This window comes from Citrobacter gillenii (assembly GCF_013337685.1).
Taxonomy (GTDB): domain Bacteria; phylum Pseudomonadota; class Gammaproteobacteria; order Enterobacterales; family Enterobacteriaceae; genus Citrobacter; species Citrobacter gillenii.
In genome coordinates, this window is record NZ_SUQN01000005.1 from 1 (window position 1) to 459,711 (window position 459,711).

General features: G+C 51.7%; 462 protein-coding genes, 6 tRNA genes, 1 other RNA gene, 10 pseudogenes and 1 other annotated feature (1 of these 480 only partly in view). Of the genes and pseudogenes, 276 read left to right on the plus strand and 203 right to left on the minus strand.

Annotation, left to right across the window (positions count from 1 at the left end; all coding sequences use genetic code 11):
• Positions 1–285 precede the first annotated feature (285 nt).
• Positions 286–1,230, plus strand: coding sequence for an ArdC family protein (locus FCH32_RS12080; protein ID WP_174360953.1), 945 nt, complete (start codon positions 286–288; stop codon positions 1,228–1,230).
• Between the two features lie 733 nt (positions 1,231–1,963).
• Positions 1,964–2,380 carry a hypothetical protein gene (locus FCH32_RS12085; protein WP_174360954.1) on the plus strand — a complete coding sequence of 139 codons (417 nt, stop codon included), beginning with the start codon at positions 1,964–1,966 and terminating at the stop codon, positions 2,378–2,380.
• Between the two features lie 221 nt (positions 2,381–2,601).
• Here FCH32_RS12085 and FCH32_RS12090 read toward each other — a convergent pair whose 3' ends face one another.
• Positions 2,602–5,664 carry an efflux RND transporter permease subunit gene (locus FCH32_RS12090; RefSeq protein WP_174360955.1) on the minus strand — a complete coding sequence of 1,021 codons (3,063 nt, stop codon included), beginning with the start codon at positions 5,662–5,664 and terminating at the stop codon, positions 2,602–2,604.
• Positions 5,661–6,764 carry an efflux RND transporter periplasmic adaptor subunit gene (locus FCH32_RS12095; protein ID WP_174360956.1) on the minus strand — a complete coding sequence of 368 codons (1,104 nt, stop codon included), beginning with the start codon at positions 6,762–6,764 and terminating at the stop codon, positions 5,661–5,663. Before FCH32_RS12095 ends, FCH32_RS12090 begins: the two co-directional genes overlap by 4 nt.
• 229 nt (positions 6,765–6,993) lie before the next feature.
• On the opposite strand from FCH32_RS12095, the gene FCH32_RS12100 reads away from it, so the two are divergent.
• Together FCH32_RS12100 and FCH32_RS12105 are read left to right on the plus strand one after the other, a co-directional pair.
• Positions 6,994–8,412, plus strand: coding sequence for an efflux transporter outer membrane subunit (locus FCH32_RS12100; protein ID WP_174360957.1), 1,419 nt, complete (start codon positions 6,994–6,996; stop codon positions 8,410–8,412).
• Between the two features lie 28 nt (positions 8,413–8,440).
• Positions 8,441–9,331 (plus strand): GNAT family protein, encoded by an 891-nt coding sequence (locus tag FCH32_RS12105; protein ID WP_174360958.1) that lies wholly within the window; start codon positions 8,441–8,443, stop codon positions 9,329–9,331.
• A 263-nt stretch (positions 9,332–9,594) separates the two neighbouring features.
• Here the strand turns inward: FCH32_RS12105 and FCH32_RS12110 are convergent, their stop codons facing one another.
• Together FCH32_RS12110 and FCH32_RS12115 are read right to left on the minus strand one after the other, a co-directional pair.
• Complete coding sequence (locus FCH32_RS12110; RefSeq protein ID WP_174360959.1) at positions 9,595–10,782, minus strand: sensor histidine kinase; 1,188 nt, start codon at positions 10,780–10,782, stop codon at positions 9,595–9,597.
• Positions 10,779–11,465, minus strand: a complete 687-nt coding sequence (locus FCH32_RS12115; protein WP_174361091.1) for a response regulator — start codon at positions 11,463–11,465, stop codon at positions 10,779–10,781. The genes FCH32_RS12110 and FCH32_RS12115 overlap by 4 nt, the downstream gene beginning before the upstream one ends.
• Before the next feature lie 103 nt (positions 11,466–11,568).
• On the opposite strand from FCH32_RS12115, the gene FCH32_RS12120 reads away from it, so the two are divergent.
• Both FCH32_RS12120 and FCH32_RS12125 read left to right on the plus strand, forming a co-directional pair.
• The gene (locus FCH32_RS12120) at positions 11,569–12,345 is read left to right on the plus strand and encodes a MipA/OmpV family protein (protein ID WP_174360960.1); all 777 of its coding nucleotides are present in this window, start codon (positions 11,569–11,571) and stop codon (positions 12,343–12,345) included.
• A 194-nt stretch (positions 12,346–12,539) separates the two neighbouring features.
• Positions 12,540–13,442: an ATP-grasp fold amidoligase family protein gene (locus tag FCH32_RS12125; protein WP_174360961.1), complete on the plus strand. Its 903-nt coding sequence runs from the start codon at positions 12,540–12,542 to the stop codon at positions 13,440–13,442.
• A 125-nt stretch (positions 13,443–13,567) separates the two neighbouring features.
• Here FCH32_RS12125 and FCH32_RS12130 read toward each other — a convergent pair whose 3' ends face one another.
• The 8 genes from FCH32_RS12130 to virB11 form a co-directional block, all read right to left on the minus strand.
• Entirely contained in the window at positions 13,568–14,278 is a 711-nt protein-coding gene (locus tag FCH32_RS12130; RefSeq protein ID WP_244958415.1) for a DUF2268 domain-containing putative Zn-dependent protease, read from the minus strand.
• A gap of 187 nt (positions 14,279–14,465) precedes the next feature.
• Positions 14,466–15,317: a glyoxalase III HchA gene (gene hchA / locus FCH32_RS12135; RefSeq protein ID WP_174360962.1), complete on the minus strand. Its 852-nt coding sequence runs from the start codon at positions 15,315–15,317 to the stop codon at positions 14,466–14,468.
• Between the two features lie 655 nt (positions 15,318–15,972).
• Positions 15,973–16,725: a MobC family replication-relaxation protein gene (gene mobC / locus FCH32_RS12140; RefSeq protein ID WP_174361093.1), complete on the minus strand. Its 753-nt coding sequence runs from the start codon at positions 16,723–16,725 to the stop codon at positions 15,973–15,975.
• Positions 16,726–16,736: 11 nt separating this feature from the next.
• Positions 16,737–18,608: a type IV secretory system conjugative DNA transfer family protein gene (locus FCH32_RS12145; protein ID WP_174360963.1), complete on the minus strand. Its 1,872-nt coding sequence runs from the start codon at positions 18,606–18,608 to the stop codon at positions 16,737–16,739.
• A gap of 706 nt (positions 18,609–19,314) precedes the next feature.
• Positions 19,315–19,620: a dpoa decarboxylase gene (locus tag FCH32_RS12150; RefSeq protein WP_174360964.1), complete on the minus strand. Its 306-nt coding sequence runs from the start codon at positions 19,618–19,620 to the stop codon at positions 19,315–19,317.
• 47 nt (positions 19,621–19,667) lie between these two features.
• The gene (locus tag FCH32_RS12155; protein ID WP_168978387.1) at positions 19,668–19,970 is read right to left on the minus strand and encodes a TrbM/KikA/MpfK family conjugal transfer protein; all 303 of its coding nucleotides are present in this window, start codon (positions 19,968–19,970) and stop codon (positions 19,668–19,670) included.
• Between the two features lie 44 nt (positions 19,971–20,014).
• The gene (locus FCH32_RS12160; RefSeq protein WP_174361094.1) at positions 20,015–20,413 is read right to left on the minus strand and encodes a cag pathogenicity island Cag12 family protein; all 399 of its coding nucleotides are present in this window, start codon (positions 20,411–20,413) and stop codon (positions 20,015–20,017) included.
• Positions 20,410–21,429, minus strand: coding sequence for a P-type DNA transfer ATPase VirB11 (virB11, locus tag FCH32_RS12165; protein WP_174360965.1), 1,020 nt, complete (start codon positions 21,427–21,429; stop codon positions 20,410–20,412). The genes FCH32_RS12160 and virB11 overlap by 4 nt, the downstream gene beginning before the upstream one ends.
• Positions 21,430–21,466: 37 nt before the next feature.
• Between virB11 and FCH32_RS12170 the strand changes: the two genes are divergently transcribed.
• Positions 21,467–22,474 carry a hypothetical protein gene (locus FCH32_RS12170; RefSeq protein WP_174360966.1) on the plus strand — a complete coding sequence of 336 codons (1,008 nt, stop codon included), beginning with the start codon at positions 21,467–21,469 and terminating at the stop codon, positions 22,472–22,474.
• On the opposite strand, the gene FCH32_RS12175 is transcribed toward FCH32_RS12170, so the two are convergent.
• From FCH32_RS12175 to amiA, 17 genes are all read right to left on the minus strand, one after another.
• On the minus strand, positions 22,405–22,671 hold the full coding sequence (locus tag FCH32_RS12175; protein ID WP_244958416.1) for a hypothetical protein: 267 nt from the start codon (positions 22,669–22,671) through the stop codon (positions 22,405–22,407). The genes FCH32_RS12170 and FCH32_RS12175 overlap by 70 nt on opposite strands.
• Before the next feature lie 112 nt (positions 22,672–22,783).
• Complete coding sequence (locus tag FCH32_RS12180; RefSeq protein WP_174360968.1) at positions 22,784–24,034, minus strand: TrbI/VirB10 family protein; 1,251 nt, start codon at positions 24,032–24,034, stop codon at positions 22,784–22,786.
• Positions 24,035–24,053: 19 nt separating this feature from the next.
• Entirely contained in the window at positions 24,054–24,953 is a 900-nt protein-coding gene (gene virB9 / locus FCH32_RS12185; RefSeq protein ID WP_057067599.1) for a P-type conjugative transfer protein VirB9, read from the minus strand.
• Positions 24,953–25,636, minus strand: a complete 684-nt coding sequence (locus FCH32_RS12190; protein ID WP_174360969.1) for a VirB8 family type IV secretion system protein — start codon at positions 25,634–25,636, stop codon at positions 24,953–24,955. Before FCH32_RS12190 ends, virB9 begins: the two co-directional genes overlap by 1 nt.
• Positions 25,629–25,766: a hypothetical protein gene (locus FCH32_RS12195; RefSeq protein ID WP_172725524.1), complete on the minus strand. Its 138-nt coding sequence runs from the start codon at positions 25,764–25,766 to the stop codon at positions 25,629–25,631. Before FCH32_RS12195 ends, FCH32_RS12190 begins: the two co-directional genes overlap by 8 nt.
• An 83-nt stretch (positions 25,767–25,849) precedes the next feature.
• Positions 25,850–26,914, minus strand: coding sequence for a TrbL/VirB6 family protein (locus tag FCH32_RS12200; RefSeq protein ID WP_174360970.1), 1,065 nt, complete (start codon positions 26,912–26,914; stop codon positions 25,850–25,852).
• Positions 26,915–26,924: 10 nt separating this feature from the next.
• Positions 26,925–27,152 (minus strand): EexN family lipoprotein, encoded by a 228-nt coding sequence (locus FCH32_RS12205; protein WP_174360971.1) that lies wholly within the window; start codon positions 27,150–27,152, stop codon positions 26,925–26,927.
• An 11-nt stretch (positions 27,153–27,163) separates the two neighbouring features.
• Positions 27,164–27,868 carry a TrbJ/VirB5 family protein gene (locus FCH32_RS12210; protein ID WP_174361095.1) on the minus strand — a complete coding sequence of 235 codons (705 nt, stop codon included), beginning with the start codon at positions 27,866–27,868 and terminating at the stop codon, positions 27,164–27,166.
• 20 nt (positions 27,869–27,888) lie between these two features.
• The gene (locus FCH32_RS12215; protein ID WP_174360972.1) at positions 27,889–30,633 is read right to left on the minus strand and encodes a VirB4 family type IV secretion/conjugal transfer ATPase; all 2,745 of its coding nucleotides are present in this window, start codon (positions 30,631–30,633) and stop codon (positions 27,889–27,891) included.
• A 10-nt stretch (positions 30,634–30,643) separates the two neighbouring features.
• Positions 30,644–30,937: a TrbC/VirB2 family protein gene (locus FCH32_RS12220; protein ID WP_174360973.1), complete on the minus strand. Its 294-nt coding sequence runs from the start codon at positions 30,935–30,937 to the stop codon at positions 30,644–30,646.
• The gene (locus FCH32_RS12225; protein ID WP_174361096.1) at positions 30,937–31,644 is read right to left on the minus strand and encodes a lytic transglycosylase domain-containing protein; all 708 of its coding nucleotides are present in this window, start codon (positions 31,642–31,644) and stop codon (positions 30,937–30,939) included. Before FCH32_RS12225 ends, FCH32_RS12220 begins: the two co-directional genes overlap by 1 nt.
• Before the next feature lie 645 nt (positions 31,645–32,289).
• Complete coding sequence (locus FCH32_RS12230) at positions 32,290–32,499, minus strand: TraR/DksA family transcriptional regulator (protein WP_122079782.1); 210 nt, start codon at positions 32,497–32,499, stop codon at positions 32,290–32,292.
• Between the two features lies 1 nt (position 32,500).
• Positions 32,501–33,073: a DUF2857 domain-containing protein gene (locus FCH32_RS12235; protein ID WP_174360974.1), complete on the minus strand. Its 573-nt coding sequence runs from the start codon at positions 33,071–33,073 to the stop codon at positions 32,501–32,503.
• A 17-nt stretch (positions 33,074–33,090) separates the two neighbouring features.
• A complete protein-coding gene (locus FCH32_RS12240; RefSeq protein WP_057067591.1) occupies positions 33,091–33,276 on the minus strand; it encodes an AlpA family transcriptional regulator in 186 nt (61 codons plus the stop codon).
• Positions 33,277–33,410: 134 nt separating this feature from the next.
• Positions 33,411–34,331 carry a hypothetical protein gene (locus tag FCH32_RS12245; RefSeq protein WP_174360975.1) on the minus strand — a complete coding sequence of 307 codons (921 nt, stop codon included), beginning with the start codon at positions 34,329–34,331 and terminating at the stop codon, positions 33,411–33,413.
• 267 nt (positions 34,332–34,598) lie between these two features.
• Complete coding sequence (locus FCH32_RS12250; RefSeq protein ID WP_174360976.1) at positions 34,599–35,639, minus strand: porin; 1,041 nt, start codon at positions 35,637–35,639, stop codon at positions 34,599–34,601.
• 105 nt (positions 35,640–35,744) lie between these two features.
• Positions 35,745–36,581: an N-acetylmuramoyl-L-alanine amidase AmiA gene (gene amiA, locus FCH32_RS12255; RefSeq protein WP_174360977.1), complete on the minus strand. Its 837-nt coding sequence runs from the start codon at positions 36,579–36,581 to the stop codon at positions 35,745–35,747.
• 442 nt (positions 36,582–37,023) lie between these two features.
• Here amiA and FCH32_RS12260 point away from each other — a divergent pair, with 442 nt between their 5' ends.
• From FCH32_RS12260 to FCH32_RS12275, 4 genes are all read left to right on the plus strand, one after another.
• Positions 37,024–38,406 (plus strand): MFS transporter, encoded by a 1,383-nt coding sequence (locus tag FCH32_RS12260; protein ID WP_174360978.1) that lies wholly within the window; start codon positions 37,024–37,026, stop codon positions 38,404–38,406.
• A 68-nt stretch (positions 38,407–38,474) separates the two neighbouring features.
• Positions 38,475–39,554 carry an ABC transporter substrate-binding protein gene (locus FCH32_RS12265; RefSeq protein ID WP_244958417.1) on the plus strand — a complete coding sequence of 360 codons (1,080 nt, stop codon included), beginning with the start codon at positions 38,475–38,477 and terminating at the stop codon, positions 39,552–39,554.
• A 43-nt stretch (positions 39,555–39,597) separates the two neighbouring features.
• Entirely contained in the window at positions 39,598–40,611 is a 1,014-nt protein-coding gene (locus FCH32_RS12270; RefSeq protein WP_174360979.1) for a FecCD family ABC transporter permease, read from the plus strand.
• Positions 40,595–41,350 carry an ABC transporter ATP-binding protein gene (locus FCH32_RS12275; protein ID WP_174360980.1) on the plus strand — a complete coding sequence of 252 codons (756 nt, stop codon included), beginning with the start codon at positions 40,595–40,597 and terminating at the stop codon, positions 41,348–41,350. The genes FCH32_RS12270 and FCH32_RS12275 overlap by 17 nt, the downstream gene beginning before the upstream one ends.
• A 229-nt stretch (positions 41,351–41,579) precedes the next feature.
• Here FCH32_RS12275 and FCH32_RS12280 read toward each other — a convergent pair whose 3' ends face one another.
• Positions 41,580–42,851 (minus strand): tyrosine-type recombinase/integrase, encoded by a 1,272-nt coding sequence (locus FCH32_RS12280; protein ID WP_174360981.1) that lies wholly within the window; start codon positions 42,849–42,851, stop codon positions 41,580–41,582.
• A gap of 160 nt (positions 42,852–43,011) precedes the next feature.
• Positions 43,012–43,087, minus strand: a tRNA-Asn gene (locus tag FCH32_RS12285).
• Between the two features lie 326 nt (positions 43,088–43,413).
• Here FCH32_RS12285 and nac point away from each other — a divergent pair.
• From nac to FCH32_RS12315, 6 genes are all read left to right on the plus strand, one after another.
• Positions 43,414–44,331, plus strand: a complete 918-nt coding sequence (gene nac / locus FCH32_RS12290) for a nitrogen assimilation transcriptional regulator NAC (RefSeq protein ID WP_115258850.1) — start codon at positions 43,414–43,416, stop codon at positions 44,329–44,331.
• Between the two features lie 101 nt (positions 44,332–44,432).
• Positions 44,433–45,386: an HTH-type transcriptional regulator Cbl gene (gene cbl, locus FCH32_RS12295; protein WP_115258849.1), complete on the plus strand. Its 954-nt coding sequence runs from the start codon at positions 44,433–44,435 to the stop codon at positions 45,384–45,386.
• 191 nt (positions 45,387–45,577) lie between these two features.
• A complete protein-coding gene (locus FCH32_RS23220) occupies positions 45,578–46,672 on the plus strand; it encodes an NAD-dependent epimerase/dehydratase family protein (protein WP_244958418.1) in 1,095 nt (364 codons plus the stop codon).
• Positions 46,669–47,235 carry a hypothetical protein gene (locus FCH32_RS12305; RefSeq protein ID WP_174360982.1) on the plus strand — a complete coding sequence of 189 codons (567 nt, stop codon included), beginning with the start codon at positions 46,669–46,671 and terminating at the stop codon, positions 47,233–47,235. Before FCH32_RS23220 ends, FCH32_RS12305 begins: the two co-directional genes overlap by 4 nt.
• A complete protein-coding gene (locus FCH32_RS12310) occupies positions 47,236–48,444 on the plus strand; it encodes a glycosyltransferase (RefSeq protein ID WP_115258846.1) in 1,209 nt (402 codons plus the stop codon).
• Between the two features lie 79 nt (positions 48,445–48,523).
• Positions 48,524–50,980: an ankyrin repeat domain-containing protein gene (locus FCH32_RS12315; protein ID WP_174360983.1), complete on the plus strand. Its 2,457-nt coding sequence runs from the start codon at positions 48,524–48,526 to the stop codon at positions 50,978–50,980.
• Positions 50,981–51,129: 149 nt separating this feature from the next.
• Here FCH32_RS12315 and FCH32_RS12320 read toward each other — a convergent pair.
• From FCH32_RS12320 to mtfA, 3 genes and pseudogenes are all read right to left on the minus strand, one after another.
• Positions 51,130–51,286, minus strand: a pseudogene (locus FCH32_RS12320) (Arm DNA-binding domain-containing protein); the annotation flags it as partial.
• A 160-nt stretch (positions 51,287–51,446) separates the two neighbouring features.
• A tRNA-Asn gene (locus FCH32_RS12325) sits at positions 51,447–51,522 on the minus strand.
• 100 nt (positions 51,523–51,622) lie between these two features.
• Positions 51,623–52,420: a DgsA anti-repressor MtfA gene (gene mtfA, locus FCH32_RS12330; protein ID WP_135912245.1), complete on the minus strand. Its 798-nt coding sequence runs from the start codon at positions 52,418–52,420 to the stop codon at positions 51,623–51,625.
• A 93-nt stretch (positions 52,421–52,513) separates the two neighbouring features.
• Between mtfA and FCH32_RS12335 the strand changes: the two genes are divergently transcribed.
• Positions 52,514–52,603: transfer RNA gene (locus FCH32_RS12335), tRNA-Ser, on the plus strand.
• Between the two features lie 93 nt (positions 52,604–52,696).
• Here FCH32_RS12335 and FCH32_RS12340 read toward each other — a convergent pair.
• Positions 52,697–52,959, minus strand: a pseudogene (locus tag FCH32_RS12340) (site-specific integrase); the annotation flags it as partial.
• A 254-nt stretch (positions 52,960–53,213) separates the two neighbouring features.
• Between FCH32_RS12340 and FCH32_RS12345 the strand changes: the two are divergent.
• Complete coding sequence (locus FCH32_RS12345; RefSeq protein ID WP_096757531.1) at positions 53,214–53,432, plus strand: cold shock domain-containing protein; 219 nt, start codon at positions 53,214–53,216, stop codon at positions 53,430–53,432.
• A gap of 312 nt (positions 53,433–53,744) precedes the next feature.
• On the opposite strand, the gene FCH32_RS23130 is transcribed toward FCH32_RS12345, so the two are convergent.
• The 3 genes from FCH32_RS23130 to ompC all read right to left on the minus strand — a co-directional run bounded on the left by FCH32_RS23130 (position 53,745) and on the right by ompC (position 56,334).
• Positions 53,745–53,939, minus strand: coding sequence for a YnfU family zinc-binding protein (locus FCH32_RS23130; RefSeq protein ID WP_324187046.1), 195 nt, complete (start codon positions 53,937–53,939; stop codon positions 53,745–53,747).
• Between the two features lie 281 nt (positions 53,940–54,220).
• Positions 54,221–54,433 carry a transcription antiterminator/RNA stability regulator CspE gene (gene cspE / locus FCH32_RS12350; RefSeq protein WP_096757530.1) on the minus strand — a complete coding sequence of 71 codons (213 nt, stop codon included), beginning with the start codon at positions 54,431–54,433 and terminating at the stop codon, positions 54,221–54,223.
• A 725-nt stretch (positions 54,434–55,158) separates the two neighbouring features.
• Positions 55,159–56,334: a porin OmpC gene (gene ompC, locus FCH32_RS12355; protein ID WP_117341893.1), complete on the minus strand. Its 1,176-nt coding sequence runs from the start codon at positions 56,332–56,334 to the stop codon at positions 55,159–55,161.
• Positions 56,335–56,733: 399 nt separating this feature from the next.
• On the opposite strand from ompC, the gene FCH32_RS12360 reads away from it, so the two are divergent.
• From FCH32_RS12360 to FCH32_RS12370, 3 genes are all read left to right on the plus strand, one after another.
• The gene (locus tag FCH32_RS12360; RefSeq protein ID WP_174360984.1) at positions 56,734–57,429 is read left to right on the plus strand and encodes a phosphohydrolase; all 696 of its coding nucleotides are present in this window, start codon (positions 56,734–56,736) and stop codon (positions 57,427–57,429) included.
• 73 nt (positions 57,430–57,502) lie between these two features.
• The gene (locus tag FCH32_RS12365) at positions 57,503–58,933 is read left to right on the plus strand and encodes a DNA cytosine methyltransferase (RefSeq protein WP_096757527.1); all 1,431 of its coding nucleotides are present in this window, start codon (positions 57,503–57,505) and stop codon (positions 58,931–58,933) included.
• Positions 58,914–59,381, plus strand: a complete 468-nt coding sequence (locus FCH32_RS12370; protein ID WP_174360985.1) for a very short patch repair endonuclease — start codon at positions 58,914–58,916, stop codon at positions 59,379–59,381. Before FCH32_RS12365 ends, FCH32_RS12370 begins: the two co-directional genes overlap by 20 nt.
• Here the strand turns inward: FCH32_RS12370 and yedA are convergent.
• Positions 59,373–60,293, minus strand: a complete 921-nt coding sequence (yedA, locus tag FCH32_RS12375) for a drug/metabolite exporter YedA (protein ID WP_174360986.1) — start codon at positions 60,291–60,293, stop codon at positions 59,373–59,375. The two genes, FCH32_RS12370 and yedA, sit on opposite strands and share 9 nt — an antisense overlap.
• A gap of 177 nt (positions 60,294–60,470) precedes the next feature.
• Between yedA and FCH32_RS12380 the strand changes: the two genes are divergently transcribed.
• Together FCH32_RS12380 and FCH32_RS12385 are read left to right on the plus strand one after the other, a co-directional pair.
• Positions 60,471–61,382, plus strand: coding sequence for a DUF808 domain-containing protein (locus FCH32_RS12380; RefSeq protein ID WP_115259966.1), 912 nt, complete (start codon positions 60,471–60,473; stop codon positions 61,380–61,382).
• Positions 61,383–61,459: 77 nt separating this feature from the next.
• On the plus strand, positions 61,460–61,639 hold the full coding sequence (locus tag FCH32_RS12385; protein WP_170973029.1) for a YodC family protein: 180 nt from the start codon (positions 61,460–61,462) through the stop codon (positions 61,637–61,639).
• A gap of 206 nt (positions 61,640–61,845) precedes the next feature.
• On the opposite strand, the gene yodD is transcribed toward FCH32_RS12385, so the two are convergent.
• Complete coding sequence (yodD, locus tag FCH32_RS12390; RefSeq protein WP_096757522.1) at positions 61,846–62,073, minus strand: YodD family peroxide/acid resistance protein; 228 nt, start codon at positions 62,071–62,073, stop codon at positions 61,846–61,848.
• 163 nt (positions 62,074–62,236) lie between these two features.
• Here yodD and dsrB point away from each other — a divergent pair, with 163 nt between their 5' ends.
• The gene (dsrB, locus tag FCH32_RS12395) at positions 62,237–62,425 is read left to right on the plus strand and encodes a protein DsrB (RefSeq protein WP_170974186.1); all 189 of its coding nucleotides are present in this window, start codon (positions 62,237–62,239) and stop codon (positions 62,423–62,425) included.
• A gap of 55 nt (positions 62,426–62,480) precedes the next feature.
• Here the strand turns inward: dsrB and rcsA are convergent, their stop codons facing one another.
• From rcsA to fliF, 14 genes are all read right to left on the minus strand, one after another.
• Positions 62,481–63,104, minus strand: a complete 624-nt coding sequence (rcsA, locus tag FCH32_RS12400) for a transcriptional regulator RcsA (protein ID WP_115258835.1) — start codon at positions 63,102–63,104, stop codon at positions 62,481–62,483.
• Positions 63,105–63,385: 281 nt separating this feature from the next.
• The gene (fliR, locus tag FCH32_RS12405) at positions 63,386–64,180 is read right to left on the minus strand and encodes a flagellar biosynthetic protein FliR (protein ID WP_153879683.1); all 795 of its coding nucleotides are present in this window, start codon (positions 64,178–64,180) and stop codon (positions 63,386–63,388) included.
• Positions 64,181–64,188: 8 nt separating this feature from the next.
• Positions 64,189–64,458 (minus strand): flagellar biosynthesis protein FliQ, encoded by a 270-nt coding sequence (fliQ, locus tag FCH32_RS12410; RefSeq protein ID WP_115258833.1) that lies wholly within the window; start codon positions 64,456–64,458, stop codon positions 64,189–64,191.
• Positions 64,459–64,467: 9 nt separating this feature from the next.
• Positions 64,468–65,205 carry a flagellar type III secretion system pore protein FliP gene (fliP, locus tag FCH32_RS12415; protein ID WP_115258832.1) on the minus strand — a complete coding sequence of 246 codons (738 nt, stop codon included), beginning with the start codon at positions 65,203–65,205 and terminating at the stop codon, positions 64,468–64,470.
• A complete protein-coding gene (fliO, locus tag FCH32_RS12420; RefSeq protein WP_174360987.1) occupies positions 65,205–65,582 on the minus strand; it encodes a flagellar biosynthetic protein FliO in 378 nt (125 codons plus the stop codon). Before fliO ends, fliP begins: the two co-directional genes overlap by 1 nt.
• On the minus strand, positions 65,582–65,995 hold the full coding sequence (fliN, locus tag FCH32_RS12425; RefSeq protein ID WP_096757515.1) for a flagellar motor switch protein FliN: 414 nt from the start codon (positions 65,993–65,995) through the stop codon (positions 65,582–65,584). The genes fliO and fliN overlap by 1 nt, the downstream gene beginning before the upstream one ends.
• On the minus strand, positions 65,992–66,996 hold the full coding sequence (fliM, locus tag FCH32_RS12430) for a flagellar motor switch protein FliM (protein ID WP_115258830.1): 1,005 nt from the start codon (positions 66,994–66,996) through the stop codon (positions 65,992–65,994). Before fliM ends, fliN begins: the two co-directional genes overlap by 4 nt.
• Positions 66,997–67,000: 4 nt before the next feature.
• Entirely contained in the window at positions 67,001–67,468 is a 468-nt protein-coding gene (gene fliL, locus FCH32_RS12435; RefSeq protein WP_115258829.1) for a flagellar basal body-associated protein FliL, read from the minus strand.
• A gap of 104 nt (positions 67,469–67,572) precedes the next feature.
• Positions 67,573–68,787, minus strand: a complete 1,215-nt coding sequence (gene fliK, locus FCH32_RS12440; RefSeq protein ID WP_174360988.1) for a flagellar hook length control protein FliK — start codon at positions 68,785–68,787, stop codon at positions 67,573–67,575.
• Positions 68,784–69,227 carry a flagellar export protein FliJ gene (fliJ, locus tag FCH32_RS12445; protein ID WP_115258827.1) on the minus strand — a complete coding sequence of 148 codons (444 nt, stop codon included), beginning with the start codon at positions 69,225–69,227 and terminating at the stop codon, positions 68,784–68,786. Before fliJ ends, fliK begins: the two co-directional genes overlap by 4 nt.
• A 21-nt stretch (positions 69,228–69,248) precedes the next feature.
• Entirely contained in the window at positions 69,249–70,619 is a 1,371-nt protein-coding gene (gene fliI / locus FCH32_RS12450; RefSeq protein WP_115258826.1) for a flagellar protein export ATPase FliI, read from the minus strand.
• On the minus strand, positions 70,619–71,326 hold the full coding sequence (gene fliH, locus FCH32_RS12455) for a flagellar assembly protein FliH (RefSeq protein ID WP_174360989.1): 708 nt from the start codon (positions 71,324–71,326) through the stop codon (positions 70,619–70,621). Before fliH ends, fliI begins: the two co-directional genes overlap by 1 nt.
• On the minus strand, positions 71,319–72,314 hold the full coding sequence (gene fliG, locus FCH32_RS12460; RefSeq protein WP_048211311.1) for a flagellar motor switch protein FliG: 996 nt from the start codon (positions 72,312–72,314) through the stop codon (positions 71,319–71,321). Before fliG ends, fliH begins: the two co-directional genes overlap by 8 nt.
• A complete protein-coding gene (gene fliF, locus FCH32_RS12465; protein ID WP_174360990.1) occupies positions 72,307–73,977 on the minus strand; it encodes a flagellar basal-body MS-ring/collar protein FliF in 1,671 nt (556 codons plus the stop codon). The genes fliG and fliF overlap by 8 nt, the downstream gene beginning before the upstream one ends.
• Before the next feature lie 216 nt (positions 73,978–74,193).
• Here fliF and fliE point away from each other — a divergent pair, with 216 nt between their 5' ends.
• Positions 74,194–74,508, plus strand: coding sequence for a flagellar hook-basal body complex protein FliE (gene fliE, locus FCH32_RS12470; RefSeq protein WP_045444321.1), 315 nt, complete (start codon positions 74,194–74,196; stop codon positions 74,506–74,508).
• A 54-nt stretch (positions 74,509–74,562) separates the two neighbouring features.
• Here the strand turns inward: fliE and yedF are convergent, their stop codons facing one another.
• Together yedF and yedE are read right to left on the minus strand one after the other, a co-directional pair.
• Positions 74,563–74,796 (minus strand): sulfurtransferase-like selenium metabolism protein YedF, encoded by a 234-nt coding sequence (gene yedF, locus FCH32_RS12475; protein WP_000790504.1) that lies wholly within the window; start codon positions 74,794–74,796, stop codon positions 74,563–74,565.
• Complete coding sequence (gene yedE / locus FCH32_RS12480; RefSeq protein ID WP_115258823.1) at positions 74,793–75,998, minus strand: selenium metabolism membrane protein YedE/FdhT; 1,206 nt, start codon at positions 75,996–75,998, stop codon at positions 74,793–74,795. Before yedE ends, yedF begins: the two co-directional genes overlap by 4 nt.
• A gap of 185 nt (positions 75,999–76,183) precedes the next feature.
• Here yedE and yedD point away from each other — a divergent pair, with 185 nt between their 5' ends.
• Positions 76,184–76,597, plus strand: coding sequence for a lipoprotein YedD (gene yedD / locus FCH32_RS12485; RefSeq protein ID WP_096757505.1), 414 nt, complete (start codon positions 76,184–76,186; stop codon positions 76,595–76,597).
• 40 nt (positions 76,598–76,637) lie between these two features.
• Here yedD and amyA read toward each other — a convergent pair whose 3' ends face one another.
• The 4 genes from amyA to fliD form a co-directional block, all read right to left on the minus strand.
• Complete coding sequence (gene amyA / locus FCH32_RS12490; protein WP_174360991.1) at positions 76,638–78,125, minus strand: alpha-amylase; 1,488 nt, start codon at positions 78,123–78,125, stop codon at positions 76,638–76,640.
• A 71-nt stretch (positions 78,126–78,196) separates the two neighbouring features.
• Positions 78,197–78,565 carry a flagella biosynthesis regulatory protein FliT gene (fliT, locus tag FCH32_RS12495; protein WP_137363219.1) on the minus strand — a complete coding sequence of 123 codons (369 nt, stop codon included), beginning with the start codon at positions 78,563–78,565 and terminating at the stop codon, positions 78,197–78,199.
• Positions 78,565–78,972 carry a flagellar export chaperone FliS gene (gene fliS / locus FCH32_RS12500; protein ID WP_174360992.1) on the minus strand — a complete coding sequence of 136 codons (408 nt, stop codon included), beginning with the start codon at positions 78,970–78,972 and terminating at the stop codon, positions 78,565–78,567. The genes fliT and fliS overlap by 1 nt, the downstream gene beginning before the upstream one ends.
• A gap of 14 nt (positions 78,973–78,986) precedes the next feature.
• Complete coding sequence (gene fliD, locus FCH32_RS12505) at positions 78,987–80,393, minus strand: flagellar filament capping protein FliD (RefSeq protein ID WP_174360993.1); 1,407 nt, start codon at positions 80,391–80,393, stop codon at positions 78,987–78,989.
• A 255-nt stretch (positions 80,394–80,648) separates the two neighbouring features.
• On the opposite strand from fliD, the gene FCH32_RS12510 reads away from it, so the two are divergent.
• The 8 genes from FCH32_RS12510 to sdiA all read left to right on the plus strand — a co-directional run bounded on the left by FCH32_RS12510 (position 80,649) and on the right by sdiA (position 88,061).
• Positions 80,649–82,181, plus strand: coding sequence for a flagellin N-terminal helical domain-containing protein (locus FCH32_RS12510; protein WP_174360994.1), 1,533 nt, complete (start codon positions 80,649–80,651; stop codon positions 82,179–82,181).
• A 162-nt stretch (positions 82,182–82,343) separates the two neighbouring features.
• Entirely contained in the window at positions 82,344–83,063 is a 720-nt protein-coding gene (locus FCH32_RS12515) for an RNA polymerase sigma factor FliA (RefSeq protein WP_096757498.1), read from the plus strand.
• 57 nt (positions 83,064–83,120) lie between these two features.
• A complete protein-coding gene (gene fliZ / locus FCH32_RS12520) occupies positions 83,121–83,672 on the plus strand; it encodes a flagella biosynthesis regulatory protein FliZ (RefSeq protein WP_096757497.1) in 552 nt (183 codons plus the stop codon).
• A gap of 100 nt (positions 83,673–83,772) precedes the next feature.
• Positions 83,773–84,573 carry a cystine ABC transporter substrate-binding protein gene (gene tcyJ / locus FCH32_RS12525; protein WP_096757496.1) on the plus strand — a complete coding sequence of 267 codons (801 nt, stop codon included), beginning with the start codon at positions 83,773–83,775 and terminating at the stop codon, positions 84,571–84,573.
• A gap of 107 nt (positions 84,574–84,680) precedes the next feature.
• On the plus strand, positions 84,681–85,667 hold the full coding sequence (gene dcyD / locus FCH32_RS12530) for a D-cysteine desulfhydrase (protein WP_174360995.1): 987 nt from the start codon (positions 84,681–84,683) through the stop codon (positions 85,665–85,667).
• 21 nt (positions 85,668–85,688) lie between these two features.
• Positions 85,689–86,357 (plus strand): cystine ABC transporter permease, encoded by a 669-nt coding sequence (gene tcyL, locus FCH32_RS12535; protein ID WP_115258812.1) that lies wholly within the window; start codon positions 85,689–85,691, stop codon positions 86,355–86,357.
• The gene (gene tcyN, locus FCH32_RS12540; protein WP_096757493.1) at positions 86,354–87,106 is read left to right on the plus strand and encodes an L-cystine ABC transporter ATP-binding protein TcyN; all 753 of its coding nucleotides are present in this window, start codon (positions 86,354–86,356) and stop codon (positions 87,104–87,106) included. The genes tcyL and tcyN overlap by 4 nt, the downstream gene beginning before the upstream one ends.
• A 232-nt stretch (positions 87,107–87,338) precedes the next feature.
• Positions 87,339–88,061: a quorum-sensing transcriptional regulator SdiA gene (gene sdiA, locus FCH32_RS12545; RefSeq protein WP_117341909.1), complete on the plus strand. Its 723-nt coding sequence runs from the start codon at positions 87,339–87,341 to the stop codon at positions 88,059–88,061.
• A 66-nt stretch (positions 88,062–88,127) separates the two neighbouring features.
• Here sdiA and FCH32_RS12550 read toward each other — a convergent pair whose 3' ends face one another.
• Both FCH32_RS12550 and FCH32_RS23460 read right to left on the minus strand, forming a co-directional pair.
• Complete coding sequence (locus FCH32_RS12550) at positions 88,128–88,352, minus strand: DUF2594 family protein (protein WP_096757491.1); 225 nt, start codon at positions 88,350–88,352, stop codon at positions 88,128–88,130.
• The gene (locus FCH32_RS23460) at positions 88,339–88,419 is read right to left on the minus strand and encodes a hypothetical protein (protein WP_420838400.1); all 81 of its coding nucleotides are present in this window, start codon (positions 88,417–88,419) and stop codon (positions 88,339–88,341) included. The genes FCH32_RS12550 and FCH32_RS23460 overlap by 14 nt, the downstream gene beginning before the upstream one ends.
• 391 nt (positions 88,420–88,810) lie before the next feature.
• On the opposite strand from FCH32_RS23460, the gene uvrY reads away from it, so the two are divergent.
• The 6 genes from uvrY (at position 88,811) to FCH32_RS12580 (ending at position 92,352) form a co-directional block, all read left to right on the plus strand.
• The gene (uvrY, locus tag FCH32_RS12555) at positions 88,811–89,467 is read left to right on the plus strand and encodes a UvrY/SirA/GacA family response regulator transcription factor (RefSeq protein ID WP_096757490.1); all 657 of its coding nucleotides are present in this window, start codon (positions 88,811–88,813) and stop codon (positions 89,465–89,467) included.
• Positions 89,464–91,296 (plus strand): excinuclease ABC subunit UvrC, encoded by a 1,833-nt coding sequence (uvrC, locus tag FCH32_RS12560; protein WP_096757489.1) that lies wholly within the window; start codon positions 89,464–89,466, stop codon positions 91,294–91,296. The genes uvrY and uvrC overlap by 4 nt, the downstream gene beginning before the upstream one ends.
• Positions 91,297–91,351: 55 nt before the next feature.
• Positions 91,352–91,900, plus strand: coding sequence for a CDP-diacylglycerol--glycerol-3-phosphate 3-phosphatidyltransferase (gene pgsA / locus FCH32_RS12565; protein WP_096757488.1), 549 nt, complete (start codon positions 91,352–91,354; stop codon positions 91,898–91,900).
• 151 nt (positions 91,901–92,051) lie between these two features.
• Positions 92,052–92,127, plus strand: a tRNA-Gly gene (locus tag FCH32_RS12570).
• Positions 92,128–92,179: 52 nt separating this feature from the next.
• Positions 92,180–92,253: transfer RNA gene (locus tag FCH32_RS12575), tRNA-Cys, on the plus strand.
• Between the two features lie 12 nt (positions 92,254–92,265).
• Positions 92,266–92,352, plus strand: a tRNA-Leu gene (locus FCH32_RS12580).
• Positions 92,353–92,686: 334 nt separating this feature from the next.
• Here the strand turns inward: FCH32_RS12580 and FCH32_RS12585 are convergent.
• Positions 92,687–92,929 (minus strand): DinI family protein, encoded by a 243-nt coding sequence (locus tag FCH32_RS12585; protein WP_096757486.1) that lies wholly within the window; start codon positions 92,927–92,929, stop codon positions 92,687–92,689.
• A gap of 344 nt (positions 92,930–93,273) precedes the next feature.
• On the opposite strand from FCH32_RS12585, the gene FCH32_RS12590 reads away from it, so the two are divergent.
• On the plus strand, positions 93,274–94,473 hold the full coding sequence (locus tag FCH32_RS12590; protein ID WP_174360996.1) for a hypothetical protein: 1,200 nt from the start codon (positions 93,274–93,276) through the stop codon (positions 94,471–94,473).
• A gap of 209 nt (positions 94,474–94,682) precedes the next feature.
• Here FCH32_RS12590 and FCH32_RS12595 read toward each other — a convergent pair whose 3' ends face one another.
• Positions 94,683–95,027 (minus strand): hypothetical protein, encoded by a 345-nt coding sequence (locus FCH32_RS12595; protein WP_174360997.1) that lies wholly within the window; start codon positions 95,025–95,027, stop codon positions 94,683–94,685.
• Positions 95,028–95,396: 369 nt separating this feature from the next.
• On the opposite strand from FCH32_RS12595, the gene FCH32_RS12600 reads away from it, so the two are divergent.
• From FCH32_RS12600 to FCH32_RS12625, 6 genes are all read left to right on the plus strand, one after another.
• Positions 95,397–95,918 carry a LolA-like protein gene (locus tag FCH32_RS12600; RefSeq protein WP_244958419.1) on the plus strand — a complete coding sequence of 174 codons (522 nt, stop codon included), beginning with the start codon at positions 95,397–95,399 and terminating at the stop codon, positions 95,916–95,918.
• A gap of 13 nt (positions 95,919–95,931) precedes the next feature.
• Positions 95,932–96,402 (plus strand): SRPBCC family protein, encoded by a 471-nt coding sequence (locus FCH32_RS12605; RefSeq protein ID WP_115258807.1) that lies wholly within the window; start codon positions 95,932–95,934, stop codon positions 96,400–96,402.
• A gap of 239 nt (positions 96,403–96,641) precedes the next feature.
• Complete coding sequence (locus FCH32_RS12610; RefSeq protein WP_174360998.1) at positions 96,642–97,784, plus strand: transglutaminase-like domain-containing protein; 1,143 nt, start codon at positions 96,642–96,644, stop codon at positions 97,782–97,784.
• Positions 97,762–98,118, plus strand: a complete 357-nt coding sequence (locus FCH32_RS12615) for a mercuric transporter MerT family protein (RefSeq protein ID WP_137399679.1) — start codon at positions 97,762–97,764, stop codon at positions 98,116–98,118. Before FCH32_RS12610 ends, FCH32_RS12615 begins: the two co-directional genes overlap by 23 nt.
• Positions 98,115–98,396, plus strand: a complete 282-nt coding sequence (locus FCH32_RS12620) for a heavy-metal-associated domain-containing protein (protein ID WP_174360999.1) — start codon at positions 98,115–98,117, stop codon at positions 98,394–98,396. The genes FCH32_RS12615 and FCH32_RS12620 overlap by 4 nt, the downstream gene beginning before the upstream one ends.
• Before the next feature lie 84 nt (positions 98,397–98,480).
• A complete protein-coding gene (locus FCH32_RS12625) occupies positions 98,481–99,146 on the plus strand; it encodes a YecA/YgfB family protein (protein WP_096757479.1) in 666 nt (221 codons plus the stop codon).
• Between the two features lie 29 nt (positions 99,147–99,175).
• Here FCH32_RS12625 and tyrP read toward each other — a convergent pair whose 3' ends face one another.
• On the minus strand, positions 99,176–100,387 hold the full coding sequence (gene tyrP / locus FCH32_RS12630; protein ID WP_115258804.1) for a tyrosine transporter TyrP: 1,212 nt from the start codon (positions 100,385–100,387) through the stop codon (positions 99,176–99,178).
• A gap of 213 nt (positions 100,388–100,600) precedes the next feature.
• Between tyrP and FCH32_RS12635 the strand changes: the two genes are divergently transcribed.
• Positions 100,601–100,840, plus strand: coding sequence for a YecH family metal-binding protein (locus FCH32_RS12635; protein WP_096757478.1), 240 nt, complete (start codon positions 100,601–100,603; stop codon positions 100,838–100,840).
• Between the two features lie 45 nt (positions 100,841–100,885).
• Here FCH32_RS12635 and ftnA read toward each other — a convergent pair whose 3' ends face one another.
• Together ftnA and FCH32_RS12645 are read right to left on the minus strand one after the other, a co-directional pair.
• Positions 100,886–101,383 (minus strand): non-heme ferritin, encoded by a 498-nt coding sequence (gene ftnA / locus FCH32_RS12640; RefSeq protein WP_096757477.1) that lies wholly within the window; start codon positions 101,381–101,383, stop codon positions 100,886–100,888.
• Positions 101,384–101,576: 193 nt separating this feature from the next.
• Positions 101,577–101,912: a YecR-like family lipoprotein gene (locus FCH32_RS12645; RefSeq protein WP_117341916.1), complete on the minus strand. Its 336-nt coding sequence runs from the start codon at positions 101,910–101,912 to the stop codon at positions 101,577–101,579.
• Positions 101,913–102,181: 269 nt separating this feature from the next.
• Between FCH32_RS12645 and FCH32_RS12650 the strand changes: the two genes are divergently transcribed.
• Complete coding sequence (locus tag FCH32_RS12650; protein ID WP_115258802.1) at positions 102,182–102,820, plus strand: RpiB/LacA/LacB family sugar-phosphate isomerase; 639 nt, start codon at positions 102,182–102,184, stop codon at positions 102,818–102,820.
• A 34-nt stretch (positions 102,821–102,854) separates the two neighbouring features.
• On the opposite strand, the gene FCH32_RS12655 is transcribed toward FCH32_RS12650, so the two are convergent.
• On the minus strand, positions 102,855–104,276 hold the full coding sequence (locus tag FCH32_RS12655) for an MFS transporter (RefSeq protein ID WP_137399681.1): 1,422 nt from the start codon (positions 104,274–104,276) through the stop codon (positions 102,855–102,857).
• Between the two features lie 127 nt (positions 104,277–104,403).
• Here FCH32_RS12655 and FCH32_RS12660 point away from each other — a divergent pair, with 127 nt between their 5' ends.
• A complete protein-coding gene (locus tag FCH32_RS12660) occupies positions 104,404–104,655 on the plus strand; it encodes a DUF2766 family protein (RefSeq protein ID WP_096757473.1) in 252 nt (83 codons plus the stop codon).
• Positions 104,656–104,735: 80 nt separating this feature from the next.
• Here FCH32_RS12660 and FCH32_RS12665 read toward each other — a convergent pair whose 3' ends face one another.
• The gene (locus tag FCH32_RS12665) at positions 104,736–105,239 is read right to left on the minus strand and encodes a non-heme ferritin-like protein (protein ID WP_115258800.1); all 504 of its coding nucleotides are present in this window, start codon (positions 105,237–105,239) and stop codon (positions 104,736–104,738) included.
• A 501-nt stretch (positions 105,240–105,740) separates the two neighbouring features.
• On the opposite strand from FCH32_RS12665, the gene FCH32_RS12670 reads away from it, so the two are divergent.
• The 6 genes from FCH32_RS12670 to otsA all read left to right on the plus strand — a co-directional run bounded on the left by FCH32_RS12670 (position 105,741) and on the right by otsA (position 112,586).
• Positions 105,741–106,298 (plus strand): DJ-1/PfpI family protein, encoded by a 558-nt coding sequence (locus tag FCH32_RS12670; protein ID WP_115258799.1) that lies wholly within the window; start codon positions 105,741–105,743, stop codon positions 106,296–106,298.
• Positions 106,299–106,614: 316 nt separating this feature from the next.
• Positions 106,615–107,604 carry an arabinose ABC transporter substrate-binding protein gene (locus FCH32_RS12675; protein ID WP_115258798.1) on the plus strand — a complete coding sequence of 330 codons (990 nt, stop codon included), beginning with the start codon at positions 106,615–106,617 and terminating at the stop codon, positions 107,602–107,604.
• 114 nt (positions 107,605–107,718) lie between these two features.
• Complete coding sequence (gene araG / locus FCH32_RS12680; RefSeq protein ID WP_174361000.1) at positions 107,719–109,233, plus strand: L-arabinose ABC transporter ATP-binding protein AraG; 1,515 nt, start codon at positions 107,719–107,721, stop codon at positions 109,231–109,233.
• Between the two features lie 14 nt (positions 109,234–109,247).
• A complete protein-coding gene (gene araH, locus FCH32_RS12685; protein ID WP_096757468.1) occupies positions 109,248–110,234 on the plus strand; it encodes an L-arabinose ABC transporter permease AraH in 987 nt (328 codons plus the stop codon).
• A gap of 152 nt (positions 110,235–110,386) precedes the next feature.
• Entirely contained in the window at positions 110,387–111,190 is an 804-nt protein-coding gene (gene otsB, locus FCH32_RS12690; RefSeq protein WP_137399683.1) for a trehalose-phosphatase, read from the plus strand.
• On the plus strand, positions 111,165–112,586 hold the full coding sequence (gene otsA, locus FCH32_RS12695; protein WP_174361001.1) for an alpha,alpha-trehalose-phosphate synthase: 1,422 nt from the start codon (positions 111,165–111,167) through the stop codon (positions 112,584–112,586). The genes otsB and otsA overlap by 26 nt, the downstream gene beginning before the upstream one ends.
• Positions 112,587–112,603: 17 nt before the next feature.
• Here otsA and uspC read toward each other — a convergent pair whose 3' ends face one another.
• Positions 112,604–113,032, minus strand: a complete 429-nt coding sequence (gene uspC / locus FCH32_RS12700) for a universal stress protein UspC (RefSeq protein WP_096757465.1) — start codon at positions 113,030–113,032, stop codon at positions 112,604–112,606.
• Positions 113,033–113,824: 792 nt separating this feature from the next.
• On the opposite strand from uspC, the gene flhD reads away from it, so the two are divergent.
• From flhD to cheW, 6 genes are all read left to right on the plus strand, one after another.
• Complete coding sequence (flhD, locus tag FCH32_RS12705) at positions 113,825–114,166, plus strand: flagellar transcriptional regulator FlhD (RefSeq protein ID WP_137399382.1); 342 nt, start codon at positions 113,825–113,827, stop codon at positions 114,164–114,166.
• A gap of 2 nt (positions 114,167–114,168) precedes the next feature.
• The gene (flhC, locus tag FCH32_RS12710) at positions 114,169–114,747 is read left to right on the plus strand and encodes a flagellar transcriptional regulator FlhC (protein ID WP_161959006.1); all 579 of its coding nucleotides are present in this window, start codon (positions 114,169–114,171) and stop codon (positions 114,745–114,747) included.
• 125 nt (positions 114,748–114,872) lie between these two features.
• Complete coding sequence (gene motA, locus FCH32_RS12715; protein ID WP_096757462.1) at positions 114,873–115,760, plus strand: flagellar motor stator protein MotA; 888 nt, start codon at positions 114,873–114,875, stop codon at positions 115,758–115,760.
• Complete coding sequence (motB, locus tag FCH32_RS12720; protein WP_115258793.1) at positions 115,757–116,686, plus strand: flagellar motor protein MotB; 930 nt, start codon at positions 115,757–115,759, stop codon at positions 116,684–116,686. The genes motA and motB overlap by 4 nt, the downstream gene beginning before the upstream one ends.
• Positions 116,687–116,690: 4 nt before the next feature.
• The gene (cheA, locus tag FCH32_RS12725) at positions 116,691–118,715 is read left to right on the plus strand and encodes a chemotaxis protein CheA (protein WP_174361002.1); all 2,025 of its coding nucleotides are present in this window, start codon (positions 116,691–116,693) and stop codon (positions 118,713–118,715) included.
• A 25-nt stretch (positions 118,716–118,740) separates the two neighbouring features.
• Positions 118,741–119,244, plus strand: a complete 504-nt coding sequence (cheW, locus tag FCH32_RS12730) for a chemotaxis protein CheW (RefSeq protein ID WP_115258791.1) — start codon at positions 118,741–118,743, stop codon at positions 119,242–119,244.
• 69 nt (positions 119,245–119,313) lie between these two features.
• On the opposite strand, the gene FCH32_RS12735 is transcribed toward cheW, so the two are convergent.
• The gene (locus FCH32_RS12735; protein ID WP_115258790.1) at positions 119,314–120,573 is read right to left on the minus strand and encodes a dicarboxylate/amino acid:cation symporter; all 1,260 of its coding nucleotides are present in this window, start codon (positions 120,571–120,573) and stop codon (positions 119,314–119,316) included.
• A gap of 260 nt (positions 120,574–120,833) precedes the next feature.
• Here FCH32_RS12735 and tar point away from each other — a divergent pair, with 260 nt between their 5' ends.
• From tar to bglB, 10 genes are all read left to right on the plus strand, one after another.
• The gene (gene tar, locus FCH32_RS12740; protein ID WP_115258789.1) at positions 120,834–122,495 is read left to right on the plus strand and encodes a methyl-accepting chemotaxis protein II; all 1,662 of its coding nucleotides are present in this window, start codon (positions 120,834–120,836) and stop codon (positions 122,493–122,495) included.
• Positions 122,496–122,647: 152 nt separating this feature from the next.
• Positions 122,648–123,520: a protein-glutamate O-methyltransferase CheR gene (cheR, locus tag FCH32_RS12745; protein ID WP_117341923.1), complete on the plus strand. Its 873-nt coding sequence runs from the start codon at positions 122,648–122,650 to the stop codon at positions 123,518–123,520.
• Entirely contained in the window at positions 123,517–124,566 is a 1,050-nt protein-coding gene (gene cheB / locus FCH32_RS12750) for a protein-glutamate methylesterase/protein glutamine deamidase (RefSeq protein ID WP_115258787.1), read from the plus strand. The genes cheR and cheB overlap by 4 nt, the downstream gene beginning before the upstream one ends.
• A gap of 16 nt (positions 124,567–124,582) precedes the next feature.
• Positions 124,583–124,972, plus strand: a complete 390-nt coding sequence (gene cheY, locus FCH32_RS12755) for a chemotaxis response regulator CheY (RefSeq protein ID WP_174361003.1) — start codon at positions 124,583–124,585, stop codon at positions 124,970–124,972.
• 13 nt (positions 124,973–124,985) lie between these two features.
• Positions 124,986–125,630, plus strand: a complete 645-nt coding sequence (gene cheZ / locus FCH32_RS12760; RefSeq protein ID WP_096759429.1) for a protein phosphatase CheZ — start codon at positions 124,986–124,988, stop codon at positions 125,628–125,630.
• Between the two features lie 170 nt (positions 125,631–125,800).
• Positions 125,801–126,952: a flagellar biosynthesis protein FlhB gene (flhB, locus tag FCH32_RS12765; RefSeq protein ID WP_115258786.1), complete on the plus strand. Its 1,152-nt coding sequence runs from the start codon at positions 125,801–125,803 to the stop codon at positions 126,950–126,952.
• On the plus strand, positions 126,945–129,023 hold the full coding sequence (gene flhA / locus FCH32_RS12770) for a flagellar biosynthesis protein FlhA (RefSeq protein ID WP_137362884.1): 2,079 nt from the start codon (positions 126,945–126,947) through the stop codon (positions 129,021–129,023). The genes flhB and flhA overlap by 8 nt, the downstream gene beginning before the upstream one ends.
• Entirely contained in the window at positions 129,023–129,415 is a 393-nt protein-coding gene (flhE, locus tag FCH32_RS12775; protein ID WP_115258784.1) for a flagellar protein FlhE, read from the plus strand. The genes flhA and flhE overlap by 1 nt, the downstream gene beginning before the upstream one ends.
• Before the next feature lie 265 nt (positions 129,416–129,680).
• Positions 129,681–131,264, plus strand: coding sequence for an MFS transporter (locus FCH32_RS12780; RefSeq protein WP_174361004.1), 1,584 nt, complete (start codon positions 129,681–129,683; stop codon positions 131,262–131,264).
• 4 nt (positions 131,265–131,268) lie between these two features.
• Positions 131,269–132,408 carry a beta-galactosidase BglB gene (bglB, locus tag FCH32_RS12785; protein WP_117341926.1) on the plus strand — a complete coding sequence of 380 codons (1,140 nt, stop codon included), beginning with the start codon at positions 131,269–131,271 and terminating at the stop codon, positions 132,406–132,408.
• Here bglB and mrdA read toward each other — a convergent pair.
• Together mrdA and argS are read right to left on the minus strand one after the other, a co-directional pair.
• A complete protein-coding gene (gene mrdA / locus FCH32_RS12790) occupies positions 132,380–134,317 on the minus strand; it encodes a penicillin-binding protein 2 (protein WP_115258782.1) in 1,938 nt (645 codons plus the stop codon). The genes bglB and mrdA overlap by 29 nt on opposite strands.
• A 241-nt stretch (positions 134,318–134,558) precedes the next feature.
• Complete coding sequence (gene argS / locus FCH32_RS12795; RefSeq protein ID WP_115258780.1) at positions 134,559–136,292, minus strand: arginine--tRNA ligase; 1,734 nt, start codon at positions 136,290–136,292, stop codon at positions 134,559–134,561.
• A gap of 238 nt (positions 136,293–136,530) precedes the next feature.
• Between argS and FCH32_RS12800 the strand changes: the two genes are divergently transcribed.
• On the plus strand, positions 136,531–137,097 hold the full coding sequence (locus FCH32_RS12800) for a VOC family protein (protein WP_115258779.1): 567 nt from the start codon (positions 136,531–136,533) through the stop codon (positions 137,095–137,097).
• A 2-nt stretch (positions 137,098–137,099) separates the two neighbouring features.
• Positions 137,100–137,846, plus strand: coding sequence for a copper homeostasis protein CutC (gene cutC, locus FCH32_RS12805; protein ID WP_174361005.1), 747 nt, complete (start codon positions 137,100–137,102; stop codon positions 137,844–137,846).
• Positions 137,847–138,078: 232 nt separating this feature from the next.
• On the opposite strand, the gene cmoB is transcribed toward cutC, so the two are convergent.
• Genes cmoB through FCH32_RS12830 form a run of 5 tightly spaced genes read right to left on the minus strand, consistent with a single transcriptional unit; the run spans position 138,079 to position 141,657 of the window.
• Entirely contained in the window at positions 138,079–139,047 is a 969-nt protein-coding gene (cmoB, locus tag FCH32_RS12810) for a tRNA 5-methoxyuridine(34)/uridine 5-oxyacetic acid(34) synthase CmoB (protein ID WP_115258776.1), read from the minus strand.
• Positions 139,044–139,787: a carboxy-S-adenosyl-L-methionine synthase CmoA gene (gene cmoA / locus FCH32_RS12815; protein ID WP_096757441.1), complete on the minus strand. Its 744-nt coding sequence runs from the start codon at positions 139,785–139,787 to the stop codon at positions 139,044–139,046. Before cmoA ends, cmoB begins: the two co-directional genes overlap by 4 nt.
• Positions 139,788–139,827: 40 nt before the next feature.
• Complete coding sequence (locus FCH32_RS12820; protein WP_096757440.1) at positions 139,828–140,223, minus strand: MAPEG family protein; 396 nt, start codon at positions 140,221–140,223, stop codon at positions 139,828–139,830.
• Positions 140,224–140,275: 52 nt separating this feature from the next.
• Positions 140,276–141,094, minus strand: coding sequence for a DUF72 domain-containing protein (locus FCH32_RS12825; protein WP_174361006.1), 819 nt, complete (start codon positions 141,092–141,094; stop codon positions 140,276–140,278).
• Complete coding sequence (locus FCH32_RS12830; protein ID WP_174361007.1) at positions 141,091–141,657, minus strand: hydrolase; 567 nt, start codon at positions 141,655–141,657, stop codon at positions 141,091–141,093. The genes FCH32_RS12825 and FCH32_RS12830 overlap by 4 nt, the downstream gene beginning before the upstream one ends.
• A gap of 264 nt (positions 141,658–141,921) precedes the next feature.
• Here FCH32_RS12830 and aspS point away from each other — a divergent pair, with 264 nt between their 5' ends.
• The 6 genes from aspS (at position 141,922) to ruvB (ending at position 147,179) form a co-directional block, all read left to right on the plus strand.
• Positions 141,922–143,694: an aspartate--tRNA ligase gene (aspS, locus tag FCH32_RS12835; protein WP_115258772.1), complete on the plus strand. Its 1,773-nt coding sequence runs from the start codon at positions 141,922–141,924 to the stop codon at positions 143,692–143,694.
• A 1-nt stretch (position 143,695) separates the two neighbouring features.
• Positions 143,696–144,139 carry a dihydroneopterin triphosphate diphosphatase gene (gene nudB, locus FCH32_RS12840; protein WP_137362889.1) on the plus strand — a complete coding sequence of 148 codons (444 nt, stop codon included), beginning with the start codon at positions 143,696–143,698 and terminating at the stop codon, positions 144,137–144,139.
• Positions 144,140–144,167: 28 nt separating this feature from the next.
• Complete coding sequence (locus FCH32_RS12845; RefSeq protein ID WP_096757435.1) at positions 144,168–144,911, plus strand: YebC/PmpR family DNA-binding transcriptional regulator; 744 nt, start codon at positions 144,168–144,170, stop codon at positions 144,909–144,911.
• A gap of 34 nt (positions 144,912–144,945) precedes the next feature.
• Complete coding sequence (ruvC, locus tag FCH32_RS12850; protein WP_045444124.1) at positions 144,946–145,467, plus strand: crossover junction endodeoxyribonuclease RuvC; 522 nt, start codon at positions 144,946–144,948, stop codon at positions 145,465–145,467.
• Between the two features lie 81 nt (positions 145,468–145,548).
• Positions 145,549–146,160, plus strand: a complete 612-nt coding sequence (gene ruvA / locus FCH32_RS12855; RefSeq protein WP_096757434.1) for a Holliday junction branch migration protein RuvA — start codon at positions 145,549–145,551, stop codon at positions 146,158–146,160.
• An 8-nt stretch (positions 146,161–146,168) separates the two neighbouring features.
• Positions 146,169–147,179, plus strand: coding sequence for a Holliday junction branch migration DNA helicase RuvB (ruvB, locus tag FCH32_RS12860; protein WP_174361008.1), 1,011 nt, complete (start codon positions 146,169–146,171; stop codon positions 147,177–147,179).
• A gap of 87 nt (positions 147,180–147,266) precedes the next feature.
• Here the strand turns inward: ruvB and znuB are convergent, their stop codons facing one another.
• Both znuB and znuC read right to left on the minus strand, forming a co-directional pair.
• Entirely contained in the window at positions 147,267–148,052 is a 786-nt protein-coding gene (gene znuB / locus FCH32_RS12865; protein WP_135912208.1) for a zinc ABC transporter permease subunit ZnuB, read from the minus strand.
• Positions 148,049–148,804, minus strand: coding sequence for a zinc ABC transporter ATP-binding protein ZnuC (gene znuC / locus FCH32_RS12870; protein WP_096757431.1), 756 nt, complete (start codon positions 148,802–148,804; stop codon positions 148,049–148,051). Before znuC ends, znuB begins: the two co-directional genes overlap by 4 nt.
• 78 nt (positions 148,805–148,882) lie before the next feature.
• On the opposite strand from znuC, the gene znuA reads away from it, so the two are divergent.
• The 3 genes from znuA (at position 148,883) to lpxM (ending at position 152,253) form a co-directional block, all read left to right on the plus strand.
• Positions 148,883–149,827: a zinc ABC transporter substrate-binding protein ZnuA gene (gene znuA, locus FCH32_RS12875; protein ID WP_174361009.1), complete on the plus strand. Its 945-nt coding sequence runs from the start codon at positions 148,883–148,885 to the stop codon at positions 149,825–149,827.
• 15 nt (positions 149,828–149,842) lie between these two features.
• Positions 149,843–151,162, plus strand: coding sequence for a murein DD-endopeptidase MepM (mepM, locus tag FCH32_RS12880; protein ID WP_174361010.1), 1,320 nt, complete (start codon positions 149,843–149,845; stop codon positions 151,160–151,162).
• Between the two features lie 119 nt (positions 151,163–151,281).
• Positions 151,282–152,253 carry a lauroyl-Kdo(2)-lipid IV(A) myristoyltransferase gene (gene lpxM / locus FCH32_RS12885; protein WP_115258765.1) on the plus strand — a complete coding sequence of 324 codons (972 nt, stop codon included), beginning with the start codon at positions 151,282–151,284 and terminating at the stop codon, positions 152,251–152,253.
• A 101-nt stretch (positions 152,254–152,354) separates the two neighbouring features.
• Here lpxM and pyk read toward each other — a convergent pair whose 3' ends face one another.
• A complete protein-coding gene (gene pyk, locus FCH32_RS12890) occupies positions 152,355–153,797 on the minus strand; it encodes a pyruvate kinase (RefSeq protein ID WP_096757427.1) in 1,443 nt (480 codons plus the stop codon).
• A 121-nt stretch (positions 153,798–153,918) separates the two neighbouring features.
• Positions 153,919–154,788, minus strand: coding sequence for a MurR/RpiR family transcriptional regulator (locus FCH32_RS12895; RefSeq protein ID WP_096759428.1), 870 nt, complete (start codon positions 154,786–154,788; stop codon positions 153,919–153,921).
• Positions 154,789–155,153: 365 nt separating this feature from the next.
• Between FCH32_RS12895 and zwf the strand changes: the two genes are divergently transcribed.
• The 3 genes from zwf (at position 155,154) to kdgA (ending at position 159,353) form a co-directional block, all read left to right on the plus strand.
• Positions 155,154–156,629: a glucose-6-phosphate dehydrogenase gene (gene zwf, locus FCH32_RS12900; RefSeq protein ID WP_096757426.1), complete on the plus strand. Its 1,476-nt coding sequence runs from the start codon at positions 155,154–155,156 to the stop codon at positions 156,627–156,629.
• 234 nt (positions 156,630–156,863) lie between these two features.
• Positions 156,864–158,675, plus strand: coding sequence for a phosphogluconate dehydratase (edd, locus tag FCH32_RS12905; protein WP_174361011.1), 1,812 nt, complete (start codon positions 156,864–156,866; stop codon positions 158,673–158,675).
• Positions 158,676–158,711: 36 nt separating this feature from the next.
• A complete protein-coding gene (gene kdgA / locus FCH32_RS12910; protein ID WP_003034901.1) occupies positions 158,712–159,353 on the plus strand; it encodes a bifunctional 4-hydroxy-2-oxoglutarate aldolase/2-dehydro-3-deoxy-phosphogluconate aldolase in 642 nt (213 codons plus the stop codon).
• 47 nt (positions 159,354–159,400) lie between these two features.
• Here kdgA and paaZ read toward each other — a convergent pair whose 3' ends face one another.
• The gene (gene paaZ / locus FCH32_RS12915; protein ID WP_174361012.1) at positions 159,401–161,446 is read right to left on the minus strand and encodes a phenylacetic acid degradation bifunctional protein PaaZ; all 2,046 of its coding nucleotides are present in this window, start codon (positions 161,444–161,446) and stop codon (positions 159,401–159,403) included.
• A gap of 285 nt (positions 161,447–161,731) precedes the next feature.
• Here paaZ and paaA point away from each other — a divergent pair, with 285 nt between their 5' ends.
• The 13 genes from paaA to paaY all read left to right on the plus strand — a co-directional run bounded on the left by paaA (position 161,732) and on the right by paaY (position 172,942).
• Positions 161,732–162,661 carry a 1,2-phenylacetyl-CoA epoxidase subunit PaaA gene (paaA, locus tag FCH32_RS12920; RefSeq protein WP_174361013.1) on the plus strand — a complete coding sequence of 310 codons (930 nt, stop codon included), beginning with the start codon at positions 161,732–161,734 and terminating at the stop codon, positions 162,659–162,661.
• Positions 162,662–162,672: 11 nt separating this feature from the next.
• The gene (paaB, locus tag FCH32_RS12925) at positions 162,673–162,960 is read left to right on the plus strand and encodes a 1,2-phenylacetyl-CoA epoxidase subunit PaaB (RefSeq protein ID WP_117341938.1); all 288 of its coding nucleotides are present in this window, start codon (positions 162,673–162,675) and stop codon (positions 162,958–162,960) included.
• A gap of 7 nt (positions 162,961–162,967) precedes the next feature.
• Positions 162,968–163,723, plus strand: coding sequence for a 1,2-phenylacetyl-CoA epoxidase subunit PaaC (gene paaC / locus FCH32_RS12930; RefSeq protein ID WP_174361014.1), 756 nt, complete (start codon positions 162,968–162,970; stop codon positions 163,721–163,723).
• 12 nt (positions 163,724–163,735) lie between these two features.
• A complete protein-coding gene (gene paaD / locus FCH32_RS12935) occupies positions 163,736–164,236 on the plus strand; it encodes a 1,2-phenylacetyl-CoA epoxidase subunit PaaD (protein ID WP_174361015.1) in 501 nt (166 codons plus the stop codon).
• A 7-nt stretch (positions 164,237–164,243) separates the two neighbouring features.
• On the plus strand, positions 164,244–165,314 hold the full coding sequence (gene paaE, locus FCH32_RS12940; RefSeq protein ID WP_174361016.1) for a 1,2-phenylacetyl-CoA epoxidase subunit PaaE: 1,071 nt from the start codon (positions 164,244–164,246) through the stop codon (positions 165,312–165,314).
• A complete protein-coding gene (paaF, locus tag FCH32_RS12945) occupies positions 165,311–166,078 on the plus strand; it encodes a 2,3-dehydroadipyl-CoA hydratase PaaF (RefSeq protein ID WP_174361017.1) in 768 nt (255 codons plus the stop codon). The genes paaE and paaF overlap by 4 nt, the downstream gene beginning before the upstream one ends.
• A 2-nt stretch (positions 166,079–166,080) precedes the next feature.
• A complete protein-coding gene (gene paaG, locus FCH32_RS12950) occupies positions 166,081–166,869 on the plus strand; it encodes a 2-(1,2-epoxy-1,2-dihydrophenyl)acetyl-CoA isomerase PaaG (protein WP_174361018.1) in 789 nt (262 codons plus the stop codon).
• 3 nt (positions 166,870–166,872) lie between these two features.
• Positions 166,873–168,291: a 3-hydroxyacyl-CoA dehydrogenase gene (locus FCH32_RS12955; RefSeq protein WP_174361019.1), complete on the plus strand. Its 1,419-nt coding sequence runs from the start codon at positions 166,873–166,875 to the stop codon at positions 168,289–168,291.
• Positions 168,284–168,706, plus strand: a complete 423-nt coding sequence (gene paaI, locus FCH32_RS12960; RefSeq protein WP_174361020.1) for a hydroxyphenylacetyl-CoA thioesterase PaaI — start codon at positions 168,284–168,286, stop codon at positions 168,704–168,706. Before FCH32_RS12955 ends, paaI begins: the two co-directional genes overlap by 8 nt.
• Complete coding sequence (gene pcaF / locus FCH32_RS12965; RefSeq protein WP_174361021.1) at positions 168,706–169,911, plus strand: 3-oxoadipyl-CoA thiolase; 1,206 nt, start codon at positions 168,706–168,708, stop codon at positions 169,909–169,911. The genes paaI and pcaF overlap by 1 nt, the downstream gene beginning before the upstream one ends.
• A gap of 28 nt (positions 169,912–169,939) precedes the next feature.
• The gene (paaK, locus tag FCH32_RS12970) at positions 169,940–171,250 is read left to right on the plus strand and encodes a phenylacetate--CoA ligase PaaK (protein ID WP_174361022.1); all 1,311 of its coding nucleotides are present in this window, start codon (positions 169,940–169,942) and stop codon (positions 171,248–171,250) included.
• A 157-nt stretch (positions 171,251–171,407) separates the two neighbouring features.
• On the plus strand, positions 171,408–172,334 hold the full coding sequence (gene paaX / locus FCH32_RS12975) for a phenylacetic acid degradation operon negative regulatory protein PaaX (RefSeq protein ID WP_161959003.1): 927 nt from the start codon (positions 171,408–171,410) through the stop codon (positions 172,332–172,334).
• 11 nt (positions 172,335–172,345) lie between these two features.
• A complete protein-coding gene (paaY, locus tag FCH32_RS12980) occupies positions 172,346–172,942 on the plus strand; it encodes a phenylacetic acid degradation protein PaaY (RefSeq protein ID WP_117341948.1) in 597 nt (198 codons plus the stop codon).
• 69 nt (positions 172,943–173,011) lie between these two features.
• Here paaY and fhuE read toward each other — a convergent pair whose 3' ends face one another.
• Positions 173,012–175,201 carry a ferric-rhodotorulic acid/ferric-coprogen receptor FhuE gene (fhuE, locus tag FCH32_RS12985; protein ID WP_153879768.1) on the minus strand — a complete coding sequence of 730 codons (2,190 nt, stop codon included), beginning with the start codon at positions 175,199–175,201 and terminating at the stop codon, positions 173,012–173,014.
• A gap of 350 nt (positions 175,202–175,551) precedes the next feature.
• Between fhuE and hinT the strand changes: the two genes are divergently transcribed.
• The 8 genes from hinT (at position 175,552) to FCH32_RS13025 (ending at position 181,598) form a co-directional block, all read left to right on the plus strand.
• Positions 175,552–175,911 carry a purine nucleoside phosphoramidase gene (gene hinT, locus FCH32_RS12990; protein WP_096759427.1) on the plus strand — a complete coding sequence of 120 codons (360 nt, stop codon included), beginning with the start codon at positions 175,552–175,554 and terminating at the stop codon, positions 175,909–175,911.
• A gap of 2 nt (positions 175,912–175,913) precedes the next feature.
• Complete coding sequence (locus tag FCH32_RS12995; RefSeq protein WP_096757423.1) at positions 175,914–176,288, plus strand: YcfL family putative periplasmic lipoprotein; 375 nt, start codon at positions 175,914–175,916, stop codon at positions 176,286–176,288.
• A 13-nt stretch (positions 176,289–176,301) separates the two neighbouring features.
• Positions 176,302–176,943 carry a penicillin-binding protein activator LpoB gene (gene lpoB / locus FCH32_RS13000; RefSeq protein WP_096757422.1) on the plus strand — a complete coding sequence of 214 codons (642 nt, stop codon included), beginning with the start codon at positions 176,302–176,304 and terminating at the stop codon, positions 176,941–176,943.
• Positions 176,924–177,748, plus strand: a complete 825-nt coding sequence (thiK, locus tag FCH32_RS13005) for a thiamine kinase (protein ID WP_174361023.1) — start codon at positions 176,924–176,926, stop codon at positions 177,746–177,748. The genes lpoB and thiK overlap by 20 nt, the downstream gene beginning before the upstream one ends.
• 10 nt (positions 177,749–177,758) lie before the next feature.
• Positions 177,759–178,784, plus strand: coding sequence for a beta-N-acetylhexosaminidase (gene nagZ, locus FCH32_RS13010; RefSeq protein WP_096757420.1), 1,026 nt, complete (start codon positions 177,759–177,761; stop codon positions 178,782–178,784).
• Positions 178,785–178,804: 20 nt separating this feature from the next.
• Positions 178,805–179,347 carry an alpha/beta hydrolase YcfP gene (gene ycfP, locus FCH32_RS13015; RefSeq protein WP_115258746.1) on the plus strand — a complete coding sequence of 181 codons (543 nt, stop codon included), beginning with the start codon at positions 178,805–178,807 and terminating at the stop codon, positions 179,345–179,347.
• A 238-nt stretch (positions 179,348–179,585) separates the two neighbouring features.
• Entirely contained in the window at positions 179,586–180,890 is a 1,305-nt protein-coding gene (ndh, locus tag FCH32_RS13020; RefSeq protein ID WP_117341953.1) for an NADH-quinone dehydrogenase, read from the plus strand.
• Between the two features lie 168 nt (positions 180,891–181,058).
• On the plus strand, positions 181,059–181,598 hold the full coding sequence (locus tag FCH32_RS13025) for a glycine zipper 2TM domain-containing protein (RefSeq protein ID WP_096757417.1): 540 nt from the start codon (positions 181,059–181,061) through the stop codon (positions 181,596–181,598).
• A gap of 81 nt (positions 181,599–181,679) precedes the next feature.
• Here FCH32_RS13025 and comR read toward each other — a convergent pair whose 3' ends face one another.
• Positions 181,680–182,333: a TetR family copper-responsive transcriptional repressor ComR gene (comR, locus tag FCH32_RS13030; RefSeq protein WP_153879771.1), complete on the minus strand. Its 654-nt coding sequence runs from the start codon at positions 182,331–182,333 to the stop codon at positions 181,680–181,682.
• Positions 182,334–182,575: 242 nt separating this feature from the next.
• On the opposite strand from comR, the gene bhsA reads away from it, so the two are divergent.
• Entirely contained in the window at positions 182,576–182,833 is a 258-nt protein-coding gene (gene bhsA / locus FCH32_RS13035) for a multiple stress resistance protein BhsA (RefSeq protein ID WP_096759426.1), read from the plus strand.
• 87 nt (positions 182,834–182,920) lie between these two features.
• On the opposite strand, the gene ldtC is transcribed toward bhsA, so the two are convergent.
• The 3 genes from ldtC to FCH32_RS13050 all read right to left on the minus strand — a co-directional run bounded on the left by ldtC (position 182,921) and on the right by FCH32_RS13050 (position 188,667).
• Positions 182,921–183,886, minus strand: a complete 966-nt coding sequence (ldtC, locus tag FCH32_RS13040) for a L,D-transpeptidase LdtC (protein WP_096757415.1) — start codon at positions 183,884–183,886, stop codon at positions 182,921–182,923.
• 152 nt (positions 183,887–184,038) lie between these two features.
• On the minus strand, positions 184,039–187,485 hold the full coding sequence (gene mfd, locus FCH32_RS13045; protein ID WP_115258743.1) for a transcription-repair coupling factor: 3,447 nt from the start codon (positions 187,483–187,485) through the stop codon (positions 184,039–184,041).
• Between the two features lie 117 nt (positions 187,486–187,602).
• The gene (locus tag FCH32_RS13050; RefSeq protein WP_174361024.1) at positions 187,603–188,667 is read right to left on the minus strand and encodes an acyltransferase family protein; all 1,065 of its coding nucleotides are present in this window, start codon (positions 188,665–188,667) and stop codon (positions 187,603–187,605) included.
• A gap of 261 nt (positions 188,668–188,928) precedes the next feature.
• Between FCH32_RS13050 and lolC the strand changes: the two genes are divergently transcribed.
• Genes lolC through cobB form a run of 5 tightly spaced genes read left to right on the plus strand, consistent with a single transcriptional unit; the run spans position 188,929 to position 193,833 of the window.
• Positions 188,929–190,128, plus strand: coding sequence for a lipoprotein-releasing ABC transporter permease subunit LolC (lolC, locus tag FCH32_RS13055; RefSeq protein ID WP_153879773.1), 1,200 nt, complete (start codon positions 188,929–188,931; stop codon positions 190,126–190,128).
• A complete protein-coding gene (gene lolD, locus FCH32_RS13060) occupies positions 190,121–190,822 on the plus strand; it encodes a lipoprotein-releasing ABC transporter ATP-binding protein LolD (RefSeq protein WP_115258741.1) in 702 nt (233 codons plus the stop codon). Before lolC ends, lolD begins: the two co-directional genes overlap by 8 nt.
• On the plus strand, positions 190,822–192,066 hold the full coding sequence (lolE, locus tag FCH32_RS13065; protein WP_096757411.1) for a lipoprotein-releasing ABC transporter permease subunit LolE: 1,245 nt from the start codon (positions 190,822–190,824) through the stop codon (positions 192,064–192,066). Before lolD ends, lolE begins: the two co-directional genes overlap by 1 nt.
• Positions 192,067–192,084: 18 nt before the next feature.
• A complete protein-coding gene (gene nagK / locus FCH32_RS13070; RefSeq protein ID WP_096757410.1) occupies positions 192,085–192,996 on the plus strand; it encodes an N-acetylglucosamine kinase in 912 nt (303 codons plus the stop codon).
• A 15-nt stretch (positions 192,997–193,011) separates the two neighbouring features.
• A complete protein-coding gene (gene cobB, locus FCH32_RS13075) occupies positions 193,012–193,833 on the plus strand; it encodes a Sir2 family NAD+-dependent deacetylase (protein WP_115258740.1) in 822 nt (273 codons plus the stop codon).
• Positions 193,834–193,936: 103 nt separating this feature from the next.
• Here the strand turns inward: cobB and potD are convergent, their stop codons facing one another.
• From potD to potA, 4 genes are all read right to left on the minus strand, one after another.
• The gene (gene potD, locus FCH32_RS13080; protein WP_174361100.1) at positions 193,937–194,983 is read right to left on the minus strand and encodes a spermidine/putrescine ABC transporter substrate-binding protein PotD; all 1,047 of its coding nucleotides are present in this window, start codon (positions 194,981–194,983) and stop codon (positions 193,937–193,939) included.
• Positions 194,984–195,136: 153 nt separating this feature from the next.
• On the minus strand, positions 195,137–195,916 hold the full coding sequence (gene potC / locus FCH32_RS13085) for a spermidine/putrescine ABC transporter permease PotC (RefSeq protein WP_003030794.1): 780 nt from the start codon (positions 195,914–195,916) through the stop codon (positions 195,137–195,139).
• The gene (gene potB / locus FCH32_RS13090) at positions 195,913–196,770 is read right to left on the minus strand and encodes a spermidine/putrescine ABC transporter permease PotB (RefSeq protein WP_096757407.1); all 858 of its coding nucleotides are present in this window, start codon (positions 196,768–196,770) and stop codon (positions 195,913–195,915) included. Before potB ends, potC begins: the two co-directional genes overlap by 4 nt.
• Positions 196,754–197,890 carry a spermidine/putrescine ABC transporter ATP-binding protein PotA gene (potA, locus tag FCH32_RS13095; RefSeq protein WP_174361025.1) on the minus strand — a complete coding sequence of 379 codons (1,137 nt, stop codon included), beginning with the start codon at positions 197,888–197,890 and terminating at the stop codon, positions 196,754–196,756. Before potA ends, potB begins: the two co-directional genes overlap by 17 nt.
• 250 nt (positions 197,891–198,140) lie before the next feature.
• Here potA and pepT point away from each other — a divergent pair, with 250 nt between their 5' ends.
• Positions 198,141–199,367, plus strand: coding sequence for a peptidase T (gene pepT / locus FCH32_RS13100; RefSeq protein ID WP_096757405.1), 1,227 nt, complete (start codon positions 198,141–198,143; stop codon positions 199,365–199,367).
• A 105-nt stretch (positions 199,368–199,472) separates the two neighbouring features.
• Here the strand turns inward: pepT and FCH32_RS13105 are convergent, their stop codons facing one another.
• The 10 genes from FCH32_RS13105 to FCH32_RS13150 all read right to left on the minus strand — a co-directional run bounded on the left by FCH32_RS13105 (position 199,473) and on the right by FCH32_RS13150 (position 208,743).
• Positions 199,473–200,594 (minus strand): ribosomal protein uL16 3-hydroxylase, encoded by a 1,122-nt coding sequence (locus tag FCH32_RS13105; protein ID WP_174361026.1) that lies wholly within the window; start codon positions 200,592–200,594, stop codon positions 199,473–199,475.
• Positions 200,595–200,682: 88 nt separating this feature from the next.
• Positions 200,683–202,146, minus strand: a complete 1,464-nt coding sequence (gene phoQ / locus FCH32_RS13110; protein ID WP_096757403.1) for a two-component system sensor histidine kinase PhoQ — start codon at positions 202,144–202,146, stop codon at positions 200,683–200,685.
• On the minus strand, positions 202,146–202,817 hold the full coding sequence (phoP, locus tag FCH32_RS13115) for a two-component system response regulator PhoP (protein ID WP_096757402.1): 672 nt from the start codon (positions 202,815–202,817) through the stop codon (positions 202,146–202,148). The genes phoQ and phoP overlap by 1 nt, the downstream gene beginning before the upstream one ends.
• A 73-nt stretch (positions 202,818–202,890) precedes the next feature.
• The gene (locus FCH32_RS13120) at positions 202,891–204,177 is read right to left on the minus strand and encodes a site-specific integrase (protein WP_044700610.1); all 1,287 of its coding nucleotides are present in this window, start codon (positions 204,175–204,177) and stop codon (positions 202,891–202,893) included.
• Positions 204,177–204,392 carry an excisionase family protein gene (xisR, locus tag FCH32_RS13125; RefSeq protein ID WP_032943036.1) on the minus strand — a complete coding sequence of 72 codons (216 nt, stop codon included), beginning with the start codon at positions 204,390–204,392 and terminating at the stop codon, positions 204,177–204,179. Before xisR ends, FCH32_RS13120 begins: the two co-directional genes overlap by 1 nt.
• Before the next feature lie 66 nt (positions 204,393–204,458).
• Positions 204,459–206,930: a 3'-5' exonuclease gene (locus FCH32_RS13130; RefSeq protein ID WP_053090400.1), complete on the minus strand. Its 2,472-nt coding sequence runs from the start codon at positions 206,928–206,930 to the stop codon at positions 204,459–204,461.
• A gap of 141 nt (positions 206,931–207,071) precedes the next feature.
• Complete coding sequence (locus tag FCH32_RS13135) at positions 207,072–207,398, minus strand: RrF2 family transcriptional regulator (RefSeq protein ID WP_032944383.1); 327 nt, start codon at positions 207,396–207,398, stop codon at positions 207,072–207,074.
• Between the two features lie 11 nt (positions 207,399–207,409).
• Positions 207,410–207,748: a hypothetical protein gene (locus tag FCH32_RS13140; protein WP_135912188.1), complete on the minus strand. Its 339-nt coding sequence runs from the start codon at positions 207,746–207,748 to the stop codon at positions 207,410–207,412.
• A 161-nt stretch (positions 207,749–207,909) separates the two neighbouring features.
• The gene (locus tag FCH32_RS13145) at positions 207,910–208,125 is read right to left on the minus strand and encodes a hypothetical protein (RefSeq protein WP_048235613.1); all 216 of its coding nucleotides are present in this window, start codon (positions 208,123–208,125) and stop codon (positions 207,910–207,912) included.
• Positions 208,126–208,353: 228 nt separating this feature from the next.
• On the minus strand, positions 208,354–208,743 hold the full coding sequence (locus tag FCH32_RS13150; RefSeq protein ID WP_032949520.1) for a helix-turn-helix domain-containing protein: 390 nt from the start codon (positions 208,741–208,743) through the stop codon (positions 208,354–208,356).
• Between the two features lie 101 nt (positions 208,744–208,844).
• Here FCH32_RS13150 and FCH32_RS13155 point away from each other — a divergent pair, with 101 nt between their 5' ends.
• The 9 genes from FCH32_RS13155 to arsC all read left to right on the plus strand — a co-directional run bounded on the left by FCH32_RS13155 (position 208,845) and on the right by arsC (position 215,668).
• Positions 208,845–209,060 (plus strand): transcriptional regulator, encoded by a 216-nt coding sequence (locus FCH32_RS13155; protein ID WP_032949519.1) that lies wholly within the window; start codon positions 208,845–208,847, stop codon positions 209,058–209,060.
• 2 nt (positions 209,061–209,062) lie between these two features.
• Positions 209,063–209,617: a toxin YdaT family protein gene (locus tag FCH32_RS13160; RefSeq protein WP_048235612.1), complete on the plus strand. Its 555-nt coding sequence runs from the start codon at positions 209,063–209,065 to the stop codon at positions 209,615–209,617.
• Between the two features lie 252 nt (positions 209,618–209,869).
• Positions 209,870–210,781 carry a DnaT-like ssDNA-binding domain-containing protein gene (locus FCH32_RS23225; RefSeq protein ID WP_244958420.1) on the plus strand — a complete coding sequence of 304 codons (912 nt, stop codon included), beginning with the start codon at positions 209,870–209,872 and terminating at the stop codon, positions 210,779–210,781.
• Positions 210,693–211,238 carry a replication protein P gene (locus FCH32_RS13165; protein ID WP_135912879.1) on the plus strand — a complete coding sequence of 182 codons (546 nt, stop codon included), beginning with the start codon at positions 210,693–210,695 and terminating at the stop codon, positions 211,236–211,238. Before FCH32_RS23225 ends, FCH32_RS13165 begins: the two co-directional genes overlap by 89 nt.
• Positions 211,239–211,361: 123 nt before the next feature.
• The gene (arsR, locus tag FCH32_RS13170; RefSeq protein WP_044711237.1) at positions 211,362–211,715 is read left to right on the plus strand and encodes an As(III)-sensing metalloregulatory transcriptional repressor ArsR; all 354 of its coding nucleotides are present in this window, start codon (positions 211,362–211,364) and stop codon (positions 211,713–211,715) included.
• Between the two features lie 46 nt (positions 211,716–211,761).
• Positions 211,762–212,124, plus strand: coding sequence for an arsenite efflux transporter metallochaperone ArsD (gene arsD, locus FCH32_RS13175; protein WP_044711234.1), 363 nt, complete (start codon positions 211,762–211,764; stop codon positions 212,122–212,124).
• 17 nt (positions 212,125–212,141) lie between these two features.
• Positions 212,142–213,893 carry an arsenite efflux transporter ATPase subunit ArsA gene (arsA, locus tag FCH32_RS13180; RefSeq protein WP_048235610.1) on the plus strand — a complete coding sequence of 584 codons (1,752 nt, stop codon included), beginning with the start codon at positions 212,142–212,144 and terminating at the stop codon, positions 213,891–213,893.
• 47 nt (positions 213,894–213,940) lie between these two features.
• A complete protein-coding gene (gene arsB / locus FCH32_RS13185) occupies positions 213,941–215,230 on the plus strand; it encodes an arsenite efflux transporter membrane subunit ArsB (protein ID WP_044711231.1) in 1,290 nt (429 codons plus the stop codon).
• A gap of 12 nt (positions 215,231–215,242) precedes the next feature.
• Positions 215,243–215,668, plus strand: a complete 426-nt coding sequence (arsC, locus tag FCH32_RS13190; protein WP_038641366.1) for a glutaredoxin-dependent arsenate reductase — start codon at positions 215,243–215,245, stop codon at positions 215,666–215,668.
• A 67-nt stretch (positions 215,669–215,735) separates the two neighbouring features.
• Here arsC and FCH32_RS13195 read toward each other — a convergent pair whose 3' ends face one another.
• A complete protein-coding gene (locus FCH32_RS13195) occupies positions 215,736–216,032 on the minus strand; it encodes an ArsR/SmtB family transcription factor (RefSeq protein WP_038641364.1) in 297 nt (98 codons plus the stop codon).
• Positions 216,033–216,132: 100 nt separating this feature from the next.
• Here FCH32_RS13195 and FCH32_RS13200 point away from each other — a divergent pair, with 100 nt between their 5' ends.
• The 7 genes from FCH32_RS13200 (at position 216,133) to FCH32_RS13230 (ending at position 220,376) form a co-directional block, all read left to right on the plus strand.
• The gene (locus FCH32_RS13200; RefSeq protein ID WP_044700597.1) at positions 216,133–217,224 is read left to right on the plus strand and encodes a permease; all 1,092 of its coding nucleotides are present in this window, start codon (positions 216,133–216,135) and stop codon (positions 217,222–217,224) included.
• Between the two features lie 286 nt (positions 217,225–217,510).
• Positions 217,511–217,744 carry a DinI family protein gene (locus FCH32_RS13205; protein WP_044700595.1) on the plus strand — a complete coding sequence of 78 codons (234 nt, stop codon included), beginning with the start codon at positions 217,511–217,513 and terminating at the stop codon, positions 217,742–217,744.
• A 45-nt stretch (positions 217,745–217,789) separates the two neighbouring features.
• Positions 217,790–218,035, plus strand: a complete 246-nt coding sequence (locus FCH32_RS13210; RefSeq protein WP_049268782.1) for a hypothetical protein — start codon at positions 217,790–217,792, stop codon at positions 218,033–218,035.
• 128 nt (positions 218,036–218,163) lie between these two features.
• Positions 218,164–218,364: a hypothetical protein gene (locus tag FCH32_RS13215; RefSeq protein WP_003832333.1), complete on the plus strand. Its 201-nt coding sequence runs from the start codon at positions 218,164–218,166 to the stop codon at positions 218,362–218,364.
• 2 nt (positions 218,365–218,366) lie between these two features.
• Entirely contained in the window at positions 218,367–218,726 is a 360-nt protein-coding gene (locus tag FCH32_RS13220; RefSeq protein WP_049268781.1) for a RusA family crossover junction endodeoxyribonuclease, read from the plus strand.
• Complete coding sequence (locus FCH32_RS13225; RefSeq protein WP_049268780.1) at positions 218,723–219,763, plus strand: DUF968 domain-containing protein; 1,041 nt, start codon at positions 218,723–218,725, stop codon at positions 219,761–219,763. The genes FCH32_RS13220 and FCH32_RS13225 overlap by 4 nt, the downstream gene beginning before the upstream one ends.
• A 13-nt stretch (positions 219,764–219,776) precedes the next feature.
• Positions 219,777–220,376: a hypothetical protein gene (locus tag FCH32_RS13230; protein WP_048235605.1), complete on the plus strand. Its 600-nt coding sequence runs from the start codon at positions 219,777–219,779 to the stop codon at positions 220,374–220,376.
• Positions 220,377–220,693: 317 nt separating this feature from the next.
• Here the strand turns inward: FCH32_RS13230 and FCH32_RS13235 are convergent, their stop codons facing one another.
• On the minus strand, positions 220,694–221,068 hold the full coding sequence (locus tag FCH32_RS13235) for a FlxA-like family protein (RefSeq protein WP_016152722.1): 375 nt from the start codon (positions 221,066–221,068) through the stop codon (positions 220,694–220,696).
• 143 nt (positions 221,069–221,211) lie between these two features.
• On the opposite strand from FCH32_RS13235, the gene FCH32_RS13240 reads away from it, so the two are divergent.
• Together FCH32_RS13240 and FCH32_RS13245 are read left to right on the plus strand one after the other, a co-directional pair.
• The gene (locus tag FCH32_RS13240; RefSeq protein ID WP_049268779.1) at positions 221,212–221,400 is read left to right on the plus strand and encodes a hypothetical protein; all 189 of its coding nucleotides are present in this window, start codon (positions 221,212–221,214) and stop codon (positions 221,398–221,400) included.
• Positions 221,401–221,492: 92 nt separating this feature from the next.
• A pseudogene (locus tag FCH32_RS13245) lies at positions 221,493–221,600 on the plus strand (putative holin); the annotation flags it as partial.
• A 136-nt stretch (positions 221,601–221,736) separates the two neighbouring features.
• Here the strand turns inward: FCH32_RS13245 and FCH32_RS13250 are convergent.
• A complete protein-coding gene (locus tag FCH32_RS13250) occupies positions 221,737–222,030 on the minus strand; it encodes a hypothetical protein (RefSeq protein ID WP_048233519.1) in 294 nt (97 codons plus the stop codon).
• Positions 222,031–222,288: 258 nt separating this feature from the next.
• Here FCH32_RS13250 and FCH32_RS13255 point away from each other — a divergent pair, with 258 nt between their 5' ends.
• The 7 genes and pseudogenes from FCH32_RS13255 to FCH32_RS13280 all read left to right on the plus strand — a co-directional run bounded on the left by FCH32_RS13255 (position 222,289) and on the right by FCH32_RS13280 (position 225,451).
• Complete coding sequence (locus FCH32_RS13255) at positions 222,289–222,567, plus strand: phage holin (RefSeq protein ID WP_003832349.1); 279 nt, start codon at positions 222,289–222,291, stop codon at positions 222,565–222,567.
• Entirely contained in the window at positions 222,539–223,087 is a 549-nt protein-coding gene (locus tag FCH32_RS13260; RefSeq protein ID WP_049268778.1) for a lysozyme, read from the plus strand. The genes FCH32_RS13255 and FCH32_RS13260 overlap by 29 nt, the downstream gene beginning before the upstream one ends.
• Positions 223,084–223,551 (plus strand): lysis protein, encoded by a 468-nt coding sequence (locus FCH32_RS13265; RefSeq protein WP_049268777.1) that lies wholly within the window; start codon positions 223,084–223,086, stop codon positions 223,549–223,551. The genes FCH32_RS13260 and FCH32_RS13265 overlap by 4 nt, the downstream gene beginning before the upstream one ends.
• Positions 223,552–223,617: 66 nt before the next feature.
• Positions 223,618–224,301, plus strand: coding sequence for a DUF4145 domain-containing protein (locus FCH32_RS23230; RefSeq protein WP_049268776.1), 684 nt, complete (start codon positions 223,618–223,620; stop codon positions 224,299–224,301).
• Positions 224,302–224,452: 151 nt separating this feature from the next.
• Positions 224,453–224,656 (plus strand): hypothetical protein, encoded by a 204-nt coding sequence (locus FCH32_RS13275; protein WP_049268775.1) that lies wholly within the window; start codon positions 224,453–224,455, stop codon positions 224,654–224,656.
• Between the two features lie 88 nt (positions 224,657–224,744).
• Positions 224,745–224,830, plus strand: a pseudogene (locus FCH32_RS23530) (terminase small subunit); the annotation flags it as partial.
• Between the two features lie 258 nt (positions 224,831–225,088).
• A complete protein-coding gene (locus FCH32_RS13280) occupies positions 225,089–225,451 on the plus strand; it encodes an HNH endonuclease (RefSeq protein ID WP_075207154.1) in 363 nt (120 codons plus the stop codon).
• 135 nt (positions 225,452–225,586) lie between these two features.
• Here the strand turns inward: FCH32_RS13280 and FCH32_RS13285 are convergent, their stop codons facing one another.
• Positions 225,587–226,102 carry a hypothetical protein gene (locus tag FCH32_RS13285; RefSeq protein WP_003841965.1) on the minus strand — a complete coding sequence of 172 codons (516 nt, stop codon included), beginning with the start codon at positions 226,100–226,102 and terminating at the stop codon, positions 225,587–225,589.
• 215 nt (positions 226,103–226,317) lie between these two features.
• Here FCH32_RS13285 and FCH32_RS13290 point away from each other — a divergent pair, with 215 nt between their 5' ends.
• From FCH32_RS13290 to FCH32_RS13390, 21 genes are all read left to right on the plus strand, one after another.
• Positions 226,318–226,815: a phage terminase small subunit P27 family gene (locus tag FCH32_RS13290; protein ID WP_003832359.1), complete on the plus strand. Its 498-nt coding sequence runs from the start codon at positions 226,318–226,320 to the stop codon at positions 226,813–226,815.
• Entirely contained in the window at positions 226,812–228,539 is a 1,728-nt protein-coding gene (locus FCH32_RS13295; RefSeq protein WP_016150031.1) for a terminase large subunit, read from the plus strand. The genes FCH32_RS13290 and FCH32_RS13295 overlap by 4 nt, the downstream gene beginning before the upstream one ends.
• Complete coding sequence (locus FCH32_RS13300; protein ID WP_003832363.1) at positions 228,533–228,712, plus strand: hypothetical protein; 180 nt, start codon at positions 228,533–228,535, stop codon at positions 228,710–228,712. Before FCH32_RS13295 ends, FCH32_RS13300 begins: the two co-directional genes overlap by 7 nt.
• The gene (locus FCH32_RS13305) at positions 228,712–229,971 is read left to right on the plus strand and encodes a phage portal protein (RefSeq protein ID WP_095715875.1); all 1,260 of its coding nucleotides are present in this window, start codon (positions 228,712–228,714) and stop codon (positions 229,969–229,971) included. The genes FCH32_RS13300 and FCH32_RS13305 overlap by 1 nt, the downstream gene beginning before the upstream one ends.
• Before the next feature lie 36 nt (positions 229,972–230,007).
• Entirely contained in the window at positions 230,008–230,928 is a 921-nt protein-coding gene (locus FCH32_RS13310; RefSeq protein ID WP_095715874.1) for a S49 family peptidase, read from the plus strand.
• Between the two features lie 74 nt (positions 230,929–231,002).
• A complete protein-coding gene (locus FCH32_RS13315) occupies positions 231,003–232,289 on the plus strand; it encodes a phage major capsid protein (RefSeq protein ID WP_095715873.1) in 1,287 nt (428 codons plus the stop codon).
• A 97-nt stretch (positions 232,290–232,386) separates the two neighbouring features.
• Positions 232,387–232,758, plus strand: coding sequence for a hypothetical protein (locus tag FCH32_RS13320; RefSeq protein ID WP_095715872.1), 372 nt, complete (start codon positions 232,387–232,389; stop codon positions 232,756–232,758).
• Positions 232,739–233,056: a head-tail connector protein gene (locus tag FCH32_RS13325; RefSeq protein WP_095715877.1), complete on the plus strand. Its 318-nt coding sequence runs from the start codon at positions 232,739–232,741 to the stop codon at positions 233,054–233,056. Before FCH32_RS13320 ends, FCH32_RS13325 begins: the two co-directional genes overlap by 20 nt.
• Positions 233,053–233,403: a phage head closure protein gene (locus FCH32_RS13330; protein WP_003832373.1), complete on the plus strand. Its 351-nt coding sequence runs from the start codon at positions 233,053–233,055 to the stop codon at positions 233,401–233,403. Before FCH32_RS13325 ends, FCH32_RS13330 begins: the two co-directional genes overlap by 4 nt.
• Positions 233,372–233,761 carry a hypothetical protein gene (locus tag FCH32_RS13335; RefSeq protein ID WP_095715871.1) on the plus strand — a complete coding sequence of 130 codons (390 nt, stop codon included), beginning with the start codon at positions 233,372–233,374 and terminating at the stop codon, positions 233,759–233,761. The genes FCH32_RS13330 and FCH32_RS13335 overlap by 32 nt, the downstream gene beginning before the upstream one ends.
• Complete coding sequence (locus FCH32_RS13340) at positions 233,758–234,159, plus strand: HK97-gp10 family putative phage morphogenesis protein (protein ID WP_032943069.1); 402 nt, start codon at positions 233,758–233,760, stop codon at positions 234,157–234,159. Before FCH32_RS13335 ends, FCH32_RS13340 begins: the two co-directional genes overlap by 4 nt.
• Before the next feature lie 33 nt (positions 234,160–234,192).
• Positions 234,193–234,675: a hypothetical protein gene (locus FCH32_RS13345; protein WP_003832379.1), complete on the plus strand. Its 483-nt coding sequence runs from the start codon at positions 234,193–234,195 to the stop codon at positions 234,673–234,675.
• A 62-nt stretch (positions 234,676–234,737) separates the two neighbouring features.
• Positions 234,738–235,100: a phage tail protein gene (locus FCH32_RS13350; protein ID WP_095715870.1), complete on the plus strand. Its 363-nt coding sequence runs from the start codon at positions 234,738–234,740 to the stop codon at positions 235,098–235,100.
• Between the two features lie 250 nt (positions 235,101–235,350).
• Positions 235,351–238,653: a phage tail tape measure protein gene (locus FCH32_RS13355; RefSeq protein WP_135912184.1), complete on the plus strand. Its 3,303-nt coding sequence runs from the start codon at positions 235,351–235,353 to the stop codon at positions 238,651–238,653.
• Positions 238,654–238,986 (plus strand): phage tail protein, encoded by a 333-nt coding sequence (locus FCH32_RS13360; RefSeq protein WP_032949490.1) that lies wholly within the window; start codon positions 238,654–238,656, stop codon positions 238,984–238,986.
• Positions 238,987–238,994: 8 nt separating this feature from the next.
• The gene (locus tag FCH32_RS13365) at positions 238,995–239,690 is read left to right on the plus strand and encodes a phage minor tail protein L (RefSeq protein WP_095715866.1); all 696 of its coding nucleotides are present in this window, start codon (positions 238,995–238,997) and stop codon (positions 239,688–239,690) included.
• A gap of 11 nt (positions 239,691–239,701) precedes the next feature.
• Entirely contained in the window at positions 239,702–240,436 is a 735-nt protein-coding gene (locus tag FCH32_RS13370; RefSeq protein WP_095715865.1) for a C40 family peptidase, read from the plus strand.
• Complete coding sequence (locus FCH32_RS13375) at positions 240,334–241,011, plus strand: tail assembly protein (RefSeq protein ID WP_095715864.1); 678 nt, start codon at positions 240,334–240,336, stop codon at positions 241,009–241,011. The genes FCH32_RS13370 and FCH32_RS13375 overlap by 103 nt, the downstream gene beginning before the upstream one ends.
• 71 nt (positions 241,012–241,082) lie before the next feature.
• Positions 241,083–244,487: a phage attachment tail tip protein J gene (gene gpJ, locus FCH32_RS13380; protein WP_095715863.1), complete on the plus strand. Its 3,405-nt coding sequence runs from the start codon at positions 241,083–241,085 to the stop codon at positions 244,485–244,487.
• A 41-nt stretch (positions 244,488–244,528) separates the two neighbouring features.
• Positions 244,529–246,205 carry a prophage tail fiber N-terminal domain-containing protein gene (locus FCH32_RS13385; RefSeq protein WP_135912183.1) on the plus strand — a complete coding sequence of 559 codons (1,677 nt, stop codon included), beginning with the start codon at positions 244,529–244,531 and terminating at the stop codon, positions 246,203–246,205.
• Positions 246,206–246,216: 11 nt separating this feature from the next.
• Complete coding sequence (locus FCH32_RS13390; RefSeq protein ID WP_117341962.1) at positions 246,217–246,804, plus strand: DUF4376 domain-containing protein; 588 nt, start codon at positions 246,217–246,219, stop codon at positions 246,802–246,804.
• Between the two features lie 26 nt (positions 246,805–246,830).
• On the opposite strand, the pseudogene FCH32_RS13395 reads toward FCH32_RS13390, so the two are convergent.
• Positions 246,831–246,962: pseudogene (locus FCH32_RS13395) on the minus strand (DinI family protein); the annotation flags it as partial.
• 260 nt (positions 246,963–247,222) lie between these two features.
• On the opposite strand from FCH32_RS13395, the gene FCH32_RS13400 reads away from it, so the two are divergent.
• Complete coding sequence (locus FCH32_RS13400) at positions 247,223–248,782, plus strand: EAL domain-containing protein (RefSeq protein ID WP_016152749.1); 1,560 nt, start codon at positions 247,223–247,225, stop codon at positions 248,780–248,782.
• 114 nt (positions 248,783–248,896) lie between these two features.
• Here the strand turns inward: FCH32_RS13400 and FCH32_RS23135 are convergent.
• From FCH32_RS23135 to FCH32_RS13415, 3 genes and pseudogenes are all read right to left on the minus strand, one after another.
• Positions 248,897–248,992, minus strand: a pseudogene (locus tag FCH32_RS23135) (SOS response-associated peptidase); the annotation flags it as partial.
• Positions 248,993–249,529: 537 nt separating this feature from the next.
• The gene (locus FCH32_RS13405; RefSeq protein ID WP_016152751.1) at positions 249,530–249,787 is read right to left on the minus strand and encodes a hypothetical protein; all 258 of its coding nucleotides are present in this window, start codon (positions 249,785–249,787) and stop codon (positions 249,530–249,532) included.
• Positions 249,788–250,105: 318 nt separating this feature from the next.
• A complete protein-coding gene (locus FCH32_RS13415; protein ID WP_016152752.1) occupies positions 250,106–251,014 on the minus strand; it encodes an SDR family oxidoreductase in 909 nt (302 codons plus the stop codon).
• A 339-nt stretch (positions 251,015–251,353) separates the two neighbouring features.
• Here FCH32_RS13415 and FCH32_RS13420 point away from each other — a divergent pair, with 339 nt between their 5' ends.
• The 3 genes from FCH32_RS13420 to FCH32_RS13430 all read left to right on the plus strand — a co-directional run bounded on the left by FCH32_RS13420 (position 251,354) and on the right by FCH32_RS13430 (position 252,660).
• Positions 251,354–251,539, plus strand: a complete 186-nt coding sequence (locus FCH32_RS13420) for a con-10 family general stress protein (protein WP_016152753.1) — start codon at positions 251,354–251,356, stop codon at positions 251,537–251,539.
• A 92-nt stretch (positions 251,540–251,631) separates the two neighbouring features.
• Entirely contained in the window at positions 251,632–252,129 is a 498-nt protein-coding gene (locus FCH32_RS13425; RefSeq protein ID WP_016152754.1) for a YciE/YciF ferroxidase family protein, read from the plus strand.
• Positions 252,130–252,153: 24 nt separating this feature from the next.
• Positions 252,154–252,660, plus strand: a complete 507-nt coding sequence (locus tag FCH32_RS13430; RefSeq protein ID WP_095715860.1) for a ferritin-like domain-containing protein — start codon at positions 252,154–252,156, stop codon at positions 252,658–252,660.
• Between the two features lie 46 nt (positions 252,661–252,706).
• On the opposite strand, the gene FCH32_RS13435 is transcribed toward FCH32_RS13430, so the two are convergent.
• Genes FCH32_RS13435 through FCH32_RS13445 form a run of 3 tightly spaced genes read right to left on the minus strand, consistent with a single transcriptional unit; the run spans position 252,707 to position 254,191 of the window.
• Positions 252,707–253,219: a 2-oxo-tetronate isomerase gene (locus tag FCH32_RS13435; protein WP_095715859.1), complete on the minus strand. Its 513-nt coding sequence runs from the start codon at positions 253,217–253,219 to the stop codon at positions 252,707–252,709.
• Positions 253,220–253,228: 9 nt separating this feature from the next.
• Positions 253,229–253,675, minus strand: a complete 447-nt coding sequence (locus FCH32_RS13440; protein ID WP_095715858.1) for a DUF421 domain-containing protein — start codon at positions 253,673–253,675, stop codon at positions 253,229–253,231.
• Positions 253,676–253,684: 9 nt separating this feature from the next.
• Positions 253,685–254,191, minus strand: coding sequence for a hypothetical protein (locus tag FCH32_RS13445; RefSeq protein WP_225990932.1), 507 nt, complete (start codon positions 254,189–254,191; stop codon positions 253,685–253,687).
• Between the two features lie 137 nt (positions 254,192–254,328).
• Between FCH32_RS13445 and FCH32_RS13450 the strand changes: the two genes are divergently transcribed.
• Positions 254,329–254,724 (plus strand): YdeI family stress tolerance OB fold protein, encoded by a 396-nt coding sequence (locus tag FCH32_RS13450; protein WP_095715857.1) that lies wholly within the window; start codon positions 254,329–254,331, stop codon positions 254,722–254,724.
• A gap of 338 nt (positions 254,725–255,062) precedes the next feature.
• Here the strand turns inward: FCH32_RS13450 and FCH32_RS13455 are convergent.
• The 7 genes and pseudogenes from FCH32_RS13455 to rluE form a co-directional block, all read right to left on the minus strand.
• Positions 255,063–255,326, minus strand: a pseudogene (locus tag FCH32_RS13455) (SOS response-associated peptidase family protein); the annotation flags it as partial.
• 312 nt (positions 255,327–255,638) lie between these two features.
• Positions 255,639–257,009: an adenylosuccinate lyase gene (purB, locus tag FCH32_RS13460; RefSeq protein WP_096757401.1), complete on the minus strand. Its 1,371-nt coding sequence runs from the start codon at positions 257,007–257,009 to the stop codon at positions 255,639–255,641.
• Between the two features lie 3 nt (positions 257,010–257,012).
• The gene (gene hflD / locus FCH32_RS13465) at positions 257,013–257,654 is read right to left on the minus strand and encodes a high frequency lysogenization protein HflD (protein WP_117343114.1); all 642 of its coding nucleotides are present in this window, start codon (positions 257,652–257,654) and stop codon (positions 257,013–257,015) included.
• Positions 257,655–257,689: 35 nt separating this feature from the next.
• Complete coding sequence (gene mnmA, locus FCH32_RS13470) at positions 257,690–258,796, minus strand: tRNA 2-thiouridine(34) synthase MnmA (RefSeq protein ID WP_096757400.1); 1,107 nt, start codon at positions 258,794–258,796, stop codon at positions 257,690–257,692.
• A 53-nt stretch (positions 258,797–258,849) separates the two neighbouring features.
• On the minus strand, positions 258,850–259,311 hold the full coding sequence (locus FCH32_RS13475) for an NUDIX hydrolase (RefSeq protein ID WP_117342947.1): 462 nt from the start codon (positions 259,309–259,311) through the stop codon (positions 258,850–258,852).
• Between the two features lie 10 nt (positions 259,312–259,321).
• Positions 259,322–260,251 (minus strand): hypothetical protein, encoded by a 930-nt coding sequence (locus FCH32_RS13480; protein ID WP_137399356.1) that lies wholly within the window; start codon positions 260,249–260,251, stop codon positions 259,322–259,324.
• Positions 260,252–260,294: 43 nt separating this feature from the next.
• A complete protein-coding gene (rluE, locus tag FCH32_RS13485; RefSeq protein ID WP_096757397.1) occupies positions 260,295–260,918 on the minus strand; it encodes a 23S rRNA pseudouridine(2457) synthase RluE in 624 nt (207 codons plus the stop codon).
• A 202-nt stretch (positions 260,919–261,120) separates the two neighbouring features.
• On the opposite strand from rluE, the gene icd reads away from it, so the two are divergent.
• Positions 261,121–262,371 carry an NADP-dependent isocitrate dehydrogenase gene (gene icd / locus FCH32_RS13490; RefSeq protein ID WP_115258716.1) on the plus strand — a complete coding sequence of 417 codons (1,251 nt, stop codon included), beginning with the start codon at positions 261,121–261,123 and terminating at the stop codon, positions 262,369–262,371.
• Positions 262,372–262,543: 172 nt separating this feature from the next.
• On the opposite strand, the gene FCH32_RS13495 is transcribed toward icd, so the two are convergent.
• On the minus strand, positions 262,544–262,948 hold the full coding sequence (locus FCH32_RS13495) for a DUF1398 family protein (RefSeq protein WP_117342950.1): 405 nt from the start codon (positions 262,946–262,948) through the stop codon (positions 262,544–262,546).
• A gap of 325 nt (positions 262,949–263,273) precedes the next feature.
• Here FCH32_RS13495 and FCH32_RS23240 point away from each other — a divergent pair.
• Positions 263,274–263,369, plus strand: a pseudogene (locus tag FCH32_RS23240) (DUF1441 family protein); the annotation flags it as partial.
• A gap of 77 nt (positions 263,370–263,446) precedes the next feature.
• Here FCH32_RS23240 and FCH32_RS13500 read toward each other — a convergent pair.
• From FCH32_RS13500 to FCH32_RS13510, 3 genes are all read right to left on the minus strand, one after another.
• Complete coding sequence (locus FCH32_RS13500) at positions 263,447–266,293, minus strand: autotransporter outer membrane beta-barrel domain-containing protein (protein ID WP_174361027.1); 2,847 nt, start codon at positions 266,291–266,293, stop codon at positions 263,447–263,449.
• On the minus strand, positions 266,286–267,506 hold the full coding sequence (locus FCH32_RS13505; protein WP_135912176.1) for an autotransporter strand-loop-strand O-heptosyltransferase: 1,221 nt from the start codon (positions 267,504–267,506) through the stop codon (positions 266,286–266,288). Before FCH32_RS13505 ends, FCH32_RS13500 begins: the two co-directional genes overlap by 8 nt.
• A 201-nt stretch (positions 267,507–267,707) precedes the next feature.
• Complete coding sequence (locus FCH32_RS13510; RefSeq protein ID WP_338075306.1) at positions 267,708–268,028, minus strand: PapB/FocB family fimbrial expression transcriptional regulator; 321 nt, start codon at positions 268,026–268,028, stop codon at positions 267,708–267,710.
• A gap of 658 nt (positions 268,029–268,686) precedes the next feature.
• Between FCH32_RS13510 and FCH32_RS13515 the strand changes: the two are divergent.
• Positions 268,687–268,848 (plus strand): annotated as a pseudogene (locus tag FCH32_RS13515) (NADP-dependent isocitrate dehydrogenase); the annotation flags it as partial.
• 164 nt (positions 268,849–269,012) lie between these two features.
• On the opposite strand, the gene FCH32_RS13520 reads toward FCH32_RS13515, so the two are convergent.
• The 3 genes from FCH32_RS13520 to FCH32_RS13530 all read right to left on the minus strand — a co-directional run bounded on the left by FCH32_RS13520 (position 269,013) and on the right by FCH32_RS13530 (position 274,273).
• Positions 269,013–270,593: a phosphoethanolamine transferase gene (locus FCH32_RS13520; RefSeq protein ID WP_174361030.1), complete on the minus strand. Its 1,581-nt coding sequence runs from the start codon at positions 270,591–270,593 to the stop codon at positions 269,013–269,015.
• A gap of 465 nt (positions 270,594–271,058) precedes the next feature.
• Positions 271,059–271,916 (minus strand): protein YibB, encoded by an 858-nt coding sequence (gene yibB / locus FCH32_RS13525; protein WP_135912173.1) that lies wholly within the window; start codon positions 271,914–271,916, stop codon positions 271,059–271,061.
• Between the two features lie 269 nt (positions 271,917–272,185).
• A complete protein-coding gene (locus tag FCH32_RS13530; RefSeq protein ID WP_115258715.1) occupies positions 272,186–274,273 on the minus strand; it encodes a TonB-dependent receptor in 2,088 nt (695 codons plus the stop codon).
• 435 nt (positions 274,274–274,708) lie between these two features.
• On the opposite strand from FCH32_RS13530, the gene FCH32_RS13535 reads away from it, so the two are divergent.
• The 6 genes from FCH32_RS13535 (at position 274,709) to zinT (ending at position 280,201) form a co-directional block, all read left to right on the plus strand.
• Entirely contained in the window at positions 274,709–276,295 is a 1,587-nt protein-coding gene (locus FCH32_RS13535) for an ABC transporter substrate-binding protein (protein ID WP_174361031.1), read from the plus strand.
• Complete coding sequence (locus FCH32_RS13540) at positions 276,295–277,269, plus strand: ABC transporter permease (RefSeq protein WP_096759416.1); 975 nt, start codon at positions 276,295–276,297, stop codon at positions 277,267–277,269. Before FCH32_RS13535 ends, FCH32_RS13540 begins: the two co-directional genes overlap by 1 nt.
• Positions 277,259–278,071 (plus strand): ABC transporter permease, encoded by an 813-nt coding sequence (locus tag FCH32_RS13545; protein ID WP_115258713.1) that lies wholly within the window; start codon positions 277,259–277,261, stop codon positions 278,069–278,071. The genes FCH32_RS13540 and FCH32_RS13545 overlap by 11 nt, the downstream gene beginning before the upstream one ends.
• A complete protein-coding gene (locus FCH32_RS13550) occupies positions 278,065–278,859 on the plus strand; it encodes an ATP-binding cassette domain-containing protein (RefSeq protein WP_117342958.1) in 795 nt (264 codons plus the stop codon). Before FCH32_RS13545 ends, FCH32_RS13550 begins: the two co-directional genes overlap by 7 nt.
• Entirely contained in the window at positions 278,843–279,433 is a 591-nt protein-coding gene (locus FCH32_RS13555; RefSeq protein WP_115258711.1) for an ATP-binding cassette domain-containing protein, read from the plus strand. The genes FCH32_RS13550 and FCH32_RS13555 overlap by 17 nt, the downstream gene beginning before the upstream one ends.
• Before the next feature lie 123 nt (positions 279,434–279,556).
• Entirely contained in the window at positions 279,557–280,201 is a 645-nt protein-coding gene (gene zinT / locus FCH32_RS13560; RefSeq protein ID WP_420838401.1) for a metal-binding protein ZinT, read from the plus strand.
• A 57-nt stretch (positions 280,202–280,258) separates the two neighbouring features.
• Here the strand turns inward: zinT and ycaC are convergent, their stop codons facing one another.
• The gene (gene ycaC, locus FCH32_RS13565; RefSeq protein ID WP_096757333.1) at positions 280,259–280,885 is read right to left on the minus strand and encodes an isochorismate family cysteine hydrolase YcaC; all 627 of its coding nucleotides are present in this window, start codon (positions 280,883–280,885) and stop codon (positions 280,259–280,261) included.
• 236 nt (positions 280,886–281,121) lie between these two features.
• On the opposite strand from ycaC, the gene leuE reads away from it, so the two are divergent.
• From leuE to FCH32_RS13585, 4 genes are all read left to right on the plus strand, one after another.
• Positions 281,122–281,760, plus strand: a complete 639-nt coding sequence (gene leuE, locus FCH32_RS13570; protein ID WP_117343116.1) for a leucine efflux protein LeuE — start codon at positions 281,122–281,124, stop codon at positions 281,758–281,760.
• A 175-nt stretch (positions 281,761–281,935) separates the two neighbouring features.
• Complete coding sequence (gene yeaR, locus FCH32_RS13575) at positions 281,936–282,298, plus strand: DUF1971 domain-containing protein YeaR (protein ID WP_096757332.1); 363 nt, start codon at positions 281,936–281,938, stop codon at positions 282,296–282,298.
• Between the two features lie 3 nt (positions 282,299–282,301).
• Entirely contained in the window at positions 282,302–282,484 is a 183-nt protein-coding gene (locus tag FCH32_RS13580) for a DUF1869 domain-containing protein (protein WP_096757331.1), read from the plus strand.
• A gap of 208 nt (positions 282,485–282,692) precedes the next feature.
• Positions 282,693–283,337 carry a hypothetical protein gene (locus tag FCH32_RS13585; RefSeq protein ID WP_115258709.1) on the plus strand — a complete coding sequence of 215 codons (645 nt, stop codon included), beginning with the start codon at positions 282,693–282,695 and terminating at the stop codon, positions 283,335–283,337.
• 54 nt (positions 283,338–283,391) lie between these two features.
• On the opposite strand, the gene fdhF is transcribed toward FCH32_RS13585, so the two are convergent.
• Positions 283,392–285,539 (minus strand): formate dehydrogenase subunit alpha, encoded by a 2,148-nt coding sequence (gene fdhF / locus FCH32_RS13590; RefSeq protein WP_174361033.1) that lies wholly within the window; start codon positions 285,537–285,539, stop codon positions 283,392–283,394.
• Between the two features lie 358 nt (positions 285,540–285,897).
• On the opposite strand from fdhF, the gene FCH32_RS13595 reads away from it, so the two are divergent.
• Positions 285,898–286,146: a GlsB/YeaQ/YmgE family stress response membrane protein gene (locus FCH32_RS13595; RefSeq protein WP_115258707.1), complete on the plus strand. Its 249-nt coding sequence runs from the start codon at positions 285,898–285,900 to the stop codon at positions 286,144–286,146.
• A gap of 49 nt (positions 286,147–286,195) precedes the next feature.
• On the opposite strand, the gene yoaJ is transcribed toward FCH32_RS13595, so the two are convergent.
• The 3 genes from yoaJ to FCH32_RS13610 are packed head-to-tail and all read right to left on the minus strand — an operon-like array spanning position 286,196 to position 287,444.
• Positions 286,196–286,270 carry a protein YoaJ gene (yoaJ, locus tag FCH32_RS13600; RefSeq protein ID WP_099530266.1) on the minus strand — a complete coding sequence of 25 codons (75 nt, stop codon included), beginning with the start codon at positions 286,268–286,270 and terminating at the stop codon, positions 286,196–286,198.
• A 2-nt stretch (positions 286,271–286,272) separates the two neighbouring features.
• Positions 286,273–286,371, minus strand: a complete 99-nt coding sequence (locus FCH32_RS13605) for a YoaK family small membrane protein (RefSeq protein ID WP_096757327.1) — start codon at positions 286,369–286,371, stop codon at positions 286,273–286,275.
• A 47-nt stretch (positions 286,372–286,418) separates the two neighbouring features.
• Positions 286,419–287,444, minus strand: coding sequence for a sensor domain-containing diguanylate cyclase (locus FCH32_RS13610; protein ID WP_174361034.1), 1,026 nt, complete (start codon positions 287,442–287,444; stop codon positions 286,419–286,421).
• A 187-nt stretch (positions 287,445–287,631) separates the two neighbouring features.
• On the opposite strand from FCH32_RS13610, the gene FCH32_RS13615 reads away from it, so the two are divergent.
• Positions 287,632–287,880, plus strand: a complete 249-nt coding sequence (locus FCH32_RS13615; RefSeq protein ID WP_174361035.1) for a putative hemolysin — start codon at positions 287,632–287,634, stop codon at positions 287,878–287,880.
• Positions 287,881–287,887: 7 nt separating this feature from the next.
• Here FCH32_RS13615 and FCH32_RS13620 read toward each other — a convergent pair whose 3' ends face one another.
• Positions 287,888–288,235 carry a DUF488 domain-containing protein gene (locus FCH32_RS13620; protein WP_096757324.1) on the minus strand — a complete coding sequence of 116 codons (348 nt, stop codon included), beginning with the start codon at positions 288,233–288,235 and terminating at the stop codon, positions 287,888–287,890.
• A 198-nt stretch (positions 288,236–288,433) separates the two neighbouring features.
• Here FCH32_RS13620 and FCH32_RS13625 point away from each other — a divergent pair, with 198 nt between their 5' ends.
• Positions 288,434–289,141 carry a CTP synthase C-terminal region-related (seleno)protein gene (locus FCH32_RS13625; RefSeq protein WP_117342964.1) on the plus strand — a complete coding sequence of 236 codons (708 nt, stop codon included), beginning with the start codon at positions 288,434–288,436 and terminating at the stop codon, positions 289,139–289,141.
• A 37-nt stretch (positions 289,142–289,178) separates the two neighbouring features.
• On the opposite strand, the gene FCH32_RS13630 is transcribed toward FCH32_RS13625, so the two are convergent.
• Positions 289,179–290,366 (minus strand): CynX/NimT family MFS transporter, encoded by a 1,188-nt coding sequence (locus FCH32_RS13630; protein WP_115258702.1) that lies wholly within the window; start codon positions 290,364–290,366, stop codon positions 289,179–289,181.
• A 99-nt stretch (positions 290,367–290,465) separates the two neighbouring features.
• On the opposite strand from FCH32_RS13630, the pseudogene FCH32_RS13635 reads away from it, so the two are divergent.
• Positions 290,466–291,258, plus strand: a pseudogene (locus FCH32_RS13635) (AraC family transcriptional regulator); the annotation flags it as partial.
• Here FCH32_RS13635 and FCH32_RS13640 read toward each other — a convergent pair.
• The 3 genes from FCH32_RS13640 to dgcJ form a co-directional block, all read right to left on the minus strand.
• A complete protein-coding gene (locus FCH32_RS13640; protein WP_016152803.1) occupies positions 291,241–291,687 on the minus strand; it encodes a DUF441 domain-containing protein in 447 nt (148 codons plus the stop codon). The pseudogene FCH32_RS13635 and the gene FCH32_RS13640 overlap by 18 nt on opposite strands.
• Before the next feature lie 144 nt (positions 291,688–291,831).
• Positions 291,832–292,335 (minus strand): YbaK/prolyl-tRNA synthetase associated domain-containing protein, encoded by a 504-nt coding sequence (locus FCH32_RS13645; protein WP_174361036.1) that lies wholly within the window; start codon positions 292,333–292,335, stop codon positions 291,832–291,834.
• Positions 292,336–292,380: 45 nt separating this feature from the next.
• Complete coding sequence (gene dgcJ / locus FCH32_RS13650) at positions 292,381–293,871, minus strand: diguanylate cyclase DgcJ (RefSeq protein WP_096757320.1); 1,491 nt, start codon at positions 293,869–293,871, stop codon at positions 292,381–292,383.
• Positions 293,872–294,048: 177 nt separating this feature from the next.
• On the opposite strand from dgcJ, the gene FCH32_RS13655 reads away from it, so the two are divergent.
• The 3 genes from FCH32_RS13655 to FCH32_RS13665 are packed head-to-tail and all read left to right on the plus strand — an operon-like array spanning position 294,049 to position 295,914.
• Positions 294,049–294,819, plus strand: a complete 771-nt coding sequence (locus FCH32_RS13655; RefSeq protein WP_115258699.1) for a class I SAM-dependent methyltransferase — start codon at positions 294,049–294,051, stop codon at positions 294,817–294,819.
• A gap of 13 nt (positions 294,820–294,832) precedes the next feature.
• Positions 294,833–295,243, plus strand: a complete 411-nt coding sequence (locus FCH32_RS13660) for a hemerythrin domain-containing protein (RefSeq protein ID WP_117342968.1) — start codon at positions 294,833–294,835, stop codon at positions 295,241–295,243.
• Between the two features lie 38 nt (positions 295,244–295,281).
• A complete protein-coding gene (locus FCH32_RS13665; protein WP_170973041.1) occupies positions 295,282–295,914 on the plus strand; it encodes a CatB-related O-acetyltransferase in 633 nt (210 codons plus the stop codon).
• A gap of 86 nt (positions 295,915–296,000) precedes the next feature.
• On the opposite strand, the gene FCH32_RS13670 is transcribed toward FCH32_RS13665, so the two are convergent.
• Together FCH32_RS13670 and yeaG are read right to left on the minus strand one after the other, a co-directional pair.
• Positions 296,001–297,278, minus strand: coding sequence for a YeaH/YhbH family protein (locus FCH32_RS13670; protein ID WP_096757316.1), 1,278 nt, complete (start codon positions 297,276–297,278; stop codon positions 296,001–296,003).
• A 122-nt stretch (positions 297,279–297,400) separates the two neighbouring features.
• Entirely contained in the window at positions 297,401–299,335 is a 1,935-nt protein-coding gene (yeaG, locus tag FCH32_RS13675; RefSeq protein ID WP_096757315.1) for a protein kinase YeaG, read from the minus strand.
• A 433-nt stretch (positions 299,336–299,768) separates the two neighbouring features.
• Between yeaG and FCH32_RS13680 the strand changes: the two genes are divergently transcribed.
• Both FCH32_RS13680 and FCH32_RS13685 read left to right on the plus strand, forming a co-directional pair.
• Positions 299,769–300,515: a MipA/OmpV family protein gene (locus tag FCH32_RS13680; protein ID WP_115258696.1), complete on the plus strand. Its 747-nt coding sequence runs from the start codon at positions 299,769–299,771 to the stop codon at positions 300,513–300,515.
• Positions 300,516–300,680: 165 nt separating this feature from the next.
• Positions 300,681–301,535 (plus strand): aldo/keto reductase, encoded by an 855-nt coding sequence (locus tag FCH32_RS13685; RefSeq protein WP_174361037.1) that lies wholly within the window; start codon positions 300,681–300,683, stop codon positions 301,533–301,535.
• A gap of 36 nt (positions 301,536–301,571) precedes the next feature.
• Here FCH32_RS13685 and FCH32_RS13690 read toward each other — a convergent pair whose 3' ends face one another.
• Together FCH32_RS13690 and gapA are read right to left on the minus strand one after the other, a co-directional pair.
• The gene (locus FCH32_RS13690) at positions 301,572–302,456 is read right to left on the minus strand and encodes a D-hexose-6-phosphate mutarotase (RefSeq protein ID WP_174361038.1); all 885 of its coding nucleotides are present in this window, start codon (positions 302,454–302,456) and stop codon (positions 301,572–301,574) included.
• A 76-nt stretch (positions 302,457–302,532) separates the two neighbouring features.
• Positions 302,533–303,528, minus strand: coding sequence for a glyceraldehyde-3-phosphate dehydrogenase (gene gapA / locus FCH32_RS13695; protein ID WP_096757311.1), 996 nt, complete (start codon positions 303,526–303,528; stop codon positions 302,533–302,535).
• A 341-nt stretch (positions 303,529–303,869) separates the two neighbouring features.
• On the opposite strand from gapA, the gene msrB reads away from it, so the two are divergent.
• Both msrB and FCH32_RS13705 read left to right on the plus strand, forming a co-directional pair.
• Positions 303,870–304,283: a peptide-methionine (R)-S-oxide reductase MsrB gene (gene msrB, locus FCH32_RS13700; RefSeq protein ID WP_170974177.1), complete on the plus strand. Its 414-nt coding sequence runs from the start codon at positions 303,870–303,872 to the stop codon at positions 304,281–304,283.
• A 41-nt stretch (positions 304,284–304,324) separates the two neighbouring features.
• Positions 304,325–304,600: a YeaC family protein gene (locus FCH32_RS13705; RefSeq protein ID WP_115258693.1), complete on the plus strand. Its 276-nt coding sequence runs from the start codon at positions 304,325–304,327 to the stop codon at positions 304,598–304,600.
• A 61-nt stretch (positions 304,601–304,661) separates the two neighbouring features.
• On the opposite strand, the gene yajD is transcribed toward FCH32_RS13705, so the two are convergent.
• Positions 304,662–305,006, minus strand: a complete 345-nt coding sequence (gene yajD, locus FCH32_RS13710) for an HNH nuclease YajD (protein ID WP_003030690.1) — start codon at positions 305,004–305,006, stop codon at positions 304,662–304,664.
• Positions 305,007–305,099: 93 nt separating this feature from the next.
• Complete coding sequence (gene chiD / locus FCH32_RS13715; RefSeq protein WP_146716735.1) at positions 305,100–306,353, minus strand: chitinase ChiD; 1,254 nt, start codon at positions 306,351–306,353, stop codon at positions 305,100–305,102.
• A 297-nt stretch (positions 306,354–306,650) separates the two neighbouring features.
• Here chiD and FCH32_RS13720 point away from each other — a divergent pair, with 297 nt between their 5' ends.
• The 8 genes from FCH32_RS13720 (at position 306,651) to FCH32_RS13755 (ending at position 315,396) form a co-directional block, all read left to right on the plus strand.
• The gene (locus FCH32_RS13720) at positions 306,651–307,727 is read left to right on the plus strand and encodes a zinc-binding dehydrogenase (protein WP_174361039.1); all 1,077 of its coding nucleotides are present in this window, start codon (positions 306,651–306,653) and stop codon (positions 307,725–307,727) included.
• A gap of 26 nt (positions 307,728–307,753) precedes the next feature.
• Positions 307,754–309,133, plus strand: coding sequence for an MFS transporter (locus tag FCH32_RS13725; RefSeq protein WP_174361040.1), 1,380 nt, complete (start codon positions 307,754–307,756; stop codon positions 309,131–309,133).
• Positions 309,134–309,150: 17 nt separating this feature from the next.
• Positions 309,151–310,194 (plus strand): NAD(P)-dependent alcohol dehydrogenase, encoded by a 1,044-nt coding sequence (locus FCH32_RS13730; RefSeq protein ID WP_174361041.1) that lies wholly within the window; start codon positions 309,151–309,153, stop codon positions 310,192–310,194.
• Between the two features lie 24 nt (positions 310,195–310,218).
• Positions 310,219–311,055, plus strand: a complete 837-nt coding sequence (locus tag FCH32_RS13735; RefSeq protein WP_137399337.1) for a ketose-bisphosphate aldolase — start codon at positions 310,219–310,221, stop codon at positions 311,053–311,055.
• A gap of 4 nt (positions 311,056–311,059) precedes the next feature.
• Positions 311,060–312,007, plus strand: coding sequence for a carbohydrate kinase family protein (locus FCH32_RS13740; protein WP_174361042.1), 948 nt, complete (start codon positions 311,060–311,062; stop codon positions 312,005–312,007).
• 9 nt (positions 312,008–312,016) lie between these two features.
• Positions 312,017–313,000, plus strand: coding sequence for an NADH-dependent methylglyoxal reductase (gene ydjG / locus FCH32_RS13745; protein WP_174361043.1), 984 nt, complete (start codon positions 312,017–312,019; stop codon positions 312,998–313,000).
• A gap of 134 nt (positions 313,001–313,134) precedes the next feature.
• On the plus strand, positions 313,135–313,893 hold the full coding sequence (locus FCH32_RS13750) for a DeoR/GlpR family DNA-binding transcription regulator (RefSeq protein ID WP_096757301.1): 759 nt from the start codon (positions 313,135–313,137) through the stop codon (positions 313,891–313,893).
• A 144-nt stretch (positions 313,894–314,037) separates the two neighbouring features.
• Complete coding sequence (locus tag FCH32_RS13755; protein ID WP_174361044.1) at positions 314,038–315,396, plus strand: MFS transporter; 1,359 nt, start codon at positions 314,038–314,040, stop codon at positions 315,394–315,396.
• Positions 315,397–315,431: 35 nt separating this feature from the next.
• On the opposite strand, the gene pncA is transcribed toward FCH32_RS13755, so the two are convergent.
• The 3 genes from pncA to sppA are packed head-to-tail and all read right to left on the minus strand — an operon-like array spanning position 315,432 to position 319,013.
• Complete coding sequence (gene pncA / locus FCH32_RS13760) at positions 315,432–316,070, minus strand: bifunctional nicotinamidase/pyrazinamidase (protein ID WP_174361045.1); 639 nt, start codon at positions 316,068–316,070, stop codon at positions 315,432–315,434.
• Between the two features lie 13 nt (positions 316,071–316,083).
• Positions 316,084–317,100 carry an asparaginase gene (gene ansA / locus FCH32_RS13765; protein ID WP_096757298.1) on the minus strand — a complete coding sequence of 339 codons (1,017 nt, stop codon included), beginning with the start codon at positions 317,098–317,100 and terminating at the stop codon, positions 316,084–316,086.
• Positions 317,101–317,156: 56 nt separating this feature from the next.
• The gene (gene sppA / locus FCH32_RS13770; protein ID WP_135912159.1) at positions 317,157–319,013 is read right to left on the minus strand and encodes a signal peptide peptidase SppA; all 1,857 of its coding nucleotides are present in this window, start codon (positions 319,011–319,013) and stop codon (positions 317,157–317,159) included.
• 174 nt (positions 319,014–319,187) lie between these two features.
• Between sppA and FCH32_RS13775 the strand changes: the two genes are divergently transcribed.
• The 3 genes from FCH32_RS13775 to FCH32_RS13785 all read left to right on the plus strand — a co-directional run bounded on the left by FCH32_RS13775 (position 319,188) and on the right by FCH32_RS13785 (position 322,844).
• The gene (locus FCH32_RS13775) at positions 319,188–319,739 is read left to right on the plus strand and encodes an NAD(P)H nitroreductase (protein ID WP_096757296.1); all 552 of its coding nucleotides are present in this window, start codon (positions 319,188–319,190) and stop codon (positions 319,737–319,739) included.
• Between the two features lie 116 nt (positions 319,740–319,855).
• Entirely contained in the window at positions 319,856–320,899 is a 1,044-nt protein-coding gene (gene selD, locus FCH32_RS13780; protein WP_115258691.1) for a selenide, water dikinase SelD, read from the plus strand.
• 4 nt (positions 320,900–320,903) lie between these two features.
• Complete coding sequence (locus FCH32_RS13785) at positions 320,904–322,844, plus strand: DNA topoisomerase III (protein WP_174361046.1); 1,941 nt, start codon at positions 320,904–320,906, stop codon at positions 322,842–322,844.
• Positions 322,845–322,862: 18 nt separating this feature from the next.
• Here FCH32_RS13785 and gdhA read toward each other — a convergent pair whose 3' ends face one another.
• Positions 322,863–324,206 carry an NADP-specific glutamate dehydrogenase gene (gdhA, locus tag FCH32_RS13790; RefSeq protein WP_096757292.1) on the minus strand — a complete coding sequence of 448 codons (1,344 nt, stop codon included), beginning with the start codon at positions 324,204–324,206 and terminating at the stop codon, positions 322,863–322,865.
• A 237-nt stretch (positions 324,207–324,443) separates the two neighbouring features.
• Here gdhA and FCH32_RS13795 point away from each other — a divergent pair, with 237 nt between their 5' ends.
• Positions 324,444–324,719 (plus strand): YnjH family protein, encoded by a 276-nt coding sequence (locus FCH32_RS13795; RefSeq protein WP_115258689.1) that lies wholly within the window; start codon positions 324,444–324,446, stop codon positions 324,717–324,719.
• Here the strand turns inward: FCH32_RS13795 and FCH32_RS13800 are convergent.
• A complete protein-coding gene (locus FCH32_RS13800) occupies positions 324,685–325,092 on the minus strand; it encodes a pyrimidine (deoxy)nucleoside triphosphate diphosphatase (protein ID WP_174361101.1) in 408 nt (135 codons plus the stop codon). The genes FCH32_RS13795 and FCH32_RS13800 overlap by 35 nt on opposite strands.
• A 79-nt stretch (positions 325,093–325,171) precedes the next feature.
• On the opposite strand from FCH32_RS13800, the gene FCH32_RS13805 reads away from it, so the two are divergent.
• Positions 325,172–325,741 (plus strand): carboxymuconolactone decarboxylase family protein, encoded by a 570-nt coding sequence (locus tag FCH32_RS13805; protein WP_117342976.1) that lies wholly within the window; start codon positions 325,172–325,174, stop codon positions 325,739–325,741.
• Positions 325,734–326,357, plus strand: coding sequence for a CDP-alcohol phosphatidyltransferase family protein (locus tag FCH32_RS13810; protein WP_174361047.1), 624 nt, complete (start codon positions 325,734–325,736; stop codon positions 326,355–326,357). Before FCH32_RS13805 ends, FCH32_RS13810 begins: the two co-directional genes overlap by 8 nt.
• 7 nt (positions 326,358–326,364) lie before the next feature.
• On the opposite strand, the gene FCH32_RS13815 is transcribed toward FCH32_RS13810, so the two are convergent.
• From FCH32_RS13815 to xthA, 7 genes are all read right to left on the minus strand, one after another.
• Positions 326,365–327,672 carry a sulfurtransferase gene (locus tag FCH32_RS13815; RefSeq protein WP_153880413.1) on the minus strand — a complete coding sequence of 436 codons (1,308 nt, stop codon included), beginning with the start codon at positions 327,670–327,672 and terminating at the stop codon, positions 326,365–326,367.
• 88 nt (positions 327,673–327,760) lie between these two features.
• Positions 327,761–328,393 (minus strand): ATP-binding cassette domain-containing protein, encoded by a 633-nt coding sequence (locus tag FCH32_RS13820; RefSeq protein WP_153880412.1) that lies wholly within the window; start codon positions 328,391–328,393, stop codon positions 327,761–327,763.
• Positions 328,393–329,928 carry an ABC transporter permease family protein gene (locus FCH32_RS13825; RefSeq protein WP_174361048.1) on the minus strand — a complete coding sequence of 512 codons (1,536 nt, stop codon included), beginning with the start codon at positions 329,926–329,928 and terminating at the stop codon, positions 328,393–328,395. The genes FCH32_RS13820 and FCH32_RS13825 overlap by 1 nt, the downstream gene beginning before the upstream one ends.
• On the minus strand, positions 329,901–331,070 hold the full coding sequence (locus FCH32_RS13830; protein ID WP_115258683.1) for an ABC transporter substrate-binding protein: 1,170 nt from the start codon (positions 331,068–331,070) through the stop codon (positions 329,901–329,903). Before FCH32_RS13830 ends, FCH32_RS13825 begins: the two co-directional genes overlap by 28 nt.
• Before the next feature lie 26 nt (positions 331,071–331,096).
• Positions 331,097–331,804, minus strand: a complete 708-nt coding sequence (locus FCH32_RS13835; protein WP_115258682.1) for a TVP38/TMEM64 family protein — start codon at positions 331,802–331,804, stop codon at positions 331,097–331,099.
• On the minus strand, positions 331,801–332,445 hold the full coding sequence (locus FCH32_RS13840) for a TVP38/TMEM64 family protein (RefSeq protein WP_338075307.1): 645 nt from the start codon (positions 332,443–332,445) through the stop codon (positions 331,801–331,803). The genes FCH32_RS13835 and FCH32_RS13840 overlap by 4 nt, the downstream gene beginning before the upstream one ends.
• Before the next feature lie 235 nt (positions 332,446–332,680).
• Positions 332,681–333,487, minus strand: a complete 807-nt coding sequence (gene xthA, locus FCH32_RS13845) for an exodeoxyribonuclease III (protein ID WP_115258681.1) — start codon at positions 333,485–333,487, stop codon at positions 332,681–332,683.
• A 444-nt stretch (positions 333,488–333,931) separates the two neighbouring features.
• On the opposite strand from xthA, the gene astC reads away from it, so the two are divergent.
• The 7 genes from astC to ves all read left to right on the plus strand — a co-directional run bounded on the left by astC (position 333,932) and on the right by ves (position 341,707).
• Positions 333,932–335,152 carry a succinylornithine/acetylornithine transaminase gene (gene astC / locus FCH32_RS13850; RefSeq protein WP_096757281.1) on the plus strand — a complete coding sequence of 407 codons (1,221 nt, stop codon included), beginning with the start codon at positions 333,932–333,934 and terminating at the stop codon, positions 335,150–335,152.
• On the plus strand, positions 335,149–336,183 hold the full coding sequence (astA, locus tag FCH32_RS13855) for an arginine N-succinyltransferase (protein ID WP_174361049.1): 1,035 nt from the start codon (positions 335,149–335,151) through the stop codon (positions 336,181–336,183). Before astC ends, astA begins: the two co-directional genes overlap by 4 nt.
• Positions 336,180–337,658, plus strand: coding sequence for a succinylglutamate-semialdehyde dehydrogenase (gene astD / locus FCH32_RS13860; RefSeq protein WP_174361050.1), 1,479 nt, complete (start codon positions 336,180–336,182; stop codon positions 337,656–337,658). Before astA ends, astD begins: the two co-directional genes overlap by 4 nt.
• On the plus strand, positions 337,655–338,998 hold the full coding sequence (gene astB, locus FCH32_RS13865; protein ID WP_174361051.1) for an N-succinylarginine dihydrolase: 1,344 nt from the start codon (positions 337,655–337,657) through the stop codon (positions 338,996–338,998). The genes astD and astB overlap by 4 nt, the downstream gene beginning before the upstream one ends.
• Positions 338,991–339,956 carry a succinylglutamate desuccinylase gene (astE, locus tag FCH32_RS13870; RefSeq protein WP_137399326.1) on the plus strand — a complete coding sequence of 322 codons (966 nt, stop codon included), beginning with the start codon at positions 338,991–338,993 and terminating at the stop codon, positions 339,954–339,956. Before astB ends, astE begins: the two co-directional genes overlap by 8 nt.
• Positions 339,957–340,303: 347 nt before the next feature.
• Positions 340,304–340,789, plus strand: coding sequence for an ATP-independent periplasmic protein-refolding chaperone Spy (gene spy / locus FCH32_RS13875; protein ID WP_096757276.1), 486 nt, complete (start codon positions 340,304–340,306; stop codon positions 340,787–340,789).
• Between the two features lie 342 nt (positions 340,790–341,131).
• Positions 341,132–341,707 carry an environmental stress-induced protein Ves gene (gene ves, locus FCH32_RS13880; protein ID WP_115258676.1) on the plus strand — a complete coding sequence of 192 codons (576 nt, stop codon included), beginning with the start codon at positions 341,132–341,134 and terminating at the stop codon, positions 341,705–341,707.
• On the opposite strand, the gene cho is transcribed toward ves, so the two are convergent.
• Positions 341,667–342,554, minus strand: coding sequence for an excinuclease Cho (gene cho / locus FCH32_RS13885; RefSeq protein WP_174361052.1), 888 nt, complete (start codon positions 342,552–342,554; stop codon positions 341,667–341,669). The two genes, ves and cho, sit on opposite strands and share 41 nt — an antisense overlap.
• Before the next feature lie 131 nt (positions 342,555–342,685).
• Positions 342,686–343,516, minus strand: a complete 831-nt coding sequence (nadE, locus tag FCH32_RS13890; RefSeq protein ID WP_135912148.1) for an ammonia-dependent NAD(+) synthetase — start codon at positions 343,514–343,516, stop codon at positions 342,686–342,688.
• A gap of 334 nt (positions 343,517–343,850) precedes the next feature.
• On the opposite strand from nadE, the gene osmE reads away from it, so the two are divergent.
• The 7 genes from osmE (at position 343,851) to chbG (ending at position 349,760) form a co-directional block, all read left to right on the plus strand.
• Positions 343,851–344,192 (plus strand): osmotically-inducible lipoprotein OsmE, encoded by a 342-nt coding sequence (gene osmE, locus FCH32_RS13895; RefSeq protein ID WP_096757272.1) that lies wholly within the window; start codon positions 343,851–343,853, stop codon positions 344,190–344,192.
• A 298-nt stretch (positions 344,193–344,490) separates the two neighbouring features.
• Positions 344,491–344,811 carry a PTS N,N'-diacetylchitobiose transporter subunit IIB gene (chbB, locus tag FCH32_RS13900; RefSeq protein ID WP_003832547.1) on the plus strand — a complete coding sequence of 107 codons (321 nt, stop codon included), beginning with the start codon at positions 344,491–344,493 and terminating at the stop codon, positions 344,809–344,811.
• 85 nt (positions 344,812–344,896) lie between these two features.
• On the plus strand, positions 344,897–346,255 hold the full coding sequence (chbC, locus tag FCH32_RS13905) for a PTS N,N'-diacetylchitobiose transporter subunit IIC (RefSeq protein ID WP_115258672.1): 1,359 nt from the start codon (positions 344,897–344,899) through the stop codon (positions 346,253–346,255).
• A gap of 54 nt (positions 346,256–346,309) precedes the next feature.
• Positions 346,310–346,657, plus strand: a complete 348-nt coding sequence (chbA, locus tag FCH32_RS13910; RefSeq protein WP_096757270.1) for a PTS N,N'-diacetylchitobiose transporter subunit IIA — start codon at positions 346,310–346,312, stop codon at positions 346,655–346,657.
• A 10-nt stretch (positions 346,658–346,667) separates the two neighbouring features.
• Positions 346,668–347,510: a transcriptional regulator ChbR gene (gene chbR, locus FCH32_RS13915; protein WP_117342988.1), complete on the plus strand. Its 843-nt coding sequence runs from the start codon at positions 346,668–346,670 to the stop codon at positions 347,508–347,510.
• Between the two features lie 123 nt (positions 347,511–347,633).
• Positions 347,634–348,989: a 6-phospho-beta-glucosidase gene (locus FCH32_RS13920; RefSeq protein WP_135912147.1), complete on the plus strand. Its 1,356-nt coding sequence runs from the start codon at positions 347,634–347,636 to the stop codon at positions 348,987–348,989.
• 12 nt (positions 348,990–349,001) lie between these two features.
• On the plus strand, positions 349,002–349,760 hold the full coding sequence (chbG, locus tag FCH32_RS13925; protein ID WP_153880404.1) for a chitin disaccharide deacetylase: 759 nt from the start codon (positions 349,002–349,004) through the stop codon (positions 349,758–349,760).
• Positions 349,761–349,796: 36 nt separating this feature from the next.
• On the opposite strand, the gene katE is transcribed toward chbG, so the two are convergent.
• The gene (katE, locus tag FCH32_RS13930; protein WP_174361053.1) at positions 349,797–352,055 is read right to left on the minus strand and encodes a catalase HPII; all 2,259 of its coding nucleotides are present in this window, start codon (positions 352,053–352,055) and stop codon (positions 349,797–349,799) included.
• A 191-nt stretch (positions 352,056–352,246) separates the two neighbouring features.
• Here katE and cedA point away from each other — a divergent pair, with 191 nt between their 5' ends.
• Positions 352,247–352,510 carry a cell division activator CedA gene (cedA, locus tag FCH32_RS13935; protein ID WP_115258667.1) on the plus strand — a complete coding sequence of 88 codons (264 nt, stop codon included), beginning with the start codon at positions 352,247–352,249 and terminating at the stop codon, positions 352,508–352,510.
• A 64-nt stretch (positions 352,511–352,574) separates the two neighbouring features.
• Here cedA and tcyP read toward each other — a convergent pair whose 3' ends face one another.
• The 4 genes from tcyP to hxpB form a co-directional block, all read right to left on the minus strand.
• Positions 352,575–353,966 carry a cystine/sulfocysteine:cation symporter gene (gene tcyP / locus FCH32_RS13940; protein WP_096757263.1) on the minus strand — a complete coding sequence of 464 codons (1,392 nt, stop codon included), beginning with the start codon at positions 353,964–353,966 and terminating at the stop codon, positions 352,575–352,577.
• Between the two features lie 135 nt (positions 353,967–354,101).
• A complete protein-coding gene (locus FCH32_RS13945) occupies positions 354,102–354,689 on the minus strand; it encodes a metal-dependent hydrolase (protein WP_096757262.1) in 588 nt (195 codons plus the stop codon).
• Positions 354,690–354,784: 95 nt separating this feature from the next.
• Complete coding sequence (gene kduD / locus FCH32_RS13950; protein ID WP_174361054.1) at positions 354,785–355,546, minus strand: 2-dehydro-3-deoxy-D-gluconate 5-dehydrogenase KduD; 762 nt, start codon at positions 355,544–355,546, stop codon at positions 354,785–354,787.
• A gap of 150 nt (positions 355,547–355,696) precedes the next feature.
• Positions 355,697–356,365, minus strand: coding sequence for a hexitol phosphatase HxpB (gene hxpB / locus FCH32_RS13955; protein WP_096757260.1), 669 nt, complete (start codon positions 356,363–356,365; stop codon positions 355,697–355,699).
• Between the two features lie 170 nt (positions 356,366–356,535).
• On the opposite strand from hxpB, the gene FCH32_RS13960 reads away from it, so the two are divergent.
• A complete protein-coding gene (locus tag FCH32_RS13960) occupies positions 356,536–357,072 on the plus strand; it encodes a YniB family protein (RefSeq protein WP_174361055.1) in 537 nt (178 codons plus the stop codon).
• Between the two features lie 68 nt (positions 357,073–357,140).
• Here the strand turns inward: FCH32_RS13960 and FCH32_RS13965 are convergent, their stop codons facing one another.
• Together FCH32_RS13965 and pfkB are read right to left on the minus strand one after the other, a co-directional pair.
• On the minus strand, positions 357,141–358,001 hold the full coding sequence (locus FCH32_RS13965) for a fructosamine kinase family protein (RefSeq protein WP_174361056.1): 861 nt from the start codon (positions 357,999–358,001) through the stop codon (positions 357,141–357,143).
• Between the two features lie 264 nt (positions 358,002–358,265).
• The gene (pfkB, locus tag FCH32_RS13970) at positions 358,266–359,195 is read right to left on the minus strand and encodes a 6-phosphofructokinase II (protein WP_117342996.1); all 930 of its coding nucleotides are present in this window, start codon (positions 359,193–359,195) and stop codon (positions 358,266–358,268) included.
• A 287-nt stretch (positions 359,196–359,482) separates the two neighbouring features.
• Between pfkB and FCH32_RS13975 the strand changes: the two genes are divergently transcribed.
• Together FCH32_RS13975 and FCH32_RS13980 are read left to right on the plus strand one after the other, a co-directional pair.
• On the plus strand, positions 359,483–360,241 hold the full coding sequence (locus tag FCH32_RS13975; RefSeq protein WP_115258663.1) for a DUF481 domain-containing protein: 759 nt from the start codon (positions 359,483–359,485) through the stop codon (positions 360,239–360,241).
• 265 nt (positions 360,242–360,506) lie between these two features.
• Entirely contained in the window at positions 360,507–360,740 is a 234-nt protein-coding gene (locus tag FCH32_RS13980) for a YdgH/BhsA/McbA family protein (protein WP_096757255.1), read from the plus strand.
• A gap of 186 nt (positions 360,741–360,926) precedes the next feature.
• On the opposite strand, the gene yniD is transcribed toward FCH32_RS13980, so the two are convergent.
• On the minus strand, positions 360,927–361,034 hold the full coding sequence (gene yniD, locus FCH32_RS13985) for a small membrane protein YniD (protein WP_096757254.1): 108 nt from the start codon (positions 361,032–361,034) through the stop codon (positions 360,927–360,929).
• A gap of 305 nt (positions 361,035–361,339) precedes the next feature.
• On the opposite strand from yniD, the gene thrS reads away from it, so the two are divergent.
• From thrS to selO, 14 genes are all read left to right on the plus strand, one after another.
• Positions 361,340–363,268, plus strand: a complete 1,929-nt coding sequence (gene thrS / locus FCH32_RS13990) for a threonine--tRNA ligase (RefSeq protein ID WP_096757253.1) — start codon at positions 361,340–361,342, stop codon at positions 363,266–363,268.
• A gap of 3 nt (positions 363,269–363,271) precedes the next feature.
• Positions 363,272–363,814 (plus strand): translation initiation factor IF-3, encoded by a 543-nt coding sequence (infC, locus tag FCH32_RS13995; RefSeq protein ID WP_071830666.1) that lies wholly within the window; start codon positions 363,272–363,274, stop codon positions 363,812–363,814.
• Between the two features lie 96 nt (positions 363,815–363,910).
• Positions 363,911–364,108: a 50S ribosomal protein L35 gene (gene rpmI, locus FCH32_RS14000; RefSeq protein ID WP_003030583.1), complete on the plus strand. Its 198-nt coding sequence runs from the start codon at positions 363,911–363,913 to the stop codon at positions 364,106–364,108.
• A 55-nt stretch (positions 364,109–364,163) separates the two neighbouring features.
• The gene (rplT, locus tag FCH32_RS14005) at positions 364,164–364,520 is read left to right on the plus strand and encodes a 50S ribosomal protein L20 (RefSeq protein WP_003030578.1); all 357 of its coding nucleotides are present in this window, start codon (positions 364,164–364,166) and stop codon (positions 364,518–364,520) included.
• 120 nt (positions 364,521–364,640) lie between these two features.
• Positions 364,641–364,765 (plus strand) — a sequence feature (Phe leader region).
• Positions 364,646–364,690: a pheST operon leader peptide PheM gene (gene pheM, locus FCH32_RS14010; protein WP_001386830.1), complete on the plus strand. Its 45-nt coding sequence runs from the start codon at positions 364,646–364,648 to the stop codon at positions 364,688–364,690. It overlaps the preceding feature by 45 nt.
• 125 nt (positions 364,766–364,890) lie before the next feature.
• Positions 364,891–365,874 carry a phenylalanine--tRNA ligase subunit alpha gene (pheS, locus tag FCH32_RS14015; protein ID WP_045442121.1) on the plus strand — a complete coding sequence of 328 codons (984 nt, stop codon included), beginning with the start codon at positions 364,891–364,893 and terminating at the stop codon, positions 365,872–365,874.
• Between the two features lie 15 nt (positions 365,875–365,889).
• Positions 365,890–368,277 carry a phenylalanine--tRNA ligase subunit beta gene (pheT, locus tag FCH32_RS14020; protein ID WP_115258661.1) on the plus strand — a complete coding sequence of 796 codons (2,388 nt, stop codon included), beginning with the start codon at positions 365,890–365,892 and terminating at the stop codon, positions 368,275–368,277.
• 4 nt (positions 368,278–368,281) lie between these two features.
• Positions 368,282–368,581: an integration host factor subunit alpha gene (ihfA, locus tag FCH32_RS14025; protein WP_003030571.1), complete on the plus strand. Its 300-nt coding sequence runs from the start codon at positions 368,282–368,284 to the stop codon at positions 368,579–368,581.
• 279 nt (positions 368,582–368,860) lie between these two features.
• Positions 368,861–369,841: a vitamin B12 ABC transporter permease BtuC gene (gene btuC / locus FCH32_RS14030; RefSeq protein WP_096757251.1), complete on the plus strand. Its 981-nt coding sequence runs from the start codon at positions 368,861–368,863 to the stop codon at positions 369,839–369,841.
• A gap of 66 nt (positions 369,842–369,907) precedes the next feature.
• Positions 369,908–370,459 carry a glutathione peroxidase gene (locus FCH32_RS14035; protein ID WP_174361057.1) on the plus strand — a complete coding sequence of 184 codons (552 nt, stop codon included), beginning with the start codon at positions 369,908–369,910 and terminating at the stop codon, positions 370,457–370,459.
• Positions 370,459–371,208, plus strand: a complete 750-nt coding sequence (gene btuD / locus FCH32_RS14040) for a vitamin B12 ABC transporter ATP-binding protein BtuD (protein ID WP_096757249.1) — start codon at positions 370,459–370,461, stop codon at positions 371,206–371,208. Before FCH32_RS14035 ends, btuD begins: the two co-directional genes overlap by 1 nt.
• A gap of 77 nt (positions 371,209–371,285) precedes the next feature.
• Positions 371,286–371,750: an NlpC/P60 family protein gene (locus tag FCH32_RS14045; protein ID WP_096757248.1), complete on the plus strand. Its 465-nt coding sequence runs from the start codon at positions 371,286–371,288 to the stop codon at positions 371,748–371,750.
• 318 nt (positions 371,751–372,068) lie between these two features.
• A complete protein-coding gene (locus FCH32_RS14050) occupies positions 372,069–372,782 on the plus strand; it encodes an EAL domain-containing protein (protein ID WP_174361058.1) in 714 nt (237 codons plus the stop codon).
• A gap of 61 nt (positions 372,783–372,843) precedes the next feature.
• The gene (gene selO, locus FCH32_RS14055) at positions 372,844–374,286 is read left to right on the plus strand and encodes a protein adenylyltransferase SelO (RefSeq protein WP_174361059.1); all 1,443 of its coding nucleotides are present in this window, start codon (positions 372,844–372,846) and stop codon (positions 374,284–374,286) included.
• Here the strand turns inward: selO and FCH32_RS14060 are convergent.
• From FCH32_RS14060 to ppsR, 8 genes are all read right to left on the minus strand, one after another.
• On the minus strand, positions 374,283–375,062 hold the full coding sequence (locus FCH32_RS14060) for a heme ABC transporter ATP-binding protein (protein WP_115258656.1): 780 nt from the start codon (positions 375,060–375,062) through the stop codon (positions 374,283–374,285). The genes selO and FCH32_RS14060 overlap by 4 nt on opposite strands.
• The gene (locus FCH32_RS14065) at positions 375,055–376,047 is read right to left on the minus strand and encodes a FecCD family ABC transporter permease (protein ID WP_135912140.1); all 993 of its coding nucleotides are present in this window, start codon (positions 376,045–376,047) and stop codon (positions 375,055–375,057) included. Before FCH32_RS14065 ends, FCH32_RS14060 begins: the two co-directional genes overlap by 8 nt.
• Positions 376,047–376,868 carry a heme/hemin ABC transporter substrate-binding protein gene (locus FCH32_RS14070; protein ID WP_174361060.1) on the minus strand — a complete coding sequence of 274 codons (822 nt, stop codon included), beginning with the start codon at positions 376,866–376,868 and terminating at the stop codon, positions 376,047–376,049. Before FCH32_RS14070 ends, FCH32_RS14065 begins: the two co-directional genes overlap by 1 nt.
• Positions 376,865–377,893 carry a hemin-degrading factor gene (locus tag FCH32_RS14075; protein WP_174361061.1) on the minus strand — a complete coding sequence of 343 codons (1,029 nt, stop codon included), beginning with the start codon at positions 377,891–377,893 and terminating at the stop codon, positions 376,865–376,867. The genes FCH32_RS14070 and FCH32_RS14075 overlap by 4 nt, the downstream gene beginning before the upstream one ends.
• A 46-nt stretch (positions 377,894–377,939) precedes the next feature.
• Complete coding sequence (locus tag FCH32_RS14080; protein ID WP_174361062.1) at positions 377,940–379,922, minus strand: TonB-dependent hemoglobin/transferrin/lactoferrin family receptor; 1,983 nt, start codon at positions 379,920–379,922, stop codon at positions 377,940–377,942.
• A 75-nt stretch (positions 379,923–379,997) separates the two neighbouring features.
• Entirely contained in the window at positions 379,998–380,186 is a 189-nt protein-coding gene (gene hemP, locus FCH32_RS14085) for a hemin uptake protein HemP (protein WP_096757240.1), read from the minus strand.
• 178 nt (positions 380,187–380,364) lie between these two features.
• The gene (gene aroH, locus FCH32_RS14090) at positions 380,365–381,411 is read right to left on the minus strand and encodes a 3-deoxy-7-phosphoheptulonate synthase AroH (RefSeq protein WP_096757239.1); all 1,047 of its coding nucleotides are present in this window, start codon (positions 381,409–381,411) and stop codon (positions 380,365–380,367) included.
• A 155-nt stretch (positions 381,412–381,566) separates the two neighbouring features.
• Complete coding sequence (gene ppsR, locus FCH32_RS14095) at positions 381,567–382,400, minus strand: posphoenolpyruvate synthetase regulatory kinase/phosphorylase PpsR (protein ID WP_096757238.1); 834 nt, start codon at positions 382,398–382,400, stop codon at positions 381,567–381,569.
• Between the two features lie 329 nt (positions 382,401–382,729).
• On the opposite strand from ppsR, the gene ppsA reads away from it, so the two are divergent.
• Entirely contained in the window at positions 382,730–385,108 is a 2,379-nt protein-coding gene (gene ppsA / locus FCH32_RS14100; RefSeq protein ID WP_117343008.1) for a phosphoenolpyruvate synthase, read from the plus strand.
• A 93-nt stretch (positions 385,109–385,201) separates the two neighbouring features.
• On the opposite strand, the gene fadK is transcribed toward ppsA, so the two are convergent.
• The 5 genes from fadK to FCH32_RS14125 all read right to left on the minus strand — a co-directional run bounded on the left by fadK (position 385,202) and on the right by FCH32_RS14125 (position 390,267).
• Entirely contained in the window at positions 385,202–386,827 is a 1,626-nt protein-coding gene (gene fadK, locus FCH32_RS14105; RefSeq protein WP_174361063.1) for a medium-chain fatty-acid--CoA ligase, read from the minus strand.
• An 80-nt stretch (positions 386,828–386,907) separates the two neighbouring features.
• Entirely contained in the window at positions 386,908–387,201 is a 294-nt protein-coding gene (locus FCH32_RS14110; RefSeq protein WP_096757235.1) for a ferredoxin family protein, read from the minus strand.
• Positions 387,198–388,487, minus strand: a complete 1,290-nt coding sequence (locus FCH32_RS14115) for an FAD-dependent oxidoreductase (RefSeq protein WP_135912134.1) — start codon at positions 388,485–388,487, stop codon at positions 387,198–387,200. The genes FCH32_RS14110 and FCH32_RS14115 overlap by 4 nt, the downstream gene beginning before the upstream one ends.
• A 58-nt stretch (positions 388,488–388,545) precedes the next feature.
• Positions 388,546–389,481: an electron transfer flavoprotein subunit alpha gene (locus FCH32_RS14120; protein WP_117343011.1), complete on the minus strand. Its 936-nt coding sequence runs from the start codon at positions 389,479–389,481 to the stop codon at positions 388,546–388,548.
• Between the two features lie 21 nt (positions 389,482–389,502).
• Entirely contained in the window at positions 389,503–390,267 is a 765-nt protein-coding gene (locus tag FCH32_RS14125; RefSeq protein WP_117343012.1) for an electron transfer flavoprotein, read from the minus strand.
• 507 nt (positions 390,268–390,774) lie between these two features.
• On the opposite strand from FCH32_RS14125, the gene FCH32_RS14130 reads away from it, so the two are divergent.
• Positions 390,775–391,665: an AraC family transcriptional regulator gene (locus tag FCH32_RS14130; RefSeq protein ID WP_115258644.1), complete on the plus strand. Its 891-nt coding sequence runs from the start codon at positions 390,775–390,777 to the stop codon at positions 391,663–391,665.
• A 53-nt stretch (positions 391,666–391,718) separates the two neighbouring features.
• On the opposite strand, the gene FCH32_RS14135 is transcribed toward FCH32_RS14130, so the two are convergent.
• From FCH32_RS14135 to FCH32_RS14165, 7 genes are all read right to left on the minus strand, one after another.
• On the minus strand, positions 391,719–392,870 hold the full coding sequence (locus tag FCH32_RS14135; RefSeq protein ID WP_115258643.1) for an acyl-CoA dehydrogenase: 1,152 nt from the start codon (positions 392,868–392,870) through the stop codon (positions 391,719–391,721).
• A 13-nt stretch (positions 392,871–392,883) separates the two neighbouring features.
• Positions 392,884–394,479, minus strand: a complete 1,596-nt coding sequence (locus tag FCH32_RS14140) for an acyl CoA:acetate/3-ketoacid CoA transferase (protein WP_115258642.1) — start codon at positions 394,477–394,479, stop codon at positions 392,884–392,886.
• A 156-nt stretch (positions 394,480–394,635) separates the two neighbouring features.
• The gene (gene aroD, locus FCH32_RS14145; RefSeq protein WP_135912131.1) at positions 394,636–395,394 is read right to left on the minus strand and encodes a type I 3-dehydroquinate dehydratase; all 759 of its coding nucleotides are present in this window, start codon (positions 395,392–395,394) and stop codon (positions 394,636–394,638) included.
• A 35-nt stretch (positions 395,395–395,429) separates the two neighbouring features.
• The gene (gene ydiB / locus FCH32_RS14150) at positions 395,430–396,296 is read right to left on the minus strand and encodes a quinate/shikimate dehydrogenase (RefSeq protein ID WP_115258641.1); all 867 of its coding nucleotides are present in this window, start codon (positions 396,294–396,296) and stop codon (positions 395,430–395,432) included.
• Positions 396,297–396,317: 21 nt separating this feature from the next.
• Positions 396,318–397,553, minus strand: a complete 1,236-nt coding sequence (locus tag FCH32_RS14155) for an MFS transporter (RefSeq protein ID WP_174361064.1) — start codon at positions 397,551–397,553, stop codon at positions 396,318–396,320.
• Between the two features lie 239 nt (positions 397,554–397,792).
• Positions 397,793–399,004 carry an MFS transporter gene (locus FCH32_RS14160; RefSeq protein ID WP_117343015.1) on the minus strand — a complete coding sequence of 404 codons (1,212 nt, stop codon included), beginning with the start codon at positions 399,002–399,004 and terminating at the stop codon, positions 397,793–397,795.
• A 47-nt stretch (positions 399,005–399,051) separates the two neighbouring features.
• Positions 399,052–399,408: a YdiL family protein gene (locus FCH32_RS14165; RefSeq protein WP_174361103.1), complete on the minus strand. Its 357-nt coding sequence runs from the start codon at positions 399,406–399,408 to the stop codon at positions 399,052–399,054.
• A 272-nt stretch (positions 399,409–399,680) separates the two neighbouring features.
• On the opposite strand from FCH32_RS14165, the gene FCH32_RS14170 reads away from it, so the two are divergent.
• Positions 399,681–402,056 carry a glycoside hydrolase family 3 N-terminal domain-containing protein gene (locus FCH32_RS14170; protein ID WP_174361065.1) on the plus strand — a complete coding sequence of 792 codons (2,376 nt, stop codon included), beginning with the start codon at positions 399,681–399,683 and terminating at the stop codon, positions 402,054–402,056.
• A 3-nt stretch (positions 402,057–402,059) separates the two neighbouring features.
• Here FCH32_RS14170 and rprA read toward each other — a convergent pair.
• Both rprA and ydiK read right to left on the minus strand, forming a co-directional pair.
• Positions 402,060–402,167: antisense sRNA RprA (rprA, locus tag FCH32_RS14175), an RNA gene on the minus strand.
• A 185-nt stretch (positions 402,168–402,352) separates the two neighbouring features.
• On the minus strand, positions 402,353–403,462 hold the full coding sequence (gene ydiK, locus FCH32_RS14180; RefSeq protein WP_115258636.1) for an AI-2E family transporter YdiK: 1,110 nt from the start codon (positions 403,460–403,462) through the stop codon (positions 402,353–402,355).
• A gap of 213 nt (positions 403,463–403,675) precedes the next feature.
• On the opposite strand from ydiK, the gene ydiJ reads away from it, so the two are divergent.
• The 3 genes from ydiJ to FCH32_RS14195 all read left to right on the plus strand — a co-directional run bounded on the left by ydiJ (position 403,676) and on the right by FCH32_RS14195 (position 407,405).
• A complete protein-coding gene (gene ydiJ, locus FCH32_RS14185) occupies positions 403,676–406,732 on the plus strand; it encodes a D-2-hydroxyglutarate dehydrogenase YdiJ (protein ID WP_174361066.1) in 3,057 nt (1,018 codons plus the stop codon).
• Positions 406,729–407,139, plus strand: coding sequence for a 1,4-dihydroxy-2-naphthoyl-CoA hydrolase (gene menI, locus FCH32_RS14190; RefSeq protein WP_096757221.1), 411 nt, complete (start codon positions 406,729–406,731; stop codon positions 407,137–407,139). Before ydiJ ends, menI begins: the two co-directional genes overlap by 4 nt.
• A gap of 77 nt (positions 407,140–407,216) precedes the next feature.
• Positions 407,217–407,405 carry a YdiH family protein gene (locus FCH32_RS14195; protein ID WP_135912127.1) on the plus strand — a complete coding sequence of 63 codons (189 nt, stop codon included), beginning with the start codon at positions 407,217–407,219 and terminating at the stop codon, positions 407,403–407,405.
• A gap of 68 nt (positions 407,406–407,473) precedes the next feature.
• Here the strand turns inward: FCH32_RS14195 and FCH32_RS14200 are convergent, their stop codons facing one another.
• The gene (locus FCH32_RS14200) at positions 407,474–408,325 is read right to left on the minus strand and encodes a Vmh family MBL fold metallo-hydrolase (protein WP_174361067.1); all 852 of its coding nucleotides are present in this window, start codon (positions 408,323–408,325) and stop codon (positions 407,474–407,476) included.
• Between the two features lie 122 nt (positions 408,326–408,447).
• Between FCH32_RS14200 and FCH32_RS14205 the strand changes: the two genes are divergently transcribed.
• From FCH32_RS14205 to ldtE, 8 genes are all read left to right on the plus strand, one after another.
• Positions 408,448–409,323, plus strand: coding sequence for a LysR family transcriptional regulator (locus FCH32_RS14205; RefSeq protein WP_115258632.1), 876 nt, complete (start codon positions 408,448–408,450; stop codon positions 409,321–409,323).
• A gap of 496 nt (positions 409,324–409,819) precedes the next feature.
• Complete coding sequence (gene sufA, locus FCH32_RS14210) at positions 409,820–410,188, plus strand: Fe-S cluster assembly scaffold SufA (protein ID WP_135912125.1); 369 nt, start codon at positions 409,820–409,822, stop codon at positions 410,186–410,188.
• An 8-nt stretch (positions 410,189–410,196) separates the two neighbouring features.
• Positions 410,197–411,684, plus strand: coding sequence for a Fe-S cluster assembly protein SufB (sufB, locus tag FCH32_RS14215; RefSeq protein ID WP_174361068.1), 1,488 nt, complete (start codon positions 410,197–410,199; stop codon positions 411,682–411,684).
• A 16-nt stretch (positions 411,685–411,700) separates the two neighbouring features.
• Complete coding sequence (sufC, locus tag FCH32_RS14220) at positions 411,701–412,447, plus strand: Fe-S cluster assembly ATPase SufC (protein ID WP_115258630.1); 747 nt, start codon at positions 411,701–411,703, stop codon at positions 412,445–412,447.
• Positions 412,422–413,693, plus strand: a complete 1,272-nt coding sequence (sufD, locus tag FCH32_RS14225) for a Fe-S cluster assembly protein SufD (RefSeq protein WP_174361069.1) — start codon at positions 412,422–412,424, stop codon at positions 413,691–413,693. The genes sufC and sufD overlap by 26 nt, the downstream gene beginning before the upstream one ends.
• A complete protein-coding gene (sufS, locus tag FCH32_RS14230; RefSeq protein ID WP_115258628.1) occupies positions 413,690–414,910 on the plus strand; it encodes a cysteine desulfurase SufS in 1,221 nt (406 codons plus the stop codon). The genes sufD and sufS overlap by 4 nt, the downstream gene beginning before the upstream one ends.
• Before the next feature lie 12 nt (positions 414,911–414,922).
• Positions 414,923–415,339: a cysteine desulfuration protein SufE gene (sufE, locus tag FCH32_RS14235; protein ID WP_115258627.1), complete on the plus strand. Its 417-nt coding sequence runs from the start codon at positions 414,923–414,925 to the stop codon at positions 415,337–415,339.
• Between the two features lie 123 nt (positions 415,340–415,462).
• A complete protein-coding gene (ldtE, locus tag FCH32_RS14240) occupies positions 415,463–416,464 on the plus strand; it encodes a L,D-transpeptidase LdtE (RefSeq protein ID WP_115258626.1) in 1,002 nt (333 codons plus the stop codon).
• A 69-nt stretch (positions 416,465–416,533) separates the two neighbouring features.
• On the opposite strand, the gene lpp is transcribed toward ldtE, so the two are convergent.
• From lpp to ynhH, 3 genes are all read right to left on the minus strand, one after another.
• Positions 416,534–416,770 (minus strand): murein lipoprotein Lpp, encoded by a 237-nt coding sequence (gene lpp, locus FCH32_RS14245; protein ID WP_003029373.1) that lies wholly within the window; start codon positions 416,768–416,770, stop codon positions 416,534–416,536.
• Between the two features lie 308 nt (positions 416,771–417,078).
• A complete protein-coding gene (pykF, locus tag FCH32_RS14250) occupies positions 417,079–418,500 on the minus strand; it encodes a pyruvate kinase PykF (protein WP_096757211.1) in 1,422 nt (473 codons plus the stop codon).
• A gap of 7 nt (positions 418,501–418,507) precedes the next feature.
• Positions 418,508–418,738 (minus strand): protein YnhH, encoded by a 231-nt coding sequence (ynhH, locus tag FCH32_RS23465; protein WP_420022522.1) that lies wholly within the window; start codon positions 418,736–418,738, stop codon positions 418,508–418,510.
• Positions 418,739–419,072: 334 nt separating this feature from the next.
• Here ynhH and FCH32_RS14255 point away from each other — a divergent pair, with 334 nt between their 5' ends.
• Genes FCH32_RS14255 through FCH32_RS14265 form a run of 3 tightly spaced genes read left to right on the plus strand, consistent with a single transcriptional unit; the run spans position 419,073 to position 421,590 of the window.
• Positions 419,073–420,095, plus strand: a complete 1,023-nt coding sequence (locus tag FCH32_RS14255; RefSeq protein ID WP_115258625.1) for a methionine ABC transporter ATP-binding protein — start codon at positions 419,073–419,075, stop codon at positions 420,093–420,095.
• A complete protein-coding gene (locus tag FCH32_RS14260; protein WP_096757209.1) occupies positions 420,088–420,756 on the plus strand; it encodes a methionine ABC transporter permease in 669 nt (222 codons plus the stop codon). Before FCH32_RS14255 ends, FCH32_RS14260 begins: the two co-directional genes overlap by 8 nt.
• Positions 420,757–420,777: 21 nt before the next feature.
• Complete coding sequence (locus FCH32_RS14265) at positions 420,778–421,590, plus strand: MetQ/NlpA family ABC transporter substrate-binding protein (protein WP_096757208.1); 813 nt, start codon at positions 420,778–420,780, stop codon at positions 421,588–421,590.
• A gap of 87 nt (positions 421,591–421,677) precedes the next feature.
• On the opposite strand, the gene ttrA is transcribed toward FCH32_RS14265, so the two are convergent.
• The 3 genes from ttrA to ttrB are packed head-to-tail and all read right to left on the minus strand — an operon-like array spanning position 421,678 to position 426,499.
• Positions 421,678–424,749 carry a tetrathionate reductase subunit TtrA gene (gene ttrA / locus FCH32_RS14270; protein ID WP_174361070.1) on the minus strand — a complete coding sequence of 1,024 codons (3,072 nt, stop codon included), beginning with the start codon at positions 424,747–424,749 and terminating at the stop codon, positions 421,678–421,680.
• Complete coding sequence (ttrC, locus tag FCH32_RS14275) at positions 424,742–425,764, minus strand: tetrathionate reductase subunit TtrC (RefSeq protein WP_174361071.1); 1,023 nt, start codon at positions 425,762–425,764, stop codon at positions 424,742–424,744. The genes ttrA and ttrC overlap by 8 nt, the downstream gene beginning before the upstream one ends.
• Positions 425,765–426,499: a tetrathionate reductase subunit TtrB gene (gene ttrB, locus FCH32_RS14280; RefSeq protein ID WP_217439024.1), complete on the minus strand. Its 735-nt coding sequence runs from the start codon at positions 426,497–426,499 to the stop codon at positions 425,765–425,767.
• Positions 426,500–426,678: 179 nt separating this feature from the next.
• Here ttrB and ttrS point away from each other — a divergent pair, with 179 nt between their 5' ends.
• The 9 genes from ttrS to ydhT all read left to right on the plus strand — a co-directional run bounded on the left by ttrS (position 426,679) and on the right by ydhT (position 435,701).
• Positions 426,679–428,460, plus strand: a complete 1,782-nt coding sequence (ttrS, locus tag FCH32_RS14285) for a tetrathionate respiration histidine kinase TtrS (protein ID WP_137362979.1) — start codon at positions 426,679–426,681, stop codon at positions 428,458–428,460.
• Entirely contained in the window at positions 428,435–429,019 is a 585-nt protein-coding gene (gene ttrR / locus FCH32_RS14290; protein WP_115258621.1) for a tetrathionate respiration response regulator TtrR, read from the plus strand. Before ttrS ends, ttrR begins: the two co-directional genes overlap by 26 nt.
• A gap of 93 nt (positions 429,020–429,112) precedes the next feature.
• Positions 429,113–429,322, plus strand: a complete 210-nt coding sequence (fumD, locus tag FCH32_RS14295; protein ID WP_096757203.1) for a fumarate hydratase FumD — start codon at positions 429,113–429,115, stop codon at positions 429,320–429,322.
• A gap of 510 nt (positions 429,323–429,832) precedes the next feature.
• Positions 429,833–430,459, plus strand: a complete 627-nt coding sequence (locus FCH32_RS14300; protein ID WP_096757202.1) for a ferredoxin-like protein — start codon at positions 429,833–429,835, stop codon at positions 430,457–430,459.
• Positions 430,460–430,579: 120 nt separating this feature from the next.
• Entirely contained in the window at positions 430,580–432,682 is a 2,103-nt protein-coding gene (locus tag FCH32_RS14305) for an aldehyde ferredoxin oxidoreductase (protein ID WP_174361104.1), read from the plus strand.
• 10 nt (positions 432,683–432,692) lie between these two features.
• Positions 432,693–433,370 carry a YdhW family putative oxidoreductase system protein gene (locus FCH32_RS14310; protein WP_115258619.1) on the plus strand — a complete coding sequence of 226 codons (678 nt, stop codon included), beginning with the start codon at positions 432,693–432,695 and terminating at the stop codon, positions 433,368–433,370.
• 64 nt (positions 433,371–433,434) lie between these two features.
• The gene (locus FCH32_RS14315) at positions 433,435–434,103 is read left to right on the plus strand and encodes a 4Fe-4S dicluster domain-containing protein (protein ID WP_174361105.1); all 669 of its coding nucleotides are present in this window, start codon (positions 433,435–433,437) and stop codon (positions 434,101–434,103) included.
• Positions 434,100–434,885, plus strand: coding sequence for a thiosulfate reductase cytochrome B subunit (gene phsC / locus FCH32_RS14320; protein WP_174361072.1), 786 nt, complete (start codon positions 434,100–434,102; stop codon positions 434,883–434,885). The genes FCH32_RS14315 and phsC overlap by 4 nt, the downstream gene beginning before the upstream one ends.
• A 3-nt stretch (positions 434,886–434,888) precedes the next feature.
• Positions 434,889–435,701 carry a protein YdhT gene (gene ydhT / locus FCH32_RS14325; RefSeq protein ID WP_174361073.1) on the plus strand — a complete coding sequence of 271 codons (813 nt, stop codon included), beginning with the start codon at positions 434,889–434,891 and terminating at the stop codon, positions 435,699–435,701.
• A 9-nt stretch (positions 435,702–435,710) separates the two neighbouring features.
• On the opposite strand, the gene FCH32_RS14330 is transcribed toward ydhT, so the two are convergent.
• The 4 genes from FCH32_RS14330 to FCH32_RS14345 are packed head-to-tail and all read right to left on the minus strand — an operon-like array spanning position 435,711 to position 438,816.
• Positions 435,711–436,388 (minus strand): amino acid ABC transporter permease, encoded by a 678-nt coding sequence (locus FCH32_RS14330; protein WP_174361074.1) that lies wholly within the window; start codon positions 436,386–436,388, stop codon positions 435,711–435,713.
• Complete coding sequence (locus FCH32_RS14335; RefSeq protein ID WP_137400051.1) at positions 436,378–437,163, minus strand: amino acid ABC transporter permease; 786 nt, start codon at positions 437,161–437,163, stop codon at positions 436,378–436,380. The genes FCH32_RS14330 and FCH32_RS14335 overlap by 11 nt, the downstream gene beginning before the upstream one ends.
• Positions 437,163–437,981, minus strand: a complete 819-nt coding sequence (locus tag FCH32_RS14340; protein ID WP_174361075.1) for an amino acid ABC transporter ATP-binding protein — start codon at positions 437,979–437,981, stop codon at positions 437,163–437,165. The genes FCH32_RS14335 and FCH32_RS14340 overlap by 1 nt, the downstream gene beginning before the upstream one ends.
• 1 nt (position 437,982) lies before the next feature.
• On the minus strand, positions 437,983–438,816 hold the full coding sequence (locus tag FCH32_RS14345; RefSeq protein WP_174361076.1) for an ABC transporter substrate-binding protein: 834 nt from the start codon (positions 438,814–438,816) through the stop codon (positions 437,983–437,985).
• Positions 438,817–438,938: 122 nt separating this feature from the next.
• On the opposite strand from FCH32_RS14345, the gene FCH32_RS14350 reads away from it, so the two are divergent.
• Positions 438,939–439,154 carry a hypothetical protein gene (locus FCH32_RS14350; RefSeq protein WP_174361077.1) on the plus strand — a complete coding sequence of 72 codons (216 nt, stop codon included), beginning with the start codon at positions 438,939–438,941 and terminating at the stop codon, positions 439,152–439,154.
• 65 nt (positions 439,155–439,219) lie between these two features.
• Here FCH32_RS14350 and FCH32_RS14355 read toward each other — a convergent pair whose 3' ends face one another.
• Positions 439,220–439,360, minus strand: coding sequence for a hypothetical protein (locus FCH32_RS14355; RefSeq protein ID WP_096757192.1), 141 nt, complete (start codon positions 439,358–439,360; stop codon positions 439,220–439,222).
• 95 nt (positions 439,361–439,455) lie between these two features.
• On the minus strand, positions 439,456–440,187 hold the full coding sequence (locus FCH32_RS14360) for a FadR/GntR family transcriptional regulator (RefSeq protein ID WP_115258613.1): 732 nt from the start codon (positions 440,185–440,187) through the stop codon (positions 439,456–439,458).
• 194 nt (positions 440,188–440,381) lie between these two features.
• Here FCH32_RS14360 and FCH32_RS14365 point away from each other — a divergent pair, with 194 nt between their 5' ends.
• The 6 genes from FCH32_RS14365 to FCH32_RS14390 all read left to right on the plus strand — a co-directional run bounded on the left by FCH32_RS14365 (position 440,382) and on the right by FCH32_RS14390 (position 447,710).
• Positions 440,382–441,287, plus strand: coding sequence for a 2-dehydro-3-deoxygalactonokinase (locus FCH32_RS14365; RefSeq protein WP_174361078.1), 906 nt, complete (start codon positions 440,382–440,384; stop codon positions 441,285–441,287).
• The gene (locus FCH32_RS14370; RefSeq protein WP_174361079.1) at positions 441,274–441,921 is read left to right on the plus strand and encodes a 2-dehydro-3-deoxy-6-phosphogalactonate aldolase; all 648 of its coding nucleotides are present in this window, start codon (positions 441,274–441,276) and stop codon (positions 441,919–441,921) included. Before FCH32_RS14365 ends, FCH32_RS14370 begins: the two co-directional genes overlap by 14 nt.
• Positions 441,922–441,954: 33 nt before the next feature.
• Positions 441,955–443,325 carry an MFS transporter gene (locus tag FCH32_RS14375; protein WP_115258610.1) on the plus strand — a complete coding sequence of 457 codons (1,371 nt, stop codon included), beginning with the start codon at positions 441,955–441,957 and terminating at the stop codon, positions 443,323–443,325.
• Positions 443,322–445,037 carry a dihydroxy-acid dehydratase gene (gene ilvD / locus FCH32_RS14380; protein ID WP_115258609.1) on the plus strand — a complete coding sequence of 572 codons (1,716 nt, stop codon included), beginning with the start codon at positions 443,322–443,324 and terminating at the stop codon, positions 445,035–445,037. The genes FCH32_RS14375 and ilvD overlap by 4 nt, the downstream gene beginning before the upstream one ends.
• Entirely contained in the window at positions 445,034–445,954 is a 921-nt protein-coding gene (locus FCH32_RS14385) for a dihydrodipicolinate synthase family protein (protein ID WP_174361080.1), read from the plus strand. Before ilvD ends, FCH32_RS14385 begins: the two co-directional genes overlap by 4 nt.
• 274 nt (positions 445,955–446,228) lie before the next feature.
• Complete coding sequence (locus tag FCH32_RS14390) at positions 446,229–447,710, plus strand: APC family permease (RefSeq protein ID WP_096757191.1); 1,482 nt, start codon at positions 446,229–446,231, stop codon at positions 447,708–447,710.
• 34 nt (positions 447,711–447,744) lie between these two features.
• On the opposite strand, the gene FCH32_RS14395 is transcribed toward FCH32_RS14390, so the two are convergent.
• Entirely contained in the window at positions 447,745–448,443 is a 699-nt protein-coding gene (locus FCH32_RS14395) for a cache domain-containing protein (RefSeq protein WP_096757190.1), read from the minus strand.
• A 24-nt stretch (positions 448,444–448,467) separates the two neighbouring features.
• A complete protein-coding gene (locus FCH32_RS14400; RefSeq protein ID WP_174361081.1) occupies positions 448,468–449,193 on the minus strand; it encodes a FadR/GntR family transcriptional regulator in 726 nt (241 codons plus the stop codon).
• A 291-nt stretch (positions 449,194–449,484) separates the two neighbouring features.
• Here FCH32_RS14400 and FCH32_RS14405 point away from each other — a divergent pair, with 291 nt between their 5' ends.
• The 4 genes from FCH32_RS14405 (at position 449,485) to FCH32_RS14420 (ending at position 454,587) form a co-directional block, all read left to right on the plus strand.
• Entirely contained in the window at positions 449,485–450,912 is a 1,428-nt protein-coding gene (locus FCH32_RS14405) for an aminobutyraldehyde dehydrogenase (protein ID WP_117343037.1), read from the plus strand.
• A gap of 11 nt (positions 450,913–450,923) precedes the next feature.
• A complete protein-coding gene (locus FCH32_RS14410; RefSeq protein WP_117343038.1) occupies positions 450,924–451,397 on the plus strand; it encodes an ester cyclase in 474 nt (157 codons plus the stop codon).
• Between the two features lie 82 nt (positions 451,398–451,479).
• On the plus strand, positions 451,480–453,372 hold the full coding sequence (locus FCH32_RS14415; protein ID WP_115258602.1) for a flavin monoamine oxidase family protein: 1,893 nt from the start codon (positions 451,480–451,482) through the stop codon (positions 453,370–453,372).
• Between the two features lie 3 nt (positions 453,373–453,375).
• A complete protein-coding gene (locus tag FCH32_RS14420) occupies positions 453,376–454,587 on the plus strand; it encodes a c-type cytochrome (protein ID WP_174361082.1) in 1,212 nt (403 codons plus the stop codon).
• Positions 454,588–454,678: 91 nt separating this feature from the next.
• On the opposite strand, the gene pdxR is transcribed toward FCH32_RS14420, so the two are convergent.
• Entirely contained in the window at positions 454,679–456,154 is a 1,476-nt protein-coding gene (gene pdxR, locus FCH32_RS14425; RefSeq protein WP_174361083.1) for a MocR-like pyridoxine biosynthesis transcription factor PdxR, read from the minus strand.
• Between the two features lie 107 nt (positions 456,155–456,261).
• Between pdxR and puuE the strand changes: the two genes are divergently transcribed.
• The 3 genes from puuE to FCH32_RS14440 form a co-directional block, all read left to right on the plus strand.
• The gene (puuE, locus tag FCH32_RS14430; protein ID WP_115258599.1) at positions 456,262–457,527 is read left to right on the plus strand and encodes a 4-aminobutyrate transaminase; all 1,266 of its coding nucleotides are present in this window, start codon (positions 456,262–456,264) and stop codon (positions 457,525–457,527) included.
• A 186-nt stretch (positions 457,528–457,713) separates the two neighbouring features.
• Positions 457,714–458,769: an ABC transporter substrate-binding protein gene (locus FCH32_RS14435; RefSeq protein ID WP_115258598.1), complete on the plus strand. Its 1,056-nt coding sequence runs from the start codon at positions 457,714–457,716 to the stop codon at positions 458,767–458,769.
• A protein-coding gene (locus FCH32_RS14440) for a FecCD family ABC transporter permease (protein ID WP_153880367.1) crosses the window boundary here: on the plus strand, positions 458,756–459,711 show its 5' portion. The gene runs 49 nt beyond the window's last position; the window shows 956 of its 1,005 coding nt (coding positions 1–956); it begins with the start codon at positions 458,756–458,758; the stop codon falls past the right edge of the window. The genes FCH32_RS14435 and FCH32_RS14440 overlap by 14 nt, the downstream gene beginning before the upstream one ends.

Sequence of the window (459,711 nt, forward strand, 5' to 3'; positions counted from 1 at the left end):
AACCCCAAACCCCAAACCCCAAACCCCAAACCCCAAACCCCAAACCCCAAACCCTATTTCACCGCTGGCGAGTAAGGGGCTCTATACCCGTCTATGCAGGGAAAGTTATTTCTCCCACGTGATTTCCGTTCATGTATCTGCTTCCGGTTAATCGTTTCCCAGCACAACCCGTCCCGCAAGGGTAAATGGCACGCATGCTGCGCCCTTGCGGGATGGAACGATGCCGGGAAAGCGAACCGTCAGGCGATACGAAGACGAAAATCACACCACTGACGGAGAAAAAACATGACTATTTCCCTTTATACCCAGATAAGTGCCCCTAACACGACAGCGGCAACCAGCGTATCCTCGCTGGATCTGTCAGGCTCCTCAAAAACGAAATGTTCAACAGCCAGAACCGATATTTATCAAACTGTTACCGACAGCATAATTGCGGCGCTGGAAACCGGAGTTAAACCTTGGGTGTGTCCTTGGCTGCGAACTCCCGGTATGTCCGGTTTACCGTCCAATTACGCCACCGGTACGGCTTACAGCGGAATGAATATCATGTTGCTTTGGTGCAGCGCGTCAAAACAGGGATTCTGTGATTCACGCTGGATGACCTACAAACAGGCAAAAGCGGTGGGTGGGCAGGTGCGCAAGGGAGAGCACGGCACTACCGCGATTTTCTATACCACGCTGGAAAAGGAAAATGATAACGGAGAAACTGACTATATTCCGATGCTGAAAACATTCACTGTGTTTAATGTTGAACAAATTGACGGTTTGACCCTGAGTGATGATGCCGTTTTTCCGGCAGAGACCTTTGAGCCATTACCACGTGCAGAAGCACTTTTTCATAGTAGCGGTGCAACCATTATTGAAAAAGGACAGAATGCCTTTTTTACACCGTCAACCGACGAAATCCGCTTACCTGAACGGTATCTTTTTATTGATGCTGCTAATTTCTATGCAACCGGCCTGCATGAGCTCGTTCACTGGAGTGGGGCAAAAAGTCGGCTGAACCGTGAAATGAAAGGGAAATTTGGCAGCGAGGGGTATGCGTTTGAAGAGTTGATCGCTGAGCTAGGGAGCGCCTTCCTGATGGCGGATCTGGGAATAGTTGGAGAAGTTCAACATGAAAGTTATATCGCTTCCTGGCTTAAAGCACTTAGGAACGACAAACGCTATATTTTCAAGGCCGCCAGCGCGGCATCGAAAGCACATTGCTATTTGATGGATAAAAGCTGAGTAGCAAAAAGCCGCAAAGGAGTGCGGCTTTGGCGGCTGGGGTGCTAAACCAGTAAAGGTTTAGTTATATTGGTGAAGCAGAACGAACACCGAACAGTCATGTTCCTGTGGTGGAATTAAGACAACCCTAAGAAGATACTGGTGTACGGTTGCCCCCTTGTAAAACCCATATAGCCTGACGGCTTTCTCGTGCAGTGCACAACCAATTATGACGGGCGCTAAGAGCAAAAAGGGGACGCTATTACCAACTTCAGCTGTTGCAGCTTATAAAGTTCTATTTACCGCACCAGGATGAGGTCAAGCGTGACGTACTGCTTTTTTGCAGAATCGACAGGCCGAATCCCCTCTACAAGAACCGTGCCATCTGCTGGCCGAAGCGGTCAATAGTAGTGACGCGAAGCCATGGAAGAAGGATGGCATTTCTGATAAACCTCAGAGCCAAGTAGGTGGTGAGATTTTAATTAAAACAATGTGTAAACTCTGGCAGAACCTTACGTTTGATGCCAATCAAAATAAGTACAAAATTAAAAAAACCACAAAATAAACAAGCATTTTTTCTCGGTTAACAGGTCATATAATGCTAGTTGATTTTATGTTGACAAACTCTTGATTCGATCTTGATAAGGAAATTGCATCATTTTCGCCTAAATAGTGTGAAAACGACCTCTTTATAGATGCAGTGTTATTTCTTAAAGAGGTTAATTTAATTTTAAATTATCACGATAGGTGTAAAATGAAATTTATTAATATTCCCATGGCGTTATTCATTCCTTTTTTCTTAATGTCATGCAGCAGCAATGAACCTGAAATAATATCAAAGGTAAAATCTCTACAAATCCCTGTAATTCAGAAGAAAAATTATTCCAGAGATAACAATCAGATATCATTGAATTATTTTCACTCTAAAAATATATCTGATATAAGTAACCTAACCACCTTCTTAAAAAAAAGTTATGTTATTGGCAGTGACTCAAGAGACATTTTTGATGGGCATAGTCAGACACATCAAGCATATATAGCGCTGACAAATCTTGAGCAGGCTGGAATGGTCAATGAGACATATTATAATGATAATAACATTCAAGGTATTACGGCATTAAATGGGGTGTTAAGTCAGATAGAAAAAGAAATAAAATCACAATCAAACTAATTCGTCATACTTAATGGAATTATATCTAACAGCATAGCACTACCATTTAAGTTGACATCATTCAAAGTTTGGTGGTAATGCTATGACTTAAAAATCAGACATTACTCTCCTTACAACGACACCCTCTGGCCCTGAAAATGCATCGCTCGTAATCTTTTCATCATCTTGATTTGGCTCCGGATGGCCTTGATGCCATGGCATGTTCCGGAGCCAGAGTCGTATTACTGCTCTTTCTGTTGCCCTCTGCGCTCATGTTCAAGCAGGTAGCTCAGTAATGCCGGAAGCAGAGTAAGGGTAAAGAACGTTGCAGCAACCAGTCCGCCGATGATGGCGAACGCCATAGGCCCCCAGAAAACCTGTCTCGCGATAGGGATCATGCCAAAAATTGCCGCGCAGGCTGTAAGCATAATCGGTCTTGCCCGATGCAGTGCGGCATTACGAATGGAATCGGTATTGCTCAGTCCTGCCTTAAGGTTCTCATCGACTTCTGCAATCAGGATGATGGCATTACGTATGATCATACCGCTCAGCGCAATGACGCCCAGTAAGGCCACAAATCCTAATGGCGTTGCCGTTGGCAAAAGAGCACCCACGACACCGATAAAACCGAACGGAGCCATGAGTGTGGCGAGAACGACGCGTGAGTAACTCTGCAGCTGTACCATCATCACACCAAGCATGATGATTACTGTGACAGGAAGAACCGACATCAGTGAATCATTACCTTTGTCTGACTCTTCGGACGCACCGCTGACTGCAACGGTATAACCCGCAGGAAGTTTTTGTCTGAATTGCTCTATTGCAGGTGTCAGGTCGTTGACCACACTATCGACATTCTGCCCGCTATTCACATCCCCCTGCACGGTAACAGAAGCTTCGCGATCACGTCGTTGGATCATAGGATTTTTAAGATCCCAGGTGAAAGAGGCTACCTGTGACAGTGGTATCTTCGCCCCGTTACCAGTGGTGATCAGCGTCCCTTCCAGGCCGGATAAATTTTTACGATCCATCTCACTTCCCTGTAGCACAACGTCCGTACGGTGATTCTGTTCTCGAAGTTCGGTCACCGATAATCCGCTATAAAACATATTCAGAACATTAGATATTTGCTCTGTCGTCAGGCCAGCCATACTTGCAGAAGCCTGATTGACATTCACTGCAACCGAACGCTGGGGATCTCCCGCAGTCAAATTCAGCCCGGTTACACGCGGATCCTTAGCCATCATTGCTGATAGCTGGCGTGCATAAAGACGAGTCTGGTTGAAGTCAGGGCCGCTGACCCTGTATTTCAACGGCCATCCTACCGGCGGCCCCAGTTCCAGGGGCGAGATGCGCGTCACTATATCGCTGAACCTGTCACGCAGGATCGCCGATAATTTTGTCTGCAGGGCGTTACGGGATTCCAGGTCATTTGCCACGACAACTAACTGGGCAATATTCTCGGCATCTGACATAAGATCCATAGGAAGATAAAAACGGACTGCTCCAGTGCCTATATAGCTGGAATATTGTTTCACACCTTCTTCTTTGTTGAGGATTTCCTCAAGACGGTGAGTTTCCCTTTCCGTTAGCTGCTGTGTGCTGTTCTCGGGTAATGTCAGACTAATCAGAAGTTCCGGACGGTCAGATGCCGGGAAGAATTCGCTTTTCAGCCACTGGCTACTCCAGACAGATAATCCCAGTAATGCAATTGACGAGAGTGTGACGGCCATACGGTGTTTAAGCGTGAGTTCGATGAGTGACTCGTAGGCGCGTGATAAACGTCCCTTGCTTTCATCATGAGGACGAATCTTTGCACCGGAAAGGAGCCAGACACCACTCAGCGGCGAGAAAAGGACTGCTACAACCCATGAGCTGATCAGCGAGATAAAGATCACCGCGAACAGGGAGTAGCAGTATTCTCCTGCCATCGACTTTGCGAACCCGACCGGGATAAAACCGGCAATCATCACCAGTGTTCCGGTGAGCATTGGAAATGCCGTTTTGACGAAGGCACTTGATGCTGCTTTCCGTAGAGGTTCCCCTTTCTCAAGATGGGATATCATGGACTCTATCGTGATCATGGCATCATCTACCAGTAATCCTAGCGCGATGATCAAGGCTCCCAGAGATATACGCTGCAGACCTATTCCGGCCAGATCCATTCCTGTAAATGTAAGAGCCAGCACAATGGGAATTGCAACAGCAACGACCAGCCCTGCACGTAATCCAAGTGATACAAAGGACACAGCCAGAACGATGACAATCGCTTCCATAAGTACATGAAGAAAGCCATCAACGGCCTCATCCACAATGGCAGGCTGGTTTGCAATCTTTGTTATATTTATGCCGTGGGGAAGATCAGATTTGATTTTTTCCAGCTGCAGATCGAGATCATGCCCAAACTGCAGCATATTCCCGCCCGGTAGCATAGCGACGGAAATACCCATCGCGGGCTGTCCATTCACATGGAACAATGGAGAGGGTGTTCCCTCCCGTGTTCTCTCTATGCTGACAATATCGGTTAGGTCAACCGTGCGACCGCCAGCAGTCAGGCGGATATGCTTCAGGGCTTCCTCGGTCATCTGAGCCCCGGTAACATCAACGCTTACACGATCGTTCTTTGTCCGTAACGTACCTGACGGGGTTACGGCATTGTTATGTCTGATCGCGGCAATGATGTCATCAGGTGAAATGCCCATTGATGCTATTTGGCGCGCAGAGAAACTCAGCACGACCTGTTCCGTCTGAATGCCTACCTGTATTGTTTTTCCAATGTCTTTAACGGTCCGGAGCTGACGCTGGATGTTATCGACCATGTCCCGCGTTTCGGTGAGAGTGAAACCGTCAGCAGTGATCCCAAAAATCGTGCCGTAAGTAGCATCGTATTCATCATTAACAACAGGAGGGGTGACCTGCTCAGGAAGCAGCGCAGTTATGTCCTGCATTTTCTTCCTCAACTGCTGCCAGACAGGTTTAACTTGCTCAGGCGGCGTATCATCCCGGAGGTTTAGCGTCACTTCAGTTGAACCATTTCTGGTTTGGCTTTCTACGCTGTCAAACCACGGCAGTTCCTGCACGGATTTCTCAATAGGATCAGTCACCAGACTGACCATCTCTTCCGGTGTTGCTCCGGGCCATTGTGCGCTGATGACGGCGGTCTTAATAGTGAACGCGGGATCTTCATCGCGTGATAACGAGGTGAAAGAGAGATAGCCACCGACCATAATGATAAGCAGCAGGAAGCTGACTAGCTGTTGGTGTGCGATTGCCCATGAAGAGAGATTAAATTTACCGGTATTCATTTCGTCTCTCCGGATACAACTGCCACTTTTTCACCATTTTCCAGCGTATTGGTACCCGCAGACACTACGCGTTCCCCCTGCGTCAGCCCACTGGACACCCATGCTTTATCTGAGGTATAGCGTTCGATCACAACTGACCGTAATTCAAGATTACTGGTTCCTGGTTTAACAACAAAAACGGCAGGATGGTTGCCTGAACGAGTGAGGGATGACGCCGGTACCGGGAAATATAATTGGTCTGAGGTCTTCAGCCCGACAGTTACAGCCCGACCAAATACATTTTTAGCGTCTGTGGTTTCCAGGGTCGCCCGCACCAGGCTGGTACGTGTGATGTCATCCAGTGTGGGGGAGATATAGCGCACATGTGCTTTAACGTCCCCCTGCTCTGTATTAACCAACACAGTATCGCCGGTATGCAGACGTGAACTTGTTTGAACGGGAACGCTAAACTGAACCTCCGCAGTATCAGAGGCAATTTTAATGACGTCCTGGCCTGCCGTGACATTTTGACCTACAGAGGGTATATACAGGGTGATCACACCATTAAAAGGAGACGTCAGAGAGCTGAAACCAGATTCATTTAGTGCACCAGATTTTTGTGCCTGAGCCCGGGCTTTTCGGGCCGTCAGAGTCGCCATCGTTGCCCTGGCATCCTCGAGTTGCGCGCGCGACGCAGTGCCAATGGTATAGAGTTTTTGTATCCTCTCCAGCTCCAGCCTGCCTTTATGCTCAGCCGCCAGCGCTTCCTGATACTCCGCAAGTGTAGCCGCTATATCCTCTTTACTTTGCGAACCGGAAAGTGTGGCAACAACCTGTCCCATTTTTACTCTGCTACCCACATCTACGGGGCGGGTGGCGAGCCTGCCATCCAGACGGAACTGCAAACTCACTTCAGCCGCAGGTTCAATAATACCTGTCCATGAAGAGGCTGGCAGAGGTTGTTGCGATGCCACCCAAGTGCGGACCTGACGTGGTTGAGACGTATCGTGCATAGGTTCATCGCATCCGGCGAGGGTCATTGCCATGCAAACTAATAATACAGCCGAGGATCGACTTAAAAACGGGTAAAGACTTTTTGAGGAGTGCTTTGGATATGCCATTACGCGGGATCTCAGTAAATTCAATATCCGCATCTAACCGCATAAAGAACAAGGAACATTTCAGGGATAATCAAGAAATGGTCAATCCTCGCTTATTTCCCGAAAAAACAGGGGTGTATTGCATCCCTCTTGTATTGCCCTTGATTGTTCATTGACAGAGTTCGGGATAATTATCCTGGCGGGCACACCTGGAGGTCTGCAGAAAACTTAACAGGCAACAGGAGTAAAAATGGTGTTTCCGGTATCAATAAAACTTCGTATGTCAGCCATTACGGTGATGACCTCTTTACTACTTTCAGGCTGCACAATGGCACCGGTATATCAGAGACCGGAAGCCCCCGTGCCATTAGCCTGGTCACATAAAGATACTTCTGTTGAAGGTATGCATACAACGGCAGCAAATGGGCCTTTTTTCACAGACAGCAAGCTGCAGCAACTGATAAAACTGACCATCGACAATAACAAGGACCTCGAACTTTCTGCATTGAACCTGAAAAAATCAGGTGTGCAGTACGGGGTAGAAAGACTATCCTGGTTGCCAGCAGTCAGCCTGACCGCAGAAAAAACCGCAGCTCATGAGCCTGCAGGGATCTTTGATACCGTTGATACCGGTTCGGTAACGTATCATCAATACGACGTTAAACTGGTCTCAGCTTCCTGGGAAGTGGACTTCTGGGGGCGTTTGCGAAGCCTCAGGGAAGCATCCCTCAATGAATATCTTGCTGCGGGAGCCTCATCAAGAGCCCTGAAGATCAGCCTCATTGAGCAGGTGGTCAGTGCCTATCTGATCTATATCACCGACCAGGAAAACATCAATATTGCCCGTCAGAAGCTGGACAATGTCCAGCAGCTCCGGCACATGCAACAGCAAGCCTTTAATGCCGGAGACATGACTAAAAATGCGGTTATGGACGCTGATAGTGCGGTAAACGACGCACAGTCAGAACTGAACCAGACAGAGGCGCAGGCGCAACAGGATTTAAACGCGCTTCAGTTACTTGTCGGCACCCAGCTACCTGACTCTCTGCTGAAGGTGTCACTTGAGCATGATTGGGCTTTTCCGTTAATTAAAGCAGGAACGCCATCAGAGGTTCTGCTCAAACGTCCCGATATTATTGCCGCTGAATATCAGCTGAAAGCTGCCAATGCCAGTATAGGCGCGGCAAGAGCGGCATTTTTCCCGTCGATTTCTATCACCGCTGAAGGCGGATCATCCACGGCTGATATGGGTAAACTGCTTGCGGGTGGCACTGCTAACTGGAGCTTTATTCCTACGCTCAATCTTCCCATTTTCGATGGGGGTAAGAACCAGGCCAACCTCAGTCTGGCCGAGCTGAATAAGAAAATTGAGATCGTCAATTATCAGAAAGCAATACAACAGGCGTTCAGGGATGCATCTGATGCTCTTGCCGGACAGGCATCCCTGAAAAAGCAAACCATCCAGACATCCGGTATCTTTGATACTGTCAAAGAACAATACCGAATGGCTGAAGCAACGCGGAACGCCGGTCAGATAAGCAACGCAACTCTACTGGAAAAAAACAATGAGCTGCTTGCTGTTCGTAAGCAAAATGCTAATGCTCGTCTCAAATACCTTATTCAGGGGGTGAAAGTATTTACCATCCTGGGTGGGGATGATTCGATTTAACAATTAATATTTATATCAGGTTATTACCATGAGTCTGAAACATTCAATATCAGGATGGAAGCCCTGTAGTTATGACGTTTACGCTGAAACATACCAGAGATTTGGTGGCAGCGTTAATATGCATCCTGATATTGTTAAGTTCTTTATGAGGAAAGGTCAGCGAGGATTTTCATTCTGGCAATATTGTAAAAATGGTGATGTTGTCGCTGCCTATTTCATTGTTGATAATAAAGAAGTGGGTTTGAATGTATGGCGGGAGTATCCAGTATCCTTCGATGAAGTCATGCTACCGGTATCTGCAGATCAAAAAATCTGGCTCCCTGATAAGACAAACCGTTTGTCATCACGCCACCGTGATAACATCCTTAACTCTGCATTTTTCTACAGAACGAAGCGCAGTATATGCCGGGTTAAAACTTCATTTTCAGGTAAAACCATCAAGAAGCGAAACGGTGAATTAAGGAAGTTTATGGGCATGGGGGGGAAATGTTATCGCCTGTCAGACATATCACCCAAAGAGATAGCCAGTTTGTATGTGCGTCTGTTCAAGTTGCGGTTTGCTGAATCTGTCCGCTGCTATGAGGAAGAGAAGATTGAAGAGCTTATATCCGCTGTACCGCATCTGATTTTCGGTAACGTATTGTTTTATGCCGATAGGCCTTGCGCTATTGATCTGGTACTCAGTGCGAACAGTGACAACATGGTGTATTTTGACGTGCCAAATGGCGGTGTTGACCCTAAATATTCAGCATTCAGCCCGGGCAGCATGCTGATGTGGGCCAATATTTCAGATGCGCGCGACTTGTGCGCTAGGCAGGATAAAGAAATGGTATTTTCAATAGGGCTTTATGAGAAAGACTGGGAATATAAATTACGGTGGGCCGATACAGCGAAGACAGGGAAGGTTATCTGCTTTTAAGTATTAATAACTCATCTACTGGTTTACTTTCTTTTGACTCGGTTCGAGTTTGCCTCCCATAAAACAATAATAATTAACTGAATAAAAAGGCCGAAAATTGCGCCTGCTATTATGCAGGCGTTTTGTCCATCAATTTTATGAACTACAGAACTGACGCACTCAAGAAATGACTGCATGGTATACTCCCGTTTACCATGCATTTAACCAGCGGATTATCAAGATTCTGTTGGCCTAGCGTAAAGGGATCATCAACGGTCAAAAATTTAATATTTCCTCAACGATACCCTGAAGGCAAGTCCACCTTTTTTATTTTTCTCTACCTCCAACTGCCCTCCATGTGCTTCACATATCGCCCGGGCAATAGAAAGTCCCAGGCCAGAGCCCCCGGAATGCCTGGAGCGTGAAACCTCTTCACGAACAAATGGTGTGAAGATATCTTCAAGCAATTCATCCGGAACGGCAGGCCCTTTGTCCCTGAAAATAACTGAAACGGCATCTGGAGTGGCATCGTAACTGATATCAAGCACGCCACCATCAGCTGCATAGCGTAATGCATTATCCATCAGTATCAGGAAAACCTGGCCTAAACGATAGGAGTCTACTAACCCGCTCAGCACCATGTTATGGTTATGTCTGATGGATACGCCCGCCTTCTCTGCAGAAGGTGTAATCCATGCAATTTTTTCCCTGACAATCTCATTAAGACCGGCGGGTATCATGCTCAGATTTAACTGGCCGGCATCAGCAAGCTTCAGCAAATGTAGGTCTTCAACCAGCCGGTTTAATTCGTTAAGTTGCTGCATGACCATTTTCAGTTGGGTTTCGCTGGGTTCAAATACACCATCAATCATGCCCTGTAGTCTTCCTGTTGCTGCGGTCAACGGAGAACGAAGTTCATGGGCCATGGCAACATGTGATTTTTTAAGATCTTTTTCATAACGCTCAAGCTGCATCGACATCCCATTAAAATTTTCGCTGAGACTACGTAATTCCAGAGGTAGATTATCCGGGATTTTTACTTTTGCGCCGAAGCTTCCCTGAGCAACAGATTTAGCTGCATTGGCAAGTGCACTTATCTGCTTTGACAGAGGGCGCGCTGTTCTCAGTGTCAGTGTGAAAATGATGGGCATTACGATAAGGACGAGTACAGCCAGAATTAGCCAGTCAGTGATCCCTAATTCCGGCTTCCAGTAGTCCACGCCATACCATCGATCAATGATCGCGTGATAGCGGTTAATATTCAGCCAGGGATTTTTAATTAACTCAGCAAGCTCGGACCTGATTTCAACAGGCATCCTGTACTCGTGCCACTTGTTATCAATGTAAAAGCGCAGCCACATACAGAAAGAAATCAGGATTATGCTGCCTACTGCCAGCGAAATAACCTTGCGGCATATCCAGTTCCACAGAGAGCTGTTTTCACTTTTCTTAATACGCAATTTTCTGTTCATGAGTTAGCAAACCTGTAACCTATACCCCTGACATTAATCAGAAGATCAGGCTGACCCGCAGCTTCGAGCTTTTTACGCAAATTATAGATATGCGTATCAACCACCCTCTCAAGAGCATCGCTTTCCGGAAGGCAGGCTTCCAGTAACGCCTGACGCGTGAAGGCTTTAGATGGCGACTTCAGGAACGTCATCAGAAGTGACAGTTCTGTTGGAGTCAGCTCAAGTGGCTGAAGGGGGCCGCCTTCTTTTTCCACGACAACTATCATGGAGTCTATATCGGCTTTTATATTTCTGAACTGCAGGATATCTCCGCTACGTTGCCCGGCATAACGACGCAGGACAGCATGAACGCGTGCGACGACTTCTCCGGGATTATAAGGTTTAACCACATAGTCATCGGCACCGTAACGAAGCGCACTGATTTTATCAGCTCCGTCGCTGATGGCGGTGATCATGATCACCGGGATATCGCTGCGGCGTCGGACCGCAAGCAGGACATCAGTACCACTCATGGATGGCAGCATAACATCAAGGAGAATGATATCGGGCTTCCAGCTGAAGACCAGATCCATACCGCGTTGCCCGTCACTGGCAATCGAGGTATGGAACTGATCTCTTTTAAGATATGCCTCAAGTACATTCGCAGCATCCAGATCGTCTTCAATGATTAAGACACGTTTCACATAAGCACCTTGATTAAACCTTGATAAATCCTTGCGGAGTTCTTGATTATTTGTCGGCATACTTCCGCACCTGTTAAGAAGCATAATTCATTCCGGGAGTTTTATGAAGGAATTAAATACGATCCTGTCGGCAATATTTTTACTGCCGTTTGCAACCTACGCCTCGTCTGATGTACATAAATCTGAGGTAACCGTTGGTATAGGAGCTCAATATGCTCCTAAATATATGGGGTCCGATAAATATGACTCAACAGTCGCGCCTTATTTTGAATGGACTGACGGAACCTGGTTTTTGAATTCAGAAAAAGGGGCGGGAGTTACATATTCCTTTGATAATGGTATTTACCTGGGACAGGCTCTGGGATATACATGGGGTCGAACGGATGATGACGGTTCCTGGCTACAGGATGGTTCCAGACATCTCAAAGGAATGGGTAAAATAAAAACAGCGCTGAACTCGACGACAACGCTGGGTTGGTGGATGGCACCCTGGATTGGATTTGAAGGTAATATTATTGCCCCCCTGACTGAAAGCCAGGGGGTTCTGTATAACATCGGTCTCAATGTTGTTTTGTTTAATAATGACAGCGACACACTTACCGTCAGTACCATTCGTAATTATGGCGATGCACGGTACAATAATACCTGGTTTGGAGTGAGCGAAAAGCAAAGTACAAATACAGGATTTAAACAGTTTAACTCCGACTCGGGGTTAACCAGTGTCGATTATGGCATCAACTGGCAACACACATTTGATGACAACTGGTCTGGTTATGCAGACCTGCGCTATACAACACTGGCAAACCGCGTAAGTCATAGTCCCATTGTTGAAAAAGATGACTACCTGGTTTTCACTATTGGTGCGTTCTATACATTCTGAACGTCAAACCAGAAAGCCAAAAAAGAAACCTGCCATTTAATGGCGGGTTTTTTTGTTTGTAACTTAACTATGAGTCATGCAACATAAAATGAAGGTGTTGTAAAATAACATACCGACATAACCTTCATATAAACTTGATTGTTCATTGATACTGAACCTGTATGTTCACTGCTTTAACACAATAGGGCATGATAATGTTAAAGCAAAGATATAAGTTAATTGAGTACAAGTTCAGAGCCTTGCGAACCTTTTTTGTTTCCGATGAAAAATATCGGAGGATGAAATTCAGGAAGATATTCAATCAGGACCTGGATTTATCACAACCATTAACTCTGAACGAGAAAATAAACTATCGCATGGTTTTCAATCGCGATTTTTTCTTGACCATCATTGCTGATAAAATTGCTGTTCGGGACTATGTGAGAATGATGGTTGGTGATAAGCATCTGGTTCCGTTACTTGCAGTTTTTGATAAAATAAGACCGTGCGACTTTGAAGACTTCCCGGATTCTTTTGTCATAAAGTGTAACCATGACAGCGGAAGTTCTATCATCTGTCATGATAAGAGACAGCTTAACAAAAAGAGTGTGGTCGAACATTTCAATCGACGGTTACGTATGAATCCTTATTATAGTAATCGGGAGTGGCAATATAAAAACATAAAACCTAAAATATTAGTTGAGCGAAAGCTTAATGTTTTTGATGGGAAAAACCAGGATGTCACACCCGAAATGTTCCGGGTACATTGTTTTCACAAAAAACCCATGTATATCGAAGCAGATTTTACCTGCGTAAACGGCAAAGAATATGTCAATGTTTATGACCCAAATTGGGTGCTACAGCCGTTTACGCTTGGATATGGTAACACCCCTTACACCATTGGTCGTCCCGGATCGTTAGACGAGATTCTTGATGTTGCAGCAAAACTGGCCACTGACCTTGATTACTGCAGGGTCGATCTTATGGTTGAGAACGAAAGGGTCTACTTCAGTGAAATCACGCTGACGCCTGAAAGTGGTCAGCTGAAGTTCAGACCTGCAGAATGGGATTTGCGACTTGGTTGCTTATGGAATATGCCTGTGACGAGGATCGATTAGCTACCGGGAATAATAAAGGTCCGCTTCCGTCGCGGAGCGGACGGAGATGTGGCGCTGCGGGGCTACCTTGAGCGTGAAGGGGAGCTTCATAACCAAAAGATAGTTAATACAATGTCTAATGTACTTTAAAGAAATGTTTGCAACTCATCTGCATTTACATTCGAGAGTACTGAAGACCTCAGATGTGGTGCCGTTGAAAAATATCTGGAAACCAGATTAAACCCTGCGGTATACCCTAACCACTGTGGCAAATCACCAGTACCGAAAAACCACCTGTTGTGATCGTAATCGGTGCTGTGCCAGTTTGCTTTGAGTTGTGGATTATACGACTGAACAATATCTGAATTGATGTTCTCCCAAGGTTCAGGTTCACCACCAAAAAGCTCAAGAACAAAATGCCCTGCGAGGCCTTCTGAGACCATGGCCTCGCCTAAAGTTATACCATACCCAGGCCCTGCCCATCTTGCCGCATGGTGCAGTTCATGAGCAAACATGCGTTCAAAAGACTGAGCCGCATTTTTTCTGAAGGCAGGGTTTTCAGGATCAACAGTTAAATAAACCAGGCCGGGCTCAGGACAATATCCAAGATGTCCTTTTTCCGGAATGACAAATTTTCCAGTCTTTACCACAACATCAAGTGGAGGGATATGCATTATCCTTTTTGCTTGTTCGTGAGTTGCAGTCAGGCAGGTATGAAGCCATTGACTGTGAGCATTAAGTTTCTTCTGAGCATCCAGAATATGCAGAATAATTTGAGACAAAAGGTAACTCCTAAGTGTCAGGAAATAACAGTATGTTAACATTGCAAGGCTCAATGTCATGACATTATTAGCCATAATTGCTAATGTCCGCTCCTGGCAAAGAGCGGACAGAAAGCAAGACTACCAAATTGGCCACAAGTCAAAACCTAAATTATGATCTCACAGATACATGTATCAATGAAACTATCGCTGCCAGATCAATTACGCCTTACTGTCTGAAAATCATGCCATTTTCTGTATTTTTCATTCAAATTAACAATATTCAGGAGGCATAAACTGAAAGGAGCTCTTTAGCTGCCAGTTGACCAAGTGCATTGGCCGCAAAAGGACTGTCACCTGTCAGTACCTTACGATCTTTGTATACGCTTCCTTTAATATCATCATTAACAATATTCATCCCCATTTGCTTAAGTGCCTCGCCAAAATACCATGTGAGATGGCCTGGCATATAACCTATATCGGGCGTCTGCTTATCAGCTGAATCAGGGAAAGCACAAATAGAATATCCTTTTAGAGGGTTTTCACCATTGCGCAGCGAAAGGAATGCTGCTGGGCCATGGCAAAGGGATATGACGAAGCGGTCATTGTTCATGAACCAGCGAAGAGTATCGGCTACTGCGCTGCTTTCTGGCAGCCCAATCAGTGCGCCGTGGCCACCAGGAATAAACACGGCAGCGTATTCATTTTGCTTGTTCAGGCTATTCAATATATCAGACAATTTTTCAGGATTTTGGAACTTGTCTCTATACTGGCTGAAAAATGGCATAACTTTCTCATCCTTATGCGGCATGGCCCAGTATTCGAACTTGGTCATGTAACCTGAGATTGTCGCAATGTCAAAATCAAAACCAGCGGTATGCAGGTGATACATTGGAATAAGCGTTTCAACAGGATGGTTTCCCGTTGAGAACAGAGCCCCGCTATCAGTCATCAGGTAACGCTCATCCGCAGCGATGACCAGCACTTTCTTCCCTCCCATACACTGTTTGGGATAGTCGTAGTCACTAAGATCAGATACGGGGCTGGTAAACTGACTAAGGGAATAGTCAGAGGGGAAAAATGCGTTTTCTTCAGCATGATCCACTTTCGGATGTTTACTTGTATCATTTGTCATTACGTATTCCTCGTTGATTGGTGTTAACTCTCTTTCTCGGGCCTGAATTCGCCGTTTATAAGGGCGACCAGGATAGCCTGAGTAGTGGTAGTCTCTTCCATACGGTTGCGTACGTATCTCAGGTGGTTTGCTACAGCATGCGGAGACATTCCCAGTAAACCAAGAACCACTTTAGCTTTTGATGACTTATACCCCCAAACTAAACGCTCCTTTAATACCCATATTTCCGAATACAGGAATCATATGTCGTGCAAAATGCCACTAACAAAACCATGACAATCCAATAACTTTAAAAGTGGTTTTATGTTCCTGTTTTATGCCAGGTGAAATAATTTGATATTTTTATAAATATATCGATTTAACTGTAAGTAATTCATATGATTTTGTCACAAAAAACGACTTCACTTCAGCCCGGAGTATGCGTCCAGTGAACGACCTCTTCATGAACGAAACCGAGAAAAAATAGGCTACAGTCACAACCACACCGTATAGTAACTTCTCTCACATGCTGTTTCAGAGAATAGATCTTCTTGCACCTGAAGAATGGTATCCAAAGCTATCCTGATCACCCCTGAATGCAATAGTTGTTTATACTAGGCGCATGACAGAATCATAAAATGAGAGCTATCCCTTATTATCATGACTTCAGTGGAATTTAAATTTGCGTTGAGGTAGCGATATCGAGGCGTTGCAGCTCGTCAATCGTGTAGATGCGAAACACATTCCGGTGGCGGGTTTCCAGTGGGATGTGTTGATGATTCACGATGACGTACTGGATGCTGTCAAACAGCCGTTCAAGACCGCGTTTTTTTTGCGGGTCTGGCACAATATAAAAAACGTAGATCCAGTCTTTACGCGTTCGGGCCAGTAAATGACTGGCGATGATCGACTGGTAGCGGGCTTTGGTTTTCAGATGGCGCTCGGTCTCGATGGCGATCACCGTGCCGCCGGGGAGGGCAATTAGCCCGTCCGGGCGGTGACTGACCTGATAACGGCTCAGGAAAGTTGTGCGATCGCCATGTACCCAGCCGGATGCGCCTTTTTGCTCAAGGATGATCCGCGCCACCTGATTATCAAGGTGGTGCTCCAGTGTCCAGCCTGTGATTTTTGAAGGCTCAAACCGGGCCGGGAAAATTTCATCATCAGGCTGTATTACGAGCGCCAGCCCGTCGTTGGTTATTCCCCACAATGAAATTTTCTTCGTACGTGATACCAGGACGTGTTTTTGTATTAACCCCATTCCTTCAACTTTTGAAAGCAGGGAATACAGTGATTTATGATCCCTGAAGCCGAACAGCAGCATCAGTGTTTTAAAATCACTGTACGTTTCTTCTTTCAGGAAATTCAACAGTCGTATTATCTTCTCGCGATGTCGGGTCTGGCGCTCGCGGTATGCGGTGATAAGCATCATTTCCCCTTCTAAAAGTTCAGTAACGAGGGATGATCCTCTTTACCTGCACTTGTTGTTGTGTGTTTCTCGTCCGGCTTGTCAAAAAAGAGATCGGGTTGTGTTGTCGTGATAACTGATGTTGATGACGGTCCGGATGACATTTCTTCCTCGTCAAAATTCAGGGCAATGTTGACTCTTGCTGCGGTGGCGGCAACAGCGGGCGATACGGCACAGATCGCCAGTTCCCTTTTTTTAACCCTGATAGGAGAAATCAGTGAAGCAGAGGGGAGGGCTTTGGTGGTGAATATAAAACTGACAAAATCAGGCAGGTTCAACACCATATTACTGTCGATAAAGAAACGCTCGGCCTGCCTGATGGTGCGTTCTCTATCGATTGTCTCTGTCAGTACCGCATCTGTTTTCGCTTTGCGGACCTCATCATCGACTAATATGGTGCCCGACATCCTTGCCACCCATTCAGCGGTATCAGGATCCATGACACGATAAACCAGCTTGAATTTGGCATTCTCCACGACAGCACCCACTACGGCATCGCTTTTCAAATCCGCCGGGCAATCTTTTAAATCGGCAATGGATTGGTGGTCCATAATAATGTGTACACCTTTATCCCGTGCCGCACCTAAGCCTTCCAGCGCAGGCTTGGATAAATGGTATTTCAGTTCGGAAAGGTAAATAGCAATAGGGCGGGGTGTGTGGTTTACCCGGTCGCGCCTCTCTGCCAGCTGGTACAGGCGAACCAGCAGCATGCGCTGAGCGGTAATAATTTTGCTGTTGCGCATCGAGCCAATCACATAGCAGCAACCACCGTTATCAAATATTGTATTGAGGGAAAATCCTGTCGGTGCATTGATGGCATTGAGTAAGGCCAGCTCCTCAATTTTCCCGAAAAAGGCTTTTATCTTATCAGCGATACTTTGAACGTATTCCCCGTTATACACATCCCGAATGGTTGAGGTCGTATTACGGGCGACAAATTGTGCAGCTATTCGGGCTGCTTTGCGATCGTCAATGCGATAAAAGTCGGACTCTTGTCCTTTCTCTGCCAGACTGAAACCCGCGACAAAAAGTTCTTCCAGTTCATCAGCGGTGATATCGTTAATCAGGTTTAGCTGGTATGCCTGTTTCCTCAGGTCAATTAGAGCAAAGGATTTCCCTGCATCCTCGCACGCTTTCCGGTAAAGGTGTGGGGCCCACTCATCATCTTTGGGGTCCATTACAAATACACCTTCACCAGCCAAAATACTCTGATAAAGTAATATCCCGGTAGCTACCCCTTTACCGGCTCCCGTGGTCCCGATGATATCGGCATGTTGTTTTTGCCAGTCTTTTAACTGCAGGTACATCGGCTGTTTCATTCTGTTCATGCCGATAAAAATACCTTTACTCAGATCAATATAATCCTCCGGGTTATAATGCAGTGTTTCCGGTAGCAGCGATTTCACCGTTCGGACATCAGTACGTAATTCCCTTTCCAGAGTGGTTTTTCTGACAAACCGATTTTTTACTTTATCGAGTTCAGGTGTTAACACCCTGCGCAGAAGAATATGGAAAACAAAACCGGCTGCGGTACAGGTAATCAGTATCAGCCAGGAGAGGACGGTATTGCTGGTGGCTATCTTTATTCGGTATATCCACTGAAATAATTCGTTCACCACAGGCGCTATTGTGCCAAACAAAAAGCACAGTATGGAAAAAACTATCACCAGCTTTTTCCATAAAGGGGCTTTGAGTCGTTCATCGCTTTTCATCGACGCGAAGAATGGCATGGTCAGCCCCGAGAATAGCGCCAAAATAGGTTGATGCTGGTGCATAAAAACGAGCAGTCCCAGCATGCCGTCCACTATCGGCGATAGTGAAACGATCAGCTTATTTAACACCATAATGCCTCCTTTATCGGCCATTCGCCCCATGACATCGCCCCCTCAATTCGCCCCACGGTGTTGGGCGAAAAGCTGGGGTGAAAGCAGGTGCAAACATAGGTGGCTGCGGTGCAGCCATGTGCCGGTAGATAGACTTTCCGGCCCGAAACGACGTGCGCCATTTCATGCGGGCTGGACGCCCTTATTGCCTGGTGCATGGGGGTAATGTCGTGGCTGAACGCCGCGCCAAAACCCCCAGGGTCAACGGCGGCACACCGTCGCCCGCTACGCGCGACCAACCCCTTTAAGACGCGCGTTTCGCCTGTTTTTTCTCGCAAGCTCCAAAAAACGGGAACGCTGCTTTAAAGGGGTTGGTCGCGCCTGATCGGTAATATCCCCGCTGGGGCGGGAAATATTACCTGGCTTGACGGTGTGCGGGGCAAGCCCCCCACAAAAAACGGCACGTGGGCGTACCTTTTTGCTCGCTGGGGCGGCAAAATTTTTGCGGCTCCCCCGGCCTGCTTAATTCGCTGTGGGCGAATGTTCGCAGGTGGATGCGGCGCCTGAAAATTAACAATTTCTGCGAAATTGAATTTTCTGTCCGCGTTCCACTGGCTTATTTCACGGCTTAACAATTTCTCCGAAATTGAAGCCAGAAATTAGCCAGCCTCAACCCCGCCGTCTGTCAGTCTGTGGCGCTGTGAGGCATAGTGTAATGTCCGGTGGTTCACACCTGTTCGCGATATATTTCAGCCCGGCATTCCTGTTCAGCCTTTAATACCTCCCGGTAGGTTTCATCATCGACTTTCGTTCCCTGATTTTCGGCGTATCGTCTGAGTTTGTCAGCATCCTGTTCATTAAGACGCGAAAGATGATGTCGCAATAAACTGATCAGTCTACTTTCATAGATCTCATAGTAAAGGCCGCATCCCTGATTCGCGTCCTCAGAGAACTTTCTGTACACGGCTCCGACCGATATTCTGTCATGATGCATTGAGTGGATGTTGGAAATAAAAAGGTTTTCTTTATCCATATTTATTTCTCCCCAAAAAACGTACTAACATAATGGCCGGGGGTTTATTATCCCCTGAGCCTGCCAAATCTGGAGAGGATTTTATTCACCGCCTTCGGGTCGGCACTGGCACATTCTCCGAGGAAAGCTTTTCTGGCATTCAGTGTATGACCGGGTAAAAATCCGTGTTTATTCTTTTTGACGATATTAAAGAAAGTTTTTTCAGCTGAATGGCACTCACTCCCTCCACTGTTTCCGGTCGCTTTCCCGTACATACAAAGCACGACTTCGCATGGGTCAGAGGCGAAGCAATAAACAGGGGGCACAATGGCAATGCACAGCATTACCGTCGCAATGGTGGCGTATTTCATGATGAAGTCCTTACCGTAATGTCTGTACCAGTATATCGGTATATTTAATGTGAAAAATAAATATAGGTATCGCTACATGTCAGGCACTGAGTGACAGGTTGATATTCAATAACACCTTTTGCGCCATGCTGGCGAAGCCAGCTTGTTGCTGTAAAGAATGCCGTACCTGACGTTGAAGCAACAACAATATGCGTCGAATGCGCAACCGCGTAAAATACGTCGGGGGCCCAGAGTGTCTTGTTAAACTGCATTGAGTGAATGGACAATAACCATTTCCCATTAACGACTGGGGAAGGATTAATCACGGGGTTGTCATTCCATTGCGGTATACTGATATTCACTGACTCGCCCGATTTATCCCATTCAACAGATACTGGTGCGGGCGGTGACGAACAGCCGGTAAGCATCATTAAAAATAACAGTATATTGATGGTTTTCATTATGCTTTCATCTCCTCGAAGAAGGCATTACGGTGCAGTGGCCGGAAATAGATATCATTCATCCGGCGCACGTTGCCGTCTAAATCAATACTGACAATAACATCCAGACTGTCCAGCACTTTGCGTAACATAAACGTGTAAGGCAGCCGGGCGCATTGTGGGTTTTCATAACAGCGGGTAATAAAACCGTCTACCGCTTCTATTGCTGATCCCGCATGAAGGGAAGTCATACTGCCTTCATGGCCGGAGCCGGTTATTTTGAGAAAATCCCAGGCTTCACTACCGCGCACTTCGGTTAACAATATACGGTCGGGATTCATACGGTAATTCCAGCGCAGAAGACTGGCTGGCGTCACAATCGAGCCTTTTTCATCTGCTGATTCGGACGGATAGAAGAGATGGACATAGTTTTTATGAGTAAAAAAGGTGATCTCCGGATTATCTTCAATGGTCGTAATACGCAAATGGCGAGGAATAAAACCAATCAGCATCTTCATGTAGGTTGTCTTCCCGGTACTGGTTTCCCCGGCCACTGCGATAGTTTTACCGTACTCCACGCACTTCTCCATGAAACGCGGGATATCTTTGGCGGTATACAGGCCCAATAATTCCTGGTCGTGTGTCTGAGTGGTTTCTGCGCCTGTTACCCTGTTATAAAAACCGGCATCAATGTAGCTCTGGTGGGGAATTTGTACCTGTGACGGCTTTCGGATAGTTATGGATACGGTGTTGCGCTCACAGGCCGGAGGGACAATAACCTGACAACGTTCGCCGGATTCCAGCGTGGCTGACAGCCCCGGTTTGATATCTTCAATATTGTCGCCGTGATGCTTTGCCAGGCATCTGGCGAAGTTGTAGCACCCCTCATAATCCAGCGAAACACTGTGTAGCTCCCAGATACCATCAATTTTGGTAAATAGCTCGCCCGGGCGGTTGACGGCGATTTCTGTTAGTCCAGGATGAGCAATAAAATCGCCAAAAAATCGCTGTGTATAGCGATCGAGAGAGATGTTTTTCATGTGATATCCTTGTATCGGATACATTTATGGAGGGAGTATGTCGAAGACGAAAGTACTGTTCGCTTATTGCCATGAACTCGGGCGCTGTTTGTCCATTGATGAAGCGCGAACGGAATTTTTTTCCAGAAAGCCGGAAGAAAGGAAGCGGTTCACTTTTTCATGTAGCGATCGCAACTGTGATGTCACCATTAGCGGTGTTAACTATCACGTCAAAGCTGAAGATGGTGAGAAATTCAAGGCTGCGCACTTCCGTTCACCTCATCCTCACAAGTTCGGATGTGAATGGCTCGAATTCACCGAGGATGCGGATCAGGACCGGAGTCCAGACGAGTCAGAGGCTGATTTCACAGAACGAAAAGCAAAGCAAAAGCTGACGGACTATATCAACTGCTTTGACCCTTCAATTAATGATCCTGATGGCGAACCATCCGATCCTGTGAAGCTTGTTACACCTGTTCACACAAGAAAAACGGTCGGGGATGATGATAAAACGGGGACAAATGAAGAGCCCCGCTGGAGTCGCTACACGCGAACCAACCAGCTTCAGCGACTTATCGATACATGGCAGGAAGCGAAAGAAACGCTGCCTGAGGATGAGTTCAGAGCGTTGAGACTCAGGATCATGCACCATGATCAGGTCTATCTACATGAATATATAACGCATATACAGCGTGGATTGGCTAATCCGTATTCGGGCGTCATCTATGGCGGTGGAACCCTAATGCATCGGTATGGTCGGGGTTTTCTGATTAATTTCTTTGATAAACATGAGGGGAAGCCTGTTCGTCTGTATGTCAGTAAAGATCTGATGGCGAAAGGGCGGTTTGGTCATTATATCGATGAGATTCTGGACACTAAAAACGTCAGATATTTCCGTATATTTCTACTCAATCCGGTTGTTTCCGAGCGGGAAAACAGCACAGGAAAAAGCGTTATCAACCTTGAAATATCAAAGCTGCGTCAACTGGCGATTTACTACGAGCTGAACTCCAGCAGGGAAGATGAATCTTCATCGGTGGAGACGGAGGGGGAAAGCCCGGCGTAGCGGGCTAATGTCGTCACAAGAATGAGTATATCGGTGACGTCAGGCAGCGATATCTGCTTATGTGCCAGCCGGATATCGTCCGGGGAAAACGGCGGTGCATCTAAAGGGCCTTCACTGATGGTGATACAGAACGTTTGTCCTTCACCTGAGCCAATACTGAGCTCTGCCAATGCGCCGCTTGCACGATAGCATGTCATGACTATTCTTCTGATTCCGGTAAGGTGTGACAGTAAGTCGTTGACGACAGCATTGCTGAAATCGTCCCTTACGATGATGTCTGTCGCCGTGACAGCAAACAAAAACTTTCGATTATTCACTCTTCATCCTCAGCGTGTAGATGCCTGAAAAATCAATATCCTGCCCTGTGACCAGGTTGATGATTTCACCCTGATTTTTGTAGAGAGTCGGTGGGATATTAATGCTGTTTTCCAGCGTAGTACGTGCCATATCCGCCATAGCCTGACGGCTGTTTTCTGTATAGTCGGTATTCCGATCTTTCTGACCGGCGCTGTTGGATGCCCATGCGCCAATATCGGGGATCATACCGACCAGCAATGCGCCTCCAAATCGCTCCCTGAAATGCGAGTCGATCCAGCCATCAACGCCAGCCTCGCCAAGCTCTCCGGCAGCACTCGTATCGACCAGCGGAATATCAAGGAAAGGGGGCTGGCGGGTACGCAGTTTCGTGATGATGATGAAGGCGCGTCCCTGTCCATGCGTCATTCCTGTTTCTGCGCCAGTCTGGTACGTCCCCGTGGCGGTGGTCCCTTTTTCTATCAGCTTTGTATTACCGCTGGCGCTCCAGATGTCTTCGGCGATCGTGCAGCGGATTTTTCCAGCCCGATCTGAGACAAAACGGTAATCCAGTGAGCAGGGAATAGCGGTATTTTCCGGCACGTACAGATCGGGATTATAAGGAATTCGCCGGACCGCTGTCGGGGACTGTTCCGGCTGTGGCGACGAGGTGTTTAGCAACTGACCGGTATCAGAAGATTGTGTCCCTGACGGCTGCCTGGCTGAGGATACCTGCGTCATTTCCTGATGCCGGGTCCGTACCGGATTTCGTACCGCTGAACCTGAACCCTCCCGGCGCACCAGAAAACGGGCTTTATCTAAGTCGGGCAGAGCCTCCGATCCGTTGGGTGTCGTAATACCAGGGTTGTTGTCCGCCGGTTCTGGTGTTTTCGCGTCGATATAGTGCGTACCCAGATCGGTACGCTGTCGAGAATCGGTCCGATCTGCCGGGGCCACAGTTTCCTGAGGCTTTTCTTCACCTGGCTGCCAAAGAAGATTGTGGAATATCCAGTTACCCCCCCACGCCAGTGCAATCAGGGCAACGGCAGCGAATGCCAGAAAAGCGGTGGCTTTCCCCTGCTGGCGCTTTTTCAGTTTATTGACAGCCGGCTGTATGGGATCGTTATTGTCATCATCCTGCCAGGTGTGAAGCACAGCTTCACGCTTTGCGCGGGCCTCGCGCTCAAGCGCAGCAATATCATCATCCTTCTGTGTCGGACAGGATCGGGATTCATCTGGCACAGGATGCAGATGTTCGTCATTCATGTGTACAGTTCCTCAGCTGCTAATGGGTTGCGGTTTTTTCCACTCGCTCAACTTGCGGGGAGACTGTGGCACCATCTGCGACCTGAACCCTGCCGAAACCACGATTTTCCAGGCCGACCACAGCGCCACCGGAACGCAGGACCAGACGGGGGGTAACCTCCTGAATAACCAGTACGGTGAAGTTGCCTTTCCTGCGGACACTGCTGTTAACCACATGCTCCTGGCCGTTTAGCTCTTTCGTCAAAGAGGGAATGGATTTAGCTGGGGAAAAGCCCACGAACGTAAAGCGACCATCGTCATAGGCGAAGTCCGGAACGATACGTGTGCTATTGCTCCCCGGATATTTGAGATAGTCCCAGTTTCGTGGCGTCTGCGCGGCGTTAAGAGCCTGCTGGATATCGGCCTGCTGTTGTTTCTGCTCCCGTTCCCGCGCTTTGGTTGTGACTTCACGGCCCGCTTTTTCGTGTGCTTCATCGGGATAGCGATAACTCACCTGAAAAGCAGGCTGCTGTGATGATTTTTCATCGATGACGTTTAGCTCGACGTTATACAGCCGCCGAGTGGTAACGATTAGCATGTTGGTATGCCAGTCGTGACTGTTGGGAGGAATGACCACCTGCGCTGTATTACCGTCCACTCCGGGGGCACCCTGAATCAGGGCTACCGGGCGGATACTGACCCGGTTTGCGTCTGTTGTGGCTTCCCATGCGTCCTCAAAACCTGGTTTAGCACTGATAACCGCTTCGTCATTGTCAAAGATGAGCGTGGTTACGAAACCGGGTCGGGTATTGACGACAGTGACGTTAAACGGGTTATAGACAACCTGCTGGAGACGGGCGTCGTAGCGGCTTGCTTGTGGTATTGCAGCACCCCAGGCTATACCGCACATCGCCAGTGCGAAAAGGATGATAATTTTCATTATTCAGCTCCTCTGATTTCACGATCTGCCTGCCAACTGGTCACCGTAAAACCGAACGGGTTAACTTCCCGCTCTGTATCGCTCATTTCCTTACTTGGGTCGGAGTGGAATGTCAGGTGGGCATCCCAGTATTCTGTACGCGTACTACTATCAGCGAGGTGGCGGATAGTTTTTTTGTAACGGAGGGTGGCGACTTTATCGGGGGCAGTGCCTTCGGTGATCTGATTAGACAGGATGTCGATATGTACGGTGTGGGCCTCATTCTGGTACACCTTATCCGGGGCGTCTTTTCCTGCATAAAGTGCCAGATAATCATCATTAACCTGAGGGCTGTTATAAACCTGTACCGTTGAATAATCGTCCTGTAGGGCAGGGTAAATGTAGCGTTCACGCACTCTGACGTAACTTGAGGTCATCGCCTTCTGATAAGCTTCTTCCGCTGTCAGACTCGTTTTTGACGCTCGGGTGACGTGTTCCACCCGTCCGGTATGATTATCTACAGCGTACAGCTCGATAACTGTCTGTTTCAGCGGTAATAGCAGCACCACAGTGGTGAGTGCCAGTATGGCAATGAGTAAGCCCGTGCCGCCAACCATAAACCCGGCCTTCGTGGCGCGTTTGTCCCGCTCAATCATTTTCTGCTCAAAGGTGCGGGAATCTGCAATGACTGACTGTTCACTCATGATTGTTTAACTCCGCCATCATCTGAGGCGTGTTTACCGGGATGCCATGCCCACTAAAGGCCAGGGGATGGGGAGACTGTACACAGCCGTTAAGCGCGCACAGTAAAATCAGCGCAATCAAGCGTTTCATGGGATGTTTCCTCAGTGGGTTGGATAGAGGGTAGTGTTAGCGCCGGGGGGATTGACGGAAATAGTATGCAAGGGATGACAAGTTTAACGATGGAATTTCTGAACGGTTGTTTCTCTTGATTTAGCCAGTCGTCGGGCCTCGTTCCTGGCGATCATTTGCTCAATGGCATATTTACGTGCCTGAGCAGCTCTGTATCCCGGGCCGCTGCCGGGTTTATCTGCGCTGGCATCTCTCCAGCCCTGAAAATTGTCCTGAATTGTGCGGGTTGTCTGTTTCCCCGCTCCTGTGGCTAATTTCCCTGCACCAAACGCCGCTGCGCCTATGCCCACGGCGGCCAGTCCCTCCATGGAGACAGTGGCTCCCGCCCCGGCTAGCGCTCCGGCCAGTTTTGCGGAAAGGTATACCATTATTGCCGCGCAGACCCCAGCGAGACAGACCTGAGCACCTAGCTCCACAATATTAGATTGTGCAGATATTTGTGTGGCAATATCTAAACGGGAGTTTAAATAATTGACAACCACTCGTAGCGACAATGCAGAAAACAGAACCGTTAATATGGCTGCGAAAATATTTTGCAGCCAGTTGTTAAACATGGGACGTAAAAAGCCATACATGAGACAAAAGATAAATACGGGGGCTGTGATGCTGAGCAGCAAAACCATAACCTCTGCGATCATTGCAACAAAGGCTGTAATAGTCATTAATACGAATATCCCAAGCCAGACATAAAATTGAGCTGTGATGCCCTCGTCTTTTATGTACGTTGAATTATCCATGTCGTGTAACGTTTTGCCTAATACCTTCGCTTTATCCCATAAGCTATCCAGTAGTTGCCATATATTATCGTTGCCGGAAAAGCCCTCTTTTAAGCCATTGATAGCGTCAATGACCCCGTCGAGATAACCGCTGACATTGGCCACAAAGGACAGGATGATGGCCATCCTTATGATGTCCCACATGACGTCCTCCATGGGTGTGGACAACTTACCTGCCAGGCTCTGGTATCCACGCCACATGATATAAAGTGTCGCTGACGTTGCCGCCAGTCCCAGCATCATGGCGGAGTATGACATCATCAGTCCCTTTGTTGCGTCGGTGACTCCCCCTATCAGGTGTTTTTCAACACCGATAAATACACCACCAGGCATATTAACCTCACTATGAATTCAGGTTGGGGGTAGGGGCATTTAACTGTTGAATCTGAAAATGAGCTTCATTGGCATTTTTACAGTTTTCAGAGGCATCGCCGGTTTTCAGGCATTTTTCATACACTGGTTTCAGCTCATCGGGATGATCTTTGTACCACTGGGTCGTTTTGGTTTCGTCTCTACAGCCGCAAATGATGAGGAATAAAATGGACAGGAACGAAAGGGTTAATAAACGCATGTGAAACTCCTTTAGCGGTTTAAATCGGGGGTTGGTGCAGTTAACTGCTGCTGGTTCCACTGTTTGAGACGCTCATCCTCCAGCACTTTCCCGCGTTTTTCTGCCGCCTTCACACTCATTTCCCATTGATCAGTGAGCGTGTTCAGCATCACTGATTTCAACTGAATACTGTTGGCAAGGTCCTGTGACTCCTTTGAGTCTTTAGAGAGTGCAATCCGGTTTGAAAGATTATTGATCTCACCCAATGTCTGGCTGACCTGATCCTGGATCTCGTCAGTCTGCTCAAACTGAATTGCCTTATTGATAACCTGTTGTTTGCAGATATCGGCATAGCTTCCGGACTGCGCCGCGTTGCACGTATCGAAAACCCGGTACTTTGCGTATAGCGCATCGAACTGCCCGGCGATGCCACCAGAAAGTAGCAGGTCGTTGAGTGTCTGACCCGGCTTACGCAGTTTTTCCAGATCTGATTTAAGACTCTTCGCCTGATCAACGAAATCAACAATATTCCGGACACCGGTGGCCGTTGCTAACTGGTCTTTATATGCCTGAATTTGGCTCTCATAATGCTGCGCTGTTTGTATCCAGCGTTGTGCCTCTTTCAGCCATTCGAGCTCACGTAGTGGGTCAGCATCCACCAGAACAGGGATACCTGCGTGTGCCAGCGGGTTGATGATCACACACGCAATAATTAATGCATGAAAACGCCGTTTCATCATGAATCTCCTGTGGGTTTTCAGAGTGCCTGAGCCAGGTAGGTATCCAGCCATTCATCGGGCTGCATCCCTTCACGGTAGAGAGAGTCGAAGATTTCCAGGTTGTCGGCGCTGCCGCTCATGACTTTTGTGTACTTGCCGATACCGGAAAGATCGAGCGTCACACGTGCAGCAAAACGCTTTATGTCGCCGCGTCTATATTGATTTTTTACCACTACATACTGGCGGGCCTGCGGATCCAGGGCTTTCACGACGTCGAACACCTCCGGTTCAAACTTCATTCCGTCGACATAGTGTGCCCGGTCGGCACTGGGGTTAGCTGCCAGAATCTGCGTCCCACACTGCTCAATCACGGCGGGCGCAATTTCATCCCTGATGATCTCCGCCGGGGACTGGGTTCCTACAACCAGCATCCCGTTTAGCTTACGGATAGTTTTCAGCCGGTTATAGGCAAAATCCTTAAATACCGGATCACGTAGCCATTTCCAGAACTCATCCATGAAGATAACCAGTCGACGTCCGTCGAGTAGGCTGGTAATGCGGTATAGCAGATAAAAGGAGATCGGTGCGCAGATATTCGCATCGTCAAGGAACTCTGTGCCGTCAATGCCAAAGTTATCGCAGCGATTGATATCGAAGGTGTCTGATGCGTTATCAAACACCCAGCCAAACTCGCCACCCTGCGCCCACTGCGACAGGCGAATACTCAGGCCATTCTCCTGGGCTTCTCGGGTCGCAGGCTCCGGAAGATTCTCCAGTAAACGGGTGATCCCATGAATACGGTACTGTGGTTCATTACCGATCACCGCCAGTATGGCGTCATTTAGACGTCGCTCATTGCGGGGCGTGATGGTCGCACCGTTACGCGTACACAGCAGTTTCATCAGCTGACTGATAAAACTGATATTGCGTTTCGTGGGCGATAGCGAAAATGGGTTCCACCCGGTGGGCTCGCCATGTGTAATACGGTAATAACGGCCTTGCAATGCCCGGATATTCATTTCAGCGCCACGATCCTTATCCAGATAAACGGTTGTCAGTCGTTTGGTTTTTGCGTCGGGAGAAAAACTCTCCGTACGGCTATATTTCTGCTGCATGTTTTCCAGAAACGTCATGAGCATGGTTTTACCCGAACCGTTGGTACCGAGAATGCAGGTACTGGCTGGATTCTTCTCGTTGAATTCATCCTTGTCCGCCAGCGTATTGTGAAGGTTCAGATAGTAGCCATCCCCTGATGGGGCACGCAGTAAGGCCATCGCATCCCCCCAGGGCGCATTATCGCGCTTGCCGGGATAGAAATTGTGTAGCGAAGCCAGCTCGACAAAATTCTGACTGCTCAGCTCACCCTTGCGGGGCCGCAAATGATAATTGCCGGGCAGTTGTGCCATATACCCGGCTGAAAGCGAAAGCGCGGCGGGAACCGATATAATGCCGAGGTTGTTCAGGGCATTGCTGATTTCGCTGGTATCGGCTACCAGACTATCCAGCGTGTGGGAAAACACCATGATGGAAAAATGGTGTTTTCCATACGCAATTTTTCCCGATGTCAGCAGGTCAAGTGCCACATCCAGATCAAGCCGCTGTGACACCGCATCATCATCTGAACTCATTAACAGACGTCGGGTGCGTTTGATGGCCTTCCGGGCTTCTTCCCGTGACATGCAGGTGTAGGACTGTGTGATGACATAATCGCAGGGGGCATAAAGCAGCGAATCCATCATCCCAGTCGCTGTTTCTTCAGGGAACTCTTTAACTTCCAGACCCCGGAAATACTGGGTGCCGCCGGCATGGTTTATCTGTCCAGACTCCCCGGAGAAAAACAGCGCTGCCGATCCCATGACCGAATATGCAGGAGCACGGGTGACGCGGATCCTACGCCATTGGTGCGTCAAGAGGTACTCGTAAAAAGATAACTGGGAGGAGAATACCGCCTGTTCTTCGCTGAACGTACCAAGAGAGTGTGCGGCGTAGCGTGACAGAGCGGTATCGAGGGTACCTTTAATTTCCAGCATCTCCTGTAACGCACCGTCAAGCTCTTTCAGTTTCTGGCCGTCTTTCATACGCCGGTGTCCGGCTTTTTCCAGACTGGCAAAAGGGCGGTAGCAGGCAGTCAGGAACAAGCGGTTACGGCGAAACGGGTTAGCCTCCAGCGAGGCATAATACAGACGGCTGACTTCATCAGCGTAAGAGTTGCCGGATACCTTATGTAGCGAATCGGTAAATGGCTCCCTTACGTTATGGATATAGAAGGTGACCGGCATCCCCTCGAAAGAGCGGATAAGTCCGTGCAACTGGTTGCGGTCAATATTGAGCGTTTCTTCTGATTCACAATCGAACGGAGTGCCCGTCAGTTCCCAGGTACAGTAGAGGTCACTATTGGGTGAGCGGACGACATGTTGATGAATATGCGATGAATACGGAATGTATTTCCTGAGCGTGGCACTCTGATTCAGTTTCATGACGTTGAGAAACTCCGTGATATCAACAGCATCATGCTCAATGGGCATAAATGCAGTTGCGCTAAATAGACGGTTTGCCGCAGGTTTTCCTCTTGCCCTGAGCCAGACGGCTATCAGGCTGAACCGCATGGGTTCATTCCTGGTGAGCGATTTCATCAGCAGAAATTCAATCGGAAGTAGGGCAAGGAAAGCGACGGAGGTCCAGACAGCAATGATGATGGTGATACCCGTGACAGCAAGTAGAGGCACCATCGGCACCCCCCATAGTGCCGCCGGACGTTTCATTGCCTTAAGCAGCTTTGCCATAGATAACCTCTCAGCTCATCAGCAGTGCGCCGATTTCACTGCCTCCACCAATCAGGATGCCGCCAATGATGATGTAGGCGCACTGGGACAGGCTTTCGCCTTTCCAGAGTGTCTTGTAACCTACCCAGATCACGGCCACGGTAATGGTGATGGCTGCCAGACCATTAAGGCCGGTGGCGACTTTTTCCATCACGGTATTTGCGCGTTGAAAGCCGTCGGCAAAAACCGGGGGTACAGAACCGACGATGAGTGCAAATGCGGAAACAGGACTGAAAGCGGCCTTAAGTATGCGGCAAAGTGTCATTATTCTTTCTCCTCACGGGGTGACAGGGAGAGGCTCCGGCGCAATGACGGCGTAGAGATCTTTTCGAGGGCAATTTTCTTCTGGCGGAATTTTGGGGGGACGCCACGAACCACGCCCTTCGGCCAGATCACGCAGGGACGTAACTGGTCACCTGCAGGCGTAGGCTTCAGGAACGGCGGGGATGTCAACTTATCCTCGTGGGTTCCGGGTACGGCATAGTGGGGAGCTGCAGCGTAACCAATCCGTTGCACATAGCTGGTTCCGGAAAAAGCCGCTTCCGGCTGTTCTCCGGTACGGAAATTGCCGGAGTAGTAGCAGCTCAGTGCTCTTTTCAGCGAGCCGCCGCGTCGGTAACAGTCGTTGAGGATGTATTCGAAAACAGACAAATTGGTACAGGGATCAAGCAGGTCAGAGGCTGTCACACTGTAATGATGGAAATTGGTGCTGGTAATTTGCATCAGCCCCACAGAGTAACGGCGGCTCTGCGCCACAAGGCGACGTATGATTCGCTCTGCTCTTTCCCGGCTGGTGGGCTGATGAGAAATGATTTTATTGTGATTGAAGGTGCCTGAGCCCCTTGGGATAATTTCTGCGATCGCATAAGGGTTAAAATTGGACTCCACCCTTACGACGTCGAGTGCTGTGGACGGATGAATGCTGGCGGCACACTGCATGGCCACCGCCAGAAAGGCAGATGTGGAAAGCATAGTAGCCTCGGGAATGCGGGCAGCGTACATAGCTAAAGAACCATGCATGCTGAGGGAAACTAGAAGGGTTAAATATGTGGTTTCGAGATAGTGAGCGCTTTAGGCCGGACTGCCGAAACCATAATAAAGAGTGTCATGGGATATTCTTTACAGGAATTTTGATTCGGATAAATGCTGCACTAATGTTTTTGCGATAGATGTTTTATTTCAGCGTATCTGTTGAAAATTCCAGAACGACATAAAATATGTCACTTGGTTTTATCTGGATAGTTCTGTAATTAAAATAATAATAAACGGGTCACATCCCAATTCTGCATTCCGATTTCAACGGGTCAGCGAGAACATTCAGCGGCACACTGAATTAAGGTTGTGTGATAGCCTGATATAAATTATTAAAGAACGGTGCTCAACCAAGGCTGAATAAATTCCTAACTGTCAGGTCGATGAGCAGAAACACTATCAGGATGAATTTAATTAATATAAATTGGAATGATAAAGTGAAAATGAAATGCTAAGAGTTTTTTGGAGATGAACTTTAGCAGTGTAGGGGGGGGAGGGGAGATATAATCGGTGATTGTGTTTTTACTAATAGTGAAATATAAAGACGTGCGAGGTGTTAATTCCCTGCACGTCTTACTGTTAACATTAGCGTTTACGTCGTTCAAGCATTTCCTGGCATTCTCTACACGTTGTTACTCCTGGCAGAGTGTGCCTCCGCTTTTCAGGAATTGGTCTACCGCAGAACTGACAGTGATACAGGGAAGGTGTTGCTGCTGGTTTGAAACGGCTTTGTTCAATCATTTCCTCCAGACGTTGCTCATTGAATTCCTGGTCGCGATCAACTTCGTCAGGCATATCATGTCCTCCTGTCTGTCCTTCCCTGCTCGCAAAATGTGATTCGGTTACACACAACAGTGAGTGAGGGGGGATTGGGCTCTGAGGCTAACTCTTCGGTGATCTGCATCATGATGTTAATTGCTTCATTAGCATCAGGACTTTTCACTTTTAACGCCTTCCATCGGCACCATATTGTGGCATCCATGGTTTCATCAGGAAGAGGTGAGCGTCCATACGGTACAGATATGCCCTGTAATCTGCGGTTGAAACAGACATCGTTGGAAGTAAGACCAAAATAATGCTTTAGTAATGCTATAGATCCACCTAACCGGATCGCCCGATTAATTTGCTGATGATGCTGGGTTTCAGTACGTGCTCTTTCCAGCTGTTTGCGTAAAATGTCATGGTGAATTTTGACTGTAATAAATGATGCGCGAGAGTGGCAGATACTCAATAATGCATCAAGTGGTAACTGACTGATTTCGTTTATTTCTTCAAGAGTAAATCCAAGTGTTTCACCGTAAGATAAGTCACCATCCTTCAATGCATAAATTACATCCGTGAGTACGTAATAATTCAGCAAGGGAAACATAAGTTATCTCTCTTATCTTAGCGGTTAGCTAATTTACGATTAATCCATTCGTCAATCTCCGACTCGAGCCAGGCTACGCTGGCTGGGCCGATTTTTATTGAGAGTGGGAAACGCTTGTCTTTCATATACAGATAGATTTGTGAGCGTTTAAGACCTGTTTTTTGCTCGACCTGTCTGAGGCGTAATAATTGATGAGATGGCATTTGTTCCTCCAGGGGCTTATGGCATTGCTATCATAAAGGAACACAGAATGATGTTTAGATAAAGACAGTGAACCCGTATTACGACATTATTCACCCGTAATACGGATCTCAGAGCTATATACACGAAGGATGTACTACTTCACCGTAGTTTTAAACGATAAAGGGGAGCCACGCTCCAGCGCCGTTTTTAGCGTATCACCGCTGAGATGATCGGTGATACCATCAGAGATTGCCCATTCCTCAAATATAGACAAGAGTTTGTAGGGTTGTTTCACCAGAGGGCGTATATCATCATTATGATAACAGGCTAGCCAGAACAGCCGGGATAAGGGCGTAGATATTCTCGTCGGAGATAACTTGGGGTTTTTGTCACTGGTTAGCTTTTCTATCAATCTCTCAATTTCAACACATTTGATAACGAAACAAGCATCTTTTGGCAAGTCATGCATTGGGAAGTAGCATGGATCCGCATAGTCCCGCTTTTCGTTCCGCAAGGAAGACTCTTTTATTATAGAGGTGGTTTCATTCGATAAGTATTTTATCTTGCTCTGAATTTGTTCTTTCCAAGATATTTTATTGAAAAGTAAGAAAAGTTCATTTCCACTCGTAACAGTGATGCCAAAATTAATGGTGTCAGGATTATCAACAGGTAGTGGCATGCTGAGCGAGTCTGCTAGATATCTTTGTATGATAATGTATTCAAATCCAAATAGGTTTGTGTCCAAAATATTCCTGCGAGATGAAAAGTAATCACCTTCAGTAGATATGATAAGGTTCCTATTATTTTTGAAACAATGCTTATCAAGAAAGCAGAGTCTCTTTAGTTCTGAATTGTCCAAGGAGGATATTTTTACTTTTTCTCCATTTTTAGTTATTTTTCGTAATGTTACCGGAGACTGGAAGTAAATGGATAGATTTATTTGCCCATACAGTGCACAGCGATATATTGTACTTTCTGTAATTGAAGTGTCGAATGTCTCATTAATCACTTGCACAGCTTCGTGTATTGTTAACCAGTTTTTTGCCATAAGCTTGAGATTGCTATTCCAGGACATAAGTGATTTTCCTTCATTTATTTTCTTTGGCAATTATCTGATGCCATAAGTTAATTGATTGCTATCAATGTGAGAAATACCTCAGCGTTTATAGACATGCGAGGTTCAGAAAAATAAATTATCTTATTGATATTTCTTCTTAAAGCTTGTAAGTGGTAGTCGCCAATGATGCAAGGGAAAGGGTCTTTATGGGCATATATCCTATCCGTTAATTTCAACAATGTTCTGTTGTCCAGAGTCAGAATACATCTAACTCTGGATACGTTTTCACCAGTGATAACTTATCCCTGTATCAAGTTTATCTGCACAGTCAATCCCGGAAGGGCTATTTCTGACGTTATTAAATTTATAATCTAAAAATATCTGCATATTTTTGTTGAAGTAGTAGCTAAAGCCTATTTCTTCATAATCCAGTACTCGGGTTCGTTGGCCAGCGATTGTTTGCGTTAGGTGAGTGTAACCAATGCTGGGCTGAAATTTGTCGGTCAGCATATATTTAGCCAGGGATTCATAGCTGAAGGCGTTGGTATTATTATTGCGAGGTTGGGGGTTGATAGCATCATTACTCTGCGTGAAAACAGTGGCCAGATAAAGTTTTTTGCTCTGGTACTTGAGCCCCTCTGCGAAAGTCCGAATATTTTTTTTGTAACCGGCATTTTGTTGCTGTGAAAATGTGGTCTCGGAAGATGACGCAGCAAAAATTGCACTGAGCTTTGGCGTAAAGAACCAGGACAGGGAAGTACCAATACCATTGCCGTTTTGTTGTCTTAAGGCTCGATTTTCGTTGTTACTTTTGAACTGATATTGCATCGCTAATTTCACAGTCTGTTGAAAGACCGATAATTTTTTGCGCCACGTCATAAGATTAAGAGCTCGGCCGCGCATGAAGTTGTCAATGTAGTTATAGGACATTTCCCTGAATAAGGGAGAGCGGTCGGTTATTGAGGTTACGTCGTACAGTACCCCCCAGTTCCGGCCGATATCCAGGCTTCCCCAGTACGGGTTGTCTACACCCAGAAACGCTAGCCGGGTTGCATTTCTGCTGGCATCTGATGCACTAACCGTATATTCCCAGTGAGCATAGGTTTGCCAGTTGTGGGTAAGGTCATGCTTCCCAATCAACCCAAAATAGAGATAGCTACGATCGCCATCATCTTTGATGTTATTACTGGTAAAACGTCTCGCAATAATAGTGCCATAAAAATCGAGATTTTTACCGTCCTGGTTAAGAACGTTGACTGCTAAAGAGTAGGGTGAAAAGAGTAGTGTGATTGATATAAAATAATAGCGTAGGTAATGCAATGTCATGATAAACATCCCTAAAGATGGCTCAGCATCTGAATGGTGGCAGGGTGGACAATTTACCGCGACATATGCTCATTGCTTAAATCCAATAGAATGAGATTATTATCGTTATGCTGAAGCGTTTTGTTTGTTGCTAAAATAACTGATGATGCCATTAGAAATGGCGGATGCAATTTTGTTGCGGAATGCCGTTGTGCCTAATAATTTTTCCTCCTGTGGGTTGGTAATAAAAGAGGTTTCAACCAGGACAGATGGGATATAGGGTGATTTAAGTACAGCAAAAGCTGCCTGTTCTGTATGGTTTGAATGCATATGGTGGACAGGAGAAATGTGGTGAACTAAATGTGATCCCAGTAAAAGACTTTCCCTGATGGTTTCAGTCTGTTCCAGATCGAAGATGATTTTGTCGAGATACTTGTCTCTGTGAATGATTTGTTTTCCAGCAATATTATCAGCAGCATTCTCACTTTTGGATAGATACCTTGCCATAGCACTGCTGGCTCCCCGTGTTGAAAGTGCAAAAACGGAAGCGCCATGGGCTGCAGGACTTGCGAAACCATCGGCGTGAATGGACATAAATAGATCGGCTTTGTGTGCATGGGCAATCTGTACGCGATCGTATAGTGGAATAAATGTGTCATCCGATCGCGTCTGTAGTGCATTAATACCGTGGTTATTGAGAATGGCTTTTATCTTAAAGGTTATATCCAGTACTACATGTTTTTCCAGAGATCCTTCACAACCCACTGCGCCGGAATCAATACCCCCGTGTCCAGGATCTAGCATTATCGTAAATTTGCTACGCCCATTTGTTGGGAGGGAGGAATGCTTATGACTTAGCTGAGGTCGCATATGTGCATATGTCAGCGGTATAGCCAGTGTATTGGCTGCGAGGGCCGCTAAACCAGTAAGAATAAGTTTTCGCCGGGTAATGTTGGTGTTCAATGTTGACGCCTCATGCTGAATAATTTGTTATGTTATAACGTTATAAATTATTTAAGGTCGAGGACTTGAATGTTATTTTTTGTTGCTTCGGGTTACTTAATATTAATCATTGGAAAATCACGAGGCTCCCAATGTATTGATAAATTAGATTTTTAATACCCATCACTACCTCTCATCGCTTGAATCATGATGACATCAGGCGTCCAAGTATGATCGTAATCTGCAAGAGCACTGCTGATTAGCCCTTGTCCCATTTGTTTACTTTAAATCCTGAATTATCAAACAGGACAATGGAGTCCTGCTGGAAACATATTGATATAGATCCTTTCAAAAGATAATTATTCTCATTACTATTGGTTATGTTATAACGTAACAATTGAGGGTGTACCGAGATTTAGAATGAGTCTATCCATTATTCGATGACTTATTCTGGGGAGGAATTATGTCAACTGAACATATCAAAGAAGAAAAACTCAACATTGGTGCTGTGCTGGCTGTATCACTTAGTACTGTGATTGCGATGCTGGACAGCACTATCGCAAATGTTGCCTTACCTGTTATTGGCAAAGATTTTGCCGTCTCAGAAGCTGCATCCATCATGATAATCAATGCTTACCAGTTTGCTGTGGTCGCTTCATTGCTGGTATTCGCTGCATTGGGAGGCAAAATAGGTAACAAACGTATTTTTATTCTTGGAGTGATTTTTTTTGCGCTTTCCTCGTTAGGATGTGCACTTTCTGAAACACTGATGATGCTGACGGCTTTTCGCGTCATTCAGGGCTTTGGGGCTGCGGCCATTCTAAGTGTGAATGCGGTGTTGATTAAAGAGATCTATCCTGCCCGGTTGTTAGGTCGTGGATTGGGGATTAATGTAATGGTGGTCTCTGTTTCCGCAGCGGCGGGCCCGTCAATTGCTTCAGCTATTATGTCAGTTGCGAACTGGAACTGGTTGTTTTCTATTAATGTACCGATCGCTTGTATTTCATTGCTGCTCTGTATTGTATCGTTCAAATCGACGCAACGTACCGAAAACCGGTTTGATAAAGCGGGTGCGTTGCTGGTTTTCCTGATGTTCGCTTCGTTTTCAACGATGATGCTGGGTCTGGCGAGGAACAACGTGTTAGACGTTATCCCAAGCTCGATTATTCTAGTCGTGCTGGCAATCACTTTGTATCTGAATCAAAAAAGAAAGATTACTGATGCTTTGATCCCGGTTGCGATATTTCGCAACAGGACATTTTCTCTGTCGTTATTAATGTCTTTGTTATCATATAGTACGCAGTTACTGGCATATGTCTCCTTACCATTTTATTTTCATAATGTATTAAACCGCAATGTCGTTGAAATTGGCATGCTGTTAACGGCATGGCCGCTGGCGACAATGTTGACGTCATTGGTCGCGGGTGAACTAATCAAAAAGTTCGAGCCCAACCTGGTAGCATTTACCGGACTATTACTACTTTTGATAGGCACTCTTTTAATGACATGGCTGCCCGTACAACCCTCGAATCTGCAGATCCTCTGGCGGATCGCTATTTGTGGTTTTGGTTTTGGACTATTCCAGTCCCCTAATAATTTTCTCATTATGACTTCGGTCCCACATGAAAATAGCGGTATTGCCAGCGGATTATTAGGCAGTTCACGTCTGATTGGGCAGATTATTGGTTCTGTGCTGGTGGCGTTTTTCTTTAATAACTTTGGGCGTAATGTAACAAATATTAGTCTTTCCGCCGGAGCATTGTTCTCATTTATGTCTCTGGCGGTGAGTTATCTCCGCTATAAATCTGCTTCTCATGACGTTGGTTTTGTTAAGAAAGTAATATAAGTCTTTCAATAAAATAATCATGTGATGCTATTAAATTACAATTCATTTAACTCATTGAGGTGCTAAGTATGCTTAATGGAAAAATATTATTCTCATTATTCATATCATCGATAATATTATTATCAACGGCAAGCTATGCCAATAGTAGTGAGGTGAGTAAGACGATAAATGACCAAAATATGAAAAATACTGAAGAAATACCCATAAAATTCAACCGTATTATTATCACCGGTAATTGCCCCTTTGGTGTAATTATGGCAAATGATTTGGCATATAAACATGTTGTGGGCGTAGGACCTTGGGCTTTTCTGCATTCAAACATGAAACTTCTCAAGGATATGAAGCCAGATATCGACCGTATCACTACTGACTTTATTAATAAAGACTATGTTGTAAATATGGAATCCTTACTAAATTTACAACCAGATATTATTTACTATTATGGTAAAAATCAGAATGATAATCTGGAGCGGGCAGGGATCCCAACTATTAATCTTGATGCTGGTGGTGACACGAAATTTGAGCCAGTAGTAACGCAAACGTATTGGGAAAACGAATTTAACCAGACGCTTGGTTTACCTCACAGTCACAAATTTTCGGATGCATGGAAGAGAAGCCTCAATGAGGCAAAACCATATGCCGAGAAGATCAAATCACAACATATTCGGGCATTATATCTTGAGCAGAGTGATGGGAAAGAGCTCAAGGTGAGTGGGCCGAAAACATATGGTGATACCTATCTTAAGATGGCGGGGATGGAAAATGTAGCAAGTGATCTGGTGGTAAAAGGGGATGCTGGCAGGTACATTAATGTTTCAATGGAGCAAATAATTCAGTGGGATCCCGATGTTGTATTTGTGGTCTTTGGTAGCGCGAAGGATATTCTTAATAATAAAAATCCCGGGCAAGACTGGCATAATGTTAAAGCATTCAAAGATGGGAAGATATTTTCTACACCCGTAGGACTACATAATTGGGGAGGATTGTCTGCTGAGACTTCGCTATTACCATTGTTTATGATTAATAAATTTAACCCTGACTATATAACAGATGCAGAATTGAAAGTTGCAACGCGGTTACACTATAAAAAAGTGTTTGATTATGAAATTCCGGACGCTCTATTAACCGATGAGTTAAGACAGCGGTAATAAAGTAATTCGGCGCATAGGTTTTTATTTTTAAAGGTTAGTTATGCAGGAAAGACAAAAATACCGCATGCTAATGTGGATTTCAATCGTATTGTTACTGATTGTGGCTATGATTTCTTTGTTCATAGGTCGCTATACATTATCTTTCCCCGAAATAATGACGGAGGTATTACATGATAATGGTCACCGTTGTTTGAGCGCAGGATTCTCGGTTATATGCAATCTACGGTTGCCAAGGATTATTGCCGTCATGATGGTAGGGGCAGGGCTATCAGTAGCAGGCGTGACGTATCAAGCGGTGTTGCGAAATGCACTGGCTAGCCCGGATGTGCTCGGTACATCTTCCGCCGCAGCGTTCGGCGCAGCACTTGGGATACTGCTAGGTTTTCCACTACAACTCAGCGCTTTTTCCTCTTTCTTCTTTGGCATTTTCAGCCTTTTATGCGTGATGGGACTTTGCCATTTCAAGAAAAACAATGGGGAGCTCACGACTATCCTGTCGGGCATCATAGTGGCTTCGGTGTTTATGTCTTTTGTATCAATCATTAAATATGTTGCCGATCCACAGGACGAACTCCCGGCTATCGTCTTCTGGCTTATGGGGAGTTTCGCTTCTCTGGTCAAAGAGCAGGTTTATGGACTCATCCCGCTATACATCATTTGTTATCTGGTTATCTACAAACTTCGATGGAAAATCAATGTTTTGTCTTTGGGAAATGATGAGGCCAAAATTGCTGGAATGAACCCACAATTGTTGAATACAGTTTTGCTAATCACAGCCTCAATTTTGGTGGCAGCATCAGTCACCATCGCTGGCGTGGTGGGCTGGGTTGGTCTGGTTATCCCGCATCTGGTTAGAACGCTGGTCGGGTACAACCATAGCAAGCTGATCCCGGCTTCGGCTGTATGTGGTGCGTTGTTTTTATTGGTCATCGACAACATTGCCAGGACCCTGACTTACGCAGAGATCCCCATTGGAATACTTACTGCTCTGGTTGGTGCGCCTTTATTTGCTGTACTGTTCATCATGAGTAACCGATATGATCGAAGTGAATAATCTGACGTTCGCGTTCAAAAAGAGTAAAACCGCCTTTAACAATATCAGCTTCTCCATTGATGAAGGTGAAGTACTGTGCGTACTAGGACCGAATGGTGTTGGTAAAACAACATTGCTTAAAACGGTTACCGGTCTGTATCAGCCGGTTAGTGGTTCATGTCATATTGGCCGAGTGGGAAACCGGAAAGCTCATATGGCGTATGTTCCGCAGGCCAAACGTGTTCACTTTTCTTACAACGTACTCGATTTCATCTCCTTTGGATGCCCGTTACGGGGCGGAATGCTGGCATCTCCTGGAGAGAGGGATATCGAAAAAGCGGCGCAAATATTGTCGGGTCTTGGTGCTTCATATCTTGCAACCAAAGATGTTAACCAGATAAGTGGAGGTGAGCTACAGATGTGTTATATCGCGAAGGCGCTGGTCTCAGAGCCGGACATCCTTGTGCTTGATGAACCTGAATCAAATCTTGATTTTAATAATCAGTATCTCATTATCAATTGGTTGCACACGTTGTCGCGGGAGAAAAATGTTACTATTATCCTGAATACGCACTTCATCAATCATGCAAATAACATTGCAGATAAATGTCTGCTAATGGGCAAAGATAGTTACTGTTTTGGAACTACACAGAGTGTCTTACAAGAATCTCTCCTCGCCGATTATTTCCACGTCCCCGTCAAACGTTGTCATTTTGAACACAACGGAATACAGAAAGAATCATTTATTGTTGCATTGTGAAAGGTAGCCAATGTCGCGGTGAGAACGAGAAATGGGCGATTATGATTTAAGCCCAGTCGGGCTTTACGAAGCTACTGGTATTAAAAATTATAATATGTCGTTCTGATTGAATAACCCGCATGCGCCAAGTGAATCTACGACGCAGCGTTTTTGCTTTTTGCTGGAGAAAGCAAAAAAGCCGCATCAGTCTGCACTGATACGGCTTTGATTTATCAAGACTATTAAATCACTAGCCAGCTAGAAGCGTCGTTTTTCCTCTCCCCAGTATGTAGGGCGGTACATAGCATTTGCGGCAAGTATCCAGATAATCCGACCACCACTGCATCATCGCCTTTCTTGCTTCCAGATGCTCTGCTCTGTGAATATATGCCTGACGTACGGAGTTACGTTCCTGGTGGCTCATTTGCCGTTCAACAGCATCCTGTGACCATATACTGGATTCCATAAGGGCACTGCATGCCATTGTCCTGAAACCGTGACCGCAGATTTCCATTTTCGTGTCCCAGCCCATCAGGCGTAGTGCCTTGTTCACTGTATTTTCACACATGGGTTTATACGGGTTATGGTCCCCGGGGAACACGAGTGCATTATCTCCTGAGATATTCTTAATCTTTTTCAGAATCGCGATCGACTGATGTGAGAGGGGGACGATATGAGGCCTGCTCATTTTGGCTCCACGACCAGAGTAACGCACTCCTTCAATAGCTTCGCGCGTGGCGGGTATTGTCCAGACCTGGTTTCCGAAATCAATTTCATGCCAGCGGGCAAAACGCAATTCACTCGAGCGAATGAACAGATGCAGTGTTAGCAGGATGGCAAGGCGGGTGAGTTCACGGCACTGCTGAAAACTCTCAATGCTCTCAAGCAGTTCAGGAAGACGCTCCAGTGGTAGAGCGGGGTAGTGACGTTTTACTGGTGGAGCCGTCACGCCGTCAAGGTTTGCTGTCGGATTAAAATCGATTAATCCATGATGTACGGCGTAGCGCATGATATTCCGGAGGTGCTGGCGTGTACGGGATGCAACTTCCAGTAGACCCTTTTCCTCAATTCCTTTTAATAAAGTGATGAAGTGACGGGGTTTCAGTTCTGAAACTGACATCGTACCAATGACCGGGAATATATGATTATTCATGCTGGCGAGCAGACGGTCAGCGGTGTTCTGTGACCATTTTTTATTGCTCTTATGCCACGCCAGTGCCACGTTTTTAAACACTTTCTTTGGTATACGAGAACTGCGTTCAGCTGCTCGCTGCTCTGCTGGATTGATGTTCAGTACCAGCATTTTGCGAATACCTTCACGTTGACTACGGGCGTCTGAGAGGGAGATGACTGGGTAGGCGCCGAGTGCAATACGGGATTCTTTACCCTTAATACGGTACTTGAGATACCAGTGACGTGAACCGCTAGGTTTGACCAGGAGATACAGCCCGTGGGAATCGGAAACTTTAAAGGGTTTATCAGATGGTTTGAGACTGCGGATTTTGGTGTCGGTAAGAGACATATGGGGTCACTCCATAATAGAACGAACCGGACCCCAGATTTGACCACCAATTTTTCCCGATGCGGAGGATAAAATCAAAATGCATCAGGAGAAGTTTTCACGCTAAGCTGTTGTATTAAAACCATACAGGCATTAATGAAGCTGCACGAAAACAAGAATTTGGCTCCTCTGACTGGACTCGAACCAGTGACATACGGATTAACAGTCCGCCGTTCTACCGACTGAACTACAGAGGAATCGTGTGAACGAGGCGCATATTAGCGAGGGGCGCGGGTGTTGTCAAAGGGGTAAATGCAATTGCGAGTTTGTTTGCTGACAAAATCAACAAAGCGGCGATCTTTCCCGCTTTTTAGATTGTTGCCCTATTCTGGTGCGCCACAGCAAGTGGTGGGGCAGAGGAAAAGACGGCTGCCAAGGTAAAGAATATTTATCATTGACCTCCAGGCCTTGTTTTACGGGCACTGAGCGCTGTGGCCCGTACTCACTCGAAACTGGCAAGCATTTTGCAAACCTGATGAACATGACTGCCAGCACGGGTTCTGGTATTCCGACAGGAGGCAAAATGAACTTCAGACGGCTGAAATATTTCGTAAAAATCGTCGATATTGGTAGCCTGACCCAGGCAGCGGAAGTGTTGCATATTGCGCAACCCGCGTTGAGCCAACAGGTTGCTACGCTGGAAGGCGAACTGGATCAACAGTTGCTGATTCGTACTAAGCGCGGAGTGACACCGACTGACGCTGGAAAGGTGCTTTATACCCACGCCCGCACGATTTTGCGGCAGTGCGAGCAGGCGCAGCTTGCCGTCAGTAATATCGGACAGACCTTGAGCGGCCAGGTGTCTATTGGCCTTGCCCCCGGGACGGCAGCGTCATCTATCACCATGCCGTTATTACAGACCGTGCGCGCCGAACTGCCAGAGGTATTGATCTACCTGCATGAGAACAGTGGAGCGGCGCTAAACGAAAAGTTGCTCAGTGGTCAGCTCGACATGGCCGTACTCTACGAACGTTCTCCGATCGCAGGTATTACTAGCCAGCCATTGCTAAAAGAGGATCTTTTCCTTGTCGGCACACGAGATTGTCCAGGGCAAAGTGTTGATTTAGCCGCTGTAGCCCAGATGAATCTGTTTCTTCCCCGGGATTACAGCGCGGTGCGTTTACGTGTAGATGAAGCATTTTCATTACGCCGTTTAACGGCCAAAGTGATTGGGGAAATTGAGTCTATTTCCACCTTAACCGCAGCGATTGCCAGTGGCATGGGGGTGACTGTTTTACCGGAGTCCGCTGCTCGTTCACTCTGCAATGCGGCAAATGGCTGGATGGCGCGTATTACCACCCCATCGATGAGTTTGCCGTTATCGTTGAACGTGTCGGCCAGGGGGAGTTTATCGCCTCAGGCTCAGGCGGTGAAAGAGATCCTGTTGTCGCTTGTCGGTAGCCCGGCACTGGAAAACCGTGAACTGCAGTTAGTGAGTTAAACCTTATTCCGTGCAGGAATAAGATGCAGGTTTTTATTATTTGTTATGCCGGTCATCAGACTTTAACAATAGCGTAATGTCTGATGTATCCGGAGTGTAGAGTGAATTTCCAGCAACTTAAAATCATCCGTGAAGCGGCACGTCAGGATTACAACCTGACGGAGGTCGCGAATATCCTTTATACCTCGCAATCGGGGGTAAGCCGCCATATTCGCGAGCTTGAAGATGAACTGGGTATCGAAATATTTATCCGCCGTGGTAAACGCCTGCTTGGTATGACCGAACCGGGTAAAGCCCTGCTGGTTATCGCTGAACGTATTCTCAATGAAGCCAGCAATGTTCGCCGACTTGCCGATCTGTTTACCAATGACACTTCCGGAGTGCTGACGATTGCCACTACCCATACGCAGGCACGTTATAGCCTGCCTGCGGTGATTAAAGCGTTTCGCGAACTCTTCCCTGAAGTTCGCCTGGAGTTAATTCAGGGCACGCCGCAGGAAATCGACGCACTATTGCAAAATGGTGGGGCAGATATCGGTATTGCCAGCGAGCGGTTAAGCAGCGATCCCCTATTGGTGGCTTTTCCATGGTTTCGTTGGCATCACAGCCTGCTCGTACCTCACGATCATCCGCTAGTCCTGACGTCCCCGCTGACGCTGGAGGCCATTGCTCGCTGGCCGCTTATTACTTACCGCCAGGGCATCACCGGGCGTTCACGTATTGATGAGGCATTTGCCCGCAAAGGATTACTGCCAGATATTATCCTCAGCGCGCAGGACTCTGATGTGATCAAGACCTATGTGGCGCTGGGACTGGGCATTGGGCTGGTGGCGGAGCAATCCAGCGGTGAACAGGAAGAGGGGACGCTCACCCGTCTTGATACCCGGCATTTATTCGATGCCAATACTGTCTGGCTTGGCTTGAAACGCGGTCAATTACAACGTAATTACGTTTGGCGATTCATCGAGTTATGCAATGCAGGGTTATCCGTGGAGGAGATCAAGCGACAAGCGATGGAGCCAGATGATGAAGTAATGATTGATTATCAGATATAAAAAAAAGCCCGCTTAGAGCCTATTCCATTAGGACTATTTTGCTTGCCATTTCGAACCTGGGCAGTGCTCAGAATCCTCACGTACTACGTGTACGCTCCGGTTCTTCCGCGCTTGAGTCAGTAAAATCAGCCCGGGTAATTTGGAATTGATTAAGTAATAATGTTCTATGGAATAAGACAACAGTTGGTTTTATGGAAAAAACACACTCTGACTCGTCTGTCACAAAGTGCAAGATTATCGCGACAGGAATTGCCTTACCGTCAACGTGCGTCACCTCTGCCGAACTGGATAGCAGATTCGGCAAAGCGGTGGGTTATGTGGAAAAACGTTGTGGTATTGTTCATCGTTATCACGCCTCTTTGCACGACAGCCAGGCGGGACTGGCGGCACAGGCGCTACAACTGGCGCAGGTCGGTGCGCATTTTATCCCGCTGGATCTGACGCAAGCCCGTCAAAATGACTGTATTCGGTTAATGACTGGCTGTGACGCGGTGTGGCACTGCGCCGCCAAATCCTCGCCCTGGGGCAAACAGGCGGAATTTTTCCTCGCCAATGTGCTGGCAACCCGCGTGTTGGCGCAGGCCGCCGGACATGCCCAGATACCGCGCTTTATCCATATTTCGACCCCTGCGGTCTACTTTGATTTTCAGCATCATTACATTCTGCCGGAAAGCTACCGTGCGCGCGCTTTTTCCAGCCATTACGCCAACAGCAAATTTCAGGCGGAGCAGGAAATTAGCGGTGCCGTCACCCGTTTCCCCGCCACTACCTTTGTGCTACTGCGCCCTCGTGGTTTGTTTGGTCCGCACGATAACACCATCGTTCCACGCATATTGCAGCAACTGCAGCGCGGTGGTGGGGTGTTGCGTTTGCCGCGTGGCGGCGATCTGCATACGGTCATGGTCATGCAGCCCATCCTCAGCGGCGATCCTGCACTGGAAAGTGTACTGGCCTCGACGGTGGGGCAGTTGCGTGGTGCGGCAATCAATCTGGCTATTTTTCTGTTGCAGGGGCTACACCCTTTGTTGCTGTGGGCACTGGTGATTCTGGCCTTTGGTGGTGCGACCCAAACGGCTCTGCTGCTGGGGGTATTAGCAATACGCCATCTGGCGATGCGTTACGTTCAGCGTGCGGTCGCGGTGGAGATCCCCTCGCATCCATTGTTGTCGTTGCTCTCTGAGTTACTTCAGCCTTTCCATTTGCTGAATGCGCTGGTGAATCGGACTATTTACTGGCGCTCGCGGCGGTATCGTATTTTCAGCAATGATTGGTTTACGTCGCTATGATAAAGCCGGATTTGCAGATTGCCTTTATTACTGGCCGTAGCCGTGCGGATAACTGCTCGCTCAGTCCCGCACAGGCAACGTTTATACAGCAGGTCGTCGGCCACCATCAGCACGTGGATGTGAATTTTCCGTGGACCGTACAGTCCGTGCCATGGCTGGCAACCGGCCTGCTGCGCGCCAGTGTCAACAATGCGCGGGAATACCTTGGCGCGCAGCACGTCAGCTTTGCCCTGCGCTACCGACAACAGGCGCTGGAGATGCTGGCGTCAGCAAGCCATACGTTGTTGCTTTCCGGCAGTTGCGGACTGGAACTGTTTAACCAACTGCACTTACTGCCAGAGTGGTTGGCGCGCGTCAGTGTTTTTGCTTTTGGACCGGTGGCGGGCCGCCGACCGGACTGCCATCACTTGCTGGTACAAGGCGATCAGGACTGTATTTCTCGTTGCTGGTTTCGCCAGGCAGACCAACGCATTGCCTGCAGCCATATGAATTATCTTGAACAGCCGCAACTGGCGGCGCTGTGTCGGCGGTTTATTGCTGATACAGGCAAACAGGGGGCGTAGATGCAGCGTTTATTTGATCTGATCCCCGCGGGTGTCACCCGCATTGATTTGCTGGCACCGCCGTTTTCCGGTCATTTACATCCGGTGCTGGCGATGGGGCGGGCGCTGTCTGAACGCTATCAGGTGCGGATTATTAGCACGCACGGCGTGGCTACTTCTGTTGCGGCGGCGGGGCTGATGGGGCTGTCTTTGCATGGTGATTACGATACGCCGCTGTTGGAGGTGGTGAATCCGAAATATGCGGTTGGCTCCCATCCGCTGCGGCTGTATCGGCAGTTTCGCCACGTGGTGGGGTTATTGAAAAATTTTGCCGATGAACTGGAACATCTGTGGCTGCGCGAAGGTACGCCGGATCTGGCGATAGCGGACTTTACACTGCCCATTGTCGGCGAAGTTTGTCGCAGGTTGGATATCCCCTGGTGGAGTAGTCTGCCGTCACCCTGTGTGCTGGAAACCACCGATGGCGCTCCTGCGTATTGCGGCGGGTTAATGCCCGCGCAGAACGCGATTCAGCATGGGTGGCACGCGCTCCAGCGTAAAAAGGTGCGACTGTTCAAACTGGCCGTGTTCTGGCTATTTCGCGACGTTATTCGCCAGACCGGTATCACGCGCCTGTACCGGCAGGATGGCAGCGAAAGCACTTACTCGCCGCTGCGTATACTGGCACTAAGCGAAGAAACATTCGAATTCCCGCGTCGCTGGCCCGCTGCGGTTAGTTTTACCGGCCCGGCGCTCTACACGCCGCCATCGCAAGGCGTTGCACCACCCTTTGAAGTAAATAAACGCCATGTGCTGGTGACGCTCGGTACACATCTGGACTGGCATAAAGATGCGGTAATGCAAGCTGTTATCGCGCTAGCAAGTACGTTGCCCGAGTGGGTTTTTCATTTCACTGATGGACATCATTGTGCAGCGGAATCGCAGCGGCAGGACAATGTCTACCGTGTATCCTGGGTGAACTACGATGACTGGCTAACGCACTATGATGCGGTCATTCACCATGGTGGTGCAGGAATAATGTGGCATTGCTTGCAAAAGAATATTCCGGCGCTGGTGTATCCGGTGGACTATGACCAGTTTGATCATGCTGCGCGGTTGGCCTGGCGTGGGAAAGGGGTCTGGATTAAGGATGGATTAAAAGGACTGGAAAAGGCGGGACCGTTGTTAATGGCGTTGGTTGATGCGCGTGATTCAGAATCGCGACAATAAATTCAACGAGATTGACCTGAATTACGATTGACTAAAGTGTGTGAACGTCTGCGATTATTAGCCCCTGATAAGGAATTTTATGCTGAACTGGATTTTTAAGGATAGTAAACTCACGCTACGGAAAATTTGCTTAGACAGCAAACTATCCACCTCTAAAAAAATACAAAAAATTGAGACGTACCTTGCTAATGGAGGGGATATCAATTTTATTGATCCCGATATTTCCCCTTGTAACGTTCTGGTTCCTCTCTCACGCAGTCCCGAGTCAGATATCTCCCTGGTACAATACTTATTCGATAAAGGGGCGAAAATTGAGTGCAATGGTTTTAGCGCCTTTCATTCAGCTATTGAGTTTAATAATACGGCGTTGGTGAGGTTTTACCTCACTTTAGGTGCCGATCTTTATTATCAAAATCGCTACAATAATTGTTGGCTTAATTACCTTTATCACCCCGAGCCACAGTATACCTACCAGGATTATCAACGCAGAGATATGATTGACCTTCTGCTTGACGCTCATTTAGATATCAATAAGCCTGTGAGTTTTTGGACCAATGGTGAATTTAATCTTCCGCTGGAGATATTATATTCTGAAAGAAGTAAAGACCTTTTTATACATATCATAAATAAAGATATTGCGCTGGATATCGAAGCGTCTGCGCTAATCGAAAATATTATTTTTGCGAGTGAGTTTTGGGGGCTTGAAACCTTTGCGCCGTTGGTGAAACGGTTTCCTGACTTTAAAAAAGAACGCTACATTATGGCCAATGATAGCAGTTTTTGGGATGACGCCAATTTGTTGGAATTGTGCGTTTATGCCAACGCACAGGACTTCTGCGAATATTTACTCGACAATTTGCCACAACTGAAAGCCGATTCACGCGCCAAAAGTCTGGTCTATGCGGCACTGAAATCTAAGTTTGATTTGAGAATTGTCGAGAAACTGCTTAAGGTGACCGTCGATATCAATCGCATCTATAAGATGACGCCACCAGAATCTTACCAGGCACCGTTGATCAGCCAGTACCTGGACAATGACAAATATACTGACCCCGATCAACGTGACTACATCTATCAGGCTCTTGAGCTGTTACTTAAATATGGCGCTGACCCCAATAGTGAATTTGTCAATACAGGTGAATCCTATGAGATGTTGATTTGGTCAAATTTACGATTACTGGTCTTCCCCATGGTAAAAAACAGAACGTTTTTACCCCAGTTTCTCGATCTCTTTTTACAGTATGGTCTCGATATCAATAAGAAATTTGGTGCTGTGGAAGAACCGACCTTACTGACTATCACCCAGCGTGGTTCATGGAAAGAAGATCAAGAAACGATCATTCAGGTGATGGAGTATTTGCTACCTAAGGGACTCGATTTAAACCTGACCAATATTTACGATACTAACTTTGTCTCAGCCGCGGCTATTTCTTGCCGCAGTCAACTCCTTGAATGGCTGATTAACCAAGGGGGCGATATTCATACCCATTGTGGTTTCGATAACTCGCCGATATTACATAAAGCGATTTCTACCTACTCTATAGACGCAATAACCGGCCCAATACGGCGTCAAACCGTTCAGTTGCTGTTACAACATGGCGCAAAACTCGAAGAGTTTTCAGTCGATGAACGATTTACACCGTTGATGTGCGCCTGTTACTACGGTGCTCAATCCTGTGTCGAACTGCTCCTGGAGCAAGGGGCAAACCCGCATGTGAAGAATGGTGAGGGTTTCACACCTGCCCTGTGCGCCGTCACCGGCGGTGTCTCAAATGAATTTCCCCGTTTTGAATCCACGGCTGTGCGGATCCTGAAGTTATTACAGCAGTATGGTGCTGACCTGGCCGTAGAGAATTGCCGTGGTAACAGTCCACTCGTGGCGGCAATCGAATTGGATCATAAAGAGATATTTGAAGCACTTCTCCAGATGGTGCCGTATAGCCAGGCACAACGTGAACACGCGCTTGTCTTTGCAGAGCCGGAGAGCTATTTCCACCGTCGTCTACGCCAATATATCAACGGCGAAACGGCGCAAGAGGTTACGTCACTCCCAACTGAAGAAGAAAGCGAAGTAGTCGAGCCAGCCTTACCCCATACCGAAGTTAAAGCTGGCGTCGGGGCAGGAGAACCACAGCCGTTCGTAACAAAAACCGGACCAGAGGCCAGCAGTGCGGCATCGGATAAACTTCATCTTCCGACGATTATCGAACTTAAAGCCAAAGTGCAGAGCTTTTTTACACTGATCGCCCGTGATCCTGACGTCACGCCTGCGCAGTTAAACGGTATTGAAGAACAACTCGATCTGTTAATTGAAAAACTGGATACCTTCAGCTTTTTTCGCAATCAAGCGACCAAAGAGGAATTTGAAGAGAGTATTCAGGAATATCTTGATGAATCCGTCGAGCAAATCAACACCATCATTAATGATGATTATCCGGCGTTGACCGAGGCGTTGGTCGATGCCGTGTGGGTGATTTTACAGTTCTACTGCGTTGATATCGAGATTGAAACCGCACTCAGAAAACGTTTCTGGTAACGTTTCATTTTCGAATAGAGCTGTCTGGCTGTGGCTGTGGCGGTGGCTGGGTCTGCTTGTTAAATCTCGTGAGAGACTGCCGAAAAGCGGTCCGGCGATTGTGAGCACTGATCACAATCGCCGCATGGATCTCTTCGCACTGCTTTTTCTCTTTTCACTTTGCCGTCACTACGATACTTGAGATACCAGTGACGTGAGTCGGCCCGGTTTAATCAGAAGATACAGATCGTGAGAGTCAGAGATCTTAAAGGGTTTATCAGATGGTTTGAGACTGAGGATTTTGGTGTCAGTAAGAGTAAGAGGCATATGGGGTCACTCCATAGTAAAACTAACCGGACCCCAGATTTGACCACCAATTTTTTCCGATGCGGAGGATAAGATCAAAATGCATCGGAAGAAGTTTTCACGCTAAGCTGTTGTATTAAAACCATACAGGTATTAATGAAGCTGCACGAAAACAAGAATTTGGCTCCTCTGACTGGACTCGAACCAGTGACATACGGATTAACAGTCCGCCGTTCTACCGACTGAACTACAGAGGAATCGTGTGAACGAGGCGCATATTACTGACCTCACCATGACGTGTCAACAGTAAAATTAGCACGTCATTTCAATTGGTTAATTAATCCTCAAAATGCAGTATTAATGCACATTCGATGAGCGATTATTCTCATCTTCCCGGTTATCGCGTAGTCGTTGCAGGGGATTCTGCCGATAAAACTGGGAAAAACGCTGCCATAGTGCAGGAAAACGAGGCGCAAATAATTCGGGTGCACTGAAGTAATATTCAGATAACACGGCAAAACATTCGGCAGGATCGGTCGCAGCATAGGCGTCTATACTGCAAGCGGTTTCACCCACCAGGTCGACTTCATCCTGAATGTTATTCATAGCAGCATGCAGATCGTGTTCCCAGCCAGCGATATCCCGCAGCGGGATCGCCGGAATACCGCTGGCCCGATCGCCATTACGCATATCCAGCTTGTGCGCCACTTCATGGATAATCAGATTAAAACCCGAGGCATCGAAGGAGTCCTGAATATCGAGCCAGTTCAGGATAATTGGACCCTGCTGCCAGCTTTGCCCGGACTGAACAACGCGTTGATTATGCACCAATCCAATGTCATCCTCCCATTCATCATCCACGACAAACGGGGCAGGGTAGATCAGAACTTCATGAAAACCATCAAGCCACTCGATACCCAATTCCAGAATGGGCAAACAGAAAAGCAGAGCAATACGCGCACTTTTTAGCGGATCCAGTTCAAGTCCCTGCAGTGCAACTAACCTTTTTTGCTGTAAAAAACGCTCAGCCAGCGCGATAAGTCTGGCTTGTTCTTGCTCAGTGAGATTCACCAGAAGAGGAATTGCCAGGGCGTCATCCCACGGCCAGTCATCATTCCGGGTTGTTTCTTGCTCTTTCCAGGGCCACTTAATCATCGTTTTGCTCGCAAACTCGTCACTTGAACGAAATTGACGGAACGGGGTCTGTTAAAATGCCAAATTACCTGGCATTATGGCAACCGCCAAAACGGAGAGATGCCAGAGCGGCTGAATGGACCGGTCTCGAAAACCGGAGTAGGGGCAACTCTACCGGGGGTTCAAATCCCCCTCTCTCCGCCACAATTCAAACACTTACAGCCCCATCATTCAAGGACACACATCACACTTGGAATTACTTGGAATATTCTCCGGTAAAGGGGCGTTCAGTGTCGGTCAAAGTTTGACCTTTCTGTCGTAGATGAGCACCTGTCCTTAAGTCTTGTGTCCAGAAAAAAGCTGTTTATCTCGACTATCTCCTCGTAATCTGAAATCCCTTTAGCCTTAAGGTCATGAAAGGTGAAATCGGTCAAAATGCCTGACACTTGGCCTGCATGGTTTCTTGTCTATACCTTCATTTCGTTAAAACCTTTGTACATGTACCGATTACCGTACTGGTTGCTGATCTCGTAGGCTGATTTTGGTCGCTGTCGGGCTTTTCTATCGCAGCCCGCTACTCTGAAAATATTTCCAGCCAGCTAAAAGATAAGTTGACTGCTACAATACCGGGAGAGTCGAACGGCAAAGAATATTTTGCTTATTATCACTGTCCATGCCTTAATGAACTCATCATTTCGATATACAGCAAACGTAAACATTTTATCGGCCAGTCCTCATTACCAGGTACTATCGCTGATACTTTTTTTAGTCTATACGTTTGTTGTTCCCTTCATCATGTGAAATTGGAGTAATTATGTCCTCAAGAATCAGAGGCTTGGTAAAATGGTTTAAGGAAGACAAAGGTTTTGGTTTCATCTCTCCGCTTGATGGAAGCAAAGATATCTCTGTTCATGTTTCGGAACTTCAGGGCGATCATTTTAAAACCCTGTTTGAAGGACAGAAGGTGGAGTACACAATTTATAACGGTAACAAAGGTCCCGCTGCTTCTAAAGTAATACTTTGTGATAAATAGATATACGCGATCGGCAATATAGCTAAGGCGTTAGGTCTGAGAAGGTAGAATTGTAAGCTTTTCTGGAGGAAAAACCTTTTAAAATCAGGCTGGTAACTTTTACATCTTTACAGGTGTGCAGAAGCGCAGACCTCCCGTATGCATAGTATAAAAGTAACCGTTAATGGGCTGCATAAACAGTAAAGAGCGCTTATGCTCAGACGGTCTACAGCAGCATCATTGCTTTGAGTTTTTATTTGCCTAAAAACATTGTTATATGTGAGGGCGTTTAATTAATTTAACGCTCATCCTATCTGCAAGAAGGCATCTGCATCATTTTAATGACTTGAACAAAGTACTGCAAAACGGGCAGACAAGTTGAGAACCTTTTTGGACACGACTAAAACTATGTTCTGAATCTTTTGAACAACTTGGGCATGTGCATTTGACTAAGTAATTACGATTAGTTTGTGTTTTTTTACGAGTGGACATAGGGATTTCCTGCTGCAAGGGATTATAACGATACATGACGATTTTGAAATTATTTGGAATACAATTTCTTTTGGCAAATAAACTACAGGTATAGTCTGTAATGAGGCTGGTAATATATGAATGAAATATATTCGCCGCATTATCTGGATTAAAGGTTTAAATTATTAAGCCATGCAATAATATAGGATGTCAGTGTTATTATAATTACACTAACAATAAACCCGCACTGGGCGGGTTCATTTTATTATCAGTAGAGATTAACTACTCAGACTATTGCCTTCATCGCTATCGTAAGCACTACTGATAACTAGCGGGCATTACAGTGGAGTGACGTTTCCAGCTGCAGGGCCTTTAGCGCCATTTTCAATGGTGAAGGAGACTTTCTGACCTTCATCAAGTGTTTTAAAATTGTCGCTCTGGATAGCAGAGAAATGTACGAATACATCTTTGCTGCCGTCATCAGGGGTGATAAAGCCAAAACCTTTATCTGCGTTAAACCATTTTACTAAACCAGTCATTTTATTAGACATAGATATTTCCTTAATTTATGAGCCACATAAGTGCGGCGACGATGGCCTGTATTTAGAGAGTTACTTATTTGGCACTTAGGAGAAGACTCATGAAGAAGGGGTATCTGTAGATAGCTCTTGAACTGAGGACTGCTTTACTAAAACTGCTTTCATAAGGTCTGTTTTCCAAACCGATGTCGTTATTAAGACATATTAAAATTAATTCAGCAAGGTATATGTTATTTATTTTAACCATTTAAACGCCTGGGTGGCTGAATGGCTGACTGATAAATTCCAGAATATAACTAGTGTGGGTGCTACCTGGCACGCGACAAGAGGCATTACACCCTACTCATTTAAAGTACCCGTCCTTCTGCCACTGTGGCTATACCCCTTACTGAAAGCCTATCATTTTGTTGTTGGCTTTTACGATCACTTCCACATCGCCATCGCTGACGTTAATCAGATTGGTGGATTAGACGTGCAGAGTTGGCGCGGATTTCTCTGCCCCTATCAGCGGTCACGAAAATCGGAGTGGGGCAACTCCACCAAGGGAGAGAATCCTCCTCTAGCCGCCATTATTCAAACGGTTAACTCAACTCCTCTCACGGCAGGTCTCACCGATGTTTTTTCTTTGAATATCCTCACAAGTTTGTCTCTGTATTGCCTGCCTGGCGCGAAAATACGCTTCGTATAAACAAAAAGCCCGCTTCATATGAAGCGGGCTTGCTGCGTATTGAGCAGAATTAGAACTGGTAGACTAAACCAAGGGCAACGATGTCATCAGTTGCGATGCCATTACTTGCATAGAAGTTGTCGTCTTCGTCCAGCAGGTTGATTTTGTAATCAACATAGGTGGACATGTTTTTGTTGAAGTAGTAAGTCACGCCAACATCCACATATTTGACCAGATCTTTGTCGGTGTAACGAGGGGTGCCATTGCTATTGTGATCCCAGCCGCCTAAGTCAACACCTTTAGATTGCAGGAAGGAAACCGCAGGACGCAAACCAAAGTCGAACTGGTACTGAGCGGTTACTTCAAAGTTCTGGGTTTTGTTGGCAATACCGCCTTCTAATCCATCTCCTTTACCATATGCAGTCATATTGCGAGTTTCAGCATACATGGCCGCCAGGTAAATGTTATTAGCGTCATATTTTGCACCGATGGTCCACGCATCAGCGGTTTCACCGCCAGCATAGCTATTGGCATGACTACTGTCGCCACGGCCACGTGCAACCTGGTTGTCAGTACGATCGGAACTGGAATATGCAGCACCCAGGCTTAAACCGAAGTCGAAATCGTAAGAGGTGGACATACCGAAACCGTCGCCATTTTCACGCGCCAATTTACGGTTCTCACCATTGCCGGTACCTTCGCCGGAGCCCGCGCTTTCGTTGTTACCTTGATACTGCAGAGCAAAGTTCAGACCTTCTACCTGACCAAAGAAACCTTTGTTACGGTAGGTTGCCACGCCGTTGGTGCGGCCGGTCATATATACGTCGGTCTGAGTGTAGGTATCGCCACCAAATTCTGGCAGCATATCGGTCCAGGCTTCTACGTCGTAGACCACGCCGTAATTACGGCCGTAGTCGAAGGTACCGTTTTCACCAAAGCCTAAGCCGGCAAAGCCCAGACGAGTCCAGGAGTTTGCGCCTTCGCCTTCAGCATTGTTGGCCATAACCTGATATTCCCACTGACCGTAGCCGGTGAGCATATCGTTAATCTGGGTTTCGCCTTTAAAGCCCAGACGTGCATAGGTCTGATCGCCGTCGCTGCCAGCGTCATCAGAAAAATAACGCAGGCCATCGACTTTGCCGTACAGATCCAGTTTGTTGCCATCTTTATTATAGATTTCTGCCGCATTTGCTGCGCCTGCAGCTAATAATGCCGGGAGAAGAAGTGCCAGAGCTTTTCTTTTCATTATGTATTCCCTTATGATAATAATTGATGTGAATATGTAGTTCTATCCAAAAGACTACGTTTTGATACTATTCTATGAAGTTCATTTATTTTAAAATATAACGTGTAACAAATCTATTTAAAAGATTTCAAAATATTTCTGTTTGGGTTTTTGTTATTTATTTAATATGTTTACGTGTTTCATATTTACCATATAAATGATTTATTTATCACCAGGTTATGAGTTTTATGTTAATTATATTGAATTTTGATTTTATATAAATTTAATATGTTTATGTTGATTGTATTTATAATTTTTAGATTCTGGTCCTGGCCCATAATGATTAATCATTTGATGTTATAGAATGGGTGGGTTAATTTATACGGTGTATATATGGCCGTAGCGCTCGCGAGGAATAGCATGGATTTACAGTACTGGCAGTCGCAATTTGAAGCATGGTTACGTGAAAATCACCTCGGGCAGGATGCAGCCCATGACATCTTTCATTTTCGTCGTGTGTGGATGACGTCACAACAGTTGGGTGCTGATGCAACCATCGACTGGCTGGTGGTGCTGACAGCCTGCTATTTTCATGACCTTATCAGCTTGCCGAAAAACCATCCTGACCGACATCGCTCGTCGGTACTGGCGGCGCAGGAAACCTGCCGCGTATTGACACAGTTTTTCCCCACATTTCCAGAAGGCCGGCTGCCGGCGGTAAGTCATGCCATTGAAGCACACAGTTTTAGCGCAAAAATTTCGCCAACCACGATCGAGGCCAAAATTGTTCAGGATGCTGACAGACTTGAGGCGTTGGGGGCCATTGGCTTAGCTCGCGTATTTGCGGTTTCTGGCGCGCTGGGGGTGGCCCTGTTTGATGCGGAAGACCCTTTTGCACAACGGCGCGAGCTCAACGACAAGCAGTATGCACTCGATCATTTCCAGACCAAATTATTGCAACTGCCGCTGACGATGCAAACGGCGCAGGGACGGTATTTAGCGCAGCATAACGCTGATTTTTTGCTGACCTATATGGCGAAATTAAGCGCCGAGTTAAAAGGGGAGTATGAGGAGCTGGATCTCACCGCGATTCAGCCCTTTAAGGCGCATCGGTAGCCTGCACAGCTGAAACGTAAACACCTCTGTTTTATGTTAACCTGTCGCTAATCCATTTCGGCCGGTTAAATGTATGCAGGAAAATTTTTCAGTAACAGGCACCATAAACCTGATGACAGAGGATACCGGGATCGCCGTGCAGGTGATGTTGGCTAAGCTGCTTGAGATTTACGACGTGAAAACGCTGGTGGCTCACCTTAATGGCGTCGGTGAGCATCACTGGAGCCCGGCCATCTTTAAACGTGTGGTGGCGAACGAGACATGGCACCGCCTGAGCGATCGTGAATATTCCCACCTGAAGACCTTGCTACCGACACCGCCGGTGCATCATCCGCAGTATGCTTTTCGTTTTATCGATCTTTTCGCCGGAATTGGCGGTATTCGCCGCGGCTTCGAAGCGATCGGTGGACAGTGCGTGTTTACCAGCGAGTGGAACAAGCATGCGGTGCGTACTTACAAAGCGAATTACTATTGCGATCCTGACCAGCACCATTTTAATGAAGATATTCGCGATATTACGTTAAGCCATCGTGCCGGGGTGAGCGATGAGGAGGCGGCTGAACATATCCGCCAGCATGTCCCTCAGCATGATGTGCTGCTGGCCGGCTTTCCCTGTCAGCCGTTTTCGCTGGCAGGCGTCTCCAAGAAAAATGCCTTAGGTCGTGCGCACGGTTTTGCCTGTGATACGCAAGGTACGCTATTTTTCGACGTGGTCAGAATCATTGATGCCCGCCGTCCGGCAATCTTTGTGCTGGAAAACGTCAAAAACCTGAAGAGCCATGACCAGGGGAAAACGTTTCGCATCATTATGCAAACGCTGGATGAGTTAGGGTATGACGTGGCGGATGCGGCGGAAAACGGGCCGGACGATCCTAAAATTATCGATGGAAAACACTTTTTACCGCAGCATCGCGAACGTATTGTCCTCGTGGGCTTTCGACGCGATCTGAATCTGAAAAATGACTTTACGCTACGGGATATTGTCACCCGCTACCCGCAGCGGCGTATTACGCTGGCCGAGCTGCTTGAACCGACCGTTGACGTGAAATACATCCTGACGCCGGTGTTGTGGAAATATTTATATCGCTACGCGAAAAAGCATCAGGCGCGGGGGAACGGCTTTGGCTACGGCATGGTATATCCTGGCAATCCGCACAGCGTAACGCGCACGTTATCTGCGCGCTATTACAAGGACGGGGCAGAAATATTAATCGACCGTGGCTGGGATATGGCACTGGGTGAACAGGATTTTGACGATCCGCACAACCAGTTGCACCGACCACGTAGACTTACACCCCGAGAGTGCGCGCGCCTGATGGGATTTGAGTCGCCTCAGGGTTATCAGTTCCGTATTCCGGTATCTGATACCCAGGCCTATCGCCAGTTCGGCAATTCGGTGGTGGTCCCGGCATTTGCGGCGGTAGCCCGACTGCTGGAGCCAAAAATCAAACAGGCCGTCGCGCTGCGTGAGAAAGAGAGTCTGCATGGCAGACGTTCACGATAAGGCCACGCGCAGTAAAAATATGCGGGCAATCGCGACCCGCGATACGGCGATTGAGAAACGTCTGTCCAACGTATTAACAGAGCAGGGGGTAACGTTTCGCGTGCAGGATGCGGCGTTACCTGGCCGCCCTGATTTTGTGGTGGATGACTATCAGTGTGTTATTTTTACCCATGGCTGTTTCTGGCATCACCACGAGTGTTATTTATTCAAGACCCCCGCGACGCGCACGCAATTCTGGCTGGCTAAAATAGGCAAAAACGTTGAACGCGATGCGCGGGATCGCGAGAGACTGCAGGCACTTGGCTGGCGGGTACTCATTATCTGGGAGTGCGCCATACGAGGGCGAAAAAAACTCAGCGATGAGGCGCTGTCCGAGCGCGTGGTCGAGTGGATCTGCAGCGGTGGCGCTACCGCGCAGATCGACACCCAGGGTATTCATTTACTGTAACGATTTTTCCGACGGTGCGGCGACCGCGTCTGCTTTGACCGGGAACAGGTATTTACCCAGCGTCACCAGCACCACGGCAAAAACAATCACTCCGAGTGCCAGCCACTCGATGAACGCCAGGCTTTCACCTCCCAGACCGGTACCTAATAAGACGGCAACAACCGGGTTGACGTAGGCATAGCTGGTTGCCAGCGCCGGACTCACGTTACGGATCAGGTACATATATGCGTTGATGGCGATAATGGAGCCGAACAGCGCCAGGTAAGCGACCGCCATAAACCCAGAAAAAGATGGCATTGTAGTCAGCTTTTCCCCGGAGATAAGCGAGGCCCCCATCAGCACGATACCGGCGGCGAGCATTTCAATTGCCCCAGCCATCATACCCACGGGTAAGGTAATGCGGGAACCGTACACGGAACCGAATGCCCAGCTCATTGAGCCAATCAGGATCAACACTGCACCCCAGGGGTTGCCACTCAAATTCCCGCCGCTGTTAAGCATAATGATCCCGGCCAGTCCGATAGCGATGCCCATCCACTCCAGCTTGCGGGTTTTAATGCCAAAGAAATCGCTGAAGCACAGCGTAAACAGTGGGACGGTGGCGACCACCACGGCAGCGATGCCGGAAGGGACGTTCTGGTGTTCGGCGACGGTGACCAACCCATTTCCCACTGCCAGCAGCAGAATACCGATCAGTGCGGCATTGAGCAGCGGGCGTAATGGCGGCAGTTTGTGGCCGCGCAGAAGTAAAAATGCGGTTAACAAAATCCCCGCAGACAGAAAACGCACGCCGGCCATCATGAGCGGCGGCCAGCTCTCAACGCCAATGCGGATAACGAAGTAGGTGGAACCCCAAATGATGTACAGCGCGAACAGCGCACTGAAAAGCGGTAACAATTGCCTGAAACGCATAATCCCTCACGGTGGAAATAAAAAGGCGCAACATAGTAAACGTCAAAACTATCGTGCTGGCGAGATTTATAATTGCCCGTTGTTGTTAAAAATTTGTTGACCATAAAGGTGAGTTTCAGCATCACGTTTTTTACTTCATACTAATGACGGAAAAAAATAATATTGAGGGTGAAAATTTTGGCAGGAAGTAGCTTACTGACCTTACTCGATGACATCGCCACGCTGCTTGACGATGTCTCCATGATGGGAAAATTGGCCGCAAAAAAAACCGCGGGCGTTCTGGGAGATGACCTGTCGCTTAACGCACAGCAGGTATCGGGCGTACGGGCAAACCGTGAACTTCCGGTCGTCTGGAGCGTGGCAAAAGGATCTTTCGTCAACAAAGTTATTCTTGTGCCGTTGGCGTTACTGATCAGTGCCTTTATTCCCTGGGCGATTACCCCGTTATTAATGATTGGTGGGGCGTTCCTCTGTTTTGAAGGCGTGGAAAAAGTCCTGCATACGCTGCAGGCGCGCAAACATCAGGAAACGCCGGAAGAACGTCAGCAGCGTCTGGCAGAGCTGGCGGCGCAGGACCCACTGACCTTTGAGAAAGATAAAATCAAAGGGGCCGTACGTACCGATTTTATTTTATCTGCGGAGATTGTGGCGATTACGCTGGGAATTGTGGCCGATGCGCCGTTGCTCAATCAGGTTCTGGTGCTGTCAGGGATCGCTTTAGCGGTGACCGTTGGCGTATACGGCCTGGTTGGCATTATCGTCAAGCTGGACGACATCGGCTTCTGGCTGGCTGAAAAGCGCAGTGCGGTCGCTCAGGCGCTGGGTAAAGGCTTGCTGGTGGTGGCACCCTGGCTGATGAAAACGCTGTCGGTGGTAGGAACTCTGGCGATGTTTTTGGTAGGGGGCGGCATTGTCGTCCACGGGATCGCACCGTTGCATCATGCGATCGAGCAGTTCGCCCAGCAACAGAATTCATTCATTTCAATGATGATTCCGACCCTGTTAAACCTTGTATTGGGCTTTATCATTGGTGGCATTGTGGTACTGCTGGTGAAAATGGTGGCAAAACTGCGCGGTGTTTCACACTAATTTTTGTTTACCTGATTATGCAAAAAGGCTGCTTGTCGTCTAAGGTGAAAAGGTTTCTCTTGATACAGGAGGCAGGTATGGTCTTTTCTGTCAGTGAGGAAGTCACCGTGAAACAGGGTGGCCCACGCATGATTGTCACCGGATACGCTAGCGGCATGGTCGAGTGTCGCTGGTACGATGGCTTTGGCGTCAAACGGGAAGCATTCCGTGAAGATGAACTGACATCCGGTAAAGGGCAACAACGGCAGGATGCCTGAACATTACGTTCAGGCGTAAGTGAGTGATCTCTCAACCATTAGTTATATTTATCATTTTGGTGAGAATTATTTACTTGTCAGGCAAAAAAATTGTAGATAAGGTTGGCCTCACATCAGATTTCCTGGTGTAACGAATTTTCAAGTGCTTCTTGCATAAGCAAGCTTGATCCCGACCCACTGAGGGCCGGGATTTTTTTCGCCTGAAGTCAGCGATTGATTTCCGTCACGCTAAAATCGTGGATATCCAACTCAAACGCTTCGGCTAACTCATGCCATGTATGGTAATCACGACCGTCAACACTGACGCGATCCGGGTCATCGCGGCTGCGATGAATCTCGCTCTCGCAGATTTCGTTGATTGCCTCCAGCAGCGCGTCTACATCAACGCTGACCTCACGTTTGGCCGTCTCGCTGTACTCTTTCGCGGTTTTCATTCACCTACCTCTCAACCGTTACGGATACCGGGTGTATGCAGCAAAATCGCTAACGCACACTTTCTAAGTATAGACCGTCGAGAAAACCCGCAATCGCGCACGCCAGGCGCTGCCAGAAAATAGAATTTGTTCTACACTGGCACAAAGCCACAGGAGGAAAATGATGAAGGTGAATGATCGGGTAACAGTCAAAACGGACGGCGGTCCTCGTCGGCCTGGCCGGGTACTGGCAATCGAGGAGTTTAGTGAAGGCACCATGTACCTGGTTTCGCTGGAAGACTACCCGCTCGGTATCTGGTTCTTTAACGAGTCAGGTCATCAGGATGGTATTTTTGTGGAGAAGGTAGACTAATCATACCGCTTTTGTCTTGATGCTGACTGGTGACATTCCCACCAGTCAGCACATACTAGCGCATATTCACAAAGATACCGTTGGTGACGTTATCGGTGAGTCGAACGACGTGATAGATCACCTGTTTATTATGCGTTTTGATCTTTCGTTTTATATTCCCCTTATGGGATGAGACGGTTTTTGCTTTGATATTCATTTGATCGGAAATCTGAATGGTTCCCTGACCCTCCATCCACATGCGTAACATGCTGGACTCGGTGCGGCTTAATGACAGTGTCGGCAGATTGACATCGACAACAATATCCGCATCCTTTTTAAGAATATCGCCAAGCAATTCGTCCAGTGAATCCGGTTTAATCGACTTTGAACTGATTAATAAATTTTTTCTGACCAAGAGATATTCATCAAAATGGACGTTGGCAATAGCCATAAATACGATAAATAATGTACTGGGATGCTGATTAATGATCTGCTTTATTTGCTGACTGTTAGCCGGATCGTGGATGAAACAGTCTTCATTAATAAACACCACAGCAGGTTGATGTGCGTCACAGGCGATACTGAGTTCGTCAACGGTTGAAATACCGTTGATTTCCTTTTTTTTCACCCCCCGGCTTACCAGATACCCGGTCAACCCTAACCGGGTGTAACTGCATAAATCCATAATAATCGTTGACATGGCATACCCTCACTCAATGCGTAACGATAATTCCCCTTACCTGATTATTTCTGCACAACTAAACGGAATAATAACAACCCAAGATGACGCTTTTACTGCTTGTTTTCAGGCGGATTTACTATCCCGTAAAGTTGCGTATAATTTGCCAGGAAACTTCTTAAAGTAAAGTAAATGTTGCGTTCTGTGAGTAAGGCAAAAACAAATAAGCCGCGGCAGCGTTATCCTGGTAGATGTGGTCTATTTTTTAATTTCGGACAATCCTTAGTAAAACAGGATAAATACTATGGGTTATTATTTGTGGGCATTTCACTGATGATATCGGCAAGTAAATTAAAAATTTCGCTGAATAATCGTTCGCAGAATGGGGCAATTAATGGCATTAATGCGGCCATTAAAGAAATACCTACCGTCAGGGTCAGCGGAAAGCCAATGACAAAAACGGAGAGCTGGGGAGCCATACGATTTAACAACCCGAGCGCGAGGTTGAGCGTGAGCAGCAGCGTCATCACCGGCAGCGCCAGCATCAGCCCGTTGAGAAATATTAAGCTGCCCGCGCGAGCAAGGGCGAGGAAGGCATTACTGTTTACCGGGTGACCGCCGATCGGCAGGGTATGAAACGTGTCTACCAGCAGTGAGATCAACCATAGGTGACCGTTAAAGGTCAAAAACAGCAGCATGGCAAGTAAATCCATCAGTCGTGCCAGCACGGGCATGTTCAGTCGACTGCCGGGGTCAAAGAATGTGGCGAAAGAAAGCCCCATTTGCAGGCCAATTAACTCACCGGCCGTACGCACAGCAGCAAATGCAAATTGCATGGTGAAGCCTAACGCAATACCGATCAGGATTTGCTGCATCGCCAACCATAATGCTGCGATGGAGAAAATTGGCACGTCATTGGCAGGTAGGGACGGGGCGATAACCACCGTTATCATCAGGCCCAACCCCAGCTTTATCCGCTTAGGTATCGCACGCTCACTGAGGATCGGTGCCGTAGAAATGAGTGCCAATACACGCAGCAGTGGCCAGAAATACAGGTTCAACCAGTAAAGCCATTGATCGCTCGTCACCTGCAGCATGGCGGCGTCTACCCGATGATATAGGGGATATTGCTGAACAGCGTACGCACATAGTCCAGCAACAGGTTAAGCATCCACGGCCCGGCCACAATAATAGCGACAAAGACCGCGACAATTTTCGGAATGAACGATAGCGTCATTTCGTTAATTTGGGTTGCCGCCTGCAGGATGCTGATAATCAGCCCCGTCACCAGTGCAACCAGTAACAACGGTGCGGCGAGGGCAAGAGCGACTTTCATCGCCTCGGTGCCCATCATCATGACCGATTCAGGTGTCATTTCGCGCCTCTAACTGTAAAAACTTTGCGCCAGCGAACCGACAAGCAGTTGCCAGCCGTCAACCAGCACAAACAGCATCAGCTTAAACGGCAGCGCGATGGTGGCGGGCGGTACCATCATCATCCCGAGTGCCATCAATACGCTGGCGATCACCAGGTCGATTATCAGGAAAGGAATGAAAATCGTAAAACCTATCTGGAAGGCTGTTTTCAGTTCGCTGGTGACATAGGCTGGCAGCAGAATTCGCATCGGCACTGCTTCCGGTCCCTGTAACGGTCCGCTGTTTGCCAGACGCGCAAACAGTGCCAGATCGGCTTCGCGGGTCTGGCGCAACATAAACTCACGCAGCGGCTGTGCGCCTTTCTCTATCGCTTCCTGCATGGAGATCTTCTCTTCGCTGAACGGCTGATATGCGTCAACGTAGATTTTGTCGATCACCGGGGACATGATGAAAAAAGTCAAAAATAGCGCCAGTCCAAGTAACACCTGGTTTGGCGGGGCGGACGGTGTTCCCAGCGCGTTACGTAACAGACCGAAAACGATGATGATGCGGGTGAAGCTGGTCATCATCAGCAAAATGGCGGGCAGGAACGTCAGCGAGGTGATAAACACCAGCGTTTGTACCGGTAACGTCCAGCTTTGTCCGCCGCCGGGCAGTGGCTGGCTAACCAGACCGGGAAGCTGGGCCGCGGCCACTGGGCTAAACAGCCACAAGCCGAGCAGCGTGAGGGACAACAAACGGCGCATCAGGATCTCCCAGGACGCTTAAGCAAACTCTTCATCATGGACTGGAAATCCGCCGGGGGGGCCGGGTTCTCGTCGGGCACCGCGGACGTAGGGGGCAGGGTATGCAGCACGTTAATCTGCGATGCGGTCACACCCAGCACCAGACGTGCGTCCTCAACCTCAACAATCACCACCCGTTCGCGCGGTCCCAATGAGGTGCTGGCCGTGACTTTCAGTCCGCGTGTACCGGCCCCTTTCGGGGAAAAACCCAGGCGTTTAATGACCCAGGCCGCGGCGAGGATCAACAGGATTATGCCCAGCAGCGCGCCGCTGACCTGCACCAGCGGTGAGCCGGGAACGGCGGCGGGCTGAGAGACGGTAGCCTGGGTGTTCATCATTAACGGCTCAGGCGGCGCATACGTTCAGACGGCGTAATAATGTCAGTGATACGCACGCCGTATTTATCTGCGACGACAACCACTTCGCCCTGAGCAATCAGGTAACCGTTGATCAGAATATCCAGCGGCTCGCCCGCCAGACCGTCCAGTGCGACGACGGAGCCTTGCGTCAGGCGCAACAGCTCTTTGATGGTCATGCGAGTGCGGCCCAGTTCGACGGTCAGCTTGACCGGAATGTCCATGATCAGGTCGATGTCCTGCAGTGTACCGCTGACGTCCCCGCCGCCTAACTGCTGGAATACCGCATCTACCGAACTTTTAGCCGTGGTCGTTGTTTGCTCATTTAACGCGTCAGCCCACAGATCGTCCAATGCACCAGTGTTCTCATCGGACGGATTATTCATGTCACTCATTTGGGCTGTTCCTCATTCAGCGAATTCAAAATCGGGTTGATCAAATGTTCTACGCGTAACGCATACTGACCGTTTACGGTGCCATATTGGCTGGTCAGCACAGGCACGCCGTCCACATGAGCAATAATGCGGTCGGGTTTTTCAATCGGCAGCACATCGCCGGGTTTGAGCTTTAAAATCTGCGACAGACGCAGCGGAATGTCGGCAAAGTTCGCCACCAGCTCCAGCTCTGAATGCTGAACCTGACGCACCAGGTTATTACGCCAGTTCTGATCCTCATTGCGCGAGTTTTCCAGCGGCGGGTTAACCAGCAGTTCGCGCAACGGTTCAATCATGCTGAAGGGCAGACAGATGTTAAATTCACCGGTCAGGTTGCCAATTTCAACGTGGAACGGCGTGTTCACCACAATGTCGTTTGGTGAGGTGGTGATATTGGTAAATTTCACCTGCATTTCCGAGCGCACGTACTCCACTTCCAGCGGGTTGATCGCTTTCCAGGCGTCGCTGTAGCTTTCCAGCGCCAGCTTCAGCATGCGGTTGATCACGCGCTGCTCGGTATGCGTAAATTCGCGACCTTCCACCTTCGTCGGGAAGCGTCCATCACCGCCAAACAGGTTATCGACGGCGATAAACACCAGACTCGGCGAGAACACCACCAGACCCGTACCGCGGAGCGGTTTCAGGTGGATCAAGTTCAGGTTGGTTGGTACCGGTAAGTTACGCGCAAACTCGTGATACGGCTGGATGCGGATCGCACCCACGGTAATATCCGGGCTACGGCGCAACAGGTTAAATAATCCCATCCGGAACTGGCGCGCGAAGCGTTCGTTGATGATCTCCAGCGCTTGCAAACGCTCGCGAACAACGCGGCGTTGGGTGTTGGGATCGTACGGACGAATATTGCTTTCGTTTGCAATACCGGAAATAGGTTCGTCTTTGGTGTCGCTATCGCCGTTAAGCAATGCGTCAATTTCAGCCTGAGAAAGAATACTGTCGCCCATGTCTTTACCGCAGAATAAAAGCTGTATAAAGAACGTCGGTGACAACCTGTTTCGGCTGCCCGACAACGAGCGGAGTCGCGAGCGTCTCTTTGATGGCGGCGATCAACTGCTGTTTACCTTGCTCGGTGGCGAGCGTGGCGGCATTCTGACGCGAAAACAGCAGCAGCAGACGGCTGCGAACTTCCGGCAGATATTCGCTCAGGCGCGCGCGCGTCGCTTCGTCTTTCATACGCAGCGTGACCCCGATATACAGCACGCGATCCGCATCACCCAGATTGACGGTAAATGTATCCAGCGCAAAAAACACCGGGGCTGGCGGTGGGGCCGGTTCCGCGCTAACGCTGGCGGACGGCTGCTGCTGCATACGCCAGTAGCTATATCCCGCAGTTGCGCAGGCGGCGAGGGTAATTAACACCAGCAGAGGGATCCAAATAGCGCGTTTACTCTTTTTGTTAATCGCGGAGTCAGTCATCAGATACGGGCTTCCTGTTTCGGTACAGCTTATGGGCTGATTATCCCGTGTCCTGTCCCCGACAAAGCGTGGAAAAGACGCGGATAATCATGCTACCTCTGGCGTTAGGCGAAGATGTCTACTGCGCCGTCACCGCGCGCGGCGGCTTGCAGCGAGGCCGGGGCGGCCAGAGCGGCGTCATCTTCGCTGGCAAAAATGTCTTGTCCCTGAGTGCGCCCCGCCTGTTGCTGCTGAGCAGAAGACTGCTGCTGGCCAGCGAAGCTTTCGCTGCTGATGCTGCTTTGCCCCAGTTGGATCCCACTTTCAGCCAGCTGAGTCCGCAGCATCGGCAACGCTGCTTCCAGCGCGGCACGCACGTGGCTATGTGGTGACACCATTTGCAATTGCGCCTGGTTGTCATCCAGCTTGAGGGAGATTTGCACCTGGCCCAGGTCCTGTGGATGTAAGCGCAGTTCCGCGCTTTGTTGGCCCTGACGGGTGAACAGCGTGACGTGCTGACTTAGCGATTGCTGCCATTCGTGGCTACCCAGCGGGGCGCTCAGCACCGGTGCGGCTGCAGGGAGCGGCTGCGCGTGCGTTTGCGCCCCAGCCGGTGGCGTAATTGCCGCGCCAACGCTTACCGGGGACGGAGTGCTTTCCATCTCCGCGTGGGCGGTTGCCGCCGCCGTCAGTGGGGTTAAAGTAGGATTACGTGTCTGGTCAACGCCAGCGGCGTGCATCGCGCCATCCGCTTTACCTTTTTTCACCTCACCCGAAGTTAGTTCGACGCGGTTATCCGCCGTCCCGCCGGACGAATTGCCGCGCAACAGTGTGGCCAGGGTGGAGTCTACCGGGGCGGATGCGGTTTCACCGACGGGCGTGGTGATGGGCTGGCCCGGCAGCATCGCAAATAGCGCGCTCAGGTTCGCCAGATCCTCATCGCTGAGCGTGGTGGTCTTATCATCGTGTGGCGCGGCTTTGCCTGTCGCCGTCAGGGTATTCACCTTCAGCGACGGCGTGAGTGCCGACAGCAATTGCTGGGCATCGGTCAGGTCGGCAAGTGTCGCGTCCGTGATCCCGCCTTTTTGTGCCAGCAGATCCGTAATTTTCGCCGCCTGGCCGTTATCGCCCTGTACTTGCAGCAACCCTTTTTGCAGTTTGCCACCCGCAGCCTGAAGATCGGCCAGCGACAGCGGGGCATCTTTTCCCTGTGCGTCGCCTGCGCCTAATGCGCCAGCCAGTAGGGCTAAAAAGTTCTCGGGTGAATCAACCGCCTTTCCTGATTGAAGCCCTGCGGTGACGTCGGTGTCGGTAGTAATCAGTTGGGGTAACGTAATCATTCGGGTTTCCTCATAGCTGCGCGCTGAGCAAATTCATCCATTTTTTTCTGATCCAGGCGGTTTTCAGCCAGTAAAGCCGCCGTGGTCTGTCGGTCCTGTAGAGTTTTCCAGGCCTGCAGTCGTTGTTTTTTATCGCGCCAGCTGCTCAGCGCCAGGTCAACTTTCTGCGTCCACTGATTCAGCTGTTGGCGATGCTGGTCTATTGCTTTTTCCAGCGTCTGAATAAATTGCTGGTAGTTGATCCAGCGGTTACTGGTGATCCCCTGACCCATATCGCTATTAAGATTGGTGCGATACTCGTGCTGGTAGTCGATCAGCATCTTTAACTGTTCTTCTGCCTGCTGACAGCCGCGCCGCATTTCGCCTAATAAGATAGCGGCGTCATCGACCTCTTTTTCAGCCAGATCTTTTAGTGTTGCCAGTGCACCATGTTGTGCCATGACCTATGCTCTCCTGCTTAATCACACCCCAGGGAAAATCAGATCCAGCGCCTGCAGGGAATCTTCCCAGTCGGCCCGTTCAAAGATCCCTTGCTGTAAAAATGCCTCCAGCTGCGGCCATAAGGTGATGGCTTTATCCAGCATCGGGTCGCTGCCTTTTGCATATGCACCCACGCTGACTAAATCACGGTTACGCTGGAAACTGGACAGCAGCTGTTTAAAATTACGCACCCGCGCATAGTGTTTTTCGCTGATGAGCGAGGTCATTGCACGGCTGATTGAGGCTTCGATATCAATGGCCGGATAATGCCCCGCCTCCGCCAGGTGACGGGACAGCACGATGTGTCCGTCGAGGATCGCACGCGCGGAATCGGCAATCGGATCCTGCTGGTCATCGCCCTCAGTTAGCACGGTATAAAATGCGGTAACTGAACCGCCGCCGTGAATACCGTTCCCGGCACGTTCCACCAGCGCCGGTAATTTGGCGAACACCGAGGGCGGATAGCCTTTGGTGGCGGGAGGTTCACCGATAGCCAGCGCGATTTCACGCTGTGCCATCGCGTAGCGGGTAAGGGAGTCCATAATCAGCAGGACGTGCTGTCCGCGATCGCGAAAATCTTCGGCAATACGCGTGGCATAGGCGGCGCCCTGCATACGTAATAATGGGGAGACGTCCGCAGGGGCGGCAATCACCACCGAGCGTGCGCGACCGTCGGCACCGAGAATATTTTCGATAAAATCTTTTACTTCACGACCACGTTCGCCAATCAGCCCAACGACAATGACATCGGCTTGGGTATAGCGCGCCATCATGCCGAGCAGGACGCTTTTACCCACACCGGAACCGGCGAACAGGCCCATACGCTGGCCGCGACCGACGGTTAGCAACGCATTGATGGGCCGCACACCGGTATCCAGCACGTGCTCAATGGCGGTACGTTGTAGCGGGTTAAACGGTGGTGTAATTAACGCCCCAGTTTCCGTGGTGTCGGGCGCAGGCAGACCGTCGAGGGGTTTTCCGCTGCCGTCGAGCACGCGCCCAAGCAGGGCGGGGCCCAGCGGCAACTGCTTGCCACTTTGCAGGCCTTCACCGGCAATGTTTTTCGCGTAAACACGTGCGCCAGGCAGAACGCCTTCGACTTCTTCGAGCGGCATCAAAAACAGACGCTGGCCGTTAAAACCGACCACTTCGCTTTCGACTTCCTGAGTGTCGTTGCCGTTTTGACGCTCAATCACGCAGGTGGCGCCCAGCGGCAGCTGTAAACCTGTAGCTTCCAGCACCAGGCCGGTGGCGCGGGTCAAACGCCCGTAGCGTCGTACCGACGGCAGCAGCGACATTTTCTCTTCGAAGTTATCCAGCGAGGTGAGCCAGCGGGTCAGACGGGTGGTCATTACACGACTCCCGGTGCGGCCAGACGGCAGAGTTCCTGCCAGCGCGTAGCGACGCTGGCATCCAAATCGCCTTCGTCGGCCGAGACTTTACACCCGCCATGATGCAGAGTTGGGTCGCCGCGCAGTCGCCAGCCGTGCAGGCTGAGGGTGGCGCCGAGCATCTCTTCCACGCGTTGGAGATCGTCCGGATGCACACGCAGTTGGGGTTTGCCGCTAAACAGTGGTTCCTGCTGCAGCAGCTGTTGGATTTGTTTAATCAGCGCGGCGTTATCGACGATCGGCGTCTGGCCAATCACCTGACGAGCGGCTTCCAGCGCCATTTGCATCAGACGCGAGGCAATCACGCTGTCCAGCGCATCCAGCGTATTTTGAAACTCGCTCACCAGTTGCTGCATGCGGGCGTGAATCGGCGCATGCTGCGCCCGGGCCTGCGTCTGACCTTGCTCCAGCCCCTGCGCTAACCCATCCTGATAACCCTGCTCATGGCCTTTTTGCCGACCTTCAGCCAGGCCGGCGTTATAGCCTTGTTCATGCGCCTGCAACTGCAACTGTGCCAGCTGTTGTTCAAGCTGTTGTTCAGCGGACAGCTGTGGTTCTTCTGTGTCGTCCGTCGGCAAGGGGCTGCTGTCATCGGCCAGCACGAACGCCGCCATCGGTGGCGCGAGGTCGTCCGGGGTCCAGACTTTCCACGGCAGGTCGTTAGACATAGGTATCCTCGCCGCTGCCGATCACCATTTCGCCGGTTTCCGCCAGGCGACGCACAATCAGCAGAATCGCTTTCTGTTCGTTTTCTACCTGCGACAGACGTACCGGACCACGGTTGGCGAGGTCATCGCGCAGAATATCGGCGGCACGTTGCGACATATTGCGCAGGAACTTCTCGCGTAGCGGCTGTTCGGCACCTTTCAGGGCGATCAGCAGCGACTCGGAATCCACTTCCTGCAGCAGGCGCTGGATACTGCGGTCGTCGACGTCCACCAGGTTTTCGAACAGGAACATCTCGTCGATAATTTTCTGTGCCAGTTCGCCGTCGAATTCGCGCACGGCGGTAATGACCGCTTCTTCCTGCTGCGTTTTCATCAGGTTGATAATCTCTGCTGCCGTTCTCACGCCGCCCATTTTGCTGCGCTTCAGGTTCTGGCCGTCGAGCAGGCCGTTCAGCACTTCGGTCAGCTCCGCCAGCGCGGCCGGCTGCACGCCGCCGAAGGTGGCAATACGTAACATCACATCGTGGCGTAAACGCTCGTCGAACAGCGCCAGAATATCGGCCGCCTGGCCCCGTTTGAGGTGTACCAGAATCGTGGCGATGATCTGCGGATGCTCGTCGCGAATAAGGTCGGCGGCGCTTTGCGGCTCCATAAAGTTGAGCGTTTCGATGCCGCTGGTGGTATCGCGGGTTTCCAGAATATCTTCCAGCAGGCTGGAGGCGCGCTCTTCACCCAGCGCTTTCACCAGCACCGAGCGCAGATATTCGTTGGCGTTAATGTTCAGCGCCGCAAACTGCTCGGCTTCTTGTTCAAACTCGGCCAGCACCTCGGTGAGTTGCTTGTTGGAAATCTGGCGCACGTTGGCCATCGCCGTACTGAGGGCCTGCACTTCACGCGTGGAAAGATGCTTAAACACCTCCGCCGCGCGATCTTCGCCAATGGTCATCAGTAAAATGACGCTTTTATCGGTGCCGCTAAGATTACTCATGTTCGTTACTCATCCACTGGCGGATGACCAGCGCCACAACGCGCGGATCGTTATCTGACATTTCACGAATACGCTGGCTCATGACTTCTGCGCCCAAGCGCTGGTTCGTGCGACGCTGCTGGGTCTGCTCGTCTTTGCTGAGACGAACTTCTACCGCTTCTTCGGTTTCCTGACGAACGCGCGTTTGTTCCTGCGCGACTTTCGCCTCTTCGCTACGGCGGACCAGTTGCGGACGAACGGCTTTACGCCACAGTATCCAGGCCACCAGCAGTACAAGTAACCAGCGTCCGGCAATCATCAACTGCTCAATAAAGGACTGCTGTTGCCAGAATGGCAGCTCGCCGCCCGCGTCGTCGGTTGCCGTGAAGGGTGAGTTCACCACGTTCAGGGTATCGCCGCGCTTGTCGGAGAAGCCCATGGCTTCGCGGGTCAGATCCTCAATTTGCTTCATCTGATCGGCGGTCAGCGGCAGCGGTTTACCGTCCGGCAAGGTTTTATAGTTGATCACCACCGCCACGGAGAGACGCTGCACGTCGCCGACGTTCATTTTGGTATGACGAATGGTGCGGTCGACTTCATAGTTGCTGGTTTCATTGCGCTGAGTACTACGTGGGCCGGCATTCGCGTTATTGGCTGTCTGCGTGGTTTGCGCATTTTGCTGATTAGCCGGTGGTGTATTGATAGGCGCAGTATTCGCCGGCGCAGGCTGATTCGACAGGGCGCCCGGTACGCCGCCCGGTGCGCCGCTTCCTATCTGCTCGCTGACGTTGAGCTGGCGCGAACGCAGTACAGCCTGCGATTCATCACCATTCGGGCTGTACTGTTCTTCGGTTTGCTCTTTATTGGCAAAATCCAGCTGTGCGGTGACCTGCGCGTGGACGTTACCGTTACCGACGATCGGTGACAGGATCGATTCGATACGACGCTGAATGCGGCCTTCGACGTCGCTGGCGTATTTCAGCTGCGCATCGTTCAGGTCACGACTGCTGGTGTTCGACTGGGTTAACAGATGACCGGCCTGATCGACCAGCGTGACGTTACCCGGCGGTAAACCGGCCACGGCGCTGGAGACCAGATGGGTAACCGCGCTAATTTGACCTTCATCCAGCGCCCGACCCGGTTCCAGATTTACGGTAACGGAGGCGGAAGGGGATTTTTGCTCACGGACAAATAATGAAGGTTTCGGCATGGCCAGATGGACGCGGGCGCGTTTAACCGGTCCGAGCGTTTCAATGGTGCGGGCCAGTTCGCCTTCCAGTGCACGCTGGTAATTCACCTGTTCGCTAAACTGGCTGATACCAAATTTTTCCTGGTCCAGCAGTTCAAAGCCCACCGCGCCGCCTTTCGGCAGACCTTGCTGGGCCAGACGCAAACGCAGCTCATGTACTTTATCCGCGGGAACTTCGATGGCGCCGCTTCCCTCGGTGAAACGATAGGGCACGTTCATCTGCGTCAGTTGGGTGACGATGGCGCCCCCGTCCTGATCGGAGAGGTTGCTGAACAGCGTGCGGTAATCTGGCGCTTTGGCCCACAGGACCATCGCCACGACGATCGCGACGGCAGCCGCGCCCGCCACAATCAGAGGGATTCTGGGATTCGCACGCAGGCGATTTAACCACTCGAGAGGTTTCAGTGGGGTTGCAGTCGATGCTGTCGCACTCATCTCGCACCTCGTGGATTATCGTGGACGGCGTTTTTTGCAAAGTGGAACAAGACTCACTCCCGGGTCAGCAAACTCGAAAAATTGACCGTCACATTATTTGCGGTTTTAAATTTTTCTATGCGCCAAAAACCGGGGGTTTTTATCGTTATTTAGCGCCTTTATCTTATTGACGAGCTGGTAATCTCTGCTACGTAAAAAATCATCCAGGGGATCAGAATGTCGGCAATACAGGGGATTGAAGGGGTCATCAGCCAGCTACAGGCCACGGCGACGTCAGCAAAGATGCAGGATATGCAGCCACAACCGACCGTGAGCTTTGCCGGTCAGCTGCATGCGGCGTTGGACCGCATCAGTGATGTGCAAACCGCATCTCGCGTGCAGGCAGAAAAATTTACCCTGGGTGAGCCGGGCATTGCGCTGAATGATGTGATGACCGATATGCAAAAAGCCTCGGTCTCTATGCAGATGGGGATTCAGGTGCGTAACAAGCTGGTGTCGGCGTATCAGGAAGTCATGTCGATGCAGGTGTAGGGACAACGTGCAGAAAATGTAGGCCGGATAAGCGCAACGCTATCCGGCAAACACTTACTTCTGAATCAAATAACGAATGGTTGGCCCATCCTGCTGAATATCCAGCACCGTATAGCCGTGATTACGTGCATCCAGCGGAATATTATTGATCGACTGCGGGCAGTCACTCACCACTTCCAGAATTTCACCTTTCTTCAGCTGCGGCATTGCTTCCAGCGTGGCGACAGCCGGGTAGGGACACGGTTCACCCACCATGTCCAGACGGTAATCAGGGACGATATTTTTCATGCGGATTCCTTAGCAGGCGTTAGCCCTGCACGGCGGAAGAAACGTTTTTCCCAGCCAATGATGAGCATCAGTGCGGCAAACAACAGCAGATAGGTCACCAGCAGGCCGCCGAGCGGACCGAAGGTGTTGAGCAGGTTCACTTTATCCCAGCTGGTGGCAAGCGCCGGGGCGAAGTCATCCCAGTAGTAGGCCAGGATGGTCGAGCCGATTACATTGCCCAGACCGACCCACCAGTAATGCACCTGACCTTCGACCGCGCGGTACATCCAGCCGGTTTCACACCCGCCCGCCAGCACGATGCCGAAGCCAAACAGCAAGCCGCCGATCACCGCGTTGGGGCCGGCCCACATGATCTTCGCCTCAACGCCCAGTTGCACGTAGCTGAAGATGCCAATGGCGCTGACCGCCATGCCGAAGATAATGGCTTTTGCCATATGGGTGCGCCCGGAAATCCACAGATCGCGAAATGCCGAGGTAAAACAGATTTGCGCCCGTTCAATCAACAGACCGAATCCCACGCCGAACAGCATGGCTAACCCGAGCTTGGGTTTATCCATGGCGGTGAGCAGCGCCCAGCCGATCATGCCGATAAACACCAGCATGCCGAGGCGAAAACGCCGACGCGCCTGCTCCGGTTTTTGCGTCAGCGGCGAGGCGGCAGAGACTTTCTGCATTTTGACCGGAATACGGAACATCGGCAGCAGGGTGAAGCGTGCGCCAAACCATGAGCCAATTGCGGTGGCCAGCGCAAAAAACCACGCATGCAGGGAGAACTGTGGGATCCCGGTGAAGAACGCCGCGAGGTTACAGCCCATCGCCAGACGCGCGCCGAAACCGGCGATCATCCCGCCGATAATGGCCTGCATAATGCGCACCCGGCTACGCGGCATACGTAATTTCACGTTGTTGGCCCACAGTGCTGCCGCAAAGCAGCCGCCGAACATGCCGAGGATCATCATGCCGTCGATACGGGTTAACGGAGAGCCTTCGAGGTGGATCAGTTTGTAGTAACCCCACTCTTCGGCGTGAACGCCAAATAACTGCAGGACTTGACCGCCCCAGCGAGTAAATTCGCCGGTTACCGCCCAGAAGGTTCCCGTAATGCCGAAATAGTAAGTGGAGAGAATACCCGCCGCGATGACCGCGGGGGCAGGGGCCCAAAATTTAATTAACCAGGCCTGTTTGAAGTGTTGCCATGACATGCGTTTTGCCTCTGAACTCAGAAGGTATGTAACAAGAAGTGTGGATATTACACCGATCCACATTTTTGCCTATCAGTAATAAGAAGTAATCCCGACGGGATCAATCTTTATCCGCCGCCGCGAAAGGCTGGCGACATCAGGGGTTTAATGCCACAATCCCCTTTTCTTCGCATGCAGGATGAATGATGAAAAAATTAGCAATCGTTGGTGCATTTCTGCTTCTTAGCGGATGCGCCGAAGTTGAAAATTATAACGAAGTGGTAAAAACGCCCGCGCCCGCCGGTCTGGAAGGCTACTGGCAGTCGAAAGGTCCGCAGCGCAAGCTGGTGAGTCCGGAAGCTATCGCCTCGCTGGTGGTGACCAAAGAGGGCGATACGCTGGATTGTCGCCAGTGGCAGCGGGTGATTGCGCTACCGGGGAAACTGACGATGCTCTCCGGCGATCTCACCAACGTGACGGTGAAGCGTGAGCTGTATGAGATTGAGCGCGAAGGTAATACGCTGGAATATGACGGAATGACGCTGCAACGGGTCGATCGCCCAACGCAGGAATGCGCCGAGGTGTTACAGAAAACGCCGTTGGCCACGCCGCTGCCGTAAGCGCTAAACCCCGGTAGCCCGCCGCTACCGGGGAAGTCCATTACAACACCTCTTCAATCACCCACACGCTGACGCTGCCGCCGTTGCAGAAAAACGTCGCTTCGCCGTGTTCATCGGTGACCACGCTTTCTTCGCGATTCCCCAGATAGTCACGCCAGGTTTTATTGCCGTAGTTCGCGCCAAGCGCAATGCTTTTTTCGCCGTCATCGCCGTTGGACAACACCACCACACAGCCGGGGTCGTCGTCGGTACCGCTGCGGCTAAAGGCGATGCAATTCGGATGATCAAAATACAGCGTTTGTACGCCGTGGGCGAAACGCTGACGGGCCAGAATCAGTTCATCAAGTTGTTCAATGATCGGCATGTCGATGGGATAGGTTTGTCCATCCCCGCCGGTATCTTCATAGTGCGCGCCGTACAAATCGGGGTAGAACACCGACGGCACGCCGTTTTCGCGCAGCAGGATCAGCGCGTAGGCCAGCGGCTTAAACCACGGTTCGACCGGGGCCTCCAGCGCCTGTAGCGGCTGGGTGTCGTGATTGGCGACCAGCGTCACCGCGTGAAACGGATCGGCTTCCACCAGCGTATCGGTGAAGATTTGACTCATGTCATAATCGCGACCCTGACGTGAAGCCTCGTGAAACTTCATCTGCAGGGGGGCATCGAACAGCATGGTTTTCCCCTCCACCTGGTCGATGTAGTTTTGCAGTTTGTCGACCTCGTGGGACCAGTATTCAGCGACGATAAACAGCGGCTTGGGGGCCACCTCCTGCACGTGTTCGATCCACTCTTTATAAAACCAGGCCGGAATATGCTTGACGGCATCGAGGCGAAAACCGTCGCACTGGGTTTGCTCCATCACCCAGCGTGCCCAGTATTTAATCTCCTCGGTGACGGCGTGGTTACGAAAATCAATATTTTCGCCCATCAGATAATCAAAGTTGCCGAGTTCGTCATCCACCTGATCGTTCCAGCCTTCGCCGGTGTAATCGTTGACGATTTTGAAAATACCGTCTTCGGTGGGGTTCTCGATATGGTCGATGCCGCTGAAGCATTTGAAGTCCCAGACAAACTGCGAGTACTGACCCGCGCGGGCCGGGAAGGTGTAGCGCGTCCAGGCCTCGCATTCGACAATCTCATCGTCAATCTGCGTGCGGTCATCGGCGTTTACGCGCTGGACGCGAATGCATTCTTTCTCATCGGCCCCCATTTTGTGATTGACCACCACGTCCAGCAGTACCGCAATGTCGTTGTGTTTTAGCGCATCAATGGCGGCCAGCAGCTGGTTTTTATCACCGTACTTGGTGGCGACGGTGCCTTTTTGGTCGAATTCGCCTAAATCAAACAGATCGTATGAGTCATAGCCAACGGAATAGCCGCCGGACGCGCCTTTATAGGCAGGAGGCAGCCACACCATATTAATGCCGATATCGTTGAGGCCGCCTGCGCGTGCGGCAAGCTCGGACCATAGCTGACCGCCCTCAGGGTAATACCAGTGGAAGTACTGCAATAACGTGGGATTTTTCATCTTCCGTGCTCCAGACGCCGTTTGGCTAACCTCTGGAGTATGGAAGATTATTCAGGCGAGGCGGGAAATTATTACGGTACGGTGGGGGCGTCGGGTACCAGCAGCATGCCGGAAAGACGACCATAGGCGTTATTCAGCGTCTTCTGACGGGTCGACTGACCAATAAGCCCACTGAGTTCATCCAGTCGTTGTTGCAGCAACGCCTTGAGTAATTGTTCGTTATCCAGCGTCTGTTTAATATACCCGGCCACGATGTCCTGAACGCTTCGCGTAATGCCCGGTGGAGTTTCGTCTTCCATGACCACTTCAATACTTTGCAGATAGCTAACTTCCTGTTCCAGTAAAAGGTCCCATTCACCGCGCTGCGCCAGTTCCAGCAGCGAGTGGCTGAGTAGCGCAATGCGCTGCCAACGGTTGATAAACTCCACGGCTGAGGTCATTAACGAGACTCCTGGGACGATGCTTTGGGTGAGATCTGTTTCCAGGCTTCCGCAATGTTGCCGAGCAACCCTTCGACTTCTTCAATGGCCTGACTATCATTGCGCAAATTCGCTTGCAGCAGACGGCGGACCATATAGTCATAAAGTGCTGACAGATTGGTGGCGATTTCGCCGCCATTGTCCTGATCCAGACCCGCCTTAAGGCCATTATCGATGATATTAATGGCCTTGCTTAAGGCCTCGCCTTTGGCGACGATATCACCCTGTTGCATAAACAGGCGAGCGCGCACCAGGGCGCTGTGTGCGCCATCAAACAACATTTCGATCAGCTGATGCGGACTGGCGCTCATCACGCCACTCTCTATGCCGACCTGTGCATAGGCTTTGGTACCGCTCGCGGTATACATACTTACCTCTGTTATCAGGAATTGCTCATTGCCGTAAATTGTTGGCCCAGATAGTTACTGGTGCTGTTCAGCTTGCTCATCATGGTATCAAGTTGCGTAAACTGTGCTTTATAGCGCGCCACGGTGTCTTCAATGCTGGCGCTGACCGCCAGGTACTGCTTGGTCAGTTTTTTCAGCGTGGCGTTAATATTGTCCTGGGCGCTGTCGATAATGCCGTCATCAGCCAGATAGCCTTTTATTTCAGTAGCCAGTTTGGTCGTAATGCCAGTTTCTTTACCATCACCCACCAGCAGTTGACGGGTCGCAGCGGTGTTATCTTCCAGCGCTTTTTTCAGCTTGGCGTCGTCAATTTTCAGCTTGCCGGTGGTGCCGTCGGTGGTAATCCCGATTTCACCTAACGTTTTGAACGCACTGTCGCTGGCACCGTTGGAAAACTGCGCGCGCAGCCCCGTCTGGATGGTGCGCACGGCGCTGTCGCCGAGTAGCGCGCCGTTATTTGTATCCTGAACTTCTGCGCCAGGATCGACTTCGGTGTATTTGGTCAGCGTTGAGAAGGTATCCAGCAGCGAGTTATAGGCGTCGACCCAGCCTTTAATCGCTTCAGTCGATTTTTCATTGCTCTTGGTGACTGTAATACGCGCATCGGTCACTTCTTTGGTCAGATTGAGCGTTACGCCCTGCGGCGCATCGGTAATCGCGTTGCTTGGACGTTCAATATCGATCCCATTGACCTTTAATTGCGCATTTTTGGCTTCCACCAGTTGTTTCATATTGCCGCTGCCGGCAGTACTGTCGTAGGCCAATAAATCATTGAGCTTACTGTCGCCGCTGACGGAAATCGTCATCTTATTATCGACGCCGCTGTCAGCGGTTAATACCAGCTGATAATCATTTTCTTTTACTTTAACAATACTGGCGGAAATACCGCTGTCGGCATCGTTGATGGCATCACGAATGCCTTCCAGCGACGTTTGGTCTTTGGTCAGCTTAATTTCCAGCGGCTCTTTACGACCTTTTTGCTCAATTTTAATTGTGCGGCTGTCGGATGAGGTGTCACCCAATGCTTCCTTCGTTGAGCTAATACCTGTTTTAGTACTGAGTGATTGCGCCTGGGCCAGCTGCGTGACGCTGACGGTATAAGTGCCTGGCGCTGCACCAGCAGAGGTTGATACTGTCAGATCCTCAGTGCTGCTGGTGACGGTGGTGCTTTTAAACAGATCGGCGCTGTTCAGCGTGGTGTTTGCTGTCTGGAATTTTTCCAGCGCGCTTTTTAGCGTGCCGTAGGCCGTGAGTCGTGCAGTATTGGCGCTCTGCTGTTGGGTAATTGGCGTTAAACGTTTTTTTTCAGCGGTCGTTAGATTCGTCAGCAATGTATCCAGTGGCAGGTTTGAACCGACGCCCAGTGATGTAAATGAAGCCATGCCTAATTCCTTTTGATTGCAAACAGTAGTTAAGCGGGTTATCGGCAATCTGCGCGCAAAGTTTAATGATAGTTTTGCGAAAATAATGCGCGGAATAGTGGGGCATATTACGGGTATTTCAGGGGCTAAGAAAAAAGAGGGCGGAAAGTAAAAATTTTCTAAAGTTCGAAATTAACGTGCCGATACATGGGTTACGGTCAGAAACCGTGGGCAACGGCCCAATAACATCAAGTTGTAATTGATAAGGAAAAGATCATGGCACAAGTCATCAATACAAACAGCCTGTCGCTGTTGACCCAGAACAACCTGAACAAATCTCAGTCTACCCTGAGCTCCGCTATCGAGCGTCTGTCTTCTGGTCTGCGTATCAACAGCGCCAAAGACGATGCTGCTGGTCAGGCGATCGCTAACCGCTTCACCTCTAACATCAAAGGTCTGACCCAGGCTTCCCGTAACGCCAACGACGGTATCTCTATTGCGCAGACCACTGAAGGCGCACTGAACGAAATCAACAACAACCTGCAGCGTGTACGTGAACTGACCGTTCAGGCAACAAACGGTTCTAACTCAGACAGCGACCTGACCTCTATCCAGAACGAAATCACCCAGCGTTTGGGCGAAATTGACCGCGTATCCGGCCAGACTCAGTTCAACGGCGTGAAAGTACTGGCTCAGGATAACACTCTGAAAATTCAGGTTGGCGCGAACGACGGTGAAACCATCGCTATCGATCTGAAAAAAATCGATACTCAGAGCTTGGGTGTTGCTGATTTCCGTGTAAACGGTGCGCAGAAAGCCACTGCCAGCGATCTGATCTCCAAGTTTGGTGCGACCGGTACTGATAACTACAGCGGAAAAGTTAAAATTGGTGCTGCTGCTGCTGCTGATGTTAATACCATTACTGTTGATGTCAAAACTCAGGGTGTACAGGTTGGCGGCAAAGACATGTATGTTAGCGCCAAAGATGGTGGCTTAACAGACAATGCCACTGAAACAAATACTCCTTCAACTATTTACACAACAACAGCTGCTACGAATGGAAGTGCTGTAAGCCTTGCTGCATTAGGTGCTGGTGCTAAAGTCGGCGACAAATTTACATTTGATGGCATGGAGTTTACCAAATCGACTCCAGATGCCGACCCAGCTAAAGCAGTTAATGGCGACGGTGCCTATACTGCCAAAGTAGATGGAAAAACAGTTACTTTCACTATTTCTGATTCAACTAGTACTTCTGGTACTGCTGCTAAAGTTGCTACTGACGTTGCACTTCATGTATCTCAGAATGGCACTCTCACCACGAGTGCAACTACTGCAAACAAAGCGGCCTCTGTTTCTGATCTGCAACAGGCTAACGCAACCAAAACAAGTAGCACTCTGAAGGTTAGTGGCGCAACTTACAACGTTGATATTGATGGCAATGTCGCCACTGGCGGTAAAACCATGTATGTCACTACCGATAAAAACGGTAGCCCTAAACTGGTTAACGAAGACGTTGCTAAAGCCAGCACCAGCACTAAAGATCCGCTGGCTGTACTGGATAAAGCCCTGGCACAAGTTGATGCACTGCGTTCTGACCTCGGTGCGGTGCAGAACCGTTTCGACTCTACCATCACCAACCTGGGTAACACCGTTAACAACCTGACTTCTGCTCGTAGCCGTATCGAAGATGCTGACTACGCGACCGAAGTGTCCAACATGTCCAAAGCACAGATCCTGCAGCAGGCAGGGACTTCTGTTCTGGCACAGGCCAACCAGGTTCCGCAGAACGTTCTGTCTCTGCTGCGTTAATTTACACTTATCGCGCAAACCCCGCTCCGGCGGGGTTTTTTACATTCCGCTTTACCCGTAACCCTCAAATAACCCCTTATTTCACCCACTATTCACCCGATTAAAACCCCTGCAGAAACGGATAATCATGCCGATAACTCATTTAACGCAGGGCTGTTTATCGTGAATTCACTGTATACCGCTGAAGGTGTAATGGATAAACACTCGCTGTGGCAGCGTTATGTACCGTTGGTGCGTCACGAAGCATTGCGCCTTCAGGTGCGCTTGCCGGCGAGCGTAGAACTGGATGACCTGCTACAAGCGGGCGGCATCGGGTTATTGAATGCAGTTGACCGATATGACGCTCTGCAAGGAACGGCATTTACCACTTACGCAGTGCAGCGTATTCGTGGGGCTATGCTGGATGAACTACGCAGCCGGGATTGGGTGCCGCGTAGCGTTCGGCGCAATGCCCGCGAAGTGGCACAGGCGATGGGACAACTGGAGCAGGAACTCGGGCGTAACGCGACGGAAACCGAAGTGGCGGAGCGTCTGGCTATTCCTGTGCAAGAGTATCGTCAGATGTTGCTTGATACCAATAACAGCCAACTCTTCTCTTACGACGAGTGGCGGGAAGAGCATGGCGATAGTATTGAGCTGGTGACGGAAGAAAATCAGCAAGAAAACCCGTTACAGCAGTTGCTTGATGGCAATTTACGCCAGCGCGTGATGGATGCGATTGACGCATTGCCGGAGCGTGAAAAGCTGGTGCTGACGCTGTACTACCAGGAAGAGCTGAATCTGAAAGAGATTGGTGCTGTTCTGGAAGTCGGTGAGTCACGGGTTAGCCAGTTGCACAGTCAGGCCATCAAACGTCTACGCACCAAGCTGGGTAAGCTATAGGGGGTAATCATTGCCCCTGAACAATGCCGCATAACGAATTGACTACCAGGAGTTCTCATGACGGTGCAGCAATCAAAAAGACGGCCTCTAAGCCGCTACCTCAAAGATTTCAAACACAGCCAGACGCATTGCGCCCATTGCTATAAGTTGCTCGACAGGATCACGCTGGTCCGCCGCGGCCAGATTGTGAATAAAATCGCTATTGCCCGGCTCGATATGTTGCTGGACGCCGCTGCCTGGGAGCAGGAGAAAAAAGAGTGGGTGGCGTTATGCCGTTTTTGCGGTGATTTACACTGCAAGGAACAGAGCGACTTTTTTGACATTATCGGGTTTAAACAGTTTTTGTTTGAACAAACCGAAATGAGCCACGGCACGGTGCGCGAATATGTGGTTCGCCTGCGCCGTCTCGGTAATCATCTGACCGAACAGAACATCTCCCATGACCTGCTGCAGGAAGGCTTCCTCGACGAAAACCTCGCCCCGTGGCTGCCGGAGACCAGCACCAATAATTACCGCATTGCGCTGCGCAAGTATGAGCAGTTTAAAGCGCATGCACCTGTGGGCCAGATGCAGAAATCCTCCTGGACAGCCAGTTCTGATATATATTAAAAACGAATAAGGTGTAACGGAGTCGTGTTTGTAAATAGCGGTAAACGCTCTACACTACTGTCATAAATGATAGTCACTAATGACAATATTCGGGGTAACTATGAAATTAGCACGTCTGGGACGTCAGGCTCTGATGGGTGTAATGGCTGTGGCACTTGTCGCCGGTATGAGCGCAAAAACATTTGCCGACGAAGGTCTGTTAAATAAAGTGAAAGAGCGCGGTACGCTGTTGGTTGGTCTCGAAGGGACCTATCCCCCGTTTAGTTTTCAGGGTGATGATGGCAAGCTGACCGGTTTTGAAGTCGAATTTGCCGAAGAACTGGCCAAACATCTTGGGGTGAAAGCGACGCTGAAGCCGACCAAGTGGGATGGCATGCTGGCTTCTTTAGACTCCAAACGTATTGATGTGGTGATTAACCAGGTAACCATCTCTGACGAACGTCAGAAAAAATACGATTTCTCTACCCCGTATACGGTCTCTGGTATCCAGGCGCTGGTGAAAAAAGGCAACGAAGGCGTGATTAAAACCGCGGCTGACCTGAAAGGTAAAAAAGTCGGTGTCGGTCTGGGTACTAACTACGAAGAGTGGCTGCGCCAGAACGTGCAGGGCGTCGATATCCGTACTTATGATGATGACCCGACCAAATATCAGGATCTGCGCGTCGGTCGTATCGATGCGATTCTGGTTGATCGTCTGGCCGCGTTGGATCTGGTGAAGAAAACCAAAGACACGCTGGCCGTGACCGGTGAAGCCTTCTCCCGCCAGGCATCCGGCGTGGCGCTGCGTAAAGGTAATGACGATCTGCTGAAAGCGGTCGATGCCGCCATTGCAGAGATGCAGAAAGACGGTACCCTGAAGGCCCTGTCTGAAAAATGGTTTGGGGCGGATGTGACGAAATAATCGTCATCCGGATAAAAAAGGCGCCTTTAACAGCGCCTTTTTTTATTTCATTGCGCCTGAACGTGCATAATAAAAAGAACATCACAACAACGAATACCGGAGGCTGTATGCCGCTGCATAATTTAACGCGCTTTCCACGTCTGGAATTTATTGGCGCGCCAACGCCGCTCGAATATCTCCCGCGCTTCTCTGATTATCTCGGACGCGACATTTTTATTAAACGCGATGACGTCACGCCAATGGCGATGGGCGGCAATAAGCTGCGCAAGCTGGAGTTTCTGGCGGCAGATGCGCTGCGCGAAGGGGCCGACACGCTGATTACCGCCGGGGCTATTCAGTCGAACCACGTGCGCCAGACGGCGGCGGTGGCGGCAAAGCTCGGGCTGCACTGCGTGGCGCTGCTGGAAAACCCGATTGGCACCACGGCAGAAAACTATCTCAGCAACGGTAACCGCCTGCTGTTAGATCTGTTTAATACCCAGGTTGAAATGTGCGACGCGCTGACCGACCCGAATGCACAACTTCAGGCGCTGGCTACGCGGATTGAAGCGCAGGGGTTCCGACCGTATGTGATCCCGGTCGGCGGGTCGAATGCGCTGGGCGCGCTGGGCTATGTTGAAAGTGCGCTGGAAATTGCCCAGCAGTGCGAGGGCGCGGTAGCGCTGTCCTCTGTGGTGGTGGCTTCAGGCAGCGCGGGCACCCATGCCGGTCTGGCGGTGGGGCTGGAACAACTGATGCCCAACGTCGAGCTTATCGGTGTCACCGTTTCACGCAGCGTTGCTGACCAAAAACCAAAAGTCGTTGCGTTGCAGCAGGCAATTGCCAGTGAGCTGGAACTGACCGCGGCAGCAGAGATTTTACTGTGGGATGATTACTTTGCGCCGGGTTACGGTACGCCAAATGAAGAAGGCATGGAGGCGGTAAAACTGCTGGCACGTCTGGAAGGCATCTTGCTGGATCCGGTGTATACCGGCAAAGCAATGGCGGGCCTGATTGACGGTATCAGCCAGAAGCGCTTTAAGGATGAAGGTCCGGTCCTGTTTATTCATACCGGTGGGGCACCTGCGCTGTTTGCCTACCATCCTCACGTGTAATGGCAAGGTAGAAAAACGCTAATGCAAGAAAGTATCCAACTGGTGATTGATTCACTGCCCTTCCTGCTTAAAGGCGCGGTATTTACGCTGCAGCTGAGTATCGGTGGGATGTTCTTTGGCCTGGTGCTGGGGTTTATCCTCGCTCTGATGCGCCTGTCGCCGCTGCTGCCGGTGCGCTGGCTGGCGCGCGTCTATATTTCTATTTTTCGCGGCACGCCGCTGATCGCCCAACTGTTTATGATCTACTACGGTTTGCCGCAGTTTGGCATTGAGCTGGACCCGATCCCGGCGGCGATGATTGGTTTGTCGCTGAACACCGCAGCGTATGCGGCTGAAACGCTGCGTGCGGCTATCTCCTCGATTGATAAAGGTCAGTGGGAGGCGGGCGCCAGTATCGGCATGACGCGCTGGCAGACCATGCGTCGGGCGATCCTGCCGCAGGCGGCGCGCGTGGCTTTGCCGCCGTTGAGCAACAGCTTTATCAGCCTGGTGAAAGACACCTCGCTGGCGGCGACAATCCAGGTACCGGAACTGTTCCGTCAGGCGCAGCTGATCACCTCACGCACGCTGGAAGTGTTCACCATGTATCTGGCGGCCTCGCTGATTTACTGGGTAATGGCGACAGTGTTGTCCGCACTGCAGAACTATTTTGAAGAACAACTGAACCGCCAGGAGAGAGAGCCGAAATGAGTGCGATCGAAGTCAGAAACCTGGTGAAAAAATTTCACGGGCAAACGGTGCTGCACGGTATCGATCTTGAGGTAAAACCCGGTGAAGTTGTGGCGATTATCGGGCCTAGCGGCTCAGGGAAAACCACGTTGTTGCGCAGTATTAATCTGCTGGAACAGCCTGAGGCGGGCACGATTAAAGTCGGTGACATTACCATTGATACGGCGCGTTCACTCAATCAGCAGAAAGGGTTGATTCGTCAGCTGCGCCAGCATGTGGGGTTTGTGTTCCAGAACTTTAATTTGTTTCCTCACCGTACGGTGCTGGAAAACATTATTGAAGGTCCGGTGATTGTGAAGGGAGAGCCGAAAGCCGAAGCAACGGCGCGCGCACGTGAGTTGCTGGCAAAGGTGGGCCTGGCGGGTAAAGAGACCAGCTATCCGCGTCGGTTATCCGGTGGACAGCAGCAGCGCGTGGCAATTGCCCGGGCGTTGGCCATGCGCCCGGAGGTGATCCTGTTTGATGAACCAACGTCAGCACTCGATCCTGAACTGGTTGGCGAGGTACTGAATACCATTCGTCAACTGGCGCAGGAAAAACGCACCATGGTGATTGTGACGCATGAAATGAGCTTTGCGCGCGACGTTGCTGACCGGGCGATATTTATGGATCAGGGGCGCATTGTGGAGCAGGGACCCGCAAAATCGCTGTTTACCGCGCCCCAACAACCGCGAACGCGTCAGTTTCTGGAAAAATTCTTAATGCAATAATAACCCTACGGTGCTCACCGAAATAGATTTTTGGTGAGCACAAGCCGCATAACTATTTATTATTACTGCTTTATTATTAACGCTGCGTCGCATCAACCTGCTCTGATTATGCGTAATACTCAAGTAAATCCATTCTTGTCCGATAATCTGCATATATAAAATACATTTATGTGTTAGTTTGTTTCATTCTCATTTGTGATGATTATCAATCTCAGGGACATGACCACTTAGTATGCAGGATCACGATTTCTTCACCTGGCGACGGAGCATGCTGTTACGCTTTCAGGAAATGGCGACGGCAGATGACGTCTATACCGAATTACAACATCAGACACAGCATCTGGAGTTTGATTTTTACGCTCTCTGTGTTCGTCACCCCGTGCCGTTTACCCGACCTAAGACGGCGCTTCATACAACCTACCCCAAAGCGTGGGTGGCACATTATCAGTCCGAAAATTATCTCGCGATTGACCCCGTGCTTAAACCAGAAAACTTCAGACAGGGCCATCTTCCCTGGGACGATACCTTATTTCGCGATGCACAACCGCTTTGGGATGCGGCGCGTAATCACGGTTTACGCAAGGGGATGACGCAATGCTTAATGCTACCGAACCGGGCGCAGGGCTTTCTTTCTGTCTCGTGTGCGAGCGTGCGTAATGGCCGCTTTGCGCAGGATGAGGTGGAACTCAGAATGCAATTGCTGGTAAGGGAGAGTCTCTCCGTTCTGACGCGACTGGAAGATGATATGGTCATGGCGCCAGAGATGCGGTTTAGTAAGCGGGAGAAAGAAATACTGAAATGGACCGCAGAGGGAAAAACGTCGGCAGAAATAGCGATGATCCTGTCGATTTCTGAAAATACCGTGAACTTCCATCAGAAGAATATGCAGAAGAAGTTTAACGCACCAAACAAAACGCAGATTGCCTGCTATGCTGCAGCGACCGGGCTTATCTGAATAAGTTGTCGTTCTGAGTGTCAGACGCAAAACCGGCTGATTGCAATGCTATCAGCCGGTTTCTTATTACTGGCGGTAGGCCTGTTTAATTTGTTTAACAGTGTTGGAAAATACCGCAGCCTGGGATTGATCTTCAATCTGCGCGATCTGTTTTTCCATCTTAAGAATCACGCGGCCTGCATCGGCTTGTCCCATTGCCTGCAGCATCAGCGTTAACATGGCTTTCAGGCAGGTGACTTCGTTAGCCAGTTCTTGATTATTCTCAGCAGTGGAAAAATCAGGCGTACTCATTTATTTTCCTCGTTATGTCTCTATGAAAAAGTGCGATGGCAAATGTTAAGTCGGCGGAGTATACCATAAGCGCGGCTAAAAATATCAGTGGCTGTTTTTCGCACAAACATTAACCGCGACATTAAAATAAACAAGATGTTGCAGTGCATATATTTTCTCCATTCTTTGTATATTTCGAGTTTTTTACTCGTTAATTGTTGTTACAACTTTGCCCGCCTATTTAGCATTCAACTGAAGAATATGATTTTTTTGTCACCATTTTGAAACAGCGATTCGTATATAACCCCGGCAGAACGCCGTCAGCAGTGAATGTTTCCACGCGGCGTACAATCTAATTTCCAAAAACGAGAGCAAAATCGGAAGACGGATGTTTTTTACATTTCAAAGTTGAGATAAAACCCGTTAACATAGGACCGATTAACTATCGGTAGCGTTATCCCTATTCTGGAGATATTCCTTTGATCAACGTTTTTCTTGTTGATGACCATGAACTGGTGCGCGCAGGGATACGACGCATTCTTGAAGATATAAAAGGCATTAAAGTTGTCGGCGAAGCGTGCTGCGGCGAAGATGCTGTGAAATGGTGTCGCTCAAATTCCGCCGACGTCGTGCTGATGGACATGAATATGCCCGGTATTGGTGGGCTTGAAGCAACACGTAAAATTGCGCGTTCTACGGCTGACATAAAAGTGATCATGTTGACCGTTCATACTGAAAACCCATTGCCCGCAAAAGTCATGCAGGCCGGGGCCGCAGGTTATCTGAGCAAGGGCGCTGCACCTCAGGAAGTGGTTAGCGCCATTCGCTCCGTCTATTCCGGACAGCGCTATATTGCTTCTGATATCGCTCAACAGATGGCGCTCAGCCAAATTGAGCCGGAGAAAACGGAAACACCGTTTGCCAGTTTGTCTGAACGCGAGTTGCAGATTATGCTGATGATCACTAAAGGCCAGAAGGTCAATGAGATCTCGGAGCAGCTGAATCTCAGTCCGAAAACGGTGAACAGCTATCGCTATCGAATGTTCAGTAAATTAAACATTCACGGCGACGTAGAGCTGACTCACCTGGCAATTCGCCATGGCCTGTGTAATGCGGAGACGTTAACAAGCCAGTGACCGAACAGTTTGATGCCAAAGCGTTCCTGAAAACCGTCACCAGCCAGCCCGGCGTTTATCGTATGTACGATGCCGCCGGGACGGTTATCTATGTCGGTAAAGCTAAGGATCTGAAAAAGCGGCTTTCCAGCTACTTCCGCAGCAACCTCGCGTCGCGTAAAACTGAAGCGCTGGTGGCGCTTATTCAGCAGATTGATGTGACGGTGACGCATACTGAAACCGAAGCGTTGTTGCTTGAGCATAACTACATCAAGCTGTACCAGCCGCGCTACAACGTGCTGTTACGCGATGATAAGTCTTACCCCTTTATCTTCCTTAGCGGTGATACCCACCCGCGCCTGGCGATGCATCGTGGGGCGAAGCATGCCAAAGGCGAATACTTCGGTCCATTCCCTAACGGCTATGCCGTGCGTGAAACGTTGGCACTGCTGCAGAAAATTTTCCCAATTCGTCAGTGCGAAAACAGTGTCTACCGCAACCGCTCGCGCCCTTGTCTGCAATATCAGATTGGCCGCTGTCTCGGTCCCTGCGTCGCCGGTCTGGTGAGCGAAGACGAGTACGCGCAGCAGGTTGACTACGTCCGCTTGTTCTTGTCCGGCAAAGATGATCAGGTGTTAACGCAATTGATCGCCCGGATGGAAAAGGCCAGTCAGAATCTGGAATTTGAAGAGGCCGCGCGTATTCGCGACCAAATTCAGGCCGTCCGTCGTGTCACCGAAAAACAGTTTGTTTCCAACACCGGGGATGACCTTGACGTTATCGGCGTGGCGTTTGATGCCGGGATGGCCTGCGTGCATGTTTTGTTTATCCGTCAGGGAAAAGTGCTGGGTAGCCGCAGCTATTTTCCTAAAGTACCGGGGGGAACGGAACTGGGCGAAGTGGTCGAGACCTTTGTCGGACAGTTTTATTTACAGGGCAGCCAGATGCGCACTTTGCCCGGTGAGATCCTGCTCGATTTTAATCTGAGCGATAAAACGCTGCTGGCCGATTCGTTGTCTGAGCTCGCCGGGCGGCGGATTAACGTCCAGACGAAGCCGCGTGGCGATCGTGCGCGCTACCTGAAGCTGGCGCGTACCAATGCTGCAACGGCGCTGACCACCAAACTGTCTCAGCAGTCCACCATTACACAACGTTTGACGGCGCTGGCATCGGTACTGAAGCTACCGGCGGTTAAACGCATGGAGTGCTTCGACATCAGCCATACCATGGGCGAGCAGACGGTAGCCTCCTGCGTGGTTTTCGATGCTAATGGACCACTACGTGCTGAATACCGCCGCTATAATATTACCGGTATTACCCCCGGTGATGATTATGCAGCGATGAATCAGGTGCTGCGCCGCCGTTATGGCAAGGCGATTGAAGCAAGTAAGATCCCGGACGTTATTTTGATCGACGGTGGCAAAGGTCAACTGGGGCAGGCGAAAGCGGTATTTGCTGAATTGGATGTGCCCTGGGATAAAAGCCATCCGCTCCTGCTTGGCGTGGCAAAAGGGGCGGATCGTAAAGCTGGCCTGGAAACGTTGTTCTTTGAACCGGAAGGTGAGGGGTTCAGCTTGCCGCCAGATTCGCCTGCGCTGCACGTGATTCAACATATTCGCGATGAATCACACGATCACGCTATCAGCGGACACCGTAAAAAACGGGCGAAGGTGAAAAGCACCAGTACCCTGGAAACCATTGAGGGCGTTGGACCAAAACGTCGACAGATGCTGCTAAAGTACATGGGCGGTTTGCAAGGGCTTCGTAACGCAAGTGTCGAAGAAATTGCAAAAGTGCCGGGTATTTCGCAAGGTCTGGCAGAAAAGATCTTCTACTCGTTGAAACATTAGGCCCTCTGTAGCAACATAGGGGTAATTTCACTGACAACAGATAGTTATCCGTCATATGCAATTTAATATCCCTACATTGCTCACGCTGTTTCGCGTCATTCTGATCCCATTCTTTGTATTGGCGTTTTATCTGCCATTTACCTGGGCTCCCTTTGTTAGTGCGCTGATCTTCTGTATCGCGGCGGTTACCGACTGGTTTGACGGATTTCTGGCACGCCGCTGGAACCAAAGTACGCGTTTTGGTGCCTTCCTCGATCCGGTCGCCGATAAAGTGCTGGTGGCTATCGCCATGGTGCTGGTGGCGGAGCACTACCACAGCTGGTGGGTAACATTACCTGCTGCGACGATGATCGCCCGTGAAATTATCATTTCAGCACTGCGCGAATGGATGGCCGAGCTGGGGAAACGCAACAGCGTAGCCGTGTCATGGATCGGTAAAGTCAAAACCGCCTCACAAATGGCGGCTCTGGCGTGGTTACTGTGGCGGCCAAATATCTGGGTTGAATACGCCGGGATCGCGCTTTTCTTCGTTGCTGCGATACTGACATTGTGGTCAATGTTCCAGTATTTGAGAGCTGCACGTGGAGATTTGCTTGATCAGTGATCGTTTCGACGCAAATTTCAGCAAACGATCGAAAGTGGTGAAAAATATCGTTGACTCAGTGCGTCAGGTAAGTAGAATGCAACGCATCGAACGGCAGCACAGATTGCCAGACGATAGTAAAATCAAGTGATTAACAAAGTTACTTGGTGATGCGGGAATAGCTCAGTTGGTAGAGCACGACCTTGCCAAGGTCGGGGTCGCGAGTTCGAGTCTCGTTTCCCGCTCCAAATTTAAAACATCGGCAATATGCGGGTGTTGGCTGAAAAGCCTGAAGATTTCGGCGCGTTAGCAAAGCGGTTATGTAGCGGATTGCAAATCCGTCTAGTCCGGTTCGACTCCGGAACGCGCCTCCAATTTCTTCCCGAGCCCGGATGGTGAAATCGGTAGACACAAGGGATTTAAAATCCCTCGGCTGTAAGGCTGTGTGGGTTCAAGTCCCACTCCGGGCACCATGGGAAAGAAAAGAATAATCAAAGCAATAAGCAGTGTCGTGAAACCACCTACGGGTGGTTTTTTTGTTTTTGTAATTTGCTTTGACCATTGTTTCGTCATTCAGATTCCTCACACAGAGAGGGCATTACTGCCTCACCGCAAACGTAACAACAAAATGCTCTTTTGCTTTCAGAACGAGAAAAGTGAATTGGAAATCAAAGTCGGGAAATTTGCCGCCACCACACTGTATGTAAAGATATGGCAGCGGTGACTGGCAAATGTTTGAAGTGTGAGTCTTGAATGACTACCACTCGCGGCGGGTTGTACTTACCCAGTATGATGAATCAGAGATGTTTAATCTGACACCAGCCAGAACTCAGCCTCTTCAAACATTTCCTGAACAGTTCGGCTTATCTGTTCTTTCTCGTGCTTACTGGCATCTGTGTTGATCCCCGGTAGTGTCATCATCGGTTTAACTCGAACATCCGCATCCGGGAAGAGTCGGTGAACCCTCTTACTCAACTCACCTAAAATAATCTCCTTTGCACCCGGCAAACCCTCAAAATTTCTTTTGTCATAAACGAGTTCCACAAACATTGCACACTGCCTTTCTGGTGGATGAATATACAGTATTTATACTGTGTTTTTATCCACTATTCAAGAGGGCGTTAACGTGGGCATTCCTTCAGTTGCGACTGAGATGTGCAATGGTCACTGAAGTCCGGACTGAGCGATGACGGGCTCACCCGAATCCATACCTGACCAACCTGAAGAACGGCAATGTGTGATGACCGCTCCGTGAAGGAGTACGAGAAAGACCGTTTTCAATATTGCTCAATAAGGTAAATATCCTTATATTTGATTGAGTTGTATTGTTTTAACCCCTTGTTCTACTGACATCGAGCAACGCTTGATTCATTAAAATATTCTGAGTAAACGGTATGAAGAAACCAAGCGACCATAAAAATGATCGCCTTCCGAAGCCAAGAACGAACTTTTCTGATCCCGATGTGAGAAAACGTGTCGTTGAAGGGTTGAATGATTCTGCAGCAAATGATTTTATTGCCCTTATTAATTGGCTGAGAATGGGTAAAAACGTAGGCGAGGCCATCCCTTTGGCGAAATGTCACAGCCTTCGTAATACGATTTCCAGGCTTGAAGCCCTAAAATGTGGTGTAAAAACCGATTGGAAAGACGTGCTCAAACTGATGGAGCGTACAATACAAAATAGCCACCAAGTTAAAGAGATTGCGTCTGATCCATCGCAAATTGCCACTGGAATTATCAAAAATATGCATGAGATAAGCCAGAGTATAGCGTCAGGGAGCGCAACGCCTGAAATGCTGGCAAGGCTTCATAAAATGCATCAGATCACCTCCAGTCTGAGAGGAAGTGAAGATCTGACAAACAGTATTAACATGCTAATAAAAAGCACGCAGGATGCTTTGCGTGGCTATACGAGTCAAAAAGCAAAACCTAAGGTCAGGAAACCCATTAAGCAAAATTATGCCCAACGTGAAGATATGATACTCCGCAGCGAGTGTGAGCCATTAATTGGCTTGAATGACATTTTCATGATAGCAAATCGCCTTATTTCTATGTCAACTCGATTGGGTTGCTCTCCTGTGACCTTGGCAAAACGAGTAGATGCTTTGAAAGGTGTAATTAACCCTGAAATTATGCCCGAATTGCTCGATCTCCTTCAGCAGGATGTCGAGCTGATGGCCCAGACTGTTCCGCTCCAGGTCAAAGATGATAATAGCCGTAGTGATGGTGGAAAACTTGTTGGATTGACGGGGATAGTCGAAGGCGGATCTTCTATAGGTGTTGAAGCTCAGCGAATAATCACAGCAGAGCTTAAAAGGCTTCCCCCGCTGACCAATGCTCAGCGAATATCTTTTGACACAGCGCGTGCAAGCTTGGCCTTAGAATGTGACACATTCAAGGTTATTGAAGAGATCAGGCGTATTGCAGCTTGCTTTAAATGGAGGCCGTTGGCTGTTGCTGCCTATGTTGCACACAAATCTCTTGGAATCAGGGCTGATATTGCTGGAGACGTGATTACCCTACTAGCGCAAGATGAGGCACTTTTAGAAAGTGCTAAATGCCCGTACTCATCCGGCCAACCGCAATCCAGTTGAGGTAGCGCTTGTGACATGCTTTACGTTCTCCGTTTGGTATCAGTAAAACCTCGCCTTGGTGTTCGACTTGTGTGGATTCAAGTCCCATTCTAATTGAATAATTAAATCAATAAGCCGTGTCGTGAAACCACCTACGGGTGGTTTTGTTCTGCCTGTAATTTGTTGACCCGCGTCGGCATCGTTTTTAAGGGCAAGGTTTCAATAGGCATCTACCTGCGAATCGGTGCATCCATCATAAATCCTCCGCGGGCCGGGTTACTACTGAACCCATCTCGGGCGGGATTGTAACCCTGGTTCTGAAAACGGTTAAACATAATGGGATCGCCAATGCCATCCTGAATCGCAAAAGGCCGATGGATTTTATTGCGGGACCTGAGCGTGAAACCGAAATCCTCCGTTCCTCCAATGATGATGACGCTGTTGCCGGTAGACAGCGCCGCACTTAATTCACGCTCTCTTGCGGCCTGGTCCTGTAAGGTGCTGGCAATAGCACAGAATGACGTCATCAACAGTACGGTGAAGGCGAAGTATGAACGTACCCGTGGCCGTTTCATGATGAATACCTGATAAAAATGTGGCTATTCAAGTATAGCGTTTGGCAGCGTTGGTATCCGACGTAGGCATGATTAATTTTACCGCTGTGTCTGTGAAAATAATGATTATCCAGCCAGTCAGCACCGCTGAATTCCCCCCTATAATGAAAGCAGGTAACAGGTGATAGCTCCTGTTTGCAGACCCTACTGATGCAGGAGACGATCATGAGAGGCTTACTCTCTTTGACGATGATGTCTGCAACGTTACTCGTTTTTAGCGCGATAGCGTATCCAGTAGCAGTGAGCGTTGCTGTGGCGTCTGTGCCGTCGCAAGACCCCATCAGTCGCTATCAACAAAGGTTTGATCAAATACAATCCTATCAGGTTGTTATGCATTCCTCGTCCACGACAGAGGCGAGCAAAATTATTCGCTATAGCTATAAAAAACCCGGCTATGTACGAATGGACTTCACCCAACCGCATGCTGGTGCGGTACTGACCTATAACCCCGATAGTGGGAAGGTGACGTTGTGGCCATTTGGGCTAGGAACGTTGCCTGTTTTGACGCTGTCGCCCACTAATTCACTGATTCAGGATGAGCGCGGTCATCGTGTGGACCGGTCTGACATCGGCGTTTTGCTGGGGAATATTCGCCGTCTGCAGCGTGAGGGAACCACCACCACCCTTGGCGTGGAGAATCTATCCGGGCGCTCGGTCACCTATGTCTCGGTGGTGGGGCCGAAGGCAATGGTTGTTGATGGTGTTCATCGCTATGACCTTTGGTTAGATAACTATTATGGGCTGCCTGCCAAAGTGATGAGCTACACGCTGGAGGGAAAACTGCTGGAAACGGTGCTTATGGACTCACTGATCGTTAACGTCCGTTTTCCTGCCAATTTCTTCACGCCTTGAAGGAGCCAGCGTAATGGCCGAATATCAGTTTTCTACCGTCTGGCGGGTTGAGGCGTCACTCCAGGAGGTCTGGGAGGTGTTCTCGCATCCGGACCAGTGGCCAGAGTGGTGGGTAAGTCTGGAGCGAGTCACCGAAATTAAGAAAGGTGATGGGCTGGGTATCGGCGCGTTGCACCGTTATACCTGGAAAGGGGCGCTGCCGTATCGTTTAACCTTTGATATTAATGTACTGAATATTCAGCCGTGTTCTCTGCTCGAAGGAGAAGCCTGCGGTGAGGTTGAAGGTCGTGGAGTATGGTCTTTTGTCGAATTAGGTAAGGAGACACTCGTCAGATACGATTGGAACATTCGCACCACGCTTCGCTGGATGAACTATCTTGCCCCGCTGGCAGCCCCCGTATTTCGCTGGAATCACGATACGGTTATGCGCGAGGGCGCAAGAGGACTGGCCCGTAAATTAGGCGCTCCTGTGTATATGTTTTAATTTAATGGCGAGCCAGGTAAAGGGACTCGCATATTTTATGCATTCTTTGCCTTTTTTCTTATTGCGCCTGTACTCTTGTGGTCGAAAGTGGCTTAATCGGTTCTCTTTTCATTCACAGTTAACAGGTCTGTTATTGATGAATAATTCCCATCGACTCGCCTTTTTACGTCAGCGTCTGTCTGCTGTGATGATCGCCTACGCTCGCCGTGGCTCAACTCTCATAATATGGACAGACAGCAATGCAACGTCGCCAGTTTCTTAAAAATAGCGTACTCCTTTCTGCCGCCGGATTCGTCGGCCCTTCGATAGTTAGCCAGACAGTACAAGCCGCAGAGCCGTTAGCAGCGCCGGTGGCGCGTCGACGTTTTGTGTTATCACAAACCTATCAGCTCAATCCACCTCAGGGATCGCGTGGCGTGGTGAAGCTGTGGATACCGCTGCCGGTAGACACCGCGTTTCAGCAGATGACAAACCTTGTCTTTACCGGCAATTATAAGCAGGCGTACGTCACCACTAATAACACCTACGGCGCCAAAACGCTGTTTGCCAGTTGGCCCGATTCGCAGGGTGAGTTGCTGATAAAGGTCGATATTGAGATTGAAACGACCGACTGGGAACCGCTGAAACATGACGCGCTAAAAACCTGGCAAGCGCCGGCGCAGATTATTTACCCGCTGGATGTCAAACCGTATCTGCTGCCGACAGCGCATACGCCCATCGATGGCCTGGTTCAGGAAACCGCGCGTAAAATTACCGGGACGGAGCAGGACCCACTGAAAAAAGCACGCCTTATTTATGAGTGGGTGAGTCGCTATATGGAGCGTGATAATGACGTGATTGGCTGCGGGACAGGCGATGTCGCAGAGATCCTGAAAAGCGGCAAGCTTAAGGGAAAATGTACCGACATGAGTTCCGTTTTTGTGGCCCTGGCTAGGGCTAGCGGCATTCCTGCGCGTGAACTGTTTGGCATCCGCCTGGGGAAAGCCGTTAAGCTGGAACGCTATTCGAAAAGCGCGTTTGGCAAAGCTGACAGCGCAGGGGTTGCCGATGTTAGTGGTGGACAGCACTGTCGTGCTGAGTTCTACCTGGCCGGCTACGGCTGGTTGCCGAGCGACCCGGCAGACGTGACCAAAATGCGTCTGGCAGAGAAAAAAGCCCATCAGGATGCCGATGTCCAGGCCGTTAACGCTTACCTGTTTGGTAACTGGGAAATGAACTGGGTGGGTTTCAACTACGGACGCGATTTTGAACTGTATCCGGCAACCGAGCAGGGTGCGATGAACAACTTTGGTTACCCTTATGCTGAAGTGGACGGCGATCCGATCAATTTCTATGACCCTAAAGCGTTCTCTTACCGCTATGTCGCAACAGAACAACGCTAAGGGGGCGGGATTAACCCTGCTGACGGCCGCTGCGGCGGCTGTCACCGCCGGTCTGTGCTGCGTCGGGCCGCTGTTATATCTGCTGTTTGGTATTTCCGCGGCGGGCTTTGCGGTATTCACCCAGGCTGAATTTTTACGTATCCCCCTGATGGTGCTGACGTTAGGGTTATTATTACGGGTCTTCTGGCGACTCTATTTTTCTAAACGGCTGTGGTGCACCGGGCGGTTAACCTTGACGCAGATGCGCGTTCTATACTGGTTCGCCGTGGCGCTGATTTTGCCGGTGTTATTCTACCCCACGCTGGTGGCCTGGTTTTATGAGGTGTTTGAATGAAAAAAATAATGCTGCTGGGATGGTTATTACTGCCGTTATGGGTACAGGCCGCCAATCAAAAAGTGGTGCTGGATATCCAAAATATGACCTGCTCGCTGTGCGTTATTTCGGTGAACCAGGCGCTGCGCGAAACCGACGGCGTGATCAAAGCCAAATCTTCGCTTAAGACTCGACAGGCCGAAGCCATCGTGCCCCACGGTTTTTCTACTGATACGCTGCTGAACGCAGTGGCGAAAACCGGATACACGGCCACGCTAAACCGTATTGAGCAACAGTAAGCCGTTTATGCCTATTGGTATCAGTTATTCTGCCAGCCATGTAAGATACTCACAGGCAGGAATTATTGACTAAGGAAAAGCGTTATGAAAACGGGACCGTTAAACGAGAGCGAGCTGGAATGGCTGGATGATGTACTGACCAAGTACAATACCGACAAAGCGATTCTGGATGTCTCAGAGCTGGACGGCTTGCTGACGGCAGTGCTCAGTTCACCTTTTGAAATTGAGCCAGAGCAGTGGCTGGTCGCGATATGGGGCGGCGCGCAGTATGTCCCTCGCTGGTCATCCGAAAAAGAAATGGCGCGTTTTATGAACCTGGCGTTTCAGCACATGGCGGATACTGCCGATCGTCTGGATGAATTCCCGGAGCAGTTTGAACCGTTGTTTGGCCTGCGCGAAATTGAAGGCCATGAGCTGACGATTGTGGAAGAGTGGTGCTTTGGCTATATGCGCGGTGTGGCGTTGTCTGACTGGTCCACATTACCGGATTCGTTAAAACCCGCGCTTGAGGCGATTGCGCTGCACGGGACGGAAGAAAACTTCGAGGTGGTGGAAAAACTGACCCCAGAGGCGTTTGAAGAGAGCGTTGAGGCTATCCGTCTGGCGGCGCTGGATCTACACGCGTATTGGATGGCGCACCCGCAGGAAGCCCCGGCGAAGGTACCGGTTAAAGTCGATGCCAAGGTAGGACGTAACGATCCGTGCCCGTGCGGCAGCGGTAAAAAATATAAGCAGTGCTGTCTGCACTAAGACAATGGGGGCATTAAGCCCCCTTTTTTTTAACCCACTTCTGGCAGCAGTCCTGCCGCAATTGAAAACTGCACCGCTATCACCACAATACCGCAAATAAACACCAGTGCCAGTGCCGGAGCGCCGCCGGCAACGCGATACGTCGCCTGAGGATTGTGTTTTCTGCTTTGCCAGACCAGCATCGACGGGATCAGCAGCGCCAGCACCGCGAGGGCCACGCCTGCGTATCCCAGTGCCATGACAAACCCGCGCGGGTAGAAGAGGGCGAAGGCCAACGGCGGCAGGAATGTCACTATGCCGGTCTGCAGTCTTCCGGCTGCAGTATTACGGCGCTGGAAGAGGTCAGCCAGATAATCAAATAAGCCCAGCGCCACACCCAGGAAGGAGGTCGCCAGTGCGAGGTCGGCAAACAGATGCACTGCCAGCTCAACGTGCGGTGAGGCCACCACTTCACGTAACGCCTGTAATAAACCGTTTAAGCCCGCATGATCAGCGAGCAGCCCCATAAAGGTTGATGAGTTGATACTGCCGAGTGTGGCCAACTGCCAGAAAATATAGGCGACCAGCGGGATGGCGCTACCGGTAATAAACACCCAGCGTAATTTACGGATATTGCCGTTCATATAGCTGACAATGCTGGGAACGCTGCCGTGAAAACCGAATGAAGTGAAGATAACCGGAATGGCAGAAAGCGCCAGACCCTGCTGCAGCGGTAGCGTGAGGAGATTGACTTTATGGACGTGCGGCATCAGCAACGCCAGCATAACGACCAGAAAAATAATTTTGGCGCTGAACAGCAGGCGGTTGAACAGATCAACCAATGAAGTGCCTACACATACCACCCCCCCGGCAACAAAGGTGAACAGTAATACGCCCATCGTTGGGGATATGCTGGTGCCGGTCCAATCACTGATGCTCGAGGCCAAAAGTTCACCCGCACCGCTGATGTACGCCGCTGTGAGCGCATACATCAAAAACATCATGCTAAAGCCGGTGATCCACTGTCCGTAGCGACCGAGATAGCGTTTTGCCAGTGTGCCGAGTCCGGTGTCTGCCGGGACATGCTGATACACTTCGAGCAGCAACAGCGCGGTGTAGCACATCAGTGCCCATAGCCCAACTAACAACACCAGCGTGACGCTAAATCCCACGCCCGCCGCAGCCAATGGCATCGCCAGCATACCGGCGCCAATCGTGGTTCCCGCCACGATAAAAACACTACCCAGAGTTCTATTCTTCACGCTTTCCTCTGTCCCAGAGATAGTCAACAGTTGTATCTGCGGCGCAGAGTAAGGCATAACGCTATTTTCGTCAAATGACCGTTACAATACGTGTATAATTATATTTACACTTGGTGGGTGGTTAAGATGTATTCCAGATGACATTTTTCTGCGTTAGCGCAAAGCAGCATAAAGCCGTTCACATTAGGCTATGGGCTTTATTGAGGAGAATGTATGGAATCTATTCACGGCCACGAAGTACTCAACATGATGATTGAGTCTGGCGAACAGTATTCAAATGCCAGCCTTGAAGCGGCGATTACAGCACGTTTTGGCGAGCAGGCACGTTTTCATACCTGTTCTGCTGAGGGCATGACGGCGGCTGAGCTGGTGGCGTTCTTAGCAGCGAAGGGGAAGTTTATTGCCAGAGACGACGGCTTCTCTACGCACGAAAGTAAGATCTGCCGCCATTAATATTCCTGGCTAACGGTAGTATAGCGCCACCGTTAGCCAACAGAATTAATTCTGTGTATCAAGCGTGGCCAGTTCTCTGTCGATGAAATAAAGACCTTCACCGCTTTTGCCTGCCAGCGTTAATTTATCAATAACCGATTTAAATAATTTCTCTTCTTCGTGCTGCTCGGCAACATACCATTGCAGGAAATTAAAGGTCGGATAATCCTGATGGGTCATTGCCGCATGCGCCAGTTCATTAATTTTCTGGGTGATCAGCTGTTCGTGTTCATAGGTAACGCGGAACAGTTCATCCAGTGACGCGTATTCAGCAAACGGTGATGGCACGGTATTAATGCACGGCAAGCTGCCGGTGTCGGTCAGGTAGTCAAACAGACGCTGCATATGCGTCATCTCTTCCTGTGCATGGCGACGCAGGAACGCGGCGGCGCCTTCAAAGCTGTGATAGCTGCACCACGCACTCATCTGTTGGTAGAGCAGAGATGAATATAATTCAAGATTCATTTGCTCATTCAGTTGGTCGATCATTTCTGTTTTCAGCATGGTTCTGCTCCACGAACGGTAATTATATATTGATGTGGCATCACTATAATTTGTTATTTATTTATTTGCAAAAGGTAAAATAATAATTTTAATTATTAAAAATGCGAATGGGAATAAAACGCATTAACGATATTAGATCGTAAAAATAAACCCGGCGTAATAAAAGACCAGCAGCAATATGCTGGTCTGCATATTAGTAATTAAAAGAGGGGGATTGTGGGACGGCGACGCCGTGGCACTGCCAGGCGAGCGTGATGGTGGTATTCATGCACAAGGAACCGGCATAAACGCTGCAGGTGGCAACCGGTTGGCCAAACGCCACCGCGCTGGCGTATCCCATCCGCTGACATTCCTTTGTCGCCGTACCCTGGGCAACATAATCGTCGGTACGAGCCGTCTGCAGCATGGCCTGGTTGTAAGTCAAGCGCACTACACCGGTGATAGGGCTGGCTTCGCTGACCTGTGCCTGTTTAGTGATAGTGCATCCCGTCAGCACGAGCGGCAATAGGGTTAGGATTAGGGTCTTCATGATATCGCTCTGAAAGTTCGGTGATAGGCTATCCTTGCATACACTGCGGCCTGACAATGGCCTGAATAACTTAACGATCACCTGCAAGTAATCACAACGGCGTCTTCGGCATGAGGCAAATCGGTTGTTTCAAAGGAAAAATGTGAGCACATCATTACTTTTTAAAACTAAATTTCATTAAATTTGAAAGTGAGTTTGCAAAATAGTAATGTGGCCTGAATGTTATGACTCATGGCGGAACCCCCGCGACGTATTCAGGAGAAGACACAATGAAAATTGCATTGATGATGGAAAACAGCCAGGCAAGCAAAAACGCGATCATTCATAACGAGCTTAAAGCCGTTGCTGATGAGAAAGGTTTCCCGGTGTTTAACGTTGGTATGAGCGATGAAAATGACCATCATCTGACCTATATTCATCTTGGTATTATGGCCAGCATTCTGCTCAATTCTAAAGCTGTCGATTTTGTCGTCACCGGTTGCGGTACGGGTCAGGGCGCCATGATGTCGCTGAATATCCATCCGGGCGTCGTGTGCGGCTATTGCCTCGACCCGGCAGATGCGTTCCTGTTCGCACAAATCAACAACGGTAATGCGCTCTCCCTGGCGTTTGCGAAAGGTTTCGGCTGGGGCGCAGAGCTGAACGTACGCTATATGTTCGAAAAAGCCTTCACGGGGCGTAACGGCGAGGGTTATCCGCCGGAGCGTAAAGAGCCACAGGTGCGTAACGCCGGTATTCTGAATCAGGTTAAAGCGGCGGTCGTCAAAGAAAACTATCTTGATACTCTGCGCGCTATCGATCCTGAATTGGTGAAAACGGCTGTATCCGGCCCGCGTTTCCAGCAGTGCTTCTTTGAAAACTGCCAGGACAAAGCGATTGAAGCGTTTGTCCGTGAAATCATTGGCTAAATGCTGTTTGCCCGGCGGCGCACGCTGTCCGGGCTTATCGGTTCTTGTTTGACACCGCACAGCCTGCGTCGCGAGTGAGCCGCAACGTATCCACCATGCCGATCAGGCAAATAATAGCAATTACCACAAAGGCCAGACGGAAGCTAATGCCGGGCACATGGCTCAGCGCCAGCCACTTGCTGACTTCATCACCCATTCTGATGCCAATTGCCGCCAGCGAAATCCCTAACCCTACCGCTAATTGCGTGGCCGTGCTGAACAGCGTATTGGCGTAGCTCATCTGCGAGGCGGGAACATCAGCGAAGGCCAGCGTGCTGACACCGGTAAACTGGATCGAGCGGAACACGCCGCCCAGATACAGCACCAGTAAAATCACCCACACTGGCGTTTGCGGGGTAATCAACGCGCAGGCCAGTAGCGCCAGTACGTTCAGCGCACCGTTAATCAACAGCAGCTTTTTAAAGCCCAGCCAGCGAATCAACGGCGTAGTCGCAGGTTTGATCGTCAGATTGCCGACAAACACCGCCAGCACTAATGAGCCGGCATGAAAGGCGTTCATGCCAAAGCCGACCTGAAACATCAACGGCAGCAAAAAGGGTACCGCGCTGATAGACGCACGAAACAGCGACCCGCCGTACATCGTGACGCGAAACGTCGGGACCTGCAGGGCATCGAGACGAATCATCGGCCAGGCAGCATGGCGAAAATGGCGCAAAGCGAACAGAAAGGTGACGACCCCAAGCGTAAGTAGGCCAGCAGTTAGCCAGCCTTGAGGCTGTTGTGCGCCCAATAACTCCATGGCATACACCAGACTAACCATGGCAACCGAGGTGGCAATAAAGCCGGGGATGTCGAAGGGGCGGCGTTCATCATCATGGATATCGGGGATGAAGCGTAACGCCAGGGCTATCGCCAGTAATCCCAACGGGACATTAATAAAGAAGATCCAGCGCCAGTTGGCATAGCTAGTGATAAACCCGCCGAGCGGGGGACCGATGATAGGGGCGACTAATGCCGGCCAGGTCAGGGTGGCAATGGCAGTGATTAACTGGTGCTTTGGCGTGGTGCGCAGCACCGCGAGGCGACCAACCGGCACCATCAGTGCACCGCCCACTCCCTGTAGGATACGCATCGCTACAAAGCTTTCGAGGCTGGTAGATAACCCGCACAGCACTGAGGCGAGGGTAAAGATGGTCAGCGCCAGACTAAATACCTTACGCGCGCCGAAGCGATCGGCAATCCAGCCGCTGGCAGGGATCAGAACCGCTAGGGTGATCAGATAAGCGCTGATGCCAATGTTGAGATCGACCGCCTCAACGCCAAAGCTTTTTGCCATATCGGGTAGGGCGGTGGCGATGACCGTGCCATCGATAAACTCCATAAAAAAAGCCCCGGCAACGAGCAAGGCCGCCGGGGAGAGGCCACGTTTATTCTCAACCGCTACATCGTTACTCATGTTGTGCTTGCCATCTCAAATGAAATTCACGGGATCTTTTTATTTTCAGTGCAGCTGTACTCTCCGCACTGCTATCGTTTCGCACGCTGAATGGGTACTATGACAACCTTTCTATAAGGAGCTCATTATGTCCCAAACACTGAATGCCGATCAGGAACTGCTCTCGGACGTTGTTGCCTGCCAGCTGGTTATTAAGCAAATTCTGGATGTTATTGATGTCATTGCCCCGGTCGAAGTGCGGGAAAAAATGTCCAGCCAGCTGAAAAGCATCGATTTTTCCAGTCATCCCGCAGGTGGCGATCCGGTTACGATGCGCGCTATTCAAAAAGCCGTTGCGTTGATCGAACTGAAGTTCACGCCGCAAAGTGAGTCTCACTAAAATAAACCGTTGTTTCAGGTTTTAGAAAGGTTTTTTTGCGCCTCTTGGATACAGAGGCGCAGACAGGGTAGTGCCGAGTATCAGTGATGCTGGTGGTTAACGACGTTTAGCAGATGCTTATCCGTTTGCGCCATACACAGTCCGGCGCGTTTGGCGCTACGAACCTCATCAAGAATCGTTTGCAACAGCACACCATCCTGCTGCTGCTCTTTTTCCAGATCGTGAAGAAAATCAACGGTTGGCGCATCGTTCAATGCTTCTGCTTCATTTGTTAAGCGTGACAGTGTGTTGGCTCGTTGTTGATATTCATCCAGCGTTTTTTGAAATAAGTCTTCAAGAGACGTCAACTCATCGCCTGGCACGTCGATGGCTTTGACAATGGGGTTGGCACCCGCGCTTTTCATAAAATTAAACACGCGCATCATTTGCGTGACGTTGCTCTGTGCCTGCGTACGCAGAAACGTTGCGGTGCCGGTCAGACTGTGCTCGTAGCACCATTCACTAAGGTGAAGGTAGAGGTTTGATGCATAAAACTCAAGATTCATTTGGGTGTTGAGTTTGTGAACAATTCCAACTGCAGCCATATCAATATCCTTATTTCCAGAAAGGAAAATGTACGTTACTCACGTCAGTACAACGGGCTGCCGTTGCACTTTACATCTACGTACACGTAATACTGTTAGCAGAATAAATCCGTTCTGCCGGTCCTTTATATGATCACTGAGGCAATTCTATGCCGATCGAAAATAAGCATAGCGCCTGCTCACGCATAAGAAAATCCTTAAATCTTCATATTTATGTTTTTTTACATATTGTTATAAGGATATTCTTGCTCTTAATATTTTGATGTATAGCGGGAGTGAATGTAACGAACTGATTTTAAAGTTGTTAAAGTTAAATAAAGATAATGAAATGGCGTTTCATATCACAAAATTAAATTTTCCGACAAGGTATCCTCGATGCGAGTTCTCAATATTTGACGTTTTTTTTGAGCCTGATCAATTTTACTGAATTGCATTAATCAAATGACATTAATAATTCGATATTTATGGTTTGGTTGATGTGGATAAATCGAGGAGTTAAGTATGAAAAAGGTCGCGGTGCTGCTGGCACCCGGTTTTGAAGAGGCTGAAGCCATTGTCACCATCGATATTCTTCGCCGTCTGCATATTGATGTTGAGACGCTGGCCTGCGCCGAGTCCCGTGCGGTAGTGAGCTATCACGATATTCCGATGGTCACTGACAGCACCCTGGCTGCCCGCCTGGAGACGATGTATGACGCCGTCGTGTTACCCGGTGGGCCGCAGGGCAGCGTGAATCTTGCCGCCAGCGATGCGGTTGTCCAGTTTATTGCACGTCATGATGCCGCCGGAAAACTGATTTGTCCGGTGTGCTCGGCCGCCGCCCGGGTTCTGGGAGGCAACGGCCTGCTGAAGGGCCGTCGCTACGTGTGCTCAGGGGATTTGTGGCAAAACGTCACGGAGGGTGAATACATCGACGCGCCGGTAGTCGAAGATGGCAATCTGATCAGCGGCAAAGGCTTAGGTCATATTTTTGATTTTGCTTTTGCCGTTTCTGCTCGTCTGCTGGAAGATGATGCCCCTGTTCGCGACCATGCCGAACATATTTATTACCCCTGGTAATCATTGCGTTCCCGAATGTGTGTATTCGGGAACAAGGATTCACTGACTGACGTTATGGATTAATCTGCTGCGCCTCATTTTCCCCACCAAAAAAACCGTGTTTTTTTATGTCATTTCCCACTGAATTTATGTACGCAATTACTGTAATTCTGTGGTGTGATGCCGCTCTCTTATGGAGAATCAATTTCCCGCTACAACTACTCTCAGCACTGGCATTGATCTTATCAATAAAAGGTAATGCCTTGTTTTACGTCCGAATTACAAAAAATCGTCTGATTTTACCCTACATAAAAGAACGTTAAAGCTGGAGTTAACCATGCACAAATTCACTAAAGCGCTGGCGGCCATCGGTTTGGCTGCCGTTATGTCACAATCCGCTATCGCTGAATCCATGAAGCTCGGTTTCCTGGTCAAGCAGCCGGAAGAACCCTGGTTCCAGACTGAATGGAAATTTGCGGATAAAGCCGGTAAAGACCTTGGTTTTGAAGTGATTAAGATTGCCGTCCCGGATGGTGAGAAAACCCTGAATGCCATCGACAGCCTTGCGGCAAGTGGCGCAAAAGGCTTTGTTATTTGTACGCCGGATCCCAAGCTCGGGCCTGCGATTATGGCAAAGGCGCGTGGCTATGACATGAAAGTGATCGCCGTCGATGACCAGTTTGCCAACGCCAAAGGTAAGCCGATGGACACCGTGCCGCTGGTGATGATGGCGGCCACTAAAATTGGTGAGCGTCAGGGCGAGGAATTGTACAAAGAAATGCAAAAACGCGGCTGGGATGTGAAATCTTCTGCCGTGATGGCGATAACCGCCAACGAACTTGATACCGCGCGTCGTCGTACGTCCGGTTCAATGGACGCGCTCAAAGCGGCCGGCTTCCCGGAAAAACAGATCTATCAGGTTCCGACCAAATCTAACGATATCCCCGGCGCATTCGACGCCGCGAACTCCATGCTGGTTCAGCATCCTGAAGTTAAACACTGGTTGATTGTCGGCATGAATGACAACACCGTGCTGGGTGGCGTGCGTGCGACCGAAGGGCAGGGCTTTAAAGCACCAAACGTGATTGGTATCGGCATCAACGGCGTCGATGCGATTAGCGAACTGTCTAAAGGTGAAGCGACCGGCTTCTACGGCTCACTGCTGCCAAGCCCGGACGTACACGGCTATAAATCCAGTGAAATGCTTTACAACTGGGTGACTAAAGGGGCAGAGCCGCCGGCATTTACTGAAGTGACAGATGTGGTGCTGATCACCCGCGATAACTTCAAAGAAGAGCTGGCGAAAAAAGGGTTAGGTGGCAAGTAATACGTCATGCCGGATAAGACAAAATGTCTCTTATCCGGCCAACACATTACGCCCTCAGTAGGCCGGATAAGGCAACGCCGCTATCCGGCAACAGATTAGATTCACGGAGACGTTATGCAACAGTCTACCCCGTATCTCTCATTTCGCGGCATTGGCAAAACCTTCCCTGGCGTTAAGGCGCTAACGGATATTAGCTTTGACTGCTATGCCGGTCAGGTGCATGCACTGATGGGTGAAAATGGCGCCGGGAAATCAACATTATTAAAAATTCTCAGCGGTAACTATGCGCCAACGACGGGTTCTTTGGTGATCCGCGGCGAGGAGGTTTCGTTTGCGGACACCACCACCGCGCTGAACGCCGGTGTCGCCATTATTTACCAGGAACTGCATCTGGTGCCGGAAATGACCGTCGCCGAGAATATTTACTTAGGCCAACTGCCCCACAAGGGTGGGATTGTGAACCGCTCGCTGCTGAACTACGAAGCCGGTTTACAGCTAAAACATTTGGGGATGGATATCGATCCGGCCACGCCGTTGAAATATCTCTCCATTGGGCAGTGGCAAATGGTGGAAATTGCCAAAGCGCTGGCGCGTAACGCCAAAATCATCGCATTTGACGAGCCGACCAGCTCGCTTTCCGCCAGAGAGATAGAGAATCTGTTCCGCGTTATTCGCGAACTGCGCAACGAAGGGCGCATCATTCTGTATGTCTCGCACCGTATGGAAGAGATCTTCGCCCTCAGCGATGCGATTACCGTGTTTAAAGATGGGCAGTACGTTAAGACATTTACCGATATGCAGCAGGTCGATCACGAGGCGCTGGTGCAGGCCATGGTGGGGCGTGACCTCGGCGATATCTACGGCTGGAAATCTCGACCGTATGGCACAGAACGCCTGCGCTTGCATGCGGTTAAAGCGCCAGGCGTGCGTACGCCGATCAGTTTATCGGTGCGCAGCGGTGAAATCGTTGGGCTGTTTGGTCTGGTCGGGGCCGGGCGTAGCGAACTGATGAAAGGACTGTTTGGCGGAACACGAATCACCGAAGGTCAGGTGTTTATTGATGAAAAGCCGATTGATATCCGCAAACCCAGCCACGCGATTGAGGCCGGCATGATGCTGTGCCCGGAAGACCGCAAAGCCGAAGGAATTATTCCGGTCCATTCGGTTCGTAACAACATCAATATTAGCGCCCGGCGTAAACATGTTCTGGGCGGATGCCTGATTAACAACGGTTGGGAAGAGACTAACGCTGACCACCATATCCGCTCACTCAATATTAAAACGCCGGGAGCAGAGCAGCTGATCATGAACCTCTCTGGTGGTAACCAGCAGAAGGCGATTCTCGGCCGCTGGTTATCGGAAGATATGAAGGTGATTTTGCTCGATGAACCGACGCGCGGCATCGATGTGGGCGCGAAGCATGAAATTTATAACGTTATTTATGCCCTGGCGGCGCGCGGTGTTGCCGTGCTGTTTGCCTCCAGTGACTTGCCGGAAGTTCTTGGCGTCGCCGACCGTATTGTGGTGATGAGAGAAGGTGAAATTGCCGGTGTGTTGCTCCACGAACAGGCGGATGAGCGTCAGGCGTTGAGCCTTGCTATGCCTAAAGTCAGCCAGGCTGTAGCCTGAATAAGGAGAGTATGATGTCTTCCGTTTCTACATCGGGTTCTGGCGCAACCAAATCAGCGCTTAATCTTGGCAGAATTTGGGATCAGTACGGGATGCTGGTGGTGTTCGCCGTGCTGTTTCTGGTGTGCGCCCTCTTTGTGCCGAACTTTGCCTCCTTTATTAATATGAAGGGGCTGGGCCTGGCGGTTTCTATGTCGGGAATGGTCGCATGTGGGATGCTGTTTTGCCTGGCCTCCGGCGACTTTGACCTCTCCGTTGCGTCTGTAATTGCCTGTGCCGGGGTTACCACCGCGGTGGTCATTAACATGACCGAAAGTCTGTGGATAGGCGTCGCCGCCGGGTTGCTGCTGGGGGTTCTTTGCGGCCTGGTGAACGGCTTCGTGATTGCCCGTTTAAAAATAAACGCGCTGATTACCACGCTAGCGACCATGCAGATTGTGCGCGGTCTGGCCTACATTATCTCTGACGGTAAAGCGGTTGGAATCGAAGATGAGCGCTTCTTCGCCCTCGGCTATGCGAACTGGCTGGGTCTGCCTGCGCCTATTTGGTTAACCGTTGGCTGCTTCATTATTTTTGGCTTACTGCTGAATAAAACCACCTTTGGGCGTAACACGCTGGCTATTGGCGGTAATGAAGAAGCGGCGCGTCTGGCAGGTGTTCCGGTTGTCCGTACGAAGATTATTATCTTCATTCTTTCCGGTTTGGTCTCGGCCGTTGCGGGGATTATTCTGGCGTCGCGTATGACCAGCGGCCAGCCAATGACGTCTATTGGCTATGAATTGATAGTGATTTCAGCGTGCGTGCTGGGGGGCGTTTCGCTGAAAGGTGGCATCGGAAAAATCTCATATGTGGTAGCCGGGGTGTTGATCCTCGGGACGGTTGAAAACGCAATGAACCTGCTGAACATTTCTCCGTTTGCCCAGTACGTTGTCCGTGGCCTAATCCTGCTGGCGGCGGTGATCTTCGACCGCTACAAGCAAAAAGCGAAGCGTACTATTTGATGATTTAACGGCCAACTTTTTAGTTTAGCTTCTCCCAATCGCCAGCCGCTATACCGGCTGGCGATTGTTTTTGCAAATGGCGAGCCCGGTCACACTGTCTATACTTATACCCGTCATACCTCAAGCTGCATAAAGATAAGGAGGAGCACCGGGTGACAGTATCGCGAACCGTACCCCCTGAACTATCCGCAAACTGTGCTTATTTTTTTGATCTCGACGGAACATTAGCTGAGATAAAACCGCATCCCGATCAGGTCACCGTCCCGCAGACGATCCTGCAATTACTACATCGCCTGGCGACGCACAATGCGGGAGCACTGGCATTGATTTCAGGGCGCTCAATGGCTGAGCTTGACGCACTCACTCATCCCATACGTTTTCCGCTTGCCGGCGTGCACGGGGCTGAGCGCCGCGACATCAAGGGTCACACCCACATTGTCCGTCTTCCTCAGGACGTCGAACACGACATTAGCGTGCTATTGCATGCTGCACTGGCGAACATGCCCGGTACGACGTTAGAAACAAAAGGCATGGCGTTTGCTTTGCATTATCGACAGGCCCCACAGCATGAGGCGGCGCTGCTGACGCTGGCTGAACGCATCACGCGCCGATGGCCCCAGCTCGCCCTGCAGCCCGGAAAATGTGTGGTTGAGATAAAACCAAAGGGGACGAACAAAGGGGAAGCGATTGCTGCATTTATGCAGGAAGCCCCTTTTGCCGGGCGCACCCCTGTTTTTGTTGGTGATGATTTAACCGATGAGGCGGGTTTCGCTGTGGTAAACCGCGCTGACGGCATTTCCGTGAAGGTGGGGAGCGGCGCGACCCAGGCGATGTGGCGTCTGGCGGGCGTAACAGATGTCTGGCGCTGGCTGGAGCAGATCAACTGTCCGCAGCAAGACCAAAAAGCAACGAATGACAGGAGAGATGGCCATGAGTCGTTTAGTCGTAGTCTCTAATCGAATTGCCTCACCGGATGATAAAGGCAGTGCTGGCGGCCTGGCGGTCGGTGTGCTGGGGGCATTGAAAACGGCGGGGGGGCTGTGGTTTGGCTGGAGCGGTGAGACGGGTAATGAAGACCAACCACTAAAAAAAGTCACCCGCGGCAATATCACCTGGGCATCGTTTAATCTGAGTGAGCAGGATTACGAAGAGTATTACTGCCAGTTTTCGAATGCCGTTTTATGGCCTGTTTTCCACTATCGGCTGGATCTGGTGCAATTTCAGCGCCCGGCTTGGGAAGGCTATCAGCGGGTCAATACATTATTGGCTGAGAAACTGCGGCCCTTACTGAATGATGACGACATCATCTGGGTTCATGATTATCATTTATTACCGTTTGCCAGCGAGCTGCGGAAACGCGGCGTGAACAATCGTATCGGTTTTTTCCTGCATATTCCGTTCCCGACGCCGGAGATATTCAACGCATTGCCCCCGCATGATGTACTGCTTGAGCAACTGTGCGATTTTGACTTACTGGGGTTCCAGACCGAAAACGACCGTCAGGCGTTTCTTGATGCGCTGAGTGCACAAACCCGAGTCACCTCGCGGGGCGACAATCATCATCAGGCATGGAAAAAGGCGTTCCGTACCCAGGTTTATCCTATCGGCATTGAACCCGATGAAATTGCCCGCCAGGCGGCGGGGCCATTGCCGCCGAAAATGGCGCAGCTCAAGGCCGAGCTAAAAAATGTGCAGAATATCTTTTCGGTTGAGCGACTGGACTACTCCAAAGGCTTGCCGGAGCGTTTTCAGGCCTACGAGGCCCTTTTGGAGCATTACCCTCAGCACCACGGTAAAATTCGCTATACCCAAATCGCCCCGACGTCGCGTGAAGAAGTGCAGGCCTATCAGGATATTCGCCACCAGTTGGAGACTGAAGCCGGGCGCATCAATGGCAAGTATGGGCAGCTGGGCTGGACGCCGCTTTATTATCTGAATCAGTATTTTGATCGTAAATTGCTGATGAAAATTTTCCGCTACTCGGATGTTGGGTTAGTGACGCCACTGCGCGATGGCATGAATCTGGTCGCTAAGGAGTTTGTGGCAGCGCAAGATCCCGCCAATCCTGGCGTGCTGGTGCTCTCACAATTTGCCGGGGCAGCACATGAACTGACCTCGGCGCTGATCGTTAATCCCTATGACAGAGATGATGTTGCGGGTGCATTAAACCGCGCGCTAACCATGCCGCTTGCTGAGCGTATTTCCCGCCACGCTGAGATGCTGGACATTATCGTTAAAAACGATATCGACAACTGGCAGGCTCACTTTATCCGCGATTTAAAAAAGATCACGCCACGTCATGCTGAAAGCCAACCGCATGACACCGTAGCTGACTTTCCTAAATTGGCCTGACGACGAGGATATGGCCATTAATCGCCTGCCAGCGGCACCAACAGTACATCGACCTGGCTGGCGCTGACCACGCTTTTCGCCGAGCAGGATGCTCGCGAAAAGAAGCTGTGATTATGGTTGCCATAAATGACGAGATCGACGGCGTGTTTGCGGCAGATATCCAGTATATGTTCGTTGAGTGCCCCATAGGTAATAAAGGTATGCTCAATGGGGTACTGCGCCTGCTGGGTGAGTTTATCGATAAAATTCAGCGTCTCTTCTTGCATTACCTCACGCAGGTCTTCCAGCATGGGGGCCGCAAACTGGTTATACAGTTCGGGATCGGAGACCAGGGTGACCAGGCTAATGCGCGCATTAACAGGGCGCGCAATAGAAACGGCTTTTGCTAACAACTGGTGACTTTCGGGGGTGGCGGCAACAGCGACAAGAATGTGCATGTAGCTCATAACTCGCTCCTTAAATACAAGAATTATGAGAGGACTTTTAGCGTTACTCTCGCTTCTTTCATACTGCAATTTTTCATACTGTAATAGTGTGAATGTCATCATGATTATTCATTAATTATTCTTATAAATAGAATAATCAGATCACAAAAGCTGAAAATCTGTTCAATCAATTTAAGTGAAATTCTCGGCTAATGAAAACAATATGTTAATAAAAAACAAACATAAATTAACATTTTGCATATCGTTACCTGACGGTATTAGTTAATGAGGTTAAATATTTAACTCATTGTTTATAAAGATATAAAGTGAGAAAGCAGTTTATTGTAAATCTGTGATCTCGCTCGTTATTTCGCGCGGTGATATTAACTGTCGTAAACAAAAGACTATTCGCTTTTATTGCAAGAATATTCGGGTGTATGGAATCGATAGAGTGAGTTGTTGGCTATAAAATAACCAAAATAAAAGCTGTGCTGATGGATTTATGTTAAACGTTTAGCTGGTTTATGTGATCTGCGTCACATATTCTTTAAATTCGCAGCAGGGTTCCGTTGTATGTGTAACTGGCGGCGGGTAGAGTTGCGTCGAATTAGGAAAAATCTTAGGCATTTGTAAGAATTGATGTGAGCTTGTAAGGAACGCGGCCTTCTTAAAAAGGGATGTTTACACAACGCGTAAGCCGTAACGCTGCTATGTATTTGACCTTTTGCTTTTTTTTTACCGGGCCTTCCCGGCGACATCACGGGGTGCGGTTACGCCGCATAAAAATAATGTTGGTTATTATGGATGCAAATAATGCATACATCCGAGTTGCTCAAACACATTTATGACATAAATTTGTCATATTTATTGCTTGCACAGCGTCTAATCGTTCAGGACAAGGCTTCCGCGATGTTTCGCCTTGGTATCAGCGAAGAGATGGCGGACACATTGGGAACCTTAACCCTTCCTCAAATGGTCAAATTGGCGGAAACAAACCAACTGGTCTGCCATTTCCGTTTCGACGATCATCAAACAGTTACTCGCCTGACGCAAGACTCTCGTGTCGACGATCTTCAGCAAATTCACACAGGTATCATGCTTTCAACGCGTCTGTTAAGCGACATCAATGATGCGGCGCGTAAGAAAAGGGCGTGATGATGAGCGAAAAAAGCATCGTTCAGGAAGCACGTGATATCCAGTTAGCCATGGAATTAATCACACTGGGCGCCCGTTTGCAAATGCTGGAAAGCGAAACGCAACTCAGCCGTGGCCGCCTTATCAAGCTGTATAAAGAATTACGCGGTAGCCCTCCGCCGAAAGGGATGCTTCCTTTTTCTACCGATTGGTTTATGACGTGGGAGCAAAATATCCATGCTTCTATGTTCTGCAACGCATGGCAATTTTTGCTCAAAACGGGCCTGTGTAGCGGTGTCGATGCCGTCATTAAAGCGTATCGCCTGTATCTTGAGCAGTGCCCACAGCCAGCTGAAGGGCCGTTGTTGGCGTTAACCCGCGCATGGACACTGGTCCGTTTTGTTGACAGCGGGTTGCTGGAACTGTCTACCTGCAACTGCTGCGGCGGTAATTTTATTACTCACGCGCACCAACCCGTGGGCAGCTTTGCCTGCAGTTTATGCCAGCCGCCATCACGTGCCGTAAAAAGACGTAAACTTTCCCAGAATGCTGCCGATATTATTCCACAACTGCTGGATGAACAGATCGAACAAGCTGTTTAACTGATACGGTGTGGATAGACACTCCAGCAGCGGTAAGCCATTACCGCTGCTTTTTTTTGTCCCGACCTTTTAGTTAACTGCCCGACTGCGCATCCTGTCATAGTCAATTGCGAAAGGATGATATCGTGCTGATCTTAATAGGTTACCTGGTTGTTATTGGTACAGTTTTCGGCGGCTATATGATGACCGGCGGACACCTTGGGGCACTCTATCAACCGGCTGAGCTGGTGATCATTGGTGGCGCGGGTATCGGGGCATTCATTGTCGGTAATAACGGCAAAGCCATTAAGGGGACGATGAAAGCGATTCCGTTGCTCTTTCGTCGCTCAAAATACACCAAAGCCATGTATATGGATCTGCTGGCGCTGTTGTATCGCCTGATGGCCAAGTCGCGCCAGCAGGGTATGTTCTCGCTTGAGCGCGACATCGAAAACCCCAAAGAAAGTGAAATTTTTGCCAGCTACCCGCGCATTATCGCGGATGCCGTAATGCTTGATTTTATCGTCGATTATTTGCGTCTGATTATCAGCGGCAATATGAATACGTTTGAAATTGAAGCGTTGATGGACGAAGAAATTGAAACGCATGAAAGTGAGTCGGAAGTCCCAGCTAACAGCCTGGCGATGGTCGGCGACTCATTACCGGCTTTCGGTATCGTCGCGGCGGTGATGGGGGTAGTACATGCGCTGGCCTCGGCTGACCGTCCGGCGGCTGAACTGGGGGCGCTTATCGCACATGCTATGGTGGGGACCTTCCTCGGGATTTTACTGGCCTATGGTTTTATTTCACCGCTCGCCAGCGTGTTGCGTCAGAAAAGTGCCGAAACGACCAAAATGATGCAGTGCGTGAAGATCACGCTGCTGTCCAACCTGAACGGCTACGCTCCACCGATTGCCGTCGAATTTGGTCGTAAGACACTGTATTCCAGCGAACGTCCGTCGTTTATCGAACTGGAAGAACATGTTCGTGCGGTGAGAAATCCAACGGCACAGCAAACGACTGAGGAAGCATGAAAAATCAGGCCCATCCCATTATCGTCGTCAAGCGACGAAAACATAAAGGTCACGGTGGTGGGGCGCATGGTTCATGGAAAATTGCCTACGCCGACTTTATGACTGCGATGATGGCGTTCTTTCTGGTGATGTGGCTCATTTCCATCTCCAGTCCGAAAGAACTGATCCAGATTGCCGAATACTTTCGTACGCCTCTGGCCACCGCGGTAACCGGTGGAAATCGTATTTCAAACAGCCAAAGCCCGATACCTGGTGGGGGGGATGATTACACCCAACAGCAAGGGGAAGTGAACCGGCAGCCGAATATTGATGAGCTGAGAAAACGCATGGAACAAAGCCGCCTGAGCAAATTACGTGGCGACCTGGACCAGCTTATTGAGTCCGATCCGAAGCTACGCGCGCTGCGCCCGCATTTGAAAATCGACCTGGTGCAGGAAGGGCTGCGTATTCAGATTATTGATAGTCAGAACCGCCCGATGTTTAAGACCGGCAGTGCCGAGGTTGAACCTTACATGCGCGATATCCTGCGGGCGATTGCGCCGGTTTTGAATGGTATCCCCAACCGCGTTAGTTTGTCCGGTCATACGGATGATTTTCCATACGCCAACGGTGAGAAAGGCTACAGCAACTGGGAACTGTCTGCTGATCGCGCAAACGCCTCACGCCGTGAACTGGTCAGTGGTGGTCTGGACACGGGGAAAGTATTACGGGTGGTAGGTATGGCCGCCACGATGCGTCTGAGCGATCGCGGTCCTGAGGACGCCATCAACCGCCGTATAAGTCTGCTGGTGCTGAATAAGCAGGCGGAAGAGGCCATTTTGCATGAAAACGCTGAAAGCCAGAATGAGCCGGTAAGTGTCTTACAACCGCCAGCGGTCGTTCCGCCGGCAAGCGTTCCCACATCGCCACCAGCCAATCCGAGGTGATAGCGTGAGCATGGATATTAGCGATTTTTATCAGACCTTTTTTGATGAAGCTGACGAACTGTTGGCTGACATGGAGCAGCACCTGCTTGATTTGGTCCCTGAATCTCCGGATTCCGAACAACTGAATGCCATTTTTCGTGCGGCGCACTCGATTAAAGGCGGGGCGGGCACCTTCGGCTTTACTATTTTGCAGGAAACGACCCATTTAATGGAGAACCTGCTGGATGAAGCGCGGCGTGGCGAGATGCAGCTCAATGCCGACATTATCAACCTGTTTTTGGAAACAAAAGATATTATGCAAGAACAGCTCGACGCCTATAAAAGCTCAGAAGAGCCGGATGCCGCCAGCTTTGAGTATATTTGTCATGCGCTACGACAGTTAGCGCTCGAAGCAAAAGGTGAAACCGCACCCGCGGTCGTCAACACTGCAAAATTGAGTGTTGTTGACGGCACGGCGATACAGGAAGAGACGATGGCGCAGGAAACTGTTGCTGCTGAAGAGGTTAAAAAACGGATCGTTCTGTCACGTCTGAAAGCTGGAGAAGTGGATTTACTGGAAGAAGAGTTGGGGAACCTGGCGACCTTAACGGATGTGGTCAAAAGCAGCGATACGCTGTCGGCTACGATTGACGGTGACCTCGCGGAAGATGACATCATCGCGGTACTTTGTTTTGTTATCGAAGCTGACCAGATTGAGTTTACTCCCGTTGTGGCTACCCCCGTTGAGTCGGTGACCGTGATGGACGAACCGCTGCCGGTTGCCGTTGTTCCGGTGGTTAAAGCCGCCGTCAGCGAACCGCCGCAGGGGCGCGTTGAGCGTGAAAAACCCGCGCGTGCCAGTGAATCTACCAGCATCCGCGTGGCGGTTGAGAAGGTCGATCAGTTGATTAACCTGGTCGGCGAACTGGTGATCACGCAGTCGATGCTGGCCCAGCGTTCGAATGAACTGGATCCGGTAAACCATGGCGATCTCATCACCAGCATGGGTCAGTTACAACGTAACGCCCGTGATTTGCAAGAATCGGTGATGTCGATTCGTATGATGCCAATGGAGTATGTCTTCAGCCGCTTCCCGCGTCTGGTTCGTGACCTGGCGGGCAAGTTGGGCAAACAGGTTGAGCTGACGCAAATTGGTAGCTCCACCGAACTCGATAAGAGCCTGATTGAACGCATTATCGATCCGCTGACCCACCTGGTGCGTAACAGCCTGGACCACGGTATCGAATTGCCGGAAAAACGCCTTGAATCCGGGAAAAATCCAGTCGGTAACCTGACGCTGTCTGCTGAACACCAGGGCGGGAACATCTGCATCGAAGTCACCGATGATGGCGCGGGCCTCAACCGTGAGCGCATCCTGGCCAAAGCCATCTCACAGGGCATGCCGATCCATGAAAACATGAGCGATGACGAAGTCGGCATGCTGATTTTCGCGCCGGGATTCTCGACCGCCGAGCAGGTGACGGATGTCTCTGGTCGCGGTGTCGGGATGGATGTGGTGAAGCGTAACATTCAGGAAATGGGCGGGCATGTTGAGATCCAATCGAAGCAGGGCCAGGGCACAACCATCCGAATTTTGCTGCCGCTGACGCTGGCGATTCTGGACGGCATGTCCGTGCGCGTGGCAGATGAGGTGTTTATTCTGCCACTGAATGCGGTGATGGAATCGCTGCAACCCCGTGAAGAAGATCTGCACCCGCTGGCCGGGGGAGAACGCGTGCTTGAAGTGCGTGGTGAATATTTGCCGCTGGTTGAATTGTGGAAAGTCTTCGAGGTTGACGGCGCAAAAACCGAAGCAACTCAGGGCATCGTGGTGATTTTACAAAGTGCGGGACGTCGCTATGCGCTGCTGGTCGATCAGCTTATTGGCCAACACCAGGTGGTGGTGAAAAACCTGGAAAGCAATTACCGCAAAGTGCCAGGCATTTCTGCCGCAACAATCCTTGGCGACGGTAGCGTCGCGCTGATTGTCGATGTCTCTGCATTGCAGGGGTTAAACCGCGAACAACGTGTGGCGATCACCGCCGCCTGATTGATTGAGTGAGAAAGGGAATAATATGACCGGTATGAGTAATGTAACTAAACTGGCCGGCGAACCGTCAGGTCAGGAATTCCTCGTGTTTACGCTAGGGGATGAAGAGTACGGTATCGATATTCTGAAAGTGCAGGAAATTCGTGGTTATGATCAGGTCACGCGTATCGCTAATACACCGTCTTTTATTAAAGGGGTGACCAACCTGCGCGGTGTGATTGTGCCTATCGTTGACCTGCGCGTGAAGTTCAGCCAGAGCGACGTTGACTATAACGAGAACACCGTGGTGATTGTGCTGAATCTGGGTCAACGCGTGGTGGGGATCGTGGTGGATGGTGTGTCGGATGTGTTGTCGCTGACGACCGATCAGATTCGCCCGGCACCAGAATTTGCGGTTACGCTGTCAACGGAATACCTGACAGGGCTGGGCGCACTGGGCGATCGAATGCTGATTTTGGTTAATATCGAGAAGTTGCTGAACAGCGATGAAATGGCATTGCTGGATATTGCTGCAAGTCACGTCGCCTAACCGCCTCCGGCCTACAACGATCGTCGTTGTAGGCCGGATATGCATATCGCCATCCGGCTCCCTCAACTGCTACGCTTCCTGCTCAACCAGTTCAGGTTCTTCTTCCAGTAACCCTTCATTCCGCGCAAGCATTGCGGTGGCAATCCCGTTGCCTAACACGTTAATCGCCGAGCGCCCCATATCGAGGAAGTGGTCGATACCCATCAGTAACAGAATGCCTGCAACCGGAATATTAAAACTGGGAATTGTTGCTGCCAGCACCACCAACGCCGAACGCGGCACGCCGGCAATCCCTTTTGAGGCTAACATCAGCGTTAGCATCAGCACGGTGATTTCGGCGAAAGAAAGGTGAATATTATAGGCCTGTGCAATAAACATTGATGCAAAGGAGCAGTACACCATTGAGCCGACCAGGTTAAACGAGTAGCCGATCGGCAGCACGAATGACACGATGTTGCGTGAGCAGCCAAATTTCGTCAGTTGCTCAAGCGTTTTGGGATACGCGGCTTCAGAGCTACTGGTGGTGAAGGCCACCAGCACTGGATCTTTCAGCATGCTGACCAGACGAAATACCTCTTTTTTCAACACCACGTAGCCGACCGCGAGCAGCACCAGGCAGGTCAGCACAATCGCCAGGTAATAGCCGCCGATGAACGAGGCATAGTTGAGCAGAATTCCCAGCCCTTGGGTGGCGATGACGGAGGAGATGGCGGCAAAAATTGCCAGCGGAGCCACGTACATTACATACCCGGTTACCTTCAACATAATGTGGGAAACCACATCCAGTGCGGCAACCAGCGGCGCGTTAAATTTCTCACCGAGTGAGGCCCCGCCAATACCGAAGAACATCGAGAACACCACGATTTGCAGGATCTCATTATTGGCCATGGCTTCGGCAATGCTGGTCGGGATCGTGTGAGTGAGAAAACCTTTCAGGCTCATGCCGCTAACGGCGAGGCCTGTATCGGTAGCTTCCAGTGGAATGGCCAGGTTCAGCCCGCTCCCCGGTTGTTCAAGGGAGACGACAAAAAGGCCCACCAAAATAGACAGCACGGAGGAACTGATAAACCAGAGCATGGCTTTGCCCCCAACGCGACCAATGGTGGATGTCTCTCCCAGTCGCATAATGCCGACGGTTAGCGTACTGAAGACTAACGGCGCAATGACCATTTTAATGAGCCGCAAGAAAATGTCGGTGAGCAGCGTAATATTATCAGCCCAGGCGGTTACTACGCCCGGTGAGGCCCAGGAGTGGATCACCGCGCCTGACAGGATGCCCGCCAGCATAAAGACCACGATGAACAACGTGAGTTTGTTTGCATTTGCCACTAAAAATCCCTCTGTGATGATGTAATAGTTATTCCCCTGCTACACATTTTTTGTACTTATTAAGTGGTAGCAAAGCATTCATCATATAAATCAAAGTCAGGATCGGTACAACTTTTTTTAATTTTTTATCCATTTTGTTGTGGTGTTTGAGCATCTGCGTTTTCACGCCTCTTTTTCCTGCAGGATTTCCTTTTTGCAAACGTAAAGTTATTCGGGCGGGTGCCGATAATGTTGATAACTCGTTTTCAGGAAGGTGCCTTATGTTTAACCGTATCCGCGTTGTCACAATGCTGATGATGGTGCTGGGGGTTTTCGCACTGCTACAGCTTGTTTCCGGTGGTCTGTTGTTTTCCTCATTGCAGCAGAATCAGCAAAGTTTTGTTATTTCTAACGATTTACGTCAGCAGCAAAGTGAACTCACCTCAACATGGGACTTAATGCTGCAAACGCGCATTAACCTGAGCCGATCCTCTGCGCGCATGATGATGGATGCTTCTAACCAACAGAGCAGTGCGAAGAACGATCTGTTGAAGAATGCGAAAGGTACGTTGACGCAGGCAGAAACGCATTACGCAAAATTCAAAAGCATCACGCCATTACCAGAGATGGCAGAAGCCAGCGGTAACGTTGATGAGAAATATCAGCAGTATCACGCAGCATTAACGGAGCTGGTGCAGTTTCTCGAAACCGGCAACATGGATGGTTTTTTTGCTCAGCCGACCCAGGGCATGCAAAATGCCCTGGGTGAGGCGCTCGGGAAATATGCCAGCGTCAGTGAAAAACTCTATCTGCAGGCGTTTGATGAAAGCGCGCGGGATTACCAGTTTGCCCAATGGCAGCTCGGCGTTCTGGCCGTGGTGCTGGTGCTGATCCTGGTGGTGGTGTGGTACGGCATCCGTCATACCTTGCTTAACCCTCTGGCCCGCGTTATTGCCCATATTCGCGAAATAGCCAGCGGCAACTTAACCACGTCATTGACCGTTAGCGGGCGCAATGAAATTGGTGAGTTGGCCAGCACGGTTGATCATATGCAGCGATCGCTTATTGAAACGGTGACCCTGGTGCGGGAAGGTTCCGATGCGATCTATTCCGGCACCAGCGAAATTGCCAGCGGTAATACCGACCTTTCGTCGCGCACCGAGCAGCAGGCTTCTGCGTTGGAAGAGACGGCGGCCAGCATGGAACAACTAACGGCGACGGTGAAGCAAAATGCGGACAACGCGCGTCAGGCTTCGCAACTGGCGAAAAGCGCTTCCGATACCGCACAGCATGGCGGCAAGGTAGTCGATGGCGTGGTAAACACCATGCACGAAATCGCTGATAGCTCGAAGAAAATTGCTGACATCATCAGCGTAATCGACGGTATTGCCTTCCAGACCAATATTCTTGCGCTGAACGCGGCGGTTGAGGCCGCACGCGCCGGTGAACAGGGCCGTGGTTTCGCCGTGGTGGCGGGAGAAGTGCGTAATTTGGCAAGCCGCAGCGCTCAGGCGGCGAAAGAGATCAAAGCCCTGATCGAAGACTCCGTTTCTCGGGTCGATACCGGCTCGGTATTGGTAGAGAGTGCCGGGGAAACCATGAATGACATCGTCAATGCGGTAACCCGTGTCACCGACATCATGGGAGAAATCGCCTCAGCGTCTGACGAACAAAGCCGTGGTATCGACCAGGTTGCGCTCGCCGTATCCGAGATGGATCGTGTGACGCAGCAGAACGCCTCGCTGGTGCAGGAGTCGGCTGCTGCTGCTGCTGCACTCGAAGAACAGGCCAGCCGTCTGACCCAGTCGGTATCGGCTTTCCGCCTGGCTGCACGCCCACTGTCGGCTAAATCTCGCGATGTACGGCCATCTTCAACAGCGGCCCCTGCGTCATACCCGCGCCAGCAAAGTACTGAACCCGACAGCAATTGGGAAACATTTTAACCGGGAGCTAACACCGGATAGTAAGTCGAGCAGGCAGAGACTCTTTCTGCCTGCATCGTGTTTTTAAGCATGAAGAGCAAACCGTAACACAACACGAATTGGCGCAGCGCAGGCTGTGCCCGTTGTATCCTGAATGTGATTGAGAAGGCGCTATGACATCATCTCTGCCCTCCGGGCAAACGTCATTATTGTTACAGATGACACAGCGCCTCGCGCTGTCTGACGCGCATTTTCGTCGGATATGTCAATTAATCTACCAGCGCGCGGGTATCGTGCTGGCCGACCACAAGCGGGACATGGTGTATAACCGCCTGGTGCGTCGCTTGCGTACCCTGGAGTTGGACGACTTTGGTCGCTATCTCAGCATGCTGGAAGCCAACCAGAACAGCGCTGAGTGGCAGGCGTTTATTAACTCCCTGACCACCAACCTGACCGCTTTTTTCCGCGAAGGACATCATTTTCCGGTGCTGACTGACCACGCGCGTCGATGCAGCGGCGAATACCGTGTCTGGAGCGCCGCGGCCTCTACCGGTGAAGAACCCTACAGTATCGCGATCACGCTGGCAGATACGTTGGGTATGGCACCTGGACGCTGGCGCGTTTTTGCCAGCGATATTGATACCGAAGTGCTGGAAAAAGCCAGAAACGGCATTTACCGCCTCGATGAACTGAAAACGTTGTCGCCACAACAGTTACAGCGTTATTTCATGCGTGGTACCGGACCGCATGAAGGACTGGTGCGTGTGCGTCAGGAACTGGCGAGCCATGTTGAATTCTCCAGCGTGAATTTACTGGATAAAAAATACAACGTGCCCGGTCCGTTCGATGCCATATTTTGTCGTAACGTCATGATCTATTTTGATAAAACGACGCAGCAGGACATTTTGCACCGTTTTGTTCCACTCCTGAAGCCGGATGGGCTGTTGTTTGCCGGTCACTCAGAAAACTTTAGCAACCTCGTGCGCGAGTTTAGCCTGCGCGGACAAACGGTGTATGCGCATGCGCCGGGTAAGGATAAATCATGAGTAAAATCAGGGTTTTGTCGGTAGATGATTCCGCATTGATGCGTCAAATCATGACTGAAATTATTAACAGCCACAGCGATATGGAGATGGTCGCGACGGCACCCGATCCGCTAGTTGCGCGGGATTTGATCAAAAAATTTAATCCTGATGTCCTGACGCTGGATGTGGAAATGCCGCGTATGGACGGCCTCGATTTTCTTGAGAAGTTGATGCGATTACGTCCGATGCCGGTGGTGATGGTCTCTTCTCTGACCGGAAAAGGCTCTGAAGTCACGCTGCGGGCGCTGGAGTTGGGGGCGATTGATTTCGTCACCAAACCGCAACTGGGGATCCGCGAAGGGATGCTGGCCTACAGCGAGATGATTGCCGAGAAAGTGCGTACGGCATCCCGCGCGCGTCTGGCGGCGCATAAACCAATTGCCGCGCCGAAGACGCTGAAAGCGGTGCCGTTGCTCAGTTCTGAAAAACTGATCGCCATTGGCGCGTCGACCGGGGGAACGGAGGCGATACGCCATGTGCTACAGCCGCTACCGCTTTCCAGTCCGGCGGTCATCATCACCCAACATATGCCTCCAGGTTTTACTCGCTCATTTGCCGAGCGCCTAAACAAACTGTGTCAGATCAGCGTGAAAGAGGCGGAAGACGGCGAACGTGTATTGCCGGGACATGCGTATATCGCCCCTGGTGACAAACATATGGAGTTGGCTCGCAGCGGGGCGAACTATGTGATCAAAATTCATGATGGGCCGCCGGTTAACCGGCATCGGCCTTCTGTGGATGTGCTGTTTCATTCGGTGGCAAAACAGGCGGGGCGCAACGCCGTGGGCGTGATCCTCACGGGCATGGGCAACGATGGTGCCGCCGGAATGTTAGCGATGCACCAGGCAGGCGCCTGGACCATTGCGCAAAACGAAGCAAGTTGTGTGGTGTTCGGCATGCCGCGCGAGGCCATCAATATGGGTGGTGTAAGCGAAGTGGTCGATCTTAGCCAGGTAAGCCAGCAGATGCTGGCGAAAATCAGTGCCGGACAGGCAATACGTATTTAATGAGGAGCAGTATTTTATGGCGGATAAAGAGCTGAGATTTCTGGTTGTGGATGACTTTTCCACCATGCGTCGCATCGTGCGCAACCTGTTAAAGGAGCTGGGATTCAACAATGTTGAAGAAGCCGAAGACGGTGTGGATGCCCTGAATAAGCTGCAGGCAGGGGGATTTGGTTTTGTCATTTCTGACTGGAACATGCCAAACATGGACGGACTGGAATTGCTGAAAACCATTCGTGCCGACGGCGGTATGTCTACTCTGCCGGTGCTGATGGTGACCGCGGAGGCGAAGAAAGAGAACATTATTGCCGCAGCGCAAGCCGGTGCAAGTGGTTACGTGGTGAAGCCTTTCACGGCGGCGACGCTGGAAGAGAAACTCAATAAAATCTTTGAGAAACTGGGCATGTGAGGGTGTGATGATGATGATGCAACCACAAATTAAACCTGTTGATGAACATTCAGCAGGGGATATCATCGCGCGCATCGGTAGTCTGACCCGAATGCTGCGCGACAGCCTGCGTGAACTGGGGCTGGATCAGGCCATTGCTGAAGCGGCGGAAGCGATCCCGGATGCGCGCGATCGTCTGGATTACGTTGTGCAGATGACCGCACAGGCAGCAGAGCGTGCGCTGAACAGCGTAGAAGCCTCGCAGCCACACCAGGACGCAATGGAAAAAGGGGCCAAAACCCTGAGTAAACGCTGGGACGAATGGTTTGAGAATCCGATTGAACTGTCTGATGCCCGTGAACTGGTGACCGACACCCGTCAGTTCCTCGGTGATGTCCCTGGACACACCAGTTTTACCAATGCTCAGCTGCTCGACATTATGATGGCGCAGGATTTCCAGGACCTTACCGGCCAGGTTATCAAGCGCATGATGGACGTTATTCAGGAAATTGAGCGCCAGCTGTTAATGGTGCTGCTGGAGAACATCCCTGAGCAGGGCGCCCGTCCAAAACGTGAAAACGAAAGTTTGCTGAACGGCCCGCAGGTTGACACCTCGAAAGCCGGCGTTGTGGCAAGTCAGGATCAGGTTGACGACCTGCTGGACAGTCTCGGGTTCTGATTCGTGCAGGCCGGATGTAGGGGCAACCGCTTCTCTTCCGGTCTGCATACTCTCTACCGTCTGTAGGGGTTAACGTCATAAACCCCGTCTTTTTTACCGCTTACTCTCGCCATTGCTGTGTCGCTGTTCTGGCATCATTCTCGCCTGTGTCTCTATCCAGGGTCTGATGCGTGGCAGAAGAAAGCGACGACGACAAAACAGAAGCCCCCACACCCCACCGACTTGAAAAAGCGCGGGAAGATGGGCAGATCCCCCGTTCCAAAGAGCTGACCTCACTGCTTATTTTGCTGGTGGGCGTGTGCATTATCTGGATCGGCGGGGAGTCGCTGGCCCGCAGATTGGCGGGTATGCTGTCGGCCGGGCTGCGTTTTGACCACAGTATGGTCAACGACCCTAATCTGATCCTCAGCCAAATCATTCTGCTGATTAAAGACGCCATGATTGCGCTGTTACCGCTGATTACTGGCGTGGTGCTGGTGGCATTGATCTCGCCGGTGATGTTGGGCGGTTTGATCTTCAGCGGTAAATCGCTGCAACCCAAATTTTCGAAGCTGAATCCGCTGCCGGGTATCAAGCGCATGTTTTCTGCGCAAACCGGTGCTGAACTGCTGAAAGCCATCCTGAAATCTACGCTGGTTGGCAGCGTGGCTGGATTCTATCTCTGGCACAAGTGGCCGGAGATGATGCGGTTGATGGCCGAATCGCCGATTACCGCAATGGGTAATGCCCTTGATTTAGTTGGCATGTGTGCGCTGCTGGTGGTGCTCGGGGTGATCCCGATGGTGGGGTTTGACGTTTTTTTCCAAATTTACAGCCATGTGAAAAAGCTGCGCATGTCACGCCAGGATATTCGCGATGAATATAAACAAAGCGAAGGTGACCCGCACGTTAAAGGCAAAATTCGCCAGATGCAGCGTGCGGTAGCGCAGCGACGCATGATGGCGGATGTGCCGAAAGCCGACGTCATTGTGACTAACCCCACACACTATTCGGTCGCCTTGCAATATGACGAAAACAAAATGAGTGCGCCACGCGTCGTCGCCAAAGGGGCGGGGCTGGTCGCGTTGCGTATTCGCGAAATTGGCGCGGAACATCGAGTCCCAACCTTAGAAGCACCACCGCTGGCCCGTGCGTTATATCGCCATGCTGAGATTGGTCAGCAAATACCCGGCCAGCTGTATGCTGCCGTCGCAGAAGTGCTGGCGTGGGTATGGCAATTAAAACGCTGGCGTCTGGCGGGCGGCAAGCCGCCACCGCAACCTGGAAACCTTCCGGTGCCTGAAGCACTGGATTTTATGAACGAGAAGAATACTGATGGCTAATCTGGTCGCGATGCTGCGCCTGCCCGGCAACCTGAAATCCACACAATGGCAGATTCTTGCCGGGCCGATCCTCATCCTGCTTATCTTGTCGATGATGGTGCTGCCGCTGCCAGCGTTCATCCTTGATTTACTGTTTACCTTTAATATTGCGTTGTCGATCATGGTGTTGCTGGTGGCGATGTTCACCCAGCGCACGCTCGAGTTCGCTGCCTTCCCGACCATTTTGCTGTTCACCACATTATTACGCCTGGCGCTGAACGTTGCCTCGACGCGTATTATTTTGATGGAAGGGCATACCGGTTCGGCGGCGGCGGGGAAGGTGGTTGAAGCGTTTGGTCACTTCCTGGTGGGCGGTAACTTTGCCATCGGTATCGTGGTTTTTGTCATTCTTGTCATTATCAACTTTATGGTTATCACCAAAGGTGCCGGTCGTATTGCCGAAGTTGGCGCACGCTTTGTGCTGGACGGTATGCCCGGTAAACAGATGGCGATTGACGCCGATCTCAATGCCGGACTGATTGGGGAAGATGAAGCCAAAAAACGTCGTTCAGAAGTGACCCAGGAAGCTGATTTTTACGGCTCTATGGACGGTGCGAGTAAATTCGTTCGCGGGGACGCCGTTGCCGGTATTCTGATCATGGTGATTAACGTGGTCGGCGGCCTGCTGGTAGGCGTATTACAACACGGTATGAGTATGGGCAGTGCGGCTGAAAGCTACACCTTGCTGACCATCGGTGACGGTCTGGTCGCCCAAATCCCGGCGCTGGTTATCTCCACCGCGGCGGGCGTTATCGTGACGCGCGTCAGTACCGATCAGGATGTCGGCGAACAGATGGTCACTCAGCTGTTCAGTAACCCCAGCGTGATGGTGCTCAGTGCGGCGGTGCTCGGTTTACTGGGCCTGGTACCAGGCATGCCAAACCTGGTATTTCTGATGTTTACCGCAGCGCTATTGGGGTTGGCCTGGTGGCTGCGCGGTCGCGAGACAAAAGCCCCTGCGGAACCTCAGACGATCAAAATGCCGGAAAATAATGCGGTGGTGGAAGCGACCTGGAACGATGTCCAACTGGAAGACTCGCTGGGAATGGAAGTGGGGTATCGCCTGATCCCAATGGTGGATTTTCAGCAAGATGGCGAGTTGCTGGGACGAATTCGCAGTATTCGTAAGAAATTTGCCCAGGATATGGGCTTCCTGCCGCCGGTGGTGCACATCCGCGACAATATGGATCTGCAGCCTGCGCGCTATCGCATCCTGATGAAAGGGGTAGAAATTGGCAGCGGGGATGCCTATCCGGGACGCTGGCTGGCCATCAACCCTGGTACGGCAGCGGGATCGCTGCCGGGTGAGAAAACGGTTGATCCGGCTTTTGGTCTGGACGCTATCTGGATTGAAAGTGCGCTAAAAGAACAGGCGCAAATCCAGGGCTTCACGGTGGTGGAAGCCAGTACCGTCGTCGCCACGCATCTGAATCACCTGATTGGCCAGTTTGCCGCCGAACTGTTTGGACGTCAGGAGGCGCAACAATTGCTGGACCGCGTGTCGCAGGAAATGCCGAAACTGACTGAGGATCTGGTGCCTGGCGTGGTGACGCTGACCACGCTACATAAAGTGTTGCAGAATTTATTGGATGAAAAAGTGCCGATTCGCGATATGCGCACCATCCTCGAAACGCTGGCTGAACATGCGCCGCTGCAAAACGATCCGCATGAACTCACCGCCGTGGTCCGCGTGGCGTTGGGAAGGGCGATTACCCAGCAATGGTTCCCGGGGAACGACGAAGTTCAGGTTATTGGCCTGGATACGCCGCTTGAGCGCTTGCTGCTGCAGGCCTTACAAGGGGGCGGCGGCCTGGAGCCGGGGCTGGCAGACCGACTGTTGGCGCAAACTCAGGAAGCGTTATCGCGCCAGGAAATGTTGGGCGCGCCGCCGGTGCTGTTGGTTAATCATGCATTGAGGCCTCTGCTGGCGCGTTTTTTACGCCGCAGCATACCGCAGCTGGTGGTGTTGTCGAACATGGAGCTTTCCGATAACCGCCATATCCGCATGACCGCGACCATCGGAGGTAAATAATGCGTAAGTTTCTGTGGCTGTTATTGTTTCCTCTGGCAGTGCAGGCCGCCGGAGAAGGCGCCTGGCAGGCTAGTGGCATGGGCATTACGTTAAATCACCGCGGGCAGTCTGCCTCGTCTGCGCCTTTGGTTCCCGGCCAGCCCGTCTCGGGGTTGATGACGCTGGTAGCCTGGCGCTATGAGCTGAATGGCCCTACGCCTGCGGGGCTGCGGGTACGTTTATGTTCGCAGTCGCGCTGCGTTGAGCTGGACGGGCAAAGCGGCACCACTCACGGATTTAATAACGTACCTGCCGTGGAGCCGATGCATTTTGTCTGGGAGGTGCCCGGCGGCGGTCGCCTGATCCCGGCCTTACAGGTGCAAAGTAATCAGGTCATCGTCAACTACCGTTAATTCTCTCTTCTTCATCGCAGCTGGCAGATGAAACTGCTGGCTGTCTCGCACTTTTTGACCCGCCACTTTGATTTAAAAGAAACGCTGTTTTATAAAATAGGTGACTTACGTTGCCGGACTCTTTGTGCTGTTGCCATTTCGCGATTATCCCTGGCAGAAATAAAAAGGTTTCCCTTGCGGTTAACTTTTACTGTGGCCGTGTAAGGACGTCCTGCATCGAAGTGAGGATTGCGGGGCCTCCCAATAATGTGCAGGGGTAACGGCAATGAGAACACGTAAAATTGGGTTGGTAAATTATTTTGCCTATGGGGCAGGTGACTTTTTAGGCGCAGGGACCACGGCGCTGACCGCCGCATGGTTGCTCTATTTCTACACCACTTTTTGTGGCCTGACGCCTATTGAGGCGACGTTTATTTTTGCAACGGCCAGGGTGCTGGATGCGGTGGTTAGCCCATTAATGGGCTTTTTAACGGATAATTTTGGATCGACCTGGCTTGGTAAACGCTTTGGCCGACGTAAGTTTTTTATTCTGCTGGGGATTCCCTGTGTCTTTAGCTACTCCCTGATGTGGGTCGGCGACATGGGATTCTGGTACTACCTGCTGACCTACCTGGTGTTTGATGTGGTTTACACCATGATTCTGGTGCCCTATGAAACGCTGGTACCGGAAATGACCGATGATTTTAAACAGAAAACCAAGTTTTCTGGCGCGCGTATTTCTATGGCCCAGATGTCAGCCATACTGGCCTCGTTCTTACCTGGCGTACTGTTGACGCTGTTTGGTAAACACAATCCTGTTTCATTTTTCTATGCCAGCCTGGTGTTTTCGGTGCTGTGCGCGCTGATGCTGACCTTTGTGTGGTTTTTTACCTGGGAACGCCCGCGTGAAGAATGGAGCGAAGCGGCACTTCGCGCTGAAGAAGAGAAGAAAAGCCTGACCTTTCGTCAGAGCATGAGTCGTCTTTTCACTGAGCTAAGTTCGACGATGCGCATCCGCATTTTCCGTCAACATTTGGGCATGTATCTTGGTGGTTATATCGCGCAGGACGTGTTCAACGCGGTCTTTACCTACTATGTGGTGTTTGTGTTGATGCAGGAAGCCTCTATGGCGTCGAACCTGCTGGGCACCATGGCTATCTTCCAGTTTATTGCGGTTATCGCCATGATCCCGCTGTGCATTCGCTTTGGACCGGCCCCGTCTTACCGGATGGTGGTGGTGCTGTTTGGCCTGAGTTCTCTCTCTTATGCGGTGTTGTATTACGCCGGGCTGAGTGATGTGTACGCCTTATTGCTGCTGGTTTCCGCCGTTGCGGGCCTGGGACGTGGTGGCATCAATTATGTTCCGTGGAATACCTACACCTATATCGCCGATGTCGACGAGGTGATCACAGGCCAGCGTCGGGAAGGGATCTTTGCCGGCATCATGACCTTAACGCGCAAAGCCTCGCAGGCGGGGGCCGTCATGCTGGTCGGCATTGTTATGCAGTTATCGGGTTTTGTCTCCGGGCAGAGTGAACAACCTGCTGCGGTCAGCCATACCATTCTGTTCATTCTGAGTTGCGGTACGTTGATTGTACTGGCGTTGGGATTCCTGGTGTCTCTACGTTTCAAACTGAATCTGCAAACACATAGTACCTTGCGTGAAGAGACTGCAAAAATGCGTGAGTCAGGTCGCCCCATGCCAGAAGGGCTTACTCCTGAAGGACGTGCAACGGTAGAGATGCTGTCAGGCATGCCGTATGAATCACTTTGGGGTAACAACAATATTGGTTACCTGAATCGTAATAAACCTGCTGCGCCATCACTGCAACATGGCTCAGCATTGAATTCGACATTGCACAGAGGTTAAGTAAATGATTGTTTATCCGGTTAAACACAGCCCGTTGTTACGTCAACCTGAACATTTTATTGCCAGAGATGAGTTAAAAACGCTTATCAAGAAGGTGACGCATAATCTGGTCAATATTCATGATGAGAGCGGTGAGTTCTTGCTGCGACTGGATGACGGACGCGTTATTGACACCAAAGGGTGGGCTGGATGGGAGTGGACGCACGGCGTCGGCCTGTACGGGATGTACCAGTATTACCAGCAAACCGGTGATGAAACGATGCGCGATATCATCGATGGCTGGTTTGCCGACCGCTTTGCGGAAGGCGCGACGACTAAAAACGTCAATACCATGGCGCCGTTTCTGACGCTGGCGTATCGCTATGAAGAAACGCGCAATCCGGCGTATCTGCCGTGGCTTGATTCCTGGGCTGAGTGGGCGATGCACGACATGCCGCGTACCGATTTTGGTGGTATGCAGCACATCACGCTGGCGGAAGAGAATCATCAGCAGATGTGGGACGACACGTTGATGATGACGGTGTTACCGCTGGCGAAGATTGGCAAACTGCTCAACCGCCCCGAGTACGTTGAAGAGGCGACGTATCAGTTCCTGTTACATGTGCAAAACCTGATGGATAAAGAAACCGGTCTGTGGTTCCACGGCTGGAGCTATGAGGGAAATCATAACTTTGCCAACGCCCGCTGGGCGCGCGGTAACAGCTGGCTAACTATTGTTATTCCGGAGTTCCTCGAACTGGTCGATTTACCGGAGAATAATGCCGTTCGTCGCTATCTGGTACAGGTACTGAATGCGCAAATTGCGGCCCTGGCGAAGTGTCAGGATGAGAGTGGTCTGTGGCACACGTTGCTGGACGATCCGCATTCTTACCTTGAAGCGTCAGCCACCGCCGGATTTGCTTATGGGATTTTGAAAGCGGTGCGTAAGCGTTATGTCGGGCAGGAATATGCGGCGGTAGCAGAACTCGCCATCAAAGGCATTGTGCAGCATATCTCACCAGAAGGGGAGCTGCTGCAAACCTCATTTGGTACCGGAATGGGGCACAATCTCGAGTTCTATCGCAACATTCCGCTGACCTCCATGCCTTACGGCCAGGCGATGGCGATGCTGTGTCTCACCGAATACTTGCGTAAGTATTTTTAATATCGGTGTCCGACGGCGCTGTCGCTGTCGGCGCTGTTTGTTGAGTTACCTCTGTTTGTGCGGTGTTGTCCTGCGGCACAAACAGATGATCCATAATTTGTCGCATAACCGGCGCGGCGGTAATGCCGTCGCTGCCGCCGTTTTCCAGAATCAACGCCACGGCGACTTTCGGGTTTTTGTAGGGTGCAAATGCGGTGTAGAACACGTGGTCACGCAGGCGGATGGGGATCATCTTCGCATTGTAAGTCTGGTTTTCTTTCAGGCTGAAAACCTGTGAGGTTCCGCTTTTCGCCGCAATTCCGTAAGGTGCAGTATGGAAAAATTTATAACCTGTCCCGTTCGGCGCATTGGCCATGCCAAACATCGCCTCGCGTACCAGTCCCCAATAGGGCGAGGAGGGAGAGGCAATCTGTGACGGTACCGTGGCGGCATGATAAGGCGTAACAGATTTACCACTCTCTTCAGCCTGCAACAGGTGAGGGGCAATCACTTTCCCGTTGTTAATCAGTGCCACCATTGCTTTCACCATCTGGATTGGCGTGGCAATCCAGTATCCCTGACCGATACCAACCGAAATGGTGTCTCCCTGATACCAGGCTTTTTTATGCACCCGTTGTTTCCAGTCGCGGCTCGGTAACAGCCCGTTGTACTCTTCATCAAGATCAATGCCGGTGGGTTTACCGTAACCAAACTGGCTAAGCATGCTATTGATTCGGTCAATGCCCATCATATACGCCACCTGATAGAAGAACGTATCAGCGGACTCTTCAATTGCTTTGGTCACGTCCAACATGCCATGACCGGTTTTTTTCCAGTCGCGATAATGTCGCTCAGTGCCGGGCAATGTCCATGTTGGCGCGCCAAAGAAGCTGGTCTGCGGGGTGATAACGCCATTGAGCAATGCTGACATCGCCATGTACGGCTTGACCGTGGAGGCGGGAGGGTACAAACCTTGCGTGACGCGGTTAATCAACGGCAGGTCTTTATCCTGTAGCAGCGTGTTGTAGTCCTGGTAGCTGATACCTTTGACGAACGGATTCGGATCATAGCTGGGGTTAGAGACCATCGCCAGCACCGAGCCATCGTGCGGATCTTCAACCAGTACTGCGGCGCGCTGACCGACCAGCAGGCTCTCTATATATTCCTGTAAGTGTAAATCCAGCGTCAGGTGGATGTCCTTTCCGGCAACAGGCGGTACATCTTTTATCAGGCGTACGATGCGTCCGTGGTTATCGACTTCGACTTCTTGATAACCCGTTTTGCCGTGCAGATCGTTTTCGTAATAGTGTTCGATCCCCTGCTTGCCAATGTTGTGATCGGCGGCGTAGTTTTCTGCCAGCCCCTTTTTATCCAACGCTTTCAGGTCGCTGTCATTGATTTTAGAGACATAGCCGAGCACATGCGCCAACTCTGCGCCATACGGATATTGGCGATCTTCATAGCTATTGATGGTGACGCCGCTGAAATGAAACTGATTAACCGAGAAACGGGCGATCTCCACGTCGGTCAGCGCATTTTTGAGCACCACCGGGCGATAGCGACTACTGGATTTCAGATCGTGGCGAAACTGGTCAATCTCATCAGGGGTCAGGTCAACAATAGGCGTTAGCTGCTTTAGCAAGGCATCCATATCGTTGATTTTATAAGGAGTGACGGAAATATCGTACCAGGTGACGTTGCGCACCAGCGGGATACCGTTGCGATCGTAAATGATGCCGCGCGTTGGGGCAACTGGCAGCATTTTGATGTCATTGGCATTTGAGCGGGTGGTGTAATACTGATGCTCGCGAATTTGTAAGTTGTAGAGGTTATAAATCAGGATGCCAAAACAGATGACCACCAGGCCAAAGGCCACTATTACCCGTCGCTGAAAGAGTTTCTCTTCCGCCTCAAAATCTCTGAATGTCATGGACCCACACCTGATTAATTCGCCGCCTAATGATACGGAGGTGTAAATGGGATAACAGGTAAAAGATGTTCCATCCCTCTACGGAAATGTGTCATTCCTTGTGAGTTGTAACAAATTACAGTGAACGTAGCCGTTTCTCGTAGGCCTGATGCCGCTTCGCTTATCAGACCTACGGGGGCGATCATTCGGGAAAATAAAAAAGCCCGCGACATAGCGCGGGCTTTCACATCACTCGTGGTGATTACATACGTTCTACGGTTTCGATACCCAGCGTATCCAGACCCAGCTTCAGCGTTTTCGCCGTCAACTGTGCCAGCTTCAGGCGGCTGTTACGAATCTCTTCGCTCTCGGCGCTGAGGATTGGGCAATGTTCGTAGAAACCAGAGAACAAACCGGCAAGATCGTATAGATAGGCGCACATCACGTGCGGTGTACCTTCACGTGCAACGACGGTGAGCGTTTCTTCAAACTGCAGCAGACGCGCCGCCAGTTGGGCTTCACGATCTTCACTGATGATGACCTTCGCGCTGGCCAGCGCACTTTCGTCGATATCTGCCTTACGGAACACGGACAGTACGCGGGTGTAGGCATACTGCATGTACGGTGCGGTATTGCCTTCGAAGGCCAGCATATTATCCCAGTCGAAGATGTAATCCGTGGTACGGTTTTTCGACAGATCTGCATACTTCACGGCGCCGATACCGACCGCATTCGCCAGTTTTTCCAGCTCGTCGGCAGGCATGTCCGGGTTCTTCTCTGCCACCAGACGACGTGCACGCTCCAGCGCTTCATCCAACAGATCGGCCAGTTTAACTGTGCCACCCGCGCGGGTCTTGAACGGTTTACCGTCTTTGCCGAGCATCATGCCGAACATGTGGTGTTCCAGTGGTACGGAATCCGGCACGTAACCGGCTTTACGCACGATGGTCCATGCCTGCATTAAATGCTGATGCTGGCGGGAGTCGATGTAATACAGCACGCGATCGGCATGCAGTGTTTCGTAACGGTACTTGGCGCAGGCGATATCAGTGGTAGTGTACAGATAACCACCATCTTTCTTCTGGATGATAACGCCCATCGGTTCGCCTTCCTTGTTTTTATACTCATCAAGGAATACGACAGTCGCGCCTTCGCTTTCAACGGCCAGGCCTTTGGCTTTGAGATCCGCAACAATGCCTGGCAGCATCGGGTTGTACAGGCTTTCACCCATCACGTCGTCGCGGGTCAGCGTCACGTTCAGACGATCGTAGGTTAACTGGTTCTGCGACATGGTAATGTCGACCAGTTTGCGCCACATTTCGCGGAAGTAAGCATCACCACCCTGCAACTTCACCACGTAGCTACGTGCGCGCTCGGCGAATTCTTCATCTTCGTCGTAATGTTTTTTCGCGTCACGATAGAAACCTTCAAGGTCAGCCAGCGCCATTTCACCCGCGTTTTCCTGCTGCTGCTTTTCCAGCCACGCGATGAGCATACCGAACTGGGTTCCCCAGTCGCCAACGTGGTTTGCGCGGATGACTTTATGGCCGAGAAACTCCAGCGTACGGACAGCCGCATCACCGATGATGGTGGAACGCAGGTGGCCTACGTGCATCTCTTTCGCCACGTTTGGCGCAGAGTAGTCAACAACAACGGTTTGCTTTTCTGGCTGTGCAACGCCCAGACGATCGGAGGCCAGCGCCTGCTGCACGTGCTGCGCCAGGAATGCCGGATCGAGGAAAATATTGATAAAGCCCGGGCCCGCAATTTCAACCTTGCTGGCAATCCCGTTGAGATCCAGATGAGTCAGCACCTGCTCTGCCAGTTGTCGCGGCGCCATACCCAGTTTTTTAGCGACTGCCATCATGCCATTAGCCTGATAATCGCCGAACTGTACTTTTGCTGACTGACGAACCTGAGGTTCGCAATCTGCAGGCGCACCTGCAGCAATCATGGCCTGACGGACTTTTTCTGAGAGAAGAGCCTGAATATTCACCGGAATACCTTACATTTATGAAGCGCTTTACTATACACCGCGCCAGATTAAGAATTTAGGCCGGGAGTATACTGCAAATGCCCGTTGCCGTCAGCATTGTGCGTGCCGCGCGCGGCCTAAAATAGACGCAGTGCAATGACGCATAATCACTCATTTTGTCCCTGAAAAAATCAGCGGTTGGATGGTACTGCGCAACAGAGTAAATTAGCGGCTTTGAACATGGATATGAGCTTTCAATATGGCGAACTGGCAAACCGTTGCAGAACTGCATGATATTTCCGCAGATTTAGGGCATTTCACTCAGGCGTTAACTGAACTTTCCACCCGTCTGGGTTTGAATATTGCTCCGCTTGAAGCCGATCACATCTCTCTGCGCTGTCATCAAAACACCACCGCAGAGCGCTGGCGTCGCGGGTTTGAACAGTGCGGCCGACTGTTGTCGGAAAATATCATCAATGGCAGACCGATTTGCCTGTTCAAACTGGATGAGCCGGTGTGCGTGGCGCACTGGCAGTTTTCTATTGTGGAGTTGCCGTGGCCGGGTGAAAAACGCTACCCACATGAGGGTTGGGAGCATATTGAGATTGTTCTGCCGGGCGAGCCGGAAACGTTGAATGCGCGAGCGCTGGCGTTGCTTTCTGATGAAGGATTGAGTCAGCCGGGTATCTTTGTGAAAACCAGTTCACCACAAGGCGAGCGTGAGCGGTTACCGAACCCGACGCTGGCGGTCAGCGACGGCAGCGTGACTATCAAGTTTCATCCATGGTCAATTGAAACGATTGTGGCAAGCGAGCAACAGGAGTAACCATGGCACTGCTGGAAATCTGCTGTTACAGCATGGAGTGTGCGCTGACGGCACAAAAAAATGGCGCGGATCGTATTGAACTGTGTTCGGCACCCAAAGAAGGGGGCTTAACCCCATCACTGGGTGTATTACGTACCGTTCGTCAGCATATTGATATTCCCGTCAATCCGATTATCCGCCCGCGCGGCGGGGATTTTTGCTATACCGACGGTGAATTCGCCGCCATGCTGGATGATATCGCCATGGTCAGAGATCTCGGATTCTCCGGGCTGGTAACCGGGTTATTAGATGTTGATGGCAACGTCGATATGTCGCGCATGGAAAAAATTATGCGGACAGCCGGTACGCTAAATGTCACGTTTCATCGGGCCTTTGATATGTGTGCCAACCCCTTAAATGCGCTGAAAAGTTTATCTGATTTGGGTGTCGCCCGAGTGCTGACTTCCGGGCAAAAATCAGATGCTGCGCAAGGTTTAACAAAAATAATGGAACTTATTGCACAGCCCGGTGCTCCAATCATTATGGCCGGAGCGGGGGTTCGCGCTGCGAATTTGTCTCTATTCCTCGACGCCGGTGTGCAGGAAGTCCACAGTTCTGCCGGAGTATGGCTGGCTTCTCCCATGCGTTATCGCAATACGGGGTTGTCGATGTCTTCGGATGCGCAAGCGGATGAATATTCCCGCTATGCGGTAGACGGGGCGGCGGTTGCTGAAATGAAAGCGATTATTGCGCACCATCGGGCCAGCTGATTTTTACCGTTGCATCATGTCGCCCAATATGATGCTTGCTCGTACCAGGCCCCTGCAATTACAGGGGCCTTTTTTTCTCCTTCATATTTCAAGCCGCAGCCGCGTTGGCCGCCTTGCTCACCCCGGTCACGTAGTTATCTACGCTCCCGGGGATTTGCTGTGTTGCCGCCTTGCTGCAACTTGAACTATTTTGGAGAAACGGTGCTATACGTAACGGTCATCCGGCAATCCATCACGGCTTACGCGCAATCAAGACCGCGCGCAGCGGGGCAGGGTACCCTTCTACCGTTTTACTGCTGTCGTTCGGGTCGAGGAAATCAGCCAGCGATTCGGTAATCATCCACTCGGTACGGCGCTGTTCTTCGGTAGTGGTCACACACACGTCGGCAATGCGGACATCAACAAAACCGCACTTCTCCAGCCAGTTTTTCAACGCCAGAGCAGACGGAATAAAGTAGACGTTGCGCATTTGTGCGTAGCGGTCACCCGGCACCAGCACGGTATTTTCGTCCCCTTCAACCACCAGCGTTTCCAGTACCAGTTCACCGTCTTGTACCAGTTGATCTTTCAACTGCCAGAGATGTTCCAGCGGAGAACGACGGTGATAGAGCACGCCCATTGAGAAAACGGTATCAAACGCGTTCAACGCCGGAAGCTGTTCAATACCCAGCGGCAGCAGATGCGCGCGCTGGTCGTTGCCCAGCAGTTTTCGCACCGCTTCGAACTGACACAGGAATAACTGGGTCGGATCAATCCCAACGGCCAGGTGCGCGCCTGCACCGATCATGCGCCACATGTGATACCCGCTGCCGCAGCCGACATCCAGGATCGTCCGTCCGGTCAGGTCGGATAAATGCGGCAGAACGCGATCCCATTTCCAGTCAGAACGCCATTCGGTGTCGATATTGACGCCATACAGTGAGTATGGCCCTTTACGCCACGGCATCAAATTGCGCATTAACGTATCAATGCGTTTAAGCTGACCGTCGCTGAGCGGCTCTTCGCTTTCAGCGGTGACACTGTGCAGCAAGTCCAGACGGTGCGGTGTCAGTTCAGGCAAAAACTCTACCGCGTTCGACCACTGCTTAAACAGGCCGTGCTGATCGCGCTGCCAGCTCGCAATTTGTGCCGGGAGCGTTTCCAGCCAATGAGAAAGGTGGTTTTTGGCAATCAGCTGATAAAAGTTACCAAAGTCGATCATGCCGCAACCTCAGCTTTTAGTGCCACCAGAGAACCAAAGTTAAAGCACTGGAACCACAGTTCGCTGTGTTCAAAACCAGCCTGATGCAGGCGCGCTTTATGGGTTTCGACCGAGTCGGTCAGCATGACGTTTTCCAGCATGCTGCGCTTTTGGCTGATTTCCAGTTCGCTGTAGCCATTTGCCCGCTTGAAATCGTGGTGCATGTTGAACAACAGCTCACCCACTTTTGCATCTTCGAAACTGAATTTCTCCGACAGCACCAGCGCGCCGCCAGGATTCAGTCCCTGATAAATCTTATCCAACAATGCCTGGCGCTCCGCTGGCTCAAGGAATTGCAGGGTAAAATTCAGCACCACCATTGAGGCGTTTTCAATAGTAATGTTGCGAATATCCCCTTCGACAACCTCGACCGGAATAGGGGCTTTATAGGCGTCAATATGACGGCGGCAGCGTTCAACCATGGCCGGGGAGTTGTCGACGGCAATAATTTTACAATTGTCATGCTGAATACTGCGACGCACCGAGAGCGTCGCGGCGCCCAATGAACAGCCCAGATCGTAGACCTGCGTGTTGGGTTGCACGAAACGTTCGGCCAGCATACCAATCATCGAAATGATGTTGGAGTAGCCGGGAACGGAACGCTGGATCATATCCGGGAAGACTTCAGCTACCCGTTCATCAAAGGTCCAGTCACCCAGACTGGCGATAGGCGCAGAAAAAAGCGTGTCGCGGTGAGACATAACGTAAAAATCCGGGAAAAATAAAGTGGCGTATTGTGCGCTAATGCAGGGAGAAAACCAACTCCCAGGGCATATACCAGAGATTCGCCAGCACCATTAGCACCAGCGAGCACCAGGTGGCGCTCATGCCGGAACGACGCCAGCGGAACAGACGGTGGTGGAATCCGTAATAATGCATCAGCCGACCGGCAATTAACATCAGCCCGCAAATATGCACCATCCACGTTTCCGCGCCGTTCATTTCCATAAATAACAGCAACACTAATGCGACGGGGATATATTCCACCGCATTACCGTGAATGCGAATCGCACTTTGTAGTTCGCTAAAACCGCCGTCGCCATAAGCCACGCGATACTGCATACGCAGGCGGACAACGTCAAAGGAGAACTTAATCAACAATAACGCACCCAGTACGGCATATAGCGCGCTTACCATACAAACTCCCTTTTAAAATGGCTGCTGGCATTGACTATGATAGGTGGCATTTTCAGAAAAGAGAAGATTGCTGTGGAATAGACGGTGCTGATCCGATCTCTGGCAGGGTGGCACGCAGGTCGCCCCATAAGGACTCGACCAACTGCGGCGCTTGTGCGATGTCTGGCGTATGTAAAAACAGATAGGGTGTTGTGGTCTGCTTCCAGAGAGACAGTTTGGCCAGCCATACGTTAAATAACGTTCGGTTTTGCTCCATATTATCGCTGCCGATAAAGCGCACCATGGGATTGTTCGCGGTAACCACTGCATGGACCGGAACTTTCGGTTTTTTGCGCTGCGCATCGCGAATCGCTTCACTGTGAGGAACCGCGGCGTGTACCGGCCGACTATCTAAAATTACCCGATTGACCCCTCGCTCGTGTAAGCCGCGATTGAACCATTTCTCGTCTTCACCTTTGGTAAAAAATTCAGGATGGCGAACTTCCACCCCGTAGGTAAACGATGCGGGTAACGCATCGAGAAACGCCCACAGAGCAGGGAGATCGCGAGGAGAAAAGGTGGCGGGTAACTGCAACCAATATTGCCCGATTCGCGCTTCCAGCGGTGACATGCGGGTGAAAAATTCTTGCACCAAATCATCACAGTTTCGCAATGCAGCTTGATGCGAAATGGTCGCCGGAAACTTAAAGCAGAAGCGAAAGTCATCGGTAGTCTGCGCCTGCCAGCGCGTAACAATCTCGGCTTTTGGCAGCGCGTAGAGTGTGGTATTGCCCTCAACACAGTTAAAGTAGCGGGCATACTCTTCAAGGCTGGTGATCCCCAGGCGCACCCACTTCGGATGCGACCACTGCGGCAGGCCGATATAGATCATAACGCTTGCAGGATCTCGTCCACGCTGCGCACGCGTGCAATGCGCGGGAAGATATGCGTCATGCTGCCCTGATGCTGATCGGCACTGGCTGCGCTACAGGCATCTTCGGCAATCACCAGGTTAAAACCCAGTTCCCAGGCGTTACGCGCCGTTGACTCAACGCCGATGTTGGTGGAGATCCCGCATAACACGATAGTGTCAACGCCCCGGCGGCGCAGTTGGAGTTCGAGGTCGGTGCCGTAAAAGGCACCCCACTGGCGTTTGATCACTTCGATGTCACTGGCGTTTTTGCCCAGCGCAGTCGGATAGTCCCACCAGTTTGCAGGGAGTGCTTTAGCCGGTGTCTGGGCATCTACCGGCTGTTTCAGCGCTTCTGCGTAGTCGTCAGACCAGCCAACGCGAACCATCACTACCGGTGAACCGTGAGCTCGGAATTGTGCCGCAAGGCGTGCGGCGTGGGTTACCACGTCGCTTGCCGAATGGGGGCCGCCGGCGAAGGGTAAGATCCCTTCCTGTAGATCAATAACGACAAGGGCGGTGGTTTTAGCGTTCAGTTCCAGCATGGTGACTCCAGTCAAAAAAGAATTCCGTTACACCTTAATCGCGATTGTGTGTGAAAGGGGCGACAATTTTTGTTATTTTTTGTGAGATTACGCAATACCCGCGTAGGAAACACGCGTACAGTCAGTACCGGACTTATCGTGCGGCAGAATTTCCAGTATAATAGCCGCCTTTTTTCATTCAGTTGTGACATTCAGCTAAAGCTGCGACTTCGTCATCTGCAAGGCAGGTGACAATCCGCCTGCGGCAAAGTTAAGGGATATCTCATGCGTACAGAATATTGCGGACAGCTACGTCTGTCCCACGAGGGGCAGCAGGTGACTCTGTGTGGTTGGGTCAACCGTCGTCGTGATCTTGGTAGCCTGATCTTCATCGATATGCGCGACCGCGAAGGTATCGTGCAGGTATTTTTCGATCCGGACCGTGCGGACGCGTTAAAGCTGGCCTCCGAACTGCGTAATGAGTTCTGCATCCAGGTTACGGGCACCGTGCGTGCGCGTGACGCGAAAAACGTCAACGCCGATATGGCGACCGGCGAAATTGAAGTACTGGCGTCCGATCTGACCATCATCAACCGTTCAGACTCGCTGCCGCTGGACTCTAACCACGTTAACACCGAAGAAGCGCGTCTGAAGTATCGCTATCTGGACCTGCGTCGTCCGGAAATGGCGCAGCGTCTGAAAACCCGTGCCAAAATCACCAGCCTGGTGCGTCGTTTTATGGACGATCACGGCTTCCTCGACATCGAAACGCCGATGCTGACCAAAGCGACCCCGGAAGGCGCACGTGACTATCTGGTGCCTTCCCGCGTCCATAAAGGCAAATTCTACGCCCTGCCGCAGTCTCCACAGCTGTTCAAGCAGCTGCTGATGATGTCCGGCTTTGACCGTTACTATCAGATCGTAAAATGCTTCCGTGACGAAGACTTACGTGCTGACCGTCAGCCTGAATTTACCCAGATCGATGTTGAGACCTCCTTCATGACCGCACCGCAGGTGCGCGAAGTGATGGAAGCGTTAGTGCGTACTCTGTGGCTGGAAGTAAAAGGTGTGGATCTGGGTGATTTCCCGATCATGACCTTTGCGGAAGCCGAACGTCGCTACGGCTCTGATAAACCGGACCTGCGTAACCCGATGGAGCTGGTTGACGTTGCTGACCTGCTGAAGTCCGTTGATTTCGCCGTCTTCTCCGGCCCGGCTAACGATGCCAAAGGTCGCGTGGCTGCGCTGCGTGTACCGGGTGGGGCAAGCTTAAGCCGTAAGCAGATCGACGATTACGGTAATTTCATCAAGATCTACGGCGCGAAAGGCCTGGCTTACATTAAGGTCACCGAGCGTGCGAAAGGTCTGGAAGGGGTAACCAGCCCAGTTGCTAAGTTCCTGAATGCCGATATCGTTGACGCGATTCTTGAGCGCACCGGCGCACAAGATGGCGACATGATTTTCTTCGGCGCAGACAACAAGAAAGTGGTTGCTGACTCGATGGGCGCACTGCGTCTGAAACTGGGTAAAGATCTGAGCCTGACCGACGAAACCAAATGGGCGCCGCTGTGGGTTATCGACTTCCCAATGTTTGAAGACGACGGTGAAGGTGGCCTGACCGCGATGCACCATCCGTTTACCGCGCCGAAAGACATGACGGCCGCTGAGCTGAAAGCCGCGCCGGAAGAGGCCGTTGCCAATGCGTACGATATGGTCATCAACGGTTACGAAGTGGGCGGCGGTTCCGTGCGTATCCATAACGGCGACATGCAGCAAACCGTGTTTGGTATTCTGGGTATTAACGAGCAAGAACAGCGTGAGAAGTTCGGCTTCCTGCTGGACGCGCTGAAATACGGTACTCCGCCGCACGCGGGCCTGGCGTTTGGTCTGGATCGTCTGACCATGCTGCTGACCGGTACCGATAACATTCGTGACGTTATTGCCTTCCCGAAAACCACGGCTGCTGCGTGCCTGATGACCGAAGCGCCAAGTTTTGCCAACGACGCTGCCCTGGCGGAACTGAGCATTCAGGTTGTGAAGAAGGCCGAGAATAACTGATATGACATACAAACAGCCTGTCTCGGTGTTAGTCGTGATTTATGCAAAGGACACCGGAAGAGTGCTGATGTTACAGCGACGCGACGATCCTGATTTCTGGCAGTCGGTCACCGGCAGCCTTGAAGAGGGTGAAACCGCGTCGCAAGCCGCCATGCGCGAAGTAAAGGAAGAGGTCACCATTGACGTTGCCCGCGAGCAACTGACCTTAATTGACTGTCAGCGCACGGTGGAGTTCGAGATTTTTAGCCATTTACGACATCGCTACGCACCGGGAATCGAACGGAATACGGAATCCTGGTTTTGCCTGGCACTCCCCTCGGAACGAGAGATCGTGTTCACTGAACATCTGACCTATCGTTGGGTTGATGCGGCGGAAGCTGCACACTTAACCAAATCGTGGAGTAACCGGCAGGCGATTGAAGAATTTGTAATTAACGTCGCCTGAGAAGGCGCGCTTTTTGGAGATATTATTTATGGCAGGTCATAGTAAATGGGCCAACACCAGACACCGTAAAGCAGCGCAGGATTCCAAGCGCGGCAAGATCTTCACCAAAATCATTCGCGAGCTGGTTACGGCCGCTAAGCTTGGTGGTGGCGATCCGGACGCGAACCCGCGTCTGCGTGCGGCTGTCGATAAAGCGCTGTCCAACAACATGACGCGTGACACCCTGAACCGTGCCATCGCGCGCGGTGTGGGCGGTGACGAAGACGCAAACATGGAAACCATCATTTATGAAGGTTACGGTCCTGGCGGGACAGCGGTCATGATTGAATGCCTGTCTGACAACCGTAACCGTACTGTTGCGGAAGTGCGCCATGCGTTCACTAAAACCGGTGGTAACCTGGGCACTGACGGTTCAGTTGCGTACCTGTTTAGCAAAAAAGGTGTTATCTCCTTTGAGCAAGGCGACGAAGACACCATCATGGAAGCCGCGCTGGAAGCTGGTGCTGAAGACGTTGTGACCTATGATGACGGTGCGATTGATGTCTACACCGCATGGGAAGAGATGGGCAAAGTGCGTGATGCACTGGAAGCCGCTGGTCTGAAAGCGGACAGCGCTGAAGTTACGATGATCCCGTCCACCAAAGCGGACATGGATGCAGAAACAGCACCGAAGCTGATGCGTCTGATCGATATGCTGGAAGACTGCGATGACGTGCAGGAAGTTTACCACAACGGCGAAATCTCCGATGAGGTTGCTGCTACGTTAGAATGACGTGGTTGAGCGGTAAAATAACAGGAGATGCGTGATGTCCATTATTCTCGGCATTGACCCGGGCTCGCGCATCACCGGCTATGGCGTGATCCGCCAGGTCGGTCGACAGTTGACCTATCTGGGCAGTGGATGTATTCGTACCAAAGTAGATGATTTACCGTCGCGCCTGAAGCTAATTTATGCCGGCGTGTCGGAAATCATTACCCAGTTTCAGCCAGACTACTTTGCCATTGAGCAAGTATTTATGGCAAAAAACGCCGATTCGGCGCTTAAGCTGGGGCAGGCGCGCGGCGTGGCGATTGTTGCTGCCGTAAACCAGGACCTTCCGGTGTTTGAATATGCGGCACGTCAGGTGAAGCAAACCGTCGTCGGGATAGGCAGTGCGGAGAAAAGTCAGGTGCAGCACATGGTGCGCACATTGCTAAAACTCCCGGCAAATCCCCAGGCCGATGCCGCGGATGCGCTGGCCATCGCCATTACCCACTGCCACGTCAGTCAGAACGCCATGCAAATGAGCGATACCCGGCTGAATTTAGCGCGTGGTCGACTACGTTAATGACAAATGAGGCTGGATATCTATCCAGCCTTTTTTTATGATAGCGCATTACCTTTTTAGCCCTTAACGCAGGAGCGTCACGTGATAGGCAGACTCAGAGGCATCATTCTCGAAAAACAACCCCCGTTGGTTCTTCTGGAAACGGGTGGCGTAGGCTATGAAGTGCATATGCCGATGACCTGTTTTTACGAGCTGCCGGAAGCCGGGCAGGAAGCGATTGTTTTCACCCATTTTGTGGTGCGTGAAGATGCGCAGCTGCTGTACGGGTTTAACAACAAGCAGGAACGCACGCTGTTTAAAGAGCTGATTAAAACCAACGGCGTTGGACCGAAGCTGGCGCTTGCGATCCTCTCCGGCATGTCGGCGCAGCAGTTCGTTAACGCGGTTGAACGCGAAGAACTCGGGGCGCTGGTGAAACTGCCGGGTATCGGTAAGAAAACCGCTGAACGCCTGATTGTTGAAATGAAAGACCGCTTTAAAGGCTTACATGGCGATCTGTTCACACCGGCGGCGGATCTGGTGCTGACGTCACCTGCGGGTCCGGTAACGGATGACGCCGAACAGGAAGCGGTTGCTGCGCTGGTGGCGCTGGGCTATAAACCACAGGAAGCCAGCCGCATGGTGAGCAAAATAGCCCGCCCTGATGCCAGCAGTGAAACCCTGATTCGTGAAGCGCTCCGCGCTGCATTGTGAGGTAAAGGATGATTGAAGCAGACCGCCTGATTTCAACTGCCAGCACGATACCTGAAGACATTGTGGATCGTGCGATCCGCCCCAAGTTGCTCGATGAGTATATCGGTCAGCCTCAGGTCCGTTCGCAAATGGAGATTTTTATCCAGGCGGCGAAGTTGCGCGGTGATGCCCTCGACCACCTGCTGATCTTTGGTCCTCCGGGTCTTGGAAAAACCACGCTTGCCAATATTGTCGCCAATGAAATGGGCGTAAACCTGCGTACCACCTCCGGCCCGGTGCTGGAAAAAGCGGGCGATTTGGCGGCAATGCTGACGAACCTCGAGCCGCACGACGTGCTGTTTATCGATGAGATCCATCGCTTATCGCCGGTCGTGGAAGAGGTATTGTATCCGGCGATGGAAGACTATCAGCTGGATATCATGATCGGCGAAGGGCCTGCTGCACGCTCGATCAAGATTGACCTGCCGCCGTTTACGCTGATTGGCGCGACAACCCGTGCCGGGTCGTTAACCTCTCCGCTGCGTGACCGTTTTGGTATCGTGCAGCGACTGGAGTTTTATCAGGTTGCCGATCTTCAGCATATTGTAGGGCGCAGTGCGCGTTATATGGGGCTGGAGATGAGTGAAGAGGGTGCGCTGGAAGTTGCTCGCCGTGCGCGCGGAACGCCGCGTATTGCCAACCGTCTGCTGCGTCGCGTGCGTGACTTCGCCGAGGTGAAGCATGATGGCACTATCTCGGCAGACATTGCCGCCCAGGCGCTGGATATGCTCAATGTGGACGCTGAAGGGTTCGATTACATGGACCGTAAGCTGCTGCTGGCGGTGATCGATAAATTCTTCGGTGGGCCGGTAGGGCTGGATAACCTGGCCGCCGCTATTGGTGAAGAGCGTGAAACGATTGAGGACGTGCTGGAGCCATATTTGATTCAGCAGGGCTTCCTGCAGCGTACGCCGCGCGGACGTATGGCGACGGTGCGCGCCTGGAATCATTTTGGTATTACGCCGCCGCAAATGCCTTAAGTTTTTTATGCCGGATGGCAGCTTGCCTAATCCGGCCTACCTGTGAACGTAGGCCTGATACGCGAAGCTCCATCAGGCAACACACTCTTAGCTCGCTTGCTTTTTCATCATGCTGAAAATAAACATCAGCGCGGCACACAGCACCACGGAGGGCCCTGCTGGCGTATCATAGAACGCCGAGAACGTCAGGCCGCCCGTTACCGCTATCATCCCCACGCCCACGGCAACACCGGCCATCTGCTCAGGCGTACGCGCAAAACGGCGTGCGGTGGCAGCAGGAATAATCAGCAGCGACGTAATAATGAGCGCGCCGACAAACTTCATCGCCACACCAATCGTTAACGCAGTGACCAGCATCAGCAGCAGCTTCACGCGTTGCAGCTTCACACCATCGACAAAGGCGAGATCCGGGCTGATGGTCATTGACAGCAGGTTGCGCCATTGCCAGAAGAGAATGGCTAGCACAATGACAACACCAATGGCGATGGAGATCAGATCTTCCGGCGTCACGGCAAGCAGGTCACCGAACAGATAGGCCATCAAATCCACACGGATATTCGACATCAGGCTGACGACCACCAGGCCCAGTGACAGAGCGCTGTGCGCCATAATGCCGAGCAAGGTGTCTATGGCGAGGTGAGGGCGCTTCTCCAGCCACACCAGACCCGCTGCCAGCATCAGAGTGACTGCGATAACCGCATAGAACGGGTTTACATCTAACAGCAGACCAAAGGCCACACCCAGCAGTGACGCGTGCGCCAGCGTGTCGCCAAAATAAGACATCCGACGCCAGACCACAAACGATCCCAGCGGGCCAGCGGCGCAGGCCAGCATGATCCCGGCTAACCAACCGGGTAATAACAATTCAATCATGAGTGACCATTTCCCCGGCGTAATACGATACGACCCTGTAAATCATGGCGATGATTATGGTTGTGACGGTAAATTCCGAGTTGCTCGGCACCGCGTTGTCCAAACATAGAGATAAATTCCGGGTGCATAGAGACCACTTCCGGCGTGCCGGAGCAGCAAATATGGTGGTTGAGGCACAGCACTTCGTCGGTCTTCGCCATCACCAGATGCAAATCATGCGAGACCATCAGTACGGCGCAATCGAGTTCACGGCGAAGCTGGTCGATAAGGTCATACAATGCGACCTGACCATTGACATCCACACCCTGAGTGGGTTCATCCAGCACCAGCAGCTGTGGTTTATTCAGCAATGCGCGAGCCAGCAGGACGCGCTGCGTTTCCCCGCCGGACAGTTTTTGCATCGGCGCATCCATCAGATGTCCGGCCTGAACGCGCTTGAGCGCCGGGAGAATATCGTCCTTCTTTGTATCCGGACGTAAGCGCAAAAAGCGGCTGACCGTCAGGGGCAGCGTGGTATCGAGATACAGTTTTTGCGGGACATAGCCAATCCGCAGCTGTCCGTTACGCTTGATAACGCCTGCATCTGCTGCTACCAGCCCGAGGACAACGCGCACCAGCGTAGACTTCCCGGCACCGTTCGGACCAAGAAGTGTTAAAATTTTGCCGGGCCGTAGTTCAAGCGAAACGTCAGAAAGGACGCGGCGTTGACCATAAGAGACCGAGACATTTTCCAGTGAAACCAAAGTCGTCATATCAATTTTAGTCTTGCAGAAGTTATAGAATGTTATAATATCACATTTCTTACATTCATTACGATGATTGGTCGCATTATGTTACATAAAAATACGCTTCTTTTCGCAGCATTATCCGCTGCTCTTTGGGGGAGTGCAACACAGGCAGCAAATGCCGCCGTCGTTGCCTCGCTTAAGCCGTTAGGGTTTATCGCTTCAGCGATTGCTGATGGGGTTACGGATACCGAGGTTCTCCTGCCTGATGGTGCATCCGAACATGATTACTCATTGCGTCCGTCAGACGTAAAACGCTTACAGGGCGCGGACTTAGTTGTTTGGATTGGCCCCGAGATGGAAGCGTTTATGGAAAAATCTGTCAAGAATATTCCTAACGCGAAACAGGTAACGATTGCGCAACTCAATGACGTGAAGCCGTTGCTCATGAAAGGGGGCGACGATGATGATGACGATCATGAACACAATGACGCCCACGGTGAAAAAAGTGACGAACATCACCATCATGGCGACTACAACATGCATCTTTGGCTTTCCCCAGAGATAGCGCGGGCCTCAGCGGTTGCAATCCATGAAAAATTAGTGGAACTTATGCCGCAAAGTCGAGCCAAACTTGACGCCAACCTGAAGGATTTTGAGGCACAATTAGCCGCAACCGATAAGCAGGTAGGTAACGAGCTCGCACCGCTCAAGGGGAAAGGGTATTTCGTTTTTCATGACGCCTACGGCTACTACGAAAAACATTACGGACTAACACCGCTTGGTCACTTTACCGTGAACCCTGAGATTCAACCTGGTGCGCAGCGTTTACATGAAATAAGAACACAGTTGGTTGAGCAAAAAGCAACCTGCGTTTTTGCTGAGCCACAGTTCAGGCCAGCGGTCGTTGAAGCCGTTGCGAGAGGGACATCCGTTCGAATGGGAACGTTGGATCCCCTCGGAACAAACATCAAACTGGGTAAAACAAGCTATTCTTCGTTTCTGAACCAATTAGCCAACCAGTATGCGAGCTGCCTGAAAGGAGATTAATGAGGAAGTGAATACGTGCAACAGATAGCCCGCTCTGTCGCTCTGGCATTTAATAATCTGCCCCGACCCCATCGCGTTATGCTGGGGTCGCTGACCGTTCTTACATTGGCCGTCGCCGTTTGGCGGCCTTACGTTTACCATCCCGATGCTACACCGATTGTCAAAACCATCGAACTTGAAAAAAGCGAGATTCGTTCGCTGTTGCCTGAGGCCAGTGAACCTATCGATCAGGCTGCTCAGGAAGATGAAGCGATTCCTCAGGATGAACTGGATGACAAAACCTCCGGCGAGGTGGGCGTTCACGAATATGTTGTCTCGACCGGTGATACGCTGAGCAGCATCCTGAATCAGTATGGTATCGACATGGGCGATATCAGCCAGCTTGCCGCCTCGGACAAAGAGTTGCGTAACCTGAAGATTGGCCAACAGCTTTCCTGGACGCTGACCTCTGACGGTGATTTGCAGCGCCTGACCTGGGAAGTTTCTCGCCGTGAAACCCGCATGTACGATCGTACTGCGACGGGCTTCAAAATGAGCAGTGAAATGCAGCAGGGCGACTGGGTTAACAGCCGTATCAAGGGCACCGTCGGCGGCAGTTTCGTCGCCAGCGCCAAAGAGGCCGGGCTGACCAGTTCTGAAATCAGTGCGGTGATTAAGGCTATGCAGTGGCAGATGGACTTCCGCAAACTGAAAAAAGGCGATGAGTTCTCGGTGCTGATGTCTCGCGAAATGTTGGACGGCAAACGTGAGCAAAGCCAACTGCTGGGCGTTCGTTTGCGCTCTGAAGGTAAAGACTATTACGCGATCCGTGCCGAAGACGGTAAGTTCTATGACCGTAACGGTACCGGGTTGGCGAAAGGGTTTATGCGTTTCCCGACCGCGAAACAGTTCCGCATCTCGTCTAACTTTAATCCGCGTCGCCTGAATCCGGTAACCGGACGTGTGGCACCGCACAAAGGCGTCGACTTCGCGATGCCGCAGGGTACGCCGGTACTGTCGGTAGGTGATGGTGAAGTCGTTGTTGCGAAGCGCAGCGGCGCTGCAGGCTACTATGTCGCGGTGCGTCATGGTCGTACCTACACCACCCGCTACATGCACCTGCGTAAACTGTTAGTCAAACCAGGACAAAAAGTAAAACGCGGCGATCGTATTGCGCTGTCAGGTAACACCGGACGTTCAACTGGACCACACTTGCATTATGAAGTCTGGGTTAACCAGCAGGCCGTGAACCCGTTAACGGCGAAGCTGCCGCGTACAGAAGGGCTGACCGGCTCGGATCGTACCGAGTACCTGGCGCAGGTGAAAGAGGTTCTGCCTCAGTTGCGCTTCGATTAATCAGCATACTGACAAAGCCGGTACGCGATGCGTGCCGGCTTTTTTATTTTGTACGGGGCACGACGCGCCGCTACACTATCAACAGATTTATTTTTCGCGGTACCAGACACTGGAAGAGCATGGAAACGAAAAAAAAGAATATTGAATATATCCCTGAATTTCATAAATCATTCCGCCATCCGCGCTACTGGGGTGCCTGGCTGGGTGTGGCGGCGATAGCAGGGATTGCATTAACGCCCGCATCGTTTCGCGATCCTGTGCTGGCGAAGCTGGGGCGTCTTGCCGGACGGTTGGGGAAAAGTTCGCGCCGCAGAGCGCTGATTAATTTATCCTTGTGTTTTCCAGAGCGCAGCGAAGCCGAGCGCGAAGCCATCGTCGATGAGATGTTTGCAACGGCTCCGCAGGCGATGGTGATGATGGCAGAGCTTGCCCTGCGTGGCCCGGAGAAAATCCAAAACCGGGTTGACTGGCAAGGTCTGGAGATCATAGAAGAGATGCGCCGCAACGAGGAAAAGGTCATTTTTCTCGTCCCGCACGGTTGGGGTGTCGACATTCCAGCCATGCTGATGGCCTCGCAGGGCCAGAAAATGGCCGCGATGTTCCATAACCAGGGTAATCCTGTTTTTGATTACGTCTGGAACACGGTACGCCGTCGTTTTGGTGGCCGTTTGCATGCGCGTAATGATGGCATCAAACCCTTTATTCAGTCCGTGCGTCAGGGCTATTGGGGATACTATTTGCCGGATCAGGATCATGGTCCCGAGCACAGCGAATTTGTTGATTTTTTTGCCACCTACAAAGCAACATTGCCGGCTATTGGTCGCCTGATGAAGGTTTGCCATGCGCGGGTTGTGCCGCTGTTCCCGGTGTATGACGGAAAAACACATCGCCTGACGATTCAGGTCCGCCCGCCGATGGATGACATCCTGACCGCAGATGACCACACCATTGCCAGACGCATGAATGAAGAGGTGGAGATTTTTGTCGCGCCGCACCTCGAGCAGTACACCTGGATTTTAAAACTGCTGAAAACCCGCAAACCCGGTGAGATTGAGCCGTATAAACGTAAAGATCTCTACCCGAAGAAATAAAAAGAAGAAATAAAAAAAGCCTCTCACTTGAGAGGCTTTCTGTATCAGGTACCACCTGTAGGCCTGATGATCAAAGCAACATAAGGCATTGAGCGAGGTTATTATTCTACGGTCAGAATACGCGTGGTGTTGGTGGAGCCAATGGTGCTCATGACGTCGCCCTGGGTGACAATCACCAGATCGCCAGAAACCAGATAGCCTTTATCACGCAGCAGGTTCACCGCTTCGCTGGCGGCAACCACACCGTCGGTTTCGCTGTCAAAGTGAACCGGAGTAACGCCGCGGTACAGGGAGGTCAGGTTCAGCGTACGCTCATGACGCGACATGGCGAAAATCGGCAGGCCGGAGCTGATACGGGACGTCATCAGCGCGGTACGACCGGATTCTGTCATCGCGATGATGGCAGTGACCCCTTTCAGGTGGTTCGCTGCATACATTGCGGACATGGCAATCGCTTCTTCAACGTTATCAAACTGCACGTCGAGGCGGTGTTTGGAGACATTAATGCTCGGGATTTTTTCCGCGCCCAGGCAGACACGCGCCATGGCGGCAACGGTTTCAGCCGGATACTGGCCTGCGGCGGTTTCTGCCGACAGCATAACGGCGTCGGTGCCGTCGAGTACGGCGTTCGCCACGTCCATCACTTCTGCACGGGTCGGCATCGGGTTGGTGATCATCGACTCCATCATCTGCGTGGCGGTAATGACCGCACGGTTCAGCTGACGCGCACGACGGATCAGGGCTTTCTGAATACCGACCAGCTCGGGATCGCCAATTTCAACGCCCAGGTCGCCACGAGCAACCATCACGACGTCAGATGCCAGGATGATATCATCCATCGCATTCTGGTCGCACACGGCTTCTGCACGCTCCACCTTGGCAACAATTTTCGCATCGCAGCCTGCATCGCGCGCCAGACGGCGGGCATAGTTCAGATCTTCGCCGCAGCGCGGGAAGGAGACGGCCAGATAGTCAACGCTGATTTGCGCCGCGGTGATGATGTCAGCTTTGTCTTTTTCGGTCAGTGCTTCTGCAGAGAGACCGCCGCCCAGTTTGTTGATGCCTTTGTTATTGGAAAGCGGGCCACCGACGGTCACTTCGGTGAAGACCTTCATGCCCTGAACTTCCAGTACTTTGAGCTGTACGCGACCGTCATCCAGCAGCAGGATGTCGCCCGGCACTACGTCAGCAGGTAGGCCTTTATAATCAATACCGACTTTTTCTTTATCGCCTTCGCCTTTACCCAGGTTGGCATCTAACAGGAACTTGTCGCCAATATTGAGGAATACTTTGCCTTCTTTGAAGGTTGATACGCGGATTTTAGGTCCCTGCAGGTCACCCAAAATAGCGACATGACGTCCCAGTTTGGCGGCAATTTCACGGACTTTATCCGCCCGCAGTTTGTGATCTTCTGGAGAGCCGTGCGAAAAGTTCATACGTACAACGTTTGCGCCCGCGGCGATAATTTTTTCAAGGTTGTTATCGCGGTCAGTTGCTGGGCCTAACGTGGTAACGATTTTGGTTCTGCGAAGCCTTCTGGACATGTAATACTCCGTTGACTGAAACAACTAGGTGTTGCGTGTGAACATTGATCCGGCCGTTCTGAAACATAACGGTAGAAATGAACGACCCGGATGATAAAAGGGTAGAACATCGTTATTGCTTTTAGCGGTCATCACTCTTGATGAGTAATTCTTTATCAAAACGCGATTCCTTGAGCGCTTCCTTGACACGCTTCAAGTTATCTCTAAATTTTGCACCACGGCGCAAAGTAAATCCCGTAGCCAGCACATCTATCACGGTCAGTTGAGCAAGTCGAGAGACCATAGGCATATAAATGTCAGTATCTTCCGGTACATCCAGGGTAATTGCCAGCGTGGCTTCACGCGCCAGCGGCGTTCCGGGGGAAGTAAGGGCGATCACCATGGCATCGTTTTCCCGCGCCAGCTGCGCCAGTTCAACCAGACTCTTTGTTCTGCCGGTATGTGAAATAAGGACAATGACGTCGTCATCGCTACAATTCATACAGCTCATACGTTGCAGTACAATATCGTCGGAATAGATAACCGGTACGTTAAAGCGGAAAAATTTATTCATGGCGTCGTGCGCCACGGCAGCGGACGAACCCAGACCGAAAAAGGCGATTTTCTTTGCCTGGGTTAATAAATCTACCGCCCGATTGACCGCCGCGTTATCCAGCGACTGACGGACGTGGTCCAGGCTTGCCATGGCAGATTCGAAGATTTTCCCGGTGTAGGACTCGACGCTATCATCCTCATCGACATTACGATTAACATACGGGGTACCATTAGCCAGACTTTGTGCCAAATGCAGTTTAAAATCAGGGAAGCCTCGTGTGTCCATGCTGCGACAGAAGCGATTCACGGTCGGCTCACTGACGTTGGCTTCCAGAGCCAGCGTGGCAATACTTGAATGGATAGCCCTGTCAGGTGAGGTCAGAATAACATCGGCGACCTTACGTTCTGACTTGCTCAGATGTTCCAGTTTTAACTGGATTTTTTCCAGCATATTCATTATGTGAGTAGACTCATCGGCCATGGGCAAAAACGATTTCAGCGATATGGGGAAATCGAGCGGTAACTCTGGTAGATATTACCCCTGTGAACCCACATTCGGGGCAAAATGGACAGAAAAGTTGTTGTTTTTTTTCAATACATGATCGGAGTCGGGTTTTCTTACGCCTTCATGGTCACGTAAAAAAGCGACTTTTTTATCCATTTTGCGGCGGTAAACGTCAATAACGCCGCTGTTCACGGTAACAGCACGGCTGGATAAGCGTTTACGGTTCACGGAATCACGTAAAAGCAGTACAGTGCACTGTAATAAAATTACATTCAGTGTCGGGCATGAATACCCGACACTCAACTGAGGAGAATGACATGGCGGTAACGCAAACAGCCCAGGCATGTGACCTGGTCATTTTCGGCGCGAAGGGCGACCTTGCACGTCGAAAATTGCTGCCTTCCCTGTATCAGCTGGAAAAAGCCGGCCAGATTAACCCGGACACCCGCATTATTGGAGTTGGCCGCGCTGACTGGGACAAAGCAGCCTATACCAAGGTTGTACGCGAAGCGCTCGAAACTTTCATGAAAGAAAAAATCGATGAAAGTTTGTGGGAAACCCTCAGTGGTCGTCTGGAGTTTTGTAACCTGGACGTCAATGATACCGCTGCCTTTAGCCGTCTGGGCGACATGCTGGATCAAAAAGCACGTACCACGATTAACTACTTTGCCATGCCGCCAAGCACGTTTGGCGCGATCTGCAAAGGCTTAGGGGAAGCGAAATTGAACGCTAAACCGGCGCGCGTGGTGATGGAAAAGCCGCTGGGAACGTCGCTGGCAACCTCCCGCGAAATTAACGACCAGGTCGGTCAATATTTTGAAGAATGTCAGGTTTACCGTATTGACCACTATCTGGGCAAAGAAACGGTACTAAACCTGCTGGCACTGCGCTTTGCCAACTCCCTGTTTGTGAACAACTGGGATAACCGCACCATCGATCACGTCGAAATTACCGTGGCGGAAGAGGTGGGTATCGAAGGCCGTTGGGGTTATTTTGACCAGGCCGGTCAGATGCGCGACATGATCCAGAACCACTTGCTGCAGATTCTGTGCATGATCGCCATGTCGCCGCCGTCTGATCTGAGCGCCGACAGCATCCGTGATGAGAAAGTGAAGGTCCTGAAATCACTGCGCCGTATCGATCGTACGAACGTGCGTGAAAAAACGGTGCGTGGTCAGTACACCACCGGTTTTGCACAAGGTAAAAAAGTACCGGGGTACCTGGAAGAAGAGGGTGCGAACAAGAGCAGCAACACCGAAACCTTTGTCGCTATCCGTGTGGATATCGACAACTGGCGCTGGGCGGGCGTGCCGTTTTACCTGCGTACCGGTAAGCGTCTGCCGACCAAGTGCTCTGAAGTGGTGGTGTACTTCAAAACGCCTGAACTTAACCTGTTTAAAGAATCCTGGCAGGATCTGCCGCAGAACAAGCTGACCATCCGTTTGCAGCCGGACGAAGGTGTCGATATCCAGGTGCTTAACAAAGTGCCGGGTCTGGACCACAAGCATAATCTGCAGATAACCAAGCTGGATCTGAGCTATTCCGAAACCTTCAATCAAACGCACCTGGCAGATGCCTACGAGCGCTTGCTGTTGGAAACTATGCGCGGCATTCAGGCGCTGTTCGTGCGCCGTGATGAAGTCGAAGAAGCATGGAAGTGGGTGGACTCCATCACCGAAGCCTGGGCGATGGACAACGACGCACCGAAGCCGTATCAGGCTGGGACCTGGGGACCGGTTGCCTCGGTGGCCATGATCACCCGTGACGGTCGTTCCTGGAACGAATTCGAGTAAAATTCCATCTAGCCATTAGGTGTTATTTTACCGGTAACATGATCTAACACAGATTGTAGAATAATTTTTGCACTTTTAAGCCTCGCGTGGATTCACCCGCGGGGCTTTTTTTATTACACTGCCTGAAACGATTTTGCCCCTGAGCTACGGCCAGCAAGCTATTCAGCATGGTGTTACCTTGCTGAAACGCATTGTTAATCCTGATGCTCTGACAGATAAATTTTAGGAGCCTCTATGAATCCGAATTTGTTACGCGTAACACAACGCATCGTTGAACGTTCTCAAAAGACGCGTTCTGCCTACCTCGCCCGTATCGAACAGGCCAAGACGAACACCGTTCATCGTTCGCAGCTGGCGTGCGGGAATCTGGCCCACGGTTTTGCCGCCTGTCAGCCAGAAGATAAAGCATCTCTGAAAAGCATGCTGCGTAACAATATCGCGATCATTACCTCCTATAACGACATGCTTTCTGCGCATCAGCCGTATGAGCATTATCCGGATATCATTCGCAAAGCCTTGCATGCAGCCAATGCGGTAGGCCAGGTTGCGGGTGGCGTGCCGGCGATGTGTGATGGCGTCACTCAGGGACAGGACGGGATGGAGCTTTCCCTGCTGAGCCGCGAAGTGATTGCAATGTCGGCGGCTATTGGCTTGTCTCACAACATGTTCGATGGCGCGCTGTTCCTCGGCGTGTGTGACAAAATTGTCCCGGGGCTGGTGATGGCGGCGCTGTCGTTTGGTCATCTGCCGTCCATCTTTATCCCTTCAGGCCCGATGGCGAGTGGTCTGGCGAACAAAGAAAAAGTCCGTATCCGCCAGCTCTATGCCGAAGGCAAAGTTGACCGTATGGCGCTACTGGAATCCGAAGCCGCGTCTTATCACGCGCCGGGAACCTGTACTTTCTACGGTACCGCAAACACCAACCAGATGGTGGTGGAGTTTATGGGCATGCAGTTGCCGGGCTCCTCTTTCGTGCATCCTGATGCCCCCCTGCGTGAAGCGCTGACCGCGGCGGCGGCGCGTCAGGTCACACGCCTGACCGGTAACGGCAACGAGTGGATGCCTATCGGTAAAATGATTGATGAAAAAGTGGTGGTGAACGGTATTGTGGCCCTGCTGGCGACCGGGGGGTCAACCAACCATACGATGCACCTGGTGGCGATGGCGCGCGCGGCAGGCATTCTCATCAACTGGGATGACTTCTCCGATCTGTCCGATATCGTGCCGCTGATGGCGCGTCTGTACCCTAACGGTCCGGCCGATATTAACCACCTCCAGGCCGCGGGCGGTGTACCGGTGTTGATGCGTGAGCTGCTCAATGCGGGTCTGCTGCATGAAGATGTCAACACCGTCGCGGGCTTCGGCTTGTCGCGTTATACCCAGGAACCGTGGCTGAACAACGGCGAACTGGACTGGCGAGAAGGGGCTGAGAAGTCGCTGGATAGCAGCGTGATTGCTACCTTTGACCAGCCGTTCTCGCATCATGGCGGCACCAAAGTGCTGAGCGGCAACCTGGGGCGCGCGGTGATGAAAACTTCCGCGGTACCGGTTGAAAACCAGATCATTGAAGCCCCGGCAATTGTCTTTGAGAGTCAGCATGATGTGTTACCGGCCTTTGATGCGGGCCTGCTTGACCGTGACTGCGTGGTGGTCGTTCGCCATCAGGGGCCAAAAGCGAACGGTATGCCAGAATTACATAAACTCATGCCGCCTCTTGGTGTATTATTGGACCGTTGTTTCAAAATTGCGTTAGTTACCGATGGACGACTTTCAGGTGCTTCAGGTAAAGTGCCTTCAGCAATCCATGTAACACCGGAAGCTTATGATGGCGGGCTACTGGCAAAAGTACGCGATGGCGACATCATTCGAGTGAATGGACAGACAGGTGAATTGACGCTGCTGGTCGATGAAGAGGAACTTGCCTCTCGTCAGCCCCACATTCCTGACCTCAGCGCATCGCGGGTAGGAACAGGGCGTGAGATGTTCAGTGCGTTGCGCGAAAAGCTGTCCGGTGCGGAGCAGGGCGCAACCTGTATCGATTTTTAAGACTCATTTTGTAATCAGGCGAGAGAAGAAACTCTGATGAAAAACTGGAAGACAAGTGCAGAAGCAATCCTCACCACTGGCCCGGTTGTACCGGTTATCGTGGTGAATAAACTGGAACACGCGGTGCCGATGGCAAAAGCGCTGGTTGCAGGGGGTGTTCGTGTTCTGGAAGTGACCTTACGTACCGCATGTGCGATGGACGCCATTCGTGCTATCGCCAAAGAAGTGCCGGATGCGATCGTCGGTGCAGGTACCGTACTGAACCCGCAGCAGCTCGCGGAAGTGACGGAAGCTGGTGCGCAGTTTGCTATTAGCCCAGGACTGACCGAGCCTCTGCTGAAAGCGGCAACCGAAGGGACGATTCCTCTGATCCCAGGCATCAGCACCGTTTCTGAACTGATGCTGGGCATGGATTACGGCTTGAAAGAATTCAAATTCTTCCCGGCTGAAGCGAACGGCGGGACAAAAGCGCTGCAGGCGATTGCGGGTCCGTTCTCCCAGGTGCGTTTCTGCCCAACCGGCGGTATTTCTCCGGCCAACTACCGTGACTATCTGGCGCTGAAAAGCGTACTGTGTATCGGCGGCTCCTGGCTGGTTCCGGCGGATGCGCTGGAAGCGGGTGACTACGATCGCATTACCAAACTGGCTCGCGAAGCGGTAGAAGGCGCGAAGCAGTAAATCGTTAAATGCCCGATGGTGCGACTGGAACGCACCATCGGGTTTGTTCACGCCGGGAAATCCCCCTGCTGGCGCGCGACCAGCGTCAGGATTGAGTACAGCGCCACAGCTTGCTGATGCTGATTGAAAATCTCCACTGACCATTCCACTACGCCTGTGGCCTTCTCATCAGCGCTGCGCTGGCGTTTCACCGTTTTACGTTTGCAGGTCAGGCGTACCTGGATAGTATCGCCCGGTTTTACCGGCTCGATAAAGCGCAGGTTTTCCATGCCGTAGTTGGCGATAACCGGGCCGACGCCCGCGTCAACAAACAGCCCGGCGGCGGCAGAAATCAGGAAGTAACCGTGCACCACGCGCTCGCCAAAAATCGACTCGGCGGCGGCAATTTTGTCCATGTGAGCGTAGAAGTGATCGCCGCTCAGGCAGGCAAAGTTGACGATATCCGCTTCGGTCAGCGTGCGGCGCGGGGTCAGCAGGCTGTCGCCCGGCTGGATCTCTTCAAAATATTTGCTGAACGGGTGGACGCGGTCTTCCGCCACCTGCGCGCCGCGCACCCATTGCTGGCCGATGGCGGCAAGCATCGTCGGGCTGCCCTGAATCGCGGTGCGCTGCATGTAGTGTTTTACCGCCCGCAGGCCGCCGAGTTCTTCGCCGCCACCCGCGCGTCCCGGGCCGCCGTGTACCAGCTGCGGCAGCGGGGAACCGTGGCCGGTAGATTCGACGGAAGATTCTTCGTTCAGCACCTGAATACGACCGTGGGCGCGGGCAGCACCGAGAATAAACGCACGCGCCAGTGCGCCATCTGCCGTCACTAACGTTCCCGCCAGGCTACCTTCACCGGCGCGCGCCAGCTGCATCGCGTGCTCGCTATTCTGATACGGCATCAGCGTCGCCACCGGGCCAAATGCTTCAATCGCGTGAACCGCCGCCACTTCATCCGGCTGCGCGCAGAACAGCAGCGTCGGTGGGAAGAATGCCCCGGCAGCGTTGAGATCGGCTTTGCCACCCAGCAGCACGTCACATCCGGCTTCCAGCAGGCGGTTGACGTTATCCTGCACGTCCTGACGCTGTTCGCTATTGACCAGCGCGCCCATCTTCACACCTTCCTGCGCCGGGTCGCCGACCACCACTTTTTGCAGACGGGCAATCAACGCCTCGCTCACCGCTTTCACCTGCGCCTGCGGCACGATAATCCGGCGAATAGCGGTACATTTTTGCCCGGCTTTGGTGGTCATCTCGCGCACCACTTCACGGATAAACAGCGCAAATTCAGGCTGTTCCGGCGTCACATCGTCACCCAGCACGCAGCAGTTCAGCGAGTCTGCTTCCATGGTGAAGGGGACAGACTTCGCCACCAGATTGGGATGCACGCGCAGCTGCTGCCCGGTTTTTGCCGAGCCGGTAAAGGTCACCACGTCCTGATGATCAAGCTGGTCGAGCAGGTCGCCCGCGCCGCCGCAAATCAGGCTGATCGCACCTTCCGGCACCAGCCCGCTATCGACAATCGCTTTGACCATCGCCTGGGTTAGCTGCGCGGTGGCGGTGGCCGGTTTGATGATCGCGGGCATCCCGGCAAGCCAGGTGGGAGCCAGCTTTTCTAACATGCCCCAGCAGGGGAAGTTAAAGGCGTTGATATGCACCGCCACGCCGGATTTTGAGGTCAGCACGTGACGCGCGGCAAAGCCACCTTGTTTGGACAGCGGGATCAGCTCATCTTCCGGCCACAGGGTATCGTCCGGCAGTTCACGGCTGCCGAGACCTGCGTAGGTGAAGAGGGTGCCGATACCGCCTTCAATATCCACCCAGCTATCCGCGCGCGTCGCGCCGGTCTCGGCGGAGATGGCATAAAAATCGGCTTTCAGCTCCAGCAGATGTTTCGCCACCGCTTTTAACATTGCGCTGCGTTCAATAAAGGTCATCGCCTGTAACGCTTTGCCGCCGTGCTCGATGGCGAAGCGGCGCGCCTGCGCCATATCCAGCCCCTCGCTTGTGACTTCCCACAGCGCCTCTCCGCTGATGGCGTGATGAATGGTGCGGGTGCGGCCCCGGCCGGTCTGCCAGGTGCCGGATAAATAGCTGGCTAACTGCTGCATGGTTATTCTCCAGATATGTTACGTAATCTCGCTATAAATAGTTCTTTTCTGAATCATAAAATGCAAGCCTGATTTTAATAATTTGTTAACAATGCGATCGAGGACACTATCCCTGATAGTGATATAAGCCTGTTTATAAAAGGATTACTAAAACCCTTTGCGGTACTCATCACAAAATCCACAAACAAAATTTGTGGTTTTATTTAACTAAGATGTAACTTTTATAAAACAAAGTGATTCGCAAAAATTGATTTGTTGAATTTATCGGAATCATAAGGTGATGACGTGACAGAAGAACATAGCTTTGACCAGCGCATCGCGCAGGATACCGCCATCGAACCGCAGGACTGGATGCCGGATGCCTACCGCAAAACGCTGATTCGTCAGATTGGTCAGCATGCGCATTCGGAAATTGTTGGCATGCTGCCGGAAGGTAACTGGGTAACCCGCGCCCCAACGCTTCGCCGCAAAGCGATTCTGCTGGCGAAAGTGCAGGATGAAGCCGGACATGGCCTGTACCTCTACAGCGCCGCCGAAACCCTCGGCTGCGCCCGTGAAGATCTGTATCAGAAGATGCTCGACGGGCAGATGAAGTACTCCTCCATTTTTAACTATCCAACCCTGACCTGGGCCGATATCGGCGTCATCGGTTGGCTGGTCGACGGCGCTGCGATCGTTAATCAGGTGGCGTTGTGTCGCACCTCCTACGGCCCGTATGCCAGGGCGATGGTCAAAATCTGTAAAGAAGAGAGCTTCCACCAGCGTCAGGGTTTTGAAGCCTGCATGGCGCTGGCGGCAGGAAGCGAAGAACAGCGTCAAATGTTGCAAGACGCCATCAACCGCTTCTGGTGGCCAGCGCTGATGATGTTCGGCCCGAGCGATGACAACTCGCCGAACAGCGCCCGCAGCATGGCGTGGAAAATCAAACTGCACTCCAACGACGAATTGCGTCAGCGCTTTGTCGACAACACCGTCCCACAGGTGGAAATCCTCGGCATGCAGGTGCCGGACGCTGACCTGCAACTCGACGCAGCTACCGGTCACTACCGCTACGGCGAAATTGACTGGCAGGAACTTAATGAAGTCATCAACGGGCGTGGCATCTGTAACCACGAACGTCTGGGCGCAAAACGCAAAGCCTGGGAAGAGGGGGCATGGGTGCGCGAAGCCGCGCTGGCGCATGCCGAAAAACAGCAGGCCCGCAGCGCCGCCTAAGGAGAATAAAGATGAGCAAAACATACTGGCCGTTATACGAAGTGTTTGTCCGCAGCAAACAAGGTTTGTCTCACCGTCACGTCGGCAGCCTGCACGCCGCCGATGACCAGATGGCGCTGGAAAACGCGCGCGATGCCTACACCCGTCGCAGCGAAGGTTGTTCGATTTGGGTAGTGAAGGCGAGCGAAATTGTCGCCTCGCAACCGGAAGAACGCGGTGCGTTTTTCGACCCCTCTGAGAGCAAAGTTTACCGTCACCCGACGTTCTACACCGTGCCGGACGGCATGGAACATATGTGAGGCAACGATGAATAACTCAAATCCCGTTGCCACCTATGCTCTGCGTCTGGGCGATAACGGCCTGGTGCTGGCCCAGCGTTTAGGTCAATGGTGCGGTCATGCGCCGGAGCTGGAGATTGACCTCGCGCTGGCAAACATTGGCCTCGACCTGCTGGGTCAGGCGCGTAATTTCCTTAGCTATGCCGCCGAACTCAATGGCAGCGGCGATGAAGACACGCTGGCCTTTGGTCGCGATGAACGTCAGTTCCGCAATTTGCTGCTGGTTGAACAACCCAACGGCAACTTTGCCGACACACTCGCCCGCCAGTTCTTTATCGACGTCTGGCACGTGGCGCTGTTCAGCCGCCTGGTGAACAGCCGTGACGCGCAGCTTGCCGCTATCGCCGCCAAAGGGCTGAAAGAAGTGCGTTATCACCAGCGTTTTAGCCGCGGCTGGCTGGAGCGTCTGGGTAACGGCACCGAACACTCGGCAAATCTGATGCAGCAAGCGGTGGACAACCTGTGGCGCTTCACCGGCGAGCTGTTCCAGGCCGATGAGCTGGAGATCGAATTAATTTCGCAGGGGATCGCCGTCGATCCGCGTGAGCTACAGGCCGAATGGCAGGCGACGGTACACACCGCGCTGCTCGATTCTGGTTTGCAGATCCCGCAAGAAGCGGCGTTCCGTAGCGGCGGGAAACAGGGGCTGCACAGTGAACATCTGGGGCCGATGCTGGCAGAGATGCAGTACTTGCAACGTGCTTACCCCGGTCAGCAGTGGTAAACGGAGGTCGCTATGCAACGTCTTGCCGCCATCGCACCCGCTGAGGTGCACAGCATTTGGGGATTGCTAAGCGCTATCCCCGACCCGGAAGTGCCGGTGCTGACCATTACTGACCTCGGCATGGTGCGCCGCGTGGAACGTCACGGCGACGGCTGGGTGATTGGCTTCACGCCAACCTATTCCGGCTGCCCGGCAACCGAACATCTGTTAGGTGAAATTCGCGCGGTGATGACCGAGCACGGCTACACGCCGGTACACATTGTGTTGCAGCTTGACCCACCGTGGACCACCGACTGGATGAACCCGGACGCCCGCGAGCGCTTGCGTCAGTACGGCATCAGCCCGCCGCAGGCCCACGCCTGTCACGCCGACGAAATGCCGAAGGATGTGCTCTGTCCACGCTGCGGTAGCACCCACAGCTCGCTGATTAGCGAATTCGGTTCCACGGCCTGCAAAGCGCTGTATCGCTGCGAAAGCTGCCGTGAACCTTTTGATTACTTTAAATGTATTTGAGGTCGCGATGACAACATTTCATTCGCTTACCGTGGCAAACGTTGAGCCGGAAACCCGCGATGCGGTGACCATCACCTTTGCCATACCCGACGCGCTACGCAGCGCCTACGCCTTCCGTCCGGGCCAGCATCTGACGCTGAAAACCCGTCTTGGTGGCGAAGAACTGCGTCGCTGCTACTCCATCTGCCGCAGCCGCTCACCGGCAGAAATCAGCGTGGCGGTGAAAGCCATCGACGGTGGCCGTTTTTCACGCTTCGCCCAGAGCGATATCCAGCAGGGCATGGAATTCGAGGTGATGGTGCCGCAGGGTCACTTTGGCTACCAGCCACAGGCCGAACGCCGCGCGGACTATCTGGCGATCGCCGCCGGTTCCGGGATCACGCCGATGATGGCGATTATCGAAGCCACGCTGGCGATGGAAAGCGACAGCCGCTTCACCTTGATTTACGGCAACCGCAGCAGCCACAGCATGATGTTCCGTCAGGCGCTGGCCGATCTGAAAGACCGCTATCCGCAGCGTTTACAGGTGATCCATCTGTTCAGCCAGGAGTCGATGGACAGTGACCTGTTACAGGGGCGCATCGACGGCGACAAACTGCGCGCGCTGTCTGAGCATCTGCTCGATTTTAGCCGCTTTGACGACGCCTTTATCTGCGGCCCGTCGGCGATGATGGACGACGCTGAAACCACGCTGCGTGCGCTGGGAATGCCCGAAAAAGCCATTCACCTGGAGCGTTTCAATACGCCGGGGACCAGCGTTAAACGCGCCACTGGCGTACAGGCAGAAGGGCGCACGGTGACGTTGCGTCAGGACGGTCGTGAGCGTCTGATTTCGCTCTCTGCGGAAGATGACAGCATTCTCGATGCCGCGCTGCGACAGGGCGCCGACCTGCCGTTCGCCTGCAAAGGCGGCGTCTGCGCCACCTGCAAATGCAAAGTGGTGCGCGGCGAAGTGGCGATGGCCGCCAACTACAGCCTCGAAGCCGACGAACTGGCAGCGGGCTATGTGCTGAGCTGTCAGGCGCTGCCGACCAGCGGCGATGTGGTGGTCGACTTTGATGCGCGGGGGATGGCATGAGCGAACTCCTTATTACCCGTCACGACCGCGTTTTACAGCTGACGCTGAACCGTCCGCAGGCGCGTAATGCGCTGAATAACGCGTTGCTGACCCAGCTTGCCGAGGCGCTGGAAAGTGCTTCGGGGGACTCAAGCGTTAGTGTCTGCGTGATAAGCGGCAATCCGCGCTACTTTGCCGCCGGTGCCGATCTTAACGAAATGGCGGAAAAAGATTTGCCCGCCACTTTTGATGATATTCGCCCGCGCTTATGGGCGCGTATCGATGCTTTCAATAAGCCGCTGATTGCGGTAGTCAACGGCTACGCGCTGGGCGCGGGCTGCGAGCTGGCGCTGCTGTGCGACCTGGTGATCGCCGGGGACAACGCCCGCTTTGGTCTGCCGGAAATCACCCTTGGCACCATGCCGGGCGCGGGCGGTACCCAGCGTTTGATTCGCAGCGTCGGGAAAGCGCTGGCCAGCCGCATGGTGCTCAGCGGTGAAAGCATTGATGCCCAGCGGGCACAGCAGGCGGGGCTGGTCAGCGATATCCACCCAGCCAACCTTTCTGACGAATACGCGCTGACACTGGCGACGACGATTGCCCGTCACTCACCGCTGGCGCTGCGTGCCGCCAAACAGTCGTTACGTCTGGCACAGGAGGTCAGTTTGCAGGCCGGGCTAACCCAGGAGCGCCAGCTGTTTACGCTGCTTAGCGCCACCGAAGACCGTCGCGAAGGCATCGCTGCCTTTTTAGAAAAACGCACCCCAGCCTTCAAAGGACGTTAACCGTGGACGCATTCATTCTTAGCGATATCGACCAGGGCGTGATGACCATCACCCTGAACCGCCCGGACCGACTCAACAGCTTTAACGACGCCATGCACCAGCAGTTGTCCGAATGCCTGAAACAGGCCGAGCGCGACGAGACCATTCGCTGCCTGCTGATCACCGGTGCCGGGCGCGGTTTTTGTGCCGGACAGGATCTGAACGATCGTAACGTTGACCCAAGCGGCCCCGCGCCGGATTTAGGCATGTCGGTGGAGCGTTTTTATAACCCGCTGGTGCGCCGCTTAGCCGCGCTGCCCAAGCCGGTGATTTGTGCGGTCAACGGCGTAGCGGCAGGTGCCGGTGCCACGCTGGCGCTGGGCTGCGATATCGTGCTGGCGGCGCGTTCTGCGAAATTTGTAATGGCTTTCAGCAAACTCGGTCTGGTACCGGACTGCGGTGGAAGCTGGGTATTACCGCGCGTCACCACCCGCGCCCGCGCGATGGGGTTGATGCTGCTGGGCGACAGCTTGAGCGCAGAACAAGCCGCGCAGTGGGGCATGATCTGGCAACTGGTGGATGACGCAGAGCTGAAAGACACCAGCCTGGCGCTGGCGCGCCATCTGGCTTCCCAACCCACCTACGGTTTAGGGCTCATCAAGAAAGCGTTGCAGCTGGCGGAAACCAACTCCCTGGATGACCAGCTTGATGTTGAGCGCGATTTCCAGCGCCTTGCCGGGCGCAGCGACGACTATCGCGAGGGCGTCAGCGCCTTCCTCGGCAAACGTCCCCCACAGTTCAGCGGGAAATAACTCATGACGCAAACACTCCACACCGTTGCCGTGATTGGCGGCGGCACCATGGGCGCGGGCATTGTTGAAGTCGCTGCCAGCGTCGGGCATTCGGTACTGCTGTATGACATTTCCGCCGACGCGATTACTCGCGCCATCGACGGTATTGCCCAACGTCTGGATTCCCGCGTCAGCCGTGGAAAAATCAGCGCCGAGCAAGCACAGATGCTGCTGGCTCGTATTACGCCGGCAACAGAACTGAATCAGCTTGCGGATGCGCAACTGGTAATTGAAGCGGCGTCCGAGCGTCTGGAGATCAAACAGGCGCTGTTCAGCCAGTTGGCGGAGATCTGCTCTCCGTCGACGTTGCTGACCAGCAATACTTCGTCGATTTCCATCACCGCCATTGCCGCCGGAATCAAACACCCCGAGCGCGTGGCCGGCCTGCATTTCTTTAACCCTGCGCCGGTGATGAAGCTGGTCGAAGTGGTCAGCGGGCTGGCGACCTCAGCCGAAGTGGTTGAGCAACTGTGCCAGTGCGTAAGCGCCTGGGGTAAACAGCCGGTGCGCTGCCGTTCAACGCCGGGCTTTATCGTCAACCGCGTGGCGCGTCCGTTTTACGCCGAAGCCTGGCGGGCGCTGGAAGAGCAGGTGGCGACGCCTGAGGTGATTGACGCCGCATTGCGCGACGGCGGCGGGTTCCCGATGGGGCCGCTGGCGCTGACCGACCTTATCGGGCAGGACGTGAATTTTGCGGTGACCTGTTCGGTTTTTAACGCTTTCTGGCAGGACCGACGTTTTCTGCCGTCGCTGCTGCAACAGGAGCTGGCTATTGCCGGGCGTCTGGGCAAGAAGAGTGGTCACGGTGTTTATCGCTGGCCTGTTGAAGCACAGCCGGAACTGGCGCTGGCTGCGGTGCCAGCGCAATGCGGCGCAAAAAACATTAAGCGTGACGTTGTCACTGAACTGGACGATGTGCTGCTGCTGGAAACCACCGGCGAAACCGCGCTGGCCTTAAGTGTGCAGCACAACCGCCCGGTGGTGGTGTACGACTACGCGGCGGGCGGCACGGTGGTGCTGGCGAGTGCCGCCACCAATTCTCAAGCCGCCACCGATAAAGCGGTTTATTTCTTCCAGCAGCAGGGCAAAAAAGTGCTGCGCATTGCCGACTACCCCGGTCTGCTGGTGTGGCGCACGGTGGCGATGCTGGCGAACGAAGCGCTGGACGCGCTGCAAAAAGGCGTTGCCAGCGCCGAGGATATCGATACCGCCATGCGACTGGGCGTTAACTACCCGCGCGGCCCGATTGGCTGGGGTGAATCACTGGGCTGGGGGCGCGTCCTGCGTCTGCTGGAGAACCTGCAACAGCATTACGGCGAAGAACGCTATCGCCCGAGTGCGCTGCTGCGCGAAAAAGCGCTACTGGAGATGCGTCATGAGTAATGAAGCCTGGCGCAACGCGCGCGCCATGTACGAGAACGATACCTGCGCCAAAACGCTGGGTATCAAGATTATCGAAATGGACGAAGGCTACGCGCAGATGACCATGACGGTATCACCGAACATGCTGAACGGCCATCAAACCTGCCACGGCGGACAGCTGTTTTCGCTGGCTGATACCGCATTCGCCTACGCCTGCAACAGCCAGGGGCTGGCGGCGGTGGCGTCTGCCGCCAGTATCGATTTCCTGCGTCCGGCCTTTGTTGGTGAACTGCTGACCGCCACTGCGCGGGTGAAGCAGCAGGGCAAGCTGACCGGCGTTTACGACATTGAAATTATCAACCAGCAGCAAAAAATCGTGGCCCTGTTTCGCGGCAAATCGCACCGCATCGGCGGCACCATTACAGGAGAAGTCTAATGCGTGACGCGTTTATTTGTGACGGCATTCGTACCCCGATTGGTCGCTACGGCGGTACGCTGGCGGGCGTGCGCGCCGACGATCTGGCTGCCATTCCGCTGCGGGAATTACTCAACCGGAATCCGAAGTTGGATGCCAGCGCCATCGACGATGTGATCTTCGGCTGCGCCAATCAGGCGGGGGAAGATAACCGTAACGTGGCGCATATGGCGACGCTGCTGGCGGGTTATCCGCACTCTGTGGCGGGCACCACCATCAACCGATTGTGTGGTTCCGGGCTGGACGCGATTGGCTTTGCCGCTCGGGCGATTAAAGCCGGTGATGCGGATCTGCTGATTGCCGGTGGTGTGGAATCTATGTCCCGTGCGCCGTTTGTGATGGGCAAAGCCACCTCGCCGTTTCAGCGTCAGGCGGAGATGTTTGATACCACCATCGGCTGGCGTTTTGTGAACCCGCTCATGCAGCAACAATTTGGAACTGACAGCATGCCGGAAACGGCGGAGAATGTAGCTGAATTGTTAAATATCAGCCGCGAAGATCAGGACGCCTTTGCTTATCGCAGCCAGCAGCGCACGGCACAAGCTCAGCGCGACGGCATTCTGGCGCAGGAAATTGTGCCAGTGCAGATTATTGGCAAGAAGGGCGTGGTCAGCGCGGTGCGTGATGATGAACATCCGCGTGCGGAAACCACCCTCGAACAACTCTCTTCACTGAAAACACCGTTCCGTAAAGGCGGCGTAATTACCGCCGGGAACGCCTCCGGCGTGAACGACGGTGCGGCGGCGATGATTATTGCCAGCGCAGAACAGGCAAAGGCGCAGGGGCTGACGCCGCGAGCACGCATCGTAGCGATGGCGACGGCGGGCGTGGAGCCGAAGTTTATGGGGCTGGGGCCGGTACCGGCAGTGCGTAAAGTGCTGGAGCGTGCCGGGCTGAATATTAACGATATGGATGTGATTGAGTTGAACGAAGCCTTTGCCGCTCAGGCGCTGGGCGTGATGCGCCAGCTCGGTCTGGCAGATGATGCTGAGCACGTGAATCCCAACGGTGGCGCCATCGCCTTAGGCCACCCGTTGGGAATGAGCGGCGTGCGCTTAGCGCTGGCGGCAACGTTGGAACTGGAACGACGCAATGGACGCTATGCGCTGTGTACGATGTGTATTGGCGTGGGCCAGGGTATCGCCCTGATCCTCGAGCGAGTGTGAGCTAATTGACCTGCGGATACCCTACAAAATGACAACAACATTAGATCCGATTGAAACTGCATCGCGTGACGAATTACAGGCTCTGCAAACCGAACGTCTGAAGTGGACGTTAAAACACGCCTATGAAAATGTGCCGATGTATCGCCGTAAGTTCGATGCGGCGGGCGTTCATCCGGATGATTTCCGTGAGCTGAGTGACCTAAGCAAGTTTCCCTGCACTACCAAGCAGGACCTGCGTGATAACTATCCGTTCGACACCTTCGCGGTGCCGATGGAGCAGGTGGTGCGTATCCATGCGTCGTCCGGCACCACCGGCAAACCGACCGTCGTTGGCTATACGCAAAACGACATCGATACTTGGGCCAATATCGTGGCGCGCTCCCTGCGTGCGGCGGGCGGCACGGCGAAAGACAAAATCCATGTTGCCTACGGCTACGGCCTGTTTACCGGCGGCCTGGGCGCGCATTACGGCGCGGAACGTTTAGGGGCTACGGTGATCCCGATCTCCGGCGGGCAAACCGAGAAACAGGCGCAGCTGATTCGTGATTTCAAGCCTGACATGATCATGGTGACGCCGTCTTACTGCCTGAACTTGATTGAAGAACTCGAACGCCAGATGGGCGGCGACGCGCGCGGCTGCTCGCTGCGTACCGGCGTGTTTGGCGCCGAGCCGTGGACGGCGGGAATGCGCGCAGAAATTGAACGTCGCCTCGGCATTACCGCGCTGGATATTTACGGCTTGTCTGAAGTGATGGGACCGGGCGTGGCGATGGAATGTATTGAAACCGGCGACGGCCCGACTATCTGGGAAGACCATTTCTTCCCGGAAGTGGTCAACCCGGAAGACGGCACGCCGCTGGCCGACGGTGAGCATGGTGAATTACTGTTCACCACCCTGACTAAAGAAGCGCTGCCGGTGATCCGCTATCGCACCCGCGACCTGACGCGCCTGCTGCCGGGCACCGCCCGCACCATGCGCCGGATGGATCGCATCAGCGGGCGCAGCGATGACATGCTGATTATTCGCGGCGTTAACGTCTTCCCATCGCAGCTGGAAGAAGAGATCCTCAAGATTGAACATCTGGCGCCGCATTACCAGCTGGAAGTGGATCGCCGTGGGCATCTTGATTCACTTTCCGTGCGCGTGGAGCTAAAAGAGAGCGGTCTGGCGCTGAGTCACGAGCAGCGCTGCCAGATTTGCCACCATCTGCGTCACCGTATTAAGTCGATGGTTGGGATTTCTACCGACGTCAGCATCGTTAACTGCGGCAGCATTCCACGCTCCGAAGGCAAAGCGTGCCGCGTGTTTGATTTGCGTAAAGTCGCAGCAAACGGTTAAGACTCGTAGGCCTGATACGCGCAGCGCCATCAGGCGAAAGCGCACAGATTGCCGGATGGCGGCGTTGCCTTATCCGGCCTACCAATTCCCGCCGTTTCGCGGAATTATTCCTGTGCTATGATTCAAAAAGGATATAAATAACAACAGAATGAATCATATGGACAAACTCGACAGCTTTATTCAGCAGGCGGTGACCGCGATGCCCATTAGCGGCACCTCGCTTATCGCTTCGTTATACGGTGACTGCTTATCCCAGCGCGGCGGCGAAGTGTGGCTTGGCAGCGTGGCGGCATTGCTTGAAGGACTCGGCTTTGGTGAACGCTTTGTGCGCACCGCGCTGTTTCGCCTTAATAAAGAAGAGTGGCTGGACGTGGTGCGCATTGGCCGGCGCAGCTTCTACCGGCTGAGCGATAAAGGGTTACGCCTGACACGACGCGCCGAAAGCAAAATTTATCGCGCCAGTGCCCCGGAATGGGACGGCACCTGGCTGTTGTTACTTTCTGAAGGGCTAGAAAAAAATACCCTTAATGAAGTCAAAAAGCAGCTGATTTGGCAGGGGTTCGGCGTCCTTGCGCCAAGCCTGCTGGCCTCGCCGTCGCAAAAGCTGGCGGATGTGCAGTCGCTACTACACGAAGCGGGTGTGGCGGAAAATGTGATTGTATTTGAAGCACATTCACCGCTGGCCATTTCTCGCGCTGCGCTGCGTGAGCGTGTGGAAGAGTGCTGGCAGTTGACCGAACAGAACGCCATGTACGAGGCGTTTATCACATTGTTCCGCCCGCTGTTGCCGCTGCTGCGTGACGCCGATGCGGGTGAGCTGACGCCGGAACGCTGCTTCCAGATCCGTCTGCTGCTGATCCATTTCTATCGTCGGGTGGTACTGAAAGATCCGCTGTTACCAGAGGAACTGCTGCCCGCCCACTGGCTGGGTCAGACCGCACGCCAGTTGTGTATCAATATCTATCAACGCGTCGCGCCCGGTGCTCAGGCTTTTGTCAGTGAAAAAGGCGAAAGTTCAGTGGGCGAACTGCCCGCGCCGGGGCCGCTCTATTATCAACGCTTTGGTGGATTAGCCGAGGCGTAACAGGAGAAGCCATGCCGATTTACCAGATGGACGGAATGATCCCCGTCGTACCTAACGAAAGCTATGTTCATCCAACCGCCGTACTGATTGGCGATGTGATCCTCGGCAAAGGGGTTTACGTGGGTCCTAACGCTAGCCTGCGCGGCGATTTTGGTCGTATCGTGGTGAAAGATGGCGCGAATATTCAAGATAACTGCGTAATGCACGGTTTCCCGGGCCAGGACACTGTGGTGGAAGAAGACGGGCATATCGGCCACGGTGCCATTCTGCACGGTTGCGTAATTGGCCGTAATGCGCTGGTCGGTATGAGCGCGGTGATTATCGATGGGGCGACCATTGGTGAAAACAGTATTGTCGGTGCGTCGGCGTTTGTGAAAGCCCGGGCTGAGATGCCCGCCAACCATCTGATTGTCGGTAGTCCGGCAAAAGCGATTCGCACTCTAACCGAGCAAGAACTGACGTGGAAGAAGCAGGGCACCCGTGAATATCAGGTACTGGTGGAACGCTGTCAGCACACGCTTTCTGAAGTGCAACCGCTGACCGAAGCGGAACCCAACAGAAAACGGCTGGAGTTTGATGAAGATCTGAAGCCAAAATCAGCGAGTTAGCTCGGGGCAAGCGGGCGTCGGGTTACCGGCGTTGTCATCGGGGTGACAACGCCGGGCACAATGTTCTTATCAGAACTGATAGCTGGCGGTGACGCTGACGTTACGCGGTTCACCATAGACGATAGAGCCGTCAATGTTGGTGTCGTAAGTCTTATCGAACAGGTTGTTCAGGTTGCCCTGCAGGGAGAAGTTTTTTGTCACCTGGTAACGGGTGAATAAATCTACCAATGCGTAGCTACCCTGTTCGGCACGGAACGTCCCGTACGGCGTCACGGTATCGCTGTAAACGCGATTCTGCCAGTTAACACCACCGCCGACGGTCAGCTCCGGTATCGCTGGCAGACGATAACGGGTGAACAGTTTCACCGTAGTACGTGGCAGGTTTGGGTTCACCGCCTTGCCTTCGTTATCTTCAGCAACGTAGCGCGTTGCGCCAAACGTCATCTGCCAGTTATCGGTGATTGCACCGTTCACTTCGAATTCAACCCCTTTGCTGACTGTACCATTGCTCGACTTATAGGCCGTTTCGCCATTGCTGCCGGCAATTGGCGTACCGGTAGACTGTGCCAGGTTATCCTGCTCGATACGGAATACCGCAAGGGTGGTGGTCAGGCGACTGTTCATCCAGTCCGACTTTAACCCCATCTCATAGTTGTTACCGGTGATCGGGGAGAGGTATTTACCCGAACTGTCACGTTTGTTCTGTGGCTGGAAGATAGAGGTATAGCTGGCGTAAGTTGACCAGTTATCATCAATGTCATACACCAGACCGGCATACGGTGTGGTGTGATTTTTTTCCATGCTGTAGGTCAGGGTGTCGATACGCCAGTTGGTATAACGCGCGCCGAGGATCAAGTGCAGCGGGTCGGCCAGCGAAACACGCGTCGCCGCGTAGAGCGATTTCATGTGGGTGGTATCGTCCTGGGCCAGCGATTGTGGACGCCAGTTAGTCTCAGGAATATTACCGTCGAAGTTATTGAAATTCCCCACTTCGTTCGGATACACATTATCCCAGGCATTGACATAACGGTTGTTCTGTTTGCTGTAGCTGCCGCCGAGCATCAGGTTATGTTGACGACCAAACAGGTCGTAGCCACCGTCGGCGAACAGATCAACCGCATCGATCTTACGCTTGCCGCTGTTCCACCCCGTGCCGCCGACGTTGTCGAAGCCAGGTCCATAATTAGCATAAGGGCCGACCAGCATACCGGTGTTTTTGTCGACATAGGCATCGATGTACATTGTTTTGCTGTCGAACTTAACCTCAGAGTGGGTAGCGTTCAGGGTTGTCTGCCAGGTATCGGCAAAACGCTGTTTCAGCGTGACAAAGACTTTGTTGATGTCTTTGTCATTGTAGGCCCAGTCCGGAGCCGTGCTGCGCGAACGGTCATAGCTGTTTTTGCTGCCGTCGGTATTCCAGCGCGGCAGGCCACCCCAGGTTGGGCTGTTAACGTCAATACGCTGGTATTCATAACCGGCAGACAGGCTGGTGGTGTCACCCAGATCCGCATCGACAATCCCGGAGAAGAACATTTTTTCGCTGTTGTAGCGGTCAAGCCAGGAGTCGTTATTCTGATATCCGGCGACGATGCGAGCGCGCACATTGCCATCTTCGGTTAACGGACTCTGTAAATCAGTGACATAGCGCTGTTTATTCCAGCTGCCGTATTCTGCCGACACATTACCGGTGAACTCGCGGCTGGTGGCGTGTTTACGAATCATGTTAATGGAGGCTGAAGGATTGCCCGTTCCGGTCATCAAACCGTTCGCTCCGCGCACCACTTCTACGCGTTCAAACAAGGCGGTGTCGGAAAGTGCATCGCCGAGGTTCCAGCGGGATTCAAAATAGGTCGGGATCCCGTCGACCATATAGTTATCAATCTCAAAACCGCGGGAAAAATAGCTGTTACGATCGGAGTCAGCCTGGCTTTTACTGATACCGAGCGTATTGTCCATCACATCACCGAGAGTCTGTAACTGCTGATCTTCCATGCGCTGCTGGCTAACGATAGTGACCGACTGAGGTATATCGCGCTGGGTCATCTGCATTTTGGTGCCCGCTGTCGTCGACTTCACGCTGTAATCCTGTTCTTCGCCGGATGCCGAGCCTGCGGTGGCTGAACCATCAACGATCACCGTATCTTCGTTGGCGGCGAAGCCTGAAGCGGGAATAAAAGCCATGGCAATACAGACAGCAAGCAAGGAAGGGGCGAGTGCGGGTTGACGCTGAGAATCCCGGTTGTATGTTGTGAAAGACATCAATAATTCCTTGATAATTATTAATATTAAGTTCTAATCACCGTTGCGGGTGATGAACCCTTTTGTTGTTAACTATTAAATTTGTATGTAAATGCAAATGCGAAATATACGCATTCATATTCAACGTGTAAACAGATGCTACAGAGATAAATGAAATATTGTTTCAGTACTATGTCTGAGCAATAGCGGCGGTAAATGGTTATAAGAACAGCGGAGGGGGAGCTTTTTGCTTAAAAAATCGGGGGTTAAAGTTGAAAGAGCGTGAGTAACTCGCTCATACTCTATACTCGCAGAGTCGCTCGGCGTAGCATGGCACAACGCATGGGCTGTTAATGAAAAAGGAAAACGTCGTGGCAGAAGAAACTATATTCAGCAAAATTATTCGTCGTGAAATTCCCTCAGACATCGTGTATCAGGACGAACTGGTAACCGCGTTTCGTGATATTTCACCTCAGGCACCCACGCATATCCTGATCATTCCCAACGTTCTGATCCCAACCGTTAACGATGTAACGGCAGAACATGAGCAGGCGTTGGGCCGAATGATCACCGTGGCGGCCAAAATCGCCGAGCAGGAAGGTATTGCCGAAGATGGCTACCGTTTGATCATGAATACCAATCGCCACGGTGGACAAGAGGTGTATCACATCCACATGCATCTGCTAGGGGGCCGTGTGTTGGGGCCAATGCTTGCACATAAAGGTCTATGATAATGACCAGAGGATGCATCGCGCTGACGCTGGGCTTACTGTTGCTGGCTGGCTGTCGTTCACACCCCGAAATTCCGGTCAGTGATGAACAGTCTCTGGTGATGGAATCAACAATACTGGCCGCGGGTATAACAGCAGAACAACCTGCGTTAACCACGTCTGATATTCAGCCTTCGGCATCCTCACGACTCTATAACGAAAGGCAAGAACCCGTCACCGTTCATTATCGGTTTTACTGGTATGACGCCAGAGGGCTGGAAATGCACCCTCTGGAGGCACCACGTAGCGTTACGATTCCGGCACGTTCGTCGGTGACATTGTATGGCAGCGCCAATTTTCTGGGGGCGCACAAGGTTAGACTTTATCTTTATTTGTAAGAGGTGAATCTTGATGATCAAATTGAATCGCTACGCCGTGGTTGCTGCGCTGGCGATATTTCTCTCTGGCTGTGTGGCGCAACGTGAGCCTGCACCGGTAGATGAAGTAAAACCGGTACCGGAACAGCCCGCGCAGCCGCAACAGCCTGTGCCGGTTGTACCTACAGTGCCGACCATTCCGCAGCAGCCGGGTCCGATTGAACATGAGGATCAAACGGCGCAGCCCGCTCCGCGAGTACGTCATTATGACTGGAACGGGGCGATGCAGCCGATGGTGGGCAAAATGCTGCAGGCGGATGGCGTAAAAGCCGGGGGCGTTCTGCTGGTCGACAGCGTGAACAACCGCACTAACGGTTCACTTAATGCAGGGGAAGCCACCGAGACGCTGCGCAATGCGCTGGCGAATAACGGGAAATTTACCCTGGTTTCGGCACAGCAACTGGCGATAGCGAAGCAGCAACTCGGTTTATCACCGCACGACAGCTTAGGCACGCGCAGCAAAGCGATTGGCATTGCCCGTAACGTCGGTGCCCAGTATGTGCTGTATTCCAGCGCATCCGGTAACGTCAATACGCCATCACTGCAAATGCAATTAATGCTGGTACAAACGGGTGAGATAATCTGGTCAGGTAAAGGTGCCGTTCAGCAACAATAAGCCATTGACGCGCGATGAGGTGTTGTCGCGCTATTTCCCGCAGTATCGTCCCGTCGCAGCTGGTAAGCTTGGCTTGAGCGGCGGGAGCTGCGTCATTGAACATCATTCCCATCGCCTCGTACTGCGCCGTCATCACGATCCTGACGCGCCAGAGTCGCATTTTTTACGCCACTATCATGCGCTAAAACGCCTGCCGGACAGCCTGGCTCCTGAACCTCGTTTTTATACGCGCGGGTGGATGGCCATCGACTATTTTCACGGGAAGGTCGATTCCAGATTACCGGAAGCCGACGAACTCGCGCGCTTACTGTATCATCTTCACCAACAACCCCATTTTGGCTGGCGAGTGAGTCTGCTACCGTTGCTGGAACAGTACTGGCAGTGTTGTGATCCGACGCGTCGCACATCGCGCTGGTTACGTGTGCTAAAGCGTCTGAGAAAACGACGGGAGCCTCATCCCTTGCGTTTGGGGCCTTTGCATATGGATGTCCACGGCGACAACATTGTGCATACGGTGTCAGGTCTGCGGTTGATTGACTGGGAGTATGCCGGGGACGGCGATATCGGCCTCGAGTTGGCGGCTGTGTGGGTCGCTGACGAGTCTCAACATCGCGAGTTGGTCAACGCCTATGCCCGCCATGCGCATATTGACCCAAACGTTTTGTGGCGGCAGATCAGACAGTGGCAACCCTGGATACTGATGCTGAAGGCGGGGTGGTTTGAGTATCGCTGGCAACAGACTGGCGATCGACAATTTATCAGGCTGGCCGATGACACCTGGCGGCAGCTAACCATGAAAGGATAAGGAGAGCAGTGTGGGTCCAGTAATGTTGGATGTTGAAGGGTATGAGCTGGACGCGGAAGAGCGTGAGATTTTGGCGCACCCGTTGGTGGGTGGTTTAATCCTCTTTACCCGTAATTACCACGACCCGGAACAGTTACGTGAATTAGTGCGTCAGATTCGCGCGGCGTCACGTAACCATCTGGTGGTGGCGGTGGATCAAGAAGGCGGGCGCGTGCAGCGTTTTCGCGAAGGCTTTACCCGCCTGCCAGCGGCACAATCCTTTGCCGCACTGCACGGTCTGGAAGAGGGTGGAAAGCTGGCTGAAAACGCCGGATGGCTGATGGCCAGCGAGATGATTGCGATGGACATCGATATCAGTTTTGCCCCCGTTTTGGATGTCGGCCATATCAGTGCCGCGATTGGCGAGCGTTCGTATCATGCCGATCCGCTAAAAGCGCTGGCGATGGCGACGCGCTTTATCGACGGTATGCACGCGGCAGGCATGAAAACCACCGGGAAGCATTTCCCTGGACATGGGGCAGTGACGGCGGATTCACACAAAGAAACGCCCACCGATCCGCGACCGGAAGCTGAAATTCGCGCTAACGATATGTCGGTGTTCCAGGCGCTTATTACGGAAAACAAACTCGACGCGATTATGCCTGCGCATGTGATTTATAGCGAAGTAGACTCCCGCCCGGCGAGTGGTTCACCGCACTGGCTAAAAACGGTCCTGCGTCAGGAGCTTGGTTTTGACGGTGTGATTTTCTCTGACGATCTGTCGATGGAAGGTGCGGCAATCATGGGGAGCTATGCAGAGCGAGGCCAGGCATCGCTGGATGCAGGTTGCGATATGATCCTAGTCTGCAATAATCGTAAAGGGGCAGTCAGTGTGTTAGATAATCTGTCGCCGATCAATGCAGAGCGTGTTACACGTTTGTATCATAAAGGTTCATTTTCGCGTCAGGAACTGATGGACTCGGATCGCTGGAAAACAATCAGCGCCCAGCTCAACCAGCTTCATGAACGCTGGCAGGAAGAGAAAGCAGGTCATTAACGCAAGTTTGCGAGGATGCGATGATTATCTATTTACACGGTTTTGACTCTAACAGTCCGGGCAACCACGAGAAAGTGTTGCAATTACAGTTTATTGACCCGGATGTCAGGCTGATTAGCTACAGTACACGGCATCCTAAACATGATATGCAGCATCTGCTGAAAGAAGTAGATAAAATGTTGCAGCTTAATGTCGACGACCGACCACTGATTTGCGGTGTGGGTCTGGGCGGCTACTGGGCAGAAAGGATTGGTTTTCTGTGTGATATTCGCCAGGTGGTGTTTAACCCTAACTTGTTCCCGAATGAGAACATGGAAGGAAAAATCGACAGGCCGGAAGAGTACGCTGACATTGCCACAAAATGTGTGACCAATTTCCGTGAGAAGAATCGCGACCGGTGTCTGGTCATTCTGTCACGGCATGATGAAGCGCTGAATAGCCAGCGTTCTTCCGAAGAGCTGCATCACTACTATGAAATTGTATGGGACGAAGATCAGACCCATAAATTTAAAAATATCTCCCCACATTTGCAGCGAATCAAAGCCTTTAAGACGTTAGGTTAGTCACTCACCCACGTTTAACAAAGCCAGCCTGCGGGCTGGTTTTTTTATCTTTAAAATTCCAGTTGTCTATCTTTTCAGCATCAAAACTTGATGCACATCAAATTTGGTATGACCAATGCACCGTTCGTGTTATTCTCAGTCTCGAAGGACATTTTCATTATCGTAACGTGTTGTTAATTAAAGGCTATGCCTATAACGTTTAATTAACAATTGGTTAATAAAATTTAAGGGGGTCACGTTGACTACACCATTGAAAAGGATCGTGATTGTCGGCGGCGGTGCTGGCGGACTGGAAATGGCGACGCAGCTCGGTAAAAAGCTGGGGCGCAAGAAGAAGGCCAAAATCACGCTGGTAGACAGAAATCACAGCCATCTATGGAAACCGTTGCTGCACGAAGTGGCAACCGGATCGCTGGATGAGGGTGTTGATGCACTGAGCTATCTGGCGCATGCCCGTAACCACGGCTTTGAATTCCAGCTGGGTTCGGTTATGGATATCGATCGCGAAGCGAAGACTATTACTATCGCTGAGCTACGCGATGAGAAAGGTGAACTGCTGGTTCCTGAGCGCAAAGTGGCGTATGACACGCTGGTAATGGCGTTGGGCAGTACCTCCAATGATTTCAACACGCCGGGCGTCAAAGATCATTGCATCTTCCTTGATAACCCGCATCAGGCTCGCCGTTTCCATCAGGAAATGCTGAACTTGTTCCTGAAGTATTCGGCGAATTTGGGCGCCAACGGCAAAGTGAATATCGCTATTGTCGGTGGTGGTGCGACGGGCGTTGAGCTGTCGGCTGAACTGCATAATGCGGTGAAACAGCTGCACAGCTACGGCTACAAAGGGTTAACCAACGAAGCGCTGAACGTGACGCTGGTGGAAGCCGGTGAGCGTATTCTGCCTGCGTTGCCGCCACGTATTTCCAGCGCGGCTCATAATGAGCTGACCAAGCTGGGCGTGCGTGTGCTGACGCAGACGATGGTGACCAGCGCTGATGAAGGCGGTCTGCACACCAAAGACGGCGAGTATATTGAAGCCGATCTGATGGTCTGGGCGGCAGGTATCAAAGCGCCAGACTTTATGAAGGATATTGGCGGTCTGGAAACGAACCGTATTAATCAGCTGGTGGTTGAACCGACTCTGCAGACGTCGCGCGACCCTGACGTGTACGCGATTGGTGACTGTGCCTCCTGCGCGCGTCCGGAAGGGGGCTTTGTCCCGCCGCGCGCCCAGGCTGCACACCAGATGGCATCGTGCGCAATGAGCAACATTCTGGCGCAGATGAACGGCAAGCCGCTGAAGGCGTATCAGTATAAAGATCATGGCTCGCTGGTTTCACTGTCTAACTTCTCTACCGTTGGTAGCCTGATGGGCAACCTGACGCGCGGTTCGATGATGGTGGAAGGGCGCATTGCGCGCTTTGTCTACATCTCGCTGTACCGTATGCACCAGATTGCGCTGCACGGCTATTTCAAAACCGGCCTGATGATGCTGGTGGGTAGCATCAACCGTGTAATTCGCCCGCGCCTGAAACTGCACTAATATCGATGTGTGATGCCGGATGACGCTGTTCATCCGGCCCCTTCCTTAAGAGTTCTCTGAATCCTGCTGCTTTGCTTCCTTGTTCCGCTATTTTCATCCGTAATCTGATTGGCATTTTTCATCTGCTGTTGCAAAGTTGTTGCTAATAGCAAAAAAGGAGGAAGTCCCGTGAATAAATCAATGTTGGCGGGTATAGGGATTGGCGTAGCTGCTGCGCTGGGTGTGGCAGCGGTGGCCAGTCTTAACGTGTTTGAGCGTGGCCCACAATATGCACATGTTGTCTCTGCGACCCCGATTAAAGAAACGGTAAAAACGCCGCGTCAGGAATGCCGTAACGTGACGGTTACCCACCGTAAACCGGTGCAGGATGAAAATCGTATTGCGGGTTCAGTGCTGGGCGCTGTTGCGGGTGGGGTTATCGGTCATCAGTTTGGTGGCGGACGCGGTAAAGATATTGCCACCGTTGCAGGGGCATTAGGTGGCGGTTATGCCGGTAACCAGATCCAGGGTTCGATGCAGGAAAACGATACTTACACCAGTACGCAGCAGCGCTGTAAAACAGTGTATGACAAATCGGAAAAAATGCTGGGTTACGACGTGACCTACAAAATTGGCGATCAGCAGGGCAAAATCCGCATGGATAAAGACCCTGGCTCGCAAATCCCACTGGATAACAACGGCCAGTTGGTGCTGAATAACAACGCGTAAAATAGTCTTGCTCTGTACATTAATTAGCCCCCCATTCGCTCAGGCTGGGGGGCTTTTTTTATCAGAAGGTTAATGCGGAGTTCAGGCCAGAGGCGCGGTTTCTTCTTTCAGCAGTTCAGGCCACAGACGCAGCGTGGTCCGGGATATCTGCATCAGTTTCTCAAAAGTTGCCCCTTCGCGGGCGCTGATCGACATACCTTGTAAAATACAGTTCAGAAATTCGGCCAGTTTCTGCGGATCGCAGTGTGCCGGAATTTCGCCATGTTGCTGGCGCTGGCGAAGAAACTGGGTCAGCGTTTGCTCCTGCATGGCATGGCGGGATTTCACCGTGTGCGCAATATCGCGAGAAGAGGCGGCAAGCGTTGCGGAGGTATTAATCATAAAACATCCTGCCGGGGTGTCTTTGCTAGTGAAGCAGGTGGCGATTGCCGTGAAGTAGTCTTCCAGCGCACAGGTGAGGCTTTTTTCTTCGCAAAAGAGTTGGGCTTCGTGCTTGGCAGCGAAGCAGGTGATGTAGCGGTCCAGCACGGCACGAAATAACCCTTCCTTATTGGTGAATTCCGCGTACAGCGTGGGCGCTTTGGCACCGGTTGCTTCCACGAGATCGGCGAGCGAGGTCGCTTCATATCCGTGCTGCCAGAAGAGTGTCATGGCCTTATCAAGCGCGGCTTCCCTGTCGAACACTTTTGGTCGGCCACGGCTTTTTTTTGCACAACCTGTCGTTTCAGTTGTCATGGTGCCGTCGTACCTGGTTGGGTTTATTGAACAATCATTATAAAAATATTTGCCCACACTCTCCAGTGTATTCACGATAAAAATAATTTGTTTCTATTGATATGAAAAATAAGACCTTTGCATTTTATATAACGATCGTTATAAAAAAACATTGACGTGTGACCTGGATCACATCTATGATTTCCCTATCGATCGTTAAGTTAATCTTTTCGACAGACATTCATCTGCATAAGGTCACTATTATGAAAAACGTAAAAACGCTGCTACTTGCTACGGTTCTGAGCTCACTTTCATTTGCCAGCTTTGCCGCTGTAGAAGTTCAGGCCACGCCTGAAGGCCAACAGAAGGTAGGGATCATCTCTGCGAATGCGGGGACTAACTTAGGTTCTCTGGAAGATCAACTGGCGCAGAAAGCAGATGAAATGGGGGCGAAATCGTTCCGTATTACCTCTGTGACCGGTCCTAACACGCTTCATGGTACAGCGGTAATCTACAAATAAGTTTTAACCCATCGCAATGCCACTGCGAGTTAACTAAAAAAACCCCCGCGGAAAAACATCCAGCGGGGTTTTTTTATGGGCAACTGTTTACAGTGACTGCTGACTGACGTCGTGATGACGCGTTACGTCTACCGGCATCCCGGAACGCAGTTCCATAGCGTGTTCCATGACGGAGGCATCCGTTTGTGCTGCATTCTTAAACGTCTTCATCGACGCGTTCAGTACGATCGGCAGCACCTGCGGATCGTCATCAATATTTTCCGACAGCGGCTGATGCACTTCTACGAGGCGCACGCCGTTGGGTTCAACAGAGGCTTTGATTGGCGTGTTGATAATATTGACCTTGGTACCTGGCGTAACCTGACGGAATAAGGTTTCAATATCACCGTCGCGCAGGCGAATACAGCCAGAGCTGACGCGCATACCGATACCAAAATCAGCGTTGGTACCATGAAGTAAATAGACTCCACCGTAAGCCGCCAGGCGGATGGCATGATGACCCATCGGGTTTTCCGGACCCGCAGGGACGACGGCAGGCAGGTCGATACCATTGGCTTTGTAACGGGCGCGGATATTGGCCGTTGGGGTCCAGGTCGGGTTGGCACGTTTATCAGAGATACTGGTTACCATGGTGGGGGTCAGGGTATCTCCGCCCAGTTGACCAATACCAATCGGATACACGGTCACCGAATTTTTACCTGGGTGATAATAGTACAGACGCAACTCAGCAAGATTAATCACAATCCCTTCGCGCGGGGCATCCGGTAGCAGGGTTTGCAGCGGAATGGTTAATACGCTACCGGCTCTTGGCACGAAAGGGTCGACGCCAGGGTTAGCCTGTAGCAGCGCTAAAAAACCCACATTGTACTTTTTCGCAATGGCTTCCAGTGAACCGCCGTTATCTTCGACAACGTGTACGGTATTTTCACCCACCAGTCTGCTTCCTGGCGGAGGCAGCGGCCAGGTGTTCGCCTGGGCCGGAAGCGCCAGCGCAAGAGACGCGGCAAGCGTAAAATACGTCAGCCAGCGAGAGAATTGCTTATTGTTTAACATTGCCATAAGTCCATTGTTTTTACGTGGTTTTTATCATGTAAAAGTAAACAGGAATTATGGCGGTTTGCTGTGTCGGGAAGTGCAGGGAAGTGCAAAGAGTTTGTAAATTCAACTGGCCGGGTGCGTACGGTGAACTGCACCCGGCCTGATGGCTATGCTACGGCGTTTTCTTCCAGTTGGCGCATAAACTGACGCACCCACTCCATACGCGTTTTACGGTCAGCAAGGTCCTGAATAAACTTCAGGCGCGTGGGACCGTCCAGGCGGAAGTGCTGTGGTTGTTTTTGCAGCAAACCGATCAGCCACACTGGGTTGACGTGGTTTTTCTCTGCAAATTCAATGGTACCGCCTTTTTCATTACCCTCGAGCTTTCTGATACCCAGCTTTTGCGCCTGCTGGCGCAGACGGGCAATATCCAGCAGCGTGCGGGCAGGATCGGGCAGCAGGCCAAAGCGGTCGATTAGCTCGACCTTGATCTCTTCCAGTTCATTTTCACCCTTTGCACTGGCAATGCGTTTATAGAATGACAGTCGCGTGTTCACATCGGGAATGAAATCATCCGGCAACAGCGACGGCATGCGCAGTTCCACTTCGGTTTGTTGACTGGTGAGATCTTCCAGCGACGGCTCACGCCCTTCTTTGAGCGCATCCACCGCGTTCTCCAGCAGCTCCATATACAGCGAGAAACCGATGGTTTCCATTGAGCCGCTCTGGTCTTCACCCAGCAGTTCGCCTGCCCCGCGAATCTCGAGGTCGTGGGTCGCCAACGCAAAACCTGCACCCAAATCTTCCAGTGAGGCAATGGCTTCGAGGCGTTTTTGTGCGTCGGTGGTCATGGCTTTCGGGTGCGGTGTCAGCAGCCAGGCGTAGGCCTGGTGATGCGAGCGTCCCACGCGACCACGTAGCTGATGCAGCTGCGCCAGACCGAAGTGGTCCGCACGTTCGATGATAATCGTGTTGGCAGTCGGAATGTCGATCCCGGTTTCGATAATGGTGGTACACACCAGCACGTTAAATCGCTGGTGGTGGAAATCGTTCATCACGCGTTCCAGCTCGCGCTCGCGCATCTGTCCATGCCCGATGGCAATACGCGCTTCCGGCACCAGTTCTGCCAGCCTGTCGGCAGTTTTCTGGATGTTCTCAACGTCGTTGAACAGATAATAGACCTGACCACCACGCAGCACTTCACGCAGAATGGCTTCGCGTACCACCAGATTGTCATACTCGCGTACAAAGGTTTTGACCGCCAGACGGCGGGCGGGCGGCGTGGCAATGATCGACAGATCGCGCATACCGCTCATCGCCATATTCAGCGTGCGAGGGATCGGCGTTGCGGTTAGCGTCAGAATATCCACGTCAGCGCGCATCGCTTTGATTCGCTCTTTATGCCGCACGCCGAAGCGGTGCTCTTCATCGACGATCAGCAGACCTAAATCTTTTAGCTTCACATCGCTTTGTAGCAGTTTGTGGGTACCGATAAGAATATCGATTTTACCTTCAGCGACCTGCTCCAGGATCTGCGCTTGCTCTTTGGCGCTACGAAAACGCGACAACATCTCAATGCGTACCGGCCAGTTGGCAAAGCGGTCACGGAAGTTGTCGAAGTGCTGCTGAGCAAGCAGGGTGGTCGGTACAAGTACGGCGACCTGTTTGTGGTTCTCGACGGCGAGGAAGGCGGCGCGCATCGCTACTTCGGTTTTACCGAAGCCAACGTCGCCGCAGACTAGTCGATCCATCGCCAGCGGCTGACACATATCGCTGAGTACCGCGTTAATGGCCTGCGCCTGATCGGGGGTGGTTTCAAACGGGAAGCTGTCGCAAAACAGCTGGTACTGTTCGCGGTCATGCTTAAAGGCAAAGCCTTCTTTCGCCGCACGCTGGGCGTAGATGTCCAACAGCTCTGCTGCCACATCGCGCACTTTCTCGGCGGCTTTCTGCCGCGCACGTGACCAGGCGTCACCGCCGAGTTTATGCAGCGGCGCATTTTCTTCTGCACCACCGGCGTAACGGCTGATTAAATGTAATGACGACACGGGTACATACAGTTTGGCGTCGTTGGCGTAGGTGAGCATCAGGTATTCAGCGGTGATACCGCCTGCTTCCAGCGTGGTCATGCCGGCGTAGCGCCCCACGCCGTGCTCCAGATGCACCACCGGCTGACCGGGGTGCAACTCCGCCAGGTTGCGGATTAAGGTATCGGGGTTGATGGTGCGACGCGAATCCTGACGACGGCGCGCCACGCGCTCGCCGAGGAGATCGCTTTCGCAGATCAGCGCCAGATTACGTTTGCTATCAATAAACCCGTGTTCCGCCGAGCCAATCATCAGATAACGACCTGCATCGACCGCTTCATCGAGGCGCAAAATGCGCTTCGGCGCAATCTTGATACGGGCGAGCAGTTCACCGAGAGCTTCACGACGGCCTTCACTTTCTACCGAGAAAATCACCGGACCGGTAAAAGCTTCAAGGAACTTACGTAATGCATCCAACGGCGCTTTTTGCTGCGCCTGGACGGCCAGGTCTGGCAGCTTCTGGAACCCGAGGTTGGTATTCGCCGCTTTTTTCGGCAGGCTCTCGGTTTTCAGCTGAACGCGGGGCCAGCGTTTAAGTTCAGAGAACAGCTCATCCACCCGCAGCCACAGTGATTCCGGCGGCAGAAGTGGACGCATCGGGTCAACACCCCGATTCTCAAAGCGCGACAGCGTGTCGGCCTGAAAGCGCTCGGCGCTGGTTTCTAGATCGCCGGTATTCACCAGCAGCGTATTGGCCGGGAAGTAGCTGAATAGCGGCGGCAACGGCTCGCTGAAAAACAGCGGCTGCCAGTATTCGATCCCGGCAGGAAGCGTACCTTTACTGACCTGCTGATAAATATGTTCCGCGTCGCGTTTCACCTCAAAGGTGTCGCGCCACTGGCTGCGAAACAGTTCGATAGCTGTTTTATCGGTGGGGAATTCGTGCGCGGGCAGCAGATTAATGGCGTCGACTTCTTCCAGCGTGCGCTGGGTATCGGTATCAAACAGACGCAAGCTGTCAATTTCATCATCAAAAAAATCAAGACGATAGGGAAACTCGCTGCCCATCGGGAATAGATCTAGCAGTGCACCGCGCGTGGCATATTCACCGTGTTCCATAACTTGATCAACGTGGCGATAACCGGCACTTTCCAGCTGTTCACGCAGCGCGTCACGCGATAAACGCTGACCTTTTTTCATCACCAGCGCGTGACCGTGCAGATAGCTGTGCGGACACACGCGTTGCATCAGCGTGTTGACCGGTACGATCAGCACGCCGCGCTGCATGGACGGCAGTTGATATAGCGTGGAGAGCCGCGAGGAGATGATTTCCTGATGCGGCGAAAAACTGTCGTACGGGAGCGTTTCCCAGTCCGCGAGGTTCATCACCATCTGGTCAGTAAACTGGCGAATTTCGTCATGCAGGCGCAGGGCATTTTGCATGTCAGGTGCGATGAGTACCACGGGGCCGGCGTGGTGTTCGGCAATGTCTGCCACCAGCGTGGCACAGGCGGCACCGGTAAGTTCACCTAACTGGCGCTGATCGCCAGCTTTCGCCGGGAGCGTGTAACGATGTTGTTCAGGCATTAGGTTGTCAGGATCTCGTTTAGATATACGTCTGATAAGCAATGTTCTTATTATCCGCAAACGTTTCTCATAAGCAAATTGATTCGCCCCCTGATGGGGGCAAAAAGCGCGTTAAGGTTAGCGCGAGGCGGCCGATAAAGAGGGTGGGGAAAACAGCAGGTCGGCAACGGTTTTTTGTGAAATTTTGCGTACCAGCAGGCCAAACAAAGTACACAGCAGCAAACAGACAAACGGATAAATCAGCAGCAGGGCCAGTTCTGCATGCGCAGACCATTTAGCATGATTGATGACGGGAATCAGCGTTAAGCTGAACAGTTCGACCAAAATTCGGTGGGTTGTGTAGATGGCGATTGTGTTAGAGCCGATCACGCTTAATGGGCTGGCCGCACGCATACCGAAGCGTTGCTCGAACTGATAAAACAGCTTCATGATCAGCACAATGGAAACCAATGAAAGCAGCAGCGAAACGTTGGCCAGCCATGCGATGACCGCCAGAATCATCGTCAACGAGAACAGGATCGGGTGGCGGCGCAGCGGAACCTCTTTAATCCCTGACATCAGCGTGCTGCCAAACCATGCCCCGAGACTGTAATACGCCAGATTACGTATCACGCTATTCATTCCCCACCACGGCGTCGGAAAAAAATTGACCGCCACACTGAGCAATACGAACAGAGCCAGCAGCGGCAGCGCCCAGCGGCTGAACAGTTTGCACAGAATGAAGTAGACGATCAGCGCATACAGATACCATAAGCTGGTGCTGGCGGTCAGCATGCCCCAGGAAAAGTCGCCGACGGAACCGGCATACGCGGCGTTGGCGGCCTGGCTCAGATCGCGCTCTGGTGCCAGCCAGTGATTGAGCATGGTGAGTGCCAGCCATTGCACCATTCCCCACAGCAGCAGTACCCAGGCAATATTCCAGATCCGTTTATCTACGCAGGTCGTCCAGCCCACGCCATCGATGTATCGACGGATCAGATATCCCGAAATAAAGAAAAACACCGGCATGCGAAACGGAGCCAGGTAAAGATTGAGGTAAATCCAGCACTTGGTCAGCAGTTCTGACAGCGGATGCTGAAAACTGGTGAGATGGGGGTAAAAGGTAATCACGGAATGGTAAATGACCACCAGGCAAATACATAACCCTTTGATTTGGTTAATCCATAGCTCTTTTTTTATCATTACGTCGACGTATCCGTAGTGTTAAACATGACCTGCTATCCTGCGGATGGCAGGCGTCGCTGTAATGCGTAACCGTCTGCATTTTTGTTTTTTCAGATAAAGATCAGGTATTAGGCTTGATGAGCAGGTGGTTCACTTTAGCGAATTGATTTGTTTATGCTTTTCAGAATAATGCTGACGAACACTTACGGTTCAGTCATTTACCCATTCCGCTTTCGCTTATATACTCGTGACTTTGCTAACAGCAACCAGACGGATTTCATGTATCAACCTGTCGCTCTATTCATCGGCCTGCGTTATATGCGTGGGCGTGCAGCAGATCGCTTCGGTCGTTTTGTTTCCTGGCTTTCCACCATTGGCATTACTCTTGGGGTAATGGCGCTGGTCACGGTATTGTCGGTGATGAACGGTTTCGAGCGTGAGCTGCAAAATAATATTCTTGGCCTGATGCCTCAGGCCATTCTCTCGTCAGAGCAGGGTTCTCTGAACCCGCAACAGCTGCCGGAAAACGCGGTGAAGCTGAGCGGTGTCAATCGTATTGCCCCGCTGACAACCGGTGATGTGGTTCTGCAAAGCGCGCGCAGCGTAGCGGTTGGCGTGATGCTGGGCATCGACCCGACGCAAAAAGATCCGCTTACGCCGTATTTGGTCAATGTGAAGCAAACCGATCTCGAGCCGGGTAAGTATAATGTCATCCTTGGCGAGCAGCTTGCCGGTCAGTTGGGCGTGAGTCGTGGCGATCAAATCCGCGTTATGGTGCCGTCAGCCAGCCAGTTCACGCCGATGGGACGTCTGCCAAGCCAGCGTCTGTTTACGGTAATTGGCACCTTTGCCGCCAACAGTGAAGTCGATGGCTATCAGATGTTGACCAATATTCAGGATGCGTCACGCCTGATGCGCTACCCGGCGGGCAATATTACCGGCTGGCGTTTGTGGCTGAATGAACCGCTGAAGGTCGACACGTTGAGCCAGCAAACGCTGCCGCAAGGCACCAAATGGCAGGACTGGCGTGAGCGCAAAGGGGAATTATTCCAGGCTGTGCGGATGGAAAAAAACATGATGGGGCTGCTGTTGAGCCTGATCGTGGCGGTCGCGGCGTTTAACATTATTACCTCGTTGGGCCTGATGGTCATGGAGAAGCAAGGCGAAGTGGCGATTTTACAAACCCAGGGACTTACGCCGCGGCAAATCATGATGGTGTTTATGGTGCAGGGGGCCAGCGCCGGGATTATTGGCGCGCTACTGGGTGCCGCGTTGGGGGCATTACTTGCCAGCCAACTGAACAACCTGATGCCGATCATTGGGGCATTACTGGATGGCGCTGCGCTGCCGGTTGCCATTGAGCCGTTACAGGTTGTCGTCATTGCGCTGGTGGCCATGGCCATTGCGCTGCTGTCTACGCTTTATCCTTCCTGGCGCGCCGCCGCCACTCAACCCGCTGAGGCTTTACGTTATGAATAAGATCCTGTTGCAATGCGACAACCTGTGCAAACGCTATCAGGAAGGCACCGTGCAAACTGATGTGCTGCACGATGTCAGCTTTAGCGTTGGCGAGGGTGAAACGGTGGCGATTGTCGGCAGCTCTGGATCCGGTAAGAGTACGTTGCTGCATCTGCTGGGCGGACTGGATACGCCAACGTCGGGCGACGTTATTTTTAGCGGACAGCCGATGAGTAAACTCTCTTCGACGGCAAAAGCGGAACTGCGTAATCAAAAGCTCGGCTTTATTTACCAGTTTCACCATCTGCTGCCGGACTTTACCGCGCTGGAAAACGTGGCGATGCCGCTACTTATAGGCAAGAAAAAACCGGCTGAAATTACCGAGCGTGCACGCAATATGCTGAAAGCAGTAGGGTTGGATCATCGTGCCAGCCATCGCCCGTCTGAGCTGTCGGGCGGTGAGCGCCAGCGCGTGGCGATTGCCCGTGCGCTGGTCAATAACCCACGTCTGGTGCTGGCGGATGAACCCACCGGTAACCTTGATGCGCGCAACGCTGACAGTATTTTCGAGCTTCTGGGTGAGCTGAATCGCTCTCAGGGGACGGCATTTTTGGTGGTGACCCACGATCTGCAGTTGGCGAAGCGCATGAGCCGCCAGCTTGAAATGCGCGATGGTCGCCTGACGGCCGAACTGAGCCTGATGGGAGCTGAGTAATGGCTGCGCCTTTATCGTTATTGATTGGCTTACGCTTTAGCCGTGGTCGGCGGCGTGGGGGCATGGTCTCGCTGATCTCTGTGATTTCTACCATCGGTATCGCATTGGGTGTGGCGGTCTTGATTGTCGGTTTGAGCGCGATGAACGGATTTGAGCGCGAGTTGAACAACCGCATTCTGGCCGTTGTCCCGCACGGCGAGATTGAAGCGGTTAACCAGCCCTGGAACAACTGGCAGGAAGCGCTGGATAAAGTACAGAAAGTGCCTGGCATTGCCGCTGCGGCGCCCTATATCAACTTTACCGGGCTGGTGGAAAGTGGCGCAAATTTACGCGCGGTGCAGGTGAAAGGTGTCGATCCCAAACAGGAACAACGTTTAAGTGCGCTGCCTACGTTTGTACAGAACCATGCCTGGGATAATTTCAAAGCCGGTGAGCAGCAGATAATCATAGGGAAAGGGATTGCTGATGCGCTGAAGGTGAAGCAAGGTGACTGGGTGTCAATCATGATCCCTAACGCCAGTGCCGATCACAAGCTGATGCAACCCAAGCGCGTACGGTTACACGTCATCGGTATTTTGCAGTTGAGCGGTCAGCTTGACCACAGCTTTGCAATGATCCCAATGGAAGATGCGCAGCAGTATCTGGATATGGGGTCCAGCGTGTCGGGTATTGCGCTGAAGGTTAACGACGTCTTCAATGCGAATAAGCTGGTCAGAGATGCCGGTGAAGTGACCAATAATTACGTTTACATTAAAAGCTGGATTGGTACTTACGGCTATATGTATCGTGATATTCAGATGATCCGCGCCATTATGTACCTGGCGATGGTGCTGGTGATAGGTGTCGCCTGTTTTAATATTGTTTCGACGTTAGTGATGGCGGTAAAAGACAAGAGCGGCGATATTGCGGTATTAAGAACATTGGGCGCGAAAGACGGGCTGATCCGTGCCATTTTTGTCTGGTATGGCTTGCTGGCAGGACTGTTTGGTAGCCTGATTGGCGTCGTGATTGGCATCGTCGTTTCGCTGCAACTGACGCCGATTATTAACGGTATTGAGGCGCTTATTGGCCATCAGTTCCTGTCCGGTGATATCTATTTTATTGACTTCTTGCCATCGGAATTACACTGGCTGGACGTTATTTACGTGCTGGTTACAGCATTATTGCTGAGTCTGTTGGCGAGTTGGTATCCGGCGCGTCGCGCCAGTAATATTGATCCTGCGAGAGTGCTGAGCGGCCAGTAACAATAAAAAGGAGCGGTGATGTACTACGGGTTTGATATTGGCGGGACAAAAATTGCGTTAGGCGTCTTCGATAATCAACGCCGTTTGCAATGGGAAAAACGTGTTCCTACGCCGCGCGATAGCTATGATGCTTTCCTCGATGCGGTGTGCGACCTGGTGACGGAGGCCGACCAGCGATTTGGCGTTAAAGGTTCAGTGGGAATTGGTATTCCCGGTATGCCAGAAACCGAAGACGGTACGTTGTATGCCGCTAACGTTCCTGCTGCCAGTGGAAAACCGCTGCGTACCGACCTCAGCGCGCGGCTGGACCGCGATGTGCGTCTGGACAACGATGCTAACTGTTTTGCCCTCTCCGAAGCCTGGGATGATGAATTCACCCAGTACCCGTTAGTGATGGGGTTAATCCTCGGCACGGGTGTTGGCGGCGGCCTGGTGCTGAACGGCAAATCCATCACCGGACGCAGCTATATTACCGGTGAGTTTGGTCACATACGCCTGCCGGTAGATGCGTTAACGCTAATGGGATTTGACTTCCCGCTGCGTCGCTGTGGATGCGGTCAGTTAGGCTGCATCGAGAGCTACCTTTCCGGTGGCGGATTTGCCTGGCTGTATCAGCATTACACCCATCAACCGCTGGACGCCCGTGAAATTATCGCGCTCTGGGAGCAGGGTGATGAACAGGCGCTTGCCCACGTCGAACGCTATCTCGATTTGCTGGCGGTATGTCTGGGGAATATTCTGACTATCGTTGATCCGGATTTAGTGGTCATTGGCGGTGGTTTGTCGAATTTTACCGCGATAACGGCGCAACTGGCAGACCGTTTGCCACGCCATTTATTGCCGGTTGCCCGCGTGCCGCGTATTGAACGGGCACGCCATGGTGATGCGGGTGGAATGCGTGGAGCTGCTTTCCTACATCTTACCGATTAATACAAAGAGGTTGTTATGCTGTCGCGTCGGGGTCATCGGTTAAGCCGTTTTCGTAAAAATAAACGCCATATGCGCGATCGCCTGCGTCAACGGATCTTTTTCAGAGACAGAGTGGTGCCTGAATTGATGGAAAAACCAAGAGTATTAGTCCTGACGGGGGCGGGGATCTCCGCCGAATCGGGTATTCGTACCTTCCGCGCTGCGGATGGTCTCTGGGAAGAACATCGGGTGGAAGACGTGGCGACTCCGGAAGGATTTTCGCGTAACCCCGGACTTGTGCAGTCGTTTTATAACGCACGTCGTCTTCAGCTACAACAGCCTGAAATCCAACCCAACGCGGCGCACATTGCGCTGGCAAAACTTGAAGCAGAGCTGGGCGACCGCTTTTTACTGGTGACGCAGAATATCGATAACCTGCATGAGCGCGCCGGTAGCCAGAACGTCATCCATATGCACGGTGAACTGCTCAAAGTGCGCTGTTCGCAAAGCGGACAGATCCTGGACTGGACAGGAGATGTGACCCCGGAAGATAAGTGCCATTGCTGCCAGTTTCCGGCACCGTTGCGCCCGCACGTCGTGTGGTTTGGCGAAATGCCCTTGGGGATGGATGAAATCTATATGGCGCTGGCGATGGCGGATGTGTTCATCGCGATCGGTACGTCCGGACATGTTTATCCGGCGGCCGGATTTGTACACGAAGCGCGCCTGCACGGGGCGCATACGGTGGAACTTAACCTTGAGCCGAGCCAGGTAGGCAGCGAGTTCGAAGAAAAGTATTACGGTCCGGCAAGCCAGGTGGTGCCTGAGTTTGTTGAGAAGTTATTGAAAGGGCTGTGATTTTTTTTGCCGGATGGCGTAGGCCCGATAAGCGAAGCGCCATCGGGCAATGATTCGCCGAATGGCGACGCTGGCGCGTCTTATCCGGCCTACGGGACGGCAATTAGCGTCCTGCTTTCAGCTTCTGATAGTACTCTTCATAAATTGTGCTAGCTGAGCCGACGTCGTTCTGCCATTCGCCTTTGTTGATGGTATCAGCATCAGGATAGAGCGTTTTATCATTGGCCACTTCCGGGCTGAGCAGTTTACGTGCCGCCAGGTTTGGCGTTGGGTAACCGATGGTTTCGGCCACTTCTTTTGCGACATCCGGGCGCAGCAGGAAGTTAATCAGCTTCAGCGCACCTTCTTTGTTTTTGGCGTTCGCCGGAATAGACAGACTGTCCATCCAGAAAATGCCGCCTTCTTTCGGCCACACGACTTCCAGCGGCGTGCCTGCCTGACGCGCAACGAATGCCGAGCCGTTCCACACCATACCGAGGTTGACTTCACCTTCCATATACGGGTTTGCCGGGTTGTCTGAGTTAAACGCCGCGACGTTAGGCATCAGTTTCTTCAGCTCGTTATACGCGGCTTCAATCTCTTTCGGGTCGGTGGTGTTACCGGAGTAGCCCAGCTTGCGCAGCGCTACCTGGAACACTTCACGCGCATCATCGGTTAACAGCAGGCTGCCTTTGTATTCCGGTTTCCACAGATCGGCCCAGCTGGTCACGGTCTTCGGATCAATGACATCGCTGTTGACGCCAATAGCCGTTGCTCCCCAGATATACGGAATGGAGTAGTCGTTATTTGGGTCAAACGGCTTGTTGAGCATGTCCGGATCGAGATTGTTGAAGTTGGTGAGCTTGGTCTTATCAATCTTCTGGATCATGCCTTCTTTGCGCATTTTATCCACGTAGTAGGTGGAGGGAACCACCAGATCGTAGGCGCCGTCTTTATACGTTTTGAGTTTGGCATACATGGTTTCGTTCGACTCGTAGGTCGAATAGATAACCTTAATACCGGTCTCTTTCGTGAACTGCTCCAGCAGTCCTGGCGGAACGTATTCGGTCCAGTTGTAGAAATAGAGCGTGTTGTTGTCGGAGGCTGTGGCGGTGTTCATACCCAGTGCCAGAGCACCCGCGGCGAGCAGGTGGCGTGACCATTGTTTCATCATTTAACGTCCCCTGAATAACATACCCGTCGTCTTTCAAGCCGCATTTTTGTTGGCTACGCTAGTTCACCCCAGTCACATCGTTATCTATGTTCCTGGGACTCACGAGCTTGCCGCCTCAATGCAACTCGAAATCCATAGGGTATGGGCCTGTTAGCGGCCTTTAGTTTTATCACGTGCAATAAGCTGGCTGGCGATAACCATGACCAGCGACAGAACCAACAAAATGGTGGCCAGCGCATTAACTTCTGGTGACACGCCGACTTTAACCATTGAGTAGATTTTTAACGGCAGAATTTCATAACCTGGTCCAGTGACGAACGATGAAACAACCACGTCATCCATCGACAGGGTAAAGCTCAGTAACCAGCCCGCAGCGACCGCTGGCATCGCCAGCGGCAGAATGATTTTGCGCAGAATGGTGACTTCGCTGGCGCCCAGGTCTTTTGCGGCTTCCAGCATACGCACATCGAATCCTTTCAGGCGTGAGTACACTGTCACCACCACAAAAGGCAAACAGAAGGTGATATGCGAGAACAGCAACGACCAGAACCCCAGTTGAATACCGATCAGCATAAACAGCACCAGCAGTGAAATCGCCATCACGATATCCGGCGACATCATCACCACGAACAGCATACCGCTGACAAACGGTTTACCGCGAAAACGGTAGCGGTAAAGCGCAACCGCCGTCAGTGAGCCGATCAGGGTGGCAAAGGTTGCGGATAACACGGCCATCGTCAGTGAATGCTGTGCCGCCTGCAGCAGGCTGTCGTTGTTCATCAGCAGGCCGTACCATTTGGTGGTAAAGCCTTGCCAGTTGATGCCAAAGCGCGAGCTGTTAAAGGAGTTCACAATCAAAATAATGATTGGAATGTACAGATACGCGTAGATGGCGGTCATGAAACCACCGCGAAGCAGTCGACCGATCATTCGAGTTCCACCTTTTTATTCAGCAAGCGGGAGGCGCGCCAGTAAACTAATAACATCAGTCCCATCACGATGGTCAGGGTAATGCTGGTGGCGGCACCAAACGGCCAGTCACGAATGTTCAGGAACTGAACTTTTATCACGTTACCAATCAGCAGGTTTTTCGCGCCGCCCATTAGATCAGACACGTAAAATAACCCCATGGCTGGCAGCATCACCAGCAGGCAACCGGCGATAATTCCCGGCATGGTCAGCGGAATGATGATGCGGGTGAAGGTCTGAAATTTGCTGGCACCCAGATCGCGCGCGGCTTCCAGTAGCGGCTTATCGAGTTTCTCAATGCTGGAATAAAGCGGCATAACCATAAACGGCAGCAGGATGTAAACGAGGCCGATAATGACCGCGCTGGGGGTGAACATAATGCGAATGGGGGTATCAATGACCCCGAGCCACAGCAGAAACTCGTTGAGATAGCCTTTGGTACTGAGGAAAATTTTGAGTCCATAGATGCGAATAAGCGAGTTGGTCCAGAACGGAACAATCAGCAGGAACAGCAGCAGTGGACGCACTTTTTCCGGCAGTTTTACCAAAAACCAGGCAAACGGATAGCCGAGCACCAGGCAGGCGAACGTGGCAATCAGCGCCATATTGAGGGAGTGAATTAACACCTCAAAGTAGAGCGGATCGAGCAGGCGAGCATAGTTTTCCAGCGTAAAGACCATTTTGACGAAATTCGCATCGTCACGGGTCAAAAAGCTGGTGCCAATGATCATCAGGTTGGGCAGGAAGACAAATAACACAAGCCAACCGACAATGGTGACGATCACCACACTCTGGAATTTACTTGTGTTCTTCATCAGCCAGTACGACCTCCCAACTTTCTACCCAGTTAATGGCCATTTTCTGGTCCAGAGAGTGATCGAAGTCAGGATCGTCTTCGTTGAAGAATTCGCTAACCATCACCATCTTGCCATTTTCCAGTTCGACAACCGACTCCAGCGTCATGCCTTTGTAGTTGCGTTCACGCACGTAGCCGATAAGTCCTTCGATGTGGTTGTCATCGTTGATCTCATCTACGCGCAGATCTTCCGGACGCAGCAAAACATGCAGTTTTTGTCCCGGCGTAACGGCGAAATTCACGTAGATGTTGCACTCTCGACCTTCAACGTTAGCACGAACGCGTTGTTCATCCAGACGTTCAATCACCGTCGCGTTGAACATATTGATCTCACCGATAAACCCGGCGACGAACAGATTTTTCGGCTCTTCGTAAATTTCTCGCGGCGTGCCGTCCTGCTCAATTTTGCCGTCACGCATCACCACGATACGGTCTGACATGGTCAGCGCCTCTTCTTGATCGTGAGTGACAAAGACAAAGGTGATACCGAGCTTACGCTGCAGCGCTTTCAGTTCGTTCTGCATCTGCTTGCGCAGTTTGTAGTCCAGCGCGGAGAGCGATTCATCTAACAATAGCAAACGAGGTTTGTTGACCACTGCACGGGCAATTGCCACACGCTGCTGCTGTCCACCGGAGAGTTGATGGGGTTTACGCTGGGCAAACTCTTCCAGTTGCACCATGCGCAAGGCTTCGGTGACGCGAGGTTGAATGTCGGCAGTCGGGGTCTTTTGCATGCGCAAACCGAAGGCCACATTCTCGAACACGGTCATGTGGGGGAATAACGCATAACTTTGGAATACGGTGTTCACATAGCGGTTTTCCGCAGGTACGTGAGTGATATCCTGGTTGTCCAGTATGATATGACCGGAATCAACCGTTTCAAGACCCGCAATCAGGCGAAGAACGGTTGTTTTACCGCAGCCAGAGGGGCCGAGCAGCGTGAGAAATTCGCCATTGTTGATGGTCAAATCCAGGTCGGAAATCACCTCTTTGCCATCGAAACTTTTGCGAATTCCCGCTAATTGCACCAGTGGAGAAAGCGAACGCGGTTGTTTATTCAATTTTTTACTCTGTCCCATGTAAACGCAACGGATGGCTGACCGCTGCGGGGTTTGTGGTTAACCACCTTGATGACTCTTAATGAGGGCGATTATTCTACGGCAAACCATTGTAATCGCCAATCCTTGTTGCGAATTACTGACTTACCCTTATAGTCAGAAGGGGTGTCAGAGACAAATATTCTCACTTGCGGGGATAAAAATGACCTGACGCAATATTTGTCTTTTCTTGCTTATTGATAATGTTGTCACGAAAAGTGAGGGTGACTGCATGGATAAACTACTTGAGCGTTTTTTACACTACGTGTCGCTGGACACTCAGTCCAAATCGGGTGTGCGGCAGGTACCCAGCACTGAGGGGCAGTGGAAGCTATTACAGCTGCTCAAACAACAGCTTGAAGAAATGGGGCTGGTTAACGTTTCATTAAGTGAGAAGGGAACACTGATGGCAACGTTACCCGCAAACGTTGCCGGTGATATTCCCGCGATTGGCTTTATTTCTCATGTCGATACCTCACCGGATTTCACGGGTAAAAACGTCAACCCGCAAATTGTTGAAAACTACCGTGGGGGCGATATTGCGTTAGGCATTGGTGATGAAGTTCTGTCGCCGGTGATGTTCCCGGTGTTACATCAACTTTTGGGACAAACGTTGATCACCACCGACGGTAAAACCCTGCTGGGTGCGGACGACAAAGCCGGAGTGGCGGAGATAGTGACCGCGCTGGCTGTGTTGAAGCATAAAAACATTCCCCATGGCGATATTCGTGTGGCCTTTACGCCCGACGAAGAGGTGGGTAAAGGGGCGAAGCACTTTGACGTCGCCGCATTTGATGCGAAGTGGGCTTACACCGTTGATGGGGGGGGCGTGGGTGAACTGGAGTTTGAAAACTTCAACGCGGCGTCGGTCAATATCAAAATCGTTGGTAACAATGTGCACCCTGGTACCGCAAAAGGGGTGATGGTGAATGCGCTGTCGCTGGCTGCTCGTATCCACGCAGAGGTTCCGGCAGATGAAAGCCCGGAAACGACCGAAGGTTACGAAGGTTTTTACCATCTGGCGAGTATGAAAGGCACCGTTGACCGGGCGGACATGCACTACATTATCCGTGATTTTGACCGTAAACAGTTTGAAGCGCGCAAACGTAAAATTATGGAGATCGCCAAAAAGGTTGGCAAAGGGTTACACCCGGACTGCTATATCGAACTGGTGATTGAAGATAGCTATTACAATATGCGCGAGAAAGTGATTGAGCACCCCCACGTGCTGGATATTGCCCAGCAGGCGATGCGTGATTGCGACATTGAGCCTGTGCTGAAACCTATTCGTGGCGGCACTGACGGTGCGCAGCTGTCGTTTATGGGATTACCGTGCCCGAATCTGTTCACCGGCGGCTACAACTATCATGGTAAACATGAGTTTGTGACGCTGGAAGGAATGGAAAAAGCGGTGCAGGTGATCGTGCGTATTGCCGAATTGGCCGCGAAACAAAAATAAAGAGTGTGTAGAGGCCGGATGGTGGCTTGCGCCTTATCCGGCCTACAGATACCTCATTCCGTGGGCCGGATAAGCGAAGCGCCATCCGGCGCAGTCAGCACTAATTTACCCTTCGAAGAACCAGTATCCGCTGTTAACCAGCGCGGCCAGCATGGCGAGGAAAGACGGATCTTCCAGCGCATCTTCAAAGTTCTCGGCTGTCAGCACAATATGGCTGGCCAGAGCCTCGAGGGCAGGGCGATGCGGTGAGTTAATTTTTTCACCGTTGACGTAAACCTCGTCGCCGACACGGATAACGCGTAATCCGCCCAGACGTACCAGCACATCCCCTTGTTTCAGCGCGTCGTAGATTTCGTCGGGCTGATAAGGTGGCTCCGGCGGGGCGACATCCAGCTCATGACGCGACTGGGAAATAAACTCACCAAACCACTGTTTGAAATGTTCAGGTTGATTAATCAGCCCCAGCATCATTTCACGCAGTTTATCCATTTCTTGTGGTAGAACATCCGCCGGATGGTCGCGCGGCGGCAGGTCCGGGTCGCTGTAATAGGTGCTGCCCAGTTCACGTTGCAGAACGTAATCGGCGAATCCGCTGATTAACTCCCGGGCGTTCGGGGCGCGGAAACCGACAGAATAGTTCATCGCGTTTTCCAGCGCGTAGCCTTCGTGCGGGAATCCTGGCGGGATATACAGAATATCACCCGACTCCAGCTCCTCATCAATAATGGCCTCGAACGGATCAACCTGCAGCAGGTCCGGGTGTGGGCAGTGTTGTTTTAGCTGGAGTTTTTCGCCTACGCGCCAGCGACGACGACCGGTGCCTTGAATGATAAACACATCGTACTGATCCAGGTGCGGACCAACGCCGCCGCCGGGCACGGAAAAGGAGATCATCAGGTCATCAATACGCCAGTCCGGTAATTCGCGAAACGGACGCATCAGCGCGGCGGTCGGTTCGTGCCAGTGGTTGACGGCCTGGACCAGCAGCGACCAGTTGTTCTCGCCGAGATGGTCATAGCTTTCGAATGGACCGTGGCTCACCTGCCATTTACCGTCCTGATGGCTGACCAGTCGGCTGTCGACTTCACTTTCCATCGCCAGTCCGGCCAGTTCATCAGGGGAAAGCGGATCGATAAAGTTTGTAAAACCACGCTTTAAGACCACCGGGCGCTTTTGCCAGTGGCGTTCGAGAAAGTCGGGCCAGTTGAGGTTTAATTGGTATTCCATAATGCGCATCCGCAGACTGTTGGTTGCTCCGATTATAACGGATGCTTAACCGGATAAGTGATCCCGGTACATAAATATTACAAACAACTTACTCGTCTTTATGCCCCGGATGCTGACGGCCAAAAATGACCTCCATGCGCGCGCCGCCTAACAGGCTGTCGCCTGCGATAATTTGCCCGTCATACTGCTCGGTAATTTCGCGAGCTACCGCCAGTCCCACGCCTTGCCCGGGGCGTAAGGTATCCACACGCTGGCCGCGATCAAAAACCACTTCGCGCTTGGCTTGTGGAATGCCAGGACCGTCATCTTCCACCAGAATATGTAGGCGATCGTCGGACAGGTGAGCGGAGATCTCGACGAACTCCAGACAGTATTTACAGGCGTTATCCAGCACGTTACCCATGACCTCGACAAAATCATTCTGCTCGCCGACGAAACTGATTTCGGGTGAGATATCGAGACTAATAGTGACGCCTTTACGCTGATACACCTTATTGAGGGCGGAGGTTAGCTTATCCAGCAAAGGGGCAACCGGGTGCAGTTCGCGGCTGAGCAGGGCGTTACCACCGCGCATGCTGGCGCGATGCAGGTAGTAGCCAATTTGCTGGGAAATGCGGCTAATTTGTTCCAGCATCACGGGTTCGGCATCCGTTACGCTCATCTTTTCATTGCGCATCGAGCGTAGCGTGCTTTGCAATACCGCCAGCGGTGTTTTCAGGCTATGGGTGAGATCGGTTAAGGTCGTGCGGTATTTATCGTAACGCTCACGCTCACTTTTCAGCAGTCGGTTGAGGTTACGTACCAGGCTAGTTAGTTCCCGCGTGGTGGCGGGATTGAGCATCTCACGGTGATGCTCCTCAAGTTCTCGGACCTCACGCGCCAGTGACTCGATAGGCCGTAAACTCCACCAGGCGGCGACCCATAGCAGCGGGATCACGAGCAGCAAGTTGGCGACCAATACATAGATAAACCAGCTCCAGACCATATACGAGCGCTTGAGCTCAATGGGGATAGTGTCGACAACGACAATGGTAAGCTGAGGCATGCGGGCGGTCTCAGGGTAGACGTTTACCGCCACCGAATGGGTCATTTCGGCATCGTTATCATCTTCTCTGACTTCTTTAAGCTGCTGTTGCGCGGAGTGATCTTCGCGCAGTAACGTGCTGGTGGCATCGACATCGGCTTCTATTTCATGAAAACCATTCGTTTTTAACCAGTCCGGCTGAATACTGTGCGTCAGCCAGGGGACATCGCGTTGTGCCCACAACAATTTGCCATTTTCATCGTAGATCAGCGACATGGTGGGGCTTTGCATATCGAGATGTTCAGGCAGTTCGACCTGGAGCTTGCCGTCTTCCCATTTCGCGAGGGTGTAAAACAAGTTACTTTCACCGCGCAGAAGACGAAATGTGGTCTTATCAAAGCTTACGCTGTAACCCACCAGCGCGACCATACCATAGGCCAGTGAAAGCACAAGGACAACGCCAGCGGTCGCCAGCAAAAAGCGTACACGCAGCGATAACGGGAGAAAATGACGCAATAATTTGTTCATTAGCGCAGTTCGAAGAGGTAGCCCTGTCCACGTACGGTGGTGATCACGTCATCCGGATATTGCGCCTGAATTTTTTTGCGCAGACGTCCCATCAGTACATCGATGGTGTGGCTTTCACGCAGTTCTGCATCCGGATAAAGTTGTAGCATCAGTGAGTCTTTGCTGACCACTTTGCCGTTATTGCGGATCAGCGTTTCCATGATGGTGTATTCAAACGCGGTGAGTTTGATAACCTCATCATTCACTGATAATTCGCGGCGGGAAAGGTCAACCTGAAAAGGCGGCAGTGAGATAATTTGCGAGGCTAGGCCGCTATTGCGGCGCATCAGTGCCTGCATGCGGGCGACCACCTCTTCAATATGGAAAGGTTTTGTCACGTAGTCATCAGCCCCAGCGCTGAGCACTTCCACTTTATCCTGCCAGCCTTCGCGGGCGGTCAACACCAGAATGGGGAGCGAAACGTCATTGCTGCGCCAGCGGCGGATCAGTGACAAGCCATCTTCATCGGGCAGACCTAAGTCGACGATCGCAATATCTGGCAGATGTTCGTTAAGGTAATAATCTGCTTCCTTTGCATCCTCAGCATCATCAACCTGGTGGCCTGCATCCTGTAACTGAACCTTCAGGTGGTGACGTAATAAGGCATTATCCTCAACAACCAGTACGCGCATCTTCGTTTCTCCCTAAATTGACGGTATGAATAGTTTAACGCTGATTATGTGGATTGAAAGCAGCGCTATGAAATTAAATAACTTTTCTCATGCTCCCCTGCCCGTGGGGGCGTCCTGGGGGCAATGCCGTTGGCATCTGATTGTTCAGCATGTTGACCTGATCCTGGTTCATGTCGCCAATCCACTTGGAGTAAACCTCGTACACCATTCGCGCATCTTCATGTCCCATCTGACTCGCTATGAATGACGGATTCGCTCCGGCCATCAACGTCCAGCATGCGTAGGTATGCCGTGACTGATAAGGATTCCTTTCGCGGATATTGGCAAGTTTAGTGCCTCGCTTCCAGCCATAGGCAATCGAGTTCTTGGAGAAGTAACTGCCTTTTTTTGACGAATATGCTGTCGGTGAAAAAACGAAGCGAAGAGATTGCTGCTCAGTTTTTCCGATCTCCCGATGGTGAAATCGAATTTCTTGCTTCGGATTAGCGCCGGTGACTTCGTATTGTTCCTTCAGTGCATCCAGAGCAGGTTTAAGCAACGTTATCGTCCTTATTCCGGCATCTGTCTTAGGGGGTACAAATACTCGCTTATTCGTCAAACTTCTGGATACGTGGATTTCACCTTTTACCAAATCAATGTCTTCCCATGCCAGGGCGCATATCTCGCCCGGCCTCATCCCCGTATGTACGGCAACAATAATGATTAATGCCTGGCTACGGGGAAGGGCGGCTATCAGAGCCTGGTACTCATGAAGTAAAAGTGGGTCGGGATCATTTTTAGATAACTTGAGTCGCGACACTCCTTCATAAGGAGCATGCAATATAAACTGGCTTCGGTTTGCGAGCTTAAGCATTTCTGATAAAACTGCCATCTGTTTATTGACTGTTGAGGGCGCGCGGCCCTGCCTGGTCAGATTCGGCATTGCCGGGTTAATAATTGTCCCGGTCAATAACTCCTTTCGGTAATGCAAAATATCGGCATGCTCAATATCTACCAGACGGGTATTTTCTCCGACTACACGCAGTAACGTATTTACGACCGAAGTAAGCGATAGCAGTGTTGCACCAGATACCTCTAAGGCTTTGGTGTCTGTAAAAAAATCACTTAGTTCTTTAAACGTGGTAATTTTTTTGGTTGTGATGAACTTCTTAAGCGCTTTGGATTCCGGGAAACGTTCCGCATAGTCGAACTTACCGAGCTGTATTTCACTTGTTATGAGCGCACGAAGATTTCCAGCTTTTTTGATGTTGCTGCTGTTCACCGTCCAGCCGCGAAGGACTTCGCGGCAACGTTTGCCGCGATAGGTAAATGTGATCCGTATTTTTCCATTATGCAGCTCAACGCCGGTTGGAAAGTCCATCATGCATCCTGTACTAATTGGTTAATCTTTGGATAGTTGTACCAAAGCAGACCTTTAGAATTGTCAGTTTCCCCGAGAGCTGTCAGATGTTTGAAATGCACGCCTTCGATCCACAAATTCAACCGATAACTTTTAATTTGTCTTTCCGACAAGCCGGTCTTTTCTGTTAGTCGCGCTTCAACCATCCACTCTTCGCTGAAAATGAGTTGCGACATACATAACTCCGATGCCGCCAGCCACAACAGTACATGCTGCAGCTGGCTGTAAGTGAAAACCTAAAATCAGTTTTTTGTCAGGCGCTGCCAGATTGCAGATACGTATTTGACCTGATGCCGGGCGTCAGAAAGCGCATTGTGCATGTCGCCTTCAAACGGGATGTCGAAGCGCGGGTTGATACCGACAGATTTACCCAGTTCAACCATGGTCCTTACGTCCCTGTCATTCCAGAACGGAACAGCGAAGGGAGTCTCTGCTAATGCATATGCGCGGCGGAGAATGACGTTATCAAACGAGCATCCATTACCCCACAGCTGAACAGTGTGACTACCGTTAGCAGCATTTTCAGCAATGAAGTCAGCCAGTAGTTCAAGGGTTTCACGCAGCCCCATGGCCTCATCAACCAGAATTGCAGAGCGGGCTTCAGATGATTGTTTCAACCACCACTGAATTGTTGACGCATCCGGTTTCATGCCAAACGACATCGATGATTCAAGACTGACAACCTGGTAAAATTCGGCACCAGTGTTACCAGTTGAAGGATCAAAATATACGGCGCCGATAGAGACTATTGGTGCATCAGGACCGCTGCCCATAGTTTCCAAATCAACCATCAGGTGAGTATAAAAAGCGTTCAGGTGATCCGTATCTATATGGTGAACGGGTTCATTATTCAGGGAAGCTGGAGGCTCACCAGTTGCATCAGTGCTTTCAACTGGCAAAGCTGCTGCTTCGCCCTGAGGCACATCAGGATTGGCTTTGATTTCGCTGTTGTCAGTTTTTTCCATCTGCACATCGCTGGTGGTTTCCTCGGTATTGGCTTGATGTAATTTTTCTTCGACCGCGCGCTGGCGTACCTGGTCTACGACAGAAAGCGCTGGCGCCGGCTGGTTACCCATCAGGCCATCAATGGAGAAAACACCGTTGCCCATGTTGGCGATTTCTGGTTGCTCGGTTATTGCCTTCTGTTCAGCTGTGGACTTCTCTTTAATCTCGTTTTCCCAGCTTTTTTCTGGTACGTGACCGGCTGCCGCCAGAGTTTCTTCAGTTGGGTGCTGGTGGTCGGTTTCAGTCAGGTTTTTGTTGATGTAACGGCTCAGCAGTTCCGGGAAATGGTGAGTGTTTTCTTCTGCACTACGAATAAGCGCGAAAATAGCGGCGCGGGAATAATCCAGGATACCAGCGCGTTTGCGCAGGGCGGCGGACCACTCTTTGAAAGGGCTTTCGTTTTTAGAAATGATCTCTTTTGCACGACGGAAAACGCCACCAGGAATATCGTAGATGTTGAAATCCATTGGAAGTGTGGCCAGCGCAATATCAATGTCCAGAGTATCCAGCGTGTGGACAAGTTCCGGGTTGCGATCGGTCTTATTGCCTCCACCAGCGTTGGTTCCGGAGTCAGTGCGCTGAATCTGCGACACACGATTGCCCTTACACCACTCTTTAACCAGCAGCCCACGGTCAATGTGCTCAGTATTGAACCAGGCCTTAAAGAACTGAATGACGGTGACCAGTTCAACTCGTTTTCCATCAACCGGAAAAACGGTTTTCAGCGCGCTGACAATCTTCCAGATATCGATCTCTGGCGCCTTCCTGAATGGTTCTACATTCTCGGCGGCAAGCAGCAGGTTCTGCACATAGCTGTTATCCACATCCAGCTCGAGTTCTTGAATGGTTTTCTTCTGCTCAGTATCAATATGGTAAGCATATTCTTCAGAAATAAACTGAGCTAAGAGGCGCTGGCGTAGCGGCAGAGTCGCAACGGTAATAAGCTCTGGCGTTACAGGTGGAGTGGCATGTTCATCACCCGCAACTCCTGCTTTCTTTTGATTAACCCACTCCTGAACGGTAAGAGCTCGCTTTTCTGGTTCTTCAATCCATTCGGTAATAAATTGCTCAAATGAAGCAACGGTATAGACCTGCTCACGGTCGAAGACTTCTTTTACAGCGCTTGTCAGCTTCCACTCGACATGAGCAGAAAGCTCTTTCACCGCTGGCACATTCGAAACGGCCTGTAACAGGTTTTGTACATAGAGATCATTTTCGTTCAGTACCATTTGCCCGATCTGGATGTGCTGCGCTTCACTGATTTCCTTCTCTTCAGTGTCATTGACCAGGTGCGCAATCAGTCGCTGAGACAGGCGCAGGCGAGATATGGGGCGGAGCAATGCTGGCGCATCGCTGTTGGGTACATTGTCGCTGGAAGTTTCAGGTTTTTGCTGACAGGAAGTCTCCTGATTCTCATTATCAGGCTTCTGTTTCAGTTGCCACGTTTGCTGGTCTTCTGCCAGTTCGTAACGATCGCACCATGTGTCATCAAGTTTGCTTTCCTCAGGAAGATCGTCAACAACAAACCAGTTGGTGCGGACAGGTAATTGATAGTCGGCGCCACGACCGACGGCAATATCATTGTCTTCGAGAATATTGAGGATTTCGCGTTCTGCACGGGAATCTGATTTCGCAGAGAACCAGCAAAACAGGTTTTTTGCCTCAGTTGCTTTCGCTTTGGCTTTAATAAGATACGCATACGTTAACATTGCGTTCGGGCTCCATAGGATTGTAAGATACCCGGCAGCTGATGATCGCCGCCTAAGGTAGTGGTTATTGGTCAAAACTCGTTCCGGAAAGCTTTGGTCGGCTGACCGGGTACTTAACCCGCCTTGCGCGGGTTTTGTGCTTTATGGGGTAGGGGATTTTCCCTGCGCCAGCTGTGCGACGGGGACCCACTCCAGAGCATTCAGCACGGGCTCAAATGAATCAGGCGTGTGAGTAACGGCGCGAACGACGTCAGCCACGCTGGGGTTTGCTTTGCTAAGGTGGTACCCGCCACCAGCGCCACGCTGGCTGGTGACGATTTCACTGCTGCGCAGCTTCGAGAAAATCTGCTCGAGGTAAGACACAGACAGCTTTGATTCTTTACTGATAGATGCGATGGAAACCGGACTGCCGTTGTAAATCCTGTTGAGGATGGCAACGACCTGAACAGAAGCCACCACGCGTTTCATTCCAAACTCCATCATGCATCCTTTGCCGGTTCGCGACCGTATCCCGGGTTATCGTTTAAGGCGTCATTCAGAACCTGCATTGCCTCATTATGTGGGAGAGTCAGAGCAAGTTTGATCGCCGTTCCAAGAGCTTCAGCCGCACATTCAAACTTACGAGCGAGCCTGGCTGTTTCATCAACTTGTTCACCCATCGCTTCCATTTCAAAGTTGTGCTCAGTCCAGATTTCATCCATCACATCACTTTCAACTTCTTCACGTAATGCTTCTTTTACTTCCAGAACAGGCAAAACCCCGATTAATGCCTCGGCTGGTGCGCTGCTGAAGCGCAATGCCAGATCGTTAGCTGACATAAAAACCTCCGGAAAAAAGCCCGCCACGGGACGGGCAAAGAACACTTTTCCAATTTAACCAGAACAGGTCTTCGTCTCCTGTTTGGTTACGATGGTGGTATTACCATCACAATGCCCTGTGCACCGGGCATGAGGCTGGCAACAGCCATTGGTCAAACTCGTTATGAACGAACAGCAGTCTGTTGGTCGGCAGACGGGTCGCCCTTCTGGGCAAGCGTGTAGCAAATCAGTCGAATGATTACTTCAATGCGATTTAGATGTACGGCCTGACACCGCACTGGTTTACGTGCGAAATCGATCATGGATTTATCCTCTTGTGTTGCCCTTGTCGCCAGGCTGGCGGAACGTTGAACCTGCTGCGTGTTAATGCCTGTCATCTCATCCGGTGATTCGTATGCCGCCGGCAGCTACTTCGTGGGCGTCCTGCCTCGATGACGTTTTCGATAGAATGATTAAATCATTGGTTTAATGTTTGTGTCAATCATCAATTGATGTAGAGGCAAACATTTGCTTTATCAGTCGTGAAAAACTAAGGGGAGGGAGGTTCTGACAAAAGGGCGAAAAAAAACCGGCAAACGCCGGTTTCAATGGATGGGAATAAACTCTTAGTTCACATCGTTAGCCTTAAAACGACCACGAAGATATTTCTCCACGTAATCATCAATTTCCTTTAACCGCAGTGCAAAGGTATCGATCATTCGCTCTTGCTCTGCCTCTGGTAGCTGCCTAAACAAGTTAAGCATTTTGCTCTCGTTAGGCTTGAGACCTGAATCTTCTGATACTTTCTCACCTAACAACCAAGTAACGGACACGTTGGCGGCTTCCGCAATTGCTATGGCGGACTTCTTACTGATAACTCCCTTCTTAAACCACCCATTCACAGCTTGAGGCGTAACTCCTGCAATGCGAGCCATATCAGCTTTGCTGATCCCTCTTTGAGTAATTTCTTCTAAGCGGGCTACCAGTTGGTTATTGAGATCGTCAGTGTTTTTCATACACCCATTGTAAATGTTTGGTTTATAGTCACAATAAATTTAAAGTTTGCAATTGATGTAAACCTATGGTTTATTACTCCCAATTTAAAAAGGAGATAGTTATGACAGCCATTGATAACGCAATTCGACTAGCTGGCTCGGCCAATAAATTAGCTTGCACGATTGGTGTAAGCGGAATGGCAGTAAGTCAGTGGAAAGCAAAAGGTACTGTTCCTTCGTCACGGGTACTTCAAGTCTTTAGCGCTACAGGGGTTACCCCCCACGAACTTAGACCCGACTTATACCCAAATCCAACGGATGGATTACCTAAGGAGTGACCATGCAAACCATCTCTTTTAAAAACCATACCCCGACGATGGTGAGAACTCAGAAAACAAAAAATCAGTTTTCTGTTTGTCGCCGGGATTGGATGAAGTGCAAAAAAATCTGGGTCGCCGTTCGTGAATGGGAATCGACATTACCAGGACAGGCACAGGAACGGATCGCTCAGCTGGTGGCTGAAGAGTGGGCCAAAGTAGATGGCCGTGGAATTGCTGTTAATAAACAGAATTTATTCCGATATCTGAAAAACGAGGGCGGTTCGGAAAAGTACACGGCTTACGTTATGCAACTGTCAGGTTCAATTATTGCTGCTATGCCAGTTCAGATTGCCAGAAAGCACGGATTAAGTAATGCGAGCACAGAAGCAGAGCTGGTGGCGAACGCTATCAAAGAATGCAGTGAGGCACACCATGCGAAATTAATTGGCGCGCCATTACAAAAGCTCGAGAAGGAAATTCGTGAGGCGGCAATCGCATTATTCAACATGTTACCTGCTGATGCGGCGGGACCACTACTGGCGAGCATAAGCGCCGTAGCGCCGCAATTGTTTTAATCGAGTTTTGACCAATGACCATTATTACTGCAACTCGCGGGGTGAAGTATGCCTAATCCTTTGGCTAAGGCCATGCCTAAGAGTAAGGCTAGTAACGAGCCTTACCGTAAGGTGAAGATCACCATGTGGGATGATCCTAAGTTTCGAGCCTTATCACCACTCCCGCCAAGTGGGCAGAGTCTGTTTATTTACCTGCTTACGGGTCCATTCACAGGGATTATTCCCGGGCTGTATAAGGCGGGAAGGGCGGCTATGGCCGAAGAATTAAACTGGGATGTCGAAGCCTTCGACTTAGCCTTAGGCGAAGCCATAGCGTTAGGTATGGTGGAAGCCGACCTTAAAGCCAGAGTTTTTTGGTTGCCTAACGCGGTGAAACATAACCCGCCAGCATCAGTGAACGTGATCAAATCATGGGCAAGATCGTTTGAATTACTGCCTGAATGTTCACTGAAAGATAAAGCATATGAAGCTCTCAAAGCCGCCTGCTACGGGGTTTCTGACGCTATGGGGACGGCTTTTGATAAGGCTTTCGCCTTGCCTAAGGATAAGGCTAAGTCTTTGGCTAAACCTTTGCCATCAGGTATCCAGAAAGCAGTAAGCAGTAAACAGATCTTAAACCCCTCTCTTAACGCGGGCGCGATGAAAAATCCGAATGGGGATGTACTGCCATCCCCGGCCATGCCCCGATACCTGGACGGTGTTGATGAACCGATCGGGAAATTCAGCATGACAGATAGCTGGTTTCCCTCCAGAGACTTCCGACAGCGCGCTGCATCGTGGGGTATCTCCCTGCCTGAACCAGATTACCTTCTGACTGAACTCGCAGAATTCACCGCGTATTGGGAGTCGGAAGGGAAAGTTTTTACACAAATCCAGTGGGAACAAAAATTTGCCCGACATGTAGCCCGGGTTAGAACGCAGGTAAAACCAGAAACCGGAGGTAACAGTCATGTGGGAGCAGGATCCGAACCAACAGCATCCCGGGCAGTTCAGCAAATTCAGTCAGCACACGCAGAGTGGCGCCGCAGGAATGGACTTGATGGCGACGGAAACAGCCTGGCGACTGTGGCAGGTCATGGGGGAGGTGTATTCGAACCGATGGACCCAGAAAAACGGGGCGGAGCCTTCGCCTATCTGGATAGCCCAGATAGGTTCGATGACTGAACCTCAAATTCGGCTGGTCTGTCAGCAGTGCATGGAGCGCTGCGCGATGGGAAATACATGGCCGCCTGACTTGGCTGAGTTTGTTTCTCTGGTTTCAGAGAGTGGGGCGAATCCATTCGGACTGACATCGGAGCAGGTTATGACGGAATACCGGCGCTGGCGCAATGAGTCATATCGGTATTCAGGAAGCGATAAATATCCATGGCCTCAGCCCGTGCTGTATCACATCTGCATCGAAATGCGCAGAACGGGCGTTGAACGACAAATGACAGAGGGGGAACTGAAACGACTGGCGGAAAAGTTACTTACGAAGTGGTCGAAGCATGTTGGTAACGGACTAAGTGTGCCACCAATTCGACGTCAACTGGCGGCGCCGCACCATCCGGCGGGACCAACGCCAGCGCAACTACTGATGGATGAATACAGGCGTCGAAAAGCGGCAGGGTTAACGAATTGAAGAATAAACAAATTGTAAACACGAAATGAAATTCACGTAACTATCATATTTGAATTTTCGAATATGATAGTTGACGGCACTCAACTATTGCAGGAAACTACGGAGAGAATTCAGGAGATTAAAATGGTTGAACTAACTTCTCTACAACTTTTCAAAAATCTCTCAGATGAAACCCGGTTGGGTATCGTGTTATTGCTTAGAGAGATGGGAGAGTTGTGCGTGTGCGATCTCTGCACTGCGCTGGAACAATCTCAGCCCAAGATCTCCCGCCATCTGGCGATGCTTCGGGAAAGTGGATTATTGCTGGATCGCAAGCAGGGGAAATGGGTTCATTACCGCTTATCCCCGCATATTCCTTCCTGGGCTGCTCAGATTATTGAGCAGGCCTGGTTAAGCCAACAGGACGACGTTCAGGCCATCGCCCGTAAGCTGGCTTCAGCCAACTGCTCTGGTAGCGGGAAGGCTGTCTGCATCTAAAAAATTTGCCTGAACATATATGTTTTTTCAAATGTGAGGTATTGAAATGAAAACGTTAACGGTATTTGACCCAGCGATGTGTTGCAGCACCGGAGTCTGCGGTACAGATGTTGATCAGGCTCTGGTCGATTTTTCTGCGGATGTACAATGGCTCAAACAACGTGGTGTACAAATTGAGCGTTTCAATCTCGCACAACAACCGATGAGCTTTGTACAGAACGAGAAGGTCAAAGCGTTTATAGAGGCTTCCGGGGCAGAAGGTTTGCCATTGTTGTTACTGGATGGCGAAACAGTGATGGCTGGGCGTTATCCGAAACGCGCTGAGCTGGCTCGCTGGTTTGGCATTCCACTGGAGAAAGTGGGATTAGCGCCAACAATCTGCTGTGGTGGTAATACTTCTTGTTGTTAAGTATGTCAGGAGGACATATGAACTTCTTACAGAATATCCCCCCTTATCTGTTTTTTACTGGTAAAGGAGGCGTTGGTAAAACCTCTATTTCATGCGCCACGGCGATCCGTCTGGCAGAACAGGGGAAACGGGTGCTGCTGGTCAGTACCGATCCGGCCTCAAACGTAGGTCAGGTGTTTGGACAGACGATTGGCAATACCATTCAGCCAGTAGCTTCTGTTCCAGGATTATCGGCTCTTGAGATTGATCCTCAGGCCGCTGCACAACAGTACCGGGCCAGAATCGTTGACCCCATTAAAGGCATCCTGCCTGATGACGTCGTTTCCAGCATCAACGAACAACTGTCGGGGGCATGCACAACAGAGATTGCGGCTTTTGATGAATTTACCGGATTACTGACAGATGCTTCTCTACTGACCCGGTTTGACCATATCATTTTTGATACCGCACCGACGGGTCATACCATTCGCCTTCTCCAGTTGCCAGGTGCCTGGAGTAGCTTTATTGATAGCAATCCCGAGGGTGCGTCCTGCCTCGGCCCGATGGCCGGTCTGGAAAAACAGCGTGAACAGTATGCCCAGGCTGTTGAAGCATTATCTGATCCAGCACGTACCCGACTGGTTCTGGTTGCTCGTCTGCAAAAATCCACGTTGCAGGAAGTTGCCCGGACTCATCTGGAGCTTGCCGCCATCGGTCTTAAAAATCAGTACCTGGTCATCAACGGCGTTCTGCCCAAAACTGAAGCAGCAAACGATACACTGGCTGCGGCAATATGGGACCGTGAACAGGAGGCGCTGTCCAATCTTCCCTCTGATCTTTCCGGTCTGCCAACTGACACGTTATTCCTCCAGCCGGTCAATATGGTCGGCGTGTCTGCACTCAGCGGACTTCTCTCCACTCAGCCTATAGAGGCGTCATTCTCTGAAGAATACATTCAACAGCGCCCTGACATTCCGTCACTTTCTGCGTTGGTCGATGATATTGCCCGTAATGAGCATGGCCTGATCATGCTGATGGGTAAAGGTGGTGTAGGGAAAACCACGATGGCGGCTGCCATTGCTGTCAGACTGGCCGAAATGGGATTTGATGTCCATCTGACAACATCTGATCCTGCAGCGCATCTCAGCACAACCCTCAACGGCAGCCTCAACAATCTGCAGGTCAGCAGGATCGATCCTCTCGAGGAAACTGAACGCTATCGTCAGCATGTTCTTGAGACGAAGGGAAAAGAACTGGACGATGCGGGAAAACGCCTGCTGGAAGAGGACTTACGCTCACCCTGCACCGAGGAAATTGCGGTATTCCAGGCCTTTTCACGGGTGATTCGCGAGGCGGGTAAGCGCTTCGTGGTGATGGATACGGCACCGACCGGACACACGCTCTTGCTGCTTGATGCCACCGGGGCATATCACCGCGAGATTGCCAGAAAAATGGGGGAAAAAGGCCATTTCACCACACCGATGATGCAACTGCAGGACCCGGAGCGAACCAAAGTGTTACTGGTCACGCTACCGGAAACCACGCCGGTACTTGAGGCGGCAAATTTACAGGCCGACCTTGAACGTGCAGGAATTCACCCCTGGGGCTGGATTATCAATAACAGCCTTTCCATCGCGGATACCCGTTCACCGCTGCTCCGCTTGCGAGCGCAGCAGGAACGTCCGCAGATCGAGAGCGTTAAAAATCTACATGCCAGCCGTGTAGCACTTGTACCCGTACTGGCGTCAGAACCAACCGGCATCGATAAACTCAAACAACTCGCGGGTTAGTTATTACCATCATTCGGGGCAGCATTGCTGCCCTTTCAGGAGGTTATATGTTACTGGCAGGAGCCATTTTTATCCTGACCATCATATTGGTTATCTGGCAGCCAAAGGGATTAGGGATTGGCTGGAGCGCCACGCTGGGGGCCGTACTGGCTCTGGCATCGGGTGTGATTCACATTGCTGATATTCCGGTGGTGTGGAATATCGTCTGGAACGCGACGGCAACATTTATCGCCGTTATTATCATCAGTCTGTTGCTTGATGAGTCAGGCTTTTTCGAATGGGCAGCGCTGCACGTTTCTCGCTGGGGGAACGGTCGTGGCCGCCTTCTGTTTACGTATATCGTTCTGCTCGGCGCGGCAGTCGCGGCACTGTTTGCCAACGATGGCGCGGCACTTATTCTGACGCCGATTGTTATCGCTATGCTCCTGGCGCTTGGCTTCAGTAAAAGCACCACACTTGCTTTCGTGATGGCCGCAGGGTTTATTGCCGATACCGCCAGCTTGCCGCTTATCGTATCGAACCTGGTCAATATCGTTTCGGCTGATTTCTTCAAACTGGGATTCACGGAATATGCCTCGGTAATGGTGCCGGTGGATATCGCCGCCATCGTCGCCACTCTGGTGATGCTGCATCTATTTTTCCGCAAAGATATCCCGCCCACTTATGATATTGCACGACTGAAAGAGCCCGCAAAAGCCATCAAAGATCTGGCAACATTCAGAACAGGTTGGATTGTATTAATTCTTTTATTAGTGGGCTTTTTTGTACTCGAACCACTGGGTATTCCGGTCAGTGCCATTGCAGCAGTAGGGGCAGCAATCCTGTTTGCTGTGGCAAAAAAAGGTCACGGCATTAACACCGGTAAAGTGTTGCGTGGGGCACCATGGCAGATCGTGATCTTCTCGCTGGGAATGTATCTGGTGGTCTATGGGCTGCGTAACGCAGGGCTGACAGAATATTTGTCTGACGTGCTGAACTTACTCGCAGATAAAGGCCTGTGGGCAGCCACGCTGGGAACGGGATTCCTGACCGCATTCCTCTCTTCTATCATGAATAACATGCCTACCGTATTGATTGGCGCATTGTCGATTGATGGCAGTACCGCGTCGGGCGTTATCAAAGAAGCAATGATTTATGCCAACGTCATTGGCTGCGATCTGGGGCCGAAAATTACCCCTATTGGTAGCCTGGCAACGCTGCTCTGGCTACACGTACTTTCACAGAAGAATATGACCATCACCTGGGGATACTATTTCCGCACCGGGATCGTCATGACTCTGCCTGTGCTGTTTGTAACGCTGGCCGCGCTGGCGCTACGTCTCTCTTTCACTTTGTAATGAGATACTGATATGAGCAACATCACCATTTATCACAACCCAGCCTGCGGCACATCGCGTAACACGCTGGAGATGATCCGCAACAGCGGTAATGAGCCGACCGTTATTCTTTACCTTGAGACTCCACCTTCACGCGATGAGCTGGTCAAACTCATTGCTGATATGGGCATTTCCGTCCGGGCGTTACTACGTAAGAACGTCGAGCCATATGAGGAACTGGGTCTTGCCGAAGATAAATTTACTGACGACCAGTTAATTAACTTTATGTTGCAGCATCCGATCCTGATTAATCGCCCCATCGTTGTAACACCGCTGGGAACCAAACTGTGCCGTCCTTCTGAAGTTGTTCTGGATATCCTTCCTGATGCTCAGAAAGGGGCTTTCGCCAAGGAAGATGGCGAGAAAGTCGTTGATGATGCAGGCAAAAAATTGAAATAAGCGACAGGAGAGCCGCCTGTTATTTAGGCGGCTCCTTTATCAAATAAAAACAATGGATTGCCTCGATTTAAATCTTTGGACTGTTGATGCAACATTCTTCGCGTAGAAAATCAATAATCGACTCTAACTTGTCATATTGAGAAACGCAGATTAAGGAGCGGCTTTCGCGATTTTGTTTGACCAGACCTACGGAAACAAGTGCGGATATATGATGACTCAGTGTTGAAGATGGAATCGCAAGTTGTTTTTGTAGATCACCTACAGGTAAACCTTGTTCACCGGCTTTAACAAGGTGTTTGAAAATAAACAAACGTGTTGGATGTCCTAATTCTTTCATAGCTTTAGCTACTTCTTCTAGTTGCATGGTACCTTCCTCATCTATTGATATTTCGATAATACCAGAAATATGTTGATCTAACCTCAATAATTCGATTATTCTAGAAATATGGTTTATAGGGGGTTTCATGAATAGCTGGATTTCTATGTTTACTAACGCGGCAGAGATGTTCTTGTTTCTTGCTGTCGAGTTGTCTGCGCTTTTTTTTCTGATTAGTGCGGGTGTTAGCCTTATCAGGCAAAAAATTCCGGACCAAAAGATTCAAAGAATGTTAGGGGCGAGAAAGGGGAGAGGTTACATACTTGCATCGCTGTTAGGAGCTGTAACACCGTTTTGCAGCTGCTCTACAATTCCCATGTTACGCGGACTGTTATCAGCAAAAGCAGGCTTCGGTCCAACACTTACATTCTTGTTTGTTTCACCTCTGCTTAACCCGATAATCATTGGTCTGATGTGGGTTACTTTTGGTTGGAAAGTTACCCTGCTATACGCTGTTATAGCTGCAACAGTTTCCGTACTGGCAAGTATTTTGTTAGATGTGCTTGGTTTTGACCGACATATTGTCGAAACATCAAAACCGCTGGCTAGCTGTTGTGGTGTTAGCAGTGGAAAAACTCCTGAAACTAAACTACAGAGTGTTTCAGCTTGCTGTTCTGTATCAAATCAACAGGACATAGGGGCTAATAGTTGTTCTAAACCACAAGAAACGTTTAAGAGTTTCTCAGCATTTCGGGGCACAAATTGTGAATTGAGCTGCGAGACGGGCCAAACAAATAAACAATTCTTCCCGAAAAGTGTAGTAAGAGAGCCTGGTGCGATACGACTGGCATTTCAGGATGCCTGGACTCAATTTAAAGATGTATTACCTTATCTGATGTTAGGTATTGTTATAGGGTCGTTTATCTACGGTTTTATACCTGCAGAGTGGATTGCTGCTCATGCTGGGAATGATAATCCGTTTGCGATTCCACTAAGTGCAATTATTGGAATACCGTTGTATATACGTGCTGAGGCAGTAATTCCGTTGGCATCAGTCTTGATGGATAAAGGCATGGGAACGGGAGCAGTAATGGCTCTGATTATTGGTAGCGCAGGAGCTAGTCTGACGGAAGTAATACTGCTTAAATCAATGTTCAAAACACCCTTGATTGCTGCATTTCTGACCGTTATTTTGGGCATGGCGATTATTATGGGATACCTGACACAGTTGTTATTTTGATTGGGTATGTTAGACAGAACCTGAAAAAGTTGCAGGGGGAGACGAGCATATGAAAGTTGCGCAATCAATCCCAATCAAAGCAGTTATCCAAATTTAAGGACGTTGATATCTCAATACTTACAATGGTGTCAAAACAACAAGTCCGCATTGGATTGAACCCGCTTCGGCGGGTTTTTTTTGCATCTCATTTATAGGCTAAGGTTAACAATTTGTGCTCTTAAGTCATTGATCATTTCAATGTATCGGTGTACTGTACAAATATACAGTATATGCAGTGGAGGCTAATATGAAAGTTGAACTCACCATTGATCGTACTAAAGAACTTCCAAAGGGAGCAGTGCCGGCGCTGGAGAAAGAGTTACTTAAAAGGCTGGGTAATCAGTATGAGAACTGCAGCCTGAGCATACGTCGTACAGGCTCTGATGGCTTAAGTGTTCTTGGTGGTGACAAGGAAGATAAAAAGAAAATAGAGACTATCCTCCAGGAAACCTGGGAAAGTGCTGACGACTGGTTTTATTAATTATTTTGGGTGTTACTTTTATCCCGTTTGCATGGGGGAGTTTAAGTGAAAGAAAAATTAGGATTGCCCAAAAAAGGCTACGCAGTCATCAGATGTCACGATGGAGTCATCGTTGCCAGGCTGCAATCATTTCCTGAGTGTGAGCGCGCCCTGATGTACCGACGCGATAGCATGGTGTCATTTTTGCCTCTTCAGGATAATGAAATTATTGGTACACCTACGTTGTTTACTCAGATGCTGGAAAGGGCTGGTTATCGCGTTACCCAAAAATCTGTTACACTCCCGTCATAGGCCTGAACAACCTATACCTGCTGCGCCACAGGAGAAAAGCCCATGGCGCAAGATCAATTCAAGCAATCCCACATACTGACGTTAACTAACGCCAGCGATTTTCTTTTTGCCGCATCCAGAGGTGCGTTATGAAGAAAAGCTGGTTTCAACATACTCAACTCACCACTGAGCAGGCTGATGAACTGGAAGCCCGCTATCGCGCAAAGCAGATTAAGACAGAGCGTAGTCTGGATAATGACTTCATTCACTGGACGATCAGCGCGTTCTTGCCAGAAGCATCTAAGCCTCCGCGTCAGGAGAGAACCTGGCAACAACGGATCTGGAGGTGAATGTGAAAGTCTACGATATCACCCCAATGGGCAAGCCCAGAATGACGCGCGCTGACAAATGGAAAAAGCGTCCCGAGGTTCTGCGTTACCGGGCTTTCTGTGATGAAGTTCGTCTGCAGGGTGTTGAGCTGCCGGAAAGCGGTTCACACGTCACCTTCATTCTTCCGATGCCGGCGAGCTGGGGCAAAAAGAAACGGGCTGAGTTCAACGGTAAACCACACCAGACTAAACCTGATTTCGACAATATGATGAAAGCCCTGATGGATGCTATTTACGAAGATGACGCTCACATCTGGGATTCACGTGTCACTAAATTATGGGGAGAGAAGGGACAAATAATTATCGGGGAGATAGCAGAATGAGGGCGCTGCTTAAACCCGTGGTTGCACGTGAGCTTGGAATTGTGCTGCTCAAGCCGGGCAGCGAGCTGATGTCATTATTCAGTTGTGAACGTGTGTTGGTGGAAAGTCAGCCTGCAAGCATGGAAAGGTTGCCTGCAGGCCCTGTTCCTGACGTTCGCCAGCCGCTGGCCAGTGACGAATCCCTGTGGCCGTTCTTCCAGGATGAAAAAGTTATAAAGGCTGCTGGTGGTTTTAGTGGTCTTGATTACTGGCTTCTGCGTTATGGCGGTAGCTGCTGCCAGTGGCCACACAGCAATTACCATTATCACGAGTTAACCACTCTGCGTCATGAACCCGGATCGGTTCTCCTGTGTGGACATTGTGATAACCATCTGCGTGACCACTACAGCGAACAACTTGCAGAGCTGGCGAGACGTAATGTTATTAACTGGATTATTAACAGCATCATGGTGGCGCTAAATATGGATTCTTCCAGAGAGTTGTCGCTGGCTGAGCTTTGCTGGTGGGCGGTTCGAATGGGAGTTACCGACGCAATTCCCGAATCAGCAGCCAGTCGGTCGCTACGTATTCCTTCGAAAGAGCATCATTCAGTCATGCGTGAATGCGATATCGAACCGGGTGTAACCGCCACCAGCATCATTACAGCCAGAGCCAACGCAGTAACCGTGAACATGCCACCAGCGCAAGTTCCAGCGATTAAACCCGTAGTCGGTGTCCTGGTAGATCCCGAGTCCCCGCAAACCTATATGAAACGTCCGAAGAGGATCCGTTGGGCGAACCCCAGATATCTTGCATGGATTAAAACACAGCCCTGCGAATGCTGCGGCAAACCATCAGATGACCCACACCATTTAATCGGCTGGGGGCAGGGAGGGATGGCAACGAAGGCGCATGATATTTTCGCGATCCCCTTGTGTCGTCAGTGCCATACAGAACTACATAACGACCCGGTGAAGTTTGAGCGAAAGCATGTGCCTCAGCCGGTAATGATTATCAGAGTGCTGGACCGGGCTTATGGGCTCGGCGTTCTGGCGTAAGGAGAAGAACAGGATGACACCACGTCAACGCCGCAATCATCTGGAAGCGCTGGGTAAAGCGGCTTCTGCTCCACGCAAAAGCTGGCTGGGTAAATGTATTCTCCTTACAGGGATCCAGTCCGGATGGATTAAATCCCTGCTCACTATATGGGGCGAGGGTGTGGGAGGAAAAACTGCACCCCGTTTGCTGCGAAGTCATGCATGCTGGAATGTTATTAAAGGACGGATTTGGTCAGATAAGGCGTTAGAGCGATTCACTGTTGCGTTAAATCAGGCGAGAGAAGAGGGATTCCGTGGACAGCAGGCAATGAACAGGGCACATAGCATTCTCTGGCCGCAGTCATCCGCTAGTGTGATTGATGAAGCCCTGCATAATGATGATGTCGATTTTGTTGAGCAATGCGTACTGCAGGCGCTGGATATTAATGATCCGGTTTATGTGGTCGGTCTTCAGTATTACACCACCCGAAAAAAAATCTCAGACATAACCCGGGAGTTGCAGGCGATTGCGCCATGGTTAACTGATGGGGAGGCGAGAAAGCGCGTGCGCTGGTGCCTGGAAATATTCAGAGCAAAGGTCTTTTTGGAAGCACGCAAACTGTTATCTGAATAGACTCACTGAAATCATTTTTTAGCTATTGATGCTATTTTTTGATAATGGTGTTGAAAACGGGCCAGAAAATCAGATAATTTATTCATGCTTGGCAGAGCTGCGCCACTATGGCAGCGACAAAAAGCGAACAATTTGAACATAACGAGAACCCCGCCACAGCGGGGTTTTTGGTTTCCGGCGATACGACAGGGGTATTCGCGAGGTGCATAGCACCAGTACCCCTGTCATATCGCCGATCTGAAATCGTTAACTCGAAAACAAGTTCTCACAATCCTTTTTCGTTTCTAACTCAGAGGAAAAATGATAGGGGGTCACTGCTAAACGTAGACATCAATATTTTTAGTATTATTCCCTGCAACGTTCGAACTTGATTTGTCACTTACCGTAGGTAATGCACCCGACGCCATTTGGTTTTTTTCTGCTTCTTGTTTTTGTAATTGAGCAATTTTTGCGTACATAGACTCGATTTGCCTTTGAATCATCTCCATCTGCTGTTTAAGCAGTTTTGCCTCATCTTCGGAGGTTACTTCATTTATTTTTGAACCCATGGCGCTGAGTTCTTTTGTCAACTCACCAATTTGTTTTTTCAGGTTTTGAATTTGTTGTGAAACAGAGTTGCCAGTACTTGAAGGTGCTTGTTTTACTGTGCTTTGCAGTATGTCCTGACCCAAAGTGCTAACTGTCATGCTCATGGTGGTTCCTCCGGCCTTACATTTATTACCCATTATCGTCATCTTTCGAAATTACTTTATAGCAAAGATTAAGTTGTGGCTTCCTGCACCACAGCATTATTTGTACTGCTCTATACTATCTGCTGAGTATCGCGGAGGAGCTTATGAAAGAAGGGTATTACTGGATTCAGCATGTCGGTGTTGTACAGGTAGCGTACTACACGAATGACACTGTTGATGACTTGGAAACGGGGAAAATAATCACAGGTGTTTGGCATCTGACCAGAGGCGATGACATTTGCCATAACGGTGAAGCAGAGGTGTTAGAAGGTCCTCTCTCTCCACCATTGTAAACAACCGTACTTACTTCGAGGCTGCCGCATGGCGGCCTTTTTTTTATTCCCCTCATTCCTGAGAGGACTCACAGCAATTTAGAGGGGGCTAAATGCCCGATCCGATTTCCGGTACTGGGCTGGCTGGTGGTGTCCTGACGGGGGCCAGTGTCTATGAACTGTTAACCGGAACCGATTACGGTGTGGTGTTTGGCGCATTTATCCGGGTAGCCCGTTCACGGGTCATAAGTAACGAAGTGTGATGTATATGTAAGATCGTATGCGCCTGTTAGGACGCAACTGGAAACAGAGCCTTATAGGCGTATCAGAAAAACCTCCGGCTATGCCGGAGGATATTTAAATAATTTCACCAGTCTTATAACCAAATTTCTCAAGTTTTAGCCTGGCTTCTTCTGCAATCTGCCATGATGAATTAACGGCTACCCAGATATTAGAATGTGTTTCGGGCTGATTCAGTGTTAAAGAATCTATGAAAACTTGAATCGGGTTTATAAACCCCTCTCTTTTTGTGCTCTCCAAAACAGAGTTAAGACTGTTGCTGATACTTTTACAGGCTTCTGTTAGTGCTGCAATATCCGCATCAAAACTGGATAAGTACACTCTGAATCGTTCATTTTTCCCATTATTCACGATCTATCCTTTTTCATTGGTTGCTAGAACCAAGTAGTAGATCAGGAATTGAATTGGAGAGCAAGCTACTGTAATTGGCTAGTCTAACCTTGCTCGATGGAAAAATTATCAAACATCATTTTTAGGCTGCCAACTGGCGGCCTTTTTCATTTCAGGCTCACGGGAATCATCCGCTACGTGCTTTGTTGATAAATCCAGCCCGTGAAGCCTGACCCTTTAATCACACACAGCGCCATCCGAAGAATCGGAGGTGAGGCTATGACCAGAATGAGCACCATTTACAGCAGACTTTCATATGGAACAGGAACCACGCTGACCGGCTGCGGTGTATCAGCGAAGGCATATGCCGAAACAGCTAAAACAGCAAAAGAGGTGTCCTGGATGTTGGCCGACAGAATTGCAGGGTTAAGCCTGAGCGACTGGGCAATTATTGTCGGTATCGCATGCACTGTTATTACGTGTGCAGTGAACTGGTATTACAGGAAAAAGGAAAGGGAGGACCGGCTTAATGGTAATGTCACCAAAGCTGAAGAATAAACTGAGCGCAGCGGTCGTTGGTTTGATTCTTGCCGGGGCTTCCGCGCCCGTGATTCTCGATCAGTTTCTGGATGAGAAAGAGGGTAACAGCACAACAGCGTACAAGGACGGCTCTGGTATATGGACCATTTGCCGTGGCGCCACGATGGTTGATGGTAAGCCGGTAGTTCAGGGCATGAAGCTGTCAGCAGAGAAATGTGCCCAGGTAAACGCCATTGAACGCGATAAAGCGCTGGCGTGGGTTGGGCGAAATATCAAGGTACCACTGACCGAACCACAGAAAGCCGGGATCGCATCTTTTTGTCCGTATAACATCGGTCCCGGAAAATGCTTCCCGTCTACGTTCTATAAGCGCATCAATGCTGGCGACCGTAAAGGAGCCTGTGAAGCGATCCGCTGGTGGATTAAAGACGGTGGCCGCGATTGTCGTCTGACCAAAGGCCAGAAAAATGGCTGCTATGGGCAGGTAGAAAGGCGAGACCAGGAAAGCGCGCTGACGTGCTGGGGGATAGGCCTGTGAGTCGACTATCCACAATTATCTTAGGTGCGGTCATCTGCATCATCGTATCACTTGGCTGGGCTGTTAATCACTATCGCGATAACGCCACCGAATACAAGAAGCAGCGTGATGAGAAAACTCAGGCTCTGAATTTGGCTAACACTACCATTACAGATATGACAACTAGGCAGCGAGAAGTTGCTGCACTGGATGCTAAATACACGAAGGAATTAGCAGATGCGAATGCTGAAAATACTGCTCTGCAGCGCAAGCTTGATAATGGTGGGCGGGTGTACGTCAAAGGCAAGTGTCCAGTGCCAGCCTCAACCGAAACCACCAGCTCCTCCAGCATGGGCAATGATGCCGCCATCGAACTCTCTCCAGTTGCTGGACGAAACGTTCTCGGTATCCGCTCAGGAATCATCAATGACCAGGCAGCATTGAGGACATTACAGGAGTTCATCGCTAATCAGTGCCTTAAGTAGCTATTGCTCGTTTATTAATACGATGAATTGAAATATATTAACCTTCACATACATGTGGAGGTTTCTATGTCTTCTTGGCAGTGCCCATATTGCGGGCATCTTTCAGTTTTCGAAAAAATTCAAAAGAAAGATAACGAATTCGCTATTAGTGCTGACACTAAGTATGGAGCGCTGGTGTTTGAGTCATGGGTTAATGTTTGCCCAAATCCTGAATGCAAAGAGTTCACATATGCCTCGAGGGTTTCATCTGCAGAGCTTGTGGGAGGTTTCTACCACGCAACTAAGGAAATCGAATCTTGGGTAAACAGACCAAATGGACAATACAAACAATTTCCTGACTATGTTCCTGCCCCAATACTTGCAGATTACAAAGAAGCCGTTTTGATTAAAGACCTCTCGCCAAAGGCATCAGCGACACTCTCGCGTCGATGTCTTCAGGGGATGATCAGGAATGTTTGGAATGTCAAACCAGCAAGATTGGTCGATGAGATAAAAGCCATTGAGGGCCAGATAGAATCTGGTATGTGGAAAGCCATTGATGCTATTCGCAATATTGGCAATATTGGTGCTCATATGGAAAATGACATTAACGTGATCGTTGATGTTGATCCAGACGAAGCGGAAATGCTTATCGGTCTACTAGAGCTACTTATTCAAGAATGGTACATAGAAAGGCATGAAAGGCAGCTAAGAGTTGAAGCTATCACTGCCTTGGCCGCAGAAAAAAAAGCAATGAAACAAGCTAGATAATCGGTTTTTGACGATTTTTTTATTGTCATCATCATACTGATTGCAGCAGGCATACGCTGAAAGTCTGTGATAATCATGTTGAAACTGCTATGAAATTACATCAAATTATCTATGCCATACATACCATGTTGATAATAGATAAGGAGTTACTATGTTAGAGGGATATTTCGGAAACGGACCAGCTGAAAAAGATAGAAAACGCTTACTGGCTGTCCAGGCAGCTCTTGAAATTTCCAAAGCAACGGTTGCATCCGCAACTGCGATTGCTGGTGTGAAATCAGGCTACGATTTAGAGCATGTAACGAAAAAAGTTGAAGCATTGGCAGATGCAATACAGGCAGCCCTAGATAAATAATTGCTTTCTTAAGGTAACAATTTCATTGCCATCACAAAGGCCACCTTCGGGTGGCTTTTTTAATGGCTTGAACCATAGGAATAGAACCATGGCAAAACCGGACTGGGGAGCGCTGCAAGACCAGTTCCTCACCGAACATGCCAAATCCGGTCCCCCCCAATGAACTGGTGCGATTAGCTAGGACTGATTAACACATCTGCACGGCCAACTGAATTGTGGACTGGCCCGATACCGGTAGATGATCCTGTTCTAAGCATTATCTAGAGAAAACGATATTCATTCTCATTTACGGGGACCTTTCCGGTGTTCCGGCCTGTTACGGGGCGGCGACCGCGCAGATTCTCGCTATTTATGAAAATTTTCCGTTAGTGGCCGTTTCCAGTTTCTTTCCGCGTACGACAAAAACTTTATTCAACAGACAGGACAATACCGATGCCAGCCCGAGCTAAGCGTCCATGCCGGCACAAAGGATGTGCGGCAATCACCAACGATGCCAGTGGGTATTGTGACCAACACCGACAACAGCATGTTGGTGATGGTTGGAGAAACTATCAGGCAGGTAAGAGCAGACAGGATCGAGGATATGGTCGGCTCTGGGAAATCATACGGGAGCGTGTCCTACAGCGTGATCAATACCTGTGTCAGAACCATCGCCGGCAGAAGATAGCGAAGAAAGCGACCAGCGTTGACCACATCATCCCAAAAGCTCATGGCGGCACTGATGACGATTCCAATCTTGAGTCGTTGTGCTGGGAATGCCACAGAGCGAAGACAGCAAGAGAACATATTCGATGATAATATTCACTGCTGTAATGCATAAGAACTGTTTCTACATTCATGCAGATACCCGGAAGGAATTTTGGGTGTTTTTAAGTAAAACACTGGGATGGGGCAAATTTGAGTTAATTCGCCCCTCTGACGAGTTTAGCCCTACTGGAGGGTTGTTTGAATTAGTCGAAGTGCGTTCGGCAGATTCAGAACCCCCTGAGTCAGTAACTGTAGGGTCAAATGTTTTATGGCGTCTCCCGGAAGCTCTCGGAGTTTTGAAATCAATCCCTTCTTCTGATCTTCAGATATATTTGCGACACGGATTATATCCTCAAGGGCAACAATCGTGTCATTGTGTAACCGAACGGTTTGAACCTTAAGGATTGCACTTAAGCCGCCATCATCAAGAAGAAAATCAATTCCTTTCTCTGTAATGTTGCAGTATGGGGCGTTGAAGATAAAATCAACGCCAGCCATTGTTTCGCTGCGTACGAAAGGTGTAGAAACAAGACTATGCATTTCAAGATATAGCATGCACGCCACAAAGTGATCATAGTTATCAAACTTCTCAATGAGGTCTCGCTCCTGTGCCTTGTTTAAAGAGTTAGGAGCACAATCTATAAGAGCGTTGAGGATCTCAAGTTGTAAGGCTCTATCATATTTTCTAGTTTTATCCATTTCTTAGACTCCATCGTTTATTTATTGAGAATAACTGAAGACACTATGCTGAACATCCTGATGGATGACCAGTATCTGCTTTTGCATGCTTTCTTGCTGTCATCTTCAAGGGGGAGGGGGGGATAAAATCCCTGACCCCTTTCGCGCTTTAGGACTGCCCGCTTCCTCGTATTTTTATACCCGCGAAAAATGAAATTTAACCAGGAGTGTCGCTTATGGCTGGAACGGCGGGGCGTTCCGGGCGTCGCCCCAAGCCAACGGCGCGCAAGGAGCTGGCAGGGAACCCCGGCAAACGAGCCCTGAATAAAGAGGAACCTGTATTCACTCCGATTAAAGGTGTGGCACCACCTGACTGGTTTTCTGAGGATGATGGTCTGCCAATGGCGGCCGTCATGTGGGAACTGACCACGAAAGAATTATGTGGACAGGGATTACTGTGTGTTACCGATCTTGCCGTACTTGAGCGCTGGTGTGTTGCATATGAGTTCTGGCGCAGGGCGGTTAAAAATATCGCCAGAGAAGGGCTGACTATCACTGGTGCTATGGGGGGGAAGATAAAAAACCCTGAGCTAACCGCAAAGAAAGAGCAGGAATCGGAGATGAGCTCTACCGGCTCCATGCTTGGCCTTGATCCCAGCAGTCGACAACGCCTAATCGGCCTTGCCGGACAGAAGAAAACCTCTAACCCATTCCTGAAGATGATCAACTCATGAGCCGGAAATCGTACCCCAACGTAAACGCCGCGAATCAATACGCCCGCAACGTTGTGCGGGGGAAAATTCCGGCGTGCCAGTTTGTCATTCAGGCCTGCCAGCGTCATATCGATGACATGGCGGCTGAAAAGAGTAAGAAATTTCGTTACCGCTTCGATAAAGACATGGCAGAAAAGGCCGCGAAATTTATCCAGTTGTTGCCACATACAAAAGGAGAGTGGGCATTCAAGCGGATGCCGATCACTCTGGAGGCATGGCAACTGTTTATTGTGTGCTGCGCCTTTGGCTGGGTCCAGAAAGGGTCGAAGCTTCGACGATTTCGCGAGGTTTACACGGAGATACCGCGTAAAAATGGGAAATCAGCTATTTCGGCAGGTGTGGCGCTGTACTGTTTTACCTGTGATAACGAGTTTGGCGCTGAAGTATATTCCGGGGCCACAACTGAAAAACAGGCGTGGGAAGTATTCAGACCAGCTCGTCTGATGTGTAAGCGCACCCCGCTGCTGGTGGAAGCGTTCGGGATTGAAGTTAATGCGTCCAACCTGAACCGGCCAGAAGATGGCGCGCGTTTTGAGCCGCTGATTGGTAACCCTGGGGACGGCGCTTCACCGCACTGTGCGATTGTTGACGAGTATCACGAACATCCCACAGATTCGCTCTACACCACTATGCTGACGGGTATGGGGGCGCGGCGACAACCACTAATGTGGGCGATCACGACGGCGGGTTACAACATTGAGGGTCCATGCTACGACAAACGGCGTGAAGTGATTGAGATGCTGAACGGCACAGTACCGAATGAGGAATTGTTCGGCGTGATATACACCGTCGACGAGGGGGATGACTGGACCGATCCTAAAGTGCTGGAAAAAGCTAACCCGAATATGGGCGTGTCGGTCTATCGTGACTTTCTCCTCAGCCAGCAACAGAGAGCTATTAATAACGCCCGTCAGGCTGGTGTATTTAAAACTAAACACCTCAACATCTGGGTTGCAGCCCGTGCCGCTTTCTACAACCTGGTTTCCTGGCAGAACTGTGAGGATAAGACACTTACGCTGGAGCAATTCGAAGGACAGCCATGTGTTCTGTCTTTCGACTTGGCGCGCAAGCTGGATATGAACAGTATGGCGCGGTTGTTCACCAGGGAAATTGACGGCAAGACACATTACTACAGCGTTGCTCCCCGCTTCTGGGTTCCCTACGACGCAGTATTCAGCGTTGAAAAGAACGAAGATCGTCGTACTGCGGAGCGATTTCAGAAATGGGTTGAAATGGGACTGCTTACAGTTACTGATGGCGCTGAAGTTGATTACCGCTACATCCTTGAAGAGGCCAAGGCGGCAAACAAGCTCAACCCAGTCAGTGAGTCACCGATTGACCCGTTCGGCGCGACGGGGCTTTCACATGATCTGGCTGATGAAAGCCTTAATCCGATCACTATTGTTCAGAACTACACCAATATGTCTGATCCGACGAAGGAGCTGGAAGCCGCCATTGAGTCAGGCCGCTTTCATCACGACGGGAACCCGATTATGAGCTGGTGTATCAGCAACGTCGTCGGGAAGTATTTGCCCGGTAATGACGATGTGGTTAAACCCATCAAAGAGCAGAACGAAAACAAAATCGATGGCGCGGTTTCGCTGATTATGGCAATCGGACGGGCAATGTTGAATAGCCGGGCGAGTAATTCATCCGTTTACGACGAGGAAGATGTAGCATGCTAATGACGTTTTTAAGTTTTTTTATCGGCCTCGCCGGAGCCGCGTTACTGTCTGCCGGTGCCTGGCTTATTTCACCTGCAGCCGGGCTTATTACTGGCGGTTCAATCTGCCTGCTGTGGTCATTTTTAATCGCGAAATCAATGTCTGCCAGCGTAATTAAATCAGGGGGTGAATAATGTTCATTCCCCAGATGTTTCGGGGTAAATCTCAGTCTGGTGGTGGCTTCTGGCAGGCGATGCTGGGTGGTGTGAGTTCCAGCCAGAGCAAGGCGGGGATCGTTATCACTTCTGAAACCGCAATGGCGTTATCGGCGGTCCGGGCATGTGTAACGCTTCTGGCAGAATCGGTGGCGCAGCTGCCGTGTGAACTTTACAGGCGAGGCGCTAACGGAGGTCGTGAACGGGCGACTGACCACCCTGTTTATGATCTGATTCATTCCCAGCCCAATAAAAAAGACACCTCGTTTGAATACTTTGAGCAGCAACAGGGCCTGCTCGGGCTGGAGGGGAATTGCTACTCGATCATCGACAGGGACGGGAAAGGATATCCCCGCGAATTAATCCCGGTTAATCCCAAAAAAGTCATCGTCCTGAAAGGGCCTGACGGGATGCCCTATTATGAACTCCCCGAAATTGGCGAAACGTTGCCAATGCGCATGATGCATCATGTGAAGGTTTTCTCGTTGGATGGTTATATCGGTAGCTCTCCAATCCAGACGAACGCAGACGTTCTTGGGCTAAACCTCGCCGTGGAAGAGCATGCTTCTCAGGTCTTTCGCCGTGGTACAACGATGAGCGGCGTTATTGAGCGTCCAAAAGACGCTCCGACGATCAAAAGCCAGGATGCTATCGACCGCCTGCTGGCAAAGTGGACGGACAGATATTCCGGCGTCAGAAACGCCTTCTCTGTTGCATTGCTTCAGGAAGGGATGAGCTACAAGCAGTTATCTCAGGACAATGAGAAAGCGCAGCTGTTGCAGTCCCGTCAGTGGGGCGTGGAGGAAGTGTGCCGGCTCTATAAAATCCCGCCTCATATGGTGCAGATGCTGGCGAAAGCCACGAATAACAACATTGAGCACCAGGGGCTGCAGTTTGTGATGTACACGCTGTTGGCCTGGCTGAAGCGCCATGAAGGCGCATTAATGCGCGATCTGCTTTTACCCAGCGAGCGCGGTGATCTGTACATTGAATTCAATGTTTCTGGCCTGCTGCGCGGGGATCAGAAGTCACGCTATGAATCTTATGCATTAGGCCGCCAGTGGGGCTGGTTATCGGTTAACGACATTCGCCGCATGGAGAACCTTCCTCCCATCGCCGGAGGGGATAAATACCTGACGCCTCTGAATATGGTCGACAGTAAACAAATCTTACCTGGCAATAACGCGCCAACAGCTAAACAACTGGCAGAAATCGAAACTATTCTGGCCAGAGCCTGATTATTCCCCGCGCTGCGGGCTGACCTGGTATATCTCATGACAACAAAATTAATTAATCTGCCGCATCTGGCAGAGATGGTCTTTGGCGTTCCTCATTACGCTACACAACAGACGATGGACGCCGTGAAGGCGGTATTGCTTCCCCGCATTCAGGGAACGGTGACGGATCCGGTCATTACGATGGCACTTAATCCGGATGATTCGCCATCCCCGGAAGAGCTTCAGCCAGCCAGTGATATTGCTGTGATACCTGTTCACGGGATACTGGTCCCCCGGCGCGGGCAAATTACAGCGATGTGTACCGAACTGACAAGCTATGAGCGAATCCGCAGCCAGCTGCATTCGGCATTAAATGACCCATCAATCAGTGAAATCGTTCTGGATATTAATTCCGGTGGCGGTCACGCATCAGGGTGCAAAGAGCTGGCTGATTATATTTATCAGTCGCGAGAAACGAAACCGATCACCGCTATTGTGAACTTTAATGCCTTCTCTGCCGCGTATTTTATCGCGTCGGCCTGCAGCAAGATTGTCGCCAGTCAGACCAGTGGCGTTGGCTCTATCGGGGTGATCATGGAGCACCTGGATACGTCAAAGCTGGAAGAGATCATGGGCGTAAAATTTACTGCACTCTACCGGGGAGATAACAAGAATAATGGCACGTCACATGCCGCGTTGAGTGAATCGGCTCTGACGATGTTCAACAAAATGCTCGACGATATGTACGAGACATTTATTTCCTCTGTTGCTGAGTATCGTGGCCTTAAACAGCAGGCAGTAATCGATACCCAGGCGGGACTTTACTTCGGCGCTGATGCCATTTCTGCTGGTCTTGCTGATGAAGTTTCGGATCCTCAGTCTGCGATTAATGCCATTGCAGCAAAGTACAAACAACCTCAACAAACCACTTCCATAAAGTTGCAGGCAGCCGCGATGGACCTGCAAACCAGAATGTAACCCGGCGCTAACGCGTCATTACCAGAAAGCAGCCAACAGGCTGCTTTTTTTTATGCCAAAAAGAGAGAAAAAACATGGATCATATTGAAGAATTGCGTCGTGAACGTGCGGGTATTAATCAGAAGGTTCAGGTACTGGCGGCAGTAGAAACTGGTGGCGGTACGCTGACAGCGGAGCAGTTAACCGAATTTGCCAGCCTGCAGCAGCAGTTCACGGATATCAGCGCCAAGATTGAGCGTCTGGAAGCGGCTGAACGTGCTGCAGCGCTTGTCGCCAAACCGGTTAAAGCCACACAGCAGGCTCCTGGTATCAGCGTTAAAGCAGAGCCAAAGCAATATACCGGCGCAGGAATGACCCGTCTGGTGATGTCGATTGCGGCAGCACAGGGTAACGTCCAGGACGCTGCAAAATTTGCAGCTGAAGATCTGAATGACCAGTCTGTCTCGATGGCCATCAACACTGCCGCCGCTTCAGGTGGCGTTCTTATTCCGCAAAACCTTCACAGCGAGATGATCGAACTGCTGCGCGATCGCACCATCGTTCGTAAGCTGGGCGCGCGCTCCATTCCGCTGCCGAACGGCAATATGGCGCTGCCGCGTCTGGCCGGTGGTGCGACGGCGAGCTACACCGGGGAAGGCAAGGATGCGAAAGTATCAGAGGCCCGCTTTGATGATGTGAAACTCACTGCGAAAACCATGATTGCAATGGTGCCAATCTCCAACCAGCTGATTGGTCGTGCTGGCTACAACGTGGAGCAGCTGGTCCTGCAGGATATTCTGACCGCGATTTCTGTTCGTGAAGATAAAGCCTTTATGCGTGATGACGGTACCGGTGATACGCCTGTCGGTATGAAAGCGCGGGCAACTGAGTGGAACCGCCTGCTTCCGTGGGAAGCTGCTGCAGAGGTTAATCTGCAGACGATTGATACCTATCTCGACAGCATCATCCTGATGGCGATGGACGGCAACAGCAACATGATCAGCTGCGGCTGGGGTATGTCGAACCGTACCTACATGAAACTGTTCGGTCTGCGCGACGGTAACGGTAACAAGGTCTACCCGGAAATGGCCCAGGGGATCCTGAAGGGATTTCAGATTCAGCGTACCAGCGCTATCCCGGCAAACCTCGGTGACGGCGGCAAAGAGTCAGAAATTTACTTCGCTGACTTTAATGACGTGGTTATCGGTGAAGACGGCAACATGAAGGTGTCGTTCTCGCAGGAAGCCTCCTACCAGGACGGGGATGGCAATCTGGTTTCCGCGTTCTCCCGTAACCAGTCGTTGATCCGCGTGGTGACGGAGCACGATATCGGCTTCCGTCATCCGGAAGGTCTTGTTCTCGGGACAAAAGTGCTGTTTTAACCGGTCCTGCACTCTGTGCGACCACGGTCGCACAGAGTAATAGCACGTAATTCCCCAGGCCCGCAGCAGCGGGTTTTTTCTTTTCAGGAGCAAAACGATGACAACGAAAGCGGCAAAAGCAGCGGCGGCTGCAGCCGGTGATGTGAAAAAACCGGATGAACTGACGCCGGAAAATACAGTGGACGGGGATGACGGTCAGAATACTGCAGCGGGTTCAGGTGAGGCAGGTGTTGATCTTACCGGAAGTGAAACAAACGGGGCCACGGGCCTGACGGGAGCAGAAGTGGCGCGGAAAGCGGTTTTTTTCCTGGGACCCTATCATCGTTATTCACGCGGTGATACGGCCTGTTTTGATGTTGAGTATGCAGAGAAACTGGTTGAACGCCATATTGCGGTATGGCCAGAAGATGCGGAAAAGGCGCTGAGTCCCCGCAAGGGAGCCGATGACCATGATACTGAAATTGGATGATGTGAAAACCCAGCTCCGTCTGGAGCCGGATTTCACGGAGCATGACGACATGCTCACTAAAATGGTGGCGGCGGCGCAAAAGAGTATTGAGCGTGACTACTACTGCAAACTGGTGGGAAGCGATGACGAACTGCAGGCGCTGCCGGAAGGGGTACGCGGTTTTGTGGCGGATGAAGATATCCAGCTGGCCATGCAGTACCTGGTCGGGGATGCGTATCTGAATGGTTTCACTGGTCAGTGGCTGGAGACGGCTGCGGTCCGGCATCTTCTTTTCCCGTTGCAGGAGAACACCGTATGAGCCTGAAGCCGGAAGAGATGACCTGCCGTCTTTCGATTGGGTATATGCAATCCGGCCGGGGGCCGCTGGGTGAACATCTGCCGGAGCAGCTGGTCGCGACCGGGAAAGCCTGGGCGAAGCGCGAGCTGGTATCGGGCAGAAAGGTCCGCACACTGGATCAACAGCAGGTTGTTGAAACGTGTCTTTTTACCACTCATCCGAACCTGAATATTGATATCGACTGGAAAATAACGACGTCTGACCGGGTTTATACCGTTCGTAACGTCGAACGTCTTGCGGACCGCATTATCATCACAGGGGAGGCAGACGCACGTCATGATCGAGCTGGCATTAAAGACAGCACTTGAACGCCTGACCGGGCTGGATGTTTATCCTCTGCTCCTGACTGATGAGCTGCAGGAGGGGATTACTTACCAGTGTATTTCCGATCCGGAGCTGTACGCCGGACTGTTGCGCACAGGTCTGATTGCGGGCCGCTTCCAGATAGCGATTCATCTGCTTAATGACTACACCCGCCTGTTACAGCTGGATAAGAAAATAAGCGCGGAATGGACCGCTATCGTGCATGGCCAGCTGGAGGGTTTTCCCGTGCAGAATGTGGTCCGTGGTGGAATACAGCAGAGTAAAACGGTACTGACCAGCGGCAATATTCAGTACCGGCTCGTGCGGGATTTTACCTTTCACTACCGGGACGCCTCACCATGATCACTATGGACGTAAAAGGGTTGGACGAGCTGGAGCGGCAGCTTACTGCGCTCGGTGAAAAGGTCGGCACGAAGGTGTTACGTGATGCAGGGCGTGAGGCGCTGAAAGTGGTGGAAGAAGACATGAAACAACATGCCGGCTTCGACGATGCGTCCTCTGCAGAGCATATGCGTGATTCCATCAAAATTCGCTCTTCCACCCGGAAAGGTCGCGGAAATACGGTGGTCACCCTTCGGGTTGGCCCCAGCAAAAAGCATTACATGAAAGCGCTGGCCCAGGAGTTCGGGACGGTTAAACAGGTTGCCGATCCGTTCATCCGTCCGGCACTGGATTACAACGTCCAGAAGGTTCTGCGCATTCTGACCGTAGAAATCCGCAATGGCATTCAGAACAGGTAGCAACCGCTGCCCACTATTTAAGAGAGAATCATTATGGCTGATGAAAATAACACGCCAAAATCATCCCCTGAGTACGCAATGCTTCCTGCCGGGACGGTGGTGAAGTTTGGGGAGGTAGGTGCCGCTGTAGCGGCGTTGAAACCCCTGATTAACTGTAAGGCACTGGGCGCGACAGGTCAGACGGGAGGATTTGTCGACTGCACCACCCTGCTGGACAAGAGTAAGCAGTCGGTGTCAGACCTGCCGGAAGGGCCGGAGAAATCGCTGGGATTCATTGACGACCCGGAAAACGAAGATTTCACCGCGTTCCTCAATGCTGCAGAACAGCGTAAGACAGTTCAGTTTTATATTGAGCTGCCGAACAAACGAACGGCTTCAATGATCCTTGCGCTTTCAGGCTGGCAGATGAACGAAATCACGGCGCCTGCCAGTGAAGTTATCCAGATTACGGTGCAGGGTAAGCAAAATAACATTAAATGGGGGATTGCCGCCCCGGCGCCAGATGCCGGAGCGTAATCCGTTTCCCGTTACACACCGCCTCCGGGCGGTTTTTTTTCGTCTGAAAAACAGGATACACCATGTCTGAATTTAGCCTCTCCGCACTGAAAAATGCACTGCTCAAAACGAAATCCACGCCTACTGAAACTGAAATTTTAGGCACAAAGGTTTACCTGCGTCGGCTGACGGCGGCTGAGCTTATTGATCATGAAGATGCACTCATCGAGGCGCAGACCTCTGGCAATGCCCGCATGGCGTCTGAGCTGAGCGTACAGATTGTTATCGACAGCCTGGTTCAGCCTGACGGCTCGCCGATTAAAGCCAAAGACAAACCCACGGCGAAGGAGTTGCTGGCGGCACACGATAACGTTGCGCTTCTGGATGCCATCGACAAAGTGAAAAAGCACGCCATCGGTAAGCTGGAAACCGCCGAAAAAAACTGAGTGACTCGCCCTGGCTGGAGCTGATTTTCTGGCTGGCCGACCGCTGGGGCGAGCCTGACCCGTCAAAAATTGCGGCGCTTCCGGCTGACACGCTTTTCCACTGGCGTGCTTTCTTCCTCAAACAGGGCATTTTCAAAAAGCCTTCGCCAGAAGGTTCTGACAATAACCCGCCCCCTGTTAAATCCACCACCGCCGCCGTGAATCCGAGTCTGGATGCGCAGTGTGCGGCAGTCATGAAGGTATTAATGTAATGGGTGACGTTGCCTCTCTTGCCGTTGGGCTGCATCTGAATGCAGCGAACTTTAAATCGCAGCTGATGAGCGCCTACGGCAGCGCTGAGAGTCAGTCACGCCAGTTTAACCGCAATGCCCGGGCTGATGCGAAAAAGACGGAGGATGCCTGTAAGCGTGTTTCTGCTTCGGTATCAGGGCTGGCTGGCAGGCTGGCAGGTTTTGCCGGGGCGGGGTTATCGCTGGGCACCATTATCAGCACCACGCGGCAGTACAGCCAGTCGTTGTCGGATTTGCAGGCTATCACCGGTGCCACCAGTGCGCAGATGAAACTGTACGATCAGGCGGCGCAGGAAATGGGCCGCACAACGGAATACAGCGCATCACAGGCCGCCGAGGCCATTAAACTGATGGCTTCGGCAAAGCCTGAACTGCTGAGTACCTCTGCGGGGCTGACTGCGGCGACCAAAAGCGCGTTAACGCTGGCCCAGGCGGCAGGGACGACGCTTCCGGATGCCACCCGAACGCTGGCCCTGTCATTAAACCAGTTCGGGGCGGGAGCCAGTGAAGCCGACAGGTATATCAACGTGCTGGCTGCTGGCGCGAAATTTGGCTCGTCGGAGATAGCCGATACTGCTGCCGCGATTAAAAATGGCGGGGTGGCAGCGGCACAGGCTGGCGTGGGTTTTGAAACCCTCAATGCCGCCATACAGATACTGGCGGAGCGAGAAGTGAAAGGCGGCGAAGCCGGGACCGCACTGCGCAACGTGATCCTGAATCTGGAGAAGGGAACCGATAAGACCCTGAAGCCTTCTGTTGTCGGGCTGAGCCAGGCGCTGGAGAACCTGGCGGGAAAAAACCTGTCAACCAGGCAGGCCGTAAAGCTGTTCGGGGTGGAAAACCTCAGCGCGGCATCCATCCTGGTGCAGAACCGCGAGAAGGTGGAGTCGCTGACTGCCGCCCTTACCGGTACGCAGACCGCGCATGAGCAGGCCGAAATCAGGGTAAATAACCTGAACGGCGATCTTCTCAGCCTGACTTCGGCTTTTGAAGGTCTGATTATTAAGGTAGGACAGAGCGGAAACGGTCCGCTGCGCAGTGGTGTTCAGACCGTTACCGATGCCATTAATGGCCTGACGGATAATTTTAATACGGTTGCCAACGTTGCGCTGTATACGCTGATTCCTGTTCTGGCGACAAAACTGACGGCAGGTATCAGGGGGAACATCGGTGCCTGGGTTGAGCAGCAGCAGGCGGTCAGGGCCAGCGCGATGGCGCAGGCCGATATGGCGCGAAAAACGCTGGAAAGTACCGCTGCCACGCTGGCGCAGAATAACGCAGAATTCGGGCGTTATCGGGAAATGGAGAAAAGCGCCAGACAATTTGGCCTTAACGTGAGTTACCAGAGCGAGTTTAACCGCTTAATCCGCCAGGAAACCGAGCAGACACTGCTCTCTACCCAGGCAAAGAGCCAACTGAATGCTGCCAATAAACAGCTTTCCGTTTCAGCCCGCGCAGTCTCTGCAGCAGTAGGTATGGCCAGAGGGGCGCTGGCACTGGTGGGCGGTCCGGTGGGGGCGGCGATGCTTGCCGGTTCGGCGTTGCTATATTTCCATAATCAGGCGAAGAATGCCCGCCAGTCAGCGATTGACCTGAAAAATGCTGTTGTTGAAACGAATGAAGAGCTAAAAAAACTGTCGCTTAACCAGCTCAATGTGAAGCAACTGGACATTGATGAACAGTTTGAGAATCAGGTTATTCAGCGAAATAAACTGATTAAAGAAATTCAGGATGCGGAAAGCCGTATTGATGGATTGAGTGGCTTTGATCCGTTCGGACAACTTAAAGGCGTACAGAACGATAAAACCCGCTACAAAGGGGATCTGGATGCCGTTGAGCAGGGGTTAAAACTCCTCAAAGAACGGCAAAAAATTGTCAAAGAGGCTATAGAACAGGCTAAATCAGGGAAAACCGATACCACGCCTAAGCCGGATAAACCTGGGAATGAAACAGGCAGCGATAAACCCGATACCCCCTGGACCGGGGAAGGCGGGGATACGGGTAAGGGGCAAAAGGCGAAGGTTAACCAGTATGAGCAACTGCGGCGTGAAATCGAAGCGGCGCATGCTTCCAGTCTCGGACGAATCAACCTGCAGGAGCAGGAAAGCGCCAGGAAACTCCTTGAAGCCGCCCGCGCTGACGGAGCCAGCGAGGCCGATATTCAGAAGACGCTGCTGCTGAATGCTGAAAATTATCAGAAACAGCGCCTCGAACTGGCAGAACAGTATGCGCCGGCCAGAGCAACTCTTACGAAAGAGCGCGAAGCGAGTCAGGAGTTGAAGTCACTCCTGGATGCCCGTCTTCTGGATGAAAAGGAATACCAGACGGCCAGAATCACGCTGGCACAAAGTACGGCCCGCGAACTGTTACAGGCACAGGCAGCGGCAATGTCTGCCCCTCTGATTGATATCGCCGGGACGGTTGATCCGCTGGCAGAACTGCGCAATCAACTGACCGAGCGCCAGTCACTGCTGCAGGCGTTTTATCAGAATGATGCGATCAACAAAGAGCAGTACGAACTGCTGAAGCAAAAGACGGATAAAGATTCCGCTGATGCGCAGTACCAGACGGCGGTGGAGCTTTATAAGTCGCAGGGGAATCTGAACAGCCTCGCCATCGGCCTGATGGAAACCACCCAGGAGCGAACCTCCAACATGCTGACCGGCATGCTGAACGGGACGCAGACACTCCGGGACGGGATGATTGGGTTATTTTCCTCCCTGACACAGTCGGTGATTAAAAATCTTGTCGATATGGCAGCGCAGGCGCTGATTACCAACACCATCCTGAAATCCATTATGGGCATCGGCGGCAGTCTTTTTGGCGGTGCAGCCACGGCGAGTACCGGCACGGCCATCAGCAGTTTTGGCAGCAGTTTTAGTTTTAATGCGAAAGGCGGTGTTTATGACTCACCTTCATTAAGTGCCTACAGTAACGGCATCTATGACAGCCCGACCCTGTTTGCTTTTGCAAAGGGGGCAGGCGTGTTTGGTGAAGCTGGCCCGGAAGCCATTATGCCTCTGGCAAAAACGACTGACGGTACACTGGGTGTCAGGGCGCTGGGGGACCCGGGTTCCTCTGGTAGTGGTATGAATGGGGGGATTGTTTATTCACCTGAGTATCACATTACCATCCAGAATGACGGGCAAAACGGGCAGATAGGGCCGCAGGCATCGCAGATGCTGGTCAAAATGGTCGACACGCGTGTCATGAGTATCCTGAGAACTCAGGGACGTGATGGCGGCATGCTGGCGGGAGGATAAGTGAAAACCTTTCATTGGGCACCCAGGGAGGGGATGCAGTCTTCTGTTTCCCCTTCGGTGACAACCATAAAATTTGGGGATGGCTATGAGCAACGTCGCCCGACCGGACTCAACCATCAGTTAATTAACTTCCAGCCTGTTTTCCGTATAACGTCGGACAATTCCCGCACCGCACTTGAAGCGTTTCTGGCCGAGCACGGAGGATATAAAGCCTTTCTGTGGCGACCGCCAAAATACAACCGCACGATAAAAGTTGTCTGCCGGGAGTGGTCTGTTACGGACAACGTCACGTATTCCGATTTCAGCTGTAAATTTGAGCAGGTCATTGCTTAAGGATCCTTATGCAAGATATTCCTCAGAACACCCTCAACGAAACCACGAAAACCGAACAGTCGGCCCGCATTGATTTGTGGGAAATCGACCTGACGGCCTTTGGTGGCCAGCGTTACTATTTTTCAAATGAACTGAACGAGAATGGCGAGCCGATCACCTGGCAGGGCCGGAAGTATGACGTTTACCCGATACAGGGAACCGGGTTCGACCTGGTAGGGAAAGGGACTACCGCCCGCCCGACGCTGGCGGTGTCGAACCTGTTTGGCATGGTTACGGGACTTGCGGCAGATATGCAGAGCCTCGTCGGGGCCACGGTGGTAAGGCATGTTGTGTACGCCCGTTTTCTCGATGCGGTGAACTTTACAGGCGGCAATCCGGAGGCCAACCCGGAACAGGAAGTGGTCAGCCGCTGGGTGATTGAACAACTGTCTGAGCTGAAAGCCACCACGGCGACCTTCGTGCTGGCCACACCGACCGAAACGGACGGCAGCGTGTTTCCGGCGCGGATCATGCTGGCTGATGTCTGCAACTGGACCTACCGTTCTGATGAGTGTGGTTACATCGGGCCGCCTGTGGCGGATGAGTTTGACAAGCCCACGACAGACCCGGCAAAAGATGCCTGCAGCAAATGCCGTACCGGCTGCGAGCTGCGTGATAACCTGCCGCGCATCGGCTGCTTCCTCTCGATTAACCGTCTTTCCTGATGGATACACATATGAACAAAACACTCCTGGCGCATGCTGCTTCGTGTGCGCCCGCTGAATCATGCGGCTGGGTGGTGAATACGCCTGCCGGGGAGCGGTATTTTCCCTGCCAGAATCTTTCCGCTGAACCGACCCTGTATTTTCGCATGGATCCGGCAGATTACCTTCAGGCACAGGCGGCGGGCGATGTGGTGGCCCTGGTACACAGCCATCCTGATGGCCTGCCGTTTCTCAGCGATGTTGATCGCCGCCTGCAGGTGCAGAGTGACCTGCCGTGGTGGCTGGTCTGCGATGACCGGATATACAAATTTCGTTGCATGCCGTTCCTCACCGGTCGGGTATTTGAGCATTGCGTGACGGACTGTTACACCCTGTTCCGCGATGCGTACCATCTGGCCGGTATTGAGATACCAGATTTTGCGCGGAAGGAGGACTGGTGGAAGCAGGGGGATAATCTGTATCTGGATAATCTGGAGGCGACCGGTTTTTACCGGGTGAATGCCACAGAGGCCCAGCCCGGAGACATTCTGATTTGTTGTTTTGGTTCATCGGTTGCCAACCATGCTGCGATTTACTGCGGCGACGGCGAACTGTTGCACCATATTCCTGACCAGCTCAGTAAACGCGAGAGGTATACCGACAAATGGCAACGCCGCACACACTCGATATGGCGACACCGGGCATGGCACGAGTCTGCCTTCACGGGGATTTACAACGATTTGGCCGCAGCTTCAACCTCAGTATAAAAACGGGGGCCGAGGCCATTTACGCGCTGGCCATGCAGGTTCCGGGCTTCCGGAAGAAAATGAATGATGGCTGGTATCAGATACGCATCGCCGGTCAGGATGTGAATGAAACCAGCCTGTCAGCCCGTCTGCACGAGCCGTTGCCGGACGGGGCCATTATTCATATTGTCCCACGCATGGCTGGGGCGAAATCTGGTGGTCTGTTCCAGGTGGTGCTGGGAGCAGTGGCAATAGCCGCGTCCTTTTTTACAGCAGGGGCTTCACTGGCAGCCTGGGGAGCAGCGTTATCTGCCGGTGCTATTTCGGCATCCTCGGTTCTGTTTTCACTGGGGGCGGCCATGATGCTGGGTGGTGTGGCGCAGATGCTGACGCCGCAGGCAAAAATCCCCTCGTCCAGGCAGACCGATAACGGTAAACAGAATACCTATTTTTCGTCGCTGGACAACATGGTGGCGCAGGGTAATGCCCTGCCGGTGTTATACGGTGAAATGCTGGTCGGTTCCCGCACGATCTCCCAGGAAATCAGCACACGGGATGAAGGTGGCGGGGGGCAGGTGGTGATTATCGGTCGCTGACTTACTGCAGCATATTTGTATTTACATAGAACCGCCTCCGGGCGGTTCTGTCTTTTCAGAGGGAACAGATTATGGGTAAGGGTGGTGGCAGCAGTAAAACGCCGCATGAGGCTCCTGACGACCTGAAATCCAGTCAGATGCTGACCGTTGTTGATGCCATCTGCGAGGGGCCGATTGAAGGCCCTGTGGACGGGCTGAAGAGTGTCAGAATTAACAAAACGCCGGTCCTCGACAGCGACGGTAACGCGATGGTTCACGGTGTCACCGTGGTTTACCGCGTGGGGGAGGATGAGCAGACCGCGATGGAGGGGTTCGAAGACTCCGGCGCGGAAACCCTGCTGGGTGTGGAGGTGAAGAAGTCAGAGCCGGTTACCCGCACGATTACCACTAAAACGCTGGACCGTCTGCGCTTTACCTTTGGAGTGCAGTCGCTGGTCAGTACCAGTACCAAAGGCGACCGCAACCCGACCAGCGTACAGATGCTGATCCAGTTTCGCCGGGATGGCCAGTGGCAGGTGGAGCGGGATATCACCATTACGGGGAAAACGACCACGCAGTTTCTGGCATCCGTGGTGATTGATGATTTACCGCCCCGACCGTTTGAAGTCCGCATGCTGCGCCTCACTGATGACAGCACGACAGACCTGCTGCAGAACAAAACGGTGTGGTCGGGCTATACCGAAATCATCGATGTGAAACAACGTTACCCGAATACTGCTGTTATCGGCGTAAAAGTGGACGCGGAGCAGTTCGGCAGCCAGCAGGTCACGCGAAACTATCTCCTGCGCGGGCGTATTGTGCCGGTGCCGTCAAATTACGATCCTTTAAAACGGACGTATACGGGACTCTGGGACGGGACGTTTAAACCCGCCTGGACAGATAATCCGGCCTGGTGTGTGCTGGATATGCTGACTCACCCGCGCTATGGCATGGGAAGCCGCATTGGTGTTGCCGATGTGGACAAGTGGTCGCTGTATGCCATTGCACAGTACTGCGATCAGCCTGTTCCTGACGGTTTTGGCGGGACTGAGCCGCGTATCACCTGCAATGCGTATCTGACGGACCAGCGTAAAGCGTGGGACGTGCTGGGGGACTTCTGTTCCCTGATGCGCTGCATGCCGGTCTGGAACGGCAGCACCCTGACGTTTGTGCAGGACCGGCCCGCCGATAAAGTCTGGACCTATACGCAGAGTAATGTGGTGATGCCCGCTGACGGTGCGCCGTTCATCTACAGCTTCAGCGCACTGAAAGAGCGCCACAATGCCGCCGAGGTCCGTTACACCGACCCGAATAACGGCTGGGAAACGTCCACCGAACTGGTGGAAAACGACGCTGCCATCCGGCGCTACGGTCGCAACGTTCTGAAGATGGATGCATTCGCCTGTACCAGCCGTGGGCAGGCGCACCGCGCCGGACTATGGGCCGTCACCACCGAATTGCTGGAAACGCAGACGGTGGATTTCTCCGTGGGAGCCGAAGGGCTGCGACATGTTCCCGGCGATATCATTGAGGTCTGTGACAGTGATTATGCCGGCGTGACCGTAGGCGGGCGCGTTCTGTCGGTCGACAGTCTTACGCGCACGCTCACGCTGGACCGTGAGGTGGAGATACCGGCAGGCGGCAATGTGGTGATGAACCTGGTGGGCAGCGATGGTCAGCCTGTTACCGTCGCAGTTACCGCGCACCCCGCCCCGGACTGCGTGACCGTCAGCCAGTTACCCGATGGCGTGGCGGAGTACAGCGTGTGGGGGCTGAAACTGCCGGACCTGCGCCAGCGCCTGTTTCGTTGTGTGGCCATACGGGAGAACGATGACGGCACGTATGCCATTACCGCCGTACAGCATGTTCCGGAGAAAGGATCCATCGTGGACAACGGGGCGACGTTTGATCCGTTACCGGACACCGGTATAACGAATACGCCGCCTGCCGTGCAGCACCTGACCACAGAGATTCTGGCAGAGGAGGGGCAGTATCAGGCGCGGGCGCGATGGGATACCCCGCGTGTGGTTAAGGGGGTTAACTTCTCCCTGCGCCTGACGGTGAAAGCGGAAGATAACAGCGACCGGCTGGCCAGCAGCCTGACCCTGACAAAAACGGAGCATACTTTCCGTAACCTGACGCCGGGACGTTACACCCTGACGGTGCGGGCGGTGAACAGCCAGGGCCAACAGGGCGATCCGGCCAGCACGGATTTCAGCATCGCCGCACCGGCAGAACCTTCTTATGTTGAGCTGACTCCCGGCTATTTTCAGATAACAGCCACCCCACGCCAGGCGGTATACGACCCTACGGTGCAGTATGAATTCTGGTTTACGGATACGCAGATTGCCGATATCCGCCAGGTGGAAACCGATGCGCGTTATCTCGGCACCGCGCTGTACTGGATTGCAGCAAACGCGAATATAAAACCCGGAAAGGATTATTACTTCTATATCCGGGCCGTGAACCAGGTCGGGAAATCGGCGTTCGTGGAGGCTAAAGGGCAGGCCAGCAACGATGCAGCGGGTTACCTGGATTTCTTCAAAGGGGAAATCACCGAAAGCCATCTGGGGAAAGAGCTGCTGGAGAAGGTGGAGCTGACGGAGGACAACGCCAGCCGGCTGGATGAGTTTTCGAAAGAATGGCAGGACGCGAACGGCAAATGGAATGCCATGTGGGGCGTGAAGATAGAGCAGACCAAAGACGGGAAGCACTATGTGGCTGGTCTGGGCCTGAGTATGGAGGACACGGAAGAAGGGAAGATAAGCCAGTTTCTGGTAGCGGCTGATCGTATCGCGTTTATCAACCCTGCAAATGGCAATGAAACACCCGCCTTCGTGATGCAGGGTGACCAGATATTTATGAACGAGGTGTTCCTCAAATATCTGACGGCCCCGAGCATCACCAGCGGTGGGAACCCGCCGACCTTTACGCTGACGCCTGACGGCAGACTGACCGCCCGTAATGCCGATATCAGCGGTCATATCAGTGCGAGCTCTGGTGCCCTCAATAATGTGACGATTGAGGAGAATTGCACCATAAAGGGGACGCTCCGGGCTGAGCGTATTTTGGGGGATATCGTTAAGGCTGCTGGTAAGGAATTTCCTTACTTTCTTGAACCCAATACAGGTCAAAAACGGTACGCCAACGGGACACTGACGGTTGTGATTGAAGATGACCAGTCATTTGACCGACAGGTTTCCATTCCAGCGATTACCTTTCAGGGGGCAGCGTATGACAGCCAGACCAGTAACGACGTATGGGATGCCTGTACGCTGATTGTCAGGAAAAACGGGGTGGAGATCTACAAGCAGACAAGCAGAGGTGTACCGGCCGTTTTTTCTCGAACACTGGATATGCCTGTCGGGAGCGGACGGATGACGCTGAGTTTCAGCGTCAGTACACACGGTAACAGCAGCGGCTATCCATTTTCCCGAATCAGTGACCTGCTGGTTATTGTGACGAAAAAATCATCAGCCGGAATAACAATAAGTTAATGACAGAAACCGCCTCCGGGCGGTTTTTTTATGGAGGTAGTATGCCGGTACTCATATCAGGCATTCTCAGAGATGGCGCGGGAAACCCCGTACAGGACTGCACTATTCAGCTGAGCGCTAAGAAAACCAGTCCGACCGTTGTTGTGGAGGTGACTTCATCCACTCTTACAGGAGCGGACGGTCACTACAGCATTGAGGCTGAGCCCGGTTATTACAGTGTGTCACTGTTGCGGGAAGGTTTTCCTCCCTCAGTGGCCGGTGACATTTATGTGGCCCCTAACGATACGCCGGATACCCTGAATGCGTTTCTCGATGCGCCGAAGGATGCGGACCTTCGTCCGGAGGTGATGAAACGCTTTGAGGAAATGGTAAACCGCGTTGTGGATTTGAGCGGTGCAACAGAGAAGGATCGGGAACGCGCTGAACAGGCCGCACAGTCAGCCGCACAGAGCAATGATAATGCAGCCGCATCTGAAAATGCCGCGCGTGAAAGCGCCCTCACGGCCACGCAGGCGGCAGAACAGGGTGATAACAGCGCGGCAGCTGCGGCCCTGAGTGAGCAGTATGCCAGAGAGTCCAGCAACAAGGCTGCTAAATCAGAAGCTGAAGCAGCAGCCAGTGCAGAATCGGCATCAGCAAGTGAAGCATCAGCCCTGCAGGCAGCCGAAACGGCTGAGAACCAGAAAGATGCAGCCACTGAGAGCGCCACCCGCGCAGAACAGGCCAGAAATGAGGCCCTGACGCTGCGCGATGAAGCTCAGGAAAATGCCCTGAATGCCCGGAACAGCGCACAGGCTGCTGCTTCCAGTGAGAAAGAAAGTGGACAGGCAAGGGATGAAGCACAGCTTCTTGCTGAACAGGCCAGAAGTGCAGCCTCAAAAGCCGCCGCTGATACTATTAAAGAGATACAGGAAAGTGAAGACCTCAGTGGTCCGCCAGGTCCGCCAGGTCCGCAGGGGCCAGCAGGTGAAAAAGGTGAAAAGGGGGACAAGGGAGACACCGGATTAACGGGGGCAACAGGACCAACTGGCCCTGCAGGTCCGCAGGGCCTGGCAGGTGCAAAAGGCGAAAAGGGTGACAAGGGAGACACCGGGCTAACGGGGGCAACAGGACCAACTGGCCCTGCAGGTCCGCAGGGCCTGGCAGGTGCAAAAGGCGAAAAGGGTGACAAGGGAGACACCGGGCTAACGGGGGCTACAGGACCAATTGGCCCTGCAGGTCCGCAGGGACCGACAGGTGCAAAAGGTGAAAAGGGTGACAAAGGAGATGCCGGGTTAACTGGTGCCAGAGGGGCTACTGGAGCAACTGGCCCGGCAGGCGCAAAAGGGGATAAGGGAGATAAAGGGGATACCGGGTTAACTGGACCGCAAGGACCTGCAGGCGCTAAGGGTGCAACAGGCGCTACGGGACCGCAAGGACCGCAGGGACCAGCAGGCGCACCAGCGGGTGCTCTTCATGCTGTAGGTACGTTTGCGCTGGCGTATATATCATCGCCCAGGCCTGTAAATCCTGGTGCCAGTTATGCAGGGAGTAGTTTACAAGCTTGCGGAATTCTCAGTAGCAGCGTGGGTAAATCATCGTTTTGTATCAAGGTTGGTATCAGTTCATATACTTTGCCAGGTACATGGCGTGCATGTGGCGTTGTATCCTCCTCATCTGATGGTTTAGTTTCAGGTAATTTTGAATATTACGCTGGTCTTTTTCAGCGAATTTCATAACAGGAGATTGTATGAACATTAAGGACATTCAGGCTCCTGAGTGGGCGAATAAAGAACATACAGCGATTAACTGTAAGGTTAAATTTGCAGAGTTTGATGAGTTTCTGCCGTTCACTGCATGTCAGAACGATAATGAGGAGCATGGCAGGCGAATTTACAGTGAACTTGAATCCGGAAAGTATGGTCCTGTCACCCCTTTTGTTGTGACTGACAAAATGGTGGATAATTCACGCAACCAGAAGCTGGCTGAAATCAGCAACTGGCGGGATGCACAGGAAAACGCAAATATTATTTTTGAACTGGATGGTCATCGCTGGGATGGCGGAAAAGCCTCACAAGAACGGCTTGCTCCAGTTGTGGCAGTTGCGGGTTCAGGGGGGCTGCCGGAAGGGTTCTTCTGGACCGATGCGGATAATCACGATATTCCGGTGAATGCGGCGTTCCTGAAGCAACTGGAAGCGGCAATGGTGCAGGCGGTGGTGATACAGGGTTTTAAAATCCACGAACGGCAGCGGCAAATGAAAGAAAAGGTGGTGATGCTGAAGAGTCTGGATGAGATAGCGCAGTACAGGGTTGGCTGGCCGGAGGGCGATGGATGAGTCAGTTCACTACCCCGGCAATCCTGGAAATGCTGGGACACTAACATTTCCTGAACAATGCTGCTTATCTGTTCCTTCCCATACTTGCTGGCGTCAGTGTTGATCGCCGGCAGTGTCATGAGCGGTTTTACCCGAACACCAGCATCGGGGGAAGAACGCTCCCTCATCATACTCAGCCCCCTTGAATGCTATCATGTTCACGATGTTTGTACATGTAGGGAGACATGTACTTGATTGAAATGGAGACATAAATCTCACTTATATAGTTTTGTACTATAGTATGATGTCAGTTTCTAATGGAAAGTATAAAGAAACAACTATTGTTGCCGATAATCTATTTTAATTGTATGTTCAACATTGTATATTGATAGTGGAATGTATGTTGTCACAAAGGGTTAGGATATATTAAGAGGTTTGTGTGATAAAGAACTACAAATTGACTACACTTAAGCCCTATGTGATATCAATCACATTTTCATTTTTGCTGTTTTTGTCGTTAACTGAGATTTCTACTTATTATATATATAAGGAGCGTATCGGTTCATATACAGAACGAGTATTGAATAGAAGTGTTAGTCTCATTCAACAGATTGATGAAATAAATGATGGTTATGAGATGTTTGATGCTTATAGTCCCTGTAGTGAACTACAGCTTCATGCTGTAAGAATCGCTCTATGGCCTTATGCACTTATAAAGGATATATCATTTATTTCTAATGGGGCAATTACTTGTACTGCGTTGTGGGGAAAGTTGCCAGCACCATTATTACTCAACATATACGATAGAAAAGTTGAAAAGGATAACTTGACGTGGTTTTTTGGCGTGTTGTTGGAAAATAATGTTAAAGCTGATTTACTAAGCAACCAAAAATTAGCTATAACGATTTCACCATTTGCTTTTAACAGATTTGCTACAGACCATGAAGAGAAAGGATTTTCAGCAATTGTCGGCAATAGAGATCATTCTCTTCATTTGTTTAGGTTTGGTGAACTGGTCGATCTGCTTGAGGAGGCTAAACATGATAAATCCTATCAGTTAGGACTTATTACTACGCAAAGTTGTAATGGAAAACATGACATCTGTGTCATGGGAGGAGTTAAATTTCCGTGGGTGAGTTTCGATAATTGGTTAATGATATTGTTGATTGCATTTACATCTATTGTAACAGGTGTTCTTTTAGGTGTTGTTTATAATCAAAAGGTTGCACGCAAACAATCATTAGTATCAAGATTAAAAAATGCCATAAGAAATGAATCATTATATCTTGTATATCAACCTATTTATAAAATAAAAACCGGTATGGTTATTGGTGTAGAGGCACTAATTAGATGGGATGACCATGATATTGGTAGCATTCCTCCTGATATTTTTATCCCTATTGCAGAGAGACATAATTTAATTCAAGATGTAAGTAATCTTGTATTTCGAATGGTAGTAAAAGAAGCTAGGTCCCTTTCTGAAAAATTTAATGTCTTTATAAGCATTAATGTTAGTTCACAAGACCTTTTGTCTGAATCTTTTCAAAGAAAAGTGTTTCAGATGATCGATGAATTAAATATAAAGCCCGGAATGATAATGATGGAATTAACAGAAAGACAGAGTGCGGATCTAAATTCACTCCAAAAGGTAATTTCTTTATTTAATGATAAAGGTATTTCAATAGCCATTGATGATTTCGGGACGGGCTATTCAAATTTAAACTGGCTGTCAAGTTTACAAATAGATGAAATTAAAATTGATAAATCAATTACAGACTCTATCGATGAATACTCTATAAGTAATAATTTATTATCAGGATTGGTAGAGATTTTTAAAGATATAACTCATAAGGTCGTATTCGAAGGTGTGGAAACATCAACTCAGGTTAATTATTTAACTGAAATGTTCCCTGAGTGCGGTGTACAGGGATGGTATTACTCAAAGCCGTTATCTATAGATAAATTGACAAAATTAGTCGAGGATGCCAATTTGCCTTAATAGTTATTACTTTATTTTCATTGTTTTCACATTCTATATAACACGCGTAACCGCGAGCTATATAAATTTAGCTGCAGAAGGATTTTGATATCTTGCCGCATTCAATCAGCTAGTTGGCTCAAAATTGTATGGAATGTTGCGTTCACCTTCTTCAGCGAGCAGGGCAAGATAGTCCTCTCGTGTCATTGACTGTGAAAAGCGTCCACACATAGAAACCTCCAGCCATATGTCAGACTAAAAGTATTGGGCAGTAAGAAAAAGTGGTGCGCACCGTTAAAGATTTAAACGGAGCTTGTAAAATAAATCGGAATGATTTCTTTGTGAATTGATGAATTCCGAAAGTGAAGGGGGCCTTAATCATTGTGTTCGAGAGCGATTAATAGACAACATTTGACGGACTTTTTCCCAGTAATTCCCCGAAGCTTCCCCTTTCAGAAAACAGACATAAAAAAACAGCCGTAACAGGCTGGTTATTAAAGGATTTTTGGTCGGCGCGAGAGGATTTGAACCTCCGCCCCCCCGACACCCCATGATGGCGAGTTACCGCTTAAGGGCTGCTATGTGCCATGAGCAGACAGTTCGTACGTAACTATTGTGCTCAGATTTTTCATTGAAGGGATTATTGCGCATATCTGAACCCCACCGCTATGGTCGGTTTGTCCCCGGCTGGGGAAGTCCGGAATGCGTTCACCCTAAGAGGATATTCCGCTTATCCTCTGGGGTAGTTTTGGATTAGTTAAGCTTGTTTTAGGTAGACGAGAGTATATTTAATATTCTCTCCGTAAGTTTATCCTCATAACCTTCCTCTACTGGATGATTGAATTTTACAAGAGGACCAGAACTTTTGGCTTGATCATAAGATCTTTCAAGTACTCCAGGTTCAGCACTCATGCTGTTTATCACAGTAGATAAAACGCTAATAGCAATCTTTGATGCGTGAAGGTCGAGTCTCAGATCGTCTAGATTTCTCTCAAGGATTTCAACGCGTTCATTTAAGTCAGCCATTTAATCTCCTGGGTGTCTGGGAAGAAGGGTATTACCACACGATCGCCAATACTGGCCGCTGTCACTTCCGGTTTTGTCTCAACGGCCTCTGTCATAAACTCATGGCCAAAGATGTCACCATGAAGTGCACTGGGGTTTACCCCGATAAATATGCGGGGCCCGAACCACAGATAGCACTTTACGTTACACGAATAACAATATCTTACGGCGTTTATATACCGGGTTAAGGTAGTGTGTGGTTGCGGGCATGAAGACGGCTATGATAAGTCATTGCTTTCATCATTAGTTCTCCCGTTATTCATCTCGTGCAATCACTCGTTATAACGTCCCGGTTCCGCCGTCAGAACACCAGACCTGCCCGGACGTATAGCTGTTCTCTGGGGAAGCCAGGGTGACATATAGTGGTGCAATTTCCGAAGGCTGACCAGGTCGACCAAGTGGTGAATTAGCACCAAACTGCTCAATTTTCTCCTGTGGTTGGCCGCCACAGCATTGAAGAACCGTCCAGTAGGGACCGGGGGCAACGGCATTTACCCGGATCCCTTTCGGTGCCAGTTGTTTTGCCAGCGATTTTGTAAAAGCTACGATAGCCGCTTTGGTCTGAGCATAATCCAGTAGGATCTCGCTGGGCTCGTAGGCTTGAACTGATGAGGTGTTTATAATCACGCTACCAGGGGATAAATGTTGGAGTGCCGCTTTAGTAATCCAGAATAACGAGTAGACATTGGTCTTGAATGTTGCATCAAAGGCATCAGTTGTAAGTTCCTCAATCGACTCACAGAATTGCTGGCGACCCGCGTTATTGACCAGGATATCGAGCCCACCTAAGGTCTTAACCACCTGACTAATCAATTGCTGGCAAAATGTCTCTTCACGGATATCACCAGGGAGTGCCACGGCTTTTCTTCCTGCTTTCTGAATTAGATCGACGACCTCACGAGCGTCCTCTTCTTCATCAGGCAGGTAGTTGATTGCCACATCCGCGCCTTCACGTGCAAAAGCAATTGCGACTGCTCGCCCAATTCCTGAATCACCTCCGGTAATTAACACTTTTCGGTCAGTAAGGCGACCGCTTCCCTGATAACTTTCTTCACCATGATCCGGACGTGGTTGCATTTTTCCGGCAAGTCCCGGAAAAGGTTGTCTTTGGTGTGGAAAAGGTGGAACAGGAAAACGTTCTGAATTTGTCATATTCGTATCCTGTTTCTCATTATATTTATCCGCCATTCCATCACCTCTCTATATTTACTTGGAAGAGCTAATAAGCGTAGATCAAAATTCACAGCTTGTATCTTAATAATTTCCGTATCAGATTAATCCTGGTTTTAATATTTTTTATTTTTTTGTGCGTGGTCGGTGAGTTAGCGTGTCTTTAATATCATGTTAGCCTTAAAATAAGCCAAGCGAGAGATTTGTAATGTATTGAAAAATAAAGGTGGAAAAATGGTGGATGCCGGAATTAAATTTGACTAAGTCAGGATTACCGCTAACGTTAAGCACTGAACAACGACGGGTACGAAATACACTTTTGTATCTGACTGGCATAACCGATATATGAGGTGATATATGGCAGAGCATCGTGGTGGTTCCGGTAATTTCGCTGAAAACCGAGATAAAGCATCTGAAGCAGGCCGCAAAGGTGGTCAGCACAGCGGGGGAAACTTCAAAAATGATCCGCAACGTGCATCTGAAGCCGGTAAGAAAGGCGGGCAGAACAGTCACAGTGGTGGCCGTAAGTCTGACAATTCCTGATTATTAGTTTCAGTCTCATCTTTTAATAAAAAAGAGTGTCCTGCGGGTCTGGATTAGACTCGCAGTATTTCTCTAGCCCTGAAGGAATCCATATGAATATGAAAACTATTGAAGATGTATTTATTCACCTGCTTTCAGACACCTATAGTGCTGAAAAACAATTAACGCGCGGGTTGGCTAAACTTGCCAGAGCGGCGTCAAATGAAAAACTCAGTGCGGCTTTTAATGCACACCTGGAAGAAACTCGGGGGCAAATAGAGCGTATAGACCAAATCCTTGAACAAGAGCCGGAAATTAAGCTTAAACGTATCAAATGCGTGGCTATGGAAGGACTGATTGAAGAAGCTAATGAGGCCATAGAAGGCACTGAAAAAAATGAAGTTCGCGATGCGGCGTTAATCGCTGCGGCACAGAAAGTAGAGCACTATGAGATAGCCAGTTACGGCACTCTGGCCACCCTAGCGGAACAACTGGGTTATAAAAAAGCGGTGAAACTTCTCGCGGAAACACTTAAGGAAGAAAAAGATACCGACCTGAAACTCACCGACCTTGCGGTAGGCAATATCAATAAAAAGGCCGAGAAAAAATAAAATTACTGACTCGAGGAAATCACGATGAATTATATTGAGCATTACCATGATTGGCTACGGGATGCGCATGCGATGGAAAAGCAAGCGGAATCCATGCTGGAATCAATGGCAGGCCGTATCGATAATTATCCTGATTTACGTGCCAGAATAGAGCAACACCTGACCGAGACAAAACGACAGATTACCGTGCTGGAAGAGATTCTTAAGCGAAATGATATCTCGCGTTCGGTACTAAAAGACTCCATGAGTAAAATGGCCGCGTTTGGCCAGTCGATTGGAGGCATGTTACCCTCCGATGAGATTGTAAAGGGAGCGATCAGCGGCTATGTATTTGAACAATTTGAAATAGCCTGTTATACCTCGCTGCTGGCTGCTGCGGAGAAAGCGGGTGACACCGCGTCCATACCTGCCATAAAGTCAATTCTGGCGGAAGAACTCGATATGGCTGACTGGCTTCTTAAACATCTCCCGAACACGACTGTGCAGTTCCTTTTGAGATCGGACGCAAAAGGCGTCGAAGCAAAAAAATAAGTTATTTAAGACTATTTCTGGCCATGCATGCACTGACAAATCACCGTCAGTGCCGTTGCCAGGCAGAAACTTCTTCCACTAAAACCGCCAGGCTATAACAGACCGCTTTTTCAATAACATCCTGACAACCGCCCGAGAAATTTATTCTTTTTGTTACTATCTTCCCGCGGAAATTCCACGCAAACCAGATTGTACCCGCGGGAGTACCATCCTCTCCGCCGTCAGGCCCCGCATAACCGCTGATGGCAATGCTGATATCCGTTCCGGCGCGTACACGGGCGCCTTCAGACATTTCTATCACCGTCTGTTCACTTACAGCGGTATATTTCTCCAGCGTACAGGCCTGCACACCAAGCATTTTCTGCTTTGCACTGTTGCTAAAGGTAATGATGCCAATATCATAAAACTTGGCGGTATCTGCCTCTGCGCAGAGCGCAGCAGCCAGAAGTCCACCTGTGCAGGATTCAGCTGTGGTTAAAGATAATCTGCTGTCAATGAACGTATTCGCGATCTGTTTTGTTAACTCGCCAGTGGTTTTGTTGTACGCCGATTTTTTCATTTCCCCCCCTTAATCCTCATCAGGAATGACTGAAATATGGCCATTACGCTCTAAGATGGCATACTTAATTTTCACTGGTTCCGTAATGCCCTGACTCTGGCGCGCAGCCACCAGAATATCATCGAGAGAGACATCAACCATTTTCATTTTCTCCATTAACGGTTCGCCGTGGTCCAGCAGAATCACCGGTGAACCATCAAGAGCAGATTCAGCGCCGCTCATCTGTTTTTTAATGAATCCGAACACTATATCGATCACCACCAAAGTGACAATGGTGAGCATCGCCCCTGTTATGGAAAAATCATTGCCAAGTAATGCCTGTTGGGTGGCTTCACTAATAATCAATAATAAAATCAGGTCGAAACTGGTCATTTGTAATAATGCGCGGCGTCCAACAATCTTAAACACGACGAGTAAAATAAGATAAATTGCTAAGGCTCTCAGCACCATTTCCATAATGATCTCCTATGGATAAATAAACTGATTGAAACGAATTTCAGGACCGGAATTCAACTGGAGCACACTCGTTGTGCTTCCGGGTTTTACTGGTGTAACAAGTAACCAGATCGCCATATTTTCTTGATTTTTATTTGTATTATATACCAGATACAGGTCATCTCCCTTGCTGTACATTCTGTCAGGTAAAGGCCAGATGTTTTTTGTTTCATAGAACGCATTGAAATCTCCACCAATGCGATAAATACCCCCCTCCGAATGTTGGTCTGTAGCCGAGATCTTTAATTTAAATTCTGTCTGCAAACGACCAAATCGTTCAAAATTTAGCGTCACTTCTCCGGTAGTATTTTTACTCATGGCATTACTGAAATAACCATCCGAAAAAACACCTAATACCGCCAGGGAAATAATAATGAGCAAAACAGCAAAGCCAAGCTTATGAAATCTCGCCTCAAAACTCAGAAAATACTGACTCTCTTCAATGCCGGGGACTTTCTGGTTTTCTCTGGACATCATTGACCTCACTCTTTCGCTTGCATCTCGTCAGTTAGATGATTTGTAACGATATAGCTTTTTAAGACAGTTCCAGTTTGCCAGATTAAGGAATAGCAATCAGACTTAATAAGTCAAGTTGCTACTAAGGTGAGGTCGGAATGAAATTATATGTGGCACCATTAATATATTGTTTTCTAATCCCGACAGTTTTTGCTGACGATGAGAATGGTGGACTGAAAAAAGATACGGCACCGCCACCACCACACGCTCTGGATGAGGGGTACCGAGGCACAGAAAATGCGCGAATCATGACAGTTAAACAAGCTAAAAGTATGCATGACGGTGCAACCATCTCTCTGCGCGGCAATCTGATTGATGGTCAGGGTGATGATAAATTTGTTTTTCGCGACAAAACCGGCAGTATCCATACACTGATTCCACTTTCTGTCTTTGATGGTCGCACGGTAAAACCCGATCAAATGATCAGTATTAACGGTAGTCTGGACACCAAAACACAACCTCCTGTGGTTCGCGTTAACAGAATACAAAAGTAACATTACTACTGCTCTGCAAATCCCCCGACACAGACTAACCCAGGCTGGGTGTGTGGTATGACATACCTGAGGAAGTAACCTAAGGTCTGCTCTTCGCTCATAGCGGACTTCAGCGGCAGTAAAAGCTTTATCATCGAGGTTTGCCAATAGTGGTAGCGCGTTGAATGTGCCGGCGAAAAACTTGGATTCTTGGCGAAAACTCTTCCCCAAAACTAAAATCAAAGTTTAGATAATCAATGAGTTGTAAAAGGTAGCCACTGGCTGTTTTTGAAAGTAGAAAGCATGATAATTTCAATTATATCAAATGGTAGCTATGAATTTGGCAATGTAATGCTGCGTCACATTGGTTGAGCTAACTGGGGCCCCTGATTTTTCACATTTCCAACGGCACGCGTCACCGCGTGTCGTATAAATTTATCAGCCGGTACGGCACCATCGGCCCGATGAATAAAGCAAGGCTGTTTCTTGTCGTCTTCCTTTTTCCATTCTTACCAGCCATCAGCTAAGCAAATTACACGGCCATGCTGCCAGAGTGGTTTAAACATTCTGCTGATGGTTGCAGTTTCAGAACGTGCATAAATTAGCGGCAGCTTAGACCACCATCGATTGTTAATTTTTGGGGGCAAATTTGGGGGCAAAAATCAGTTCGGGGCATGATTTGGGGCGATGAAATGACTCACATTGCCCGAAATTGTCCAAGGCGATTTTTCATTAACTGATTGATTTTATGGTAATTGACTGTAATTGCTAAATTTACAAAATCAATTTTATAGTCTAACGCTGATTATGTGGCTGTGGGGATAAACATTTAATAAACCGAGGGGAATGTCGGAAGGTGGCATGAACGCCACATCTGGCCTACGCGGGATAAATGTAGGCCAGATAAGCGTGAGCGCCATCTGGCGCAGGATTGATTACTTCAACTCATCAACCATGGTGATGGCGCGACCAATATAGTTGGCTGGCGTCATCGCTTTCAGGCGCGTTTTCTCGTCTTCTGGCAGGGCCAGTCCGTCGATAAACTGCTTCATGCCTTCGGCGTCAACGCGCTTGCCGCGGGTCAGCTCTTTCAGCTTCTCGTACGGTTTTTCAATGCCGTAACGACGCATAACGGTCTGAATCGGCTCGGCCAGCACTTCCCAGTTATGGTCCAGTTCATCCAGCAGATGATCGCGGTTTACTTCCAGTTTGCTCACACCCTTCAGTGTGGACTGATACGCGATCAACGCGTAGCCAATTCCCACGCCCAGGTTACGCAGAACGGTAGAATCCGTCAGGTCACGCTGCCAGCGGGAAACCGGCAGTTTGCTTGCCAGGTGCTGCAGTACCGCATTAGACAGGCCCAGGTTGCCTTCGGAGTTTTCGAAGTCGATAGGGTTAACCTTGTGCGGCATGGTGGAAGAACCAATTTCACCGGCAATGGTTTTCTGTTTGAAGTGGTTCAGCGCCACATAGCCCCAGACGTCGCGGTCAAAATCGATCAGGATGGTGTTAAAACGCGCGACGCAATCGAACAGCTCAGCAATGTAGTCGTGCGGCTCAATCTGCGTGGTGTACGGGTTCCACTGAATACCCAGCGAAGTGACGAATTCTTCACTGAACTGATGCCAGTCAACTTCCGGGTAAGCGGCGATGTGGGCGTTATAGTTACCGACGGCACCGTTGATTTTACCGAGAATTTCTACCTGGTTTAGCTGGCGATACTGGCGCTCCATACGGTATGCCACGTTAGCCATTTCTTTGCCCAACGTAGAGGGTGTTGCCGGCTGGCCGTGCGTACGGGAGAGCAGGGGAATGTCACGATACTGCACGGACAGGTCTTTTACCGCATCGATAAGCTTGCGCCAGTAAGGCAGGATCACTTCATCGCGGGCGGTTTTCAGCATCAGCGCATGAGACAGGTTGTTGATATCTTCTGAGGTACAGGCGAAGTGGATAAACTCGGAAACAGCGTGCAGTTCCGGGATATCAGCGACTTTTTCTTTCAGGAAATACTCAACGGCCTTCACATCGTGGTTGGTCGTGCGTTCAATGGTTTTGATGCGCGCGGCATCTTCTTCATTGAAGTTAGCGACGATCGTATCAAGGAAACCGATTGCGTCGGCAGCAAAAGCAGGAACTTCCTTGATCGCTGCGTGCGCGGCCAGTTTTTGCAGCCAGCGTACTTCAACCTGTACACGGAATTTCAGCAAACCGTATTCGCTGAAAATCCCGCGCAGCGCGCTGACTTTATCGCCGTAGCGTCCATCGACAGGGGAAACGGCGGTCAGTGAGGATAATTCCATAGATCACAACTCCGGGGTTAAATGAGCAAGAATTTGTTTTGCCTGAGTGGTCAGGCGATTACGAGAAAACATGAGTTGCAGACGACCGCCACCGACCTGGTGCCAGAGTACGGCAGCACGAATGCCAGCCAGAAGCGACGCACGGACTTTGGCCTGAACCTGCGGGCTCTGGAGGATAGCTGGGGATCCCGTGACCTGAATACGTGGGCCGAGCGGGCTGATGACGTCAACATAAATGCCCGCCATTGCGCTCATTAACGTTTCTGACTGCAAATCGAAATGGTCTAGCTGGCGCTGCAGGCCATTAATACGGTCCCCCAGCGTGTCCATTGCGCCCTTGGCGGCTGACAGCTTGCGCTCCAGCACCATCAGGCTCAGGGTATAGCGGGTGAGTTCCGCGTTCAGTCCCTGACGACTGCTGGCGTTCAGTACACCGAGCAGCGTTTCAAGGCCCAGACGCAGATTGGCTTCACTGCCACCAAACACGCCCAGCGTAGAATTGGGATTCATATCAATAACACTGTTGAGTGAAACGTGTAGTGCATCGGCATCACAGTGCCCCTGGTGTGCCAGTTGTTGCACCAGGCGAGCCGACTGGCAAATGCCTGCCAGAGCGAGGGTGATGTCATAATAATTCTTTGCCACGTTCACTGCTTCCTTGTATTAGATATGTAGATAAATTATACCGGCAGAGGCAGACGCTGCTCGATAATACCGCCACCGAGGCACACTTCGCCGCGGTAAAAGACGGCCGACTGACCTGGCGTCACCGCCGCAACCGGCTCGTCAAAAATCACTTCAATACGTTCGTCATCCAGCGACTTAACGGTGCACGGAATATCGGTCTGACGATAGCGGGTTTTCACCGTACAGCGCATTGTGCCGGAGAAGGGTTCGCGATCGACCCAGTGCAGCTGTTGCGCGATCAGGCCAACGGACATCAGACGCGGGTGATCGTGACCCTGAGCGACAACCAGAATGTTGTTCTCAACGTCCTTATCGACCACATACCACGGATCCTCGGTCCCTTCTTTGGTTCCGCCGATACCCAGACCTTTACGTTGGCCCAGAGTGTGATACATCAGCCCCTGGTGCTGGCCGATTTCTTCGCCATCCACGGTGATGATTTTTCCTGGCTGAGCCGGAAGGTAACGGCCAAGGAACTCGCGGAATTTACGTTCACCAATAAAGCAGATGCCGGTGGAGTCTTTTTTCTTCGCGGTAATCAGGCCCAGATCTTCGGCGATTTTGCGCACCTGCGGTTTTTCCAGTTCACCGACCGGGAACAAGCTTTGGGCGATCTGCTCGTGACCGAGCGTATAGAGGAAATAGCTTTGGTCTTTATTGCCGTCGAGTCCACGCAGCAGGCGGCTTTTGCCGTCGACGTCCGCGCGGCGCACGTAGTGACCGGTGGCGATGAAATCGGCACCTAAATCTTCAGCGGCAAATTCGAGGAAGGCTTTAAACTTAATTTCTTTGTTGCACAGAATATCCGGGTTTGGCGTACGACCCGCTTTGTACTCTTCAAGGAACAACTCAAAGACGTTGTCCCAGTATTCTGCGGCAAAGTTAACGGTATGCAGTTCAATGCCGAGTTTGTCGCAGACTGCCTGCGCATCTGCAAGATCGGCAGCAGCGGTACAGTATTCCTCACCGTCGTCCTCTTCCCAGTTCTTCATGAACAGGCCTTCAACCTGATAACCCTGTTGTTGCAACAGCCAGGCAGAAACGGAGGAATCGACACCGCCGGACATGCCGACGATCACTTTTTTTGGGCTTTCAGACATAGGAATACTCACGACATTGAACTTAAAGGCGGCATATTCTATCACGCAGCCCTTTACTTGACACCCTCTGTAAACGGCCAGTTAAATTCTCCGATCATTGCCAGCGGATACCGTTGCCCGCTCTGATAACAGCGAATGCTCTCAGCAACCAGCGGCGAACGCAGGTTCGGTGCAGATAAAATCGCTTCAGCGCTGACCCAACGACAGCAATCTATATCGTTGTCATGCGGCTCAGTAGCGCACATATTGGCAAGCTCAATAGAAAACAGAAAACGCAAGAACGGGGTTCTGTCCGGGGCTATCCATTGATGCATGCGAATAAAATGCTGCGGCTGCGCGGTGATGCCGGTTTCTTCCCACAGTTCGCGTGCAGCGGCTTGTACCAAGGTTTCGTCCGCTTCCAGATGCCCGGCAGGCTGGTTCCATAACGCTTTGCCGTTGATGGTTTCCTCAACGACTAAAAACTTATCCTCGGCATGTACAATGCAGGCGACGGTGACGTGCGGTTTGAACATGGTTCACCTCTTATTCTTCTTTAAAGCCTTCAGACACATCTGGCCAGCTGATCTCACCCGTGGCTTTATCGATACTGATATAGGCCACCGGAGGGGAGGTTTGTGGATCGGCGGCACCCCGGCAAAATTCGGTTTGGTGGTCTTCGCGCACGATGATTTCAATCGCGTTTTTCGCATTCCAGCTCTCATAAAAAACACATTGATAGTCATAACGCAAACTGAGAGTGGCGACCCGCGTGGCTGTATCTGTAGAGAGTGGATTGATGTCGTCGCGATAGCGGTCACCGCTGTTTAAAGGTTGCAGCTGTGATTTTTTCAACCAGCCGCGCACGCTATGACGATCGGCGGTGTAATAGACCACCTCAATAAAATCGTCTTTGGACTCTTCCTGAGCAGAAACCACGTTGCCGGGAACCAGGAACACGGAACTGTTGCGGCACTGTGCATTTGGCATTGAATAGAATCCAGCGCGCGAGCTGCCGATGACCTGATAATGGTTGCTGGCGGCGGGGGGCATTTTTTCGCGTTGTGACATCGCTTTATTGGCCCATGTCTGGCAGGCAGGGCTAACAGGAAGCGGGTTAGCTAACGGCGTGAGTCCGTCAGCGGTAACCCAACCGGTAGCGAAAGTGCCGTTTGCGCCCCGGTAGCGGACGTAACGAAAAGGTTCGTCTTTGGACAGCATGCCTGTGCTTTCATAACGCTGCGAACTTCTGAGTACCTCTACAGTGTCGCTATTGACCAAAAACGCCGGGAGCTGGCATCCGCTGGCCGGTGCAGAGTAGAAATGCAGACGAGAGTCAGCGCTGACGTTGGCAGTGGCGTAAAGATAATTTGCCTCTCCCGCCGCGATCCCGGCGAGCGTTTCACAGTCCTGTTTTGCATAACAAAATGGTGAAACTCCGCACAACATGAGCGCTGCAACGATCCGTTTATCCATATGCCGTGTTCTTCCCTGTTAATAGTTGCGTTAAAAATGGATGCTACGGCTGCAGCTCACGCCATTCGCCGTTGGCGAGATTATCCAGCGTGTAATCACCCATGGCATAGCGAATTAACCGCAGCGTGGGGAAACCCACATGCGCCGTCATGCGTCTCACCTGACGGTTACGCCCCTCATACAACGTGATTTTCAACCAACGGGTGGGAATGCTTTTGCGCTCGCGAATCGGTGGATTTCGCGGCCACAGCCAGTCAGGTTCGGCAACAACCTCAACGCCTGCCGGCAACGTTGGGCCATCATTGAGCGTCACGCCATTGCGCAGGGCATCCAGCGCCTCTGGCGTCGGCTCTCCTTCGACCTGTACGTAATAAATTTTTCCGGTGCGCTTACCCGGCTGCGTCAATCGGGCCTGTAATGCACCGTCATTGGTCAGTACCAACAGGCCTTCGCTATCCCTGTCCAGGCGCCCCGCAGCATAGACGCCCTGTACGGGAATAAAATCTTTTAACGTGCTGCGACCCGCTTCGTCAGTAAATTGTGGCAAAACATCGTAGGGTTTATTGAACAAAACCACGCGTTTTGGCTGGTTTTCTTTACGCTGTTTAGTGACTTGTCGTGAGCTGAATCGCTCAACCCGGTGATTTCTAAAAGAAGTTTTTTGCATGGTATTTTCAGATTATATCAATTGCCGCATTATAGCCTAAGAACGAGTGTCTTTCATGGCGGCGAACAATAGGGTAGTATTGACACGCTCATTACAAATCATTAACAAAAAGTTGCTCTAACGCATCCGTGTAGCAGGACGCAAATGCACATGCAGCGTGATGACAGACGAGCAGAACCAGAAGCGCTCGAAGGAGAGGTGAATGGAAAGCAAAGTAGTTGTTCCGGCGGAAGGTAAGAAGATCACCCTGCAAAACGGCAAACTCAACGTTCCTGAAAATCCGATTATCCCGTTCATTGAAGGCGACGGTATCGGCGTTGATGTAACCCCACCGATGATCAAAGTTGTCGATGCTGCTGTCGAGAAAGCCTATAAAGGCGAGCGTAAAATCTCCTGGATGGAAATCTACACCGGCGAGAAATCCACTCAGGTCTACGGCCAGGACGTCTGGCTGCCTGCTGAAACCCTTGATCTGATTCGTGACTACCGTGTTGCTATTAAAGGCCCACTGACTACCCCAGTTGGCGGCGGTATTCGCTCACTGAACGTTGCACTGCGTCAGGAACTTGACCTGTACGTGTGCCTGCGTCCGGTTCGTTACTACCAGGGCACCCCAAGCCCGGTTAAACATCCTGAACTGACCGACATGGTCATCTTCCGTGAAAACTCTGAAGACATCTACGCTGGTATCGAGTGGAAAGCCGACTCTGCTGATGCAGAGAAAGTGATTAAATTCCTGCGCGAAGAGATGGGCGTGAAGAAAATTCGCTTCCCGGAACATTGCGGTATCGGTATCAAACCGTGTTCCGAAGACGGGACAAAACGTCTGGTGCGTGCGGCGATTGAATACGCCATCGCTAACGATCGTGATTCTGTTACCCTGGTACATAAAGGTAACATCATGAAGTTCACCGAAGGCGCGTTCAAAGACTGGGGTTACCAGTTAGCGCGTGAAGAGTTTGGTGGTGAACTGATCGACGGCGGCCCGTGGGTGAAAATCAAGAACCCGAAAACCGGGAAAGAGATCGTTGTTAAGGACGTTATCGCCGATGCGTTCCTGCAGCAGATCCTGCTGCGTCCGGCAGAGTATGATGTTATCGCCTGTATGAACCTGAACGGTGACTACATCTCTGATGCCCTGGCAGCGCAGGTTGGCGGTATCGGTATCGCGCCGGGTGCAAACATCGGTGACGAATGTGCACTGTTTGAAGCCACCCACGGTACTGCACCGAAGTATGCGGGTCAGGATAAAGTGAACCCAGGTTCCATCATCCTGTCTGCTGAAATGATGCTGCGCCACATGGGTTGGGTCGAAGCGGCTGACCTGATCGTTAAAGGTATGAGCGGTGCGATCAACGCGAAAACCGTAACCTATGACTTCGAACGTCTGATGGACGGCGCTAAGCTGCTGAAATGTTCTGAGTTTGGTGACGCGATCATCGAAAACATGTAATCCACATTCTGGGTTGTATGAGAACGGGAGCCGAGAGGTTCCCGTTTTTTTATACCTGTAAAATTCCTTCCCCAAAACTCTCGCCAAAACGTTTCCCCAAAACCAGGTTTGGCACTTATGTCAGCTTATCCGGTGCTGGGGGGAAGAAACCGGACTGTTAGTTTAATTATCATTATATTAATGGATTGTTGTTCTCGACATCTTCCATGTATAAAAGTGTATCGTCGACAGAGTAGTAATACCGTTTGTTATCATTGACATCAGTAACCCATCGGAAAACGCCAGCACTAACAAGTGTTGTAATATATTCCCGAAATGTGGATTCCCCGGAAATATGTGTCTGGGCTGCTTTTTTTACTTGTTCAGGGTCCTTGGTTGTACTGACTTTTAATAAATCTCTTTTCCCTCTGATTAATATTACTTCATCATTCGCTGTAACAGCTCTGATGTTATCAGTAGCCAGGTAGTAAATATAATGAGCAATATTCTGGCGTTTTAGTTCAGAGTAAAACCACGAAAAATTATGTTCCTTTCTCACTTGCTCAAACATCTTTTCAAGAACAGTAACCTGATCCATCAGGGTTATAACCTATTGTTAGTTATGAGAGCGTGTAGTGTGCACGATCAGTTTTGTCGCTTCAATCTGGTCAGATCTCTTGGTGTGGTGCGGATAGCGAGGTCATGGGACGATTAAGGGTTCTCCCAGTAGGGGGGCCTTGCTACGGGGCGGGAGCGCGCGTAGCAAGGCTGGTTTTTGCATTTTCATCGGCCATCACTGTTAGTGTAATTCATTGATATTTAATGAGATAAATTTCATGGTGTCGAATATGTGCGCTTTGTTCATCACTGACGCCGTTTTTAAAAGGTGCTCGCAGGATGCAAGTTTTTTCCTCGGGTGAACTATGGATTGTGAACTAAAAAACTTACAACTAAATGTTAGCCAACTGGCCACATTGTCTGATGTGCATCGTCAGACCATTGCGGCGTGCATTAAAAATGACCGGTACCGCTCATGGCGTGAATGTTCAGTCGTAGGGGAGACAGCCACAGATGTGGCTGTCGTTTCCATCGCTGGTTAGAAGTTGATGCGGAAACCTACGCTACCGGTTACCGGAGACTCGATATTCTCTCCTTTCTGGTAGTTTGCCTCAGCCCACACCCCTGCGTTTGGTGTCAACTGGGCACTCACCCCGACACCGTATTTACCTGTCGTGCCTGAGATATCGTTGGTAAAGTCATAGCGGTTGTTGATCTGCACCTTGTTGTTGTCCGAAAACTCGTGGCTGACCGCAGCCTTGAGGTACGGTTTGACTGTTTTTCCGGCAACGTCAAGATTCATACCCAGATTCACACCGGTCTCGGCCTGCAAAGACTTGGTTGCCCCGATGCTGGCTGTCATGCCGTTATTCAGGTTGATATCCTTCTCATCTGCCCGGAACGCCGTTGTCCGCACGTATGGCTGCGCCCATGTATTCTCATTCAGGTTGAAGGTCTTACCAGCTTCGAGACTGCCGCTAAAACCATTCTGGCTGTAATCTCCCTTCACCGCCGAGCCGTCACTCATCCAGGTGCGCAGCTCATTACTAAAGCGGTTGAATTTGATAACCCCGTCCACGTAGTAGCCGTCATTATCAAACCAGGTTGCGTACAAACCACCGCCTGTGCTGTCGATAGTACTTTTTCCACCACGGGCATGCTTAATGCTGTTGTCGGTGTAAGAGAAGAAAGCACCCACAGCTAAGTGGCTGTCACCCAGCTCAAAGACCTTGTCGCCACCAGTTTCGAAACCGTTCTGGGTCAGAGAATAGCCCGAGCTGGCCCCGCCGCTGATGCGGTTATCTGACCCTGTATAACGGCCCCATACTCCTCCTGGTGCACGGGTGTTCTGCATCACGTCACCGTGACGGAAACGCAGATTCTGCAGTTCGCTGTTGAAGACGTATGCCGGTGCTGTCGCCATGCCCAGTACCGCGTCGGCAGATTTTGTTGTGCGATGCGCAGGAGACGGCACACCTGCATCCGGGTTACCTGCATCCGGGGTGGTCGGTGGAGTAACCGGAGGTGGGGTGTCAGTCTTCAGATACCAGTTGGTATTTTCCTTGCTCAGGCTGTATTCCCAGGTACCAGCATCGACTTTCCCGCCTTTCAGGGTAAACGCGGCGTCACCGCCACCGGTCTGCACCACCTGAAGCGGCGCACCAGCGGATACTGGCTCCCGGCCGGTATTTTTGATATCCAGCACAAAGTTACCACTGGCGTTGCCCGCGACATTCAACATATCTCCGGTATGCGACGCGATATCAGTGTTCATCCGGAATGTCCCGCTACCCGACAGGCTCCCGAGCGACAGCGAAACCGCCTGGAAGGCTGGCGTCAGACGTGTGGTTGTTGACGGACGGAAATCAACGGTCCCGTTATCCAGCGTTAATGCGCCGACAGTGGAGTCACCATCGAGATGCCAGACAGATGCACCTTTAATCGCCATGTCACCTGCGCCGGTGCTGTCTCCTGCAACGTTCCCCGTCAGGATAGTCCCGTTATCCAGAGTCAGGGTGGTGCCTGATTGTGTCGTCACATTGGCTTTAGCCTGAAGGGCATCCATCGTCATGGCACCGCCACTCTTAAGGACAATCCCACCGTCCTGAGACAACAGACCGCTGAAGCGGGTGTTTCCGCCTTCCTGTGTCAGGGTACCGGTCCCCGTCAGGGTACCTGCGAAGGCTGCAGCACTGTTGTTGAGGTAATACAGGTTACCTTCATTTGTGACTACGTCACCGACCAGCGTCCCTTTATCAGTCAGGGTGGTGGTGCCGTAGAGCACACCGCCGCTGCGAACATCCAGCGTCCCGTTGCTGTTGATGGTGGTACTAGTGGCACTACCGCCGCTGGAGACGAGCTGGACGCCGCCGTTGTTGATGGTGGTACTAGTGGCACTACCGCCGCTGGAGACGAACTGAACCCCGCCGCTGTTGATGATGGTACTAGTGGCACTTCCGCCACTTCCGCTACTACTATCGATGGAAACATGCTGAACCCCACCGTTGTTAATAGAGGTGCCCGTGGCACTTCCGCCGTAGAGAAACTGCCTCCCACCGGAATTAATTGTAGCGCTAGTGGCACTGCCGCCGATATTGACAATCAGTTGCCCGCCGGAATTAATTGTAGCGTTAGTGGCACTGCCGCCGGTACTGACAGTCAGTTGCCCACCGGAATTAATTGTAGTGTTAGTGGCACTACCACCGTGGGAGACAATCTGACGCCCAGTATTGTTAAGCACGGTGTCCGTGGCAATGCCGCCGTCACGGACATACTGGCGACCACCGCTATTAACAGAAGTCGCCTTGGCGATGCCGCCACTGGAGACAAACTGTCGCGCTCCGTCGTTAACTGATGCGCTTGTGGCACTGCCACCACTGATTACATACTGGTCTCCTCCGCTGTTAATTATGGTGCCCATGGCACTGCCGCCGCTGAATACCGTCTGTCTCCCACCATTGTTAACAGTTGCATTCGTAGCACTACCACCACTGGAGACATGCTGGTGCCCACCGCTGTTGATGGTGGAACTAGTGGCACTACCGCCGCTAGAAACATGCTGAACCCCGCCGTTGTTAATGGTGGTACTCGTGGCACTGCCACCACTGGAGACATACTGCTTCCCACCGCTGTTAATGGTCGTTTTTTTTGCCGTGTCGCCTGCGGACAGGTGCATGGACTTGCGTGTTTCACCACTTCCAATTGTCTGATTGTCATAGGCTGCCGCCAGAGCGGGCATCGACGGCATAAGCAAACCAGCAATCAGCCCTGCCAGCGCGGTTCGCTTGATTTGACGGGGGCGTCGGCCCCCTTTACGGGTCAGTTCTGAGGTTACGACCCACGTTCCTGTGGATTCATTCCAGACAGTGTTATAGACCTTATTCATTGCTTACTCCTTTTTTCAGGGTGGCCTCAACACCCTGTTCAGTTAAAGAACGGTGAAGTTTATTGATGACGCCATTGACCTGGGCGCCGGTTATCAGCCGGGTACATTCAAATTGCCGGTCGGTGTTTTTATGTCTCGGGCACCACAGAAAATCGTGGTGGTCAAAATTCAGCGATGTATCGTCCCAGCATCCGTAGCAGCCATGGGGGTTAAATACCCGCCACGGGGTATAAAATTCGCTGTTCGGGAGGCTGAAGCCACTTATCAGCACCACCGGAATACGGGCAGCCCATGCCAGCCATGACAGGCCGCTTGGCAGGCCAATGAAAAAGCTGGCATGGCGCAGCAGGTTCACCCGTTCCTGAAGGGGGAGCTTACCGGTAAAGTCTTCGGCTCCCCAGGGAATGTGATTCCAGACAAAACCCTGGCCATAATGGGCATCCCGGTCAATGCACAGCACCCGGTAACCCAGTGATTTCAGGTGTGCGACAACCTCACTCCAGCCGGTGCCGTTGTTCCAGTACTTCGCCTGACAGGTGGACTGTGTGGCGATACACACATAAGGCTCCTGGATAACTCGGGGTGCAGACAAGTCAAGCCGGACGGGGGCTTCACGCGGGTCAACGCCCAGAATGTAGCCTGCAGAACGATGGAAACCGACTTTGCGAAAATCCACGGGCTGATTATCTGTATCGCCACCAAAGTAGAGACCTACGCGGTAAGTTGCGTAAGGCGCTACCGTGCGTGGATTATCCGGCGTGGAAAACTGTATCTGCGGGTACTGAGGTGCCAGCAGGTCGATAATGTCCTGTGCCATCGTGCACTCCAGCTGGCACTTGTGCAGAGTCTGGAAGCGTTCGACATAAGGAAACCAGCCGAGCAGGTCGCCTAACGTCCCGGTGGGGAATGAAATCAGCACAGGTCGGTCTTTTAATTTCAGGGTTTCATCCAGCAGGGGAGTCTCTTCCCCCTGACGGAATACCTGAATGCGGAAGCGCACAAAATATTTCTTACTACTGGTCACCCACCCGTTATCTGCATCGCAGCAGAAAAGAATGTTATCGGAGTCGGCATCAAGCAAACGTACGTGCCATTTCCCTTCAGGAAGCAGAACACGAGCGCCATCATTAAAATCATAAAAGATATTTTCAGGTCCGGCCTGTGTTGGAATATCAGGCGGAGGGATAAAAAATGTATTCTTCAGCGTTGACATATTCCCCACCTTAAAAAATATATAAGCGTTGAAAAGTACAGGAATCATTAAGTATTAGTTGCAGAAAGCTGACAAACGTATCCGCATACCTTATGCGCCCAGGATGTGTAATGATTTTAATATTGTCTACCGTTTACAAATTTGAGATGCTCTTAAAATTCACTGCATTACTCGAAAATATTGAATGGTTTCGCAGGGTATTCATTCGGTCATTTCGCTTTTTGACATCGTATAATAATTAAGTAGCGCATTAACAACCTGGATGACATGCTCAAATCTGCTGATGCATACCCCAAAGTAGCCATTGCTAACACCATGTTTATCGCAACAGTGAGATCTTGGGCGATTCAATACAAAATAATCGTGCAACGCCCTGATGATTTTATCGCTGCGGATGGGTGTCAGTTCGATCAGAAACCAGAACTCATCATCAGACATATTTCCTGAAGGAAGAATATGATTCTTTTTTTCCAGGAAAGAGCCCTGCTGAGGTTGCTGGCTATGTTCTTTTATGTATTCCACCTTCGTCTCCATTAAGCATTATCTAATTCATAACAAGGACTGTCATCATTAAAAACAATACCATCCGGGAGCGGTTGGAAGTATACCAAAGTGAATTTCAAGAAAAAACAAAAACTAGTAGTGTAAAAATCTGACATAATAAATAATAGTATATTTTTATGCTAATTAATGTTGGTTATTCAAAATATTATTTTGCAAAAATGTATTTTATTGGAATTATTATCTTTTTTTAACAATGTTGAATTTGTTTTGTTTTTTGAAATTAGCAACATTTCAAATATGGCTTATCTATGAAAATGGTAAACAATGTGATTGTTTGTTGAGATATCATCAGATGCTTAATTTTCTCAAGGAACAATGTTGCGTTAAACTATATAGCGTTGTATTAACTATTTTCACAATTTAACAAAGAAATCTTCAGGGGATTACCAAACCGTGCAGGGTGATAAGTACGACAATTTCAACCACGTCACTGCTTTGACTAAACGTGTTTAATTGCTGATATGAATATATACTGACCTTCAGCGATGAAGATTACTCCCCAACGACAGAGTATGGAGGTTTAAATACTTCATAGGAACTGCACCACTCCTGGAGTTAACAGGAGATGAATCTATGAGTTTTTTACGTCATCATGAGTAATTTAATGAAATAATGACTGCCCCACATGGGTTGGACTGAAGCGGCTGACCTGATCGTTAAAGGTATGGACGGCGCGATTAACGCCAAGACCGTAACCTATGACTTCGAACCTCTGATGGACGGCTCTAATCTGCTGAAATGTCCAGAGTTTAGTGACGCTATCATCGAAAATATGTAATCCAGATTCTGGGTTGTATGAGAACGGGAGCCGATGGGCTCCCGTTTTTTTATCTATGGAAGACCCCAAATAGGCTCTGTTTCTTAATCCTGCTATCTGATCAATAGACAGGACTAACCTGGAGGATATCTATTGCGGGCATGCTGATTTTTCAACGACGTGTATCAACGGACATTTCGCCATTCATACTGTTTACCCGTGGTATCCATGATGAAAATAGTTTTATCGTAATTCATTAACCAGGAACTCAGCGTATTGATTGGCGCACCCTGACGATGAATACCCAGCCACAACTCCGCAAGCGTATTAAGATCATCGGAAGACCACTGGGTACGATAATCCCCAGTGAGTTTAGTTTTTGCATCAACCAGTTGGCTGTACCAGATAAACATCGGAATATGCAGCGCCTCTTTTGGCGGTGTGACGCCACCGTGTGAATAAACGACTGCGCGCTTGGGGTCTCGGATCAGTGCATGATCGGAAAAATACATTACAGATGAGCGGGTATTTTGCAGTGCACTAAATATGTTGCCCATAAGTGTGTCAGTATAACGAATAGAGTTGTCGTAACAATCATCAGCCTGACTTTCCCCGGCTAATATAGTACTACTTTCAGGAAAACGCTCACAGGATGGTTCATGGCTGCCATAGAGATGCAGCACAATTAGTTTCTTACCGGGCTTCTGTAAGGCATTTTGCAATAATGGCAGTAAGGCCTCATCATAGCCATGATCCACCCATTCTTGCTGATGGGCGTTCATGGCAATCCCGGTAATAATATTGTTATGCGCCCCCCCTTTTCCTTGACGACTATACCAATAAGTATCGTAACCAGCTTTGTTACTGATATTGATAACATTATCGCTATATTTTCGAGGATCGTGGGCGTTCACGGAATCCGCTGTCATTGCCATTGGGACAGCCATAATGGTCACCGGTGCCGGGGCAATCGCGTTTTGAAACAGCAAAAGCTGATGTTTTTGCTTGATGAGTTCAGGCGTTGTATCTCTTGGATAGCCATAGAGCCCCATATTTACCGCACGTGCAGACTCTCCAATAATAAGTACATAGTTTTCAATGCCGGTATCGGTTAAAGTAATTTTATAATCTGGTATATTGTTACCGATATCAGACATGATAGAGATATCCTGTATTGCCTGCATAAACACTTTGCCGGTACTGAGGGGAGTGGCAGACAGGACTCGTTGCATCAGGCTTTCAACATTACTTTTCCTTATTTGGTGTAGATATGCCTGGCCAACAAATGCAATGATGGTTATAGCAAGAAGAATAGGGGGATAGCGATGAAATCGATACGGTATCAGGTTTGCTCCAGTATTCGCCGCATATATAAAAAATGCTGCTAACGTGACAAACGAAAGACAATCGCGCCAGTATAACCCGAGCATCCCTTTGGCCTCACTCGGCGTAGTATCCAAAATACTTAGTGCGAAACCATAGCTAAATTCTGTTCTAAAGTTATGCCAGGCATATAATTGAATCGTAGTGTCCAATGCAACAGGGATCAAAATCACAACGGCCAGAGTATTTCTCAGTAAATTATGCTGTATGCATCGCAATGAAAACATGATCAATATAAATACTAGCGTCCGGTTGATTACCGCGTTATATTTCGCGGTTAAAATATTAACACCAAAAACTATTAGCACGGAAATAATGAGTGGGGAAACTTCAGATAGTCGCGAAACCTTTTCAGCTGTTTTAAGTCTAAGTTGGATGAACATAATTTATAATTAACTGATCCGATTTTTAAATTAGAGTAAAGCGTATGTAGCGAAATTGTCTCTAGCTTGTTCGCTCTTTTGTGTTTATTTATGCAACTGTGTACTGATGAATAAGTGATATGGCTACGACTCGTGTAGGCCTGCCTACGGCTGAGTACCCGTAACGTCAATGTAACTCGAATTATTTAGTTTTTATTCTGCTTATCCCGTTAGTTATGAAACAGAACGCATGCCTCAACGCGTTAATCTAACCACTGGCTGGCATTCAGGCGTGCGGGCACAACCACATCACTCTGATGAAAGCATTCCGTTCCTGTAAGAAATAAGCTTGGCTGATTTAATACTATACAGTTTTTGGACTGGATCAGCTAACATCATATATATGTATAAATGGATATTCCCCAAGATCTTCCGGCCATGTTACTGCTCGGAGCCGGTTGATTGTGTCGCAGGGACGGTGAGTTTTTATTTGCCACGAAGCAACACTTTTAGGCGTAGCAATCTGCTTTTTAGATCTTTTTTACCGTACATTTTGAACAAATAAAACCATCTGTTTTTTCCAAGGTAGTTTAGCTTTGTCAACTCCGGGTTTAAGTAATGGCACATGATGAAAATCCCTTGATCATCATCAACTATTTTATTTCTAAGGGTCTTTATTTGGCAGCGGCGTACCAGTTTATAAAACGCTTGCCATTTTTCTTGTGTCGCAACGATGGCACCGCCAATAATATAAGAGCGATTATTGATCATGTGTTCAAAAACATGATCAATGGATTTGGGGTTTAGACCACGTTTAACTGTGAATAAATTTACTTTACGTTTATCAAATGGATAATTCCATAAGGATAAACCGTTTGTGACTTCCGGGTTACGGCAATAGCCGAAATCAATCCAGGCAACCATCTCATTGTTAACAAGATTCATCTCTAACGCTTTGTTTATGAAATAAGCTTTCAGGTTACACACCAGCACGTACTCAGCGGACCAATATTCAGGGTTTATTAGCTGGCGCGTTTCAAGTCTGTTTCTGAAAGCATCATCTTTTTGGATGTCGTGAATTTTTTGCCGAATTGCAGTGAACTTAGTGTTAATGTCAAAGGTAACAACTGTGGTTTTTTTACCCGCTCTAATTTTTTCAATTGCTGGTTTAAGGTCGTAAGAGGTAAAAATGATCATTTCGTTATCCAGAGTGGATAAGTTTTTAAAATAATCAATGTAAGTTTCAGGCGTTCTCTCTAAATGTGGCGAGAAACCTTTATTGGCTGTCCAGTTACCTCGTCCAATATCAAAAAATGCTGTAACGATAGTTATCGATGAATCCATTTCCGTCAACCTGCGTACTTTGTACTTATCCAGTAGGTAATTATATAAAAATAATAAGTCTGACATTTTTAGACACAGTTTATCAGTCCCCACGCCAAACAGGAAGTTGAAATCCATACAGTAAGTGATACGCAGTGTTGATCTAAAATTCTGGTAGTTGACAGCAGTGAATATATTCTGTGATTTTACGGACTGTTTGCAGGTGCAGAGACAACATCAGAAAGAGGCCGGGCGATTCGTTATAGCCCGGCCTGTAGGTGAAAAACCAATTAGAACTGGTAGTTTAACGACACCCAGTAGTTGCGACCCGGATTGACGTATCCGGTTGTGGATTGTGCGGTCTGGAAGTAGTCGCCCGCGTAGGTGCTGCTGCGGCCAACCTGATACAGAGTGACGTCGCTAAAGTCTTTATCCAACACGTTATTTATCGCCGTATTCAGCGTCAGTTCTTTGGTCAGCTTATAGGACATGCCCATATCGAGAACGGTCCAGGCTTTTAAATTGGCCCCTTTATCATCGTACACGGCTTTTTGGACTGCACTAAGGTTGTCATAGTTTTCGGTAAAGCGTGGGGCTTTACCACGATAGCGTGCGCTTAACCAGGCATTCATATCTTCGGTTGCCTGCCAGTTCAGACGGGCGTTAGCCATATGTTTGGGGGTATAGCTCAGCGGTGCGCCTTTGTTTTCGCCATCTTTTTGTTTGCTCTGCGTATAGGTGTAGTTGAGCGATAAGCTCAGCACGTCAGACCAAAGCGGGAAGGTGCTGGCGAATTCAACGCCATCCGTTCTCGCCTTGCCGCTGTTGGTATAGCTGTTGGTATTGTCATCGATGGAATACGAGACAATTTTATTTTTGTATTCGGTGTAGAAGCCAGTAACGTTGGCGTTCAGCCCCGCGTCGTTCTCATAGTACAACCCGGTTTCATAGCTGGTGCTTTCTTCGGGTTTAAGGTCGGGGTTGCCGACCGTATTGACGGTTCCCTGAGCGGTCACACCGCTGATGCCGTTGTGCAACTGGCTGAGTGACGGGGCTTTGTATCCGGTTGTGACGCCACCTTTCAGGGTCCATTCTTCCGATACGTCCCACACCATGTAAGCTCGTGGGCTAAGGTGTCCGCCAAAGACATCGTTATGCTCATAGCGAGTGCCTGCGGTCAACGCCAGCGAGTCGAGAATATGCCACTCATCTTCCGCGTAGGTCGCCCAGGTTTTCTGGTGGAATGTCTCACCGGTATTGGCCAGCACCACCCCGTCCTTCATGCGGGCATCCCAGTATTCTCCGCCGAGAGTAAGCAGATGCGAATCACCCAATGGCGTCAGCAGGACCGAGTCCAGGATGACGTTGGTATTTTTCAGTTCACGAGCGTCACCGGCTCGGCCCGCGTTTTCTGGCGTGAGTGCGGATGAGACCAGTTGGCGGCCTTTGTTCTCGGTTTCATTCCAGCCCACGGAGGATTTCCAGGTACCAAATGTTAATGCGGTATCGTGACCCAGCGTGACCTTATTACGTTCATAGCGCAGGGTTTTATCGTATCCGCCGGTGAGATTACCCAACTGCCCATCATCATTGTCATAGCGCTGTCTGGCGGAGTCGAGATCCAGCCACAGCGTATTATTTGCGCCGGTTTTCCAGTCCAGACGGGTACCGATGTTGTAGTTTTCAGATTCCGTTGGATACGGCACGCGCGTCGATGTGGTATCGCTCAGAGAGGTGACGCTGGAGCCTTGTCGTTGTGTCGTGCTGCCGCGTACCTGCATGTCCAGCACGCCAGCAATTAGCGGGCCGCTTGACCAGAAGTTGGCTACCGTGCTGTTACCCCATTTATTGCTTTCTTGCAGGTTAACGCCGGTATTAATGGACGTGCTCCATTTGTCCGTACTTCTCTTGGTAATGATGTTAACGACACCGCCGATAGCATCTGAACCGTACAGCGTCGACATGGGACCGCGGATCACTTCAATATGATCGATGGCTGCCAGCGGAGGCATAAAACTGGTGTTCATGGCAGAGAAGCCGTTGGGCGTCACGTCACTGCTGCCATTTTGACGAATACCGTCTATCAGGATCAGCGTATAGCTGGCAGGCATGCCGCGAATACTGACCTCCAGACCGCCGGTTTTACCGGTGCTGCTTTCAACATCAACCCCTTCAACGGAGCGCAGGGCTTCACCTAAGTCATTATATTTATTGGTTTGTAATTCTTGTTGAGAAATAACCGACACGCTGGCAGCCGCGTTGGTGATCTTTTTTTCGTAACCCGACGCGGTCACGACCATGACATCATCGGCGAAGGCATAAGTACCGCTGAATCCAAGGCAGGACAGAACGACAGAGGCAACAGGTTTTAAACGCATAGTCAAACTTCCTTTGTTAAAAATTCAAAGGCAGTAAGATAATTGATGAAAATGATAATACAAATAATTATCATTACAAATTTACATAACTTGTCACTCTATGTATATTTCTTGAATAAATATACATAAGTTGTCACTAATTTTAGATAGGGAGTAATGACAAAACACGTGAGTAGTTTTTACGGTAATTATTAATATTCATTTAATATGAGATTGAATAATAGAGAAGGAGATAAAAATCACGGCAGTGAATCACTGCACGTCGAGAGGTGAGAATTCGACAGTTGTATGATGTTTTTTTAAAATCGTCATACTTTTCTGCGCTGTATCATTTTTTTAGCCAAAGTGGTCCGCCATAATCCCTTCCCCAGGAGACCTCACAACGGGTATGTGCTGTTGTGCGGTATAAAAACAACGCAAAAGCGGGATAAGGTAATGATTAACGGCAAGCTGACACGGTTGACGTGCGCACTGACTCTGGCATTTTCGACCTCCCTTTTCGCAGCACAACCGGCGGTGGAAGGGCAAACATTGAAACTGGCAATTGGACCCGAACCCACGGAGGGATTCGACCCGATGCTAGGCTGGAGTCACGGCAGCTATCTGCTCCTGCATGCACCTTTGTTAAAACAAAATGCCGATATGAGCTGGGGAAGCCTGCTGACGGAGAAGGTGGAGACCAGCGCTGATGGGAAAACCTGGACATTAACCTTAAAACCCGATCTTAAATTCTCTGATGGCTCCCCGCTCACGGCGGAAGATGTGGTATTTACCTTCAACAAAGCCGCGAAAAGCGGTGGGAAAATCGACATGGGGAATTTCACCCATGCCCGCCTGAAAGATAATCGCACGGTAGAAATGACGCTACGCAGTCCGCAGAGTACGTTTGTGAACGTGCTGGGCTCGTTAGGCATTGTTCCGGCAAAACAATACGATGAAAAAACCTTTGCCAGAAATCCAATTGGCGCAGGCCCTTATCGGCTGGTGAGTTTTCAGCCGGGCCAACAGCTGATCGTCGAAGCGAACCCTTGGTACGCGGGTAAGAAAAATGATTTTAACCGGCTGGTGTTTGTCTTCCTGGACGAAGATAACGCTTACGCGGCCGCACGCAGTGGTCAACTGGGGCTGGTGCGTATTGCGCCATCAATGGCCGTTGCACCTCAGCAAGATAATTTGAAGCTGTGGGTTCGCAACAGCGTAGAGAACCGGGGGATCGTTTTCCCGATGGTCCCTGCGGGTAAAAAAGATGCTAACGGTTATCCGGTCGGTAACGATATAACGGCCGACGTCGCGATCAGACGGGCTATTAACTACGCCATCGATCGTAAGCAACTGGCTGAACAGGTTATGGAAGGCCACGCTATCCCGGCGTACAGCGCGGTGCAGGGACTGCCGTGGCAGGGACCATCGGTTGCGTTTAAAGATGGCGACAGTGACAAAGCGCGCGCGCTTCTGGAACAGGCTGGCTGGAAAGTTGGCCCGGATGGTGTACGTGTAAAAGACGGCAAAGCAGCTCGTCTGACCTTATGGTATGCGAGCGGCGACAGTACGCGTCGTGATTTAGCCGAAGCGGTGCGTGCCATGCTCGAACCTGTTGGCATTGCGGTGTCGCTGCAATCCGGAAGCTGGGAAACCGTTGAGCGCCACATGCATTCGAATCCCACGCTGTTTGGTTGGGGGAGTTTAGATCCGATGGAGCTTTTCCATCACTACAGCGGGCAGGCCGCGGGCGTTGAGTATTACAACCCCGGTTATTACAGCAATCCTGCGGTTGAACAGCATCTCAAACAGGCCATTGATGCGCCGGACTGGCAAAAAGCAGTGCCTTTCTGGCAGCAGGTGGAGTGGGATGGCAAGCAGGGTGCAGGCGTTCAGGGTGACGCTGCGTGGGCATGGTTGCTGAATATCCAGCATACTTATCTGGCTAATCCGTGCATTGACCTGGGCAAAGGGGCGCCGGAAATTCACGGCAGCTGGTCCGTGCTCAACAATCTTGATGAATGGACCTGGACCTGCCGTTGATGAAGTCTGTTGTGGGTCATTTTCTGCGGCTGATCGTATTGTTGGTGCTGGTCGCTGCTGGCACCTTCATCTTGCTCAGCTTCTCGCCGGTCGATCCGATTCGTGCCTATATTGGTAACGATCTCCTGCATGTTCCGCCAGAACAGTATGCGCGTATCGCCGCACGCTGGGGGCTGGATCAGCCGCTGTGGGAGCGTTTCGGGCACTGGTTTGCACGCGTCTTACAGGGTGATCTCGGGTATTCGATGCTGTTTAATGCACCGGTCGCCAGCGTGATCAAAGAGCGTTTTGCGACCTCATTTGCTCTGCTCTGTGGCGCATGGTTGATGTCGGGGTTACTGGGTACGGCAATGGGGTTCGTTGCCGGGCGCTTCCTGAACCGTTGGCCGGATAAAATGATCTGCCGCCTCAGCTATCTGCTTTCATCGTTGCCAACCTTCTGGATAGGAATGCTGCTTCTGGCCGTGTTTGCGGTACGCTGGCCGGTGCTCCCGGTCTGCTGCGCGTGGGAGCCTGGCAACAGTGGTGATATGGCTGGCTTCACTGAGCGTCTGCGTCATCTGATTCTTCCGGTATGCGCCCTCAGTTTATTGGGGTTAGGGCAAATTACGCTGCACACCCGAGAAAGTATCGCCAGCGTGATGAAAAGCGACTTCGTCCGCTTTGCTCGCTCGCAGGGAGACAAGGGATGGTCGCTGCTGCGTCACCAGGTCCTGCGTCATGCGATAACGCCTGCGCTGTGCCTGCAATTTGCTTCGCTTGGCGAACTTTTTGGCGGCGCATTGCTGGCAGAAAAAGTCTTTGCGTATCCCGGACTGGGGCAGGCGACCATTGATGCCGGATTACGCGGCGATGTGCCGCTGCTGATGGGGATTGTCTTGTTCAGCACCGTGCTGGTGTTCATCGGCAACTCGCTCTCTTCCTGGTTAGTCCATGTGCTAAATCGCGCGGTGGAGCGTCCAGATGCTCTATAACCCAACCCCAACGTTGATTCGCCTTCTACTGTCTGCGGGCGGTTTACTCTTCATCGCCATTTATGGCAACGCTACGCTGGATAACGCACTGAGCGTTAATCTGCTGGCCCGCCATCTGCCACCGGATGCGCTGCACTGGTTTGGCACCGATAATCTCGGGCGTGATTTATGGGTGCGCTGCTTTCAGGGGGCGTTAACCAGCCTGCAAATTGGTATCGGCGCGGCGGTGTGTAGCGGGGTAATTGCTTTATTGATGGCGGCGGTTTCGCGTTTGCATCCGCGCATGGATGTTCTGATGCGCTTAGTCACCGACGCGATGTTGTCGATGCCGCATCTGCTGCTGCTGATTTTGATCTGCTTTACTCTCGGCGGTGGTAAAAGTGGGGTGGTGTTGGCGGTTGCGCTGACCCATTGGCCGCGTCTGGCCTTGATCCTGCGCGCGGAGGCGGAACGCGTCGCACACAGTGACTACCTGATGCTGACCCGACGGCTGGGACACGGGCATTTTTACTGCTGGCGTCATCACTACTTACCTGCGCTATTGCCACAATGGTTGACCGGGACGTTGTTGATGTTTCCGCACGCGGTGTTACATAGCGCGGCGTTAAGTTTTCTTGGTTTCGGGCTGGCGCCGCATGAGCCGTCGCTGGGTCTGTTGCTGGCGGATGCGCTGCGATTTATCAGCCACGGCAACTGGTGGCTGGTGCTGTTTCCGGGGTTAATGCTGTTCAGCCTGGTGATGTTATTTGATCAGTTTGCCCGGGCGGTACATCGTTTGTGGTTGAGAGGTGACGCATGTTGAGTTTACAGCAGGTCTCGCTGGACGTGGCGCGCTATCGTTGGTACGGCGCGAGAAAGTGGTCATCGCTACTCCAGGATATTTCTTTTGATATTTCCCCCGGTCAAATGGTGGCATTAGTCGGCGGCAGCGGGGAAGGTAAGAGTCTGCTGTTGCAGTGTCTGCTCGATCTGTTACCAGACAATCTGCGCGTTCAGGGCGCGATAACCCTCGATGGAAAAACGCTGGATCGTAATGACATCCGTGCATGTCGCGGCAATACCTTTAGTTATGTACCGCAAGGGGTTCAGGCGCTTAATCCACTGCTGACCATTGAAAAGCATTTGAAAAGAGCGAGTCAACTCTCCGGTCATCCCTGGGACGCGGGGAAGGTAACGCAACTTCTTGAACGGAGCCAACTGGACAACAGCGTATTAGGTGCTTTCCCGCGCCAACTGTCCGGTGGGATGGCAAAACGTGTTCTGGCGTGCCATGCGTCACTCAGTCAGGCGCGCTATATCCTTGCTGACGAAATTACCGCCTGGCTGGATGCGCCTTTGGCGAATCAACTGCTGGGGCATTTACGAGGCCTTTGCGAGCAGGGCTGTGGTGTGCTGTGGGTAACCCACGATCTCACGCTGGCTGCACGCCATGCGGACCGGATTGTTGCCCTGCATCAGGGACGGGTATCGGATAACGTGAGTCGGGAACAGCTGCTGCGTGGCGATATCAGCGAATATTTGCAGCGGCAATGGCGGGCGTTACCTGAGAGAAACCAACTATTTGGAGAGCTGAATGCTGTGCTGTCGTGATGTTGTTATACGCCAGGGCGGTAAGGTGCTGTGGCAAAACCTGACGTTCTCGCTGGCTGTCGGGGAGCGCATGGGGATTTGCGCTCCTAGCGGGACCGGGAAAACCACGTTGGGACGCGTGCTGGCTGGCTGGCAAAAACCAACCTCCGGTGAGATTTTAGTCGATGATAAACCGTTACCGGTCGGGCAATATTGCCCGGTACAACTGGTGCCGCAACATCCTGAATTGACGTTCAACCCCTGGCGAAGTACCGGTGATGCGGTGCGGGATGCCTGGCTGCCGGATGCCTCAACGCTCGCCCGCTTACATATCAATCCCGAGTGGTTAACCCGCCGACCCGGGCAGCTTTCTGGTGGTGAACTGGCGCGTATTGCGCTACTGCGCGCTCTTGATCCGCGCACGCGTTTTCTCATTGCCGATGAAATTACCGCCCAGCTTGACCCTTCTATTCAACGAGACATATGGGCGCTGCTTCTTGAAGAATGCCAGCGTCGTCCGTTAGGAATGCTCATCATCAGCCATCAGCAGGCATTGCTTGATCAGCTTTGTTCGCGAAGGTTGCCCTGGCCGTAGTCGTCCTTTCTCCGTGTGGCCGATTTATCGCTGTGGATGAATTTTGCATATCCGCGTTGATTAAATTGTTACGTTATATTATAACAATTCACTCGCAACCATATTGAGGGTGAAATTTTGGCTATTCGTTTGGAAAGACTGGCGGTTGTTTTGGGGATGCTGTTAGCCAGTAGTCAGGTCCTGGCACATGGGCACCATTCCCATGGCGCGCCGATGACAGAAATAGAGCAAAAAGCGTCAGAGGGCGTTTTTGATAATAGCCATGTGAAGAACAGGGCTCTGAGCGACTGGGATGGCGTGTGGCAGTCCGTTTACCCTTATCTGCAGAGCGGTGAACTGGATCCGGTATTCAAGCAGAAGGCCGAAAAGGATAAAAGTAAAACGGCGGAGGAGTATAAAACCTATTACCGCACAGGCTATGCCACTAGCGTGGACACTATCGGTATCGAGAACGGTGTGATGGAATTTCATACGGGTAATAAGGTCGCGTCGTGTAAATATGATTACGCCGGATACAAAATATTGACCTATACGTCAGGCAAGAAAGGTGTGCGGTATCTGTTTGAGTGCAAAGAGGCAAATAGTCAGGCGCCGAAATACGTTCAATTTAGCGATCATATTATCGCGCCACGCAAATCGAGCCACTATCACATCTTTATGGGAAATACCTCACAGGCAGCGCTGCTTGAAGAGATGGACAACTGGCCAACCTATTATCCGTATCAGCTCAAAGCAGAAGCGGTTATTGACGAGATGCTGCATCATTAATTCCCATCCGGCTGTATTTAAACCCGCCGATAACGGCGGGTTGATAAATTGCGGATATTATTTTCCGGAAGCCAGCGTGCTGTAACTGGTCATCAGGTTGCGATAGTCAGGAATATGGTTGGAAAACAGCGTGCCCAGTCCTTCAACGTCATTACGCCAGTCGCGGTGTAATTCACAGGCCAGACCGAACCAGGTCATCAACTGCACGCCGGCAGAAGACATACGGTTCCAGGCAGAGTCGCGGGTCAGCGGGTTAAAGGTGCCGGACGCATCGGTAACCACGAACACGTCGAACCCTGCCTCAATGGCCGATAGTGCAGGGAAGGCAACGCACACTTCGGTGACGACACCGGCGATGATCAGCTGTTTTTTACCCGTCGCTTTAATCGCGTTGACAAAATCGTCGTTGTCCCAGGCGTTAATCTGCCCCGGGCGGGCAATGTAAGGGGCGTCAGGAAACAGTGCTTTCAGCTCAGGTACCAGCGGGCCATTAGGGCCGGTTTCAAAGCTGGTGGTCAGAATGGTGGGTAATTTGAAGTACTTCGCCAGATCGGCCAGCGCCAGCACGTTGTTTTTAAACTTGTCGGGATCAATATCACGGACCAGCGACAGTAAACCTGCCTGGTGATCGACCAACAGTACGGCAGCCTGATCCTTATCCACACGTTTATAGGTAATCGTCATTTTTTCTTTCTCCAGGTGATGAGAGGGGGCCTCGACGGCGAAATCTATTGATAAACAGTAGTGGCTATCCGGGGTATTGGGTAGTCGCAAAAATGAGTTTCATCGTTGCAAATCTGGAACGAAAAATATTCTGCAACAGAGTGCGCTATTCATAAGCTTCTCTTTCCATCAGGTGATGCATTCGTTAGCATATTGTCTCGCAGCAAATGCATGTGTTTTATCAGGAAGAGGTTAACGTGTTCGCAGAGTATGGAGTTCTGAATTACTGGACGTATTTGGTGGGGGCTATTTTTATTGTACTGGTACCGGGGCCCAATACGATATTCGTGCTGAAGAACAGCGTAGGGCGAGGGGTGAAGGGCGGTTACCTTGCAGCCTGCGGGGTGTTCATCGGTGATGCCGTGCTGATGTTTTTGGCCTACGCAGGTGTTGCGGCACTGATCAAAACAACGCCCGTTTTGTTTAATATCGTGCGTTATCTGGGGGCTTTTTATCTGTTATATCTCGGCGCGAAGATTCTGTATGCCACGTTAAAGTCGAAGGCGACGGAAACTGCGGCCGAAGAAACGCCCTTTGGTGCTATTTTCAAACGTGCATTAATTTTGAGTCTGACTAATCCAAAAGCCATTCTGTTTTATGTGTCGTTTTTCGTTCAATTTATTGACGTCAATGCACCACATTCAGGGTTGTCGTTCTTTATTTTGGCCATTACGCTTGAAATCGTGAGCTTCTTCTATCTGAGTTTCCTTATTTTCTCAGGCGCTTTTGTCACGCAGTATATTCGCACCAAGAAGAAACTGGCGAAGGTGGGCAATTCCCTTATCGGTTTAATTTTTGTGGGATTTGCCGCCCGTCTGGCGACGCTTCAGTCTTAACGCCATTAGCCCGCTCCAGGCGGCGGGCTTTGCGTTTTTCCCCATTCTTATCATTGCCCATCAGTAAGAATACTAACCAATAAATGGTATTTTAAATGTATATTTTGAGGCGTACCCTGTTCACAGCAGCGATTCAATAAGGCTCGCTGGTTGTCGACTGGAAAAGGGAAGAAAGATGCTTCAAATTCCACAGAATCACATTCATACACGCTCAACGCCGTTCTGGAACAAAGACACTGCGCCTGCCGGAATTTTCGAACGCCACCTTGATAAAGGTACCCGTGCGGGGGTTTATCCTCGACTGTCGGTTATGCAGGGGGCGGTCAAATATCTCGGATTCGCAGATGAGCACAGCCCGGAACCCGTAGAGGTGATGATTATTGAAGCCGGTCAGTTTGGCGTTTTTCCACCGGAAAAATGGCACAACATTGAAGTGATGACCGACGACACCTACTTTAATATCGATTTTTTCGTTGCGCCTGAGGTTCTGATGGAGAGTGCTAATCAACGAAAAGTCGTGCGTACCGGCAAGGAGTGAGTCATGAGTAAAGCAACCTATACCGTCACCGTAACCAATAACAGCAATGGCGTTTCTGTTGATTATGAAACGGAAGCGCCAATGACGCTGTTGGTACCCGACGTGGCAGCCGAAGTGGTCAAAGATCTGGTGAATACCGTACGTTCGTACGATACAGAAAATGAGCACGATGTTTGCGGCTGGTAACGCCATAAACGCCGTTACTCTATGATTTATATAAAAAACCGCAGCATGCTGCGGTTTTTTTATTGACTGACATCCTGTGACTGGTTACTTAAACAGTCCGAAAAAAGAATTCTTAAGAAAACCTTAAGAACATCGCATTCATTGCTAATAGGCAACCATTCACAGGGGTTATGATCGGTACACAGTAACACTACAGAACATCTTGCTTATGAAATTGAACACCCAGCTTACATTACCCACACTCATTCTTGGATTGGTCATCGTCGCGATCCCGTTCACCGCAAACTGGAATCTTCCTCTGTTAAACGGCACCGTTGTCAGATGGATTGAAAATGGGCAGGCGCTGTGGCTACTGTTTGGCGCGATATTTACTCTCGTCTATATTCGGCCTTTATCTCGTCCTGAAGGTGAGAAGCAATTTTGGCTGTGGGCGGCAGTGTGGTGGCTGGTTTTACTGGGCAGAAGCACCAGTTGGGGACGTGATTATTTCCCTGAGCACCCTAAACTTCTGTTCAGAACCATTTCAGTCGTGTTAATTGCCATGATTATTCTGCCAGTGTTATTGTCGAAGCGCTTACGGCAGGATATTGCACGTCGTGTACGTAATGAACCGCTGCCGATTTGGCTGCTGGCAATCACCACCTGTGCATTTTTAATATCTGACACCGTAGAACATCATCGCCTGCTGTCGCCACTGTTTCTGCATAATGCCCATTACGGCGATCTTATTGAAGAGCTGTATGAACTGCCGTTTATGGTGGGATTATTTCTGATGAACCTTGGTTTTATGCGGCGAGATAAGAAGGAAGAATACGCATCTGTTCGTGTAGGCAAGCAACTGCTGGCTAAGTGATCGAAATAACAGCCTGAGCCTTGAACAAAAGACTCAGGCTGTGTGTACTGTTATTTACGCAATAGCCTCACATAAACGTGACTTCATCTCGCTATATGATTGCGCAGCATACTTCTCTGCCCAATGTTGATCGATGATGTGTTCGATATTCACCGCGCAATACTTGGTTTCCGGCGTTTTCGAGATAGGATCAAGATTATCCTGGGTTAACTCGTTACATGCGCCAATCCACCACTGATACGTCATATACACCGTTCCGCTATTGATGCGCTCGGAGACATCGGCACGGCTAATGACTTTCCCACGACGGGAACTCACCCACACCAGGTCACGATGACGGATCCCCTGTTTGGCGGCATCCTGAGTATTGATTTGCACATAGCCCGGTTCATCTGCCAGCGCCTGCAGTGCCGCGCAATTGCCGGTCATGGAACGACAGGAGTAATGCCCCACTTCGCGCACGGTACAGAGCACCATCGGGTATTTTTCATCCGGTACTTCGGCAGGGGCTCGCCACTGAGCGGCAAACAGCTTGCCCTTACCGTTGGCGGTATCAAACCGACTATTCTGATAGAGATACGGGGTGCCAGGGTGATCGAGATCCGGGCAAGGCCACTGAATATGGCCCATATCGCCCATTTTCTCATACGTTACCCCATAGAATAGCGGACAGAGTTCGCGCATCTCATCCCAGATTTGCTGGTTGTTTTGATACTGCATTGGGTAACCCATTTCGGTCGCCAACAGACTGATAATTTCCCAGTCGCGCTTCACATCCCCGGTGGGTTCGATCGCCTTCTCAAAACGCTGAAAACCACGATCGGCGCAGGTAAAGACGCCACCGTGTTCGCCCCATGAGGTTGCGGGCAGGATAACGTCGGCCATTTCCGCCGTCTTGGTCATGAAGATGTCCTGCACCACGATAAAATCAAGCGCGTTGAAGCCTTCTCGAACCAGGCCCAAATCGGCTTCGGTTTGCAGCGGATCTTCCCCCATGATGTAGTAGGCTTTAACTTTGCCTTCAATCGCCAGATGCGGGACTTCGGTGATCCGTGTGCCCACCTTGTCATCCATCAGGTTGACGTCAATCCCCCAGGCTTGAGCAAATTTCGCTCTCACTGCGGGATCGGTAACGTCCTGATAGCCCGGAAATTGATTGGGAAGCACGCCCATGTCGCATGCGCCCTGAACGTTATTCTGCCCGCGTACCGGGCCGACGCCGACGTTAGGTCGACCCAGATTGCCGGTCAGCAAGGCCAGACTCGACAACCCACGCACGACGTCGACAGCCTGGCCGAACTGCGTCACGCCCATTCCCCACATCACCGTCGCTGACGGTGCGGCGGCAAAGGTGCGCATCGCCTGGCGTACCTGTTGAGCTGGCACCCCGGTGAGGTGTTCAACGGTTTCAGGCGCATAGTCCTTTACGGTTTCCCAATAGCTTTCCAGGCCTTCGGCATGCTTTTGTACGTATTCACGATCGTAGAGCTGCTCTTCAATCAGCACGTGTCCAAAGGCGTTGACCAGCGCCATGTTACAGCCATTTTTCAACTGCAGGTGCTGGTCTGCAATACGCGCGGTTTCAATGCGGCGAGGATCGCAGACAATGATTTTCGCCCCGTTCTGACGGGCTTTGATGACCCGGCGGGCGACTATCGGATGAGAGTCTGCGCAGTTATAGCCAAAGATGAGCAGGCATTTGGAATTTTCAATGTCGCTGATGGAATTGCTCATTGCGCCATTGCCTAAGGTTTCCTGCAATCCGGCAACGGAAGGGCCATGGCATACGCGAGCACAGCAATCGACGTTGTTGGTGTTGAGCACGCCACGTGCGAACTTTTGCATCACATAGTTGGTCTCGTTTCCTGTTCCACGGGAAGAGCCAGTAGTCATGATGGCGCGGGGACCATGAGCATTTTTGATGTCGGATAAGCGTTTTGCGGTGTAGCGAATGGCTTCATCCCAGCTGACGGGCGTGAACTTTCCCCCTTTTTCATAACGGATCAGCGGGCGAGTTAGACGGGGAGTCAGAAGGCGCGTGTCGTTAAGAAAATCCCAACCGTAGTAGCCTTTCAGACATAGCTGGTTTTGGTTGGTCACCCCTTCAGCGGCTTCGGCGCGGATGATTTTGTTATTTTCAACAACAAGCTTGAGCTTGCACCCGGCCCCGCAGTATGGGCATACACTGGTGATTTTTTTCATCAATAACAGACCTGTTAAATGCTGAAATAGCGCGAATTGTAGACGCAGCCACGTGAATAGGTCACGGGCTACGATGTATCGTAGTGACGGGCTGTTAAAGCATAAAGTGTGCCAGAATTGAAAACGTAGTCACGGTAGGGTTGGGCTGCGAAATTAAACGTAAAGTCACTGACGAAACGACATTAATGACGATAAACGTCAGAAAAGATCGCCATTTGCGGTGATCTAAGATCATGAAACATCGGAATAAGATGAAAATCCATGGTGATGGTGATCACAAATTTTAATTTTTCGGCGCTATGCTATGCTTTTAAATAACGAGTCAATCGTTCACGTAAAAACATAAGCGAGGAAAAAAATGGGTATACTTTCATGGATTATTTTCGGTCTTATCGCTGGGATATTGGCAAAATGGATTATGCCAGGCAAGGACGGCGGCGGATTCTTTATGACTATTATTTTAGGGGTTATCGGTGCAGTCGTTGGCGGTTGGATCAGTACATTGCTTGGCTTTGGCAAAGTGGATGGTTTCAACTTTGGCAGCTTTGCCGTGGCGATTATCGGCGCGCTCGTTGTTCTGTTTATCTACAGAAAAGTCAAAAGCTAAATCAAAACAGATATTGAAGTAGAGGCCACTTCGTGTGGCCTTTATTTTTTTACCACCAGCCCAATTCGGTGCCGAGTACCACAATAATGGCGACGCCAATCATGATGAGCGTTGTTTTTTTCATGGTTATGCTCCCGGAGCGGCGTAGCCGCCAATAAAGAACCAGGATAAAAAAACAACGGCGGAAATGAAGATAATGACAGGAAAAATAATACCAATCCGCATGGTTTCACCAGCCAACGTTATGTGAAGATGAGCCAGAATAACAGGGCTTAATGCGTGACAAAAGCAGTTTTGCCCTCGCGTTTTTTATCCAGGTACATCGCGCTATCAGCGTTATGAAGCGCACAGTTTAAGTCGGTTTCTCGCGGATCGACTTCAATCACGCCCAGGCTGGCGCCAGGATAAAACAGGCTGATAGCGCCAAGCTGATAGTCGCCGCAGAGTTGTTGTTGCAACTGGTCTTTAACCCTTTGCATGCGCGTGTGTTGATCTTCTTCACTTTTTTGTGACAGACCCGCGACGAGAAATTCGTCGCCGCCCAGTCGGCCGAGAATATCGTTTTCACTACACACATGGCGCAAACGTTGCCCAACCTGGATCAAAAATTGGTCACCAACTTCATGGCCAAAACGGTCATTGATCAGCTTGAAATCATCTAAATCAATATAGGCGACGATAATTTTTTGCTGCAAATGGCGAGCCAGTGAAAAGAGGGTTTCCATATTTTCGAAAATGGCCCGACGATTCGGTAATCCGGTGAGTGCGTCGGTGTAGGAGTGTGCAATGAGTGCCGCATTCGCTTCACGTAATTGCGCCACCAGTGACTCTTTTTGAATCGACTGGGCAATCAGACTCGCAAACAGATGCAGGACCTGCTCTCCGCGTTGGCTCAACGTTTGTTGCTGCCGGCTGGTGGCGCAAAGCGTGCCGTAAAATGTCCCATCCGGAAGGTGGACTGGCGTGCTCAAAAAGGTGGTAATTTCCAGCGCGCGTGCGGCGGCACAGTCTGGCCAGCGAGCGGGGACGTTATTGCTGTACAGGCAGTTTTCTTCGATTGCGCGCTTGCACAACGTTTCATCCCACGGCACCGACAAACCCTCGGGTATATGCATCTGTCGGCTGTTACGTGCATACAGAATATGCTGCAGGCGTGCATCTAAATCGACTTTGGTTAAATAGGTCGACTCCATGTCAGTCACCATTTCCAGCATCTCCAGAAGTTGCCGAACCAGACCCTCAACAGACTGCTCGGTGGCTAATGATTGTGAGACTCTGGCAAGGATCATGTCAGACATGAGAGGTAAATACTCCTGAGTAGTAACAACGACGGTGATGCCTGCATGATAAAACAACACTGTGAAAGATGAAACAAGCCGAACTGTATGAAATGTAAGCGGAGAATAAAAACGCATCAGTAAAACATGGAGGTAGGCGGGCAGTCAGGGTAATCTGCCCGCAATAACATTATTTGCAGGAGTGGTCATGAAAGCTGTGTTTATTGTGTTGCCAAGTATGCTGATGTTAGCGGGATGTTCGACGCAACCCGATGCACCAATGCCACCGAAAGTGGGTATGGCGAATCCGGCATCCGTCTATTGCCAGCAAAAAGGAGGTTCGCTGATTGCGGTACAAACGCCGCAAGGGGTACGTTCTGACTGCAAGCTCCCCGGTGGAGAAGTGATCGACGAATGGGCGCTTTGGCGCAGAGATCACCCGGCTAAAACGCAGTGAGAGCCTGCTACCATTGACGTAGCCACTCGGCCAGCACGAGAGCGTGGTTTTGTTGCGTATTTTTTGCCGCATACAGTAGCGTGACGGTCTGTTGACGCGCGATGTCAGCAAGCCGTTTCCCTTCCTGCTGCTGTTGAGCAAGCTCGGCGCGGTATTGTTCAGCGAAATGTTTAAAATCAATAAGTTCAGCATGAAATGCTTTGCGTAATTCAGTCGAGGGCGTGAGCGCTTTATTCCACTCATCGCAGGCCAGGTCGGTTTTTTTTAACCCCCGTGGCCACAGTCTGTCGACCAGAACGCGATAACCATCATTTTGTTCAGCCGGGTCATACACGCGTTTACATTGAATATTCATTTCTCAATCCGCTCCGTTATGTCACCGAATGGAGACGTTTTATTACCGTCTTTACGGTACATTAAGATCGTAAAACGTGACCATTATAGCATTTTGTCGCGACTGACTCCCAATTTAAGGGATTGTGAAAACAACAAAATATCGGTAGGGTGAGGCTCCTTATGTTGTCCCTTATTGTCTGGACACAAGGAAACTCTCATGGACATTTCCCCTGTAAAAAATACACTTCGCATTGCGCTGGTCGGTGACTACAACCCTGACATTGTCGCGCATCAGGCGATTCCCCTTGCTATTGATGACGCTGCCGCGGTGCTGGAATTAATGGCGGATTACGACTGGCTAACCACATCGGATATTAATAGCGGTGAGGACCTGGTCGGCTATGACGCTATTTGGGTGGTGCCCGGTAGCCCGTATCAGCATCCAGAAGGTGCGCTGACGGCTATTCGTTACGCCCGTGAAAACAGTATTCCCTTTCTCGGCACCTGCGGTGGTTTTCAGCATGCCATCCTCGAATATGCCCGCAACGTGCTGGGTTGGCACGATGCCGCACACGCAGAAACGGATACCGAAGGTCGCATGGTAATTGCCCCATTGAGCTGCTCGCTGGTCGAAAAAACGGATGATATCGAACTGCGGGCGAATACGCTGATCGCCAGAGCCTACAATCAGGAGGTGATCTCCGAAGGTTATCACTGCAACTACGGCGTATCGCAAGCCTTTGCCGACGAACTGGAGCGTGGGGATTTACGCGTAACGGGCTGGGATGAGGCGGGAGATATTCGGGCCATTGAACTGGTGACGCATCCTTTTTATGTTGGCACGCTCTTTCAACATGAACGGGGTGCCTTGGCGGGGAAACCCGTGCCGCTGGTTCAGGCGATGTTACGCGCGGCGCGCGGATAAAAAGTCGGGCAGGTCTGCAATGAGCCTGCCCCATGCGTTATGGCGAGGTTATCTCACGGCTGCGTCCAGCATACAGGCCAAACACAGCCATCAGTGTCGCTAGCAGGGCGACGCCAATCAACGGTATCTGCCAGTTACCGTTGAGGTCGTGAATTTTGCCCATTAACGGCGGTCCACACGCCGCCAGCAAGTACCCCACAGACTGCGCCATACCGGATAGCGCAGCCGCCTGGTGCGCAGAACTGGCACGAAGTCCGATGAACGTCAGTCCGAGGATCATCGTCGCGCCCGAGCCAAAGCCAAATAAAATCGTCCACAACACGGCCTGGTTGGGTAGCAGCCAGAATCCTGCGGCTGCAATCGCACACATTAATGAGACCAAAGCGGCAATGGCGCGTTGATCCTTCAATTTAAACAAGATTAAAGGGATCAGTAAGCCGGGTGCGGCAGTAGCGAGTTGCAGCAAACCGTGCAGCGAACCCGCCTGCGCCTCGCTGTAGCCATGGCTAATCAAAATAGCGGGCAACCAGCCGATAATCACGTAATAGACGAGTGAGTTGATCCCCAAAAACAGCGTCACCTGCCAGGCGAGGCTGGAGCGCCAGATCCCTCGGGAATGCAACGCGCGCGAGTTACTCATCGTGGCATGGCTCGTCTGGCGATACTGCGGTAGCCAGATAAACAGCGCCAGCAGCGGAAAGACCATCAACATCATCAGCGCACCGCGCCAGCCGAATCCGTTAAGCGCCAGCGGCACCACGATGGCTGAGCCAATGGCGGCCGCAGCTCCCATCGTCAACGAGTACGCCCCGGTAAGTTTTGCGACATGTTGTGAAAAATCACGCTTAATCAGCCCCGGAAGCAGCACGTTGCCTAATGCTATCCCACAGCCAATGAGGGTGGTTCCACCAAATAAGAATGGCGGCGAGGGCAATGAACGTATGGCAATACCGGCGCAAATCAGCAGCATGGCGGCAAACAGACTGCGCTCAATACCCCATCGACGGGCAACGCCCGCCGCCAGGGGGGAAACTAACGCAAAGGCCAGCAGCGGCAGGGTAGTCAGGAGCCCCGTCTGGGCGGTCGTCAGCGCGTAATCTGCGCGAATGGCATCCAGCAGTGGCGCAGCACCGGTAAAGGTAACGCGAAGCGTGGTGGCGATCATCAGGATACCCGCAATCAGCAATGCACCTTGCTTGCCGCGGGGGGAAGGGGAATAAGTCATCTTTTTCTCTTATCGTCAGGCGAGGCGATACCTTACCGTTTTTACACCATGGATGAATCAAGCTAAAATGACAGATTATCGCTAAAATCGGACAACGTTATGCTGGGACTGAGGCTGGACGGGTATGAACCGGATCGCTATCACGATGCCGCTGTGGCTTTTTGTATTCAGGCTCAGGAAGATGAACTCTTCAGCCCGCTGCATCAGCACCGTAAGGGCCAGTTGATCCTGGCATTGCATGGCGCGATTACCTGTGAAGTTGAACACGCCATGTGGATGGTGCCACCCCAGTACGCGGTGTGGATCCCGGGTGAGATCCCTCACAGTAATCACGTCACCGTTGGCGCTGAGCTGTGTTTTTTGTTTATTGAACCGCAGGCGGTGGTGATGCCTGAACGTTGCTGCACGCTGAAAATATCACCACTCTGCCGGGAACTGATTCTTTCGCTGGCGACCAGAACCGATGCCCAGCGGCTGGAGCCGTCAACGCAGCGGCTGACGCAGGTCTTGTTTGATGAACTTCCGCAGCAACCGCAGGAGCAAATGCAGCTGCCGGTTTCCGATCATCCGAAAATTCGCAGGATGGTCGCAACGATGGCGCAGGAGCCCGCGCAATGGCAGACCTTGGGCCAGTGGGCTAGCGTGTTTGCGATGAGCGAACGCAATCTTGCCCGGCTGGTGGTGAAAGAGACCGGGCTGAGTTTTCGCCGCTGGCGTCAGCAACTACAGTTAATTCTGGCATTACAGGCGCTGGTTGATGGTCGTAACGTCCAGCAGGTCGCCCACATGCTGGGTTACGATTCAACAACCGCCTTTATCACCATGTTCAAAAAAGGCCTGGGTCAAACCCCAGGCCGTTATCTGACGGGGCTGGCTACTGTTTCCCCACAATCAGCGAAACCAGACCCGCGGCGATGAGCGGCCCCACAGGGACGCCGCGAAACAGCGCAACGCCCAGTACCGTACCGACCAGCAACCCGGCGACTAACTGCGGCTGACTGCCCATCAGCGTGACGCCACGTCCACCCAGCCAGGAGACGAATACGCCGATAGCAATGGCGACCAGTGACTTCCAGTTTACGAAGGAGTGAATGAGCGTGGAGGGCGGTAGCGTTCCGCTGGCGATCGGTGCCATCACGCCAATCGTCAGGATAATAATCCCGACAGTCAGGCCCTGTTTTTCAATCCACGGGAAAAAGGTGTTCAGCGGGGTGACACGGACAATAATCAGCACCAGGATTGAAACGGCGACAGTGGTGTTGTGGCTGACAAAGCCCAGAGCTGCCAGTCCGAGCAGGATCAGCAGAGTGACATCAAACATCGTAGTTTCCTTGCCAAAAAAGATAAGCCTGCTTACTGTACGCGCAAATGCGTGGTGGAACAGGCTTTTTTTAGTGATGTATATGCTATTTGGGCGAACGCATAACCGTGCGTTTCTGTGCCGGTAACGGGGCGTTATAGCGTGTTATTTCGTGCGGCGAAACGTGACTAACTCCGGTTGCGCAATGCGCAGGTAATCCTGGGTGTCCATAATGACCGATTTTTCCAGCACCCCAGCGTTAAAGGCAATCTCATCAAAACGCTCGAACAAGAGTGGATCGGCGACCAGCTTGAGCTGAGGATGGAAGCTGAAGGGAGGAATGGCGCCAAAGACGCATCCCGTCAGTTCATCCACTTCAGCAGGGCTTGCCAGGGAGGCCCTCAAGCCGCCAAGATGGCTGGCGAGTTGGCTCAGATCAGCCTGTTGATCGGCAGAAAGAATAGCAAGCACATGCTGATTGACGCCATTGCCTTTCACTTTACACACCAGGGCTTTTGCACCCTGACCCAAGGCTGTGCCACGAATCTCTGATACCGCTTCGCATTTGCCGACGGCGTCGTGGCTGACCACGCGGTACGTTGCGCCGTGTTCCGACAATAACGCGACCAAACGTTGATGGGTTACATTACCTGTATTTACTTCCGTCATGTCTTACTCCTGATACCACAATAAAAATCCTGCGCAGAAAAAGTATCACGAACGAGGGTGCTTTTTCTGTTTGTTGAGATACAGCTGGGCGTCAGAGGCTTTGTAAGCATCGTTAATGGTGTCACCCGGCTGCATATTATAAATGCCGGCGGAAAAGCTAACGGAGGTCCCCGGCGCAATAATATGTAAGTTCTCGTCGATCCGTTCCAGCAACTGAGGAGTGAGCTCGGCAGGATAATCGATCAGAATCATGCAGAACTCATCGCCCCCGAGGCGAATAGCATAATCACTTTTGCGGATCGCGTTTTGAATCGCTTTGGCCAGAATAGTGATAATACGATCGCCTTCCTGGTGTCCCAGCGTGTCATTAATGGTTTTTAGCTTGTCACAATCAATAGCGATAAATGTCACCCGCGTTCCGGCGTTGACCAGTTGCTGCAAACGTTGTTCAAGCGTTGGCGTTAAGATTTTACGGTTGTACAACCCGGTCATCGCATCGCTGATATTTTCGCGCCGGACGTTATGATACAAACGAAAGTGGGTTCTGACCAAATTCAGCAGTAGCGCGGTTGCCAGCAGGTAAAAAGCGAAAATTTTCCAGGAAGAGACAATAAAGTACATTAAATCAAGGGAGAGTGTGATCCGTATTCCGCCGGGAATATCATTAACATATTGCACATACTGGAACAGGTTTGATTCACTCTGGTTGATGACGATCTCTTTTCCTGAACTGACGTCAGACAACGTGACGTTCAGATAACGCCAGACGAGGGGACGATCGCTGGTATAAAAAATATGCCGCAGATTGTCCTTGTTCACATCCACCATCACGACGCCTTTGAGTTTACCGGCGTAATAGACCGGGGTGATAAAGCTCATGACTTTTTCTTGCGTCAAATCATCCTCATAAATACTGGAAATGACGGTGCGGCCGGTAAAAACATCATCGATATCGTTCTGGTGAATTCCCAGCGTGCCTTTTTGCAAAAAAGACCAATGATTCATCGTGAACTGATTAGAGTTAATCAGGTTGTAGAAATAGATATAGTTATTATTTAAATCAATGTAATAACGAAATTTATACTCCAGTGTGGCTAATCCGTGGCCGTAATCGACCAGTTCACGATTGACGTTGACCGCCTGGTCGAAAGCGGGCAACAAGAATATGTCATCAAGTTGTTCAATACAGTTTGCTGAGTGGGTCTGTAAAGTACCGCGTAACGGCAGGTAGCTATGTGAGGTGAGATTCAGCCCGTACGTGCCGTTAACGTGCTCAAATGCCTGGCACAGTGCTTTTCGTTGTTCAGCAGAAACAGGGGCTTTGGGCGATGAAAAACGGCGCATTAAATGGGCGGCAATACTCTGATTAGTGTATTTATCATACAGGAAAGAGGAGTCGGCTTTCTCAATGACATAACGCATATAGGCGTTCATTGCCCGATCGCTGGCAATCAGTTCGTACACCAGAAAAGAAGAGGTCAAAACAATAACGCTTACGGAGATAAAGTGCCGGAGCGCTTTATGATGAAATTTCATAATGTTTTTCAGCCCTGTAAGTCCGATACTTCAGTTTATCACACGCTAAACGTCCACTCTAACGGTATGGGAATGCCCCATTGTTGGCTATTTTTGTAATAAAAATCATTCGTACTCTTCACCTTTAATCTTTAATGTTGTATTTATAATGCAACTTATAGAAAAGGAGACAGGCCGATGAGTACGATGGAAAAAGCAGGCCATACATTTCTGGCCAGCCTGGGGAAAACCCGCCTGCGCCCGGGGGGTATAGAAGCCACAGAATGGCTGTTCAGCCAGTCGCAATTGACGTCAGACAGTCAGGTGCTTGAAGTGGCGTGTAACATGGCGACCACGGCGATTGAACTGGTGCAACGCTTTGGCTGCACTGTATACGCCATTGATATGGACAAAAATGCGCTGGTTAAGGCGAGAAATAACGTCGCTGTCCATGGGCTGGAAAATCACATTCATGTCATGGCCGCTAATGCGAATACTATTCCTTTCGCCGACAACAGTTTTGACGTGGTGATTAATGAAGCCATGCTCACGATGTACGGTGATAAGGCTAAGACGAAGTTGATCGCGGAATACCATCGGGTACTGAAACCTGGTGGACGCTTGTTAACCCATGACATTATGTTTACGGCGCAAAAACTGGGAGAGGGCGATCAAAACCAGCTTCAGCAGGTTGTGAAGTCAAATGTGAGTCCACTGACGCAGCAAGGCTGGCGCGATCTATTTCTGGGCGCGGGATTTGAACAGGTGCTACAGCAAAATGGTGAAATGTCGCTAATGTCGCCGCAGGGGTTAATTCGTGATGAGGGATTTAACGGCGCCCTTAAAATTGCTTATAACGGACTACGCACGCATGAGAATCGCCAGCGTTTTCTTAAGATGTTCCGTTTTTTCCGCGCACAGCGTCACCAACTCAACTATATCGCCTGCTGTTCCGTAAAGGGTAAATAAAAAGGATAAAGGGATGAATCTGGATAAAATGAAACATCAGCACGTTGATATTCTCGAAAAAATATCTTTTCTACGTACGTTAAGTCAGTCCGGGGTATCATCCAATGCGCAGCAAATTGCTGCGGCGATCGTGAGCATGAGTGCGATCATTAAAACGCATCTGTCAGCGGAAGATCAGTTTCTTTATCCTCAAATTGAACAGGATGGGAATAGTAAACTCAGACAGGTCAGTACCCAATTTCAACGTGAAATGGCGGATATTGTTGGTGAGTATGATGCGTTTTCGCGCCGCTGGAATATTGCCAGCAAGCTGATGGGTAATGACGAGGCGTTCAGACGCGACGCCAATACCGTATTACGCAAAGTGTTTGAGCGTATGCAGCGGGAAAATAAAGATTTCTATCCGCTGGTAGAAAGGATGTAATGTGCGTTCAGAACATAACTGAGTAAAGGGCTACTGGAATGTCAGAAAAACACTGGTCGAGAATGGAATATCTTCACCAGACAGTGACGAATCCCAATATCGTGATTAAAGGGACACACAGTTATTACAGTGACTGCTGGGATAAAGGCTTTGAGGCTTCAGTCGTGCGATATTTACTCGGTGACGAGGTTAGCAGAGAGTGGGAACCGCTCGGGCATCTGGATAAGTTGATCATCGGTAATTTCGTCTGTATTGGTGCCGAGAGCGTGATTGTTATGGGGGGAAACAGTACCCACCGGTTGGACTGGATAAGTCTTTACCCCTTTATGGCGTCCATCAACGATGCCTACCAGTTTCGCGGAGACACGGTTCTCAAGGATGGCTGTTGGTTAGGTATGCGCGCGATGATTATGCCTGGCGTGACGGTTGGAGAAGGCGCTGTCGTGGCTGCGGGTGCTGTCGTGACCAAAGATGTACCTCCGTATGCGATTGTCGGCGGGAATCCGGCGAAGATCATAAGATATCGACTTCCCGAAGAGGATATTAAACGATTGCTGGCGCTGGATTTGTATCAACTGGCGGAAGAGACGCTGGTGGCGTTGCAACCGCTGTTGTCATCTGGCGATATTTCAGCGTTGGAGTTGAGCGTTGCCCGGCAGAGACAAGTGTAAACGGCGAATTGTGCGTAGAGTGGGCGTATCATGTTGAAAAATCAGCCAGAAACAGTACGTAACTGGCCGATCGTCAATGGTTCATCTCAACTTGTGGCACTCTGCTTATGAAACAGTTCCCGGAACACCGGATAGATATCATCCTGGTCACGGATATGTTGCATGGCAAAGTTATCAAAGGTCGATTGCAGATGCTCGTACTCACGCCATAAGGTCTGGTGCGCGCGGCGGGTGATTTCGATATAGCTATAATATCGCACCACCGGCAGCAGTTTTTTCGCCAGAATCTCATGGCACAACGGTGAGTCATCCGCCCAGTTATCGCCATCTGATGCCTGCGCCGCATAGATATTCCATTGGGCAGGATCGTAACGATCTTTCACCACTTCATCCATCAACTTCAGCGCGCTTGAGACGATGGTGCCCCCGGTTTCCTGAGAGTAGAAGAACTCATGCTCGTCCACCTCTTTTGCCTGGGTATGGTGGCGAATGTAAACCACTTCCACGTTTTTGTAGGTACGGCTTAAGAACAGATACAGCAGAATGTAAAACCGCTTGGCCATATCTTTCGTTGACTGATCCATCGAGCCGGAAACGTCCATCAGACAGAACATCACCGCCTGGCTGGAAGGATCGGGTCGTTTTTCATAATTTTTATAGCGTAAATCAAAGGTATCGATAAACGGGACGCGTTCAATTTTTGCCCGCAGTTCAGCAATCTCTTTGCGTAGGCGTTCTTCCTCCAGCAACTGCGCCGGTTCTGTATTGGCGATGGTCTCCAGGTCAGCTTCAAGCGCGTGCAGCTCCCGACGTTTACCTGCCGTCATCGCCGTGCGGCGCGCCAGTGAGTTTTGCAGGGAACGCACCACGCTGATATTGGCTGGCACCCCATTGGAGGTGAAGCCCGCACGGTGGGTTTTGTATTCCGTTAACTGACGTTGCTGATTTTGCTTCAGATTCGGCAGTGCCAAATCTTCAAACAGCAGATCCAGATACTCATCTTTAGAAATTTGAAACACGAACTCATCCTGGCCTTCTCCATCCTGGCTGGCCTGGCCTTGCCCGCTTCCTGAACCCCCGCCGCCGCCCTGAGGGCGTTCTATACGGTCGTTCTGCACAAAATGGTCGTTACCCGGATGTACGCGATGGCGCAGGCCTCCACGCCCCTGATGGAACATCGGTTCGCTAATATCATCGGTTGGGATAGAGACAGACTCGCCACTATCGACATCAGTCACCGAACGCTTATTAATGGCCTCGGAGATCGACTGTTTAATTTGTGATTTATAACGGCGCAAGAAGCGCTGGCGGTTAACCGTGCTCTTGTTTTTACCGTTAAGACGTCGGTCTATGAACCAGGTCATATGCCCCCCGTACTGCCAACTGTTCGCCATGTCTGTAAGTGCCGGATGGCGCTGGCGCTTATCCGGCCTACGGAACATTGTTTTGCATGCCCGGTAAGCGCATGCGCCACCGGGCACTTATGTTAAGACGATTTACGTACGCGCAAATACCATTCGCACAGTAAACGCACCTGTTTACGCGTGTAGCCTTTTTCCATCATGCGGTCGACAAAATCGTCGTGCTTTTTCTGCTCGTCAGTTGAGGTTTTAGCGTTAAACGAAATGACCGGCAGCAACTCCTCGGTGTTGGAGAACATTTTCTTCTCAATAACCGTGCGCAGTTTTTCGTAACTGGTCCAGTTTGGATTACGACCGCTGTTATTCGCTCTGGCGCGCAGAACAAAGTTGACGATCTCATTACGGAAATCTTTCGGGTTGCTGATACCCGCCGGTTTTTCAATTTTTTCCAGTTCTGAATTCAGCGACTCGCGGTCAAACAGCTGACCGGTATCCGGGTCACGGTATTCCTGATCCTGGATCCAAAAATCCGCATAGGTGACATAACGGTCAAAAATGTTCTGTCCATACTCGGAGTAGGATTCCAGATAGGCGGTCTGGATCTCTTTGCCAATAAATTCAGCGTATTTCGGGATCAGATAACCTTTCAGGAACTCGAGATAACGTTCGGACTGCTCCTGCGGGAACTGCTCGCGCTCAATCTGCTGCTCCAGAACATAGAACAGGTGCACCGGGTTGGCTGCCACTTCTACATGGTCAAAGTTAAACACGCGGGAGAGGATCTTAAACGCGAAGCGCGTTGACAGACCGTTCATCCCCTCATCGACTCCGGCGTAATCCCGGTACTCCTGATAGGATTTCGCTTTCGGATCGGTGTCTTTCAGGCTCTCGCCATCGTAAACGCGCATCTTCGAGTAGATGCTCGAGTTTTCTGGCTCTTTCAGGCGAGAAAGAATGGTAAAGCGAGACAGCGTTTCCAGCGTACCCGGTGCGCACGGCGCGTGGGTCAATTCACTGTGATTAAGCAATTTCTCGTAGATCTTGATCTCTTCGGAAATGCGTAAGCAATACGGAACCTTCACGATGTATACGCGGTCAAGGAAGGCTTCGTTATTTTTGTTGTTACGGAACGTCACCCATTCAGATTCGTTTGAGTGGGCAAGAATGATGCCGTTAAACGGCAGGGCAGAAATACCTTCTGTCCCGTTGTAGTTACCTTCCTGCGTTGCGGTCAGCAGAGGATGTAGCACTTTAATCGGTGCTTTAAACATCTCCACGAACTCCATAATCCCCTGGTTAGCCCGGCACAGTGCGCCGGAATAGCCGTAGGCATCCGGATCGTTCTGGGCGTGGTGTTCGAGTTTACGAATATCCACTTTGCCGACCAGCGCGGAAATGTCCTGGTTGTTCTCATCGCCCGGTTCCGTTTTGGCGATAGCGATTTGTTCCAGAATAGACGGCCACACTTTAACCACGCGGAATTTGGTGATGTCCCCACCAAAATCATGCAGACGCTTCGCGGCCCATGGCGACATAATGGTGCCAAGATAGCGACGTGGGATCCCGTACTCTTTCTCCAGGATTTGTGCATCTTCCTGCGGATTAAACAGGCATAACGGGTGATCGTTAACCGGGCTGCGTTCACCGTTGGCGCTCAGGACATAAATCGGTACCCTCTGCATCAGCGACTTCAGTCGCTCAGCAAGAGAGGATTTTCCTCCCCCTACAGGCCCCAGCAGATACAGGATCTGCTTCTTCTCTTCCAGCCCCTGCGCCGCGTGCTTCAGATAGGAGACAATCTGTTCAATCGCGTCTTCCATGCCGTAAAACTCTTCAAACGCGGGATAACGTGCAATAACCCGGTTAGAGAAGAGTCGAGAAAGTCGAGGTTCATGGGCAGTATCGACCATGACAGGCTCACCAATAGCCATTAATAGCCGCTCTGCCGCGTTGGCATAAGCACTGCGATCTTGCCGACAAGTGGTAAGAAACTCCTGCAGCGTGAACTCTTCGTCCTTGGCAGCTTCATAACGCTGGCGATAGTGATCGAATATATTCATGGTATGCCGTCCTTTCGTTTTTTAGCACATGTTAAGAGCCGTTCATATGAATAGTAGAGGCCCCTGAAGAGGTAAACTGAACGACGTCGCTGCTGGAAAAATAAGCAACTCTCATGCCATTTTGATGGTCAGAAGATCAACGTATTCGGTGATACACCTTCTAAAATTAAGCGTAGATGGCATTTGCAAAACTTGCCTGCGCGCGCAAACGAATTTCAATGGCATATCAATAACTCATCGGCAAAAAATAGACATCTTATGTAAAGAAATAGGGCGGAATTCATGCCTTGTTCATCGGACTGCAAGTAAAATGTCATCACTCGCTGAGAAATTAGAGGGTTACATAACGAGATGAATACGTAAAATAGTTGGGCTGTCACGCAATGACGGTTACACTTTGGGTGCTTTACATTTGAATAAGGAATTATGGACTGTGACCAAACTCAAACTTCTGGCACTTGGCGTGCTTATTGCCACTTCTTCCAGCGTAGCACAAGCAGAAAGCGACCTGTCGCTGGGCGCGGGCGTTGGTGTGGTTGAGAACGCTTATAAACAATACGATAACGACGTTTACCCGGTACCTGTAGTGACCTATGACAGTGAGAACTTCTGGTTCCGTGGGCTGGGGGGCGGTTACTACCTGTGGAATGACAATACCGATAAGTTGTCTGTCATGGCTTACTGGTCACCGATGTATTTTAAACCGGGCGACAGCGATAACAGTCAATTGCGTCGACTGGATAAACGTAAGAGCACCATGATGGCCGGTCTGTCTTACGTCCACAATACGCAATACGGCTTCCTGCGCACCAGCCTTGCGGGAGACGCGCTGGACAACAGTAATGGTATCGTCTGGGATCTGGCGTGGTTATATCGTTACACTAACGGTGGCCTGACGCTGACGCCGGGGATCGGTGTCGAGTGGAACAGCGAAAACCAAAACGAATACTATTATGGTGTATCGCATCATGAATCCTCTCGCAGTGGCCTGCGTAGCTACGATCCAAATAGCAGCTGGAGCCCGTACCTGGAGCTGAGCGCAAATTATAACTTCATCGGCAACTGGAGTGCATACGCGACGGCGCGTTATACCCACCTGTCTGATGAAGTGACCGACAGTCCGATGGTAGACAAATCCTGGACGGGTCTGATCTCTACGGGTATTACCTACAAGTTCTGATAACTGACCATTCTAAACAGAAGCCCGCATTACAGCGGGCTTTTTTTTGTCTGCTGGCAGGCCGGGCAACAAATAGCCCAAACGATGATGGTGCAATTTGTGCACCATTACAGGACACATGCGCACTGTTTTGCTTTACTGTGGTGCAAAATACAGGAGAGTGCGATGACAGATAAACAGGTGATGTTTACCGGGCAGGCCACGCTTCCTGCTATCGGGCAGGGGACGTGGTATATGGGTGAAAACGCCCATTGCCGGGGAGCTGAAGTGGCGGCGCTGCGTGCTGGACTGGATCTGGGTTTGCGCCTTATTGATACTGCAGAAATGTACGCTGATGGTGCAGCGGAAGAGATTGTCGGCGAGGCGTTATTGGGGCGACGCGATGACGCTTTTCTGGTATCAAAAGTTTATCCCTGGAATGCTGGGGGCCAGAAAGCCATCGCGGCCTGCGAAGCGAGCCTGCGGCGACTGAAGACCGATTATCTGGATCTCTACTTACTGCATTGGACGGGTAATTTTTCATTTGCAGAGACGGTTGAGGCGATGGAAAGGTTGATCGCGCAAGGGAAAATCCTCCGCTGGGGCGTTTCTAACCTCGACTATGAAGACATGCAGGCGCTATGGGAGGTTACTGGTGGACAGCAGTGTGCCACGAATCAGGTGCTGTATCATCTGGCGTCACGCGGCATTGAGTTTGATTTGCTGCCATGGTGTCAGCAACGGCAGATACCGGTCATGGCCTACAGCCCGTTGGCCCAGGCGGGGCGTTTACGCAGAGATTTGCTCACTAATCCGGTGGTGAGTGAGATTGCGCACGCGCACAAGGCCAGCGCCGCGCAGATTTTATTGGCGTGGGTTATTCGACAACCGGGAGTGATAGCCATTCCGAAGGCGGCAAATGTCGCACACGTTGAACAGAATGCCGCAGCGCTAAATATGACGCTTTCTGACGAGGAGTTGATGTTGTTAGACTCGGCTTTTCCTGCCCCTGCAGCTAAAACACCGCTAGATATGGCCTGATAAAACGCCAGTTGCCATCAGGCAACTGGCAAAATCTTAGCGCTTAGCAACACGAATTGTTTGTGCCAGGCGAGAAGGTTTCTCAGTGGTGGTTTTCTGCGGCGCGGTCGCGTAAGCGGTTTCTACGCAGACAAATGTTTTGTACCCGTCGTCCGGCATGTCACCCATGCTGACAGACAGGGCAGGCCCTGGGTTCCAGCCGACAACGTTCAGATGGTGATGGTGTACGACGTCGATGTTGCGGTTCAGTGAATCGTCATGGATGACGCTGCACGCTTCCGGGTTCAGATACACGCGGTCGGTGCGGTCCGGGAACGTCTGGATACCGTCATCCAGGACATCTTCTTTCGCATCGTTAACTTTATCGATCAGACGGTCACCAAGGCCACTCACTTTCACCGCTGCAATGTCACCGACGTTAAAATAGGTGTGCAGCGCGGAGGTGGTTTCAAATTCACCGTGGGCTTCCAGTTCTATTTCACAGGTAGCACCCACTTTGAAACGCGCTAACAGCGTAAACTCATGCGGCCAAAGCTGACGCGTTTCAGCACTGCTTTGCAGTTCAAACGTCAGAACCACACCGCTATCATCTTCGTTGTGCGCTTTCAGCGTCCACGGCAGATTACGGGCAAAACCGTGGGAGGGAAGTCCTGGCTGTGCCGCCGGGCCAAACCATGGCCAGCAAATAGGGACGCCACCACGCAGCGCTACGCCCGTTTTAAACGGCGTATTGTTGCTTAACCACAGGACCTCATCTTCGCCGGTCGGTTTCCATGACAGAAGATGCGCGCCCTGTAGGGCGAAAGAGGCTTTCACCTGCGGGTGATCGACCACCACGACCTCCAGTTCATCCAACTGACGACGGGAGAGGACAGGGGAAATTTGTTCGATTATCGGAAGTGCAAAAATTTTATTAATCATGATGCAATCCTTGATGTTGAAAACCATAAAAAAAGGCGACCGAGGTCGCCTTTTTGGATCAGATTTTCATCTCAACTTATTTGGAGATGTGAGCAATCAGATCCAGAACTTTGTTTGAGTAGCCGGTTTCGTTGTCGTACCAGGATACCAGTTTCACGAAGTTGTCGTTCAGTGCGATACCTGCTTTAGCATCGAACACGGAAGTGCAAACTTCACCGTTGAAATCGGTAGATACAACGTCGTCTTCGGTGTAACCCAGAACGCCTTTCATCGGGCCTTCGGAAGCAGCTTTGATTGCTTTCTTAATTTCTTCGTAAGAAGCAGCTTTTTCCAGACGAACGGTCAGGTCAACTACGGATACGTTCGGAGTAGGAACGCGGAACGCCATACCAGTCAGTTTGCCATTCAGTTCTGGCAGTACTTTACCTACTGCTTTAGCAGCACCGGTAGAGGACGGGATGATGTTCTGTGCTGCGCCACGACCGCCGCGCCAGTCTTTGTGAGACGGGCCATCAACGGTTTTCTGAGTCGCGGTGGTCGCGTGAACGGTAGTCATCAGACCTTCGATAATACCGAAGTTGTCGTTGATAACTTTAGCCAGCGGAGCCAGGCAGTTAGTGGTGCAGGAAGCGTTAGAAACGATGTCCTGACCTTCGTATTTGTCAAAGTTAGCGCCTTTAACAAACATCGGAGTGTTGTCTTTGGACGGGCCAGTCAGAACCACTTTTTTCGCGCCAGCAGTGATGTGCTTACGAGCGGTTTCGTCTGTCAGGAACAGGCCAGTAGCTTCAGCAACTACGTCAACACCAACTTCGTCCCATTTCAGGTTAGCCGGATCACGTTCAGCGGTAACACGGATTTTTTTACCGTTTACGATCAGATGACCGTCTTTCACTTCAACGGTACCGTTGAAACGGCCGTGAGTGGAGTCATATTTCAGCATGTAAGCCATGTAGTCAGCGTCTAACAGGTCGTTGATTGCAACGATCTCGATGTCAGAACGTTCTTGAGCAGCACGGAAAACAATGCGACCGATACGGCCAAAACCGTTGATACCTACTTTGATAGTCATATATTCCACCAGCTATTTGTTAGTGAATAAAAGGTTGCCTGTAAAATTACAAAAACCTTACGCAGCGTCAAGCGGAATCGTGTCAATCATTGCGACAAATCAATCTGCTGCCTAAGCTTTGCGCAACTGACTCGCCTCACTCTTCCTTTGGGCTTGAAACCACATGGGGGCGGCGGCCCGAATTTTAAAGGGCAATCAAGATAAAAACGTGATTGCTATCACGATTTATAGGCTGCCATTTCGCAATGATCAAGTTTAGAACAAAAGTTCGCCCTGCGGTGTTAATGTTTTGTTAGAATCTGTCTCGCAATGTGAGTTTAGATAAAGCGAGATGTGAGCAAATGGCTAATCAACCTTCTCCAGAAGACCTAAAGAAAAATTTATCCGAAATGCAGTTCTACGTGACACAAAACCATGGGACAGAACCGCCATTTACCGGGCGTTTGCTGCATAACAAGCGGGACGGTGTTTACCACTGCCTGATCTGTGACAAACCGCTGTTTCGTTCTGATACAAAATATGATTCTGGCTGCGGCTGGCCTAGCTTTTACGAGCCTGTCAGTGAAGAGGCGATTCGTTACATTAAGGATACGTCACACGGCATGCAGCGCATTGAAATTCGTTGCGGCAACTGTGATGCGCATCTGGGACATGTCTTCCCGGATGGTCCAAAACCTACCGGTGAACGCTACTGCGTCAACTCAGCGTCTTTGAACTTTACCGACGATGAAAACGGTGAGCAGACTAAAGGCTGAAGAAACGATTCAGCAAATTATTCTACGGGAGTGGGTTTAAGATGAATCTTGATGAGATGATTAACAGCATGACGCCGGAAGTTTATCAGCGCTTATCGACGGCCGTTGAGCTGGGAAAATGGCCGGATGGCGTCGCGCTGACGGCAGAACAAAAAGAGAACAGCATGCAACTGGTGATGTTATGGCAGGCGCGTAACAATATCGATGCGCAGCATATGACTATCGACACCAACGGTGAGATGGTCATGAAGAGTAAGCAGCAGCTGAAAGTTGAATTTGGGATAACGCCTGAGCCGATTGCGACGTTCAAATCCTGATTGTGGAAACAACATGAATTCGCAGGTCCGGCACGGCTTACCGTAACGGACCTGCAAAGTCTTACTTCTTGTTCATCATCGCCTTAAGGTCGGCAAACGGGTTGTATTTCGCCTCGCCGACGTCTTTCTGCGCATCTTCGCCCGCTACCACGGTAGAACCATACTGATCCACTTCCGTGTATTTCGAGTGCTCATGATCGTGGCAATACAGGCATAACATCTCCCAGTTACTGCCATCTTCCGGGTTATTGGAATGGTCATGATCGATATGGTGTACCGTCAGCTCGCGCAGGTTGGAATACACGAACTCGCGCGAACAGCGCCCGCAGACCCAGGGGAACAGTTTAAGCGCCTTTTCCCGGTATCCGACTTCCAGACGGGCGTAATTTTTAGGGATAAAAGCCATAAAACCTCGTGCTCCTGTAGAATATGAAAAGCTGCGCCAACGTCAGGCGCAGCAGATGGTGATAATCATAACCTATTGTGCACGACGTGGGGATCAGTGTTTAATCCCTAACGACTCAGCCAACTGCTTAGCCAGTTGGTTTTTATCGTCCGCGCCATACTCCCAGAACATGGCCCCGCCCAGCCCCTTGCTCTTGATGTAGTCTGCTTTGATTGCCACCGATCGTGGGTTCTCGTAAGAAAGGGCAAACAGCGCTTTGCCGTCAGCCGACTGCACCGACAGCCATGGCACTTTTGCTTCATCATCCCAGTGCTGGGTAAAGCGTTTTTGCGGATCGTTGATGAGCTTCGCCACAATGTCGTTGTATTTCACATAGGTATCTTTGGTCAGATCCACGCCCAGTGATTTGAACAGTTCAATTTGCTGGGCGCTGAAGTAGGGCTGGGTGACCGGATTTTTCTGCGCATCGGGTTTGCTCCAGTCAATCCCTGGCTCGACGGCGCGTTTAGGCACCCGGCCATAGAAACCAATTCCCAGGTTCATCTGGCTCGGTTTTAATCCTGCGGCAAGATAGTTACTAACCACAAAATCGGCGCTGTATTTATCTGCCGCCGCCACCGTTGGCCATTGTGTTGAATCATAGAGATTGGCGTTGAAGTACTGAGTGCCGTAAGCCATGTCATAGGTCATCAGATTGATGTAATCGAGCGACGGGGCTATCGCCTTCATGTCCACCCAGCTTTTCGGGCTATCCGCGTTTGCGCCCACGGCAATGGTGACCAGTTTTTGCTGGCCCATTGCGCTACGCAGTTCTTTCAGTAGCGAGGTAAAGTTATCCCGATCGGCGGGTTGGCTATCGACCAGTCCCCATGCACCGTTTACCGGGTACTCCCAGTCGAGATCGATACCATCCAGGCCATATTTCTTCACAATCTCCTGTACGGACCGAATAAACACTGCTCGCGTTTCTTTGGTTGCCGCCGCACCTGAGAATCCGCGCGCCCCCCAGCCACCCACAGAAAGCAGCACTTTCAGGTTAGGGTTTTGCTTACGCAATGTGGGGATCTTCTGCAAATCAGCCTGTACTTTTGGCGACAGCCAAATCTGATGCAGCTTGCTGGCATCTTTTAATGCGTCATTGGTTTCGTCTTTTTCGTTGTTGTAGACCAGACCAAAGGAGTAATTGAGATGGGTAATCTGGCGGACGTCCAGTTTATCAATATCGCCACCGGGACCGGCAGTAACATCGCCACCGCCGTTAAAGTAACCGACAGACATCAGGGTATTAGCGGACACAACGCTCGCGCAGAGCAGGGGTAATGCTGCCAGCAAAGGCAAAAGTTTCATCGGTGTTCCTCTTTGACATTTAAACAAGCAAACACGCCACGATAATGGCGTGGCGAAAAAAACAGCTCTCGCAGGCTAGCAGTTTACAAAAAGGAAAAATGCGAAGGGGTTCACGCCATGTTTAGCGAAGCGGCTTCCATGGTCCTTTGAAATTTGGGATATGTTCACTTCTATTTGTGATCTGAGTTGTGAAATGCAGATCATTATCTTTGTTTTAAAGATTTTATGTTGACCTTGAAGATGGCGTGGTTAAGTATTGGTGCCACTGATGCAAAACTAAACACAAAGGAAGATGCAATGAAAGCACTGGCAAGATTTGGTAAGGCCTTTGGCGGCTATAAGATGATTGACGTGCCGGAACCAGTATGTGGTCCGGATGACGTAGTGATTGAAATCAAAGCGGCGGCTATCTGCGGTGCGGATATGAAACACTACAACGTCGACAGCGGTTCCGATCAGTTCAACTCCGTTCGCGGTCACGAATTTGCCGGCAATATTGTGCAGGTAGGGGAAAAGGTCAAGGACTGGAAAGTTGGCCAGCGGGTGGTTTCTGACAATAGTGGGCACGTCTGCGGCGTTTGTCCGGCCTGTGAACAAGGTGATTTTCTGTGTTGTACAGAAAAAGTGAATTTGGGTCTGGATAACAATACCTGGGGCGGTGGATTTTCAAAATACTGTCTGGTACCGGGTGAGATCCTCAAAATTCACCGTCACGCGCTGTGGGAAATCCCGCAGGGTGTTGATTATGAAGAAGCTGCGGTGCTGGACCCTATCTGCAACGCTTATAAATCTATCGCTCAGCAATCAAAATTCCTTCCCGGTCAGGATGTGGTGGTCTTCGGTACCGGTCCATTAGGCCTCTTCTCGGTCCAGATGGCGCGCATTATGGGGGCCGTCAATATCGTGATGGTCGGGCTGGAAGAGGACGTTGCGGTGCGTTTCCCAATCGCCAAAGAATTGGGTGCGACGGCGGTAGTCAACGGTTCGACCGAAGATGTGGTCACGCGCTGCCAGGAAATCTGCGGGAAAGACAATCTGGGGCTGGTCATCGAATGCTCCGGTGCCAATATCGCCCTCAAACAATCGATCGAAATGCTGCGTCCAAACGGTGAAGTCGTCCGCGTGGGTATGGGCTTTAAACCGCTCGATTTCTCCATCAACGACATCACGGCGTGGAACAAAAGCATCATCGGTCATATGGCCTATGACTCCACGTCCTGGCGCAACGCGATTCGCCTGCTGGCCAGCGGCGCGATCAAAGTTAAACCGATGATCACTCACCGTATTGGCCTCTCACAATGGCGCGAAGGGTTTGACGCTATGGTCGATAAAACCGCGATTAAAGTGATCATGACTTACGACTTTGATGAATAACCTATTTATTAAAGGAACGTTATCGCATGGAAAAAATAACAAAACCGCACTGCGGCGCCAGGTTGGACAGGCTGCCTGACTGTCGCTGGCATTCATCGATGTTTGCCATGGTCGCCTTTGGATTACTGGTGTGCTGGAGCAATGCCGTCGGCGGATTAATTCTCGCACAGTTAAAAGAACTGGGCTGGACCGATAATTCCACTACCGCCACGTTTTCTGCAATTACCACGGCGGGCATGTTTCTTGGCGCGCTTGCCGGGGGAATTATCGGGGATAAAACCGGGCGCAAAAATGCCTTTATCCTGTATGAAACGATTCATATTATTGCCATGGTCGTGGGGGCGTTTTCGCCAAATATGGCCTTCCTGATCGCCTGCCGTTTTGTCATGGGGGTGGGATTAGGCGCGCTTCTGGTGACCTTATTTGCCGGGTTCACCGAATATATGCCTGGCAGAAATCGCGGTACCTGGTCCAGTAGGGTCTCGTTTATCGGTAACTGGTCTTATCCGCTGTGCTCGCTGATTGCAATGGGGCTGACGCCGTTAATCAGTGCTGAATGGAACTGGCGCGTGCAACTGCTGATCCCGGCGGTGCTGTCGCTGATTGCAACCGCTATTGCCTGGCGCTGGTTCCCCGAGTCGCCTCGCTGGCTGGAGTCTCGTGGGCGCTATCAGGAGGCTGAAAAGGTGATGCGGGCCATTGAGGAGGGCGTGGTTCAGCAGACGGGTAAACCGCTGCCGCCGGTGGTGATAGAAGATGACGGTAAGCCCCCACGCTCTGTCCCATATTCGGCTCTATTAACCGGCGTATTACTCAAGCGCGTTATTTTAGGTTCCTTCGTTCTGATTGCCATGAATGTCGTGCAGTACACCTTAATTAACTGGCTACCGACGATATTTATGACTCAGGGTATTAACCTAAAAGATTCCATTGTTTTAAATACCATGAGTATGTTCGGTGCGCCGTTTGGAATATTTATCGCCATGCTGGTGATGGATAAAATTCCCAGAAAGACCATGGGTGTGGGCTTGTTAGTTTTAATCGCTGTGCTGGGATATATCTACTCACTGCAAACCAGCATGCTGCTAATTACGTTAATTGGCTTCTTCCTGATTACCTTTGTGTATATGTATGTTTGCTACGCTTCGGCGGTGTATGTTCCGGAAATATGGCCGACCGAAGCAAAACTGCGTGGCTCCGGACTGGCAAATGCGGTAGGGCGCATCAGCGGTATCGCCGCACCTTACGCGGTAGCCGTACTGCTTAACGGTTACGGTGTGACGGGGGTATTTGTGCTGCTGGGGGCGGTATCCATTATTGTCGCCATCGCCATTGCTACTATCGGAATTGAAACCAAAGGCGTCTCTGTCGAAAGTCTCGGTATTGATGCCGCGACCAGCAAATAATATTGATGGGAAAGAAAATGCAAAATTCAAAAGCAATATTAAAAACACCCGGCACGATGAAAATTATTACCGCCGATATGCCGGTACCGAAAGAGCATGAAGTGCTGATTAAAATTGAATACGTCGGTATTTGCGGCTCAGATGTTCACGGTTTTGAATCGGGCCCTTTTATTCCGCCGAAAGATCCGAATCAGGAAATCGGTCTCGGGCACGAATGTGCAGGTACCGTGGTGGAGGTAGGGAACCGCGTATCCAAATTCAAACCCGGCGACCGGGTCAATATCGAGCCTGGCGTGCCGTGCGGTCACTGTCGTTATTGTCTGGAAGGGAAATACAACATCTGCCCGGACGTCGATTTTATGGCCACCCAGCCAAACTATCGTGGTGCGCTAACCCACTATCTGTGCCATCCGGAGAGCTTCACCTACAAGCTGCCCGACAATATGGACACCCTGGAAGGGGCGCTGGTAGAGCCTGCGGCAGTGGGGATGCACGCTGCGATGCTGGCAGATGTTAAACCGGGTAAGAAAATCGTCATTCTGGGGGCAGGCTGTATCGGCTTAATGACTCTGCAAGCCTGTAAATGCCTGGGCGCAACCGATATTGCCGTCGTTGATGTGCTGGAAAAACGCCTGGCTATGGCCGAGCAACTTGGGGCGACGACCGTCATCAACGGAGCTAAAGAGGACACGGTTGTCCGCTGCCAGCAGTTCTCTGGCGATATGGGGGCCGACATTGTTTTTGAAACCGCAGGCTCGGCGATCACCGTCAAGCAGGCCCCGTATCTGGTGATGCGCGGCGGCAAAATCATGATCGTCGGCACGGTGTCCGGTGATTCGGCAATTAATTTCCTCAAAATTAACCGTGAAGTCTCGATTCAGACCGTTTTCCGCTATGCCAACCGCTATCCGGTCACCATTGAGGCTATCTCCTCTGGTCGTTTCGATGTGAAGTCGATGGTGACGCATATTTACGATTATGAAGATGTGCAACGCGCGTTTGATGAATCCGTTAATAACAAACGCGACATTATTAAAGGCGTTATTAAAATTAATCATTAATTAATTGAAAAGGGAGAAATAACCATGCTAGCAGATATTAAATATTGGGAAAATGATGCTCAGGATAAACATTACGCTATCGCTCACTTTAACGTGTGGAATGCGGAAATGTTAATGGGGGTAATTGATGCGGCGGAAGAGGCAAAATCGCCGGTCATTATCTCATTCGGCACCGGGTTTGTCGGTAATACCTCGTTTGAAGATTTTTCGCATATGATGGTTTCCATGGCGAAAAAGGCGGCGGTGCCGGTGATTACCCACTGGGATCACGGGCGCAGTATGGAGATTATCCATAACGCCTGGACCCACGGCATGAACTCGCTGATGCGTGATGCTTCCGCTTTTGATTTCGAGGAAAATATTCGCCTGACCAAAGAGGCGGTCGATTTCTTCCATCCGCTGGGTATTCCGGTGGAAGCCGAGTTGGGGCACGTGGGTAATGAAACGGTCTACGAAGAAGCGCTGGCCGGCTATCACTACACCGACCCAAGCCAGGCGGCTGAGTTCGTTGAACGTACCGGCTGCGACTCGCTGGCGGTAGCGATTGGTAACCAGCACGGCGTCTATACCTCCGAACCGAAATTGAACTTTGACGTGGTTAAACGCGTACGTCAGGCGGTATCTGTGCCGCTGGTGCTGCACGGCGCTTCCGGCATCAGTGATGCGGATATTAAGAAAGCCATTTCATTAGGTATTTCGAAAATCAATATCCACACTGAACTGTGTCAGGCCGCGATGGTCGCGGTGCAAGAAAACCAGGACCAGCCGTTCCTGCACGTCGAGCGTGAAGTACGTAAAGCTGTAAAAGAGCGCGCGCTGGAGAAAATCAAACTGTTTGGTTCAGACGGTAAAGCGGAATGACAATATGGATAGAATCGAGGTTATTTGTATAGGGGCAGCCATTGTTGATATTCCCTTGCAGCCGGTAAGTAAAAATATCTTTGATGTAGACTCTTATCCGTTAGAACGTATTGCCATGACCACCGGGGGAGATGCGATTAATGAAGCGACGATTATTTCTCGCCTCGGTCATCGCACCGCGTTAATCAGTCGGGTAGGTAATGATGCCGCCGGGAATTTTATTCTCGACCACTGTCGATGCGAGAATATTGATATCCAGAGTCTGAAACAGGACGCGGATATTGATACTTCTATTAACGTGGGCTTAGTGACCGCCGATGGCGAACGCACCTTTGTGACTAACTGCAACGGCAGCCTGTGGAAACTGAATATTAGCGATGTCGATTTTGACCGTTTCTCGCAGGCAAAGCTGCTATCGCTGGCAAGCATCTTTAATAGTCCCTTGTTGGACGGCAAAGCGTTAACGGAGATATTTATTCAGGCCAAAAAGCATCAGTTGATCATTTGTGCCGACATGATTAAGCCGCGGCTTAATGAAACGCTGGACGATATTCGCGAAGCGCTGAGCTATGTCGATTATCTGTTTCCCAATGTCGACGAGGCGAAACTGCTAACCGGGAAAGAGACGCTGGATGAGATAGCAGACAGTTTTCTGCACTGCGGTGTGAAAACGGTAGTGATTAAAACCGGTAAGAAAGGCTGCTTTATCAAGCGTGCTGATATGAAAATGGCGGTACCTGCGGTTTCGGGAATTACCGCTATCGACACCATCGGTGCGGGCGATAATTTCGCTTCGGGGTTTATCTCTGCGCTGCTTGAAGGCAAACCGCTACGCGACTGTGCGCTGTTTGCTAACGCGACGGCAGCGATATCGGTACTCAGCGTGGGCGCTACGACGGGCGTGAAAAACAGAAAACTGGTTGACCAACTTCTCGACGAATACGAAGGGTAATAGCGGCAGATGAAAATGATTCCTTTAGGCAGTACGGATATTACGCTTTCCCGCATGGGACTGGGCACCTGGGCCATCGGTGGCGGCCCGGCATGGAACGGCGATCTTGATTTGCAGGTTTGCATCGACACCATTATCGAAGCGCATCGTTGCGGCATTAATCTGATTGATACCGCACCGGGCTACAACTTCGGTAATAGCGAGAAGATTGTGGGGCAGGCGCTGAAAAAACTGCCGCGCAACGAGATTGTTGTCGAAACCAAATGCGGCATTGTCTGGGAGCGGGAAGGTAGCCTGTTCAATAAAGTGGGCGAACGCCAGCTGTATAAAAATCTCACGCCCGAGTCGATTCGTGAGGAGGTGGACGCCAGCCTGCAACGGCTCGGTATCGACAGCATTGATATTTATATGACCCACTGGCAGTCGGTAGAGCCTTGTTTTACACCGATTGCGGAAACGGTCGATACGCTCAACGTGCTCAAGAAAGAAGGGAAAATCCGTTCTATCGGCGCGGCGAACGTAGATGCTGAGCATATTCGGGAGTACGTAAAACACGGCGAGCTGGATATCGTGCAGGCTAAGTACAGCATCCTCGACCGGGCGCTGGAAACTGAGCTGCTGCCGCTCTGTCAGCGGCACGGCATTGTGGTTCAGGTCTATTCCCCGCTGGAACAGGGGCTGCTGACCGGAACTATCACACGGGATTATGTTCCCGGCGGCGCGCGGGCTAACAAAGTCTGGTTCCAGCGCGAAAATATGCTGCGCGTGATTGACATGCTAGAACGCTGGCAACCGCTGTGTGCTAAATACCGCTGCACAATCCCGGCGCTGGCGCTGGCGTGGATTTTAAAGCAAAGTGATTTAATCACCCTGTTAAGCGGAGCGACGGCGCCAGAGCAGGTTCGTGAAAACGTCGACGCCCTGACGATCGCGTTAACCGACGCGGATTCTTTATTGATGCGAGAAATGGCAGAAGCATTGAATAATAAATAGGTAAATAGAAAACGCCTCTGTTTCTGTGTAAAAGACCATAAAATCTGTGATTCAGACATGTTGTTTTGAAAATAAACATAGCCTGTGAGATACTGGTAACTTATCATGATGTTGAAGGAAACAGAGGTGTAATCGTGGCGGCAAAAGACAGAATTCAGGCTATCAAGCAAAGGGTAGCCAACGACAAGAAAGTAACGGTATCTAATCTGAGCGCTATTTTTCAGGTTACAGAAGAAACGATTCGCCGCGATCTTGAAAAGCTTGAAGATGAAGGTTTTCTGACCCGTACGTATGGTGGTGCGGTACTAAATACCGCCGCGCTGTCTGATAACATTCATTTTTACAAGCGAGCTAAATCATTCTATGAAGAAAAGCAGAAGGTCGCTCGCAACGCACTGCCGTTTATTAAAAATAAGACCACTATGGCGGCTGACTCCAGCAGTACTGCAATGGAGTTATTAAAGCTTCTGAAGGAACGTAATGACCTCACATTATTAACCAACTCGGCGGAAGCCTTTCATGAACTGGCACAGTCTGAGATTAATGTGGTTTCGACGGGGGGAGAATTAAACAAAAATACGCTGTCACTACAGGGGCGTATTACCAAAGAGATCATCAGCCGATATCACGTTGATATCATGGTGATGAGTTGTAAAGGACTGGATATCGCCAACGGTGCGCTTGATTCAAACGAAGCTGAAGCAGAGATCAAGAAAACCATGATTCGTCAGGCTGCTGAAGTAGCACTGTTGGTTGACCACTCAAAGTTCGATCGTAAAGCATTTGTTCAGTTGGTAGATCTTAGTCATATTAATTACATAATAACAGATAAAGCACCGGGTGCAGAATGGATTTCCTTTTGCAAGGAAAATAATATCCAGCTCGTATACTAATAACGGGATTGTGATATCGATAGCGTTTTAGTTTGCATCCGGATAATGCCCAATAAAATGATGATGGTAAATGCGGCAAAGTTAACTCTGCCGCGCGTTGCCATAATTTATTATTTTATATTTTGCTGCATTTGAGGCATCCAGATGGAACAATATGAATATATCGGTGCAAGACTAGATCGCTTACCTTTCTCGCGATTTCATTTTCGTATTTTTGGTATCATAAGTTTTGGTTTATTACTGACCGGGTTTCTTAGTTATTCCGGTAACGTGGTACTGGCAAAGTTGGTTAGTAACGGTTGGTCAAATAATTATCTCAATGCAGCGTTTACGTCTGCGCTGATGTTTGGTTATTTCATCGGATCGCTGAGTGGTGGATTTGTTGGTGATTATTTTGGTCGCCGTAAAGCATTTCGTATCAATCTACTGATTGTTGGCATTTCTGCAATCGCCGCATCTTTTGTTCCCAACATGTACTGGTTGATCTTCTTTCGAGGCCTGATGGGAACCGGCATGGGGGCGCTGATTATGGTGGGCTATGCCTCATTCACTGAGTTTATTCCGCCGGTGGTGCGCGGAAAATGGTCTGCGCGTCTGTCTTTTGTTGGCAACTGGTCGCCGATGCTGTCGGCGGCGGTTGGTGTGGTTGTTATCTCATACTTAAGCTGGCGAGCGATGTTTTTAGTCGGAGGCGTGGGAATGCTGCTGGCCTGGTACATTTCTGGAAAATACTTTATTGAGTCTCCCCGGTGGCTGGCAGGTAAAGGTCAGCAGGACATGGCGGAGAAGCATTTATTCGATGTTGAGTTGCAGGTAGAAACAGAAAAGCAAATCACATTACCATTGTGTCCAATACCGAAGAGAAAGAGCGAACTCCGCACCGTAGACGGGTCATTCTGGCTGTTATTCAAAGGACAGATGCTGCGTCGGACACTGGTGGCTATTACGGTATTGATTGCGATGAATATCTCACTGTATACCATTACCGTATGGATCCCGACTATTTTTGTTAACTCGGGTATTGCTGTGACGAAGTCCATTTTGATGACTGCGATTATTATGATTGGCGCACCGGTAGGTATTTTTATTGCGGCATTGATTATCGACCGCTTTCCGCGACGTCTCTTTGGTTCGTTGCTGTTAATTATTATTGCACTTTTAGGCTATTTTTATTCGATTCAAACGCAGGAGTGGGCGATTTTAAGCTGTGGTCTGGTCATGATTTTCTTTTTATATATGTATGTCTGTTTTGCCTCTGCGGTATATGTCCCGGAACTGTGGCCAACGCATCTCAGATTACGTGGTTCAGGTTTTGTCAATGCTGTGGGTCGAATTGTCGCCGTCTTTACACCCTATGGCGTTGCCGTATTATTGACTCAATATGACTCTGTTACCGTGTTTATCGTCCTGGGTATCATGCTGGTGGTATGTGCGCTGATCCTGTTTTGTTTTGGTATTGAAACCCGCCTGGTTTCACTAGAAGAAATCTCAACTTTGGGGTGATTACTTGCCTGATGGCTGTACCATCAGGCAACGTTCTATCTTTGCGTTTCTTCCCAGTCTGCCAGCGTATACAGCGTTGCACCCGCAGCGGCCATTTCCATAAACGCCTGCGTGCTGTCCTGAGGCTGAATATTCACCCCTCGACAACCGTCGATAATGACATTCACCGTATAGCCCAATTCCAGCGCATCGAGGACGGTAAACTTCACGCAGTAGTCGGTTGCCAGCCCCATGATGATGAGGTCGGTAATACGCTGTTGCATAAGCCACGCATTCAGTTCCGTTGCCTGACGGCGACCGTTATCAAAAAATGCGCTGTAGCTGTCAACCTGCGGGTTTTCGCCCTTATAGAACGTCTTATCAATGCCGCGCTGATTCAGCAGAGGGTGCAAGGCCGCTCCCTGCGAGTTCTGTACACAGTGATCCGGCCAGAACGTCTGCGCCAGGCCATCCAGTTGTCCCTGCGTGTAAGGGGCGACCTGATGCTGGCTGGCAAAGCTGCCGTGATTAGCCGGATGCCAGTCCAGACTGGAAACAACCTTCTCACCGCGCAGCGAACACCAGTCAATCAGGCGATTGGCGACATCCACGGTGCTATCACCTTCTGGAACGGCAAGTGCGCCTCCGGCACAAAAATCGTTTTGTAAATCAACCAGCAGTAATGCTCGTGCCATCGTCACTCCTCCTTCAATCATCCGGCGTCAGTTCACCGCGCAGGTTTTGCGTCATCGCGTCACGGATGGCCTGCGTGTCCAGACCCTGGCTCAGCAAATAATGCAGCTTGGTCAGTGTTGCTTCAACGGTCATATCCGCACCGCCAATCACGCCCGCATGTGCCAGCGCATTCCCCGTCGCATAACCGCCCATGTTGACCTTGCCGGACATGCACTGCGTGAGGTTAATGACCACAATACCGCGTGAGCTGGCATCCTCAAGCTCCTTCAGGAACTCTTTATTCTGCGGGGCATTGCCTACGCCGTAAGAACGCAGAATTAACGCTTTGACTGGCTGGCGCAGGAAGTTACGCACCACGTCTGCGGAAATTCCAGGATAAATCGTGACCACGCCAATCGGCTGCGGGGTGATAGGGTGCACAATCAGCTCGCCCGCACCGTGCGGCGCGGGCGGGGTGCCCAAACGACGGATGTGGATCCCGGCTTCCAGTAAAGGTGCAAGGTTAGGTGAAGCGAAGGCGTCAAAACCGTCGGCGTGCGCTTTGGTAGTGCGATTACCACGATACAGTCGGTTATTGAAGAACAGAGTGACTTCATTGATCGGATAATTGGCCGCAACGTACAACGCATTCAGCAAATTGATTTGTCCGTCTGAACGTAGCTCAGCCAGCGGGATTTGTGACCCTGTCACAATAACTGGCTTGCCCAGATTCTCCAGCATAAACGACAGCGCCGAGGCGGTGAACGCCATGGTGTCGGTGCCATGCAGGATCACAAAACCGTCGTATTCGTCGTAGTGAGCTTTAATATCTTCCGCAATATGCTGCCAGTCCTCTGGCGTCATATCGGAGGAATCCATCAGCGGGACATATTCGTGAATGGTGAAGTCTGGCATCTCAGGGCGGTGGAATTCAGGCATCAATGCCAGTTGACGCTGAAGATGGCCGGAAACCGGAATGTAACCTTGTTCTGAGCGCTGCATACCGATGGTACCGCCGGTATAGGCAACGTAAATCGATTTCTTCTGCATGACTTTTCTTCTGTCTCAAAGAAAAACCCCTCTTCATCCCGAAGAGGGGTCAAGAGTTAGCGGACGTTGGCGCAGGTCAGGCAGAACGCATAACGGTTCTGCGGGTCGTTAAACGCGGCCAGCTTATCACTTTCGGTTTTTACCACGCTTGCCGCAGAGGCCAGTGGTGCCGGGAGCATGGCCTGAATGGCTTCTGGTAGCATAGCGCGAACGGAACCAGACATGCTGTCCATGACCATATCAACGAACGTGGGCTCGTCCTGATAATACTCAATGTGCCATTGTTTCAGTTTCGCCAGTTCTGCCGCTTTTGCTACAGCGTCGTCGAAATCGCCGAGACTGTCGACCAGACCATTCGCTTTTGCATCCTGACCGGTCCAGACGTGGCCCTGGGCGATTTTATCAATCTGCTCTGGCGTTGTCTTACGTGCATCCGCAACCAGCGTGATGAAGCGCTTATAGCCGTTCTCGATGCTCAGTTGCATCATCTGCTGCACTTCCGGCGGTAACGCTTTGGTGACGGAAATATCGGCCAGCGGCGAGGTCGCCACGCCGTCGGTATGTACACCAATGGAATCGAGGCTGTTTTCAACGGTGTTGATCACGCCAAAGATGCCGATGGAGCCGGTCAGGGTGCTGGGGTTCGCCACAATGTAGTTTGCCGGGGTTGAGATCCAGTAACCGCCGGATGCCGCCATGCCGCCCATGGAAACCACCACCGGTTTACCCGCCGCTTTTGCTGCAGCCAGCTCAGCGCGGATCACTTCCGAGGCGCTGACGCTGCCGCCTGGGCTGTTAACGCGAAGGACAATGGCTTTTACCTTCGGATCGAGACGCGCTTCACGGATTTGTGCTGCAGTGGTGTCGCCGCCGACGTTCCCCGGTGTTTCTTCTCCGTCCATGATCGCGCCATTGGCGAAGACTACGCCAATGCTGTCACCGGTATCCGCCGGGGTTTTTAGCGTGTAATCGTAATAGCTGACGGCACTGTAGTTCTTCTCTGTTTTGCTCCAGCCAAACTGTTTAGTCAGCAGTTTTTCCACTTCAGCGCTGGAGGCGAGAGCATCGACCAGTTTATTGTCGAGGGCGTACTTCGCGGTGTCGCCACCCACTTTCGTCAGGCCGTCAAGCATTGCCTGTGCGCCCGGGAACACTTGCTGCGCCGGGATCTGGCGGTTAGCGGCAACGGTATCGAGATAGTTCTGCCACAGCTCGCCAATCCAGCGACTGTCGGCTTCACGTGCGGCCGGGGACATATCGTCGCGAATAAACGGCTCAACGGCGGACTTATAGGTACCGACGCGGAAAACGTGGGTGGAGACTTTTAGTTTATCCAGCAGAGACTTGTAATACAGACCGTTGGTCGCAAAGCCGTGCAGGTCAACCGAACCCTGCGGGGAGAGCCAAATTTTATTGGCAAAGCTTGCGAGGTAATACTGTCCCTGGCTGAAGTTATCGCCCACGGCAAATACCGGTTTTCCACTGTCGCGGAATTCGCGCAGTGCTTTGCCGATATACTGCATGGACGGCTGATCGGCCCCGGCAAAGTTTTTTAAATCCATCACGATGCCGGTGATGTTACGATCGTCTTTTGCCTGGCGAATGGTGTTAACGATATCGAACAGTGAGTTTTCTTGCAGGCGATCGGAACTGGCGCCAAACAGCTGACGTCCGATGACGCTTAAGCGGCTGGTGCTCGAGGGCTTATCGACAATAACGCCGGAGATATCGAGCAGCAGTGCGCCACGCTCCGCGTGTTCGCTGGAGGTGCTACTGCTGACCTGCATCCAGATCCCCACGCCCACCAGGACCAAAAAGATAAAGAACAGGTTCAGTACACATTCGCGGACGAAATTCAGTATTCGCCACGTCCATTTAAAAATTCCGGCAATAAAACGCCACAGGGTTTGCATGTATTCTCCCTACCGATGAACAACACGCCCCCCCGTTTTACCGGAGAAGGCGTTAAGATGTGGCTATCGTAATGACCCGGCAGGCACTTGTCAGCAGGAATCACCGCCGGCGCTGTAACAAAATCCGCTCACGTGTTAATTTTGTGAACAAATTTCATTGTTGGAGTTAAGCAAATGGATGCACTCGAATTACTTCTTACCCGCCGTAGCGCCTCTCGTCTTGTTGAACCCGCTCCCGTGGGTGAGCAACTGCAAAATATCCTGCGGGCGGGGATGCGCGCCCCGGATCACAAATCGCTGCAGCCGTGGCGTTTCTTTGTGATTGAAGGTGCAGGGCGTGAGCGTTTTAGCGCCGTGCTCGAAAAAGGGGCTATTGCCGCAGAGGGCGACGAAAAGGCTGTCGAAAAAGCGCGTACTGCGCCGTTTCGTGCCCCGCTAATTATTGCGGTGGTGGCGAAATGTGAAGAAAGTGACAAGGTTCCACTGTGGGAACAGGAAATGTCAGCGGGTTGTGCGGTAATGGCCATGCAAATGGCGGCGATTGCGCAAGGCTTTGGCGGGATCTGGCGCAGCGGTGCATTAACCGAAAGTGCAGTGGTGCGCGAGGCATTTGACTGTCGTGCGCAGGATAAAATTGTCGGCTTCCTCTATCTGGGCACGCCACAGCTTAAAGCATCCACCACGATTAACCCTGCCGATCCGAGCGCATTCGTCCAGTATTTCTGATTTCAGCGGCTAAACTGTCTGGATTATGAGCAAAGACACCCGAATTCAGACAGTCACTCTTACCACATCATGGAATGAGCGCTACCATAGCCCGATTGCAATGACAGGAGATGTCCATGAGCGAGCACGCTATTCGTTTAACGCAATACAGCCACGGAGCCGGTTGCGGTTGTAAAATTTCCCCCAAAGTGCTGGAAACCATCCTGCACAGCGAGCAGGCGAAATTTGTTGATCCGAATTTACTCGTGGGGAATGAAACCCGCGACGACGCGGCCGTGTACGATCTGGGTAATGGCACCAGCGTTATCAGCACCACCGATTTCTTTATGCCGATTGTCGATAATCCGTTTGATTTTGGCCGCATCGCCGCGACCAACGCCATCAGCGATATCTTCGCGATGGGTGGCAAACCGATTATGGCTATCGCGATTCTGGGCTGGCCGCTCGATAAACTGGCACCGGAAGTCGCCCGTGAAGTGACCGAAGGCGGGCGTTTCGCCTGTCGCCAGGCCGGTATTGCGCTGGCGGGCGGTCACTCTATCGATGCCCCGGAGCCGATTTTTGGTCTTGCCGTGACGGGCGTGGTCCCGACCGAGCGCGTGAAGAAAAACAGCACCGCAGAAGCGGGATGCAAGCTGTTCCTCACCAAGCCGCTAGGCATTGGCGTGTTGACCACCGCCGAGAAAAAATCGCTGCTTAAGCCTGAGCATGTTGGGCTGGCGACGGAAGTGATGTGCCGCATGAATATTGCGGGCGCAGCGTTTGCGGACATTGAAGGCGTGAAAGCCATGACCGACGTGACCGGTTTTGGCCTGCTGGGACACCTGAGCGAAATGTGTCAGGGCGCGGGCGTTCAGGCGCAAATCGTTTACCAGGATATTCCAAAACTACCTGGTGTTGAAGAGTACATCGCGCAGGGCGCAGTGCCGGGCGGCACGCAGCGGAACTTTGCCAGCTACGGGCATCTGATGGGTGAGATGCCGCAGGCGGTACGAGACCTGCTGTGCGATCCGCAAACCTCCGGCGGCCTGCTGCTGGCGGTAACACCGGAATCTGAGGCTGAAGTGAAAGCGGTTGCCGCGCAGTTTGGCATTGATCTCACCGCGATTGGTGAGCTGGTTGAAGCACGTGGCGGTCGCGCCATGGTTGAGATTCGTTAATTCGATGCGGTTGTTTATTGCCGAAAAACCGAGTCTGGCGCGCGCGATTGCCGATGTGCTCCCTAAGCCACATCGCAAAGGTGATGGCTTTATTGAATGCGGAAATGGGCAAGTGGTGACCTGGTGTATCGGTCACCTGCTTGAACAGGCGCAGCCAGACGCCTACGACAGTCGCTATGCACGCTGGAGTCTGGTCGACTTGCCGATTGTACCGGAAAAGTGGCAACTGCAGCCGCGTCCCTCCGTCACCAAACAGCTCAACGTCATCAAGCGCTTTCTGCATGAGGCCAGTGAAGTCATTCACGCGGGAGACCCCGATCGTGAAGGACAGCTGCTGGTCGATGAAGTGCTGGATTACCTGCAACTGGCGCCGGAAAAGCGTCATCAGGTACAACGGTGTCTGATTAACGACCTTAACCCACAGGCGGTGGAGCGGGCAATTTCTCGTCTGCGCGCCAACAGCGAGTTCATCCCGCTGTGCGTTTCGGCGCTGGCGCGAGCGCGTGCCGACTGGCTGTACGGCATTAATATGACGCGCGCCTATACCATTCTTGGGCGTAACGCGGGTTATCAGGGCGTGCTGTCCGTGGGGCGTGTGCAGACGCCGGTGCTTGGTCTGGTGGTGCGCCGTGATGAAGAGATTGAAAACTTCGTCGCCAAAGATTTCTTTGAGGTCAAAGCGCATATCGTCACACCTGCCGACGAGCGGTTTACCGCAATCTGGCAGCCGAGCGAGGCGTGTGAACCTTATCAGGATGAAGAAGGGCGCTTACTGAACCGTACGCTGGCGGAGCATGTGGTGAAACGCATCAACGGTCAGCCAGCGATAGTCACCAGCTATAACGATAAACGGGAATCAGAATCCGCACCGTTGCCGTTCTCACTGTCGGTGTTGCAGATTGAAGCCGCTAAACGCTTCGGACTGAGCGCGCAAAACGTGCTCGATATCTGCCAGAAGCTGTATGAAACCCACAAATTGATTACCTATCCGCGTTCTGATAGCCGCTATCTGCCGGAAGAACATTTTGCCGGTCGCCATGCGGTGATGAATGCGATTAGCGTGCACGCTCCGGATTTATTTCCGCAGCCTGCGGTTAATCCAGATACGCGTAATCGCTGCTGGGACGATAAAAAGGTTGATGCGCACCACGCGATTATTCCCACTGCGCGCAGTTCATCCATCAATTTGAATGACAATGAAGCCAAGGTGTACAACCTGATTGCGCGTCAGTATCTGATGCAGTTCTGCCCGGACGCGGTATTCCGCAAGTGCGTCATTGAGCTGGATATTGCGAAAGGCAAATTTGTTGCTAAAGCCCGTTTCCTGGCGGAAGCCGGGTGGCGTACGCTGCTGGGTAACAAAGAGCGCGACGAAGAAAACGACGGCACACCGTTGCCGGTGGTGGCTCGTGATGACGAACTACTGTGTGAAAAGGGCGAAGTGGTGGAACGCCAGACCCAGCCGCCGCGCCATTTTACCGACGCGACGCTGTTATCGGCGATGACCGGGATCGCACGGTTTGTGCAGGATAAAGATCTGAAAAAGATTCTGCGCGCCACCGACGGACTGGGAACGGAGGCTACGCGCGCGGGGATTATCGAACTGCTGTTTAAGCGCGGGTTCCTGGTGAAAAAGGGCCGCTATATACACTCGACGGATCCCGGAAAGGCGCTGTTCCATTCGTTGCCAGAAATGGCAACGCGTCCGGATATGACCGCGCACTGGGAGTCGATCCTGACGCAAATCAGTGAAAAGCAGTGCCGCTATCAGGACTTTATGCAGCCGCTGGTGGACACGCTGTATCAGCTGATTGACCAGGCTAAACGTACGCCAGTACGCCGATTCCGCGGGATAACCGCGCCGGCTGGCGTGGAGAAGAAAAAGAGCGCGCCGCGAAAACGTCCGGCGAAAAAAAGCCCGCCTTCAGAGGAGGCAGGCCTGTAATGCGGTCATGACTGATGATTAAATCACACCCTGGCCCAGCATCGCGTCGGCAACTTTCACGAAGCCAGCAATGTTGGCGCCTTGCACGTAGTTGGTTTGTTTGCTTTCACCACCGTACTCGACGCAGGCGTGGTGAATATCCAGCATGATGTGGTGCAGGCGCGCATCCACTTTCTCCGCTTTCCAACCCAGACGCGCGGCGTTCTGCGCCATTTCCAGGCCTGATGTCGCCACACCACCGGCGTTGGCGGCTTTACCCGGCGCAAACAGTACGCCCGCTTCGAGGAACAGATCGGTGGCTTCGATGGTGGTCGGCATGTTTGCGCCTTCCGCCACGGCCTTGACGCCGTTGGCAATCAGCATCTGCGCAGCGTCCACATCCAGTTCGTTCTGCGTAGCGCACGGCAGGGCGATATCCACCGGCACTGACCACGGTTGCTTACCTTCCAGATAGGTCAGGCCAAACTCACGGGCGTAATCCGCCACGCGGCCATCGCGGCTGTCTTTAATGGCACACAGACGTGCCAGTTTCTCTTTCGTGAAGCCACTCTCGTCAACCACGGTACCGCTGGAGTCGGAAGCGGTCACCACACGGGCACCAAACTCCATGGCTTTCTCAATGGCGAATTGCGCCACGTTACCGGAGCCGGAAACGGCGACACGCATGCCTTCAAAGCCCAGACCATGGCGCTTAAGCATTGCTTCGGTGAAGTACACCAGGCCGTAGCCGGTCGCTTCCGGGCGGATCAGACTGCCGCCGAACGACAGACCTTTGCCAGTAAAGACGCAGGCGCTGTTGTTGGAGAGTTTTTTCATCATCCCGGCCATAAAGCCGACTTCACGACCGCCTACGCCGATATCACCCGCCGGAACGTCAGTGTCTGGCCCTAAATGGCGGAACAGTTCGGTCATCAGGGACTGGCAAAAACGCATCACTTCGCCTTCGCTTTTGCCTTTTGGATCGAAATCGCTCCCGCCTTTACCTCCGCCCATCGGCAGCGTGGTGAGGGCGTTTTTAAAAGTCTGCTCGAAGCCAAGGAATTTCAGGATCGACAGGTTTACCGACGGATGGAAACGCATGCCGCCTTTGTAAGGACCAATCGCCGAGCTAAACTGTACACGCCATGCGCGGTTAACCTGTACCTGATTACGATCGTCCAGCCAGACCACGCGGAACTGGATCACGCGCTCAGGTTCAACCAGACGTTCCAGCAATGACATTTGACGATAGCGCGGGTTTTGTTCGAGGAACGGCCACAGCGTCGTCATGACCTCACGAACGGCTTGCGCGAACTCGGTTTGATTCGGGTCGCGCTTTTGCACATGGTTGAGAAATGACGCCAAAGAACATGTCTGATCCATAGATATAAGAACCTCTTATGTATTGATATGGTTATATTTTTGATGTTTATGTTATGTGTTGTGCAGTTTTTGACTATAACATCAGCAGTGTGACGGGACGCAAGAAAAAATTAACCCCGCTAAGGAAATTAATATTGCGGCGTAGGTCATAACTAAAAACGATGCGGGAAGGGACTAAAGTTTCAGCCGGTTTATACCGTTATACTGAGCATAGAGGTCAGTTTAAAAGGAAAGAGTATGCGCCGTTTTATCATGGCAGGTGCGCTGGTTTTGCTCTCCAGCACGGCACTGGCAAATCAGCTTTATCGCCCGGATGTGCAGGTTAATGTGCCGCCAGAAGTGTTCAGTTCCAGCGGTCAGCGGGCGCAGCCCTGTAATCAGTGCTGCGTTTATCAGGATCAAAACTATTCGGAAGGCGCGGTGATCAAGGCTGATGGCGTGCTGTTGCAATGCCAGCGCGATGAGAAAACGATCGGCACTAATCCGCTGGTCTGGCGTCGCGTAAAAGAATAAACGCCTGTAAGAGCGGGATGTCGGCAGGCGCCAGCGGATACGTCAGCGCCTCTTCAGGTAGGCACCACACCAGTTGCTGATGCTCGTGCGCGTGCAGTTCGCCCTGATATTCCGGCACATGCCAGGCGTGCAGATGGATAATCCGGCCTGACACTTCGCGCTGATGGCTGGCAACGTACTGCCCAACGATCGCCTCAATGCCGAGCTCCTCGCGCAGTTCACGTATTAGCGCCTGTGGCTGGCTCTCGCCAGGCTCCACCTTACCGCCGGCAAACTCCCACATCCCCGGCTGATCCGCATGCGCCGGGCGCTGAGCGAGTAATATTTTGCCATCACGTTCAAGGATAGCGGCGACCACGTCGAGGGTTTTCATCATATTCATCAAGATCTAACAGCAGAAAGTGACATACTATCGCTATCTTTGTTTTATCTAAAGTATTCAGGAGTCACCGTTGAACGATCCTCAGGCGTGGGTAAAACCGTTGACGCGTATCCCTTCCAGTTTGAAACCGCTTGTCGCGACGCAGAAAAAACATTACGGCGACGTGCTGCATCCCACGCGCTGGTGGGGGCGTATGCCGTTTCTGTTTTGGCTGGTCGCGCTGTTTGTCGGATTTCTGGAGCGTAAACGGGCGCGATTAACCCCGGTGATGCGCGCGCTGTTGATGACGCGGGTGTCGCAGGTGTGTCATTGCGCGTTCTGCGTGGATGCCAACAGCTTACGGCTGGCCGAACGCAGCGGTGCGCTGGATAAAGTGTTACAGGTGGCGAACTGGCAATCGTCTGCACTGTTTAGCGCAGAAGAGCGCGTGGCGCTGGCCTATGCGGATGCGATGACTGCCACGCCGCCGCGCCTTGATGATGCGCTGAAGACGCAAATGCAGCAGCATTTTACCGATGACACGATTACCGAAATGACCGCGCTGATTGCCTTTCAAAATCTCTCGGCACGCTTTAACGCCGCGCTGGATATTCCTTCGCAGGGATTGTGCGACAGTTTCAAAGGACGGCCACATGCTTGACCGCCATCTTCATCCGCGGTTAAAACCGCTGCTACATCAGTGCGCTCGCATGATTGATAAGCCCGGTATTTCGCCGGACGGTCTGACGCTCTTCGGTTTCGCTATTGGCGTGCTGGCCTTGCCGTTTCTGGCATTAGGCTGGTATTCGGCGGCGCTGGTCGCCATTGTGCTTAATCGTCTGTTTGATGGGTTGGACGGCGCGCTGGCGCGGCGCAGGGGACTGACCGATGCCGGCGGATTCCTCGATATTTCACTCGATTTTCTGTTTTACGCGCTGGTGCCGTTTGGCTTTATTCTGGCGGCACCCGAGCAGAATGCGCTGGCGGGCAGCTGGCTATTGTTTGCGTTTATCGGCACCGGCAGTAGTTTCCTGGCCTTTGCCGCGCTGGCGGCGAAGCATCAGATTGATAACCCCGGTTATGCGCATAAATCGTTTTATTATTTAGGTGGGTTGACCGAAGGCACCGAGACGATATTGCTGTTCGTGCTGGGCTGTCTGTTCCCTGATTATTTTGCCGTGCTGGCGTGGGTATTTGGCGCGCTGTGCTGGCTGACAACGTTCACGCGGATCTGGAGCGGACACCTGACGCTGAAATCGATCCAGCGTCAGGAATAATCAGCGATTACTTGCTGGCGTCCGGGCCGCGCTCGCCGCTGGCTACCGGGTTCTTCGGATTGCTGCTCCACTCGAACCAGCCACCGTCGTACACCGAGACGTTTTTCCAGCCCATCGCACGGGCGTACATAAACGTCTCCGAGGCACGCCAGCCGGTACCGCAGTAGAAGGAAACCTGCTGATCTGGCAAGATGTTCCACTGTTTCCACATTGCGGCGATATCGTCTGCGCTGCGCATGGTGCCGTCCGGGTTATGGAAATCTTCCATATGCGTGGAGTCGCTGCCCGCATGACCCCAACGCGCCCCCGCAATTTCACCTTTTGGTTTAATGTAGCTGTAACCGCTGGTGGTGCCGACAAATTCCGGCCACGAACGAATGCTGACCAGCGACGCATCCTGACGATGCAGCAGGTCACGCGCCTGTTCCATATCCAGCATCAGCTGCGGCTGGGCAGGGATCGTCGCGCCAAAATCAGGCTCCGGTTTAACCGTCGGTGCCGTGCCGCGTTCGACCGGTAATCCTGCGTCGGACCACGTCTGCCAGCCGCCGTCGAGCAGGCGAACATCTTTCACGCCCGCGTACAGCATGATCTGTGCGACACGCGCCGCCGCATAGACATCACGGCCATACAAAATCACCGTCGTGTCATGACGAATACCGTGTTTAGCCAGCATCGCTTTGAGCTGCGCGTCGGAGACTTTGTTCCACAGCGGTTCGCTTTCGACTTCGTTGGTATCAATGTATCCGGCACCCGGAATATGACTGAGCAGATAGAGCTTCGGTGCCCCCCAGGCCGCTTCAATGACTTTCCAGTCACCGGCCGGTTTGGCGGTGACGGCTTTGCCTTGTTGCAGGTCGTGTAGCCACTGCGGATAGACCAGCTGTTCGAAGTGCGGTAGGCGCTGCAATCGCGCGGGATCCTGCAGTGCATCGCTGAGCGTGGAAAGCTGACTAAAGCCCACTTTCTGCAGACGCGCTTTAACGGCCTGCATGTCGCTTTCGCTGCCATACAGCGCTACCGGTGCATCGGTTTTTAACTGATGTTGCTTAACCCAGGCGGTGAGTTGCTCGTCGTTCATGTTGTCGAGCCAGGCGGCAGACAGGTTCAGGGCGGCAGGTTCATGGCCGGAAGGGCCATTAAGCGATTGCGGCCAGCCGTTATAAAACGCACTTTGACGGGTATCGATTGCCGCGCCTTGTTGCTGCTGTAACTGGTGGAGGGTGAGCGTCTGTGCTGTTTCAGCAGCCCAGGAAGAAGCGCAAGCGAGCCCTAAAGCCAGTGCCAGCGCGGTCATTTGAGAAACACGTTTCATCGAATAGCCCGACGTTGAAAAAAAGAAGACGACATTCTGTGCCGCCAGCCTGATAAAATCATTGCGTTAACGCAGCATATCTCCACATTCACGCCCAGTTTGCCATCTGCAAAACGCGGCCCGCGGGCGGAACGTCCTGCGCGTCATGGGTAACCTGCACCACGGGAATACCCAGCTTGCGCACTTCGGCAAAGACCCACTGGCGAAACGCGTCGCGCAGCGAGGTGTCCAGTCGGCTGAAGGGTTCATCCAGCAGCAGCGCCTGTGGTTGTGCCAACAGCGCGCGCAGCAGGGCGATACGCGATCGTTGCCCGCCGGAGAGTGATGCCGGATCGCGATGATAAAACCCCGCCAGTCCGGCACGCTCAAGGGCGCGCTCGACCTCATCGCGTCTGGCCGATCCTTTCAGACTTGCGGGGAGTGCCAGCAGCAAATTTTGCCCCACGCTGAAATGGTCGAACAGCAGGGCATCCTGGAACAAAATGCCAATCTGGCGCTGCGCCGTGGGCAATGAGTCGATGCGCCGGTCGTTAAGCCACAGCTCGCCACTCGCCTGAAACGTTGGAGAAAGTGCGCCAATCATCCACGAGAACAGCGATGATTTGCCGCTGCCGGAGGGACCCATAATAGTGACAATGTCACCTTTGTTGACCTCGAAATTGGCCTCGTTGAGCAGAACGCAAGGCCCCAGATGTAGCGAAACATTTTTCACAATTAGCATTAGCGGAGTCCTTGTCGACAGCGGCCAACCCATGCGGAGAGTAATGCTGACAGTGCGAAAACCAACAGCGGCAGCAGCAGTTGCCAGAGCGCCTGTGACGCAAGCTGTGCCGCGCTGCCGCCGCTGCTCAATGCAACGGCCTCGGTGGTTAGCGTGGGAAAGCGTCCGGCCCCTAACCACAGGGTCGGCATATACTGGGCGATACTGACGGAAAATCCCACCGCGAAAGCAATCAGCGCCGGACGCAGCAGCAGCGGACATTTCACCTGCCAGAAGATGCGCTCCCGCGACCAGCCCAGCGTCTGCGCAATCAACATTAACCGCGGATCAATTCGCTGCCACGCCGGTTTGAGGATAAACAGCATCCACGGTGTGACCCACAGCAAATGTCCCCAGACAACCGTCAACAATTGACCATCCAGCTGTGAGTGTAGCGCCAGCGTATATTGTCCGGTGACCAGCGGGAGTGCAGGCAGGATAATCGGCAGCCAGACCCAACGATGTCCGCGCTGTGGTCCCCATTCCAGCCATAGCAACAGCGTGATTAATGCCAGTGCGCTGGCAATCATTCCCACTTGCAGGCTGGTGAATAACGTCTGGCTATCGATGAATGAATACTGTGCAACCAGGGCCAGAACCAGCAGGCAGAGTACGCCGCTTACGGGCACCAGTTGCGCCAGTGAGCGCCCCAGTGGATAGGATGAAAAACGCTGACGCTTCCCGCTAATCCCCGGCAGGGTACGCCGCCAGCTGCGCCAGAGCAGATAACCAACCAGCGCATACACACACAGCAGCAGTACCAGCAGCAGGCTGGCGAGCGAGCCTTTTATCTGTTGGTCGGCATCGCCCTGAGTGAGCCATTGCCAGCTCAACACCGCAAGCGTTGGCGGATTGCCCGGACCCAGCACGATCGCCACATCCACCGCCGACAATGACCATGCAGTGGCCGCCAACATCACTTTTCCCAGTGCCGGTGCGATGGCGGGTAAGACCAACCAGTTGAGGCATTGCAGGCGGCTATATCCCAGCGAGTCCAGCACGGTCACCTGCCGGGCAAGCTGCTTTTCACTGAGCAGGGCCGAGAGTACCCATAACAAAAAAGCGCTCTCTTTGACGGCTAGCGTCAAGCCCAGACCGATCCCGTAGCGGTCAGCCTGTGGGGTAAGAAAAGGCAACACGCGGTACAGCAGACCGCCTTCGGCAAACAACAACAGGACGCTGGTGGCAAACGCGACGTGCGGAATCGCCAACAGCCACGGCAGCCGGGTGCACAGCCGCGCCCAGCCCGCGCCGGGCCACATGGCGAGGATCGCCAACAGGGCAATGACCAACGCACCGAGGGTCGCCAGCGTCACGGAAACCAGCGTCGCCATCAGCGCCTGCGGCAGCTGGGGATCGGCAAACAGCGCCAGCCAATAAGTGATGGAGAGCGCAGGTGTGAAAAGTGCGATGGCGGCAGGTACCAGCGGCAAATAAATCACCGCCATGACGCCCCATATCAGCAGGATTAATGCGTACCGTAACGGCGTAGCCATTCTTGTTCCAGTACGTTTACCCAGGCCGCATGGGGTTCAGGAAGCACGGTGGGTAATCCTTTAGGGATCCGTGCCTGCAGAGCTTCACGTTGTGCCGCAGGTAATTTTTGCGGGTCGAGAACCGAAGGGTCGCCCCAGTAGGCGGGATCGGCTTTACGCAGTTGCGCCTCCGGAGAGAGCAGGAAGTTGGCGACGACTTTCGCCCCTGCGCTGGCGCTGGCGTTAGCCGGGATCGTGACAAAATGCACGTTGCCAATCATGCCTTGCGTAAAACCAAAGCTGTAGCTGTTTTTGGGCAATTCACCGCTGACCACTTTTTGTTGTGCATGCGCGGGGTTAAAGGTCAGCGACAAGCGCAGTACGCCGTTGTTCAGCAGCGTATCCATTCGTGCGGGCGTAGGCGGGAAGTCTTTACCTTCACGCCATAAAAACGGATGCAGCGTGTCAAGATACTGCCACAGCGGAGCCGTAACATCAGCGAACGTCGCGGTATCGGGCGCCATTTTCAACGCTTGTGGTTGGGTAGTAAGCGCCATCAGCAACTGCTCAAGAAATGCAGTCCCGGTAAAATCCGGGGGGCGCGGGTAGGTCACCGTACCAGGATGCGCTTTGGCAAATGCCAGCAGCGCCTGCGGGGTTTGTGGTGGCTGTTCGGTCACATCACGGTTAGCGATAAAAGTAAGCTGCGCGCCTCCCCACGGTGACTCGGCTCCCTCTGTAGGGATGGAGAAGTCTTCGCTGACAGGCTGCAGGGTATCAACGTAGCGCCAGTTGGGTAGCGTCTGCGCCCACTGCGTTTGCAGCAGGTTTGCCTCTTTCAGCGTACGGAAGTTTTCACCGTTCACCCACAGTAAATCGACAGAGCCGCCGGTTTTACGCCCGGAAGCGGCCTCTGTTTGAATACGCTTAACCGCGTCGGCAGCATCGGCCAGACGCACGATTTTCAGGTTAATGGCGTAATGTGTTTTCATCTCGCCGCTTACCCAGTCGAGATATTGGTTCACTGCGTTATCGCCTCCCCAGGCGTTGAACCACACCGTCTGGCCACGGGCGTCGTTTTTGATCTGCTGCCAGCTGTGATCTTGCGCGAAGGTCGCCAGCGGTGAAAACAGCAAACTCAGGCACAATAAGCAATAACGCATACACTCTCCAGTTGTTAAGGGGGGCCTCAGACGTGTTTTCTGTGCCGTTCAAGATAAATGCTTCTCGCCACGGAGATAACCACAGTCAGCGCAAATAATACAAATAGCCCGGTCACGAACCAGAATGCTCCTCCGGTTAACAGGCTGCCGGCCCAGGAATAGACGAGTGTCGCGGGTAGCTGACCGACGCCGGTGGCGAGGAAAAAATGACGAAAGCGGATCGATGTCAGACCGGCGGCGTAACTGACCGGATCAAAGGGAACGAAAGGTAACAGGCGACAGACCAGAATAGTGTGTTTGCCGTAGCGTGCAAAAAAGGCGTCCATGCTATTCAACACCGTTTTTCCGGTCAGCTTTTCCACCGTGCTACGACCAAAAACACGGGCGATGAAAAAGCATAGCGCCGCGCCAGCCATTGCGCTGGTCCAGGAGAGTACGCCTCCCCAGAATGCGCCGAACAATGACGCATTGGCAAAGGTGATCACAAACGCCGGAAGCGGGGCGATAATGGCTTGTAAGATCATTAAGCAAAACGATACCACCGCAGCCTGAGCACCGTATGACCGAATGAGATTTTCAATGGCGTGCTGGTCAACCGTGGCGAATGCCGCCAGGCTGTGACTGACAAAATCACTGACGCCGGGCACCCATACCCAGGCGATCGGCGCCAGCAATAACAGGAGAATCAGCCCGGTCCGGCAATAGCGTATGACGTGCGTTTTGTTCAGCTTCATGATTTATCGGCTAACTCACGTTGGACAGAGGGATCAATACGCTTCACGCGGGCCCAGGCTTTGGCTGCCTGTACCAGGGTAAATATAATAATGCCAGCAATACTGAGTTTAACCATAAACGCCAGGGTGATACCGTCGCTGACGAGTTCATGCGACATGAGCGTATAGATGAACAGGCCGGGGAAGGTGGTGAGCGCAGAAATGACGGTGAATGACCAGAATGGGATGGCGGTCAGCCCATAGGCATAATTTTGAATATTGTACGGGAATAACGGCACCAGGCGGGTGAGGATCAGAAAATCGCTACCGCTTTGGGCAATGCCTTTTTCTATCGCCTGGAAGGTGGCCGTATGCCCGACATATTTCAGCAGCAGGTCGCGACCCAGCCAGCGGGCAAGTAAGAACGACAGCGCCGAGGCCACGGTGGCTGCAAACAGCGATACAAGCGTCCCCACCAGCGGGCCAAACAGGATACCGCCGACGATCACCAGCATGCTGCCGGGTATCAGACACAGCGCAGCGACGATAAACAGCAGAATGTACAGCACGTAGCCGTATATGCCGCTCTGGCGGATGAGATCTTGTAAAAGGTGGAAATGGGTTATCAGGCCACTCAGGCCAGAATAATGGAGAACGCCCACCAGGACACAGAGGAGTAGCGCAACGATCAGCAGTCTGTATTCTGCTTTATGCGAACTTCTTTTTCATGGGGGTCTCCTGTAATACCGAGGGTAATAACGCGTTTCGCCAGCGAAAGTGCGCGCGAAGATATAATAAATCCCCGTTGGCAACAATGTATTACCGTGGTTTTTTTGATTTTGCTCAGGCTACACCGGCTCTCCAGGCAAGGCCCGGAGAGTGGCAACGCTCAGGCGATCAGACGCGGAATTTGGCCCATACCGGCGCATGGTCGGACGGTTTTTCCATACTGCGGATCTCATAGTCGATGCCGGTTTCTTCGCAGCGCTCCGCCAGCGGGTTGCTCGCCAGCAGCAGATCGATACGCAGACCACGGTTATCGTCAAAGCCTTTTGAACGGTAATCAAACCACGAGTACTGGTCGGCGGTGTCCGGATGTGCGTGACGGAACGTGTCCACCAGACCCCATCCCATCAGTCGTTCCATCCACTCACGCTCTTCCGGCAGGAAGGAGCACTTGCCGGTACGCAGCCAGCGTTTGCGATTCTCTTCACCAATGCCGATGTCCAGATCGGTTGGGCTGATATTCATATCTCCCATGATCAGCACCGGATTGTCGCGCTTCAGTTCAGTCTCCAGATAGTTTTGCAGGTTCTGATAAAACGCGGCTTTGGCCGGGAACTTCAGCGGGTGGTCACGGCTTTCGCCTTGCGGAAAATAGCCGTTAATCACGGTGATATTCCCCAGTGGAGACGGGATTTCGGCCATGATAATACGGCGCTGAGCTTCTTCGTCATCGTTCGGGAAGCCACGACGCACCGAAATGGGCGTTTCTTTCGTCAGCAGCGCGACGCCGTAATGGCCTTTTTGACCGTGATAGAAAACGTTGTAACCCAGCTTTGCGACCTCTTCGAGAGGGAACATGTCATCGTGGACTTTTGTCTCCTGCAAGCCGATCACATCCGGTTGGTGTTTTTCGACAATGGCTGCCAGTTGATGAGGACGGGCACGCAGGCCGTTGATATTAAAAGAGACAAATTTCATAGTCGCTGCCACTTTGCAAGATGAATAGTGCAAGGATGGTAGCAGAATTTCCGCAGGCTGACTGCTTCTTGTCACCTGATTCCAACAATGATTGCTAATGGTGTTAACGATGGGGCAAAAACTGCACTGTTTTGGCGCGATACGCGTCAGAATGGGGCAATAATTTCCGAAAAATTTCGTATACGATCACAATTCCAGAATTATATTTGGCGACTGAATAGAATTGCGTTTTTTCCTCTAATTATTCACCCTGCTGGCGAACGTATTCACTTTATATGCACATATGATGAATATTGATGGTTCGTAACTTATTGATATTTCGTTGTCTCGTCGTGTTTATGCATATTTTTTGCTGGCTGGCACGAACCCTGCACTCTACATTTACACCGCAAACACTATATTTATTAACATATAAATAACTTTTTATTTACCGTGGAGGTCGCTATGTCTCTGTCAGTTACGCGTGAAAATTTTGATGAATGGATGATGCCCGTATACGCCCCGGCTCCTTTTGTGCCGGTTCGCGGTGAAGGCTCGCGACTGTGGGATCAGCAGGGCAAAGAGTATATCGATTTCGCGGGGGGCATTGCGGTTAACGCGCTGGGTCACGCACACCCGGCTTTGCGCGAAGCATTAAACGATCAGGCCGGTAAATTCTGGCATACCGGAAATGGCTACACTAATGAGCCGGTACTGCGGCTGGCAAAAAAACTGATTGATGCCACCTTTGCCGAGCGTGTCTTCTTCTGTAACTCCGGCGCAGAAGCCAACGAAGCGGCATTAAAACTGGCGCGTAAATATGCTCACGACCGTTTCGGCACGCAGAAAAGCGGCATCGTCGCGTTTAAAAACGCCTTCCACGGTCGCACGCTGTTTACCGTCAGCGCCGGGGGCCAGCCGGCCTATTCGCAGGATTTTGCGCCATTGCCGCCGGATATCCGCCATGCGGTGTATAACGATCTTGACTCTGCCAGCCAGCTGATTGATGACACCACCTGTGCGGTTATTGTTGAGCCGATTCAGGGTGAAGGCGGCGTGGTGCCTGCGACAAAGGCCTTTTTGCAGGGACTGCGCGAACTCTGCGATCGCCACAATGCGTTGCTGATTTTTGATGAAGTGCAGACTGGCGTGGGACGTACCGGCGAACTGTATGCCTATATGCACTACGGCGTGACGCCGGATCTGCTGACCACGGCCAAAGCGCTGGGCGGTGGGTTCCCTATCGGTGCGCTGCTGGCCACCGAACCATGCGCAAGCGTTATGACTGTGGGTACGCATGGCACCACTTACGGCGGAAACCCGCTGGCTTCTGCGGTGGCCGGAAAACTGCTGGAGATCGTTAACACGCCGGAAATCCTCACTGGCGTAAAACAGCGTCACGACTGGTTTGTGGAGCGTATTAACGCCATTAACGAACGTTTTGGATTGTTTAGTGAGGTTCGTGGACTGGGCCTGCTGATCGGCTGTGTGCTGAATGCGGAGTTTGCCGGTAAAGCGAAGCTTATCTCGCAAGAGGCGGCCAATGTCGGCGTGATGGTGCTGATTGCTGGCGGTAACGTGGTGCGTTTTGCACCTGCGCTGAACGTTAGCGAAGAAGAGGTTGCCAGCGGACTGGATCGCTTTGCGCTGGCCTGCGAACGTATTAAAGCAGGAGGTTCATCATGATGGTGATCCGTCCCATTGAACGCGCCGATATTACGGCGTTGATGCAGTTGGCCAGTAAGACCGGCGGTGGGCTGACCTCGCTTCCGGCTAACGAAGCCACGCTGATGGCGCGTATTGAGCGTTCACTGCAAACCTGGCAGGGCGAACTGCCAAAAAGTGAGCAGGGCTACGTTTTTGTACTCGAGGACAGTGCCACCGGTACCGTGGCCGGGATCTGCGCGATTGAAGTGGCGGTCGGGCTAAACGACCCCTGGTACAACTATCGTGTCGGGACGCTGGTCCATGCCTCGAAGGAGTTGAACGTCTATAACGCGCTGCCGACGCTGTTTCTCAGTAACGATCACACCGGCAGCAGCGAACTTTGCACCCTGTTTCTTGATCCGGACTGGCGTAAAGAGGGCAACGGCTATTTGCTGTCGAAATCGCGCTTTATGTTTATGGCGGCATTCCGCGACCGGTTTAATGAAAAAGTGGTGGCCGAGATGCGTGGCGTGATTGATGAACACGGTTACTCCCCGTTCTGGCAGAGCCTCGGCAAACGCTTCTTTTCGATGGAGTTTAGCCGTGCCGATTTTCTTTGCGGCACCGGGCAAAAAGCCTTTATTGCCGAATTGATGCCCAAGCATCCTATCTATACCCACTTCCTGTCGGATGAAGCGCAAAGCGTGATTGGCGAAGTGCATCCGCAAACGGCACCGGCGCGTGCGGTACTGGAGAAAGAAGGCTTCCGCTATCGCAACTATGTCGACATTTTCGACGGCGGACCGACGCTGGAATGCGATATCGACCGGGTGCGGGCGATTCGGAAAAGCCGGCTGGTGGAGGTGGCTGAAGGTCAGCCCGCGGCGGGCGAGTATCCGGCCTGTCTGGTGGCGAATGAAAACTACCATAACTTCCGCGTCATGCTGGTGCGCGCCGATCCGCATACCCAGCGGCTGGTGCTGACGGCAGCGCAGCTGGATGCCCTGAAGTGCCATGCGGGTGACCACGTCCGTTTCGTTCGTCTATGTGCAGAGGAGAAAACAGTATGACTTTATGGATAAACGGCGACTGGGTAACGGGCCAGGGCGAGCGTCGGGTTAAAACTAATCCGGTGGGCGGCGATGTATTGTGGCAAGGCCATGATGCAGATGCTACGCAGGTGGCGCAGGCATGCCGCGCCGCACGTGCGGCATTTGCGGGCTGGGCCAGGCAACCCTTTTCCGCGCGCCAGGCGGTGGTGGAAAAATTCGCCACATTGCTGGAGGGCAACAAAGCCGAGCTGACGACCATTATCGCCAGAGAAACCGGAAAACCACGCTGGGAAGCAGCCACCGAACTGACGGCGATGATCAATAAAATCGCCATTTCCGTAAAGGCGTACCACACGCGTACCGGAGAGCAACACAACGAATTACCCGACGGCGCGGCGACGTTACGCCATCGTCCTCACGGTGTGCTGGCGGTATTTGGTCCGTATAACTTCCCCGGCCATCTCCCCAACGGTCATATCGTTCCGGCGCTGCTGGCGGGCAATACGCTGATTTTTAAACCCAGTGAACTGACGCCGTGGACCGGTGAAGCGGTGACTAAACTGTGGGCGCAGGCGGGACTCCCTGCGGGCGTGCTAAACCTGGTGCAGGGTGGGCGCGAAACCGGGCAGGCGCTAAGCGCGCTGGAAGATCTCGACGGTTTGCTGTTTACCGGTAGCGCCAATACGGGTTATCAACTGCACCGACAGCTCTCCGGTCAGCCGGAAAAAATCCTCGCGCTGGAGATGGGGGGCAACAACCCGTTAATTATTGAGAACCCGGAAGATATTGATGCCGCCGTGCATCTGACTATTCAGTCGGCGTTTGTCACCGCCGGGCAGCGTTGCACCTGCGCCCGCCGTCTGCTGGTAAAAAAAGGCGCGCAGGGCGATGCGTTTCTGGCGCGCCTGGTTGAGGTCAGCCAGCGTTTACTGCCCGGCAAGTGGGATGACGAGCCGCAACCGTTTATCGGCGGACTGATATCTGAGCAGGCGGCGCAACATGTCTGTGATGCCTGGCAGCGTCTTGAGGCGTTAGGTGGCCGTACGCTGCTGGCGCCGCGACGGGTAAAAGCGGGCACGTCGCTGCTGGCACCGGGCATTATCGAACTCACCGGTGTGGCCAACGTGCCGGATGAAGAGGTATTTGGTCCGCTGCTCGGCGTCTGGCGTTATGACAGTTTCGACGAGGCAATAAGCCTTGCGAACCACACCCGATTTGGCCTGTCATGCGGATTGGTCTCACCGGATCGCAATCAGTTTGACCAGTTGTTGCTGGAAGCGCGGGCGGGCATCGTTAACTGGAATAAACCGTTGACCGGGGCGGCGAGTACGGCACCGTTTGGCGGAGTGGGGGCTTCAGGAAACCATCGTGCCAGCGCGTGGTATGCCGCAGATTACTGCGCCTGGCCAATGGCGAGTCTGGAGTCTCCGGCATTAACATTGCCGACGACGCTGAGCCCAGGTCTGGATTTTTCTCGTGGAGAAAAGCGATGAAAGCGCGTGAGGTCAATTTCGACGGGCTGGTGGGACTGACCCACCATTATGCGGGGCTGTCGTTTGGCAATGAGGCCTCGACCCGGCACCGTTTTCAGGTGTCGAATCCCCGTCTGGCGGCGAAGCAGGGCTTATTAAAGATGAAAGCGCTGGCAGATGCCGGGTTTCCTCAGGCGGTGATCCCGCCGCATGAACGTCCGTATATTCCGGTTCTGCGTCAGCTAGGCTTCAGCGGTAGCGACGAGCAGATCCTGGAAAAGGTGGCGCGTCAGGCGCCACACTGGCTTTCCAGCGCCAGCTCGGCCTCGCCGATGTGGGTGGCGAATGCGGCCACGGTCTGTCCTTCGGCCGATTCACTGGATGGGAAAGTGCATCTGACGGTGGCGAACCTGAACAACAAATTCCACCGTTCACTGGAAGCGCCGACTACCGAAGCGTTATTACGGGCGATATTCCGTGATGAGCATGCTTTTGCGGTCCACAGCGCGCTACCACAGGTGGCGCTGCTGGGTGATGAAGGGGCGGCCAACCACAATCGCCTTGGAGGAGATTACGGTGCACCTGGCGTGCAGCTGTTTGTTTACGGTCGCGAGGAGGGGAATGTGTCACAGCCGAGGCGCTACCCGGCCAGACAATCGCGTGAGGCCAGCGAAGCGGTGGCGCGGCTGAACCAGGTTAACCCGCATCAACTTATCTTTGCCCAGCAAAACCCGGACGCTATCGATAGTGGCGTGTTCCATAACGACGTGATCGCAGTATCGAATCGCCAGGTGCTGTTTTGCCATGAACAGGCATTTGTCCGACAGCAGGCGCTGTTGAGCCAGCTACGCGCTCAGGTTGATGGGTTTACGGCGCTGGAAGTGCCTGCTGCGGAGGTGTCGGTGGCGGATGCGGTGGCAACGTATCTGTTTAACAGCCAGTTGTTGAGCCGTGATGATGGCTCAATGATGCTGGTTTTACCACAGGAGTGTCGGGAGCATGCGGGCGTGTGGCGCTATCTGAACGGTCTACTGGACGCGGATAATCCGCTCGACGACCTGCGGGTATTCGATCTGCGTGAAAGTATGTCCAACGGCGGCGGTCCGGCATGCCTGCGACTGAGAGTGGTGTTAACACCACAGGAACTGCAGGCGGTGAATCCGGCGGTAATGATGAACGACACGTTGTTCAATACGCTCAATAACTGGGTTGATCGTTACTACCGGGACCGGCTTACCGCTGCAGATCTTGCTGACCCCCAGCTGTTACGTGAAGGGCGCGAAGCGCTGGATTCGCTGACGCAACTGCTCAATCTCGGCTCGGTGTATCCTTTCCAGCAGGAGCGGGCGATCTATGGATAACTTTCTGGCCCTGACCCTCGCGGGAACCTCGCCGGATATCACCCACGGTGAGGCTCATGGTTTTAACTGGCGGTGGACAGGGCACGGGATGCTGGAGCTGACGCCGGTCGCCGAGGTTGATCGTTCGTTGGTGATCTCTGCAGGTATTCATGGCAATGAAACGGCACCGGTTGAGATGCTGGATGCGCTGCTGTCCGCGCTTTTTCGTGGCGAGTTGACGCTGACATGGCGGTTGCTGGTGATTCTGGGCAATCCGCAGGCGCTGGCAGAGGGGAAGCGCTATTGCCATAGCGACATGAACCGTATGTTTGGCGGGCGCTGGCAGATATTTGTCGAGAGCGGTGAAACGCGGCGCGCCCGCGAACTTGAGCTGTGCCTGGAAGCGTTTTATTCGCGCACCAGGGAGTCCGTGCGCTGGCATCTGGATCTGCACACCGCCATTCGCGGTTCGCATCATCTGCGCTTTGGCGTACTGCCGCAGCGCAACGTGCCCTGGGACGAAGGGTTTCTATCGTGGCTGGGGGATGCGGGACTGGAGGCGCTGGTTTTCCATCAGACACCGGGCGGGACATTTACCCATTTCAGTGGCGAGCATTTCGGTGCGCTGGCCTGTACGCTGGAGCTGGGTAAGGCTCTGGCGTTCGGGCAAAACGATTTGACGCAGTTTGCTCACACGGCGGAGGCGTTGGCGGCTTTGTTGCAGGGTGAGCGTGCATCATCCACGCAAACCACGCCGCTGCGCTATCGCGTGGTGTCGCAAATCACGCGACACAGCGACGATTTTATTCTTCATATGGACAATCAGACGCTGAATTTTACCCCTTTTAACGAGGGCACATTGCTGGCGCAGGACGGCGATGCGCGTTTTGTTGTTACTCATGATGTCGAATATGTGCTGTTTCCCAACCCAAACGTGGCCTGTGGTTTACGCGCGGGGCTGATGCTGGAAAGGTTATAATCAATATCTTTCCCTCGGGTTTATCTCCGGGGGGTATTTTTTTTGTGTGCGCTTTCATTATTACGGATTATTCCTGGTAAGTTGCTTTATTAATAATCAGGCTTCAGGTATAGTTCTCCATAATCCTTTCAAAATCATCCTGTTGTAATATTTAATTTCAATTCTGCGCAATTAATTCTTTTTTTCTCCATAATTGATGAGAATTTGTTTTTTATACTTTCATTGTTTTACCGTTGCTCTGATTAATTGACGCTTCTACCGGTAAAGTTAATCTCGTCAACACGACATCCGATGAGATAAGCATCGTAAGAATGTCGTCAGAATAACTGAAAGGAAGGATAGAAATTATGCGTAAACTGACTGCTCTGTTTGTTGCCTCTACTCTGGCGCTGGGCGCTGCAAATCTGGCACACGCCGCTGATACCACAACTACCGCTCCGGCTGATGCCAAACCGATGATGCACCATAACGGCAAGTTTGGCCCGCACCACGACATGATGTTTAAAGATCTGAATCTGACTGATGCGCAGAAACAGCAGATCCGCGACATTATGAAAGGCCAGCGCGATCAGATGAAACGTCCGCCGCTGGAAGAACGCCGTGCAATGCACGATATCATCGCCAGCGACAGCTTCGACAAAGCGAAAGCTGAAGCGCAGATTGCGAAGATGGAAGAACAGCGCAAAGCTAATATGCTGGCGCATATGGAAACCCAGAACAAGATTTACAACATCCTGACGCCGGAACAGAAAAAACAGTTTAATGCCAATTTTGAGAAGCGTCTGACAGAACGCGCGGCGCAGAAAGGTAAAATGCCAGAGGCTGCTGAGTAACCGATTAGCGTCTACACTACATTATTCGCGTTGTGTCTGGGCATTGCTCAGGACGGCGCGAATCAAAACTCAAGACCGCCGGTCTTGTCCACAACACGTTTAACGAGGTGGGCAGGATCGGCGGTTTTTTCTTTCCAGCCTATTGCACCCTGCAACCGACACGCTATTCTCCTGAAGCCTGCGAAAATTCTACCTGGATCAGCGCGTTAATCTTTTTTCTTAAAACGTCCTCATCCTCGCTAAGGCAAATCAACTCTGCTGCCGATAACAATAAATGTGCAGAGTGAACTTATGGCGGCCAGGGAGCGTCACGCTGACGTACCGCGCCTTTCTGGAGGGATGATGGAATACTTTGATATCCGCAAAATGCCGGTTAATCTTTGGCGCAATGGTGCGGGTGAAACGCGAGAGATTTGTTGTTTTCCGCCAGCGACCCGCGATTTTCACTGGCGGGCAAGTATCGCGTCCATTGCCGCGAACGGTGAGTTTTCTCTTTTCCCGGGCGTAGAGCGAGTGATTACCCTGCTGGAAGGAGGCGAAGTGACTCTGGAAGGCGCCAATCCCTTCAGCCATACCCTGAAACAGCATCAACCGTTCACCTTTGCGGGCGATCAGGTAGTCAAAGCCAAACTGACAGAAGGTCAGATGTCGATGGATTTCAATATTATGACCCGTCGTGATGTCTGCCAGGCCAAAGTCAGGGTTGCGGATCGAACGTTTACCACCTTTGGTTCGCGCGGCGGTGTGGTGTTTGTGTTAAGCGGAGCCTGGCAGTTGGGCGATAAGTTACTGACGGCGGACCAGGGCGCATGCTGGCACGACGGCAAGCACACGCTGCGGTTGTTAAAAGCGGAAGGGAAGCTGCTGTTTAGTGAGATTAACTGGATGCCGGGGCATTCGCCGGATCCAGTTCAATAATGTCATAGTGACCGGACATTACCGGCCGGCAGAGAATTTTGTAACCATCATGATCGAAGCCGGCGGGCATTCGTGCCAGCGTAGCGGCTTCATCCAGCGATGAAACCGCGCCCAGCCATAGCCAGTTATTGATAATGTGATATTGGGTCATTTCTGCGCGGCTTTCTTTTAGCGCAATCGCATTGCTCCACGGCCAGCAGAGCACACGCAATCTTTCCAGTCCCGCCATCAGACGCAGATGATGCGCCTCGGGACTTTCTTTCCCACAGCAGGCTCCGGCGCAACGTTTAAGCGCTGAGCGAAAGCAGGCGCGACCGCGACTTAGCGGCTCCAGTCCCAGCAAACCGTAGCAAAGCTGGTGCTCGTCGGCGACCGTCTGTAATGCCTGCAGCGCCGCACGCTGGTGTGCAAACAGGCCAAACAGATTCGGGGTATGTGAAAAATCCACATCGCGCGCGTAGATAACCTGGACGCGTTGATCGGTTAATTGCAGAGCACAGAGTTGGCGAGTGCGGCGCAGGCGCTTATTGAATAAAGGTTGTTGCTCTTTAATTAGCCGTGCCTCCAGCAACAGGGCACCCATTTCACCCGCGGTGCAAATCCAGGTAATACGTCGGGATTGATGCAGCATGGCCGCTTCGTCTGCGTTGCGTAGATGCGCCATCACCCGGCTGCGAACATTGATGCTTTTACCGATATAAAGCGGCATGGTGTCACTTTCGCCGTGAAACAGATAAACACCGGGCGTGGCCGGAAGCGCTTGTAAAAAGGGGCGCAGTTGCTCGGGGTACTCATAAATTGCAGCTGCTTCAAAGGTAATACGAGGGGCTGATTGGCGGCGTACCACTGTTTACTCCGGATGCTGGTTATTCATCCAGTATAGCAGGCGATTGTTGATTAAAAAAGCAACATGTGTGAAGTTGTTGACGCCGGACATACGAAGCTTTGTTGCTGTCCGGCGTTATGCAAGAAGGTGGATTACGCTTTTTTCCAGAAATCGTCAAACACCGTAATGGGCGTGCGACGTTTGTGTTCCGTCTTTAAATACCAGCCTTCAATTTTCTTCGCGATAGTATCATCCAGAATTTTGCCTTCCAGATAATCATCAATGTTGTCGTACGTTACGCCTAAGGCGGCTTCATCGGGCAGAGAAGGGCGATCGTCTTCGAGGTCGGCGGTAGGCGCTTTCTTATATAAGTGCTCCGGACAGCCTAGCGCGGCCAGCAGCTGTTTCCCCTGACGCTTGTTGAGGCGGAATAGTGGGTTAATGTCGGTGCCGCCATCGCCATATTTGGTGAAAAAGCCGGTAATCGCTTCCGCAGCGTGATCGGTGCCAACCACTACGCCGCTGGTCATTCCGGCGATGCTGTACTGTGCCTTCATACGTTCACGGGCTTTTTCATTACCGCGCACAAAATCGCTCAGCTCAATACCGGCTTCACGTAATGCCTGTTCGCTGGCCAGCACCGCAGCTTTGATATTGACGGTTAACACGCGATCCGGCTGAATGAAGGTGATGGCGTCCTGGCAGTCCTGTTCATCGGCCTGCACACCGTAAGGGAGGCGCACGGCAATAAACTGCAGCGCGTCGTTCCCGGTCTCGTCGCGCAGCTCTGAAATGGCCATTTGGCATAACTTTCCGGCGAGCGTTGAATCCTGACCGCCGCTAATCCCTAATACCAGTGATTTCAGGAAAGGATAGGTTTTCAGATAGGATTTCAGAAAATCTACGCTACGGCGAATTTCTTCTTCTGCATTAATGTGCGGCTGTGCGCCAAGTGCCTGGATTATCTCTTGCTGCAGAGTCATCTAACCCCTCCGAAAAAAATAATGACAAAAAATATGATCGGTTAAAGCTAACGCGTTGACGTCCAAACGACAAGGGATGCAGCCTGATATCGCAGTATTTTGTTTTAATATACCCGTCATACTTCAAGTTGCATGTGCGTCGGCTGCACTCGTTCTCCCCAGTCACTTACTTTAGTAAGCTCCTGGGGATTCGCTCCCTTGCCACCTTCCTGCAACTCGAATTATTTAGGGTATAGATTTTTCCGAAATGGTCTGAGACTCATCTGTAAGCTTGAAAAATGTGTTGTTGTGCTCCAGGCTTATATAACACGCTGAAAAACAAGAGGACGAGAAAATGAACAAGAATCTAACAGGAATTCTGGGTGCAGCGGCGGTATTGACTATGCTGGCGGGGTGTACGGCCTACGATCGTACAAAAGACCAATTTGTTCAGCCCGTGGTGAAAGATGTGAAGAAAGGGATGAGCCGGGCGCAGGTTGCGCAGATTGCCGGCAAGCCGTCTTCTGAAGTGACAATGGTGCATGCTCGCGGGACGTGTCAGACCTACATCCTGGGTCAACGAGATGGTAAAGCAGAGACCTATTTTGTAGCTTTGGATGATACGGGACACGTGGTTAATTCTGGTTATCAGACCTGTGCCGAGTACGACACCGATCCGCAGGCGGCGAAGCAGTAACGACTGCTTAATGCCTGAGCACTCAACGGAACCGGCCATTGCGCCGGTTTTTTTGTGCCGTACGATCTTATTTAATGTCGCGAATTATTTGCCTGAAATGTGAGGGGTGTCATAACGCCAGGTCAATGAGAGACAATTTAGTTGGTCAAGGAAATACCATCCTCTGGTGCAATCCCGTATACTCATTTCAGCCACCTAAAAAAGTAATTTAGCTGACGCAAGTTACCCAGAGCATGGATGCAGGTTATGGCTTGCGGAGTGTCTGGATGACAGATAATCGCATATGAGGATCGTTTTTATGGAAAAGAAACACATTTATCTGTTTTGTTCTGCGGGCATGTCGACTTCCTTGTTAGTTTCAAAGATGCGTGCGCAGGCTGAAAAATACGAAGTACCGGTTATTATTGAAGCATTCCCTGAAACGCTGGCTGGGGAAAAAGGTCCTGTTGCTGACGTCGTGTTATTAGGCCCGCAAATTGCTTATATGTTACCCGAAATTCAGCGTTTGTTACCTAACAAGCCTGTAGAAGTGATTGACTCGCTGTTATATGGCAAAGTCGATGGTTTAGGCGTGCTTAAGGCTGCAGTTGCAGCAATTAAAAAAGCCGCAGCAAATTAATTATATTTTTTAAATTTCCCGTCAAAGAGTTATTTCATTAACATTCACCGCAATATTATATTGCGGTATTTAAGGGTATTTTTCTATGAGTAACGCTATTGCTTCACTTGAAAAGGTACTCCTTCCTTTTGCTGTAAAAATTGGAAAGCAGCCACACGTTAATGCAATCAAAAACGGTTTTATTCGTTTAATGCCGTTAACCCTCGCAGGGGCCATGTTTGTATTAATCAATAACGTTTTCCTGAGCTTTGGGGAGGGGTCGTTTTTTTATTCAATGGGTATCCGACTTGATGCTTCGACTATTGAGAATCTCAATAGCTTAAAAGGTATCGGTGGGAACGTTTATAACGGTACGCTGGGTATCATGTCATTGATGGCGCCTTTCTTTATCGGCATGGCGATGGCCGATGAACGCAAAGTTGACTCTCTGGCCGCAGGTTTGCTCTCCGTCGCAGCCTTTATGACCGTCACGCCTTATAGTGTGGGTGAAGCCTATGCCGTTGGTGCTAACTGGTTGGGTGGTGCGAACATTATTTCCGGTATTATTATCGGTCTTGTGGTCGCAGAAATGTTCACCTTTGTGGTCCGTCGTAATTGGGTTATCAGATTACCCGATAGTGTTCCTGCCTCGGTCTCGCGCTCCTTCTCAGCACTGATTCCTGGATTTATCATTCTCTCCATTATGGGGATCATTGGTTGGGCACTGGCAATCTGGGGCACCAACTTCCACCAGATCATCATGGATTCTATTTCGACTCCGCTGGCGTCGCTGGGCAGCGTAGTGGGTTGGGCTTACGTGATTTTTGTTCCGCTGCTGTGGTTCTTTGGTATTCACGGTTCACTGGCGCTGACCGCGCTGGACAGCGGTATCATGACGCCTTGGGCACTGGAAAACATCGCTATCTATCAACAGTTTGGTTCCGTAGACGCAGCATTGGAAGCCGGTAAGACGTTCCACGTCTGGGCAAAACCGATGCTGGACTCCTATATCTTCCTCGGCGGTAGCGGCGCAACCCTGGGGCTGATTATTGCTATCTTCCTGGCATCTCGTCGTCCGGATTATCGTCAGGTGGCGAAACTGGCCCTGCCGTCAGGTATCTTCCAGATTAACGAACCGATTCTGTTCGGTCTGCCAATTATCATGAACCCGGTTATGTTCATCCCGTTCATTCTGGTTCAACCGATTCTGGCCGCGATTATGCTGGCAGCCTACTACACTGGCATTATTCCACCGATTACCAATATTGCGCCGTGGACGATGCCAACCGGGTTAGGCGCGTTCTTTAACACCAACGGTAGCGTTGCGGCTCTGCTGGTGGCACTGTTCAACCTTGGGGTCGCCACGCTGGTGTATCTGCCATTCGTCGTCGTCGCCAACAAAGCGCAGAACGTTATTGATAAAGAAGAAAGCGAAGAAGATATCGCTAACGCATTGAAATTCTAAATTTAATCCGGCATGGCCTTTCGGTCATGCCGGACTGAACCAGAGGAAAAGAGTATGTTGGATATCGAAAATATCGTGGATACATCGTCAGAAGCTGAAGAGCTTGAAGAAGTGGTGATGGGGCTTATCATCAATTCGGGGCAGGCGCGTAGCCTGGCCTATGGCGCACTCAAGATGGCCAAACAGGGCGATTTTGAGGCGGCGAAGGCCATGATGGAACAGTCTCGTATGGCGCTGAACGAAGCGCACCTCGTACAAACGAAACTGATTGAAGGCGATCAGGGCGAAGGTAAAATGAAAGTGAGCCTGGTTCTGGTTCACGCACAGGATCACCTGATGACGTCGATGCTGGCACGCGAGCTGGTGACGGAACTGATTGAGCTTCACGAGAAGCTGAAATAGCGAGGAGTGCATGATGCAATTACAGATTAACGCACCGGAAATCAAAACCGTTTACGAGCAGCAGTTGTTTAATGGCAAAAATTTCCATGTGTTTATCTATAACAAAACTGAAAGTATCAGTGGACTGCATCAGCACGATTACTATGAATTTACGCTGGTATTAACCGGTCGCTATTATCAGGAAATCAACGGTAAACGTGTGCTGCTGGAACGTGGTGACTTTGTTTTTATCCCCCTGGGATCGCATCACCAAAGTTTCTATGATTTCGGCGCCACGCGGATCCTTAACGTCGGTATCAGTAAGCGTTTTTTTGAACAGCACTATCATCCTTTATTGCCGTTTTGTTTTGTTGCATCGCAGGTGTATCGGGCGAATAACTCCTTTCTCACCTATATCGAAACGGTCATTGCATCACTGAACTTTCGCGAGAGCGGGCTGGATGAATTTGTCGAAGTGGTCACCTTCTACATTATTAATCGACTCCGGCATCACCGTGAAGAACAAGTGTTGGATGACATTCCACAATGGCTGAGAGCGACCGTGGAAACGATGCACGACAAACGTCAGTTTAGCGAAAATGCGCTGGAAAACATGGTCCAGCTGTCGGCAAAATCTCAGGAATATCTGACTCGTGCCACCCAGCGTTATTACAGTAAAACACCGATGCAGATTATTAATGAAATCCGCATTAACTTTGCTAAAAAACAGCTGGAAATGACCAACTATTCGGTCACGGATATTGCTTATGAGTCCGGTTATAGCAGCCCAAGCCTGTTTATTAAAACGTTTAAAAAACTGACGTCGTTTACGCCCAATAGCTACCGGAAGAAGTTAACTGAGTTTAATCAGTAGCTATTATTTGCCAATAACCCATTTTTATAGCTTGCCCAAAATAGCGTCGGGACAGCCACGCTATATCTGACAAACGGGTTGAGCATAATACACGTCAGTGTTTTGACACTGAAGGGAGAAAGTATGAGCCAGAAATTAAAAGTCGTCACTATCGGTGGCGGGAGCAGCTACACCCCTGAATTACTTGAAGGCTTTATTAAGCGTTATCATGAGTTACCGGTGTCTGAATTGTGGTTGGTTGATGTCGACGGCGGTAAAGAGAAGCTGGATATTATTTTCGACCTGTGCCAACGCATGATCGACAAAGCTGGCGTGCCGATGAAGCTGTATAAAACACTGGATCGTCGCGAAGCGCTGAAAGACGCTGACTTTGTGACCACGCAGCTGCGCGTTGGACAACTTAAAGCCCGTGAGCAGGACGAGCGAATCCCGCTGAGCCACGGTTACCTGGGCCAGGAGACAAACGGCGCGGGCGGCCTGTTTAAAGGTTTGCGGACTATTCCTGTTATTTTTGACATCGTGAAAGATGTCGAAGAACTGTGCCCGAATGCGTGGGTGATTAACTTTACTAACCCGGCCGGAATGGTCACTGAAGCCGTCTATCGGCATACGAATTTTAAGAAATTCATCGGGGTATGCAATATTCCGATCGGCATGAAAATGTTTATTACCGACGTGCTGGCGTTAAAAGAGAGCGATGATTTATCTATCGATCTGTTTGGCCTGAACCATATGGTGTTTATTAAAGATGTGCTGGTCAACGGCGAGTCACGTTTTGACGAACTGCTCGACGGCGTGGCCTCGGGGCAGTTAAAAGCGTCCACCGTGAAGAACATTTTCGACCTGCCGTTTAGCGAAGGATTGATTCGCTCGCTGAAACTGCTGCCGTGCTCGTATTTGCTTTACTACTTCAAGCCAAAAGAGATGCTGGCGATTGAAATGGGTGAATACTATAAGGGCGGTGCACGCGCGCAGGTTGTGCAAAAAGTGGAGAAACAACTTTTTGAGCTGTATAAAAATCCTGAACTGAATGTGAAACCGAAGGAGCTTGAGCAGCGCGGTGGGGCGTATTACTCCGATGCGGCGTGTGAGGTGATCAACGCCATCTACAACGACAAGCAGACCGAGCACTATGTCAACATTCCTCACCATGGTCATGTAGACAACATTCCTGCGGACTGGGCTGTTGAGATGACCTGTACGCTGGGGCGCAATGGTGCGACCCCGCATCCACGGATCACGCATTTTGATGAGAAAGTGCTTGGTCTTATCTATACCATTAAAGGTTTTGAGGTGGCGGCGAGTAATGCGGCGCTGAGCGGTGAATTTAATGATGTGCTGCTGGCGTTAAATCTGAGCCCACTGGTGCATTCTGACCGTGATGCCGAAATTCTGGCGCGGGAACTGATCCTTGCCCATGAAAAATGGCTGCCAAACTTTGCCGGGTGCATCGAAACGCTCAAAAGCGAACAACACTGATAGAGGTCGGCTATGGAACGCGTACTGATTGTGAATGCGGATGATTTTGGCCTGAGCAAAGGGCAAAACTACGGCATTATTGACGCTTGTCGCCATGGTGTTGTCACCTCGACAACGGCGCTGGTCAACGGCGAGGCCATTGAGCATGCGGTGCAGTTGAGTCGTGAGCTTCCTGAACTGGCTGTTGGCATGCACTTTGTGCTGACGCTGGGGAAACCGCTGACGGCAATGCCAGGGCTGACCCGCGACGGACTGCTGGGGAAATGGATCTGGCAGATGGCCGAGGAGGACACCTTGCCGCTGGATGAAATTTCGCACGAGCTGACCGCACAATATCAGCGTTTCATCGACCTGTTTGGCCGGGAGCCGACGCATCTGGATAGCCATCATCATGTGCATATGTTCCCGCAGATTTTCCCTGTAGTGGCCAATTTTGCGGCCCAACACGGTATTGCGTTACGCATCGATCGTCAGACGGTGTTTGAGGCTACTGACTTACCTGCTGCGTTGCGCACGTCGCAGGGATTTAGCAGCGAGTTTTACGGCGAGGCGATTTCCGAAGAGCTGTTTTTGCAGGTGCTAGACGCCTCTGCAGACAGGGGCGAGTCCTCGCTGGAAGTGATGTGCCACCCGGCCTTTGTCGATAATATCATTCGACAAAGCGCCTACTGTTACCCCCGCTTAACTGAACTTGATGTGCTGACGTCTCCGGTATTGAAATATGCTATTGCGGAGCGCGGTTATCGTCTCGGCAGTTTTCTGAACGTGTAATTCCTGAGTTTGCGGCGCGTCAATGCGCCGCTTTTTTTAGGCCGGAATGGTGTCGACTTTTCCGCTGCGAGACCAGACACGGTGCGCGGTCATGAGTGCCAGCAAAGTATCCATAAACTGCGCATCTGCGCTGTCCGCTTCTACAATCCCTTCTTCACCCTGATTGCTAACCTTCAGCACGGCTTTCAACTGACGCGCATCGCCTGCCAGCGCAATGGGTTTCAAATGTTTGTATGCTTCCAGTAAGTAGTAACGGGTATCGCCGCGCATGTCGATATCCGCAATATTGCCGCAAGGCACAATGACCGCATCCACGGTCAGTGATGGCGAACCGGCAAAGGTACCGGCGATGTTCAGCACCGAGCCATCGTCGGCAACCACGTTCCCCATCCGCGAATAGAGCAATTTTGCATGCACACCGCGGGACTGGAGAGCTTGCATGATGGTGAGCATATCGGCCGATTTGACCTCGTCATTCAGCAAAATGGCCACTATCCGGCCTTTGATATCGCCTTGTGCCCCTGCGTACAAACTGAGTGATGGGGCTTCAGTTAACCCGTTGACGTCCGCAGGTGGGGCGATTTGCTGCTGTTCGTCGGTTAGTTCAAAACCGAGGTTGTCGGCAACAGATTGTGCAAGGGTGGTATCAATGTGCGCCAGTTGTTCAACCACTCTCTCGCGGATATACGGGCGGGTGACTTTGCTCAGTTCAAAACTGAATCCGCCAACAATATGCTGCTGCTCAATAGGCGTCTGACTTAGCCAGAACAGGCGAGGGTGCGCATAGTATTCGCCGAAAGAGGGGCTTCTTTCACGTATCTTACTGCCTTCAATACGTTCCTGATATGATTCAAAACCCCCGCGTTTAGGGCCAGGTGGCGTTTCGCGCGGCCAGTTATCATTGATCGAGTTTGGTTCGTAGTTGGCCGGGTTGGTATCAATATCCATGCGATGCATGCCGTCGCGCTGGAAATTGTGATACGGGCAGGTCGGGCGGTTAATCGGAATTTCATGAAAGTTAGGTCCGCCCAGACGGCTGATCTGCGTGTCGGTATATGAAAACAGTCGGCCCTGTAGCAGCGGATCGTTGGTGAAATCAATACCGGGGACGATGTGTCCTGGATGAAATGCTACCTGCTCGTTTTCGGCAAAGAAATTATCCGGGTTACGGTTAAGCACCATTTTTCCGACGCGCTGAACCGGAACCAATTCCTCGGGGATCAACTTTGTTGGGTCGAGCAGATCAAAATCGAATTTAAACTCGTCCTCTTCCGCAATCAGTTGCAGTCCCAACTCATATTCCGGGTAATCACCGGCTTCGATGGCCTCCCACAGATCGCGACGGTGGAAGTCAGGGTCTCGACCGGTAAGTTTTTGCGCTTCATCCCAAACCAGAGAGGCTTTGCCTGCCAGGGGTTTCCAGTGGAAGCGTACAAAGGTGGCTTTGCCTTGCGCGTTAATCAGTCGAAACGTGTGGATGCCAAAGCCTTCCATCGTGCGATAGCTGCGAGGGATCCCACGGTCTGACATGGCCCACATCACGTTATGCAGTGTTTCTGGCTGTAAAGAGACGTAATCCCAGAAGGTATCATGCGCGCTTTGTCCCTGTGGAATAGCCCAGTGCGGCTCTGGTTTAACCGCGTGGACGAAGTCCGGGAATTTATGGGCGTCCTGGATAAAAAACACCGGTGTATTATTTCCTACCAGGTCAAATATCCCCTCTTCGGTATAAAACTTTGTGGCAAATCCGCGAATATCCCGGACCGTGTCTGCTGAACCGGCGCCGCCCTGGACGGTGGAGAAACGCACAAAAACCGGGGTTATCTTATTTGCCTCGCACAGGAAGTCGACTTTGGTGACGGCACTTAAATCGGCATAGGACTGAAAGTAACCATGCGCGGCGGAGCCACGAGCATGAACGATTCGTTCCGGAATGCGTTCATGATCAAAATGGGTAATCTTCTCACGCAGGATAAAATCCTCGAGCAGCGTCGGCCCACGGTTTCCGGCGCGTAATGAGTTTTGATCGTCTGCAATGCGGACACCCTGATTGGTGGTCAGGGCAAAATCTTCACTGCCTTTACGAAAAGGCTCCAGTGAGTTGAGTTTGTCATTAACGGTGTCGGGGGCCTTTGCACTACCAGGGGCAGTGGGCTGCATGCCCGGCGGTGTGGGTTTGGCGTCGGGTTTGTGCGAGCCGTCTGCGGGGGCCAGGGAATCTAGCCCTGGTCTGGATTCGCTGGCATCATGAACCGGTGCCGGGTGATTGAGTGGATGCTTGTCATTCTGCGACATGAACTCGTCTCCTGTTTTCATTGCTGAAAGGGTCGTTGTTGCTGTCAAAAACATTAACTATAGACCACGCATCCAGGTGAGCCGGGATCCGTTGAAGGGGAATACTGTAATGAACAAGGCAAACAGCGCACGCAAGGCAGGACGTCAGGGCGCAAAATCGGCTAAGATAGCGTTTTTCTGATTTTTAGAATTTGTCTTTAGTGAAGCAACTGATTATGAAACCTCTTCGCCAACAAAATCGCAAGGTTATCAGCTACGTTCCGCGTGTGGAGCCCGCGCCACCAGAGCATGCGATAAAAATGGATGCGTTTCGTGACGTATGGATACTGCGCGGAAAATATGTCGCTTTTGTCTTAATAGGAGAGGCGTTTCAACGTTCGCCTGCGTTTACGGTTCCGGAGTCGGCGCAACGCTGGGCAAACCAGGTCCGTCAGGAAAACGAACTGAGCGATTAATGGGATATAAAAAAACCGCCGGAGCATGATACTCCGGCGGTTTTTTACGCTTCAGGAAACCGGTTTAACGGTGTGCCAGTTCGGCGTTATCGTCACTGTCCAGAATCGTTTTGTCGGTTTGCTTCAGCCACTGACTGGTGAGCGTACCGGCAGTCATGGAGCCACTGACGTTCAACGCAGTACGACCCATATCGATCAGCGGTTCTACGGAGATCAGTAGAGCGACCAGCGTAACCGGCAGGCCCATCGCCGGCAGCACGATCAGTGCGGCAAACGTTGCACCCCCACCCACACCCGCGACTCCGGCGGAGCTAACGGTCACAATACCGACCAGCGTTGCAATCCACATTGGGTCGAGCGGGTTAATCCCCACAGTCGGCGCAACCATCACTGCCAGCATTGCCGGGTACAGCCCCGCACAACCGTTTTGACCAATCGTGGCGCCAAAAGAGGCGGCAAAGCTGGCAATTGACTCAGGCACACCCAGACGACGGGTTTGCGCTTCCACATTCAGCGGAATAGACGCAGCGCTGGAGCGGCTGGTGAAGGCAAACGTCAGTACCGGCCAGACTTTACGGAAGTACTTCAGCGGGCTCACGCCGTTAATACCCAGCAGAATACCGTGTACCACGAACATGATGCCCAGACCGAGGTACGAAGCCACCACGAAGCTGCCCAGCTTAATAATGTCCTGCAGGTTGGAGCCGGCAACCACTTTGGTCATCAACGCCAGAACACCGTACGGCGTCAGCTGCATCACCAGACGAACCAGCTTCATCACCCAGCTTTGCAGGGTATCAATAGCGGTTAATACGCGTTCGCCTTTCGGGGCATCATCTTTCAGCAGTTTCAGGGCCGCGACACCAAGGAATGCGGCGAAGATAACAACGCTGATAATGGAGGTTGGGTTAGCGCCAGTGAGATCGGCAAACGGGTTTTTCGGGATAAACGACAGCACCAGCTGCGGCACGCTCAGGTCGGCAACTTTACCCACGTAGTTGGTTTCGATGGCGTTCAGACGGGCGGTTTCAGCACCACCCTGTACCAGTCCATCCGCCGTCAGGCCGAACAGGTTAGTGACCAGTACCCCAACTAACGCGGCGATAAGTGTTGTAAACAGCAACGTCCCGATGGTCAGGAAGCTGATTTTCCCCAGCTGAGAGGCGTTGTGCAGACGCGCAACGGCGCTGAGGATAGAGGCAAATACCAGCGGCATGACGATCATTTGCAGAAGTTGAACATAGCCGTTGCCGACAATGTTGAACCACTGTACAGAATCTTTCAGTACCTGGCTGTCTGAGCCGTAAATCGTATGCAGAGCAAGGCCAAATACCACGCCCATAACCAGACCAACCAGTACTTTTTTGGCCAGACTCCACTGTTTGTGACGGGCTTGCGCCAGCACGAACAGCAGTACAACGAACACGATAATGTTCGCGATTAATGGAAAGTTCATCCCCGTTCTCCTGATCTTTTTTTATGTATCACCGAACTACAGTGATTCTGTTGGCGCAAGATTAGCAGAACTGTGACTTGCCTCTTATATTCAAATGGAATTGTTTATGCCAAAAATGACATTTTGGCCGATTTCTTAATCAGCCTGGTGTTTTATAAAACGATTAAACTGCATTTGTAGCGTATTAATCATTTGCGATGACCAGCGTACTGCACTGTTTTCAGGCAAAGTTTGTGGCATCCAGATAGCCCAGGCAAACAGCGCCATGCATAAAAAACGCTCCAGCTGGTTGCCTTTTTGCGGTACGAGGATCGGCAGGCGAAAGCGCCAGCGGCAGGGCCACAGCAGAGGAACGCCGGCTGGGGTCAGCATATCGGCCAGAATATGACTAAGGTAGCCGAGCACCATCCCCTGTAAGGCATCCGCCGGGATTATCCAGGTCTCGGGTACTTTCAAATAGAACGTCGCCAGCAAGGCAAACACCGCCAGCAGGCTATGCGTAAACCCGCGATGGCCAAATGCCCGGGCTATGGGCTTTGAGACCCACTTCAGACGCTGCCCCAGCAACGATTTGGGATGATCGATATCGGGCAGCAGGCAGGTCAAGATAGCTGAAGGAACAATATGCCACCAGTCACCCTGCGCGAGAACGGGCGTCAGTTCGGCATTCTTGGCAAATACCGCACAGGCAATAGAAAAAAGAAGGTGGCCTTCCGCCGTCATGATAAAACCCAATGAACTGTCAATTCATACAGTATAGGGGTTTTATACAGTAGGCGAAAGAGGTGACGTTGTAACCCTTTGTCACAAATAGGCGATTAACGTGCCAGCCAGCCACCGTCGACGGCCAATGTATAGCCATTAATGTAGTCAGAGGCGCGGCTGGCAAGGAATACCGCCGGGCCTTTCAGGTCGTCAGGCGTTCCCCAGCGTCCGGCCGGAATACGGTCGACAATCTCCTGATTACGGTCGGCATCGTCCCGCAGTTGCTGCGTATTGTTGGTCGCCATGTAGCCCGGCGCAATGGCATTGACGTTAATACCCTGTGCGGCCCATTCATTGGCCAGCAGGCGGGTTATGCCCAGTACGCCGCTTTTTGAAGCGGTGTAGGAAGGTACGCGGATACCGCCCTGGAAGGAGAGCATTGACGCAATGTTGATGATTTTTCCGCCCTGACCCTGGGTCAGGAATTGTCTGGCGACGGCCTGTGACAGAAAGAAAACGGATTTGAGATTCAGGTTCATCACATCATCCCAGTCTTGCTCACTAAAGTTCAGGGCGTCCTCACGGCGAATGGTCCCCGCGTTATTGACCAGAATATCGATCCGACCAAAGGTGGAGACCGTTTGCATCACGATATCGTTCAGCGAGTTCTGCTGGCTGAGGTCGGCCTGGATAGTCAGAAAGCGTCGCCCGAGTGCATGGATTTTCTCAGCGGTTTGCACAGGAATTTTACGATTGACGCCGACCACGTCGCAGCCGGCCTCCGCCAGCGCAACCGCCATACCTTGCCCAAGCCCGGTATCACATCCGGTGACGATTGCTACTTTACCTTCAAGACGAAAAGCATCCAAAATCATATTCACCCCGGCTATCAAATGGTTTTAACGCATGCTGTGAGTGAAAGAATAGGAGAGGCTGGCAGGAAATACAATGAAAAGTGAAACAATGTTTCAAAAAATATGACTAGTCTGGCAAAACGGGCAATGCAACCATTGCCCATCAGGGAATTATCCGCGTAGATGCGTGACGGTGAGATCGGCCAGCGAGGTCAATTTAACGTCAGCAAGAACAAAGCGGGCATCGTCCTGGTTCTCATGTGCAGGTACGACGATCGCGCGCATGCGTGCTGCTTTTGATGCAATCATGCCGTTGACAGAATCTTCCAGCGCTACGCAAGATAAGGGCTCCACACCCAATTTTGCCGCGCAGTCGAGGTAGACCTGAGGATGCGGTTTGCTGTAGGGCAATTTCTCTGCCGAGGCCAGTGCGTCGAAGCTGTCGCGAAGATCAAACATCGTCAGCACTTTTTCCAGCATATGCAGCGGGGAGGCCGATGCCAGACCCACTCGTAAGCCCTGGGATTTGCACAGCGCGACGGCTTCACGTACGCCAGGCAGCAGTGGTTTTGTCTCTTCAACCAGGGCGATAGCCCGGGTGATAATGCGATCGGTGACCTCCTGGCGAGATGGGCCGCTCCACGGTTGCTGGGCGAACCACAGATCTACAACCATATCGATACGCAGCCCCAGCGTATCGGGCAGTTCATGGCGGCGAGTGATATCTACGCCTAAACTTGCGATCACATCCAGTTCAGCCTGATCCCAAAGGGGTTCAGAGTCGACCAGTAATCCATCCATATCGAAAATTGCAGCAAGAATTTGACGCGGGGTTGACATCACAACCTCTCCTTTGAACATGAAACAGCAGGGATTAAGAGCCTGGGTGAACCGGCTCTCAGCGTTCATTATGGCTAATCCTCGATTATACCGCCTTTAAAGATCAGGCGAAAATGGTTATCAACGGGTAAACTTAGGCCAAAATGACACGTCTTAATCAAGGGGAACTCATGACGTATCAACAAGCTGGACGCATTGCTGTCTTGAAAGGGCTGGTGGGATGGGTGATTTTCATTCCGGCGCTGATTTCAACGCTGGTTTCAGTACTGAAGTTTATGTATGCGCACAGTGAAAAGCAGGAGGGGATTAACGCGGTGATGCTCGACTTTGCCCACGTGATGATTGACATGATGCGGGTAAACACTCCCTTTCTTAACCTGTTTTGGTATAACTCACCGACACCTGATTTTCAAAGCGGACTGAATCTGGTTTTCTGGCTGATTTTTATTCTTATTTTTATCGGGCTGGCGATGCAGGATTCGGGTGCTCGCATGAGCCGTCAGGCTCGTTTTTTACGTGAAGGCGTTGAAGATCAGCTGATTCTGGAGCAGGCGAAGGGCAGTGAAGGGTTATCGCGAGAGCAGATTGAGTCGCGTATTGTCGTGCCGCATCATACGATTTTCTTACAAATATTCCCGCTCTATATTTTGCCGGTTATCGTCATCGTGATTGGCTATTTCTTCTTTTCGCTACTAGGTTTTTTGTAAGCGCGTCACTATCAGGCCCACGCGAAAGCTGCGGGCCTGATTAGCAAAGAACTTCCGCTATATATCTGTTAAGCCGCCAGTATCCTGTCCATCGCTTTCTGCGCCACCACCATATGTTGCCCGCCGAACAGAATCGCTCGATTCAGCAGCGTATAAAGCTGATAGACAGGCTGCCTGTCGAGAAAATCCAGCGGCAGGGGGGAAACCGACTGATAGCCGTCATAAATTTGCGGTGGCTGATCGCTATGTAATGGCAGCATTGCCAGGTCGCACTCTCTGTCGCCCCAATAGCAGGCGGGGTCAAAGATGTAGGGACCATGAGGGCCAAGGGCGCAGTTCCCCGACCACAAATCGCCATGCAGTAGTGAAGGCTGTGGCTGGTGTGATGACAAACGCTGCTGAACATGGTCAACAATGGCGTCAATATTGCCAAATGCGATCCCTTTTTCGGCGGCAAGCTCCAGTTGCCAGCCAATCCGCTGTTCTGCAAAAAAGGTAGACCAGCGACGCTGCCACGTATTGGGTTGTGGCGTGGTAGAGAGTGCATTATCAAAGTCGAGGCCAAACTGCGGCTGATCGCTCCATTCATGAAGATGCGCGAGCTGTTGTCCGAGAATAAAGGCGTTGTGGGCATCCAGTGGACGGGGAGGGAGGAAATCCATCACCAAAAAGCTGTAGTCTCTGTCTGCACCGACCGCCCAGACCTTGGGGACTGAAACGGTATTGCTGTGGGAAAGCAGTTCCAGCTGGTCGGCTTCTGCCGTAAAGCCGGTTAATAGCTCCCTTTCATCGCATTTGACGAAAAAATCGCGCCCCGCATAGCGTAAATGCCATGCGGCGTGGATCTCACCGCCGGGCAGTTCATTACGCAGCTCGATTTCGCCTTCACCGAGTTGCTCGCTTAAAAGACGACTGATAGCCTGCCACATGATGTCTCTCCCCATGTTGTCTGCCAGATCATAAGGTTAGCGCAATAATGCGGTAAAAAAACACGAACCAACGCACACCGTGGACGCGTTATCGCTGAAAAAGCACGTAATGTTTGTTGCTATTTCACTCCTTGCCAGAGCGCTGCAGTTATGGGTTCACGTGATCCACTGCTTTGTTATCACGTGATTTTTCAGCATAGACGCATAACACGTATGTCGACAGTTTTGTTGGTAAATCCCCCTTGATGATGAGGGGGAAGGGCATTACCGCGAAAGGTATGCGTATATTTTCTGCGTATCGTCCTGCGAGCATAAACGGGTACCCTGATTGAGGGTTGCCGCGCTACCTGCCGCTACGCCAAAACGAACAATATCGTCAAATGGCGCATTCTGTGCCAGTTTCAGCGTCATCGCGCCGACCATACTGTCACCCGCGCCAACGGTACTTTGGCTCTTAACCGGCGGGGGTACCACCTGTACGCAGGTTTCACCGTCAACGCCCAGTGCCCCTTGCGGTCCCAACGAAACGACAACACGTTGCGCTTTACCGCTGTGCACAATTTCCTCCGCGGCCTTACGGACGTCATCAGGTTGTGTGAGTTCGCGGTTAACCAACGCGCTGAGTTCTTTGAGGTTGGGTTTGACCAGTTCGATATTGCCGAGCGTTAATGCGGCAGTCAGTGCCTCACCTGAGCTATCAACAATGCAGCGAATGCCCTGCTTTTGTGCCGCAGTAATAAGTTGGGTGAGTTTTTCAAGCTTCACGCCGGGTGGCAGGCTGCCGCTTATCACCAGCAGCGCGCCGGACTCAATTTCCAGCACCTGATCCTGAAGCTGGTGGAACTCGTCATCGGTAAGTGTTGCCCCAGGCATAACAAATCGATACTGCTCGCCGCTGGATTCTACGTGGACGTGAAGATTTTGCCGGGTCCAGTCTTTGGCCTCTATGGTGGCGACCGGGACATTTTCATCGGCAAGCAATGATACCAGGTGTTCCCCGGTAGCGCCGCCAGCCGGAAAGATAGCCGTTGCGTTTCCGCCAAGATGAGCAATGGCGCGGGCCACGTTAATACCACCACCACCGGGTTCAAAAACCGGCGAGGTGCAGCGAAGTTTACCTTCGGGATAGATTTGCGGGGTGATTGTTGCGCTATCGAGAGAGGGCGCAAGTGTTAACGTATAGATACGTACCATCGTTACCTCCTGTTAGGCTGTCCTCAGTCTGGCACTTAATGTGACGAAAGTGAAGTAATTAACAACATGATTTATCGCATCTTTATTTAAAATTATCTCGGCAAAGATATATAAATAAAATTACGGTTTAAGAACGCTCTTATTCAAAAAATGAAATAAGAAATTATTGCTATGTTATTCGAGTCTTTTTATAATTTGTTACCTTTCAAGGGGCTTTTGTCATTGATCCCTATGAAAGTTTCCGAGACCGTAATGGTCTCTTTTTTTGTTGTACGGACTCTTTATAAATGAAGCTTTTGAAGACAGTACCCGCAGCACTCGTGCTGATGGGGGGCGTGTTTGCGTCAATGCATGCCGCCGCCGATGATTCCGTTTTTACTGTCATGGATGACCCCTCCAGCGCGAAAAAACCCTTTGAAGGTAACCTGAACGCGGGATACCTCGCCCAGTCAGGCAACACAAAAAGTTCTTCTTTAACCGCAGATACCACCATGACCTGGTACGGTGAAACCACGGCGTGGTCTCTGTGGGGCAATGCCAGCAATACCTCGTCGAATGATGAACGCTCTTCGGAGAAATACGCCGTAGGTGGTCGTAGTCGTTTTAATATGACGGATTATGATTATCTGTTCGGACAGGCCAGTTGGTTGACCGACCGCTACAACGGTTATCACGAGCGTGACGTACTGACTGCAGGTTATGGTCGTCAGTTCCTTAATGGGCCGGTACACAGCTTCCGTTTCGAATTCGGTCCAGGCGTACGCTATGACGAACACACCGATGGCACAACCGAAACGCAGCCGCTGGGTTATGCGTCAGGCGCTTATGCGTGGCAGATGACGGACACCACCAAATTCACACAAGGGGTGTCGGTATTTGGTGCTGAAGATACGACGCTTAACTCTGAAACAGCGTTAAATGTGGCTATTAACGAACACTTCGGTTTGAAAGTGGCTTATAACGTCACCTGGAACTCAGAACCACCGGCTACGGCACCGGAACATACCGATCGTCGTACGACCGTTTCGCTCGGCTATCGTATGTAGTAAAAAGCCGGGTCAAATAAATGGCCCGGCTTTTCCAAATAAAATTTCAGTGTTATTATTTTCTGACCGGTATTTTAATTTTTTCGAAAAAAACTTTTCTTCATACTTTCTCCATAATTACTCTTTTGGGTACATATTCAATTTATTTGACACGAATTGATAAATAAATTGACTAGGAAAAAGTGTGAGCCAGATCTACACTCTTACCTATAGGCAATTAATCGCCTTCAGACCTTAGCATTAATTCAAGTAAGAGAAGATACCTATGAAAAATATCAAAGCGACGGCTGCTGTCATCGTGCTTTCTGCGCTGTCCTTCGGTGTGTTTGCAGCCGTTCCGGTCACCAACGCACCGTCTGATAACACGACACAGGTTGGCATCACGCATGCCTCTGATGTGGAAGCAGGTTCAAATATCGCTCCTGGTTCCCAGTCAACTGGCCAAAGTATGAATGATGCGTTTAATGTTCATACCCTGGTTGCTGGCGAATGGTCTTAATATCTTCATCAGTGTCCAGACGTCTATTCAGCCAAATGTCGTAATGAAAAAACCGGATATTGATGTACCGGTTTTTATTTTGTCATAAACAGTAAAGTAATATTGAAATATCTTTTTTAATTTATTGGACGCATCTGTGTACATCGCGAAATAACGCAAAGTACCATTTATTAACGGCGTGACGGTTCAACCCCAAATCATTGCTGCCCACCTTAACATCAACATTGCCGCGCAAATGACGAGCAGTACCACAACCATTTTCCAGTGTTTTTTGGCAAAGCGATTTTTTGGCATGGTTCTTTCCTGGTCAGTAACAATGATTACCGCATAGTGTAACAAAGACGGCAGGGCGCCAGTGAATTGATTTACATCATAGATGGCGCGTTGATTGTCGCTTTGAACGACCCGTAATGCCGTGTACACTGTCAGGCGGTGTTATCAAAAAGCGGGTGTAGGTTACAGCGTTGCCAGTCAGGTAATGCGTGACATATTTCGCAGAGTGAAGCGGGAATCAGCCCACACCTTTTTGATAAATTTTAAATAGTGAAACTTTGTATGTGCTCTTACGTGTGGGGCACCACTGCAAATAAGGATATAACATGCCTGTTATTACTCTTCCTGATGGCAGCCAACGCCATTACGACCACGCTGTAAGTCCCATGGATGTTGCGCTGGACATCGGTCCAGGTCTGGCGAAAGCCACCATCGCTGGCCGTGTAAACGGTGAGCTGGTTGATGCTTCCGATCTGATTGAACAGGATGCGAAACTCTCCATCATTACCGCTAAGGATGATGAAGGTCTGGAGATCATTCGTCACTCCTGTGCGCACCTGTTAGGGCACGCGATCAAACAACTCTGGCCGCACACCAAAATGGCGATCGGACCGGTTGTTGACAACGGCTTTTACTACGATATCGATCTTGACCGTACGTTAACCCAGGAAGACGTCGACGCGCTCGAAAAGCGGATGCACGAGCTCGCTGAGAAAAACTACGATGTCATTAAGAAGAAAGTCAGCTGGTACGAAGCGCGTGAAACGTTCGTGAAGCGTGGCGAGACCTATAAAGTCTCTATCCTTGATGAAAATATTGCCCATGATGACAAGCCTGGCTTGTATCATCATGAAGAATACGTCGATATGTGCCGTGGCCCGCACGTGCCGAACATGCGTTTCTGTCATCACTTCAAACTGATGAAGACCGCTGGGGCATACTGGCGCGGCGACAGCAACAACAAGATGCTGCAGCGCATTTATGGTACTGCATGGGCCGATAAAAAAGCGCTGAGTGCCTACCTGCAACGTCTGGAAGAAGCGGCTAAACGCGACCACCGTAAAATTGGTAAGCAGCTTGACCTGTATCATATGCAGGAAGAAGCGCCAGGTATGGTGTTCTGGCATAACGATGGCTGGACAATTTTCCGTGAACTGGAAGTTTTCGTTCGTTCGAAACTGAAAGAATACCAGTATCAGGAAGTGAAAGGCCCGTTCATGATGGACCGTGTGCTGTGGGAAAAAACAGGGCACTGGGACAACTACAAGGATGCGATGTTCACCACCTCTTCAGAGAACCGTGAATACTGCATCAAGCCAATGAACTGCCCAGGCCACGTTCAGATCTTTAATCAGGGTCTGAAATCGTATCGCGACCTGCCGCTGCGTATGGCGGAATTTGGTAGCTGTCACCGTAACGAACCGTCAGGTGCGCTGCACGGCCTGATGCGCGTACGTGGCTTCACTCAAGATGATGCGCATATCTTCTGTACCGAAGAGCAGATTCGTGATGAAGTTAACGCCTGCATTCGTATGGTCTACGATATGTACAGCACCTTTGGCTTCGAGAAAATCGTTGTCAAACTGTCCACTCGCCCCGAGAAACGTATCGGTAGCGATGAAATGTGGGACCGTGCTGAAGCGGACTTAGCGGTTGCGCTGGAAGAAAACAACATCCCGTTTGAGTTCCAACTGGGTGAAGGCGCATTCTACGGTCCGAAAATTGAATTTACCCTGTATGACTGCCTCGATCGCGCATGGCAGTGCGGTACTGTACAGCTGGACTTCTCTCTGCCGTCTCGTCTGAGCGCCTCTTATGTTGGCGAAAACAATGAGCGTCAGGTACCGGTAATGATTCACCGCGCGATTCTTGGGTCAATGGAACGTTTCATTGGTATCCTGACCGAAGAGTTCGCTGGCTTCTTCCCGACCTGGCTTGCGCCGGTTCAGGTTGTGGTCATGAATATTACCGATTCGCAGTCTGAATACGTCAACGAATTAACGCAGAAACTACAAAATGCGGGTATTCGTGTAAAAGCAGACTTGAGAAATGAGAAGATTGGCTTTAAAATCCGCGAGCACACTTTACGTCGTGTCCCTTACATGTTGGTCTGTGGCGACAAAGAGGTAGAAGCAGGCAAAGTTGCCGTGCGTACCCGTCGTGGCAAAGACTTGGGCAGCCTGGACGTAAGTGAAGTTATCGAGAAGCTGCAACAAGAGATTCGCAGCCGCAGTCTTCAACAACTGGAGGAATAAGGTATTAAAGGCGGAAAACGAGTTCAAACGGCACGTCCGAATCGTATCAATGGCGAGATTCGCGCCCTGGAAGTTCGCTTAACAGGTCTGGAAGGCGAAGCTTTGGGTATTGTGAGTCTGAGAGAAGCTATCGAAAAAGCTGAAGAAGCTGGAGTAGATTTAGTTGAAATCAGCCCTAACGCCGAACCGCCAGTTTGTCGTATTATGGACTACGGCAAGTTCCTTTATGAAAAGAGTAAATCTTCTAAGGAACAGAAGAAAAAGCAAAAAGTTATCCAGGTTAAGGAAATTAAATTCCGTCCTGGCACCGACGATGGCGATTACCAGGTAAAACTCCGCAGCCTGGTACGCTTTCTGGAAGAGGGTGATAAAGCTAAGATCACGCTGCGTTTCCGCGGCCGTGAGATGGCTCACCAACAGATCGGTATGGAAGTGCTTACGCGCGTCCGTGACGATCTGAGTGAACTGGCAGTGGTCGAATCCTTCCCTACGAAGATCGAAGGCCGCCAGATGATCATGGTGCTCGCTCCTAAGAAGAAACAGTAAGGCCTTCAAGTAGCAATTCCTGTGGAGCCTACGGGCTTCGCAGGTTTTGTTCGCCTATGTTTCGTTTATTAACAATGCGAAGTGGAAGTTATTAAAATGCCAAAAATTAAGACCGTACGCGGTGCTGCTAAGCGCTTCAAAAAAACCGGTGGTGGTGGATTTAAGCGTAAGCACGCAAACCTGCGTCATATTCTGACCAAAAAATCTACTAAGCGTAAACGTCACCTGCGTCCAAAAGGCCTCGTGTCTAAAGGCGATCTGGGTCTGGTTATCGCGTGCCTGCCGTACGCATAAGCCGTTAACGTTTAATTAATTTTTTTACTAAGAATATAGATACAGGAGAGCACATATGGCTCGCGTAAAACGTGGTGTAGTTGCTCGTGCACGTCACAAGAAAATTTTGAAACAAGCTAAAGGCTACTACGGTGCGCGTTCTCGCGTATACCGCGTTGCCTTCCAGGCTGTTATCAAAGCTGGTCAGTACGCTTATCGTGACCGTCGTCAGAAAAAGCGTCAGTTCCGTCAACTGTGGATTGCGCGTATCAACGCAGCAGCACGTCAGAACGGTATTTCTTACAGCAAATTCATCAACGGCCTGAAAAAAGCCTCTGTTGAAATCGACCGTAAGATCCTGGCTGACATCGCAGTATTCGACAAAGTAGCGTTCACCGCTCTGGTTGAAAAAGCGAAAGCAGCTCTGGCATAAGCCGGTGAAAAGAGGGAGCCTGGCTCCCTCTCTTTTATTTGTAGCGTAATCAATTAGTTGACAATTCACCCGTAAGCCTTTTCAATAAAGGTTGTCCGGTTTTTACTACATAAGGTAACGCAAGCATGAATGCTGCTATTTTCCGCTTCTTTTTTTACTTTAGCACCTGAATCCGGGAGGCTAGCGCGTGAAAGAAGAAACGGAAAACAGCGCCTAAGAGCCTCCCTGGTGGAGGCTTTTTTTATACACGTAATCCTTCAAGCGGCCCCTGTATTGGCTGCATTTTGCTCTCTTGCCGCCTGGATGCAACTTGAATGATTTTGTGTATATATGAGCGACATATGAATATCGCCACACAACGAGGAAAACCATGTCACATCTCGCAGAGCTGGTTGCCAGTGCAACGGCCGCCATTAACCAGGCTTCAGATGTTGCCGCATTAGACAATGTCCGCGTCGAATATTTGGGTAAGAAAGGGCATTTGACCCTGCAAATGACAACCCTGCGCGAACTGCCGCCTGAAGAGCGTCCGGCAGCAGGTGCGGTTATCAATGAAGCCAAAGAGCAGGTACAGCAGGCGCTGAACGCGCGTAAAGCTGATTTAGAAAATGCTGCGCTGAATGCACGTCTGGCAGAAGAAACCATTGATATCTCCCTGCCGGGCCGTCGTATTGAAAACGGCGGGTTGCATCCGGTCACACGTACCATCGACAGGATTGAAAGCTTCTTCGGTGAGCTCGGATTTACCGTGGCGACGGGACCGGAAATCGAAGATGACTACCACAACTTCGATGCGCTGAATATTCCAGGCCATCACCCGGCGCGTGCTGACCACGACACGTTTTGGTTTGACGCCACGCGCCTGCTGCGTACCCAGACCTCTGGCGTGCAGATCCGCACCATGAAAGAAAAACAGCCGCCAATCCGCATTATCGCGCCGGGCCGCGTGTATCGTAACGACTACGATCAGACGCACACCCCGATGTTCCATCAGATGGAAGGCTTGATTGTTGATACCAACATCAACTTCACCAACCTGAAAGGCACGCTGCACGATTTCCTGCGTAACTTCTTTGAAGAGGATCTGCAGGTACGTTTCCGTCCTTCCTATTTCCCGTTCACTGAGCCTTCTGCAGAAGTTGACGTAATGGGAAAAAATGGCAAATGGCTGGAAGTGCTGGGCTGCGGTATGGTCCACCCGAACGTGCTGCGTAACGTTGGTATCGACCCAGAAATCTACTCAGGTTTTGCCTTCGGTATGGGTATGGAGCGTCTGACCATGCTGCGTTACGGCGTCACCGATCTGCGTTCTTTCTTCGAAAACGATCTGCGTTTCCTCAAACAGTTTAAATAAAGGCAGGATAAAACAATGAAATTCAGTGAACTGTGGTTACGCGAATGGGTAAACCCGGCAATTGATAGCGATGCGCTGTCAAACCAGATCACCATGGCGGGCCTCGAGGTCGACGGCGTTGAAGCCGTTGCCGGTGAATTTAACGGCGTAGTGGTCGGTGAAGTGGTTGAGTGCGGCCAGCACCCGAACGCAGACAAACTGCGTGTCACCAAAGTTAATGTGGGCGGCGATCGTCTGCTGGATATCGTCTGTGGCGCACCTAACTGCCGTCAGGGATTAAGAGTCGCCGTGGCGACCATCGGTGCCGTTCTGCCGGGCGATTTCAAGATTAAAGCCGCCAAACTGCGCGGTGAGCCGTCAGAAGGGATGCTGTGCTCGTTCTCTGAGCTGGGTATTTCCGATGATCATAACGGGATTATCGAACTGCCGGCGGATGCGCCGATTGGCACCGATATCCGCGAATACCTGAAGCTTGACGATAACACTATCGAAATCAGCGTTACGCCGAACCGCGCCGACTGCTTAGGCATCATCGGTGTTGCACGCGATGTTGCGGTACTGAACAAAGCCCCGCTGGTTGAGCCGGAAATCGTCCCAGTGGCGGCGACAGTTGATGACGTGCTGCCAATCCAGGTTGAAGCCGTTGACGCCTGTCCGCGCTATCTGGGCCGTGTGGTTAAAGGTATCAATGTTAAAGCACCAACGCCGCTGTGGATGAAAGAGAAACTGCGTCGTTGCGGGATCCGTTCCATCGATGCCGTGGTTGATGTGACCAACTATGTACTGCTCGAACTGGGTCAGCCGATGCATGCGTTCGACAAAGACCGCATTGAAGGCGGAATTGTTGTGCGTATGGCAAAAGAGGGTGAGACCCTGGTATTGCTGGACGGCAGCGAAGCAAAACTGAATGCGGATACGCTGGTTATTGCTGACCACAACAAAGCGTTGGCAATGGGCGGCATCTTTGGCGGAGAGCACTCTGGTGTGAATGATGAGACGCAAAACGTCCTGCTGGAATGTGCGTTCTTCAGCCCGCTGTCCATTACGGGTCGCGCGCGTCGTCACGGTCTGCACACCGATGCCTCTCACCGCTATGAGCGTGGCGTCGATCCGGCGCTGCAGCACAAAGCCATGGAGCGTGCAACGCGTCTGCTGATTGATATCTGCGGCGGCGAAGCCGGTCCGGTTATCGATGTGACGACCGAAGCCACGCTGCCAAAACGCGCAACCATTACGCTTCGTCGTAGCAAACTGGATCGTCTGATTGGCCATCATATTGCCGATGAGCAGGTGAGCGATATTCTGCGTCGTCTGGGTTGTGACGTGACGGAAGGCCAGGATGAGTGGCTGGCGGTTGCACCGAGCTGGCGTTTCGACATGTCGATTGAAGAAGACCTGGTCGAAGAAATTGCCCGCGTATACGGTTATGACAATATCCCGAATACGCCTATTCAGGCAGGCCTGATCATGGGGACGCATCGCGAAGCAGATTTATCGCTGAAGCGTGTCAAAACCATGCTCAATGATAAAGGCTACCAGGAAGTGATCACCTACAGCTTCGTCGACCCGAAAGTTCAGGCGCTGCTGCATCCGGGTGAAGAAGCGCTGTTGCTGCCAAGCCCAATCTCAATCGACATGTCGGCAATGCGTTTGTCCCTGTGGACCGGCTTGCTGTCTACGGTGGTGTATAACCAGAACCGTCAGCAGAACCGCGTGCGTATTTTCGAAACGGGTTTACGTTTTGTTCCCGATACCCAGGCTAACCTCGGGATCCGTCAGGATCTGATGTTGGCAGGTGCGATCTGCGGCAACCGTCATGATGAACACTGGAACCTGGCAAAAGAGGCCGTTGATTTCTATGATCTGAAAGGCGATCTGGAAGCGGTTCTCGACCTGACCGGTAAACTGGGTGACATTCAGTTCAAAGCTGAAGCCAATCCGGCATTACATCCGGGCCAGTCTGCGGCGATTTATCTGAAAGGTGAACGTATTGGTTTCATTGGGGTTGTTCATCCTGAGCTGGAACGTAAACTGGATCTGAACGGTCGCACTTTAGTGTTTGAACTGGAGTGGAACAAGCTCGCAGACCGCGTGGTGCCTCAGGCTCGTGAAGTTTCTCGCTTCCCGGCGAACCGCCGTGATATCGCCGTGGTGGTGGCAGAAAACGTTCCCGCTGCGGATATTTTATCCGAGTGTAAGAAAGTTGGCGTAAATCAGGTAGTTGGCGTAAACTTATTTGACGTGTACCGCGGTAAGGGTGTTGCGGAGGGTTATAAGAGCCTCGCTATCAGCCTGATCCTTCAGGATACCAGCCGTACACTTGAAGAAGAGGAGATTGCCGCTACCGTCGCCAAATGTGTAGAGGCATTAAAAGAGCGATTCCAGGCATCATTGAGGGATTGAACCTATGGCGCTTACAAAAGCTGAAATGTCAGAATATCTGTTTGATAAGCTTGGGCTTAGCAAGCGGGATGCCAAAGAACTGGTCGAGCTGTTTTTCGAAGAGATCCGTCGTGCTCTGGAAAATGGTGAGCAGGTAAAACTCTCTGGTTTTGGTAACTTCGATCTGCGTGATAAGAATCAACGCCCGGGACGTAACCCGAAAACGGGCGAAGATATTCCCATTACAGCACGGCGCGTGGTGACCTTCAGACCCGGACAGAAGTTAAAAAGTCGGGTCGAAAACGCAACGCCCAAAGAAGAGTGATTTGACGATCCGCTAAGTCACTTACGCCGCCATCAAAGCGGCAGTGCAAAGCATGACGTATATATACCCTAAATACTTCGAGTTGCAGGAAGGCGGCGACGCAGCGAATCTCCAGGAGCGTACATAAGTACGTGACTGAGGTGAGCGAGTAAAGCCAACGCACATGCGGCTGGAAGTATGACGGGTATAACTAAAAAGGCCGCTCTGCGGCCTTTTTCCTTTCCACTACCGAATCAGCACCGTAAAATCCCCCCATCTCTTTTCAGCAGAATGGAAAACATGCTGACCTTCGCCCATCAACAACAGCGACGAAATGTACGCTGGATATTGTCTCTGTCAGCGCTGATGCTGCTGGCAACGATCCTCAGCCTGTGCGCAGGCGAACAGTGGATTGCGCCCGGCAACTGGTTTAGCGCCCGTGGCGATCTGTTCGTCTGGCAAATTCGACTTCCTCGTACGCTGGCCGTACTGCTGGTCGGTGCCGCGCTGGCGCTATCCGGTGCTGTGATGCAGGCGCTGTTCGAAAACCCCTTAGCCGAACCAGGCCTGCTGGGCGTGTCTAACGGCGCAGGCGTTGGACTCATCGCCGCGGTGCTATTGGGGCAGGGCCAGTTACCCGGCTGGGCGCTGGGCCTGTGCGCGATTGCCGGGGCGCTGATCATCACGCTTATCCTTCTGCGTTTTGCCCGCCGCCACCTGTCGACCAGCCGTCTGCTGCTGGCGGGCGTGGCGCTGGGTATTATTTGTAGCGCCTTGATGACGTGGGCTATCTACTTCTCAACCTCTTTTGATCTGCGACAGTTAATGTACTGGATGATGGGCGGCTTTGGCGGTGTTGACTGGCAGCAGGCCTGGCTGATGGTCGCGCTGCTGCCCGTTTTACTGTGGATTTGCTGTCAGTCGCAGCCGATGAATATGCTGGCGCTGGGGGAGACGTCTGCGCGCCAGCTAGGGCTGCCTTTATGGTTCTGGCGGAACCTGCTGGTGGTGGCCACCGGCTGGATGGTGGGGGTCAGCGTGGCGCTTGCTGGCGCCATTGGTTTTATCGGCCTGGTTATCCCGCATATTCTGCGACTGTGTGGATTAACCGATCATCGCGTATTGCTGCCTGGCTGTGCGCTGGCGGGGGCTATTGCGTTACTGTTAGCGGATGTTGTGGCACGTCTGGTGCTGGCGTCGGCTGAACTGCCTATCGGCGTGGTAACGGCAACCATGGGTGCACCGGTATTTATCTGGTTATTGTTAAAATCCGGGCGCTAGACGTCTGCGGTTCGGACTATGATTAAACACGGAAAATTGATCGTTGACTATCCACCTGGAGATGCTATGCAAGACACTATTTTCAATACCGAAGTGACGACTATCGACGGAGATGTCGTCTCATTACAAGCGTATGTCGGAAAAGTTCTGTTAATTGTTAATGTTGCTTCAAAATGTGGATTAACGCCGCAGTATGAGCAACTGGAGAATCTGCAGAAAACATGGCACGAGCAGGGATTTACCGTGTTGGGGTTCCCCTGCAATCAGTTTCTCGGTCAGGAACCCGGTAGTGAAGAGGAAATTAAAACCTGGTGCAGTACTACCTGGGGCGTTACTTTCCCCATGTTCAGTAAAATAGATGTCAACGGCGAAGCGCGCCATCCGCTGTATCAGAAGCTGATTGCCGCCGCGCCCACCGCCGTAGCGCCAGCCGACAGTGGGTTTTATGCGCGCATGGCGAGCAAAGGGCGCGCGCCGCTCTACCCGGACGATATTCTGTGGAATTTCGAGAAGTTTTTAGTCGGGCGCGATGGTCAGGTTTTACAGCGTTTTTCACCCGATATGACGCCTGAAGACCCCATCCTTGTGGAACATATCAACGCGGCGCTGGCAAAATAATGTCTCCTTTGATGCAGCTCCAGAATGTGGCGGAATCGACCCGGCTTGGCCCGCTTTCCGGTGAAATAAGGGCCGGGGAGATCCTACACCTTGTCGGACCCAACGGTGCAGGAAAAAGCACGCTGCTGGCGAGGATGGCGGGGTTAACGACCGGTGAAGGAACCATCGTGTTGGGTGATGTGCCGCTCGATGACTGGCCTGCGGCAAAGTTGGCGCAACATCGCGCTTATCTTGCGCAACAACAACCCCCCCCGTTTGCCATGCCAGTTTGGCATTTTCTGACGCTGCATCAGCCTGATAAAACGCGTACCGATTTGCTGCAGGAGACGGCCGACGCGCTTGGGTTGGGTGATAAACTTGGACGTGGGTCGAATCAGCTTTCTGGCGGCGAATGGCAGCGGGTGCGTCTTGCGGCGGTAATACTGCAAATTTGTCCGCAGGCTAATCCGCACGGCCAACTGTTGCTGTTAGATGAACCGATGAACAGTCTGGATGTTGCGCAACAAAATGCGCTGGACCGCCTATTGGGCCGACTCTGTCAGCAGGGAATTGCAATTGTGATGAGCAGTCATGACCTGAACCATACGTTGCGTCATGCGCACAAAGCCTGGTTACTCAAGCGCGGGAAGCTGCTGGCCAGTGGTACACGCGATGCGGTGCTGACGCCGGCTAATCTCTCTCAGGCTTATGGCGTAAACTTCCGTCGTCTGGATATCGAAGGCCACAGAATGCTCATATCAACCACTTAAGTTAAATGGGCTCTTGAAAACCCCATTATTTCCACGCTAAATTGGCGCAAGAATAAAAAATAGAGGATTCGTCCTGCATGCGTTTTTGGCTTCTTTTTATCACAGCTTTGTTTTTGGCAGGGTGCAGTAGCCATCGCGCTCCCGCACCCAATGCCCGGTTATCGGACTCTATCGCCGTGATTGCCGGTCTTAACGACCAGTTACAGCACTGGCGTGGTACACCTTATCGTTATGGAGGAATGAGCCGGAGCGGCGTGGATTGTTCTGGCTTTGTACTGATGACGATGCGCGATAAATTCGACCTGCAATTACCGCGCGATACGCGCACGCAGTCAAAGATTGGTACCGAAATTGATAAAGATGAATTGCTACCAGGCGATCTGGTTTTCTTTAAAACCGGATCGGGTGAAAGCGGGCTACACGTCGGTATTTACGATACCAATAATCAATTTATTCATGCCTCCACCAGTCGTGGCGTGATGCGCTCCTCGCTTGATAATGTCTACTGGCGTAAAAATTTCTGGCAGGCGCGACGTATTTAAATCTCCCGGGTGATGGGGCTGGTCATGTATGAAGCAGCTCCATCATCGCCATTTAAAGTCAACTTTCACTTCTGCTGCTGCACTGACAATAACCCTGTGCATTAAGAGAGTATTTTGCTAAAAATATGATTTATGCCGAGTTATTAAAAAGTACAAAGCTGGATATTAGCTTATAATCAGGATAAGCTAAAAAAAAGGATTCGATTTACTGGCTAAAAAGGGAAAAATGAAAGAGCCTCAATTTGCATCTGATGTGACGTATTTTTCCATCCTTTGCTACAGGATGCCGGATTACACCCATGCAGCGGGGCTGGCACAATGATAGTTTCACTGGATAATCTTTATCATTCTGAGTTCTCTTTTCTTCCTGCGAGAAGTGCAGGAGGCGATCTTAAATACGTAGACATCATCACCCATTTTGTTAGTCCTGACGGCGTAGTGCATATGCCATCAGGGTTGGTCATACCTCGGATGTCGGACGATGAGCAGCGTCGTTTATTTAGCGAAAAACTCGAATTAATCGAAACATGCCAACATTTTTTTATTCAACGCAACATTTCTGCGTGGCTTAATTTAACTCCAGCAGTCGCTAATACTTTATTATTAGATGCAGAATATGCTTCGCGTATTGAACGATTTTCATTTATTGAATTAACCATTAATGAAAGTTTTCCCGAGTTAAACAAGGGTAAAGAAAATCCAATACTGGCGGCATTAGCGGCGCGATTTTCATTAGTCTTGACTAACTTCGGCGCGCCAGGCATATCCACGCGTGCAATTTTTGATGGCCTGTTCAAACGTGTCGTACTGGATAAACACTTTATTCAACAACGTATTACGCAAAATTCGTTTGAGCCTTTTATGCGCGCCATTCAGGCACAAATATCCCCAGACTGCGAATCAATAATCATCAGCGGCATTGATACGCAGGAGATGCTCGAACGGGTATTGCCCCTGGGATTCAGCGCCATGCAGGGTGCGCTATGGCCAGCTGTCTTACCCGCGCAGATAACCTCATTGATGCAAGGATAACCCTTGCATTTGCCGGTGTTTAACCGTTCGTTAACAGTCTACACTAGAGGCAGGAGGCCCTATGACCCTGTCTTTTACCACCCGCTGGCGTGATGAATTACCAGCAACCTATACGGCACTTTCGCCTACTCCCCTGAAAAATGCGCGCGTAATTTGGCATAACGATATGCTTGCTGAGCAATCAGGGATCCCGGCTACGTTGTTTAATAGTGAAAATAACTCAGGCGTTTGCGGCGGTGAAACGCTGCTTCCCGGCATGTCGCCGTTGGCGCAGGTCTATAGCGGACATCAGTTTGGTGTTTGGGCAGGGCAGTTGGGTGACGGACGCGGGATCCTGCTGGGCGAACAGCTGCTCGCCGATGGCTCGACGCTTGACTGGCATCTGAAAGGCGCGGGACTTACGCCATATTCGCGCATGGGAGACGGGCGTGCGGTACTGCGTTCGACGATCCGCGAAAGTCTGGCCAGCGAAGCCATGCATTATCTCGGGATCCCCACGACGCGAGCGCTGTCGGTGGTCACCAGCGACACGCCGGTCTACCGCGAAACGGTAGAAGCCGGGGCGATGCTGATTCGCGTGGCGCAAAGTCATATGCGCTTTGGTCACTTTGAACACTTCTACTATCGTCGTGAACCGGAAAAAGTACGTCAACTGGCCGATTTTGCGATTCGCTATTATTGGCCGCACTGGCAGGACGAGGCGGATAAATATCAACGGTGGTTTCAGGACGTGGTCACGCGCACCGCGACCTTAATTGCCGACTGGCAGACGGTAGGGTTTGCGCACGGGGTGATGAACACCGACAACATGTCGATTCTGGGGCTGACGATGGACTACGGTCCCTTCGGTTTTCTGGATGACTATGTGCCTGATTTTATCTGTAATCATTCGGATCACCAGGGGCGATACAGTTTCGATAATCAACCGGCTGCCGCGCTGTGGAATTTGCAGCGGCTGGCGCAAACCCTGTCGCCGTTTATTGCGGCCGACGCACTCAATGACGCGCTGGATAACTATCAACTGGCGCTGCTGACCCGTTATGGGCAGCGGATGCGACAAAAGTTGGGCTTCTTTAGCGAGCAAAAAAACGACAACGAATTGCTCAGCGAACTGTTTAGCCTGATGGCACGGGAAAGAAGCGATTTTACGCGAACGTTTCGTATGCTGAGTCAGACGGAGCAACATAGTGCGTCTTCGCCGTTGCGCGATGAGTTTATCGACCGCGCAGCATTTGATGACTGGTTTGCGCGCTATCGTTCACGTTTGCAACAGGATAACGTGGCGGACGAAGTAAGACAGGCGCAAATGAAAGCTGCCAACCCGGCAATGGTGTTACGCAACTGGCTGGCGCAGCGGGCAATTAGCCAGGCAGAGCAGGGGGATTACGCTGAACTGCATCGCTTACACATTGCGTTGCGCACGCCGTATGCCGACAGGGATGATGACTATGTCAGCCGTCCGCCAGACTGGGGTAAGCGGCTGGAAGTCAGTTGTTCAAGCTAACGGGCGAGAAAAACCTGCGGCGAGGCGTTAGCCGGGTGCAGGCCAATGTGAAGCTGGGCACCGTACCAGCGCATCAGCTCATTAGCCTGTAATACGGCTTCTGGCGTCCCTTGAGAGACAATATGTCCGTCATGGAGCAAGATAATTTTGTCGGCCCACAGCGCGGCAAGATTGAGATCGTGAAGGACTACGCATACGTGTAACTCCCCCGCAGCCGTTAGCGACGTTAACAAACGTAACAGCTGCTGCTGGTGGTAGAGATCTAACGCTGAAGTAGGTTCATCAAGGAATAGCCAGCCGCGCGGCGCGCCATCGCACCACAACTGCGCCAGCGCACGGGCAAGCTGTACTCGTTGCTGCTCGCCGCCGGAAAGCGCGGCGTAGTGCCTGCCAGCTAGCGGTGTACATCCGGTCATCGCCATCACCTGAGCAATAAGCGCCGGTTCGGGTCGTTGGGTCCAGGGCGCTCGCCCCATGGCGATCACGGCTTCGACCTGCCAGTCAAAGCCTATCTGTGTTTGTTGCCGCATGACTGCGCGATGGCGAGACAGACTCTGTATACGCCAGTCATTCAGCGGTTTTCCGTTCAGTAAGCAGCGCCCGGCTGTCGGGGTCAGAAAGCCGGTCAGCAGGCGCAGCAGCGTGGACTTCCCCGCACCATTTGGGCCGATCAACGCCACCAGTTCACCCTTTGTCAGCGTCAGTGACACGTCGCGAATCACCGAACGATCCGCCACATGATAGTACAGATTTTCGGCGATGAAATGTTCAGCCATGCGGACCTCGCTGACGAAAAATAAGCCACAAAAACCACGGCGCACCGAGAATACTGGTCAACAGACCCACCGGCATCTCAGCGGGCGACACCGCTGTTCGCGCGAGGGTGTCGGCGATCAACAGTAAACATGCCCCCGCCAATACAGAGCCTGGGATCACCGCCCGATGATCGCTACCAAGCCACATGCGCATCAAGTGAGGGATAACCAAACCGATAAAACCAATTACGCCGCAGACCGCGACGGCTGCGGCTACTAACAGTGCGCTGCATAGCAGTAAAATGCACTGCACCCGACGGACATCCACGCCAAGATAGTGCGCGTCTTCCTCTCCGAGCTGCAGCAGATTCAGCGTCGGGGCTAAACGCCAGATGAAAAGCACCGTGGGCAGCATCAGCGAAGTGACCGCCAACAGTGTTGACCACTGCGCTGTTCCCAGACTGCCCATCCCCCACAGCGACAACTGGCGCAGTTGCGCATCATTGCTGACCCACGACAACACGCCGACCGCAGCTCCGCACAATGCATTGATGGCAATACCCACCAGCAACAGGCGTGAAAGCGAACCGTCGCGCTGTTGACTGAGGATAAAAATCACTCCGGTGGCGGCGAGTGCGCCGAGAAACGCCGCCAGCATCGGGGCATACAGCATCAGCAGCGCCGGTAAGGTGACCGGTAATACTACCCACAATGCGACGGCGCAGGCGGCTCCGCTACTGATCCCCAGCAGGCCCGGATCGGCAAGTGGATTGCGAAACAACCCCTGCATCACACAGCCCGCCAGCGCCAGTGAACCGCCAATCACCAGTGCCAGCAGCACGCGCGGTAGTCGAATAGTGAGCCAGATTTGACGCAGCGCGCCATCTCCCTCACGCCAGAAAAGGCTTACCGGCAGACGCAATGCGCCAAAACCGGTGGCCACAATCGTCATCACGACCAGCGTAGCGGCCAGCATCCACAAAGAGCAGGTGATACGCCAGGGCATCAGGGCAATTGCTCCGCTTTGGCACGCAGTTGCTGGATGGCCTGCGGCGTACGCACGCTAAAACCCAGCAATGCCATATCGTCAATCTGCAACACCTGCTTATTACGACCAGCGGGCGTTTGCGCCAGTCCCGGCAGCGTCCACAGATTATCTTCACCCCCCATCGCGTTGACGCCGTCTTGGGAAATCACCACCAGATCGGGCTGACTGGCAATCACCCCTTCTTGAGACAAGGGTTGGTAACGGGTAAACCCTTGCATAGCGTTGCGCAAACCTGCGGCACGAATGGCTGCATCGGCTCCGGTTTGCTGGCCGGCCGCCATGGCGGTCATTCCGCCGTGATTGAGAATGAACAGCACGCGTTTGTTGAGTTCCGAGGAGGGCAGTTCAGCCAGCGCCTGGCGTAGGCTTTGGCGTAGCGCCTCGCCTTGAGCCTGACGATGGGTTGCCTGTGCAATCACCCGGACTTTCTCATCAATCACGCTAAGCGCATTACCTGCCGGTACCGTAACAACGTTGACCTGACTTTGCTTGAGCTGTTCAAGCACCAATGAGGGCTGCGCCTGCGCGCTGGCCAAAACCAGCGTAGGGCGGGTGGCCAGGATCCCTTCGGCATTGAGCTGACGTAAATAGCCCACGTCCGGCAATGCCGTTGCCGCCGCCGGCCACTGGCTGGTGCTATCCCGCGCCACAAGGGATGACTGCGCGCCCAGCGCGAAGACAATCTCTGTCACGTCGCCGCCGAGGGTGACCACTTTCTCTTCGGGCGCGGCCTGAGCCGTCAGCGGCAGAAACGCCATCAGGACCCACAGTATCTTCATGCGGCCAGCCCTTTCGGTGCTAACGCGTCGATTTGCGTACGCCATTGCTTCTGTTCTGGCTCGCCCTCCGTACGCTGCCCATACAGCTGGGCGATTTGCGTACCGTCTGCGGCAAACAGTTCCAGGCTGGTGACGTGACCGTCAGCGGTCGGCTTACGCGTGACCCACGTCTCGGCGACGGTCTCTTCCAGCAGATGCAGCGTAAAGGTCGGGTTGAAAATATTCAGCCAGCCTTTCATTGGCACCAATTTTTCTACCACGCCGGTAAAAATCTGCACGCAGCCGCGGTTGCCGACAAATACCATAATTTCGTTGCCATCCTGACGTGCAGTTTCCAGCAATTGGGCCACCGCACTGTTCGCCACTTTGCAGGCCAGATCGTCACCCACCAGGCGAAAGGCCTGCTGACGGGTTAGGTTGTGGCGTTTCAGCAGGCCAAAAAACTGGTGCACATCGGTCATGGTGCGCCACTCTGCATCTACCGCCGTAGCGTCTGCGTTAACGCCAGAAACGGCGGTTTCGAGTGTTTGCAGCATCAGCGGTGGGTTTTCCGCAAAGATGAAACGGGTCAGCAGCGAGCCCCAGGCAGCAATATCGGTATGCTGCGTGGTGTAGACCTTTAGCAACGCGTCGCCCTGACTATCGAAAAACTGGATGCTCTGGCGCTCGCCGTGAGCGGTGTTCTCGCTGATGTGAAATGCGCTGGTCCATTGATTCAAGAATAGGCGCAGATCGAGGGCGCGCGGATTCAGAATGAGCCCAGCATGGCCGTTCAGGTGTTGATTCGTAAACGCGCCAATAACTTCATGCACCGCGTATTCATTGCGACAAATGCATTTGGTTTCGCCCACGGCCTCCAGTGCACTGAGGATCTCGCGCACCTCGCCGCGCAGGCGCCAGGCGTCATGACCAACGCGCGCAAAGGTCAGTTCAGCTTCGCTGATATGCAGCAGACCTGCGATGTCACGGGCGTATTTGCCAGGATGTTCTTTTTTCAGTTCCAGCCAGCGGGTGTAGTAATTCATTGCCTCTTCCTTTCCGATTGCTGCCCCGGTGTCCGGGGCAAAGTGATTACCACTGATAACTCACGAAAATTTTGCCGTTGCGTCCATCTTGTGGAATGCCCTGCGGCGACCAGTACGCTTTGTCAAAGGCGTTACCCAGCACCAGCGTGGTGGTCATGCCTTTCAGCGCCTGCTGCCCCTGGTAGCTGACATAGAAGTCGTTGACCGCATAGCCGGGCTGTTTAGTGTAGCTGTTGCTGATATGGGTTGAACGGTCGGCAAAGGTACCGAGCCAGCCAACTGAGAAACCGCTGTGCGCGACAGGCACGTTTAGCTTGCTGGTGACGGTGTCCGGGTTAATGCTGGAAATATATTCACCGGTGTCGGTGTCTTTGCCGCGCGTGCGGTTATAGGCCAGATCCAGGCTGAACAGATCGGTGGAATAAGTTGTCATCACGTCCCAGCCCCAGATTTTGGCGTTAGCAACGTTGTAGGACATCGTCGTTGCGGCGGCGAAATCGACGCGGGTGGAGATATAGTCTTTCGCTTTCGTGTCAAAATAGCTGGCTTTAAATTCAAGGGCATCGTTCGCCAGCAGCAAATCGTCAAAGCGCAGACCAAAACCATACTCCTGCGTTTCGTTGGTTTCCGGGCGCAGATTCGGATTAGGTACCCAGTAGTTGGTGTAGAAGCGACCGATGGAGAAGTGTTTCGCATCGTTGTACATTTCGCCCATGGTTGGCGCTCTGAAGGCCTGGGCGTAAGATCCAAATAGCATCAGCCAGTCGGTTGGGGTTACGGTCATTCCTGCGCGGGACGACCATTTATCGGCATCGACGTCCGCGTAACCGTCGCTGCTACCGCGGTAAGAGTCATAACGCGTGCCGCCCAGCAAGGTCACCGGCAGGTCACGCAGGGTGATTTCGTCCTGTAGCCAGCCGGAGCTGAAATCAATTTTCGCCTGTGGGAAACCGGTAGTGGCTCCCGCTGGTTTTTGCTCCTGACGATAGTACTCGCCGCCATATGTCAGCAGATGTGCGGCAAAGGTGTCGCTAAACAGGCGCGTACGGTTGTCAATCTTCCCACCTGTGGTGGTTTGCTTACGAAACTCGCCGGTGGCATCCGGGTTTTGTGCGTTAATGCGTGCTTCAGACCAGTAAATGCGCGCATCGGCATTCAGCCAGTCATTATCCGCCGGGGCTACCGAGTAGGAAAGTTGGGCATCGCGCTGGATCGTCGAACGGTCGGTCATTGGATTGCTGCTGTCCGCGTCACTGGCCTGCGGGTTTTTAGGTTCCCGTGCGTCGTTGTTGTAATAGCGCAGTGAGCCGGCCAACGTCTGGGCGTTGTCAATTTTCCAGCTGCCTTTCGCCAGCATATTATTAATCGCTTCGTTGTTCGGCGCGGTGGTGCCGTTACTCTGACGGAGGTCACCCCGGTCACGGCTGGACCAGGACAGCAGTCCGTCCAGCGTATCGGTGCGGCCATACGTGCTGGCACCCATCCCGAGGCTGTGATCCCCCGTGGCAGCGGTACCGAACACGCGATACCCGCTGTTTTTTCCCGCGCCCAGTAGATCGCTGGCATTCGCCGTCTCATAGGCAATGACGCCGCCCAGCGCGCCGCTGCCGTACAGCAGCGCGGACGGGCCGCGCACCACTTCAATACGCTTGATGAGGGCAGGATCGAGGAAGGTGCTGTTGAGGTGTCCGGTGTCAGTGCCTTGACGGACGCCGTCAACCAGTACCAGCACGCCGCGTCGGTCGTAGCCGCGCAGATTGACGTCCTGGCCGTTGGTGCGACCGGTGCCGTCAAGAGTCAGGCCGGGGACCCTGCGCAGCAGGTCTGCGGCGGAGCTGGCGGTTTGATTTTCCGGGGCCGTCGCGTCGATGACGCTGACCATCATCGGTGCTTCAAAGGCGCTGCGAGCATTGCCGGTCGCGGTAACGGTCATGTCTTCAACCGCCGCGTAGGCGGCGCCAGGAAGACTGCAGACGATCGCCAGCGCCAGCAGCGATGGGCGCATCCTCGCGGTGTGCAGGTAAGGCATAGCAACTCTCCATTAGAAACTCGAAAAGCGCTGGCTGCCTGGGGATAACCTGGGTGGCTGGCGAAATGTGTGGGGTTATTTCGTTAAAATTAGTTTTCCGGCATGGGTCTGGCGCAGCAGGTAATGCTGCCCGTCATGCTCAATGATCACACGTCCCTCATTGCCCAGCAGGCTTTTGCTGTCAATTCGACGCTCAGCGACGGGGGCAGGGGGTGGTGTCTTCTTTTTTGCAGGCGTTGCCGTTGTGTTATCCATACGTGACATAGTGTTTAAAAATAACAATCAATGTAACAATGATAATCATTATCATCAAAGTAAAAATTTGCGGCAAGCCTTTTTGTGAAAAAATTGTGACGAGAGCGATTTTTGAGCAAAAAAGAGGAAAAAACAGGAGGAAAACAAGGGATTGTCACCGGGTAACATATGCTACCCGGCGAAAAAGTTAGAAGCGGCTATCCACCGCAGCCGCGAGTTTTTCGACCAGCAGTTCGGTATCTTCCCAATTCAGGCAGGGATCGGTTATGGACTGACCGTAGACCAGCGGCTGACCGCTGACGATTTTTTGTGTCCCTTCGCGCAGGAAACTTTCTGCCATAATCCCGGCAATGGCCGTTGAGCCATTGCGAATTTGCTGACAGACGTCATCACACACTTCCAGCTGGCGGCGATGCTGCTTCTGGCAATTGCCGTGGCTGAAATCGACGACCAGATGCTCCGGCAGCGAAAATTCATGCAGCGTATCGCAGGCGGCGGCAATATCTTCTGCAAAGTAATTCGGCTTTTTACCACCGCGCATGATGATATGCCCGTACGGGTTGCCGCTGGTCTGATAGATGGTCATCTGACCGGTTTTATCCGGTGAGAGGAACATATGGCTGGCGCGGGAAGCGCGAATCGCATCGACGGCGATACGCGTATTACCATCCGTCCCGTTTTTAAACCCAACCGGGCAGGACAGCGCAGAGGCCATTTCACGGTGGATCTGGCTTTCGGTAGTACGTGCGCCGATAGCGCCCCAGCTGATCAGATCGGCAATAAACTGGCCGGTGACCATATCGAGGAATTCGGTGGCCGTAGGGACCCCCAGCTCGTTGACCTGTAGCAGGAGTTTACGCGCCAGCTCAATGCCGTGGTTAACGCGGTAGCTGCCGTTCAGGTCCGGGTCGGAAATTAAGCCTTTCCAGCCGACGACGGTGCGCGGTTTTTCAAAATAGGTCCGCATCACGATTTCCAGGCGTGCCTGGTGTTGGGTGCGCAGCGTCTGCAAGCGCGTGGCGTATTCCAGGGCCGCATCGAGGTCGTGAATCGAGCAGGGACCCACGATCACCAGCAAACGAGGATCTTCGCCATTCAGTATTTTTTCTATCCGGCGTCGGGAATCCGTCACGTGATGAGCGACAGAGGACGACACAGGATGCCGTTGCGCCAGCTCAGCGGGAGTGACCAGATTGTCAATACGCGCAGTACGGAGTTCATCAGTTCGGTTCATTACGTGTCTCAGAAATTTGTTGCTTCAACGGCAGGACTACCGGGAAGTGATGCGCATCACGATAAACCAATCCCTGCTGATTTCAAGTGCGAGGCGTGTCACACCTCGCAAGCCAAAGTTTATGCTAACAAAAAATGAACCATTGCACTAGCATTCTAGTACATACGACGATTTAGTCCCATAATATCGAGGATCTTGGTGGCAATTTCTTCTACCGAATAGTTGGTACTGTTGAGCCATGGGATCTTGTTTTTACGGTATAACGCTTCAACTTCGGCTACTTCCATGCGGCACTGACGCAGCGAGGCATAACGACTGTTTTCTCTACGCTCCTCGCGGATCGCCGTCAGACGTTCCGGATCAATGGTCAGACCAAAAAGTTTGTGTTGCAGCGGTTTTAGCGACGCGGGCAGTACCAGGTTATCCATATCATCGGCAATAAAGGGGTAGTTCGCCGCCCGAATGCCAAACTGCATCGCCAGATACAGGCTGGTTGGCGTTTTACCGCAGCGGGAGACGCCGAGCAAAATAACCTGCGCCTGATCGAGGTTGCGCAACGAAATACCGTCATCGTGGGCGAGGGCGTAATCAATGGCGGCAATGCGCGCGTCGTACTTATTGAGGTTGCCGGGATTCAGTCCGTGCGTGCGATGAGCGATTGGAGTCGGGTCGAGTTTCATCTCATGTTGCAGCGGTGCGACCAGCGCCTGGACGATATCCTGACAGAAGCCCTCGCTTTGCAAAATGATTGCGCGAATCTCCGGCAATACAATGGAGTAGAACACTAACGGGCGTACGCCCGTTTGCTGGTAAATGGCGTCAATCTGGTCTTTCACCGCGCGGGCGCGGCTCTCATTTTCAACAAACGGCAGCGTAATACTGCTGATCGTAACCGGAAATTGCGACATCACTGCGTGGCCCAATACCTCTGCGGTGATGGCCGTGCCATCAGAAATATAAAATACGTGACGATCAACAGCATTATCCATTTTGCTCATCCTGGGGGCAGATATAATTCTCTGAAAGCATAAATTAAAATGCGTCAGAAGCGAATATTGTTGTCGCCATTTTATAAAATGAAACGGTATTTTTATATTTACTGAAAAGTACATTTCATTTTTCGGAACGAATGTTTAGACCGACTGTTTTTGTGGTGATCCCGTGCCGCTCGCGGGTTTGCGCAAATGCGGAAACAATCTGAAAAAATAAAAAATAAAGTTGCTTGAACGATTCACCGTTTTTTTCGCCGCGGTAAATATGCAAAGATAATTACGCAAAATTGAGTTTCCTAACCTCGTTCATATATAAGGATTGTTCGATGTCCAACAATGGCTCGTCACCGCTGGTGCTTTGGTATAACCAACTCGGCATGAATGATGTAGACAGAGTTGGAGGCAAAAATGCCTCCCTGGGTGAAATGATTACTAACCTTTCAGGTATGGGTGTTTCCGTACCGAATGGTTTTGCAACGACCGCCGATGCGTTTAACCTGTTTCTGGAGCAAAGCGGTGTAAACCAGCGCATTTATGAACTGCTGGATAAAACGGATATCGACGATGTCACCGAGCTTGCCAAAGCCGGGGCGCAGATCCGCCAGTGGATTATCGACACTCCTTTCCAGCCTGAGCTGGAAAATGCCGTCCGTGATGCCTACGCGCAGCTTTCCGCGGACGATGCCCATGCCTCTTTTGCCGTGCGCTCCTCCGCCACCGCAGAAGATATGCCTGATGCTTCATTTGCCGGTCAGCAGGAAACGTTCCTCAACGTCCAGGGCTTTGATGCCGTGCTGGTGGCCATCAAGCACGTCTTTGCTTCGCTGTTTAACGACCGTGCAATTTCTTACCGTGTGCACCAGGGTTATGACCACCGCGGCGTAGCGCTTTCTGCTGGCGTTCAGCGGATGGTGCGATCCGACCTGGCCTCTTCGGGCGTCATGTTCTCTATCGACACAGAATCTGGCTTCGATCAGGTGGTGTTTATCACCTCCGCATGGGGCCTGGGCGAAATGGTGGTGCAGGGTGCCGTTAACCCGGATGAATTCTATGTGCACAAACCGACCCTGGCGGCTAACCGTCCGGCTATCGTACGTCGCACCATGGGTTCGAAAAAAATCCGCATGATCTACGCGCCGACCCAGGAACACGGCAAACAGGTGACGATCGAAGATGTGCCGCAGGAACAGCGCGATATTTTCTCACTGACGAACGAGGAAGTGCAGGAACTGGCGAAGCAGGCGGTGCAAATCGAGAAGCACTACGGTCGTCCGATGGACATCGAATGGGCGAAAGACGGTCACACCGGCAAGCTGTTTATTGTGCAGGCGCGTCCGGAAACCGTTCGTTCTCGCGGCCAGGTGATGGAGCGTTATACGCTGCATGCGCAGGGCAAAATCATTGCTGAAGGCCGTGCTATCGGCCATCGCATCGGTGCGGGTCCGGTAAAAGTCATTCATGACATCAGCGAAATGAACCGCATTGAACCTGGTGACGTGCTGGTTACTGACATGACCGACCCGGACTGGGAACCGATCATGAAAAAAGCGGCGGCGATTGTCACCAACCGTGGTGGTCGTACCTGTCACGCGGCAATCATCGCCCGTGAACTGGGGATCCCGGCGGTAGTAGGCTGTGGTGATGCAACCGATCGCATCACCGAAGGCGAGAATGTGACCGTCTCCTGTGCCGAAGGTGACACCGGCTACGTGTATGCCGATATGCTCGACTTTAGCGTTAAGAGTTCCAGCGTCGAAACGATGCCGGACCTGCCGTTGAAGGTGATGATGAACGTCGGTAACCCGGACCGTGCATTCGACTTCGCTTGCCTGCCAAACGAAGGTGTTGGGCTGGCGCGTCTGGAATTTATCATCAACCGCATGATTGGCGTGCATCCTCGCGCGCTGCTGGAATTTGATGACCAGACGCCGGAACTGCAAAACGAAATCCGCGGAATGATGAAAGGTTTTGATTCGCCGCGTGAATTCTACGTCGGTCGTCTGACCGAAGGGATCGCGACGCTGGGTGCGGCGTTCTATCCAAAACGCGTCATTGTGCGGATGTCAGACTTTAAGTCCAACGAGTATGCCAACCTTGTCGGCGGCGAGCGTTACGAGCCGCATGAAGAAAACCCGATGCTGGGCTTCCGCGGGGCAGGCCGTTACGTGGCAGACAGCTTCCGCGACTGCTTCGCACTCGAATGTGACGCGGTGAAACGTGTGCGCAATGAGATGGGACTGACTAACGTTGAAGTGATGGTGCCGTTTGTGCGTACCGTGGCGCAGGCCAAGGCAGTGGTGGAAGAGCTGGCTCGTCAGGGTCTGAAGCGCGGTGAAAACGGGCTGAAGATCATCATGATGTGTGAGATCCCATCCAACGCCTTGTTGGCTGAGCAGTTCCTTGAGTACTTCGACGGTTTCTCTATCGGCTCGAACGACATGACGCAGCTGGCGCTGGGTCTGGACCGTGATTCCGGCGTGGTGTCTGAACTGTTTGATGAGCGTAACGACGCGGTGAAAGCGCTGCTGTCGATGGCGATTCGCGCGGCCAAGAAACAGGGTAAATACGTGGGTATTTGCGGTCAGGGCCCCTCTGACCACGAAGACTTCGCTGCCTGGCTGATGGAAGAGGGGATCGACAGTCTGTCGCTGAACCCGGACACCGTCGTACAGACCTGGCTGAGCCTGGCGGAACTGAACAAGTAATACCCTGCCGGAAGGCGGCTTAAATGCCCTATCGGCCTACGGTCAGCATTATTCGTAGGCCGGATAAGGCGCGAGAGCGTCGCCATCCGGCATTCATACCTTGCTCAGGCGCTGAATAATATCCTGACGAAGTTGATACTTCTGAATTTTACCGGCGGCGGTGCGCGGTAATTTATCGACAATCACCAGATGTTCTGGATATTTGTATTTTGCTACCCGCTTGCGGCTAAAGAAGGCCACCACCGATTCCAGCGACAGCGAGTGATGTGGCGGTTTAAGCACCACGTAAGCGCACGACCTTTCCCCTAAACGCTCGTCCGGCATTGCCACCACGCAGGCATCGTGAATACGCGGATGCTGCAATAAAATGTCCTCAATCTCACGGCTGCTGATATTTTCGCCACCGCGCACGATAATATCTTTCTTACGTCCGGTAATCTTAATGTAGCCCGCCTCGTCCATGCGGCATAAGTCACCGCTGTAGTACCAGCCGTCTTGATCCAGTGCTCTGGCAGTCATTTCGGGTTCATCAAGGTAGCCCATAAACACGTTCGGCCCGCGCGAGGCTTCTTCGCCCTCCACGCCAGGTGGCAGCGTATTACGTGCCTCGTCAACCACTTTAATTTCAACGCCCGCAGCGGCGTAGCCGTCGGTATTCATCATGTGGGAAAGCGAATCATCGAGATTCACCACCGCATGCGGTGAGCTTTCGGTCGAGCCGTAAACACTTAACAACTTAATGCCGCGCTGCTGACACTCGCGGGCAATTTTCTGCGGAATGGTGGTGCCCCCGCATAAGAAAAAGCGTAACGATGAGAGGTCGTAAGGCCGTTTTTCCACGCAGCACAGCATGTCATAGACGAAGGGCGTGGCGCCGAGGACGCAGGTACAGCGCTGTTGCTCCAGCAGTTCAAGACAGGCTGTTGGGGTAAAAATATCCAGCAGCACGCTGCGTGCGCCGATTAAAAAGGGGGCCGTGACGCCGTGCAGAAAACCGGTGGCGTGCCCCAGCGGTGCAGGCATTAAAAAAACATCCTGCCAGTTGAGGTTAAGGCGGGCGCAGTAGGCGCGTTCGCTGGCGAGAATGTTGTTATGGGTCAGCATTACTCCTTTTGGCATACCCTCTGTGCCGGAAGTGAACAGCACGGCGGCTAACGCGTCGGCGTGCACGCTAACGGTGTGGGTTAACGGGGGGGAGGTCAGAAGCTGGCTTAGCGCCAGCGAAGCAGTTGCCGGGGCCAGTTTATCCACGGCGATAATTTGTTGCAGGTGCGGCAACTGATTCTGTAAGGGCAGGATCAGATCCACCGGGCGAGTCTGTTTAAACAGGGTTGGTGCAAAGAAGAGCTTCGCCTTGCATTTGTTTAGTACCCATACCAGCTCTGCTTCGCGCCAGGCAGGCAGTAGCGGTACGGAAACGGCGCCGGTTTTCAGGCAAGCCAGATAAATCACGGTAAATTCACACCAGCCCGGCAACTGGAAGGCCACCCGATCGCCGGGTTGAATGCCGCTGGCTAAAAACCAGGTGGCCAGGCTGCTGGCGGCGCGGTCGAGTGCGGCGTAGGTGTATGCATCGCCGTGATTATCGACCACGGCAATTTTATCCGGTACGGCCCGGGCGGTCTGGCTCCAGTAATCGCCCAGTGAGGCATCACCCCACAGTCCTTGCTGTCGCCAGGCATGACGACGCTCGGCGTTAAACGTTAATCTGACACTCATTGCTTTGTCCCTGGATGATTGCGGCATACGTCTTGCCGGACGGCGACTGGGCCTTATCCGGCCTGCACTGGCAATATCCGTTATCCATAACGAAAATCGATGCCAAAAGTGCCGAGCGGGTACGTCCATTGTTCAAGTATTGTTTCGCCGCACAGCACCCGACAGGTTCCGCACTCCAGACATCCGGCGGAATCAAAATGGATATTTCCGGCCTCGTCCTGCTTGTACAGTCCGGCGGGGCAGGCATAGAGCAGTTTGCGAAACTCGTTCAGATCCGGGTGGGTGGCCAGAATAATGTGCGGATGTCCTTCATCAACGTTGAATTTATTGACGCCCAGCTTGACGTCAACGTTCACGGTGTTGTCCTGGTTCATAACGCGGTCGCTCCCTTAATGCCGTCTTTCAGTAAGTTCATTAACCCAATGCGTTTTACATGGGGCATGATCCTTTTGCGCATTGGGGGTGTCGGACGTCCGTCAACGGTGAATATTTCGCTCATAATATCCGCCACCATGCGCGGGTACTGGGTGAACAGACGTGGGTTTTCCATCAGTGCCGGGATCTTGCGAAAATGCTGTAACTCATGCATGACGCAACCCTGCTCGAGGGAGCGCTTGTATTCCATCAAGCTGTTGGCGGAGAAATCCTGGCGTTCTTTCGCCGCGATAGCCGTTTTCGCCGCCGCCTCTGCGGAGGCAATGGCCAAATCCATGCCACGGATCGTATACCCCAGATTTAGGCAGAAGCCGGCGGCATCGCCGACGATCATCACACCGTCATCGACCAGTTTAGGCACCATTGCCAGGCCGCCTTCTGGCACCATATGCGCCGAATATTCCAGCAGTTCACCCCCGGCAATCAGCGGACGAATGGTTGGATGCTGCTTAAAGTCTTCCAGCATTTGTGGAACGCTCTTCGTTGCGTGGGCGATATCGCCCAGCCCACAAACCAGGCCCAGAGAAATTGAATCCTGATTGGTGTACAGAAAACCACCGCCCATCAAGCCGTTTGACGGGGAACCGGCAAACAGCCAGGCCGCGCCGTCGTTGCCCGAAAGATTGAAACGGTCTGCAATGACCGCGGGCGGCAAGCCAATCAACTCTTTAACGCCGACGGCATAGTGGTGTGCTGAAGCGGGCGGGACCATGCCGAGCGAGCGACCGAGTAGGGAGTTGACGCCGTCAGCGAGGATGACGATGTTAGCCTCCAGAACATCGTCACCGGCCTGAACGCCCGTGACCTTATTACCTTCGCGGAGTAATGCATCGACGCGTACGCCTGGAATAAACTGCGCGCCAGCCTGTTCGGCTTTATCCATTAGCCACGGGTCAAAACGGCTGCGTAAAACCGTGTACGAATCCTGCGTTGCGGCCGTGTTTTTTTCACCATGAAAATCGAGCGTGACGGCGCTTTCTTCGGTTAGAAAGGAGATTTTTTCGCGCGTCACTTTGCGTTCGACAGGCGCTTCCTCGGCAAATCCTGGCATGATGCTTTCAAGGCTGTGTGCATAGAGACGCCCGCCGGTCATGTTCTTACTGCCTGCACTGTTTCCGCGCTCGATGACCAGTACGTCCAGTCCGGCTTTTGCCATTACGTAGCCAGCGACCGCTCCCGCCACGCCTGCACCAACCACAATGGCATCAAATTTTTCATCTGACATGCTTATGCTCCCTTCCCGCCGCGAGCGCAGCGGGAGATGTGGATTAAATGAGGGGGGGTTAGCGGCTTAACTGTTCGATCAGGGCCGGCACAACTTTGTAGATATCGCCCACCAGGCCGTAATCGGCATAATTAAAGATCGGCGCTTTTTTATCTTTGTTGATGGCGACGATGACTTTTGCACCATTACCGCCGACCATATGCTGGATTTGTCCGGAGATGCCCAGCGTCAGGTACAGGTCAGATTTCAGCAACACGCCGGAAACGCCAATGTAGCGTTCGCGCTCCATCCAGTTTTCGCCTTCAGCAATCGGACGGGAACAACCGACCTCTGCGCCCAGCACGGCCGCCAGTTTATGTACCATCTCCAGATCGGCTTGTGCCACCAGACCGCGGCCGACGCCCACCACGCGTTTGGCTTTGCTAAGATCCACGCTGCTCAGGGGTTTGGCGCGACGCTCCTGACACATAATTTCATGGCGAGGGGGGATGTACGGCGCAGCGGTAACAGGGCAGGTGTGTGCCGGGTTGGCCTCGCTCGACTCCAGTACGCCGGATGCAAGCGTGATTATGGCCAGCGCGCTATTGAGTTTTTCTTTACCGAATGCCAGACCGCCATACATGCGGTGTTCAACGAACAGTGCGCCAGCATCAAGACTTACCGAGGTGGCGTCATTCACCATCGCCGCATTGAGTTGAATGCTCAGACGCGCGCCAAGGGATTTCGCGCGCTTGGTGGCGGGCATCAGCAGTAAACCGTTGTGATCTTGCAGCAGCGAAGTGAAGGTTTCGGCATAGTTTTCAATGCGCTGTAAGCCGGAAGATTGCTCAAGCACGATAATGCTATCGGCCCCCAGCGGCAGAACCTGATTTGCCTGCTCGCTACCTTGCACAATGATATGGACCTGTTCACCCCATTGACGCGCGCCGGTCATTAATTCTGCGTAGCGTTCAGCGTTATCGCTAAATACCCAGACGTTGGCTAATTTACTCATAATGTTTTCTCTCCGTTGGGCTTAATTCAGGGCTTTTTTCAGGTGGTCGGCCAGTTCAGCAATGGCGTCCGCTGAATCATTTTCCAGAATGATGCGTTTACGCTCGGTTTGTGGCGGAACCGTTATTGCCACCAGTTCCGCTAACGGCGGCACAGGCGTCCAGCCAATATCGCTGGCCTGCCAGGGGGTGACGGCTTTTTTCCCGGCGCCAAGAATGGCTTTCATTGACGGAATGCGCGGCGTGTTGATATCTGACGTGACGCAAAGCACGGCGGGGAGCGGGAGTTCAAGCACTTCGATCTCGTTCTCAAGCGTGCGCTCGACCAGAATCCGCTCACCGTGACGTTCAATCTTGCTCACCGCGTTGACGACGGGCAACTGCAGGAGTTCGCCTACCAGCAAGCCCACCTGCTGTGCATAGATATCGCCCGACCCTTCGCCGAATAACATCAGGTCACATTCGATTTTTGTTGCGGCGCAGGCCAGCGCCTGGGCGGTATCTCTGGGCAGTGCATGTTCCAGTTGCGCATCCTGGACCATAAACAGGCTGTCCGGCCCGCGGGACAAGACGTCTTTACGCACTTTGGAGTTTTGCAACAGCGAGCCGCCAACCGTTAAGGCGACGATCTCGTCACTTTCTGCAGCCAGTTGCGCTGCGGCTTCGATGGCGTTTAAGTCAAATTGGCTGATTTTGGCTTCGGCTCTGTCGAAATTAAGCGAACGCTCAGGGGTAACGACAATGTCCTGTTCTTCAGGGACCAACTTAAAGCAGGTGACTATTTTCATGGCATCTCCGGTGAATCATGTTCAGATGATGACGGGGAGCGTCATTATCGGCAGTAGGGAAAGTTGACTGAAATTAGTGTGCGGCAGGTGAGGGGCATTTTCGACGGGACAATCTGTTTTCGTTTCCAACAATCTTGCAAAAAAAAGTGTCGACCGGACGCTTTACTGATAAGCGCTGATTAAATGTCATGGGGGGCGGCAATAAACAGAAAAAACGCGCAGGATGTGAAAATTGCGAAATGCATCATGTTTTTAATCAACATATGATTATTTATGTTTCTGTTATGTGAATAGTTGACGGCTAAATAATAACATTTGCGATTTTTATTAATTTTAAAATGTGAATAAACTGTGCGGATAATGCCTGTTGACTATGCGTACCATCTTGCAGGAGGCCCCAATAATTTTGTTTCTTCAGGGTGAAATAACGTTGTATAACATGCTCAGTCCCTTTATTTCATCGCTATTATTCATCCAAAATTATCCGGTCTTAAGGTGGAGGTTGTCATGTATCAACGATGTTTTGATAATGCCATGGAAACCCTTTTTGAGCAGGGGAAAACCCCTGTGTTTTCACGCTTCGTCATCAGCGACGATCCGAACTGGGAGTCAGGCCACCATGTCCATGACAATGAAACCGAGCTCATTTATGTCAAAAAAGGTGTCGCCAGGTTCATTATCGACTCGTCACTGTATGTTGCCCACGCCGGCGATATTGTGGTGATAGAGCAAGGCAGGCTGCATGCGGTCGCGTCTGACAGCAGCGCACCGGCTACCACCTACACTTGCGCACTGGCAGGATTCCGCTTTAACGGCTGGCAGGATAACCAACTGCTGCAGGCGCATTCGTGCCCGGTTATCAGCGTCGGACAGGGAAAGGAGGTGATTAAAAGTATTTTTAATGAACTGAGTATTATGCTGCCACGAAGCAAAAATAACCCGACCTCGACGGCTTACGCAGCTTTCGCCTATGCATTAACCGTGCTGTATTATGAAAATTTCAAAAATGCGTACCGTTCGGAGCAGGGATATATTAAAAAAGATATCTTAATTAAAGATGTGCTGGTGTATTTAAATAACAACTTTCGGGAAAAAATTACACTTGAACAGTTGTCAAAAAAATTTCGCGCCAGCGTTAGTTACATTTGTCATGAATTTACTAAAGAGTATCGGATCTCACCGATTAATTATGTTATTCAGCGGCGAATGACGGAGGCTAAATTTTCTCTGACCAATACCGAATCATCACTGGCAGAAATTTCGTGGCGAGTGGGATATGAAAATGTCGATCACTTTGCCAAACTCTTTCAGCGCCACGTAGGCTGCTCGCCCAGCGAGTATCGCAAGCAATTTAAAAACAATCTGCTTGAGCAGGAATGCCTGATGCCGGAGATCTAATTAGCGGTTTTCTGCGTGCCCGGTAAGTTTGACGCCTACCGGGCCATTAACGCTTACTTGTTCTGGTAATCTTTCAGGATCTGACGGCCCGCAACGTAAATCATGATTTCATCCGTGCCGCCGCCAATGCGCTCACAGCGTACGTCGCGCCAGAAGCGGGACACGCGAGCCTCATCGGTATACCCCAGTCCTCCCATAATTTGAATCGCGTCGTCAATCACTTCCATCGCCGTACGGGCGCAGTACAGTTTTGCCAGCGCAGCGCTGGTCCTCAGTGATTGCTTCTGATCGGCCTGCCAGGCGACCTTCAACACCATATTGCGCATGTTTTCGATTTTAACCGCCATTAACGCCAGTTTTTCCTGGATCATCTGGTTGTGGCCGATCGGCTTGCCGAAGGCAATTCGTTGATTAGCATAACGCGCGGCATCTTCGAAGGCACACTCGGCAAAGCCGGTACTGCGTGCGGCGTTGATCAGCCGCTCCATTTCGAAGTTGTACATTACGTTAAGGAAGCCCATGCCTTCTTCGCCAACCCTATCGCTTTCGTCAACTTCAACGTCGTCGAGGTAGACTTCGCAGGTGCTTAACATGTGCCAGCCGATCTTGTGCAACGGGTTCACCTTAATACCCGGTTTACTGGAATCGACCCACCACAGCGTAAAGGCTTTCTTCGGATCTTTTGGCTCCGGGTCGCGGGCCAGTACCAGCATGTACGGGTACTCTTTAGCACCGGTAATGAACGTTTTTTGCCCGTTGAGATACACTTTGCCGTTTTTTCGCGTGTAGCTGGTGGTGGCACTGTTGTTGTCAGATCCGGCACCCGGTTCGGTTAACGCCAGCGCATATGCGGGATCACCGGTTTCCATGGTGCTTTCCGCCGTTTTGCGTAACTGCTCGGCGGAACCAAAACGGAGCATGCTGTGAATACACTGCCCGTTAGTGATTAAAAATGCCGGAGCGCCGCATTTTGACACTTCCATCAGCGCCAGCATCTGGGTGACATAATCTGCCGGTATGCCGCCGAACTCTTCCGGCACGCCCAGCATCGAAATACCGTTATCCGCAAGGGCGCGCATAAACTCTTTTGGGTAGGTGGCGGTCTGATCGCAGGTGCGGAAATATTCTTCCGGAAAATGGCTGGTGATCAGTTCGCGAATGCTGGCAAGCAGCAGCTCTTGTTCTTCAGTTAACGAAAAGTCCATTAGGGTACTCCTTTTAATTGGCTGCGTCGGGCAAGACAAAACCCATGGGGGTATTGATAAATAATCTTTCGTCCATCAGTTTTAACTCAGGGGAAATAACCGGGGCGAAATCCATTTTGTCCAGAATATCGTTTTGCAAAGAAACGCCGGGGGCAATTTCTACCAAATGGAGACCATCCTCTTTTAAGGTAAAGACGGCACGTTCGGTGATGTAACGCACCTCTAATCCGCGTTCGAGAGCAATTTTTCCACTGAAGGTTATTTCAGGTAATTCACTGACGAATTTTTTCACCCGACCTTCCTGGACAATATTCAGCTTGCCGTCGGCGACGTCTGTTTTCAGACTTCCGGCAGTGAGTGTGCCGCAGAAAATAATTTTCTTGGAAGTGGCGCTAATATCGATAAATCCACCGGTGCCCATAATCTTGCCATTGAATTTATGTACGCCGACGTTGCCGTGGCTGTCCACTTCAGCAAAACTCAAATAGCACACATCCAGACCGCCGCCGTGGTAGAAATCGAACTGGGTGGTCATATCCATAATGGCACGGGTGTTAACGTTGGCACCGAAGGCAATGCCTTGCGAGGTTATCCCTCCCACTGGGCCGGTTTCGACCGTCAGAATAAAGTCGTCGGCGCAGCCTTCTTCACGAGCAACCAGACCAATACCGTCAGCGATACCGACCCCAACGTTACCCACCGCGCCTTTGCGCATTTCGAACAGGGCGCGCCTGGCCACCAGTTTGCGCTGGTTGAGCGGCAGGGCGATTTGCTGGCTGTCATCAAGGACAAAGTCGCCGGAAATAAAACGGTTAACCGGTGCCCCGCCGTACAGTTGGGTCTGATCAGGGTCAACCACCACGATGTCCACCAGATAGCCCGGGATCCGCACCGCTTTGGGGTGTAAGGTGGCTTTCTTGACCATTTTTTGTACCTGCATCATGACGATGCCGCCGTGGTTATGCACGGCCTGGGCAATCACCAGCGCATCGAGGTACATCACCTCATCCTCAAACGTGGCGTAGCCTTCGCTGTCACAGGTGGTAGCGCGAATGAAGGCGATGGTGGGCGCGATGGCCTTGTAGTAGAGGTACTCCTTGTTGTCTATCTCCACCAGTTTGATCAGATCGTCGGTGGTTACGTCATTGAGCTTGCCGCCCTGCTGGCGGGGGTCAACAAACGTGCCGATCCCAATATCACTCAGAATACCCGGCTGGTGGGCTGCGGCTGCACGCAACGTTTGCGTCAATACGCCCTGAGGATAGTTATAGGCGGCGATTTTATTTTGTTCAGCTAAATCGGAAATGCGCGGTGATTGCCCCCAATGTCCGCATAGCGCCCATTTGACCAATCCTTCTTGTGCCAACGGGCTAATACCCCGGTCGGCGCGATCGCCCAATCCCGTCGGACTAATTAGCGATAAATTACGCGGAGTTTGGCAGGTTTTATATTTTTCGGCCAGTGCGCTAATTAATGTGGTGGCCTCCAGAATACCGCCGCCGGCGCCTAATACGCAGAGCGTGGCTTCATCAGGAATATAATCAACTGCATCCGCTGCCGATAATACCGGCACCCGACCGTTAATACGTTCAGGTCTGTTAAGTTTCATATAAACTCCAGGTTACAGGCGTGAGGCTGCCTATCGTTTTATTCGATAAAAGAAATTTATTTATTTTAAAAATAACTAACCGTCTGCCCGATATTCAAAATAATATGAATAACAGGGCAGGGGGGGTATTTAAAACAGTATAGAAATATTCTGTTATTAAGCCTGATGTAAAATGGTCAGTACGCTGCGCAAATCGGAAACCGAGATCTGCCCGGGCGCTGAGGCTTTTTTCACCGCACCAAAGGTCGCCGCAGAACCAAAAACTTCACCCGCCAGTCGCGAAATTACGCCGGTTTTGGCCATCGACATAGTAATGATTGGGCGGTCGGCGTAGTGCTCCTGCATCTCAAGCGTAGCGCTAAGCAGCGTCAGGACATCTGTCTTGTTTTGTGGCATCAGCGCAATTTTCGGGATATCTGCGCCCAGCTCCTGCATTTTACGCAGCCGCTGGATAATCTCTTCTGCCGCCGGTGTTTTGTGGAAATCATGATTCGACATAATCACCAAGACCTGCTTCGCGTGCGCATGCTCGACGGTGGCTTTGACCTGTTCATCGCCGGTGAACAGCTCCAGATCGATCATATCCACCAGCCCGCTATCCACCGCCGCACGGTTAAGCGCAATATAGTCTGCAACAGACAGCGCCTGTTCACCGCCTTCTTTGGCGCTGCGGAAGGTGAAAAGTAGCGGCTTATCGCTCATCACGTCGCGGATCGTGCGGGCCGCTTCCAGCACCGCGTCAATGGAAGAGATATCGGCAAAGTGGTCAACACGCCATTCCAGGATGTCGAAGTCCGCGTCGCGGTAGGCCAGCGCTTCGGTTTTTACCGTGGCGATGTCTTTACCCATTAACGAAACAATGATCTTCGGCGCACCCTCGCCAATCACGAGGTTTCTTACGGTTACGGTTTTCATTGATTACCCTTTAAAAATTCACAGATTGTTGCCCGTCAGGCGGCAAACCCCATAACCTGCTTAACGTATTCCAGCGGGAAATCTTTCCCGGTCCACAATTTGAACTGCTCAGCACCTTGCCATAACAACATGCCGTAACCATCAATGGTTTTGCAACCAGCACGCTGCGCCTGCTGCAGTAACTTGGTCATATGCGGATTGTAGACGCATTCGGTTACCAGCAGATCCGGGCGTAACAGCGATTCATCGCTAACAATGGATTCGTTTTCAAGTGGTTTCATGCCGACTTTTGTGCCGTTGGTCAAAATGTCTGCACTGGCCAGAGCCTCGGCGAACGCCTGTTGGTCGGCCAGATCGATAACGGTCACCACACAGTCGGTGTTTTCATTCACGCGTTTGGCGAACTCAAGCGCCTTGCTAAAGAAATCATCCTGACGGTTAAACAGTTTAATCTCTTTAATGCCCTCAATGGCGGCCTGTGCGCCGATCGCGGTCGATGCACCGCCCGCGCCCAACAGTACCATGGTTTTGCCTTTTATATCGAAGCCGCTTTCCTTAATGGCGCGAATATGGCCGGTGCCGTCGGTGTTGTAGCCACGAAGATAGCCATTGTCATTGACGATGGTATTGATGGCACCGACCAGTTTAGCGGCCGGGGTTAATTCATCGACATATTCGCACGCCAGCTGTTTATTGGGCATCGAGACGCCGGTACCGCGCATCTTTAACGCTTTCAACCCTTCAATGGCACCTGCAAAGGTTGTGTTATCGACTTCAAATGCCATATAGGTAAACGGCAGTCCGGCTTTTTCCAGCGCCTTATTTTGCATTTCTGGCGACAGGCTGTGTCTGATGGGGTAGGCCATCAGGCCAATCAGTTCATATTTTGCAGTAACATCCATTTTTAACTCCTTGTGAACTCTTTATTGAAAATAACGTTCGCCCAACCGCACATCGTTTTTGGGTATATCAAATACGCGGTAGTAACGGATAAAGACGATAATGGCCGTGATAAATGCCAGCAGGGCAAAGACCAGATCGAGCAAAATAATGTATTGCAGGCCGATGTTAGACAGGTATCCGGTGATCAGCGGGATAATGAAGTTGGCAACGCCGCCCATCATCATATAAACGCTGGTGACTTTGGCTTTGCTCTTCGGGAAGAACTCCGACATCACCGAGACGCCCAGTTGTAAAATACCGCCAGCGGCAGAGAACCCGATGAGAAATGAGCCTGCGTTACAGACCAGCGGCGAGGGGTACAAATAGATCACCGTTGCTGTAATCGTTGCCAGCCCGGCGTTAAAGACGTTGGCCCAGATCGGACGGACTAATTTCTTCAGCAGTGCAGCAAAAATAAACACGCAGACCAGGGAACCCATACTGTAGTAAGAGATGGTTTTCAGCGCGTCGGCTTCGGCCATCCCGGCAAAAGCCATGGCGTATTTCGGCATCCACACCACGATGACGTAAAAGGTTGAAAATGCGGCCACGCCGAACATCACTGATGCCACACCTTCCAGCCACACCAGCGGCTTACTGTTCATCTGCGGCAGATCTTTCGCCACACCTGCGTCCACCACTTGGCTGGGGAAGCGACTCTTGAGCAGCATTAAGGTAATCACCACGAACAGGATGCCCGGGACAATGACGGCATAGCCGTACCAGATATGATTCAATAACATGGTGCTGACAACGAGCGGGTAGATCATCTGCCCAAAAGACACCATCGCCTTCACCAGAATAACCGCCGAACCGGACGCTTTGGGGAAGCACTCCATTAACGCCGGATAGCCACCGGTATCCAGCGCGGAGTTGGCGACGCCCACACAAACCGCCAGAATAAAAGCAATCATCAGATTTGGGCTGGCGGGAATACCGAAGAAGAACAGCATATAAAGAATGACGCCTAACAGGATAATGGCCCGACGACCAAATTTATCGGAGAGTACGCCAAAGAATAAAATACTGACCAGACGGCCCAATCCGATACCGGAAATTAAATAGGCAATCCCCGCATTGTCGGTAGAAAATTTCTCTGCCAGGGAAGTCATGTTTTGTGCCAGCGTAATGACACTAATGCCATGCAGGAAATAACTGAGATAAATACAGGTTATCGCCAGAAGAAATGGCGTATTAAAAGCCTTGCTCTGAGACATTTCGCATAACTCCTTGCAGATTTTAATAGGGTTCATTTTCATCGTGATAATATTGATTGCGATGATGATGTCATTACTATACCGAGTGACGGATGCTGTACCTACATAGCATGACGCTTAAGTGACCAGGTATATTGCATAGCAAAGTGTGAAATTAATTCTTCCTGTTGCCGTTTTGCTGTTGTTTTAAATAGTCCGCAAATTATTTTGCAGACGGGGGGAACAATATTGCATCCGTGCTATTCGGCGAGTGGCGCCATTTTTAATGGATACTTTGTCGCCATGCGACTGCGATAACCAATGAACAGTGCCAGCAAGAAGCCGATGGCAGCCATGCCGGTATCAAACCACATGATATGGGCAATGCTGGATTGTGAGAGTTTTGCCGTAATCAAGGGAATGGTGAAAGTGGCAATACTGCCCGCACTGTAATAAATCCCGGTGGCTTTCCCCTTGGCATGCGGGAAGCGCGCCGCCATCAGCGTTAGCCCGATTTGCACCACGCCGCCAGCAGATGAAAAACCGATGACAAAAGCAAACGCGATCACCACCGTTGGCGTAGGGTGCAGGCAGACCGCCAGCAGAGCAATAAACGAGATGAAGGTGTAAAGCATTAACAGCGTCGGTGCGCGTTCGGCCTTCCTCGCCAGCGGGGCGGTGATCAGCACGCACAGTAGCGAACCGCACGTGTAAACGCTCAACAGCTTGATGGATAACGTATAGGACATGCCAGCGACAAACTGACCGTACTGAGCCAGCCACTGGCTCACCAGGTAAAAGGTGGCCATTGAGATGTAGCCGTACAGGGTGTAGCTGCCAAGATCGATCAGGGAACAACGATGCGTAGCCATCGTTGTTTCGGGTGCTTCCTTGACGGTGGGTTGGCGTCCCGGATGCGCAGGAAATCGGCAGCGAAATAAAAATATGCCGTTGGAAATCATGATGCCTGCCGCCAGCAGGAAGGACCAACCAAACCAACATTCGCCCCACACCAACAGGCTGATGACCATCGGCAACAGGAACTGGCCGCTGGAGACAAAGGCTTTAATCAGAATATTCGCGGTGCTGGGTGTGCGGGGAAATGCCTCCATCAGGCTGGGGTATGTTCCCGCATCGAGAAAACTGTTCGCCATCCCGGCTAAAAAACCAAACGCGTAGGCAATGTAAATATTGTGCGTATTGATAATACCCACGAAGAAACAGAGATAGCAGGTCATGCCGAGCAGGATAAACGGCCTGCGCCCATAGCGATCGGAGAGTAAACCCGCCAGTAATAAGACGCTTAATCGACCAATGCCGAGAGAAGAAATGACAATCGACACGCCTGCCGCATTGGTTTGCCACTGTTGTTCCAGTGAGGACATATTGAGGCTCATCAAAATGACCCCCATACCGTGTACCAGATAATTAAGGTACAGCCCTATCGCAGTGGAGAAATAGGTATTTTTCATAATGTGTTACTCAGCGAAGAGGCTAAAGGGTGTGGCGTCGCGGTTTCCTAGCACAAACGCTCGAGGTCATGGGCAAAAAGTTCAACTGCCGTCGATTGATAAATTTTCCAGTCGAGGAAATTATCGTCGTGATAGACCGCCTGAAAAGACATCAGGTCGGGGAAAAAACGCATCGTATTATTACCAATACGATTGTTGATTTTTTCGATGATGGCATTAATTCGCAATTTGCGCTTTGCTTTCATTTCTGCACAGCGCTGTACAATGATCTCTGGTATATCACGATCACCATTTTCCCATTGTTGCCAGGCGGTAACATTGCCATCACCTGCAATATAAATCGCACTTTCTTCCATCGATAGCGCAAAAAGGTGGCGGAATGCCTGCAATTCGAATGCGTTCATCATGTCATCACTTAATAAAAACGGTGGAGTAGTAATAACATTACTGCGAATATTTCAACTTGAAGAAAGTCACAGTATCTTGTGCAATATTATTTGTTATTAATCTGTGAATACGACGGTGATTGGCCTTTCAGGTCGCGAGTAAATCACCCCTTGCGGCCGATCACATTAACTAAATAACGTAATTCCACTGGCTATTTCCGCAATTGTTCACGTTGTCGCGCCTCTTGATACTTGTCAGAGCAATGGTTGATGGAGAGAGGGGAGTTACAATGATGAGTATTTACAAGGATGCAAAACGGCCGGTGCACGAACGCGTGGCTGATTTGCTGGCGCGCATGACACCTGAAGAGAAGTTCGCGCAAATGCATGCTTACTGGTTGGTGCTATCTGAAAAGGGCGACCACCGGGAACGCAGCGACATGAGTGACGAGTTTGCCGGTATGAGCGGTCAGGCGGCACTCACCGAGCGACTGAGAATGGGTGTTGGACAGATTACGCGCCCGCTGGGCACCCATATCGTTGAGGCAAAAACGGGCGTGCGGGCGGCGAATCGTTTACAAAAGATGTTAATGGAAGAGACGCGGCTGGGCATTCCCGCGCTGTTTCATGAGGAGTGCCTGGTGGGGTTGTTATGTAAAGATGCCACCCTGTTTCCCTCGTCGCTGAACTACGGTTCAACCTGGGATCCTGAACTGGTCAAGCGTGCCGCCAGGCAGATTGGCCTGGAGGCGCGTTCAACCGGATGCCGCCAGGGGCTGGCACCGGTGCTGGATGTCTCACGCGATGTCCGCTGGGGTAGGACGGAAGAAACCTTTGGTGAAGATCCATGGCTAGTGGGGGTGATGGCCTGTGCCTATGTGCAGGGCTTACAGGGCGAAAAACGCGATGTGCTGGCGACGCTGAAGCATTATGTCGGGCATTCGTTCAGCGAAGGTGCGCGCAACCATGCGCCGGTGCATCTGGGATTCTGTGAGCTTAACGATACCTTCCTGCTGCCGTTCGAGATGGCGGTTAAATTGGCCAATGCCGGATCGGTAATGCCTGCCTATCATGATATTGATAACCAGCCGGGGCACAGTGACAATTATCTGTTAACCACCGTTTTGCGCGAGCAATGGGGATTTGATGGGATTATTGTGGCGGATTACGGTGGTGTGAGTTTGCTGCATCAGCATCATGGCGTGTCGCATGATGCTGCGCAATCTGCAGCGCTGGCCTTTAATGCCGGGTTGGACGTTGAGTTGCCGAAAGACGACTGCGCCCGCCATTTAGCTACGGCGGTTGAGCGTCGACTGATGACCATGACCAAAGTCGATGAGATTGTCTCCCGCATCCTGACGGAGAAATTCCGACTTGGCCTGTTCGAACAGCCGTATACCGATGTATCCGCGATTGACCTACAGTCCGATGAGGCACGCAAGGCAGCGCGTGATGTTGCCACTAGCTCGATAACGCTACTGGAAAATAACGGTATTTTGCCGCTGCAGGGCAGACCGCGCGTTGCGGTGATCGGCCCCACGGCGGACGATCCGCTGGCGCTGCTCAGTGGTTACAGCTTCCCGGTGCATCTGATCATCAGCGATATGGCCGACAGCGCCGTGCAGGTGACGACCCCGCTGTCCGCGCTGCGCCACTATTTGGGCGATGACCATATCGACTATGCGAAGGGCTGTCATATCATAGAGAAACGGTTGGCGGGCGCACCGGTGTTTCCCGGTGACAGCAGTGGCAAACTGATGCAGTCCTCCCCGGTCTCCACTGACCAACGTTTGATTCCTGAAGCGGTTGCCGTCGCCCGTCGCAACGATGTGGTGGTGGTCTGTGTCGGCGATCTGGCCGGACTTTTCCAGAGCGGCACGGTGGGAGAAGGCTCGGATACAGACAGCCTCACTCTGCCGGGTGTACAGCAACAACTACTGGAGGCTCTGGTGGCGACGGGTAAACCGGTTGTTGTGGTGATGACAGGCGGTAGGCCATACAACCTACAGGGGCTGGAGGACCATGTCGCCGGGCTGTTAGGGGCCTGGGCGCCGGGTCAGGAAGGTGGCTGGGCTATTGCCGATGTGCTGACCGGACGGGCTGAGCCGCTGGGCAGGCTGGTGGTTAGCGTGCCGAAAAGCGCAGGTGCTATGCCCTATTACTACAATCACAAACTGAAAAGCGGCGGAACGCCGTTTGCGTTCCACTTTGGATCCCGCTATCCCTTCGGTTACGGCAAAGGCTGGACCGAGTTTGCCTGTGAAGGAATAGCAGCGCTGGCGAAGGATGTCCCGGTGGAAGGCGAGATTGCTTTGCAGGTAAGGTTAAGTAACCGTGGCGAGCGCAGGGGAAGTGAAGTGGTGCAGGTGTATGTCCACGATAAAGTGGCTTCGATGGTACGCCCCGTTAAAGAGCTGAAAGCGTTTCAACGCCTCACGCTGGAGCCCGGTGCACGCGCGACGCTGACCTTTTATGTGCCGGTGGATATGCTTAACTTCACCCGCCGGGATGGCAAACGGGTGGTTGAACCTGGCGAGTTCGACCTGATGGTCGGGAATTCATCTGCGAACATCTGGGCGAGCACGACGGTCAATGTGGTTGGTACGCTACAGATTATGCCGAAGAATTGGCAGATGATGAGCCGCTGCGTGGTGAGCTGCGAGTAAATGTTAAAAAAAAGCCCATCGTGGGAGATGGGCAAAGACTACACACAGCAATTCGTTGTTTCACTCAGGGGATTTCCATGCTTATAAATCAATGTGTTGATCTAAAGCCTTGAGACAATAGTAGGCATGTCGATTTTTCACGTCGATCAGATTCATCTCAATAGTTTAAAAACTGTAAAGAAATTGCGACACAAATGAGAGTTTTAAGGCAGGAGGCGTGGGATTGGGGCAATGAGTGCTGAAGCATCAATAAGCAGCGTTAAACAATCAGGCGGCGATGCCGCCTGATTTCAGGGTTATTTGTTGTTTTCGATTTCAGCGATTTCTTCGAGGATTTCGTCCGGATCGTTACCTGGAGCCGGGGCTTCGTTCACCCAAGCAGAGAACAGACGCCAGGATACTGCCAGGACCACTGGGCCGATAAACAAGCCAATCATGCCGAAGGCAATTAACCCGCCGATGACACCCGACAGGATGAGGATCAGCGGTAAATCGGCGCCCATACGAATCAGCATCGGGCGGATTACGTTATCCAGCGTGCCGACCACGGCACTCCAGACCAGCAGCACCGTGCCCCAGGTGGAGTCCCCCGTCCAGTACAGCCAGATAATGGCCGGGATTAGCACCGGTAGAGGACCCAACTGCACCAGGCAGGACAGGATCATCAACACCGCCAGCAGCGTGGCGTACGGCACACCCGTTACCGCCAGACCAATACCCCCGAGAACGGCCTGCACCAGTGCGGTGACGACCACACCCAATGCCACCGCGCGGATCGCTTGTGCCGCCAGCAAAATAGCAGCATCACCACGCTTAGAAGCCAGGCGACAGGCGAAGTGACGAATCCCTAATGCCACCTGCTCGCCGCGCCAGTAGAGCAGGGCGCTGAACAGCAGCATCAGGCCACAGTGCATCATAAAGCGACCAATGTGCGCGGCCTGACCAACAAACCAGGTCGTTGTGGAACCGATATAAGGACGCACTTTGGCCATAATTGCCGCGCCGCCCATATCCAGCAGGCTGTGCCATGCGCCATAAATTTTGGCACCTACTAACGGAATACTGTTCAGCCACTCCAGGTCCGGCAAGGTCATATCGCCTGCGGTTACGGCATGGATCAACGGTCCGCTACCATCAACAATACTGTTGACCAATAGCGCGATGGGAATGATAAACAAAAGGACCAGCAGCAGGGTCATTACCAGCACGGCCAGAGAACGGCGTCCCCATAACAATTTCTGTATGCGTAGCAAGATAGGCCAGGTCGCAATGACCACGGTTCCAGCCCACGCAAAACCAAGGATAAAGGGCTGCACTATCCATAAACAGGCCACAATCAGGATGGCTAAAAACAGCACCGAGAGCAGCACTTGTGCGATATCCCTGGGCTGACGGAAATTTACCATAAATACTTTTTCACCTTTTCTGTACGTCAGGACGTTGACGCGACGTGAACGCTATAACCCCACCCTATAATGATGAGCAATTTCAGCGGTTTTTAACAGGTAGATTCTGCCTTTAAATCTGCCGGGCGTATTAGAAAAAAATGTGATACAACAAACAAAGCAACACGCAAACGATTAAATTCACAACACAGACCGCAGGAAAGGGTCACTATAATGATTCCACAAATTTCTCAGGCACCTGGTGTCGTTCAACTGGTGCTTAATTTTTTGCAGGCGCTGGAGCAGCAAGGGTTTACGGGCGACACGGCAACGAGCTATGCCGATCGCCTGACAATGTCGACAGATAACAGTATTTATCAGCTTCTTCCTGATGCCGTGGTTTTTCCCCGTTCAACGGCGGATGTGGCGCTGATCGCCCGTCTGGCGGCAGAACCTCTCTTTTCCTCGTTGATTTTTACCCCGCGCGGCGGCGGCACGGGTACCAATGGTCAGGCGCTGAATCAGGGCATTATCGTGGATATGTCCCGTTATATGAGCCGCATTATTGAAATCAATCCGCAGGAGGGTTGGGTACGGGTCGAAGCCGGGGTGATAAAAGACCAGCTTAACCAGTATCTAAAGCAGTACGGCTATTTCTTCGCACCAGAATTGTCGACCAGTAACCGGGCAACGCTTGGCGGGATGATCAACACCGATGCGTCCGGACAGGGCTCGTTGGTATACGGTAAAACCTCCGACCACGTACTGGGCGTACGTGCGGTACTGATGGGTGGCGATATCCTTGATACGCAGCCGATGCCGGTGGAACTGGCTGAAATGCTCGGTAACACCAATACCACCATCGGGCGCATCTATAAGACCGTTTACCAGCGCTGTCGCGAAAATCGTCAGCTGATCGTGGATAAGTTTCCGAAGCTGAATCGGTTTTTAACCGGCTACGATCTGCGGCACGTCTTTAACGATGAGATGACCGAGTTTGATTTAACCCGCATCCTCACCGGTTCCGAGGGCACGCTGGCATTTATTACCGAGGCTCGCCTCGATATCACGCCATTGCCGAAAGTGCGGCGGCTGGTCAACGTCAAATATGACTCATTTGATTCCGCTTTGCGCAATGCCCCGGTAATGGTTGACGCGCGCGCGCTGTCGGTAGAAACCGTGGACTCCAGGGTGCTGAATCTGGCGCGCGAAGACATTGTCTGGCATTCGGTTAGCGAACTGATTACCGATGTACCGAATAAAGAAATGTTGGGACTGAATATCGTCGAGTTTGCCGGTGACGACGAAGCATTGATTGATGAGCAGGTCAGCGCGTTGTGTGAACGCCTGGACGGTTTAATTGCCCGTCAGGAAGCTGGCGTCATTGGCTGGCAGCTGTGTACTGAGCTGGCGGGCGTGGAGCGTATCTACGCGATGCGCAAAAAAGCCGTCGGTCTGCTGGGTAATACAAAAGGGGCCGCCAAGCCGATTCCGTTCGCGGAGGATACCTGCGTACCGCCTGAGCATCTGGCGGATTATATCGCGGAGTTCCGCGCGCTGCTTGACGGCCACGGCCTGAGCTATGGCATGTTTGGTCACGTGGATGCCGGGGTGTTACACGTCAGGCCTGCGCTGGACATGTGCGATCCGCAGCAGGAAGTGCTGATGAAACGCATTTCTGATGACGTGGTGGCATTGACGGCAAAATACGGCGGCCTGCTGTGGGGCGAACACGGCAAAGGATTCCGCGCGGAGTACAGTCCGGCTTTCTTTGGCGATGAATTGTACGGTGAACTGCGCAAGGTTAAGTCGGCGTTTGATCCGCAAAACCGACTGAACCCTGGTAAAATATGCCCACCGGAAGGCGTCGATGCGCCGATGATGAAGGTCGATGCGGTTAAACGCGGTACCTACGATCGCCAGATCCCACTGGCCGTAAGGCAGGAGTGGCGTGGGGCGCTGGAGTGTAACGGCAACGGGTTATGTTTTAACTTCGATGCCAACAGCCCCATGTGCCCGTCGATGAAAATCAGCATGAACCGAATTCACTCCCCCAAAGGACGCGCAACGCTGGTACGGGAATGGTTACGCCTGCTGGCTGACCGCGGCATCGATCCGGTTCGCCTGGAAAAAGAGTTACCGGAAAAAGGTGCCAGCTTGCGCACGTTAATCGCCCGCACGCGTAACAGCTGGCATGCGCGCAAGGGGGAGTACGATTTCTCGCACGAAGTCAAAGAGGCGATGTCCGGCTGTCTGGCGTGTAAAGCGTGTTCCACGCAGTGCCCGATCAAAATTGACGTCCCGGAGTTCCGCTCTCGCTTCCTGCAACTGTACCACACGCGTTATTTACGCCCGCTGCGCGATCATATGGTGGCAACCGTCGAAAGCTATGCGCCGCTAATGGCGCGCGCGCCAAAAACATTCAACTTCTTCATTAACCAGCCGCTGGTGCGTACGCTGGCCAAAAAGCATATTGGCATGGTGGATTTGCCGCTACTGTCCGCGCCGTCGTTACAACGTCAGCTGGTCGGGCACCGCTCCGCCAATATGACGCTGGAACAGCTCGAGCTATTGAGTCAGGAACAGAAAGCCCGCACGGTGCTGGTGGTCCAGGATCCGTTCACCAGCTATTACGATGCGCAGGTGGTAGCTGATTTTATCCGCCTGGTGGAAAAACTCGGTTTACAGCCGGTCCTGCTACCGTTCTCGCCTAATGGCAAGGCGCAGCACATTAAGGGTTTCTTAAACCGTTTTGCCAAAACGGCGAAAAAGACCTCTGAATTTCTCAATCGGGTGGCGACGTTGAACATCCCAATGGTCGGCGTCGATCCGGCGCTGGTATTGTGCTATCGCGATGAATACAAGCTGGCGCTTGGCGAGCAGCGTGGAGACTTCCATGTACTGTTGGTGAACGAGTGGCTGTCAACCGTCCTGGCCTCTCAGCAGCCTGCTGCTGTTGCGGGTGAGCCGTGGTATTTCTTTGGACACTGCACCGAAGTAACGGCCCTGCCGGGTGCGCCAGCGCAGTGGGCGGCCATTTTTGCCAAATTTGGCGCGCAGCTGGAAAACGTCAGTGTCGGGTGCTGCGGCATGGCGGGCACGTACGGTCATGAAGTGAAGAATCACCAGAACTCGCTGGGCATCTATGAGCTATCATGGCATCAGGCGATGCAGCGACTACCGCGCAATCGCTGTCTGGCTGCGGGATATTCTTGTCGCAGCCAGGTGAAACGCGTGGAAGGTACGGGCGTTCGCCACCCATTACAGGCACTGCTGGAGATTATTGGATGATCTGGAAACGTGAAGTTTCACTCGAGGCGCTCAATGCCATGGGTGAGGGAAATATGGTTGGTCTGCTTGATATTCGTTTTGAGCACATTGGTGACGATACGCTGGAAGCCACAATGCCGGTGGATCACCGGACCAAACAGCCTTTCGGTTTGTTACACGGTGGCGCGTCGGTGGTGCTGGCCGAAAGCATTGGCTCGGTAGCCGGCTATTTATGCACTCAAGGTGATCAAAAAGTGGTGGGTCTTGAGGTCAATGCCAACCATATTCGCTCCGCGCGGGAAGGGCGAGTGAGAGGGGTGTGCAGCGCGCTGCATACCGGTTCTCGTCATCAGGTCTGGCAAATCGAAATCTTCGATGAGCAGGGACGGTTATGCTGTACCTCGCGTCTGACGACCGCTATTTTGTGACGCATGTTGCGTTTGGTCATTATCTGCGCAGGGAAAGGTGCTATACTGTGCAGGTTTTGAACACAAGCGAGGATGATATGTCTACCCAATTAGACCCGGCCCAACTGGCAATAGAATTTATACGTCGTGATAACAGCGATCTTTCACCGGCTCAGTACCTGAAAAGACTGAAACAATTAGAGCTGGAGTTTGCTGATTTACTGGCGCTTTCTTCGACTGAACTCAAAGAAGAAATCTATTTTGCCTGGCGGCACGGCGTTCATTGATTCCAGTATGCTTATCGTGATGAAAACCCCGACACCTGTTCGGGGTTATTTTTTGCCTTAAATCGGGTTTACCATTTCATCTCCCCGGTATTGACCTTCGCACTCAGCCCCAGCGAGCTGTCGTCCGCAAGCCCTGGCCATGCCGCCTTCATCGTTTTAATCACATATGCAGACCCTTTTTTTGCGCCCAGCGCCTGCTCAAAAGCGTGCAAGTAATCACCGGTGAAGCGGATCGCTTGATCGCCTGCCGGGCGTTCGCCGATGTAGTGACCGGGGATCACCTCGGTTGGGCGTAAGGTTTGCATTTCGCTCAGCACGTTGCGCCATGCGCGACGCTGTTCAGGAGACTGTGTGTCCGCAGTCCAGACATGAATACCGGAAGCCACGCCGGTGCCGCCGAGGATCGCCCGGTTAGCCGGGATCCAGACATAGGCCGCGTAATCATTTGAGCGGCGCAGTTCCAGCGTTTCACCATCAATGGTAAAGCGTGTCTGCGTCGTGACCTGCGGCACGATGAGCGTCGTTGGTGCGCCGTCTTTCATCTGCGGGCCCCAAAACTGCAGTTTGGCATCTTTGGTAGCACGAATGTGCTCCACGACGTGCGGTGTTGCCAAAATCTTTACCTCGGGAAAGGCGTTAACAATCGGCTGCAGACCAAAATAAAAATCCGGATCGCCAGAGGTGATCACGATGGCCTGCAGTTTTTTGCCGCTGTTGCGAATCATCTGCGCCAGCTTTTCACCGTCTTTGGTGCTGAATTGCGCATCAAATAAAATGGCCTCTTTCGGGCCGGACACCAACGTTGAGGATACCGGGAAAATAGCTTTTTCCTGGGGATTGTAGACGTCAAGCTGGAGTGGTGCGGCGAATACCGGCGAGGCAAACAGAGGTAACAGCAGGGCCAGGGCGTTCACTTTCATGGGGGATAACCTTTTGCAGATGAAATGTCTTTTTCTTGTTCTTTATTTTACGGATATTTGGATCTGTTAGAATTCCTCTATCAGGACATGCTGAGTTTCATAAAACGATCGGATGGGATGCAATGGACAGAGTCATGGCGGCAACGGTGTTTAACCACATCTGCGATTTGGGCAGCCTGAGCGCCGCGGCGCGCGCGCTGGGGCTTTCCCGTCCGATGGTCAGTCGCTATCTCGACGAGATGGAAAAATGGGCGGGTGCAAGGTTAATCCACCGTTCATCGCGTCGGCTGACCATTACGCCCGCGGGGGAAGAGGCGTTAGTGAAGACGCGCTCGCTGGCGCAGCTGTCGCTGGATATTAGCGCCGCCAGCGCAGCAGAGATTCCTTCCGGCACGCTACGTGTGGCTTGCGCGCATTTTACTGCGATGCATATTTTGGCGCCGGTCCTGCCCGTTTTTCTGGCGCGTTTCCCTGAACTGCGCATTGAGGTTGAGATTAACAATCAACCGGTGAGCCTGGTCGGTGAACGTATTGATGCGGCGATCCGCATTACGGATAATCCTGAACCGGGTACTATCGCCCGTCGTCTGGGTGACTGTGAGTCGGTGTTATGCGCCTCTGCGGACTACCTGCGCCAGCATGGCATTCCGCAAACCCTGGACTGTCTCGCCCAGCATAATTGCCTTTACTACAGCGGGTTTGCCGGAAAATCATGGCACTTTGATGATGAGCAGGGCAACGCTGTATCGGTGGCGATAAAGGGAAATCTCAGCGCGGGGATCTCTGCGCTATTATGTGAGTCGGCGTTGGCTGGTATGGGTATTGCGCTGGTGCCGGAACAAGAGGCGCGTGAAGGGCTGGCACGCGGCCAGTTGATCCGGCTTTTGCCCCAACTCAAGCCGCGACGTCTGCCAATTTACGGCTTATACCTGTCTCGTGAGCATCAACCGGCAGGGCTGCGTCTGCTATTGGATGCCCTGCATGAGATTCTGGTCTGAATATGTGAGCTGGGTCTGCCTGTAAATCAGACAAACCGCAGTTTGTGTTAAAAACACGGCGTCAGGTCGTGAGACTATTCTTATCGCCCCTTCAAGAGCTAAGCCATCGTGAGTGCCGGAGATAAGCGCCGGATGGGGTCGGAACCCTTAAGCCTGCTAATAGAGCAGCCTTAAGGGTTTTTTTATTGTCTGTCTGCCGTTTTGCACGCGGTTACCTCTATTTCTCTGTCTTTCCCCTATCTCTTAAATAGACATTTTCTATACATCTTTTTGCGTTTTACCATGCTGAACGATTAACGGTTTGTAACCCATTATTTATCAAAGCATTGAACAAAATAATCCCTCTCTGTAAACCCTCGCCGCAGGGTCTATGCTTAATAAAAGTAACCAAAAAGGGCGGTTAACCCGAATGCCCCTGCTGATCAGGGGTTGAAGTGATAATCATTATCACTAACATGGTGTTGTAGCGTGCAGGTTAATGACTCGAGGTAACCCTATGGAATTGCATTCAGGAACATTTAATCCGAACGATTTTGCATGGCGTGGGTTGACGTTAACGTCAGCCGCAGCGGCGCATATTCGTGAGCTGGTGGCGAAACAGCCCGATATGCTGGGCGTGCGGTTAGGCGTGAAGCAAACAGGATGTGCGGGGTTTGGCTATGTGCTGGATACCGTCAGCCAACCGGAAAAAGACGATCTGGTGTTCGAAACCGATGGCGCCAGGCTGTATGTGCCGTTACAGGCGATGCCGTTTATTGACGGAACCGAAGTCGATTTTGTTCGTGAAGGATTAAATCAGTTATTTAAATTTCATAACCCGAAAGCCCAGAACGAATGCGGCTGTGGCGAAAGTTTTGGGGTATAGGCGGTACTATGTCGCGTAACACTGAAGCAACTGACGATGTCAACACCTGGGCTGGCGGACACCTCAATTATAAAGAGGGATTCTTCACCCAACTAAAAACTGATGAACTGGCGAAGGGCATCAATGAAGAGGTCGTGCGGGCGATTTCCGCGAAACGCAACGAACCGGACTGGATGCTGGCATTTCGCCTGGATGCGTTTAAGGCGTGGCTGACGATGGAGGAGCCGCACTGGTTAAAAGCGCATTACGATAAGCTGAATTATCAGGATTACAGCTATTACTCCGCACCTTCCTGCGGCAACTGCGATGAGACCTGCGCCTCAGAGCCGGGAGCGGTACAGCAAACGGGCGCGAATGCGTTTTTAAGTAAAGAGGTTGAGGACGCTTTCGAACAACTTGGCGTGCCGGTACGTGAAGGGCGAGAAGTGGCGGTCGATGCCATTTTTGACTCGGTATCGGTGGCGACCACCTATCGTGAAAAGCTGGCTGAGCAAGGCATTATTTTCTGCTCGTTCGGTGAGGCCATTCATGATCACCCGGAACTGGTGAAAAAATATCTCGGCACGGTGGTGCCGGGCAACGACAATTTCTTTGCCGCGCTGAATGCGGCGGTTGCCTCAGACGGTACGTTTATCTATGTGCCGAAAGGCGTACGCTGCCCAATGGAGCTTTCCACCTATTTTCGTATTAATGCGGAAAAAACCGGGCAATTTGAACGCACTATCCTGGTGGCGGATGAAGGCAGCTACGTCAGCTACATTGAAGGATGTTCTGCTCCGGTGCGCGACAGCTATCAGCTGCACGCGGCGGTGGTGGAAGTGATCATCCACAAAGATGCTGAAGTGAAATACTCGACGGTGCAAAACTGGTTCCCTGGCGATGGCAACACCGGCGGCATTCTGAACTTCGTGACCAAACGTGCACTGTGTGAAGGCGAAAACAGCAAAATGTCGTGGACCCAGTCGGAAACTGGCTCGGCCATCACCTGGAAATACCCCAGCTGTATTTTGCGCGGCGATAACTCCATCGGCGAATTCTACTCCGTTGCGTTGACCAGCGGTCATCAGCAGGCCGATACCGGCACCAAGATGATCCACATCGGCAAGAACACCAAATCGACCATTATCTCGAAAGGGATCTCCGCCGGGCACAGCCAGAACAGCTATCGCGGCCTGGTAAAAATCATGCCGACGGCCACCAACGCCCGTAACTATACCCAGTGTGACTCGATGCTGATTGGTGCGGACTGCGGGGCGCACACCTTCCCGTACGTAGAGTGTCGCAACAACAGCGCCCATCTTGAACACGAAGCCACCACCTCACGTATTGGTGAAGATCAGCTGTTCTACTGTCTGCAGCGCGGTATCAGCGAAGAAGACGCCATCTCGATGATCGTCAACGGGTTCTGTAAAGACGTGTTCTCTGAACTGCCGCTGGAGTTCGCTGTTGAAGCGCAAAAACTTCTCGCCATCAGCCTTGAACACAGCGTCGGTTAAAATTTAAGGAAAGCACATGTTAAGCATTAAAGATTTACAGGTCAGCGTCGAAGAGAAGGCGATCCTGCGCGGGCTGAGCCTGGAGGTCCGCCCGGGTGAAGTTCACGCCATTATGGGACCGAACGGTTCAGGAAAAAGCACGCTGTCGGCAACATTGGCCGGGCGTGATGATTATGCCGTCACCGGGGGAACGGTGGAATTTAACGGTAAAGATTTACTGGAACTGTCGCCGGAAGACCGGGCCGGTGAAGGCATCTTTATGGCGTTTCAATACCCGGTGGAAATTCCCGGCGTCAGCAATCAGTTTTTCCTGCAAACCGCGCTTAATGCAGTGCGCGGTTACCGTGGCGAAGACGCACTGGATCGATTCGACTTCCAGGATTTGATGGAGGAGAAAATCGCGCTGTTGAAAATGCCGGAGGATTTGCTCACCCGCTCGGTAAACGTCGGTTTCTCCGGCGGTGAGAAAAAACGCAATGATATTTTGCAGATGGCGGTGCTGGAGCCTCAGCTGTGCATTCTCGACGAGTCTGATTCGGGGTTGGATATTGATGCGCTAAAAATTGTCGCTGATGGCGTCAATTCGCTGCGCGACGGCAAGCGTTCATTCATTATTGTCACCCACTATCAGCGCATCCTCGACTATATCAAACCCGATTACGTCCATGTTTTGTATCAGGGACGCATTGTTAAGTCCGGCGATTTCACGCTGGTTAAACAGCTGGAGGAGCAAGGATATGGCTGGCTTAGTGAACAGCAGTAATGTGCTGCAGCAGTGGCATCACTTGTTTGAGTCACAGGGCGAAACCCGCTCGCAGCACGCGCAGCAGCACTTACAGCAGATGCTGCGTCTTGGGCTGCCTACGCGTAAGCATGAAGACTGGAAATACACGCCGCTGGAAGGATTAACCAGTAGCCAGTTTGTTAGTCATCTTGCCGCGATAACCCCGGCGCAGTGCGAGGCGTTAGCCGCTGGCATTGATGCTGTGCGTCTGGTGTTTGTCGACGGGCAATTCTGCGAAGCGCTTAGCGACAGCACGGACGGTAGCGGCTTTGACATTACCGTTGACGATGCGCACCTGTCGCTACCGGCACCGATTCAGCCAGAGGTTTTTCTGCATCTGACGGAAAGCCTGTCGCGCAGTGTGACGCATATCAAGGTGAAGCGTAATCAGCGCCCGGCGAAACCGCTACTGTTGATGCACATCACCCAGGGAGTGGCGGGCGATGACGTCAATACCGCGCATTATCGCCACCACCTTGAACTGGCGGAGGGCGCAGAAGCCACCATCATCGAACATTTTGTCAGCCTCAATGCGCTGAAGCACTTTACCGGCGCGCGCGTTACGATGAACGTGGCGGCCAATGCCCACTTGCAGCATATCAAGCTGGCGTTTGAGAACCCGGTCAGCCATCACTTCGCCCATAACGACATTCAGTTGGGCGCAGATGCTACGGCGGTGAGCCACAGCTTTTTGCTCGGCGACGCGGTGTTGCGCCATAACACCAGCACCCAACTGAACGGCGAAAACACCACGCTGCGGATTAACAGTCTGGCGATGCCGGTGAAAAACGAAGTCTGCGATACCCGCACCTGGCTTGAGCATAACAAAGGCTATTGCAACAGCCGCCAACTGCATAAAACCATCGTCAGCGATAAAGGTCGGGCGGTGTTCAATGGTCTGATCAACGTTGCGCAGCACGCGATTAAAACCGACGGACAGATGACGAACAATAATTTGCTGCTCGGTAAGCTGTCGGAAGTGGACACCAAACCGCAACTGGAAATCTATGCCGATGACGTGAAATGCAGCCACGGCGCGACGGTAGGGCGGATCGACGATGAGCAGATGTTCTATCTGCGCTCGCGTGGGATAGGCCAGCAAGATGCTCAACAGATGATTCTCTATGCGTTTGCCGCTGAGCTGACGGAAGCCCTGAGCGATGAAACGCTTAAACAACAGGTTCTGGCGCGTATAGCCCAACGCCTGCCGGGAGGCGTAGCATGACATTTCCGATTGAAAAAGTGCGGGCCGATTTTCCGGTCCTGACCCGTGAAGTGAACGGCCTGCCGCTGGCGTATCTGGACAGCGCTGCCAGCGCGCAAAAGCCGAATCAGGTGATTGATGCCGAAGCTGAGTTTTACCGCCATGGCTATGCGGCGGTTCACCGTGGTATTCATACCCTAAGCGCCCAGGCGACGGAAAAAATGGAGAATGTGCGTAAGCTGGCGTCGCTGTTTATTAATGCCCGCTCCGCTGAAGAACTGGTATTTGTGCGTGGCACGACCGAGGGCATTAATCTGGTAGCCAACAGTTGGGGCACCAGCAATGTGCGGGCGGGGGATAACATCATCATCAGTGAGATGGAACACCACGCCAACATCGTGCCATGGCAGATGCTGTGTGCCCGCGTGGGTGCTGAGCTGCGTGTCATCCCCCTGAATGCTGATGGCACCTTGCAGTTGGATACTCTGCCAACTCTGTTCGACGAACGCACCCAACTGCTGGCGATTACCCATGTATCCAACGTGCTGGGTACCGAAAACCCGTTAGCAGAGATGATTGCGCTGGCGCATCAGCACGGGGCAAAAGTGCTGGTCGATGGCGCGCAGGCGGTGATGCACCATAAAGTAGACATGCAGGCGCTGGATTGCGACTTTTATGTTTTCTCCGCCCATAAGCTGTATGGACCCACCGGCATTGGCGTGCTGTATGCCCGTGAGTCGCTGTTGCAGGAGATGCCGCCCTGGGAAGGCGGGGGTTCAATGATAGCAACGGTTAGCCTGAGCCAGGGAACCACCTGGACGAAAGCGCCGTGGCGTTTTGAAGCGGGAACGCCCAATACCGGCGGTATTATCGGCCTGGGCGCTGCCATTGAATATGTGAGTGCGCTGGGTCTGGATAACATCAGCGAGTACGAGCAGTTCATGATGTGCTACGCGCTAGAACAGCTGGCCAGTGTGCCGGATCTGACGTTGTACGGTCCGCAGGAGCGTCTGGGCGTCATCGCGTTTAACCTCGGTAAACACCACGCCTACGACGTGGGTAGTTTTCTTGATAACTACGGTATTGCCGTACGCACCGGGCACCACTGCGCCATGCCGTTGATGGCATATTATAACGTCCCTGCGATGTGCCGGGCCTCGATTGCCATGTACAACACTCAGGAAGAGGTGGATCGACTGGTAACGGGACTTAAACGTATTCATCACTTATTGGGATAACAGGGAGGGGGTATGGCTGCGCTACCGGATAAAGAAAAGTTGTTGCGTAATTTTCTGCGCTGCGCGAACTGGGAAGAGAAGTATCTGTATATCATTGAATTAGGTCAGCGTTTACCAGAATTAAATGCTGATGATCGCTGTGAGAAAAATAGTATTCAGGGCTGTCAGAGTCAGGTATGGATAACAATGCGTCAGAATGCTGACGGAATTATTGAATTACAGGGCGACAGTGATGCGGCAATTGTGAAAGGACTGATTGCTGTGGTATTCATTTTATATGATCGAATGACTGCCGAAGATATTGTGCGTTTTGATGTGCGTCCGTGGTTCGAGAAAATGGCACTGACGCAACATCTCACGCCATCGCGTTCACAGGGGCTGGAAGCGATGATTCGCGCTATTCGTACGCAAGCGGCAACTCTTAGCTAAACTGATAAAACACGTTATCCGGCAAACCTTGCAAGATAACGCTGAGCAGATTTATGCAATGACTCGTCGGCCGGATACCGCAGCAGCCGTTATCCGGCAATAACGCCAGGGGGGTGAGTGAGTATGAAACGCGCGTCTATTATTACTCTAATGCTAATTGGCGCTTACAGCGCTATACAGGCCGCCTGGGCGGTCGATTATCCTTTGCCTGCGGCGAACAGTCGTCTTGTCGGGCAGAATCAAACCTACACCGTGCAGGAAGGCGATAAAAACTTGCAGGCAATAGCCCGCCGGTTTGATACCGCCGCGATGCTGATCCTCGAAGCGAATAATACGATCGCCCCGGTACCCAGCCCCGGCACCCTGATTACGATTCCTTCGCAACTGCTGTTACCGGATGCGCCGCGCGAAGGTATTATTGTTAATCTGGCAGAATTGCGTCTGTATTATTTCCCGCCGGGAGAGAATATTGTTCAGGTATTCCCGATTGGCATTGGTTTACAGGGACTGGAGACCCCGGTGATGGAAACTCGGGTGGGACAGAAAATCCCTAACCCTACATGGACCCCAACACCAGGCATCCGTAAGCGTTCTCTGGAGCGCGGCATTACGCTACCCCCTGTAGTGCCCGCCGGGCCCAATAATCCGTTAGGACGCTTTGCGCTGCGTCTGGCGCATGGAAACGGTGAATACCTCATCCACGGTACCAGCGCACCCGACAGTGTAGGCCTGCGCGTCAGCTCTGGCTGTATTCGCATGAACGCGCCGGACATCAAAGCCCTGTTTGCTCAGGTCAGAACCGGCACGCCGGTCAGAGTGATTAATGAGCCGATAAAGTACGCCATCGAGCCTAACGGCATGCGTTATGTTGAAGTGCACCGACCTTTGTCGCCAGAGGAAGAACAAAACGTACAGACCATGCCGTATGTACTGCCAGCCGGTTTTACCCAGTTTAAAGACAGTAAAGCCGTAGACCTGGGGCTGGTGGATCGGGCGCTGTATCGTCGGGCAGGTTATCCGGTTACCGTTACGGCCGGGCAGGCACCGATTGTGGCCAACGGGCCAGAGGTGAAGTCGGCACAGAATGGATTGCCAGAAGCAGGGGACGTGCGGACGATGCAGTAACAGGGAAGGAGGAATGAAGGGCAAAAAAAATGGCGCACAATGTGCGCCATTTCTATTACACAGATACTATTACTTACGGTATTTAGTAGCTGCGTTGTCCAGACGCTGGTTAGCGCGTGCTGCGTCATCTTTAGCAGCCTGAACGTCGGAACGCATTGCGTTCACGTCGTTGCTCAGCTGGTCAACTTTAGCGTTCAGAGTCTGAACGTCAGAAGACAGCTGATCGATTTTAGCATTGCTGGAGCAACCTGCCAGCAGAGTAGAACCCAGGATTACCGCGCCCAGTACCAGTTTAGTACGATTCATTATTAATACCCTCTAGATTGAGTTAATCTCCATGTAGCGTTACAAGTATTACACAAAGCTTTTTAGGTTGAGAATATTTTTTTGATGCGAATGCACTTATTTTTGATCGTTCGCTCAAAGAAGCATCGAATTGTGCAAAAACGGCTAAAAACCCGAGTGAAAACAGAAAGCTTCCATCGGATTCATCTTAGATAATCTCTAATTAGATAGTGAAATCCGATTTGATTTTTTATTAATAGTAGCTATCGCGGAAATAAAAAAAGCGCCGCAAGGGCGCTTTTTAGGCAAATTAATTCCCGATGGAATTATTACAGCACGTGAACAGATGCCGTGTTGGTGGTGCCGCTCGGTACCAGCGCACCGGAAACCATCACTACAACGTCACCTTTCTGTGCCAGGCCGCGCTCAACTAACTGCAGCGCAACTTCTTTACCCAGACGGTAGAAATCATCAGTAGAAGCGATTTCTTTCACCAAGTGCGGCACCACGCCTTTGCTGAGAACCAGCTGACGCGCAGTCACTTCGTTGGTGGTCAGCGCCAGAATGGTCGCGTTCGGGAAGTATTTACGTACGGCTTTAGCGGATTTACCACCCTGGGTCGCTACGACGATCAGCGGAGCTTCCAGTTTTTCAGCGGTTTCTACAGCACCACGGCAAACGGCTTCGGTAATACGCAGTTTGCGGTTGTCATGGCTGTTGTCCAGACGGCTGGTCATCACGCGGTCGGTACGTTCGCAGATGGTTGCCATGATAGAAACGGCTTCCAGCGGGTATTTACCTTTAGCGGATTCACCAGACAGCATGACTGCATCAGTACCGTCGAGGATGGCGTTTGCCACGTCACCGGCTTCAGCACGGGTCGGACGTGGGTTTTTGATCATGGAGTCCAGCATCTGAGTCGCGGTGATAACCACTTTACGTGCGCGTACGCATTTTTCGATCATCATCTTCTGCGCGAAGATAACTTCTTCAACCGGGATTTCTACGCCCAGATCGCCACGTGCAACCATGATGCCGTCAGACGCTTCGAGGATCTCGTCGAAGTTGTTCAGGCCTTCCTGGTTTTCGATTTTGGAGATGATCTGAATGTTTTCGCCGCCGTGCGCTTTCAGGTGCTCACGAATTTCAATGACGTCAGAACGTTTACGGATAAAGGACGCCGCAACGAAGTCAACGCCTTGCTCGCAACCGAAGATCAGGTCCTGTTTGTCTTTTTCAGCCAGTGCTGGCAGCGCGATAGAAACGCCCGGCAGGTTAACGCCTTTGTTTTCGCCCAGGTCGCCGTTGTTCAGCACTTTACAGATAACTTTGTTACCTTCGATTGCGGTAACTTCCATGCCGATCAGACCATCGTCAACCAGCACGGTGTTGCCAACGGACAGGTCATTGGTGAAGCCTTCATAAGTAACAGCAACGATTTCGTTGTTACCTACGACAGATTTGTCGGTGGTGAACGTGAAGGTCTGACCCGCTTTCAGAGAAACGTCGTTACCGCCTTCCAGTTTAATGGTACGGATTTCCGGACCTTTGGTGTCGAGCAGGATGGCCGCTTTCTTGCCGGTCTTGCTCATCACGTTGCGCAAGTTCTTAATGCGCTGACCGTGTTCTGCGTAATCGCCGTGGGAGAAGTTCAGACGCATGACGTTCATGCCCGCGTCCAGCATTTTGGTTAACATCTCTTCGGATTCGGTTTTCGGACCGATGGTGCAAACAATTTTCGTCTTTTTCATGACAGTCTTAGTCTTTAAGTTGAGAAGGATATGGAAATCTGGCTTCCGTCGCGCACGGATGGGAAGCTAAACCTGAGTTACGAAAGTTGTGATGCCTCGCTCTAAGGATAGGTGACATCGAAAGAGCGTGCAGAGGAATGTGTGCTTGCGTTTCAGCCCAACGGGTAGGAGAGTTTTGTAGTCGTTGAGTTTTACAGGTCAATGTGCTGAAACCATTCAAGAGACAATTGGCGCGCATTATACGCTGAAAATTATCTAAAAGGAAAATGGAAACGGTGTTTCAAAAGCGTTCTGTGCAGTTTCACGAAAAAATATTCACGAATTTGTTCATTGCTATGGATAAAGAGGTTGTCCGCAGCGGTGGTCTGTTGCGCAACAACACGAGGTTCTTCATTCCCGGCTCTTGCAAACGACAATAGTGCAAAACAGTTATTCCTTAAAGTTATATCAAATTCTTTTTAATTCATATCAAAAGCCCATTTCCCTGATTACACTCGTTTGGACATCCATACTGCTAAACAGCCAAAAGCGTTAGCAGGATAACGATAAGCAGCAGCGGATACCCAAACGACATGATTGTCCTGAAAAATATTTCGAAAGTGTTTACGCCAGGCAGGCTTGCTATTACCGCTGTCGATAACGTCAACCTAACGGTTGAACAGGGGCAGATTTACGGAATTATTGGCTACAGCGGTGCCGGTAAGAGCACCCTGATTCGCCTGCTTAACGGCCTTGAACAGCCAACTTCCGGCAGTGTGACCGTCAATGGTCACGATATCTCCACGGCGCGCGGGGAATCGTTACGCCAGGCACGACTGAAAATCAGCATGGTGTTTCAGCACTTTAATCTGCTGTGGTCGCGGACCGTCAGCGAAAACATTGCCTTCTCAATGCAAATCGCCGGTGTACCAAAAGCAAAAATTAAAGCACGTGTGGCCGAACTGATTACATTGGTCGGGCTGGATGGTCGAGAAAACGCCTGGCCGTCGCAGCTCAGCGGTGGGCAAAAACAGCGTGTCGGGATTGCTCGTGCGCTGGCGAACAACCCGGACGTGCTGTTGTGCGACGAAGCCACTTCCGCGCTGGATCCGCAAACCACCGATCAAATCCTGGATTTGCTGCTCGATATTAACCGGCGTTTCAAATTAACCATTGTGCTGATCACCCATGAGATGCACGTGGTGCGCAAAATTTGCGATCGCGTGGCGGTGATGGAGAACGGCAAAGTGGTTGAAGAGGGCGATGTGCTCAGCGTGTTTAGCCACCCGCAGCAGCCGATCACCCGTCAGTTTGTCCGTCAGGTAAGTCAATATGCCGAGGAAGATGAGTTTAATCCGCAACTGGCAAGCGAACTCGGCGGTGCGGTGATTAAGTTAACGTTTACCGGACAGCGTACCCATCGGCCGGTGGTCGGGGAGCTGACGCTGCGCTACGGCCTGCCGTTTAACATTCTGCACGGCAAGATGACGCAAACCGCCCATGGCGCGTTTGGTCAACTGTGGGTGCACGTGGTGGCCACTGAAGAACAACTCAACAATATTCTGGCCGATCTGCGCCACAGCGACGTTGACGGCGAGGTTATCCAACATGGCTGATTCCCTGTTTCCCCATCTGAAATGGGACCAACTGTTCGCGGCAACTCAGGAAACGCTCTACATGACCGCGCTTTCCGGTGTGGCGACCTTTGTACTGGGTATTGCGCTCGGACTGGCGCTATTTCTGACCGCGCGTGGCGGCCTGTATCAGAACCGCACGCTGTACAGCGCCATCTCGTTGATCGTGAATATTTTCCGCTCAATCCCGTTCATCATTTTGATCGTGCTGCTGATCCCGGTGACTAAAACGCTGGTAGGCACCATTCTTGGTGCCAACGCCGCGCTACCCGCGCTGATCGTGGGTGCCGCACCGTTCTATGCCCGTCTGGTCGAAATTGCCCTGCGTGAAGTAGATAAAGGCGTTATTGAAGCGAGCCGCTCCATGGGGGCACGTCTGAGTACGCTTATTTTTCGGGTTTTACTGCCGGAATCATCACCCGCTCTGGTGTCCGGTATCACCGTGACGCTGATTGCCCTGGTTAGCTACAGCGCAATGGCTGGTGTGATTGGTGCCGGTGGTTTAGGGAATTTGGCTTATCTGGAAGGATTCCAGCGCAACCACAGCGACGTTACGCTGGTGGCGACGGTGACCATTCTGGTTATTGTCTTCATCATCCAGTTTTGCGGCGATGTGATCACCTCTCTGTTAGATAAACGCTAATAAAATACGGAAACCATTATCATGAAAAAATCACTGACATTACTCGCCGCCGCCACCTTAAGCGCCCTGAGCTTTGCGTCGTGGGCAGATACGCTGACCGTGGGCGCGTCCAACGTGCCGCACGCTGAGATCCTCGAACAGGCGAAACCGATCCTGGCAAAGCAGGGGATCGAGCTGGAGATTAAACCGTTCCAGGACTACATTCTGCCAAACACCGCGCTGGCGGGGCGTGAGATTGACGCCAACTACTTCCAGCATATTCCGTACCTGAACAGCGTACTGAAGGATCATGCGGGTGATAAGACCTATGATTTCGTCAGCGCCGGGGCGATTCACATTGAGCCGATTGGTATCTATTCTAAAAAGGTAAAGTCGCTGAAGGACCTGCCGGAGGGCGGAAAGATCATCATGCGTGATGCGGTGTCCGAAGAAGGGCGCATTCTGTCGATTTTCGAAAAAGAGGGTGTGATTAAGCTCAAGCCAGGCGTTGATAAAGTCACCGCGCGCATCAGCGACATCGTTGAGAACCCGAAAAAGCTGAAGTTCCTGCCTAACGTTGAAGCGGCACTGTTGCCGCAGATGTATAACAACGATGAAGGAGATGCAGTGGTGATCAACGCCAACTACGCTATCGATGCCGGGCTGGATCCGGTGAAAGATCCGATTGCTGTCGAAAGCGGCGAAAACAACCCGTATGCCAACATCATTACCGTGCATCGCGGCGATGAGAAGAAAAAGGATATTGTGGCGCTGGTTGACGCACTGCACTCAAAAGAAATTCAGGACTGGATTCGCACCAAATATAAAGGCGCGGTGATCCCGGTAAATAACTGATCCACTTTCTGCCGGGTGGCGGCTTCGCCTTACCCGGCCTACAACGTCTGTAGGCTGGGTAAAACGCAGTAGCGTTGCCATCCGGCGCTAGAGTTGCACTCGCTCGATTCTCGCCGGTAGCCCTTGGCGCACAGACGCTCCTGAGACCCAGTCCAGCCAGGTATTGGCCACCTGACGCGTCGGGTCGGCAAAACCCAAATCGTTAATATTAATCCCCGATTTAATCTTTTCATCAAACGCCATCGGCTCTCCGTCAAGCGTATGCTGTGCTGCCCCCATTTCTTTATGTCCGTAGCCATGTTCAATTGCGATAACGCCCGGCATAACGCCGTTGAGCAGGCTGACCTGCGCTTGTGCGTGTCCACCCGGCGTGATGATGCGCACCGTGTCGCCGTGTGACACACCATAACGCGCGCCGTCCTGCGGGTTGAGCGCCACCAGATTCACAGGCTTGAGATGGTGAAGACGTGGGATCACCGCCGAGGCGCTGGACATAGTATTGGACTTAAAGGAGATCATCTTCAGCGGCCATTCCTGCTGCGGAAACAATTCGTCCACCGAACGCCCGTCGGACAGGCGGGAAGGATACCAGGCCGGACAGCCGCTGTAGCGCTCGCCGGTGATCGCATGGCGGTGTGCGGCGACATCCGCGTTCCAGATTTGCAGAGGTTTCTCCCACGCATTACCGACGCGGTTATCGGTGCGGCCACTCTTATCTGGCGCAAAACGACCACCGCGCGAGTAGACAAACGCCACGCGACGAACTTCGTCGGCTTTTAGCGTGTCGGTGATGACCGGCAGGATCCGCGTCACGCCGGTCAGCGAGATATCTTCCGGCGCGGCTTCGGCGACCGGCGCCTTACCCATAAACGCAATGTTGGCGGCCAGTCGCAGGTAGTAATCTTCCGCGCGGTTCAGCGGATAGTGATTGCCCTGCGGATCGGTAATGGCGTTATCGCCAAAGCCCGGCAGCCCAATGCGTTTTGCCACCGCGATGCAAAATGACTCCATGGATGCTGGTTGGCCGTCGGCGGTTTTGCTGGTGGCGGGTGCAACAATCGGCCAGCGGGCGGTGGTGGCCTTGCTCGCCACGCCTGCCCACGGGGCGCTGAATCCCCAGCTTTCGAAGTTGTGGGTATCCGGGACAATATAGTCCGCCAGCGCGGTGGTTTCGTTCATAAAAGCATCAATGGCAATAAATAGCGGCAGACGCGCCGGATCTTTGAGCTTTTCTTCCGCTACGCCACGCAGCCCCGCAATGCCGTAAAACGGGTTGGTCATGTTGGAGATCCAGGCTTTTAGCGGATACGGGTAGCCTTCGAGCGCCGAGACGAGTAATTCGGTCAACTGCCCGGCGACAAACGGATACCATGGGGCTTTCGCCGGGAAGGGCGATTGTCCGGCAGCCACTTTATTACGGTACTCTTCCGAGGATTCATAGGCGGTTTTACTGCGCGCGATGCTCAGGCCTTTCGGCTTCACCTTTCCGGCGAAACTGTCCATATTGTAGCGCGGTCCGTCAGTGGCACCGTTGAATTTACCGCCGCCCACAAAGACCCCGCCTTCGAGGCTGAGGTTGCCAATCAGCGCATTCAGCATCATCACCGCCCAGGCGTTGTAAAATCCGTTGCCTGCCATCATCCCGCCGTGGGTGATCACCGCCGCTTTACGCCCGTGACGGGTAAAGGCGTCCGCCAGCGCGCCTATTTTTGCCTCCGACACGCCGCACTGCTGGCTGTATTGCGCCAGTGACAGCTTTTCGGCAGACTCTTTCAGACGCTGGAATCCGCTTTTGACCGTCACGGTTTGCCCGTCGGCCAGCGTTACTTCGCGGGTCACGAACAGCTGTGCGCGTTGACAGCTGCTGGCTGCTACCATGTCACCGGCCTCGTTAACGGCCAGCGGTTCGCCAGGCGCGTCGGTGTTCAGATGGGCGAGCGTGAGATGCTGTCCGGCAAGCGTTGGGATCTCATCGGTAATCACCAGATGCGTGGCGTTGGTCCAGCTTTTTTCTCCGGCCTGTTGCATGGCCTGGACACCAGGGATGGCGAGGTAATCGGCGTTGTAACGCTGCTTTTCGATGATCCAGCGGATCATTCCCATTGCCAGCGCCGAGTCGCTCCCCGGGTGCACAGGCTGCCAGTGACCGCGATCGTCAGCCAGTACCGTGGTTAATGGCAGGGCGGGTGCGACAACGACATACTCGAAATCATTGCGTAAGCGGGCGCTGGCGAGTTGGCGAGCCTGGCGCTTAAACGGGTTGCCGGACTGCGCCGGGGAGGTGCCCATAAATAACGCGAACTCAACGTTATCCCAGTCCGGTTTGACGTGGGTGTTTTTATCCAGATCGCCCATTAGCGCGCCGGAACCGGCCCGATACGCTAGCCCACAATACGCACCGTGCGCGCCGAAGTTTTTACTACCAAAACTGTTCAGTGCGAAACGGCGGATAAACGTATCGCGTCCCTCGTCGCTGGTATTGGTGACCAGCAGTTGATTGGATTTCGGGCCAAAGCCGGGGTGCTTAGCATCTAACGGGGTGATGGGGTCGTGGATGGCCCGCAGGCCGTCAATGTGACCTTCACCAAACAGGTCGCCGCCTTCCACCACCTCTTTGATGAGCTGTTCAAAGCTGATGCGCTGCCATTTACCTTCGCCACGTTTACCGACGCGCTTCATCGGCTCCAGAATTCGCAGCGGGCTGTACAGGCCTTCGAGCAGGGTTGCGCCCCGGGCGCAGGCGGTGGAACGCGCATCAAGACCGCTTTCGCCCGCCAGTTGTTCCATTGCAGTGGCAAACGGAACCGACGAATCAATGTGATGTTCATGCGACAGTGGGTGGTAGGGGTTGCCCGCAATGCGCAGAACTTTCCCCGCTTTGCTGTCGACGCGGACTCGCACACCGCACTGGGTCCAGCAGCCGAAGCACTGGGTCATGGCGATCACCTGCTGCGGATCCTGCTGCCAGCGCGGTTGGGCGTTGGCTTCGGGGATCAGCGCATTGCCGAAGATGCGATCGCGGGTGATTTTCCCCGAGGTGCCATCCAGCAAACCGTCAATCGCGCGCTTTGCCACATCCCGATAACTCAGGCCAAAGGTCACCATCCCGCCAACGGCGAGACCAACTTTAAGCCACTGACGACGGGTTAAATTAGCCATGTTGCATTCTCCTTGCGATCGCGTTGAGGCCTTCATGAACAATAATGAGTAGCGCAACCCACAGGCCAAAGGTGCCTACAATGGCCAGCCAGCCATCTGTGCCGCCGGGCAGGGAGTACGGATTAAATTGCGCGTTAAATTTGGGGATGGTCTGCACCTGAATCAGTATCGTCCAGCGCATCAGCCAGCACAGCGCCATGGCGCTGAAGGCCAGCGTAATACGCAGCGGTAATGACGATGGGTGACGTAACACCCATCCGCAAAGTGCCAGTGAGACAGCCCACAGCACTACCCAGCCGATGGCGTAGTGTCGTGCAGACGCGGCGACATCCAGCCACTGGCGAATCGCTGAGCCGGAAAGCGTATCGCCGCTCACCCACCACGCCATCACAATGGCCAGGGCGATCAACGTGACAATCTGCCCCCATGCCAGCTTGCGCGGCAGTGTGCTGTCGCGGTTTATGCTGGCGATAAGCAGGGCGAAGAAGGTTTGCAGCGCGCTGAGGAACATCGCCAGCGGGAAGGCATAGCTGAACCAGATGGGACGCGCCTGCACGACGGAGACTTCGCGGCCGGTATACACCAATAATCCAATGGCTGAGAGCGCGCTGCCCACAGCTAGCCATCTAGTGACGCTGTAACTTTTATGCGTAAACCGTTTGAACTGCTGCGCCAGAAACCACAGCCCGAGAAACCCGGTGAACAACGGTAAAAACAGTGCCCCCCACGGCATCCATGACCACGGTGTCGGATAGGCATAGAAATGCCAGACGCGCGCGGTCTGGTGCAGATCCGCGGTCAGCGCCAGTGGGGCGGTGATGGCACAGGTCAGGGCGATCAGCAGCGTCAGGTTTTCTAGCTGCGGCTGCGCTTTTTTACGCCAGTGGAGCACGCAGGCGAACAGCGCCGCGCAGGCGGCAATGCCAATGAAAAAGAAATACTGTACCGCCCAGGGCAACCAGCTTATTTCCTGCGGATGGGCCAGCACCTCTTCGATAATCAGTGAATGGGTCATTTAAACCTCCTGCCACAGAGCGGGTTGAGCACGTCCCATCAACGGGGTGACGAAGGCGTCATCTAGCCCCAGATAGAACACGTGAGGCGAGGTGCCGCTTTCCGGTTTCAGGACTTTGATGGTGTCATGGTGTTCGTGCAGCATGCGTGAAATCCGGCTGTGCGGATCGTTGATGTCGCCAATGATGCGCGCGCCACCCACACAGGACTCCACGCAGGCCGGGAGCAGCCCGGCTTCCAGGCGGTGCACGCAAAATGTGCATTTGTCGGCAGTCTGCGTTTCATGGTTAATAAACCGAGCATCGTATGGGCAGGCTTGCACGCAGTAGGCACAGCCCACACAGCGCGTATTGTCGACCACTACAATGCCATCTTCGCGCTGAAAGGTGGCCTGCACGGGACAAACGGGCACACAAGGTGGGTTATCGCAATGGTTACACAGGCGCGGCAGCAGCACGTTGGTGACGCTTTGCTGACCCTCAACCTGTACCTGATACTGGTTGACGTTGGTACGAAACGCGCCCTGAGGCGTCTGGTTTTCAATGGCGCAACTGACGGTACAGGCCTGACAGCCGATACACCGCCGCAGATCAATCAACATGGCGTAGCGATGCTGGCGCGACCCCTCGTGGCGTTCTGGCGAGAAGGGAAACTCGGCCTGAGCCAGGGGAACCAGGGATGCGCCTGCGGTCAGAACGCCCAGTTGCTGGAGAAACTGCCGTTTACTGCTGTCCATATTTTCTCCCGTCACAATGCAACAACGAAACATTGGTCACGCCGTTGGTTTGCGTGTGATGAATAAAGAATCTTGATGATTTACAGTGTAAAAATCGTGGCGGGGGGTACTCTATTGTGGTTAACCACATACCCGGCTTGTTGTTGATCTAAAACAACATAAATGACAGGGATAATGGCGTGAGATGTAAAGTAGTACATTGCCTGACGGTGCTGGCAGCGTTGTGGATGCTGAGCGGAGCGGCCTGGGCGCAGACATGGAACATTGGCGTCTTAGCCATGCGTGGGGAGGTCACCACACGTAATCACTGGCAGCCGCTGGAAAACCTGCTGAATCAGCAAATCGCCGGTGAACGGTTTCATATTCAACCGTTGGACCTGCACCAGATGCAAGATGCCGTGAACCGGGGAACCGTGCAGTTTGTGGTGACCAATCCGGCGCAGTTTGTGCAGTTAAACAACCGCGCAGCGCTACGCTGGCTGGCATCCTTACGCTCCACCCGCGGCGGAAAAGCGACCAGCAATGTGATTGGTAGTGCGATCCTGGTCAGGCGTGACGGAGAGATCGCGTCGGCACACGATCTGATCGGCAAAACGGTTGGGGCGATCGATGCCCAGGCATTTGGCGGCTATTTGCTGGGTTATAAAGCGCTTATCGATGCGGGATTGCGCCCGGAGCGCGATTTGCGCCTGAGGTTCACGGGTTTTCCTGCCGATGCGTTAGTGTATTTATTGCGTGAGAAAGCCGTTCAGGCTGTAATTGTGCCGGTGTGTCTGCTGGAAAAAATGGATGAAGAAGGGCTGATCCATAAAGCCGATTTTAAGGTGGTGCTCAACCATCCGACGTCGATTCCCTGCCTGAGCAGCACGCCGCTTTATCCTGACTGGTCCTTCGCCGCACTGCCCGCAGTGAGTGATGAACTTGCCGATCGCGTCACCCGGGTTCTGTTTAATGCACCACAAGATGCGCCTTTTCGCTGGGGAGCTCCCGCCTCGACCCGCGAGGTCGAAACGTTACTACGTGACGTTCGTCAGCACCCGCAGCAGCGTCAACTGTGGCTGGATATCAAAAGCTGGTTTATCCAGCATCAACTGGTAATGGGGGCAGCAGCGGTGGTTCTGCTGTTGCTCACACTCAACTACATCTGGGTGATGCTGTTGGTCCGTCGTCGCGGCAGGCTGCTGGAGCGTAACAATGTGCTGTTGCGCAAGCAGGAGCAGGCACTGGAAACCGCGCGTCAGATGAGCGTCCTCGGCGAGATGACGTCCGGGTTTGCCCATGAACTTAACCAGCCGCTCTCGGCTATCCGTCACTATGCGCAAGGCTGCCTGATTCGCCTGCGCGGTCAGGATCAACAGCATCCGCTGTTACCTGCGCTTGAACAGATAGATGCTCAGGCACAGCGGGGGGCCGATACGTTGCGCAATCTGCGTCTGTGGGCCAGCCAGGCCCAGGGCAATCCAGTAATGACGGATGACTGGCAGGCGATCAACATCCGTGATGCTGTCCACCACGTGTGGCAATTATTGCGTATGACACAGCAATTCCCTGACGTCACGCTGCAAACGACGGTCAGCGCAAACTTAACGCTGACGCTGCCCAGCGTTCTGCTGGAACAAGTACTGGCAAATCTGGTGCTTAACGCCGCTCAGGCAGGGGCCAGCACGGTGTGGTTTACCGCTCAACATGAGGACGACGGTATCAGCATACAGGTACAGGATAACGCCGGGGGAATCGATGAAACTCAGCTTTATCAAGCGTTCCAACCGTTTATGACTACCCGCAAAGAAGGAATGGGGCTGGGATTGGTCATATGCCAACGCCTGGTTCGCTATGCCGGCGGCGAGATTAGCATCAACAATCAACAGGCTCCAGATGGTCGGGCGGGTGTCGCGGTAAGATTACATTTTAAGCCAACACAGAAAGGGGGCGATTGTGGCGATCATTCATCTGCTGGATGACGATGTAGCCGTCACCCAGGCCTGCGCATTTTTACTGGAAAGTCTGGGATACGAGGTCCGGTGCTGGCAGCACGGAGAAACCTTCCTGGCCGAGGTCAATCTGCATCAGGTCGGGGTTGTATTGCTGGATATGCGTATGCCGGGACTGGATGGACAAGGTGTACATGACGAGATGCTACGGCGCGGCAGCACGCTGGCGGTGGTCTTTCTTACCGGGCATGGCGATGTACCGATGGCGGTCGCGCAAATGAAACGTGGAGCGGTCGATTTTCTGCAAAAGCCGGTTTCTGCCGGACCACTTCAGGTCGCGTTGGAACATGCTCTGCAGGTTTCCATTACGGCATGCACGCGCCATGAGATTGTCGCTTGCTACCAACAGCTTACCCCAAAGGAACGCCAACTGGCCGGTCTGGTGGCACAAGGGTTGATGAACCGGGAAATCGCAGATGCAATGAATATTGCGGTCCGTACCGTTGAGGTTCACCGGGCAAGAGTGATGGAAAAAATGCAGGCGGGGAGCCTGGCTGAGCTGGTTCACCGACTCCAGCAGGTTCTGTAGATTCATGACAGTTATTTGATTTTCATTGATTTTTTGTCTAATAAGCCAGACTGATATATGCTGTTGGTTTGAGCTAATGACGAGCAGGCAAATATGGGTAATCAGACCAAAGATGACGAACTGTACCGCGAGATGTGCAGAGTTGTTGGTAAAGTAGTACTGGAAATGCGCGATCTGGGACAAGAGCCTAAGCATATCGTCATTGCCGGTGTACTGAGAACCACCCTCGCCAATCAGCGTGTGCAACGCAGTGAGTTAGAAAAACAGGCCATGGAGACGGTGATTAAAGCGTTAGCCGGTTAATCCTGAAAAGGGCGGTGGAGAAAGGCTACCGCCCTGTAATTCTGCCACGGTATTCTATCAATATATATAATTCATCTTTGAAAATAAAAAGTGCAGAAAAATGTATTTGTCGTTATGTATTATATTATATATCGATTAAAGCAAACGCTTATATTTGGAGGTGTAATCACAAATATTTGTAATGCAGATGAAATACTATTTCAACCTGCCTTAATGATAATAAATATCACTCCGCATTAATTATTCTCCTTCCCGTTTTTACTTGATAACGATCAAGGTTACAGGCTATGAATAACCACATTATTTATCCGCCTAACCCTAAAGGGTTATTCCTGTCTTGAGGGTAAAGATTCACTCCGTTTAACCACCGTCATTGATGCGATCAGGTTAGGGCAAAAATATCACGTGTTGTCGGCAACATCAGTGGCCCGATTTGGCCTGCCCGGCGCGTATAAACATGAGCACTGGATGTGTTGCTGCTACAGCGTTTGCGAAGAGGATGCGAAATAAATGAACCAGGTTGATCGTCCATTTTTAGATTGTGGTTTAACGCGACTTGAATTTCTACGGATATCAGGAAAAGGTCTGGCAGGGTTAACCATTGCCCCCGCACTGTTATCACTTTTTGGCTGTAAGCAGGAAGATGTCGATAGCGGCACTGTCGGGCTGATTAACACGCCGAAAGGAGTGCTGGTGACGCAACGTGCACGCTGCACAGGATGCCACCGCTGCGAAATTTCCTGTACGAATTATAACGATGGCGCCGTTGGCACCTTCTTTTCCCGTATCAAAATCCATCGCAACTTTTTCTTTGGTGACAACGGTGTCGGTTCCGGTGGCGGACTATACGGCGATTTAAACTACACCGCCGATACCTGCCGCCAGTGCAAAGATCCGCAATGTATGGCTGTCTGCCCGATAGGCGCAATTACCTGGAAACAGGAAGACGGTTGTATTGCGGTGGATCACAAGCGCTGTATTGGCTGTAGCGCGTGTACCACGGCCTGTCCCTGGATGATGGCGACCGTGAATACCGAAACTAAAAAATCCTCGAAATGTGTGTTGTGTGGGGAATGCGCCAATGCTTGTCCGACTGGAGCATTAAAAATTATCGAATGGAAAGAGATTACCGTTTGATGGATCGCAGGCTTGCCTGATACGCGTCATTAATTGCCAAAAAAATTGCCGCTATGTACGGAAATGCGGCCAGCAAAATGACGGGTATATCTATTAAACCTTCTAGCAAAGGAAAACATGATGGCTAATGGTTGGACAGGTAATATTTTACGGGTCAATCTCACGACGGGTAATATCACCGTGGAAGATTCCAGTAAATTTAAAAAATTTGTCGGTGGGATGGGCTTTGGTTATAAAATTATGTACGACGAAGTCCCGCCAGGCACAAAACCTTTTGATGAAGAGAATAAACTGGTTTTCGCCACCGGTCCCCTCACTGGCTCGGGCGCACCCTGCAGTTCACGCGTCAATATCACCTCATTATCAACCTTTACCAAAGGTAATTTAGTCGTTGATGCCCATATGGGCGGCTTCTTTGCGGCACAAATGAAATTTGCCGGCTATGACGCGATTGTGATTGAAGGTAAGGCGGCATCGCCTGTCTGGATCAATATCAAAGACGACAAGGTCAGCATCGAAAAAGCCGACTTCCTGTGGGGCAAGGGTACACGCGCTACGACCGAAGAAATTTGTCGCATCACCAGCCCGGAAACCTGCGTCACCGCCATCGGTCAGGCGGGAGAAAATCTGGTACCGCTGTCCTGTATGATCAACAGCCGCAACCACAGCGGCGGTGCTGGCACCGGTGCGGTGATGGGCTCGAAGAACCTGAAGGCCATTGCGGTTGAAGGCACAAAAGGGGTCAACATCGCCGATCGCAAAGAGATGAAGCGGCTGAACGATTACATGATGACCGAGCTTATCGGCGCTAACAACAACCATGTGGTGCCGAGCACGCCACAGGCGTGGGCTGAATATTCATCGCCAAACTCACGCTGGACGGCGCGTAAAGGGCTGTTCTGGGGTGCGGCGGAAGGCGGCCCGATTGAAACGGGGGAAATCCCGCCAGGCAACCAAAATACCGTCGGCTTTCGTACCTACAAGTCGGTGTTCGATCTCGGACCGGCCGCAGAAAAATACACGGTCAAAATGAGCGGCTGTCACTCATGCCCGATTCGCTGTATGACCCAGCTCAACGTCCCGCGTGTTAAAGATTTTGGTGTACCGAGTACCGGTGGTAACACCTGCGTGGCGAACTTCGTGCACACCACGATTTTCCCGCACGGCCCGAAAGATTTTGACGAGAAAGATGATGGCCGCGTGGTGGGGAATCTGGTTGGCCTGAACCTGTTCGACGACTACGGTATCTGGTGTAACTACGGGCAATTGCACCGTGATTTTACCTACTGCTACGCCAAAGGCGTTTTTAAACGCGTGCTGCCGGCTGAAGAGTATGCCGAGATCCGTTGGGATCAGCTGGAAGCGGGCGATCCTAATTTTATTAAAGATTTCTACTACCGCCTGGCGCATCGCGTCGGTGAACTCAGCCACCTTGCAGATGGGTCATATGCCATTGCCGAACGCTGGAATTTAGGCGACGAGTACTGGGGCTATGCCAAAAACAAACTGTGGTCGCCGTTTGGTTTTCCTGTTCACCATGCTAACGAGGCCTCGGCACAGGTGGGGGCGATCACCAACTGCATGTTTAACCGTGACTGCATGGCGCACACCCACATCAACTTCATCGGCTCTGGTTTGCCGTTGAAATTACAGCGTGAAGTGGCGGGTGAGTTGTTTGGCTCACAGGATGCCTACGACGAAACCAAAAACTACACCCCAATCAACGCCGCCAAAATTAAATATGCCAAATGGACGCTGCTGAAGGTCTGTCTGCATAACGCCGTCACGCTGTGCAACTGGGTCTGGCCGATGACGGTGTCGCCGCTGAAGAGTCGAAACTATCGTGGGGATCTGGATCTGGAAGCGAAATTCTTCCAGGCGGTAACCGGTGATGAAACAACGCAGGCAAGCCTGGATCTCGCCGCCGAGCGTATTTTTACGTTGCACCGTGCCTATACAGTGAAACTGATGCAAACCAAAGATATGCGCAATGAGCACGATCTTATCTGCTCTTGGGTCTTCGACAAAGATCCTAAGATCCCGGTGTTTACCGAAGGGACCGACAAAATGGATCGGGAAGATATGCGCCAGTCATTGACGATGTTCTATCAGGAAATGGGCTGGGACCCGGAACTCGGCTGCCCAACGCGTGAAACCCTGAATCGCCTCGGTCTTGAGGATGTGGCAGCCGATCTGGCTGCGCAGAATCTGCTGCCGGCGTAAGGAACGCGAGATGACTAACGTGAGCGACGTTCTGGTCGCCGATGAGGAAGCGTGTATAGCGCTTCCTGATGAGGTGGATAGCCAAAAACGACAGTGGCTACAGGCGTTACACCCGGCCGTAGAGCACAGCAACACGCCGCAGGTCGAAGAGCCGGTGACGGCGGAGTCAATAATGGCGGATTTTATCCGCCAGCACTCTACGTCGGGCCAGTTGGTGGCGCGCGGTGTGTTTTTGCAGCCACCTTATTCAATGCCTGAAACAGACCTTACGCTGCTGCTGGACGCCATGCATGAGCAGGCGGGAAGTGCGGATATTACCTGCGTGCAGGGTGCGGAAGATGTGTATTTCTACTCGACGCAGACCATGACGGCTAACTATGCCGACATGTGCGTGCAGGTGGTGGAAAACGATATCTGCCGGGCGATCGCCGAGGCGGTGCGCTTTGACTGCCGAACGTATCCTCGCCCGTATAAGGTCGCCATGCTCGGACAGTCGCCGTATCACTTTGCACCTCAACAGATAGCCGCGGCGCTGACTGCCATGGAAACGCACCCGGATTACGCAGATATACGCGTTGTGGAAGCGTCGAATGCGGAACCTTATCTGTTTAGCGAGCGCTTTATGCGCTACGGCAAGGCGTACGGCCTGTGTGAATGGCTTGAGGTTGAGCAGTACCAGAACCCCTGAATTGATCAGGTAAATGTCATGGAACGTGTGGACGATCACTGTCACAGCATTAGAGGATAACCCGATGTCCTTCACCCGACGAAAATTTGTCATTGGCATGGGGACGGTGATTTTTTTCACCGGCCCAGGCCAAACCTTGTTAGCAAGTACCAAAAATACGCAAGCGGTTCGTTATGTCATGATTCATGATGAGTCATTGTGCAACGGCTGTAATATTTGTGCCCGAGCGTGCAGAAAAACCAACCATGTTCCAGCCCAGGGTAGCCGTTTGTCGATTGCCCATATTCCGGTGTCGGATAACGACAACGAAACCCTGTATCACTATTTCCGCCAGTCCTGCCAGCATTGTGACGATGCGCCCTGTATTGAGGTGTGTCCGACCGGTGCTTCCTGGCGCGATGAGAATGGGATTGTGCGGGTTGACGCCGCGCGTTGCATTGGCTGTAGCTACTGCATAGGGGCTTGTCCTTATCAGGTTCGCTATCTTAATCCGCAAACCAAAGTGGCCGACAAATGTGACTTCTGCGCCGAGACACGTCTGGCAAAAGGCTTCCCGCCTATCTGCGTGAATGCGTGCCCGGAACATGCGCTGATATTTGGGCGCGAAGATAGTCCGCAGGTTCAGGCCTGGCTGCGCGAAAACAAGTTTTACGAGTATCAGCTGGCAGGCGCCGGGAAACCCCATCTGTATCGTCGGTTCGGTCAACATTTGATTAAAAAGGATAATGTATGAACGCGTCGCAGAATGCCGAACAGTTTCATGCGCAACTGGCGCAGTACGTCCCCTTGTTTAAGCCCGACTACTGGCCCGTCTGGCTGGTGGCTGCCGGGTTAATGCTGGTGGGGATGTGGCTGGTGCTGGCGCTACACGCCATGTTGCGCTTTCGCTCTGCCAATAAAGCGTCAGCCGGGCACGGTGAGAAAGTTTATCTGTACTCGAAGGCGGTCCGCCTGTGGCACTGGTCGAATGCGCTGCTGTTTTTACTGCTGCTGGGCAGTGGTCTGGTCAACCACTTTTCTGCCGTCAGCGCCCCGGTAATGAAAAGCCTGCATGCTGTGCACGAAATCTGTGGCTTTTTGCTGCTGGCGTGCTGGATTGGCTTTGTGCTGATCAACCTGATCGGTGGCAACGGGCATCACTATATGATTAAACGCCAGGGCTGGATTGGGCGGGCGCAACGACAGACGCGGTTTTATCTGTTTGGCATTATGCAGGGTGAGGCACACCCGTTCCCGGCATCCACGCGGTCTAAGTTCAACCCGTTACAGCAGGCGGCCTATGTCGGCGTAATGTACGGACTGTTACCGCTGTTGCTGATTTCTGGTTTGCTGTCGCTGTATCCGCAAACGGTGGGCGATCTGTTCCCGGGTGTGCGTTACTGGTTGCTGCAGGCGCACTTTGCGCTGGCGATAGTGAGTCTGTTTTTCATTTTTGGACATCTTTATCTCTGCACCACGGGACGCACACCGGGCGAAACCTTCAGGTGCATGGTGGATGGCTATCATCGGCATTAAGCAATGATGATAACCTCTAGTGACTTACGGGCCTGGCGCGTCGGGCCCGTGTTGTACCGCTGGTTTCTGCGTTCGTTTCCGGACGGTGGCAGCTATGCGGATGTTCACCGTGCGCTTGAGCGAGAGGGTTTCGGCGACTGGGCTGACAGCCTCGTGGAATATGGCTGGTCTAAATGGTTGGATGAAGCACGTTTTGTGCAGCAGGATATTTTCGCGATGGCGCGTTTAGCCAGCCCGCAAACGGCAGACGACAACGGCAGACAGCTGGCGAGTGCAACGGACAGCGACAGCCTTGGCAGTGCAGGTGATAACGTCAAAATCGCCAGTGCCGGGTACGCCGCACAGATTGCCAGCGCGGGGTACAGCGCCCGCATTGGCAGCGTGGGGTACAATACTCATGTCGGCAGCTCCGGCAATCGCAGCAGAATTGCGGTTGCGGGAAATTCCACGCGCGTCAGCAGCGTGGGAAACGGCACGCGCATCGCCAGTACCGGCATGCGTGTGCGTATCAGTTCGTTGGGCGAGCGCAGCCGTATTGCCAGCAGCGGCGATCTCACGCAGATCGCCAGCTTTGGCTCTGAGTCAAAGATTGCTAACTGTGCTGACAATGTGCACATTATTGCCAGCGGTGAAAATGCGGTCGTTGCCAGTACCGGCGAGGTCGATTCAATCATTCTCGGCCCCGGTGGATGTGCCGCGCTTGCCTATCACGACGGGGAGAGAATGCGGTTTGCCGTGGCCATCGAGGGTGAGAATAATATCCGTGCCGGTGTGAAATACCGGCTCAACGACGACCACCAGTTCGTGGCCTGTTGAGCCGTGGCATTATTTTAGCGCGAACCGATGCCGGGCGACTTTCTCCAGCCCAAAACACAGCAGGTAGTAAACCAGTCCGGTAAAGACAAAAATCGCAGCCGGGTAAATCTGCACGCGGCTGTTCACCTGTCCGGCAACCGTCGTCAGTTCAGGGACGTTGACGATAAACGCCAGCGACGTATCCTTTAGTAACCCAATAAAAATCCCCGTCAGCGATGGCAGAATATTACGCAGCACCTGTGGCAGTAAAATCAGCCACAACGACTGAAACGGGCGAAATCCTTGAGCCACTGACGCCTCATACTGACCGCCAGGCAGCGCGTTTAAGCCCGCATACACGGAGTGCATTACCGAGGCGGCGGTAAACCAGGCTAGCGCCAGCGTGACGGTCGCCGCCCCTGGCAGATCGCTGCCTGTCAGCATGGGCAGCAGGTACCACATCCAGAAAATGACAAAAATGAGCGGAATACCGCGAATAAACTCCGCCCAGACAAACAGTCCCTTGCGCACCACGCCCGGGAACCGCCACGCGCAGCAGGCGAGGAGAATCCCGGCGGGCAGCGCCAGCACCGCAGCGCCAATTGCCATCAGTAACGTGAGCAGAACTCCCCCCGGCTGTCCCTGTGCCGCGCGTCCCCACAGGATATAGTCCAGATTGTCGGTAATCACCGAAATATTAGCGATCATGCTGTGGACTCCGGATGCTCAAAATGTGGGTTTTTACCGTAGATCGCTTTGCCGGTACGGGCCGAGGGCCAAGTCGCGTGAGCAGCATTCCCAGCACAAGCCCAGTGAGCAGATACAGCCCGGTGCCGACGGCAAACGCTTCCAGTGCGTGGGCGTTATAACTCTCGATTTGCCGAACCTGGTAGGTCAGTTCAGCGAAACCAATACCGCTGGCAAGCGATGAGAGCTTCATTAAATTGAGATACTGCCCGACGATTGGCTGCCAGGCGTTAGCCAGGCCCTGAGGCAACAGAATATGCCGAAAGGCCGCCCAGGAAGAAAAACCCTGTGCCACGGCGGCTTCCCGCTGCCCGCTGGACACCGCCTGTAAACCGGAGGCGATTTCCTCCACCAAAAAAGCTGACGTAAAAATCCCCAGCCCCCAGGCCGAACAGAGAAACTCCGGGGTTAACCACCAGACCTCTCCCGGCAGAATGGACCACGGGTGCTCAGCATTGATGAAGGTAATTACCCCCCGGGGAAGCAGATTCCATGCGGCGAAATACCAGAACATCAGTTGTACCAGTAACGGCGTGTTGCGAAAAACTGAAACCCACACGCTGACCATGCCACCGGCGATGCGATTACCCGAAAGGCGCAGGCCGAGCAGTAAGATGGCCAGCAATGTGGCGAGTACGATCCCCGCCAGTGTCACCCATAGCGTGGTCAGAAAACCTGACATTATCCATTGCAGAGGTTGCCCGCTCAGCACTCCCTGCCAGTCCATTGCGTGCATTATAACGATGACTCCTGATGTAACGGGTCGAGAACTTTTTTCAGGAAGCGTCGGGTCCTTGGGTGCTGTGGGCGGGTAAAGAAAACCTCGGGGGGCGCCACTTCGAGAATGTCGCCGCCATCAATGAAAACCACCCGATCGGCAATCTCGCGGGCGAAATGCATTTCGTGAGTGACGACAATCATCGTGATGCCACTATGGGCGAGGTTTTTCATCACCAGCAGCACTTCGCCGATCATTTCGGGATCCAACGCGGAAGTGGGTTCATCAAACAGGATGATTTGTGGAGAGGAGGCCAGGGCGCGGGCGATGGCAACGCGCTGTTGCTGACCGCCGGAAAGCTGTGTGGCGTAGGCCTCGGCTTTGTCAGCCAGTCCGACCTGTTCCAGCAGCTCAAGTGCGCGTTGTTTCGCCTCCGTTTTATTCCAGCCGTGAACATATTCCAGCGCCAGCGAGATGTTCTGCTGCGCCGTCAGATGTGCGTAAAGATTGAACTGCTGGAATACAAAACCAATGCGACTGCGTAACTGACGTAAGGCCGCGCCGCGCAGCTGGCCGATCGGGTGGTCATCAATGAAAATATCGCCCCCGCTAAGTGATTCAAGCTGATTGATCAGGCGAATAAGCGTAGATTTCCCTGAGCCGGAAGGGCCCAGAATGGTGACCACTTCACCGGGCTCCACGGTCAGGTTAACGTCATTTAACACCACCTGCGCGTCATACTGTTTATGCACATTGCGCAGCTCGACCCGCGCCTGACGCAACTGCGTAAAATCCGCAGCTGGCGCTGCGGAGCGAGGAAACAGACCTGAGAGCATATTACTTCGCTTCTATTTTAAAGGCGCGGGGCTGGGGATTTTTGGTTTCAGGCCCAAACCAGACATCGTAGATTTTGGCCGCCTGACCGGTCGACTCAAGTTTCAGCAGTTCGTCGTTTACCGCGTTTAACAGCGCCGTTTCGCCTTTTTTCACCCCTACGCCGATCTCTTCTTTACTCAGCAGGTCAGGTAAAATTTTGAAATCTGCTTTATCCGGTGCGCCACCTAACAGGCCCGCCAGAATAGTACTGTCCTGGGTGATGGCCTGAACATTGCCATTGCGCAGTGCGGTCAGCGCCAGCGGAATATCGTCGTAAGCCAGCACGCGTGACTGTGGGAAGCGCTGATGTAGCGCTTGTTCACCGGTAGTGCCTTTCACCGCGCCGATGCGTGCCTTGCTGTAATCATCAAGCTTGTCCGGGGATTTTGCGGGCACCAGGAACTGCTGTCCGGTGACAAAATAGGGGACCGAAAAGTCGATGACCTGCGCCCGCTCCGGCGTAATCGTAATATCCGCAACGATTAAATCGGCCTTACCGGATTGCAACAGCGGAATGCGGTTGGCCGGATTGGTTGCCACCAGTTCCAGTTTTACACCGAGTGATTTTGCCAGCGCTTCGGAAAAATCCACGTCATAGCCGACAATTTTATGTGTTTTCGCATCAACAGAGCCAAACGGTGGGTTAGCGTCGAACGTTGCGACTTTCACCACGCCTGCAGCTTTGATATCGGCCAGTTGATCGGCCTGAGCCTGCGAAGCCATCATGCCCGACGCGGACAATATGCTAAGTGCCAGGATTGATTTTTTAGCGCGCTGAATTTTCGTTGCCATCATTATATGAAATCCCTGTAGTTATTGGTTTGTGCTATTAACGCTCCCATAACTTATCGATGGCGCAAAATAAGAAAAAATTCTTATCTATATACAAAATGATATTAGTGAAATAGCTGTTAACAATGGGTAAATACAATGCAAATTATCCAGAAACGCTACTGTATTTCCATGCGGGCCTGTACCATAAACCGATAACCGATGTGGAATTGGGGCCAGTCATGCTGCGTGATAATTTTAACGATCTCTATTATCTCAAAGACGGCCAGGCGCTGCGTTTACGGGTTATTATTTGTATTATCCCAGCCGCAAACAGCACACCTCTGCCTTTGCACCGCTGATTGAAGCATTGCGCTATACACGCAGACTGGAGATAAAAAAAACCGGCATTACGCCGGTTCAGGGATTAGATTTTGCAGGCATCGCCGCAGTCATTATCCGCAATCATTTCCTGTGCTTTTTTGTCTGCATCTTCCAGACGTTCCGCATTGCGCTCTTGCGCTTCATCGAGCCCATCAAAGACCAGATTATCGAGATCAATTTCCATCAGTCACCTGTTCAGGTTCAGCGTTTAACATCCCCCTTATTATATTGCAAAAATGTTGCTGAACAGCAGCGATTCTTGCGATTTAGAGGCGACTATCAAATCAGATGTGCGTATTTTTCCGGTAGCGTGGTCCACAGATGTCGGTTGGCGGCGCTCAGGATGATATCCCGCATGCACTCCCGCGCCGTAACGCCTTGGCGAAGGCGAATGGCTTCCAGCAGCAGGCGGTGCTGTTCTACAGCATGCTCTGTTTCCCTGACCGAAGCCTCCTGTGTCTGTTTAAATGACAGCATCATAGCTGCTGAAAGCGCATTGCCAATCGACATCAAAAACGGGTTATGGCAGGACTTTAACAGCGCCGTGTGAAAGGCCAGATCGCCTTCCTCAAACAGCGCGATCTTATCCTGCTGTTGCCCACGCGACATCAGCGTCCAGGCCTCCTCAATGGCGGCCAAATCGCGGGCAGTGGCGTTGGCGGCGGCCAGCGCGGCGGCGTTAGGTTCGAACATTAGACGCGTTACCACCAGTTGTTCTGCGACATCAGGCGCAATACCCACTTCTTCCATCCAGCCCAGCACGTCGGTGTCGAGAAAACTCCAGAGTTCGCGCGGGTTTACCGTGCTGCGCCGTTTTGCCTGAATTGACAGCAAGCCTTTGGCTGACAGGACATGCAGCGCGTTTCGCACTGAGGTTCGCGAGGCAGAGTACTGCACGGCAAGTTCATTTTCACCGGGGAGCATCTCCCCATCGCTCAGGGTCCCGCAGATGATCTTCATTGCCAGATCGCGGGTGATCGTTTCGGAAATTGTGGCCTGGGGCGTCGTCATAGTGTGCCTTGAAGATAAGAGAGTCCTTTCATTGTAACTATAAAGCAGTAGGTAACGCATACAAGATTTTATTTCATGTCCGTTCAGATTAATAAATATAACGATTTATTGCACTTCTCGATCGCGCTCACAGATCGTTCATATAAAATTAACTACATTCTTGTCATACAAGATTAGGTTGTTGAGGTTACAAGATGGCTGGGGCGTGGATTGCGATTGACTGGGGAACGTCTAACTTCCGAGCGTGGTTGATCAACGATAAAGACGTGCTGGATAAGCGCAGCGCCAACTGCGGGCTGCTTCATGTTGGACAAGGTCAGTTTGACGCGACGCTGAAAACGCTGTTAGGCGACTGGCTTACGCATGCCGCGCCGGTCATCGTGATGGCCGGGATGGTCGGCTCACAGCAGGGCTGGCATGACGTGGATTATTGTCCGATCCCAGCCGGGGTCGACAGTTTGATTTCGCGTAGCAAATATTTCATCACCTCATGGGGGAGCGAGGCGTGGATTATTCCGGGACTTCGTCAATCTTCCTCGGGTGAAATACCGGATGTGATGCGCGGTGAAGAGGTCCAGTTGCTCGGGCTGGCTTTACTGGCAGGGCTTGACGATTTTCAGGCGATTTTACCCGGTACGCACAGTAAACACGCTCGGGTCCGGCAGCGGCAGGTCACCGATTTTTCAACCTACATGACCGGTGAGTTGTACCACCTGCTGCTCGCGCATTCGCTGCTCGGACGCGCACTACCGGAAGCCGTTGAGGATGAGTCTGCTTTTTTGCGCGGCGTGAACGTTGCCCGTCGGGACCAGCCGTTAAGCCAACTGCTTTTTTCTGCCCGAACGCTGCGGCTTTCGGGAGAATTGCCTGCTTCCTCGGTAGGCGACTATCTCTCCGGCTTATTAATGGGGGCGGAGTTTACTACGGACTACTCCGGGCAAATCTGGCTTGTGGGCAGCGCGGCATTGACGCGTCGCTATCAGCTTGCCGCGACCGCGTGTGGGGTCCAGACACGCTGCATTGATGGCGATCGCTGTTTTATCGCCGGGATGCAGTCTCTTCAACATCAATTAACAGAGAAACGTAATGGACAGTTTTGATTTTGCCACGCTGTGGCAGAAAACGCCGCTGCCGATGATCGCCATTCTGCGCGGCCTGACGCCGGAGGATGCGCCTGAAATTGGTGATGCACTGCTTGAGGCGGGATTCACCTGGTTGGAGGTTCCGCTAAATTCACCACGAGCGCTCGATTCGATCACGCTGCTACGTGAACGCGCTGGCGCGCATGCTATCGTCGGGGCGGGTACCGTGTTGACGCCTGAACAGGTCGACAATGTCGTGGAGGCGGGCGGGCAGATGATTATCTCGCCAAATATGAACACGTCAGTGATCCACCGCAGCCGGGAACGTGGCGTCATCAGCTTACCGGGTGTGACGACACCGAGCGAAGCATTTATGGCGCTGGAGGCCGGAGCCAGTGGGCTGAAGTTTTATCCGGCGGAAATGATCTCCCCGGAGATACTGCGGGCGATGTGCGTGGTGCTGCCACCTCATATTGTTTGCATGCCGGTTGGCGGCGTTTCCGCCGAGGCGCAGCAGCTGAGACGCTGGTGCATGGGCGGTGCAAAAGGCTTTGGCTGCGGCGGCGGTCTGTACCGTGCGGGCGTAAGTCGTGAACAGGTTCTTCATAACGCACAGGCCTATGCGCAGGCATGGCAACAGGTAAACACCTGATCGTGCATCAATAACCCTTCAAGAGGCTGAAAGATGAATACGCGTACCCTTGATAGCGAAAATAAAAATGCGGTTTATCGTAAAGTGACCCGACGGCTGATCCCGTTTTTAATCCTGTGTTATTTCTTTGCTTACCTTGATCGTGTGAACGTGGGATTTGCCAAACTCCATATGCAGGATGCGCTGAATCTCAGCGATACGGTGTATGGCATTGGCGCGGGCATCTTTTTCATTGGTTACTTTATTTTTGAAGTACCCAGTAACCTGCTGATGCAGCGCTTTGGCCCCCGTTTTTGGATAGCGCGCATTATGGCCAGTTGGGCGGTGCTATCCGCATTAACGATGTTTGTCACCACCCCAACTCAGTTCTATGTCATTCGCTTCCTGCTCGGTGTAGCGGAAGCCGGGTTCTTCCCGGGTATTGTGTACTATTTAACGTTGTGGTTTCCCTCATGGCGCTCGGCGCGCACGCTGGGTCTGTTTATTCTGGTGACTCCGCTCTCGACTATTATCGGCAGCCCGCTGTCAGGGTTGATCCTGAAAATGTTTGAAGGTGTGGGTAATCTGCACAACTGGCAGTGGTTGTTCCTGGTGGAGGCGATCCCCTCATTCCTGCTGGCGTTTGTGGTACTGCGTTATCTCGACAACGATGTGAAATCGGCGACCTGGTTATCGGACCAGGAGAAAGCAGTTATTGAGCAGGATCTGCAAAAAGACCAGTTGGATAAAGACGCCGCCAATGCGGGAATGCCACAACATAGCCTGTCTGCGATGTTGCGTAACCGCTTTGTCTGGCTGCTGGCGGTGATCTTCTTTAGCTTCAACATTGGCTACTACGGGATTAACTTCTGGCTGCCGTCGATCATAAAAAGCTCAGGTGTGCAGGATGATTTAACGATTGGTCTGCTGGCAGCAGTTCCCTATATCTTCGGCGCAGCCTTCATGTTGTGGAACAGTCGTCATTCGGATTTGAAACAGGAGCGTCGCTGGCATATTGCGATCCCGGCAATCGTTGGCGCCATTGGACTGACATTCAGCGCCCTGAATGAAGGTTCAACGTTCTGGATGATGGCGTGGATCTGCGTGGCGATGTCCGGCACGTTATCACTGATTCCCACCTATATCAGCTTGCCTGGGACGCTGCTTTCGGGCACGGCCGCCGCCGCTGGCATCGCATTAGTCAACTCCATCGGTAATCTGGCCGGGTTCTTTGGCCCCACGGTTCTCGGCTGGCTGAAGGACACCACCGGCAGTACCAGCAGTGGATTGTACATTCTGGCGGGATTTCTGGTGCTGTGCGCACCGCTAATTTTCCTCATCCCGGCTCGCCTGGTTAACCCTCGCGATCGAAAAACGGCGGTACAGGCAGAAAACACCGTATTAACCAAAAGAGGTCATATATGAGCAGTTGTGGCAGCGGATGTGGCGGTTGTGGTGGCGAACACTTCAATCCGATCCTCAGTGGTGATGATGGCGCGTTAAAGCGCGCCCTCTACAAATCGATGGGCCACACGGACGAGCAACTTCGCCGTCCGGTGATTGCCGTAGTTAATAGCTACACCAATGCGACGGCGGGGCATGCCAACCTCAATGAGCTGACCGCGCATGTACTGAAAGGGATTGATGAAGCGGGCGGGGTGGGGATGGTATTTGGCACTATCGCCCCCTGCGACGGCATTGCCGAAGGGCATCTCGGCATGCGCTATATTCTGGCGGCGCGTGAAATCATCGCCAGTTCGATAGAAGTGATGATGCGTGCCCACCGCTTTGATGGCATGGTGCTGCTGGGCTCGTGCGACAAAATTGTTCCGGCTATGCTGATGGCGGCGGCGCGACTCGATATTCCGGCGATTCTGCTGAACGGCGGGCCGATGTATCCCGCAGAATATAAAGGCAAACACTGGGACGGCAATATTGTCACCGAGGCCATTGGCTGGAAACGTCGTGGCGAAATTGATGATGCTGAGTTCCGCCATATTGAGGATATTGCGGAGCCGGGACACGGTTCCTGCACCATGTACGGTACCGCCAATACCATGTGCTGTATTGCGGAAGTGCTGGGCATGAGCCTGCCGGGGAGCAGTACGTTGCCCGCTATCTCGGGTGAACGACGGGAGTGCGCCTATGCAACAGGGATGACCGCAGTCGATTTGGTGAAGCGCAGTGTGAACGCCCGTCAGATTATTACGCGCGAATCTATCCTTAATGCGATGACCTATTTATTGGCGACGGGGGGATCAACGAACGCCATTCTGCATCTACAGGCCATTTATTACGAAGCGGAACTGGGCCATCTTCCTCTCTCGGAATTTGACGCCCTCAGTCATCAGGTGCCACTGGTAGCCTCGCTTTATCCTGCATCGGAATACGACATGATCGATTTCTGGGAAGCGGGAGGCGTAGCGGCGGTGGAAAAAGAGATCGTCAATCTGCTCGATCTCACTTGCCTGACGGTGAATGGGCAGACAAAAGGAGAATGGCTGAGAGACGTTCCGGTCACCCGTCGCCCGGAAGTGATTCATACTCTGGCAATCCCGGTGCGAAATGAGTCAGGCGTCGCCGTGCTGCACGGCAATCTTTCGCCGATGGGTTGTGTGGTGAAACCTGCAGCGGTCCCGGATCATTTGATGGTATTCACCGGGCCGGCCGTGGTCTTTAACAGTGAAGACGACGCGGTGGCGACGATCCTCTCGGGCGATATCCAGCCCGGCAGCGTGCTGGTCTTGCGCTATGAAGGACCGAAAGGTGGGCCCGGGATGCCGGAAATGTACAAGCCAATGAAATTCCTCGAAGGGATGAACCTCTCTGATTCCTGCGCGCTGATCACTGACGGGCGTTTTTCAGGCTCGAATCGCGGACTATTCGTGGGGCATATTTCGCCCGAAGCCAGCGATGGCGGTGTACTGGCGTTGGTTGAAAACGGTGACTCCATCAGCATTGATATTCCAAAGCGCACCTTAACGCTGAATGTGGCCGAGTGCGAGCTGAACGAACGTCAGCAACGTTGCCAACTGGTGCATAAAGAGGTCCCCCGCGGCTTCTTGCGGCTGTATCGTCGCTGGGCGTTACCGGCAGCGCAGGGGGCTGTGCTGGCTGACAGGGAGGACTTTTTATGAGTTCGGTCGATAACATTCGGGGCGTAAATCCCATTGTGGCGATGCCGTTTACGCCGCAAGGTGACGTTGATAGGGTGAGTTTTCGCCGCCTGTTAGCCCATCTTAGTGCCACCGGCGTTAACGGCCTGACGCTGTTTGGCATTGCCAGCGAATTTCCCAAGCTTGACGACAGTGAGCGAGGGCAGCTGGCGGAAACCTTTCTGGCTGAACTGGCGGATAGCCGCGTGTTTCGCGCGATCTCTGTTACTGACCACAGCACCGACCTTGCTGTACGTCGGGCGCGTCGGTATCAGAGTATGGGGGCTGACGCGCTGATGCTTTTGCCACCGTTTTTCCTGCAACCGTCACTTGCGGCCGTTCAGGCGCATATTTCTGCGGTGCTGGAGGCGGTGACTATTCCCGTGATGGTGCAATACGCACCGGGTGAGACCGGATTTCCGGTCACGCCAGCGCAGTTAGCCGAGGTGGCCAAACGCTATCCGCACGCGGTATTTAAGATTGAATGTAATCCGCCGGTGGCGTACACCCGCGAGTTTCTCCTGCATGCACCCGACGCCCACGTACTGAACGGCTACGCCGGTCTGTATATGCTACAAATGCTGGAAGCTCGAGGGAAAGGCGTGATGCCGGGGTGCTCGTTCAGCGAAATTTATGTGCGTATTTATCGTCACTGGCTGGCCGGAGAGCCGCAGCAGGCCGCGCAATTACATGACGCGCTGTTACCCTATATCCAGCGCTGGATGCAGCATTGTGAATACATCATTCAGATTGAAAAAACGATATTGCTACGTCGGGGGATTATTGCTGATGAGTATTGTCGAAAACCCGGCTGGACCTTAACGGATGAGGATAGAAATACGGTCGATCGCTTTATTGAACAGTTCGGTTTGTCGGTGTTGTCCGAACCGATAACCTGACATGCACGCCAACGCCGCGCCCCTGAACTGAAACACCGCTCCGGTGCGCGGCGGACCTCGCTAACCACCTCTTTTGTGTCCGTTTTTTAACCCGTCACAACTCGCAAAAATGTTAATAATATGTTTCGCAATCATGCGGCAAGCCTGTTTATTCAGGAACGTGATGCGCGATCATTTTTAACAATATCATGACAAAATCACTATACATATAACTTAATATCTTTTATACATTAATCGTTAACCCCTGTGACTATTCCACAAAAGAGAAAGAGATATGGAACAGATACCTGATAATAAAAACGATAATTTTCAAAAAGATGGCAAAGAGCAGTTCAACCGTTCGATCGGACTTATCTCTAACTTTGCGCTGGGTTTTACCTACCTGTCGCCACTCACCGCCGTGTATTCGCTGTTTGCGCTTGCCGTAACGCTGGCAGGGCCACCGGCGGTATGGTGGATTTTAATCGTCGCCTGTGGGCAGCTTCTGGTTGCGCTGGTGTTTGGCGAAGTGGCGTCTCAGTATCCGATAACCGGAGGGCTGTATCCCTGGGCCAGAAGGTTGTGGGGGAAAAAATATGCGTGGATCGCCGCCTGGATTTACCTGTGGGCGCTGGTGGTGACCATCACCTCAATCGCGGAATACACCTCTACCTTCGTCGAGTCATTATTCCACTATGGTCAGACTCCGGCCACCATGCTGCTGACATCCGTGGTGCTGCTGCTCTTGATGATGGCGGTGAATATGTCCGGGACAAAGAATCTTGCCCGGGTCGCCAAAATTGGTTTCTGGTGTGAGATCGTCAGCGTGATTGCGCTGGGGATTTACCTGCTGATATTCCACCGTTCACAGCCATTCTCGGTGATATTTGATTCAATGGGCGTGCTGGCCCAGGACGGGAGCTACTCCACCGCCTTTATGTCTGCCGCGCTGATGGGCCTGTTTATGTTCTTTGGCTTTGAAGCCTGCGGCAACGTTGCGGAAGAGGTGAAGAACCCAAGCAAAAAAATCCCGATTGCGATGATCCTGAGTATCGTGTTTGGTGCGATCTCGGCCATTATTTCCGTCATGGGGTATCTGCTGGCTTCGCCGAATCTGGTCAGTATTGTCAACGGTAAAACGGCCGATCCGATCCCGGCTATCCTCAATGAGGCTCTGGGGGAAACCGGCGCGACGGTCTTTATCATCGTCGCGATTATCGCCATGCTGTCGTGTATTCTGTCTCTCCAGGCTGCGCTGAGCCGCCTTATCTTCTCTTTCTCCCGTGACAGAATGCTGCCGGGAAGCGAGTGGATGTCCAAAATCTCTAAAAATGGTGTTCCCGATAATGCCATGGTGGTCAGTTGCTTACTGCCGGTGATTATCTGTGTTTGGGTCTATTTCCAGCCCGATAATCTGTCGCGCATTACCGCGTTTGCCGTTATCGGTATCTATATTTCCTTCCAGATGGTCGTGCTGGCAGCGCTGCGCCAGCGCCTGAAAGGCTGGAAACCGGCGGGTGAGTGGACCATCGGTGGTTGGGGGACTCTGGTTAACGTGCTGGCGTTAGCTTACGGATTGTGCGGGATCTGGCTGCTGGCCCAACCCGCCGACAGCAGTGATTTCATCGACCGCTGGACGGTGCTGTTTGGCCTGGCGATTGTGGTGGGTTCGGGGCTTATCTACATGTTCCTGACGCGTCCGTTTGGTCGCTCTGCTGCGCCGGAAAATGATGCGATAGCCTACGCAAACAAGCTCAATATGGGGCAGGATAATTAAACAAAGGGCCTTCGGGCCCTTAGAGCCTATCCCCTTAGTGTTGATAGTGGTAAAGAATGAAGTAGTCGCTCTGATACACAATACGGGTATTCGTCGGTGACAGTAATTCTCCCACGCGACAGCGTGGCCAACTGGAGAAGATAATCCGGTTTTCCAGATTGGTCAGAATGACATAGTCAGGTTGGGGGCAGGAGAGCAGTTCTGCCTCGATCTGGCTAACCAGCAGATCGACAGCGGCGACCCCAAGAAACTGGTCATGGTAGTAAACGGGCACCGCCGAGGTCAGCGTGTAAGAAATGTTGCAGATATAGTCGACGTAAGGCCCGTGAATATAGGCTTCACCAGCAGGAGGAGAATGCTTAAACCACTCGAAGGTTCTGAAATCCAGCCGCTGTTGGGTGGCCTGATCTAAATCCAGATGCGCCTGACTCAGACCGTTATCTTTCTTATACCACCACTCCAGCAGCCAATACTCGTTGCGGGTTGGCGTATTCTCAATATGGCTGGCGAATCCGGCACCCGAGCAATAGTGATTGTGATTCAGCGTGTGTTTAATGTGCTGCTGAACAGTGGCTCTCACTGCCGGGTCGAGGACCACCTCTGCCGAGCCTTTTTGTACACCGGCAATCGCCTCGTGGATGCTCCTCGCCAGCGCAACGGTAGACTCTACGGTAGAGACAGTAATATCATCAATTTTACGGATTAATGCGCTAAGGGATGTCGAAGAGCTCATGGTCTTTCCTGCCTTCACTGATGGTCAGTTCGCGTTATATTTCAGCTTTTTTTCAATAAGATAATAGGTACAGATATCGATAATCTGGGTGGCAAACTGCACCGATTCTGTCTCATTATGCGCGGCCAGCGCATCGGCCAGCGCCGAATAGAGCGCAATGATCTCGGCGTGAATAGTGCCAGAACGATAGAGTATAGCGACCAGCGAAGCCCACTCCGCCTGCACCTGCAGCTCCTGGTTCGCCAGCCGCGCTGAATGCGAACTGGCGGCGATCGCCAGCAGGCAACGCATATCGGCCTGAGTCATTAATTCGGGTGAATCAGCCTTTCTTAACACCTCAACAAACTCGCGAAATTTAGCGATATCCGCATTGGTCATGCGCCGGGAGGCCAGCCTGGCGCTGTGGCTGATAATGGCGCAATGCATTTCGCCTAAGTCGGAAAGGTAATCGGTGCCAATCGATTTAAACGGATGCAGGACGCTATTTTTGCCATCAATATTTTCGCAAACGAAGCTGCCGCCATTTCGGCCACGAACCGTATGGATAAGATTATTAGCCCGAAGCGTGTTGAGTGCTTCTCTGATGGTGATATGTGAGACGCCCATCATCTTTGCCAGGTCGGTTTCGTTGGGCAGTTGCTCTTTTGGCTCGAGCAATCCCGTAATGATGGCGTTTGAAAGGCGCTGCACAATCTGGTCGGAACGACTGACCTGCCCGATAGGCGCAAATATGACCGCATGAGTAATCATAATCTTTTCTGCACTCAATTCCCTGAAACAACGACCCTTTCTAACACAAGCCTGTCAGGCAAGGAAGGTCAGAATAGTCGCGTTATTTTACCTGCCCATGCACAAAACCGTTGCACAGGCGGATGTGTGTCCCGTTAGCGTCAAATGACGATGAATAACCTTACCGCGAAAATGTAAAATTTAAGTTAAAAATGCGACGTTTATCATACTGTCAATGTTGCGCATTTGAAAAAATTTTACAATATATATATTACATAAGATTCTTTATGTATTAACGGGCAGGAGACAGTCATGAAAACCCTGAAGCATTTTATTAACGGACACTACGTGGCGGGCAGTACCGAAGACGCGTTTGAGCTGGTCAGCCCGGTGGACGGTGAAACATACGCGTTATCGCCCAATGGTGGGGCAGCAGAAGTCGATCTGGCCTACTCGGCCGCCGCTGCCGCGTTCAGTATCTGGAAGAAATCGACGCCCGCACAGCGGCAAAAAGCGCTTCTGGCGCTGGCTGATGAAATCGAACGCAATGTAGAGCGACTGGTTAACGCCCAGAGTCAGGAAACTGGACAGCTGCGCCATTTTATTGAGAAAGAAGAGATCGCGGCCTCCTGCGACGCCATTCGATTTTTTGCCGGTGCCGCGCGCTGCCTTGAAGGGAAGGCTGCCGGTGAATATTCTGCCGGGTTCACCTCAACCATTCGTCGCGAACCGCTGGGTATTGTGGGGCAAGTCACGCCGTGGAATTACCCGTTTATGATGGCGGTGTGGAAGATAGCCCCTGCGCTGGCGGCAGGCAATACGGTGGTGCTTAAACCGAGTGACACCACGCCGGTCAGCACGCTGCTGCTGGCTGAGCTGGCCGCGCCGCTGTTCCCGAAAGGGGCGTTTAATGTGGTATTAGGGAAAGCCAAAACCGGTTCGCTGGTGGTGTCGAACCCGACGGCCTCACTGGTTTCGATTACTGGCTCGGTACGTGCGGGTCTACAGGTGGCCGCGTCGGCGGCGGCAAACCTGACCAAAGCCCATTTGGAGTTGGGCGGTAAAGCGCCCGCCGTGGTATTTGCCGACGCGAATATCGACAGGGCGATTGAGACGATCGCTACCGCCGGCTTTTTCAATGCCGGGCAAGATTGTACTGCCGCCACGCGAATTCTCGTCGAGCAGTCCGTTTATGCTGAGTTTTTGGAAAAATTGATCCAGAAAACAAAAAGCATCAAATTTGGTCCCCCGCAGGATAGGGATGCGCTATATGGCGCGTTGAATAGCCGGAACCAACTGGAGCAGGTGCAAGGTTTTATTGCGCGTCTGCCTGCGCATGCAAAAATTGAAACGGGTGGCAGAGCAGGGCCCGGACCGGGCTTCTACTTTGAGCCAACCATCATCTCCGGTCTGCATCAGCACGACGAAGCCATTCAACATGAAGTGTTTGGTCCGGTAATGGCGATTCAGTCCTTTTCGACTGACGAAGACGCGTTGCACAAAGCCAATGATGTGGAATACGGCCTGGCCGCAAGCGTCTGGACCGGTAACCACGGCCGCGCACAGCGTTTTTGCATTGACCTCGATTTTGGCACGGTGTGGATCAACAACCATATTCCACTGTGTGCGGAAATGCCGCACGGCGGGTTCAAGAAATCCGGCTACGGTAAAGATCTCTCCTCTTATTCACTCGATGAGTACACCCGAGTGAAACATATCATGTGCGATATTTCTGAATAGCGGGTAATACGATGAAAACATTAAAAATAGCTGCGCTGTCGCTGGTGATGTTCTCGGGGTTTAGTCTGGCAGACAGCTCCCCGCTGAACACCGTAAAAGCGTATATGGCGGCCTGGAATGCGCATAACGCGCCGCTCGCAGCGCAGTATCTGGCCGACGACGCGGTCTATTACGATGCCGCCGCCGGGGAGCCGATAACTGGCAGGGAAAAAGCCGAGAAAGAGGTGATTGGAGCATTCATTAAGGCGGTCCCGGATCTGAACTGGAAAATGGTCGGCAAACCCGTCTATGACGAAGATACCGTGGCATTTCGTTGGGAGTTCTCGGGTAAAAATAGCGGCGAATGGGCAGGAAGTCCGCCGACAAATAATCCGATCAAATTTGAAGGCGTCAGCTATATTCATGTTAAGGCAGGAAAAATCACCTGGCAGGGTGATTATTATGATTCTAAAAAACTGGATGAAGAACTCAAGCCAGTGAAGTAGTCGGTGGTCCCCCTTGTGAGAGGGGGACCCTCTCATTTGTGCTGTGTTTAGGGCAGTGTGTGCGTGGCAAAAGGACAAGTTAATGGCAATTACCCGACGTGATTTTCTCAACGGTGTGGCGGTCACCATCGCCGCGGGGCTGACCCCTCTGGATATGGTCAGAGCGGCAGGAAAAGAACATGAATTTATCGATGGAAGTTATTACCCTCCCAGCCTGACGGGGCTGCGTGGTAACCATCCGGGCTCGTTTGAAATGGCTCACGCGCTGGGCCGGGAACAGAAAAAATTTGATTTAACGGCGCTTCCGGTCGAGGAAGAGTACGACCTGGTGGTGGTTGGTGGCGGCATTAGCGGGCTGGCGGCCGGATGTTTCTGGCGGCAACTTGTCGGGCAAAACAGCAAGGTTCTGATCCTCGACAACCATGATGATTTTGGCGGCCACGCCAAACGTAACGAATTTAGCACAGCCGGAAAAAAACTGATCGGCTATGGCGGCAGTGAGTCGTTTCAGTCGCCAGCGCATAATTTCAGCCCGGACGTACAAAAGCTGATGGAAACACTCGGCGTGAGCGCCACCAAGCTCAAAGAGAGTTTTGACGTCAACTTCTATCCAGACTGGCAGCTCAGTCGCGGCGTCTTTTTCGACAAAAAGAATTTTGGCGAGACCAAAATCGTCAGCGGCGATCCGGGACGCGCGGTTTCCGACGATATTCCACCGGACCGGCTCAACGGTCGTAAGATTGAAGACTTTATCAATGATTTTCCGTTGAGTGAGAGCGACCGAAAAGCGCTTATCGACCTGCATGTACGCCCTGGCGACTACCTTCCGGGCATGACGGTCGAGGAGAAAAGTAGCTGGCTGGATACCCACAGCTACAGTGAATTTCTGGCCACGAAAGTCGGTTTAAGCAAAATGGCACTGCTCTATTTCCAGCAGCGCTCCAACGATTTCTTTGCTATCGGCATTGAGGGCATTTCCTGTAGCGATGCCCGGGCATGCGCCTTACCGGGCATGGAAGCATTAGGTCTGCCGCCGCTGGACGGCGAGTCACTGGCCGACCTCGAAGAGCCGTATGTTTATCACTTCCCCGATGGCAACGCGGGACTGGCGCGAATAATGGTCAGATATATGCTCCCGGATGCCTTGCCGGGGACCACCATGGAGGATTCCGTCCTCGCCAGATTGCATTACGAAAAGCTGGATCTGCCGGAAAATACCACGCGTTTGCGCCTCAACAGTAGCGTGATTAATGCGGCCAACGTGCCGGGCGGCGTGGCCGTAACCTATCTGCGTGACGGCAAATTGCATCGTGTGCACGCAAAAAACGCCATCATGGCGGGTTATAATATGATGATCCCGTACCTGGTGCCGGAAATGCCGAAACAACAGCAGGCAGACCTCAAGCTGAACGTAAAGGCGCCGCTGGTGTACACCAACGTAGTGGTGAAAAACTGGCAGGCGTTTAAGCAACTCGGCGTACATGAGTTTTATTCCCCAGCTGCGCCGTACAGCCGCATTAAGCTCGACTATCCAGTCAGCATTGGCGGCTATCAGCACCCGGCGACCCCGGACGATCCGATGGTGATTCATATGGTCTATGTGCCAACCTATCCGGGCAGTAACCTACCGGCGAGAGAACAATTCCGCCTGGGACGGGCCTATCTGCTGGGGACCACGTTTGCTGCGCATGAAGAGATGATCCGTGGCCAGTTGCAGGAGATGTTTGGCTCGACAGGCTTTGACAATCAACGTGATATCGCGGCTATTACGGTTAACCGCTGGGCACATGGCTATGCCTATTACGCCAACCCGCTGTTCGACGACATGGATGAAATGGAGAAGGTTGTTGAGCGGGCACGCCAACCCATCGGCCGAATTGCGATTGCTAACTCTGATGCCGACTGGAGCGCGTATGCACATGCGGCGATCGATCAGGCATTGCGGGCGGTTAACGAACTCAAGGGTATGAGGTGATCTATGCGTAATGTAACCGTTCTTGTCGCCTGTTTGTTTAGCGCGACGGTTTCCGCCGCGGACTCTCACGGTGAGTACATCGCCAGAATTTCAGACTGTGTAGCCTGTCACACCGCTGAGGGTGGGGACGCGATGGCAGGGGGTAAAAAGTTTCCCACGCCGGTCGGTGATATTTTCTCGACAAATATCACGCCGGACAAAACCCACGGCATCGGTAACTATTCCTACGAGGATTTTGAAAAAGCGGTGCGTCAGGGCATTGCCAAAGATGGCCATCCGCTTTACCCGGCCATGCCATATCCGTCTTACGCAAAGCTCTCCGACGAAGATGTCCAGGCGCTGTATCGCTACTTTATGCATGATGTCACGCCGTCTGCGACAGCAAATAAAGAGAATGAGATCCCCTGGCTGATTTCAGCCCGCTGGCCGCTGCATATCTGGAACTGGCTCTTTACCGACGCTCCTGCAACGGCTGCGGTAGGCAGCAACAGTACCGATGCCAGTGCCGCGCGGATCCAGCGCGGAGCTTATCTGGTTGAAGGACCTGGCCACTGTGGCTCCTGCCATACCCCGAGGGGAATGGCGATGAATGAGAAAGCCTATACTCATGCCGATGCACAGTACCTGAGCGGGGCGATGATTGACGGCTGGTATGCGCCGTCCCTTCGGGGCACCGGGATGTCTGAGCAGGAGTTAACGTCGCTGTTACTGACCGGTAAAAGCAAGCATGCTGCGGTTTCGGGTTCAATGGCTGAAGTCGTCAGTGAGAGTACACAATACCTGACGGATGAAGATGCAGCAGCGATTGCACAGTATCTGCGGAGCCTGAAAAACGTCAAACCGGAGCCGACACGAGCGGGCACCACCACGGCGTCCTGGTCGAATTCACCGCAGGCGGGAAAAGTGGTCTACAACCGTTATTGCTCGACCTGTCACGGTCTGGAAGGCAAGGGCACGGATAACAACGCGCCGTCGCTGATCCACAATCCGCTGGTGATGGTTGACGATCCGACCCCGCTGTTCAGGGTGATTTCGCAGGGTGCGGAAACGCCGACCACGCGGGGCAACGTGTCGTTTAAGATGCCAGCGTATAACGGATTGCTGACCGAAGTTGAGATGCGCGATGTGATCAACTATGTACGAAAAAGTTGGGGTGAAGGCAATGGCGAGGTCAGTCAGGAGGAGCTTGCCGGACTTAAACCAGCTACACACTAAGCGTTATGCCTGATGGCGCTGCGCTTATCCGACCTATAAAAACCTTATTGTAGGTCGGATAAGACGCGTTAGTGACGCCATCCGGCAACGTTTATCCTACGTTTGCCTTGATAATGCCCGCCAGCCGGGAAAACGCCGCGGCCATCTCATGTTCTTCAATACTGGCAAAACCCAGCAACAGACCGCTGCGTTTCTCTTCGTTGACGTAGTAACGTGACAGCGGTCGTACCAATAACCCCTGCGTATTCGCCAGCTGTGCAATCATGCTGTCGTCGGCATGGGCTGGCAATTGTAATATCAGATGCAGCCCGGCGTTACTGTTGAACGGTCCCAGATAATCCTCTCCGAGTTGCGTGGCGATCAGGTCCACCAGTGTCTGACGACGGCGGCTGTACAGTTGGCGCATTTTACGGATATGCGCGGCGTAGTAGCCTTCGCGGATAAACTCTGCCAGCGCGGCCTGAATCAAAAGGTGTCCGCCGCGATAGAGGTCGTTATGCACTTTCTTCAGCGGTGCAGCGAGCGGTTTGGGCAGCACAACATACCCGAGTCGGAGGGCAGGATAGAGCGTTTTACTGAATGTGCCGATGTAGATAACTGGACTTTCTTCCTCCAGTCCTTGCAGTGAAGGAATGGGCTGCCCCGAAAAGCGAAATTCGCTGTCGTAGTCATCTTCCACGATCCAACTGCGTGTTTCACGTGCGCGAAACAGTAACTGCCGTCGCCGGCTCAGGCTCATCACCGACCCCAGCGGATACTGATGTGACGGTGTCACAAAAATCAGCTTCGGGGACACCGCTGACGACACTGGCGGTACCATGCCCTGTTCATCAACCGCCATCGCCGAGAAGTTAACCGCGTTGATGCGCAGAATATTTTTGATTCCCCAATAGCCTGGCTCTTCAATCCAGGCGTTATCGCTAGGGTTACACAGGGTGCGGGTCACCAGATCCAACGCCTGGTGAATGCCTTCGGTGATCAGTATCTGTTCAGGAGCACACCTGACGCCGCGCGCGGTACGCAAATAGTCCGCCAGCGCTTCTTTTAGTTCACCGTCGCCACCCGCCGCATCATAGGTGAGAAACTCCGGGCGCAGGCGTCTTGCCAGCCGGTCCTGAATTTTTTTAAGCGTGCGGTGGGGGAAATGTTGCACATCCGGAACGCCAGGAATAAACGCCCCCCACTGGCGCGGGCTGGCGCTGGCATTACCGATCAGCTCCAGGCAGCGGGCGGACAGGCTGGCGCGGTCTTCCTGTGCGGGGGGCGCGTTTTTTTTATCGGGCCGTTGCGCGAGGTTGTCCAGCACGCTATCGGTGACAAATGTGCCGCTGCTGGTGCGTGCAGAAATATACCCTTCGGCCTGCAGTTGCTCATACACTCGCAGGACGGTATTGCGCGATAACGCCAGTTCGCCCGCCAGATCGCGCGAAGGTGGCATACGGGTGGCGGGTTTCAAGCTGCCTTCAAGAATGCAGCTGCAGATGGCGGCATACAAACGCCGGTGCAGTTTCTCGTCGGTTTGCTGGCTAAATGCATGCTTGATCACATCTCCGGCAAGTGAACGCATTTGGATCCTTAAAATAAAACGATTTGGCTCTCGATTAAAGTACCAGATGGCGTCTAGATTTAAAGGGTAATTCAACCCTGAATGTGTTTATGGACAAGGTGTAGAGAATGAACAATAAAAACCTGCAACAACGTCGTCTGGATGCAACCCCGCGTGGCGTGGGCGTAATGTGTGACTTTTTCGCTCAGTCGGCAGAAAACAGCACCATTACCGATATCGAAGGCAATCAATATATTGATTTTGCTGCCGGGATTGCCGTCCTGAATACCGGACACCGTCATCCTCGTATGGTGCAGGCGGTTGAAGCGCAACTTCAAGCCTTTACCCACACGGCCTATCAGATTGTCCCGTACGAAAGCTACGTCTCGCTGGCGGAGAAAATCAATGCGGCCGCGCCGATTGACGGTTTGCGTAAAACCACGTTCTTTACCACCGGCGCAGAAGCTGTCGAAAACGCGGTTAAAATTGCCCGCGCGCACACCGGCCGTCCAGGTGTGATCGCGTTTGGCGGGGGATTTCATGGCCGTACCTATATGACGATGGCGCTGACCGGCAAGGTCGCACCGTATAAAAAAGGCTTCGGGCCGTTCCCGGGATCGGTTTACCACGCACCGTATCCTTCTGAGTTGCAGGGCATCACCACCGCAGATTCGATAAAAGCCATCGAGCGTCTGTTTAAAGCTGATATCGACGCCAGCCAGGTCGCAGCGATTATCTTCGAACCCGTCCAGGGTGAAGGGGGCTTTGTGGTGGCCCCACCTGAATTCGTTGCCGCTATTCGTCGCATCTGCGATGAGCACGGTATTGTGATGATTGCCGATGAAGTCCAGAGTGGTTTTGCCCGCACCGGCGAGCTTTTTGCCATGGACCATTACGCCCACAAAGCCGATCTGATGACCATGGCGAAAAGCCTGGCGGGCGGTATGCCGCTGTCTGGCGTGGTCGGCAAAGCCGAAATTATGGATGCCCCTGCACCGGGTGGTCTGGGCGGTACCTATGCCGGTAACCCGCTCGCCGTTGCGGCCGCTCACGCGGTGCTTGATATCATTCATGATGAGCAACTGTGCCAGCGAGCAGCGGCGCTGGGTGAACAACTGCGTGCCACGCTGACCGATGCCCGTGCGTGGTGTCCGGAACTTGCCGAAGTGCGTGGGTTAGGATCGATGATTGCCGCTGAGTTTTGTGATGCCAGCACCGGAGAGCCTTCTGCAGCCACGGCGCAACGCGTACAGAAGAAAGCCCTTGAGCAGGGACTGCTGCTGCTTACCTGCGGCCAGTACGGCAACGTGATCCGTTTCCTTTACCCGCTGACCATTCCGCAGGATCAGTTCGTAAAAGCGCTGGAAATTATTAAATCCGTCACTAAATCATGATAGTGCGCGTATAGCGTCAACCTTGGCCGACGGTGGTACACATCGTCGGCTTTTTTGTTCCTGTGGGTTTCTCAACGTCAATTGATCTTTATCGGTAGAGTTACCTGATTTATTGGAAAAGCGTTGCCAGATACCTCGCTATATAATTTAATACATACCGGTTTTTCTCCTGTCCAGATGGTGTCTATGTTAACTCTTCGTTCATTTTTGTTGGTATGCGCCAGCATGTTGTTTGCGTTTTCGGCGCAGGCAGACCGCACGATAACCGATCAGCTTGGCCGCCAGGTCACGATCCCCGATAGCGTCAATAAGGTGGTGGTGTTACAACACCAGACGCTGAATATTCTGGTTCAACTGGATGCCACGCAGGACATTGTCGGCGTGATGTCGAGCTGGAAAAAACAGCTTGGACCGGCGTTCGCCCGCTTTATGCCGACGATTACGACCCTGCCGACGCCGGGCGATCTCACCAGCGTGAATATTGAAAGCCTGCTGGCTACCCACCCGCAAGTGGTGTTTGTTGCCAACTATGCACCTGCCGAGATGATTCAGCAGATTCAGAATGCCGGGATTCCGGTGGTGGCTATCTCATTACGTCAGGATGCTGCTGGCCAGCAGAACAAAATGAACCCGACTATGGCTGACGAAGAGCAGGTCTACAACGAAGGCTTAAAGCAGGGGATTCGCCTGATTGCCGACGTGGTGGGACGTAAACCGCAGGCTGAAACGCTGATCGACTACGTTTTTTCGGCCAGGGCTAAATTCAATGCGCCGGTGGCAGCGATTGCACAGGCGCAAAAAGTCCGTATCTATATGGCCAACCCCGATCTCATGACTTACGGTGCCGGAAAGTACACGGGCCTGATGATGCAGCATGCCGGAGGGCTAAACGTGGCTGCGGCGAGCGTTAAAGGCGCGCGGCAGGTTTCGCTGGAGCAGGTGTTAGCGTGGAACCCGCAGGTGATTTTTGTTCAGGACCGCTACCCGCAGGTGGTGACGGAGATCCTAAACGATCCCAACTGGCAGAACATCGATGCGGTAAAAAATCATCGCGTCTGGCTGATGCCGGAATACGCCAAAGCCTGGGGATATCCGATGCCGGAAGCGCTGGCGCTGGGTGAATTGTGGATGGCAAAAAAACTCTATCCGGATGCCTATAAAAACATCGATGTTGATGCGCAGGCACAGGATTACTACCACCGTTTTTACCGCGTGAACTGGCAGTCCGATGCCGCTAAGTAATCGCGCTTTCCCCCTGCAACCGATACTGATTACCGTGGTGCTACTGCTGGGTGTTGGTTCACTGTGTGTGGGGCAATATCCGCTGTCGCTGCGCGATGTGTTCTCACTGTTGAGCCATTACGCAGACTCGCAGGGTATGGCGCACCAGGTCGTCTGGACCGTCAGACTCCCGCGTATTTTGATGGCACTGCTGGCGGGCGGCGCGCTGGGGTTATGTGGGGCTACGCTGCAAGGCGTGTTTCATAATCCGCTGGTGGACCCGCATATTATTGGGGTGACCTCTGGCTCAGCATTTGGCGGCACGCTGGCGATTTTGCTTGGGCTTGATCCGTTCCTGATGATGGGGTCGACGTTCTTCTTTGGTCTGGCGGCGTTGATTCTGGTATATGCCATTGCCGCGCTACAGGGGCTGGAAAACACGCTGGTGCTGATCCTCTCGGGCATTATTTTGAGTGGTTTTTTTGCCGCGCTGGTGAGCCTGATTCAATACCAGGCCGATACCGAAGAGACGTTACCCAGCATTGTATTCTGGCTGTTGGGCAGTTTTGCGACCGCCAACTGGCATAAAGTGTGGCTGCTGGCGGTGCCGGTCGGCATTGCGGCCATGCTGTTGTACCAGTTGCGCTGGCGAATCAACCTGTTATCACTCAACGATAAAGACGCCAAAGCGCTCGGGGTGGCGGTGGTTCCGCTGCGGCGCAGCGTGTTGCTGTGCTGCGCATTGCTGGTTGCGGCGCAGGTCTCCGTCAGCGGCAGTATTGCCTGGGTGGGTCTGGTGATCCCGCATCTGGCCCGCCTGCTGGTAGGCGTTGATCACCGTCGGTTACTCCCCTGTGCTTTCTGGCTGGGCGGCGGTTTTATGATTGTGGTGGATGATATTGCCCGCACGCTGCTACCTACGGAAATTCCTCTGGGGATCATCACCGCCTTGCTCGGTGCGCC

Coding starts and splice junctions, on each gene's coding strand:
- zwf (WP_096757426.1), top strand. CDS start 155,154: ATGGCGGTAACGCAAACAGCCCAGGCATGTGACCTGGTCATTTTCGGC.
- cheW (WP_115258791.1), top strand. CDS start 118,741: ATGACCGGTATGAGTAATGTAACTAAACTGGCCGGCGAACCGTCAGGT.
- gapA (WP_096757311.1), bottom strand. CDS start 303,528: ATGACTATCAAAGTAGGTATCAACGGTTTTGGCCGTATCGGTCGCATT.
- FCH32_RS14310 (WP_115258619.1), top strand. CDS start 432,693: ATGACTAACGTGAGCGACGTTCTGGTCGCCGATGAGGAAGCGTGTATA.
- cobB (WP_115258740.1), top strand. CDS start 193,012: ATGCTGTCGCGTCGGGGTCATCGGTTAAGCCGTTTTCGTAAAAATAAA.
- FCH32_RS14075 (WP_174361061.1), bottom strand. CDS start 377,893: ATGAATTACTACACCCGCTGGCTGGAACTGAAAAAAGAACATCCTGGC.
- FCH32_RS12125 (WP_174360961.1), top strand. CDS start 12,540: ATGTTAAAGCAAAGATATAAGTTAATTGAGTACAAGTTCAGAGCCTTG.
- aroD (WP_135912131.1), bottom strand. CDS start 395,394: ATGAAAACCGTAACCGTAAGAAACCTCGTGATTGGCGAGGGTGCGCCG.
- ttrA (WP_174361070.1), bottom strand. CDS start 424,749: ATGGCTAATTTAACCCGTCGTCAGTGGCTTAAAGTTGGTCTCGCCGTT.
- rluE (WP_096757397.1), bottom strand. CDS start 260,918: ATGCAAAAAACTTCTTTTAGAAATCACCGGGTTGAGCGATTCAGCTCA.
- FCH32_RS13670 (WP_096757316.1), bottom strand. CDS start 297,278: ATGACCTGGTTCATAGACCGACGTCTTAACGGTAAAAACAAGAGCACG.
- fhuE (WP_153879768.1), bottom strand. CDS start 175,201: ATGTCTTTCACAACATACAACCGGGATTCTCAGCGTCAACCCGCACTC.
- FCH32_RS12605 (WP_115258807.1), top strand. CDS start 95,932: ATGGCCGAATATCAGTTTTCTACCGTCTGGCGGGTTGAGGCGTCACTC.
- ydiK (WP_115258636.1), bottom strand. CDS start 403,462: ATGGTAAATTTCCGTCAGCCCAGGGATATCGCACAAGTGCTGCTCTCG.
- yedE (WP_115258823.1), bottom strand. CDS start 75,998: ATGTCATGGCAACACTTCAAACAGGCCTGGTTAATTAAATTTTGGGCC.
- fliJ (WP_115258827.1), bottom strand. CDS start 69,227: ATGGCACAACATGGTGCACTGGCAACACTAAAAGATCTGGCTGAAAAA.
- phsC (WP_174361072.1), top strand. CDS start 434,100: ATGAACGCGTCGCAGAATGCCGAACAGTTTCATGCGCAACTGGCGCAG.
- astD (WP_174361050.1), top strand. CDS start 336,180: ATGACTTTATGGATAAACGGCGACTGGGTAACGGGCCAGGGCGAGCGT.
- FCH32_RS12645 (WP_117341916.1), bottom strand. CDS start 101,912: ATGAAGACCCTAATCCTAACCCTATTGCCGCTCGTGCTGACGGGATGC.
- FCH32_RS13430 (WP_095715860.1), top strand. CDS start 252,154: ATGAATTATATTGAGCATTACCATGATTGGCTACGGGATGCGCATGCG.
- FCH32_RS13365 (WP_095715866.1), top strand. CDS start 238,995: ATGCAAGATATTCCTCAGAACACCCTCAACGAAACCACGAAAACCGAA.
- FCH32_RS13435 (WP_095715859.1), bottom strand. CDS start 253,219: ATGAAAAAATCGGCGTACAACAAAACCACTGGCGAGTTAACAAAACAG.
- potB (WP_096757407.1), bottom strand. CDS start 196,770: ATGAAGAACACAAGTAAATTCCAGAGTGTGGTGATCGTCACCATTGTC.
- sppA (WP_135912159.1), bottom strand. CDS start 319,013: ATGCAAACCCTGTGGCGTTTTATTGCCGGAATTTTTAAATGGACGTGG.
- chiD (WP_146716735.1), bottom strand. CDS start 306,353: ATGAAACTTTTGCCTTTGCTGGCAGCATTACCCCTGCTCTGCGCGAGC.
- FCH32_RS14390 (WP_096757191.1), top strand. CDS start 446,229: ATGGAACAGATACCTGATAATAAAAACGATAATTTTCAAAAAGATGGC.
- FCH32_RS12155 (WP_168978387.1), bottom strand. CDS start 19,970: ATGAAATACGCCACCATTGCGACGGTAATGCTGTGCATTGCCATTGTG.
- FCH32_RS12250 (WP_174360976.1), bottom strand. CDS start 35,639: ATGACATTGCATTACCTACGCTATTATTTTATATCAATCACACTACTC.
- paaY (WP_117341948.1), top strand. CDS start 172,346: ATGCCGATTTACCAGATGGACGGAATGATCCCCGTCGTACCTAACGAA.
- FCH32_RS13295 (WP_016150031.1), top strand. CDS start 226,812: ATGAGCCGGAAATCGTACCCCAACGTAAACGCCGCGAATCAATACGCC.
- FCH32_RS12665 (WP_115258800.1), bottom strand. CDS start 105,239: ATGGCTGCAGTTGGAATTGTTCACAAACTCAACACCCAAATGAATCTT.
- flhD (WP_137399382.1), top strand. CDS start 113,825: ATGCATACATCCGAGTTGCTCAAACACATTTATGACATAAATTTGTCA.
- rcsA (WP_115258835.1), bottom strand. CDS start 63,104: ATGTCAACGATTATTATGGATTTATGCAGTTACACCCGGTTAGGGTTG.
- ihfA (WP_003030571.1), top strand. CDS start 368,282: ATGGCGCTTACAAAAGCTGAAATGTCAGAATATCTGTTTGATAAGCTT.
- FCH32_RS12895 (WP_096759428.1), bottom strand. CDS start 154,788: ATGAATATGCTGGAAAAAATCCAGTTAAAACTGGAACATCTGAGCAAG.
- FCH32_RS13800 (WP_174361101.1), bottom strand. CDS start 325,092: ATGAAAACCCTCGACGTGGTCGCCGCTATCCTTGAACGTGATGGCAAA.
- FCH32_RS12120 (WP_174360960.1), top strand. CDS start 11,569: ATGAAGGAATTAAATACGATCCTGTCGGCAATATTTTTACTGCCGTTT.
- FCH32_RS13520 (WP_174361030.1), bottom strand. CDS start 270,593: ATGTTCATCCAACTTAGACTTAAAACAGCTGAAAAGGTTTCGCGACTA.
- ftnA (WP_096757477.1), bottom strand. CDS start 101,383: ATGCTGAAAACAGAAATGATCGACCAACTGAATGAGCAAATGAATCTT.
- phoP (WP_096757402.1), bottom strand. CDS start 202,817: ATGCGCGTACTGGTTGTTGAGGATAATGCCTTATTACGTCACCACCTG.
- FCH32_RS12280 (WP_174360981.1), bottom strand. CDS start 42,851: ATGTCTCTTACCGACACCAAAATCCGCAGTCTCAAACCATCTGATAAA.
- FCH32_RS14355 (WP_096757192.1), bottom strand. CDS start 439,360: ATGGAAATTGATCTCGATAATCTGGTCTTTGATGGGCTCGATGAAGCG.
- pheT (WP_115258661.1), top strand. CDS start 365,890: ATGAAATTCAGTGAACTGTGGTTACGCGAATGGGTAAACCCGGCAATT.
- FCH32_RS12675 (WP_115258798.1), top strand. CDS start 106,615: ATGCACAAATTCACTAAAGCGCTGGCGGCCATCGGTTTGGCTGCCGTT.
- FCH32_RS13165 (WP_135912879.1), top strand. CDS start 210,693: ATGGGGGAGGTGTATTCGAACCGATGGACCCAGAAAAACGGGGCGGAG.
- aroH (WP_096757239.1), bottom strand. CDS start 381,411: ATGAACCGAACTGATGAACTCCGTACTGCGCGTATTGACAATCTGGTC.
- ydiJ (WP_174361066.1), top strand. CDS start 403,676: ATGATTCCACAAATTTCTCAGGCACCTGGTGTCGTTCAACTGGTGCTT.
- FCH32_RS13205 (WP_044700595.1), top strand. CDS start 217,511: ATGAAAGTTGAACTCACCATTGATCGTACTAAAGAACTTCCAAAGGGA.
- ttrB (WP_217439024.1), bottom strand. CDS start 426,499: ATGGACAGCAGTAAACGGCAGTTTCTCCAGCAACTGGGCGTTCTGACC.
- ldtC (WP_096757415.1), bottom strand. CDS start 183,886: ATGTTAAACAATAAGCAATTCTCTCGCTGGCTGACGTATTTTACGCTT.
- FCH32_RS14395 (WP_096757190.1), bottom strand. CDS start 448,443: ATGAGCTCTTCGACATCCCTTAGCGCATTAATCCGTAAAATTGATGAT.
- FCH32_RS13585 (WP_115258709.1), top strand. CDS start 282,693: ATGAAATTGAACACCCAGCTTACATTACCCACACTCATTCTTGGATTG.
- cmoA (WP_096757441.1), bottom strand. CDS start 139,787: ATGTCTCACCGCGACACGCTTTTTTCTGCGCCTATCGCCAGTCTGGGT.
- ppsR (WP_096757238.1), bottom strand. CDS start 382,400: ATGGATAATGCTGTTGATCGTCACGTATTTTATATTTCTGATGGCACG.
- amyA (WP_174360991.1), bottom strand. CDS start 78,125: ATGAAAAATCCCACGTTATTGCAGTACTTCCACTGGTATTACCCTGAG.
- paaZ (WP_174361012.1), bottom strand. CDS start 161,446: ATGCAGCAGTTAGCCAGCTATTTATCCGGCACCTGGCAGACCGGCCGG.
- FCH32_RS12670 (WP_115258799.1), top strand. CDS start 105,741: ATGAAAAAGGTCGCGGTGCTGCTGGCACCCGGTTTTGAAGAGGCTGAA.
- FCH32_RS12145 (WP_174360963.1), bottom strand. CDS start 18,608: ATGGTGTTAAATAAGCTGATCGTTTCACTATCGCCGATAGTGGACGGC.
- FCH32_RS13740 (WP_174361042.1), top strand. CDS start 311,060: ATGGATAGAATCGAGGTTATTTGTATAGGGGCAGCCATTGTTGATATT.
- ydiB (WP_115258641.1), bottom strand. CDS start 396,296: ATGGATGTTACTGCAAAATATGAACTGATTGGCCTGATGGCCTACCCC.
- fliT (WP_137363219.1), bottom strand. CDS start 78,565: ATGACCTCAGCCGTGGAGTTTATCAACCGTTGGCAGCGCATTGCGCTA.
- osmE (WP_096757272.1), top strand. CDS start 343,851: ATGAACAAGAATCTAACAGGAATTCTGGGTGCAGCGGCGGTATTGACT.
- arsR (WP_044711237.1), top strand. CDS start 211,362: ATGGTTGAACTAACTTCTCTACAACTTTTCAAAAATCTCTCAGATGAA.
- FCH32_RS14370 (WP_174361079.1), top strand. CDS start 441,274: ATGGACAGTTTTGATTTTGCCACGCTGTGGCAGAAAACGCCGCTGCCG.
- ruvC (WP_045444124.1), top strand. CDS start 144,946: ATGTCCATTATTCTCGGCATTGACCCGGGCTCGCGCATCACCGGCTAT.
- tcyL (WP_115258812.1), top strand. CDS start 85,689: ATGCAAGAAAGTATCCAACTGGTGATTGATTCACTGCCCTTCCTGCTT.
- FCH32_RS23460 (WP_420838400.1), bottom strand. CDS start 88,419: ATGGTATACTCCGCCGACTTAACATTTGCCATCGCACTTTTTCATAGA.
- fliI (WP_115258826.1), bottom strand. CDS start 70,619: ATGACCACCCGTCTGACCCGCTGGCTCACCTCGCTGGATAACTTCGAA.
- mfd (WP_115258743.1), bottom strand. CDS start 187,485: ATGCCTGAACAACATCGTTACACGCTCCCGGCGAAAGCTGGCGATCAG.
- arsB (WP_044711231.1), top strand. CDS start 213,941: ATGTTACTGGCAGGAGCCATTTTTATCCTGACCATCATATTGGTTATC.
- FCH32_RS12270 (WP_174360979.1), top strand. CDS start 39,598: ATGCAGGAAAGACAAAAATACCGCATGCTAATGTGGATTTCAATCGTA.
- FCH32_RS13735 (WP_137399337.1), top strand. CDS start 310,219: ATGCTAGCAGATATTAAATATTGGGAAAATGATGCTCAGGATAAACAT.
- FCH32_RS14160 (WP_117343015.1), bottom strand. CDS start 399,004: ATGAAAAATACCTATTTCTCCACTGCGATAGGGCTGTACCTTAATTAT.
- dcyD (WP_174360995.1), top strand. CDS start 84,681: ATGCCGCTGCATAATTTAACGCGCTTTCCACGTCTGGAATTTATTGGC.
- ydhT (WP_174361073.1), top strand. CDS start 434,889: ATGATGATAACCTCTAGTGACTTACGGGCCTGGCGCGTCGGGCCCGTG.
- FCH32_RS12205 (WP_174360971.1), bottom strand. CDS start 27,152: ATGCGTTTATTAACCCTTTCGTTCCTGTCCATTTTATTCCTCATCATT.
- FCH32_RS13500 (WP_174361027.1), bottom strand. CDS start 266,293: ATGAATAAGGTCTATAACACTGTCTGGAATGAATCCACAGGAACGTGG.
- motB (WP_115258793.1), top strand. CDS start 115,757: ATGAAAAATCAGGCCCATCCCATTATCGTCGTCAAGCGACGAAAACAT.
- FCH32_RS13135 (WP_032944383.1), bottom strand. CDS start 207,398: ATGAAACGCGTGGTGGCTTCTGTTCAGGTCGTTGCCATCCTCAACAGG.
- FCH32_RS12170 (WP_174360966.1), top strand. CDS start 21,467: ATGTCGAAGACGAAAGTACTGTTCGCTTATTGCCATGAACTCGGGCGC.
- FCH32_RS12210 (WP_174361095.1), bottom strand. CDS start 27,868: ATGAAACGGCGTTTTCATGCATTAATTATTGCGTGTGTGATCATCAAC.
- FCH32_RS14195 (WP_135912127.1), top strand. CDS start 407,217: ATGTCTACCCAATTAGACCCGGCCCAACTGGCAATAGAATTTATACGT.
- FCH32_RS13975 (WP_115258663.1), top strand. CDS start 359,483: ATGAAGCTTTTGAAGACAGTACCCGCAGCACTCGTGCTGATGGGGGGC.
- arsC (WP_038641366.1), top strand. CDS start 215,243: ATGAGCAACATCACCATTTATCACAACCCAGCCTGCGGCACATCGCGT.
- FCH32_RS12600 (WP_244958419.1), top strand. CDS start 95,397: ATGCATTCCTCGTCCACGACAGAGGCGAGCAAAATTATTCGCTATAGC.
- FCH32_RS13835 (WP_115258682.1), bottom strand. CDS start 331,804: ATGAAGCTGAACAAAACGCACGTCATACGCTATTGCCGGACCGGGCTG.
- yeaG (WP_096757315.1), bottom strand. CDS start 299,335: ATGAATATATTCGATCACTATCGCCAGCGTTATGAAGCTGCCAAGGAC.
- FCH32_RS13960 (WP_174361055.1), top strand. CDS start 356,536: ATGACGTATCAACAAGCTGGACGCATTGCTGTCTTGAAAGGGCTGGTG.
- FCH32_RS13320 (WP_095715872.1), top strand. CDS start 232,387: ATGACAACGAAAGCGGCAAAAGCAGCGGCGGCTGCAGCCGGTGATGTG.
- FCH32_RS13620 (WP_096757324.1), bottom strand. CDS start 288,235: ATGAATATTCAATGTAAACGCGTGTATGACCCGGCTGAACAAAATGAT.
- FCH32_RS12310 (WP_115258846.1), top strand. CDS start 47,236: ATGCAGCGTTTATTTGATCTGATCCCCGCGGGTGTCACCCGCATTGAT.
- FCH32_RS14420 (WP_174361082.1), top strand. CDS start 453,376: ATGCGTAATGTAACCGTTCTTGTCGCCTGTTTGTTTAGCGCGACGGTT.
- FCH32_RS13605 (WP_096757327.1), bottom strand. CDS start 286,371: ATGCGGATTGGTATTATTTTTCCTGTCATTATCTTCATTTCCGCCGTT.
- FCH32_RS12200 (WP_174360970.1), bottom strand. CDS start 26,914: ATGCCTGGTGGTGTATTTATCGGTGTTGAAAAACACCTGATAGGGGGA.
- FCH32_RS12100 (WP_174360957.1), top strand. CDS start 6,994: ATGGTGTTTCCGGTATCAATAAAACTTCGTATGTCAGCCATTACGGTG.
- FCH32_RS12110 (WP_174360959.1), bottom strand. CDS start 10,782: ATGAACAGAAAATTGCGTATTAAGAAAAGTGAAAACAGCTCTCTGTGG.
- FCH32_RS13255 (WP_003832349.1), top strand. CDS start 222,289: ATGACCAGAATGAGCACCATTTACAGCAGACTTTCATATGGAACAGGA.
- FCH32_RS14300 (WP_096757202.1), top strand. CDS start 429,833: ATGAACCAGGTTGATCGTCCATTTTTAGATTGTGGTTTAACGCGACTT.
- sufD (WP_174361069.1), top strand. CDS start 412,422: ATGGCTGGCTTAGTGAACAGCAGTAATGTGCTGCAGCAGTGGCATCAC.
- pykF (WP_096757211.1), bottom strand. CDS start 418,500: ATGAAAAAGACGAAAATTGTTTGCACCATCGGTCCGAAAACCGAATCC.
- FCH32_RS14375 (WP_115258610.1), top strand. CDS start 441,955: ATGAATACGCGTACCCTTGATAGCGAAAATAAAAATGCGGTTTATCGT.
- ves (WP_115258676.1), top strand. CDS start 341,132: ATGGAATACTTTGATATCCGCAAAATGCCGGTTAATCTTTGGCGCAAT.
- sufE (WP_115258627.1), top strand. CDS start 414,923: ATGGCTGCGCTACCGGATAAAGAAAAGTTGTTGCGTAATTTTCTGCGC.
- pyk (WP_096757427.1), bottom strand. CDS start 153,797: ATGTCCAGAAGGCTTCGCAGAACCAAAATCGTTACCACGTTAGGCCCA.
- FCH32_RS12085 (WP_174360954.1), top strand. CDS start 1,964: ATGAAATTTATTAATATTCCCATGGCGTTATTCATTCCTTTTTTCTTA.
- FCH32_RS13275 (WP_049268775.1), top strand. CDS start 224,453: ATGTTAGAGGGATATTTCGGAAACGGACCAGCTGAAAAAGATAGAAAA.
- FCH32_RS13685 (WP_174361037.1), top strand. CDS start 300,681: ATGACAGATAAACAGGTGATGTTTACCGGGCAGGCCACGCTTCCTGCT.
- sufA (WP_135912125.1), top strand. CDS start 409,820: ATGGAATTGCATTCAGGAACATTTAATCCGAACGATTTTGCATGGCGT.
- FCH32_RS12820 (WP_096757440.1), bottom strand. CDS start 140,223: ATGGTAAGCGCGCTATATGCCGTACTGGGTGCGTTATTGTTGATTAAG.
- FCH32_RS13105 (WP_174361026.1), bottom strand. CDS start 200,594: ATGGAATACCAATTAAACCTCAACTGGCCCGACTTTCTCGAACGCCAC.
- mrdA (WP_115258782.1), bottom strand. CDS start 134,317: ATGACATTCAGAGATTTTGAGGCGGAAGAGAAACTCTTTCAGCGACGG.
- yeaR (WP_096757332.1), top strand. CDS start 281,936: ATGCTTCAAATTCCACAGAATCACATTCATACACGCTCAACGCCGTTC.
- FCH32_RS12105 (WP_174360958.1), top strand. CDS start 8,441: ATGAGTCTGAAACATTCAATATCAGGATGGAAGCCCTGTAGTTATGAC.
- FCH32_RS23230 (WP_049268776.1), top strand. CDS start 223,618: ATGTCTTCTTGGCAGTGCCCATATTGCGGGCATCTTTCAGTTTTCGAA.
- chbA (WP_096757270.1), top strand. CDS start 346,310: ATGTTGGATATCGAAAATATCGTGGATACATCGTCAGAAGCTGAAGAG.
- FCH32_RS12095 (WP_174360956.1), bottom strand. CDS start 6,764: ATGGCATATCCAAAGCACTCCTCAAAAAGTCTTTACCCGTTTTTAAGT.
- FCH32_RS13325 (WP_095715877.1), top strand. CDS start 232,739: ATGATACTGAAATTGGATGATGTGAAAACCCAGCTCCGTCTGGAGCCG.
- FCH32_RS13425 (WP_016152754.1), top strand. CDS start 251,632: ATGAATATGAAAACTATTGAAGATGTATTTATTCACCTGCTTTCAGAC.
- FCH32_RS13310 (WP_095715874.1), top strand. CDS start 230,008: ATGACAACAAAATTAATTAATCTGCCGCATCTGGCAGAGATGGTCTTT.
- gpJ (WP_095715863.1), top strand. CDS start 241,083: ATGGGTAAGGGTGGTGGCAGCAGTAAAACGCCGCATGAGGCTCCTGAC.
- FCH32_RS13195 (WP_038641364.1), bottom strand. CDS start 216,032: ATGCAACTAGAAGAAGTAGCTAAAGCTATGAAAGAATTAGGACATCCA.
- FCH32_RS13145 (WP_048235613.1), bottom strand. CDS start 208,125: ATGACAGGCATTAACACGCAGCAGGTTCAACGTTCCGCCAGCCTGGCG.
- FCH32_RS14415 (WP_115258602.1), top strand. CDS start 451,480: ATGGCAATTACCCGACGTGATTTTCTCAACGGTGTGGCGGTCACCATC.
- FCH32_RS13150 (WP_032949520.1), bottom strand. CDS start 208,743: ATGAAAAACACTGACGATCTCAATAACCAACTGGTAGCCCGCTTAGAA.
- FCH32_RS13300 (WP_003832363.1), top strand. CDS start 228,533: ATGCTAATGACGTTTTTAAGTTTTTTTATCGGCCTCGCCGGAGCCGCG.
- FCH32_RS13305 (WP_095715875.1), top strand. CDS start 228,712: ATGTTCATTCCCCAGATGTTTCGGGGTAAATCTCAGTCTGGTGGTGGC.
- nagK (WP_096757410.1), top strand. CDS start 192,085: ATGTACTACGGGTTTGATATTGGCGGGACAAAAATTGCGTTAGGCGTC.
- FCH32_RS13815 (WP_153880413.1), bottom strand. CDS start 327,672: ATGAAACGTGTTTCTCAAATGACCGCGCTGGCACTGGCTTTAGGGCTC.
- lolC (WP_153879773.1), top strand. CDS start 188,929: ATGTATCAACCTGTCGCTCTATTCATCGGCCTGCGTTATATGCGTGGG.
- rplT (WP_003030578.1), top strand. CDS start 364,164: ATGGCTCGCGTAAAACGTGGTGTAGTTGCTCGTGCACGTCACAAGAAA.
- xthA (WP_115258681.1), bottom strand. CDS start 333,487: ATGAAATTTGTCTCTTTTAATATCAACGGCCTGCGTGCCCGTCCTCAT.
- selD (WP_115258691.1), top strand. CDS start 319,856: ATGAGCGAGCACGCTATTCGTTTAACGCAATACAGCCACGGAGCCGGT.
- FCH32_RS12825 (WP_174361006.1), bottom strand. CDS start 141,094: ATGATCTATATCGGCCTGCCGCAGTGGTCGCATCCGAAGTGGGTGCGC.
- FCH32_RS14255 (WP_115258625.1), top strand. CDS start 419,073: ATGATTGTCCTGAAAAATATTTCGAAAGTGTTTACGCCAGGCAGGCTT.
- FCH32_RS12260 (WP_174360978.1), top strand. CDS start 37,024: ATGTCAACTGAACATATCAAAGAAGAAAAACTCAACATTGGTGCTGTG.
- FCH32_RS12240 (WP_057067591.1), bottom strand. CDS start 33,276: ATGCCATCTCATCAATTATTACGCCTCAGACAGGTCGAGCAAAAAACA.
- FCH32_RS12550 (WP_096757491.1), bottom strand. CDS start 88,352: ATGAGTACGCCTGATTTTTCCACTGCTGAGAATAATCAAGAACTGGCT.
- aspS (WP_115258772.1), top strand. CDS start 141,922: ATGCGTACAGAATATTGCGGACAGCTACGTCTGTCCCACGAGGGGCAG.
- FCH32_RS14315 (WP_174361105.1), top strand. CDS start 433,435: ATGTCCTTCACCCGACGAAAATTTGTCATTGGCATGGGGACGGTGATT.
- FCH32_RS14405 (WP_117343037.1), top strand. CDS start 449,485: ATGAAAACCCTGAAGCATTTTATTAACGGACACTACGTGGCGGGCAGT.
- FCH32_RS12175 (WP_244958416.1), bottom strand. CDS start 22,671: ATGACATGCTATCGTGCAAGCGGCGCATTGGCAGAGCTCAGTATTGGC.
- cutC (WP_174361005.1), top strand. CDS start 137,100: ATGGCACTGCTGGAAATCTGCTGTTACAGCATGGAGTGTGCGCTGACG.
- FCH32_RS12615 (WP_137399679.1), top strand. CDS start 97,762: ATGTCGCAACAGAACAACGCTAAGGGGGCGGGATTAACCCTGCTGACG.
- FCH32_RS23225 (WP_244958420.1), top strand. CDS start 209,870: ATGGCCGAAGAATTAAACTGGGATGTCGAAGCCTTCGACTTAGCCTTA.
- menI (WP_096757221.1), top strand. CDS start 406,729: ATGATCTGGAAACGTGAAGTTTCACTCGAGGCGCTCAATGCCATGGGT.
- FCH32_RS13160 (WP_048235612.1), top strand. CDS start 209,063: ATGCAAACCATCTCTTTTAAAAACCATACCCCGACGATGGTGAGAACT.
- FCH32_RS12215 (WP_174360972.1), bottom strand. CDS start 30,633: ATGGCAAAGCTGCTTAAGGCAATGAAACGTCCGGCGGCACTATGGGGG.
- FCH32_RS13345 (WP_003832379.1), top strand. CDS start 234,193: ATGGCTGATGAAAATAACACGCCAAAATCATCCCCTGAGTACGCAATG.
- mtfA (WP_135912245.1), bottom strand. CDS start 52,420: ATGATTAAGTGGCCCTGGAAAGAGCAAGAAACAACCCGGAATGATGAC.
- FCH32_RS13775 (WP_096757296.1), top strand. CDS start 319,188: ATGGATGCACTCGAATTACTTCTTACCCGCCGTAGCGCCTCTCGTCTT.
- FCH32_RS13235 (WP_016152722.1), bottom strand. CDS start 221,068: ATGAGCATGACAGTTAGCACTTTGGGTCAGGACATACTGCAAAGCACA.
- FCH32_RS13535 (WP_174361031.1), top strand. CDS start 274,709: ATGATTAACGGCAAGCTGACACGGTTGACGTGCGCACTGACTCTGGCA.
- FCH32_RS13825 (WP_174361048.1), bottom strand. CDS start 329,928: ATGGCTACGCCGTTACGGTACGCATTAATCCTGCTGATATGGGGCGTC.
- FCH32_RS13530 (WP_115258715.1), bottom strand. CDS start 274,273: ATGCGTTTAAAACCTGTTGCCTCTGTCGTTCTGTCCTGCCTTGGATTC.
- FCH32_RS13375 (WP_095715864.1), top strand. CDS start 240,334: ATGGCAACGCCGCACACACTCGATATGGCGACACCGGGCATGGCACGA.
- yedF (WP_000790504.1), bottom strand. CDS start 74,796: ATGAAAAATATCGTCCCTGATTACCGTCTGGACATGGTGGGTGAACCG.
- tcyJ (WP_096757496.1), top strand. CDS start 83,773: ATGAAATTAGCACGTCTGGGACGTCAGGCTCTGATGGGTGTAATGGCT.
- FCH32_RS14140 (WP_115258642.1), bottom strand. CDS start 394,479: ATGAAACTTAACAGACCTGAACGTATTAACGGTCGGGTGCCGGTATTA.
- astA (WP_174361049.1), top strand. CDS start 335,149: ATGATGGTGATCCGTCCCATTGAACGCGCCGATATTACGGCGTTGATG.
- yniD (WP_096757254.1), bottom strand. CDS start 361,034: ATGCCAAAAAATCGCTTTGCCAAAAAACACTGGAAAATGGTTGTGGTA.
- ttrC (WP_174361071.1), bottom strand. CDS start 425,764: ATGACCCATTCACTGATTATCGAAGAGGTGCTGGCCCATCCGCAGGAA.
- FCH32_RS13420 (WP_016152753.1), top strand. CDS start 251,354: ATGGCAGAGCATCGTGGTGGTTCCGGTAATTTCGCTGAAAACCGAGAT.
- pheS (WP_045442121.1), top strand. CDS start 364,891: ATGTCACATCTCGCAGAGCTGGTTGCCAGTGCAACGGCCGCCATTAAC.
- FCH32_RS14135 (WP_115258643.1), bottom strand. CDS start 392,870: ATGGACTTTTCGTTAACTGAAGAACAAGAGCTGCTGCTTGCCAGCATT.
- FCH32_RS14110 (WP_096757235.1), bottom strand. CDS start 387,201: ATGAACCAGGACAACACCGTGAACGTTGACGTCAAGCTGGGCGTCAAT.
- fliG (WP_048211311.1), bottom strand. CDS start 72,314: ATGAGTAATCTTAGCGGCACCGATAAAAGCGTCATTTTACTGATGACC.
- yedD (WP_096757505.1), top strand. CDS start 76,184: ATGAAAAAATTAGCAATCGTTGGTGCATTTCTGCTTCTTAGCGGATGC.
- cheR (WP_117341923.1), top strand. CDS start 122,648: ATGACATCATCTCTGCCCTCCGGGCAAACGTCATTATTGTTACAGATG.
- FCH32_RS12655 (WP_137399681.1), bottom strand. CDS start 104,276: ATGAGTAACGATGTAGCGGTTGAGAATAAACGTGGCCTCTCCCCGGCG.
- fliH (WP_174360989.1), bottom strand. CDS start 71,326: ATGTCTAACGACCTGCCGTGGAAAGTCTGGACCCCGGACGACCTCGCG.
- selO (WP_174361059.1), top strand. CDS start 372,844: ATGACCCTGTCTTTTACCACCCGCTGGCGTGATGAATTACCAGCAACC.
- mobC (WP_174361093.1), bottom strand. CDS start 16,725: ATGCTTATCACCGCATACCGCGAGCGCCAGACCCGACATCGCGAGAAG.
- FCH32_RS12360 (WP_174360984.1), top strand. CDS start 56,734: ATGGATTTACAGTACTGGCAGTCGCAATTTGAAGCATGGTTACGTGAA.
- FCH32_RS13505 (WP_135912176.1), bottom strand. CDS start 267,506: ATGTCAACGCTGAAGAATACATTTTTTATCCCTCCGCCTGATATTCCA.
- FCH32_RS13280 (WP_075207154.1), top strand. CDS start 225,089: ATGCCAGCCCGAGCTAAGCGTCCATGCCGGCACAAAGGATGTGCGGCA.
- FCH32_RS12830 (WP_174361007.1), bottom strand. CDS start 141,657: ATGCTGGAACTGAACGCTAAAACCACCGCCCTTGTCGTTATTGATCTA.
- potC (WP_003030794.1), bottom strand. CDS start 195,916: ATGATCGGTCGACTGCTTCGCGGTGGTTTCATGACCGCCATCTACGCG.
- FCH32_RS14410 (WP_117343038.1), top strand. CDS start 450,924: ATGAAAACATTAAAAATAGCTGCGCTGTCGCTGGTGATGTTCTCGGGG.
- FCH32_RS14435 (WP_115258598.1), top strand. CDS start 457,714: ATGTTAACTCTTCGTTCATTTTTGTTGGTATGCGCCAGCATGTTGTTT.
- FCH32_RS14365 (WP_174361078.1), top strand. CDS start 440,382: ATGGCTGGGGCGTGGATTGCGATTGACTGGGGAACGTCTAACTTCCGA.
- FCH32_RS13810 (WP_174361047.1), top strand. CDS start 325,734: ATGCTTGACCGCCATCTTCATCCGCGGTTAAAACCGCTGCTACATCAG.
- flhA (WP_137362884.1), top strand. CDS start 126,945: ATGGCTAATCTGGTCGCGATGCTGCGCCTGCCCGGCAACCTGAAATCC.
- FCH32_RS14400 (WP_174361081.1), bottom strand. CDS start 449,193: ATGATTACTCATGCGGTCATATTTGCGCCTATCGGGCAGGTCAGTCGT.
- FCH32_RS13720 (WP_174361039.1), top strand. CDS start 306,651: ATGAAAGCACTGGCAAGATTTGGTAAGGCCTTTGGCGGCTATAAGATG.
- edd (WP_174361011.1), top strand. CDS start 156,864: ATGAATCCGAATTTGTTACGCGTAACACAACGCATCGTTGAACGTTCT.
- ldtE (WP_115258626.1), top strand. CDS start 415,463: ATGAAACGCGCGTCTATTATTACTCTAATGCTAATTGGCGCTTACAGC.
- FCH32_RS13260 (WP_049268778.1), top strand. CDS start 222,539: ATGGTAATGTCACCAAAGCTGAAGAATAAACTGAGCGCAGCGGTCGTT.
- FCH32_RS14045 (WP_096757248.1), top strand. CDS start 371,286: ATGCGTTTTTGGCTTCTTTTTATCACAGCTTTGTTTTTGGCAGGGTGC.
- comR (WP_153879771.1), bottom strand. CDS start 182,333: ATGACAACTGAAACGACAGGTTGTGCAAAAAAAAGCCGTGGCCGACCA.
- hxpB (WP_096757260.1), bottom strand. CDS start 356,365: ATGTCAACCCCGCGTCAAATTCTTGCTGCAATTTTCGATATGGATGGA.
- FCH32_RS12650 (WP_115258802.1), top strand. CDS start 102,182: ATGAAAATTGCATTGATGATGGAAAACAGCCAGGCAAGCAAAAACGCG.
- FCH32_RS13755 (WP_174361044.1), top strand. CDS start 314,038: ATGGAACAATATGAATATATCGGTGCAAGACTAGATCGCTTACCTTTC.
- btuC (WP_096757251.1), top strand. CDS start 368,861: ATGCTGACCTTCGCCCATCAACAACAGCGACGAAATGTACGCTGGATA.
- fliO (WP_174360987.1), bottom strand. CDS start 65,582: ATGATGAACACCCAGGCTACCGTCTCTCAGCCCGCCGCCGTTCCCGGC.
- FCH32_RS14265 (WP_096757208.1), top strand. CDS start 420,778: ATGAAAAAATCACTGACATTACTCGCCGCCGCCACCTTAAGCGCCCTG.
- FCH32_RS13390 (WP_117341962.1), top strand. CDS start 246,217: ATGAACATTAAGGACATTCAGGCTCCTGAGTGGGCGAATAAAGAACAT.
- kdgA (WP_003034901.1), top strand. CDS start 158,712: ATGAAAAACTGGAAGACAAGTGCAGAAGCAATCCTCACCACTGGCCCG.
- flhE (WP_115258784.1), top strand. CDS start 129,023: ATGCGTAAGTTTCTGTGGCTGTTATTGTTTCCTCTGGCAGTGCAGGCC.
- FCH32_RS13820 (WP_153880412.1), bottom strand. CDS start 328,393: ATGCTAATTGTGAAAAATGTTTCGCTACATCTGGGGCCTTGCGTTCTG.
- FCH32_RS12955 (WP_174361019.1), top strand. CDS start 166,873: ATGACGCAAACACTCCACACCGTTGCCGTGATTGGCGGCGGCACCATG.
- kduD (WP_174361054.1), bottom strand. CDS start 355,546: ATGATTTTGGATGCTTTTCGTCTTGAAGGTAAAGTAGCAATCGTCACC.
- FCH32_RS14165 (WP_174361103.1), bottom strand. CDS start 399,408: ATGAACGCATTCGAATTGCAGGCATTCCGCCACCTTTTTGCGCTATCG.
- fumD (WP_096757203.1), top strand. CDS start 429,113: ATGGGTAATCAGACCAAAGATGACGAACTGTACCGCGAGATGTGCAGA.
- FCH32_RS13640 (WP_016152803.1), bottom strand. CDS start 291,687: ATGTTTGATGTCACTCTGCTGATCCTGCTCGGACTGGCAGCTCTGGGC.
- dsrB (WP_170974186.1), top strand. CDS start 62,237: ATGAAGGTGAATGATCGGGTAACAGTCAAAACGGACGGCGGTCCTCGT.
- ilvD (WP_115258609.1), top strand. CDS start 443,322: ATGAGCAGTTGTGGCAGCGGATGTGGCGGTTGTGGTGGCGAACACTTC.
- FCH32_RS13785 (WP_174361046.1), top strand. CDS start 320,904: ATGCGGTTGTTTATTGCCGAAAAACCGAGTCTGGCGCGCGCGATTGCC.
- pgsA (WP_096757488.1), top strand. CDS start 91,352: ATGCAATTTAATATCCCTACATTGCTCACGCTGTTTCGCGTCATTCTG.
- FCH32_RS14035 (WP_174361057.1), top strand. CDS start 369,908: ATGCAAGACACTATTTTCAATACCGAAGTGACGACTATCGACGGAGAT.
- puuE (WP_115258599.1), top strand. CDS start 456,262: ATGAACAATAAAAACCTGCAACAACGTCGTCTGGATGCAACCCCGCGT.
- paaK (WP_174361022.1), top strand. CDS start 169,940: ATGACAACAACATTAGATCCGATTGAAACTGCATCGCGTGACGAATTA.
- znuA (WP_174361009.1), top strand. CDS start 148,883: ATGTTACATAAAAATACGCTTCTTTTCGCAGCATTATCCGCTGCTCTT.
- FCH32_RS13580 (WP_096757331.1), top strand. CDS start 282,302: ATGAGTAAAGCAACCTATACCGTCACCGTAACCAATAACAGCAATGGC.
- FCH32_RS13290 (WP_003832359.1), top strand. CDS start 226,318: ATGGCTGGAACGGCGGGGCGTTCCGGGCGTCGCCCCAAGCCAACGGCG.
- FCH32_RS12845 (WP_096757435.1), top strand. CDS start 144,168: ATGGCAGGTCATAGTAAATGGGCCAACACCAGACACCGTAAAGCAGCG.
- FCH32_RS12090 (WP_174360955.1), bottom strand. CDS start 5,664: ATGAATACCGGTAAATTTAATCTCTCTTCATGGGCAATCGCACACCAA.
- FCH32_RS13120 (WP_044700610.1), bottom strand. CDS start 204,177: ATGGACTTTCCAACCGGCGTTGAGCTGCATAATGGAAAAATACGGATC.
- chbR (WP_117342988.1), top strand. CDS start 346,668: ATGATGCAATTACAGATTAACGCACCGGAAATCAAAACCGTTTACGAG.
- araH (WP_096757468.1), top strand. CDS start 109,248: ATGTCTTCCGTTTCTACATCGGGTTCTGGCGCAACCAAATCAGCGCTT.
- FCH32_RS13795 (WP_115258689.1), top strand. CDS start 324,444: ATGCGCCGTTTTATCATGGCAGGTGCGCTGGTTTTGCTCTCCAGCACG.
- araG (WP_174361000.1), top strand. CDS start 107,719: ATGCAACAGTCTACCCCGTATCTCTCATTTCGCGGCATTGGCAAAACC.
- FCH32_RS14305 (WP_174361104.1), top strand. CDS start 430,580: ATGGCTAATGGTTGGACAGGTAATATTTTACGGGTCAATCTCACGACG.
- FCH32_RS13385 (WP_135912183.1), top strand. CDS start 244,529: ATGCCGGTACTCATATCAGGCATTCTCAGAGATGGCGCGGGAAACCCC.
- yibB (WP_135912173.1), bottom strand. CDS start 271,916: ATGGATTCATCGATAACTATCGTTACAGCATTTTTTGATATTGGACGA.
- yodD (WP_096757522.1), bottom strand. CDS start 62,073: ATGAAAACCGCGAAAGAGTACAGCGAGACGGCCAAACGTGAGGTCAGC.
- FCH32_RS12625 (WP_096757479.1), top strand. CDS start 98,481: ATGAAAACGGGACCGTTAAACGAGAGCGAGCTGGAATGGCTGGATGAT.
- FCH32_RS13340 (WP_032943069.1), top strand. CDS start 233,758: ATGATCACTATGGACGTAAAAGGGTTGGACGAGCTGGAGCGGCAGCTT.
- FCH32_RS14170 (WP_174361065.1), top strand. CDS start 399,681: ATGATGAGTATTTACAAGGATGCAAAACGGCCGGTGCACGAACGCGTG.
- tcyN (WP_096757493.1), top strand. CDS start 86,354: ATGAGTGCGATCGAAGTCAGAAACCTGGTGAAAAAATTTCACGGGCAA.
- FCH32_RS12190 (WP_174360969.1), bottom strand. CDS start 25,636: ATGAGTGAACAGTCAGTCATTGCAGATTCCCGCACCTTTGAGCAGAAA.
- FCH32_RS13980 (WP_096757255.1), top strand. CDS start 360,507: ATGAAAAATATCAAAGCGACGGCTGCTGTCATCGTGCTTTCTGCGCTG.
- pcaF (WP_174361021.1), top strand. CDS start 168,706: ATGCGTGACGCGTTTATTTGTGACGGCATTCGTACCCCGATTGGTCGC.
- sufC (WP_115258630.1), top strand. CDS start 411,701: ATGTTAAGCATTAAAGATTTACAGGTCAGCGTCGAAGAGAAGGCGATC.
- FCH32_RS12225 (WP_174361096.1), bottom strand. CDS start 31,644: ATGCTTTCCACATCTGCCTTTCTGGCGGTGGCCATGCAGTGTGCCGCC.
- FCH32_RS12590 (WP_174360996.1), top strand. CDS start 93,274: ATGAAGAAACCAAGCGACCATAAAAATGATCGCCTTCCGAAGCCAAGA.
- chbB (WP_003832547.1), top strand. CDS start 344,491: ATGGAAAAGAAACACATTTATCTGTTTTGTTCTGCGGGCATGTCGACT.
- lolD (WP_115258741.1), top strand. CDS start 190,121: ATGAATAAGATCCTGTTGCAATGCGACAACCTGTGCAAACGCTATCAG.
- gdhA (WP_096757292.1), bottom strand. CDS start 324,206: ATGGATCAGACATGTTCTTTGGCGTCATTTCTCAACCATGTGCAAAAG.
- znuB (WP_135912208.1), bottom strand. CDS start 148,052: ATGATTGAATTGTTATTACCCGGTTGGTTAGCCGGGATCATGCTGGCC.
- yedA (WP_174360986.1), bottom strand. CDS start 60,293: ATGCGTTTCAGGCAATTGTTACCGCTTTTCAGTGCGCTGTTCGCGCTG.
- fdhF (WP_174361033.1), bottom strand. CDS start 285,539: ATGAAAAAAATCACCAGTGTATGCCCATACTGCGGGGCCGGGTGCAAG.
- dgcJ (WP_096757320.1), bottom strand. CDS start 293,871: ATGAAATTTCATCATAAAGCGCTCCGGCACTTTATCTCCGTAAGCGTT.
- tcyP (WP_096757263.1), bottom strand. CDS start 353,966: ATGAACTTTCCATTAATCGCGAACATTATCGTGTTCGTTGTACTGCTG.
- FCH32_RS13595 (WP_115258707.1), top strand. CDS start 285,898: ATGGGTATACTTTCATGGATTATTTTCGGTCTTATCGCTGGGATATTG.
- FCH32_RS12195 (WP_172725524.1), bottom strand. CDS start 25,766: ATGAAACGCTTGATTGCGCTGATTTTACTGTGCGCGCTTAACGGCTGT.
- FCH32_RS14200 (WP_174361067.1), bottom strand. CDS start 408,325: ATGAAAGTGAACGCCCTGGCCCTGCTGTTACCTCTGTTTGCCTCGCCG.
- FCH32_RS14070 (WP_174361060.1), bottom strand. CDS start 376,868: ATGAAGATACTGTGGGTCCTGATGGCGTTTCTGCCGCTGACGGCTCAG.
- sdiA (WP_117341909.1), top strand. CDS start 87,339: ATGCAGGATCACGATTTCTTCACCTGGCGACGGAGCATGCTGTTACGC.
- FCH32_RS12275 (WP_174360980.1), top strand. CDS start 40,595: ATGATCGAAGTGAATAATCTGACGTTCGCGTTCAAAAAGAGTAAAACC.
- ompC (WP_117341893.1), bottom strand. CDS start 56,334: ATGAAAAGAAAAGCTCTGGCACTTCTTCTCCCGGCATTATTAGCTGCA.
- FCH32_RS23130 (WP_324187046.1), bottom strand. CDS start 53,939: ATGTATCGTTATAATCCCTTGCAGCAGGAAATCCCTATGTCCACTCGT.
- paaB (WP_117341938.1), top strand. CDS start 162,673: ATGAGCAAAACATACTGGCCGTTATACGAAGTGTTTGTCCGCAGCAAA.
- FCH32_RS12780 (WP_174361004.1), top strand. CDS start 129,681: ATGAGAACACGTAAAATTGGGTTGGTAAATTATTTTGCCTATGGGGCA.
- fliR (WP_153879683.1), bottom strand. CDS start 64,180: ATGCTGCAGGTGACGAGCGATCAATGGCTTTACTGGTTGAACCTGTAT.
- FCH32_RS13730 (WP_174361041.1), top strand. CDS start 309,151: ATGCAAAATTCAAAAGCAATATTAAAAACACCCGGCACGATGAAAATT.
- FCH32_RS14385 (WP_174361080.1), top strand. CDS start 445,034: ATGAGTTCGGTCGATAACATTCGGGGCGTAAATCCCATTGTGGCGATG.
- FCH32_RS13480 (WP_137399356.1), bottom strand. CDS start 260,251: ATGGATAAACGGATCGTTGCAGCGCTCATGTTGTGCGGAGTTTCACCA.
- fliD (WP_174360993.1), bottom strand. CDS start 80,393: ATGGCTTCATTTACATCACTGGGCGTCGGTTCAAACCTGCCACTGGAT.
- FCH32_RS12800 (WP_115258779.1), top strand. CDS start 136,531: ATGGCGAACTGGCAAACCGTTGCAGAACTGCATGATATTTCCGCAGAT.
- FCH32_RS14345 (WP_174361076.1), bottom strand. CDS start 438,816: ATGATGGCAACGAAAATTCAGCGCGCTAAAAAATCAATCCTGGCACTT.
- FCH32_RS12345 (WP_096757531.1), top strand. CDS start 53,214: ATGTCCTCAAGAATCAGAGGCTTGGTAAAATGGTTTAAGGAAGACAAA.
- FCH32_RS14335 (WP_137400051.1), bottom strand. CDS start 437,163: ATGCACGCAATGGACTGGCAGGGAGTGCTGAGCGGGCAACCTCTGCAA.
- spy (WP_096757276.1), top strand. CDS start 340,304: ATGCGTAAACTGACTGCTCTGTTTGTTGCCTCTACTCTGGCGCTGGGC.
- ruvB (WP_174361008.1), top strand. CDS start 146,169: ATGATTGAAGCAGACCGCCTGATTTCAACTGCCAGCACGATACCTGAA.
- FCH32_RS12995 (WP_096757423.1), top strand. CDS start 175,914: ATGACCAGAGGATGCATCGCGCTGACGCTGGGCTTACTGTTGCTGGCT.
- lolE (WP_096757411.1), top strand. CDS start 190,822: ATGGCTGCGCCTTTATCGTTATTGATTGGCTTACGCTTTAGCCGTGGT.
- nudB (WP_137362889.1), top strand. CDS start 143,696: ATGACATACAAACAGCCTGTCTCGGTGTTAGTCGTGATTTATGCAAAG.
- FCH32_RS13555 (WP_115258711.1), top strand. CDS start 278,843: ATGCTGTGCTGTCGTGATGTTGTTATACGCCAGGGCGGTAAGGTGCTG.
- virB11 (WP_174360965.1), bottom strand. CDS start 21,429: ATGAAAAACATCTCTCTCGATCGCTATACACAGCGATTTTTTGGCGAT.
- uspC (WP_096757465.1), bottom strand. CDS start 113,032: ATGAGCTACATGCACATTCTTGTCGCTGTTGCCGCCACCCCCGAAAGT.
- cmoB (WP_115258776.1), bottom strand. CDS start 139,047: ATGATCGACTTTGGTAACTTTTATCAGCTGATTGCCAAAAACCACCTT.
- phoQ (WP_096757403.1), bottom strand. CDS start 202,146: ATGAACAAATTATTGCGTCATTTTCTCCCGTTATCGCTGCGTGTACGC.
- FCH32_RS13335 (WP_095715871.1), top strand. CDS start 233,372: ATGATCGAGCTGGCATTAAAGACAGCACTTGAACGCCTGACCGGGCTG.
- fliF (WP_174360990.1), bottom strand. CDS start 73,977: ATGAGTGCGACAGCATCGACTGCAACCCCACTGAAACCTCTCGAGTGG.
- FCH32_RS13370 (WP_095715865.1), top strand. CDS start 239,702: ATGAACAAAACACTCCTGGCGCATGCTGCTTCGTGTGCGCCCGCTGAA.
- pepT (WP_096757405.1), top strand. CDS start 198,141: ATGGATAAACTACTTGAGCGTTTTTTACACTACGTGTCGCTGGACACT.
- FCH32_RS13725 (WP_174361040.1), top strand. CDS start 307,754: ATGGAAAAAATAACAAAACCGCACTGCGGCGCCAGGTTGGACAGGCTG.
- FCH32_RS23220 (WP_244958418.1), top strand. CDS start 45,578: ATGGAAAAAACACACTCTGACTCGTCTGTCACAAAGTGCAAGATTATC.
- FCH32_RS13625 (WP_117342964.1), top strand. CDS start 288,434: ATGGACATTTCCCCTGTAAAAAATACACTTCGCATTGCGCTGGTCGGT.
- FCH32_RS14205 (WP_115258632.1), top strand. CDS start 408,448: ATGGACAGAGTCATGGCGGCAACGGTGTTTAACCACATCTGCGATTTG.
- FCH32_RS14060 (WP_115258656.1), bottom strand. CDS start 375,062: ATGGCTGAACATTTCATCGCCGAAAATCTGTACTATCATGTGGCGGAT.
- FCH32_RS12660 (WP_096757473.1), top strand. CDS start 104,404: ATGTCCCAAACACTGAATGCCGATCAGGAACTGCTCTCGGACGTTGTT.
- pfkB (WP_117342996.1), bottom strand. CDS start 359,195: ATGGTACGTATCTATACGTTAACACTTGCGCCCTCTCTCGATAGCGCA.
- FCH32_RS12510 (WP_174360994.1), top strand. CDS start 80,649: ATGGCACAAGTCATCAATACAAACAGCCTGTCGCTGTTGACCCAGAAC.
- FCH32_RS12130 (WP_244958415.1), bottom strand. CDS start 14,278: ATGGCTAATAATGTCATGACATTGAGCCTTGCAATGTTAACATACTGT.
- fliN (WP_096757515.1), bottom strand. CDS start 65,995: ATGAGTGACATGAATAATCCGTCCGATGAGAACACTGGTGCATTGGAC.
- mnmA (WP_096757400.1), bottom strand. CDS start 258,796: ATGTCTGAAAGCCCAAAAAAAGTGATCGTCGGCATGTCCGGCGGTGTC.
- FCH32_RS13050 (WP_174361024.1), bottom strand. CDS start 188,667: ATGATAAAAAAAGAGCTATGGATTAACCAAATCAAAGGGTTATGTATT.
- FCH32_RS13965 (WP_174361056.1), bottom strand. CDS start 358,001: ATGTGGCAGGCTATCAGTCGTCTTTTAAGCGAGCAACTCGGTGAAGGC.
- ansA (WP_096757298.1), bottom strand. CDS start 317,100: ATGCAGAAGAAATCGATTTACGTTGCCTATACCGGCGGTACCATCGGT.
- fliE (WP_045444321.1), top strand. CDS start 74,194: ATGTCGGCAATACAGGGGATTGAAGGGGTCATCAGCCAGCTACAGGCC.
- FCH32_RS13545 (WP_115258713.1), top strand. CDS start 277,259: ATGCTCTATAACCCAACCCCAACGTTGATTCGCCTTCTACTGTCTGCG.
- fliS (WP_174360992.1), bottom strand. CDS start 78,972: ATGTATACCGCGAGCGGTACCAAAGCCTATGCACAGGTCGGCATAGAG.
- flhC (WP_161959006.1), top strand. CDS start 114,169: ATGAGCGAAAAAAGCATCGTTCAGGAAGCACGTGATATCCAGTTAGCC.
- FCH32_RS12385 (WP_170973029.1), top strand. CDS start 61,460: ATGGTCTTTTCTGTCAGTGAGGAAGTCACCGTGAAACAGGGTGGCCCA.
- FCH32_RS13240 (WP_049268779.1), top strand. CDS start 221,212: ATGAAAGAAGGGTATTACTGGATTCAGCATGTCGGTGTTGTACAGGTA.
- astE (WP_137399326.1), top strand. CDS start 338,991: ATGGATAACTTTCTGGCCCTGACCCTCGCGGGAACCTCGCCGGATATC.
- tar (WP_115258789.1), top strand. CDS start 120,834: ATGTTTAACCGTATCCGCGTTGTCACAATGCTGATGATGGTGCTGGGG.
- thrS (WP_096757253.1), top strand. CDS start 361,340: ATGCCTGTTATTACTCTTCCTGATGGCAGCCAACGCCATTACGACCAC.
- FCH32_RS13230 (WP_048235605.1), top strand. CDS start 219,777: ATGACACCACGTCAACGCCGCAATCATCTGGAAGCGCTGGGTAAAGCG.
- sufS (WP_115258628.1), top strand. CDS start 413,690: ATGACATTTCCGATTGAAAAAGTGCGGGCCGATTTTCCGGTCCTGACC.
- FCH32_RS13445 (WP_225990932.1), bottom strand. CDS start 254,191: ATGATGTCCAGAGAAAACCAGAAAGTCCCCGGCATTGAAGAGAGTCAG.
- yajD (WP_003030690.1), bottom strand. CDS start 305,006: ATGGCTTTTATCCCTAAAAATTACGCCCGTCTGGAAGTCGGATACCGG.
- FCH32_RS13155 (WP_032949519.1), top strand. CDS start 208,845: ATGACAGCCATTGATAACGCAATTCGACTAGCTGGCTCGGCCAATAAA.
- FCH32_RS12635 (WP_096757478.1), top strand. CDS start 100,601: ATGGAATCTATTCACGGCCACGAAGTACTCAACATGATGATTGAGTCT.
- FCH32_RS13540 (WP_096759416.1), top strand. CDS start 276,295: ATGAAGTCTGTTGTGGGTCATTTTCTGCGGCTGATCGTATTGTTGGTG.
- FCH32_RS12595 (WP_174360997.1), bottom strand. CDS start 95,027: ATGAAACGGCCACGGGTACGTTCATACTTCGCCTTCACCGTACTGTTG.
- pncA (WP_174361045.1), bottom strand. CDS start 316,070: ATGGCACGAGCATTACTGCTGGTTGATTTACAAAACGATTTTTGTGCC.
- fliM (WP_115258830.1), bottom strand. CDS start 66,996: ATGGGCGACAGTATTCTTTCTCAGGCTGAAATTGACGCATTGCTTAAC.
- ycaC (WP_096757333.1), bottom strand. CDS start 280,885: ATGACGATTACCTATAAACGTGTGGATAAGGATCAGGCTGCCGTACTG.
- FCH32_RS13475 (WP_117342947.1), bottom strand. CDS start 259,311: ATGTTCAAACCGCACGTCACCGTCGCCTGCATTGTACATGCCGAGGAT.
- FCH32_RS12220 (WP_174360973.1), bottom strand. CDS start 30,937: ATGACACTTTGCCGCATACTTAAGGCCGCTTTCAGTCCTGTTTCCGCA.
- FCH32_RS13225 (WP_049268780.1), top strand. CDS start 218,723: ATGAGGGCGCTGCTTAAACCCGTGGTTGCACGTGAGCTTGGAATTGTG.
- FCH32_RS13215 (WP_003832333.1), top strand. CDS start 218,164: ATGAAGAAAAGCTGGTTTCAACATACTCAACTCACCACTGAGCAGGCT.
- FCH32_RS13200 (WP_044700597.1), top strand. CDS start 216,133: ATGAATAGCTGGATTTCTATGTTTACTAACGCGGCAGAGATGTTCTTG.
- paaE (WP_174361016.1), top strand. CDS start 164,244: ATGACAACATTTCATTCGCTTACCGTGGCAAACGTTGAGCCGGAAACC.
- fadK (WP_174361063.1), bottom strand. CDS start 386,827: ATGAGTGTCAGATTAACGTTTAACGCCGAGCGTCGTCATGCCTGGCGA.
- potD (WP_174361100.1), bottom strand. CDS start 194,983: ATGAAACAATGGTCACGCCACCTGCTCGCCGCGGGTGCTCTGGCACTG.
- paaC (WP_174361014.1), top strand. CDS start 162,968: ATGAATAACTCAAATCCCGTTGCCACCTATGCTCTGCGTCTGGGCGAT.
- FCH32_RS13450 (WP_095715857.1), top strand. CDS start 254,329: ATGAAATTATATGTGGCACCATTAATATATTGTTTTCTAATCCCGACA.
- FCH32_RS12585 (WP_096757486.1), bottom strand. CDS start 92,929: ATGTTTGTGGAACTCGTTTATGACAAAAGAAATTTTGAGGGTTTGCCG.
- FCH32_RS12235 (WP_174360974.1), bottom strand. CDS start 33,073: ATGTTTCCCTTGCTGAATTATTACGTACTCACGGATGTAATTTATGCA.
- lpp (WP_003029373.1), bottom strand. CDS start 416,770: ATGAATCGTACTAAACTGGTACTGGGCGCGGTAATCCTGGGTTCTACT.
- FCH32_RS13615 (WP_174361035.1), top strand. CDS start 287,632: ATGAAAGCTGTGTTTATTGTGTTGCCAAGTATGCTGATGTTAGCGGGA.
- FCH32_RS12365 (WP_096757527.1), top strand. CDS start 57,503: ATGCAGGAAAATTTTTCAGTAACAGGCACCATAAACCTGATGACAGAG.
- znuC (WP_096757431.1), bottom strand. CDS start 148,804: ATGACGACTTTGGTTTCACTGGAAAATGTCTCGGTCTCTTATGGTCAA.
- fliQ (WP_115258833.1), bottom strand. CDS start 64,458: ATGACACCTGAATCGGTCATGATGATGGGCACCGAGGCGATGAAAGTC.
- FCH32_RS13610 (WP_174361034.1), bottom strand. CDS start 287,444: ATGTCTGACATGATCCTTGCCAGAGTCTCACAATCATTAGCCACCGAG.
- paaX (WP_161959003.1), top strand. CDS start 171,408: ATGGACAAACTCGACAGCTTTATTCAGCAGGCGGTGACCGCGATGCCC.
- FCH32_RS13920 (WP_135912147.1), top strand. CDS start 347,634: ATGAGCCAGAAATTAAAAGTCGTCACTATCGGTGGCGGGAGCAGCTAC.
- FCH32_RS13495 (WP_117342950.1), bottom strand. CDS start 262,948: ATGGATCAGGTTACTGTTCTTGAAAAGATGTTTGAGCAAGTGAGAAAG.
- FCH32_RS13705 (WP_115258693.1), top strand. CDS start 304,325: ATGAATCTTGATGAGATGATTAACAGCATGACGCCGGAAGTTTATCAG.
- FCH32_RS12180 (WP_174360968.1), bottom strand. CDS start 24,034: ATGAATGACGAACATCTGCATCCTGTGCCAGATGAATCCCGATCCTGT.
- FCH32_RS12620 (WP_174360999.1), top strand. CDS start 98,115: ATGAAAAAAATAATGCTGCTGGGATGGTTATTACTGCCGTTATGGGTA.
- FCH32_RS13660 (WP_117342968.1), top strand. CDS start 294,833: ATGAATCTGGATAAAATGAAACATCAGCACGTTGATATTCTCGAAAAA.
- FCH32_RS14120 (WP_117343011.1), bottom strand. CDS start 389,481: ATGAGTAAATTAGCCAACGTCTGGGTATTTAGCGATAACGCTGAACGC.
- FCH32_RS13665 (WP_170973041.1), top strand. CDS start 295,282: ATGTCAGAAAAACACTGGTCGAGAATGGAATATCTTCACCAGACAGTG.
- potA (WP_174361025.1), bottom strand. CDS start 197,890: ATGGGACAGAGTAAAAAATTGAATAAACAACCGCGTTCGCTTTCTCCA.
- FCH32_RS12265 (WP_244958417.1), top strand. CDS start 38,475: ATGCTTAATGGAAAAATATTATTCTCATTATTCATATCATCGATAATA.
- FCH32_RS13350 (WP_095715870.1), top strand. CDS start 234,738: ATGTCTGAATTTAGCCTCTCCGCACTGAAAAATGCACTGCTCAAAACG.
- FCH32_RS14340 (WP_174361075.1), bottom strand. CDS start 437,981: ATGCTCTCAGGTCTGTTTCCTCGCTCCGCAGCGCCAGCTGCGGATTTT.
- cheZ (WP_096759429.1), top strand. CDS start 124,986: ATGATGCAACCACAAATTAAACCTGTTGATGAACATTCAGCAGGGGAT.
- cspE (WP_096757530.1), bottom strand. CDS start 54,433: ATGTCTAATAAAATGACTGGTTTAGTAAAATGGTTTAACGCAGATAAA.
- FCH32_RS13405 (WP_016152751.1), bottom strand. CDS start 249,787: ATGGCTGACTTAAATGAACGCGTTGAAATCCTTGAGAGAAATCTAGAC.
- cheB (WP_115258787.1), top strand. CDS start 123,517: ATGAGTAAAATCAGGGTTTTGTCGGTAGATGATTCCGCATTGATGCGT.
- FCH32_RS13655 (WP_115258699.1), top strand. CDS start 294,049: ATGAGTACGATGGAAAAAGCAGGCCATACATTTCTGGCCAGCCTGGGG.
- FCH32_RS13415 (WP_016152752.1), bottom strand. CDS start 251,014: ATGGCGGATAAATATAATGAGAAACAGGATACGAATATGACAAATTCA.
- FCH32_RS14360 (WP_115258613.1), bottom strand. CDS start 440,187: ATGACGACGCCCCAGGCCACAATTTCCGAAACGATCACCCGCGATCTG.
- btuD (WP_096757249.1), top strand. CDS start 370,459: ATGTCTCCTTTGATGCAGCTCCAGAATGTGGCGGAATCGACCCGGCTT.
- bhsA (WP_096759426.1), top strand. CDS start 182,576: ATGAAAAACGTAAAAACGCTGCTACTTGCTACGGTTCTGAGCTCACTT.
- fliP (WP_115258832.1), bottom strand. CDS start 65,205: ATGCGCCGTTTGTTGTCCCTCACGCTGCTCGGCTTGTGGCTGTTTAGC.
- nac (WP_115258850.1), top strand. CDS start 43,414: ATGAACTTCAGACGGCTGAAATATTTCGTAAAAATCGTCGATATTGGT.
- fliZ (WP_096757497.1), top strand. CDS start 83,121: ATGACGGTGCAGCAATCAAAAAGACGGCCTCTAAGCCGCTACCTCAAA.
- FCH32_RS14115 (WP_135912134.1), bottom strand. CDS start 388,487: ATGTCAGATGAAAAATTTGATGCCATTGTGGTTGGTGCAGGCGTGGCG.
- FCH32_RS14130 (WP_115258644.1), top strand. CDS start 390,775: ATGTATCAACGATGTTTTGATAATGCCATGGAAACCCTTTTTGAGCAG.
- katE (WP_174361053.1), bottom strand. CDS start 352,055: ATGTCGCAGAATGACAAGCATCCACTCAATCACCCGGCACCGGTTCAT.
- FCH32_RS12370 (WP_174360985.1), top strand. CDS start 58,914: ATGGCAGACGTTCACGATAAGGCCACGCGCAGTAAAAATATGCGGGCA.
- ynhH (WP_420022522.1), bottom strand. CDS start 418,738: ATGCGCGCCAATTGTCTCTTGAATGGTTTCAGCACATTGACCTGTAAA.
- FCH32_RS12245 (WP_174360975.1), bottom strand. CDS start 34,331: ATGTCCTGGAATAGCAATCTCAAGCTTATGGCAAAAAACTGGTTAACA.
- FCH32_RS13330 (WP_003832373.1), top strand. CDS start 233,053: ATGAGCCTGAAGCCGGAAGAGATGACCTGCCGTCTTTCGATTGGGTAT.
- virB9 (WP_057067599.1), bottom strand. CDS start 24,953: ATGAAAATTATCATCCTTTTCGCACTGGCGATGTGCGGTATAGCCTGG.
- fliK (WP_174360988.1), bottom strand. CDS start 68,787: ATGATTACGTTACCCCAACTGATTACTACCGACACCGACGTCACCGCA.
- FCH32_RS14155 (WP_174361064.1), bottom strand. CDS start 397,553: ATGTCTCAGAGCAAGGCTTTTAATACGCCATTTCTTCTGGCGATAACC.
- astC (WP_096757281.1), top strand. CDS start 333,932: ATGTCTCTGTCAGTTACGCGTGAAAATTTTGATGAATGGATGATGCCC.
- arsA (WP_048235610.1), top strand. CDS start 212,142: ATGAACTTCTTACAGAATATCCCCCCTTATCTGTTTTTTACTGGTAAA.
- FCH32_RS14050 (WP_174361058.1), top strand. CDS start 372,069: ATGATAGTTTCACTGGATAATCTTTATCATTCTGAGTTCTCTTTTCTT.
- paaD (WP_174361015.1), top strand. CDS start 163,736: ATGCAACGTCTTGCCGCCATCGCACCCGCTGAGGTGCACAGCATTTGG.
- xisR (WP_032943036.1), bottom strand. CDS start 204,392: ATGTCGCAACTCATTTTCAGCGAAGAGTGGATGGTTGAAGCGCGACTA.
- FCH32_RS13315 (WP_095715873.1), top strand. CDS start 231,003: ATGGATCATATTGAAGAATTGCGTCGTGAACGTGCGGGTATTAATCAG.
- cheY (WP_174361003.1), top strand. CDS start 124,583: ATGGCGGATAAAGAGCTGAGATTTCTGGTTGTGGATGACTTTTCCACC.
- FCH32_RS12315 (WP_174360983.1), top strand. CDS start 48,524: ATGCTGAACTGGATTTTTAAGGATAGTAAACTCACGCTACGGAAAATT.
- rpmI (WP_003030583.1), top strand. CDS start 363,911: ATGCCAAAAATTAAGACCGTACGCGGTGCTGCTAAGCGCTTCAAAAAA.
- hemP (WP_096757240.1), bottom strand. CDS start 380,186: ATGTCACGTATGGATAACACAACGGCAACGCCTGCAAAAAAGAAGACA.
- paaI (WP_174361020.1), top strand. CDS start 168,284: ATGAGTAATGAAGCCTGGCGCAACGCGCGCGCCATGTACGAGAACGAT.
- purB (WP_096757401.1), bottom strand. CDS start 257,009: ATGGAATTATCCTCACTGACCGCCGTTTCCCCTGTCGATGGACGCTAC.
- FCH32_RS13140 (WP_135912188.1), bottom strand. CDS start 207,748: ATGTCAGCTAACGATCTGGCATTGCGCTTCAGCAGCGCACCAGCCGAG.
- FCH32_RS13130 (WP_053090400.1), bottom strand. CDS start 206,930: ATGTTAACGTATGCGTATCTTATTAAAGCCAAAGCGAAAGCAACTGAG.
- FCH32_RS13355 (WP_135912184.1), top strand. CDS start 235,351: ATGGGTGACGTTGCCTCTCTTGCCGTTGGGCTGCATCTGAATGCAGCG.
- FCH32_RS14080 (WP_174361062.1), bottom strand. CDS start 379,922: ATGCCTTACCTGCACACCGCGAGGATGCGCCCATCGCTGCTGGCGCTG.
- sufB (WP_174361068.1), top strand. CDS start 410,197: ATGTCGCGTAACACTGAAGCAACTGACGATGTCAACACCTGGGCTGGC.
- FCH32_RS13690 (WP_174361038.1), bottom strand. CDS start 302,456: ATGATTAATAAAATTTTTGCACTTCCGATAATCGAACAAATTTCCCCT.
- arsD (WP_044711234.1), top strand. CDS start 211,762: ATGAAAACGTTAACGGTATTTGACCCAGCGATGTGTTGCAGCACCGGA.
- icd (WP_115258716.1), top strand. CDS start 261,121: ATGGAAAGCAAAGTAGTTGTTCCGGCGGAAGGTAAGAAGATCACCCTG.
- chbG (WP_153880404.1), top strand. CDS start 349,002: ATGGAACGCGTACTGATTGTGAATGCGGATGATTTTGGCCTGAGCAAA.
- FCH32_RS12150 (WP_174360964.1), bottom strand. CDS start 19,620: ATGGATAAAGAAAACCTTTTTATTTCCAACATCCACTCAATGCATCAT.
- FCH32_RS13830 (WP_115258683.1), bottom strand. CDS start 331,070: ATGCGTTATTGCTTATTGTGCCTGAGTTTGCTGTTTTCACCGCTGGCG.
- pdxR (WP_174361083.1), bottom strand. CDS start 456,154: ATGCGTTCACTTGCCGGAGATGTGATCAAGCATGCATTTAGCCAGCAA.
- FCH32_RS12080 (WP_174360953.1), top strand. CDS start 286: ATGACTATTTCCCTTTATACCCAGATAAGTGCCCCTAACACGACAGCG.
- FCH32_RS13550 (WP_117342958.1), top strand. CDS start 278,065: ATGTTGAGTTTACAGCAGGTCTCGCTGGACGTGGCGCGCTATCGTTGG.
- FCH32_RS14330 (WP_174361074.1), bottom strand. CDS start 436,388: ATGATCGCTAATATTTCGGTGATTACCGACAATCTGGACTATATCCTG.
- FCH32_RS13440 (WP_095715858.1), bottom strand. CDS start 253,675: ATGGAAATGGTGCTGAGAGCCTTAGCAATTTATCTTATTTTACTCGTC.
- ppsA (WP_117343008.1), top strand. CDS start 382,730: ATGTCCAACAATGGCTCGTCACCGCTGGTGCTTTGGTATAACCAACTC.
- FCH32_RS12305 (WP_174360982.1), top strand. CDS start 46,669: ATGATAAAGCCGGATTTGCAGATTGCCTTTATTACTGGCCGTAGCCGT.
- paaF (WP_174361017.1), top strand. CDS start 165,311: ATGAGCGAACTCCTTATTACCCGTCACGACCGCGTTTTACAGCTGACG.
- msrB (WP_170974177.1), top strand. CDS start 303,870: ATGGCTAATCAACCTTCTCCAGAAGACCTAAAGAAAAATTTATCCGAA.
- FCH32_RS12610 (WP_174360998.1), top strand. CDS start 96,642: ATGCAACGTCGCCAGTTTCTTAAAAATAGCGTACTCCTTTCTGCCGCC.
- fliL (WP_115258829.1), bottom strand. CDS start 67,468: ATGACTGACTCCGCGATTAACAAAAAGAGTAAACGCGCTATTTGGATC.
- ydjG (WP_174361043.1), top strand. CDS start 312,017: ATGAAAATGATTCCTTTAGGCAGTACGGATATTACGCTTTCCCGCATG.
- chbC (WP_115258672.1), top strand. CDS start 344,897: ATGAGTAACGCTATTGCTTCACTTGAAAAGGTACTCCTTCCTTTTGCT.
- lpxM (WP_115258765.1), top strand. CDS start 151,282: ATGGAAACGAAAAAAAAGAATATTGAATATATCCCTGAATTTCATAAA.
- FCH32_RS14065 (WP_135912140.1), bottom strand. CDS start 376,047: ATGCCCTGGCGTATCACCTGCTCTTTGTGGATGCTGGCCGCTACGCTG.
- ycfP (WP_115258746.1), top strand. CDS start 178,805: ATGATTATCTATTTACACGGTTTTGACTCTAACAGTCCGGGCAACCAC.
- FCH32_RS13630 (WP_115258702.1), bottom strand. CDS start 290,366: ATGACTTATTCCCCTTCCCCCCGCGGCAAGCAAGGTGCATTGCTGATT.
- otsA (WP_174361001.1), top strand. CDS start 111,165: ATGAGTCGTTTAGTCGTAGTCTCTAATCGAATTGCCTCACCGGATGAT.
- lpoB (WP_096757422.1), top strand. CDS start 176,302: ATGATCAAATTGAATCGCTACGCCGTGGTTGCTGCGCTGGCGATATTT.
- FCH32_RS13945 (WP_096757262.1), bottom strand. CDS start 354,689: ATGACGGCGGAAGGCCACCTTCTTTTTTCTATTGCCTGTGCGGTATTT.
- FCH32_RS13285 (WP_003841965.1), bottom strand. CDS start 226,102: ATGGATAAAACTAGAAAATATGATAGAGCCTTACAACTTGAGATCCTC.
- FCH32_RS12230 (WP_122079782.1), bottom strand. CDS start 32,499: ATGCCTGACGAAGTTGATCGCGACCAGGAATTCAATGAGCAACGTCTG.
- bglB (WP_117341926.1), top strand. CDS start 131,269: ATGATTGTTTATCCGGTTAAACACAGCCCGTTGTTACGTCAACCTGAA.
- FCH32_RS13645 (WP_174361036.1), bottom strand. CDS start 292,335: ATGACGGAAGTAAATACAGGTAATGTAACCCATCAACGTTTGGTCGCG.
- hchA (WP_174360962.1), bottom strand. CDS start 15,317: ATGACAAATGATACAAGTAAACATCCGAAAGTGGATCATGCTGAAGAA.
- FCH32_RS14125 (WP_117343012.1), bottom strand. CDS start 390,267: ATGAAAATAGTCACCTGCTTTAAGTTGGTCCCTGAAGAACAGGACATT.
- FCH32_RS14350 (WP_174361077.1), top strand. CDS start 438,939: ATGGGTAAATACAATGCAAATTATCCAGAAACGCTACTGTATTTCCAT.
- FCH32_RS14260 (WP_096757209.1), top strand. CDS start 420,088: ATGGCTGATTCCCTGTTTCCCCATCTGAAATGGGACCAACTGTTCGCG.
- astB (WP_174361051.1), top strand. CDS start 337,655: ATGAAAGCGCGTGAGGTCAATTTCGACGGGCTGGTGGGACTGACCCAC.
- nadE (WP_135912148.1), bottom strand. CDS start 343,516: ATGACTCTGCAGCAAGAGATAATCCAGGCACTTGGCGCACAGCCGCAC.